The organism is Xanthomonas sp. NCPPB 1068, from assembly GCF_041479385.2.
Classification (GTDB): domain Bacteria; phylum Pseudomonadota; class Gammaproteobacteria; order Xanthomonadales; family Xanthomonadaceae; genus Xanthomonas; species Xanthomonas cannabis.
Map to the genome: position 1 here is coordinate 2057702 of NZ_CM192986.1, position 461373 is coordinate 2519074.

At 65.4% G+C, this 461373-nt stretch carries 348 protein-coding genes, 10 tRNA genes, 2 other RNA genes, 12 pseudogenes and 1 riboswitch (2 of these 373 only partly in view); of the genes and pseudogenes, 158 read left to right on the forward strand and 214 right to left on the reverse strand.

All coding sequences use genetic code 11. The features are described from left to right. Both ACCQ12_RS08885 and ACCQ12_RS08890 read left to right on the forward strand, forming a co-directional pair. Positions 1 to 37: the 3' end of a glycoside hydrolase family 3 protein gene (locus tag ACCQ12_RS08885; protein WP_047696100.1), read on the forward strand. Its footprint begins 2579 nt before the window's first position; only the last 37 of its 2616 coding nucleotides appear in the window; the start codon falls outside the window, past its left edge; the stop codon is at positions 35 to 37. 258 nt (positions 38 to 295) lie between these two features. Beyond that, entirely contained in the window at positions 296 to 1858 is a 1563-nt protein-coding gene (locus ACCQ12_RS08890; RefSeq protein ID WP_372383407.1) for a sodium/sugar symporter, read from the forward strand. A 190-nt stretch (positions 1859 to 2048) separates the two neighbouring features. Here ACCQ12_RS08890 and ACCQ12_RS08895 read toward each other — a convergent pair whose 3' ends face one another. After that, entirely contained in the window at positions 2049 to 3902 is a 1854-nt protein-coding gene (locus ACCQ12_RS08895; RefSeq protein ID WP_372383408.1) for a putative bifunctional diguanylate cyclase/phosphodiesterase, read from the reverse strand. Between the two features lie 424 nt (positions 3903 to 4326). Here ACCQ12_RS08895 and ACCQ12_RS08900 point away from each other — a divergent pair, with 424 nt between their 5' ends. Beyond that, entirely contained in the window at positions 4327 to 5319 is a 993-nt protein-coding gene (locus tag ACCQ12_RS08900) for a glycoside hydrolase family 5 protein (protein WP_372383409.1), read from the forward strand. 45 nt (positions 5320 to 5364) lie between these two features. Here the strand turns inward: ACCQ12_RS08900 and ACCQ12_RS08905 are convergent, their stop codons facing one another. Together ACCQ12_RS08905 and ACCQ12_RS08910 are read right to left on the reverse strand one after the other, a co-directional pair. Beyond that, positions 5365 to 5943 (reverse strand): response regulator transcription factor, encoded by a 579-nt coding sequence (locus tag ACCQ12_RS08905; protein ID WP_039415020.1) that lies wholly within the window; start codon positions 5941 to 5943, stop codon positions 5365 to 5367. Beyond that, entirely contained in the window at positions 5940 to 7166 is a 1227-nt protein-coding gene (locus ACCQ12_RS08910) for an ATP-binding protein (RefSeq protein ID WP_372383410.1), read from the reverse strand. Before ACCQ12_RS08910 ends, ACCQ12_RS08905 begins: the two co-directional genes overlap by 4 nt. A 120-nt stretch (positions 7167 to 7286) precedes the next feature. Here ACCQ12_RS08910 and ispG point away from each other — a divergent pair, with 120 nt between their 5' ends. From ispG to ACCQ12_RS08925, 3 genes are all read left to right on the forward strand, one after another. Next, positions 7287 to 8552: a flavodoxin-dependent (E)-4-hydroxy-3-methylbut-2-enyl-diphosphate synthase gene (gene ispG, locus ACCQ12_RS08915; protein WP_372383411.1), complete on the forward strand. Its 1266-nt coding sequence runs from the start codon at positions 7287 to 7289 to the stop codon at positions 8550 to 8552. Next, on the forward strand, positions 8533 to 9231 hold the full coding sequence (locus ACCQ12_RS08920) for a phosphatase PAP2 family protein (RefSeq protein ID WP_166752996.1): 699 nt from the start codon (positions 8533 to 8535) through the stop codon (positions 9229 to 9231). Before ispG ends, ACCQ12_RS08920 begins: the two co-directional genes overlap by 20 nt. A gap of 334 nt (positions 9232 to 9565) precedes the next feature. After that, a complete protein-coding gene (locus tag ACCQ12_RS08925; protein ID WP_372383412.1) occupies positions 9566 to 9946 on the forward strand; it encodes a cupin domain-containing protein in 381 nt (126 codons plus the stop codon). Between the two features lie 87 nt (positions 9947 to 10033). Here ACCQ12_RS08925 and ACCQ12_RS08930 read toward each other — a convergent pair whose 3' ends face one another. From ACCQ12_RS08930 to amaB, 7 genes are all read right to left on the reverse strand, one after another. Then, on the reverse strand, positions 10034 to 11332 hold the full coding sequence (locus tag ACCQ12_RS08930) for an MFS transporter (protein WP_372383413.1): 1299 nt from the start codon (positions 11330 to 11332) through the stop codon (positions 10034 to 10036). A 175-nt stretch (positions 11333 to 11507) separates the two neighbouring features. Continuing rightward, positions 11508 to 12419: a DMT family transporter gene (locus tag ACCQ12_RS08935; RefSeq protein WP_039404409.1), complete on the reverse strand. Its 912-nt coding sequence runs from the start codon at positions 12417 to 12419 to the stop codon at positions 11508 to 11510. Continuing rightward, on the reverse strand, positions 12413 to 13465 hold the full coding sequence (gene murB, locus ACCQ12_RS08940; RefSeq protein ID WP_166745216.1) for a UDP-N-acetylmuramate dehydrogenase: 1053 nt from the start codon (positions 13463 to 13465) through the stop codon (positions 12413 to 12415). Before murB ends, ACCQ12_RS08935 begins: the two co-directional genes overlap by 7 nt. Next, positions 13462 to 14517: a quinone-dependent dihydroorotate dehydrogenase gene (locus ACCQ12_RS08945; protein WP_372383414.1), complete on the reverse strand. Its 1056-nt coding sequence runs from the start codon at positions 14515 to 14517 to the stop codon at positions 13462 to 13464. The genes murB and ACCQ12_RS08945 overlap by 4 nt, the downstream gene beginning before the upstream one ends. A 5-nt stretch (positions 14518 to 14522) precedes the next feature. Then, complete coding sequence (locus tag ACCQ12_RS08950) at positions 14523 to 15290, reverse strand: class I SAM-dependent methyltransferase (RefSeq protein ID WP_372383415.1); 768 nt, start codon at positions 15288 to 15290, stop codon at positions 14523 to 14525. Positions 15291 to 15292: 2 nt separating this feature from the next. Then, positions 15293 to 15577 carry a DUF4190 domain-containing protein gene (locus ACCQ12_RS08955; RefSeq protein WP_039404416.1) on the reverse strand — a complete coding sequence of 95 codons (285 nt, stop codon included), beginning with the start codon at positions 15575 to 15577 and terminating at the stop codon, positions 15293 to 15295. Positions 15578 to 15908: 331 nt separating this feature from the next. Then, on the reverse strand, positions 15909 to 17441 hold the full coding sequence (gene amaB, locus ACCQ12_RS08960) for an L-piperidine-6-carboxylate dehydrogenase (protein WP_372383416.1): 1533 nt from the start codon (positions 17439 to 17441) through the stop codon (positions 15909 to 15911). A gap of 136 nt (positions 17442 to 17577) precedes the next feature. Between amaB and ACCQ12_RS08965 the strand changes: the two genes are divergently transcribed. Beyond that, a tRNA-Arg gene (locus ACCQ12_RS08965) sits at positions 17578 to 17654 on the forward strand. Between the two features lie 16 nt (positions 17655 to 17670). Here the strand turns inward: ACCQ12_RS08965 and ACCQ12_RS08970 are convergent. Next, the gene (locus tag ACCQ12_RS08970) at positions 17671 to 18564 is read right to left on the reverse strand and encodes an oxidoreductase (RefSeq protein ID WP_372383417.1); all 894 of its coding nucleotides are present in this window, start codon (positions 18562 to 18564) and stop codon (positions 17671 to 17673) included. A gap of 230 nt (positions 18565 to 18794) precedes the next feature. Here ACCQ12_RS08970 and ACCQ12_RS08975 point away from each other — a divergent pair. Continuing rightward, a pseudogene (locus tag ACCQ12_RS08975) lies at positions 18795 to 19661 on the forward strand (LysR family transcriptional regulator); the annotation flags it as partial. Between the two features lie 210 nt (positions 19662 to 19871). Here the strand turns inward: ACCQ12_RS08975 and pgaD are convergent. The 4 genes from pgaD to pgaA are packed head-to-tail and all read right to left on the reverse strand — an operon-like array spanning position 19872 to position 25410. Continuing rightward, positions 19872 to 20318, reverse strand: coding sequence for a poly-beta-1,6-N-acetyl-D-glucosamine biosynthesis protein PgaD (pgaD, locus tag ACCQ12_RS08980; RefSeq protein ID WP_047697859.1), 447 nt, complete (start codon positions 20316 to 20318; stop codon positions 19872 to 19874). Further along, entirely contained in the window at positions 20315 to 21568 is a 1254-nt protein-coding gene (gene pgaC / locus ACCQ12_RS08985) for a poly-beta-1,6-N-acetyl-D-glucosamine synthase (RefSeq protein WP_047697858.1), read from the reverse strand. Before pgaC ends, pgaD begins: the two co-directional genes overlap by 4 nt. A 3-nt stretch (positions 21569 to 21571) precedes the next feature. Continuing rightward, positions 21572 to 23470, reverse strand: coding sequence for a poly-beta-1,6-N-acetyl-D-glucosamine N-deacetylase PgaB (gene pgaB, locus ACCQ12_RS08990; RefSeq protein ID WP_372383418.1), 1899 nt, complete (start codon positions 23468 to 23470; stop codon positions 21572 to 21574). Continuing rightward, complete coding sequence (pgaA, locus tag ACCQ12_RS08995) at positions 23452 to 25410, reverse strand: poly-beta-1,6 N-acetyl-D-glucosamine export porin PgaA (protein WP_372383584.1); 1959 nt, start codon at positions 25408 to 25410, stop codon at positions 23452 to 23454. Before pgaA ends, pgaB begins: the two co-directional genes overlap by 19 nt. Before the next feature lie 733 nt (positions 25411 to 26143). On the opposite strand from pgaA, the gene ACCQ12_RS09000 reads away from it, so the two are divergent. The 10 genes and pseudogenes from ACCQ12_RS09000 to ACCQ12_RS09045 all read left to right on the forward strand — a co-directional run bounded on the left by ACCQ12_RS09000 (position 26144) and on the right by ACCQ12_RS09045 (position 54709). Then, positions 26144 to 27844 carry a ShlB/FhaC/HecB family hemolysin secretion/activation protein gene (locus ACCQ12_RS09000; RefSeq protein WP_372383419.1) on the forward strand — a complete coding sequence of 567 codons (1701 nt, stop codon included), beginning with the start codon at positions 26144 to 26146 and terminating at the stop codon, positions 27842 to 27844. Between the two features lie 70 nt (positions 27845 to 27914). After that, positions 27915 to 36023: pseudogene (locus tag ACCQ12_RS09005) on the forward strand (two-partner secretion domain-containing protein); the annotation flags it as partial. A 123-nt stretch (positions 36024 to 36146) separates the two neighbouring features. Next, positions 36147 to 40523 (forward strand): annotated as a pseudogene (locus ACCQ12_RS09010) (hemagglutinin repeat-containing protein); the annotation flags it as partial. Between the two features lie 1401 nt (positions 40524 to 41924). Continuing rightward, a pseudogene (locus tag ACCQ12_RS09015) lies at positions 41925 to 42296 on the forward strand (DNA/RNA non-specific endonuclease); the annotation flags it as partial. Positions 42297 to 42298: 2 nt separating this feature from the next. Beyond that, positions 42299 to 42604, forward strand: a complete 306-nt coding sequence (locus ACCQ12_RS09020) for a hypothetical protein (protein ID WP_047697854.1) — start codon at positions 42299 to 42301, stop codon at positions 42602 to 42604. A 223-nt stretch (positions 42605 to 42827) separates the two neighbouring features. After that, positions 42828 to 47782, forward strand: a pseudogene (locus ACCQ12_RS09025) (hemagglutinin repeat-containing protein); the annotation flags it as partial. An 804-nt stretch (positions 47783 to 48586) separates the two neighbouring features. After that, positions 48587 to 48916 (forward strand): annotated as a pseudogene (locus ACCQ12_RS09030) (endonuclease toxin domain-containing protein); the annotation flags it as partial. A 4-nt stretch (positions 48917 to 48920) separates the two neighbouring features. After that, a complete protein-coding gene (locus ACCQ12_RS09035; protein WP_372383420.1) occupies positions 48921 to 49424 on the forward strand; it encodes a contact-dependent growth inhibition system immunity protein in 504 nt (167 codons plus the stop codon). 288 nt (positions 49425 to 49712) lie between these two features. Next, positions 49713 to 54458 (forward strand): annotated as a pseudogene (locus tag ACCQ12_RS09040) (hemagglutinin repeat-containing protein); the annotation flags it as partial. Beyond that, entirely contained in the window at positions 54455 to 54709 is a 255-nt protein-coding gene (locus tag ACCQ12_RS09045) for a hypothetical protein (protein ID WP_184370467.1), read from the forward strand. The pseudogene ACCQ12_RS09040 and the gene ACCQ12_RS09045, both read left to right, overlap by 4 nt. Before the next feature lie 36 nt (positions 54710 to 54745). Here the strand turns inward: ACCQ12_RS09045 and ACCQ12_RS09050 are convergent. Continuing rightward, positions 54746 to 54961: pseudogene (locus ACCQ12_RS09050) on the reverse strand (IS4 family transposase); the annotation flags it as partial. A 60-nt stretch (positions 54962 to 55021) separates the two neighbouring features. Between ACCQ12_RS09050 and ACCQ12_RS09055 the strand changes: the two are divergent. The 8 genes and pseudogenes from ACCQ12_RS09055 to ACCQ12_RS09090 all read left to right on the forward strand — a co-directional run bounded on the left by ACCQ12_RS09055 (position 55022) and on the right by ACCQ12_RS09090 (position 63584). Beyond that, positions 55022 to 56166, forward strand: a protein-coding gene (locus tag ACCQ12_RS09055) for an IS3 family transposase (RefSeq protein ID WP_372383421.1) whose coding sequence is annotated in 2 segments (ribosomal slippage) — positions 55022 to 55259 and positions 55259 to 56166 — 1146 coding nt in all. Because the reading frame shifts where the segments join, the coding sequence is not laid out codon by codon here. Then, a complete protein-coding gene (locus ACCQ12_RS09060; RefSeq protein WP_372383422.1) occupies positions 56163 to 56588 on the forward strand; it encodes an AHH domain-containing protein in 426 nt (141 codons plus the stop codon). The genes ACCQ12_RS09055 and ACCQ12_RS09060 overlap by 4 nt, the downstream gene beginning before the upstream one ends. 16 nt (positions 56589 to 56604) lie before the next feature. Beyond that, positions 56605 to 57186, forward strand: a complete 582-nt coding sequence (locus ACCQ12_RS09065; RefSeq protein ID WP_372383423.1) for an imm11 family protein — start codon at positions 56605 to 56607, stop codon at positions 57184 to 57186. Positions 57187 to 57324: 138 nt separating this feature from the next. Continuing rightward, positions 57325 to 58005 (forward strand): annotated as a pseudogene (locus ACCQ12_RS09070) (hemagglutinin repeat-containing protein); the annotation flags it as partial. Between the two features lie 89 nt (positions 58006 to 58094). Continuing rightward, positions 58095 to 58544, forward strand: a complete 450-nt coding sequence (locus ACCQ12_RS09075; RefSeq protein ID WP_372383424.1) for a hypothetical protein — start codon at positions 58095 to 58097, stop codon at positions 58542 to 58544. A 432-nt stretch (positions 58545 to 58976) separates the two neighbouring features. Continuing rightward, positions 58977 to 59477 (forward strand): TspO/MBR family protein, encoded by a 501-nt coding sequence (locus ACCQ12_RS09080; protein ID WP_184370476.1) that lies wholly within the window; start codon positions 58977 to 58979, stop codon positions 59475 to 59477. 589 nt (positions 59478 to 60066) lie between these two features. Continuing rightward, positions 60067 to 62574, forward strand: coding sequence for a bifunctional aspartate kinase/homoserine dehydrogenase I (thrA, locus tag ACCQ12_RS09085; protein ID WP_372383425.1), 2508 nt, complete (start codon positions 60067 to 60069; stop codon positions 62572 to 62574). Positions 62575 to 62600: 26 nt separating this feature from the next. Continuing rightward, positions 62601 to 63584, forward strand: coding sequence for a homoserine kinase (locus ACCQ12_RS09090; RefSeq protein WP_372383585.1), 984 nt, complete (start codon positions 62601 to 62603; stop codon positions 63582 to 63584). 74 nt (positions 63585 to 63658) lie between these two features. On the opposite strand, the gene ACCQ12_RS09095 is transcribed toward ACCQ12_RS09090, so the two are convergent. Then, complete coding sequence (locus tag ACCQ12_RS09095; RefSeq protein ID WP_104581407.1) at positions 63659 to 63973, reverse strand: EthD family reductase; 315 nt, start codon at positions 63971 to 63973, stop codon at positions 63659 to 63661. 158 nt (positions 63974 to 64131) lie between these two features. Between ACCQ12_RS09095 and thrC the strand changes: the two genes are divergently transcribed. Beyond that, positions 64132 to 65436: a threonine synthase gene (thrC, locus tag ACCQ12_RS09100; RefSeq protein ID WP_372383426.1), complete on the forward strand. Its 1305-nt coding sequence runs from the start codon at positions 64132 to 64134 to the stop codon at positions 65434 to 65436. A 102-nt stretch (positions 65437 to 65538) separates the two neighbouring features. Continuing rightward, positions 65539 to 66282 (forward strand): murein L,D-transpeptidase catalytic domain family protein, encoded by a 744-nt coding sequence (locus ACCQ12_RS09105; protein WP_372383427.1) that lies wholly within the window; start codon positions 65539 to 65541, stop codon positions 66280 to 66282. Between the two features lie 74 nt (positions 66283 to 66356). Here the strand turns inward: ACCQ12_RS09105 and ACCQ12_RS09110 are convergent, their stop codons facing one another. Next, positions 66357 to 67022: a Crp/Fnr family transcriptional regulator gene (locus ACCQ12_RS09110; RefSeq protein WP_179455422.1), complete on the reverse strand. Its 666-nt coding sequence runs from the start codon at positions 67020 to 67022 to the stop codon at positions 66357 to 66359. A gap of 207 nt (positions 67023 to 67229) precedes the next feature. Between ACCQ12_RS09110 and hisS the strand changes: the two genes are divergently transcribed. From hisS to ACCQ12_RS09165, 11 genes are all read left to right on the forward strand, one after another. Continuing rightward, entirely contained in the window at positions 67230 to 68639 is a 1410-nt protein-coding gene (hisS, locus tag ACCQ12_RS09115) for a histidine--tRNA ligase (RefSeq protein WP_372383428.1), read from the forward strand. A 534-nt stretch (positions 68640 to 69173) separates the two neighbouring features. Next, positions 69174 to 69500, forward strand: coding sequence for a YerC/YecD family TrpR-related protein (locus tag ACCQ12_RS09120; protein WP_047696305.1), 327 nt, complete (start codon positions 69174 to 69176; stop codon positions 69498 to 69500). A 9-nt stretch (positions 69501 to 69509) separates the two neighbouring features. Further along, positions 69510 to 70424, forward strand: coding sequence for an ATP phosphoribosyltransferase (gene hisG / locus ACCQ12_RS09125; protein WP_228313889.1), 915 nt, complete (start codon positions 69510 to 69512; stop codon positions 70422 to 70424). Beyond that, positions 70421 to 71716, forward strand: a complete 1296-nt coding sequence (gene hisD, locus ACCQ12_RS09130) for a histidinol dehydrogenase (protein ID WP_372383429.1) — start codon at positions 70421 to 70423, stop codon at positions 71714 to 71716. Before hisG ends, hisD begins: the two co-directional genes overlap by 4 nt. Further along, on the forward strand, positions 71713 to 72804 hold the full coding sequence (hisC, locus tag ACCQ12_RS09135) for a histidinol-phosphate transaminase (RefSeq protein ID WP_372383430.1): 1092 nt from the start codon (positions 71713 to 71715) through the stop codon (positions 72802 to 72804). The genes hisD and hisC overlap by 4 nt, the downstream gene beginning before the upstream one ends. Then, positions 72801 to 73928, forward strand: a complete 1128-nt coding sequence (hisB, locus tag ACCQ12_RS09140) for a bifunctional histidinol-phosphatase/imidazoleglycerol-phosphate dehydratase HisB (RefSeq protein ID WP_372383431.1) — start codon at positions 72801 to 72803, stop codon at positions 73926 to 73928. The genes hisC and hisB overlap by 4 nt, the downstream gene beginning before the upstream one ends. Next, positions 73925 to 74527: an imidazole glycerol phosphate synthase subunit HisH gene (gene hisH, locus ACCQ12_RS09145; RefSeq protein ID WP_166750914.1), complete on the forward strand. Its 603-nt coding sequence runs from the start codon at positions 73925 to 73927 to the stop codon at positions 74525 to 74527. The genes hisB and hisH overlap by 4 nt, the downstream gene beginning before the upstream one ends. After that, positions 74524 to 75258 (forward strand): 1-(5-phosphoribosyl)-5-[(5-phosphoribosylamino)methylideneamino]imidazole-4-carboxamide isomerase, encoded by a 735-nt coding sequence (gene hisA, locus ACCQ12_RS09150; RefSeq protein ID WP_047696296.1) that lies wholly within the window; start codon positions 74524 to 74526, stop codon positions 75256 to 75258. Before hisH ends, hisA begins: the two co-directional genes overlap by 4 nt. After that, positions 75252 to 76028 (forward strand): imidazole glycerol phosphate synthase subunit HisF, encoded by a 777-nt coding sequence (gene hisF, locus ACCQ12_RS09155; RefSeq protein WP_184374198.1) that lies wholly within the window; start codon positions 75252 to 75254, stop codon positions 76026 to 76028. Before hisA ends, hisF begins: the two co-directional genes overlap by 7 nt. Beyond that, a complete protein-coding gene (gene hisIE, locus ACCQ12_RS09160) occupies positions 76018 to 76638 on the forward strand; it encodes a bifunctional phosphoribosyl-AMP cyclohydrolase/phosphoribosyl-ATP diphosphatase HisIE (RefSeq protein ID WP_047696293.1) in 621 nt (206 codons plus the stop codon). The genes hisF and hisIE overlap by 11 nt, the downstream gene beginning before the upstream one ends. Positions 76639 to 76806: 168 nt before the next feature. Beyond that, the gene (locus ACCQ12_RS09165) at positions 76807 to 78393 is read left to right on the forward strand and encodes a calcineurin-like phosphoesterase C-terminal domain-containing protein (RefSeq protein WP_372383432.1); all 1587 of its coding nucleotides are present in this window, start codon (positions 76807 to 76809) and stop codon (positions 78391 to 78393) included. Between the two features lie 383 nt (positions 78394 to 78776). On the opposite strand, the gene ACCQ12_RS09170 is transcribed toward ACCQ12_RS09165, so the two are convergent. From ACCQ12_RS09170 to ACCQ12_RS09195, 6 genes are all read right to left on the reverse strand, one after another. Further along, positions 78777 to 79787, reverse strand: coding sequence for a C13 family peptidase (locus tag ACCQ12_RS09170; RefSeq protein WP_372383586.1), 1011 nt, complete (start codon positions 79785 to 79787; stop codon positions 78777 to 78779). Between the two features lie 206 nt (positions 79788 to 79993). Then, positions 79994 to 80692 (reverse strand): acireductone synthase, encoded by a 699-nt coding sequence (gene mtnC / locus ACCQ12_RS09175; RefSeq protein ID WP_039410249.1) that lies wholly within the window; start codon positions 80690 to 80692, stop codon positions 79994 to 79996. A gap of 2 nt (positions 80693 to 80694) precedes the next feature. Beyond that, positions 80695 to 81261 carry a 1,2-dihydroxy-3-keto-5-methylthiopentene dioxygenase gene (locus ACCQ12_RS09180; RefSeq protein WP_039410252.1) on the reverse strand — a complete coding sequence of 189 codons (567 nt, stop codon included), beginning with the start codon at positions 81259 to 81261 and terminating at the stop codon, positions 80695 to 80697. 35 nt (positions 81262 to 81296) lie between these two features. After that, positions 81297 to 81950 carry a methylthioribulose 1-phosphate dehydratase gene (locus tag ACCQ12_RS09185; RefSeq protein ID WP_039410254.1) on the reverse strand — a complete coding sequence of 218 codons (654 nt, stop codon included), beginning with the start codon at positions 81948 to 81950 and terminating at the stop codon, positions 81297 to 81299. Positions 81951 to 82691: 741 nt separating this feature from the next. After that, entirely contained in the window at positions 82692 to 84122 is a 1431-nt protein-coding gene (locus ACCQ12_RS09190; RefSeq protein WP_047696289.1) for an amino acid permease, read from the reverse strand. A gap of 76 nt (positions 84123 to 84198) precedes the next feature. Then, positions 84199 to 85671, reverse strand: a complete 1473-nt coding sequence (locus ACCQ12_RS09195; RefSeq protein ID WP_047696287.1) for an amino acid permease — start codon at positions 85669 to 85671, stop codon at positions 84199 to 84201. 139 nt (positions 85672 to 85810) lie between these two features. On the opposite strand from ACCQ12_RS09195, the gene ACCQ12_RS09200 reads away from it, so the two are divergent. After that, on the forward strand, positions 85811 to 86395 hold the full coding sequence (locus ACCQ12_RS09200) for an NUDIX hydrolase (RefSeq protein WP_166745198.1): 585 nt from the start codon (positions 85811 to 85813) through the stop codon (positions 86393 to 86395). Between the two features lie 96 nt (positions 86396 to 86491). Here ACCQ12_RS09200 and ACCQ12_RS09205 read toward each other — a convergent pair whose 3' ends face one another. Together ACCQ12_RS09205 and serA are read right to left on the reverse strand one after the other, a co-directional pair. Then, on the reverse strand, positions 86492 to 86761 hold the full coding sequence (locus tag ACCQ12_RS09205) for a hypothetical protein (RefSeq protein WP_372383433.1): 270 nt from the start codon (positions 86759 to 86761) through the stop codon (positions 86492 to 86494). Between the two features lie 7 nt (positions 86762 to 86768). Further along, positions 86769 to 88010: a phosphoglycerate dehydrogenase gene (gene serA, locus ACCQ12_RS09210; protein ID WP_184370508.1), complete on the reverse strand. Its 1242-nt coding sequence runs from the start codon at positions 88008 to 88010 to the stop codon at positions 86769 to 86771. Positions 88011 to 88218: 208 nt separating this feature from the next. Here serA and ACCQ12_RS09215 point away from each other — a divergent pair, with 208 nt between their 5' ends. The 3 genes from ACCQ12_RS09215 to ACCQ12_RS09225 are packed head-to-tail and all read left to right on the forward strand — an operon-like array spanning position 88219 to position 91838. After that, on the forward strand, positions 88219 to 89637 hold the full coding sequence (locus tag ACCQ12_RS09215; protein ID WP_372383434.1) for a D-2-hydroxyglutarate dehydrogenase: 1419 nt from the start codon (positions 88219 to 88221) through the stop codon (positions 89635 to 89637). A 33-nt stretch (positions 89638 to 89670) separates the two neighbouring features. Then, entirely contained in the window at positions 89671 to 89964 is a 294-nt protein-coding gene (locus tag ACCQ12_RS09220; RefSeq protein WP_115004571.1) for a DUF2388 domain-containing protein, read from the forward strand. Beyond that, complete coding sequence (locus ACCQ12_RS09225; RefSeq protein WP_372383435.1) at positions 89961 to 91838, forward strand: DUF7844 domain-containing protein; 1878 nt, start codon at positions 89961 to 89963, stop codon at positions 91836 to 91838. The genes ACCQ12_RS09220 and ACCQ12_RS09225 overlap by 4 nt, the downstream gene beginning before the upstream one ends. Positions 91839 to 91936: 98 nt before the next feature. Here ACCQ12_RS09225 and ACCQ12_RS09230 read toward each other — a convergent pair whose 3' ends face one another. The 6 genes from ACCQ12_RS09230 to ACCQ12_RS09255 all read right to left on the reverse strand — a co-directional run bounded on the left by ACCQ12_RS09230 (position 91937) and on the right by ACCQ12_RS09255 (position 96084). Further along, a complete protein-coding gene (locus ACCQ12_RS09230) occupies positions 91937 to 92323 on the reverse strand; it encodes a hypothetical protein (protein ID WP_104581424.1) in 387 nt (128 codons plus the stop codon). Further along, positions 92323 to 92889: an elongation factor P-like protein YeiP gene (gene yeiP / locus ACCQ12_RS09235; RefSeq protein ID WP_039410277.1), complete on the reverse strand. Its 567-nt coding sequence runs from the start codon at positions 92887 to 92889 to the stop codon at positions 92323 to 92325. Before yeiP ends, ACCQ12_RS09230 begins: the two co-directional genes overlap by 1 nt. A gap of 98 nt (positions 92890 to 92987) precedes the next feature. Beyond that, complete coding sequence (locus ACCQ12_RS09240; RefSeq protein WP_166748503.1) at positions 92988 to 93758, reverse strand: SDR family NAD(P)-dependent oxidoreductase; 771 nt, start codon at positions 93756 to 93758, stop codon at positions 92988 to 92990. Positions 93759 to 93894: 136 nt separating this feature from the next. Further along, positions 93895 to 94791 carry a hydroxymethylglutaryl-CoA lyase gene (locus tag ACCQ12_RS09245; protein WP_047696325.1) on the reverse strand — a complete coding sequence of 299 codons (897 nt, stop codon included), beginning with the start codon at positions 94789 to 94791 and terminating at the stop codon, positions 93895 to 93897. 109 nt (positions 94792 to 94900) lie between these two features. Continuing rightward, complete coding sequence (locus ACCQ12_RS09250) at positions 94901 to 95290, reverse strand: VOC family protein (protein ID WP_039410283.1); 390 nt, start codon at positions 95288 to 95290, stop codon at positions 94901 to 94903. Then, entirely contained in the window at positions 95287 to 96084 is a 798-nt protein-coding gene (locus tag ACCQ12_RS09255) for an enoyl-CoA hydratase-related protein (RefSeq protein WP_372383436.1), read from the reverse strand. The genes ACCQ12_RS09250 and ACCQ12_RS09255 overlap by 4 nt, the downstream gene beginning before the upstream one ends. 114 nt (positions 96085 to 96198) lie before the next feature. On the opposite strand from ACCQ12_RS09255, the gene ACCQ12_RS09260 reads away from it, so the two are divergent. From ACCQ12_RS09260 to recJ, 13 genes are all read left to right on the forward strand, one after another. After that, positions 96199 to 96447 carry a FeoA domain-containing protein gene (locus ACCQ12_RS09260; RefSeq protein WP_166749468.1) on the forward strand — a complete coding sequence of 83 codons (249 nt, stop codon included), beginning with the start codon at positions 96199 to 96201 and terminating at the stop codon, positions 96445 to 96447. Then, the gene (feoB, locus tag ACCQ12_RS09265) at positions 96444 to 98303 is read left to right on the forward strand and encodes a ferrous iron transporter B (protein WP_372383437.1); all 1860 of its coding nucleotides are present in this window, start codon (positions 96444 to 96446) and stop codon (positions 98301 to 98303) included. Before ACCQ12_RS09260 ends, feoB begins: the two co-directional genes overlap by 4 nt. 1 nt (position 98304) lies before the next feature. Next, positions 98305 to 98559, forward strand: coding sequence for a DUF6587 family protein (locus tag ACCQ12_RS09270; RefSeq protein WP_184442453.1), 255 nt, complete (start codon positions 98305 to 98307; stop codon positions 98557 to 98559). Positions 98560 to 98618: 59 nt separating this feature from the next. Continuing rightward, positions 98619 to 99119, forward strand: a complete 501-nt coding sequence (locus ACCQ12_RS09275) for a nuclear transport factor 2 family protein (protein WP_372383587.1) — start codon at positions 98619 to 98621, stop codon at positions 99117 to 99119. 85 nt (positions 99120 to 99204) lie between these two features. Beyond that, entirely contained in the window at positions 99205 to 100407 is a 1203-nt protein-coding gene (locus tag ACCQ12_RS09280; RefSeq protein WP_372383438.1) for an aminotransferase-like domain-containing protein, read from the forward strand. Then, a complete protein-coding gene (locus ACCQ12_RS09285) occupies positions 100404 to 101123 on the forward strand; it encodes an MOSC domain-containing protein (protein WP_372383439.1) in 720 nt (239 codons plus the stop codon). The genes ACCQ12_RS09280 and ACCQ12_RS09285 overlap by 4 nt, the downstream gene beginning before the upstream one ends. A 221-nt stretch (positions 101124 to 101344) precedes the next feature. Then, on the forward strand, positions 101345 to 102061 hold the full coding sequence (gene dapB / locus ACCQ12_RS09290) for a 4-hydroxy-tetrahydrodipicolinate reductase (RefSeq protein WP_047696246.1): 717 nt from the start codon (positions 101345 to 101347) through the stop codon (positions 102059 to 102061). Positions 102062 to 102300: 239 nt separating this feature from the next. Beyond that, on the forward strand, positions 102301 to 103425 hold the full coding sequence (gene carA, locus ACCQ12_RS09295) for a glutamine-hydrolyzing carbamoyl-phosphate synthase small subunit (RefSeq protein WP_372383440.1): 1125 nt from the start codon (positions 102301 to 102303) through the stop codon (positions 103423 to 103425). Further along, on the forward strand, positions 103425 to 103868 hold the full coding sequence (locus ACCQ12_RS09300; protein WP_166748510.1) for a hypothetical protein: 444 nt from the start codon (positions 103425 to 103427) through the stop codon (positions 103866 to 103868). The genes carA and ACCQ12_RS09300 overlap by 1 nt, the downstream gene beginning before the upstream one ends. 8 nt (positions 103869 to 103876) lie before the next feature. Beyond that, positions 103877 to 107119 (forward strand): carbamoyl-phosphate synthase large subunit, encoded by a 3243-nt coding sequence (gene carB, locus ACCQ12_RS09305; protein ID WP_372383441.1) that lies wholly within the window; start codon positions 103877 to 103879, stop codon positions 107117 to 107119. Between the two features lie 8 nt (positions 107120 to 107127). Next, the gene (gene greA, locus ACCQ12_RS09310; RefSeq protein ID WP_184442499.1) at positions 107128 to 107592 is read left to right on the forward strand and encodes a transcription elongation factor GreA; all 465 of its coding nucleotides are present in this window, start codon (positions 107128 to 107130) and stop codon (positions 107590 to 107592) included. Positions 107593 to 107608: 16 nt separating this feature from the next. After that, positions 107609 to 108529, forward strand: coding sequence for a phosphoglycerate mutase (locus ACCQ12_RS09315; RefSeq protein ID WP_184442463.1), 921 nt, complete (start codon positions 107609 to 107611; stop codon positions 108527 to 108529). After that, the gene (gene recJ / locus ACCQ12_RS09320; RefSeq protein ID WP_372383442.1) at positions 108526 to 110265 is read left to right on the forward strand and encodes a single-stranded-DNA-specific exonuclease RecJ; all 1740 of its coding nucleotides are present in this window, start codon (positions 108526 to 108528) and stop codon (positions 110263 to 110265) included. Before ACCQ12_RS09315 ends, recJ begins: the two co-directional genes overlap by 4 nt. A gap of 84 nt (positions 110266 to 110349) precedes the next feature. On the opposite strand, the gene ACCQ12_RS09325 is transcribed toward recJ, so the two are convergent. Further along, on the reverse strand, positions 110350 to 111561 hold the full coding sequence (locus ACCQ12_RS09325; RefSeq protein WP_372383443.1) for an acyltransferase family protein: 1212 nt from the start codon (positions 111559 to 111561) through the stop codon (positions 110350 to 110352). A 161-nt stretch (positions 111562 to 111722) separates the two neighbouring features. Between ACCQ12_RS09325 and ACCQ12_RS09330 the strand changes: the two genes are divergently transcribed. From ACCQ12_RS09330 to rpfC, 6 genes are all read left to right on the forward strand, one after another. Next, positions 111723 to 112673: a LytTR family DNA-binding domain-containing protein gene (locus ACCQ12_RS09330; RefSeq protein WP_179455284.1), complete on the forward strand. Its 951-nt coding sequence runs from the start codon at positions 111723 to 111725 to the stop codon at positions 112671 to 112673. Between the two features lie 257 nt (positions 112674 to 112930). Continuing rightward, positions 112931 to 114056, forward strand: a protein-coding gene (prfB, locus tag ACCQ12_RS09335; protein WP_104581439.1) for a peptide chain release factor 2 whose coding sequence is annotated in 2 segments (ribosomal slippage) — positions 112931 to 113005 and positions 113007 to 114056 — 1125 coding nt in all. Because the reading frame shifts where the segments join, the coding sequence is not laid out codon by codon here. A gap of 212 nt (positions 114057 to 114268) precedes the next feature. Beyond that, positions 114269 to 115786, forward strand: a complete 1518-nt coding sequence (gene lysS / locus ACCQ12_RS09340; RefSeq protein WP_355608867.1) for a lysine--tRNA ligase — start codon at positions 114269 to 114271, stop codon at positions 115784 to 115786. 140 nt (positions 115787 to 115926) lie between these two features. Continuing rightward, the gene (gene rpfG, locus ACCQ12_RS09345) at positions 115927 to 117063 is read left to right on the forward strand and encodes a cyclic di-GMP phosphodiesterase response regulator RpfG (protein ID WP_047696230.1); all 1137 of its coding nucleotides are present in this window, start codon (positions 115927 to 115929) and stop codon (positions 117061 to 117063) included. A 10-nt stretch (positions 117064 to 117073) separates the two neighbouring features. Further along, a complete protein-coding gene (locus tag ACCQ12_RS09350) occupies positions 117074 to 117691 on the forward strand; it encodes an RpfH protein (RefSeq protein ID WP_166745185.1) in 618 nt (205 codons plus the stop codon). Positions 117692 to 117698: 7 nt separating this feature from the next. Next, positions 117699 to 119879, forward strand: a complete 2181-nt coding sequence (gene rpfC / locus ACCQ12_RS09355) for a sensor histidine kinase RpfC (RefSeq protein ID WP_372383444.1) — start codon at positions 117699 to 117701, stop codon at positions 119877 to 119879. A gap of 12 nt (positions 119880 to 119891) precedes the next feature. Here rpfC and rpfF read toward each other — a convergent pair whose 3' ends face one another. Together rpfF and rpfB are read right to left on the reverse strand one after the other, a co-directional pair. Next, positions 119892 to 120761 carry a diffusible signal factor synthase RpfF gene (rpfF, locus tag ACCQ12_RS09360; protein ID WP_372383445.1) on the reverse strand — a complete coding sequence of 290 codons (870 nt, stop codon included), beginning with the start codon at positions 120759 to 120761 and terminating at the stop codon, positions 119892 to 119894. 177 nt (positions 120762 to 120938) lie between these two features. After that, positions 120939 to 122621: a fatty acyl-CoA ligase RpfB gene (gene rpfB, locus ACCQ12_RS09365; protein ID WP_039408135.1), complete on the reverse strand. Its 1683-nt coding sequence runs from the start codon at positions 122619 to 122621 to the stop codon at positions 120939 to 120941. A gap of 97 nt (positions 122622 to 122718) precedes the next feature. Here rpfB and ACCQ12_RS09370 point away from each other — a divergent pair, with 97 nt between their 5' ends. Next, on the forward strand, positions 122719 to 123165 hold the full coding sequence (locus ACCQ12_RS09370) for a nuclear transport factor 2 family protein (protein WP_372383446.1): 447 nt from the start codon (positions 122719 to 122721) through the stop codon (positions 123163 to 123165). 322 nt (positions 123166 to 123487) lie between these two features. On the opposite strand, the gene acnA is transcribed toward ACCQ12_RS09370, so the two are convergent. Next, positions 123488 to 126256: an aconitate hydratase AcnA gene (acnA, locus tag ACCQ12_RS09375; protein WP_372383447.1), complete on the reverse strand. Its 2769-nt coding sequence runs from the start codon at positions 126254 to 126256 to the stop codon at positions 123488 to 123490. A 147-nt stretch (positions 126257 to 126403) separates the two neighbouring features. Between acnA and ACCQ12_RS09380 the strand changes: the two genes are divergently transcribed. The 4 genes from ACCQ12_RS09380 to ACCQ12_RS09395 all read left to right on the forward strand — a co-directional run bounded on the left by ACCQ12_RS09380 (position 126404) and on the right by ACCQ12_RS09395 (position 130726). Continuing rightward, positions 126404 to 126652, forward strand: coding sequence for an AbrB/MazE/SpoVT family DNA-binding domain-containing protein (locus tag ACCQ12_RS09380; protein WP_016903180.1), 249 nt, complete (start codon positions 126404 to 126406; stop codon positions 126650 to 126652). Continuing rightward, positions 126649 to 127059: a type II toxin-antitoxin system VapC family toxin gene (locus tag ACCQ12_RS09385; RefSeq protein WP_011259444.1), complete on the forward strand. Its 411-nt coding sequence runs from the start codon at positions 126649 to 126651 to the stop codon at positions 127057 to 127059. Before ACCQ12_RS09380 ends, ACCQ12_RS09385 begins: the two co-directional genes overlap by 4 nt. Positions 127060 to 127124: 65 nt before the next feature. Beyond that, entirely contained in the window at positions 127125 to 129716 is a 2592-nt protein-coding gene (acnB, locus tag ACCQ12_RS09390; RefSeq protein WP_372383448.1) for a bifunctional aconitate hydratase 2/2-methylisocitrate dehydratase, read from the forward strand. 194 nt (positions 129717 to 129910) lie between these two features. Continuing rightward, a complete protein-coding gene (locus ACCQ12_RS09395; protein WP_372383449.1) occupies positions 129911 to 130726 on the forward strand; it encodes an alpha/beta fold hydrolase in 816 nt (271 codons plus the stop codon). A gap of 285 nt (positions 130727 to 131011) precedes the next feature. Here ACCQ12_RS09395 and ACCQ12_RS09400 read toward each other — a convergent pair whose 3' ends face one another. The 26 genes from ACCQ12_RS09400 to ACCQ12_RS09525 form a co-directional block, all read right to left on the reverse strand. Then, positions 131012 to 133396 (reverse strand): sensor domain-containing protein, encoded by a 2385-nt coding sequence (locus tag ACCQ12_RS09400; protein WP_244875178.1) that lies wholly within the window; start codon positions 133394 to 133396, stop codon positions 131012 to 131014. Positions 133397 to 133402: 6 nt separating this feature from the next. Further along, positions 133403 to 134479 carry a protein-glutamate methylesterase/protein-glutamine glutaminase gene (locus tag ACCQ12_RS09405; protein ID WP_047696216.1) on the reverse strand — a complete coding sequence of 359 codons (1077 nt, stop codon included), beginning with the start codon at positions 134477 to 134479 and terminating at the stop codon, positions 133403 to 133405. Next, positions 134476 to 135072 carry a chemoreceptor glutamine deamidase CheD gene (cheD, locus tag ACCQ12_RS09410; protein WP_024937701.1) on the reverse strand — a complete coding sequence of 199 codons (597 nt, stop codon included), beginning with the start codon at positions 135070 to 135072 and terminating at the stop codon, positions 134476 to 134478. The genes ACCQ12_RS09405 and cheD overlap by 4 nt, the downstream gene beginning before the upstream one ends. Then, on the reverse strand, positions 135069 to 135935 hold the full coding sequence (locus ACCQ12_RS09415) for a CheR family methyltransferase (protein WP_047696214.1): 867 nt from the start codon (positions 135933 to 135935) through the stop codon (positions 135069 to 135071). Before ACCQ12_RS09415 ends, cheD begins: the two co-directional genes overlap by 4 nt. A gap of 262 nt (positions 135936 to 136197) precedes the next feature. Beyond that, positions 136198 to 138576 carry a methyl-accepting chemotaxis protein gene (locus ACCQ12_RS09420; protein WP_166745179.1) on the reverse strand — a complete coding sequence of 793 codons (2379 nt, stop codon included), beginning with the start codon at positions 138574 to 138576 and terminating at the stop codon, positions 136198 to 136200. A gap of 81 nt (positions 138577 to 138657) precedes the next feature. Further along, positions 138658 to 139041, reverse strand: a complete 384-nt coding sequence (locus ACCQ12_RS09425) for a hypothetical protein (protein WP_039408161.1) — start codon at positions 139039 to 139041, stop codon at positions 138658 to 138660. A gap of 331 nt (positions 139042 to 139372) precedes the next feature. Next, positions 139373 to 139858: a chemotaxis protein CheW gene (locus tag ACCQ12_RS09430; protein WP_005993869.1), complete on the reverse strand. Its 486-nt coding sequence runs from the start codon at positions 139856 to 139858 to the stop codon at positions 139373 to 139375. Between the two features lie 123 nt (positions 139859 to 139981). Then, the gene (locus ACCQ12_RS09435; RefSeq protein WP_372383450.1) at positions 139982 to 140773 is read right to left on the reverse strand and encodes a flagellar brake protein; all 792 of its coding nucleotides are present in this window, start codon (positions 140771 to 140773) and stop codon (positions 139982 to 139984) included. Between the two features lie 877 nt (positions 140774 to 141650). Next, entirely contained in the window at positions 141651 to 144323 is a 2673-nt protein-coding gene (locus ACCQ12_RS09440) for a methyl-accepting chemotaxis protein (protein ID WP_166748521.1), read from the reverse strand. Positions 144324 to 144785: 462 nt separating this feature from the next. After that, positions 144786 to 147029 carry a methyl-accepting chemotaxis protein gene (locus tag ACCQ12_RS09445; RefSeq protein WP_372383451.1) on the reverse strand — a complete coding sequence of 748 codons (2244 nt, stop codon included), beginning with the start codon at positions 147027 to 147029 and terminating at the stop codon, positions 144786 to 144788. A gap of 708 nt (positions 147030 to 147737) precedes the next feature. Beyond that, positions 147738 to 149996: a methyl-accepting chemotaxis protein gene (locus ACCQ12_RS09450; RefSeq protein WP_047696205.1), complete on the reverse strand. Its 2259-nt coding sequence runs from the start codon at positions 149994 to 149996 to the stop codon at positions 147738 to 147740. 637 nt (positions 149997 to 150633) lie between these two features. Further along, positions 150634 to 153105, reverse strand: a complete 2472-nt coding sequence (locus ACCQ12_RS09455) for a methyl-accepting chemotaxis protein (RefSeq protein ID WP_166744959.1) — start codon at positions 153103 to 153105, stop codon at positions 150634 to 150636. A gap of 107 nt (positions 153106 to 153212) precedes the next feature. Continuing rightward, positions 153213 to 155471 carry a methyl-accepting chemotaxis protein gene (locus tag ACCQ12_RS09460; RefSeq protein WP_372383452.1) on the reverse strand — a complete coding sequence of 753 codons (2259 nt, stop codon included), beginning with the start codon at positions 155469 to 155471 and terminating at the stop codon, positions 153213 to 153215. A 362-nt stretch (positions 155472 to 155833) separates the two neighbouring features. Beyond that, positions 155834 to 158086 carry a methyl-accepting chemotaxis protein gene (locus tag ACCQ12_RS09465; protein WP_372383453.1) on the reverse strand — a complete coding sequence of 751 codons (2253 nt, stop codon included), beginning with the start codon at positions 158084 to 158086 and terminating at the stop codon, positions 155834 to 155836. 210 nt (positions 158087 to 158296) lie between these two features. After that, positions 158297 to 161008 (reverse strand): methyl-accepting chemotaxis protein, encoded by a 2712-nt coding sequence (locus ACCQ12_RS09470; RefSeq protein ID WP_372383454.1) that lies wholly within the window; start codon positions 161006 to 161008, stop codon positions 158297 to 158299. 194 nt (positions 161009 to 161202) lie between these two features. Next, positions 161203 to 163380 (reverse strand): methyl-accepting chemotaxis protein, encoded by a 2178-nt coding sequence (locus ACCQ12_RS09475; RefSeq protein WP_372383455.1) that lies wholly within the window; start codon positions 163378 to 163380, stop codon positions 161203 to 161205. Positions 163381 to 163690: 310 nt separating this feature from the next. Beyond that, complete coding sequence (locus ACCQ12_RS09480; RefSeq protein WP_184440665.1) at positions 163691 to 164224, reverse strand: hypothetical protein; 534 nt, start codon at positions 164222 to 164224, stop codon at positions 163691 to 163693. A 300-nt stretch (positions 164225 to 164524) separates the two neighbouring features. Beyond that, positions 164525 to 166795, reverse strand: coding sequence for a methyl-accepting chemotaxis protein (locus ACCQ12_RS09485; RefSeq protein WP_372383456.1), 2271 nt, complete (start codon positions 166793 to 166795; stop codon positions 164525 to 164527). A gap of 304 nt (positions 166796 to 167099) precedes the next feature. Beyond that, positions 167100 to 169364 carry a methyl-accepting chemotaxis protein gene (locus ACCQ12_RS09490; RefSeq protein WP_372383457.1) on the reverse strand — a complete coding sequence of 755 codons (2265 nt, stop codon included), beginning with the start codon at positions 169362 to 169364 and terminating at the stop codon, positions 167100 to 167102. Between the two features lie 244 nt (positions 169365 to 169608). Then, entirely contained in the window at positions 169609 to 171621 is a 2013-nt protein-coding gene (locus ACCQ12_RS09495) for a chemotaxis protein CheA (protein ID WP_184557524.1), read from the reverse strand. Positions 171622 to 171654: 33 nt separating this feature from the next. Continuing rightward, a complete protein-coding gene (locus ACCQ12_RS09500; protein ID WP_002806565.1) occupies positions 171655 to 172020 on the reverse strand; it encodes a response regulator in 366 nt (121 codons plus the stop codon). After that, on the reverse strand, positions 172017 to 172325 hold the full coding sequence (locus ACCQ12_RS09505; protein WP_039413671.1) for an STAS domain-containing protein: 309 nt from the start codon (positions 172323 to 172325) through the stop codon (positions 172017 to 172019). Before ACCQ12_RS09505 ends, ACCQ12_RS09500 begins: the two co-directional genes overlap by 4 nt. Positions 172326 to 172422: 97 nt before the next feature. Then, a complete protein-coding gene (locus ACCQ12_RS09510) occupies positions 172423 to 173799 on the reverse strand; it encodes a chemotaxis protein CheW (RefSeq protein ID WP_372383458.1) in 1377 nt (458 codons plus the stop codon). After that, positions 173796 to 174578 (reverse strand): ParA family protein, encoded by a 783-nt coding sequence (locus tag ACCQ12_RS09515; RefSeq protein ID WP_099206847.1) that lies wholly within the window; start codon positions 174576 to 174578, stop codon positions 173796 to 173798. The genes ACCQ12_RS09510 and ACCQ12_RS09515 overlap by 4 nt, the downstream gene beginning before the upstream one ends. Position 174579: 1 nt before the next feature. Then, positions 174580 to 175554: a flagellar motor protein MotD gene (motD, locus tag ACCQ12_RS09520; RefSeq protein WP_372383459.1), complete on the reverse strand. Its 975-nt coding sequence runs from the start codon at positions 175552 to 175554 to the stop codon at positions 174580 to 174582. Positions 175555 to 175560: 6 nt separating this feature from the next. Further along, complete coding sequence (locus ACCQ12_RS09525; RefSeq protein ID WP_039565224.1) at positions 175561 to 176301, reverse strand: flagellar motor protein; 741 nt, start codon at positions 176299 to 176301, stop codon at positions 175561 to 175563. A gap of 806 nt (positions 176302 to 177107) precedes the next feature. On the opposite strand from ACCQ12_RS09525, the gene ACCQ12_RS09530 reads away from it, so the two are divergent. Then, entirely contained in the window at positions 177108 to 180260 is a 3153-nt protein-coding gene (locus ACCQ12_RS09530; protein WP_372383588.1) for a TonB-dependent receptor, read from the forward strand. A gap of 135 nt (positions 180261 to 180395) precedes the next feature. On the opposite strand, the gene ACCQ12_RS09535 is transcribed toward ACCQ12_RS09530, so the two are convergent. Next, positions 180396 to 185489 (reverse strand): hypothetical protein, encoded by a 5094-nt coding sequence (locus ACCQ12_RS09535; protein ID WP_372383460.1) that lies wholly within the window; start codon positions 185487 to 185489, stop codon positions 180396 to 180398. A 518-nt stretch (positions 185490 to 186007) separates the two neighbouring features. Between ACCQ12_RS09535 and ACCQ12_RS09540 the strand changes: the two genes are divergently transcribed. The 4 genes from ACCQ12_RS09540 (at position 186008) to ACCQ12_RS09555 (ending at position 187905) form a co-directional block, all read left to right on the forward strand. Beyond that, a complete protein-coding gene (locus ACCQ12_RS09540; protein ID WP_372383461.1) occupies positions 186008 to 186274 on the forward strand; it encodes a hypothetical protein in 267 nt (88 codons plus the stop codon). Then, positions 186271 to 186687 carry a SymE family type I addiction module toxin gene (locus tag ACCQ12_RS09545; RefSeq protein WP_372383462.1) on the forward strand — a complete coding sequence of 139 codons (417 nt, stop codon included), beginning with the start codon at positions 186271 to 186273 and terminating at the stop codon, positions 186685 to 186687. Before ACCQ12_RS09540 ends, ACCQ12_RS09545 begins: the two co-directional genes overlap by 4 nt. 395 nt (positions 186688 to 187082) lie before the next feature. Beyond that, positions 187083 to 187412, forward strand: a complete 330-nt coding sequence (locus ACCQ12_RS09550) for a type II toxin-antitoxin system TacA family antitoxin (RefSeq protein WP_104581804.1) — start codon at positions 187083 to 187085, stop codon at positions 187410 to 187412. Continuing rightward, positions 187360 to 187905 (forward strand): GNAT family N-acetyltransferase, encoded by a 546-nt coding sequence (locus tag ACCQ12_RS09555; protein WP_372383463.1) that lies wholly within the window; start codon positions 187360 to 187362, stop codon positions 187903 to 187905. The genes ACCQ12_RS09550 and ACCQ12_RS09555 overlap by 53 nt, the downstream gene beginning before the upstream one ends. A gap of 511 nt (positions 187906 to 188416) precedes the next feature. On the opposite strand, the gene ACCQ12_RS09560 is transcribed toward ACCQ12_RS09555, so the two are convergent. The 58 genes from ACCQ12_RS09560 to ACCQ12_RS09845 form a co-directional block, all read right to left on the reverse strand. Continuing rightward, complete coding sequence (locus ACCQ12_RS09560) at positions 188417 to 190075, reverse strand: chemotaxis protein CheA (RefSeq protein WP_372383464.1); 1659 nt, start codon at positions 190073 to 190075, stop codon at positions 188417 to 188419. Between the two features lie 2 nt (positions 190076 to 190077). Next, positions 190078 to 190704, reverse strand: coding sequence for a protein phosphatase CheZ (locus tag ACCQ12_RS09565; protein ID WP_184440636.1), 627 nt, complete (start codon positions 190702 to 190704; stop codon positions 190078 to 190080). Continuing rightward, positions 190704 to 191096, reverse strand: a complete 393-nt coding sequence (gene cheY / locus ACCQ12_RS09570) for a chemotaxis response regulator CheY (RefSeq protein ID WP_002813536.1) — start codon at positions 191094 to 191096, stop codon at positions 190704 to 190706. Before cheY ends, ACCQ12_RS09565 begins: the two co-directional genes overlap by 1 nt. A 35-nt stretch (positions 191097 to 191131) precedes the next feature. Beyond that, the gene (locus ACCQ12_RS09575) at positions 191132 to 191899 is read right to left on the reverse strand and encodes an RNA polymerase sigma factor FliA (protein WP_039414775.1); all 768 of its coding nucleotides are present in this window, start codon (positions 191897 to 191899) and stop codon (positions 191132 to 191134) included. Next, the gene (locus tag ACCQ12_RS09580) at positions 191896 to 192780 is read right to left on the reverse strand and encodes a MinD/ParA family protein (protein WP_005996239.1); all 885 of its coding nucleotides are present in this window, start codon (positions 192778 to 192780) and stop codon (positions 191896 to 191898) included. The genes ACCQ12_RS09575 and ACCQ12_RS09580 overlap by 4 nt, the downstream gene beginning before the upstream one ends. Then, positions 192767 to 194431 (reverse strand): flagellar biosynthesis GTPase FlhF, encoded by a 1665-nt coding sequence (flhF, locus tag ACCQ12_RS09585; protein ID WP_372383465.1) that lies wholly within the window; start codon positions 194429 to 194431, stop codon positions 192767 to 192769. Before flhF ends, ACCQ12_RS09580 begins: the two co-directional genes overlap by 14 nt. Before the next feature lie 1026 nt (positions 194432 to 195457). Continuing rightward, a complete protein-coding gene (gene flhA, locus ACCQ12_RS09590) occupies positions 195458 to 197530 on the reverse strand; it encodes a flagellar biosynthesis protein FlhA (protein ID WP_372383589.1) in 2073 nt (690 codons plus the stop codon). Positions 197531 to 197547: 17 nt separating this feature from the next. Then, a complete protein-coding gene (gene flhB, locus ACCQ12_RS09595) occupies positions 197548 to 198678 on the reverse strand; it encodes a flagellar biosynthesis protein FlhB (RefSeq protein WP_184557557.1) in 1131 nt (376 codons plus the stop codon). 236 nt (positions 198679 to 198914) lie between these two features. Continuing rightward, entirely contained in the window at positions 198915 to 201836 is a 2922-nt protein-coding gene (locus ACCQ12_RS09600) for a diguanylate cyclase (RefSeq protein ID WP_372383466.1), read from the reverse strand. Between the two features lie 417 nt (positions 201837 to 202253). Next, the gene (locus tag ACCQ12_RS09605; RefSeq protein WP_372383467.1) at positions 202254 to 205217 is read right to left on the reverse strand and encodes a ligand-binding sensor domain-containing diguanylate cyclase; all 2964 of its coding nucleotides are present in this window, start codon (positions 205215 to 205217) and stop codon (positions 202254 to 202256) included. 93 nt (positions 205218 to 205310) lie between these two features. After that, a complete protein-coding gene (gene fliR / locus ACCQ12_RS09610; protein WP_039566112.1) occupies positions 205311 to 206102 on the reverse strand; it encodes a flagellar biosynthetic protein FliR in 792 nt (263 codons plus the stop codon). A gap of 13 nt (positions 206103 to 206115) precedes the next feature. Then, positions 206116 to 206385 carry a flagellar biosynthetic protein FliQ gene (locus tag ACCQ12_RS09615; RefSeq protein ID WP_005917968.1) on the reverse strand — a complete coding sequence of 90 codons (270 nt, stop codon included), beginning with the start codon at positions 206383 to 206385 and terminating at the stop codon, positions 206116 to 206118. Positions 206386 to 206835: 450 nt separating this feature from the next. After that, positions 206836 to 207681 carry a flagellar type III secretion system pore protein FliP gene (gene fliP / locus ACCQ12_RS09620; RefSeq protein WP_039565001.1) on the reverse strand — a complete coding sequence of 282 codons (846 nt, stop codon included), beginning with the start codon at positions 207679 to 207681 and terminating at the stop codon, positions 206836 to 206838. Position 207682: 1 nt separating this feature from the next. Then, the gene (fliO, locus tag ACCQ12_RS09625) at positions 207683 to 208090 is read right to left on the reverse strand and encodes a flagellar biosynthetic protein FliO (RefSeq protein ID WP_355586547.1); all 408 of its coding nucleotides are present in this window, start codon (positions 208088 to 208090) and stop codon (positions 207683 to 207685) included. Continuing rightward, complete coding sequence (fliN, locus tag ACCQ12_RS09630; protein WP_372362986.1) at positions 208087 to 208425, reverse strand: flagellar motor switch protein FliN; 339 nt, start codon at positions 208423 to 208425, stop codon at positions 208087 to 208089. The genes fliO and fliN overlap by 4 nt, the downstream gene beginning before the upstream one ends. Then, entirely contained in the window at positions 208422 to 209435 is a 1014-nt protein-coding gene (gene fliM, locus ACCQ12_RS09635) for a flagellar motor switch protein FliM (RefSeq protein WP_039565009.1), read from the reverse strand. The genes fliN and fliM overlap by 4 nt, the downstream gene beginning before the upstream one ends. 9 nt (positions 209436 to 209444) lie before the next feature. Then, positions 209445 to 209987, reverse strand: a complete 543-nt coding sequence (locus tag ACCQ12_RS09640) for a flagellar basal body-associated FliL family protein (RefSeq protein ID WP_179455335.1) — start codon at positions 209985 to 209987, stop codon at positions 209445 to 209447. A 165-nt stretch (positions 209988 to 210152) separates the two neighbouring features. Further along, positions 210153 to 211436 (reverse strand): flagellar hook-length control protein FliK, encoded by a 1284-nt coding sequence (locus tag ACCQ12_RS09645; protein ID WP_372383468.1) that lies wholly within the window; start codon positions 211434 to 211436, stop codon positions 210153 to 210155. Beyond that, positions 211433 to 211888, reverse strand: a complete 456-nt coding sequence (gene fliJ, locus ACCQ12_RS09650; protein WP_039407767.1) for a flagellar export protein FliJ — start codon at positions 211886 to 211888, stop codon at positions 211433 to 211435. The genes ACCQ12_RS09645 and fliJ overlap by 4 nt, the downstream gene beginning before the upstream one ends. Positions 211889 to 211891: 3 nt before the next feature. Beyond that, entirely contained in the window at positions 211892 to 213268 is a 1377-nt protein-coding gene (locus tag ACCQ12_RS09655) for a FliI/YscN family ATPase (RefSeq protein ID WP_372383469.1), read from the reverse strand. Continuing rightward, positions 213265 to 213885, reverse strand: coding sequence for a FliH/SctL family protein (locus ACCQ12_RS09660; RefSeq protein ID WP_372383470.1), 621 nt, complete (start codon positions 213883 to 213885; stop codon positions 213265 to 213267). Before ACCQ12_RS09660 ends, ACCQ12_RS09655 begins: the two co-directional genes overlap by 4 nt. Beyond that, on the reverse strand, positions 213882 to 214871 hold the full coding sequence (gene fliG, locus ACCQ12_RS09665; RefSeq protein WP_184384582.1) for a flagellar motor switch protein FliG: 990 nt from the start codon (positions 214869 to 214871) through the stop codon (positions 213882 to 213884). Before fliG ends, ACCQ12_RS09660 begins: the two co-directional genes overlap by 4 nt. A 10-nt stretch (positions 214872 to 214881) precedes the next feature. Further along, positions 214882 to 216606: a flagellar basal-body MS-ring/collar protein FliF gene (fliF, locus tag ACCQ12_RS09670; RefSeq protein ID WP_372383471.1), complete on the reverse strand. Its 1725-nt coding sequence runs from the start codon at positions 216604 to 216606 to the stop codon at positions 214882 to 214884. Positions 216607 to 216619: 13 nt separating this feature from the next. Next, the gene (gene fliE / locus ACCQ12_RS09675; RefSeq protein WP_010373676.1) at positions 216620 to 216991 is read right to left on the reverse strand and encodes a flagellar hook-basal body complex protein FliE; all 372 of its coding nucleotides are present in this window, start codon (positions 216989 to 216991) and stop codon (positions 216620 to 216622) included. 730 nt (positions 216992 to 217721) lie between these two features. Continuing rightward, a complete protein-coding gene (locus ACCQ12_RS09680; RefSeq protein WP_372383472.1) occupies positions 217722 to 221219 on the reverse strand; it encodes a glycosyltransferase in 3498 nt (1165 codons plus the stop codon). 176 nt (positions 221220 to 221395) lie between these two features. Beyond that, positions 221396 to 221950, reverse strand: a complete 555-nt coding sequence (locus ACCQ12_RS09685; RefSeq protein WP_047696127.1) for a class I SAM-dependent methyltransferase — start codon at positions 221948 to 221950, stop codon at positions 221396 to 221398. Beyond that, complete coding sequence (locus ACCQ12_RS09690; protein ID WP_184372515.1) at positions 221947 to 223818, reverse strand: class I SAM-dependent methyltransferase; 1872 nt, start codon at positions 223816 to 223818, stop codon at positions 221947 to 221949. Before ACCQ12_RS09690 ends, ACCQ12_RS09685 begins: the two co-directional genes overlap by 4 nt. A 197-nt stretch (positions 223819 to 224015) precedes the next feature. Next, positions 224016 to 225539 carry an FkbM family methyltransferase gene (locus tag ACCQ12_RS09695; protein ID WP_372383473.1) on the reverse strand — a complete coding sequence of 508 codons (1524 nt, stop codon included), beginning with the start codon at positions 225537 to 225539 and terminating at the stop codon, positions 224016 to 224018. Next, positions 225536 to 226159, reverse strand: coding sequence for an LbetaH domain-containing protein (locus ACCQ12_RS09700; RefSeq protein ID WP_047696133.1), 624 nt, complete (start codon positions 226157 to 226159; stop codon positions 225536 to 225538). The genes ACCQ12_RS09695 and ACCQ12_RS09700 overlap by 4 nt, the downstream gene beginning before the upstream one ends. Next, complete coding sequence (locus ACCQ12_RS09705) at positions 226149 to 227294, reverse strand: aromatic ring-hydroxylating oxygenase subunit alpha (RefSeq protein ID WP_047696135.1); 1146 nt, start codon at positions 227292 to 227294, stop codon at positions 226149 to 226151. The genes ACCQ12_RS09700 and ACCQ12_RS09705 overlap by 11 nt, the downstream gene beginning before the upstream one ends. Before the next feature lie 267 nt (positions 227295 to 227561). Next, complete coding sequence (locus ACCQ12_RS09710; RefSeq protein WP_047696137.1) at positions 227562 to 228209, reverse strand: NeuD/PglB/VioB family sugar acetyltransferase; 648 nt, start codon at positions 228207 to 228209, stop codon at positions 227562 to 227564. Beyond that, on the reverse strand, positions 228206 to 228985 hold the full coding sequence (locus ACCQ12_RS09715; RefSeq protein ID WP_184372521.1) for an SDR family NAD(P)-dependent oxidoreductase: 780 nt from the start codon (positions 228983 to 228985) through the stop codon (positions 228206 to 228208). The genes ACCQ12_RS09710 and ACCQ12_RS09715 overlap by 4 nt, the downstream gene beginning before the upstream one ends. Next, on the reverse strand, positions 228982 to 229740 hold the full coding sequence (locus ACCQ12_RS09720) for an SDR family NAD(P)-dependent oxidoreductase (RefSeq protein ID WP_047696140.1): 759 nt from the start codon (positions 229738 to 229740) through the stop codon (positions 228982 to 228984). Before ACCQ12_RS09720 ends, ACCQ12_RS09715 begins: the two co-directional genes overlap by 4 nt. A 2-nt stretch (positions 229741 to 229742) precedes the next feature. Continuing rightward, positions 229743 to 230783, reverse strand: a complete 1041-nt coding sequence (locus ACCQ12_RS09725) for a ketoacyl-ACP synthase III (RefSeq protein WP_372383474.1) — start codon at positions 230781 to 230783, stop codon at positions 229743 to 229745. 5 nt (positions 230784 to 230788) lie between these two features. Then, the gene (locus ACCQ12_RS09730) at positions 230789 to 231013 is read right to left on the reverse strand and encodes an acyl carrier protein (RefSeq protein ID WP_042822332.1); all 225 of its coding nucleotides are present in this window, start codon (positions 231011 to 231013) and stop codon (positions 230789 to 230791) included. A gap of 64 nt (positions 231014 to 231077) precedes the next feature. Continuing rightward, the gene (locus ACCQ12_RS09735; protein WP_047696145.1) at positions 231078 to 232187 is read right to left on the reverse strand and encodes a DegT/DnrJ/EryC1/StrS family aminotransferase; all 1110 of its coding nucleotides are present in this window, start codon (positions 232185 to 232187) and stop codon (positions 231078 to 231080) included. 120 nt (positions 232188 to 232307) lie between these two features. After that, positions 232308 to 233792: a sigma-54 dependent transcriptional regulator gene (locus tag ACCQ12_RS09740; protein WP_228335618.1), complete on the reverse strand. Its 1485-nt coding sequence runs from the start codon at positions 233790 to 233792 to the stop codon at positions 232308 to 232310. Continuing rightward, a complete protein-coding gene (locus tag ACCQ12_RS09745) occupies positions 233785 to 234168 on the reverse strand; it encodes a response regulator (RefSeq protein ID WP_005997154.1) in 384 nt (127 codons plus the stop codon). The genes ACCQ12_RS09740 and ACCQ12_RS09745 overlap by 8 nt, the downstream gene beginning before the upstream one ends. Before the next feature lie 8 nt (positions 234169 to 234176). Further along, on the reverse strand, positions 234177 to 235580 hold the full coding sequence (rpoN, locus tag ACCQ12_RS09750; protein WP_184557614.1) for an RNA polymerase factor sigma-54: 1404 nt from the start codon (positions 235578 to 235580) through the stop codon (positions 234177 to 234179). A 247-nt stretch (positions 235581 to 235827) separates the two neighbouring features. After that, complete coding sequence (locus ACCQ12_RS09755) at positions 235828 to 236460, reverse strand: response regulator transcription factor (RefSeq protein ID WP_003482986.1); 633 nt, start codon at positions 236458 to 236460, stop codon at positions 235828 to 235830. A gap of 69 nt (positions 236461 to 236529) precedes the next feature. Next, positions 236530 to 237096 (reverse strand): PilZ domain-containing protein, encoded by a 567-nt coding sequence (locus ACCQ12_RS09760; protein WP_372383475.1) that lies wholly within the window; start codon positions 237094 to 237096, stop codon positions 236530 to 236532. Beyond that, positions 237096 to 237389, reverse strand: a complete 294-nt coding sequence (locus ACCQ12_RS09765; protein ID WP_104580607.1) for a hypothetical protein — start codon at positions 237387 to 237389, stop codon at positions 237096 to 237098. Before ACCQ12_RS09765 ends, ACCQ12_RS09760 begins: the two co-directional genes overlap by 1 nt. An 8-nt stretch (positions 237390 to 237397) precedes the next feature. Then, positions 237398 to 237811, reverse strand: a complete 414-nt coding sequence (gene fliS, locus ACCQ12_RS09770) for a flagellar export chaperone FliS (protein ID WP_047696154.1) — start codon at positions 237809 to 237811, stop codon at positions 237398 to 237400. Between the two features lie 150 nt (positions 237812 to 237961). Beyond that, positions 237962 to 239287, reverse strand: coding sequence for a flagellar filament capping protein FliD (fliD, locus tag ACCQ12_RS09775; RefSeq protein WP_372383476.1), 1326 nt, complete (start codon positions 239285 to 239287; stop codon positions 237962 to 237964). A gap of 270 nt (positions 239288 to 239557) precedes the next feature. Beyond that, positions 239558 to 240757 carry a flagellin gene (locus ACCQ12_RS09780; protein WP_372383477.1) on the reverse strand — a complete coding sequence of 400 codons (1200 nt, stop codon included), beginning with the start codon at positions 240755 to 240757 and terminating at the stop codon, positions 239558 to 239560. A 318-nt stretch (positions 240758 to 241075) separates the two neighbouring features. Beyond that, positions 241076 to 242281: a flagellar hook-associated protein FlgL gene (gene flgL / locus ACCQ12_RS09785; RefSeq protein ID WP_166744994.1), complete on the reverse strand. Its 1206-nt coding sequence runs from the start codon at positions 242279 to 242281 to the stop codon at positions 241076 to 241078. Next, positions 242281 to 244155 carry a flagellar hook-associated protein FlgK gene (gene flgK / locus ACCQ12_RS09790; protein WP_372383478.1) on the reverse strand — a complete coding sequence of 625 codons (1875 nt, stop codon included), beginning with the start codon at positions 244153 to 244155 and terminating at the stop codon, positions 242281 to 242283. Before flgK ends, flgL begins: the two co-directional genes overlap by 1 nt. Positions 244156 to 244166: 11 nt before the next feature. Next, the gene (locus ACCQ12_RS09795; RefSeq protein WP_372383479.1) at positions 244167 to 245345 is read right to left on the reverse strand and encodes a flagellar assembly peptidoglycan hydrolase FlgJ; all 1179 of its coding nucleotides are present in this window, start codon (positions 245343 to 245345) and stop codon (positions 244167 to 244169) included. Position 245346: 1 nt separating this feature from the next. Then, a complete protein-coding gene (locus tag ACCQ12_RS09800; protein WP_047696164.1) occupies positions 245347 to 246465 on the reverse strand; it encodes a flagellar basal body P-ring protein FlgI in 1119 nt (372 codons plus the stop codon). A 10-nt stretch (positions 246466 to 246475) separates the two neighbouring features. Continuing rightward, positions 246476 to 247168, reverse strand: coding sequence for a flagellar basal body L-ring protein FlgH (flgH, locus tag ACCQ12_RS09805; protein WP_047696166.1), 693 nt, complete (start codon positions 247166 to 247168; stop codon positions 246476 to 246478). 38 nt (positions 247169 to 247206) lie between these two features. Beyond that, positions 247207 to 247992 (reverse strand): flagellar basal-body rod protein FlgG, encoded by a 786-nt coding sequence (gene flgG, locus ACCQ12_RS09810; protein ID WP_047696168.1) that lies wholly within the window; start codon positions 247990 to 247992, stop codon positions 247207 to 247209. An 884-nt stretch (positions 247993 to 248876) separates the two neighbouring features. Continuing rightward, positions 248877 to 249632 carry a flagellar basal-body rod protein FlgF gene (gene flgF / locus ACCQ12_RS09815; protein WP_372383480.1) on the reverse strand — a complete coding sequence of 252 codons (756 nt, stop codon included), beginning with the start codon at positions 249630 to 249632 and terminating at the stop codon, positions 248877 to 248879. 122 nt (positions 249633 to 249754) lie between these two features. After that, positions 249755 to 250978 carry a flagellar hook protein FlgE gene (gene flgE / locus ACCQ12_RS09820; RefSeq protein ID WP_372383481.1) on the reverse strand — a complete coding sequence of 408 codons (1224 nt, stop codon included), beginning with the start codon at positions 250976 to 250978 and terminating at the stop codon, positions 249755 to 249757. Positions 250979 to 251009: 31 nt separating this feature from the next. Next, a complete protein-coding gene (locus ACCQ12_RS09825; protein ID WP_039564604.1) occupies positions 251010 to 251675 on the reverse strand; it encodes a flagellar hook assembly protein FlgD in 666 nt (221 codons plus the stop codon). A 34-nt stretch (positions 251676 to 251709) separates the two neighbouring features. Continuing rightward, the gene (gene flgC, locus ACCQ12_RS09830) at positions 251710 to 252117 is read right to left on the reverse strand and encodes a flagellar basal body rod protein FlgC (RefSeq protein ID WP_005914451.1); all 408 of its coding nucleotides are present in this window, start codon (positions 252115 to 252117) and stop codon (positions 251710 to 251712) included. Positions 252118 to 252120: 3 nt separating this feature from the next. After that, positions 252121 to 252522: a flagellar basal body rod protein FlgB gene (gene flgB, locus ACCQ12_RS09835; RefSeq protein WP_372383482.1), complete on the reverse strand. Its 402-nt coding sequence runs from the start codon at positions 252520 to 252522 to the stop codon at positions 252121 to 252123. Positions 252523 to 252637: 115 nt separating this feature from the next. After that, a non-coding RNA gene (locus tag ACCQ12_RS09840) (sX9 sRNA) lies at positions 252638 to 252713 on the reverse strand. Positions 252714 to 253003: 290 nt separating this feature from the next. Beyond that, positions 253004 to 253948, reverse strand: coding sequence for a chemotaxis protein CheV (locus tag ACCQ12_RS09845; RefSeq protein ID WP_003482947.1), 945 nt, complete (start codon positions 253946 to 253948; stop codon positions 253004 to 253006). Positions 253949 to 254293: 345 nt separating this feature from the next. Here ACCQ12_RS09845 and flgA point away from each other — a divergent pair, with 345 nt between their 5' ends. From flgA to ACCQ12_RS09865, 4 genes are all read left to right on the forward strand, one after another. Continuing rightward, complete coding sequence (gene flgA / locus ACCQ12_RS09850; protein WP_166744998.1) at positions 254294 to 254938, forward strand: flagellar basal body P-ring formation chaperone FlgA; 645 nt, start codon at positions 254294 to 254296, stop codon at positions 254936 to 254938. Between the two features lie 66 nt (positions 254939 to 255004). After that, positions 255005 to 255316, forward strand: coding sequence for a flagellar biosynthesis anti-sigma factor FlgM (gene flgM, locus ACCQ12_RS09855; protein WP_039403903.1), 312 nt, complete (start codon positions 255005 to 255007; stop codon positions 255314 to 255316). 15 nt (positions 255317 to 255331) lie between these two features. Then, positions 255332 to 255664, forward strand: coding sequence for a flagella protein (locus ACCQ12_RS09860; RefSeq protein WP_039564602.1), 333 nt, complete (start codon positions 255332 to 255334; stop codon positions 255662 to 255664). A gap of 370 nt (positions 255665 to 256034) precedes the next feature. Beyond that, entirely contained in the window at positions 256035 to 257261 is a 1227-nt protein-coding gene (locus ACCQ12_RS09865; RefSeq protein ID WP_166748561.1) for an ATP-binding protein, read from the forward strand. A gap of 179 nt (positions 257262 to 257440) precedes the next feature. Here ACCQ12_RS09865 and ACCQ12_RS09870 read toward each other — a convergent pair whose 3' ends face one another. Together ACCQ12_RS09870 and ACCQ12_RS09875 are read right to left on the reverse strand one after the other, a co-directional pair. After that, a complete protein-coding gene (locus ACCQ12_RS09870) occupies positions 257441 to 259162 on the reverse strand; it encodes an EAL domain-containing protein (RefSeq protein WP_039403898.1) in 1722 nt (573 codons plus the stop codon). 3 nt (positions 259163 to 259165) lie between these two features. Beyond that, positions 259166 to 261298, reverse strand: coding sequence for a sensor histidine kinase (locus ACCQ12_RS09875; protein WP_166748562.1), 2133 nt, complete (start codon positions 261296 to 261298; stop codon positions 259166 to 259168). A 119-nt stretch (positions 261299 to 261417) separates the two neighbouring features. On the opposite strand from ACCQ12_RS09875, the gene ACCQ12_RS09880 reads away from it, so the two are divergent. Beyond that, complete coding sequence (locus tag ACCQ12_RS09880) at positions 261418 to 264204, forward strand: bifunctional diguanylate cyclase/phosphodiesterase (protein WP_184374256.1); 2787 nt, start codon at positions 261418 to 261420, stop codon at positions 264202 to 264204. 864 nt (positions 264205 to 265068) lie between these two features. Here ACCQ12_RS09880 and ACCQ12_RS09885 read toward each other — a convergent pair. The 5 genes from ACCQ12_RS09885 to ACCQ12_RS09905 form a co-directional block, all read right to left on the reverse strand. Continuing rightward, entirely contained in the window at positions 265069 to 265356 is a 288-nt protein-coding gene (locus ACCQ12_RS09885) for a hypothetical protein (RefSeq protein ID WP_039403892.1), read from the reverse strand. 86 nt (positions 265357 to 265442) lie between these two features. Further along, positions 265443 to 266633, reverse strand: coding sequence for a methyl-accepting chemotaxis protein (locus tag ACCQ12_RS09890; RefSeq protein WP_039403891.1), 1191 nt, complete (start codon positions 266631 to 266633; stop codon positions 265443 to 265445). A 146-nt stretch (positions 266634 to 266779) separates the two neighbouring features. Further along, on the reverse strand, positions 266780 to 267394 hold the full coding sequence (gene hflD, locus ACCQ12_RS09895; RefSeq protein WP_039564599.1) for a high frequency lysogenization protein HflD: 615 nt from the start codon (positions 267392 to 267394) through the stop codon (positions 266780 to 266782). Continuing rightward, positions 267394 to 268530 (reverse strand): tRNA 2-thiouridine(34) synthase MnmA, encoded by a 1137-nt coding sequence (mnmA, locus tag ACCQ12_RS09900; RefSeq protein ID WP_047695189.1) that lies wholly within the window; start codon positions 268528 to 268530, stop codon positions 267394 to 267396. The genes hflD and mnmA overlap by 1 nt, the downstream gene beginning before the upstream one ends. After that, the gene (locus ACCQ12_RS09905) at positions 268527 to 268982 is read right to left on the reverse strand and encodes an NUDIX hydrolase (RefSeq protein ID WP_372383483.1); all 456 of its coding nucleotides are present in this window, start codon (positions 268980 to 268982) and stop codon (positions 268527 to 268529) included. The genes mnmA and ACCQ12_RS09905 overlap by 4 nt, the downstream gene beginning before the upstream one ends. A gap of 250 nt (positions 268983 to 269232) precedes the next feature. On the opposite strand from ACCQ12_RS09905, the gene clpS reads away from it, so the two are divergent. Together clpS and clpA are read left to right on the forward strand one after the other, a co-directional pair. Further along, positions 269233 to 269553, forward strand: coding sequence for an ATP-dependent Clp protease adapter ClpS (gene clpS / locus ACCQ12_RS09910; protein ID WP_016901748.1), 321 nt, complete (start codon positions 269233 to 269235; stop codon positions 269551 to 269553). A gap of 142 nt (positions 269554 to 269695) precedes the next feature. Beyond that, the gene (gene clpA / locus ACCQ12_RS09915) at positions 269696 to 271978 is read left to right on the forward strand and encodes an ATP-dependent Clp protease ATP-binding subunit ClpA (protein WP_039403881.1); all 2283 of its coding nucleotides are present in this window, start codon (positions 269696 to 269698) and stop codon (positions 271976 to 271978) included. A gap of 421 nt (positions 271979 to 272399) precedes the next feature. On the opposite strand, the gene infA is transcribed toward clpA, so the two are convergent. From infA to trxB, 4 genes are all read right to left on the reverse strand, one after another. After that, positions 272400 to 272618, reverse strand: coding sequence for a translation initiation factor IF-1 (gene infA, locus ACCQ12_RS09920; protein WP_002813418.1), 219 nt, complete (start codon positions 272616 to 272618; stop codon positions 272400 to 272402). 80 nt (positions 272619 to 272698) lie between these two features. Further along, positions 272699 to 273448, reverse strand: a complete 750-nt coding sequence (gene aat, locus ACCQ12_RS09925; protein ID WP_166745004.1) for a leucyl/phenylalanyl-tRNA--protein transferase — start codon at positions 273446 to 273448, stop codon at positions 272699 to 272701. A 246-nt stretch (positions 273449 to 273694) separates the two neighbouring features. After that, positions 273695 to 274813, reverse strand: coding sequence for a GNAT family N-acetyltransferase (locus tag ACCQ12_RS09930; protein ID WP_372383484.1), 1119 nt, complete (start codon positions 274811 to 274813; stop codon positions 273695 to 273697). Between the two features lie 57 nt (positions 274814 to 274870). Then, positions 274871 to 275839 (reverse strand): thioredoxin-disulfide reductase, encoded by a 969-nt coding sequence (gene trxB / locus ACCQ12_RS09935; protein ID WP_184372689.1) that lies wholly within the window; start codon positions 275837 to 275839, stop codon positions 274871 to 274873. A 284-nt stretch (positions 275840 to 276123) separates the two neighbouring features. Here trxB and ACCQ12_RS09940 point away from each other — a divergent pair, with 284 nt between their 5' ends. The 5 genes from ACCQ12_RS09940 to crcB all read left to right on the forward strand — a co-directional run bounded on the left by ACCQ12_RS09940 (position 276124) and on the right by crcB (position 283559). After that, the gene (locus tag ACCQ12_RS09940; RefSeq protein WP_047695180.1) at positions 276124 to 278481 is read left to right on the forward strand and encodes a DNA translocase FtsK; all 2358 of its coding nucleotides are present in this window, start codon (positions 276124 to 276126) and stop codon (positions 278479 to 278481) included. A gap of 304 nt (positions 278482 to 278785) precedes the next feature. Next, positions 278786 to 280711: a DUF3857 domain-containing transglutaminase family protein gene (locus ACCQ12_RS09945; protein WP_372383485.1), complete on the forward strand. Its 1926-nt coding sequence runs from the start codon at positions 278786 to 278788 to the stop codon at positions 280709 to 280711. Between the two features lie 98 nt (positions 280712 to 280809). Beyond that, on the forward strand, positions 280810 to 281439 hold the full coding sequence (lolA, locus tag ACCQ12_RS09950) for an outer membrane lipoprotein periplasmic chaperone LolA (RefSeq protein WP_184440566.1): 630 nt from the start codon (positions 280810 to 280812) through the stop codon (positions 281437 to 281439). A gap of 244 nt (positions 281440 to 281683) precedes the next feature. Beyond that, the gene (locus ACCQ12_RS09955) at positions 281684 to 282973 is read left to right on the forward strand and encodes a replication-associated recombination protein A (protein ID WP_260177504.1); all 1290 of its coding nucleotides are present in this window, start codon (positions 281684 to 281686) and stop codon (positions 282971 to 282973) included. 1 nt (position 282974) lies between these two features. Beyond that, a riboswitch (Fluoride riboswitch) is annotated at positions 282975 to 283043 on the forward strand. Positions 283044 to 283157: 114 nt separating this feature from the next. Further along, entirely contained in the window at positions 283158 to 283559 is a 402-nt protein-coding gene (gene crcB / locus ACCQ12_RS09960; RefSeq protein WP_372383486.1) for a fluoride efflux transporter CrcB, read from the forward strand. Between the two features lie 158 nt (positions 283560 to 283717). On the opposite strand, the gene ACCQ12_RS09965 is transcribed toward crcB, so the two are convergent. From ACCQ12_RS09965 to ACCQ12_RS09975, 3 genes are all read right to left on the reverse strand, one after another. After that, a complete protein-coding gene (locus ACCQ12_RS09965; RefSeq protein ID WP_372383487.1) occupies positions 283718 to 284923 on the reverse strand; it encodes an acetyl-CoA C-acyltransferase in 1206 nt (401 codons plus the stop codon). 155 nt (positions 284924 to 285078) lie between these two features. Then, positions 285079 to 287451: a 3-hydroxyacyl-CoA dehydrogenase/enoyl-CoA hydratase family protein gene (locus ACCQ12_RS09970; protein ID WP_372383488.1), complete on the reverse strand. Its 2373-nt coding sequence runs from the start codon at positions 287449 to 287451 to the stop codon at positions 285079 to 285081. 24 nt (positions 287452 to 287475) lie between these two features. Then, positions 287476 to 288108: a TetR/AcrR family transcriptional regulator gene (locus ACCQ12_RS09975; RefSeq protein ID WP_047695173.1), complete on the reverse strand. Its 633-nt coding sequence runs from the start codon at positions 288106 to 288108 to the stop codon at positions 287476 to 287478. A gap of 219 nt (positions 288109 to 288327) precedes the next feature. Between ACCQ12_RS09975 and ndk the strand changes: the two genes are divergently transcribed. The 8 genes from ndk (at position 288328) to ACCQ12_RS10015 (ending at position 296488) form a co-directional block, all read left to right on the forward strand. After that, on the forward strand, positions 288328 to 288753 hold the full coding sequence (gene ndk, locus ACCQ12_RS09980; protein WP_002812972.1) for a nucleoside-diphosphate kinase: 426 nt from the start codon (positions 288328 to 288330) through the stop codon (positions 288751 to 288753). An 18-nt stretch (positions 288754 to 288771) separates the two neighbouring features. After that, positions 288772 to 289977 carry a dual-specificity RNA methyltransferase RlmN gene (rlmN, locus tag ACCQ12_RS09985; RefSeq protein ID WP_372383489.1) on the forward strand — a complete coding sequence of 402 codons (1206 nt, stop codon included), beginning with the start codon at positions 288772 to 288774 and terminating at the stop codon, positions 289975 to 289977. A gap of 10 nt (positions 289978 to 289987) precedes the next feature. After that, positions 289988 to 290770: a tetratricopeptide repeat protein gene (locus ACCQ12_RS09990; protein ID WP_372383590.1), complete on the forward strand. Its 783-nt coding sequence runs from the start codon at positions 289988 to 289990 to the stop codon at positions 290768 to 290770. Further along, positions 290767 to 291618: a helix-turn-helix domain-containing protein gene (locus ACCQ12_RS09995; protein ID WP_372383490.1), complete on the forward strand. Its 852-nt coding sequence runs from the start codon at positions 290767 to 290769 to the stop codon at positions 291616 to 291618. The genes ACCQ12_RS09990 and ACCQ12_RS09995 overlap by 4 nt, the downstream gene beginning before the upstream one ends. A 70-nt stretch (positions 291619 to 291688) precedes the next feature. Further along, on the forward strand, positions 291689 to 292327 hold the full coding sequence (locus tag ACCQ12_RS10000) for a YfgM family protein (RefSeq protein WP_184440554.1): 639 nt from the start codon (positions 291689 to 291691) through the stop codon (positions 292325 to 292327). Continuing rightward, entirely contained in the window at positions 292327 to 293544 is a 1218-nt protein-coding gene (bamB, locus tag ACCQ12_RS10005) for an outer membrane protein assembly factor BamB (protein ID WP_047695165.1), read from the forward strand. Before ACCQ12_RS10000 ends, bamB begins: the two co-directional genes overlap by 1 nt. Positions 293545 to 293554: 10 nt before the next feature. Further along, positions 293555 to 294952 carry a ribosome biogenesis GTPase Der gene (gene der, locus ACCQ12_RS10010; protein WP_372383491.1) on the forward strand — a complete coding sequence of 466 codons (1398 nt, stop codon included), beginning with the start codon at positions 293555 to 293557 and terminating at the stop codon, positions 294950 to 294952. A gap of 315 nt (positions 294953 to 295267) precedes the next feature. Further along, a complete protein-coding gene (locus tag ACCQ12_RS10015; protein WP_372383492.1) occupies positions 295268 to 296488 on the forward strand; it encodes a molybdopterin molybdotransferase MoeA in 1221 nt (406 codons plus the stop codon). Positions 296489 to 296780: 292 nt separating this feature from the next. On the opposite strand, the gene moeB is transcribed toward ACCQ12_RS10015, so the two are convergent. Further along, positions 296781 to 297923, reverse strand: a complete 1143-nt coding sequence (gene moeB, locus ACCQ12_RS10020) for a molybdopterin-synthase adenylyltransferase MoeB (protein ID WP_372383493.1) — start codon at positions 297921 to 297923, stop codon at positions 296781 to 296783. 249 nt (positions 297924 to 298172) lie between these two features. Here moeB and ACCQ12_RS10025 point away from each other — a divergent pair, with 249 nt between their 5' ends. Both ACCQ12_RS10025 and ACCQ12_RS10030 read left to right on the forward strand, forming a co-directional pair. Then, positions 298173 to 300851 carry a TonB-dependent receptor gene (locus tag ACCQ12_RS10025; RefSeq protein WP_372383494.1) on the forward strand — a complete coding sequence of 893 codons (2679 nt, stop codon included), beginning with the start codon at positions 298173 to 298175 and terminating at the stop codon, positions 300849 to 300851. 174 nt (positions 300852 to 301025) lie between these two features. Further along, on the forward strand, positions 301026 to 301241 hold the full coding sequence (locus ACCQ12_RS10030; RefSeq protein WP_166745014.1) for a hypothetical protein: 216 nt from the start codon (positions 301026 to 301028) through the stop codon (positions 301239 to 301241). Between the two features lie 123 nt (positions 301242 to 301364). On the opposite strand, the gene ACCQ12_RS10035 is transcribed toward ACCQ12_RS10030, so the two are convergent. Beyond that, complete coding sequence (locus ACCQ12_RS10035) at positions 301365 to 302255, reverse strand: SDR family oxidoreductase (RefSeq protein WP_372383495.1); 891 nt, start codon at positions 302253 to 302255, stop codon at positions 301365 to 301367. Positions 302256 to 302472: 217 nt separating this feature from the next. Here ACCQ12_RS10035 and ACCQ12_RS10040 point away from each other — a divergent pair, with 217 nt between their 5' ends. From ACCQ12_RS10040 to ACCQ12_RS10060, 5 genes are all read left to right on the forward strand, one after another. Then, a complete protein-coding gene (locus ACCQ12_RS10040) occupies positions 302473 to 303039 on the forward strand; it encodes a cytochrome P450 family protein (protein WP_372383496.1) in 567 nt (188 codons plus the stop codon). Further along, positions 303015 to 303809, forward strand: coding sequence for a cytochrome P450 (locus ACCQ12_RS10045; RefSeq protein ID WP_372383497.1), 795 nt, complete (start codon positions 303015 to 303017; stop codon positions 303807 to 303809). The genes ACCQ12_RS10040 and ACCQ12_RS10045 overlap by 25 nt, the downstream gene beginning before the upstream one ends. 113 nt (positions 303810 to 303922) lie before the next feature. Further along, a complete protein-coding gene (locus ACCQ12_RS10050; RefSeq protein WP_166745017.1) occupies positions 303923 to 304498 on the forward strand; it encodes a DUF4142 domain-containing protein in 576 nt (191 codons plus the stop codon). Positions 304499 to 304501: 3 nt separating this feature from the next. Continuing rightward, the gene (locus tag ACCQ12_RS10055; protein WP_372383498.1) at positions 304502 to 305032 is read left to right on the forward strand and encodes a hypothetical protein; all 531 of its coding nucleotides are present in this window, start codon (positions 304502 to 304504) and stop codon (positions 305030 to 305032) included. Positions 305033 to 305044: 12 nt separating this feature from the next. Then, a complete protein-coding gene (locus tag ACCQ12_RS10060) occupies positions 305045 to 306214 on the forward strand; it encodes a zinc-dependent alcohol dehydrogenase (RefSeq protein WP_372383499.1) in 1170 nt (389 codons plus the stop codon). Between the two features lie 68 nt (positions 306215 to 306282). Here ACCQ12_RS10060 and ACCQ12_RS10065 read toward each other — a convergent pair whose 3' ends face one another. Beyond that, complete coding sequence (locus tag ACCQ12_RS10065) at positions 306283 to 307059, reverse strand: OBAP family protein (RefSeq protein WP_372383591.1); 777 nt, start codon at positions 307057 to 307059, stop codon at positions 306283 to 306285. A gap of 150 nt (positions 307060 to 307209) precedes the next feature. Between ACCQ12_RS10065 and xth the strand changes: the two genes are divergently transcribed. After that, complete coding sequence (gene xth / locus ACCQ12_RS10070; protein ID WP_372383500.1) at positions 307210 to 308250, forward strand: exodeoxyribonuclease III; 1041 nt, start codon at positions 307210 to 307212, stop codon at positions 308248 to 308250. 272 nt (positions 308251 to 308522) lie between these two features. On the opposite strand, the gene ACCQ12_RS10075 is transcribed toward xth, so the two are convergent. After that, entirely contained in the window at positions 308523 to 308798 is a 276-nt protein-coding gene (locus ACCQ12_RS10075) for a membrane protein (protein WP_047695206.1), read from the reverse strand. Between the two features lie 194 nt (positions 308799 to 308992). Here ACCQ12_RS10075 and ACCQ12_RS10080 point away from each other — a divergent pair, with 194 nt between their 5' ends. The 3 genes from ACCQ12_RS10080 to ACCQ12_RS10090 are packed head-to-tail and all read left to right on the forward strand — an operon-like array spanning position 308993 to position 311199. Continuing rightward, positions 308993 to 310246: a molybdopterin molybdotransferase MoeA gene (locus ACCQ12_RS10080; protein WP_372383501.1), complete on the forward strand. Its 1254-nt coding sequence runs from the start codon at positions 308993 to 308995 to the stop codon at positions 310244 to 310246. A 37-nt stretch (positions 310247 to 310283) separates the two neighbouring features. Beyond that, positions 310284 to 310853 carry a molybdenum cofactor guanylyltransferase gene (locus tag ACCQ12_RS10085; RefSeq protein ID WP_355603146.1) on the forward strand — a complete coding sequence of 190 codons (570 nt, stop codon included), beginning with the start codon at positions 310284 to 310286 and terminating at the stop codon, positions 310851 to 310853. Further along, entirely contained in the window at positions 310837 to 311199 is a 363-nt protein-coding gene (locus ACCQ12_RS10090; RefSeq protein WP_372383502.1) for a hypothetical protein, read from the forward strand. Before ACCQ12_RS10085 ends, ACCQ12_RS10090 begins: the two co-directional genes overlap by 17 nt. A 100-nt stretch (positions 311200 to 311299) precedes the next feature. On the opposite strand, the gene ACCQ12_RS10095 is transcribed toward ACCQ12_RS10090, so the two are convergent. Together ACCQ12_RS10095 and ACCQ12_RS10100 are read right to left on the reverse strand one after the other, a co-directional pair. Next, a non-coding RNA gene (locus ACCQ12_RS10095) (sX9 sRNA) lies at positions 311300 to 311372 on the reverse strand. Positions 311373 to 311464: 92 nt separating this feature from the next. Next, positions 311465 to 312469 (reverse strand): NAD(P)-dependent oxidoreductase, encoded by a 1005-nt coding sequence (locus tag ACCQ12_RS10100; protein ID WP_372383503.1) that lies wholly within the window; start codon positions 312467 to 312469, stop codon positions 311465 to 311467. Between the two features lie 84 nt (positions 312470 to 312553). On the opposite strand from ACCQ12_RS10100, the gene ACCQ12_RS10105 reads away from it, so the two are divergent. The 7 genes from ACCQ12_RS10105 (at position 312554) to cobA (ending at position 322974) form a co-directional block, all read left to right on the forward strand. After that, entirely contained in the window at positions 312554 to 313126 is a 573-nt protein-coding gene (locus ACCQ12_RS10105; RefSeq protein WP_039403910.1) for an ANTAR domain-containing response regulator, read from the forward strand. A 4-nt stretch (positions 313127 to 313130) separates the two neighbouring features. After that, a complete protein-coding gene (locus ACCQ12_RS10110; RefSeq protein WP_372383504.1) occupies positions 313131 to 314210 on the forward strand; it encodes a CmpA/NrtA family ABC transporter substrate-binding protein in 1080 nt (359 codons plus the stop codon). Between the two features lie 1149 nt (positions 314211 to 315359). Then, positions 315360 to 316529, forward strand: coding sequence for a nitrate/nitrite transporter (locus ACCQ12_RS10115; RefSeq protein ID WP_179456040.1), 1170 nt, complete (start codon positions 315360 to 315362; stop codon positions 316527 to 316529). Positions 316530 to 316587: 58 nt separating this feature from the next. Further along, a complete protein-coding gene (gene nirB, locus ACCQ12_RS10120; protein WP_372383592.1) occupies positions 316588 to 319005 on the forward strand; it encodes a nitrite reductase large subunit NirB in 2418 nt (805 codons plus the stop codon). Then, positions 319002 to 319367 (forward strand): nitrite reductase small subunit NirD, encoded by a 366-nt coding sequence (gene nirD, locus ACCQ12_RS10125; protein ID WP_047695146.1) that lies wholly within the window; start codon positions 319002 to 319004, stop codon positions 319365 to 319367. The genes nirB and nirD overlap by 4 nt, the downstream gene beginning before the upstream one ends. Before the next feature lie 59 nt (positions 319368 to 319426). Continuing rightward, positions 319427 to 322162 (forward strand): nitrate reductase, encoded by a 2736-nt coding sequence (locus tag ACCQ12_RS10130; protein ID WP_506191676.1) that lies wholly within the window; start codon positions 319427 to 319429, stop codon positions 322160 to 322162. A gap of 65 nt (positions 322163 to 322227) precedes the next feature. Beyond that, on the forward strand, positions 322228 to 322974 hold the full coding sequence (gene cobA, locus ACCQ12_RS10135; RefSeq protein WP_355609302.1) for a uroporphyrinogen-III C-methyltransferase: 747 nt from the start codon (positions 322228 to 322230) through the stop codon (positions 322972 to 322974). Positions 322975 to 323290: 316 nt separating this feature from the next. On the opposite strand, the gene ACCQ12_RS10140 is transcribed toward cobA, so the two are convergent. Genes ACCQ12_RS10140 through ACCQ12_RS10165 form a run of 6 tightly spaced genes read right to left on the reverse strand, consistent with a single transcriptional unit; the run spans position 323291 to position 329288 of the window. After that, complete coding sequence (locus ACCQ12_RS10140; protein ID WP_372383506.1) at positions 323291 to 324325, reverse strand: acyltransferase family protein; 1035 nt, start codon at positions 324323 to 324325, stop codon at positions 323291 to 323293. Positions 324326 to 324363: 38 nt separating this feature from the next. Then, on the reverse strand, positions 324364 to 325665 hold the full coding sequence (locus ACCQ12_RS10145) for an NAD(P)H-dependent oxidoreductase (protein ID WP_047695142.1): 1302 nt from the start codon (positions 325663 to 325665) through the stop codon (positions 324364 to 324366). After that, complete coding sequence (gene rfbC / locus ACCQ12_RS10150; RefSeq protein WP_355603163.1) at positions 325662 to 326243, reverse strand: dTDP-4-dehydrorhamnose 3,5-epimerase; 582 nt, start codon at positions 326241 to 326243, stop codon at positions 325662 to 325664. The genes ACCQ12_RS10145 and rfbC overlap by 4 nt, the downstream gene beginning before the upstream one ends. Further along, positions 326240 to 327289 carry an NAD-dependent epimerase/dehydratase family protein gene (locus ACCQ12_RS10155; protein WP_047695139.1) on the reverse strand — a complete coding sequence of 350 codons (1050 nt, stop codon included), beginning with the start codon at positions 327287 to 327289 and terminating at the stop codon, positions 326240 to 326242. Before ACCQ12_RS10155 ends, rfbC begins: the two co-directional genes overlap by 4 nt. Positions 327290 to 327291: 2 nt before the next feature. Then, positions 327292 to 328065: a glucose-1-phosphate cytidylyltransferase gene (gene rfbF / locus ACCQ12_RS10160; protein WP_104580641.1), complete on the reverse strand. Its 774-nt coding sequence runs from the start codon at positions 328063 to 328065 to the stop codon at positions 327292 to 327294. A gap of 38 nt (positions 328066 to 328103) precedes the next feature. Further along, positions 328104 to 329288: a glycosyltransferase family protein gene (locus ACCQ12_RS10165; protein ID WP_372383507.1), complete on the reverse strand. Its 1185-nt coding sequence runs from the start codon at positions 329286 to 329288 to the stop codon at positions 328104 to 328106. 233 nt (positions 329289 to 329521) lie between these two features. Here ACCQ12_RS10165 and ACCQ12_RS10170 point away from each other — a divergent pair, with 233 nt between their 5' ends. The 5 genes from ACCQ12_RS10170 to ACCQ12_RS10190 all read left to right on the forward strand — a co-directional run bounded on the left by ACCQ12_RS10170 (position 329522) and on the right by ACCQ12_RS10190 (position 333624). After that, positions 329522 to 330682 carry an NAD(P)/FAD-dependent oxidoreductase gene (locus ACCQ12_RS10170; protein ID WP_372383593.1) on the forward strand — a complete coding sequence of 387 codons (1161 nt, stop codon included), beginning with the start codon at positions 329522 to 329524 and terminating at the stop codon, positions 330680 to 330682. Next, positions 330673 to 330981, forward strand: coding sequence for a hypothetical protein (locus ACCQ12_RS10175; protein ID WP_047695135.1), 309 nt, complete (start codon positions 330673 to 330675; stop codon positions 330979 to 330981). The genes ACCQ12_RS10170 and ACCQ12_RS10175 overlap by 10 nt, the downstream gene beginning before the upstream one ends. Before the next feature lie 237 nt (positions 330982 to 331218). Then, positions 331219 to 331476: a KGG domain-containing protein gene (locus ACCQ12_RS10180; protein ID WP_039411372.1), complete on the forward strand. Its 258-nt coding sequence runs from the start codon at positions 331219 to 331221 to the stop codon at positions 331474 to 331476. Between the two features lie 604 nt (positions 331477 to 332080). Beyond that, entirely contained in the window at positions 332081 to 332590 is a 510-nt protein-coding gene (locus tag ACCQ12_RS10185; protein WP_039411375.1) for a ferritin-like domain-containing protein, read from the forward strand. Positions 332591 to 332703: 113 nt separating this feature from the next. Continuing rightward, a complete protein-coding gene (locus ACCQ12_RS10190) occupies positions 332704 to 333624 on the forward strand; it encodes a M14 family metallopeptidase (protein WP_372383508.1) in 921 nt (306 codons plus the stop codon). 99 nt (positions 333625 to 333723) lie between these two features. Here the strand turns inward: ACCQ12_RS10190 and ACCQ12_RS10195 are convergent, their stop codons facing one another. Further along, positions 333724 to 335535, reverse strand: a complete 1812-nt coding sequence (locus ACCQ12_RS10195) for an EAL domain-containing protein (RefSeq protein ID WP_372383509.1) — start codon at positions 335533 to 335535, stop codon at positions 333724 to 333726. Positions 335536 to 335904: 369 nt separating this feature from the next. On the opposite strand from ACCQ12_RS10195, the gene ACCQ12_RS10200 reads away from it, so the two are divergent. Together ACCQ12_RS10200 and ACCQ12_RS10205 are read left to right on the forward strand one after the other, a co-directional pair. After that, positions 335905 to 336159 (forward strand): hypothetical protein, encoded by a 255-nt coding sequence (locus ACCQ12_RS10200; protein ID WP_372383510.1) that lies wholly within the window; start codon positions 335905 to 335907, stop codon positions 336157 to 336159. Positions 336160 to 336263: 104 nt separating this feature from the next. Beyond that, positions 336264 to 346463 carry an autotransporter-associated beta strand repeat-containing protein gene (locus ACCQ12_RS10205; protein WP_372383511.1) on the forward strand — a complete coding sequence of 3400 codons (10200 nt, stop codon included), beginning with the start codon at positions 336264 to 336266 and terminating at the stop codon, positions 346461 to 346463. A gap of 269 nt (positions 346464 to 346732) precedes the next feature. Here the strand turns inward: ACCQ12_RS10205 and ACCQ12_RS10210 are convergent, their stop codons facing one another. Continuing rightward, positions 346733 to 349501 carry a S8 family serine peptidase gene (locus ACCQ12_RS10210; RefSeq protein ID WP_372383512.1) on the reverse strand — a complete coding sequence of 923 codons (2769 nt, stop codon included), beginning with the start codon at positions 349499 to 349501 and terminating at the stop codon, positions 346733 to 346735. Between the two features lie 1208 nt (positions 349502 to 350709). On the opposite strand from ACCQ12_RS10210, the gene ACCQ12_RS10215 reads away from it, so the two are divergent. After that, on the forward strand, positions 350710 to 351000 hold the full coding sequence (locus ACCQ12_RS10215; protein WP_052210042.1) for a hypothetical protein: 291 nt from the start codon (positions 350710 to 350712) through the stop codon (positions 350998 to 351000). 63 nt (positions 351001 to 351063) lie between these two features. Here the strand turns inward: ACCQ12_RS10215 and ACCQ12_RS10220 are convergent, their stop codons facing one another. Continuing rightward, positions 351064 to 351696 (reverse strand): carboxymuconolactone decarboxylase family protein, encoded by a 633-nt coding sequence (locus ACCQ12_RS10220; RefSeq protein WP_166748597.1) that lies wholly within the window; start codon positions 351694 to 351696, stop codon positions 351064 to 351066. 704 nt (positions 351697 to 352400) lie between these two features. Here ACCQ12_RS10220 and ACCQ12_RS10225 point away from each other — a divergent pair. The 4 genes from ACCQ12_RS10225 (at position 352401) to ACCQ12_RS10240 (ending at position 356595) form a co-directional block, all read left to right on the forward strand. Continuing rightward, a complete protein-coding gene (locus ACCQ12_RS10225) occupies positions 352401 to 352817 on the forward strand; it encodes a hypothetical protein (RefSeq protein ID WP_039413927.1) in 417 nt (138 codons plus the stop codon). Continuing rightward, entirely contained in the window at positions 352814 to 354130 is a 1317-nt protein-coding gene (locus ACCQ12_RS10230; RefSeq protein WP_166748599.1) for a PQQ-dependent sugar dehydrogenase, read from the forward strand. Before ACCQ12_RS10225 ends, ACCQ12_RS10230 begins: the two co-directional genes overlap by 4 nt. 394 nt (positions 354131 to 354524) lie before the next feature. After that, positions 354525 to 355208 carry a thermonuclease family protein gene (locus ACCQ12_RS10235; protein ID WP_506191672.1) on the forward strand — a complete coding sequence of 228 codons (684 nt, stop codon included), beginning with the start codon at positions 354525 to 354527 and terminating at the stop codon, positions 355206 to 355208. Between the two features lie 328 nt (positions 355209 to 355536). Then, complete coding sequence (locus ACCQ12_RS10240) at positions 355537 to 356595, forward strand: Gfo/Idh/MocA family protein (protein WP_372383514.1); 1059 nt, start codon at positions 355537 to 355539, stop codon at positions 356593 to 356595. Between the two features lie 69 nt (positions 356596 to 356664). On the opposite strand, the gene ACCQ12_RS10245 is transcribed toward ACCQ12_RS10240, so the two are convergent. From ACCQ12_RS10245 to ACCQ12_RS10255, 3 genes are all read right to left on the reverse strand, one after another. Further along, a complete protein-coding gene (locus ACCQ12_RS10245; protein ID WP_039414552.1) occupies positions 356665 to 356940 on the reverse strand; it encodes a hypothetical protein in 276 nt (91 codons plus the stop codon). A gap of 147 nt (positions 356941 to 357087) precedes the next feature. Next, positions 357088 to 357513, reverse strand: coding sequence for a YqaA family protein (locus ACCQ12_RS10250; RefSeq protein WP_166748602.1), 426 nt, complete (start codon positions 357511 to 357513; stop codon positions 357088 to 357090). Positions 357514 to 357880: 367 nt separating this feature from the next. Then, the gene (locus ACCQ12_RS10255; RefSeq protein WP_372383515.1) at positions 357881 to 358423 is read right to left on the reverse strand and encodes a TetR/AcrR family transcriptional regulator; all 543 of its coding nucleotides are present in this window, start codon (positions 358421 to 358423) and stop codon (positions 357881 to 357883) included. 229 nt (positions 358424 to 358652) lie between these two features. On the opposite strand from ACCQ12_RS10255, the gene ACCQ12_RS10260 reads away from it, so the two are divergent. Further along, on the forward strand, positions 358653 to 359264 hold the full coding sequence (locus ACCQ12_RS10260) for a DUF1349 domain-containing protein (RefSeq protein ID WP_260214987.1): 612 nt from the start codon (positions 358653 to 358655) through the stop codon (positions 359262 to 359264). A gap of 180 nt (positions 359265 to 359444) precedes the next feature. Here the strand turns inward: ACCQ12_RS10260 and ACCQ12_RS10265 are convergent, their stop codons facing one another. Continuing rightward, entirely contained in the window at positions 359445 to 361016 is a 1572-nt protein-coding gene (locus ACCQ12_RS10265; RefSeq protein WP_372383516.1) for a thioredoxin family protein, read from the reverse strand. A gap of 278 nt (positions 361017 to 361294) precedes the next feature. Between ACCQ12_RS10265 and ACCQ12_RS10270 the strand changes: the two genes are divergently transcribed. Next, entirely contained in the window at positions 361295 to 361456 is a 162-nt protein-coding gene (locus ACCQ12_RS10270; protein ID WP_184384527.1) for a hypothetical protein, read from the forward strand. Between the two features lie 351 nt (positions 361457 to 361807). On the opposite strand, the gene ACCQ12_RS10275 is transcribed toward ACCQ12_RS10270, so the two are convergent. Beyond that, positions 361808 to 362368, reverse strand: a complete 561-nt coding sequence (locus ACCQ12_RS10275) for a hypothetical protein (RefSeq protein ID WP_372383517.1) — start codon at positions 362366 to 362368, stop codon at positions 361808 to 361810. Positions 362369 to 362883: 515 nt separating this feature from the next. Between ACCQ12_RS10275 and ACCQ12_RS10280 the strand changes: the two genes are divergently transcribed. Together ACCQ12_RS10280 and ACCQ12_RS10285 are read left to right on the forward strand one after the other, a co-directional pair. Then, entirely contained in the window at positions 362884 to 363195 is a 312-nt protein-coding gene (locus tag ACCQ12_RS10280; RefSeq protein ID WP_372383518.1) for a type 1 periplasmic-binding domain-containing protein, read from the forward strand. A gap of 29 nt (positions 363196 to 363224) precedes the next feature. Beyond that, positions 363225 to 364376 carry an MFS transporter gene (locus tag ACCQ12_RS10285; protein ID WP_372383519.1) on the forward strand — a complete coding sequence of 384 codons (1152 nt, stop codon included), beginning with the start codon at positions 363225 to 363227 and terminating at the stop codon, positions 364374 to 364376. A 181-nt stretch (positions 364377 to 364557) separates the two neighbouring features. On the opposite strand, the gene ACCQ12_RS10290 is transcribed toward ACCQ12_RS10285, so the two are convergent. From ACCQ12_RS10290 to ACCQ12_RS10310, 5 genes are all read right to left on the reverse strand, one after another. Then, complete coding sequence (locus ACCQ12_RS10290; protein ID WP_372383520.1) at positions 364558 to 364956, reverse strand: hypothetical protein; 399 nt, start codon at positions 364954 to 364956, stop codon at positions 364558 to 364560. Positions 364957 to 365150: 194 nt separating this feature from the next. Further along, a complete protein-coding gene (locus tag ACCQ12_RS10295; RefSeq protein WP_372383521.1) occupies positions 365151 to 367733 on the reverse strand; it encodes a TonB-dependent receptor plug domain-containing protein in 2583 nt (860 codons plus the stop codon). A 384-nt stretch (positions 367734 to 368117) separates the two neighbouring features. After that, positions 368118 to 368768 carry a TraX family protein gene (locus tag ACCQ12_RS10300; protein WP_047695110.1) on the reverse strand — a complete coding sequence of 217 codons (651 nt, stop codon included), beginning with the start codon at positions 368766 to 368768 and terminating at the stop codon, positions 368118 to 368120. Between the two features lie 109 nt (positions 368769 to 368877). Then, entirely contained in the window at positions 368878 to 370665 is a 1788-nt protein-coding gene (locus ACCQ12_RS10305) for a transmembrane repetitive protein (RefSeq protein ID WP_372383522.1), read from the reverse strand. A 13-nt stretch (positions 370666 to 370678) separates the two neighbouring features. Next, the gene (locus ACCQ12_RS10310) at positions 370679 to 371278 is read right to left on the reverse strand and encodes an NfuA family Fe-S biogenesis protein (protein WP_039409117.1); all 600 of its coding nucleotides are present in this window, start codon (positions 371276 to 371278) and stop codon (positions 370679 to 370681) included. Positions 371279 to 371366: 88 nt separating this feature from the next. On the opposite strand from ACCQ12_RS10310, the gene ACCQ12_RS10315 reads away from it, so the two are divergent. From ACCQ12_RS10315 to ACCQ12_RS10330, 4 genes are all read left to right on the forward strand, one after another. Further along, the gene (locus ACCQ12_RS10315) at positions 371367 to 371723 is read left to right on the forward strand and encodes a 4a-hydroxytetrahydrobiopterin dehydratase (protein ID WP_039409115.1); all 357 of its coding nucleotides are present in this window, start codon (positions 371367 to 371369) and stop codon (positions 371721 to 371723) included. After that, positions 371720 to 372142 carry an energy transducer TonB gene (locus ACCQ12_RS10320; RefSeq protein ID WP_104580677.1) on the forward strand — a complete coding sequence of 141 codons (423 nt, stop codon included), beginning with the start codon at positions 371720 to 371722 and terminating at the stop codon, positions 372140 to 372142. Before ACCQ12_RS10315 ends, ACCQ12_RS10320 begins: the two co-directional genes overlap by 4 nt. A 234-nt stretch (positions 372143 to 372376) precedes the next feature. Further along, positions 372377 to 373195 (forward strand): zinc transporter ZupT, encoded by an 819-nt coding sequence (gene zupT, locus ACCQ12_RS10325; RefSeq protein ID WP_039409112.1) that lies wholly within the window; start codon positions 372377 to 372379, stop codon positions 373193 to 373195. A gap of 242 nt (positions 373196 to 373437) precedes the next feature. Then, positions 373438 to 375237 carry a DUF3300 domain-containing protein gene (locus ACCQ12_RS10330; RefSeq protein WP_372383523.1) on the forward strand — a complete coding sequence of 600 codons (1800 nt, stop codon included), beginning with the start codon at positions 373438 to 373440 and terminating at the stop codon, positions 375235 to 375237. A 155-nt stretch (positions 375238 to 375392) separates the two neighbouring features. Here ACCQ12_RS10330 and ACCQ12_RS10335 read toward each other — a convergent pair whose 3' ends face one another. Continuing rightward, positions 375393 to 376379 (reverse strand): RluA family pseudouridine synthase, encoded by a 987-nt coding sequence (locus ACCQ12_RS10335; RefSeq protein WP_372381663.1) that lies wholly within the window; start codon positions 376377 to 376379, stop codon positions 375393 to 375395. A 411-nt stretch (positions 376380 to 376790) separates the two neighbouring features. On the opposite strand from ACCQ12_RS10335, the gene ACCQ12_RS10340 reads away from it, so the two are divergent. Then, the gene (locus ACCQ12_RS10340) at positions 376791 to 380537 is read left to right on the forward strand and encodes an Rne/Rng family ribonuclease (RefSeq protein WP_372383594.1); all 3747 of its coding nucleotides are present in this window, start codon (positions 376791 to 376793) and stop codon (positions 380535 to 380537) included. Between the two features lie 579 nt (positions 380538 to 381116). Here ACCQ12_RS10340 and ACCQ12_RS10345 read toward each other — a convergent pair. From ACCQ12_RS10345 to ACCQ12_RS10355, 3 genes are all read right to left on the reverse strand, one after another. Continuing rightward, complete coding sequence (locus tag ACCQ12_RS10345) at positions 381117 to 381764, reverse strand: response regulator (RefSeq protein ID WP_039409104.1); 648 nt, start codon at positions 381762 to 381764, stop codon at positions 381117 to 381119. A 208-nt stretch (positions 381765 to 381972) separates the two neighbouring features. Then, positions 381973 to 382734 carry a sulfurtransferase gene (locus ACCQ12_RS10350; protein WP_047694824.1) on the reverse strand — a complete coding sequence of 254 codons (762 nt, stop codon included), beginning with the start codon at positions 382732 to 382734 and terminating at the stop codon, positions 381973 to 381975. Positions 382735 to 382893: 159 nt separating this feature from the next. Then, positions 382894 to 383259 carry a DUF6164 family protein gene (locus ACCQ12_RS10355; protein WP_047694826.1) on the reverse strand — a complete coding sequence of 122 codons (366 nt, stop codon included), beginning with the start codon at positions 383257 to 383259 and terminating at the stop codon, positions 382894 to 382896. A 58-nt stretch (positions 383260 to 383317) separates the two neighbouring features. Here ACCQ12_RS10355 and ACCQ12_RS10360 point away from each other — a divergent pair, with 58 nt between their 5' ends. Both ACCQ12_RS10360 and ACCQ12_RS10365 read left to right on the forward strand, forming a co-directional pair. Further along, a complete protein-coding gene (locus ACCQ12_RS10360; protein ID WP_047694828.1) occupies positions 383318 to 383749 on the forward strand; it encodes an FKBP-type peptidyl-prolyl cis-trans isomerase in 432 nt (143 codons plus the stop codon). Positions 383750 to 383760: 11 nt separating this feature from the next. Continuing rightward, the gene (locus ACCQ12_RS10365) at positions 383761 to 385023 is read left to right on the forward strand and encodes a TIGR03862 family flavoprotein (RefSeq protein ID WP_372383595.1); all 1263 of its coding nucleotides are present in this window, start codon (positions 383761 to 383763) and stop codon (positions 385021 to 385023) included. On the opposite strand, the gene ACCQ12_RS10370 is transcribed toward ACCQ12_RS10365, so the two are convergent. Beyond that, on the reverse strand, positions 385007 to 386299 hold the full coding sequence (locus ACCQ12_RS10370; protein WP_372381664.1) for a nucleotide sugar dehydrogenase: 1293 nt from the start codon (positions 386297 to 386299) through the stop codon (positions 385007 to 385009). The genes ACCQ12_RS10365 and ACCQ12_RS10370 overlap by 17 nt on opposite strands. Before the next feature lie 140 nt (positions 386300 to 386439). On the opposite strand from ACCQ12_RS10370, the gene ACCQ12_RS10375 reads away from it, so the two are divergent. Beyond that, positions 386440 to 386523, forward strand: a tRNA-Leu gene (locus ACCQ12_RS10375). A gap of 564 nt (positions 386524 to 387087) precedes the next feature. Here the strand turns inward: ACCQ12_RS10375 and ACCQ12_RS10380 are convergent. The 13 genes and pseudogenes from ACCQ12_RS10380 to ACCQ12_RS10440 all read right to left on the reverse strand — a co-directional run. Next, positions 387088 to 387163 (reverse strand) — tRNA-Gly (locus ACCQ12_RS10380). Between the two features lie 79 nt (positions 387164 to 387242). Further along, a tRNA-Cys gene (locus ACCQ12_RS10385) sits at positions 387243 to 387316 on the reverse strand. A 68-nt stretch (positions 387317 to 387384) separates the two neighbouring features. Beyond that, positions 387385 to 387460: transfer RNA gene (locus tag ACCQ12_RS10390), tRNA-Gly, on the reverse strand. A 36-nt stretch (positions 387461 to 387496) separates the two neighbouring features. Further along, complete coding sequence (pgsA, locus tag ACCQ12_RS10395; RefSeq protein WP_372381665.1) at positions 387497 to 388132, reverse strand: CDP-diacylglycerol--glycerol-3-phosphate 3-phosphatidyltransferase; 636 nt, start codon at positions 388130 to 388132, stop codon at positions 387497 to 387499. Beyond that, positions 388132 to 389988 (reverse strand): excinuclease ABC subunit UvrC, encoded by a 1857-nt coding sequence (uvrC, locus tag ACCQ12_RS10400; RefSeq protein WP_104580683.1) that lies wholly within the window; start codon positions 389986 to 389988, stop codon positions 388132 to 388134. Before uvrC ends, pgsA begins: the two co-directional genes overlap by 1 nt. Further along, a complete protein-coding gene (locus ACCQ12_RS10405) occupies positions 389985 to 391403 on the reverse strand; it encodes a hypothetical protein (RefSeq protein ID WP_179455879.1) in 1419 nt (472 codons plus the stop codon). The genes uvrC and ACCQ12_RS10405 overlap by 4 nt, the downstream gene beginning before the upstream one ends. Positions 391404 to 391426: 23 nt before the next feature. After that, positions 391427 to 391891, reverse strand: a complete 465-nt coding sequence (locus ACCQ12_RS10410) for a low molecular weight protein-tyrosine-phosphatase (RefSeq protein WP_372381666.1) — start codon at positions 391889 to 391891, stop codon at positions 391427 to 391429. Continuing rightward, positions 391888 to 392667 carry a 3-deoxy-manno-octulosonate cytidylyltransferase gene (gene kdsB, locus ACCQ12_RS10415; RefSeq protein ID WP_372381667.1) on the reverse strand — a complete coding sequence of 260 codons (780 nt, stop codon included), beginning with the start codon at positions 392665 to 392667 and terminating at the stop codon, positions 391888 to 391890. The genes ACCQ12_RS10410 and kdsB overlap by 4 nt, the downstream gene beginning before the upstream one ends. A gap of 300 nt (positions 392668 to 392967) precedes the next feature. Next, a complete protein-coding gene (gene lpxK, locus ACCQ12_RS10420; protein WP_372381668.1) occupies positions 392968 to 394005 on the reverse strand; it encodes a tetraacyldisaccharide 4'-kinase in 1038 nt (345 codons plus the stop codon). Then, entirely contained in the window at positions 394002 to 395771 is a 1770-nt protein-coding gene (msbA, locus tag ACCQ12_RS10425) for a lipid A export permease/ATP-binding protein MsbA (RefSeq protein ID WP_166751051.1), read from the reverse strand. Before msbA ends, lpxK begins: the two co-directional genes overlap by 4 nt. Beyond that, the gene (locus tag ACCQ12_RS10430) at positions 395768 to 396223 is read right to left on the reverse strand and encodes an ExbD/TolR family protein (protein ID WP_104580689.1); all 456 of its coding nucleotides are present in this window, start codon (positions 396221 to 396223) and stop codon (positions 395768 to 395770) included. The genes msbA and ACCQ12_RS10430 overlap by 4 nt, the downstream gene beginning before the upstream one ends. 3 nt (positions 396224 to 396226) lie before the next feature. Beyond that, positions 396227 to 396889 carry a MotA/TolQ/ExbB proton channel family protein gene (locus tag ACCQ12_RS10435; protein WP_372381669.1) on the reverse strand — a complete coding sequence of 221 codons (663 nt, stop codon included), beginning with the start codon at positions 396887 to 396889 and terminating at the stop codon, positions 396227 to 396229. After that, positions 396783 to 399314 (reverse strand): annotated as a pseudogene (locus tag ACCQ12_RS10440) (DNA internalization-related competence protein ComEC/Rec2); the annotation flags it as partial. The pseudogene ACCQ12_RS10440 and the gene ACCQ12_RS10435, both read right to left, overlap by 107 nt. A gap of 425 nt (positions 399315 to 399739) precedes the next feature. On the opposite strand from ACCQ12_RS10440, the gene ACCQ12_RS10445 reads away from it, so the two are divergent. Next, positions 399740 to 400804, forward strand: coding sequence for an SDR family oxidoreductase (locus ACCQ12_RS10445; RefSeq protein ID WP_372381670.1), 1065 nt, complete (start codon positions 399740 to 399742; stop codon positions 400802 to 400804). 347 nt (positions 400805 to 401151) lie between these two features. On the opposite strand, the gene lolD is transcribed toward ACCQ12_RS10445, so the two are convergent. The 10 genes from lolD to ACCQ12_RS10495 all read right to left on the reverse strand — a co-directional run bounded on the left by lolD (position 401152) and on the right by ACCQ12_RS10495 (position 407904). Beyond that, positions 401152 to 401862: a lipoprotein-releasing ABC transporter ATP-binding protein LolD gene (lolD, locus tag ACCQ12_RS10450; protein WP_484606996.1), complete on the reverse strand. Its 711-nt coding sequence runs from the start codon at positions 401860 to 401862 to the stop codon at positions 401152 to 401154. Between the two features lie 37 nt (positions 401863 to 401899). Beyond that, entirely contained in the window at positions 401900 to 403141 is a 1242-nt protein-coding gene (locus tag ACCQ12_RS10455) for a lipoprotein-releasing ABC transporter permease subunit (protein WP_039565431.1), read from the reverse strand. 23 nt (positions 403142 to 403164) lie between these two features. Further along, positions 403165 to 403617: a YgfX family protein gene (locus ACCQ12_RS10460; protein WP_372381671.1), complete on the reverse strand. Its 453-nt coding sequence runs from the start codon at positions 403615 to 403617 to the stop codon at positions 403165 to 403167. After that, on the reverse strand, positions 403568 to 403816 hold the full coding sequence (locus ACCQ12_RS10465) for an FAD assembly factor SdhE (protein ID WP_047694862.1): 249 nt from the start codon (positions 403814 to 403816) through the stop codon (positions 403568 to 403570). Before ACCQ12_RS10465 ends, ACCQ12_RS10460 begins: the two co-directional genes overlap by 50 nt. 108 nt (positions 403817 to 403924) lie before the next feature. Continuing rightward, positions 403925 to 404707, reverse strand: a complete 783-nt coding sequence (locus ACCQ12_RS10470) for a succinate dehydrogenase iron-sulfur subunit (protein ID WP_372381672.1) — start codon at positions 404705 to 404707, stop codon at positions 403925 to 403927. Positions 404708 to 404723: 16 nt separating this feature from the next. Further along, positions 404724 to 404933 carry a hypothetical protein gene (locus ACCQ12_RS10475; protein WP_166751057.1) on the reverse strand — a complete coding sequence of 70 codons (210 nt, stop codon included), beginning with the start codon at positions 404931 to 404933 and terminating at the stop codon, positions 404724 to 404726. Between the two features lie 3 nt (positions 404934 to 404936). Next, positions 404937 to 406727 carry a succinate dehydrogenase flavoprotein subunit gene (gene sdhA, locus ACCQ12_RS10480; protein WP_372381673.1) on the reverse strand — a complete coding sequence of 597 codons (1791 nt, stop codon included), beginning with the start codon at positions 406725 to 406727 and terminating at the stop codon, positions 404937 to 404939. 33 nt (positions 406728 to 406760) lie between these two features. After that, positions 406761 to 407147, reverse strand: coding sequence for a succinate dehydrogenase, hydrophobic membrane anchor protein (gene sdhD, locus ACCQ12_RS10485; protein WP_039409052.1), 387 nt, complete (start codon positions 407145 to 407147; stop codon positions 406761 to 406763). Then, positions 407144 to 407539, reverse strand: a complete 396-nt coding sequence (gene sdhC / locus ACCQ12_RS10490; RefSeq protein WP_372381674.1) for a succinate dehydrogenase, cytochrome b556 subunit — start codon at positions 407537 to 407539, stop codon at positions 407144 to 407146. Before sdhC ends, sdhD begins: the two co-directional genes overlap by 4 nt. A gap of 56 nt (positions 407540 to 407595) precedes the next feature. Next, on the reverse strand, positions 407596 to 407904 hold the full coding sequence (locus ACCQ12_RS10495) for a DUF1674 domain-containing protein (RefSeq protein WP_338063804.1): 309 nt from the start codon (positions 407902 to 407904) through the stop codon (positions 407596 to 407598). On the opposite strand from ACCQ12_RS10495, the gene ygfZ reads away from it, so the two are divergent. Continuing rightward, positions 407806 to 408678, forward strand: coding sequence for a CAF17-like 4Fe-4S cluster assembly/insertion protein YgfZ (gene ygfZ / locus ACCQ12_RS10500; RefSeq protein WP_372381675.1), 873 nt, complete (start codon positions 407806 to 407808; stop codon positions 408676 to 408678). The genes ACCQ12_RS10495 and ygfZ overlap by 99 nt on opposite strands. Here ygfZ and ACCQ12_RS10505 read toward each other — a convergent pair. Then, positions 408675 to 409763: an ABC transporter ATP-binding protein gene (locus ACCQ12_RS10505; RefSeq protein WP_179455885.1), complete on the reverse strand. Its 1089-nt coding sequence runs from the start codon at positions 409761 to 409763 to the stop codon at positions 408675 to 408677. The genes ygfZ and ACCQ12_RS10505 overlap by 4 nt on opposite strands. 420 nt (positions 409764 to 410183) lie before the next feature. On the opposite strand from ACCQ12_RS10505, the gene zwf reads away from it, so the two are divergent. From zwf to ACCQ12_RS10530, 5 genes are all read left to right on the forward strand, one after another. Beyond that, the gene (gene zwf / locus ACCQ12_RS10510; protein ID WP_104580695.1) at positions 410184 to 411614 is read left to right on the forward strand and encodes a glucose-6-phosphate dehydrogenase; all 1431 of its coding nucleotides are present in this window, start codon (positions 410184 to 410186) and stop codon (positions 411612 to 411614) included. Continuing rightward, positions 411611 to 412618, forward strand: coding sequence for a glucokinase (gene glk / locus ACCQ12_RS10515; protein WP_046964087.1), 1008 nt, complete (start codon positions 411611 to 411613; stop codon positions 412616 to 412618). Before zwf ends, glk begins: the two co-directional genes overlap by 4 nt. Continuing rightward, positions 412615 to 413334 (forward strand): 6-phosphogluconolactonase, encoded by a 720-nt coding sequence (pgl, locus tag ACCQ12_RS10520; protein ID WP_039409036.1) that lies wholly within the window; start codon positions 412615 to 412617, stop codon positions 413332 to 413334. The genes glk and pgl overlap by 4 nt, the downstream gene beginning before the upstream one ends. A 170-nt stretch (positions 413335 to 413504) precedes the next feature. Continuing rightward, positions 413505 to 415421, forward strand: coding sequence for a phosphogluconate dehydratase (gene edd / locus ACCQ12_RS10525; RefSeq protein WP_184370782.1), 1917 nt, complete (start codon positions 413505 to 413507; stop codon positions 415419 to 415421). 52 nt (positions 415422 to 415473) lie between these two features. Beyond that, entirely contained in the window at positions 415474 to 416133 is a 660-nt protein-coding gene (locus ACCQ12_RS10530) for a bifunctional 4-hydroxy-2-oxoglutarate aldolase/2-dehydro-3-deoxy-phosphogluconate aldolase (protein ID WP_372381676.1), read from the forward strand. A 552-nt stretch (positions 416134 to 416685) separates the two neighbouring features. Here the strand turns inward: ACCQ12_RS10530 and ACCQ12_RS10535 are convergent. From ACCQ12_RS10535 to ACCQ12_RS10545, 3 genes are read right to left on the reverse strand one after another with little or no spacing between them, the layout of a single operon-like run. Then, positions 416686 to 419769 (reverse strand): efflux RND transporter permease subunit, encoded by a 3084-nt coding sequence (locus ACCQ12_RS10535; RefSeq protein ID WP_372381677.1) that lies wholly within the window; start codon positions 419767 to 419769, stop codon positions 416686 to 416688. After that, entirely contained in the window at positions 419766 to 423272 is a 3507-nt protein-coding gene (locus ACCQ12_RS10540) for an efflux RND transporter permease subunit (RefSeq protein WP_372381678.1), read from the reverse strand. Before ACCQ12_RS10540 ends, ACCQ12_RS10535 begins: the two co-directional genes overlap by 4 nt. Next, positions 423269 to 424399 (reverse strand): efflux RND transporter periplasmic adaptor subunit, encoded by a 1131-nt coding sequence (locus ACCQ12_RS10545; protein WP_166744367.1) that lies wholly within the window; start codon positions 424397 to 424399, stop codon positions 423269 to 423271. Before ACCQ12_RS10545 ends, ACCQ12_RS10540 begins: the two co-directional genes overlap by 4 nt. A 204-nt stretch (positions 424400 to 424603) precedes the next feature. Between ACCQ12_RS10545 and ACCQ12_RS10550 the strand changes: the two genes are divergently transcribed. The 6 genes from ACCQ12_RS10550 to ACCQ12_RS10575 all read left to right on the forward strand — a co-directional run bounded on the left by ACCQ12_RS10550 (position 424604) and on the right by ACCQ12_RS10575 (position 426519). Then, positions 424604 to 425002: a c-type cytochrome gene (locus ACCQ12_RS10550; RefSeq protein WP_184440455.1), complete on the forward strand. Its 399-nt coding sequence runs from the start codon at positions 424604 to 424606 to the stop codon at positions 425000 to 425002. An 8-nt stretch (positions 425003 to 425010) separates the two neighbouring features. Continuing rightward, positions 425011 to 425469, forward strand: a complete 459-nt coding sequence (locus tag ACCQ12_RS10555) for a c-type cytochrome (RefSeq protein WP_184440453.1) — start codon at positions 425011 to 425013, stop codon at positions 425467 to 425469. A 92-nt stretch (positions 425470 to 425561) separates the two neighbouring features. Then, positions 425562 to 425637, forward strand: a tRNA-Ala gene (locus ACCQ12_RS10560). Between the two features lie 47 nt (positions 425638 to 425684). After that, a tRNA-Glu gene (locus tag ACCQ12_RS10565) sits at positions 425685 to 425760 on the forward strand. 560 nt (positions 425761 to 426320) lie between these two features. Further along, positions 426321 to 426396 (forward strand) — tRNA-Ala (locus tag ACCQ12_RS10570). Between the two features lie 47 nt (positions 426397 to 426443). After that, positions 426444 to 426519 (forward strand) — tRNA-Glu (locus ACCQ12_RS10575). Between the two features lie 228 nt (positions 426520 to 426747). Here the strand turns inward: ACCQ12_RS10575 and ACCQ12_RS10580 are convergent. After that, positions 426748 to 426924: a hypothetical protein gene (locus ACCQ12_RS10580; protein WP_068835675.1), complete on the reverse strand. Its 177-nt coding sequence runs from the start codon at positions 426922 to 426924 to the stop codon at positions 426748 to 426750. Positions 426925 to 427323: 399 nt separating this feature from the next. Continuing rightward, positions 427324 to 427410: transfer RNA gene (locus ACCQ12_RS10585), tRNA-Leu, on the reverse strand. Between the two features lie 138 nt (positions 427411 to 427548). Here ACCQ12_RS10585 and ACCQ12_RS10590 point away from each other — a divergent pair. The 3 genes and pseudogenes from ACCQ12_RS10590 to ACCQ12_RS10600 all read left to right on the forward strand — a co-directional run. Then, positions 427549 to 427929: a response regulator gene (locus ACCQ12_RS10590; RefSeq protein WP_039409661.1), complete on the forward strand. Its 381-nt coding sequence runs from the start codon at positions 427549 to 427551 to the stop codon at positions 427927 to 427929. 578 nt (positions 427930 to 428507) lie between these two features. Beyond that, positions 428508 to 428774, forward strand: a pseudogene (locus ACCQ12_RS10595) (hybrid sensor histidine kinase/response regulator); the annotation flags it as partial. 42 nt (positions 428775 to 428816) lie between these two features. Next, positions 428817 to 431807 (forward strand): annotated as a pseudogene (locus tag ACCQ12_RS10600) (PAS domain S-box protein); the annotation flags it as partial. Positions 431808 to 432120: 313 nt separating this feature from the next. On the opposite strand, the gene ACCQ12_RS10605 reads toward ACCQ12_RS10600, so the two are convergent. Both ACCQ12_RS10605 and ACCQ12_RS10610 read right to left on the reverse strand, forming a co-directional pair. After that, positions 432121 to 434484, reverse strand: coding sequence for a Tex family protein (locus ACCQ12_RS10605; RefSeq protein ID WP_372381679.1), 2364 nt, complete (start codon positions 434482 to 434484; stop codon positions 432121 to 432123). Positions 434485 to 434586: 102 nt separating this feature from the next. Next, a complete protein-coding gene (locus ACCQ12_RS10610) occupies positions 434587 to 434814 on the reverse strand; it encodes a hypothetical protein (protein ID WP_039409670.1) in 228 nt (75 codons plus the stop codon). Between the two features lie 190 nt (positions 434815 to 435004). On the opposite strand from ACCQ12_RS10610, the gene ACCQ12_RS10615 reads away from it, so the two are divergent. After that, a complete protein-coding gene (locus tag ACCQ12_RS10615; RefSeq protein WP_372381680.1) occupies positions 435005 to 436216 on the forward strand; it encodes an NAD(P)/FAD-dependent oxidoreductase in 1212 nt (403 codons plus the stop codon). A gap of 235 nt (positions 436217 to 436451) precedes the next feature. Here ACCQ12_RS10615 and ACCQ12_RS10620 read toward each other — a convergent pair whose 3' ends face one another. The 5 genes from ACCQ12_RS10620 to ACCQ12_RS10640 form a co-directional block, all read right to left on the reverse strand. Next, a complete protein-coding gene (locus ACCQ12_RS10620; RefSeq protein WP_372383596.1) occupies positions 436452 to 436838 on the reverse strand; it encodes a hypothetical protein in 387 nt (128 codons plus the stop codon). 74 nt (positions 436839 to 436912) lie between these two features. Further along, positions 436913 to 437110 (reverse strand): PspC domain-containing protein, encoded by a 198-nt coding sequence (locus ACCQ12_RS10625; protein ID WP_029219975.1) that lies wholly within the window; start codon positions 437108 to 437110, stop codon positions 436913 to 436915. Positions 437111 to 437216: 106 nt separating this feature from the next. Further along, positions 437217 to 438290 (reverse strand): class III poly(R)-hydroxyalkanoic acid synthase subunit PhaC, encoded by a 1074-nt coding sequence (locus ACCQ12_RS10630; RefSeq protein WP_372381681.1) that lies wholly within the window; start codon positions 438288 to 438290, stop codon positions 437217 to 437219. Then, a complete protein-coding gene (phaE, locus tag ACCQ12_RS10635) occupies positions 438287 to 439510 on the reverse strand; it encodes a class III poly(R)-hydroxyalkanoic acid synthase subunit PhaE (RefSeq protein ID WP_372381682.1) in 1224 nt (407 codons plus the stop codon). Before phaE ends, ACCQ12_RS10630 begins: the two co-directional genes overlap by 4 nt. A gap of 55 nt (positions 439511 to 439565) precedes the next feature. Further along, complete coding sequence (locus ACCQ12_RS10640; protein WP_039409759.1) at positions 439566 to 440180, reverse strand: CDP-alcohol phosphatidyltransferase family protein; 615 nt, start codon at positions 440178 to 440180, stop codon at positions 439566 to 439568. Positions 440181 to 440309: 129 nt separating this feature from the next. Between ACCQ12_RS10640 and ACCQ12_RS10645 the strand changes: the two genes are divergently transcribed. Continuing rightward, on the forward strand, positions 440310 to 441068 hold the full coding sequence (locus ACCQ12_RS10645) for a 3-hydroxybutyrate dehydrogenase (RefSeq protein WP_166751068.1): 759 nt from the start codon (positions 440310 to 440312) through the stop codon (positions 441066 to 441068). 354 nt (positions 441069 to 441422) lie between these two features. Here the strand turns inward: ACCQ12_RS10645 and ACCQ12_RS10650 are convergent, their stop codons facing one another. The 3 genes from ACCQ12_RS10650 to ppsR form a co-directional block, all read right to left on the reverse strand. After that, positions 441423 to 441911 (reverse strand): NUDIX hydrolase, encoded by a 489-nt coding sequence (locus tag ACCQ12_RS10650; protein ID WP_039409691.1) that lies wholly within the window; start codon positions 441909 to 441911, stop codon positions 441423 to 441425. Positions 441912 to 442141: 230 nt separating this feature from the next. Beyond that, complete coding sequence (locus ACCQ12_RS10655; RefSeq protein ID WP_372381683.1) at positions 442142 to 442651, reverse strand: DUF1249 domain-containing protein; 510 nt, start codon at positions 442649 to 442651, stop codon at positions 442142 to 442144. A gap of 200 nt (positions 442652 to 442851) precedes the next feature. Beyond that, a complete protein-coding gene (gene ppsR / locus ACCQ12_RS10660; RefSeq protein ID WP_047694908.1) occupies positions 442852 to 443673 on the reverse strand; it encodes a posphoenolpyruvate synthetase regulatory kinase/phosphorylase PpsR in 822 nt (273 codons plus the stop codon). A 142-nt stretch (positions 443674 to 443815) separates the two neighbouring features. On the opposite strand from ppsR, the gene ppsA reads away from it, so the two are divergent. Together ppsA and ACCQ12_RS10670 are read left to right on the forward strand one after the other, a co-directional pair. Then, complete coding sequence (gene ppsA / locus ACCQ12_RS10665) at positions 443816 to 446194, forward strand: phosphoenolpyruvate synthase (protein WP_372381684.1); 2379 nt, start codon at positions 443816 to 443818, stop codon at positions 446192 to 446194. Further along, positions 446194 to 447159: a mechanosensitive ion channel family protein gene (locus ACCQ12_RS10670; protein ID WP_039564083.1), complete on the forward strand. Its 966-nt coding sequence runs from the start codon at positions 446194 to 446196 to the stop codon at positions 447157 to 447159. Before ppsA ends, ACCQ12_RS10670 begins: the two co-directional genes overlap by 1 nt. Positions 447160 to 447292: 133 nt before the next feature. On the opposite strand, the gene orn is transcribed toward ACCQ12_RS10670, so the two are convergent. The 3 genes from orn to mntR form a co-directional block, all read right to left on the reverse strand. Next, positions 447293 to 447877, reverse strand: a complete 585-nt coding sequence (gene orn, locus ACCQ12_RS10675) for an oligoribonuclease (protein ID WP_039564095.1) — start codon at positions 447875 to 447877, stop codon at positions 447293 to 447295. A 71-nt stretch (positions 447878 to 447948) separates the two neighbouring features. Continuing rightward, positions 447949 to 448404, reverse strand: a complete 456-nt coding sequence (tadA, locus tag ACCQ12_RS10680) for a tRNA adenosine(34) deaminase TadA (protein ID WP_372383597.1) — start codon at positions 448402 to 448404, stop codon at positions 447949 to 447951. A 68-nt stretch (positions 448405 to 448472) separates the two neighbouring features. Beyond that, positions 448473 to 448940 (reverse strand): manganese-binding transcriptional regulator MntR, encoded by a 468-nt coding sequence (gene mntR, locus ACCQ12_RS10685; RefSeq protein WP_039409702.1) that lies wholly within the window; start codon positions 448938 to 448940, stop codon positions 448473 to 448475. 143 nt (positions 448941 to 449083) lie between these two features. Here mntR and ACCQ12_RS10690 point away from each other — a divergent pair, with 143 nt between their 5' ends. Together ACCQ12_RS10690 and ACCQ12_RS10695 are read left to right on the forward strand one after the other, a co-directional pair. Next, positions 449084 to 450418 (forward strand): Nramp family divalent metal transporter, encoded by a 1335-nt coding sequence (locus tag ACCQ12_RS10690; protein ID WP_372381685.1) that lies wholly within the window; start codon positions 449084 to 449086, stop codon positions 450416 to 450418. A gap of 513 nt (positions 450419 to 450931) precedes the next feature. Next, a complete protein-coding gene (locus ACCQ12_RS10695) occupies positions 450932 to 451756 on the forward strand; it encodes an alpha/beta fold hydrolase (protein ID WP_184371132.1) in 825 nt (274 codons plus the stop codon). 169 nt (positions 451757 to 451925) lie between these two features. Here ACCQ12_RS10695 and ACCQ12_RS10700 read toward each other — a convergent pair whose 3' ends face one another. The 7 genes from ACCQ12_RS10700 to ACCQ12_RS10730 form a co-directional block, all read right to left on the reverse strand. Beyond that, positions 451926 to 452084 carry a XapX domain-containing protein gene (locus ACCQ12_RS10700; RefSeq protein WP_039409705.1) on the reverse strand — a complete coding sequence of 53 codons (159 nt, stop codon included), beginning with the start codon at positions 452082 to 452084 and terminating at the stop codon, positions 451926 to 451928. Next, positions 452081 to 452311 (reverse strand): DUF1427 family protein, encoded by a 231-nt coding sequence (locus ACCQ12_RS10705; RefSeq protein WP_039409767.1) that lies wholly within the window; start codon positions 452309 to 452311, stop codon positions 452081 to 452083. The genes ACCQ12_RS10700 and ACCQ12_RS10705 overlap by 4 nt, the downstream gene beginning before the upstream one ends. Before the next feature lie 5 nt (positions 452312 to 452316). Beyond that, positions 452317 to 453954 carry an MFS transporter gene (locus ACCQ12_RS10710; protein WP_372381686.1) on the reverse strand — a complete coding sequence of 546 codons (1638 nt, stop codon included), beginning with the start codon at positions 453952 to 453954 and terminating at the stop codon, positions 452317 to 452319. Positions 453955 to 454039: 85 nt separating this feature from the next. Continuing rightward, the gene (locus ACCQ12_RS10715) at positions 454040 to 455881 is read right to left on the reverse strand and encodes an amidohydrolase (RefSeq protein WP_372383598.1); all 1842 of its coding nucleotides are present in this window, start codon (positions 455879 to 455881) and stop codon (positions 454040 to 454042) included. A gap of 113 nt (positions 455882 to 455994) precedes the next feature. Beyond that, entirely contained in the window at positions 455995 to 456432 is a 438-nt protein-coding gene (locus ACCQ12_RS10720) for a DoxX family protein (RefSeq protein ID WP_372381687.1), read from the reverse strand. Further along, positions 456429 to 457085, reverse strand: coding sequence for a hydrolase (locus tag ACCQ12_RS10725; RefSeq protein ID WP_047694923.1), 657 nt, complete (start codon positions 457083 to 457085; stop codon positions 456429 to 456431). The genes ACCQ12_RS10720 and ACCQ12_RS10725 overlap by 4 nt, the downstream gene beginning before the upstream one ends. After that, positions 457082 to 457555 (reverse strand): helix-turn-helix domain-containing protein, encoded by a 474-nt coding sequence (locus ACCQ12_RS10730; protein ID WP_372381688.1) that lies wholly within the window; start codon positions 457553 to 457555, stop codon positions 457082 to 457084. Before ACCQ12_RS10730 ends, ACCQ12_RS10725 begins: the two co-directional genes overlap by 4 nt. Positions 457556 to 458030: 475 nt before the next feature. Between ACCQ12_RS10730 and ACCQ12_RS10735 the strand changes: the two genes are divergently transcribed. Further along, positions 458031 to 461123, forward strand: a complete 3093-nt coding sequence (locus ACCQ12_RS10735) for a sensor histidine kinase (protein ID WP_372381689.1) — start codon at positions 458031 to 458033, stop codon at positions 461121 to 461123. Then, positions 461116 to 461373 carry the beginning of a response regulator gene (locus ACCQ12_RS10740; protein ID WP_104579669.1) on the forward strand. It continues 384 nt past the right edge of the window, so only the first 258 of its 642 coding nucleotides appear in the window; it begins with the start codon at positions 461116 to 461118; its stop codon lies off the right edge, out of view. The genes ACCQ12_RS10735 and ACCQ12_RS10740 overlap by 8 nt, the downstream gene beginning before the upstream one ends.

Genomic DNA, 461373 nt, shown 5'->3' on the forward strand with positions numbered 1-461373 from the left:
CGAAGCCGAAGCCACGGTGGACTGCCCGGTTAAGTAATGCGCATGCCTGGCGGCAGGCCGCCGGGCATGACGTGACGCAAGCAAACAAGCGCGTTGCCGCCATCGGCAACGCATTACAGCGGCCACCGATCGCGGTGGTGTCATCAGCCGCCGCGGGGGCGGTGTTGTCGATCGGCCGGGATGGCCTGCAGCTGCGGTTCGCCGCGCTGCCATCGTGCACCTGGTGCGCGGCGGTGGCTTTCTGCAGTCCTGCCCGACCGTCGGCGCATACCCCAGAGCCAGACAGGAGAGTGCAGTGGGTTTGGCGACGTTGGATATCGTGATTGTGCTGGTCTACCTGACCGGCATCTTCGTACTTGCGCAGTGGGTCTCGCGCGAGAAGGCAGGCCACAGCAAGAGCGCCGAGGATTACTTCCTGGCCAGCAAATCGTTGCCGTGGTGGGCGATCGGCGCATCGCTGATTGCCGCGAACATTTCGGCCGAGCAGATCATCGGTATGGCCGGTTCGGGCTATGCCATTGGTCTTGCGATTGCCTCCTACGAATGGATGGCAGCGCTGACGCTGCTGATCGTGGGCAAGTTCTTCCTGCCGATCTTCCTGCGCAACGGCATCTACACCATGCCGCAGTTCCTGGAGCAGCGTTACGGCAAGTGGATCCGTACGTTGATGGCGGTGTTCTGGCTGCTGTTGTACGTGTTCGTCAATCTCACCTCGATCCTGTGGCTCGGGTCGATTGCAGTGAGCCAGGTCACCGGCATGGACCAGACCCTGGCGCTGGCGCTGATCGGCGTGTTCGCGCTGGTCTATCAGCTGTACGGCGGTCTTAAAGCTGTCGCGCTGACCGACATCGTGCAGGTCACGCTGCTGGTGCTGGGCGGCCTGCTGGTGGCCGGGCTGACCCTGGCGCGGATCGGCGATGGCGCCGGCGTGCTGGCCGGCTTCAAGCACCTGTGGAGCGCGCACCCCGAGCACTTCCACATGATCCTGACCAAGGACAACCCGTTCTACAAGGATCTGCCCGGCCTGAGCGTGCTGCTGGGCGGGCTGTGGATCATGAACATCAGCTACTGGGGCTTCAACCAGTACATCATCCAGCGCGCACTGGCGGCCAAGAACATCGGCGAGGCGCAGAAGGGCATGGTGTTTGCGGCGTTCCTGAAACTGCTGATGCCGTTGGTGATCGTGGTGCCGGGCATTGCCGCGGTGGTGCTGGCGCCGGACCTGGCCAAGCCCGACCAGGCCTATCCGACCATGATGCAGTTGTTGCCGACCGGTATTTTGGGGTTGGTGTTTGCGGCGCTGGTGGCGGCGATCGTGGCCTCGCTGGCGTCGAAGATCAATTCGGTGGCGACGATCTTTACCCTGGATTTCTACGCCAAGTTCCGCCCCCACACCGAGCAGAAGCAGCTGGTGCGCGTGGGCCGCATCGTGGCGGCGGTGTCGGTGCTGATCGGCATCCTCACCGCGCGGCCGTTGCTGGGCAACTTCGATCAGGGCTTCCAGTTTATCCAGGAATTCACCGGCTTCTTTACGCCGGGCGTGGTGGTGATCTTCATGCTCGGCCTGTTCTGGAAGCGCGCCAACGAAGCCGGCGCGCTGACCGCGGCGATCGGCTCAGTGGTGTTGTCGTTCGCGCTCAAGTTCGCCTGGCCGGAACTGCCGTTCATGGACCGCATCGGCGTGGTGTTCCTGGCCGCGCTGGTGCTGGCGGTCCTGGTGTCGTTGATGACCGCCCCGACCCAGGCACGCGATCTGATCCGCACCGACGACGTGGCCTATGGCACCACGCTGGGCTTCAAGGTCGGCGCCGCCGGCGTGATCGCGATCCTGGTCGTGCTGTACGCGGTGTTCTGGTAAGCGGCAGTTACAAAAGTGGCTGACGCCGCGTGCGTCAGCCGCTCACTCCATATACGCACTGCGGCGCGGCACCCGGTGTCGCGCCGCATTGCGTTTCAGCGTTGCAGTGAAGCGGGCGGTCGCCTCAGCTCCCACCGATTCCCGATTCCCGATTCCCACCAACGACATCGTCATTGTCGATGGCCGTGCCTCAGACCCGCGCCGCAGCCAGGCTGGCTGCGAGCAGATCCACCGGTGCCGCGAGCGGTTCGTGCCACGGGGTCTGCAGCCAGGTTTCCAGTGCGGCGGCCGGCATCGGCTTGGCGATCCAGTAGCCCTGGCCTTCGTCGCAGCCCCAGGCGCGCAGCTGCGCGTAGGCCTCGGCCGACTCAATGCCTTCTGCCACCACGCGCTGGCCCAGGCTGTGGCCGAGCTGGATCATTGCCGGCACCAGCGTGCGGTCGGTGCGGTTGTCTGGCAGCGAGCGGATGAACGACTGATCGATCTTCAACGAGCTGGCCGGCAACTGCTTGAGATAGCTGAAATTGCTGTAGCCGGTGCCGAAGTCGTCGATGGCGATGTGCACGCCCAACGCGGCCACCGCCGCCAGCTGCTCGGCCAGGTGGTCGGGGTGGCGGATCATCGCGCTTTCGGTGAATTCGATCTCCAGCCGACGCGGGTCCAGCTTGTGGCGTTCCAGGCCGCGCCGCAACAGGCCGGCAAACCCGCGGCGGTCCAGGTCGGCCGCCGACACGTTCAGGGCGAGATTGAAATCCAGCCCCTGCTGCTGCCAGCGCGCGGCCTGGGCGATGCCGTTGTCGATGACCCAGGCGGTGATGCGGTTGATCAGGGCGGTCTTCTCGGCCATCGGCACGAAGTCGGACGGCAACACCGGGCCGATCATCGGGTGCTGCCAGCGCAGCAGCGCTTCCACCGCCACGCAGCGGTGGTCGTGCAGGTCCACGCGTGGCTGGTAGTGCAGGCGCAGCTGGCTGGCGCTGTCCAGTGCGGCGGGCAGGGCGGCAAGCAGGCGGAAGGTGTTGCGTTGCGCCACGTCATGCTTGCGCTCGTACATGCTCCATGGCAGTCCGCGCTCGCGCGAGACGTCCACAGCGGTGGTGAGCGAGCGGATGGTGTCCGCGGCGCCGTAGCTGGTCTGCAGCGATACCGCGCCGATCGAGGCCACCGCGGTATGCGGGATGCCCTGATGATCCAGCGGTTCGGCAAAGGCCTTGGAGACCTTGTTGCACAGGCTGGACAGCCGCTGGTTCTCGGTGGGTGTCATGAACCCGAAAGTGGTCGGGTCCAGCCGGTACAGCAGGGTGCCGCTGGGCAGGTAGGCGGCCAGGCGACGCTGTGCCAGCGCGACATAGCCATCGGCGTAGTCCCAGCCCAGTGCCTTGACCATGTCGCGAAAATAATCGCTGCCGCAGACATCGATGGCCACCGCGGTGGTGGCCGGTGCGGTGTCGCGCTGCGACAGCCAGGTGTCCAGGTCTTCGCTGAAACGCGAACGGTTCGGCAGGCCAGTGGCGCCATCGCGGTAGGTGGTGCTGCGCAGGTTTTCCACCCGCAGTACGGCCAGGTCGCGCAGACCTTCCAGACGGGTCAATGCCTCTGCATCCAGGCCATCGCGCGGGCTGGTGCCGATCACGCACAGCGTGCCGATGCTGTGGCCCTCGCGCAATTTCAGCGGTGCGCCGGCGTAGAAGCGGATATACGGCGGGCCCAGCACCAGCGGGTTGTCGCAAAAGCGCGGGTCCAGCTGCGCATCCGGCACCACCATCACCTCGTCGGAGCGGATCGCATGGGCGCAGAACGCCTGGTCGCGCGGGGTCTCCGACGCGTCCAGGCCGACGCGTGCCTTGAACCACTGGCGATGTTCGTCCACCAGCGACACCAGCGCGATTTCCGCGCCCAGGCTGCGCGAGGCCATCGCGGCAATGGTCTCGAATACCGGGTCCGGCGGCGAATCCAGCAGGCAAAGACCGCGCAAGACGGCCAGACGGGTGGCTTCGTCGGTCATGGAGGACGGCAGGGAGTTGGGGGCGGGCGAGGGTTGCATGTGCCTCTATCGGCCCAGGCCGCCACCTCTTGACGTGCGCGCTCCGGCTTATTCAGCTGGCAGCAGCGCTGTGGCGTGTTGCAGCGCAAGGCGTGGCGCGTGCATGGCCCCGGCGCCGGCCCGCAGGCTGCCGGTGGTTTCGCGCTGCAGCACCGTAGTGCGCAGCGCGGCAGGCCGCGCGCGCGTCATTCTGCAAGGCTGGATGCGCCTTGCAGAAGACGCCGGCAACTGCCGGGAACGCACGGAAGTTAACGTTACCAGCGGCCGGCGTCGCGGTCTGCGCGCTCGGTCCGCATCTGCGGTTTTTATCGGTTCTGTGATCTGGCCGCCGATTGCGCATGCCCACGGTGGGCACGGTGGGCGCACGTGGGCCGGGCATGCGACTGCGTGCCGAGGCGTCCACGGCACCCACCTTGGAGCGACCATGAAGATCTTCACTCGTCTGGCGCAGCGCGCCCTGCTGCTGATGGCCGGCCTTGCGCTGGCGTCCGCCGCACATGCTGGTTTATCCGTATCCGGGACGCAGCTGCGGGAGAGCAACGGCAACGCGCTGGTCCTGCGCGGCATCAACCTGCCACATGCCTGGTTTGCCGACCGTACCGATGCGGCGCTGGCGCAGATTGCCGCCACCGGCGCCAACAGCGTGCGCGTGGTGCTGAGCAGCGGGCATCGCTGGAACCGCACGCCCGAAGCAGAGGTGGCGCGCATCATCGCGCGCTGCAAGAGCCTGGGCCTGATCGCCGTGCTGGAAGTGCACGACACCACCGGTTACGGCGAAGACGGCGCCGCCGGCACCCTGGCCGACGCGGCCACCTACTGGACCAGCATCCGCGGCGCACTGGTGGGGCAGGAGAACTACGTCATCATCAATGTCGGCAACGAGCCGTACGGCAACCGCCTCAGTGCCAGCGAGTGGGTCAACGGCCATGCCCGTGCGATCGCCACCTTGCGCAACGCCGGCTTGACCCACGCGCTGATGGTGGACGCGCCCAACTGGGGCCAGGACTGGCAGTTCTACATGCGCGACAACGCGGCTGCGTTACTGGCGCTCGACAGCCGTCGCAACCTGGTCTTCAGCGTGCACATGTACGAAGTGTTCGGCAACGATGCCACGGTGGATGCGTACCTGCGTGCATTCCAGGGCAACCGCCTGGCGCTGGTGGTGGGCGAATTCGGTGCCGACCATCGCGGCGCGCAGGTGGACGAGGCCGCCATCATGCGGCGCGCGCGCCAGTACAACGTGGGCTACATGGGCTGGTCGTGGTCGGGCAACGAAAGCAGCACCCAGTCGCTGGATATCGTGCTTGGCTGGGACCCGACGCGTCTGAGCAGCTGGGGCCGCACATTGATTGAAGGCTCCGACGGCATCCGTGCCACCTCGCGCCGGGCCAGCGTGTTTGCTGCACGGCAGCGTTGAGTTAGTGGGTGGGCTGACCATTACGTGCGCGCGGCCCGGGCGCGGTCAGCGCCCTGGTTCGCGCAATGGACCCGGGCTGGGGCGCTTGGTCAGCTTGCGCTGCAGCGAGCGCCGATGCATGCCGAGCAGGCGTGCGGCCGCGGAGACGTTGCCACCGGTCTCGTGCAGGGCCTGCTGGATGTGCTCCCACTGCAGTCGGCTGAGCGGGGTCATCATTTCCTGCGCGGTTTCCTCTTCGTCCGGCTCGGGAAGCTCGTCGTCTTCTTCGCCCAGCGCCCGCATGATGGTGGGGATATTGGCCGGCTTGGGCAGGTAGTCGTCGGCGCCGAGTTTGATCGCTTCCACCGCAGTGGCGATGCTGGCATAGCCGGTGACCAGCAGGATGCGCATGTCGGCGCGGATCTCGCGCAGCGGCTGGATCAGGCTCAGGCCGGAATCGTGACCGAGCTTGAGATCGATCAAGGCGAAATCCGGCAGGGCGCTGCGCGCGGTGGACAGCGCGCTGGCCGCGTCGGTGGCGGTCAGCGTTTCCACCCCGCGCCGCGCCAGGCTGCGCTGCAGCGTGCGCAGGTACAAGGTGTCGTCGTCGACCAGCAGGCCGGTGCGGATGGGAGTGCTTGTCATGCGAGTGCCTCGTGTTCGGAGAGCGGCAGACGGAAACCGACGCGGGCGCCGCTGCCTTCGGCGGGCAGCATCCACAATTCGCCTTGCAGGCGTTCGACGGTGGCATGCGACAGCGCCAGGCCCACGCCCATGCCGTCGTGTTTGCCGCTGTTGAACAAGGTGCCCGGCAACATGGCCTGCGCGGTGTCGAAGCCGGGGCCGTAATCGCGCACTTCGCCGCTGAGATGGTCGTGCTCCACGCGCAAGGTGAGGTCGATCTGCGAGCGCCCGGCCCGTTCGCCGGCATCGGCGGCGTTATTGAGCAGCACCATCAGCAGGTGGCTGACGCCCGGCTGCAGCATCAGCCGCATCGGTGCGTCGTCGTTGCGGCGCAGCTCGATGGTGGGGCGCACCAGCCGCCATTGCTCCAGCACGTCCTTGACTGCCACTTCGCGGCTCAGGTGGCCGTTGTCGGCCGGCGCGGCAAGGGCCAGCACGCGTTCGTGGCATTGCACCAGCAGCTCGCGCAAGGTGTCCAGGTCTTCGCGCAGTTCGGCCTGGTCGCACTGGTCGGCAATATCGTCCACCAGCAGGGTCATCGTCGCCAATGGCGTATTCAATTCATGCGCCACCGAGGCCGCATGCGTGGCCAGCGCGACGATGCCTTCATTACGGGCGAAGCGCTCGCGCAGGGTGGAGATCTCGCGCTCGCGTTCGCGCATGGACAACGCCAGCCGGGTGGCGAAGGCCAGCACCACCACCGTGGAGAGCAGGAAGTTGGCCGCCATGCCCCACATGTGCAGGCTGAGCGGGTCGAAGCTGCCGTAGGGCAGCGGCAGCCCGAACGCCGCGCTGATCACGTAGCCGGCCACGCACGACGCCGCCACCGCCATCGCCCAGCCCAGCGGCAGCGCCAGCGCGGCCAGCGCGATCAGCACCAGGAACAGCGAGCCGAACGGATTGGCGATGCCGCCGCTCCAGCCCACCATCCAGGTCAGCACCGTCACATCGACCAGGATGTGGCCGAATTCGGTGGCCGGGCTCACCGCGCCACGGTGGGCCACACGCAGCTGGGCGTACAGGTTGAACACCGCCAGTGCGGCGACGCCGGCCCACAGTGGCTGTTGCGGCAGGTTCAAGCCCATCAGGCCGGTGGCGACCAGGATGGTGGCGGCCTGGCCGGCGGTGGCGAGCCAGCGCAGGCTGCACAGGGTCCGCAGGAAGGAGGCGTCGGAGCTGTTCATCACGGCAATGCTATGCGCTCAGGGGAATGGTGGCCTGCGACAAACCGTCGCATCGGTGCCGGCGGCGGCCCGCGCGTCGCTTCAGCTGTGAGCCGACGGCGGACAGGCTAAAATAGCGCGATGCATGACGCCGTGACCCGCCCAACCCCTCCCGCCGACGCCACCGCCTGGCCGCGCCGCATCACCCAGGCCGTCAAGATCGGCAGCGTGATCGTGGGCGGAGGCCACCCGGTGGTCGTCCAGTCGATGACCAACACCGACACCGCCGACATCGCCGGCAGCGTCAAACAGGTGTCCGAACTGTGGCGCGCCGGCTCGGAGATGGTACGGCTGACCGTCAACAACGCCGAGTCCGCTGCCGCCATTCCGCGCATCGTGGACAAGCTGCGCATGATGGGGATTGAAGTCCCGTTGATCGGCGACTTCCATTACAACGGCCACCAATTGCTTGCCGCCGAGCCGGCCTGTGCCGAGGCGCTGGCCAAATACCGCATCAATCCGGGCAATGTCGGCTTCGGCAAGAAGAAGGATCTGCAGTTCGGTCAGCTGATCGAGTTCGCCATCAAGTACGGCAAGCCGGTGCGCATCGGCGCCAACTGGGGCTCGCTGGACCAGTCGCTGGCGGCGCAGCTGATGGATGAAAACTCGCAGCGCGAGACGCCCTGGGATGCCGGCCGGGTGCTGCGCGAGGCCTTGATCCGCTCTGCGGTGGATTCGGCCGAGCGTGCGGTGGAGCTGGGCTTGCCGCGCGAGCGCATCATCCTGTCGGCCAAGGTGTCCGGTGTGCAGGAACTGATCGCGGTGTATCGCGACATGGCCAGCCGCTGCGACTTTGCGCTGCACCTGGGCCTGACCGAAGCCGGCATCGGCAGCAAGGGCATCGTCGCCTCGGCTGCGGCGCTGAGCGTGCTGCTGCAGGAGGGCATCGGCGACACCATCCGCATCTCGCTGACGCCGGAGCCCGGCCAGTCGCGCACGCAGGAAGTGGTGGTCGCGCAGGAGCTGCTGCAGACCACCGGGCAACGCGCGTTCACCCCGATGGTCACCGCATGCCCCGGCTGCGGGCGCACCACCTCCGAGTTCTTCCAGGAACTGGCTGGCGTGGTGCAGAACCATGTGCGCGCCAAGATGCCGGAGTGGAAGATCTCCAACCCCGGTGCCGAGAACATGACCCTGGCGGTGATGGGGTGCGTGGTCAACGGCCCGGGCGAGTCGCGCCACGCCAATATCGGTATCTCGCTGCCGGGCACGGGCGAGGCGCCGTCCGCGCCGGTGTTCATCGATGGCGAAAAAAGCGTCACCTTGCGCGGTGAGAATATCGCCTACGAATTCATCGACCTGATCGACCAGTACGTCGAACGCACCTATGTCCGCCGCGCCGGCTGAGTCGCCGGCCGGGTTCAAGGCGTGGTTGCGCAGCAATGCGTGGCGCATGGGACTGTTGTTCGTCGGGGTGCTGCTGCCTCTGGGCCTGTTCGTGGACCTGGCCGATGAAGTGCACGAGCTGGAAAATTTCTATTTTGACGAGCCGTTGCTGTGGAGCATGCGCAGCATCGCCACCCCGACGCTGGATGCGCTGTTCGGCGTGATATCGAAGGTGGGCTACCAGTACGGCGTGATTCCGGCGGATATCGCGATCGTGCTGGTGCTGCTGGTATTGCGGCGCTGGCGTGAGGGCACCTTTGCCGCGCTCGGCTTCGGCGGCTCGGCGCTGTTGAACATGGCCGCCAAGCAGTTCTTTCAGCGCAACCGGCCGAGCCTGTGGGAATCGATCGCGCCGGAGAGCACCTTCAGTTTTCCCAGTGGTCATGCGATGGGCTCGATGACGCTCGCGGCCGTGGTCATCGCGTTGGCCTGGCGCACCCGTTGGCGCTGGCCGGTGACGATTGCGGCCAGCACATTCGCGCTGCTGGTCGGGGTCTCGCGCATCTACCTGGGCGTGCATTATCCCTCCGACATCCTCGGTGGTTGGTCGGCCGCGCTGGTGTGGGTGGTCGGCCTGTATCTGGTGATGTTTCGCGGCGCACGGCGGCCGCATTGGCGTCGCCGCATCGCCTCCGCCTGAGTGGCGGTTCGCGGCTTGTCCTGAATCCCGCGAACTGGCAGCGGCACGGCATGTGCCGGCGGCGGCGCGGCCTGCGCCGTGCGTGGTCTGCCGTACCGCCAGCGGCTGGCGCCTGGGCATTTCGGTTTGACGATGCCGGGTTCGCATTCGTGTGGGAAGACATCGTTCCCCTGGACTATCGTCGCTGCCTGCGCCGCGCAGTCGTGCCGATCAGGCTGGACGGCGCGCCGCACCGACCCGGCGACTGCGCAGGCCACTTTGCAAGCTGATGGCTGAGAACATGCACGTGGATGTGGTCTTACCCAATGCTGGCCCAGCGGCAAGCTGCCGGGTCTTGCGCGCAAGCGACGTCACCCTGGCGGAGCAGGGCGTCCAGTACGCGATGGGTATCTGTGCGCAAAGCGTGGGCGCAACGCATCTCAGCCTGCACATGGTCACCATTGCACCAGGCGCACGTGCCAAACCGCATCTGCATGCGGCGCACGAAACCGCCATCTACGCGCTGAGCGGCGTGTCCAAGGTCTGGTACGGCGCGGCGCTGCAGCATCACGAGGTGGTGGAGCCAGGCGATTTTCTCTATATCCCGGCTGGCATGCCGCACCAGCCCTACAACGACAGCGCGGAACCTGCAGTTGTGCTGGTGGCCCGAACCGATCCGAACACGCACGAAAGCGTGGTGCTGCTACCCGAACTCGATGGGCTGCACACAGGCTAGGCCGGCAGATTGCACGAAGCCTCTAGCCAATGCCCGTGATGGCGTGCGCGTGCGTTGCCGGCCTCGCCCGCCGCCACAGCGTTGCACTCACAGCCTGCGTGTGTATTCACCGCCCCACAGCCGCAGCCCGATCACGCCGCCGATCATCGCCAGCAGGATCACGTAATACGCCGGTCCCATCGGATGCTGCTTGAGCAACATCACCACCACCAGCGGGGTCAGGCCGCCAAACACGGCGTAGCCCAGGTTGTAGGCGAACGACACGCCAGACAGACGGATCACCGGCGGAAACGCTTCGACCATGACGCGCGGGATTGCGCCCAGCACGCCAAGCGCTGCGCCCAACAGCGCATACAGCGGGAACAGCAACTGCGGGTCGCCGGCGAAGCGATAGAACAGCCATGCGCTCACTCCCAGGAGTACGCTCCCACCCAGTAGCACGCGGCCGTTGCCCCAGCGGTCCGACAGCGCGCCGGCCACCACCGAGCCGATGGCCTGCAGCAGCACCGCCAGCAGGTTGGCCTGCAAGGCGACCGCGGCAGGGTAGCCATAGGCGCTCTGCAGCAGCGTGGGCGTCATCAGCGACACCACCAGCACCGCCGCTGCCACCACCCAGGTCAGCCACAACGACAGCGCCAGGCTGCGCGGATGGTCGCGCACCACCACCTTCAGTGGCGTTTCGCGCGCCAATGCACGCATCGCCACCATCTCGGCAAACACCGGGGTCTCGTGCAGCCAGCGCCGCAGATACACCGACAACAGGCCGAAGACCCCGCCCGCCAGGAACGGCAGACGCCAGGCGTAGTCGGCGATCTCCTGCGGCGTGTAGACGCGATTGATCGCCCCGGCGCTGAGCGAGCCGAGCAGTACGCCGGCAGCCAGGCCGGCAGTCAATGTGCCGCAGGCCAGGCCCCTGCGCTGCGCAGGCACGTGTTCTGCGACGAACACCCAGGCACTGGGCACCTCGCCACCGATCGCCGCGCCCTGCAGCAGGCGCATCGTCAACAGCAACAACGGCGCGGCCAGGCCGATCTGCGCGTAGGTCGGCAGCACACCGATGGCCAACGTGGGCAATGCCATCAGGCCGATACTGAGCGCGAACATGCGCTTGCGGCCGAGCAGATCGCCGAAGTGCGCCATCACGATTCCGCCCAACGGACGGATCAGGTAGCCGGCCGCAAAAATGCCGAAGGTCTGCAGCTGCCGCGTCCATTCCGGAATGCCTGGGGGAAAGAACAGTTCGCCCAGCACCTTCGCGAAAAAGATGAAGATGATGAAGTCATAGAACTCCAGCGCGCCGCCCAGCGCGGCCAGGGTCAGCGTCCTGTAGTCGCGGCGCGTCAGGTGGTGTGCGGCGGCGGTGCCAAGAGCGTCATGCGTGTTCATGCAGCTGCGTCCTGTTGCGGGTGGTGGCGCGCCAGCCAGTCACGGCGGTCGCGGCATGCCATCCCATGCTAGCGCGACCTGCAGCCTGGACCGGTATGCCGATTTTGTGTGGCGGTGATCGCCGGTTGGATGCTTCGGTGGTCCGGACATGCCTGCGCGTTGGCGCCGGGTGGACTCATTCGCCGGGTTTTGCGCCTTCCACCGGCGCATGCGTGGCGGCGCGACGTGCCAGTACCGCTTCGCGATGCGCAATGTAGACGTTGGCGCCGATGATGATGGCCGCCCCGATCACGGTATGCCGCTCGATCGCCTCGCCGAACAGCCACCAGCCCAGCAGTGCCACCAGCGGCAGCTGCATGAAGCTGATCGGCTGCAGCGCCGAGACTTCGCCCAGCTTGAGCGCGCGCGTCCAGAACAACTGCCCGGCGGTGCCGAAGATGCCGGTGGCCACCAGCCACAGCCAGTCGATGCCCTGCGGCCAGGTCCACTGGAACAACGCCGGTATCAGCGACATCGGCACCCAGAACACGTAGGTGTAGAACACCACCGTGTCCGAATCGTCGTTGCGCGAAAGCTGCTTGATCTGGATTGCCACGATGGCACTGATCACTGCCGCGAGCAGCGCAATCAGCAGTCCCGGGCTGAAGGTGGACGAGCCCGGGCGCAGGATCACCAGCACCCCGATAAACCCGGCTGCCACTGCCAGCCAGCGGCGCATGCGCACCTGTTCGTGCAGCCAGATCACGGCCAGCACGGTGACGAACAACGGTGTGGAATAGGAGAGCGAAATCGCCTGCGACAACGGCAGATGGCCGATCGCCCAGAACCCGCACAGCATCGAGGCCAGGCCAATCAGCGTGCGTGCGAAATAGTGCGGCAACTGACGGGTGCGCGGCAGCGTCTTGCCGGGGCCGATGAGCAGCGGCAGCAGCGCCAGCAGGCCGAATGCATTGCGGAAGAACGCGATCTCGGTGGTGGCGACGGTCTTGGATGCCAGCCGGATGGTGATGGCCATCAGACCGAAGGCGAGCGTGCTGATCAGCATCCAGGCAGCGGCGCGCATGGACGCCGAGGGTGCAGTCACCAATGCGCTCCGATGATGCGTGGTTCCGGCTCCAGGATCACCGAGTAGCGTTCGCGCACCGATTCGGCGATGCGTCGCGCAACGTCCAGCAGCTGTGCACCGGTTGCGCTGCCGTAATTGACCAGCACCAAGGCATGCGCCGGCGACACGCCGGCGTCGCCTTCGCGCTGGCCCTTCCAGCCGCACTGTTCGATCAACCAGGCGGCCGACAACTTGCCCTGGCCAGGCTGCTCGCCCGGATACACCGGCATGTCGGCGAAGGTGGCCTGCAACGCGGCAATCTGTTCGCTCGGCAGCAGCGGGTTCTTGAAGAAGCTGCCGGCATTGCCGAGCACGTCCGGGTCCGGCAATTTGCGGCGGCGGATGTTGATCACCGCCTGCGCCACATCGGCCGCGCCCGCCAGCTCGGCGCCCATGCTGGCCAGCTCCTCGCGGATGCCGGCGTAGTCCAGCCGCAGCTCGTGCAGCAGCGGCAGATTGAATTCCACCGCCACGATCAGGTAACGCTCGGGCTGCTGCTTGAACACGCTGTCGCGGTAGCCGAACGCGCAGTCCGTTGCCTCCAGCCGCACGAACTGTTGGCTGTGCCGGTCGAAGGCTTCCACCACCTGGATGAAGTCGCCCACCTGCGCGCCATAGGCGCCGATGTTCTGGATCGGGCAGGCACCGACGGTGCCGGGAATCAGCGCCAGATTCTCTAGCCCCGATAGCCCCTGCTGCAGCGAATACAGCACCAGCGCATGCCAGTTCACGCCGGCACCGGCGCGGACGATGGCGTGGTCGGCGTGGTGCGCAATGATCGCAATGTCGCGGTTCTCGAAACACAGCACGCAGCCGGGCGGGTCGCCGGCCAGCAGTACATTGCTGCCGCTGCCCAGCACCAGCAGCGGTTCGCCCGCGATCTGCGGCGCTGCCAGCGCCTGCGGCAAGGCTTCGGGGGTGTGGATGCGCAGCAGCCAGCGCGCGCAGGCATCGACGTGAAAGGTGTTGAGTGCACGCAATGGCGCGTGTTCGCTCAACTGCCAGCCCGGTTGCACAGCCTCGCTCATAACGGCGACACCGCACCGCCGCTCGGCGCTTCGCGGCGGCGGCGGATGGCGTCCACGCATTCGCCGATCAATGGCGGCCCGCGATACACCAGGCCGCTGTAGCACTGCACCAGGCTCGCACCGGCGGCCATCTTGGCCACCGCGTCGGCGCCGGAGCTGATGCCACCCACGCCGATCAGCGGGATCGACTCGGGCAGCCGCGCGCGCAGCCGGCGCAGCACCAGGGTGGATTGCCCCAGCAATGGCGCGCCCGACAAACCGCCGGCTTCGGCGGCCAACGGGTGATTGGCGATCAAGGTGCGGGTCACCGTGGTGTTGGTGGCGATCACACCATCTACGGCCAGATCGGCCAACACGCGTGCGGCGGCATCGATGTCGCGGTCGTTGAGGTCCGGCGCCACCTTCACCAGCATCGGCACCCGCTTGCCGTGCTGGGCGGCGAGCGCTTCCTGGGTCTCGCGCAGGTCGGCGATCAAGCGGCGCAGCGATTGTTCTTCCTGCAGCTCGCGCAGGCCGGCGGTATTGGGCGAAGAGATGTTGACGGTGATGTAGTCGGCCAGCGGATACACGCGCTCCATGCAGTAGCGGTAGTCGCTGGTGGCATCCTCGTTGGGCGTGTCCTTGTTCTTGCCGATATTGATGCCCAGCAGGCCACCGTGCCGCCGCGCGCGCTGCACATTGGCCACCAGCGCATCCACGCCCAGGTTGTTGAAGCCCATGCGGTTGATCACCGCCTGGTACTCGGGCAACCGGAACATGCGCGGCTTCGGGTTGCCCTCCTGCGGGCGCGGGGTCACCGTGCCGATCTCGACAAAGCCGAACCCCAACGCCAGCAGGGCGTCGATGTGCTCGCCATTCTTGTCCAGCCCGGCGCCCAGCCCGACCGGGTTGGGAAACATCAGGCCGAACGCAGGGGTCGGCAGCGGCACCGGGCGCTTGGCCAGCAGCGACGTGGTGCCGGTGCGGTAGGCGGTATCGATGGAGCGCAGCGCCAGCGCGTGGGCGCGCTCGGCATCGAGGGAAAACAGGAAGGGGCGGGCAAGCGAATACATGCGGGTCAGTTCAAACTCCCGGCAAAAATGCGGGTCTGGTAATGGAAGTCGATCAGTCCGTCGCGGGCGTGCGCATCGAACAGGGCGCGCAACGCGGCCAGCATCGGCGCATGGCGCGGGTCGTGTGCCAGCGGCGCATACGAAGACGACAGCAACCGGCCGCGCAGCGCATCGAAGTCCAGCCGCTGCACATTGGGGAAGCGCGCCATCGCGCGGAACCCGTCGCCAAACCAGGCCTGCATGGTGGCATCGTCCTGGTAGCGCTCGGCCACGGCCGAATAATCGGTGCCGTACTCCAGCAGCAGCTGCTCGTAGCCGCGCAGGAACGCGGTGCTGTCCAGTTCGCGCGAATTCCAGTACACCGCCGCCAGGCCGCCCGGCTGCAGGATGCGCGCCCATTCGCGGCGCACTGCCTGCGTGTCGAACCAGTGGAAGGCCTGCGCCGCCGACACCAGACCCACGCTGGCATCAGCCAGGCCGGTAGCTTCGGCAGTGCCGTCGGTGGCCTGGAAGGCCGGAAACTCCGCCAGCCATTGCTGGGCGGCCGCGCGCATGGCCGGATTCGGCTCTACCGCAGTGACCGCGTAGCCGGCTTCAAGAAACAGGCGGCTGGAAATGCCGGTGCCAGCGCCGATGTCGGCCACCGCCGTGGCGGGGGTGACGCCCAGGTCGTCATGTAGCCAACGCAACACCTGCGGCGGGTAGCCTGGCCGGTAGCGCACGTAAGCGGCCACACGGTCGTTGAAGCGCTGGGCAGAGGAGGGCGCAGCCATGCTCAACTGCTGGAGGCCGCCAGCCACGCCATGCCACCGAAGAACAGGATGAAGATGACGATGCCGACCAGCCACATCGCCACTGCCAGCCAGCCAAGAATCAGCCCGCCGATCGCCAGCCCGTCGCCTTCCAGGCCTTGCGGATTGCGCCGGATTTCGGCGCGCGCCAGATGGCCGGTGATGATGGCGCAGATGCTGCCGAGGAAGGGGATCAGCGTCCAGCCGAGAATGCCCGCGACCAGGCTGACGATGGCCATGGCGCTGGTCTGTCGAACGACAACGTTCATCATGAACTCCGTGAGAGTGAGCCGGCAGCCGGTCTCTGGTGAGGCGATTATCCCAGAGCGGCCGCCGAAAAGGCGTGCCGTGTGCGGTGGGAACCCCTGCGCGGCCGGTCATTGGGATGTCCTGACGTGCCGAAGAGCAGGCCGGGCCGCCGCGGTGCCTTGCTAGAGCAGGGCGTGTCGGAGCAGGGCAGCCAGCCGCCTGGCATTGCCGCGATGCTGTTGTCAGTGGCGTGTCCGGCGTCGCCGCAGATGCCGAGCAGGCTGCGGCTGCGCTCACATCGCTGTGTCGCAAGCGCGCCGGACCACTGCCCGGCGCACCTTGCGGCATCGATCAAAGATCGAACTTGATGCCCTGTGCCAGCGGCAGCGAATCGGAGTAGTTGATGGTGTTGGTCTGGCGACGCATGTAGACCTTCCACGCGTCCGAGCCGGATTCGCGGCCACCGCCGGTGTCCTTCTCGCCGCCAAAGGCGCCACCGATCTCCGCACCCGAGGTGCCGATGTTGACGTTGGCAATGCCGCAATCGCTGCCTGCCGCCGACAGGAACTTTTCGGCCGCTTTCAGGTTCTGGGTGAAGATCGACGAGGACAGGCCTTGCGGCACGCCGTTCTGCAGGTCGATGGCCTCATCCAGCGTGCGGTACTTCATCACGTACAGGATCGGCGCGAAGGTCTCATGCTGCACGACCTCATCGCTGTTCTGCAGCCCGGTGACGATCGCCGGCAACACGAAGTTGCCGGGGCGATCGATCGCGGTGCCGCCCACTTCGACGGTGCCACCGGCGGCCTTGGCCTTGGCGATCGACTCCAGGAATTGCTCCACCGCAGCACGGCTGTTGAGCGGGCCCATCAGGTTTGCCGGGTCGGTGGGGTCGCCGATCTTGCTGTCGAGCTGCCTGTACGCCTTGACCAGGGTGGCCAGCACGTTCTCATAGATGGATTCGTGCACGATCAGCCGGCGCGTGGTGGTGCAGCGCTGCCCGGCCGTGCCGACTGCGCCGAACACGATGCCCGGGATGGCCAGCTTCAGGTCGGCGGTTTCATCCAGGATGATCGCGTTATTGCCGCCCAGCTCCAGCAGGCAGCGGCCCAGGCGGTGGGCGACCTTTTCGGCGACCACGCGGCCGATCTGGGTCGAACCGGTGAAGCTGATCAGTGGCACGCGCCGGTCTTCGACCAGCGTCTGCGACAGCGCCGTGCCGGCATCGTTGATCAGGAAGAAGATGTCCGGGAAGCCGGCGTCCTTCAACGCCGCATTGCAGATCTTCATCGTCGCGATCGCGGTCAGCGGCGTCTTGTTGGACGGCTTCCAGATGCAGATATCGCCGCAGATGGCCGCAAGGAACGCATTCCACGCCCACACCGCCACCGGGAAGTTGAATGCGCTGATGATGCCTACCAGCCCCAGCGGCTGGTACTGCTCATACATGCGGTGGCCGGGACGCTCAGAATGCATGGTGTAGCCGTAGAGCATGCGGCTCTGGCCCACGGCGAAGTCGGCGATGTCGATCATCTCCTGCACTTCGCCATCGCCTTCCGGCTTGCTCTTGCCCATCTCCAATGCCACCAGCGAGCCCAGTGCATCCTTGTGCGCACGCAGCGCCTCGCCACACAGGCGCACCGCCTCGCCGCGACGCGGGGCAGGCGTGGTCCGCCACACCTTGAAGGCGGCCTGCGCGCGCTGGATGATCAGCTCGTAATCTTCCGGCGTGGTCGCCTGTACATCGGCGATGACGGCGTTGGTCGTCGGATTGAGCGGCTGCAGCACGCCCGCACCGGTGGCCGACGACCAGGTCGCCTCGCCGAGGTAAGTGCCGGAATTGGACGCGGCGAGGTCGAGCGCCTTGAGCAGGTCAGCGGACATGGAATCTCCTGGAGGTCGGGACGGTCGCCCGACGGCCAAGGCCAGCCAGCGACACGGGTAGCCGCCGATTTTAGCAGGCTCCACCCGCCGCCCGCCGGCTTGGCAAGCCGGCTGAACATGCGACAATGCCGCCCTTGGCCCCGTAGCTCAGCTGGATAGAGCGTCCCCCTCCTAAGGGGAAGGTCGCCCGTTCGAATCGGGCCGGGGTCACCAGGACGGCATTGCGGTTCTAGTGGCCGGTGACGCTCGATTCGTCCGCAATGCTGTTGAGCACCGCAAGCTGTTGTGCGGACAGGTGCAGCCCGGAGGCGACAAGGTTTTCGCGCAGGTGGGGCACCGACGAAGTGCCTGCGATGACGAGAATATTGGGCGAGCGCTGCAGCAGCCAGGCGAGGGCGACCTGCTTGGGCGTGGCGCCGGCGTCCTTGGCAACCTGCGACAGCGCGTCCGATTGCACCGGTGAGAACCCCCCCAGCGGGAAGAACGGGACGTAGGCCACGCCCTGGTCGTTGAGTGCGTCGATAAAGGCGTCGTCGTCGCGTTTGACCAGGTTGTAGTGATTCTGGACGCAAACGATCTTGGCCAGCTTTTCGGCTTCCTGATACTGGGCGGGCGTGATATTGCTCAGGCCGATGTGGCGCACCAGTCCTTCGCGTTGCAGCTCGGCCAGACAGGCCACCGGTTCGGCGATCGCGCTGGTGTCGGTGTCCATCATCGCGCCCAGGCGCAGGTTCACCACGTCCAGCGTTTCCAGGCCAAGACTGACCAGGTTGTCCTGCACCTGGCGTCTGAGGCTTGCAGGAGACCGATCGGCATTCCAGGAGGCGTCGCTGCCACGGCCGATGCCGATCTTGGTGACGATCCGCAACCCGTCGGCGTATGGGTGAAGTGCTTCGCGAATCAGCTGGTTGGACACATGCGGGCCGTAAAATTCGGCGGTGTCGATGTGGTCGACGCCCAGCGCAACCGCCTCCTTCAACACGGCCAGCGCTGCGGCCTTGTCGCGGGGTGGCCCCCACACATGCGCTCCCGGCAGCTGCATCGTGCCGTAGCCCATCCGCTTGATGGAGATGCCGGTGCCGGGCAGGGTAAAGGTGCCGCCAAGACGTGTGTCGTTGTTCATTGCTGTTCCTAGAGGGGATGGGTGACGGGTCGCTGCGGTGAAACGTGGAGATGCCGCGGCGTGCGCGCGCTGGTAGTGCAGGTGACTTGATCTGACAGCCCGGAAGCGGTGCGCTGGGGACTGCCGTCTGACCGTGTGTGCAATCTAGGGCGGCCGGTCCTGTGCGACAATCCGGTACAAAGCGAACGGCTTGTACGGAAATTCGAACAATGAGCGGTCGGCTGAGCGATATGGAGAGCTTTGTCCGGGTTGCGCGGGCAGGCGGCTTCCGCGAGGCGGCGAAAAGCGCCGACGTGAGCGCATCCAACCTGAGCGATGCGGTGAAGCGGATGGAGGCGTGGCTGGGCGTACGGCTGTTCAACCGCACCACGCGCAGCGTGGTCTTGACCGATGCGGGGAAGGCACTGTTGGCGCGCATCGAGCCTGCGCTGATCGAACTCGATAGCGCAACGGAGGTCATCAGCGCTTTCCGGGACACGCCGGCCGGCACCTTGCGGCTCAACGTGCCTGTCAGTGCTGCGCGCCTGGTCCTGCCGCGGATTCTGCCGGCTTTCATGGCGGCCTATCCGGATATCAGCGTGGAAATCCTGACCGAAGAAAATTTCGTCGACGTCATCGCCGCAGGTTGCGATGCGGGCATCCGTTATGGCGAGCGTCTGCAGCAGGACATGGTGGCCATGCCGATCGGCCCGCGCGTGCAACGCATCGCAACCGGGGCGTCGCCGCAGTACCTGGCGCGCCACGGACGGCCACACCATCCGCGTGAGTTGCTCGACCACGATTGCATCCGTGGCCGCTTCCCCAGCGGCGCCATGGCCGACTGGGAATTCGAGCGGGACGGCGAGGTGGTCACCATCATCCCGCAGGGGCAGTTGCTGGTGGAGATCGGCGGCGGCAGCGATCTGGCCGTGCAATCAGCGGTGGCGGGGCAGGGAATCGTCCACCTGTTCGAGGAATGGCTGCAGCCCCACTTCGATGCCGGCACCCTGGAACCGGTATTGCAGCCCTGGTGGCAGCCGTTCCAGGGCCCCTACCTGTATTACCCGAATCGCAACCTGTCGCCGCCGGCGCTCAGGGCATTCATCGATTTTGTCAGGACGTTTGAAAACGGCCCGGCGGTTGGGGCAGTGCATGCTGCTCCGCTACCTGCAGCCAGTGCAACGAAGCGGAGCGCGCAAGCTGCGCAGCGCAAGGCGCGCGACAAGCCGCCGTCCTGAACAAGGCGGCGTCGCATCGTTCGCATCGTCGGCGGTGGCCATCGGGCACGTCGCAAAGTCCGCAATGGCCAGCATGCAGCGTGGCTGGCGTCAGCGATGCCGTAGCACGCGGACACCGACCGGCTTGGCGGACTTGTCCATCGAGACGCTGGAGATGCGGCTGTGCCGAAGCAGGCTGCCCAACTGTTCGGTGGCGCCCAGGCGCTGGTCGACTTCCGGCTCGGCCACGGTGCGCGGGCGCTTGCGCTTGTCGGCGTTGGCAAAGCGCAGGCGGTTGTACTCGGCCCAGCCGACCGTGGTGACGGCGGCCATCAGCGCGATCACCGGCAGCGCGCCCAGCGCGAACGGGTCGATGGCGTTGTGGCGCAGATACAGCTCGGTATAGGCACTGCGCAGGCCGAAGAACCACGCAAGCAGCGTTGCCAGCGGTGCCCACAGGTAGAAATAGACCATCCACGCGCCGGCGGTGGCGGCACCGTAGGCGAGACGGCGCGAGCGGCCCAGGCGTTGCGGCAGGTTGATGATGGGCGGTGTCATTGAATTCCTCGGTCGGGGCTTTTCCAGCGGGCACGCGTGTTGCGGCGTGCGATGAGGGCGCGGGGGAAGGCGATGACCGCAGTCATCATGCCGATCATCCAGAACGCAGCCGGGTACCAGATCACCCAGAAGAACTGGCGTGCCAGTCCTTTTTCGTAACGGCGTTCGATCATCAGGCTGGTGCCGAACTGCAGCAGGCAGACCACCGCCAGCACCAGGCCATGCCAGCGCGGCAGGATGGTGTCGACATACAGCGCAGGCGGCATCGCGATGAATTTGCCCAAGGCCCACAGCACGATGATGAAGAGCATCACATAGGCCCAGATCAGGCTCAGCGCGTACTCCAGCAGGACTGCCCACATGCGACGGCTGCGCCAGGCCAGCGCGCGACGGCCATGGCTGAGCAGCACTTCGACGCCGCCGCGTGCCCAGCGCAGGCGCTGCATCCACAGGCCGCGGAAGGTTTCCGGCATCAGGATCCAGCACAGTGCGTTGGGTTCGTAGCGGATATCCCAGCCGTCCAGCTGCAGGCGCCAGGAGATGTCGATGTCTTCGGTGACCATGTTGTCGGACCAGAAGCCGACGTGGTGCAGGGCCGAGCGACGGAACGCGCAGATCACGCCGGAGACGGTGAACAGGCGGCCGTACACGCGTTGCGCGCGCTTGATCAGCCCGACGATCGCGGAGAACTCGCCCACCTGCATGCGGCCCATCAAGGTGGTGCGGTTACGCACGCGCGGGTTGCCGGTGACCCCGCCCACGCGTGGGCCGGACACCAGGTGACCCACCATCCAGCGCGTGGCATTCGGGTCCAGGATCGCATCGGCATCCACGCACACCAGATAGTCCGAGCGCGCTGCCAGCGTGCCCACGCGCAGTGCGTTGGCCTTGCCGTGGTTCTGTTCCAGGTGCACCACCCGCAGGCGCGGATACTGGTGAGTGAGGTCGTCGAGCACTTCGGCGGTGCGATCGGTGCTGCCGTCGTTGATCGCGATGATCTCGAAGTCCGCATACTGCTGCGCGCTCATCGCCGCGATGGTTTCGGCCACGTGCTTGGCCTCGTTGTAGCAAGGCATCAGCAGCGACACGAACGGTTCGCTGGCCATCGGCGGCGGCTTGGACGGACCCGGCGTGCCGCGCTCGCGTCGCAGGTAGTAGTAGATCCCGCCGATCATCCAGAAGAACGCCATGATGATCGGGTAGAAGAACGCAAAGTTGAACAGGGCGGCCAGTAAGAGGCTGGTCGTCATCGGTCATCGCTCGAGATAGGGGAATTGGCGGGCCGACATGGCTTCGCGCGCTTCGGGCAGAGACGGATGGCCGCCAATGAAATCGTCCGGGTAATACGCCAGGTGACGCACGCCTGCCGCCAGCAGCAGTCTGGTCTGCGCCAGCAGCACGCCCTCGGGCAACGGTTTGCCGGTGCGCCAATCGACGGTCTGCAGTTCGAACATGGTCTTGTCGAAGCCGCGTGGCTGTTGCCCGACGCGCCTGGCCAGCTCGCTCAGCCACTGCTGCGGGTCGTCGGCATTTTCCATGTATGGCATCGCCATCAGCGCGGTGTAGTCGTAGGCGGCTGCAAAGGCATCCAGGCGCTGCGCAAACCAGGCCTCGCTGTGCGGCTCCAGCACCGGCTGCGCAAACAGGTTGCGCACCGTCACCAGCTTCGGGCGCCAACGTTCTGCGGCTGTCTTCAGCTGCTGGGTGAAGCCGATCAGCGCCTGGGTGCGTCGTGCCGGATCGCCGCCGCCATAGGCCGGCAGCTCGTCATCGCGCAGGTAGGCATCGTCGTGGAACAGCAGGCCTTCGAAGTAGGCATTGGCGGCGAGGTCTTCGTAGATGTCGGCCACCAGTGCGCGCGTGCGCGGGTTGCTCGGATCCAGCCGCGGCACGTCCTTGGGGTCGTTGCCGCGGACCTGCAATGCGGCCTGTTGCTGCGCATCGGGCAGGTGGTAGCCAAGCACCGGCAACCAGGCGAACACACGCACGCCGGCGCGGGTGCGCAGCTGCCAGGCGACGCGCCCGAACAGGTCCGCGCGCATTGGCAGATGCCGGTTGGGGAAATACAGCGCATCGGCGGCGCCATCGCCATCCGGGTCGGCGAAGGCCTGCAGGAACACATGACTCGGCCCGATGTCCTTGACGCGCTGGACCAGGATGTCGAGGTTGCGCGCCAGCTGTGCGGGATCCGGGTCGTAGACGTAGTCCAGATCGATCTGCATGGCGCGCAGGCCATCGCGCGACAGGTCGCGGCGCAACTCGCCGGCCAGGTCGCGCACATCGGGGTTGTTGAACAGCAACAAGCGCCCGAGGCTGGCCAGCGACTGGCCATCCACGCGGTCGCGCCCCTGCTGGCCGATATCGGCTTCGTGCGAGCGGCCTTCCAGGTCGAAACTGAGCGTCATGCCCAACTGCGCGGCAATGGCGTTGCTGGCGCGGTTGTAGGCGGCATACGGCCACACCATCGCCCGCGGCGGCTTGCCCAGATGCGCCACGATGGCATCGCGGCTATGGCGCAGGTCGGTCTCGATGCGCCGGCGATAGTCGGCTTCGTTTTCATAGCCGCTGTCTGCATGCCACTCGCGCGTCACCGCAGCAGGCGTCTGATTGCCGAACGGGTTGCCGGCGATGCCCTTGTGCAGGTCATCGCTGTGCGAGCCGATTTCGACCAGGCCGCTGTCCTGCATTTCGCGCAGTTGCGCCCAGTTCACGAAATCGTCGCCGGTGAAATCGCGCGGGCCGTAGGGCACGACCTTGCCTGCAGGCAGTTCGACCCAGCTGGTCACCGGCGCAACGAGCGCGGGGTAGCCATAGGCCTGCAACAACGGAAACACGCGGGTGTAGACGCTGCGCAAGCCATCGTCGAAGGTGAGCAACACCGGCCGCGACGGCAATGCGCGACGGCCGGCACGTGCGTCCAGCACCTGCTGCACGCTCACCGGGTGATAAGCGTGCGAGCGCAGCCAGTCCAGATGCGCGGCAAAGTTGCTGGTGGACACCGCGTAGCGATCCGGGTCGCCCTTGGCCGCGACGTCGTCGCGAATGTCGTGGTAGCTGAGCACCAGCAGACCCGCGTGTGCCGACGACGCAAACGTCATCAGCAGCAACGCGAGCAGCAATAGCGGCAGGCGGATCAAGGCGTACCTCCCCATCGGAAATCCAGGTCCAATCCAAGTTGGTGTTCGCGCCGGCCGTCGTAGACCGGGCGCGACCAGCTCACGCCATAGGTCAGTGCGCTGCCATCGCCCAGCGACCACAGATGCCGGTACGCCACGGCAGGAACCCATTGGCTGCCGAAGCCGGACTGGTAGGTCGGGCCGGCGGTCACGTCCAGGCGTTGCCGGAAGGCTGCGTCGTAGCGGCGCCAGCCGATCTGTTCGACGCGCACCCCTGCGGCCACGCTCGTGCTGCGACGCGGGTTGAAGTAGTCGACCACGCGGTCGTCGTGCGCACGCCCGGCCGAGGCGGCAAACAGCCCGTCGACCAGCACATGCGGGCTGGCCCACAGGCGTTGGCTGCCCGAAAGATCGAGCTGGTCGCGCCGGTTGCCGTCGCTGTAGCGCAGCTGGCGCGCCTGCAGCTCCCAGCGTGTTTCATCGCTTGGCGTCCAGCGCAACGTGGCGCCGATGCTGTCGCCGGTGATACCCAGGCGACGGGCCTGCAACGAGGCGTCCGGATCGCGTGTGCGCCAGGCCACGCTGCCGTACCACGCATCGGAAAAGCGCCAACCCGCATCCAGCGCCCAGGCGGTGCCATCGCGATCGAAATCGTCCAGCGCCCGGCCGCCGTACGCGCTGAGGTCCAGGCGGTCGTAGCGGTAATGCGTGCCCAGCCAGAAACTGCGGTAGCGCACACGGGTGTCCTGAAAATCGGCCCAGTCGTCGCGCGCGCGCAGGCCCACTCGCCAGCGCTCGCCGAGCAGGGGCGATTCGGCTTCCAGCAGCGAACTGCCGAAATGGTTGCCGAGCGGCGAGATTGCCGTGGCGCTGTTGTCGTTATCGCTGCGTCCCCAGGCATGGCTCAGATGGACCTGCCACCCGCGCTGACGTTCCAGCGATGCCCCCAGCCGCTGCAGGCCGACATCGTCGGGATACTCGGCGCGCAAGGCGGTGAACTGGGCATCGGCCAGGTCCAGGCGATCGAGGTCGCGCTGGTTTTCGACCATGCCACTGCGTGCCTGCTTTTGATGCGGGTCCAGCGTCAACGCCATCTGATTGCGTTGCAGCGCCTGCGTGGTATGGCCGCGGCGCGATTCGATGGATGCCAGCGCGGCCTGCAGTTCGGCGTTGTCCGGCCCGATGGCCACGCGTTCGCGCAGCAGCTGCTCCGCGCCGGGGTTGTCGTTGGCTGCCGAGCGCGCGGTCGCCAGCGCAACGTCGGCGCTGAAGCGGTCCCAGTTTTCATAGCCGCTGGACGCACCGGCACGCCGTGGCCACGGCGCCTGGCTGGCCGCCAATCGTTCGAACAGCGGCATCGCCTGATCGAAGCGTTCCTGCTCCAGCAATGCATACCCCAGCAATACCTGCGTGCCGAAGTCGTCGGGCGTGTGCTTGAGTGCTTCGCGCAGTACGCCCTCTGCCTCGGCGGGGCGGCGCAAGCCCATCAGCGAGTCGCCCACGGTAGGCAGCACGTAGCTCGGGACATCGACGCCATTTGCGCGCAGCGCCTGGTAGTTCGCAACCACATCGCGATGGCGCTGACGCTGGTTGAGGGCGACCAGGCTGTCCACGCGCAGGCGCGTGGCTTCCCAGGCGACCTGCAGCGGCGCATCGCGTTGGAGACGCGCCACATTGGCCAGCGCCTGGTCGGTCTCCGCGTAGCGGTGCGCGGCATCGACCGGCTCGGCACTGGCCCAACCAATCATGCGCGCGACGCGATCATTGTCGAGACGCTCGCGCTCCTGCGGCGAAAACCAGTCCGGATGACGCCACACCGCCTCGGCAGCCAGCTGTGTGCTGCCCAGATCGGCGAGGGTGAGCGCACGCATCGTGTACGCCCCCTTGTCGCGCGGGTCGTTGCGCAGCACGCGTTCGTAGATGGCCAACGCGTCCGCATAGCGCTGCTGGCCGCGCAGTTGTTCGGCCTGCTGCATGGGTGTCGGGGCAATGGAGGCGTCAGTCACAGCTGCCGGCCGCACTTCTCCGCTGTGCGCCAGGGGCACACATGCGGCAAACAGAGCGAGGCTGAGCAGGGGAGTGAGTGCGCCTGTGCGGTCAGGACGACCGCGCTGCACGTGTCGGTGCAAACAGGGAAAGGGGGAGATTCACAAGCAGTCCTAGCTATGAAGAGCGGCGATACTGCGTATGCCCATGTAAAGCGAATGTCATCACAATGTTTACGCGATGTTCATCGCATGGGCTCGCTTGGTCTAAGTGCGCAAGTCAGCACACTTACGGGGCGTCCGGAAATTCGGATGCAGCGACGATGTGGTCGGGTTCTGTTGGGTGTCGTCAGCGCTGCGGATGTGCATCGGAGCCGCGCACTGAGGGCGGCGTTCTCGCCCTATGCGCTGAAAGGCATTTCTCGAATTTGCTTTATAACGACGCGTTGCCGGACGTTAGTCTCGGGGAGAGCGTCCGTTGACGCGCGGGCGCACCTGCACGCGCCGTTGAACTGCACTTTAAAGTGACGTGGATCACATAACGAGATTTGTCGGGATTTCCTTACAGGGTGGCCCCTACACGGCGCGTTGACCTGTTCTTAACACTGCATCACAGTTGCGCCGCACTCACTGGTCCGACGGGTTGTGCCGCCGTTTTGGCGGCCAGGACGGTGGTGCGAGCAACGGCGTGTCGAGGCGTGGCCGTTGTACGGGGGCATGACTGATGTGGACGCGATCGGCGGCGTTGGCGCTGGCGGCTTGCCTATGGGCGATCGCCGGGCCGGCGGCTGCACAACAATCGGCACCGACCAGCCTGGACCGGCAGGAGCAGCTGCGCCAGGCCGAAGAGATCCAGCGTCGGCAGGAGCAGGAGCGCCAGGCGCCCTTCGCCGGGCCGCGCGACGACACCGAGCGTGTTGATGCGCGCAGCACGCTGCTCCCGGCGGAAGAGCTGTGCTTTTCGATCACCCGCGTGCGTTTGTCGGGTGCGGGCGACGACGCTGCGCGCTTCGCGTGGCTGTGGAAATCGCTGCGCCGTTATGAGGGGCGTTGCATCGGCCGCGCCGGGGTCGACATCATTCGCCGCCGCGCACTGGACCAACTGGTCGCGCGCGGCCTTGTCACCACCCGCATCGGCATCCCCGAGCAGGACCTGTCGCGCGGCGAATTGCGCCTCGAACTGATGCCCGGGCGTCTGCGTGCGGTGCGCGTGGTCTCCGATACCGGTGGCGCGCACTGGAAAACGGCCTTGCCGTTGCGCAGTGGTGACCTGTTGGACCTGCGCGCGATCGAACAGGCGGTAGAACAGTTCAAGCGCCTCCCATCACAGGATGCCAAGATCGACATCGCCCCGGGCGACGCACCGGGCGAATCGGATCTGGTGATCACCTTGCAACATGGGCGACGCTGGCGCGGTGTGGTCAACGCCGAGGATTCGGGCGTGGAAGCCACCGGGCGCGTGCAGGGCGGGCTGGATGTGTCGCTGGACAATCCGCTGGGTCTCAACGACCTGCTGAGCATCGGCTACAGCCACGATCTGGCCACCCGCGACGAAGAGCGCGGCACGCGTGGCAACAGCCTGAGCTACAACCTGCCGTGGGGATGGTGGACGCTGGCGTTGTCGGCATCGTCCTATCGCTATCACCAGCGCGTCGATGGCTTCTTGCAGACCTTCCAGTCCAGCGGCGAATCGAGTAACGCGCAACTGGATATCCAGCGCGTGCTGCACCGTGATGGCACCAGCAAGACCTCGGCCGGGGTCACCATCGGCCGCCGGCGGGCGCGCAGCTATCTGGATGGCGTGGAAATCGGCATCCAGCGGCGTGACACCAGCAGCGCGGAGTTCTACTTCACCCATCGGCGCTACCTGGGCGCGATGCAACTGGACGTGCGCATCGCGCACCGGCGCGGCACGCCGTGGTTCAACAGCCAATGGACCGGGTACGACCCGCAGATCGGCTTCCCCACGTTTCGTTATGGCGTCACCACGCTGGATGTCAGCACCGCATTACCGTTCAAGCTGGGCCCGGTGCCGATGGCATGGGAAAGCAGCCTGCGCGCGCAGACCGCCGGCGAACTGTTGCTTGGCTCCGAGTTCGTGACCATCGGCGGCCGTTACAGCGTGCGCGGATTCGATGGTGAAGCGACGCTGGGTGCGGAAAAAGGCGCGTACTGGCGCAATACCCTGAGTTTTCCGGTGCAACGGATCGGCCTCACGCCTTACCTGGGGCTGGATGCGGGCCGGATCGATGGCACCAGTGCCAGCGGGCTGCGCGGTCGCAGTCTGGTGGGCGGGGCATTGGGTCTGCGTGGCGGCTGGTTCGGCGCCAGTATCGATGCATTTGCCGGCTGGGCGATCCATCGCCCCGACGGCTTTGGAAGCGCGCAGCCGGCCTACGGCGCGCGGGTGATCTACCAGTTCTGACATGGATCGTGCTGCCAGCCGGCAGTGCGCGAGTTGATTGATGCCGTCGACAGGCGGCGAGAGAGAAATGATGGACAGCGAAGCGATGAGCGTGCGTGGTTACATGGCCGAATACAGCAAGCGCGCTCTGGCGCTGATGCTGTGCGTCACCGTGACCTGGACATCGTTTCCGGCGTGGGCGCAGGTCGCACCCACCCCCAATCCCGGCGGGCAGACGCCTGGCCAGCAGGTGGCAGCCAACGGCGTGCCGGTGGTGGACATCGTCGCACCCAACGCGCGCGGCATTTCGCACAATCGCTACAGCAATTTCAATGTCGGCCCGAACGGGCTGATCCTCAACAACAGCGCGCAGATCTCAAAGACCGAGCTGGGCGGTTACGTTGCCGGCAACAACAATCTGCAGCGCAGCGGTGCTGCTTCGCTGATCCTCAACGAGGTCACATCGGCGAGCAGCCGGCTGCAGGGGTACACCGAAATCGCCGGCGCCAAGGCGCAGTTGGTGATCGCCAACCCTAACGGCATTTCCTGCGATGGCTGCGGGTTCCTCAATACCTCGCGCGTCACGCTCACCACCGGTACGCCGAACCTTGGAAGCGATGGCGGCTTGAATGGTTTCACCATCACCGGTGGCGCGCTCAGCATCGGTAGCAACGGCCTGGACGCATTCAATGTGGATCGTCTGGATCTGCTCTCGCGGCAACTCGGTGTCGACGGCTCGATCTGGACCAAGGAACTGGTGGGCAGCGCAGGTGCCGGGCGTATCAATGTCGACGGCATGCTGCTGGATGTGTTGCCTGGCACCGATGGCGCAGCACCGTCGATCGGCATCGACGTGGCGCAGCTGGGCGGCATGTATGCCGACCGCATCCGCCTGATCGCCACCGAAGCTGGCGTTGGTGTGGTCAGTCGCGGCACCCTGGCGGCACAGAGCGGGGATCTACAGATCGATACTGCCGGCCAGGTGAGCCTGAGCGGTACCAGCGTGGCGCGCGATGGCGTGAACGTGCGTGCGTCCGGCGGTCTGGATCAACGCGGTGTGCTCGGCTCACAGCAGGGCGATGTGACCCTGCGGGCTGCGCGCATGAATCTTGCGGGAGACCTGGTGGCTGCTGGCGCACTGGATGCGCAGGCCAGCGGTGCCCTGAATCATGTTGGCCGTAGCAGCGCAGGAGCGATCCGTCTGTTCGGTTCTGAACTGGCCGCCGATGGCAGCCTGCATGCCACCGGCACGCTGGAGCTGGGCGCCGACGGCGTGTTGCGCAGCGCCGGCGTGGCTTACGGCGGCGCGGGCGTTACCGCACGTGCGAACCGGATCGGACTGTCGGGCATCCTGCAGAGTGGTGGCGCGATTGCGTTGAATGCCGGCGCGATCGATGCACTCGGTACGCTGGATGCGGCAACCGCATTGCGCGTTGTCGGCAGCGACGCCGTGCGCCTGGGCGGGCTCGCACAAGCCGGGCAGGGCGCGGACGTGCAGGCCGGTGGTCGCCTGGAGGTGCAGGGGCAGTTGATCGCTGCGGAGACGGTTGCACTGAACGCTGGCGTGATCGACATTGCGCAACGTGGCGCGGTCTCTGCGGGCGGCGACCTGGATTTGCGGGCCGGCGCATTGAACACCAACGGTAGCGGCCATGCAGGGCGCGATCTGCGTCTTCAGGCCGGCACGGTGACCGCGGCCGGCAGTCTGTCCGCCGCGCGCGATGTGCAGGCGACCGTGACAGGCAGCCTGCTCAACAGCGGCACGCTGGTCGCGGGCAATGCGCTGACCGTGGATGCGGCGCAGCTGGAGAGCCGCGGGGACCTGGGCAGCCAACGCGGCGATGCCACGTTACGCAGCCGCGGCGCCATGCGGCTGGCCGGCAATACCGTGGCGGCAGGGGCATTGGCAGTGGACGCCGGTGCCGATGCGCAGGTGTCAGGGACCCTCAATGCCGCAAGCGTGAGCCTGCGCAGCGGCGGCGATGCCAGTGTGTCCGGCACCCTGCAGGCCACGCGTGGCGCGCTGAGCGTGACCTCCGGCGGGGTGCTGGCCAGCGATGCCATCATGCAGTCGACGGGCGCCTTGGATCTCGCGGCAGGCGGCGCACTGCGCCAGCGCGGGCAATTGCGCAGTGCCGGCGCGCTGCAGATGCGTGGCGCGGCGATCGATCACGACGGAGTGATCGACGCGGGCGGCGATCTGCGCATCGCAAGCAACGGCGACCTGTCGCTCGGTGGCACCGTACAGAGCGTAGGTAACGCAGCGCTGGGGGCCGGCGCTTCGCTGGACAATCGTGCCAACGTGGTCGCCACTGGCGGACTGCAGGTAGACGCGGGCGTCTTGCGCAATGCCCAGGGTGCGGTGTTCTCGTCCGACGCCGATATGCGTGTTGCCACCGCCGGCGCGTTGGACAACGCGGGCAGCCTGTACGCGGGCAACGCCCTGCAGATCACTGCCGACACAGTGACCCAGAGCGGCCGTCTCGGTGCCGGCAATACGCTCTCGGCGTCGGTTGCCGGGGCGCTCGTCAACACCGGGAATGTCGTGGCCGCCAACGCCTTGCAGATCGATGCGGGCAGTCTGCGCAGCACTGGGCAGCTTGGCAGCCAGGCGGCCCAGGTGCGCCTGGCGAGCCAAGGTGACATGGCCTTGCAAGGGGTGACGGCTGCGGGAACCACGTTGCAGGCCACTGCTGGTGGAGACCTGCAGCAGGCCGGATCGACGACGGCACAGGCGATCGTCCTGACGGCCGGGCGTGACCTCAGCGCCACCGGCTCGCTGCAATCGGCGTCCACCCTGGACGTGCAGGCCCAGGGTGCATTGGCGTTTGCCGGACAAGGCCGTGCAGGGAGCGACGCGTCCTTGCGCGCCGGCACCTTGAGCACGAGCCAGGACGCGGTGCTGCAGGGCGGTGGTGCCGTCACGGTACAAGCGGCGGCAATCGACAGCCGCGGCACGCTGGACGCCGGCGGCGATCTGCAGATGCGTAGCGATGGCGATCTGCAGTTGGCCGGCGTGGTGCAGGGCGGCCGCGATGTCGGTCTGGCCGCTGGCGCTACGGTCAGCAATGCCGCACGCATCGTTGCCGGTCGCGACCTGGCGCTGCGGGCGCAGCGTCTGGACAACCTGTCCGCTGGCGTGCTGGCGGGCGAGGGCGATGTAGCCGTGACCACAGCTGGCCAGCTCAGCACCGCCGGGCGCATACAGGCGGGTGGCGATGTGCAGCTCACTGCTGCGGCGCTGGACCAGAGCGGCAGCGTGTCTGCCGGCAAGAGCATGCATGTCGGCGCCGCCGGCACGCTGGACAATCGCGGGACGTTGATCGCCAAGGACGCGATGCAGGTCGACGCAGCCATCTTGCGCAGCAGCGGTCAGCTGGGCAGCGAGCGTGCCGATGTTGCGTTGACCAGCCAGGGCCTCATGCAGCTCGATGGCGTCGTTTCGGCAGCAACGGCATTGCGTGCTGCTGCCGGTAGCGATTTCCAGCAGGCCGGCTCGCTCAATGGGCAGTCCGTGTCGGTGCAGGCTGGTCGCGATATCACTGTCGATGGCACCTTGACGTCGGCCTCCGTGCTGGATCTTCAGGCACAGCGTGCACTCGCGTTGCATGGGCAGGCCTCGGCTGTGGGACCTGCCGCGCTGGCCGGTACTACCGTGACGACTGGAAACGCCTCCATCCTCAAGAGCGGGGCCGGCATCACCTTGGATGGCGGTGCGATCGACAGCCGTGGCGCGCTCGATGCCGCTACCGATCTGAGCGTGCGCAGTGCAGGCGATCTGACCCTGGCCGGCGTTGCCCAGGCCGGGCGCGATGTAACGCTGACCGCCAACGGCGCGTTGCGCAATGGCGCGCAAGTGGTGGCAGCCCGCGACCTCAGCGTGCAGGCCGCCAGCGCTGAAAACATGGCCGATGCCACGCTTGGCGCGTTGCGCGATTTGCGCCTTGATGTCGCCGGCGTGCTGGACAACGGCGGCAATCTGCATGGGGAACGCGGGCTCGCGCTGTCGGCAGGCTCGCTCTTGCAGCGCGGTCGCCTGTACAGCGGTGACGCGGTGTCCATTGCATCGACCGGCGCCTTCGACAATCGCGGTCAGCTGGTTTCGGGCCAGGGTCTGACCATCGCCGCTGGCAGCATCATCAGTACTGGCCAGCTCGGATCGGTGAATGGCGCACTGACGCTCACCAGCCAGAACGGCATCGATCTGCAAGGCGTGGTGTCGGCAGCGACCGCGCTGCAGGCCACGGCGGGCGGTGACCTGGTGCAATCCGGTTCGCTTAGCGCGCAAACCATCGGCCTGCAGGCTGGTCGCGACCTTACCGCTGGCGGCACCCTGCAAGCGACATCCACGCTGGATCTGCAAGCGCAGCGTGCCCTGGTGTTGAACGGCCAGGCGCAGGCGGGCAGCGATGCCGCGTTGCGCGGCGCCAGCATCGCCACCGGCAACGCCGCCATCGTGAAAAGCGCTGGGCTGATCACCCTGGACGGTGCTGCCATCGATAGCCGCGGCACGCTCGATGCGGGCAGTGACCTGCGCATGCGCAGCACCGGCGGGCTTACCCTGGCGGGTGTGGCGCAAGCCAATCGCGATGTCGTGCTCAGCGCCGATGGCGTGTTGAGTAACGCCAGCCAGGTCGTTGCAGGCCGCGATCTTTCGGTACAGGCTGGCGCGATCGCCAACGCGGCGACGGGTGCGCTGGCTGGCACGGGCAGCGTCACACTGGTCACTGGCGCACTGCAGAATGCGGGCAGCGTGCAGAGCGGTGACGACCTTCGCCTCACTGCCGCCAGCATCGATCAGAGCGGTTCTGCAGTGGCGGGCAATGCGTTGAACGCAACCGTCACCGGGCTTGTTGACAACCGCGGCAGCCTGGTCGCCAAGAACGCCTTGCTGATCGACGCGGGTGGTCTGCGAAGCAGTGGCCAGCTTGGCAGCGAAACCTCCACCGTCACCCTGACCAGCCGCGGCGACATCGGCTTGCAAGGTGTGGTGGCCGCGGCAACCACGCTGCAGGCAACCGCAGCAGGCGATCTGCAGCAGGGCGGTTCGCTCAAGGCGCAATCGGTCACGTTGCACGCCGGCCGCGACCTCGTCGCAGCGGGAACGCTGCAGTCGGCCGCGCAACTCGATCTGCAGGCGCAGCGCACCCTGGCATTCAACGCACAGGCCGCCACCGGCGGCGACGCAACGCTGCGCGGCGCCACCGTCACTACCGGACAGGGCGCCGTGCTGCAGAGCGGTGGCGCGATCAGCCTGGACGGCGCGGCGATCGACAGCCGCGGCGCACTGGATGCGGCGACAAATATCGCTCTGCGCAGTACCGGCAACCTGGCAGTTGCCGGAGTGGCCCAGGCCGATCGTGCGGTGCTGCTGAGCGCGGCAGGCGCACTGACCAATGCAGCACAGGTGGTCGCCGGCCAAAGCCTGAGCGTCACCGCTGCCAGCGCAAGCAATACAGCTACCGGCGTGTTGCTCGCGCAAGGCGATACCACGCTGACCATTGCAGGGTTGCTCGACAATGCCGGCGCACTACGTGCAGGCAATCAACTGACGCTCGGCGTCGGCGCGCTGCGCCAGACCGGCCAGGCCTACGGCCTGCAGCGCCTGGGGTTGACTGCATCGGGTGCGGTGGATAACCGCGGCGATCTGATCGGCGGCAACGGCCTGCGGGTGGAAGCCGGCCAGCTGAGCAGTAGTGGCCAGCTGGGGAGCGAGCGTGGCGATGTCGCCTTGATCAGCCGCGGTAACCTGCAGCTCGGCGGCAGTCTTGCCGCGGCTGGCGCATTCTCCGCACAGACCGACGGGACGTTGGCGCAGAGCGGCACACTCAGTGCGGGCAGCGTGCTGGATCTACGCGCGAAGAACGACCTCACCGTTGCAGGCCAGCTATCGGGTCAACAGATCACGCTGGCAAGCGAGACGGTGCTGCGTCAGCAAGGCGTCGTCACCGGCGCCACAGTGGGCCTGCAGGGCGCACGTATCGAAAACGCGGGCCAGACCACGGCAGCAGGCAACTTGAGCCTGCGCGCAGGCGAGATCGGCATCGCCGGCACCGTGGGTGCGGGCATCGCCAGCGATGGCAATCTGGGTGCCGGGAGCACCTTGAGCCTGATCGCCGATCGTCAGTTGAGCGCCTCCGGCCGGCTGCTGGCAGGTGGCAATCTGGTTGCCCAGGGCGCTGGGCTGCAGCTGGCAGGTGCCAGCACGCGCGCAACCGGCAACGTGGCCCTCACCACTGCCGGAAGCCTCGATCATCGCGGCGGCGATCTGCTTGCAGGCGGCACCTTGACCGTGCAGGCCGGGGGGAGCATCGATAACGGCCGCCTCAATGGTGTCGGCGGCCAATTGCAGGCCACGCAACTCGGTCTCGATGGCGGCAGCTTGAACAATGCGGGCGGCCGCATGGTACAGAGCGGCAGCGGTGCGACCCGCGTCAGCATCGGCGGCGCATTCGACAACACCGGCGGAACCCTGGCCAGCAACGGTCAGGACCTCACGGTCACGGCCGCGAGCCTGGAGAATGCGCAGGGGCGGATCGAGCACGCGGGCACCGGCACCGCGGCGGTGACCAGCCGCGGCGCGTTGGGAAATGTCGGCGGGCGCATCGTCACCCAGGGCGTGCTCAACATCGGCGCCAGCGGTGGCTTGAACAATCAGAACGGCACGGTTGCCGCTGCTGGCGATGCAACGCTGACCGCGGCCAGCCTCAATAACGTCGGTGGCTCGGTCGCCGCACGCGGATTGAGCGTGCAGAGCGGGGGGACTGTCGACAACCGTAGCGGCCTGCTGCAGGCCAGCGGCGGCGCGTTGACAGTGCGTGCCGACAGCCTCAGCAACAGCGGCGGCACGGCGCAGGCAGTGACCAGCGGCGGCACGGGCGGCAGCATGCGCGTCGAGCTCAATCGTGGCCTGGACAATGGCAGCGGCATCATCGGTGCCAGCACCGACGCGGTGATCACTGCAGAAAACATCAGCAGTACCGGTAGCCTGCAGGCAGGGCGCGATCTCGGCATTACCGCGCGCGGCCAACTGGACAATCATCAAGGCGGCAAGCTCAGTGCGGGCCGCGACCTCAACGTGGCCGTCACCGGCGCGCTGCTCAACAGCGGCGGCCAGCTCGATGCCGGCAACACGCTGACCGCCTCCGGCGGGCTGATCGACAACACCCAAGGCAGTATCGTTAGCAATGGCGGTGGCCTGACCCGTATCACTACTGGTGGTGCGTTGACCAACACCGGCGGCAATCTGGGTGGCCGTGGCAGCGTGGTGATCGATGCGGCCAGCATCGCCAACACCGGCGGCCAACTGGTTGCCGGCGGCGACCTGATTGCGGGCACCAATGCACTGAACAATCAGGGCGGCAGGGTCTATGCCGGTGCCAACTTCCTTCTGCAGCGTGCGGGTGCCTCGCTGGATAACCGCAACGGCACTATCAAGGCCGAACAGGCGGTCCGCCTGAATCTGCAAAGCCTCAGCAATGCCGGCGGCCAGATCGGCGCCGGCAGCACGACGGGCGGTGCTGGCGATGTGGTGATCGATACCGTGGGCTTCGACGGCGGCGGCAGCATCCTGGCGCAGAACCTGCTCGACCTGACCCTGCGCAGCGACTACACGCATCGCGCTGGCGCGGACCTGGTCAGCAACGGAAACTTCAACCTGCACGTGGGCGGCAATCTGGTCAACGAGTCCACGCTCAAGGCCGCACGCACGCTGGATATCATCGCCGGCAGCATCACCAATCGCGCCGGTGCCAACATCCTGTCCAGCGACACCCGTCTCAACGGCGGCAACGTCATCGACAACGCCGGCAGCATTTCCGGCAACAGCGCGTTGTCGCTCGTCGCCAACAGCGTTTACAACACCGGCAGCATCGTCGGCGGCAATGTCTCGATAAATACCGGCACGCTGGTCAACGGCGCCGATTTCGGCGGTGCGACCGACAACGCCGCCTATGGTTCGGCCTTGCTCGGTTCCACCGGCAACATGAGCCTGATCGTGCGCGACCAGCTGCTCAACCGCGATGCGCGCATCTTCAGCCTGGGCAGTATCGCGATTGGTGGTGCGCAGGATGGTGGTGGCACGCTGGTAGCGCGTACGGGCGTGGTGAATAACCTCTCTGGCAGTATTGAGGCGGATGGGGATGTCTTGATGGCGGCTGGCCAGATTAATAATCGTCGCCGGGTGGTCAATGCTGTGACGGGGCCGCTGTCTGATGCGGAGCGTGCAGCAGCTAACGCTGCCTTGCCAATCGAAGAGTTGACCCCTAAGCAGCCAATTCCTGAAAATCCGCGCGGAGAGAATATTGGATACTCGATACCGTTAGGCTCTTATCGGGTCTATGACGTGAGAGAGCAAGAGCGTCTGATCAGTGCAAGCTCCGAAAGCCGGATTGCATCAGGCGGAAACTTGGCTATATCGGGCACTTTGAGAAACTTCGCGTCCGCGGTAGCTGCCGGAGCTAATCTTTTCTTAAACACAAGAGGTGTCGGTGGAATTGCTGACCATGTTTATACGGGTCAAGAGGCAGTATTTAACGATTCACTTGCTCTAAAGCAGACCACAAACTATGTGGATGTCGAAGAAAGCTACGTCCTGGATGAGAATAGCGATTGCGGGCAAGGAATAGAAAATCGAGGATGTACTTATAGTGTCCAGCAGGTTGAGATAGGATCAGGAACTTTAGATAGAAGCTATACCGCCCTAGGTGCCAGCATTACTGGCAACCAAGGCGTCAGCATCAACGGCGCGAACATCAGCAATGGCGCGGTTGGTATCGACGGGCGTGCGGTCAGCGGCGCATCGCTGGCCCCAGTCGGGGCGCGAGGCAGTCTGAGCGGCCGCGGCACGCAGGGCGCAGCGAGCGCGGGTCAGCAGGCAGTCATCGGTCGCGCCAATGGCGGCGCGAGCAGCATCCGTGTTGCCACCGGCACTAACGGCAGCGCAGGCACGCAAGTCGGCGCCAACACCCAGGACGCAACGCTGGGCACGTCGAGCGGCATCGTCAAGATGTCGGTCGCACCGGTCATGTCCAACGACAGCGGCCTGGTGCGTAGCACCGTCGATCAGACGAATGTGCAGACCACCGCCGCCGGCACCGGTGTCACGGCGGGTGGAAACGAAACCCGCACGCGCATCGATCCCGCCACCATTCCCGTGACCAACATCGTTGGCGGTGGGCAGACCTCGTTGACGCAGATCGATCTGCCCATCGGTGGGCTGTATCGCCTGTCCAACGGCACGGCAACCGATCGCACGGCGATGGGCCGCGCAGCCACCGGCTTGGGCGGCATCAACGCCTGGCGCAGCAATGGCCCGGGCCGTCGTTACCTGATCGAGACCGATCCGCGCTTCGTCAACTACGACAACTTCATCAGCAGCGACTTCCTGCTCGACAAGCTGGGTGTGGACCCGGAGTGGACCCAGACCCGCCTGGGCGATGGCTTCTATGAGCAGCGCCTGGTGTTGGACCAGATCACCCAGCTCACGGGTCGTCGTTATTTGGGCAACTACGCCGACGGCGTGGCGCAGTACCGCGCCTTGCTCGAGTCCGGTGTGGCTGCTGCAAGCCAGCTGCAGCTGAGCATGGGCGTTGGCCTAACTGCCGCCCAGGCGGCTGCACTCACGCAAGACATCGTGTGGATGGTGGAGCAGGACTACCAGGGCCAGAAGGTGCTGGTGCCGGTGGTCTACCTGGCCTCCAACTCGCTGCAGTTGCGTGGCAATGGTGCCTTGATTGCCGGCGGCAACGTCGAGCTCAACGCCAGCAATTCCATGAGCAACCAAGGCGTCATTGCCGGCGCCGACGTCAGCATCACCGCCGGCAATCTGCTCAACCAGGGCCGCATCAGCGGCACCGGTAGCGTGGCGCTGGAAGCACGTAACGACCTGCTCAACCAAGGGCAGATCCAGGGCCGCGACGTGGCACTGCTGGCAGGCAACAACTTGGTCAGCGAAGCGGCCAATGCCGTCAATGGCGTGGGCATCCTGTCCGGCATCACCGCCAGCAACACCCTGCAACTCATGGCCGGCAACGACATGACGCTGACCGGCACCCGCGTGCAGGCCGGCGGCAGTGCGGCGTTGATTGCAGGCAACAACCTCAGCCTCACACCCAGCGCCTTGCGCAACGACTACGGCCTGCTGCGTGGCGGCGATGCTGTCTCGATCACCACCGGCAAGGATCTGATCGTCTCCGCAGGCAATGACCTGCAACTGCATGGCGTGACCATCGCAGCAGGTGGCAGCGCTGCACTGCAGGCAGGTAACAACCTCTCGCTGAGTCCCACCACCGGCTTGGATGGCGAGGTCGCCACGCGTACCAACATCAGCACCGGCGACAGTCTGCAATTGACTGCCGGCAACGACCTGACCATTCGCCAGGCCGAAGTGAAGGCAGGCGGCGATCTGATCGCTGCAGCCGGCAACAACCTCAATGTCGAGTCCGTGCTCAACGACAGCGAGACCAACAGCTACAACTCGCGCAACGGCAAGACCCGCGTCACTACCACGACCACTACGCAAACCATCGACCAACAGGCGCTCACTGCCGGCGGCAACCTGATCCTCAGCGCCGGCAACGACGTCAATCTGGTCGCTGCCAAGCTCGATGCAGGCAAGGGCTTGGGGATCAGCGCCGGCAACGACATCAACGCCAGCACGCTGACCACGGTGGACACCAGTGATGTCCAGGAAACGCGCAAGCGCTTCAAGCAGACCACCGCTACCCGCGACGAAACCGTCCATGGCACCGAGTTCAGTGCCGGTGGCAACCTCGCCATGCAGGCGGGCAACGACATCACCCTCACCGCTGCATCGGCCGCCACCAAGGACGGCGGCATCACACTGGCCGCCGGCAACGACGTCAATCTGCTCGCCGCCAGCGAGCAGCACGACGCCGTGCAGGACATGACCAAGAAGAAGAAGGGCACGTTCAGCAGCAAGACCACGACGACGCATGACGAGTGGCACGACAACGTGGCGGTCACCACCACGCTCAGTGGCGACACCGTGCAGATTGCGGCGGGTAACGATCTGCTGTCGCAAGGCGCACAGGTCGCCAGCACCGGCGATGTGGTGTTGGCCGCTGGCAACAACCTCACGTTGGACACGGTGCAGAACACGCACAGCGAAGAGCATGAGAAGACCGTCAAGAAGTCCGGCCTCTACGGCGGCGGCGGATTCAGCGTCGCTTTGGGCGTCACCAAGAAAACCGACGGCTTGGACGTCACCGAGGTCACCAACAGCGGTAGCCTGATCGGCAGCACCGACGGCTCGGTGACGATGACTGCTGGCAACAAGGTAGCCATTACCGGCAGTGACGTGCTGAGCGCTACCAGCACTACCATCGTGGGTAAGGAAGTCACCATCGCCGCGGCGGAAAACACCGTGGACACGGTGCAGACATCCAAGCAGCAGAGTGCAGGCATCACCTTGGGATTGACCGGTGGGGTAGTGGCTGCGGCGGAAGCGGCCTATAGCGCGACCAAACGTGGTTCGGAGGTAGAAGACGATCGTCTAAAGGCACTTTACTCCGCCAAAGCAGGATATGCAGTCAGCGATGGCGTGGCCGAGTATCAGGCCGCTGCGGCCGCTGGCAGCAGTATGGGGGGGGTGAGTCTACGCATCGGGATCGGCGCAAGCAGTGCGTCGAGCAAGACGACCACGCATGAGGAAACCACTGGCGGTAGCCGCATCCTGAGTGATGGAAACGTCACCATCGCAGCGACGGGCGGTGACCTGAATGTCATCGGTAGCAAGATCAATGGTGAAAATGTCGCGCTCTCTGCAGCGAACGACCTCAACTTGCTGAGCAATTTGGAGACCAACACCAACAAGTCGGAGAACAAGAACGCGGGTGGCGAGATCGGTGTCAGCGTTGGTACGACCACAGGTGTGTATCTCACTGCTTATGCGGGCAAAGGTAGTGCCAAGGGCAATAGTGACTTACACGCTGAGAGCGTGGTGACCGCCAACGACAGTTTGACGTTGATCAGTGGCAACGACACCACGATCAAGGGCGCACAAGCAATCGGCGACAAAGTGCTGGCCGATGTCGGCGGTGACCTGCTGATACAAAGTGAGCAAGACACCAGCGACTACAAAAGCAAGCAGCAACAGGCGGGCATGACGTTGGTGTGGGGCTTTAGCGGCAGTAGCGCGAATTACAGTCAGCAGAAGGTCAATAGTAGCTACACGAGTGTCAACGAACAGAGCGGCATTCAGGCCGGCAATGGTGGGTTCGACATCAGTGTTGGCGGCAATACGCACCTCGTTGGCGGCGCCATTGCAAGCACGGCGGATGCGGTGCTCAATCGCCTGTCCACGGAAAGCTTGACGGTAGATGCTCTTCAAAACGAAGCCAAGGCAAAGGCGTCTAACATCGGTGTGGGCGCGGGAACCAGTGGTGCCGGGTTAGCGCAATCGGCCGCCAGTGCAGGGCTTAGCGCTCTGGGTAGCGCCAACAGTAATGCAACAAGTACTACTCGTAGTGATATTGCTGCTGGTGCTATTGACATACGTAGCAAGGATTTCAGCGCCCTGGAAGGCTTGGAACGCAGCGCTTCAGTGCTCGAGGGCAATAGTGTCAAGGCGATCGATACGAACAAGTTGCAGGAACAGATCGAGCTGAGCCAGGTTGCAGGGGAAGTCGGATTCCGTACTGCCAAGGAAGTGATTGCTGCACGACGTGACGCGGCAACAGAAGAGCTAAGAGCCGCAGCCGATGACTATCAGGCTGCCACAACCGATGAAGAGCGTGCGGCAGCAATGGCGCGGCGTGATTCCGCTCAATCCAGCCTTAAACAGTGGTCCGATGGCGGTAACGCCAAGATGGCAACGCAGGTACTAGCAGGCGTGTTCCAAGCGAGCCTTGGCGGGGGCAGTGCCCTCAGTGCTGCAGCTGGTGTGGCTGCCAACGAAGGATTCCTGACCAAGCTATCAGCAAGCATCAACAAAGGTGTGGATGGCGATGGTATTGCCCACGAAGGGGCGATGAACCTGGCCAGCATTGGCTTGGGTCTGATCGCCGGTGGTCTGTTGGGCGATGCCACGTCGGGTGCCATCGCTGCCAACACCTCTCAGCAGTATGGCTATTACGACTACCGGGACGGTAAGCGACAGCTGCTGGCCTCCGACGCTCTGCGCGCGATGGCCGGCGGTGACGAAGCCCTGTTGCAAGGCATGCGTACGCTGATCAACGAGGCAATCAAGAATGGTGCAGATCCGGCCAGCCTTGCGGCGGCGCTGACAACGCCTGGCGTCGCCAACAACATGGCCGGTATGGCGCTGGTTGAAGCATCGGCGCAGAGGGAATTCGGCAAGAGTTTCAGTGCGCTGGACATGGTGGATCAGAAGTCGGTTCTCGGGCTGCTGGGTAAGGTCTATGTTGAAGGCGCGCAAAGCATCGATCTTGATGGACAGCCTCTCGCTGCTATTGGAAGTGCCGAGAAGCTTCCAGCAGTAGAGGTAGTCGGTAAATCGTCCGGGGGGCTACTGCACGCCGGTCAGCTGGTCAGTGGGGTCATCGAGAGTGGTGGGCGAGGCGTTGAGAAAGCAAGCAACTGGCTGGGCCAAGACACAGCATTGGCGCTCGCTTACGTCGCGATGGCGGCAGCTGGCGGCCCGGTCAAGACCGTTGCGAGTACGCTGTTCGAAAACTCTGCGCCAGGCGAGTTCTTGCTGAACAAGAAACAGCAGTATCTCGTTGATCCGTTTGGAAATTTTATTGGGACTTATGGCTTAGGGGCTCAGGGCGAGCAGCAGCTGCAATCGGTACGGCCTGCTACCAGTCTGATGGCAGGCATGGGCGTCGATTCGATGGCGTCTGTTATCGGCGTTATCAGTACAGGGAAGGCAGCCAATAGCCTTCTTGAGAGTGCGCAGGGCATCGGTGGAAAGATAGATTCAGCCAAAGATGCGAAGAGCGCGCTTAATGATATCTCCAATAATACGCAAAGTATCAGGATTAATTCCAATGGCGCAGTTAAGGGGACGGCTGAGTTCGATATTCTGAATAATCCGGCAGCAAGAAGTCCTAATACTCACTATGTTCTCGATAACGGAAATTCGTTCAAGACAAACGCTGCCGGCCAAGTTGAGGAGTTGACATTTACGCCTTCCAATGTAAAGGTCCCACGTGATTCAAGGCAGACAGCAGCAGGTAGGGAAGGTCGTGATACTGACGTTGGAGGACATGCCCAGGCTTGTAGCCAGGGTGGATCGTGTGACGGATATAATCTCTTCCCGCAGAATGCTAATTTTAATAACTCGGCTTATAAAGTGTTTTATGAAAATGAAATAAAAAAAGCGTTGAACGATCCCGGGAAAGTGGTTGGGCCGACGACAATAAAGTTTGAAAGAGCTAATCCTAATTCATCCCGGCCAGATACTTTGAGCGTCACATACACGATTGATGGTAAAGTTAAAACAAGGGTTTTCGAAAACGAGCCGAATAAAATTCCTCTAGATAAATAAGCATGATTACTAAAGATATAGAGTTGTTAAATAAATTATTCAACGTGGTTCGGGATGGGATGTTAGGAGATTACGATCAATTAGAATATGAGGTTATCCTCGGCGATGGATACATCGATACGTCTCTCGTTGTTAAGTTAAATGGCGCGGAAGTTGATCAAAGCAACTATTCGATAAATAATTCGTTAATATATGGTTTGGTGAAATCATTGAAGGATAGCGCTAGTCAGCGCGGAGATTTTTGGAATTCTTTCGTGATTTCATTTACCGCTGATGAGCAAGTCAAGGTGAAGTTTAAATATAGTTAAACTTCGCGGAGGTTCATTATCATCTTTAGGATATTAGCTCAAGCTTCAAGAAGAAGAGGTGGGTGAAATGTGGGGGTGAGGTTATTCAAAAAGATATCAATCTGAATATTTGCAACTGGTAATCAGCAATGGCCCGGGCCTTCGTTACCTGATCGAGACCGATCCGCGCTTCGTCAACTACGACAACTTCATCAGCAGCGACTTCCTGCTGGACAAGCTGGGCGTGGACCCGGAGTGGACCCAGATCCGCCTGGGCGATGGCTTCTATGAGCAGCGCCTGGTGCTGGACCAGATCACCCAGCTCACGGGCCGCCGTTACCTGGGCAACTACGCCGACGGCGTGGCGCAGTACCGCGCCTTGCTCGAGTCCGGTGTGGCTGCTGCAGGCCAGCTGCAGCTGAGCATGGGCGTGGGCCTCACCGCCGCGCAGGCTGCTGCGCTCACGCAAGACATCGTGTGGATGGTGGAGCAGGACTACCAGGGCCAGAAGGTGCTGGTGCCGGTGGTCTACCTGGCCTCCAACTCGCTGCAGCTGCGTGGCAATGGTGCCTTGATTGCCGGCGGCAACGTCGAGCTCAACGCCAGCAATTCCATGAGCAACCAGGGCGTCATTGCCGGCGCCGACGTCAGCATCACCGCCGGCAACCTGCTCAACCAGGGCCGTATCAGCGGTACCGGCACCGTGGCGCTGGAAGCGCGTAACGACTTGCTCAATCAAGGCCAGATACAGGGCCGCGATGTCGCATTGGTCGCCGGCAACAACCTGGTCAGCGAAGCGGCCAAGGCCATCAATGGCGTCGGCATCCTGTCGGGTATAACCGCCAGCAACACTCTGCAACTGATGGCCGGCAACGACATGACGTTGACCGGCACCCGCGTGCAGGCGGGCGGCAGTGCGGCGTTGATTGCAGGCAACAACCTCAGCCTCACACCCAGCGCCTTGCGCAACGACAATGGCCTGCTCCGTGGCGGTGATGCTGTCTCGATCACCACCGGTAAGGACCTGATCGTCTCCGCAGGCAATGACCTGCAACTGCATGGGGTGACCATCGCAGCAGGTGGCAGCGCTGCACTGCTGGCAGGTAACAACCTCTCGCTGACTCCCACCACCGGCCTGGATGGCAAAGTCGCCGCGCGCACCAACATCAGCACCGGCGACAGCCTGCAGTTGACCGCCGGCAACGACCTGACCATCCGCCAGGCCGAGGTCAAGGCGGGCGGTGATCTGATCGCCGCAGCAGGCAACAACCTCAATGTCGAGTCCGTGCTCAACGACAGCGAGACCAACAGCTACAACTCGCGCAACGGCAAGACCCGCGTCACTACCACGACCACTACGCAAACCATCGACCAACAGGCGCTCACTGCCGGCGGCAACCTGATCCTCAGCGCCGGCAACGACGTCAATCTGGTCGCTGCCAAGCTCGATGCAGGCAAGGGCCTAGGCATCAGCGCCGGCAACGACATCAACGCCAGCACCCTGACCACGGTGGACACCAGCACTACATTGGAGACGCGCAAGCGCTTCAAGCAAACCACCAGCACCCGCGACGAAACCGTCCACGGCACCGAGTTCAGTGCCGGTGGCAACCTCGCCATGCAGGCGGGCAACGACATCACCCTGACTGCCGCATCGGCCGCCACCAAGGACGGCGGCATCACCCTGGCCGCCGGCAACGACGTCAACCTGCTCGCCGCCAGCGAGCAGCACGGTGCCGTGCAGGACATGACCAAGAAGAAGAAGGGCACGTTCAGCAGCAAGACTACGACCACGCATGATGAGTGGCACGACACGCTTGCCATCGGTACCGCGCTGAGCGGTGAGTCGGTCAACATCTCGGCTGGCAACGACGTGGCGGTGGTCGGCTCGACCATCCTCGCTGATGGCGATGTGCGCCTGGAGCAGGCAACAACGTCACCATCGAGTCCGCGCAGGACACCAGCAGCGCAGCGCATAGCTTTAGCCAGAAACGCTCGGGCCTGACTGGCAGCATCGGTGGCGGCGTGGCGAGCATTGGCTACAGCCACGCGCGTAGCAACAGCCAGAACTCGACCGACTCGGTCACCCAGGTCGCCTCGTCGGTTGGCTCGACCGATGGCAATCTGGTCGTCAGCGCAGGCAACCAGCTGACCATTGCCGCCTCGGATATCGGAGCGGGCAAGGATCTGACCCTGGCGGCCAAGGACATCGCGTTGTTGGCACGCCAGGACACGGTCGATAACGACGCCAGTCAGTCAAGCAAGTCGAATGGCTTCTCGATCGGCGTGACCTACGACCCGGGCGCCTCTTACCGCAGCGCCCGCGATTCGACCACCAAGAACATGGTCGATACCGGCTCGACCATGAGCAAGATCAGCCGCGATGCCGAAGGCGCCGCGGCCGGTACGATGGCCGCGATCACCCCGGTGGTTATCCAGGCCAGCAGCCATCGCTCCAATGCAGCGCAGAACGCAAGCACCAGCGACGCGCGGGTCAGCCAACTGGCAGCCGGCGGCAATCTCACGCTGCTCGCCAGCGACGGTTCGATCACCAGCCAGGGCACGCAGATGTCGGCCGAAGGCAACGCGCTGCTGCTGGCCAGCAAGGACATCGTGCTCGACGTTGCGCACAACACCCAATCCAGCGGCAATGCCAGCAACGGCAAGGGCTGGGGCTTCAACAATGCCGCCGGCTTGCCGTATGGAAATTACAACCAGCAAGGCACCGGCAGCGGGCAGACCGACACCATCACCGGCACCCAGTTGTCGGTGGGCGGCAACGCCAGCCTGACCACCACCCAGGGCGACATTGCACTGACTGCAAGCAACATCGCAGCCCAAGGCAATGTCAGCATGCGTGCGGCCGGCGACCTGACCATCCAGAGCGGGCAGGACATCCTGGGCAATGCCAACCAGTCCACCAGCAAGGGCATCGGCACGGTGGTCATCTCCGACACCGAGCGCTTTGCCGGCTACAACAAGAAGAACCACACCGACGACAATGCGCAAGTCTCTCAGGTGGCCAGCAACGTCGGCAGCTTGGGCGGCAATGTCAGCCTGACGGCTGGCGGTGCGTACACGCAGTCGGCCAGCAATGTGGTCGCTGCCAAGGATGTGGACATCACCGCCGCCTCGATCCAGTTGCTGACCGCCAATACCAGCAATTCCGCCTCGCAGCAGGACGATGACCTCAAGATCGGCGCCTTCGCGCGCATCAAATCGCCGCTGATCGATCTGATCAACAATGTGGACGATGCACGCAAGTCCGATGGACGCCTGGGGGCGATGCAGGGCATGGCGGCAGCGGCAAATGCCTATCAAACGGCGAAGGCTGTTCAAAGTGGCTCGCTGCTCAGCGTGGAAGCCGGCGTCGGCTTTGCCACCAGCGAAAGCAGCTTCAGCAGCGCCAGCCAACTCTCGCAGGGCTCCACCATCACCGGCGGTGGCAATGTGAGTTTGAAGACCACCGAAGGCGACCTGCGCATCGTGCAGGGCAACCTCAAGGCCGGCGACACACTAAGCCTGGATTCGGCACGCGATCTGGTGCTGGAAGCCGGCAACTCCAGCAACACCGAGCAGAGCAAGGGCAGTAATGCCGGCTTCGAAGTGGGTGTGGGTGCCTCGGTGGGCGCACAGACCGGTGTCTATGCCTATGTGCAAGCCAGTGCGGGTAGCCACAAGTCCAACGTGGACGGCAGCACCTGGCAGAACACACAACTCGCCGGCCAGGACATCGTCCTCAACTCTGAGGGCGACACCACACTGCGTGGCGCGGTGGTCAAGGGCGACCGGATCGATGCACAGGTTGGTGGCGACCTCACCATCGAATCGTTGCAGGACAAGCTCGACATCCAGTCCAAGGAAAGCAGTGTCGGTGGCCGGGTGCAGGTCTCAGCGGGTACCGCTTGGGATGCCAGCGGCTACGCAAGCGGCGCCAAGGCTAACGGCAACTACCTCGGTGTCGTTGAGCAGTCGGGCTTGTTTGCGGGCAACGGTGGCTATCACGTCACCGCCGGCAATGTGAACCTGATCGGCGGCGCGATCGCCAGCACCAATGCCGGTGCCAGCGAACTGACCGCCGACTCGCTGACGTTCACCGATCTGAAAAATCGGATGGACTACAGCACCGTGTCGGCGGCGATCAGTGGTGGTATCGGAAGCACCGGCGAAGGCGAGACCGATGCGAACGGCAAGCCCGTGCAGCAAAGCGTGGGCAATCAGTTCAGGGACATCGGCCACAACATCGTCAACGGTAACTACGGCGAGGCCAACTACAGCAGCTTCAACCCCGGCATCCCGGTCATGCAGAGTGGCAGCGACACCACGCTGACCCGCGCCACGTTGACAGAAGGCACCATCAAGATCGGCGGCAAGACCACCACGGCAGCGGCTCTGGGCATCAACACCGATGCCAGCGCTGCCCACGAAGCGGTAGCGGCGCTGCCGGACGTGCGCAAGATCCTGGGCGAGCAACAGGCAATGGCGGCTGCGACCGGCACGGTGATGAGCACCGCCAAGCAGATTGGCGATGACATTGCAGCCAGTGCAGATAGGAAGGTCAATGAGGCAGAGGCACAGTACAAAGGAAGTTTAAGCCCTGAAGAGGCGGACCGATTCGCGGGCTTGAGTACTGCCGACAAACAGCGGGAAATGCTGCAGAACAGTCCCGAGTACAGCGCGGCCTACACATCGCAACAACAGTGGGGCATCGGCGGCGACTACAGCCGAGCGTTGCAGGCGGTGACAACGGTGGTGGTGGGCGGCGTTTCCGGCCAAAGTGCTGGCCAGGTCGCCACCAATGCATTGGCACCTTACGCTGCGCAGCTGATTGGCAAGACCTTCGATGGAAGCCACGGCAGCGATCCCAATGCCGTTTTGCAGGGCTTATCGCATGCAGTCCTGGGAGCAGTCCTTGCGCAGGTCAACGGCGGCTCCGTGGCAGGCGGTGCCCTGGCAGGCGCCAGTGGCGAGCTGGCCGCACAATACTTGACCAAAACGCTCTACGGCGACGATCCGCGTGCCATCGACCCGGTGACGGGGAAGTTCAATCCGAACCTGCTGCCGGAACAGGACAAGCAGTTGATCGTGGCACTCTCCCAAGCGGTGGGCGCGCTGGCCGGCGGAATGACGGGCGGCAACTTGAAGAATGCACTGGTGGGAAGTGGGATTGCTGGAAATGCGGTGGAGAACAATTTCTTGGGGAACGCACAGAAGCAGCGGCTTGAATCGTTGCGTGCCAAATCCGAAGCGGATGGATTGACACCGCAAGAAGCAAAAGAATTGGTCATCCTGGATGTCAGTGACCAAGTGAGCGATGGTTTACTGGCGAGGTATCGTGCCGGCGAGCAACTGACTGCAGCGGACACGGAGAACCTGAAACTCTATCTTGGCGCCTACGCAGCCCAGAACGGAATCGATGCGGCAAGTGACCTGATCAAGAATGGATCGGTATCGACATCTGGATTTCCTTACGCGGGCTTGGGCGCCGATGAGCGAGCCTATGCAGATGCGAACTTCACGTGGAAGGACATGCTGTTCGGACACGACAAAAGTCCCAATGAACAGATCTTTACTGATGCGCGCATGAAGTCGGGCCTTTCCTACATTAGCGCTCCGAATGAAAGCCTGACGCCTTTTGCAATGGAGCTTTCAAGAAAGCTCGCCGTGCTTGATGCGATTGGGGATGGCGTCTCGGCGGCGATCGTCTACGGTTTGGCTGAGGCCACGGGGACGAGAGCTGAAACGCGTGACTTGCTGACACTCACAATTGGGCAGCTATCAGACATTGGAGCATCGGTCATTTTGCCAAGGACAGGGATTTTGGTGGAGACGTCGGCAAAGGTACCCGGGATCAAGAACCTGTCGACGGTTAATGCTGTTGTTGATGCGGCGGTTGTGAGTGAGGAGTCTACAGGGATTAAATTTGGTGGCGGTGTGCAGGCACAAGGCAAGCCATTCGAGGATTTCGTGCAGTCTACGCTTCCGCCTGGAACGATTGACCTTAATTTGATAAAGTCAAATTTCTCCACATTTGATCATTTTACGCCAGGCGGGATCGCGGTCAGCGATAAGACGCTGGATACGATGTCGAAAACTTACTTGACGCGCCCGGAGACCATTACCAAGACGCTAAACGGTTATGTTGATGATATGGTAGGATTTGTTGGTGATAAAAAAGGAAATTTTGAACTTACTTCAGAAAAAATTAATGGTAGGCAAATGCAACTTGCCATTCCTGATGAAACAACGACTGCACAAATTGACGCCATCAAGAATTCAATCGATTATGCTGGATCGAAAGGCGTAAAAATAATTATCACCAGAGTAAGGTAGAGCGATGACCTCAAGTAAATATGCGGACGTTTGTTTTAATGGTAAATTTTATAGATTCATTACTATGTCGGATGGCATGCTTTTGTATGCCGATCCTGATATGAAGCCTAAATACCTAGATCCTGATGTTGCGGATAGTGAGTTAGGATATTTGCTGCGCGTTACTTTGGCTGAGAGTAGGCAGATTAGTGTTGAGGATTTTCATAAAATATTAAATTCCCATATTGTGCAGAATCGCGAGAAGGAGAGGGGAAAATGGGAAATGAAAAATTATGGTTATAAATCAAAAAAATCTATGCTAATAGGCATGAATTCATGCAGTGTCTCGGCACTTGGTGAGAGTGATGAGATAAAAATTCAACCAATGCACCAAAAATCCTTGGATGGATATACTGCAAGAAAAGACACGGGGCCATTTCCTTTGTTTGTTCCAAAAACAGCGACGGATGCTGAGCTTGGTGCTGCCTTGCGTGAGGGGTTCAAGCGTTGCACGAGTTCTATTGGGTAGAGTTGACATGCCGCATCCCCGCATGATGTCACGTTGAATGTCGCGGAGTGTGGGTCTGTCAACCTAAATGGGCAACCAGATTTTTCATAGCGCATTCACTGAGATGGATGGGTCTGTCAAACCAACTTTGTAAGCGGTATGTATCACAGCACCTGCAGCGGCACGAACTCTCGCCAAACATTACCTTTAAGCTTTGCAGCGCCGGCTTCCAGTGATGGATCGCTTTCCAGTTCTTTGCAGGGAACGGGGTCAGGTGTAATTAATAAGTCAAGCTGACTCTGCGCTCCAGAGTCCGGCGTGGCCGCTGCAGGCCAGCTGCAGCTGAGCATGGGCGTGGGCCTCACCGCCGCCCAAGCCGCTGCACTCACCCGAGACATCGTGTGGATGGTGGAGCAGGACTACCGGGGGCAGAAGGTGCTGGTGCCGGTGGTCTACCTGGCCTCCAACTCGCTGCAGTTGCGTGGCAATGGTGCCTTGATTGCCGGCGGCAACGTCGAGCTCAACGCCAGCAATTCCATGAGCAACCAAGGCGTCATTGCCGGCGCCGACGTCAGCATCACCGCCGGCAACCTGCTCAACCAAGGGCGTATCAGCGGCACCGGCACCGTGGCATTGGAAGCGCGCAACGACCTGCTCAACCAGGGCCAGATCCAGGGCCGCGATGTCGCATTGGCCGCCGGCAACAACCTGGTCAGCGAAGCGGCCAAGGCCATCAATGGCGCGGGCATCCTGTCCGGCATCAGTGCCAGCAATACGTTGCAACTATTCGCCGGCAACGACATGACCCTGACCGGCACCCGCGTGCAGGCGAGCGGCAGTGCGGCGCTGATCGCGGGCAATAATCTCAGCCTCACGCCCAGCGCGTTGCGCAACGACAATGGCCTGCTGCGCGGTGGCGATGCTGTCACGATCACCACCGGTAAGGACCTGATCGTGTCCGCAGGCAACGACCTGCAACTGCACGGCGTCAGCATCAACGCGGGCGGCAGCGCCGCTTTGCAGGCAGGCAACAACCTCTCGCTGACTCCCACCACCGGCCTGGACGGCAAGGTCGCCACGCGCACCAACATCAGCACCGGCGACAGCCTGCAACTCACTGCAGGCAACGACCTGACCATCCGCCAGGCCGAAGTGAAGGCAGGCGGCGATCTGATTGCCGCAGCCGGCAACAACCTTAATGTCGAGTCGGTGCTCAACGACAGCGAGACCAACAGCTACAAGACCCGCAACGGCAAGACGCGCGTCACCACCACCACGACCACGCAGCCCATCGATCAGCAGGCGCTCACTGCCGGCGGCAACCTGATCCTCAGTGCCGGCAACGACGTCAACCTGGTCGCGGCCAAGCTCGATGCAGGCAAGGGCCTCGGCATCAGCGCCGGCAACGACATCAACGCCAGCACGCTGACCACGGTGGATACCAGCGATGTTCTGGAGACGCGCAAGCGCTTCAAGCAGACCACCAGCACCAGCGACGAAACCGTCCACGGCACCGAGTTCACCGCCGGCGGCAACCTCGCCATGCAGGCGGGCAACGACATCACCCTGACCGCCGCATCGGCCGCCACCAAGGACGGCGGCATCACCCTGGCTGCCGGCAACGACGTCAACCTGCTCGCCGCCAGCGAGCAGCACGACGCCGTGCAGGACATGACCAAGAAGAAGAAGGGCACGTTCAGCAGCAAGACCACGACGACGCATGACGAGTGGCACGACAACGTGGCGGTCACCACCACGCTCAGTGGCGACACGGTGCAGATCGCGGCGGGTAACGATCTGCTGTCGCAGGGTGCGCAAGTCGCGAGCACTGGCGATGTGGTGTTGGCCGCCGGCAACAACCTCACGCTGGACACGGTGCAGAACACGCACAGCGAAGAGCATGAGAAGACCGTCAAGAAGTCCGGCCTCTACGGCGGCGGCGGATTCAGCGTCGCCTTGGGCGTCACCAAGAAAACCGATGGTCTGGACGTTACCGAGGTCACCAACACCGGCAGCCTGGTCGGCAGCACCGACGGCGCGGTGACGATGACCGCCGGCAACAAGGTCGTCATCACCGGTAGCGATGTGCTGAGTGCCACCAGCACCACCATCGTGGGCAAAGAGGTCACCATTGCCGCAGCGGAACACACCGTGGACACGGTGCAAACGTCCAAGCAGCAGAGTGCAGGCATTACGTTGGGTTTGACCGGTGGGGTAGTAGCTGCGGCGGAAGCGGCCTATAGCGCGACCAAACGTGGTTCGGAGGTAGAAGACGATCGTCTAGAGGCACTCTATGCCGCCAAGGCGGGATATGCAGTCAGCGATGGCGTGGCCGAGTATCAGGCAGCTGCGGCCGCTGGCAGCAGTATGGGGGGCGTGAGTCTACGCATCGGGATCGGTGCTAGCAGTGCGTCGAGCAAGACGACTACGCATGAGGAAACCACTGGCGGTAGCCGCATCCTGAGCGACGGAAACGTCACCATCGCCGCGACCGGCGGCGACCTGAATGTCATCGGCAGCAAGATCAATGGTGAAAACGTCGCGCTCTCTGCCGCGAACGACCTGAACTTGTTGAGTAACCTGGAGACCAACACCAACAAGTCGGAGAACAAGAACGCCGGTGGCGAGATTGGTGTCAGCGTTGGTACAACGACGGGTGTGTATCTCACTGCCTATGCTGGTAAAGGCAGTGCCAAGGGCAATAGTGACGTACACGCTGAGAGCGTGGTGACCGCCAACGACAGGTTGACGTTGATCAGTGGCAATGACACCACGATCAAGGGCGCACAAGCAATCGGCAACAAAGTGCTGGCCGATGTTGGCGGTGACCTGCTGATCCAAAGTGAGCAAGACACAAGCGACTACAAGAGCAAGCAGCAACAGGCGGGCATGACGTTGGTGTGGGGCTTTAGCGGAAGCAGTGCAAGCTACAGTCAGCAGAAGGTCAATAGCAGCTACACGAGTGTCAACGAACAGAGCGGCATCCAGGCCGGCAACGGTGGATTTGATATCACTGTCGGCGGCAATACGCACCTTGTTGGAGGTGCAATCGCAAGTACAGCGGATGCGGTACTCAATCGCCTGTCCACAGACAGTTTGACGGTAGACGATCTTCAGAACGAAGCAAAGGCAAAGGCATCGAACATCGGTGTGAGCGCGGGGACCAGTGGTGCTGGGTTAGCACAATCGGCCGCAAGCGCAGGACTCAGTGCTTTAGGTGGCGCTAATAGTAATGCGATGAGTACTACTCGCAGTGACATTGCTGCTGGTGCTATTGAAATACGTAATAAGGATCTCGGTGACCTGGAAGGTCTGCAACGTAGCGCTGCAGTACTTGATGGCAACAGCGTCAAGGCGATTGATACGAACAAGTTGCAGGAACAGATCGAGCTGAGCCAGGTTGCAGGGGAAGTCGGATTCCGTGCTGCCAAGGACGTGATTGCTGCACGGCGTGACGCGGCATCAGAAGAGCTCAAGGCCGCAGCCGAAGACTATCAAGCTGCCACAACCGATGAAGAGCGTGCAGCAGCAGTGGTACGGCGTGATGCCGCTCAATCCAGTCTCAAGCAGTGGTCCGATGGCGGTAACGCCAAGATGGCAACGCAGGTACTAGCAGGCGTGTTCCAAGCGAGCCTTGGCGGGGGCAGTGCCCTCAGTGCTGCAGCTGGTGTGGCTGCCAACGAAGGTTTCCTGACCAAGCTATCAGCAAGCATCAACAAGGGCTTGGATGGCGATGGTATCGCCCACGAAGGAGCGATGAACCTGGCCAGCATTGGCCTGGGCCTGATTGCTGGCGGTCTGATGGGGGATGCCACATCGGGCGCCATCGCCGCCAATACTTCCCAGCAATACGGCTATTACGACTACCGTGATGGTAAGCGACAGCTGCTAGCCTCCGACGCTCTGCGTGAGATGGCCGGCGGTGACGAAGCTTTGCTGCAAGGCATGCGTACGCTGATCAACGAGGCAATCAAGAATGGCGCGGATCCAGCCAGCCTCGCGGCGGCGCTGACAACGCCTGGCGTTGCCAACAACATGGCGGGCATGGCGCTGGTTGAAGCATCGGCACAGAAGCAATACGGCAAGAGTTTTGGCGCGCTCGATGTAGTAGATCAGAAGTCAGTCTTGGGGCTGCTAGGTAAGGTCTATGTTGGTGGTATCCAGAGCACTGATCCTGAGAGACAAGCTCTTGTTACTACGGGAGGTGTCGAGACGCTACCGACGGTAGAGGTAGTCGGTAAATCGTCCGGTGGGCTCCTGCACGCTGGTCAGCTTGTCAGCGGAGTCATCGAGAGTGGTGGTCGCGGCGTTGAGAAGGCAAGCAACTGGCTGGGTCAAGACACGGCATTGGCGCTTGCTTACGTCGCAATGGCGGCTGCTGGCGGCCCGGTCAAGACCGTTGCGAGTACGCTGTTTGAAAACTCTGCGCCTGGCGAGTTCTTGCAGAACAAGAAACAGCAGTATCTGGTTGATCCGTTTGGAAATTTTATTGGTACTTATGGCCTAGGAGCCCAGAACGAGCAGCAGCTTCAATCGGTACGGCCTGCCACAAGTATGATGGCAGGGATGGGCGTCGACTCGATGGCGTCCGTTATTGGCGTCATCAGTACGGGTAAGGCAGCCAATAGTCTTCTTGAGAGTTCGCAGGGCATTGGAAAGAAAATTGATGACGCCGAAGGTAAGATTGTTTGGGTTGATGAAAAAGCGTCGATGAGTTCCAAGGCGCGCGATTATAATGACTCTGCCCCAGGTGCGCGATCAAACGTGGAAACCCAAGCATCGCAAGCGCCTTCAATCACGAGGACCATGCCAGATGGAACGGAACGGCCTGTCAAGTTCGACGGTGTTGACGCAGATGTGTTGGTGGATCGTAAAATATCAGTGGTTACCACGCCAAAGGCGAAAGATCAGGCGTTACGTCAATCTCAAGCTTTGTCAGAACAGGGTTTAACCGGTCGATGGGAAGTGCCCACACAGGCACAGGCTAATCGTGCAAAGAAAATGTTCGAAGAGCTTGGTATTAACAACATAACTGTAGAGGTGGTTAAGCCATGAGAGAAGCTAATAAAACTTTTGCCAAAGTTATAGCTAATTTTTGTAATTTTCTAGAGTTTTCTGATGCTAAAGTTGTCGATCAAGATGCGGCTGTTCAGATGATGGAGCAGTTGGCCTTCGAGCTGCAGGAACTTCCTGATGTCGAAAGGGCTCTGCTGTGTTCTGATTTGGTTTCGGAATCTTTAAATTATGAGGGTGAGGTTGCCGATTTTGTGAAAAATATTCCAAGTTCACTTGGTTTGAATGAATAAAAGAACGGGGTCAGATTCTTAGGTATCCCCACGTTTTTACGGTATCAGCGTCATCTGCTCACGCACTGTGTCGGGCAGTGTGCGTAAGCGTTCTAGCCAGCGTGAGACAGGTTCCATCGCCCAGCGTCTGACCAACGCCTCGCGGCCGACGCGCAGTGTCGAGTAGAGCTTGCGTGTGCTGTTGCGTGGCGGCAGCCACTGGGCGATGCCGGTGGCTTCGCAGCCCAGTCCTGCCAGCCAGCTGGCGAATGATACGCCCAGGGTTTTCTAGACATCTCATGGCCATGGAAAATGGTCGATTCGGAGGTGTCTATGAGCAGCAAGCGGTATACGGATGAGTTCAAGATCGAGGCGGTCCGGCAAGTGACTGATCGTGGGTTCAAGGTGGCAGAAGTCGCCGAGCGGCTGGGTGTCACGACGCACAGCCTGTACGCCTGGTTGCGCAAGTTCGGCAAGCCCGGCGTGGTACAGCGCGCCGAGGTGGACCAGAGCGCCGAGGTTCGGCGCCTGAAGGCCGAGTTGCGTCGAGTGACCGAGGAGCGCGACATCCTAAAAAAGGCCGCCGCGTACTTTGCCAAGGGGTAAAGGCAAAGTACGCCTTCATGCAAGCCCACTGCGGGGAGTTCAGGATGTGTGCGATGTGCCGGGTGTTGCGGGTGAACCGGGCTGGATACTACGCGTGGCTAAAGGCGCCCGACAGTGAGCGTGCCAAGGAAGATGATCGGTTGCTTGGACTAATCAAGCACCACTGGCTGGCCAGCGGCAGTGTGTATGGGCATCGCAAGATCGCCAAGGACCTACGCGATCTGGGTGAGCGTTGCAGTCGCCATCGTGTGCATCGATTGATGCGCGCCGCGGGATTGCGTGCCCAGGTAGGCTATGGTCGCAAACCGCGCTTCCATGGCGGAATGCCGTGCAAGGCGGCGGCCAACCTGCTGGACCGACAGTTCGACGTGACTGAGCCGGACATGGCCTGGGCGAGTGATTTCACCTTCATTCGCACGCACGAAGGCTGGATGTACCTGGCTGTGGTGATCGATCTGTTTTCCAGGCAGGTCGTCGGCTGGGCGATGCGCGATCGGGCCGACACCGAGTTGGTCGTGCAGGCCTTGTTGTCTGCGGTGTGGCGGCGCAAACCCAACGCTGGTTGCCTGGTTCACTCGGACCAAGGGTCTGTCTACACCAGCGATGACTGGCAGAGTTTCCTGGCGTCCCATGGCTTGGTGTGCAGCATGAGTCGGCGTGGCAACTGCCACGACAACGCACCCGTGGAGAGCTTCTTCGGCCTGCTCAAACGCGAGCGGATCAGGCGACGGATTTATCCCACTAAGGACGCCGCACGCGCCGAGGTATTCGACTACATCGAGATGTTCTACAACCCCAACCGCCGCCACGGTTCAACTGGTGACCTGTCCCCTGTAGAGTTTGAACGGCGCTACGCGCAACGAGGGTCTTGAGTGTCTACGGAACTCTGGGCGTATCAAACAGCGGTGGATATGTAACGCTTGATGGGGGAAGGGTTGACGTAAAGGCGCCACCTAATTATGACGCAATTCCGCTGCATCACCTGTGCACTGATAAGTGTACTTCTGACTCGAACGGAAAAATAGCTTGGACATTGGAGTTTCAAAGATTTTTTGACGGCTCTGGTCTTGATATAAGTCGGGCTACTGAAAATTTGGTGGCTGTTCCAGGACATAGGGGGCCTCATCCTGAGCAGTACCATAAATACGTATACGGAACTCTCAATAGAGCCACAATGGGCTTGACTCCTAATACTCCAGAATACAAGATGGCTGTGACTCAGGCGCTTAATAGGATTAAGGTGGAGGCTGTAACGAGGGGGAGTGAAGTTAATAAGTGGTTAACAGGAGGGTGATGTGAGGTATTACTTAATGTGGCAGGACGTATCGATAAAAGGAAAGTGGATTCTTGATGATGTTGGCTATGTTAATAACTGGAATTTCATTGATCCGCCTGTCAATTTCATGGAGCCAGGTGGTTATTCATTGAGGGTGAGGTTTGATGGCATTGAAGTTGATTATTCATTGGCTGGATATGCAAGTGTCCCTGTTTTAAGTAAGAAGGCTGTTGGTTCGTTAATTGGTTTGCCGGAAGTTGATGAGCCATACCAAAATGTTGTGTTTGCGCCATTGGAAATTAAGAAAAAAAATTTGAAGCAAAATTATTTTGCTATGATAATCGAAACTCAAATTGATTGCGTGGATGAAGGAAATTCTGAATTTTCAGTTTTTGACGAGGATGATCCAGTTCGCCCAGATCTTGCAGGGACATATCGAAATTTCTTTAATCTTGTTATAGATACGTCCAAGGTGGGCGAAAAACATATATTTAGGCTGAAAAAATATTTGGGGGCGATAATCGTTAGTGAGGAGGTGAAGCGGCGATTTGAGGACGCAGGGATAACAGGGGTAGTTTTTGATTTATTGAATAGTTCAGGAAAAGTTGTTGCTTAAGTGGGTTGTAAATATCGCATGGGCTTGCTTCTTTGTTGTAAGTGATTTGGGTGGTGTAAAATAAAAAAGGTTCCGGGCAAATATCAAGAATAAAAATTTCAGAGCGAATGTCGGTCTGAATATCCGCAGCCAATAGTCAGCAACGGCCCCGGCCGTCGTTACCTGATCGAGACCGACCCGCACTTCGTCAACTACAACTTCATCAGCAGCGATTTCCTGCTCGACAAGCTGGGCGTGGATCCGGAGTGGACCCAGACTCGCCTGGGCGATGGCTTCTACGAACAGCGTTTGGTACTTGATCAGATCACCCAGCTCACCGGCCGCCGTTACCTGGGCAACTACGCCGACGGCGTGGCGCAGTACCGCGCCTTGCTGGAGTCCGGCGTGGCCGCCGCAGGCCAGTTGCAGCTGAGCATGGGCGTTGGCCTGACTGCCGCCCAGGCCACTGCACTCACGCAAGACATCGTGTGGATGGTGGAGCAGGACTACCAGGGCCAGAAGGTGCTGGTGCCGGTGGTGTATCTGGCCTCCAACTCGCTGCAGCTGCGTGGCAATGGCGCCTTGATCGCCGGCGGTAACGTCGAGCTCAACGCCAGCAATTCCATGAGCAACCAAGGCGTCATCGCCGGCGCCGACGTCAGCATCACCGCCGGCAATCTGCTCAACCAGGGCCGCATCAGCGGTATTGGCAGCGTGGCGCTGGAAGCCCACAACGACCTGCTCAATCAAGGCCAAATCCAGGGCTGCGACGTGGCACTGCTGGCAGGCAACAACCTCGTCAGCGGAGCGGCCAATTCCATCAATGGCACGCATCTTGTCGGGAAAACATGGATTTGGAGTAAAGTGGAAAGTAAGGCTCGTTTAGTCAAGCTAAAAAAGTAAGGTTAGTTTGGTTAAGGTAAAGAGGAATGGCGGTGGATAAAAAATACGAGTTCATATTTTCATCTGGAACTCCTGGGGTGCGTTCTGTATGTACTGAAGATCCTGCATGGGAGAGGGTTGTTGCGGGAATTGATTCAGTTTTCGTAGAAGGTGGACGTGCCTCTCTGATTATTCAAGGATCAGATGGGCCTATTCGCGCTATAATTATGGAGGGTGCTAAAGGAGTATGCCGACTATTGCTAAAAATGAACTCGGATGACCCGAGGTTCGAGATTTTGAAGTGGTGGGATGAGAGTGGATGTGATTTTAAAATTGGGCCTATAATCTACCTCGATCAGAAATGGGATCCGAGAGGTTGGATGGTTGATGCTGAAGTTGCGAAAAAGTTAATGAAGGATTTTTTTGATAAAGGTAGGTTGGATAGTCTTTTGAATTTTAAATCTCCTTGGGATGTTGAATTTTCATTTAAAGATTAGACTGAATCGCTCAATCGCTGGTTGCAAGATCTGCGACTAGTCGGTTGGGAAAAGAACGGGGTCAGGGGCAATTAATAGACCAACCTGACCTTGAGGTTTCCCACGTTTAGTACATCGATTCACCTGCGCGCTTATAACTTCCGGCTTTGTAAACAAGCGTTCCAACCAGCATGAGACAGCTTGCGTCGGGCAATGTCTGATCAGCGCTTCGCGCTATGCGAAAGGTTGACGGAGCCGTTCGACTCGTAGCGGTATTAATGATTTCATCATTGCAGGGCTCCGATAAGGGCGCCCACGAAGCCGATGGAGGACCGCGCAAGACACCAGTGCGGCTACTTGACGCTCTAAGCAGCGATTAGCCGCCCCTCTTACGCGTCGCTTGCACAAGTGGTCTGCCACGCTAGTTGCTGTTGATCTCAACCCATCACGGTCATGACGCAGGACATCTCGAAAAAATCACAATGGTTTGGACTATTGGGCTGGCTGGCGCTGTGTTACGCCGTCGCCGGATTGGGCGCGTTGGCGTCGATCCAGGCGGCCAGCTTCTATGCCGAGTTGCAGCGTCCAGCATGGGCGCCGCCGGGGTGGTTGTTCGGGCCGGTATGGACTGCGCTTTACGGGATGATGGCGGTGGCGGTCTGGTTGGTATGGCGGCGCGGGGGCTGGGCCGGGGCGCGTTCGGTGTTGGGCTTGTTCCTCGTGCAGTTGGCGCTCAATGGGCTGTGGAGCTGGTTGTTCTTTGCGTGGCACATGGGGGCATGGGCCTTCGCTGATATCGTGTTGCTGTGGTTGACGCTTGCGGCAACGATCGGCGTATTCGCGAAGCGGAACTCGGTGGCCGCGTGGTTGTTGGTGCCCTACTTGGCGTGGGTGAGCTTTGCGGCCGCGCTCAACTATTCGGTGTGGCAACTCAATCCTCAGGTGCTTGGCTGATCTCTGTGCTGACCATGCTGATTTGCACCGGCTGACGCAGCAATGGGGAAGGCCTGTCACTTGATGCGAAGTGACCTGTTGTTGGACACGCAGTGCCACCGGCAGCAATCCGATGCAATCGCGCGTAAGCGATCCGTCAGCTGCATCGCATTGGCCGGTTCGCACGACAGCATCCATCCATGTTCGAAACCTGCGCAGTGCCGCCTGCTGAGGCGGCTCGAAAAGTTTCCATAGCAATCAATTGCTTGCGAGCGCGTTGCTTAAATCTTTGAGCCGCAAGGTTTTCTGCTCAGGGCTGTGGCAGCAGGCGTACGCCCATTGACGCACTGCTTGACAGGCCTCGGCCTGGTGATGTCTTTTGCAGGCATGGGTAATGCCTCCGCCAATGTTTCGCTTCTCTGCCAGCCGCTGTTGTGGGCAGGCACGGGCGTGGCCGGTATTACCACCACCATTACCACCGTCACCATTTGCCCGGTGCGGTCCGTCGTCTTCGCGTAACTTCCGAAAACAACGGCCCCGCACCCGGATCAGGATGCGGGGGCCTCCCTCTCACCTGAAGCGGACGGGGCCTCCCTAACGAGGTCTGTCGATGTCATCGCTTGCTGTTTCGCTCGACCCTGCCGCCGCGCCGGCGTCATCCCACCGCACCGTGGTGCACAAGTTCGGCGGCACCTCCGTGGCCGATGCCGAGCGGTATCGGCATGTGGCGCAGTTGTTGCTCGCCCGCGACGAGACGGTGCAGGTCACCGTGGTCTCGGCGATGAAGGGCGTCACCGATGCCTTGATCGAGCTTGCCGAACTGGCCGCAAAAGATCGCCCCGAATGGCGCGAGCGCTGGCACGAAACCCGTGCGCGCCATCGTGGTGCGGCGGTGGCGTTGCTCGGCGAGCATTCCGGGCCGACGGTGGAATGGCTGGACGAGCGCTTCGAGCATCTGTCGCAGATCCTTGGTGCGCTTGCGGTGATCGGCGAGTTGCCACGCGAGGTGCTGGACCGCGTGCAAGGCCTGGGCGAGGTGTATTCGGCGCAATTGCTGGGCGACCACTTCCGCGCCATCGGCGAAGACTGCGCGGTGCTGGACGCGCGCGACGTGCTGGTGGTCAATCGCGGCGAACTGGGCGTGGATGTCGATTGGGACGTCAGTACGCAGCGCCTTGCCACGTGGCGGCAGGCGCATCCGCAAACGCGGGTGGTGGTGACCGGGTTTGTGGCGCGCGATCGTGCCGACCGTATCACCACGCTGGGGCGTAACGGCAGCGATTACTCGGGTGCAATCTTTGCGGCGCTGTTCAATGCCGATGAGCTGCATATCTGGACCGACGTAGATGGCGTGCTCTCGGCTGATCCGCGCGTGGTACCCGAAGCAGTGCAACTGGAAACCCTGAGCTACGACGAGGCCTGCGAGCTGGCCTATTTCGGTGCGAAGGTAGTGCACCCGCAGACGATGTCGCCGGCCATCGAGCGCGGCTTGCCGATCATCATCCGCAACACCTTCCAGCCCGAACATCCGGGCACGCGCATCACCGCCAGCAGCGCGGTGAGCGGGCCGATCAAGGGGCTGACGCTCAGCCCGGATCTGGCGGTGCTCAATCTGGAAGGCACCGGCCTGATCGGTGTGCCGGGCACGGCCGAGCGCGTGTTTGCAGCGCTGCGCACGGCGCAGGTCTCGGTGGTGATGATCTCGCAAGGCTCCTCGGAGCATTCGATCTGTTGCGTGGTCAAGCAGCACGAGTCCGAGCGTGCTCGTAATGCCTTGCTGCAAGCCTTCGCGCACGAACTCACGGTCGGCCAGGTGCAGCGCGTGCAGCTGACCACCGGCATCAGCGTGCTGGCGGCGGTGGGCGATGGCATGGCCGGGCAGCCGGGCGTTGCGGCGCGCCTGTTTGAATCGTTGGGGCGCGCGCAGGTCAATATCCTGGCGATTGCGCAGGGCTCCTCGGAACGCAATATCTCGGTAGCCATCGATGCGGCGCATGCGACCAAGGCCTTGCGCGCGGCGCACGCCGGTTTCTGGCTGTCGCCGCAGACCTTTTCGGTGGGCGTGATCGGGCCCGGCAATGTCGGCGCTGCGTTGCTGGATCAGCTGCGCATCGCGCAACCGCAGTTGCTGGGCAAAGCCAACCTGGATCTACGCCTGCGCGCCGTGGTCTCGCGCGGGCGCATGCTGCTGGATGAACGCGGACTGGTCGGCGACTGGCGCGATGCGTTTGCATCGGCCGCTACGCCAACCGACCTGGAGCGCTTCACCACGCATCTGCTGTCCGCACATTTGCCGCACACGGTGATCATCGATTGCAGCGGCAGCGCTGAAGTGGCCGATCGCTACGCGGGTTGGCTGGCGGCCGGCATCCATGTGGTGACGCCGAACAAACAGGCCGGTTCCGGCCCGCTGGCGCGCTACGAGGCGATCCGCGCAGCGGCCGATGCCAGCGGTGCGCGCTTCCGTTACGAGGCGACCGTCGGCGCCGGTTTGCCGGTGATCACCACGCTGCGCGATCTGGTCGACACCGGCGATGCGGTGACCTCGATCGAAGGCATCTTCTCCGGCACGCTGGCCTGGCTGTTCAACAAATACGACGGCAGCGTGCCGTTCGCCGAACTGGTGACGCAGGCGCGCGGCATGGGCTATACCGAACCTGATCCGCGCGATGATCTGTCCGGCGTGGATGTGGCACGCAAGCTGGTGATCCTGGCGCGCGAAGCAGGGCGTGCGATCAGCCTGGAAGACGTGCAGGTCGAAAGCCTGGTGCCGGAAGCACTGCGCCAGGCCAGTGTGGATGATTTCATCGCGCGCCTGCCCGAGGTGGATGCGGCCTTTGCGCAGCGTCTGGCCGATGCGCGTGCACGCGGCAACGTGCTGCGCTATGTGGCGCAGCTGCCGCCCGACCGCGCGCCCAGCGTGGGCCTGGTCGAGCTGCCGGCCGATCACGCATTCGCCAACTTGCGTCTGACCGACAACGTGGTGCAGTTCACCACGCGCCGTTATTGCGAGAACCCGTTGGTGGTGCAGGGGCCGGGTGCCGGGCCGGAAGTGACCGCAGCCGGCGTGTTCGCCGATCTGCTGCGCGTGGCGGCGGGCGAGGGCGCGCGGCTGTGACGCAGGCAGTTGTCGGCCAGACCGGCCTGAGCCAAGCAACGTCGGCGCGTGCGCACAACAGTGATCGCGCTTCTGTCGGCAAGCACGGGCTGCACGAAGCGCGCGCCTTCGCGCCGGCATCGGTTGCGAACGTGGCGGTGGGATTCGACCTGCTCGGTTACCCGATCGATGGCGTCGGCGACACCGTCACCGTGCGCCGCATCGAACAACCCACAGTACGCATCGCGGCGATTCGCGGCACGACCGTGGCGCTGCCGCTCGACGCCGAACGCAATACCGCAGGCGCTGCGTTGATGTCGCTGCGCGCCGCATTGCAGCTGCCTTACGGGTTTGAAATCGAGATCGACAAGGGCATTGCGCTGAGCTCGGGCATGGGCGGCTCTGCTGCGTCGTGCGTGGCGGCGTTGGTCGCGGCAAACGCGCTGCTGGCCTCGCCGCTGGACCACCACCAGCTCTACCAGTACGCGCTCGATGGCGAAGCGGTGGCCAGCGGTAGCCGCCACGGCGACAACCTGGGGCCGCTGTTTTTAGGCGGACTGGTGCTGTGCACGCTGGAACGCCTGGTGCCGATCGCGGTACCGGCAGCCTGGCATAGCTTGCTGGTGCATCCGGACGCAGTGCTGGAAACGCGGCGCGCGCGCGAAGCCCTGGCCGGCGCGTATCAGCTGCGCGAGTTCGTCGCACAGAGCACCAACCTGGCCCTAGTGCTGGCCGGTTGCCATGCCGGCGACGCGAGCCTGGTGCGCGCCGGCCTGCGCGATGTGCTGATCGAGCCGCGTCGCGCACCCTTGATTGCCGGCTTCGCGCAGGCCAAGCAGGCAGCGCTGGAGTGCGACGCGTTGGGTGCCAGCATTTCCGGCGCCGGGCCAAGCGTATTTGCCTGGTTCGAATCGCGCGCCGCTGCAGACGCTGCAGCACCGGCAGTGCAGGCCGGGTTTGCTGCCGCCGGTTTCGATAGCCAGGCGTGGGTATCGCCAATCGCTAGCCCTGCGGCGCGGTTGCTCGGATGAATCAGCACGCCCGCAATGACAACATGCCGCAGGTAGCGCGCAACAGGTCTGACATGCGGCTCGTGATCTGCGACTTAGTCGACCACCACTTCGCTGATCTGCGTCACCGGCGTAAGATCGGTGTAGTTGGCGATATCGCCGAGGATCTCGGCCGCATGCGGGCCAAAGCTGGCGTTGAAGGTCTCCACCGAGTCGCAATAGATGTGGCACATGCCGATGAAGGCCGGGGGGCTGCCGGCTTCGCCACCGCTGATGCCTTTGTCCACGGTGTATTTCAGACAGGCCGCGCCCATGCGCGCGCTCACCAGCGGCATGTGCTGGTCGCGGTAGTAGGCGTGGTCGAAGCGCGCGCCTTCGCGGTAGGGGTACATCACGCTGACCTTGATCATCTGCCGGCTCCACGGAAAGGTGCGCGCAGCATAGCGCCGCGCCCGCGGGGGCGGATGACGCCCAGGACACGCACCCGCACTGCGCCACTCCCGCGTCTTTCCTCATCTCTGTTGTCGCCGGGCAGCGCCCGGTCTCCCTTTTGCCTGGAGTCACGCTGATGTTCATTTCCACCCGTGGCGGCGCGCCTGCCGCAAGCCTGAGCCAGGCCATCGCTGCCGGGCTGGCGCCCGATGGCGGCCTGTATGTGCCGCAGTCGCTGCCGCCGGCGCGCACGCTGACGGCGGGCGTCGACTTGGCGACCACTGCCAGCACGCTGCTGCAGCCGTTTTTCGAAGGCGATGCACTGGCGGCGGAACTGCCAGCCATCTGCGCCGAGGCGTTCGATTTCCCTGCGCCGTTGGTGCCGTTGGCCACGCCCGGCGATTACGCGCTGGAGCTGTTCCATGGGCCGACCGCCGCGTTCAAGGATTTCGGGGCACGCTTTCTGGCCGCCTGCCTGACCCGCCTGCGCCGGCACGAAGATCGTCCGCTCACCATCCTGGTGGCCACCTCCGGCGACACCGGCGCGGCGGTGGCGGCGGCCTTTCATCGGCAGCCGGGCCTGCGCGTGGTGGTGCTGTACCCGGATGGCCGGGTGTCGCCGCGGCAGGCGCATCAGCTGGGCTGCTTTGGCGACAACATCCAGGCCCTGCGCGTGGCCGGCTCGTTCGACGATTGCCAGGCGATGGTCAAGCAGGCCTTGAACGATGCGTCGCTGCAGGCGCAGGTGCCGCTGAGTTCGGCCAACAGCATCAGCCTGGGCCGGCTGCTGCCGCAGATGAGCTACTACGCGCATGCGGCCCTGCAGCACCATGCGGCCTCTGGTGGCGCGCTGAATCTGGTGGTGCCCACCGGCAACCTGGGTAACGGGCTGGCCGCGATCCTGGCGCGTGCGCTCGGGGTACCGTTGGGCACGATCGCGCTGGCGTCCAACGCCAACCACGTGCTGCCGGACTACTTCGCCGGCGACGACTACGCTCCGCAGCCCAGCGTGGCGACCCTGGCCAATGCCATGGACGTAGGAGCGCCGAGCAACTTCGAGCGCCTGCGCTGGCTGTATCGCGGCGACGACACCGCGCTACGCGAGGCGTTCCGTGCCCTGTCGGTGGACGATGCGGCCATCCGCCACACCATCCAGCAACGCTACGCGCGCTACGGCGAGGTGCATTGCCCCCATACCGCCACTGCGGTGCATGTGCTGGAGCAATTGCGCGCGGAGGGCGCCGAGGGCGTGACGGGCGACTGGGCCGTGGCTGCCACGGCGCACCCGGCCAAGTTCGAGGCCGTGGTGGAGCCGCTGATCGGCCGTGGGGTCGAGGTGCCGCCGGCGCTGGCGGCGCTGCTGCAACGCCCGGCGCATGCCGAGGCGCTGCCGCCGGACTACGCGGCGTTCCGGCAGCGCCTGCTTGCGGACGTGGCCTGAGCCGAACGCGTTCAGCCGGCCGGGGTTGGAAAGTGCCGCGCTTGGGGCTATTTGTAGCGGGTGCGGCCCCGGCGTGGTGCCGCGTCTGATGTGGGTTGCTGCATGTCTTATCGAGTGATTGCCGTTGCCGCCGCGCTGTGCGGGTGGGCAACGGCGGGGACGGCCATGGCGGCCGATGCCATGGCTGGCTCTGCGGTGCCGCCGTTGGGTGCACTGCGTGCCGGCCTGATCGATGCCCTGGCGCGTCAGGCGCCGTCGCTGGACCGCCAGGTGCTGGCGCTGGCCACCGAGGCCTTGCAGTGCGCGCGGCAGCGCCAGCAGGTGGGCGCCGAGCGGGTGCTCAGCGTCATCGATTACAGCCGGCCCTCGACCGAACGCCGCTTATGGGTGTTCGATCTAGACAAGCAGCGCTTGTTGTTCCAGGAGTGGGTGGCGCACGGGCGCAACACGGGCGAGAACCTGGCGGCGAAGTTTTCCAATGCCGACGGCAGTTTCCAGTCCAGCCTAGGTGCATTCACCGCGCAGGAATCGTATACCGGCCACAACGGCTACTCGCTGCGGCTCAAGGGCCTGGAACCTGGCTTCAACGACCATGCGCGCGACCGCGCCATCGTCATCCACGGCGCGCCCTACGTCAGCGAAGCCATCATCCGCAGCCAGGGCCGGCTGGGCCGGAGCCTGGGCTGCCCGGCCGTGCGGCCGGCGGTGGCCAGGCAACTGATCGATACCTTGCGCGAGGGTGCCTTCGTGTTTGCCTACTACCCGGACCGCGCCTGGTTGCGTCAATCGCAACTGCTCAGCAGCGGCTGCGGCGGATCGGTGGCGGGGACGGTGGCCGGGCGCTGACTGACGGCGTGCGGGGTGACAGCGGCAGGCGACTTGCGATCAGCGTGAGGCGCAGCGGCTCTGTTCGTCAGCGCTCACACCGTATCGCCGGCCAGGCTGCGTAACGCGGCGTAATCCAGGATCTGCACCAGGTGCAGCTGCGGTAGCGCGATCAGCTGCTGCTGCCGCAGCTTGGTGAAGGTGCGGCTCACCGTTTCCATGGTCAGCCCGAGATGGTCGGCGATGTCGCCGCGGCTCATCGGCAGCGCCACGGTGTCGCCGCTGGCGCCGGGCTGGGTGGAGCGTGCGGCCAGGCGGAGCAGAAAGTGCGCCAGCCGTTCGCTGGGCTGCAGGCGTGCCAGCAGCAGGCCGGTGTCCTGTGCGGCGGCCAGTTCCATGCTTGCGCGTTGCAGCAGCTTGCGCTCCAGCTGCGGGTAGCGATCGCGCAACTGCCGCATCTGCGCCAGCGGCGTGCGGCACACGCGGGTCTCGACGATGGCCTCGATGTCGTGGCGGTGCTGCGGGGTTTCGGTCAGCCCCACGTAGTCGCCGGGCAGCACGAAGCCGGTGATCTGGCGGCGCCCGTCGGCCAGGGTGCGCACCATGCGCAGGGCGCCGGAGGTGACGGTGTAGACGTGGTGGCGCGCCTCGCCGGCACGCACCAGGGTGCTGCCCGGGGAATAGCCCGAGGCGCTGGTGACTTGCTCGAGTGCGTCCATTTCCTGCGCCGACAACGCCGCGCAGACCGCGCGGCCGCGCACCGCACACAGCGTGCAGTCGGAATGACGTGCGTCGCTGCCGGCCGCCGCGCTTGGGGTCGGGCAGGTCACGCTGGGGTCTGAAAGCTGCCGGTACATGGGTCACGCACTGCCTGGGACGCGTGTGAATGATACGCCATGCGGTCAGCGCGGCCGCCCAACCGGTAGAATTGCCGGCTCGCCCCCAGTCGTCATGCAGGAGTTTCGCTCGTGATCAAGCCCCGTACGCCGCCCGGCATCATGGAATTGCTGCCACGCGAGCAGATCGCGTTCCAGCGCATGCTGGACGTCATCCGCCGCAATTACGAGCGGTTCGGGTTCCTGCCGGTCGAAACCCCGGTGTTCGAGCTGTCCGATGTGTTGCTGACCAAATCCGGCGGCGAGACCGAGCGCCAGGTGTACTTCGTGCAGTCCACCGGTGCGCTGGCCAATGCCGCCGCTGCGGCCGACGAAGGCGGCGAGGGCGGGCTGCCCGAGCTGGCGCTGCGTTTCGACCTGACCGTGCCGCTGGCGCGGTACGTGGCCGAGCATGAGCACGACTTGAGCTTCCCGTTCCGCCGCTACCAGATGCAGCGCGTGTATCGCGGCGAGCGGGCGCAGCGCGGGCGTTTCCGCGAGTTCTACCAGTGCGACATCGACGTCATCGGCAAGGACGCGCTGAGCATCCGCTACGACGCCGAGGTGCTGGCGGTGATCCACGCGGTGTTCGCCGAACTGGGCATCGGCGACTTCAAGGTGCAGTTGAACAACCGCAAGCTGCTGCGCGGCTTCTTCGAAAGCCTGGGCGTGGCCGAGGGCGAGCTGCAGCTGGCGGTGCTGCGCGAGGTCGACAAGATCGACAAACGGGGCGCCGATTACGTGCGCGACACGCTGACGGGCGAGGGCTTCGGCATTGCCGCCGAGCAGGTTGCCAAGATTCTCGCCTTCGTGGCGGTGCGCTCGAACGGGCACGCCGATGCGCTGGCGCAGCTGCAGGCGCTGGAAGCCTCGGTCAGCGCCAGTGCCACGCTGGGCGAGGGCATTGCCGAATTGCGCGAGGTGCTCGAGCTGGTCAAGGCGCTGGGCGTGCCGGAGAGTGCGTACTGCCTGAATTTCTCCATCGCGCGCGGGCTGGACTACTACACCGGCACCGTCTACGAAACCACGCTCACCGACCACCCGCAGATCGGCTCGATCTGCTCGGGCGGCCGTTACGACAGCCTGGCCAGCCATTACACCAAGTCCAGATTGCCCGGCGTGGGCATCTCGATCGGCCTGACCCGCCTGTTCTGGCAGCTGCGCGAGGCCGGCCTGATCCGGGGCATCGCCGAAAGCAGCGTGCAGGCCATGGTCGCGCTGATGGACGAAACCCGCCTGGAGGACGCGCTGGACATCGCGCGCCGGCTGCGTATCGGTGGCATCAACACCGAAGTGCAGATGGAGCCGAAGAAGGTCGGCAAGCAGTTCCAGTACGCCGCGCGTGCCGGCATCCGCTTCGTGGTGCTGGCCGGCGACGACGAGCTGGCGCGCGGCGTGGTGGCGGTGAAGGACCTGGTGCGCGAGCAGCAGTTCGATGTCGCGCGCGACGAGCTGGCGAGCACCTTGCAGGTGGAGCTGGAGCAGGCCAAGGTGATGCCGTAAGGCAGGTGGTCGTCGCTGGTTTTTCGATGGCCGGCGCACGCAATTCAGCATGTGAACTGATTGGCGGTGCTGCACCAGGTATCGCCCCCATCCGCCCTGCGGGCACCTTCCCCCGCAGGCGGAAGAAGGGCGGCGGGTCCGCCGCATCCGAAGCGCCTTGCCTTGCTCCCTTCTCCCGTTGACGGGTGAAGGTCAGCGGGTGTCCTCCGCCGCGCCCGAGGCGCCATGGATTGCTCCCTTCTCCCGTTGACGGGAGAAGGTGGCGCGCAGCGCCGGATGAGGGGCGTTGGGGCTTTCCTGCAACTTAGCTGAGAGGCCGGGGGGCACAACGCCTCACCCCGGCAGCAACGGGGGCGCCTTCCTCGCAGGTGGGGTAAGGGCAGCTTGGTCGGCCCTCCTTGCAACAACGTGAGGGCAGTCGAGCGCAACGCCGCATGACGGGACACCAACCGAACTGACCTACTGTCACCGCCGCAGCAGGTGACAAGCGCCACCGTTTGCGTTAATGTACTAACACGCTATTACATTAACGCAATGAAACAACGACCAGCCCCCCGCGAAAGTACCGACGTCGCCGCCTCCCTCAAGATGCTGGCCGACGCACTGGCCTGCCTGACCGAGCCCGGCGCGGTCGAAGCCTTCCTGCGCGATCTGTGCACACCCGCCGAACTGGAAGCCATGGGCGACCGCTGGCGGGTGGTGCCCTTGCTGGTCAAGGGCGTGCCGTATCGCGAGATCCACGAGCTGACCCAGGTCAGCGTGACCACCATCGGGCGCGTTGCGCGCACGCTGGAACATGGCGCCGGCGGCTACGCCGAGGCCCTGCGCGAGCAATCGTCGCGCCCTGTCGAATCCCACTGAGAGAACAACATGAGTGCTTCCACGGCAGCACCGGCACGTGACCGGTTGCGTATCGCCATCCAGAAGAGCGGCCGTCTGGCCGAGCCGGCGCGCAGCCTGCTGGCCGCCTGCGGGCTGAGCTGGCGGCAGAGCCGCGACAAGTTGTTCTGCTACGGCGAATCGCTGCCGGTGGACTTGCTGCTGGTGCGCGACGACGACATCCCCGGCCTGATCGCCGACGGCGTCTGCGACCTGGGGATCGTCGGCCAGAACGAGCTGGACGAGCAGGCCTCGGCGCGTCGTCGCGCTGGGTTGCCGGCCGCCTACCACGCGGTGCGCGGCGTCGGTTTCGGCCAGTGCCGGTTGATGCTGGCCGTGCCGGAAGAATGGGAGTGGCAGGGCGTGGCGCAACTGGCGGGCAAGCGCATCGCCACCAGCTACCCGGCGATCCTGGCCGACTGGCTGGAGCGGCAGGGCATCGATGCGGCGGTGGTGGAGTTGTCCGGCTCGGTGGAAATCGCGCCGCGGCTGGGTACCGCCGATCTGATCTGCGATCTGGTCTCCAGTGGCGCCACCCTGGCCGCCAACCAGCTCAAGCCGGTGGAGCTGGTGATGGAAAGCGAGGCGGTACTGGCTGGCGCCGTGCGCGAGCCGGCGGACGCACGCGCGGCGCTGCTGGCGATGCTGCTGCGGCGCATGGACGGCGTGCTCAAGTTGCGCGATAGCAAGTTGCTGATGTTCCGCGCCGAGCAGACCCATGTGGATGCGCTGCGCCGGCTACTGCCCGACGCCGACCCGCTGGTGCAGTTGCCCGACGACGGCAACGGCGCGCTGCGGCTGCAGACCATGTGCCACGGCGCGGTGACCTGGCAACGGTTGGAAGAGCTCGAACGCGCAGGTGCGCAAGGCTTGATGGTGTTGACGGTGGAGCGCTCGCTGGCATGAACATTCTCGATTGGTCCCAACTCGACAGCGCCGCGCGCAGCGACGCATTGACGCGCCCGGTGCAGACCGTGGCCACACAGACGCGCGACGCGGTGGCTGCACTGATTGCCGATGTGCGCGCACGTGGCGATGCCGCATTGCGTGAGATCACCGCACGTTTCGATGGCGTGTCGCTGCAGAGTTTTATCGTCAGCGAGGCCGAATTCGCCGCTGCCGAGGCCGCGGTTGCCCCCGAACTGCGCCAGGCCATGCAGGACGCGGTGGCGCGGATCGACACCTTCCACCGCGCCGGCATGAGCGCCGGCTACGCCGTGGAAACTGCGCCTGGCGTGGTCTGCGAAAAGATCGTGCGCCCGATCGGGCGGGTCGGGTTGTATGTGCCGGCAGGCAGCGCACCGTTGCCGTCGACCGCGCTGATGCTGGGCGTTCCCGCACGGCTGGCCGGTTGCCGCGAGGTCGTGCTGTGCACGCCGCCGCGCAAGGACGGCAGCGTGGACCCGGCGGTGCTGGTGGCCGCGCAGCTCACCGGCGTGCGCCGCGTGTTCAAGCTGGGCGGTGCGCAGGCGATCGCGGCGATGGCGTATGGCACCGAGTCGGTGCCGAGCTGCGACAAACTGTTCGGCCCGGGCAACAGCTTTGTCACCGAAGCCAAGCAGCAGGTGGCCCAATCCGGCGCAGCCGCGATCGACATGCCGGCCGGTCCCTCCGAAGTGCTGGTGATTGCCGATGCCGGCGCGCAGCCGGCGTTCGTTGCGGCCGACCTGCTGTCGCAGGCCGAACACGGCCCGGATTCGCAGGTGTTGCTGCTATCGGACAGCGATGCGTTGATTGCAGCCGTCAAAGCGCAGTTGGACGTGCAGTTGGCGCAACTTTCGCGAGCCGACATCGCACGCCAGGCCTTGGCGCAATCGCGGCTGATCAAGGTGCAATCGCTGGACGACGCCTTTGCGATCAGCAACCGCTATGCCCCCGAGCATTTGATCCTGGCGTTGCGCGAACCGCGCGCGTGGCTGGCTCAGGTGGAAGCGGCGGGCTCGGTATTTCTTGGCGATTACACGCCCGAAGCGCTCGGCGATTACTGCAGCGGCACCAACCATGTGTTGCCGACCAGCGGCGCGGCGCGCGCGTACAGCGGCGTGAGCGTGGCCAGCTTCCAGAATATGGTCAGCGTGCAGGCCGCCAGCAAGGCCGGTATCGACGGCATCGGCGAATGCGCCTTGATTCTGGCACGCGCCGAAGGTCTGGATGCGCACGCCAATGCAGTGGCACTGCGGATGGGAGTGGCAGCATGAGCACCGCATCGGTTCTGGAGTTGGTGCGCGAAGATCTGCGCGCCTTTGCGGGGTATTCGTCGGCGCGTACCAGCGCGTTGCAGGGAAATGTCTGGCTCAACGCCAACGAGTCCGCATGGGGAAATCCGGCCGACCCGGGCGCCAGCACGCGGCGCTATCCGGATCCGCAGCCCAAGGGTTTGCGCAGCGCGCTGGCGGCGCTGTACGGCTGCGCGCCCGAGCAGCTGTTGATTGGCCGCGGCAGCGACGAGGCGATCGATCTGCTGGTGCGCGGGCTGTGCGTGCCGGAGCGCGATGCGGTGGTGGTGACGCCGCCGGTGTTTGGCATGTATGCCGTGTGCGCACGGCTGCAGAACGCGCCGTTGCTAGAAGTGCCGCTGGTCGATGGGCCCGACGGTTTCCATGCGGATATCCCGGCAATCATCGAGGCAGCGTTGGCCGCGCGTGCCAAGTTGGTGTTCCTGTGTTCGCCTTCCAACCCGGCCGGTTCGGCGATCAGCCTGGAAGACATCGAAACCGCCTTGCAGGCCTTGCAAGGCAAGGCGCTGGTGGTGGTCGATGAAGCCTACGGCGAGTTCTCCGATGTGCCGTCCGCAGTGAGCCTGCTTGCGCGCTACGACAATCTCGCTGTGCTGCGTACGCTCTCCAAGGCGCACGCGTTGGCGGCGGCGCGTATCGGTACGCTGATCGCCAATGCCGAGTTGATCGCCTTGCTACGCCGCTGCCAGGCGCCGTATCCGGTGCCGACGCCGTGTGCCGCGATGGCCGAGCAGGCCTTGTCTGCACCGGCGCTGGAGGTCACACGTCGACGCATCGCGGAGGTTCGTACTGAACGCGAGCGCATGCACAAGGCGCTTGCGCAGCTCGCCGGCGTGCGCCAGGTGTACCCCTCGCAGGGCAACTTCCTGCTGGTGCGTTTCGACGATGCCCAAGCCGCATTCCAGGCGCTGCTGGAGGCAGGCGTGGTGGTGCGCGATCAACGCGCAGTGCCGCAGCTGCACGATGCATTGCGCATTACCCTGGGCACGCCGGAACAGAACGTGCGCGTGCTGACGGCACTGCATGCCGCGCAGGAGGCTGCCGCATGACCCCGATTCTTTTTGTCGACCGCGACGGCACGCTGATCACCGAGCCGGCCGACTACCAGATCGACGCCTACGAAAAGTTGCGCTTTGTCGACAACGTGATTCCGGCAATGCTCAGGTTGCGCGACGCCGGCTATCAGTTCGTCATCGTCACCAATCAGGACGGCCTGGGCAGCGAAAGCTATCCGCGTGCGTCCTTCGACGGCCCGAACAACCTGATGCTGCAGATCTTCGCCAGCCAGGGCATCGAGTTCCGCGACGTGTTGATCGACTGCAGCTGGCCGGCTGACAACGCCCCCACGCGCAAGCCCGGCATCGGCCTGATGGTGCCGTATCTGCAGGACCGCACGATCGACTGGGCACGCTCGGCGATGGTCGGCGACCGCATCACCGACATCCAGTTCGCGCAGAACCTCAATATCCGCGGCTTCCAGCTGCGTACCGACGAATTCGGCGGCGAGTGGGACTGGCCCGGCATCGCCCATGAGCTGGCCGATGCGCCGCGGCGCGCGGTGGTTCAGCGCAACACCAAGGAAACCAAAATCCGCGTCGAGCTTGACCTGGACCGCGTCGCCGAACCGCATACCGCCACCGGCCTGCCGTTCTTCGACCACATGCTGGAGCAGATCGGCAAGCATGGCGGCTTTGCGCTGGATATCCGCGCCGACGGCGACCTGCATATCGACGAGCACCACACCATCGAAGACACCGGCCTGGCATTGGGCCAGGCGCTGCGCGAGGCGCTGGGCAACAAGCGCGGGATCGGCCGGTATGGGTTCGATCCGGCTGAAAGCCCCTGGCTTGCAGCAGGGCCGGGCGCGCAGCATGGCTTCACGCTGCCCATGGACGAAACCATCGCCAGCGCCGCGCTCGACTTCAGTGGCCGGCCGTATTTCGTGTTCGAAGGCGACTTCAAGCGCGAGCGCGTGGGCGACATGCCCACCGAGCTGGTACCGCATTTCTTCCGCTCCATCTGCGATGCCTCGGGCTTGAACCTGCATCTGAGCGTGCGTGGCGAGAACGATCACCACAAGGTGGAAGCCTGTTTCAAGGCATTGGCACGCGCATTGCGTCAGGCGATCCGCCGCGAAGGCAACGCGCTGCCGTCCACCAAGGGTGCGCTATGACCGATGTCGCATTGATCGATGCCGGTGGCGCCAATCTGGGTTCGGTGCGTTATGCGCTGGAGCGGCTGGGCGTGGAGGCGCGGCTGGTGCGCGATGCGGCGGGCCTGCAAGGCGCCGAGCGGGTCATCCTGCCGGGCGTGGGCGCCGCGCCGGAAGCGATGAAGCGCCTGCGCGCACAAGGCTTGGTCGAGCCATTGCGGCAGCTGCAGGTGCCCTTGATCGGTATCTGCCTGGGCATGCAGCTGCTGTTCGAGCGCTCCGAAGAAGGCGATGTGGAGTGCCTTGGCCTGGTGCCGGGCATCGTGCGCCATATGACCCCGGCGCTGGGCATCCGTGTCCCGCACATGGGCTGGAACCAGCTGGTGCCAATGCGCGACTCGGCGCTGCTTGCCGGCCTGCCGGAGCGCGCCAGCGCCTATTTCGTGCATGGCTACGCCGCGCCGGTGACGGCCGATACCGTGGCTGCCTGCGATCACGGAGGCCTGTTTACCGCCGTCGTGCAGCAAGGCTTGCGGTGCGGCGCGCAGTTCCATCCCGAGCGCTCGGCCGACACCGGTGCACGCATCCTGCGTAATTTTCTTGAGATGAGTTTTCCATGAGTTTTACCGTCTATCCGGCGCTGGATATCCGCAACGGCCGCGTGGTGCGCCTGCTGCAGGGCGATTACGCACGCGAAACGCAGTACGGCGACGACGTGTTGCCGCGCGCGCAGGCGTTTGCCGATGCCGGCGCACAGTGGATGCATCTGGTCGATCTGGATGCCGCCAAGGCCGGCGGCTACACCCTGGCAGCAACCCTGGGCGAGATCGCGCGCCAGACCGGCCTGCAGGTGCAGACCGGCGGCGGCGTCCGTTCACGTGACGATGTGGCGCGCATCCTCGATGCCGGTGCGGCGCGCGTGGTCATCGGCTCGCTGGCGGTGCGCGAGAGCGACACCGTGATCGGCTGGCTGCAGGAGTTCGGCGCCGACCGGTTGACCATTGCGCTGGATACGCGCCAGGACGCGCACGGCGTGTGGCAGCTGCCGGTACATGGCTGGACCGAAGCGGCCGACGCCACGCTGGATCACCTGGCGGTACGTTACGCGCAGGCCGGCCTCCAGCACCTGTTGTGCACCGACATCGCGCGCGACGGCATGTTGTCCGGCCCCAACATGGCGCTGTACGCGCACCTGCGCGGGCTGGTACCGCAGCTGCAGGTGCAGGTCTCCGGCGGTGCACGCCATCTGGCCGACGTGGTCGCTGCCAAGGCATCCGGGTGCGCCGGCATCGTGCTGGGCAAGGCCTTGCTTGAAGGACACCTGGATCTCAACGAGGCATTGGCATGCTGAGCCGCCGCATCATTCCATGCCTGGACGTGCGCGATGGCCGCGTGGTCAAGGGCGTCAAGTTCCGCGACCATATCGACATGGGCGACATCGTCGAGCTGGCCCTGCGCTATCGCGCACAGGGCGCCGATGAGCTGGTGTTCTACGACATCGGTGCCAGCCCGGAAGGCCGCTCGGTCGACTACACCTGGGTCGAGCGCGTGGCGCGGCTGATCGATATCCCGTTCTGCGTTGCTGGCGGCATTCGTGATGTGGAAACGGCGCGTGCGGTGCTGCACGCCGGGGCCGACAAGATTTCCATCAACTCGCCGGCACTCGGGCGCCCGCAGCTGATCTCCGAACTGGCCGACGCCTTTGGCGTGCAGTGCGTGGTGGTGGGCATCGACTCCATTCGCGAGGAAGACGGCCAATGGCGGGTGCGTCGCTATACCGGCGACCCGAGCAAGACGCAGGCCTTGCCCATGCGCACGCTGGACTGGGTTGCCGAAGCGCAGCGCCTGGGTGCCGGTGAGATCGTGCTCAACTGCATGGACAACGACGGCGTGCGCCGCGGCTACGACCTTGCCCAGCTGCGTCAGGTGCGTGCGCTCTGCCGGGTGCCGTTGATCGCCTCCGGCGGCGCCGGCGAGATGCAGCATTTTGCCGACGTCTTCGACCAGGCCGATGTGGACGGCGCGCTGGCCGCCAGCGTGTTCCATAGCGGGGCCATTCCCATTCCGGAACTCAAGCAGTTCCTGCGCGCGCAACAGATCGAGGTACGTGATGGACAGTGACACCGTGGCAACCGGCGACGCCTTGCAGGCGCTGGACTGGAGCAAGGGCGACGGGCTGTTGCCGGTCGTCGTGCAGGACGCCGACAACCTGCGTGTGCTGATGCTGGGCTACATGAATGCCGAAGCGCTGGCGGTGACGCAGCAGCGTGGCGAAGTGACCTTTTTCAGCCGCAGCAAGCAGCGGCTGTGGACCAAGGGCGAAAGCTCGGGCAATGTGCTGCGCGTGGTGACCATCGAAGCCGATTGCGACGCCGACACCTTGCTGGTGCTGGCCCGTCCGCACGGGCCGACCTGTCACCTGGGCCGTACCAGCTGCTTCCCAAATGCGCCGGGGCAATTCCTGGGCAGCCTGGATGCGCTGATCGCCACGCGCGAGCACGAGCGCCCGCATGGCAGTTACACCACCAAGCTGTTCGAGCAGGGCATCCGCCGCATCGCGCAGAAGGTGGGCGAGGAGGGTGTGGAAACCGCATTGGCAGGCGTAGTGCAGGGCGATGCCGAACTGCTCGGCGAATCGGCCGACCTGCTGTACCACCTGATCGTGCTGCTCCGCGCGCGTGGGCTGGGCCTGAGCGACGCGGTGGCACTGCTGGAGTCGCGGCACAACTAACACGCCGCCGTAGGAGCGCACCCGGGCGCGACAGGGCTTGCTGGTAAAGCCCTGTCGCGCCCGGGTGCGCTCCTACGGTGCTGTGCGGGACGCGCGATTTTCCGGGCCTGCACCGCGCGCGGCGGGCCGGCGGGTACAATTTCCGCCGGTCTTGCCGCGGTACACCACATGCAGCTTCGCTTCGCTCTATTGGCCCTGGGGTTGCTTGGGGGCAGCGCGTACGCACGCGACGTCATGATCGATGGCTCCGTCTACGAAGAGCGCGACGGGCGTGCCGGCCGCAGTGCGGATGAGCCGGGTCTTGCCGGTATTGCGGTGTCCAACGGTGAGCAGATCGTGCGCACCGATGTACAGGGGCACTACCGCCTGCCGGTGCGCGATGGGCAGACGGTGTTCGTGATCAAGCCGGGCGATCGCCGCTTTGTCCCTGCCGCCGACGGGCTGCCCGGGTTCTGGCGCCACTATGCGCCGCGCGGTTCGGTGACCCACAAGTATCAGGGCATCGCATCCACCGGCCGCTCCACGCAGGGCTGGGATTTCGCACTGACGCCGCGCGCGGACGCTGGCGGCAACGGTTTCGACATGCTGGTGTTCGCCGACAGCCAGACCGCCAGCCTCACCGATGTGGGCTATTACCAGCGCGATATCGTGGCACCGCTGGTCGGCAAGACGTCCGCGCGCCTGGGGACCACGCTCGGCGACATCGTCAACGACGATCTGAGCCTGTATCCGGCCCTGAACAAGGTCACGACCCAACTGGGCGTGCCCTGGTTCCATGTGCCCGGCAATCACGACCTCAACATCGATGCCGGCGACGATCTGCAGTCGCTGGACAGCTGGCGCGCGGTCTATGGCCCGGACACGTATGCGGTGGAAGAAGCCAATGCGAGCTTCGTGTTTCTGGACGACGTGATCTATACCCCCGGCGGCAAGCCGGCGTATGTCGGCGGCCTGCGCGAGGATCAGTTCGTGTTCCTGCAGCACTACCTGGCGCAGGTGTCGCGCGAGCGGCTGCTGGTGCTCGGCATACATATCCCGCTGTTCGATGCGGCGCCGGGGCAGGAGACCTTCCGGCATGCCGATCGCAGCCGTCTGTTCGCGCTGTTGAAGGATTTCCCGCATGTGCTGGTGCTCAGTGCGCACAGCCACACCCAGCGGCACGTCGATCACGGCGCCGACGAAGGCTGGCACGGCGCACGCCCGCTGCACGAATACAACGTGGGTGCGGCCTGCGGTGCGTTCTGGTCGGGGGTCAAGGACGCCGACGGCATCCCCGATGCGACGATGAGCGACGGCACGCCCAACGGCTATGCGGTGCTGAACGTAGCGCCGGATGGCAACTACACCTTGGCCTACCACGCGGCACGCGCAGCCGACGACGCGCAACTGCTGCTGCATGCGCCCAAGGTGCTGCGACAGGGCGCATATCCGGCCTGGGGCATCTACGCCAATGTGTTCATGGGGCAGGACGATACCCGCGTGGAGATGCGCATCGACAACGGCGCATGGCAACCGATGAAACGACAGGAGCGCGCCGACCCGGGGCTGCTGGCCGAAAACGTGCGCGACGATAGCGCTGACCGGCTACGTGGGTACGACCGCTCACCGGAAGCGACGCCCTCCACACATCTGTGGCGCGGCGTGTTGCCGACCACCCTTGAGGTGGGCGAGCACCGCGTGGACGTGCGCGCGCACCTGCCCACCGGGCAGTACAGCGCCCACACAGTCTATCGCCTGCAACGCGCCGATCCGTAAATGCCGGCGCGGTGGGCTGGCGCACGGATGTGCGTTGGTTCGTGGTCACGCGTGCGGCCGATCGAGAGCCCGCACGTGACACCGTAAGGTCGGGTGCGTGCGTTGCACCGTCGGACCGGTCAGGCAGCGCGGTGAGGCCTGTGTTGCCGGCCGCGCGAGAGCATTGACGCAGCGCTCCGTTGGCCGCGCGCATGCGCCTGTGCAGCCAACGGGCAAGCGCCACCCCGGTGGCAGAAACACAAACGCCTCCACAAGGGAGGCGTCTCAGGACCCGGGCTGGCAGGCGTCGGCGCGCTGGCGGGGATCTGTGCTGGCTGGCAGAAGCTGGCTGGCCCGGCGAGTGTAGCGAGACCCTGGAATTGCTGACGAAATGAGAATTAGTCTCAGTTTTTCGTGGCCGAAGGTGGTGATGGGGCCGTTGGAGCAGACGTCGGCGGGGTCGTCCCCTTGCCGACGTTGCTGCTGGTGTCCGGGCTGCTGCTGCCCGGGCCACCGTCGTTGGCCGGCTCGGCGTCGGCATCCGGATCGATGTCGACCGGCGGATACGGATAGGCGAGGGCAGGCCCAAGTCGCAACCCTGCACGCCAGTGCGCCAACACCGGTGCGATGCGCTTGCCGAGCGATTGCTGCGGCAACGAGGGCAATTCGCCGTCCTGCTTTTCGCGCGCGGTGATGGCAGCCCTGGCCATGTCGAAGGCCGCAAGCGGGTCGTCGCTGCGGTTCATCGCATCGATCAGCCAAGCCTGGCCGAAGTAGGTGGCGTTGGACGTATTGCCGCAGCCGAAGGACGGCCGATCCGCCCGCGCGGCGGTCAGGATCACGGTGTCCGGCGAACGCAGCGCCGGGATGAATCCGCCCGAATAACAGGCCGACAGCACGATGATGCGGTTGCCGATGCCGGCATCGTCCAGTGCGGTGCGCAGATCCTGCGGGCTGATGAAGTCTTCTTCATTCTGGTCCACCTGCACGTACAGCGTGTGGTCTTCGGTGCCGTGCGTGGTCACGAACAGCAGCAGCGCATCTTCCTTGCGGTCCATGCGCTTGCCTATCGCAGCCAGCGTGTCGTAGAGGTTGTCGTAGGTCGCCAGTGGCGCGTACGGATGCTCGCCCAGGTTGTCCGGGTTGTTGACCAGCGTGACCACGCGGCCGCGTGCGTCGAAGCGTTGCTCGAACAGTTGCTTGAGGTAGAGCGTTTCGTTGCGGAAGACATCGTCGCTGGCATCGCCGGCAAAGCCAACCACGTACAGATCGGTCACGCCTGGGCGCTGCGGCTGCACCGCCGCCAGCGCTTTTGCAAGTGCGGCCTGGTCGATCGGGTCCGCCTCGGCTGCCGTGTTCGCGGCCGGCAAGGCCGCGCCGGCATCGGGGTGGCATCCGGCCACCAGGACGGCCATGGCCAGCAGTGCCAAGATCCGACGAAGCAAGCGGTGCGCCGGCGGCAGGAAATGGACTCTCACAAACAACGCCGATGCCTCTCGAAGACGGATGGACACAGCGCTCGACCAAGGCGTCTTGTCGCGCAACTGCTGCGTCAAGCGGAATCGGCCTTGCGCACGCCGGCTGCATTGCGAGCAGCCGGTGTGCGCAATGACGCCACGTTTCAGAACACCAGCTGCGAGAAGCTCTCCACGCGCTGGTGGCTGCCGACATCGTCGGCCGAGCGCGGCGTGGGGTAGTCCTCCAGGCGGTCCAGCAACGCGGTGCGCATGCCGGCGCGCTTGGCCGCGTCGAGTTCTTCGATCACATCCGACAGGAACAGGATCTCCGGCCCCGGCACGCCGATGCGCTCGGCAATTCGGCGGTAGCTGGCGCTCTCGCGCTTGGGCCCCACCTCGGTGTCGAACCAGTCGGTGATCAGGCCGCTCAGATCGCCGGCGTCGCTGTGCGCGAAAAACAGCTTCTGCGCCGGCACCGAGCCGGACGAATACACGTACAGCGGGATGCCCTGCGCATGCCAGGCCTGCAGCTGGATCGCCGCATCGGCGTAAATGTGCGCGGTGAAATCGGCTGTCTTGTAGCCATCGCCCCAGATCAGCCCCTGCAGGGCCTTGAGCGCGGTGTGCTTGCGGTCCTCGTCGATCCAGGTCTGCAACGTGGTGATCAGCACGTCGTCCGGCACGTCCTCGCCGATTTCGTCGGCCACCTGGTTGAGCCAGTGGCGCACCTGCGGATGATTGCCGTGCTCGCGTACATACGCGGGCATGGCGCGGCGTGCATACGGAAACAGCACGTCCTTGACGAACGAGATGCTGCTGGTCGTACCTTCGATATCGGTGAGGATCGCGTGCGGTCGTGTCATCGTCAGCTGGCCTTGTGAGGTTTCTCGGGGGCGTAGCGGGGGAATTGTTTGGCGATTTCGGTGCCGGTGAAGTGGCCGACCCAGCCATCCGGCTCGGTGAAGAAGCGGATCGCCACGAAGTGCGGCTCCGGCCCCATGTCGAACCAGTGCAGGGTGCTGTCGGGCACGGCGATCAGATCGTCCTTGACGCACTCGATCTCGTAGACCTTGTCGTCCACGTGCAGCGTGAACAGGCCCGAGCCGGCGACGAAGAAGCGCACCTCGTCTTCCTTGTGGAAGTGCTCGTCCAGGAACTTGGCGCGCATTTCCTCGCGCTTGGGGTTGTCCGGCGCGATGCTCACCACGTCCACGGTCTTGAAGCCGCGCTCGGCACTGATGCGGTCGATGTCGGCGCGATAGGCCGCCATCACCTGCTCGGGCGTGGCGCCCGGTTCCACCGGTTCGCTGGCGTGCCAGCGCTCGAAGGTGACGCCGATCTTGACCAGCTCGGCGGCGATCGCATCGCCGTCGCGGCTGTCGAATTCCGGGGTGGTCGGGTTGGTGTCGGCGAAGATACGCAGTCGGCTCATGGCGGTCTGGCTCACGAATGGGGGACGGACGATGATCAGCGCGGGCCGCGCAATTTCAGCAGTTCGAGCTCGCAATGCAGCAGGAATTCGAACGCCTCCAGATGACGACGTGCCTCGGCCATGTTGCGGCCCCAGGCATACAGCCCGTGTCCTTCGATGAGATACCCCCACATGCTCTGTTTGTCCAGCAAGGCCTCGACCTGCGCGGCCAGCACCTGCATGTCCTGGGTATTGGCAAATACCGGCACCTCCACCGCGGTCTCGTGGGTGGTGTTGCCGTCGAAGGCCTTGAGCAGCTCGTAGCCTTCCAGCCGAATCACGCCGGGGCCGGCATACAGGCGCGAGGCGATCGTCTGCACCGGCGAATGCGTGTGCAGCACGCAGCCGATCTCCGGAAACCGGCGATACAACTGGGTGTGCAGCAGGGTTTCCGCGGAGGGCCGCAGCGGACGGCCAACGGCCTGGCCATCGAAGTCCACCACCATGATGTCTTCCTCGACCAGGCGGCCCTTGTCGCGGCCGGACACGGTGATGGCGGCGTGCTGCTCGTCCAGGCGATGGGAGAAGTTGCTGCTGGTGGCGGGCGTCCAGCCGGCCTGGGCCAGCTCGCGGATATTGCCGATCAACAACTGCGCCAGCTCGTGCAGGCGGGCGGCGCTATAGGGCAGGGGGGCAGTGGTCGCATTCATGCGGCTATTCTACTGCCCCACCGGATTACGGTCAGGTGCAGCGCAGCAGGGGGTGTTGCTGCCACGCCCGGGTCGCGAATGGCTGACAAACGATGAAGCGCGCGCGTCAGATGGTGAACGCAGTGGTTTTGTTAGCCGCCTCTTGTCGGAGGCAGTCAGAGGGTGAGGTGAAACGCTTTAGTCGGTCGAGGGCGCGGTGTCCTCACCGCTTGCGGGACACGCCTTGAACCCGTCCCCGCCACACGGTCCCGCAACCGGCAAGGACACCGCACCAGACAGTTGGCCGGCTGTTTTTTTGAAAACATATTGCTCGGCTTGCGGCGCGCAGGCTGGACGTTTCTAGTCTGGTCTTCCGCTCGGCTTGCGATGGAAAGTGGTGAGAGGTTGAGCGGACGCCCAGTGATCCAACCAGAGCACGTCATGCACTGCTTGCAAACACACACGCCGACCATCTCGACAGGTCCTTGCCCGCCCACCGTCGCGGGACCTTACGCGGCATGGATGCCGCGTAAGAGCCTCCATGGACGGATTCACGGCGTGTCCCGCGATGGTGGGCGGGCAAGGGCCCTGCAGCCAAGCAGCAGACCAGCGGATCAGGGCCTTACAGCCAAGTTGCAGATCAGCAGAACAGGGGCCTGCAACCAGGTCACAGATCAGCCGCCCAGGAGCCGAATACCTGGCACCCGCTCTGCCATACATCGGCGGGCGGTCGTTCGTCAGTGGCTGCTGGCGCGCGCGCGCTCAGCGGCCGTCGCGCAGGCGACTGTGACGGTAGCCGTAGCCGAAGTAGACCACCAGCCCGACCAGCGTCCACAGGCCCATCAGCATCCAGTTGTGCAGCGTCATCGCCGACAGCAGCGCAAGGCAGCTCAGCACGCCGGCACTGCAGATCAGCCACGCCGCCGGCATGCGGAACGGGCGCGGCAGTTCCGGGTGGGTGCGGCGCAGGATCAGCACGCCGGCGCAAACCGCGGCAAAGGCGATCAGCGTACCCATCGAGGTCAGCTCGCCCAGCACGTCCAGCGGGAACACGGCCGCCAGCACGGCGATGCCGACACCGGTGATGATGGTGTTGATATGCGGGGTGCGGTACTTGGGATGGATACGGGTGAAGATGGACGGCAACAATCCGTCGCGCGCGATGATCATGAAGATGCGCGGCTGCCCGATGATCATCACCAGCACCACCGAGGACAGCCCGATCAACGCGCCCACTTCGACCACAACGCGCAACCAGGCCAGCTGCGGATGCGCTGCTACGGCGGTCACCACCGGCTCGTCGGTGCCGAGCAGCGTATAGGGCACCAGACCGGTCATTACCGCCGCCATGGCGATGTAGAGCACGGTGCAGATCAGCAGCGACAGCATCATGCCGATCGGCAGGTCGCGTTGCGGCCGGTGCGATTCCTGCGCGGCCACCGACACCGCTTCGAAACCGATATAGGCGAAGAACACCATCGCCGCACCGCGCAGCACGCCTTCCATACCGTACTTGCCCGGGCCTTCGTTGGCCGGGATGAAGGGATGCCAGTTGGCGGCATCGACGTACTTCCAGCCCACTGCGATGACCAAGATGATCAGGCCGGTCTTGAGGATGACCATCGCCATGTTCATTGCCGACGACTTGCGGATGCCCACGTAGCACAGCCAGGTCAGCAACAGCACGATGCCGGCGGCCGGCAGGTTGGCGATCGCACCGGTGGGCTGCAGCTTGCCGTCCAGTGGTGCACTGACCAGCGCGGCCGGCAGGTGGATGTCGAAATGTTCCAGCAGGCTGAGGAAGTAGCCGGTCCAGCTGACCGCCACCGCCGAGGCGGATACGCCATATTCCAGTACCAGCATCCAGCCGATGAACCACGCCGCCAGCTCGCCGAAAGTGGCGTAGGTGTAGGTGTAGGCGCTGCCGGACACCGGCACCATCGCTGCGAATTCGGCATAGGCCATGGCGCAGAACGCGCAGCAGATCGCCGCCAGTACGAACGACAGCACGATCGCCGGGCCGGCATGGTCGGCCGCAGCCTGGCCGGTGATGACGAAGATGCCGCCGCCGATCACCGCGCCGATCCCGAGTGCGGTCAGCCCCCAGGGGCCGAGCGCGCGTTGCAGGCCCAGCCCGTCGGCCGCCTCATGGCTGGCGTGCGGGTGTTTGGTGGCCCAAAGTTGTTTGAACATGCAGCAGTTCCGGCTTGGCGCTGAGCGCGATCATTGAACGAGAAGACCGGCGCTGTGCGCCGGTCTTGAGAGAGCGTCAGGCCCGCTTGGCCAGACGACTGTTGTGGATGCCGTAGCCGAAATAAATACACAGACCAATCACGGTCCAGCCCACGAACACCTTCCAGTGCTCCTGGAATGCCTGGAAGAACAGGAACAGACAGGCCAGCGCCCCCAGCGGGCAGATCACCATCGCCAGCGGCACCCGGAACGGGCGCGGCAACTCAGGCTTGGTGAAGCGCAGCACCATCACCCCGGCGCACACCGTGGCAAAGGCGAGCAGGGTGCCCATCGAGACCAATTCGCCCAGTACGTTCAACGGGATCACGCCGGCCAGCAGCGCAGCGACCACACCAACAAAGAGCGTGCCGACGTAGGGCGTGTGGAATTTGGGGTGCACCTTGCCGAACAGCTTGGGCATCAGCCCATCCTTGGCCATGGTGTAGAAGATGCGCGGCTGCGCCATCAGCATCACCAGCACCACCGAGGACAGGCCGGCGATCGCGCCAATCTCCACCGCGGTCTTGAGCCAGGTCAGTTGTGGGTGCGCCTCCAGCGCGGTGGCCACCGGCTTGGCGGTGCCCAGCTGGGTGTACGGCAGCAGGCCGGTCAGCACCGCACAAACGATGATGTAGATGACGGTACAGATCGCCAGCGACACCAGAATGCCGATCGGCATGTTCTTTTGCGGGTCCTTGGTTTCGCCGGCAGAGGTGGAGACCGCATCGAAGCCGATGTAGGAGAAGAACACGATCGACGCCGCGCGGAACACGCCGTCCCAACCGAACTTGCCCGGACCGGCGTTTTCGGGAATGAAGGGATGCCAGTTGGCGGGGTCGATGTAGGCGATGCCGAAGCCGACGAACAGGCAGATCACCACCACCTTGATCGCCACCACGATCGCATTGGCGAATGCGGACTGGGTGACGCCGACATAACACAGCATGCTCACCGCAGCGACGATCAGCACTGCCGGCAGGTTGACGATATTGCCGGAACTGACAAAGCCGTGGCCGTCCCAGGCCAGTGGCGCACCCGCCAGTTCCGCAGGGAACGGCAGGCCGAGCGTGCCGGTCAGGAAGCTGATCAGGTAGGCGGACCAACCGACCGCGACGCTGGAGCCGGCGAATAAATACTCCAGCACCAGGCACCAGCCGATGAACCAGGCGATGCCCTCGCCGAGCGTGGCATATGAATACGAGTAGGCGCTGCCGGAGACCGGCATCATCGCCGCGAATTCGGCGTAGCACAGGCCGGCGAATGCGCAGGCGATGCCCGCAAACACGAACGACAGCATCACTGCCGGGCCGGCGTGATTGGCCGCCGCCTGGCCAGTCAGCACGAAGATACCGGCGCCGATGACCGCGCCGATGCCGAGCATGATCAGGTGCTTGGCGGTGAGGGTCCGTTGCAGCGTGGCTTCGCCTTGCAGGCTGCCTTCGACCGGTTCGCCCGCGTCGACGCGTCCGGCGGGCTCGATCGGTTTGACCCTCAACAGAGATTTCAGCATTCGGTACGTCCCTAAGTGGCAAAGCGAAGGCGCACGCGCCCGGGCGAAGGTGTGTGCCGCCCCCGAAGGACAGGCAAGCGGCCTACCTTGCCAAAGCTGCACGCTCACGACAAGCACGTACGCAGCATGAATGGCGATAATGGCCGCTTGGCCGACGGGCGACCGGGAACGAGAGATGGTGGATGCAACCTTGCGGCAGCAACTAGCTGCCTACCGCGCACGCTGGCCGGACGAGGCCGTTGTGGCCGACCAGTTTGCGCAGCTGCTGGACGATGCCACCGATCCGTTCCTGCGCGAACGTGTCGAAGGTCATTTCACCGGCTCGGCCTGGGTGGTCAGCGCCGATGGCAGCCGCACCCTGCTGACCCACCACCGCAAGCTGCAGCGCTGGCTGCAGTTGGGCGGGCACGCCGACGGCGACCGCGATCTGGCCCAGGTGGCGCTGCGCGAGGCGGAGGAAGAATCCGGGCTCAGCGGCTTGCGGCTGGCGGACACGGCGCTGTTCGATCTGGACCGTCACTGGATCCCGGCACGCGGCGAGGTGGCCGGGCATTGGCATTTTGATGCGCGTTACGTGGTGATGGCCGGTGCGGACGAGGCGTTCGAAGTCAGCGAAGAATCGCTGGCACTGGCCTGGCGCCCGATCGTCGAGCTGCTTGCAGAACCGGAGCTGGATCCGTCGCTGCGGCGCATGGCCGAGAAGTGGATGGCCCGAGGCGTGTGATGGGTGCTGAGGGGTGCGCCCTCATCCGCCCTGCGGGCACCTTCTCCCGCAAGCGGGAGAAGGGAGTAAGCGGGAGAGCGATGGCCTGCACTTTCTTCACCCGCTTGCGGGAGAAGGGGTAAGCGGGAGACCGATGACCTGCACTTTCTTCACCCGCTTGCGGGAGAAGGGAGCAAGCGGGAGACCGATGGCCTGCACTTTCTTCACCCGCTTGCGGGAGAAGGGGGTAAGCGGGAGACCGATGACCTGCACTTTCTTCACCCGCTTGCGGGAGAAGGGGGCAAGCGGGAGACCGATGAGCTGCACTTTCTTCTCCCGCTTGCGGGAGAAGGTGGCGCAAAGCGCCGGATGAGGGCGCTCGCGCAACAACAGATCAATACAAGACGCGCGTCCGCAACGTGCCTTCGATCAACGCCAGGCCTTCCTTCAACGCGGTGGCCTGCGCCTCGCTGGCGCTGACATCGATCACCACATAGCCGACCTTGGGGTCGGTGCGCAGGAACTGGCCGTCGATGTTGACGTTGTGGCGCGAGAACAGTTCGTTGATTCTGGAGAGCACGCCCGGCACGTTGCGATGGATATGCAGCAGGCGCAGGCTTTCGGCGTGCTCCGGCAACGTCACTTCCGGGAAGTTCACTGCCGACAAGGTGCTGCCGTTGTCGCTGTAGCGCACCAGTTTTGCAGCGACTTCAATGCCGATATTGTCCTGCGCTTCCAGCGTGCTGCCGCCCACGTGCGGGGTCAGGATCACGTTGTCGTGCGCGATCAGTGGCGATTCGAACGCGTCGCCATTGCCCTTGGGCTCGATCGGGAACACGTCCACTGCTGCGCCACCGATCTGGCCTGAGGTGAGCGCCGCATCCAGTGCGGCAATGTCGATGACGGTGCCGCGCGAGGCATTGATCAGATGCGCGCCGGGTTTCATGCGGGCGATTTCCGCCGCGCCGATCATGTCCTTGGTGGATGGTGTCTCGGGCACGTGCAAGGTCACCACGTCGGCGCGGGCCAGCAGGTCGTCCAGGTCGCTCGCCGCGCGCGCGTTGCCCAGCGACAGCTTGGTTTCGATGTCGTGGAAGACCACCTGCATGCCCAACGATTCGGCCAGCACGCCCACCTGCGTGCCGATGTGCCCGTAACCGACGATGCCCAGCACCTTGCCGCGGGTTTCGTGGCTGCCGGCCGCCGACTTGGACCAGCCGCCACGGTGGCATTCGGCATTTTTCTGCGGAATGCCGCGCAACAGCAGGATCGCCTCGGCAATCACCAGCTCGGCCACGCTGCGGGTATTGGAGTAGGGCGCATTGAACACCGGGATCCCGGCCAGCTCTGCGGCATCCAGGTCCACCTGATTGGTGCCGATGCAGAAACAGCCCACCGCGATCAGCCGCTTGGCGTGCGCCAGCACCTCGGCGCTCAGCTGGGTGCGCGAGCGGATCCCGACGATGTGCGCCTCGGCGATGCGCGCAATCAACTCGTCTTCCGGCAACGACTTGGCATGCAGTTCGATCTGCGAGTAGCCGGCGGCGTGGAATACATCCACCGCGGTGGGGCTGATGCCTTCCAGCAACAGCACGCGGATGTCCTGCTTGGGAAACGAGGTTTTCTTCGGCGACATGGGGGAGCGCAATGCAGCAATCGGGTCGGCAACTATGCCAGATGGGCTGCCCGATGGGGCGCTGGCGATGCGGCGTTTGTGCGGCGCCAGCCCTTGCGCTGCAACGGTTTCAGCTGAATCCAACACGGCGCCGGCGCGGCGCATCGCAACTGGACGAGGCCGGCGCACACTGGCACGCTGTGCGGTTCCTACTGCCGCGCCGCGTGCCATGACCGACCCCCGCATTGTTTCGTTGCAACAGGCCGTGCCGGCCCTGCGCCTGAAAACCGAGCCGGCCGACCTGGAACATTACGGCCGCGACTGGACGCGGCGCTGGACGCCCAACCCGCTGGTCATCGCGCTTCCGGGCTCGGTCGATGAGGTGCAGGCGGTGGTGCGCTGGGCCAATGCGCAGGGCGTGGCGGTGGTGCCATCGGGCGGCCGCACCGGGCTGTCCGGCGGCGCGGTGGCCGCCAATGGCGAATTGGTACTGAGCCTGGAACGCTTGAGCAAGCCGCTGGACTTCAACCCGGTGGACCGCACGCTGACCGTGCAGGCCGGCATGCCACTGGAAGCGGTGCACAACGCCGCGCGCGAACAGGGTCTGGTGTACCCGGTGGATTTTGCCGCACGCGGCTCCTGCTCGATCGGCGGAAATATCGCCACCAACGCCGGCGGTATCCGGGTGATCCGCTACGGCAACACCCGCGAATGGGTGGCCGGGCTAAAAGTGGTCACCGGCGGCGGCGAGCTGCTCGAACTCAATAACGCGCTGGTGAAAAATTCCAGCGGCTACGACGTGCGCCATCTGATGATCGGCTCCGAGGGCACCCTGGGCATCGTCGTCGAAGCGACGCTGCGGCTGACCGACCCGCCGCCGCCGAGCAATGTGATGCTGCTGGCGCTGCCCTCGTTCGAGGTGCTGATGCAGGTATTTGCAGCGTTTCGTGCGCAGCTGCGGCTGGAGGCCTTCGAGTTCTTTACCGACCGTGCGCTGGAACACGTCCTCGCGCATGGCGCGCAGGCGCCGTTCGCCGACGTTCACCCGTATTACGTGGTCACCGAGTTCGCCGCCGGGGATGAAGTGCAGGAAGCGGCGGCGATGGCGGCGTTCGAGACCTGCATGGAGCAGGGCTGGGTCAGCGACGGGGTGATTAGTCAGAGCGATGCGCAGGCCGCGCAGCTGTGGCGGCTACGCGAGGGCATCACCGAGGCCGTGGCGCGCTACACCCCGTACAAGAACGATGTGTCGGTGCGCATCTCGGCAATGCCGGCGTTTCTGGCTGAAACACAGTCCTTGCTCAGCCAGGCGTACCCGCACTTCGATGTGGTGTGGTTCGGCCACATCGGCGATGGCAACCTGCACATCAACGTGCTCAAGCCCGACGACACCAGCCAGGCCGATTTTGTCGCTGCCTGCGATCAGGTCACCAAGGTGCTGGCGCATGCGCTGCAGCGTTTTGGCGGCAGCATCTCTGCCGAGCACGGCATCGGCCTGGTCAAGAAGCCGTATCTGTGGAGTACCCGTTCAACTGCGGAGATCGCGCTGATGCGCGGCATCAAACATGTGCTCGATCCTCATCTTTTGCTGAATCCCGGCAAGCTGTTCGACATGGACGACGCGCCCGGCGTCACGCACGCCGGTTAGTCTTTCGGCATCTCACATGGAATCGACATGCCAATGATGCGCTCCCTAGTGTTTTGTGCGTTGACCCTGCTGCCGCTGGCTGCAGCCGCCTCCAGTCTCGCCGGCACGTCGGCCGGCGCATCGTCGGCTGGCTCGTCCAATAGCAGCAGTTCCGGCGACGACAAGGTGGTGGCCGATGCGCGCGAAGATGCGGCCGGCTTCGTTGCCAGCGATGGCGCCATCCGCGGGGCGCGCCTGGAAGCGGCGTTGCTGCAGCTGCGTAGCCGCAGCGATGCGGCGCGTCTGTCCAGCGACCTGGAACTGGCTCAGTCCATTCTGGCGCAGTGAGTCGTCGCCGCCGGTGCGGCTGGCTGTGGCTGGCCGCAGCACTCGCACCGGCGGCGTACGGCCAGCCACAGCCCGCTCCGCCGCTGCAAATTACCGTCGTGCCCGTGGACCTGAGTCCGGAGCAACGCGATGCCAGCCAGGCGCTGGTCCAGCAGGTCGTGCAGCGCCTGCCGCAGGGCTGGGCGCAACGCCCTGCAGCGCCGATCCAGCTGCAATGGCGCCGCGATCTGCCTGCACGCGTGCATGGCCGCGCCATCGGCAACCACATCCTGCTCGATCGCGCCTTGCTGCAGTCGTGGAGTGCGCAGCCGGCACGTGAGCGCGCCGATCTGACCGTACCGGCCACGCGCGCCGCCATGGCGGCGTTGATCCACGAGTTGGCGCATGTGCGCGACCGTGGCGCGGGCAGTGCGCTGTCACGTGACCCCCGCTTGCGCGATCTGGCCGGCTGGCAGGTGCGGCCATGGCGGGTTGGACGCGGCGCAAACCACTTCAGCGACCGCAGCCCCGACGCTTACGAGCGGCATAGCCCTGCAGAGTTCGTCGCGGTCAATCTCGAACATTATGTGCTGGACCCGGACTATGCCTGCCGGCGTCCCGCGTTGGCGGCGTGGTTGTCCGAACAGGTGGGCTCGCCGCAGAACGTCGCATCGTGTGCGCCGACGCTGCCCTACCTGCAGGCCGACAACGATGCCGGGGCGATGTCGCTGCTGAGTCTGGATCCTTCCCGCGTGTATGCGGTGGACTACCTGCTGGCCGAAGGGAACCAGCAGCCGATGAGCCGTTGGGGCCACAGCATGTTGCGGCTGGTGATCTGCGCGCCCGGTCGCATGCCCGGACCGGATTGCCGGCTGGACCTGCAGTACCACCGCGTGCTCTCGTTCCGCGCGTTTGTGGGCGATGTACAGATTTCCAGCTGGCGCGGGCTGACCGGGTCGTATCCGTCGCGGCTGTTCGTGTTGTCGCTGAACCAGGTCATCGACGAGTACACCAAGGTGGAACTGCGCGCGCTCTCGTCGGTGCCGCTGGCGCTGACGCCCGAGGAGATCGCCGCGCTGCTCACGCGTGCAGCGCAGGTGCACTGGAGCTACGACGGGCGCTATTACTTCGTCGGCAACAACTGCGCGGTGGAGACCTACAAGCTGCTGCACGACGGCGTGCCGCGTCTGGGGGCCGCCGATCTGGCGTCGATCACGCCGCGCGGCGTGCGCCAGCGCCTGCAGCGTGCCGGTATCGCCGATATCGGGGTGTTGGACGACCACGCCCAGGCAATCCGCCAGGGCTATTACTTCGAGTCGGCGGCCACGCATTACCAGGCCATGTTCGAGGTGATCCGGCGCGGCATCCCGGTGCCGCAGACCAGCGTGGCGCATTGGCTCGATGCGCAACCCGCCGCACGCGCGCAGTGGTTCGACCAGGGCGGCCTGCGCGAAACCGCAGCGGCGCTGTTGCTGGAGCAGGCGGCACTGCGTCGGCAGGAGTTGCTGGCGCGCGATGCACTCAAACGGTTGCTGCGCCCTGGCGTGGCCGACCGCGTAATGGTGCAGGACCAGCTGCACGCAGTGTTCGCGCAGCAGGCGCAGTTCAGTCGCCCGGCGACGCTGCTGGCCAGCTCCGGTTATGGGCTGCCGCAGACGGACGAACAGCGGCAGCTGGCAGAGCGCGTTGCGCAGGACAGCGGCGTATTGGTCGACGGCTGGAAGCAGTTGCAGCGCTTGGGCCGCCAGCACTTGCCGGCCTACCTGCGCAATGGATTGGAGCAGGGTGAAGCGAATGTAGCGCGTTTGCGTGCGCGCTTGCGTGTGCTGGCGCGCGGTGAGGCGGCTGCCGACAACGTGCAGTCGGACATGCGCACGCCTCTGCAGGTGCAATAGCGAACCAGGCTACGCAAAGGGGGCGTAGCAGAGCCCCTCTCCCGTCGGGAGAGGGGTTGGGGTGAGGAGGACAATGTCCCGAGGGGAGAAGGGATGCTTCAGCCGGCGGGTTGCAGATCCGCTTGCACTGCGTACTGGCGCAGCCATTCGCTGATGTGCGCGTCGTTGCGGTACTGCTGCATCAGCTTTGCAAGCCGTGCCGGCGCCGGTGTGCAGAATTGCGCCACGGCGACTTCGATTTCGTGGCGGCGGTCGGCGTCATACGGTTCCTCGCCGGCGAAGTGCTCGCACGTGTCGTAGTCGTCCACCAGCGCACGCACGTCATCGGGCATGCCGCACAGGCCGGCCGGGTGCTGCAGCCATTCTTCCTCCACCTTGGAGTCGGTGCAGGTTGCCGCAGCCGGCGCCGACGCGGGCGTCGGTACCGGTTCTGCGGTGCAGGCAGCCAGCAGCCCCAGCGACAGGGCTGCGATCAGGCGCCGCATCAGTCGGCGCGGCCAGCAAATTCGCCCGTGGTGGTGTTGACCAGCACGCGCTCACCGTTGCTGATGTACTCGGGCACCATGATTTCCATGCCGGTGTTGAGCTTGGCCGGCTTGGGGCGCTTGGTGGCGGTGCCGCCCTTCAATTCCGGCGGGGTTTCCACCACTTCCAGGGTCACCGTCTGCGGCAACTGCACGGCTACCGGCTGGTCGTCGATCACCTGCACGTAGATGCCGGTCAGGCCATCGGTGATGTAGCCGGCATCGGTGCCGATCACGTCCGCATCCAGCGTGTACGGGGTGAAATCTTCGTCGTCCATGAACACGAAGGCTTCGCCATCCTTGTACGAGAACGTGGACAGGCGGCGCAGCAGCTCGACGTCGGGCAGGTTGTCGTCGGCATCGAAGCTGGCGTCCAGCTTGGCGCCGCCGGGCACGCTGTACATGATGAAGCGGAAGCGCACATTGCCGCCGCGCCCCTGCGGCGAGCTGCGCTCGATATCGCGGATCTGATAAATGCCGCCGTTGTATTCGACGACGTTGCCTTTCTTGATGTCGTTAGCTTTCATGGGAATCGGGAGTTGGGAATGGAGAATCGGAAACGCAGGGACCGGGGGTGGGAGCAGGGCGCCGTTGCGATTCCCCATTCCCGTTTCCCGATTCCCGGCTACTTGGGTGCCAGGCGCACGCCGCCGTCCAGGCGGATCACTTCGCCGTTGAGATAGCGGTTGCGCAGGATGAAGGCGACGGTGTCGGCGTATTCGTCGGGTTGGCCCAGGCGCGAGGGGAACGGAATCGAAGCGGACAGCGATTGCTGCACGGCCTCGGGCATGCCGTCGACCATCGGGGTCCAGAACACGCCGGGCGCGATCGTCATCACGCGGATGCCGAAGCGGGCGAGTTCTCGCGCCATCGGCAGGGTCATGCCCACCACGCCACCTTTGCTCGCGGCATAGGCGGCCTGGCCGATCTGGCCCTCGTAGGCAGCGACCGAGGCGGTGTGGATGATCACGCCGCGCTCGCCGTCGTCACCGGCAGCGTTGTGCTGCATGACATCGGCGGCCGCCTTGGCCACATTGAAGCTGCCGACCAGGTTGACCAGCACGGTGTTGCGGAAGGTCGCCAGCGGCATCGGCGCCTCCTTGCCCAATACGCGCCCTGCGCCCAGGATGCCGGCGCAGTTGACGACAAGCGTGAGCCCGCCCAACGCCTGCGCCGCCTGCGCGATATTGGTTGCCACCTGCGCCTCATCGGTGACGTCGGTGGCGAAGTAATGCGCATTGCCGGCGCCCAGCGCCGCCAGCGCCGCGTCGGCCTTGTCCGCGTTGACATCGAACAGGGCCACCTTGCCGCCGTCGGCCACGATGCGTTGCGCCACGGCCAGGCCCAGGCCGGAGACGCCGCCGGTGACAACGGCAAGAACAGAAGACGGCTGCATGCGATGGTTCCCTGTGATGCGTTGGATGCCGGGCGATGACGGCACGCGAACGGTGGACGAGACGGCCGGCAATTCTAGCCGAAGCCCTTGCGCCAGCGTGCCGGCGACACTGCCGGCGCGCTGCGGTGCCGGTTGATCAGCCGGCGGCCGCGAGCGCCTTGCCGGTCTTGCTGCCGGTCTCGCGACCGAGCAGCTGCGCCAGCCAGCGGCCGGTGCGGGCGAGGGCGGGCAGGTCGATGCCGGTGGACATGCCCAACCCGTGCAGCAGGTACACCACATCCTCGCTGGCGACGTTGCCGCTGGCGCCCTTGGCGTACGGGCAACCGCCCGCGCCGGACACCGCCGCATCGACCACGCGCACGCCCTGTTCCAGGCATGCAGCGATATTGGCCAACGCCTGTCCGTAGGTGTCGTGGAAATGCACGGCCAGCGCCTGCATCGGCACCTCCTGTGCGACCGCGTCCAGCATCTGGCGTGCCTTTGCCGGGGTGCCGACACCGATGGTGTCGCCCAGCGAAATTTCGTAGCAGCCCAGCGTGTACAGGCGCTGCGCGACGTCCACCACATCGGCCACTGGCACCTGTCCCTGGTACGGGCAGCCGAGCACGGTGGAGACGTAGCCGCGCACGCGTACGCCATCGATGGCGGCCTGCTCCAGCACGGGCCGGAACCGCGCGATCGATTCGTCGATGCCGGCATTGGTGTTGGTGCGGTTGAACGCTTCCGATGCAGCCGTGAACACCGCGACCTCGCGCGCGCCTGCGGCATGGGCACGCACATAGCCCTGCAGGTTCGGCACCAGGACCGGGTAGGCGATGCCCGGCGCCTTGCCGATGCCGGCAAGGACATCGGCGGCATCGGCCAGCTGCGGCACCCAGCGCGGACTGACGAAGCTGGTCGCCTCGATGCTGCGCAGGCCGGTGGCCGAGAGTTGATCGATCAACGCAATCTTGTCGGCGGTGGCGACCGGTTGCGCTTCGTTCTGCAGTCCATCGCGCGGGCCGACCTCGACAATGCGGACGAAGTCGCTCATGCGCCCACGTTCCCGCATGCACGCCTGGGCGCGGCCGACGCAACAGCGGTCTCATGTGCGCCCACGTCCGCGCAGGGAGATACAGTGCTCGAGGACATCGGAACGGTGCTCATGCGGCGCGGTGACAGACCGCTTCGAGGTTGTTGCCATCGGGGTCGAGCACGAAGGCGCTGTAATAGTGCGGGTGGTAATGCGGGCGCAGACCGGGCGCGCCGTGATCGCGGCCGCCTGCGGCGAGCGCTGCACGGTGGAACGCGTCCACGCTGGCGCGATCGGCCGCCGCAAGCGCCAGATGCGCGGTGCCGGGAGCCTGCGCATCGGACCCCAGCCAGACGATTGCACGCTCGATGCCGAAGCCGGCGTGCGCGCGGCTGCCGGTCTGGGCCGCGCTCAATTCCACCAGCAGGGTCATGCCCAACGGGGCCAGCGCCGCGCGATAGAACGCGACACTGGCGGCAAGGTCGCCGCAGGCGATGCCAACATGGTCGATCCCGCTCATGCCACGCTCTCCGGCACCCATGCTGGCGCCCGTTTGTCCAGAAAGGCACCAAGACCTTCCTGGCCTTCGGGCGACACCCGCAGGCGTGCGATCCAGGCGGCATTGGCGGCATCGATCGCATCGCGGTCGGCAGGCGGCAGTACCGAACGCACCAGCGTCTTGGCGCTGCTGGCGGCCAGTGGCGCAGCGGCCAGCAGCAGGCGCACCTGCCGCTCCACCGCGATGTCCAATTGGTCGGCCGCCACGAGCTGGTGCAGCAGCCCCAGCAGCTGCGCGGTGCCGGCGTCGAAGATCTCGGCGGTCGCGAACCAGCGGCGCGCCTGGCGCGCGCCGATCGCAGCGATGACATACGGCGAGATCACCGCCGGCAGCAGCCCCAGCTTGCTCTCGGTCAAGCCGAAGCGCGCTTCGGTGCAGCCGATGGCGATGTCGCAGCACGCCACCAGGCCGACGCCGCCGCCGAACGCGGCGCCGTTGACGCGGGCAATGGTGGGCTTGGGCAGTTCGTCCAGGGTGCGCATCAGCTGTGCCAGCGTCATTGCATCGGCAGCGTTTGCGGCCTCGCTGGCGTTGGCCATGCCGCGCATCCAGTTCAGGTCTGCGCCGGCGGAAAATGCATCGCCGGCACCGGTCAGCACCACCACGCGGATGTGGGCTGCGCCGGCTGCCTGTTGCAGGGCCTGGGTAAGGGCGCCGATCAAGGTCGCATCGAAGGCGTTATGCACCGTTGGTCGGTGCAGGCGCAAGGTGCGGACCGGTCCCTGGTCCTCGACGATCAAGCCGGTGTCCTGCATTGCGAACGTCCATGAATGAGATGCGAACCATCATAGCGGTACGGGTCGCCGGAGCCATGACGCGGTGCGTCGATGCTAGAATTGAGAACCATTCCTAACAATCAGGCCGTCTTTGTGACGCTGTCCGACATGCCCTTGCATCGCGCCGCCATTGTGGACTCTGTGGAGGATCGTCTTCCCAACGACACGATCGCCCGGCGCTTGCGCGAGCTTGGCTTTGTCGCAGGGGAGGAAGTGACCGTGCTGGCCACCGGGCCGGTGGGGCGTGAACCCTTGCTGGTGCAGGTCGGTTACACCCGGTTTGCGCTGCGTCGCAGCGAGGCGGCGCGCGTACAGGTGCGCCAAGAGGGGGCATCGGCATGAACGCGGCCAGCGTTCCGCTGCGGCTGGCATTGGTCGGCAACCCCAACAGCGGCAAGACCGCCTTGTTCAACCAGCTCACCGGCAGCCGCCAGAAGGTGGCCAATTACACCGGCGTCACCGTCGAGCGTAAGGAAGGCCACTTCCGTGCCCCGTCCGGGCGCGACTTCGCGGTGCTGGATCTGCCCGGCGCCTACAGCCTGCAGCCGGCCAGCCTGGACGAAGCGATCACCCGCGACCTGTGCCGTGGCTTCTACCCCGGCGAACCCGCACCGGACGTGCTGGTGTGCGTGATGGATGCGACCAACCTGCGCCTGCACCTGCGCTTTGCGCTGGAGTTGCGCGAGCTGGGCCGGCCGATGATCGTGGCCTTGAACATGGTCGACGCCGCGCAGCGGCGCGGCATCGTCATCGATCTGGCGGCGCTGGAGCAGGCGCTGGGCGTGCCGGTGGTCGAAACCGTGGCAGTGCGGCGCGGTGGGGCCAAGGCCCTGGTCGAGCGCATCGACGCGCAGGCCGCCAGCCTTCACGCACCCAGTGCAGCACCGCCGGCGGACGGCAACTACCACGCCCAGGTGCGGCAGATCCTGAGTGCGGCCGTCAGCATGCCGACCCGCACCTCGCGCGTGGACGACGCGCTGGACCGCTGGCTGCTGCACCCGATCTGGGGCCTGGTCACGCTGGCGGTGGTGATGTTCCTGATCTTCCAGGCGGTGTACGCCTGGGCCACGCCGGTCATGGATCTGATCGACGGCGGCACCGCCGCACTGGGCGAGTGGGTGGGCACCACCTTGCCGGAAGGCCCGCTCAACAGCCTGCTCAAGGACGGCATCATTGCCGGCCTGGGCGGGGTGATCATCTTCCTGCCGCAGATCCTGATCCTGTTCGCCTTCATCCTGGCGCTGGAAGAATCCGGCTATCTGCCGCGCGCTGCGTTTCTGCTGGATCGCATGATGGCCGCGGCCGGGTTGTCGGGGCGCTCGTTCATTCCGTTGCTGTCGAGCTTTGCGTGTGCGGTGCCGGGCATCATGTCCACCCGCAGCATCCAGGACCCACGCGACCGGCTGGCCACCATCATGGTCGCGCCGCTGATGACCTGCTCGGCGCGGCTGCCCGTGTATGCGCTGCTGATCGGTGCCTTCATCCCGCAGAAAACCGTGTGGGGCATCTTCAACCAGCAGGGGCTGGTGCTGTTCGCGCTGTATGCCGCGGCCATCGTCAGTGCACTGCTGGTGTCGTGGACCATGAAGAAGTGGCGCCGCGACAAGAGCGAGCACCCGCTGATGCTGGAGTTGCCGTCCTACCGCGTGCCGCAGCTGCGCGACCTGGCGCTGGGCCTGTGGGAGCGGGCCTGGATCTTCCTCAAGCGCGTGGGCGGCATCATCCTGGCGCTGACCATCCTGCTCTGGTTCCTGTTGTCGTTCCCGGCGGCGCCGGCCAATGCCACCTTGCCGGCCATCGATTACAGCTTTGCCGGCCGCATCGGCCATGCAATGGCGGTGTTCTTCGCGCCGTTGGGCTTCAACTGGCAGATCTGCATTGCGCTGATTCCCGGACTTGCCGCGCGCGAAGTGGCGGTGGCTTCGCTGGCCACGGTCTATGCCTTGTCGGCTGCCGATGACGATGCCGCAGCGCAGGCGCTGTCGCCGTTGATCAGCGACGGCTGGTCGCTGGCCACCGCGCTGTCGTTGCTGGTCTGGTACATCTACGCGCCGATGTGCATTTCCACGCTGGCCACGATCAAGCGCGAAACCAACTCGTGGAAGCAGATGACCATCAGCGCGGTGTATCTGTTCGCCCTGGCCTACCTGGCCTCGCTGCTGACCTACCAACTGGCCGTCCTGTTGGGTGCAGGCTGACATGGATCTTTCGCTCACGGTGCAATACGTGGTCATCGCCATCGCGGTGCTGGTCAGCCTGTGGGTGGTGATGAAAAAGCAGTTCCCCGGCACCTTGCGCCGGCTGCGCGGCGCGCTCGCGCTCGCGCTGCTGCGCGCCGGGCGACCTGCCTGGATGCAGGCGGTCGGCCGTCGCGTGGCGCCACCGGCTGCCCAGGGCGCTGCCTCCTGCGGCGGCTGCGATAGCTGCGGCCCGACGCCGCCGCGCAAGCACTGACGCATTCAGCGTCGGCTACACTTGCCCGGCCGCAGGACGCGGCGAAACAAGGGGCGGTGATGCGTTTGCTGGTGTTGTTGGCGGTGCTGGCCGCCGTTGCGGGGTTCTACAACTATGGTGGCAATGCGCTCGATGAAACGCAGGTGCGCGATTTCTACGCCGCCCAGGACAAGGCGATGATGGGTCAGGATGGTGAGGCCCTGTGCGCGATGACCGCGCCGGAATTCGAGATGGTGGTCCTGTACCGCATGGATTCCCATCAAAAGCGCGAGACCACCAATCGCGCCAAGTACTGCAAGTCCAATGGCGAATGGGCGCAGGTGCTCAGCCAGATGCGCCATGTGGCTGAGCCGGAAGAACTGATCGACTACAAGCAGTCGATCACCAGGATCGAGATTGCACCGGACGCGCGGTCGGCGCTGGTGGAGACGCGTGCCACACTCGGCCTGCCGGGCTTGCGCATGACCTTCCGCTCGCGCGACACATTGATCCGCAAACGGTGGAAGACCCTGATCGAACGCAGCGAAGGCACGGCCTGGGTCGGCCCCGCGTACCAGTAAGCGGGCGTCGCGCTCGGCAAATGGCGAGCAATGTATCGCTGCAGTGCACAGCGGCGCACTCGCTGGCGTTCGCTATGCTTGGGCCATGACAACCTCCTTCCAGATCTCCCGACGTGCGCAGGCGCTGACCAGTTCGGCGATTCGTGAAATCCTCAAGGTGACCGAGCGGCCGGAGGTCATTTCCTTCGCCGGCGGGCTGCCATCGCCGGCGACCTTTCCGGTCGAGCGCATGCGCGCGGCCAGCGATCAGGTATTGCGCGATGCACCGCAGGCCGCCTTGCAATACGGGCCCACCGAGGGCTACGCGCCATTGCGCGAATGGGTGGCGGCCCGGCTCAGTCGCGATGGCGCGGTCATCCGGCCCAGCCAGGTGCTGATCACCACCGGGTCGCAGCAAGGCCTGGACCTGCTGGGCAAGGTCTTCATCGACGAAGGCAGCAAGGTGCTGGTGGAAACGCCCAGCTATCTGGGCGCGTTGCAGGCGTTCTCGTTGTTCCAGCCCACGTTTGTCGGCATGCCATCGGACGACGAGGGTGTGGTGGTGGATGCGCTGGAGCCGGCGCTGCTGGCCGATGCGCGTTTCCTGTACTGCCTGCCCAATTTCCAGAACCCGACCGGGCGACGCTTGCCGCTGGCGCGACGTCGGGCGCTGGTGGCGCGCGCTGCCGAGGCAGGCGTGCCGCTCGTCGAAGACGACCCGTACGGCGAGCTGTACTACAGCGGGCAGCCGCTGCCGAGCCTGCTGTCGATGAATCCGGACGGCGTGATCTACATGGGCTCCTTCTCCAAGGTGCTCGCGCCCGGTCTGCGGTTGGGCTATGTGGTGGCGCCGGAGGCCGTGCTGGGCAAACTGATCCAGGCCAAGCAGGCGGCCGATCTGCATACGCCGTCGTTCACCCAGCGCGTGGTCTACCAGACGCTGCAGGACAACTTTCTGGATACCCACATCCCGCAGATCCGCGCGCTGTATGCGCGCCAATGCAGCCTGATGCTGGAAGCGCTGGACAGGCATTTTCCGCCCCAGGTGCAATGGAATCGCCCCGAAGGCGGCATGTTCCTGTGGGTGAGCCTGCCGCCCGGGCTGGACGCCACCGCACTGCTGGCGCGCGCCATCGCACGCAATGTCGCGTTCGTGCCCGGCGCACCGTTTTTTGCGACGCTCCCGCAAGCCAACACCTTGCGGCTGTCGTTCGTCACCGTGCCGGGCGAGAAGATCGATGCGGGCATCCAGGTGCTCGGCGAGGTGCTGCGCGAGGCGCTGGCCGAGCTGCCGGGGCAGGGCGCATGAGCGCGCCCGCTACGCTGCAGGACGCGCCGACCGCAACGCGGATCGATAGCGTCGCCATCGGCGTGGCACGCGACTTCACGCGCCCCGGCAGCCGCAGCGCGATCGACAAGCGCGCCGTGCGGGGCTCGGTGCAGGTTGCGGTGGACAGTCTGGCCGGCGACGAGCAGGGCGACCGGCGCGTGCATGGCGGGCCGGACAAGGCGATCCATCACTATCCGCGCGACCACTACGCCGCCTGGCGCAGCGAACTTGGCGCGCATGCGCTGCTGGAAGCTGCCGGCGCCTTCGGCGAGAACCTGAGCAGCACCGGCCTGACCGAGGCCACGGTCTGTCTTGGGGATCGCTTTACGTTGGGCACGGCGGTAGTGGAGGTCTCGCAGTTGCGCCAGCCATGCTGGAAGCTGTCGGACCGCTTCGGCGTGCGCGAGATGGCGCGCCGGGTGCAGGACAGCGGACGCACCGGGTGGTATTACCGCGTGCTGCAACCCGGCGCGGTGGCCGCCGGCGACATGCTCACGTTGCAGGAGCGACCGCATCCGCAATGGACATTGGCCCGCCTGCAGCAGGTGCTGTACGCGCGCACCATCGATACCGCCGCGATCTCCGATGTGCTGACGTTGCCACTTGTGCCCTCGTGGCGCGCGTTGTTCGAGCGTCGCCTGCAGCGCAGCGAGGTCGAAAGCTGGGCCAAGCGCCTGGACGGCATGGGCGACTGAGCAAACGTCGCCCCGGTCGATGTGAGCGGCGATCCCTCACCCAAGCGCCACGCCACCGCAAGCCCCCCGCGCTCCCAAGCCACCCCCCCACCCAACAACCGCCAAACCTCGCCAGCCGCACCAACGGCTCAGCCACAGCACACCGCTCTTACGATTCCCGAATCCCGAATCCCGAATCCCAGCACCTTGTGCAACCCACACCGCATCGCTAGCCTGCGGGCATGACAACGTCTCCTGTAAAAGTGTTGATCCACGGTGCCTCCGGGCGGATGGGCAAGGCCTTGTTGCGCCTGGCGGCCGAAGACGATGGCTTGCATGTCGTCGGCGCAGTGGTGGGGCGCTCGCCCTCGCAGCGGGTGGTCGATGGCGTGCCGTTCTTTGCCGCCAGCGAGCTGGGCGGTGCGCCGGCCTTCGATGTGGCGATCGACTTCAGCCTGCCGCAGGGCTTTGCGCCGGTCCTGGCGTTGTGCACGCAGCGCGGCAAGCCGCTGGTCTCCGGCACCACCGGGCTGGACGAGGCGCAGCGCGCCGCCTTGCTCGATGCCGCGCGGCAGATTCCGCTGGTATGGGCGTCCAACTTCAGCCTGGGGGTGGCGGTGCTCACCGAATTGGTCGAGCGCGCCGCCGGCACCTTGCCCGGATGGGACTGCGACATCATCGAAGCCCATCACGTGCACAAGCAGGACGCACCCTCCGGCACCGCGCTGACGCTGGGCGAAGCGGCCACCGGCAGCGGTGCGCAACCGCGCTTTGCCAGCCTGCGCGCCGGGGATATCGTGGGCGAACACACGGTGCAGTTCACCGGCCTGGGCGAGCGGGTGGAGCTGGTGCATCGCGCAACCAATCGCGACATCTTCGCGCGCGGCGCCCTGCATGCAGCCAAGCGCCTGATCGGGAGGCCGGCCGGTAGCTACCGGGTGCGCGACCTGGTGCTGTAGCGCGCCGCGCAACCGCGCGTGAACGGTTGCCAGGCGCGGCAGCGTATTCATGCCGCTCCGGCGCGGCGTCTGCCGCTTCGGCTGCGCGACAGGGTGGCATGCGGGGGCACTTGCCTTTACAATTCTCGCTTGCCCGAACCAGCGTCGGACCGGTCCTCAGCACCGCGTCCGCGCTTTGCTGCAACCGGAATTTGGCCGGAAGCGCATCGGAGTCCCAGGCAGCCAGAGCGAGACCCCACGTGACCCAACCCGCAATCCTTGTCCTCGAAGACGGCACCGTGTTCGAGGGCGAATCCGTAGGCGCCAACGGGCTTTCCGTCGGTGAAGTGGTGTTCAACACCGCCATGACCGGTTACCAGGAAGTCCTGACCGATCCCTCCTACGCCCGCCAGATGGTCACGCTGACCTATCCGCATATCGGCAACACCGGCTTTACCGATCAGGACGACGAAGCCCGCAAGATCTGGGCCGCCGGTCTGATCGTGCGCGATGTGCCGCGCCGTCCCAGCAACTGGCGCAGCCAGGTGGCCCTGCCCGAGTGGCTGCAGGCGCGCGGCGTGGTGGCCATCTCCGGCATCGACACCCGCAAGCTGACCCGTTTGCTGCGTGAGAAGGGCGCCCAGAACGGCGCGCTGATGGCCGGCGAGATCGACATCGAAAAGGCATTGGAAGCCGCGCGCAAGTTCCCCGGCCTGAAGGGCATGGATCTGGCCAAGGTGGTCTCGACCGAGAGCACGTACAACTGGAAGGAAGGCTCGCTGGATCTGAACTCAGACACCTTCGTACGCGCCGAGTTGAAGCACAAAGTTGTTGCTTACGATTACGGCGTCAAGCTCAACATCCTGCGCATGCTGGCCGACCGTGGTTGCGACGTCACCGTGGTACCGGCCCGCACGCCGGTGGCCGAGGTGCTGGCGATGCAGCCCGATGGCGTGTTCCTGTCCAATGGCCCGGGCGACCCGGAGCCCTGCGATTACGCAATCGCCGCGATCAAGGAGCTGGTCGCGCAGAAGGTGCCGACCTTCGGCATCTGCCTGGGCCATCAGTTGCTGGCGCTGGCCGCCGGCGCGAAGACGGTGAAGATGACCACTGGCCATCACGGCGCCAACCACCCGGTGCAGGATCTGGATGGCGGCCGGGTGATGATCACCTCGCAGAACCACGGGTTTGCAGTGGATGAAAGCAGCCTGCCGGCCAATGTGCGGGTGACCCACCGTTCGCTGTTCGATGGCACCAACCAGGGCATCGCGCTGACCGACGCACCGGCGTTCTCGTTCCAGGGCCACCCGGAAGCCTCGCCCGGTCCGCGCGATGTAGGGCCATTGTTCGATCGGTTCGTGGATCTGATGGCGGCACGCGCCTGATGAAAGCAGGGCTGGCCTCGCTGCCGCACACACGCCATTGGCGGGTGTTCGCGTTGGCGATGCTGGCGCTGTCCGCGTATCCGGCGTTCGTGTTGATCGCGGTGTATTCGCAGTGGATGGGATCCGGCCTCCCGGGCGGACGCAACGGCCCGGCCGATGCCTACCGGCACAGCCTTGCAAGCGCCATCGTTGCCTACACCTTGTCTCCGCGTTGCGTGGATTGGGTGACTGCCGTGATGGAGCGCGGTGGCGTTGGCACTCCGAGCCGCGCGATGGATGCGCACAACAACGGGATTGGCGCGCGCATCGGCGCCGCCGCTCCGAGCTGGGCCGCGATGCAGCGAGAGGTTCGCGCCGCGGTCGACCATGGCGCGATCGACGCCCGATCGCCCGACCAAATTACCTGGCTCGCCGCAACGGCGTGGCAGGACCGACTTTACTGAGGACCCCCATGCCAAAGCGCACCGACCTAAAAACCATCCTGATCATCGGCGCTGGTCCGATCGTCATCGGCCAGGCCTGCGAGTTCGATTACTCCGGCGCGCAGGCGTGCAAGGCGCTGCGCGACGAGGGCTACCGGGTGGTGCTGGTCAACAGCAATCCGGCCACCATCATGACCGACCCGAACATGGCCGATGCCGTCTACATCGAGCCGATCAACTGGCAGACGGTCGAGAAGATCATTGCCAAGGAAAAGCCCGACGCCCTGCTGCCGACCATGGGCGGGCAGACCGCGCTGAACTGCGCGCTGGATCTGGCCGACCACGGCGTGCTGGAGAAGTACAACGTCGAGCTGATCGGCGCCAAGCGCGAAGCGATCCGCATGGCCGAAGACCGCGAGCTGTTCCGCGTGGCGATGGGCGAGATCGGCCTTGAATGTCCCAAGGCCGAAGTGGCGCACACGCTGGAAGAAGCGCTGGATATCCAGACCCGCGTCGGTTACCCGACCATCATCCGCCCCAGCTTCACCCTGGGCGGCAGCGGCGGCGGCATCGCCTACAACCGCGAAGAGCTGATCGAGATCGTCGGTCGCGGCCTGGAACTCTCGCCGACCACCGAAGTGCTGGTGGAAGAGTCGGTGCTGGGCTGGAAGGAATTCGAGATGGAAGTGGTGCGCGATACCGCGGACAACTGCATCATCGTCTGTGCCATCGAAAACCTCGACCCAATGGGCGTGCACACCGGCGACTCGATCACCGTGGCGCCGGCGCAGACGCTCACCGACAAGGAATACCAGCGCCTGCGCGATGCCTCGATCGCGGTGCTGCGCAAGATCGGCGTGGACACCGGCGGTTCCAACGTGCAGTTCGGCATCAGCCCGACCAATGGCCGCGTTGTCGTCATCGAAATGAACCCGCGCGTGTCGCGGTCCTCGGCGCTGGCCTCCAAGGCCACCGGCTTCCCGATCGCCAAGGTCGCCGCCAAGCTGGCGGTGGGCTATACGCTGGACGAATTGCGCAACGAGATCACCGGTGGGCTGACCCCGGCCTCGTTCGAGCCGTCGATCGATTACGTGGTCACCAAGATTCCGCGTTTTGCTTTCGAGAAGTTCCCGCAGGCCGACGCACGCCTGACCACGCAGATGAAGTCGGTGGGCGAGGTGATGGCGATGGGCCGCACCTTCCAGGAATCGCTGCAAAAGGCCTTGCGCGGCCTGGAAACCGGCAAGATCGGGCTGGACCCGACCGGCCTGGATCTGAGCAGCGAAGACGACATCGCCGCGCTCAAGCGCGAGCTCAAGGCACCGGGCCCGGAGCGTCTGTTCTATGTCGCCGATGCATTCCGCGCCGGCATGACGGTGGACGAGGTGTACGCGCTGTCGTTCATCGACCCCTGGTTCCTGGACCAGATCGAGGAACTGATCAGCCACGAACAGCAGCTGGCCGACGACGGCATGCCGGCACTGGATGCGGCGCGTCTGCGCATGCTCAAGCGCGCCGGTTTCTCCGATGCGCGTCTGGCCGAGCTGATCGGCAGCAACGAAGAATCGGTGCGCACGCTGCGCCGCGCGCTGAAGGTGCGCCCGGTGTACAAGCGCGTTGACTCGTGCGCGGCCGAGTTCGCCACCAGCACTGCATATCTGTATTCGACCTACGAGGACGAATGCGAAGCGCTGCCGACCGGTCGCGACAAGATCATGATCCTGGGCGGCGGGCCGAATCGCATTGGCCAGGGCATCGAGTTCGACTATTGCTGCGTGCATGCGGCGCTGGCGCTGCGCGATGATGGCTTTGAAACCATCATGGTCAACTGCAATCCGGAAACCGTCTCCACCGACTACGACACCTCCGACCGTCTGTACTTCGAGCCGCTGACGCTGGAAGACGTGCTGGAAATCGTCGAGCTGGAGCAGCCCAAGGGTGTGATCGTGCAGTACGGCGGCCAGACTCCGCTGAAGCTGGCGCGTGCGCTGGAAGCCAATGGCGTGCCGGTGATCGGCACCAGCCCAGATTCGATCGACCTGGCCGAAGACCGCGAGCGTTTCCAGCAGCTGGTCGACAAGCTGGGCCTGAAGCAGCCGCCGAACCGCATCGCCCGCAACGCCGACGAAGCCTTGGTGCTGGCGCGCGAGATCGGCTACCCGCTGGTGGTGCGCCCGAGCTACGTGCTGGGCGGCCGCGCGATGGAAATCGTCTACGGCGAATCCGACCTGGCACGCTATGTGCGCGATGCAGTGAAGGTCTCCAACGACTCGCCGGTGCTGCTGGACCGCTTCCTGGACAACGCGGTGGAAGTGGACGTGGACATCATTGCCGACAAGGACGGCAACGTGCTGATCGGCGGGGTGATGGAGCATATCGAAGAGGCCGGCGTGCATTCGGGCGATTCGTCGTGCTCGCTGCCGCCGTATTCGCTCTCGCCGCAGACCCAGGCCGAACTGCGTCGCCAGGTGGTGATGCTGGCCGAAGGCTTGAACGTGGTCGGCCTGATGAACACCCAGTTCGCGGTGCAGGTCAACGATGCCGGCGACGACATCGTCTATCTGCTCGAAGTGAATCCGCGCGCCTCGCGTACCGTACCGTTCGTGTCCAAGGCCATCGGCATGCCGCTGGCCAAGATCGCCGCCCGCTGCATGGCCGGCAAGACGCTGGCCGAGCAGGGCGCCACCAAGGAAATCGTGCCGGACTACTACTCGGTGAAGGAGGCGATCTTCCCGTTCGCCAAGTTCCAGGGCGTCGACCCGATCCTCGGGCCGGAAATGCGCTCCACCGGCGAGGTGATGGGCGTGGGCCGCAGCTTCAGTGCCGCGTTCGCTCGTGCGCAGGAAGCCGGCGGCATCAAGGCGCCGCCGGTGGGCAAGGCGTTCGTGTCGGTGCGCGACCCCGACAAGCAGCGCGTGTTGCCGGTGGCACAGGCGCTGGTGGAGCGTGGCTTCACCCTGGTGGCCACGCGCGGCACCGGTGCGTGGCTGCAGCAGAACGGGCTGAGCTGCGAGATCGTCAACAAGGTGGCCGAAGGCCGCCCGCATATCGTCGATTCGATCAAGAACGGCGAGATCGTCTATATCGTCAATACCACCGAAGGTCGCGCTGCCATCTCCGATTCGTTCTCGATCCGGCGTGAAGCGTTGCAGCATCGCGTGACCTATTCGACCACTGTCGCCGGCGCCAAGGCGCTGGTGCAATCGCTGGAATTCCGCGGCACCGGCCCCGTGTGGTCGCTGCAGGAACTGCACAAGGAGCTGGAAGCATGAGAGCACCCATGACGTTGAAGGGCGCGCAGCGCCTGCGCGAAGAGCTGGAGCAGTTGAAGTCGGTCAAGCGCCCGGAGGTGATCAACGCGATCGCCGAAGCGCGTGCGCACGGCGATTTGAAGGAAAACGCCGAGTACCATGCTGCGCGCGAGCAGCAGAGCTTCATCGAAGGCCGCATCAAGCAGCTGGAAAGCGAGCTCTCGCATGCCGAGATCATCGACATCACCAAGTTGTCGGCCGGCACCAAGATCGTGTTCGGCGCCACGGTGACGCTGGCAGATACCGAGACCGACGAAGAAAAGCGCTACCAGATCGTTGGCGACCTGGAAGCGGACATCAAGATGGGCCTGATCGCGATTTCCTCGCCGCTGGCGCGTGCGCTGATCGGCAAGCTGGAGGGCGATTCGGTCACCATCGATGCGCCGGCCGGCCAGCGCGAGTACGAAGTGGTCAGCGTCGCGTACCTGGACTGAGCGGCAATACCGCGCGATGACCACCGCCACGCTGCTGCTGCCGGAAAAACGCCGCCTGCCCGGAACCCTGGGCAATGCGCTGGTGGCGCGTGCCTTGGCGCGCGCCGACCAGCAGCAGGCCGTAAGTGGTGAGGTGGCGCAGCTGCAGCGCCATTTCACCCTGACCCCGGCGCATTGGCCGGTGGCTGCGTTGACCCGCCAGCTGGATGCGGGCGATGCCGCCGGCGCCACCTGGGTACGTGCCGACCCAGCCTATGTGGTGCCGGACATGCAGGGCGCCCGTCTGATGGGCTATGGCGAAGCGCTCGGTCCCACCGCCGAGGATGTGGCGGTGTTGCTGCCGCTCCTCAAGCCGATGTTCGGCGATGCCGGTTTCCTGCTCGACGCGCCCACGCCGTCGCGCTGGTATCTGCGGTTGTCCCCGGACGCGACGTTGCCGCATTTCGTGCCGCCGGATGTCGCAATCGGCGACGACCTGTTCGAGCATCTGCCGGCAGGCGATGCAGGCCGGCGCTGGCGTGCCTTGCTGACGGAGGCGCAGGTGCTGCTGCATCAGCATCCCTGGAACGAGGGCCGCGTGGCCAGCGGCAAGCCGGCGATCAATTCACTGTGGTTCTGGGGTGGCGGTGTGGTGCCGCGTGCAGTGACATCGCCGCATCGTCAGGTGCGCAGCCGCGAGTCGTTGCTGCGTGCGTTGGCGCTTGCCGCCGATGCCGATGCGCAGGGCGAACAGCGCGTGGATGCGCTGGTGGATCTGCGCCATCTGCGCTCATTGCAGCAGTTTGGCGACGAAGCGGTGGCACCGCTATTGGCGGCAATGGCGCGCGGCGAGCTGGATCGGCTGGTGCTGGATTTCCAGGACGGTGAAACGCTGTCGCTGGCACGCACGCAACGTTGGCGGTTCTGGCGAACGCCGCGCCTGCAGCTGGCGCAATGACGTCCAGCCCGCGGATCGTCCGGCGGCCTGCGGGGCCGGCCGGGCAATGGCCCGATGCCATGCTGCCGCTGCTGCGCCGTCTCTATGCCGCGCGCGGCGTGCGCGACGCGCAGGGCGCGCAGCCGCGCCTGGGGCAACTGCTGTCGCCGCAGCTGCTGCACAACAGCGATGTGGCCGCCAACCTGTTGGCCGATGCGATTGCACAGCAACGGCGCATCCTGGTGGTGGGCGATTTCGATTGCGATGGCGCCACCGCCTGCGCGGTGGGTGTGCGTGGTTTGCGCATGCTCGGGGCGCTGGATGTGCACCACGCCGTGCCCAATCGCATGGTGCATGGCTATGGCCTGTCGCCGGCCTTGGTCGACGAACTGGCCGCGCTGCAGCCGGATGTGCTGGTCACCGTCGATCACGGCATCGCCTGCCATGCCGGTGTGGCCGCAGCCAAGGCGCGCGGCTGGACGGTGCTGGTCACCGACCACCATCTGCCGGGGGAGGTGTTGCCGCCAGCCGATGCGATCGTCGACCCCAACCTGGCCGAAGACAGCTTTCCCAGCAAGACCCTGGCCGGGGTCGGCGTGATCTTCTACGTGTTGCTGGCCTTGCGCAGCACGCTGCGCGCACGCGGTGCATTTGCCGACCGCAGTGAACCCGATCTGTCGGTACTGCTGGATCTGGTAGCCGTCGGCACGGTGGCCGACCTGGTGCCGCTGGACACCAACAACCGTGCCCTGGTGTCGGCCGGCCTGCGTCGGTTGCGCGAAGGCAAGGGCTGCATCGGCCTGCGAGCGTTGATCGATGCCTGCGGCCGCGATGTGGCGCGGCTGAGCGCCAGCGATATCGGCTTTGCGCTCGGGCCACGTCTCAATGCGGCCGGTCGGCTCGAGGACATGGCACTGGGCATCGAGCTGCTGCTCAGCGAAGACTGGGGCCGCGCGCGCGAGATTGCTGGCACGCTGGAAGAAATCAATGCCGAGCGCCGTGCGGTGCAGCAGCTGATGACCGACGACGCCGAGCAGGCCGTCACCAAGGTGGTGCTGGATGCCGATGGTGCGTTGCCGATGGCCGCCTGCCTGTTCGATGCCGACTGGCACCCGGGCGTGATCGGCCTGGTCGCCTCCAAACTCAAGGACCGGCTGCACCGTCCGGTGATCGCGCTGGCGCCAGCGGAGCCGGGCAGCAGCCAGCTACGTGGCTCGGCGCGGTCGATCCCCGGCCTGCACATCCGCGATGTGCTGGCGGCGGTGGACGCGCGCCATCCTGGCCTGATCCAGAAGTTCGGTGGCCATGCGATGGCTGCCGGGCTGAGCATCGATCACGCGGCATTGGCCACCTTCGAACAGGCCTTTCAAGCACAGGTGCAGGCGATGGTGGACGCCTCGCTGCTGCATGCCGAATTGCACAGCGACGGCGAACTGGCCGCGCACGAACTCGATCACGTGCATGCCGAAGCGCTGCGCGTGGCCGGGCCGTGGGGGCAGGGTTTTCCCGAGCCCTTGTTCGATGGTCGGTTCGAAGTATTGCAATACCGTGTGCTCAAGGAGCGCCATCTCAAACTGACCTTGCGCTGCCCCGGCCGGCCCGAGCCGCTCAACGCCATCCACTTCAATGGCTGGCGCGGCAGCGAGCCCGCGCGCGTGGTGCGGCTGGCGTACCGTCTGGTCAGCGACGACTACCGCGGCGGCACGGCGGTGCAGTTGATCGTCGAACATTGCGAGCCGGCGTCGTTATCTGGGTGAGTGCGCCGCCGGGCCTGGGCGGCGTTGGCAATGCAACCTCCTACGGGCGCGGCATGCCGCAGTGGCGGGCATCGCTGCCAGTCATCACCCCACCAACGCAGGCGTCGTTGCAGGCGTGGCGGCCTGTGGTTCTCGCGCCGCCATGCCGAACAACGGCCGCAGCCAGCGCACGCGGCGGATCAGGTATTCGTGCAACAGCAGGCACCCCGCCACGGTGGCAAGCAGCACCAGCGCCGGCTCCAGCCAGGGGCCCAAGTGCAGCGGCGCCAGCCAGTACAGCGCCAGGATGATCAGGCTTTGATGCAGGATGTACCAGGGGAACACCGCCTGGGTGCAGTACGGCAGCCAGGCAAACGGGCGATTCAGACGCTGTCTTGCCCAGCCCAGCAGCGTGAGCAGGGCCAGCCAGGTATAGGCCGCACGGGCCAGTCGTTCCACCACGTCCCAGCGTACCGTTGCCAGCATGTCGGACAGCTGTGCAGGATCGAGCGTACGCCCCAGATGCCGGATGCCCAGCTCGAGCGTGATCGCCAGCAGCGCCGCGATCAGGGTCGGCCAGCGCAATTGCACCACCCAGTCCCAGAAGCGTGCGCGATGGGCCAGCACATACCCGAGCACGAACAGCGGAAACGATTCGGCATGCACGAACCAGTCGCCAACCAATGCGTGGGTCGGCGGATGGCGCGGCATCACCCACAGCACGCAGAAGGCTTCCCAGAGGATGGGGACGAGCAGCAGGGCCGGGCCCGCAATGGAGCTGGGCAGGCGCGGCAGGGTGACGGGCAAGGCGCGGCCCAGCGCAATCATCGCCATCAACACCAGGGTGTAGGGCAGCAGATAGGCCAGGTACCACAGGTGGTTCCAGGTGATCCCGTGCTCCCAGCCATCGAAGCTGCCGGCCGGCCACGGCCGCAGCTGCCAATAGCGCAGCAGAAAGCTGCCGAACCCGGGGACCACCTTGCCGTTGCTCACGCCCTGGCAGTAGGCCTGCACTGCCACCACGACGAACATGCCGAACACTAGTGGCGGCAGCAAGCGCCCGCAGCGCCGCCACGCGAACTGCCACGGCGCACGCTCGGCCCGCGCCAGGCCAATCGCCATGCCCGAGATCAGGAACAGCAGCGGCATCCGCCAGCGGTTGAGCGCAATCATCGGCGGCTGCAGCCAGTCGGTGGTGTAGGCGCTCTTCAGGTGGAAATCCCAGCCGGCCACATAGGCCATGCCTACGTGATAGAGGATCAGCAGGGCGAAGGCGAAGACGCGCAAGGCATCGATATCGTGGTGGCGCTCGGTCATGGTGCGGTCGGTAACGGAAGAAGTGGGTGCATCCTGCCCGCCGGCTCGCAAGGGCATAGGTGTCAGGGGTGGAAGTGCCCCGGCGCAGTGACCAGTTGTGCCGTCCCAGGGACGAATGGGGGCGGCGGGGGTGACGGTTTCGCCCCGTCGCGCAGGCCTCTATGATCGCCAGCTGCCAACTGCGGACGTGTGCAATGGAAACGACCGGGCCACGCCCGCCGACACCTAGGGACGGAGTGCGTCACTTCGCCACGCGCTGGGCGGTGACGATCTGGTTGCTGGTGTTCTACCTGAGTGCATTGGGCAACACGCTGAGCGCATGGCTGGCAGGGCGCCGCGATGGCGAGGCGATCGTGCTGTGGCAGGTGTTGAGCTGGGAGTTGAGCAGCGCCACCGCGGCGCTGTTGCTGTTGCCGGCAGTACTCTTTCTATGTGCCCGATGGCCGCTGGAGGCCGCTGCCTGGCGGCGGCGCCTGCCGGTGTATGCGGCGGCTGCGCTGGGATGGTGGTTGGCGCATGTGGCCGGCATGGTGGTGTTGCGTAAGTTGATTTACGCCCTGGCCGGTACCCATTACGACTTCGGGGGCGGGCTGCAGTGGATGTACGAGCTGTCCAAGGATCTGCGCACCTTTGCCCTGCTGGTGGCGTTGCAGCACACCTTGAGCTGGTACGCGCGGCGCCGCCAGGGCGAGGCGCATCTGCTTGCCGCGCCGGAGGAGGGGCCGCCAGTGGAGCCGTTGGACCGGCCGGAGCGCTTTCTGGTGCGCAAGCTCGGTCGGGATTTTTTGGTGGCTACCGCAGATATCGAATGGATCCAGGCCTCGGGCAACTACGTCAACCTGCGCGTGCGCGGGCATGACTACCCTCTGCGCAGCACCATGGCGGCGATCGAGGCCCGGCTGGACCCGGCCGTGTTCGTGCGCATCCACCGCAGCTATCTGGTCAATCTTGGGCAGGTGCAGGCCATCGAGCCGGCCGATTCGGGCGACGCGCGCGTGCACCTGCGCGACGCCACCGTGTTGCCCTGCAGTCGTAGCCATCTGGTCACGCTGCGCGCGCACGCCGGGCAGGCTGCGGCCGGGTCCAGGACCGAGCCACTGCCGGTGCGCTGACCGGCAATCTGGTTTAGGCAGGAAGATGCCCGGGAACGCACGGCGTGTCGCGCAGCGGTTCCGGCGTCGCGGGCCGGGCGTCGCAGCCGTTGCGACACTGGCGCGCAACGCTAGCGATATCGCACTGGTCGAGCGAGCGCGAGAGGGCAGGTGCGCGTCGCCGTCCCCGTTGCGCGGCATGGCCGGGCAGACGCCTCCGCGTTCCGCCGCCGCCGCCCGCTTGCTAAACTAACCAGCTTGTTTGCCGGAAGTCCGTCATGATCGAAACCAATCCGATCCGCCAGCGCATCACCGATCTCAACGATCGCGTGCTCTCGCTCAGGGGGTATCTTTGACTACGACGCCAAGAAAGAGCGTCTAGAGGAAGTCAGCCGGGAGCTGGAAAGCCCCGACGTATGGAACGACGCCGAACGTGCCCAGGCCCTGGGACGTGAGCGCTCCATGCTGGAAAAGACCGTCATCGGCATCGCCGACGTGCTGGCCGGCCTGACCGATGCCGGCGATCTGCTCGAGCTGGCCGACAGCGAGCAGGACGAAGACACCGCCGTGGCGGTGATCGCCGATCTGGACAAGTACCAGGCGCACGTGGAAAAGCTGGAATTCCAGCGCATGTTCTCCGGCCAGATGGACGGCGCCAACGCCTTCGTCGATATCCAGGCCGGCGCTGGCGGCACCGAGGCACAGGACTGGGCCGAAATCCTGCTGCGCATGTACCTGCGCTGGGCCGAGTCGCGCGGTTGGAAGACCGAGCTGATGGAAGTGTCCGGCGGTGAAGTGGCGGGCATCAAGTCGGCCACCGTGCGCATCGAAGGCGAGTACGCCTATGGCTGGCTCAAGACCGAAATCGGCGTGCACCGGCTGGTGCGCAAGTCGCCGTTCGATTCGGACAACCGCCGGCATACCAGCTTCACCTCGGTATTCGTATCGCCGGAGGTGGACGACAATATCGAGATCGACATCAACCCGGCCGATCTGCGCACCGACGTGTATCGCTCCTCCGGTGCCGGCGGTCAGCACGTCAACAAGACCGAATCGGCCGTGCGTATCACGCACATCCCGACCAATACGGTGGTCGCCTGCCAGACCGGCCGCAGCCAGCACCAGAACCGCGACAACGCGATGAAGATGCTGGCCGCCAAGCTGTACGAGCTGGAAGTGCAGAAGCGCAATGTCGAGCGCGACGCGCTGGAAGCGACCAAGTCCGACATCGGCTGGGGCAGCCAGATCCGCAACTACGTGCTCGATCAGAGCCGCATCAAGGATCTGCGCACCGGCATCGAGCGTAGCGACACGCAGAAAGTGCTGGACGGCGATCTGGACGAATTCGTCGAGGCCAGCCTGAAGGCGGGTCTGGCAGCGGGTTCCAAACGCCTGGATGCCTGATCGCGGTACGCCGTCGGCATCAAGCTGCCGGCGGCGCGGTATGACGAGGCGGCCTGTGCGCTATGTCCGGGTCGCACGACACCCGCGCTACGGCGGACGATCCAGTCGATCGTCCGCCGGTCATCGTCGCACTGTAAAAACAGGAGCCAGCGCTGCCGGCTCCTCACTCCCCACCGGGCACGCGCCCGACCTATCGCAGACCGATTCCCGCCATGACCGAACAGACCCCCGCGCCGCAACTTCCCGTCGACGAGAACAGCCTCATCGCCGAGCGTCGCGCGAAACTGGGCGCGTTGCGCGGCCAGGGCATCGCGTATCCGAACGACTTCGTGCGCGAACATTTCGCCGGTGATCTGCAAGCCGAATTCGCCGACGCGCAGACCTGGACCGCAGAGGCGCTGGAGGCCAGCGGGCGCACGGTGCGCATGGCCGGCCGCCTGATGGCCAAGCGGGTCATGGGCAAGGCCAGCTTTGCGCAGATTCAGGACGAATCCGGGCGTGTGCAGCTGTTCCTGCAGGGCAATGTGCTCGGCGATGCCTATACCGCCTTCAAGGGCTGGGATGTGGGCGACATCGTGGCAGTGGAGGGGGGGCTCACCCGCACCAAGACCGGCGAGCTGTCGGTCAAGGCCGGCGCGCTGCGCCTGCTGACCAAGTCGCTGCGCCCGCTGCCGGACAAGTGGCACGGCCTGTCGGACGTGGAGCAGCGCTACCGCCAGCGTTACGTCGACCTGATCGTGACCCCCGAGGCGCGCGAGGTCTTCATCAAGCGCTCCAAGATCATCCGCGCGATGCGTGCGTGGCTGGACGCGCGCCGCTTCCTGGAAGTGGAAACGCCGATGATGCATTACATCCCCGGTGGCGCCACGGCCAAGCCGTTCACCACCCACCACAACGCGCTGGACCTGAACCTGTACCTGCGCGTGGCCCCGGAGCTGTACCTCAAGCGCCTGGTGGTCGGTGGCCTGGAGCGCGTCTACGAGATCAACCGCAATTTCCGCAACGAAGGCGTGTCGACCCGGCACAACCCCGAGTTCACCATGCTCGAGCTCTACGAGGCCTACGCCACGTACCACGAGATCATGGATCTGACCGAGCAGGTCATCCGCGACACCGCACAGACGGTGCTGGGGACCACCCAGGTGAGCTGGGACGGCGCCGACATCGATCTGGCGCCGGCTTTCCGGCGCTGGCGCATGGATGAGGCCGTCCGTCACCACAACCCTGAGATCAGCGCCGCCGACTGCACCGACCGCGAGGCGCTGCTGCGCCACTGCGAGCGACTGAAGATCCGGGTCAAGCCGTCCTACGGCTGGGGCAAGCTGCTGCTGGAGATCTTCGAAGCCACCGTCGAACACACCCTGGTGCAGCCGACCTTCATCACCGACCATCCGGTCGAGGTGTCGCCGCTGGCGCGTTCCAGCGACACCGAGCCGGGGTACACCGATCGCTTCGAGCTCTTCATCAATGGCAAGGAGCTGGCCAACGGCTTCTCCGAGCTCAATGACCCCGAAGACCAGGCCGCACGCTTCCAGGCGCAGGTGCAGGCCAAGGACGGCGGCGACGACGAAGCCATGCATTTCGACGCCGATTACATCCGTGCGTTGGAGTACGGCATGGCGCCGACCGGGGGTCTGGGCATCGGTATCGACCGTCTGGTGATGCTGCTGACCGGCAGCACCTCGATCCGTGACGTCCTGCTGTTTCCGTACATGCGGCCGGAAGCCTGACTTTTTTGTGCCAAGCGCGTGCTCACGGCACAGATACTGCATATGCTAGGGCGGAGCCTCGAACGCCGTGACGTTCGGGGGAGTCGACAGAGGGGTCGACGTCATCGCTTTTCCGTTCTCGGGATAGAGGAGCAACGGCTATGCAGGATGTTTTAGGGAGTCCGGACGGCATCGTGTCGGCGGATACATGGGGAAGCTGGGCGGAAAAGGCGGATCTGGGATTGAACATCGTCATTGTCGATGACCAGATGTCTGCGCGGACGATGCTGCGCCATGTCATCGAGGACATCGCGCCGGAACTGAAGGTCTACGATTTCGGCGACCCGCTCGACGCGTTGGCATGGTGCGAGGCCGGGCGCGTGGACCTGTTGCTGCTCGACTACCGCATGCCGGGCATGGATGGTCTGGAGTTCGCGCGGCGGCTGCGCCGGCTGCCCAGTCATCGCGACATTCCAATCATCCTGATCACCATCGTCGGCGACGAGCCGATTCGCCAGGCAGCGCTGGAAGCCGGTGTGATCGACTTCCTGGTCAAGCCGATCCGCCCGCGCGAATTGCGCGCGCGGTGTTCCAACCTGCTGCAGCTGCGCCAGCAGAGCGAAAGCGTCAAGCAACGCGCGCTGTCGCTGGAGCAACGTCTGCTGGCCAGCATGAACGAGGTCGAGGAGCGCGAGCGCGAAACCTTGTCGCGGCTGGCGCGCGCCATCGAGTACCGCGATTCGGGCACCAGCGCGTTCCTGGAGCGCATGTCGCACGTTGCCGGCCTGATCGCCGAGCAACTGGGGTTGTCGGAAGAAGAAGTGCGCATCATCGAGATGGCCGCGCCGCTGCACGACATGGGCAAGATCGCCATTCCCGATGCGGTGCTGCTCAAGCCGGGCAAGCTCACCGACGACGAGATGAGCATCATGAAGCGCCACCCGCGGATCGGCTACGAGCTGCTCAGCGGCAGCCAGAACCGCTTCATCCAGGTCGGCGCCCTGATCGCGCTGCGCCACCACGAGCGCTACGACGGCACCGGCTATCCGGATGGACTGGTCGGCGAAGCGATTCCGCTGGAGGCGCGCATCGTGGCGGTGGCCGACGTGTTCGACGCCTTGCTGTCGCCGCGCCCGTACAAGGAAGCGTGGACGATGGATGCCGCGCTGGCCTATCTGTACGCGCAGCGCGGCCGCCTGTTCGATCCGCGCTGCGTGGATGCGTTGCTGCGCGGCCGTGCACAGCTTGACCAGATTTGCGGGGAATTCTCCACCGCATCGGCGCGACCCGGGGTGTGAGGTGAGGGCGGTGCTCGGCCAGCTGCGGGACCGGCTTGCGCGGTGTCCCGACAGCGAGCATGGTCAGGCGATGGTGCGCATCGTCATGATCCTGCTGATCCTGGCCTACACCCTGGCATTCGCCTCGCACTGGCAGTTACCCCGGCACCAACTGCAGCTGCTGCTGGGCATGATCGCAGTCGGGCAGGCCGGGGCGGTGCTGATCTTCGCGTGGATTGTGGTGAGGCCACGGCGCTCGCATCTGCGCCGCACGCTCGGCATGCTGGCCGACTATGGCCTGATCGGTCTGGCCATGACCTGGTTCGGCGCGCCGATGGCCTGCCTGTCCGTGGTATTGCTATGGGTCACCATCGGCAATGGCCTGCGCTTCGGCAGCCATGCCCTGCAGACGGCCACCGCAATGGGTGCGCTCAGTTTCGGTATGACACTTGCCAATAGTGTGTACTGGCAACAACAACTGGAGCTGGCGATCGCGCTATTGGGTGCGCTGGTCATCATTCCCATGTCATTGTTGCGTCTGCTACACGAGGGCGCGGACGCGTGCGTTGCGCCGTTGCCCCACAGGATCGGCGACGCGGCAGCGACGCACGAACGGATTCCCACACCAGCGACGCCACCGCGCGTCTGAGGCTCCTATGACGTCTCCCTTGCCATGGTTGAAACGACGCCTATCCGGGCGGGCGGATACGGAACACGCGCAAAACCTGATCCGCATCATCATCACCACGTTGTTCATTTCGTACCTGGGCTGGCGCTATCAGCACACCCATGGCGATACCTTGATGGCCACCTGGCTGATCCTGGTCGGCGAGCTGGTGGTGTCGCTGGGCCTGATGGTGGCCATCCTGTTGCGACCGCAGGTCTCGCATACGCGCCGCCTGATCGGCATGCTGCTGGACTACACCTGCACCGGCGCCATCATGGCGATCCAGGGCGAGCCGGCCTCGCCGCTGTACGCGGTGTGCATGTGGGTGACCATCGGTAATGGCCTGCGCTATGGCAGCAACTATCTGCGTGCGGCGACCGCGATGGGCAGCCTGTGCTTTCTCAGTGCGATCCTGATCTCGCCGTACTGGAAGGCCAATCCGTATCTCAGCTGGGGCCTGTGGCTGGGCCTGATCGCAGTGCCGCTGTATTTCGACTCGCTGCTGCGTGCGATGACCCGCGCCGTGCGCGAGGCGCGCCATGCCAACCAGGCCAAGAGCCGCTTCCTGGCCAACATGAGCCACGAGTTCCGCACCCCCCTCAACGGGTTGTCGGGCATGACCGAAGTGCTAGCGACCACGCGACTGGACGCGGAGCAGAAGGAATGCCTCAACACCATCCAGGCATCGGCGCGCAGCCTGCTGTCACTGGTGGAAGAGGTACTGGACATTTCGGCGATCGAAGCCGGCAAGATCCGGATCGATCAGCGCGATTTCTCGCTGCGCGAGCTGATCGGTTCGGTCAGCATGATCCTGCAGCCGCAGGCCAGGACGCGCGGGCTGGACTACGCCATGCAGGTGGCCGCCGACGTGCCGGACCTGCTCAAGGGCGATACCGGCCATCTGCGCCAGGTGCTGCTCAACCTGGTCGGCAATGCGGTCAAGTTCACCGAATACGGGCACGTGCTGCTGCGGGTCACGCGGCTCTCCCGCGGTGCCGAGCAGTCGGTGCGGCTGCGTTTCGAAGTCGAAGACAGTGGCATTGGCGTACCGCTGGACATGCGCCCGCGGCTGTTCGAGGCCTTCGAGCAGGCCGACGTCGGATTGTCGCGACGGTACGAGGGCACCGGGCTGGGCACCACGATCGCCAAGGGCCTGGTGGAGGCGATGGGCGGCAGCATCGGGTTCAGGGAGAACAAGCCCAGCGGTAGCGTGTTCTGGTTCGAGTTGCCGCTGGCGATCGGCGAGCCGTCCAGGGCCGCCCCCAGCCGCGCGGCGGCCAGTGCGCTGGAAGAGGTGTCTGACGAGCTGGAGGCCTCCAACGTCATCGCCTTCTCCAACCCGTTCCTGCGTCACCGCGCGCGCGTGCGCAGCATGCGCATGCTGGTGGCCGACGACCACGAAGCCAACCGCATGGTGCTGCAGCGCCTGCTGGAAAAGGCAGGGCACAAGGTGCTGTGCGTCAATGGCGCCGAGCAGGTGCTCGATGCCATGGCCGATGAAGACTTCGACGCAGTGATCGTGGATCTGCACATGCCGGGCATGAATGGCCTGGACATGCTCAAGCAGCTGCGGGTGATGCAGGCCGGCGGCATGCGCTACACGCCGGTGGTGGTGCTCAGCGCCGACGTGACGCCCGAAGCCATCCGCGGCTGCGAGCAGGCCGGTGCACGCGCCTTCCTGGCCAAGCCGGTGGTGGCGGCCAAACTGCTCGACACCCTGGCCGATCTGGCGGTCAGCACGCGTCCGTTGGCGAGCCCGGCCACCACGGTGCAGTTGCCGACCAGTTTCGAAGGCGTGCTGGATGCGAGCGTGCTGGACGAGCTGGCGGCATTGGGCATGGGCGACGAATTCGAACGTCAGTTCGTACGGCAATGCCTGGACGATGCGCAAAACTGCGTGGCTGCGATCGAGCGCGACGGCACGCGCTCGGACTGGGAGCAATTGCGCGAGAGCGCGCATGCGCTACGTGGCGTTGCCAGCAACCTGGGTCTGGCGCAGGTGGCCACCAACGGCGGCGAGCTGATGCGCATGGCCGATTGGCAGCTGCAGGCCGAATGGCGGCAGCGGCTGTCCGTGCTGCGTGAGCAATTGACGGCCGGCAAGGATGCACTCGACGCACGCGTGCGAGGCGTCAAGGACGACGAGTGCTCCCCCCGTAGTAGCGAATAGACCGCCGCCGCATCAGCCCGCGTCGAGCCCGGAGCGCCGCGACTGCGCGCGCACCAGGCGGTCCATCGTGCGCAGCGATTTCTCGCCGAGCTGCATCGCCGTGTCGACCCAGATCTCGGTGATGCGCATCATCTCCTCCAGCGGCACGGCGGTGGTCATCTCGCGCACCTGCTGCATCGCCGCCCAGGCGTGCGGGGTGCGCTTGCTCTCGCGGATGACCTGTTCCACCGCGGCGACACCCTGGCCGCGCGGCACCACGCGGTCCACCAGCCCCATGCCGAGCAGTTCCTCGGCCGAATACAGATTGCCTTCGAGCATGATCTTCTGCGCCAGCTGCGCGCTGATGCGCTGGCACATGAAGGAATAGGCGCCCATGCCCGGGAACAGGTCGAACAGCACTTCGGGCAGCCCCATCATCACGCCTTCCTCGGCAATGATGGTGTGGCAGCTCAGCGCCGCTTCGAAGCCACCGCCCAGCGCATTGCCCTGGACAAGTGCGATGGTGTGCGCACGCGCGCCCAGGCCGACGTGGAAGGCATGCACGCCGCGCACGCAGCGCTGCGCGTAGTCGAGCAGGCGCGCGCGGTCGCCTTCGCGAATCAGCTGGCAGAACAGGGCCAGGTCACCGCCGAGATTGAATACGTCGCTGTCCGAGGCCAGCACCACGTGCGGCGCCAGGACGCCGGCGGTGGTGAGGCGCTGGCCCAGGTTGGTCTGATAGCCGGTGATGTCGTCGACCAGGCGCGTCGAAAAGCAGGCGCGCCCCGGGTTGATGGCCAGGTCGGCATGCATATGGATCCAGTACACGTCACGCTGCGGTTCTTCGATGATGCGGAGGGTGGAGCCGATATTGGTGCGAATGAAGGGTTGAACTGCAGACATGGTGATTCTCCGTGAAGACCGTCCGGCCGGCTGCCTTGCGGACGGAGAAAAGGGTGAACGCCTGAGCGTGCGCCGACATCCGATTCTATGCGTGCAAAAGCGAACGCCCGCAAGGCCTTGCGGCGTTGCGGGCGTGCCTGGAGGCTGAACGCCCCGGTCGATCACGGTGCTGCGGGCTTATGCCTTGGGCGCATCCCGCAGTTCGCGGCGCAGGATCTTGCCGACATTGGTTTTCGGCAGTTCCTTGCGGAACTCGATCACCCTGGGCTGCTTGTAGCCGGTCAGGTTGGCACGGCAATGCGCCTTCACGTCCTCGGCGGTCAGGGCGGGGTCCTTCTTCACGATCACGGCCTTGACGATTTCGCCGGATTTTTCATCCGGCACGCCGACCGCTGCCACTTCCAGCACGCCGGGCAGGGTGGCGATCACGTCTTCGATCTCGTTCGGGTAGACGTTGAAACCGGACACCAGAATCATGTCCTTCTTGCGGTCGACGATGTAGACAAAGCCACGTTCGTCCATGCGCGCGATGTCGCCGGTGTGCAGCCAGCCGTCGTCGTCCATCACCTTGGCGGTTTCGTCGGGCTTCTTCCAATAGCCCTTCATCACCTGCGGACCCTTGATGCACAACTCGCCGATCTCGCCGACCGGCAGCGCCACGCCGGCGTCGTCCTTGATGCAGGCATCGGTGGACGGAATCGGCAGGCCGATCGCGCCGTTGTAGTCCTTCAGGTCCATCGGGTTGATGCAGGCGGCCGGCGAGGTTTCGGTCAGGCCATAGGCCTCGACCAGGGTCAGCCCGGTCACTTTCTTCCAACGTTCGGCCACCGAGCGCTGTACGGCCATGCCGCCGCCCAGGGTCATCTTGAGCGAGGAAAAATCGACCTGATCGAAGCCGGGCGTATTGAGCAGTCCGTTGAACAGCGTGTTGACGCCGGTGAAGGCGGTGAAGCGGGTCTTCTTCAGTTCCTTGACGAAGCCGGGCATGTCGCGCGGATTGCTGATCAGGTGATTGCAGCCGCCGATCTTCATGAAGACCAGGCCGTTCGCCGTCAAGGCGAAGATGTGGTACAGCGGCAGCGCGGTGATGACCACCTCGTTGCCTTCCTCCATCTTGCCGGTGCCGGCCAGCCACTGGTGCGCCTGCTGCATGTTGGCCACCAGGTTGCGGTGGGTCAGCATCGCGCCCTTGGCCACGCCGGTGGTGCCGCCGGTGTATTGCAGGAACGCGATGTCGTCCGCCTCGATCTGCAGGGTCGGTACCTTGTGCTTGCGGCCCAGCGCCAGCGCCTCGCGGAAGCGGATCGCGCCCTTGATGCGGTACTCCGGCACCAGTTTCTTGACGTACTTGACGACGAAGTTGACCAGCGCGCCCTTCGGAAAGCCAAGCATGTCGCCCAGGCCGGTGGTGATCACCTGCCTGACCTGCGTGTCGGCGATGACCTGCTGCACGGTGGTGCCGAAGTTGTCGATGACCACCAGCACGCTGGCACCGGAGTCGATCAGCTGATGCTTCAACTCACGCGGTGTGTAGAGCGGATTGACGTTCACCACGGTCAGGCCGGCACGCAGGATGCCGAAGGTGGCGATCGGGTACTGCAGGCAGTTGGGCATCATCAGGGCGACGCGGTCGCCTTTCTTGAGCTGCAGCTCGCCCAGCAGATAGGCAGCAAACTGGTCGACCAGCTGATCGGCCTGCCGGTAGGTGATGGTCTTGCCGAAGCTGTGATACGCAGGACGATCGGCAAAGCGGCTGACCGAGGTCGCAAACACCTCGGCGACGGTGCGGAACTGCTCCAGATCGATCTCGGCGGCGACGCCGGCCGGATAACTTTGCAACCAAGGACGTGCCTGATTCATCTGCCCCCCTCCAGGGTGTTCTCGACGCGCCGCAGTGTGTTCCACGGCGTGACAACAACTGGCAGCATACCGTCATGAATGGAAAAGGCGAAGCGTGATGCAGGGCAGGATTCACTGGCGGCAGTGGCTGTTGGTGCTTGCGGGGACCGTGCTGCTTTGTGGATGTGCACGTCCTGCGCCAGAGCAGCGCGTTCGGCAACGCGTGGCGCAGATGCAGGCGGCAATCGAGGCACGCGATGTCGGCGAGGCGATGCAGCCGGTGGCGGCCGATTTCGTGGGTGAGCAGGGCCTGGACACGGCCGGCCTGCGTCGCATGCTGCAACTGCAGTTGCTGGGCAACCGCAAGATCGGCCTCACCCTGGGGCCGATGGACGTGCGACTGCAAGGCACGACGGCGACCGCCAGCTTCACCGCGTTGGTCACCGGGGGCGATGGGCGCTGGGTGCCCGAGCAGGCGCAGACCTACCAGGTGACGACCGGATGGCGCCTGCAGGACGGCGACTGGCAGCTCTATCACGCGCAATGGGCACCGGCCGACCGGTAAGCCTGCTGTGCGTGTGCAGCATGACGCCACACGTTGCCGCCAGCGCCGTCGTCATCGCGCGTTGGCGCCTGCGTCGCGTCCGCTGCCTGGGCGGGCGTCAGCGAAGGGGTGCGTCGTTGGCGCCGATGCCCAGCGCTGCCTGCATGCCGATGCAGGGCCGTGCGCGGGCGCCCAAGCGCGTTGGGTATGACTGGCGACTGCAGTAAACGGAGCAGGTGTCGCCGGGCGCGCGAATGCGCCGACGCCGGAGTGGGCCAACCCCAGAGACGACATTCCCGCCAGCAGGCGGGAATGTCGGGGGCAACACGCGCTGGAAGGGGCGTTACGCCGCCTTGCGCGCAGCCAGTTGACGCAGCACGTACTGCAGCAGGCCGCCGTGCTTGAAGTACTCCACTTCCTTGGGCGTGAGCAGCAGCACCTTGACCTGGAACTGCTTGACGCTGCCATCGGACTTTCTCGCATCCACGGTGGCACGGCGGCTGGCGCCGTCCTGCAGGCCGGTGATGTCCAGCACTTCCGAACCATCCAGGCCCAGCGTCTGGGCGTTTTCGTTTTCCAGGAACTGCAGCGGCAGCACGCCCATGCCGACCAGGTTGGAGCGATGGATGCGCTCGAAGCTCTCGGCAATCACTGCCTTGACCCCAAGCAGGTTGGTGCCCTTGGCCGCCCAGTCGCGCGAGGAGCCGGTGCCGTATTCCTTACCGGCCAGCACCACCAGCGGCACGCCATCGGCCTTGTACTTCACCGCCGCATCGTAGATCGCCAGCTTTTCCGGCTGGCCACCATCGGCGGGGTAGTACAGCGTGTTGCCGCCTTCTTCGCCACCGAACATCAGGTTCTTGATGCGGATGTTGGCGAAGGTGCCGCGCACCATCACATCGTCGTTGCCGCGGCGGCTGCCGTAGCTGTTGAAGTCGGCCGGCTGCACGCCACGTTCCTGCAGGAAGCGGCCCGCCGGCGAATCCTTCTTGATGTTGCCGGCCGGGGAGATGTGGTCGGTGGTGATCGAGTCGCCGAACAGGCCCATGATGCGTGCGCCGTGCACGTCGTCCACGTTGCCCACCTGCATGGTCATGCCGTCGAAGTAGGGCGGGTTCTTGATGTAGGTGGACGCGGCGTCCCACTCGTACAAGGCACCATCGGGGGAGGCAATCGTGTTCCAGCGCGTGTCGCCCTTGAACACGTCGGCGTAGTTCTGCTTGAACATCTCCGGGCCGACGGTGGCGGCGATGGTGTCGCCGATTTCCTTGTTGCTCGGCCAGATGTCGTGCAGGTACACCGGCTGCCCGTCGCTGCCGGTGCCCAGCGGCTCGGTGGTGAGGTCGATATCGGTGGTGCCGGCGATCGCGTAGGCCACCACCAGCGGCGGCGAAGCGAGGTAGTTCATCTTGACCTCGGGATGCACGCGGCCTTCGAAGTTGCGGTTGCCCGACAACACCGATGCCACCACCAGATCGTCCTTGGCGATCGCTGCAGACACATCTTCCGGCAGCGGGCCGGAGTTGCCGATGCAGGTGGTGCAGCCATAGCCCACCACGTAGAAGCCGAGTTTTTCCAGGTCGGCAAGCACGCCGGCCTTGCTCAGGTAATCGGTGACCACGCGCGAGCCCGGCCCGAGCGAGGTCTTCACCCACGGCTGCGCCTTCAGCCCCTTGGCCGCCGCGTTACGCGCGAGCAGGCCGGCGCCCAGCATCACTGCCGGATTGGAGGTGTTGGTGCACGAGGTGATGGCGGCGATAACCACCGAACCATCGCGCAGCTGCCAGCCGGCGCCGCTGTCGCTGGCATGCTCGGCCTGCGCAGCCTTGGCGCCGACCGCGGTGCCACCGCCGCCTTCGTTCTTCAGGCGGTCTTCCTGTTTGAGATCGGTCAACTTCTTGCTGCGTGCCTCGGCGAACGGCTTGAGGCTTTCGCGAAAGTTGGACTGCATGTCTTCCAGCAGCACGCGGTCCTGCGGGCGCTTGGGGCCGGCCAGAGACGGTTTGACCTCGGCCATGTCCAGCTCCAGGGTGGCGCTGTACTGGGCGGGCGGGGTGTTGGCGTCGTGCCACAGGCCTTGCGCCTTGGCATAGGCTTCCACCAGCGCGATCTGCTCCTCGCTGCGGCCGGACAGGCGCAGGTAGGTCAGCGATTCCTCGTCCACCGGGAAGATGCCGCAGGTGGCGCCGTATTCCGGTGCCATGTTGCCGATGGTGGCGCGGTCGGCCAGCGGCAGGTGCTGCAGGCCTTCGCCGTAGAACTCGACGAATTTGCCGACCACGCCGGCCTTGCGCAGCATCTGGGTGACGGTGAGCACCAGATCGGTGGCGGTGGCGCCTTCGGGCAGCTTGCCGCTGAGCTTGAAGCCCACCACCTGCGGAATCAGCATCGACGAGGGCTGGCCCAGCATCGCGGCCTCGGCCTCGATGCCGCCCACGCCCCAGCCCAGCACGCCGATGCCATTGATCATGGTGGTGTGGCTGTCGGTGCCGAACACGGTGTCGGGATAGGCGATCCGGGTGCCGTCCTTGTCGGCGCTCATCACCACACGCGCGAGATTTTCCAGGTTCACCTGGTGGACGATGCCGGTATTGGGCGGCACCACCTTGAAGTTTTCGAAGGCCTTCTGGCCCCAGCGCAGGAAGCCGTAGCGTTCCTGGTTGCGCTGGAATTCGATCTTGCCATTGAGGTCGAGCGCATCGGGCTTGCCGAACACGTCCACCTGCACCGAGTGGTCGATGACCAGTTCGGAGGGGATCTGCGGGTTGATCTGGTCGGCGTTGCCGCCCAGCTTGACCACCGCGTCGCGCATTGCCGCCAGGTCGACCACGCAGGGCACGCCGGTGAAATCCTGCAGCACCACGCGCGCGGGCATGAAGGCGATTTCGATATCGGGTTCTGCCTTGGGGTCCCACTTGGCGACCGCTTCGATATGGTCCTTGCCGACGGTCACGCCACCGTCTTCGTGCCGGAGCAGATTCTCCAGCAGGATCTTCATCGAGTAGGGCAGGTGGCCGATGTCGAAGCGTTCGCCCAGCTTCGGCAGGCTGTAGTACTCGTAGCGTTTGCCGTGGACCTCAAGCGAGGTGCGAGTGGAAAAGGAATCGCTCATGCGTCACTCCTATGGCGTCTAAGGCTTTAGGTAGGCACATAGTCTGAGCGATTCAGTGTGTACGCACGGTGTGTCCGGGGCGATCTGCAAGCTTGAGTACGACATCGCAAGTACGTATCATATGTGCATACTTTCTGGAGCATGCTCATGGAAGCCACCGTTGCCGAACGCGGACAGATCACCCTGCCCAAGGCCGTGCGCGACGCCCTGGGCCTGACCAAGGGCACCACGCTGAAGATCGAGCTCGACGGCGGGCGCATCATCCTGCGCAAGGACGTCAGCGAGGCGCTGCGCAAGGTGCGCGGCAAGTTCAAGCTGGTCGACGGCCTGACCAGCACCGACGAGGCCATGCGCGCCATCCGTGGCCGCGCCCCCGGGGACCCGTTCGACCCATGATCGCCCTGGATTCCTCGGTGCTGCTCGATATCTTGATCGGCGACCCGGTCTACGGCGAGGTGTCGGAGATCTGCATCGGCGATGCGCTGGCACGCGACGAGGTGGTGGTCTGCGATGCGGTGGTGGCCGAAGTGCTGGCCATGCTCGACACCCAGGTCGACCTGATGGAGACATTGGCCTCGATCGGCGTGCGTTACGAAGCCACCCAGGAAGCGGCAGCGGTGCGCGCCGGCCACATGAACAAGCGGTTTCGCGCGCGCGGCGGCAAACGCGAGCGGGTGGTGGCGGATTTTTTGATCGGCGCCCACGCGATGCTCCAGTGCGACGGCTTGATTACCCGCGACGAGGGCTTTTTCCGCGACTACTTCAAGGGTTTGAAGATCACCGTGCCCAAACCCGTTGCCTGATCCACGTCTTCTGATCCACGTCTGACGTTTTTACACATTCACTGCTGTCCTTTTGGAGAACCCGCATGTTGGAAGCCTACCGCCACCACGTTGCAGAGCGCGCCGCGCTCGGTATCCCGCCGCTGCCGCTGACCGCGCAGCAGACTGCCGAAGTCATCGAGCTGTTGAAGGCACCGCCGGCGGGCGAAGAGCAGTTCCTGGTCGAACTGCTCAGCCAGCGCGTGCCGGCCGGCGTCGACGACGCGGCCAAGGTCAAGGCCTCGTACCTGGCCGCGGTCGCCTTCGGCACCGAAAAAACGGCACTGATCAGCCCCACGCGTGCCACCGAGCTGCTCGGCACCATGCTGGGCGGCTACAACATCCAGCCGCTGATCGACCTGCTGGACAACGCCGAGCTGGGCGCCACCGCGGCCGACGCGCTCAAGCACACCTTGCTGGTGTTCGACGCCTTCCACGACGTGCAGGAAAAGGCCGAAGCCGGCAACGCGCACGCCAAGGCCGTGCTGCAGAGCTGGGCCGATGCCGAGTGGTTCACCAGCAAGCCGGAAGTGCCGCAGAGCATGACCGTCACCGTGTTCAAGGTGCCGGGCGAAACCAACACCGACGACCTGTCGCCGGCACCGGATGCCACCACCCGTCCGGACATCCCGCTGCATGCGCTGGCGATGCTGAAGAACAAGCGCGACGGCGCGGCGTTCGAGCCGGAAGAAGACGGCAAGCGCGGCCCGATCCAGGCCATTGCCGACCTCAAGGACAAGGGTCACCTGGTGGCCTATGTGGGCGACGTGGTCGGTACCGGTTCCTCGCGCAAGTCGGCGACCAACTCGGTGCTGTGGTGGACCGGCGAAGACATTCCGTACATCCCGAACAAGCGCTTCGGCGGCGTGTGCCTGGGTAGCAAGATCGCGCCGATCTTCTACAACACCATGGAAGACGCCGGCGCACTGCCGATCGAGCTGGACGTGTCGCAGATGGAGCATGGCGATGTGGTCGAGCTGCGTCCTTACGATGGCAAGGCGCTGAAGAACGGTCAGGTGATTGCCGAGTTCGCGATGAAGTCCGACGTGCTGTTCGACGAAGTGCGTGCCGGTGGCCGTATTCCGCTGATCGTCGGTCGCGGCCTCACCGCCAAGGCGCGTGAATTCCTCGGCCTGCCGGCGTCGGACCTGTTCCGCCTGCCGATGGACCCACCGGACACCGGCAAGGGTTTCTCGCTGGCGCAGAAGATGGTCGGCCGCGCCTGTGGCCTGCCGGAAGGCCAGGGCATGCGCCCGGGCACCTATTGCGAACCGAAGATGACCTCGGTGGGCTCGCAGGACACCACCGGCCCGATGACCCGCGACGAGCTGAAGGACCTGGCCTGCCTGGGCTTCTCCTCGGACCTGGTGATGCAGTCGTTCTGCCACACCGCGGCCTACCCGAAGCCGGTGGACGTCAAGACCCACCACACCCTGCCGGAATTCATCTCCACCCGTGGCGGCGTGTCGCTGCGTCCGGGCGATGGCGTGATCCACAGCTGGCTCAACCGCATGCTGCTGCCCGACACCGTGGGCACCGGCGGCGACTCGCATACCCGTTTCCCGATCGGTATTTCGTTCCCGGCCGGCTCCGGCCTGGTGGCCTTCGCGGCCGCCACCGGCGTGATGCCGCTGGACATGCCCGAGAGCGTGCTGGTGCGCTTCAAGGGTGAGATGCAGCCGGGCGTGACCCTGCGCGACCTGGTCAACGCGATCCCGCTGTATGCAATCAAGGACGGTCTGCTGACCGTGGCCAAGCAGGGCAAGAAGAACATCTTCTCCGGCCGCATCCTGGAAATCGAAGGGCTGCCGAACCTGAAGGTGGAGCAGGCCTTCGAACTGTCCGACGCCTCGGCCGAGCGTTCGGCGGCCGGTTGCACCGTGCACCTGGACAAGGCGCCGATCATCGAGTACCTGACCAGCAACATCACCCTGCTGCGCTGGATGATTGCCGAAGGCTATGCCGATGCGCGCACGCTGGGCCGCCGCATCAAGAAGATGGAAGAGTGGCTGGCCGACCCTCAGCTGCTGCAGCCCGATGCCGATGCCGAATACGCCGCGGTCATCGAAATCGACCTGGCCGATATCCACGAGCCGATCGTGGCGTGCCCGAACGACCCGGACGACGTCAAGACGCTGTCCGAGGTGGCCGGTGCGGCGATCGACGAGGTGTTCATCGGTTCGTGCATGACCAACATCGGGCACTTCCGTGCCGCCGCCAAGTTGCTGGAAGGCAAGCGCGACATCCCGACCCGGTTGTGGGTGGCACCGCCGACCAAGATGGACGCCTCCGAGCTCACCAAGGAAGGCCATTACGGCACCTTCGGCGCAGCCGGCGCACGCATGGAAATGCCCGGCTGCTCGCTGTGCATGGGCAACCAGGCGCAGGCACGCGAGGGCGCCACGGTGTTCTCCACCTCCACGCGTAACTTCCCCAACCGCCTGGGCCGCAACACCAATGTGTACCTGGGCTCGGCGGAGCTGGCGGCGATCTGCTCGCGTCTTGGCCGGATTCCGACCAAGGAGGAGTACATGGCCGACGTGGGCGTGATCAAGACCAGTGGCGAGCAGATCTACCGCTACATGAACTTCGATCAGATCCAGGAGTATCAGGGCGTTGCGGAGACCGTCGCGGCCTGATGCCGTCACGGCTGTGTGTTGTCCCGAAATGCCCGGCGCTGCCGGGCATTTCGCTTTTTGCGCGTTGGCTTCGCGTTGCATCCACGATGACGGGCGATAAGGCAACCAACAGCTGACTGACGTGGCGCATTGCAACAAAAATCTGAAGTCGGGGGAGCTAGTGTCCGGCACTTCCCCCACTTACCTTCGATGCCATGCCCACTTGCACGATCGCTGGTCAACCATTGCACTACGCACAATACGGCCAGGGCTTTCCGGTCCTGCTCGGCCACAGCTACCTCTGGGATGCGGCCATGTGGGAGCCGCAGATCCAGGTCCTGTCGCAGCACTACCAGGTCATCGTTCCGGAGCTCTGGGGCCACGGGCAATCGGGCGGATTGCCCGACCAGACCCGGGGCATCGACGATCTGGCGCGGCAAATGCTTGGCCTGCTGGATGCGCTGCAGCTGCCGCAGTGCGCAGTGGTGGGCTTGTCGGTTGGCGGCATGTGGGGCGCTGAGCTGGCGCTGCTGGCGCCGGAGCGTATCCGCAGCCTGGTGTTGATGGACACCTTCCTCGGTGCCGAGCCGCAGGCCACGCGGACGCGTTACTTCGGCATGCTCGATGCGATCGAGACGGCGGGGCAGGTGACGCCTGCGCTGATCGAGGCGATCGTGCCGATCTTCTTCCGTCCGGGGATCGATCTGACCTCGGCGTTGCCGGCTGCGTTTGCGCAGCGCCTGGCACAGCTTTCGGTCGAGCAGTTGCGTGCCTCGATCGTGCCGCTCGGGCGGCTGATCTTCGGGCGGGCCGATCGCCTGGACGCGCTGTCTGCACTGGATCCGGCACGCACTTTCTTGCTCGGCGGCGATGCCGATGTGGCACGCCCGCCGGAAGAGGTGTGGATGATGGCCGAGGCGATCTGTTGCGATTACGAACTGGTGCCCGATGCCGGGCATATCGCCTCGCTGGAAAACCCGGCGTTCGTCAATGCGCAGTTGCTGGGGTGGTTGAAGCGTACGTTGCACTGAGCGTGGACGTTGCGGTGATGCTTGAGTAATTGAGTGAGTGCGGGATGCAGCCCGTACCCTCACCCCAACCCCCGCTCCGCGCCCCGGCCCGGGATTGCGGCGCGGGCGCTCCAAGGCACGCGCGCCAGTGACGCGCAAGCCGTGCCTTCTCGCCCCGATGGGAGAGGGGCTAACTCCCTTCTCCCATCGGGACATTGTCCTCCTTCATGGGGGAGAAGGTGGCGCGCAGCGGCGGATGAGGGGACGGGTGACTCGGGTACCGCCAGCCGCCGGGGCAGCAACCCGCTAAGGCTGCGCGCCCAGCCAGGCTTCCAGTGCGGCAGCCGGCAACGGGCGCGAGAACAGATAGCCTTGCAGCACCTCGCAACCCAGGTCGGCGAGAAACAGGCGCTGGGCCTCGTTTTCGACCCCTTCGGCCACCACGTGCTTGCGCAGGTGCTCGCCGATGCGCAGGACCGAGGTGGTGAGTGCGCGCGCGTCTTCGCTGTGTTCGATGTCGCGTACGAAGCTCATGTCCAGCTTGAGTTCGTCGATCGGCAGGCGATGCAGGTGGCTGAGGCTGGAGTAGCCGGTGCCGAAGTCGTCCAGCGACAGCGAAATGCCGGCTTCGCGGATCGCGTGCAGGTTGTCCAGCACGCCGGACTGCCCGGAGAGCATCACGCTCTCGGTGAGCTCCAGGGTCAGGTCGGACGGTTGCACGCCGGTATCGGCCATCAGCCGCAGCAGGTCGGGCAGCATGCGCGGGCTTTCGAAGCCGCTGGCCGACAGATTGACCGAGACGCGCGCCACCGGCACGCCGCGTTGGCGCCAGTCGGCCACCTGTTCGCAGGCGTGGCGCAGCACCCAGTCGTTGAGCTGCGGCATCATGCCTTGCTCTTCGGCCACCGGCAGGAACCGCGCCGGCGAGATCGCGCCCAACTGCGGGTGGTTCCAGCGCAGCAGCGCTTCCACGCCATACAGTGCGTGCGGTGCGGCGCTATGCATCTGCGGCTGGTAATGCAGCTGCAGCTGACCGCGACCGATGGCCTGCCGCAGCTCCGCTTCCAGCGCCACGCGTTCCTGCGCCATGCGATTCATGTCGGAACTGAAGAAACGAAAGCGCCCGCCGCCTTCCTTCTTGGCGCGATTCATCGCCAGGTCCGCGTGCCGCAGCAGGATGTTGATGTCGCGGCCGTCCTCGGGAAACATCGCCACCCCGATGCTGGCCGACGGATGCACGGTCATGTGGCCGACCGATAGCGGGCCGGCGATGGTGCCCAGCACGCGTTCGGCCGCGGCACTGGCCTGTTCGGCGCTGCATTGCGGCAGGGCCAACGCAAATTCATCGCCGGCCAGACGCGCCAGCATGGCGGTGGCGGCCAGCTGATCGGCGATGCGCAGCGCGATATCGCGCAGCAGGCCGTCGCCGGCCGCATGGCCCTGGCTGTCGTTGATCAGCTTGAAGCGGTCGATGTTGATGAACATCAAGGTGGCCGGCTCGCCGGCGTATTCGGCCTGGGTCAGCGCCTGCTCGGCGCGTGCGCTGAACATGATGCGGTTGGGCAGGCCGGTCAGCGCGTCATAGAACGCGAGTTGATGCACGCGCTGGCGGATCTGCTCGCGCTCCAGTGCCAGGGTGCACAGCTGCTGGCACAGCTCGGTGAGCCGCACATGCCAGGCGTCGGCGCGTTGCGGCTTGCGGTAATACAGCGCAAAGGTGCCCAGAACGCGCGCGCTGTTGGAACGGATCGGCGTGCTCCAGCAGGCACGCAGGCCCATCGGGAGCAATGTCTGCCGGTACGGCGCAAACAGCGGATCGGTTGCGATGTCTTCCACCATCACCGCGCGGCCACGCCAGGCGGCGGTGCCGCAGGCACCGGCAGTCGGTGCGATCTTCAGGCCGTTGACCGCATCGGCGTATTCGGGGGGCAGGCCGGGCGCTGCCAGCGAATGCAGGCAGCCCTGATTGTCGGCGCTCATCACGGTCGCAATCACATCCGGTGCGATGCGTTCGACTTCGGTGCAGATCAACGTCATCACTTCGATCAGCGGGCGCTCCTGCACCAGCGCTTCGAGCACGCGATGCTGCAGCACCTCGTGCATCTTGGTATCGGTGATGTCGGTCAGCACCGCGACGTAGTGCGAGGGGTTGTGCCGGGCGTCGTAGATCGGATTGAAGTTGAGCGAAATCCACAGCGGCGTGCCGTCCTTGCGGTACACCAGCAGGTCGGCACGGGTGTGCTGCAGGGCGTCGGCGCGGTCGCGGATGCGTGCGACTTCGCTCTGGTCGCTTTGCGCACGGGTCAGCACGTCGGACGGACGCTGGCCGACCAGTTCGGCTTCGGTGTAGCCGAACATGCGCTGGAAGCCGTCGTTGGCATACAGCAGGCGCGATTGCAGATCGCAAATCAGGATGGCGCTGCTGCTGCCGTCCAGCGCCTCGGCCAACAGGCGTGAGCGGCGGTCGTCCGGATGCTCACCCGGCATGGCCATGCCGGCGGTGACTGGGCCGTGCGTGATGGCGCCTGGCGTCAGCGCACGTGTGGCAGCGCCATCGCCAACTGCGTCGAGCGGCAGCGTTTCCACGGCGAACGCCGGTATCGTTGCCCACGCATCCTCCACTGTCGGCAAGACAGTGGCCGGTTCGCCGAAACGCGGCAGATCGGTCGGGCGCGGAGGCAGGGGGCACATGGGCGATCAGCGCGCCTGCGCCGACAGTGCGATGAGCCGTTCGGCCACGCGGTCCAGCGGCACCACTTCCTGCGCGGCGCCCAGCTTGTAGGCGGCACCCGGCATGCCCCAGACCACGCTGCTGGCTTCGTCCTGTACCAGGGTGGGGGCGCCGGCCTGCAGCATTTCCAGCAGGCCGCGCGCGCCGTCGTCGCCCATGCCGGTGAGGATGGCGCCCACCGCATTGGGCCCGGCATTGGCAGCGACCGAGCGGAACAGCACGTCCACCGCCGGCTTGTGCCGATTGACCGGCGGGCCGTCGTCGATGCGGCAGCGCCAGCGCGCACCGTCGCGGATGATGCGCAGGTGCTGACCGCCCGGCGGCAGATACGCGTGGCCGGGCAGGATGGCTTCGCCATCGCTGGCCTCGCGCACCGACATCGCCGAGTGGCGGTTGAGGCGCTCGGCGAAGGCGGTGCTGAAGCTGGCCGGCAGGTGCTGGGTCATCACCACCGCGGGCGCGTCGGCAGGCATGTGTTCGAGCACCACGCGCAGGGCTTCGGTGCCGCCGGCGGAGGCGCCGATGGCGATCAGGCGGTCGGTGGTGCGGAAGCGCAGCGCGCTGCCCGGCACCGGCGCCGACTGCATGTCCAGGGTGACCTTGGGGGTGCTGGGGCGATTGAGCGCGCTGACCTTGGCCTTGGCGGCCATCTTGACCTTGCTGACGATCTCCTCGGCATAGCCTTCCAGCCCGCGCGCGACATCTATCTTGGGCTTGGACACGAAGTCCACCGCGCCCAGCGACAGGGCCTGCAGGGTGGTGTCGGCGCCGCGCTCGGTCAGCGACGAAATCATCACCACCGGCGTCGGCCGCAGCCGCATCAGGTTTTCCAGGAACACCAGGCCGTCCATGCGCGGCATTTCCACATCCAGCGTGAGCACGTCCGGATTGAGGCGTTTGATCTTTTCGCGCGCCAGCAGCGGGTCGGCGGCTGAGCCGACCACTTCGATGCCGGGGTCGCGCGAGAGGATTTCGGTGAGCATCTGACGTACCACCGCCGAATCGTCGACGATGAGGACACGTACGGGAGTTTCCAGCGTCATTCGAACAGCTCCACTCCACCGGTGACCGGTGCTTTGGACAGACGGGCACGCACGGCCGATTCGGCGGCGGCGACTTCGGCTTCGTGTGCGTGCGGCAGACGCTGCACGACCACCCGGCCGGTCGTCGGGAAGAACCACACCTTGCGCGGATGGATGCCGCACAGATCTTCGGCAATGATGGGAATGTGTTCGGCCTGCAGGTACTGGCGGACGAACTCGGCGTTGCGGGTGCCGACCGGGTTGCTGGTGAAGCCCTTGAGCACGTTGGCGCCGCCGAAGACCTTGGCTTCGATGCGTTTGCGATGCGCGCCGCGCTTGAGCATGTCGTTGATCAGCAACTCCATCGCATAACTGCCGTAGCGCGCGGGTGCGCCATCGCCGACCTGACCTTCGGGCAGCAGGAAGTGATTCATGCCGCCGATCTTGAGCACTGGGTCCCGCAAGCAGGCTGCAACGCACGATCCCAAGGTGGTCGTCAACGCGGTGTCGTCGTCCACCACCAGGTATTGGGTGGGCAGCAGCTTGGCGGTGATGGTCTGGAAGCGCGAATCGCGGTACCGCATCACGTCATCGACTTGCACGGCGGTGCTCATGCAGAGGCTCCTGCGCGCGGGGCGCGCCGATACAGCGTGCGGCCGCACGGCTGGATCAGATCGGCCGCGTGCAGGTAGTTCTCCGAGTGCCCGGTGTAGAGCAGGCCGTCGTCGCCCATGTGGCTGACCAGACGCGACAGGATGCCGCGCTGGGTGGGCTTGTCGAAATAGATCATCACGTTGCGGCAGAACAGCGCCGCGTACGGGCCGCCCACGTCGTAACGCGGGGCCAGCAGGTTCAGCTGGCGGTATTCGATGAGCTGGCGCAGCGCCGGAATCACCCGGCACTTGCCCTCGTTGGGTCCGCTGCCGCGCTGGAAGTACTTGCGCTTGATCGAAGCATCCAGCGAGGCGACGCGGTCGATGGCGTAGACGCCGCGCGAGGCGGTCTCCAGCACCTGGGTATCGACGTCGGTGGCGACGATGCTCACCGGCGGGGTCAGTGTGCCGAAGGCTTCGCAGGCGGTGATGGCGATGGAGTAGGGCTCCTCGCCGGTGGAGGCGGCGCACGACCAGATCTTCAATGGCGCCTGCGAGGCGCGCTTCTGCAGTTCTTCGCGCAGCTTGTCGAAGTGGTGCGGCTCGCGGAAGAACGAGGTCAGGTTGGTGGTCAGTGCGTTGGTGAACGCCTGCCATTCTTCTTCGTCGTTGCCGGCTTCCAGCTGGTCGATGTACTCGCGGAACGAGCGCAGGCCGAGCGCGCGCAGGCGACGCGACAGGCGGCCATACACCATGTCGCGCTTGGCCGGGGCCAGGGAGATGCCGACACGCTGGTAGATCAAATCGCAGACGCGCTTGAAGTCGCGGTCGCCGAAATCGAATTCGCGTGTGTCTGAAGCGGAAGTCGTGGTCGTCATATCCATACGCGTCGTGAGCTATCACTGGATATCGGCCACGGAGCCGCGCAACTGAAGCGCCAATGCGTGGATTGCGCGCGGTTGTGTTCGGTCGGCAGTGTGATTCGGCCGGGCTGCGCGTTTGTCGGGCGCTGCGCGCTGACGCCGCACGCCGTGACATCCCCGGCAGCGTGCGCGCGCAGGGGTCTACGTAGATCCACGCTCCAGCAGCGGCTCCAAATGCACAACGCCCCGGCAGGGCCGGGGCGTTGTGGGTGACAGCGGTGGATCAGAACTCTTGCCAGTTACCGTCGGCCAGGGCGGCCTGTGGCGTGGCAGGTCGCGCGGACGTTGCCGCAGTGCGCGGGGCCGGCTTGGCGGCGGTCTTGACGCCAACCGGACGCGATGCCACCGGACGCACGCGGGCCTGCGCGGCGACGGCGGCCGGTTCGTCCAGCTTGAACACCGACACCGCTTCGGCCAGGTGGCCGGCCTGCTCTTCCATCGAGCGGGCGGCGGCAGTGGCTTCTTCCACCAACGCGGCGTTCTGCTGGGTGGTCTCGTCCATCTGGGTGATGGTCTGGTTGACCTGCTCGATGCCGGCCGACTGCTCCTGCGAAGCGGCCGAAATCTCGCCCATGATGTCGGTGACGCGCTGCACGCTGGCCACGATGTCGGCCATGGTGGCACCGGCCTTGCGCACCAGTGCCGAGCCTTCGGCGACCTTATGCACGGAATCGTCGATCAGTCCCTTGATCTCCTTGGCCGCACCGGCCGAGCGCTGTGCCAGCGTGCGCACTTCCGAGGCCACCACGGCAAAGCCGCGGCCCTGTTCGCCGGCACGCGCGGCTTCCACCGCGGCATTCAAGGCCAGGATGTTGGTCTGGAACGCAATGCCGTCGATGACGCTGATGATGTCGGCGATCTTCTTGGACGAGGCTTCGATGCCGGACATGGTGGTGACCACCTGCGACACCACCTCGCCGCCCTGCGAGGCCACACCGGTGGCGCCGATCGCCAGCTGATTGGCCTGGCGAGCGCTTTCGGCGTTCTGCCGGACGGTGGAGGTGAGCTCCTCCATCGAGGCGGCGGTTTCTTCCAGGTTGGCGGCCTGCTGTTCGGTACGGTGAGACAGGTCGGTGTTGCCGGAGGCGATCTCGCCGGCCGCCGCGTTGATGGCGGTGGACGAAGACTTGATGCGTCCGACGATGTCGGCCAGCTGTTCGGCGGTGGCATTGGCATCGTCACGCATCTGCGCGAACACGCCGCTGAACTGGCCGTGCATGCGCACGGTGAGGTCGCCACGCGACAACGCAGACAGCAGCGACGAAATCTGCTCGATACTGGCGGCGTTGGCATCCAGCAAGCCGTTGAGCTGCTGCGCCAGCTGCAGGAAGAAGCCCTGCTTGCCGTCGGTTTCCACCCGGCCGCTCATGTCGCCGCTGGCTGCGGCACGCACGATGCGGGCGACTTCTTCTTCGACCTGGACTTCGATGGTGCGGTCGCGCCATTCGCAGACTTCGCCGGTATTCTCGCCGTGCTCGTTCTTGATGCCGGTGACGGTCTGCGCCAGCACCACTTCGCCGAAGCGTTCTTCGAAGCTGGTGACACCATCGCGTTCCAGCGCGGCAATGGCCTTGCGCACGGTCGCATCCGACAGACCCAGGTAGCTGATGTGCTGGCCGATGACCTTGTTGGCATCGAACTCCGGCGAGGCCAGGCGGATGCTGCTCTCGTACTGCGCAACGATCTTCTTGAACGCGTCGTTGGCATAGATCATGACGCGGTCGGGATCGGTGATGAAGGTGCCGGTGGACGACTTGTCCAGCGCGGTACGGATACGCAGGTTTTCGTCGGCGATGGTGCGGTCGCGTTCGATGCGCTCCTTCAGATCGCGCTGCATGCGCTGCATGGAACGCATCAGTTCGGCCACTTCATCCTGGCCCTGCACGTTGATCTGGCCGTCCAGCTTGCCGCCGGCGATCTCGGTGGCGGTGCTGACCGCACCACGCATGCTGCGCACGATGGCGCGGGCAAACAGGAACGCCAGGCCCAGGCCGCCGGCAATGCCGATCAGCAACACCAGCAGGGTCAGCGTGACCGAGGTGGCGTGGACCTTTTCGGCCTTGGTCTTGGCGGCCTGCGCCAGCAGGTTGTCTTCGGCGATCAACGCGGCCAGCGAATCCTTGGCCTTGTTGTGCAGGGTGCGGGTTTCGCCGACAAAGGTGTCGACCGCATCGTCGGGCAGGTTCAGTTCGACCATTTCGTCGACGCTGGCGTAGGAGGCGGCGGCCTTCTTCCAGTCCGCGACGAAGACGTCGAAGAGTTTTTTCTGTTGCGGGCTTTCGATCAGGCGCGGGTAGCCCTTGATCGTGGCTTCGATTTCGCCATTGAGGCGCTTGGCGCGGACCTTGGCTTCCTGCTTGACCGCGTCGCTGGCGCGCACGAGGTTCTGATAAGACGCATTCCGGTATTCGCCGAGCATGCCGCGCAGGTCGCCGGCTTCGCGCACGCTGGACATGGTGTTGCCGGCCAGGTCGCGGGTGACGTTGTTGAGCGATGCCAGGCCCGAGTAGGCGATGATTCCCTGCACCAGCATGATCAGCAGCACGATGCCGAATGCGAGCATCAGGCGCGGCATCAACTTCAGATTATTGATCCATTGCATTGACACGATTCCCCGTAGAAGTCAGTCCGCATAATCCACACAGCACATCGCCACGCGTGGGCGTGGCGATGTGCGAGGCGATTACTTGATGGTGGCGAGCTTCAGGCCGGCCGGGGAGCTGACTTCGATTTCGGCGCGCGAGCTGTCGCGCTGGATCTTGCCGAGGACGCAGACGTCCTTGCCTTCCAGGGATTCGGGGGCAAAGCTGAACTTGCCGCGGTTGGCGCCGTCGATGCGGGCCGAGAAGGTGTGGCGCGGGAACATGCCGCCCATGTACAGGAAGGTGGGCTCACCTTCCGAGCTCTGCGCGTACTTGGCCTTTTCGACCTTGCCGCACACCATGCCGTCCTTGCCGACGAAGCGGGTGGCCATCTCCGGCGGAATCATTTCCTGCGACTGAGCCGACAGCGTGGGAGCAACGATCACGAGAGCAGCGACGGGGAGGAGCGAGAGCAGGAACTTCATGTGGATTCTCCAGAATCGAAAGTCGAACAGTGACCCGTTTGTGAACGCGGGCTTCTATTCAGCTATCGGCTAGCTCCGGTTCAACTTGAATCCAAAAAACGTGAATCGCATCGCACTTTGATTCGGTCGTACGTCGCGTGTCGGGGAGCTCCTGACACCTGATGGTCGTACCGGCGGTCCAGAAACCGCTGCGGCCGTCTGATTGCGTGTGGGCTGCCGGAGTGCGACGTGCAAATGCACATCGCAGTCACTGCCAGTCACACGCCATCTGACGACCGCGGGCACCGCTACTTCCGTCGCGTCGCTCGGACGCGTTGATCGGCAACGCCGATCAGGCGGCTTCTTCGGCCAGCTGCTGCTGACCCAGCTCGGTGCTGTCCAGCAGGGTTTCGATGTCCAGCAGGATCAGCATGCGATCGTCCTGGGTGCCGATACCGGAAATGAAGCGGGTGTCCACCGATGCGCCGAATTCGGGGGTCGGGCGGATCTGGTCGTCGTTGAGTGGGATGACGTCCGAGACGCTGTCGACCACGATGCCGACCACGCGGTCTTCGACGTTGAGCACGATCATCACGGTGAAGGCGTCGTAGCGCGCTTCTTTCAGGCGCAGCTTCAGGCGCAGGTCGATCACCGGCACGATGGTGCCGCGCAGGTTGATCACACCCTTGATGTAATCGGGCGCGTCCGGCAGGCGGGTGACCGAATCGTAGCCGCGGATTTCCTGCACTTTCAGGATGTCCACGCCGTAGTGTTCTTCGCCCAGGGCGAAGCTGAGGAATTCACCACCGGTGCCGGTGGCAGTGCTTTTGTCGTTCATGAAAACTCCGGGCGTTGCGGCTGAGTGTCAGGTTGCGGCACAGGGTTGGAAGAGGGTCGCCATAGCAACATCGGCGCCGCGCTCGGCAACTTTAGGTGCGTGCCGGGGACGGTACGGTCGGGTTCAGAACACGCCGCTCTTGCGCGCATTGCGCTGGCGGTCGACCCGGAAGATATAGCGCTGGATGGTTTCATCGGCGCCGCGCGGCAGGTCGCTGTACTGCATGCCGACCCGGAAGCCTTCGCTGCCGTTGGGCAGGGTCTGCTTGTACTGGCTGCAGACCGTGAGCGGCAGCGCGATCGGCGCGGCATCGGGCAGTTGCAGGGTGCAGTTGCGGTAGGTGCGCTGCGGTTCGAGCAGGGGCATGCCGGCAGTGAGCGAGACGGCCAGGCCGCCGCTGCTGATGTCGATCACACGCAGCTGCAGGTTGAGGTTGCCGCCCTGCGCGTCGTCCTGGCGGATGATGCAGATGGGGGAGTCGGTGATCGGCGTCTCCAGCCGGTACGATTCGCGGCGCTGCAGGTGGTACATCACTTCCGGCAGCTCGGCGCGGAAGGCGACGTGGATGTCGCGCTCCAGGCGTTCGGCCTTGTCCAGGCGGAAGCGGATGTTGACCCGTTCCAGCTGGGCGTAGCACAGCAGGTACTTGGCGCCTTCGATGGCGCGGTTGGAGGCATCGTTATGGCTGCCGTCCAGGATCACGCAGTCGTCGTCCTCATCGATTTCCAGCACGGCGGTGGGCACGGCCATGTCGCGGCCAGCCACGTGCATGGTCACCACGGCGCGTTGGTCCAACAGCTGGCGCAACAACCCACGGATCTGCCGCTTGTTGCGCAGCAGGTAACGCTCGTCACCTTCGGCGAGGTGATCGGCATCGTGGTCCAGCTCTGACTCTGAGGTATCGCCTTGGGACATGGGCACAAGCACAGTGGAAGCGGGATGAGGCGCGGAAGGTTGTCCCGGCGTCGCCTTGATATCGGCGGCAAAGCGAAATCTTTAAGCGCTGCTGACAAGATGCGTCCGCTGAACCACCAACCAACCGTCTGGCGTGGTGTCCTCACCGATTGCGGGACCGTGTGGCGGCATGGATGCGGCCACCGAGCCTCCACTGACGGATTCACGGCGTGTCTCGCGAGCGGTGAGGGCACCGCGCGCTCGACCAGACTTGAAGATCGCCAAGGGCTTGCGAGACGCGCATTTTAGGCGTCTCGACCTGATCGCTCGCTACGGACGGATCAGGCGCAGAGCGGATCATCTGCGCCGTTGCTGCAGGGCCCTTGCCCGCCCACCATCGCAGGACACGCCGCAAGTACATCCCTCTAGGCTCCTTGGCGGCATCCATGCCGCCAAGGGTCCCGCGACGGTGGGCGGGCAAGGACCAGTAGAGTTGGTCGGTCTGCATGGATTTCAACAGCGACTGGCAAGATGCGACGCGGTGTCTTTGCTTTTCAACAAAACCACCAACCAACCGTCTGGCGTGGTGTCCTCGCCGATTGCGGGACCGTGTGGCGGCATGGATGCCGCCACCGAGCCTCCACGGACGGATTCACGGCGTGTCCCGCGAGCGGTGAGGGCGCCGCGCCCTCGACCGGACTTGAAGACAGCCAAGCGATCGCTACACGCACGATGCAGGTGTCGCTACATGATTGCCTGATCCCGGCAGCAAAGACGCAGAGCGGATCATCTTCGCCTTTGCTGCAGGATCCTTGCCCGCCCACCATCGCAGGACACGCTGCAAGTACGTCCTTGCAGCAAGGCGCTCTGCACGCGTGCATCGTTGTGGTGCCTTGAATCAGCTGTAGGCGTGACGTGCGTTGGCCAGCAGGGTGCTCAGGCGATCTTCCTGTTCGAGCCGGAATACAGCCACTGCGTCTACCAGCTGCGCGGCCTGGTCTTCCATTGCGCGTGCGGCTGCGGTTGCTTCTTCCACCAGGGCGGCGTTCTGCTGGGTGGTTTCGTCCATCTGGGTGACGGTCTGGTTGACCTGGGTGATGCCGGCGGCCTGCTCGCGCGAGGCGCTGGTGATTTCGCCCATGATGTCGGTGACGCGCTGCACCGAGCTCACCACTTGCTGCATGGTGCTACCGGCTTCGGAGGCCAATGCAGCGCCGTTACCGATGCGGGTCACCGAATCTTCGATCAGGTGCTTGATCTCCTTGGCGGCGCCGGCCGAGCGCTGGGCCAGCGTGCGTACTTCGCTGGCGACCACGGCAAAGCCACGGCCCTGTTCGCCGGCACGGGCGGCTTCCACGGCGGCGTTCAAGGCCAGGATGTTGGTCTGGAAGGCGATGCCGTCGATGACGCTGATGATCTCGGCGATCTTCTTGGACGAGGTGTCGATGTCGGCCATGGTGCTGACCACGCGGCCGACCACGTCGCCGCCCTTGGCCGCCACGCCGGCGGCATCCAGCACCAGGCGGTTGGCCTGGTCGGCATTGTCGGCGTTCTGCTTGACGGTGGCGGTGAGCTCTTCCATCGAGGCGGCGGTTTCTTCCAGCGCAGCAGCCTGCTGTTCGGTGCGGCGCGACAGGTCGCCGTTGCCGGTGGCGATTTCAGTGGCCGCGGAGTTGATCGCCAGCGACGAGTCCTTGATCCGGCGCACGATGCCGGCCAGCTGGTCGGCGGTGGCATTGGCGTCGTCGCGGATGGTGGCGAACACGCCTTGCAGGTCGCCGTCCATGCGCGCGGTCAGATCGCCTTGCGACAGCGAAGAGAGCAACGCGGAGACGCGCGACAGGCCGTCGGCGTTGTTGTCCAGCAGGGCGTTGAGTTGCTGGGCAAGCAGCAGCAGGAAGCCCTGCTTGCCGTCGAGGCTGACACGCTCGCTCAGGTCGCCGGCCGCGGCGGCCTGCACGATGCGGGCCACTTCCTGTTCCACCTGGACTTCCTGGGTGCGGTCGGCCCACTCGACCACAAACCCCATGCGCTCGCCGGCGGCGCCAAGCACGGGGCTGACCACCAGACGCATGGTGCGCCCGCCGACATGGATCTGTGCCACGTGCGTGCTGGTGAGCTGGTCGAGCATGCGCGCCTGATGCTCGGGCTTGCGATGGAACTGGTCGATGCTGGCATTGATCAGGGCATCGGCGTCGAAGTTGGGTAAGTCGCGGCGCAGCTCGTCCTGCACGCTCTTGAGCATGCGCTGCAGCGGGCGATTGACGTAGATGATGCGGCGATCGGCATCGGCGATCATCACATTGGTGCTGACATCGTCCAGCGCGGTACGCACGCGCAGCGCCTCGCTGGCGATCAGATGGTCGCGTTCCAGGCGTGCGCGCAGGTCGTCGCGCATGGTGCGGGCGCTGAGCAGCAGGCGGCCGAGTTCATCGTGGCGGTCGATCTCGATGGGGTTGTCCAGGCGGCCGGCGGCAACGTCGCCGAGCACGCGTTCCACTGCCGCCAGCGGGCGGGTGACCATCTTGCGCGCGGCGATGAACACCACCGCGATGCACAAGGCCAGCACCACCAGCGAAAACAGCAGCATGCTGCCCAGCAGTTCGTTGAGCGGGCCGTCGATGGCGCTGCGCGGCTGGGTGCCGATCACCGCCCACTGCCAGGGTGCATAACGCTGCGCGGTGACTTCGAAGGCCTGGCTGTTGCCCTTGGCATCGCGCAGTTGCAGGTTGGCGCTGGGCTGCTTGCCGTCCAGGACCGACTGCAGCGCGGCCTGCTGGTCGGCCGGCACCAGCGCCGACAAGGTCGCAGGCGTACCGGGCGGTGCGGCGATGATCTGGCCCTGGCGTTCGCCCGGTGCCATGTCGGCGATGACGAAATACCCGTCCTGGCCCAGCGTGGTCGCGCTGACCTGCGCCTTGAGCGCGGCCAGGCCCTGGGTGTAGTTGCGACCGACGAACAGCGCGCCGATCACCTCGCCGGCGTCGTTGCGCAGCGGTGCGTAGTGGGTCATGTACTGCTCGCCGAACAGCTGCGCCTGGCCGGTGAAGGGCTTGCCTTCGGACAGTGCGGCGTAGGCCTTGCCCTTGCGGTCGAGCAGGGTGCCGATGACGCGTTCGTTCTGCTTGTTGCGCAGCGAGGTGGTGATGCGCACGAAGTCGTCGCCGGTGCGCGCGAAGATGGTCGCAACGCCGCCGGTGGCCTGCGCAAAGCGGTCCACTGCCTCGAAGTTGAGATTCAGGACCTGCGTGCCGGCCTGCAGCGATGGCGTGTGCTGCTCGCCGATGGTGACGGTGCGGGAGGTCTCCAGCTGGCGTGCGCCACGCGGCAGCATGTCGTCGAACACGCTGCCCAGGCGCTGGGTGCCTTCGGTCAGGGTGACGTCGTACATGCCTACCGACTGCTGCATCAGGCGCGTGCTCGAACGCAGCTCGGCCTTGACCTGCGCTTCGATGTCGCCTGCCGATTGCCGGTAAATGGTCATGGCCAGCAGGCCGAGCGAAATGGCAATGACCACGGTGAGGAGGGCAGAAAGCCGTGTGCCAACGGACAGCCGGTTGAAGAAATGCATGAGGAATCGACCTTGCCCGGGGGAGGGCGTTACGGATGCGTGAACCTGATAGCGGCCGCCTATGCTTGAAATTGATGTTTTATGCCGAAATCAGCATAAAACGGGGCAGTGCGTTAAGTTTCCAGTGTATGAAATCGCTTTCAGGGTCCCGAGCGATTCTGGCATTTGTTATGAAGGCATGAATATTGGGGCGTCTGGCTCGGTCAGCGACCGGGTGTGGCACCCCCAAAAAAAAAGGGGCCGCTTCCCCTCGCCAGGGAAGCGGCCCGCAAGATTCGCAGTTGGCGAATCGAACGCTCTCGAATGCTGTGTGGTGCGGTGAACGGGTTGCGGAGCTGCCTATGCGCAATGGCCCACGGCCGCCGCTCGATGCCGGCGGGTGGTGCTGTCGTACCGCGCGGTCAGGCCGGTCGCCGCACCGTGCCGGGGGAGTGCGCGGCGCACGTCAGGCCGATCGTTGGCTCAGAACTCCTGCCATTCGCCAATCGTGGCGGAGGCCGCAGCGCCGGCGCTGCTGCGGGTGGAGGTGGAAGCCAGCACCGGGCGCGGTATGCGACGCGGCACGGCACCTGCGTGGCCAACCGGCGCACTGCGGACAGCAAGTGGCGGCTGGCGCTCGATCTTGAACACCGCCACCGCTTCGGTCAGTTGCTGCGCCTGTTCTTCCATCGCGCGGGCGGCGGCGGTGGCTTCTTCCACCAGTGCAGCGTTTTGCTGGGTGGCCTCATCCATCTGGGTGACGGTGAGGTTGACCTGCTCGATGCCGGCGGACTGTTCCTGCGAAGCGGCGGAGATCTCGCTCATGATGTCGGTGACGCGCTGCACCGACGCCACGATCTCGGCCATGGTGCGGCCGGCCTGGTCCACCAGCTGCGAGCCATCGGCCACACGTTGCACGGAGTCGCCGATCAGGTCCTTGATCTCCTTGGCGGCCGCCGAAGAACGCTGCGCCAAGGTGCGCACTTCCGAGGCCACCACCGCAAAGCCGCGGCCCTGTTCGCCGGCGCGCGCCGCTTCCACCGCCGCGTTCAAGGCCAGGATATTGGTCTGGAAGGCAATGCCATCGATGACGGAGATGATGTCGGCGATCTTCTTCGACGAGGCCTGGATGCCGGCCATGGTGTCGACCACCTTGCCGACCACCTCACCGCCTTGCGAGGCGACCGCAGCGGCGCCGATGGCGAGCTGGTTGGCCTGGCGTGCGCCTTCGGCGTTCTGCTTGACGGTGGAGGTCAGCTCTTCCATCGAGGCGGCGGTTTCTTCCAGGTTGGCGGCCTGCTGCTCGGTGCGCTGCGACAGGTCGTTGTTGCCGGCGGCAATTTCGCTGGCGGCGGCATTGATCGACACCGCCGAGGTCTGGATATGCCCGACGATGCCGGCCAACTGGGTGGCGGTGGCATTGGCATCGTCGCGCATCTGCGCGAAGACGCCCTTGAAGTCGCCGTCCATGCGTGCGGTGAGGTCGCCGGCGGCAATCGCCTGCAGCATGCCCGACAGCGATTGCAGGCTGCCGTCGGCGGTGGCCATCAGCTGGTTGAGGCTTTCGACCATGATGCGGAAGTCGTACTGGAACTGCGCCGCGTCGCCGCGCGCACTGAAATCGCCATCGGCCGCGGCCGTCGCCAGCTGTTTGATCTGCTGGTTCATCGCTGTCAGATTGGCTTTGACCCGCGCCATGGTATCGGTGAGGGTGGCCTTTTCGCCCGGCAGCTGGTCCATGTCGTCGCTCAGGTCGCCGATGGCGTAGCGGCCCATGATCTGCGCAAGGCGTGTGGTGAGCTGGATGTGGCTGTCGACCAGGGTGTTGGTGTCGCCGGCCATGCGGCCGAAGTCGCCCGGGAACACGGCGGCGTCCATGCGGAAACTGATCTGGCCGGCATCGTGGCGCTTGGCCATGTCCAGCTGGGCGGTGATGAGGTTGCGCACCTGCGATTGCATGGCGTCCATGGCCTGCAGCAGGCGGCCGGTCTCGTCGCGGGCATCGGTGTGCACGGCGTTGTCCAGCTTGCCGCGGGCAATGGCTTCGGCGGCGCCGGTGGCGCGGTTCAATGGGCCGATGAGGCTGCGGGTGATCAACAGGCCCAGGGTGCCGCTGAGCAGCACCACCAGCAGTGAACCGCCGACCAGCAGCTTGCGCGAATCGTCCATCGATTGCAGCGCCACGGCCGCGGCTTCGGCGGCGAGCTTGTCCTGCAGCGCGATGTTTTCGCCGATCTTGTCCTGCCACTGCTGCAGTGCCGGTGCGGCCTGGGTGAGCAGCAGCGGCAGCGCTTCATCGCTGTGGCCGGACATCACCAGGTCGATCACCTTGTTGTTCAACTCCCGCACCGGGCCGGTAAGCTGGTCGATGTCTTCGCGGATGGCCTTGCCCTGCTCGGACGAGGGCAGGGCGTACAGCGCCTGCCGGGCCTTGGCGTAGTCGGCCCGTGCAGTCTTGATCTTTTCGATGAATCGCAGGTTGTCTGCGTCGCTGGTCGGCAGCACCACGTTGCGCAGCTCGGCGGCGATGACGTAATTGGCATTCATCATGTCGTTGGACAGACGAATCTTGGTCATGTTCTGGTGCACCAGCGCATCGACCAGCCCGCGCGCCGAGCTCAGGCCGCGATAGCCGATGAAGGCGATGAAGCCGGACAGCAGGATCAATACGGTGAAGGCGCCGGCCAGACGTGGCCCGACATTGAAGCGCTGCAGAAAAGAAGTCATGGGGTCGCTCGACTCGAAGGTGGGTTGCGTGGCTGGCGGCGGACGACGCGCTGCGGTGCGCTCGTGTCCGTTTGGCGGGTGCCCAGTGGTAACGGCGTGGCGATCGGCGAATTAAGCGGAACGCACACTGCCGGTACAGCGCTGGATCACGCAGGTGAGGGGCGCGTGCGGATGCGTTGTCGCTGTGGTCGAACTGTGCCGAATTGTTGGCCGGCAGCGCCTGAATTCACCCATTCTGCGTGCCCTACGCGCCCCGCTGCAGTGCAGCCCAACCGCGCTTTCACCTGGCATGCACGGCGTGGGTGGGCAACGCGAGGCTGCCATGACGATAGCGACGGCGATGCTCGGACGATCTCGTGGCATTCAGCACTGCTCGCCTCGATCGCGCCGCCTACGAAAGACGCCTTGCGCGTCGCGTCTGCGTTGCCGATGACCGCGATATGCCCGGCGGGAGGAATATCCACGAACGCGCGAATGCAATGCCGCTTGGTCGACGCGCAGGACCACTGCATTGCGATCCGGGTGGTCGCAGCCGCGGTGTCTGTGTGGACCAGAGAAGACACAAGGCCGGCCCGGTCACCGGGCCAGCCTTGTGTCGATGTCGTGCGATGTTCAGCGCTGATCGCGGTGCGCGCGACTGTGACAGCACGCACCGCCGTCAGCGGCAGTGTCGCCCATGCTCAAGGCGTGCGGTGCATCGCGGGGAGCTCAGAACTCCTGCCAGTCACCGAGATCGGCGGTCGATGTCGCGGCATAGGCGGAGCCGCGTTGCCGGGCGGCGACGGTGCCGGAACCGGCAACCGGGCGCGCTGCGGGGCGCGCATTGGCCGGTGCATTGGCAATGGCCGACAGCCGCCGCGCCACTGGTGCGGTGTTGGCCACCTTGAACACGGCCACCGCTTCGGTGAGCTGCTGTGCCTGCTCTTCCATCGCACGTGCCGCGGCGGTGGCTTCTTCCACCAGCGCGGCGTTCTGCTGGGTGGTTTCGTCCATCTGGGTCACGGTCTGGTTGACCTGCTCGATCCCGGCGTACTGCTCCTGCGAGGCCGAGGAAATTTCGCCCATGATGTTGGTGACGCGCTGCACGCTGGCGACGATGTCGGCCATGGTGGTGCCGGCCTGGTCGACCAGGGTGGCGCCTTGCGCGACCTTGTCCACCGAGTCGTCGATCAGGTGCTTGATTTCCTTTGCCGCACTGGCCGAGCGCTGGGCGAGGGTGCGCACCTCGGAGGCGACCACCGCAAAGCCACGGCCCTGCTCACCGGCACGTGCCGCTTCCACTGCGGCATTCAGTGCCAGGATATTGGTCTGGAAGGCGATGCCGTCGATGACGCTGATGATCTCGGCGATCTTCTTGGACGAGGCCTGGATATCGGACATGGTGGTGACCACGTTGGCCACCACGTCGCCGCCTTGCGAGGCGACCGCAGCGGCGCCGATGGCGAGCTGGTTGGCCTGGCTGGCGTGTTCGGCATTCTGCTTGACGGTGGAGGTGAGCTCTTCCATCGAGGCAGCGGTTTCTTCCAGGTTGGCCGCCTGTTGCTCGGTGCGTTGCGACAGGTCCTGGTTGCCGGTGGCGATTTCGCCGGAGGCCAGGCCGATCGCACCGGCTGCTTCCTGGATGCGGCCGACGATGTTGGCCAGCTGTTCGGCGGTGGCATTGGCGTCGTCGCGCATCTGCGCGAACACACCCTGATACTGGCCGCTCATGCGTGCGGTCAGGTCGCCGGCGGCGATCGATTGCAACAGGCCCGAGAGCGACTGCAGGTTGCCGTCGGCGGTGGCCATCAGGTGGTTGAGGCTTTCCACCATGAGGCGGAAGTCGTACTGGAACTGCTCGGCATTGCCGCGTGCGCTGAAGTCGCCATTGGCCGCCGCCTGGGCCAGGTGCTTGATCTCGTGATTCATCGTGGACAGGTTGTGCTTGACCTGATTCATCGCGGTGGTGATCGCGGCCTTTTCGCCGGGCAATTGCGGCATGTCTTCGCTCAGATCGCCGATGGCATAGCGTTCCACCAGGTGAATGGTCTGCATCTTGACCTTGATGTGCGCGGCGACCAGCTCGTTGGTGTCGTTGGCCATGCGCCCGAAGTCGCCCGGGAACGCGCCGGCATCCATGCGGAAGCTGATCTGGCCTTCGTCGTGGCGCTTGGCCATGTCCAGCTGCGCGGTGATCAGGTTGCGCACCTGGTCCTGCATCTTGTCCATGGCCTGCAACAGGCGGCCGGTTTCATCGTTGGCCTGGGTGCGCACATCGTTATCGAGGCTACCGTTGGCAATGGCCTCGGCGGCGCGCGTGGCCTGGGTCAGCGGACGCACCAGGCTGCGGGTGATCGCCCAGCCCAGCAGGCCGCTGATCAACACCACCGCCAGGCCGCCGCCGATCAGCATCGCACGGCCGCGTGCCATGGCCGTGGTGGCGGCTTCATAGGCTTCGGTAGCGCGACGGCGCTGCAACGCCGAGTAGTCGGCCAGTGCGTCCTGCCACTGCTCGGTGGCCGGCGCAGCTTTCTGCAGCAGTAGTGCCAGTGCTTCGTCGGGCTTTCCGCTCAAGCCCAGCGCCGCGACCTGCGCATTGACCTTGTTGGCCGCCTCGCTGGCCTGGTCGATCTTCTGTCGCAGGGCGGTGGCCTCCGGCGATGCAGAAAACAGGTACAGCGTGCTGCGGCTGTCTTCATAGGCAGCGAGCTTGTCCTTGATGATGCCGGCAAAGCGCAGGTTGTCCGCCTCGGAGGTGGGCAACACGATGTTGCGCAGTTGCACGGCAACCGCCGAGCTGGCGTTGGTCATGTCCTGCAGGTGCTGCATGATCGTGATGTTGCGGTTGACCACGGTGTCGATGCGCTCGCGTGCTTGCGCCACCGTGTACAGCCCGGTGGCGACCAGCCCGCAGGACAGCAGGATCAGCGTGCCGAAGGCGAAGGTGAGGCGCTTGCCGACGTTGTACCGTTGTAGAAGAGCGATCATGTTGAAATCTCGAGGCAATGGGCGGGAAGGGGGAATGCGCATCGGCCAGGTCGCGTAGATCACTACGTCGAGCCAGGCCGTGGCAGGCAGGCATCCAGCCCTCCATCGGTGCCGGTGAGAGGTGTCACGCGGCAATCGGTTGCGGGGCAGGTCTGCATGCTTGTGGTCGGTAACGGCGACTGCCGCGGCGCCTGAACTCGCTTGCGCGGCCGTGTACGGGCAGCCGTCACCGAGGTGATGCGGGCGTGCACACGAGGGCTGGAAAGGCCGTTATCTGGATGATTGCCAGGCGTTGCGCGCGCGGCCAATTCATCGCTCGATCACGCCTCGGGCGTGATGGCTGTGTGCAGGCGGGCGTGTTGCCGGGTGGATGCACCGGCGAGGCGAGAGTGAAGCGAGGGCGAGGCAACGCGCCGGAGTCACCGGTGGGGTATGCGGCGCGCTGGCGCAATTGCTGAAGGGCGCAGCATCGGAGCCATCGCGGTGCGCGATGGCGGCCGCAGGCGCGCTGCCTGCGTGCCGACCAACATCAAGTCCACGGCAGCCGGTGCCATGTCAGGCGGCAGTGTCGTCGGTCAACGCGTGGGTCGCAGGGGCCGGGCCATCGACGGATGCCGTGGCCCGCGCCTGGCCGTTTTCAGGCCGCCTGCCCCAGGCGCGCCGGTGCGGCCGCCTGCAGCTGGAACACCGAGACCGCATCACGCAGTTGCTGCGCCTGTTCTTCCATCGAGCGTGCCGCGGCGGTGGCTTCTTCCACCAGCGCTGCGTTCTGTTGGGTGGCCTGGTCCATCTGCGCAATGGTCTGGCCAACCTGTTCGATGCCTTGCGACTGCTGCTGCGAGGCCTCGCTGATCTCCTGCATGATCGTGGTGACGTTGCGCACCGAGTCGACGATGTCCTGCATGGTGCGGCCGGCCTGGCCGACCAGCTGATTGCCGTGGTCCACCCGGCTGACCGAGTCGTCGATCAGCTGCTTGATTTCCTTCGCTGCACCGGCAGAACGCTGGGCGAGGGTGCGCACTTCCGAGGCCACCACGGCGAAGCCGCGCCCCTGTTCACCGGCACGCGCCGCTTCCACGGCGGCATTCAGTGCCAGGATGTTGGTCTGGAACGCGATGCCGTCGATGACGCCGATGATGTCGGCAATCTTCTTGGAGGCCGCCTGGATGCCGGCCATGGTGCCGACCACCTGGCCAACCACCTCGCCCCCCTGCGATGCCACCGAGGCGGCGCCGACCACCAGCTGATTGGCGCGGCGGGCATGCTCGGCGTTGTTGCGCACGGTGGAGGTGAGCTCCTCCATCGAGGCGGCGGTTTCTTCCAGGTTGGCGGCCTGTTGCTCGGTACGCTGCGAAAGATCCTGATTGCCCGACGCGATCTCGCTGGCGGCCTCGTTGATGGCGTCGGTGGAGCGCTGGATACGCCCGACGATATCGGCCAGCTGGGTCACCGTGGCATTGGCATCGTCGCGCATGCGTGCGAACACGCCATGGAAATCGCCGTGCATGCGGGTGGTGAGGTCGCCGGCGGCAATCGCCTGCAGCACCGTGGAAAGCGACTGCAGATTGGCATCGGCCGTGGCCATCAGCTGATTGAGGCTGTCGACCATGGCGCGGAAATCGTACTGGAAGCGCTGCGCGTCGCCGCGCACGCTGAAATCGCCGTTGGCGGCGGCCTGCGCCAGCAGCCTGATCTCGCTGTTCATTGCCGAGAGATTGCGCTTGACCGTGTCCATGGTGTCGGTGAGCACGGCCTTTTCGCCGGGCAGGCGGTCCATGTCCTGACTCAGGTCGCCGATGGCGTAGCGCGACATGATCTGCGCCAGCTGCAGCTTCACCGCGACATGCGAGCCGACCAGCGCGTTGGTGTCGTGCACCATGGTGGCGTAGGCGCCGGGGAAGCTGTCGGCCTGCATGCGGTAGCTGATCTGGCCGGCGTCATGGCGCTGCGCCATCTCGCTCTGTGCCGCCAGCACGCGCTGCAGCTGCTCCTGCATCCTGCGCATGTTGTCGAGCAGCTGGCCGGTCTCGTCGTGGCTGGGCGCCACGATGCGCTCGTCCAGGTCGCCGCGCGCGATGTTGGCCGCCACTGCCGCGGCGCGGCGCACGTTGCGGGTGAGCCGGGACAGGGTGTACCAGCACAGCGTGGCGATCAGCAGCGCGAGCAGCGACAGCCCGGCGATGGCCTGCCACATGGCATTGCGTGCATCCGCCAGGTGCCGCTGGGACTGCCGCTGCAACGCCTGCAGCGAGGTGCTGCTGAGATCCTGCATGGCCTGGCCAAGTGCATCCAGCGCAGCATTCCATTGCGTGTCGGCCTGGGTGTCGCTGCCGTCCAGCGCGGTGGCCAGCGCCGCCAGTGCTGCAGTGGCGCGCGTGGCTTCGGTGCGGGCGGCACCGGCCAGGGCGGGGTCGGGCTGTTCCAGCAGGCCCATCGCCTTGTCCAGCTCATGGCGGAAGCGCACGTGGTGCCGCTGCAGCTGGTTGAGCTGCTCGCGCAGCATGGCGCGGCTGTCGCCGGCCTGCGATGGATCGCTGGCCGCATCCAGGCGGGTCAGCGATTCGGTGGCATCGGGGCTGTAGATCAGCGTGGCCACCACCAGGTGGTAGCTTTCGATATACGGGGTGTAGACCAGCTGGCTGTCGTCGCGCAAGGCGTCGAGCGCAGCGAAGGCCTGTTCGCTCACGCCGGCATAGGCGTTGGCGTCGGCACTGGCGAGATGGCGTTGTTGCAGCGCCAGCAGTTGTTTCTGGCTGCGTTCGAAGCCGGGCATTGCCGCCGTGGTCACAAGCAGTTGCTGCAGGTCGCGTTCGGCCCGGCTGGACGCCGCGCTGGCGGCGCTGCCGCTGTCGACATGGGCCGCATGCAGGTCGGTGATCAGGCCCAGCATCTGTCCGAGCGGGCCATAGCTGCGTAATTCGTTGCTGCTGATGGTGACGCTTTCATTGAGCTTGCCGCTGTACAGCAGCACCGGAATGATCAGCCCCACCAGCGCCAGCACACCGATCGCGCCGAGTTTTCTGGCGATGGCCAGATCATCCCAGCGGCTGGTCCAGCGGCGCGGGGAAGGGGGATGGGGCTGCGGCAACTGCGCGGGCGAAGTGGTCATCGATGCGTCTCATGGGCGTACGCAGGCTATCGGCCGATACCAGTTATGCCTTGAGCCGGCCGGCATCGCTGCCGACCGGAACCGTTCAGCCAGTCCTGCTCGCTTGCTCAGAACTCCTGCCAGCTGGTGTCGTTGCTGGACGCGGTGACCACCACGCGCGGTTTGGACGCAGCAGTGCGCCCGGCCGCGGCAACCTGCGCCTTGAGCACGGCACTCACCGCCGGCCGCGACGGGACCGCACGCACCGGCGACGGCGGCGCCGATGCGTGGCCGGCGTCGGTCTTGAACACCGCCACGGCCTCGGTCAGCCCGACCGCCTGTTCTTCCAGTGCACGCGCCGCGGCGGTGGCTTCTTCCACCAGGGCGGCGTTCTGCTGGGTGGTTTCGTCCATCTGGGTGACGGTCTGGTTGACCTGTTCGATGCCCGAGGACTGCTCCTGCGAGGCGGCGGAGATCTCGCCCATGATGTCGGTGACGCGCTGCACGCTGGAGACGATCTCGCCCATGGTCTTGCCGGCGTCGTGCACCAGCACCGAGCCGTCGGCCACGCGCTGCACCGAGTCGTCGATGAGGTCCTTGATCTCCTTGGCCGCGCCCGAGGAGCGTTGCGCCAGGGTGCGCACTTCCGAGGCCACCACCGCAAAGCCGCGGCCCTGTTCGCCGGCGCGTGCGGCTTCCACCGCCGCGTTCAAGGCCAGGATGTTGGTCTGGAACGCGATGCCGTCGATGACCGAGATGATGTCGGCGATCTTCCTGGAGGACGCTTCGATGCCGCTCATGGTCTCGACCACCTTGCTGACGATCTCGCCACCCTGCGAGGCCACGCCGGCGGCACCAATCGCCAGCTGGTTGGCCTGGCGCGCGCTTTCGGCATTCTGTTTGACGGTGGAGGTGAGCTCTTCCATCGAGGCGGCGGTTTCTTCCAGATTGGCGGCCTGCTGCTCGGTGCGCTGGGACAGGTCCTGGTTGCCGGCGGCGATTTCGCTGGCGGCACCCTTGATCGAGATCGCCGACGCCTTGATGCCGGTGACGATCTCGGCCAGCTGCACGGCGGTGGCATTGGCATCGTCGCGCATCTGCGCAAACACCCCGTGGAAGTCGCCGCTCATGCGCGCGGTCAGGTCGCCTGCGGCAATGGACTGCAACAGACCGGATAGCGACTGCAGGTTGCCGTCGGCGGTGGACATCAAGGTGTTGAGGCTTTCCACCATGACCCGGAAATCGTACTGGAAGCGCTCGGCATCGCCGCGTGCGCTGAAGTCGCCATTGGCCGCGGCCTGCGCCAGGTGCTTGATCTGGGTGTTCATCGCGCCCAGGTTGAGCTTGACCTGCTCCATGGTCTCGGTGAGCACGGCCTTCTCGCCGGGCAGCTTGTCCATGTCTTCGCTGAGGTCGCCAATGGCATAGCGGCCCATGATCTGCGCCAGCTTCATCTTCACCGCGATATGCGAGGCCACCAGGTTGTTGGTGTCGCTGGCCATGCGGCCGTATTCCCCCGGGAACGCATCGGCATCGATACGGAAGCTGATCTGGCCTTCGTCGTGGCGGCGGGCCATGTCGGTCTGCGCGGCCAGCAGGTTGCGCAGCTGCTGCTGCATCTTGTGCATGGCCTTGAGCAGGCGGCCGGTTTCATCGCTGAACTTCGTGTCGACGTCGTTGTCCAGCTTGCCGCCGGCAATCGATTCGGCTGCGCGGGTGGCGCGGCTCAACGGTGCGGTGAGGCTGCGGGTGATCAACAGGCCCAGGGTGCCGCTCAGCAGCACCACCAGCAGCGTGCCGCCGATCAGCAGCTTGCGCGAGTCGTCCATCGACTTCAGCGCAACAACCGATGCGTCGGCGGCCATCTTGTCCTGCAGTGCGATGTTCTCGGCGATCTTGTCCTGCCAGCCCTGCATGGCCGGCGCGGCCTTGGTGAGCAGCAAGGGCAGGGCTTCGTCGCTATGGCCGGTCATCACCAGGTCCATCACCTTGTCGTTCAACACCTTGACCTCGGCACGGCGCGCATCGATCTCGGCGCGCAACACCTTGCCCTGGTCCGAGGGCGGCATGGCATACAGCGCTTCGCGCGCCTTGTTGTAATCGGCACGTGCCGACTGGATGATGGCGATGAACTGGCGATTCTCTTCATCGGTGGTGGGCAGCACCACATTGCGCAGCTGCATGCCGATAATGAAATTGGCGTTGATCATGTCGTTGGACAGCCGGATCTTCACCATATTCTGGTGCACGATGTCGTCGACCAGGGCGCGTGCCGATGACAGGCCGCGATAACCGATGAAGGCAATCAGGCCGGACAGCACGATCAGCACGGCAAATGCCGCCGCCAGACGCGGGCCTACGTTGTACCGCTGGAGTAATGCAGTCATGACAAAGTCCTGGAAGGCTCGAGATGGAAGGAGCGACCCGGTGACGCCACAGCCTGCTGCGTGACATGTCGCTAAGACGAATAACGGCGGCATTGTGCAAAGACTTTATACCTGGGTAATGGAAAATGTATAAACCAGGTCGGTATCGTGGGTGGCTTCAAGGATGTGTCCGTTCCATATATTGGCTGAGTGGACTAATAACTGGCGAGCTCTGCAGTTGATTTAATACAGTAATTGAATGTGCTCGATATAAACGTATTGGGTTGATTGACTGCCGGGTCCGCTTTGCTGCGGATGTAGCCAATAAAAAAGCCGCGCTCCTGCGAGCGCGGCTTTGATGAAACTCGCATTGAAACCGGGGCTTAGAATTCCGCCCAATCCGACTCGCTGGACGGCGCCGCGGCAACCGCGCTACGCGCTGCAGGACGCGCCGCACGCGTTGCGACCGGCGCGCTGACCGCAGCCGGTCGCTTGGCGGTGATGTGGCGCACCACCGGCGTGGCGCGGGTCACCGCTTCCAGCTCGGCCGACAGGCGGAACAAGGCCACCGCTTCGGTGAGCTGCTGTGCCTGTTCTTCCATCGAGCGCGCGGCGGCGGTGGCTTCTTCCACCAGCGCGGCGTTCTGCTGGGTGGCCTCGTCCATGTGGGTCACGGTCTGGTTGACCTGCTCGATGCCGGCCGACTGTTCCTGCGAGGCGGCGGAGATCTCGCTCATGATGTCGGTGACGCGCTGCACCGAGGAGACGATCTCGCTCATGGTGCTGCCGGCCTGGTTCACCAGTGCCGAGCCTTCGGCCACCTTGCTCACCGAGTCGTCGATCAGGCTCTTGATTTCCTTGGCGGCACCGGCCGAACGCTGCGCCAGCGTGCGCACTTCCGAAGCCACGACCGCAAAACCGCGGCCCTGTTCGCCGGCACGCGCCGCTTCCACGGCCGCATTCAAGGCCAGGATGTTGGTCTGGAAGGCGATGCCGTCGATGACGCTGATGATCTCGGCGATCTTCTTGGACGAGGTTTCGATGCCGGACATGGTGGTGACCACCTGGCCGACCACGCTGCCGCCATGCGATGCCACGCCTGCCGCACCGATCGCCAGCTGGTTGGCCTGACGCGCGTGTTCGGCATTCTGTTTGACGGTGGAGGTGAGCTCCTCCATCGAGGCGGCGGTTTCTTCCAGGTTGGCGGCCTGTTGTTCGGTACGCTGCGACAGATCCTGATTGCCCGCGGCGATTTCGCCGGCCGCCGTATTGATGGCCAGGGTGGAGTGCTTGATGCGGCCCACGATGTCGGTCAGGCGTTGCACGGTGGCGTTGGCATCGTCACGCAGACGCGCGAACACCCCATGGAATTCGCCGTCCATGCGTGCGGTCAGGTCGCCATCGGCCACCGCGCCCAGCAGCTGCGACAGCTTGCCCAGGTTGCGATCGCTGACTTCCATCATCGAGTTCAGATCCGCCACCATCACCGCGAAGTCGTACTTGAAGCGTGCCGCATCGCCGCGGGCGCTGAAGTCGCCAGCCGCGGCTGCCTGCGCCAGCTGCTTGATCTCGGTGTTGATCGACAACAGGCTGGCCTTGGCCGCATCCATCGCTTCGTGCAGGATCGCGCGGCTGGCCGGCAGGCGGCGGGCGTCCTGGGTCAGGTCGCCTTGTGCGTACTGGTTGAGGATGCGCACCGAGTCGGTGATGGCATCCAGATGTTCGAAGATCATGGTGTTGATGCCGCCGGCCAGCGTGCCGTACACGCCGGGAAAATCTTCCGGCATGCGGTGGGTGATGTCTTCGGCCGCATGCAGGTGCGACATGCGCGCGGTCTCGTCGGAGAAGCGGCGCAGCATCAGGGTCATGCGGCCGGTGGCATCCAGCATCTGGCCGATTTCGTCCTTGCTGGTCTTGCCGATCTGCACGCCGAGATCGCCCCGCGACACTGCCTGGATGGCGCCCAGCGCCCTGGACAGCGGGTTGGTGATGCTGCGAGCGATCAACCAGCCAAAGGTCACCGACAGGGCCGCCATCAGCAAGGTGCCGATCAGCAGCACCGCACTGGTCAGCTTGAACGAGGCGCTGCTGGCCGCGACCATGTTGGCCAGCGCAGTGGACTGCTCGGCGTACATCTTATCGATGGTCTGGAACAGCACCTTGCGGATGTCGCCGGACTGCTTGTTCGCCAGGATCGCGGCGGCGTAGTCGGGCTGCTTGTACAGCGCACGCAGTGTCTTGTTGGCCTCGAAGTAACTTGCGCTTTCCTTGGCCAGCTTGTCGTAGCCGGCCTTCAGCGGCGAGCCGGCATCGACCTTGGCCTCCAGTGCCTTCTGTGTCTGGAGGTAGCTGGCCTGGATCTCGTCCATGCGGGTGAGAAAGTAGGCGTAGCGCTCGGGATTATCCAGATTGACGAACTGGCCCGACTCGTAGATGCGGAATTCGCCACCGAAGGCGCGCAGTTCCGACAGCCTGCTCAGCACCGGCACGACATTTTCATTGATCAGCACGGCCTGCTGCTGCATTTGCTTCATGCGCGAGAAGCCCAACCCACCCAGCAGGGCGGTGAGCACGGCACTCAGGCAGAACGCAAACATCAGTTTGCGGCGGATGGGCCAATCGTTGAACTTGTTCATCATGTACTCCGGGCGATGCAAGGCGATGTGTGTCCTGCACGCTAACGGCCCGGGGCCCGGATTCTTTACTTTGCAAGGATGAACGCGGCGTGTTCGGCGACGCGCCGCATGGCGATCTGCGGTGTCTAACCATGCCGTGCGCGGCAGGTCAGCGTGACGTATCACACAGCGCAGCTGCCGCGCCCGTGACCGGGCGCGACCGCAGGCGGTTCAGACCCGTGGGTGCGATGGCCTGGGTGTAGGGTGGGCGGCGATGGCGGTGAGCGCGGGCCTGCCGGTCGATGCGGTGGCTGGGGCCGTATCGGCAAGCGTAAAGCGCGACACCGCCTGCGCGAGCTGGCCGGCCTGTTCTTCCATCGCACGCGCGGCGGCGGTGGCTTCTTCCACCAGTGCGGCGTTCTGCTGGGTGGCTTCATCCATCTGGGTGACGGTGAGGTTGACCTGTTCGATGCCTGCGGACTGCTCCTGCGAGGCGGCGGAGATCTCGCCCATGATGTCGGTGACGCGCTGCACGCTGGCCACGATCTCGGCCATGGTGGTGCCGGCCTGGTGCACCAGATGCGCGCCTTCGCTCACCTTGTGGACCGAATCGTCGATCAGGTGCTTGATCTCCTTCGCGGCACCGGCAGAGCGCTGCGCCAGCGTGCGCACCTCCGAGGCCACCACCGCAAAGCCGCGCCCTTGTTCGCCGGCGCGCGCGGCTTCCACCGCCGCGTTCAAGGCCAGGATGTTGGTCTGGAAGGCGATGCCGTCGATCACGCTGATGATCTCGGCGATCTTCTTCGACGAGACCTCGATGCCGGACATGGTGGTGACCACCTGCGCCACCACCGCGCCGCCATGCGCGGCGACATCGGCCGCGCCGATGGCCAGTTGGTTGGCCTGGCGCGCATGCTCGGCGTTCTGCCTGACGGTGGAGGTGAGTTCTTCCATCGAGGCAGCGGTTTCTTCCAGGTTGGCGGCCTGTTGCTCGGTACGTTGCGACAGGTCGCTGTTGCCGGCGGCGATCTCGCTGGCTGCGGCATTGATCTGCGTGGCCGAGGTCTGGATACCGGAGACGATGCTGGTGAGTTGTGCCACCGTGGCATTGGCATCGTCACGCATGCGTGCAAACACGCCTGCGAACTGCCCATCCATGCGCACGCTGAGGTCGCCTTCGGCCAATGCGCTGAGCAGGCTGGAAATACGCTCCAGTCCTTGCGAGGTGGTTTCCAGCAAGCCGTTGAGCTGACGGCCGAATTCCAGATAGAAGCCGTGCTTGTCATCCAGCGCCAGGCGCTGACCGAAGTCGCCCATCAAGGCAGACTGCACCAGTGCGGCCACTTCTTTTTGCGTGCTCACTTCGGCACTGACGTTGCGCCACAGCAGCATGCTGCCGCTGCGATGGCCGTCCGGCGCGTACAGCGGGGTCATGGTCAGGTCCAGGGTCACCGGGCCGAAGGTGTAACGCTCGGACACGGTGGACTGCAATTGCTGCAATCGCTGCGCGCGCGCCCTGCCATCGGCGTCGGTGCCGAACACGTACTCCAGCGGCTTGCCGACCACCGCATCGGCACTGAAACCGGCCTGGCCCTTGGCATGGAAGGCCGGTTCGCCATGCTTGAACGAGGTGTGCAGCGCTTCGGTGATGAACACCGCGTTGTGGTGTTCGTCGGACAGCAGCACTTCCATCTCGGAGTGCTCCAGCGCGGTGCGGATGCGCAGGTTTTCGTTGGCGACCGCGGTGTCGCGCTCGATGCGCGCGCGCAGATCGTTCTGCATGCGCTGCATCGCGCCCATCAGCCGGCCCACTTCATCCTGGCGCTGTACGGCGATCTGGTTGTCGAGCTTGCCGGAGGCGATCGCGTCGGCCACGCCCACCGCCGACTCCAGCGGACGCACCACCTGGCGACGCAACAGCAGGAACAGCGCGCCGCTGAGCACCACCGCCGAACCCAGCCCCACCAGCAGGATCGTCCACAGCAGGCGATGCGCCTGCTGCATGATGGCCGCGTACGGCACCACCACGCCCAGCGCGAAACGTTCCTGCGCCTTGCCGATCTGCAGCGGCACATAGGCACTGACCATGCCGGCCGCGTCGGGGGTGAAATCGACCGAATCCTTGCCAGCCTTGATGGCCTCCAGCATGGTGCGGTGCCGTGCATCGGTCAGCGGCTTGCCGATGCGCGTGCTGTCGCGCGAGGACAGCACCACGCCGGCGGGCGACAGCAGCTCCACATACCCGCTGTCCATCGGGCGCAGGGCGCCCAGGCGCTGTTGCAACGCTGCCAGTGCCACGTCCACCGTCACTGCGCCCAGGTAGGTACCGTCCTGCAGGATGGGCGTGGACAAGGTGGTCATCAGCACGGTCTTGCCGCCGATCTTGTAATCGTACGGTTCGGCCACGGTCTGCCGCAGCAGGGCGCGCGGCTTGAGATTCCAGTCACCCAGGCCGGGGGTTTCGTAGTCGGTGAGTGGCTCACGCACCAGGGTGTGGCCGTCGCGTCCCCAGTAGGTCATGAAACGGCCGGTGGCGTCGTGGCCCTGGGTATTGGCAAAGGCGCTGTCCTTGCCATCGAAGGCCTGCGCTTCCCACAAGGTGCCCATGCCCACCCATTCGGGATGGTCCCGCAATTGATCGTGCACCACCGCGGCGGCGGTGTCGCGGCTGATGCCACCGTTGGCGCGCTGCACCAGCAAGGTGGTGGCCAGGGATTGACCGGTGGTCAGCGCCTGACCCAGTTCGCTGCCGATCTGCTCGGCCTGGTAGCGCGCAGCGTTCTGCATCGTGGCCTGCGCCGACGTACTCAATGCGCCGCTGCTTTGCCAGTAGGTGATGGCCGCGGTCAGCCCGAAGCACAACGACGCAATGACCGCAGTGCCGAACATCAGGCGATACGCCAGGCGTCCGCCGAAACGTGAGTGCGTGGAAAGCGAAGTCATGGGTGTGGCCGCGGAAAAGGGAGAAGGCCCCGCCGGGGCGGGGAATCTGCAGGCGAAGCAGGCAGCGCGCCTGCTGTTCGACCGCCGGGCAGATGCGGCTGCGATCACAACCCGGCAGGGCGCGCGCCGGCTGCCATCCGGGCGCGCGGTGCGCACCCACTGGAGCTCACGCGCACGACACCCGTCGGCCGCGGCTAGTAGGCGGCCAGCGCCACGCGCTTGGGTGCGCGCGCACCCACACTGCCGTGGGAGCTGGCGGTTGTCGCCACCACCCGGAAGATCGACACCGCATCGTCCAGTTGCTGCGCCTGCTGCTGCATCGCATTGGCCGCGGCGGTGGCTTCTTCCACCAGTGCGGCGTTCTGCTGGGTGCTCTCATCCATCTGGGTGACGGTGAGATTGACCTGCTCGATGCCGGCGGACTGTTCCTGCGAAGCGGCCGAGATCTCGCTCATGATGTCGGTGACGCGTTGCACCGAGGACACGATCTCGGCCATGGTCTTGCCGGCCTGGTCCACCAGCGCCGAGCCCTGCGCGACCTTGCCGACCGAATCGTCGATCAGGTGCTTGATCTCCTTGGCCGCACCGGCAGAGCGTTGCGCCAGGGTGCGCACTTCCGAGGCCACCACCGCAAAGCCGCGGCCCTGTTCGCCGGCGCGTGCCGCTTCCACCGCGGCGTTGAGCGCCAGGATATTGGTCTGGAACGCAATGCCGTCGATGACGCTGATGATCTCGGCGATCTTCTTCGAAGAGTGCTCGATGCCGGACATGGTCTCCACCACCTGGCTCACCACCTGGCCGCCCTGCGAGGCCACGCCGGCGGCACCGATCGCCAGCTGGTTGGCCTGGCGCGCGCTTTCGGCGTTCTGCTTGACGGTGGAGGTGAGCTCTTCCATCGAGGCGGCGGTTTCTTCCAGGTTGGCGGCCTGCTGCTCGGTGCGCTGGGACAGGTCGTTGTTGCCGGCAGCGATCTCGCTCGCCGAACCGGTGATGGAGGCGGCGGCCTGCTGGATGCGCCCGACGATGCCGGCCAGCTGGGTGGCGGTGGTATTGGCATCGTCACGCATGCGCGCGAACACGCCATGGAACTCACCGTCCATGCGTGCGGTCAGGTCGCCCTCGGCCAGTGCGGCCAGCAGCTCGGACAGCTTGCCCAGATTGCGGTCGCTGACCTCCATCATGGCGTTGAGGTCGTTGATCATGCGCGCCGAATCGTGCTTGAAGCGCGCGGCATCGCCACGTTGGCTGAAATCGCCGTTGGCGGCGGCCTGTGCCAGACGCTTGATCTCGTTATTGATCGCCAGCAGGCTGGCCTTGGCCGCATCCATGGCTTCGTGCAGCACCGCACGCGTACCCGGCAGACGCGCGGCGTCGCGCGACAGGTCGCCCTGCGCGTATTCGTTGAGGATGCCGATGGCATCGACGATGGCATCCAGGTGCTCGAAGATCATGGTGTTGATGCCGGCCGCCAGTTCGCCGTAGACGCCCGGGAAGTCGGTCGGCATGCGGTGGGTGACGTCGTCGCCGGCGTGCATGTGCATCATCACCTTGGTCTGCGCGGAGAAGCGCTCCAGGGTATGCACCATGTCGTCGGTGGCCTTGAGCATCTGGCCGATTTCGTCATTGCCATGCTCGGCGGTACGCACGCTCAGGTCGCCGCGCGCCACGCCCTTGATCGCTGCCAGGGCACGCGAGACCGGCTCCAGGATCGAGTTGCCGATCATCCAGCCCACCAGCAGGTTGAGCAGCACCAGCACGGCACCGGCCAGCGTCACGATGCCGGTGAAGGCCAGCGCCTGCGACTGGGTGTCGTCCAGGTAGACACCGGTGCCGATCACCCAGCCCCACGGCTTGTATAGCGCCGCGTAGGAGGTCTTCTGCACCGGGTCCTTCTGCCCGGGCTTGGCCCAGGTGTAATCGACATAGCCGCCGCCGGCCTGCGCGGCGGTCACGAACGCGGGAAAGATGCGCTTGCCGTCGGGGCTGAGCACGTCGTTGAGCGGCTTGCCATTAAGATCCGGACGGGTGGGGTGCATCAGCATCACCGGCGCCTGGTCGGTGACATAGATGTAATCCACACCACCGCGTGCACGCATGGTCGACAAGGTGTGCAGCGCGGCCTTCTTGGCGGCGTCCACGTCCATCTCGCCCTTTTGCGCGCGCTCGGCATAGCCGTTGACCACCGCGATCGCCATCTCGATCTGGCTCTTGAGGCCATCGCGACGGGTGTCGGTGAGATCCACGTACTGCATGCGTGCCGCGATCACGGCCAGGATGATGATGCCCAGCGCAACCAGCGCCGTCTGGGCGAGGAATTTGCGCTTGAGCGGCACATTGGCCAACGTCTTTGCGAGCGAGCTCTTGAACGTCATGACAGGTATCCAGCGAAGGAATTGTGACCGGGATAAATCGAATAGCGACTCAGTGGGAAAAATGTTGAGCACCGCGTGACGCTGTTTGTGCTAGCGCGGTGCATAGCCGATTTCAGCGCCACCCGGTCGCTCGAGCGTTCGACCGACGCGATGCCCCGCGCCGATGCACGCGCTCACGCGCGGCGTACAGCACATCGCACCGCACATCGCACACCTCGCTCTGCAGGACAGAGCGCATGGCGTGCGCAGCGTGGGGGCTGGCAGACAGCGATGCAGGGTGAGCGGCCGCCTGGCCGCGCACCGGGCGAGCTCAGTGCCGCGGCGACGCGCCGACGGGGGTGATCGAGGCCTGCAGGTTCTGCAGTTCGGTCCACAGCAGCTGGCGGGTATCGCCGGCATGGCCCAGCGCCAGGGCCTGGGCGTCGTGCAGATCGCCGTCATGCAGGGCGCGATTGGCCTGGCGGTGCTGCGCCAGATACTGGCCCAGCTGCTGCTGCACCGCTGCAAACTGGCGCGCCTGTTCGCCCTGCGGCGCGCTGGCCTGGAAATAGCCCGCATGGCGTGCGATGCGTTGGCGCAGCTTGCCCAGACGCTCGTCGTAGGCCTGCACGCGCGCCGGGTCCTGCGCTGCGGCCAGCTGGGCACGCTGATCGTTGCGCAGCTGCACCAGGTCCACGGCAAGCGACTGCAGTGCGCTGACCGGCACGTTGTCGAGCAAGACGGACACCGGGGCGGCCGGCGCGGCGAAGGAGGGCGGCAACGACACGCCCGCGGCCAGCACGGCAACGGCAAACACGGCGCCCAGCACGTTGCGGGCAGAGCGGATGGGATTGGCGGTGTGCATGCGGGAGCTCCTTCAACGATGCGCGGGCGATGCGGCCCTCAGTGCCATGTGTATCGGCCGCAGACGCTTGTGCTTAATCACCTTTCGACCAACGGCACTGCAGCGTGGTGAATTGGTGGCCTGGTGAAGTACGCGGCGATGGGGTTCTGTGGCCGGATAGCAGAACGCCCCGGGGGTGGCCGGGGCGTTTCGACGGATCGTGAAGCGCCGGGTTGTGCGCTGTCTGGCGCTGTTGCGTCGGGCCGTCCCGTCACCCCCAACCCCGCTCCCGGGGGGGAGAGGGGTTCAGCAGCCGTGGACTTAAAACTCGCGCCAGCTCGCATCGTTGTCGGCAGCGGCTGCCAAGGCCGGCCGCTGCGCCGCGGCGGATCTGGCTGCAGGCCTGGCTGTCGCAGATCCGGGCTGCCGGGGAGCGACCGTCGAGGCGACGCTTGCCAGGTGCCGCGGGGCAGGGCGGTGCGTCGCCGCCGGCTGGGTTGCGCCGGGATGGGTCTTGAAGATCGACACGGCATCGGCCAGCTGGCCCGCCTGTTCTTCCATCGCCCGCGCGGCCGCCGTGGCTTCTTCCACCAGCGCGGCGTTCTGCTGGGTGGCTTCATCCATCTGAGTGACGGTGAGGTTGACCTGCTCGATCCCGGCCGACTGCTCCTGCGAGGCGGCGGAGATCTCGCCCATGATGTCGGTGACGCGTTGCACGCTGGCCACGATCTCGCTCATGGTGGTGCCGGCCTGGTCCACCAGCGCCGCGCCTTCGGCCACCTTGCCGACCGAGTCGTCGATCAGGTGTTTGATCTCTTTCGCTGCACCGGCAGAGCGCTGCGCCAAGGTGCGCACTTCCGAGGCCACCACCGCAAAGCCGCGGCCCTGGTCGCCGGCGCGCGCCGCTTCCACCGCCGCGTTCAAGGCCAGGATGTTGGTCTGGAAGGCGATGCCGTCGATCACGCTGATGATGTCGGCGATCTTCCTGGACGAGATTTCGATGTCGGCCATGGTCGCCACGACCTTGTCGACCACGGCGCCGCCCTGCGAGGCGACCGCGGCGGCGCCAATGGCGAGCTGGTTGGCCTGGCGGGCACCTTCGGCATTCTGCCTGACGGTGGAGGTGAGCTCCTCCATCGAGGCAGCGGTTTCTTCCAGGTTGGCGGCCTGCTGTTCGGTGCGTTGCGACAGATCGTTGTTGCCGGCGGCAATTTCGCCGGCCGCCGTGTTGATCGAAGCGGTGGCGTGCTGGATGCGTCCGACGATGCCGGACAACTGCTCGGTGGTGGCGTTGGCGTCATCGCGCATCTGCGCGAACACGCCATGGAACTGGCCGTGCATGCGCTCGGTCAGGTCGCCGCCGGCAATGGCCTGCAGCACCTTGGACAACGCACCCAGATTGCCGTCGGCGGTGGCCATCAACTGATTGAGGCTCTGCACCATCGCCAGAAAATCGTGCTGAAAGCGCTGCGTATCGCCGCGTACGCTGAAATCGCCATTGGCCGCGGCCTGCGCCAGCAGCTTGATTTCGTCGTTCATTGCCGAAAGATTGCGCTTGACCGCATCCATGGTGTCGCTGAGCACGGCCTTTTCGCCGGGCAGGCGGTCCATGTCCTGGCTCAGGTCACCAATGGCGTAGCGCGACATGATCTGCGCCAGCCGCATCTTCACTGCAATGTGCGATTCGACCAAGGCGTTGGTGTCGCGCACCATGCTGCCGTATTCGCCGGGGAAGGCGTCCTGGTCCATGCGGAAGCTGAGCTGGCCTGCCTCGTGCCGGCGTGCCATTTCCTGCTGTGCGGCGGCCACGGCCTTGAGCTGATCCTGCATGCCGCGCATGCTGGTCAATAATTGACCAGGCTCATCACCGGGTTGCGGGCCGATCGGGTTGTCCAGTTCACCGTGTGCGATCGCCTCGGCGACCTGCGTGGCCTGCCGGAGCGGGCGTACCAGGCTGCGCGAGATCAGCCACGCCAGTGCGGCCGCCAGGCCAGCGGACACCAGGCCGAACGCAATCAGGGCACGGTTGGCCAGCGCGACGCTGCTCAGGATGGTGTCGGCACCGGCGGCATTCTGCTGGTTCTGCAGGTGCACCGCTGCGGCAATCGCCTTGGAGCGGCGTTCCAGCAACGGTTGCGCCTGGCCGTTCAACAGTTGCTTGGCACCGTCCAGGTTGCCCTCGCGCACCATGCCGAGCAGGCGGTTGTTGGTGGCGCGTGCCGCGGTCAGGCTGTCTTCGATGGCCTGGCGTGCGCGCATGCCGTCGGCGTCGGTAGGCAGCTGCTTGAGCGCGTCCCATAGCTGCGCGTAATGCGTGCGGTTGGCCTTGAGCTGTGCCTCGACGGCGGGTAACTGCTGCGGCGTCGCCAGCATGAAGTCGCGCATGTAGCGCTCGCCAAGCATGTTGCTTTCACGCATCTGGTTGAGCAACGCGGCCTTGCGGTTGTTGACCTCGATGATGATGGAGACCTGGTTCTTGACGGTCTTGAATTCGTGCAAGGCCAGGGTGGTGGAGCCGGCCAGCAGCACGATCAGCAACGCGAATGCCAACGCCAGGCGTCGCCCGACGGTCAGGGAATGCAGGAATGTCATGGTGTTCTCTTGGGGAGGGTGGGAAAGAGATACACCGGTAGCGTGCGCTAGCCTGAATTCTTAAGTCCTGATGCTGCACTGCAGCATGCTCGCGTTCAGTCGTGTGGCGAGCGCAGTCGGCGCTGCAGCGGCATGCATGGCGCGCGCATAGGCCGCGCCCGGCGAGGTGTGCGGCGTCGATGATCGGCGCGCGTGGGGATGGACGAGTGGGTCACTGCATCCCCCGCAGAAACCATCAAGCCCCGGCATCGCTGCCGGGGCTTGATCGTGAAGGCTGCAATGGCCGCCGAGGCGGGCGCGGGCGTCAGAACTCGTGCCAGCTGGTGTCGCCGTTGGCAGCCGCTGCCAGGGCCGGGCGCGCCGGACGCATGGTGGCTGTCGGCGTGGCGGCCGCGGCATGCTTGTCGGCGGGCTTTTTGACGGCCTTGACCGGCGCCGGAGCGGGGCGGGCCACTGCCATCGCCACGGTGGCGGTGGGCTGAAGCTTGAAGATCGCCACCGCGTCGGACAGCTGGCCGGCCTGTTCTTCCATTGCGCGTGCGGCGGCGGTGGCTTCTTCCACCAGCGCCGCGTTCTGCTGGGTGGCTTCATCCATCTGGGTCACGGTGAGGTTGACCTGCTCGATCCCGGCCGACTGTTCCTGCGAGGCGGCGGAGATCTCGCCCATGATGTCGGTGACGCGTTGCACGCTGGCCACGATGTCGGCCATGGTCTTGCCAGCCTGGTCCACCAGTGCCGAGCCTTCGGCCACCTTGCCCACCGAGTCATCGATCAGGTGCTTGATCTCCTTCGCGGCGCCGGCGCTGCGCTGCGCCAGTGTGCGCACTTCCGAGGCCACCACCGCAAACCCGCGTCCCTGCTCACCGGCGCGCGCGGCTTCCACCGCCGCGTTCAAGGCCAGGATGTTGGTCTGGAAGGCGATGCCGTCGATGACGCTGATGATCTCGGCGATCTTCTTCGAAGAGACTTCGATCCCGGACATGGTGGTCACCACCTGCGCCACCACGCTGCCGCCCTGCGAGGCGACCGACGCCGCGCCGATCGCCAACTGGTTCGCCTGGCGTGCATGCTCGGCATTCTGTTTGACGGTGGAGGTGAGCTCTTCCATCGAGGCGGCGGTTTCTTCCAGGTTGGCCGCCTGCTGCTCGGTGCGCTGCGACAGATCCTGGTTGCCGGCGGCGATTTCGCTGGCGGCGGTATTGATCGAGGTGGTGGCGTGCTGGATGCGCCCGACGATGCCCGAGAGCTGCTCGGTGGTGGCATTGGCATCGTCGCGCATCTGCGCGAACACGCCATGGAACTGCCCGTGCATGCGCTCGCTCAGATCGCCGGCGGCAATGGCCTGCAGCACCTTGGACAGCGAGGCCAGGTTGGCGTCGGCGGTGGCCATCAGCTGGTTGAGGCTGTCCACCATGGCGTGGAAGTCGTACTGGAAGCGCTGCGCATCGCCGCGCACGCTGAAATCGCCGTTGGCGGCGGCCTGGGCCAGCGTCTTGATCTCGCGGTTCATCGCCGAAAGGTTCGCCTTGACGGTGTCCATGGTGTCGCTGAGCACGGCCTTTTCGCCGGGCAGGCGCTGCATGTCCTGGCTCAGGTCGCCGATGGCATAGCGCGACATGATCTGCGCCAGGCTGTTCTGCACAGTGACATGCGCACCGACCAGGCTGTTGGTGTCGTGCACCATCGTGCCGAAATCGCCGGGAAATGCCTGCGGATCCATGCGGTAGCTGATCTGTCCGGCGTCATGGCGTTGCGCCATCTCCGACTGGGCGGCCAGCACGGCCTGCAACTGCTGCTGCATGCCCTGCATGCTGTGCAGCAATTGCCCGGCTTCGTCGCGGCTATCGACCTGGATGATGTTATCCAGCTTGCCCTGGGCGATGGCACCGGCCACGCGGGTCGCACGGCCGAGCGGGTCGGCGATGCTGCGGGCGATGAACCAGCCGGCAGAGGCGGCCAGCAGGACCGCCAGCGCCATTGCTGCAATCATCACCTTGACTGAGCGCTGATAGGTGGCCTCGGCCGAGGCGATCTCATCGTTCATGTGAGCGGTATTGAACTTGGTCAGTTCCACCAGCTTGGCGAACAGGTCGCGCCGCGCCGGCCGCGATTGCTCGTCGGACACGCTGTTTGCGGTGACCACATCTCCGGCACGCACCGCGGCACTGAGCGCAGCATTGGCCTTGTAGTAATCGGCCAGCTTCTGTTTGACCTCGCCATACAGCTCGGCCTCCTTGCCCGGCGTGGTGGTCTTGGCATAGGCGCTCTGCGCGGCGTCCACGTCGGCACGCGCCTTGTCCATGCGTTCGAAATAATTCTGCACCGCCTTCGGGTCGTCGGCGTGCGCCAGCTGGGCCAGCTCGTAGGTGCGGAATTCGCCAAGCAGCGCGCGCATTTCGCTCAGCTGCTGCACTGCCGGCGCCCATACATTGCCGATCTCGCGCAACAGGTGCGCGCTCGACTGCATGCGCGCAAGCGCAAACACGCCCAGGCTCAGGGTGATCAATGCGGTAAAGGAAAACGCCACGGCCAGCTTGCGGGCAACGGCAAGATTGCGGAACCAGTTCATAGTGGTCTTCTCGTGTTGCAGAGAACGACTGGCCTCGTGGGCGCCCGTCACCAGACGGGCCAAAGACGATGGCAGAGTCGAAAGATCCGGACAAAGGGCCAGAATCTCCGTCGGTCGTGTCGGGCCGGACGGGTGTCACTGATGCCGGCAGTCCCCATACTGCCGGCGATCGCTCCGGGTCAGGCCGCTCGGCGGCCGTCTCATGGAGCCTTGCACTGCGGCGTCCCTGCCGCAGGGTGTTGCGTTACGCGGCCTGCGGCACTTTCAGCGAGCGCACCAGGCCACCGATGTCCACGATCAGCGACACCCGGCCATCGCCGAGGATGGTGGCGCCGGAGACGCCCGGGATGCGGCGGTAGTTGTTTTCGATGTTCTTGACCACGACCTGTTGCTGGCCGAGCAGTTCGTCCACTTCCAGCGCGATCTTCTGGCCATCGCCTTCGACCACCACCACCAACGGTTCCTGCGAGGACTGCTGCCCGCCGAAGCCGTAGTAGTTGGTGAGCGACAGGATCGGCAGATACTCGCCGCGGACCCGCAACACACGGCCGTCGCCGGCCATCGAGCGGATGTCTTCGGCGGCCGGCTGCAGGGCTTCGAGCACATAGGCCAGCGGCAGGATCAGGGTTTCGCCAGCCACCGACACGGTCATGCCGTCCAGGATGGCCAGGGTCAGCGGCAGACGGATCAGCACGCGGGTGCCGCTGCCGGCATTGCTTTCCAGCTGCACTTCGCCGCCCAGGCCCTGGATGTTGCGGCGGACCACGTCCATGCCCACGCCACGCCCAGACAGGTCGGTGACCGCATCGGCGGTGGAGAAGCCGGGTGCGAAGATCAGGTCCCACACCTGCGAATCGGTCGGGTTGTCCGGCACCGCAATGCCGCGTTCGGCGGCTTTTTCCAGGATCTTGGCGCGGTTGAGGCCACGGCCGTCGTCGCTGACCTCGATCACGATGTGGCCGCCCTGATGCGAGGCCGCCAGCGTGATGGTGCCGGTCTCGTCCTTGCCGGAGGCGCGACGCGCATCGGGCATTTCCAGACCGTGGTCGATCGAGTTGCGCACCAGGTGGACGAGCGGGTCGGCGATCTTTTCGATCAGGCCCTTGTCCAGTTCCGTGCCTTCGCCGATCGTGCGCAGGCGCACCTGCTTGCCGAGACGGCTGGACAGGTCGCGCACCAGCCGCGGGAAGCGACGGAACACCGCATCGACGGGCAGCATGCGCACGCCGATGACCGCTTCCTGCAGGTCACGGGTATTGCGTTCGAGCAGGTCCAGGCCGGCAAACAGACGCTCGGCATGCGCCGGGTCCAGGCCGGTGGAGACCTGCTTGAGCATGGCCTGGGTAATGACGAGTTCGCCGACCAGGTTGATCAGCGCGTCGACCTTGTCGACGCTGACGCGGATCGAGCTTTCCGCTTCGGCAGCCGCAGCCTTGGCCGGCGTTGCGGCAGCAGCAGCCACCGGCTCGGCAGCAGCGGCCGGAGCCGCCGGAGCTGCGGCGGCCACCGGTGCGGCCGGCGCGTCCACGGCCAGGCTCGGCGGCGGGCCGGGCACTGCCATCGGGCGGATGTCCAGTTCGCAGTCGTCCACGACCCAGGCAAAGGTGTCTTCGATCTTGCTGCGCGGGATCTTGCCGATCAGGCCCAGATCCCACGCCAGATAGGCTTCCAGCGGGTCGATGTTTTCAAAGCCGGGCATGCGCTCCAGGCGTGCGGCAATCTGCAGCGGGCCCAGATGCTCCAGCTCGCGGATGATGCGCAGCGGATCGTTGCCGCTCATGAATAGCGACGGCGCCGGGGTGAAGCCGATGTGCCAGGCTTCGGGCTCTTCTTCCTTCGGCTTGGCAACTGCGGCGGCTGCCGGGGCTTCGCCGGCCAGCACCGCGTTCAGGCGCGTGTGCACGGCCTTGACCGCGGCCGGGTCGGCCGGCGTGCCGTGTTCGGCTTCGCGCAGCAAGGCGCGCAGCACGTCGACCGAGCCGAGCATGGCATCGACCGCATTGGGTTCGAGCTGGCGCTTGTTGGAGCGCAACTCGTCCAGCAGCGTCTCCAGCACGTGGGTCAGGCCGGCCACGGCCTCGAACCCGAACGTGGCAGCGCCGCCCTTGATGGAGTGCGCGGCACGGAACACCGAGTTGATGATTTCCGGGTCGCGGTTGCCCTCTTCAAGGGACAGCAGCCCGGCCTCCATCGCATCGAGCCCTTCGCGGCTTTCCTCGAAAAAGGTGGCGTGGAAACGTTGCAGGTCCATGCTCATGGGCGTGAAATCCGAAAGTGAAGCGAAAAGGAATTAACCCAGAACCTTCTGGACGGTGGCGATCAGCTGTTCCGGATTGAACGGCTTGACCAGCCAGCCGGTGGCACCGGCCGCCTTGCCTTCGGACTTCTTGTCGGCCGCCGACTCGGTGGTGAGCATCAGCATCGGGGTGAACTTGTAGTCCGGCAGCTGGCGCAGCTCGCGAATCAGCGAGATGCCGTCCATGTTGGGCATGTTGACGTCGGTGACCACCGCATTGAAGCGCTGGCCCTTCGCGCGGCCCAGCGCAACGGCGCCGTCTTCGGCTTCTTCGACGGCAAAGCCGGCAGAGGTGAGGGCGAAAGAGACCATCTGGCGCATCGACGCCGAATCGTCCACCACCAAGATACGTGCGCTCATGCGGCGTTCTCCACAGATTTCAGGTTGTCATTGGATGCGGAAAGCCCCAGTGCGTCGGTGACGCCGAGCAGACGTGCCGCATCTCTAAAAGTGTCGTTGCAGCCATCGAACTCGGTGTGCAGACCGGCCTGGCGGCGGCTCTGCACAAAGGCGCAGAGCAACTGCACGCTGGCGGTGTGGATACGCCGGACTTCACCGGCATCAAGCACCAGGTCGCCGTCCTGGGTGAGGAATCCGGCAAGCTTCTGCTTGAGGTCGGCGCTGGTCTCGATGCCGAGATCCTCACCCAATGTCACTGTGCTCATTGTTGCTCCGAACGGATGGTTCTATGCGTACTAACGGCGGAAGGCGGAAAAGCTTTAACGGTGAATCGGCAACACGCCAGATTGTGCAAGCTGCGTATCAATGCAGCAGGTGCGTGGCATCGAGCAGGATCATCGGCTGATGGCCCAGGCGCGCGACACCGCGGAACAGGTTGTTGGAAATGCGGCACAGGCGGGCGTTGTCCGGCGGCTCGATCTGCTGATCGGTCAGGCTGGTGACATCTTCCACGGCCGACACGCGCAGGCCCATGGTTTCGCCGTTTTCTTCCAGTACCACCACACGCGTTTGCAGGTCCATGTCGATCGGCGTCGAGCCCAAATGGATGCCCAGGTCGATCACCGGCACCACCTGGCCACGCAGGTTCATGATGCCGAGCATCGCGCTGGGCGTGCCGCGCAGCGGCAGCAACGGGACCGGTAGTACCACTTCCTGCACCTTGAGCAGTTCCAGCGCATAGGTCTGTTCGCCGCAGCGCAGACGCAGCCAGCGGGTGCTGCGTTCGCTGGCACGGCGCTCGGCGTGGATCGTGTCGGCCTGGCCGGGGGCCAGCAGCGCCTGCAGGCCTTGCGGATAGACCGGGCCGGGTGCGGCGCGCGGCGGTGCCGGCGCTGCACGCGGGGTGGGTGCCGGCGCGGGCGCGGGCGCAACGGCAGGTGCGGCGTCCAGCCCGAACGCCGGGTCGGCATCCATTTCTGCGAGCAGGTCGGCAGTGAGCAGATCGACCGCGGAGCTCGGCGCGCCGAAGGCAGGATCGGCATCCATTTCGGCCATCAGATCGGCGGTGCTCATGAACGCGCTGGGTGTCGCCTCGGCAAAAGCCGGGTCGGCATCCATCTCGGCCAGGAAATCGGCAGCGATGTCGGCGGCGCTGGGGCCGGCCACCACCGGCGGACCGAAGGCCGGGTCGGCGTCCATCTCGGCCAGGAAATCGGCAGCGATGTCGGCGGCGCTGGGGCCGGCCACCACCGGCGGACCGAAGGCCGGGTCGGCGTCCATCTCGGCCAGGAAATCGGCAGCGATGTCGGCGGCACTGGGGCCGGCAACCACCGGCGGACCGAAGGCCGGGTCGGCATCCATCTCGGCCAGGAAATCGGCGGCGATGTCGGCGGCGCTGGGGCCGGCGATCACCGGCGGGCCGAAGGCCGGGTCGGCGTCCATCTCGGCCAGGAAATCGGCGGCGATGTCGGCGGCGCTGGGCGCGGCAACCACGGGCGCACCGAAGGCCGGATCCGAATGCATGTCGGCCAGCAGGTCGGCGGCGATCACCTCCGGGGTGGCGGTGATGGCCACCTGTGCGTCGGCCAGGGCCACGGTGTCTTCGTCGCTCGCGGCCAGCATCACCGGCGGCTCGGCCGCACCGGCCACTGCCACGGCGGCGGGCGCTTCCACGCCCGCATCGTGCAGCAGGCCTTCCAGATAGTCGTCCAGCTCACCGTTGGCGGTGTGGTTGCTCATGCGGCTTGCTCCATACGCATCGCGTCATCGGCCAGCACCCATTCCAGCGCGCGGCGATAGGCGGACAGGCCGCGGCCCTGATAGTCGCCGCCAACGGCGGGCACGGTCAGGGCGGCGGCATTGCAGATTCGGGTGTCCACCGGCACCGCGTCTTCCCAGACGACCGGGCCGTAGGTGGCCTGCATTTCCTTGAGCGTCTCGGTGCCGGCGCGGGTGCGGCGGTCGAACAGGGTTGGCAGGATCGACACCGGCAACTCGCGGCGGCGCGAACGCTGCACCATGTCGGCGGTGCGCACCATGCTGGCCAGGCCATGCAGCGCGAGCGGCTCGGCCTGGGTGGGCACCACCACGCGGTCGCACGCCGCCAGGGCGTTGATCATCAACAGCCCGAGCGTGGGGGGGCAGTCGAGCAGGATGTAATCGTGCTGGCCGGCATGGCGGGTCATGGCGTTCTGCAATGCCAGGCCCAGGCCGGGCTGGTTGGCGCTGCGGCGTTCCAGGGTGGCCAGTGCGGCCTGGGCACAGACGTACGACAGACCGGGGATGCTGCTGTCGTGCGCCAGGCTGGCCAGGTCGCTGGGCGGGGTGCCGAACAGGTCCAGCACTCCGCGCGGCGGCGGGTCGATCGCCACGCCGAACGCGCGGGTGAGCGAGGAGTGCGGATCGAGGTCGATCAACAACACCCGGTGGCCGAGCGCGGCCAACCCGCGACCCAGTGCCAGCGTCGTGGTGGTCTTGCCGACGCCGCCCTTTTGGTTGGCGATTGCCCAGATACGCATCTCACTGCACTCCTTGAATTACGGCGGGGACGGAACTTGTGCCGCTTTCGGTGGTGACGGCCGTTTGGCCGCCGTCAGACTTGGGTAGCTTTGGCGCCCCGGCGGCGGTCGCATTTAATTGCGATGGCGGATCGGGTGCGAGTGAGCCAGCTGAGTCAGCGAGGATGATCAACACCACACGCCGGTTCGCATTCCGTCCCGCCTCGGTTGAGTTATCGGCACGTGCGCGGAATTCTCCATAGCCCACCATCGCCAATCGTTGCGGGGCGATGCCATCGTCGGCAAACAGATGCACCACGCTGGCCGCACGCGCAGCCGACAGCTCCCAATTGGACGGAAATTGCGCAGTGGCGATGGGCTGGTTGTCGGTGTAGCCCTCCACACGCACGCCATTGGGCGCATCGCGCAGCACCGCCGCAAGCGTGGACATGGTGCCGCGCGCACCGCCGGCCAGGGTGGCCGAGCCGGTGCCGAACAGAATGTCGCTGTTGATCTCCACCTCGATCCACAGATCGTTGCGGCGAATGGTGATGAGTTGCTTGTCGATCAGCGGCGCCAGCGTCTTGCCTAGTTGCTGGGCCACCGCATCCATCTGGCGCTGCGCACGCGCCAGCTGCGCCTGGTTGCGCAACGACACCGGCATGCGCATCTGCGCAGCCATCGATGGCAGCAGGGTGGGGTCGGTGGGACCGTTGGAGGCGGCCATCGGCGCGCCGGCCTTGATCACCGAGGGGCGGTCGTAATCGGCGCCCAGGGTCTGGGTCTTGCCGATCTGCACCGGGCTGGCGGCAGTGGACGAGCCGCCGAAAGCGGTGGTCAGCGCCTGCGCCATGACCTTGTACTTGCCTTCGTTGAGCGAGGAGATGGCGTACATCACCACGAAAAACGCCAGCAACAGCGTCATCAGATCGGCGTACGGAATCGCCCACGCTTCGTGGTTGCCATGTTCTTCGTGGTGTTTGCGACGACGGGCCATGGCGGGTTAATGCAAGTAGCCTGCCAATTTCGACTCGATGTTGCGCGGGTTCTCGCCCTGTGCGATCGCAATCAGCCCTTCGATCGCCATTTCGCGTTCGTTGGTGCTGCAATGGATCACGCTCTTGAGCTTGGCCGCCACCGGCAGGAACAGCAGGTTGGCCGAGGCGATGCCGTAGATGGTGGCAGTGAAGGCCGCCGCGATGCCGTGCCCGAGCATGGCCGGGTCGGCCAGGTTCTTCATCACCGCCATCAGCCCCAGCACCGCGCCGATGATGCCCAGGGTAGGGGCGTAGATGCCCATGCCCTCGAACACCTTGGCCGCGGCAAGATCCTGACGCTCCTGATTGTCCACTTCGATTTCGAGCATGTGCCGCATGGCTTCGGGCTCCACGCCATCCACCAGCATCTGCAGGCCCTTGCGCAGGAAGGCGTCGCTCTGACGGGGCAACTGGTCTTCCAGGCCCAGCAGGCCCTGGCGCCGCGCGATGTTGCTCCACTCGACGATCCGCGCGACAAGTTGCGGGCGGTCGCTGGCCGGCGGCTGCACCACCCAGCGCAGAATCTTGAACGCGCGCCGGAAAACTGCCGGCGAGGTATGCAGCAGGATTGCCGCCACGGTGCCGACGATCACGATCACGAAGGCAGCCGGCGACCACAGCGACGAAATGCCGGCGCCCTTCAATACGCTGCCGCCGACGATCGCCACGATCGCCAGCACCAGTCCGATGATGCTCAATCTGTCCATGCATGGGGTATCGGCCCAAGCGCGGCGGACTTGATAGATGCGCCTGGTTGGGGCGCCAGAAAGTTGTCGTTCCGGGGGATGGGTCTTCAGTTGCCGGCTTCGTTGCGGGCGGTGTGCACGGCCGGGGATCGGTTCCGCGGTCGGCAAAGGTCTCAATAAACTCAGTGATACCTGGCGTCAGCCCTGCGTTTAGGAGAGCAGAGAGAACGCACGGCCGGCGCGGTTTTGAGCGCCTCTTCTGCGGGAGAGGGGTTGGGGTGAGGGTACGTCCAGGCGCAGCCTTCGGTCTCCGGCTTCGCTGAGGAGCACGGGCGCTGCCGGGAGACGTCTCTTCGGCTCCCCAAACATGCTTTATGACTCGCCATCACGGCACATCCCTGGATGGCGATGGCAGCCAGGCGGCGTGTGGCGGGCCGTCTCCTGGCGTGTACCAACACGCATGTCGGCCTTGTCTCTTATTGAGCTCGGTTGCGAATGAAGGGAGGAGTGCAGTCGCTTCGACAAACCGCTTGCGTCTGGTTGCGGGCGAGGCGTTTTGCTGTTCGTGATCGCGTTGCTGCAGGCAGGCTGTACCGTGCACCGCTCAAGCGTGGCAAGCCTTTCGCACATCGTGGATGCCCCACGACGCTGCGGGCCTGCTGCGCGGCAGAATGCGTAGCTGCATGGGCTGTGATACTTAGTTTCCCATTGCATTAGAACGATCTAATTGCGTCTGCACGATAGCGGACGTAAGAGGAGGGGACCGGGTCGCTGCAACGGCACCGGATATGTCTGTGTCACTTCGCGCGGCGTTCCTGTCCGATCGTTTGGATCGACGCAAATCCGCCGAATCCGATCACCTTTGGGAGAGCATGATCGACATGAACTGCATGCCATTCGCACGCCACCGCAGCACGCTGTCTGCCGGTATCGCCATCGCCTTGTTCGCGAGTGTCGCCTCCACCGCCGCCGCCCAGCAGGCCGACGGCACGCCGGCGCCCACGGGCCAGGCCGCGGTGCAGGCCACGGACCTGGACGCGGTGACGGTGACCGGCTACCGCTACGCGATCGAAAAAAGCCTGGAGCAGAAGCGCAACGCCAACGCCGTGGTCGATGTGATCACCGCCGAGGACGTGGGCAAGTTCCCCGACAAGAACGTGGCCGATGCACTGCAGCGCGTGCCCGGCGTGGTCATCAGCCGCGACGGCGGTGAAGGCAAGAACGTCAGCGTGCGCGGCCTGTCCTCGGAGCTGGTGCTGACCGAATTGAACGGCAACTACATCGCCACCGCCGAGTCCAACGGCGACCCGACGCGCTCGTTCAACTACACGCTGCTGCCGTCCAACCTGCTGGGTAGCGCGGAGCTGTACAAGACCCCGGAAGCGCGCATCGACGAAGGCGGCATCGGCGGCACGGTGATCCTGCAGACGCGGCGCCCGCTGGAACTGGAGCCACATTCGGGCTTCGTTTCCGCCGAGGGCACCTGGTCCGATACCAGCAAGAACACCGACGGGCAGTTCTCCGGTTCGTATTCCTGGCACGACAAGGACGACCGCTTCGGTGTCTTCGTTGGCTACACGCAGCAAAAGCGCACCGCACGTACGCTCGATGCCAGCACCGAGAGCTGGCAGTGGTACGGGCGCGATGAAGTCGGCCCGGCGGTCGACGTGAACGGAAATCCGTCGGACTTCAACGCCAACTGGTGGGGAGGGACCGGTTTCTGGACCCAGGACGGCAATTACGCCACCGGTTTCATGATGCCGACCGCGGTCAGCCTGGGCGCCAAACGCGAGGAGCGCGAGCGCAAGGGCGGGCAGCTGACCTTGCAGTTCAAGCCGACCGACGACCTGACCCTAACCGCGAACTACTTCCGCTTCGACCTGTCGCAGAACTCGCAGACCAATACCATCAAGATTCCCGAATGGAACATCGCCCGTTACAACGGCGACGGCAACTGGCGCGGCGGCCGTCTGCTCGACCGGCTGCAGTTCGATCCCAGCGGCACCATCGTCACTGGCGCCGCCTACAGCCTGCGCCCGGGCAAGACCTACTACTGCAGCGAGGCCGAGGCCGCCGCGGCCGGCCTGCCGCCGGGCGGCTGGGGCTCGGACGACTGCACGGTGCCGACGCCGCAGATCACCGGCAGCTACAACATCGAAAAATCGCTGTCGCAGACGGTGGACCTGGGCGGCGAATGGCGTGGCGAGCAGGTGGATGTGGCGTTCAAGGCTGGCCGCACCTGGGCCAAGGGCGGGCCGGAGCTGCAGTTTTCCCTGCCGATCAAACCGCGCTTGCAGAACGCCGATGGCAGCTGGACCAACGGCAACTTCGCCAGCGCCTGGGACCTGACCGGCACGCCGTCCATGACCTTCTCGCCGGAGCTGATGCAGAACCTGCGCGACGGCATCCTGCAGGTCGACCTGGGCTCGACCGGCTCGTCCTGGACCCGCAACACCAACCAGCAGCAGTACGCGCAGATCGATACCACCTGGCATTTCGACGGCGAGGTCTTCGACTCGCTGCAGTTCGGCATCAAACGGCGCGACGGCGGCATCCACCGCAGTACGGGCAACAACTACTGGGTGTGCCCAGGCACCGACCCGGGCGACTACGACAACCGCTACTGGAACGGGCGCTGCAATGCCATCGCCACGCAGTTCTCGCCGGGGCTGCTGTTCGCGCAGGACAACCTGGCCGGCGGCGTCAACGCCAGCGCGTTCCCGGCGATCAACTTCCCGGGCTACATCGGCTACTTGAACCAAACCTACGGCGCGATGCAGACCCGCAACGAAGACAACTTCGTCTACAACGTCGACGAAGAGATCTATTCCAGCTACCTGCAGCTCAACTTCCACACCGAGCGGCTGCGTGGCAACGTCGGCGTGCGGGTGGCGCGTACCGGCCAGCGTGCCGAGTCCACCGACAAGGTGAGCGCCTACAACGACTACTTCTTCGATGGCGCCGACGGCAATCCGCTGGCCTGCCAGCAGGGCGCCGCCATGCCCGGCGGCGCCCCGGCCGACACCTATTGCGGCACCGAAGGCTACTGGCGCTTGGCCGACAGCGTGCAACGCACCGAGTCGTTCGTGGTCAGCGGGCTGGACCGCAACTACACCGACGTGCTGCCGAGTTTCAACCTGGCCTACGACCTGACCGAGAACCTGCTGCTGCGCGCGGCGGCGTCGAAAGTGATTGCACGCCCCAGCTACAACGACATCGCCGCGCCCGGCAGCCTGGAGTTTTACAGCCCCGAGTACGTGGCCGACCGGCGCCTGACCGGCGGTGCCAGCGAGCAGGGCTGGTACGGCTCGGGCAGCAACAAGAACCTGGAGCCGTACAAGGCCAACCAGTTCGACCTGGGGCTGGAATGGTATTTCCACCCGGGTTCGGTGGCGGGTGTGGGGCTGTTCCGCAAGAACGTGGAGAACTTCGCGGTCGACGTGATCAGCGACGTCAACATGATGGTCGACGGGCAACCGGTCACCGTGCAGAACTACAGCACCCAGGCCGGCGGCCAGGACGCGGTCTCGCAGGGTGTGGAGCTGTACGCGCAGCACACGCTGCCGTTTGGCCTTGGTGCGCAGTTCAACTACACCTACAACGATGCCAGCAAGGCGGCGGTGCGGCTGGAGGATGGCACCGAGGCCGGCAAGACCTCCATGCCGGGCAGCGCCAGGAACCAGACCAACCTCACCGTGTTCTACGAGACCGACAGCCTGCTGCTGCGGGCCTCGTACAACCGTCGCGGCGAACTGGTGCAAGGCCTGGTCAACGGGTTGAACGTCTTTGAGGAGCCGTACTACCAGATCGATGTCAATGCGGCCTACAACATCACCCCGGCGCTCAGCCTCACCGCCTCGATGCTGAACCTGACCAAGCAGGAGTCCCGCGCGCACCTGGGCGAGGACACCCGCGCGCGCTTCTATACCGGCGGCTACGCAGGCCGGCTGGCGTACCTGGGGCTGACCTACAAGTTCTAGGCACCAACGTGTCGTGCCCATGCCTGCCGAGTGGCGGTATGGGCGCGATGGTAAAGAAGTTAACCTGGAACCGTTATTCACAAGCTCAAGAACATCTGGGCGCTGCGAATCCGCCGCTAACCGAAGTTTGACAAGCTAAGCAGCTGAGTTCGAGCCTGGAGGCGTTGAAGGCATAACCGGTGAAGATGTAGCTAGATAGTCCCGCAACTGAAAAGCCAAGGACGAACCGGCCTCTACGAGCCTGTCCAGCACCTCCAGAGTAGCCTGCCTGAGGGATACGTCTCGTAGGAGCGCCTGACGGTGCTCGTGCACCGCTACTTGGCAGACCGTCTCAGTGTGCCAGAGGATGCTTCCTTCGTTGAATAAGTCAGAAGGAGCCTTCGATATCGCGTCCCTCAATTGTCCTAAGGCGGAGGGCACTGCTGTTGACCTTCCGACACCTGCCATTAGCGCAAGAAGATGTTCGAGCGCGTGCCAGCTGTCACCTGCTGCGACAAGGCAGTTGGCGACGAAGCGAGGGCGGTTTCGCAGCAGCGGCAAGTCATGGAAGGTCTTGGTCCATGGAATGGACTGAAACAGCAGCACGGCGAGCGGCTTCTCGTTCTTGCTGTACACGTGTCGCGAGCCAGTGTGCAACGACTCGTCTAGAAGGACTTTCGCTGCCGCCCGATCCCATACCCGCCAGAAGGCATCCGCGTTGGCGTACTCTTGCTTCATGCACCCACGAAGGGTTGACTCCAGCACCCTTTCAGTGAGCTCTGGGCCGTGCTCGATGCAGTAATCAAGGGTTTCGAAGATCGGCGTCTTGTCGGTGGTCTGAACTAGCAGTTCAGACGCCAATAGGTCGCCCACCTCCCAGCGCGCTTCGAAATCGACATAGTCTGGGTCGTACCGATCAATTTGCGCCTTGCCTTCCTGATCGGCCATGAGGCGGGCAAGCGTTGTAAGCGCCTGGACTCTCCAAGTTTCTGGCGTCTCACTGCGGGCGGCATCGAGTGCAATCGTCCACTCTTTGACAGCGCCGAGGCTTCTGGGACTAGGTCTAGACGCCAAATTCCCGCCTGTAAGGGCTACGACTAGCCCCTTGCTGGTTACGTTCCGCGCTTCTTCGACGAAGTCGGGCTTGCGTCTTCGCGCGGCGCCGATTGTGGTGTCGAGCGCTTCGGCGTACTGCGCCAGCGCCGTAGTCAGGATATCGGCGAGAAGAGGCTGCTTTGGTCGCAGAACCTCGGAGATGGCAAGGGCTCCTGCCCGGCGAACCTTCCAGACGGGCTCTGTAATGATGTTGGCGAGGGACTCGGGCAGTTTTGGGTGGCTTGGGGCTACGCTTGCCAGCAAGACGAGCGTCTTGGCTCTCAACTCGCCCGTCGCAGGGCTGCGAAGGACCCAAGCGTCGTTGTCCAGGCGCTTCGAGGTAACTTCGAGGAGATAGTCTTTGGCCCATTGAAGCGCTCCCGAGGTGTCGGTCGGCCAGCGCTGAATTAGCGCGCAAGGAAGGTTGTCATCCATACCCCACAGCAAGGCCTCTTCCTGCCCATCAATCTCTTCAAGAAGGCGCTGGAACTCTTCATACACCTCAGACGAGGAGGAGAAGCGGTCTACGGCCCCCTGGGACGAGGGGAGCGTTGGCTGCGTCACCGTTCCCGCCCAAAGCCGGACAGCCGCCAACCGGTTCATGAGTTGACTTCTTGACTCCGCTTGGTCGCTCACTTGCTTCAGGTCGGGTTCGAGGTTAGCGATTTCCAGAGGTACAAACTTCCCATCGCCAACTGGCTCGCCGAACTTCATGCCTCGAGCGTCCATGCGCTTGAGCCCCATGCGCCAACCGTCAGGCACGTCTTGGGCATATTTGAGATCTTCGATGTGCTTATCGAGTATCGCAAAGATGCCATCCCGGAGGTCGGGGCGGATAATCTGCAACTGAAGTAGGAGCATCTCCAAGTGCTGCTTCCTGTGCGGTAGCCGGTTGCTGGCGATGCGCTCCTTTTGCCTCTCCTCGCCCAGGCCGTCGTGGCCACCATGGATGGCTAAAGCAGTCGACTCTCCCACGTAACGCGCGATGTCGTCGACGAAGAGCTGCGGGCAGCTGAAGAGCGGCAGAAGCTTTTCAGTGACAAGGCTCGGATGCGCCATCAGTACGCCTGCCACCAATCCTGTAGTGAAGCTCGACTCGCCGCTCTCCAAGATGAACTTGAGTGCCTCCGAGATGATCTCCGGCTGCACCTTCGCCTCGACCAACAGCCTTTCCTCCAGCGCCATAAGGGCGCAGTTCAACACATAGCAGGAAACGGAGTGGCCGCGATAGGCAGCCCAAAGTCGCCAGTTGTGGATGTGGGCCCGTCCGTTGGGACTTTGCTCCGGCGGAAGAACGGTGACTTCCTCAGGATGCGATTTGGCAAATGACAGGGCTGCGTGATTGCAGAGCTGCACGACAAAGCGAATGCTCTTTGCAAAGGAGTAGAGCAAAAGGCACCGGAAAGGTCCTTGCAGCACGGAGGGAGGGAAGAATGCATGGCTTGCCCTCTGACTGAGGCCCATTGCTGCCTCCCAGCCGACCATATCGAAGTGACGTTCGGCTCGAAGCCCATGTTCGGTGTAGAGCACCCAGAATGCAGTGCGAACTAAATCCGCGTTGAAGTAAATCGGCTCCCTACAGTGCTTGATGTTTGTAAGAAATTCCAAGCGCTCTTCGGCGTAGACGTCGCGATCTTCTCGGTCCTCGGAGATCCGTTTAACAAGTGCATCGATGAACACCTTGAACTTGGCGGGGTCAGCTCCAGAGCAACGACACAAGAGCTCGTAGAACCGCCGCCCGAGAGACTGCTGTCTGTACCATGTGTCGTTGTCTCGCCAACAATAGCGCTCGGCCATAGTAAAGACGTCGGTCACACGTGGGCTGGGCTTATGCCAAGCGTCATCGTGCGCGACCGCATCCTCGGCGAGTTGGACAACCCATGAGTGGGCTTCCGGCGGCAGAGATGGGAATGCCGTTGCGACCAGCCCAATCATCACGTCCCAAGCCTTGCCTACCGGTGCAGCCATCCCGATCCGGGAAAGAAGTTCTTTGTTCGCGGAGTCGGCCGCCAAGTGCGAGTAGTCGATGGAGGTCGGGCCCTTGCAAGCAACCCTCAGTAGGTGACACAGGCGCTGAAGCAGAGCCGCGCTGCTGAAAGTGCCATTGCTTCCAAGCTTTGCGACCAGCTCCTCAACTCGCTCAGAGCGCAGAAGCCCGATGGCTATCTCATCGCGCCAAAGCTGCGCAATCGTCGATTCAGGCCGGAGAGCTGCCTCCAAGAGCGCGTAGGCATCATCATCGCCTTCAGCCGATCTCTGAGCCGTCCATGAGCGCAGAGCTCGTCGCATGCCCGCATGTGAGCCGAGCTTCGTGAATAACGCTAACCAGTCCCGCTCCGCGGAGCGCACCTCACGTTCTACTCGAAAGAACAGCGACCAATCCTCCAAGACGTCATGTGCCGGGGCTACTCGGTCGGCCTCGTCCTTCGCGAGCACAGCGTCTTGCAGGAGCGACGTCACAGCTTCAACGTCCGGGGGGGGCTCGACGAACTGCGCAAATCGCTCGGTGCGCAGGTAGCAGACTTGGTCGAAGGTCGCTAAACGGCTTGTGCGCATGGCGGCCGAAAGGCCTCTGCTGGGCGCAATTCGCTCTGTCCAGAGCGCCCGCCTAAGGTCGTTTCCCGAAGCACTTGGTAGTGCAGTTCCTGCGGCGGCGTACTTGAAAGCAAGCTGCAGGTAGTAGGGCGTGCGCAGAACCTCTTTTACACCTAAGTCTTTGGCGATAATCTCTTCAAGCGGGCTTGCGACTACCGCGGTGGCAATCTCCGCGTCCGTGAGCAGAGGAACGTCTATGACTTGGCTGGAAAAGCTATAGAGGAAGTTTGTGTACAGTCCGTTGAGAGCATAGGAGCGCGTCGTGATGCAGAGCCTCGAAGACTTGTTCTTGCGAACAAGTGCGAGCAGCTCTTCGAGCGCGCCTGGGTTCTGTGACTCCAGAGCCTTCTCCAGCGAGTCGATGATGACAGTGGGTGCCCCTGTGTGCAGCAGTGTATCGATGCCCAGCACCGGGTCTTGAAGCCCGTTCAGGGACTGGACTGCTGCCAAAGTCGGCGCATCCAGCTCATCAGCCCTGAAGAAGAACAATGGACCGGACTCACGACGCAAAGAAGCGAGCTCAGAGACGACCGCCGACTTTCCTGCGCCCGGCCCGCCAGTAATGATGACGAGTTGGCGGTCATCGAGTGCTGACAACACACGGCCTAAGCACTCGCCTCTAGGGATGTGTGCGCCATTGGGCAGGTTTGTCGAGATGAGGGAGAGTTGAAGTAAGGCTCGCTGAGTCAAACGCTCAGCAATATTGCTCAGTGCGCGCGAGGAAGTCAGGCGGCTCATTGCCGCTTGCAATCCTTCTTTGGCCGTCTGAGACCACGTTCTTCGAGTGACAGTCCCTACTGAAATGCCTTGCTCTTGCACATATGAGACAAGGCCATCCCATACCAGCTCTCCTGAGTCACTTGGTTGCCCTGAGGTCAAGAGTGCTTGGACGAGGCTGAGCTCCTGTGAGGATTCGGTGCCCAAGTCATGAATGTCAACACGAAGACGCTGGAGCAGCTGGAAGACAAGCTCCTCAGTGTACTTGTCGGTCAACGTTTCCTTCGAGACCGTCTTGAACGCTTCCCAGGTTTCCTTGTGCTTCTTGTCGAAGAGCTTAGAGTTCACCTTCTGCAAGTAGTCAGCGAGATCTACTGATGCACGGGAAAGTTCGCAAAGACGCTTTGCTGCCTGGTTAGCGGCCGTCGCCGGAGCGATGGTCGCAAGAACCAGCACGTCACAGCCGCGGTCAAAAGGGCTCTTCTCGATACCGAGGAAGTCGCGCCAGGCACCCTGCAGCCCGTCGATAAAATCTGTGTTACCAGCAGTGGCATTGAGGCCTCGCTTGCACTGGACGAGTTGTAGCCAACTTTCCTTGGGATCACGGAGCCGACAGTAGACATCGTCAGTGTGAGCGCCTTTATAGCGAGCTTCAAAGCGCAGTTCTTCAACCCAGACACCGTGCAAGCAAAAGGCTGTAGGCAAGCCCGTAAGCATGTTAGCTAGGTACAGGGCGCCCACGCGGGCCTGAAAAACGCCGCCACCGCCGCCAGTGGCGACAGTGCTCATCACTTGGGTGCCGTGCAGCGGGTCGCGCGGGGTGACTTCCTTCTTCTTACTCATTGCAAAGTCTCTCTCCGCTGCGCGGCGCATGCTGGAGACGATCATAAAGGGTAGCGGCACGGTTCGTGGAACCTGCAGCAGAGCTATGCAAACTGCGCAGCGAGGAGCATTGCGACACCGGTCCAGCCTGGCTGGAAAACAACGGTTCTGTCCGTGATGGGGTCAGGTGCACTCATCAGGCGACGGCACCCGGCTTGAGTGGCCCTTATGGAACTGCGCCAGCGGCGCACACAGCCGCGAGACCCGCCAGCGTGTGTTGACACGCCAGACCGTGTACTTGCAATCTAGGCCCAAGGAGCGTCGAAACTCCTCTAAGAGCGGTACCCACCTCCGTCAAACCGGTGGGTTTTTTGTGCCTGCATCCTGCAGGTACAAGCCGATGCGATGCCTGCGTCGGGAGGGCGGCTAATACAACACCCGCAAGGGAAATACGCCCGCCGGCTCTTAGCGGTTTCGAACCTCCCGACATCCCGTCGCCGTTGGCGGCGGTTCTTGGGTTGTTCCAGGAGGGCGTTGCCATGTCTACCGCACCATCCATGCCGGCATCTGTACCGGTTGATCTGTTGCCAGCTTCCGCTCACTGCCTGCGGTGGGATGTGGGCGAGGTGCTGCGCCGGCGCGCCGCACGCGCAGCTGTTGAGCGGGCGAGCGCCCATTCCGCGCATCCGCTGAGTTGCCAGCCCGCTGTGTTGCCGCACACCTTGCGCCGCCGGTTCGTACGCAAGGCCGTGGCGTTGCAGCAGCGCGTCGCCGCATCCACCAACCACCACCCGGAGGCGCCATGACACGCCGCCGCCCACCCACCGCATCTGCCAACGCACGGCCCACCCGCACGCGTACGCGCCCCGCGCCACCCAAGCGGGTGCAGTGGGTCGTTGTGGAACCCGACCGCAGCAAGCTGCCACCGATGCTGCCGCCCGACCCGGACGCCTCCCCGCAAGGCCCCGGCACGCTACGCGCACCCCGCCGCGCCCGCCGCCCGCGCCAATGCACCGTCAGCTACACCCACTACCCCGGCGCCCACGACCACGCCGGCGACCAGCACGTGCCCCACGTCCGCCTCAGCGGCCTGTGGCTGGAACAACTGGGCTTTGCCATCGGCACCAAGCTGCGCATCACCGCCAGCGAAGGGCAGCTGCTGATGGAGGTGTTGCCGCCGGTGGAGGCACCGGCCGCATCCCGCAGAGCGCGACGGTAGCTGGAACGAAGTCGCAGTGGCGGTATCGTGGTTCAACAGGCCAACCTTCCCGACTTAAGGAGAACGAAGTCTCGGGCCTTACATTACCAAGGGCCTGGGCCAGATATGCGCATATCGATTGCTTTACTTTCAGTAGCACCTCTTGTGCTTGGCTGTAGCGCCGTGCCCGCTGCAAAGACGCTTCAGCCTGCTGCGTATCCCACGGATATTGCAATTTAATCCTAAATGGATTTTCCTCAAGTTGCCATTTTGGCACCACCTGGCTATATTGCGTCTACCAACAGTAGGAGACATGAGATGAAGTAGGCACGATCAGACCACATAGGCAGCGAGCTCAGACCAAGCCAAGAGCTTGGCCAGCTCCGGTGAAGACGAAATACACATAGGAGTTACCTATGCATGCGACCAGTAATGACCGGGCAAGAATAACGACCCGAGTCACCGCTTACGCGCAGCAAGCAATTGAACAGGCGGCTGAGATGACGGCAACAACGACGAACCAGTTCGTCGCCCAGGCCGCGCTGCGGGAAGCTGAGAGAATCATCGAAGAACATTCGATCATTCGACTAAGCCAGAACGACATGCAGAAATTTCTGGATGCGCTCGATAACCCGAAGCCGGTCTCCGATCGTTTGGCTGTCTCCCTGAAACATCATATGGAGACGAGAAACCATGACACTGGAAGTAGAAGTAGTACCGTTCGCTGGACACCTAAGCCGCGCTGATTTCGATTGCGGCAACAAGGAATTGAACGAGTGGCTGCATACCACGGCGAGCCAGCACCAGAAGCGCGGCGTCAGCCGCACGTTCCTGGCAATTCCGATGAAGGGAAGCTTGTACGCTTGGCACCAGGAAAGATTTGAGGACATCGAGGACACCACCGTCCTTGGCTACTTCAGCCTGTCATCAGCGCAGGTAATGAACAGCGAGCTGCCACCGGCTGGCTCAAAGCTGCCCCGCAATGTTCCTGTAGTCCGCATGGGCCGCCTGGCGGTGCATCAACAACTGAAAGGGCGCGGCTTCGGCACGATGCTCCTCATGGAAGCCATCGCGCGAGCCGCACAGGTGAGCGAAGCCATTGGCGTCACGGGACTGTTCGTGGATGCCAAGGAAGATGCCGCCCCCTTCTATCAGAAGTTCGGGTTCCAGCCTGCGGCGTCGAACCCTCTCAAGCTCTGGTTGCCTATGGCAAGCATCACTGAGCTTTTGAAAACGTAATACCTCTCCACAGCTCCGTGCGAAGAATCCTCTGACTCAGGTCGGTTCGGAGATTCTTGCGTTTGGGTAATCGCCCTGGCGATTAGATCCACTTCGGAGCGCGCATCCAGGCGTGGAGTGCAGCGGATGCGCATCGGACGCCCCTTCTACAGCAAGAAACGGATTTTCGTCAGCCAAGTATGTAATGACCCAGCGGTCTCTGCACAGGTCATGTAGCTAAGGCACATGCTTCATCGGGTGCCTTCATGCCCAGCGCCTGATGCGGGCGCCGGTGGAGGGGATTACCCCCATCGAGGTGTCTACAAGCATTAGACAAATACACCACCGCATAGCCGCGCGTAGTGGCGTAAATCGGCAGCGAGGCTGGATGGAAAACGACAACGGCCGCAGTACGCGGCCGTTGTCGTTAGATCAGGCAACCAGGATCGTCTTGCCGATTCCCGATTCCCGATTCCCGATTCCCGATTCCCGATTCTCCGAGTCCCGAATCTCGAATCTCGAATCTCGAGAATCAATGATCGCTAGAGCGCAATCCATCCACATCCAGGATCAGCGCCATGCGGCCGTCGCCGATCAGGGTGGCGCCGGCGTAGCCGGGTAGGCCGCGTAATGCGCGGGGCAGGGGCTTGATCACCACTTCCTCGCGGCCGCGGACCTGGTCCACCACCAGGCCGAAGCGGGTTTCGCCGGCCTGCAGCAGCACCACGGTCAACAGTGGCGGTTGTTCGGCAGGCACGCCCAGCCAGCGGCGCAGGTCGATCAGGGGCAGGGTGTGCGAGCGGCGGTCCAGCACGGCGCGGCCGTCGAACCAGCCCAGCGAGGTCTGCGGGGCGTGCAGCACTTCCACCACGCGGGCCAGCGGCAAGGCGTAGACGGCTTCGCCGGCCTGCACCAGCAGGGTCGGCAGGATCGCCAGGGTCAGCGGCACGCGGATCATGAAGCGGCTGCCGCGGCCCAGTTCGGACTGGATCTGGATCTGCCCGCTGAGTTCGCGGATACGCGATTGCACCACGTCCATGCCCACGCCACGGCCGGAGATGTCGGTCACCTCGGCCTTGGTCGAAAAGCCCGGCATGAAGATCAGATGCAGGCACTCGTCGGTGCTCAGGCGGGCCGCGGCCTCGGCGTCGATCAGGCCCTTGCCGCGTGCGATCTCGCGCAGCCGCTCCGGGTCGATGCCGGCGCCGTCATCCTGGATTTCGATGCTGACGTAGTCGCCTTCCTGCTGCGCCGACAGACGCACATGGCCGCTGCGCGGCTTGCCGGTGGCTTCGCGCAGGGCAGGCGATTCGATGCCGTGGTCGATGGCGTTGCGCACCAGGTGCACCAAGGGATCGGCCAGGGCTTCGACCAGATTACGATCGAGCTCGGTTTCGGCGCCGATCAATTCCAGCTCCACCTCTTTGGACAGGGTGCGCGCGACGTCGCGGGCCACCTTGGGGAAACGCGAAAACACCTTGCTCACTGGCTGCATGCGGGTACGCATCACCGCGGTCTGCAGGCGCGCGGTGGCGATATCCAGCGTGCTGACGGCGCGGTCGAGTTCTTCGTCGCGCAGGCGGGTGCGCAGTGTCTTCAGACGGTTGCGCGAGAGCACCAGTTCGCCGATCAGATTGACGATGGCATCCAGGCGCTTGGTGTCCACGCGCACGGTCTGCTCGGCTTCAGCACCGGTCTTGGCCGCGGCCTTGCCGGCCGCCTTGGGGGCGGGCGCATGCGCATCGTCGCCATGTGCGGCAGCAGCCGGCTTGGCAGCGGCCGCTTGCGGTGCGGCCTTGATCGCCGGCGGGGCGCTCTTGGCATCGAACTGCGCGATCAGCGTGGCCGGTGCATGCGGCACGGCTTCGCCCGAGCCCATCGCATCCAGCATGGCCTGCAGATAGTCGAGTGATTGCTGCGCGGCGTCGAAGTGATGCGCCTGCAGCACGGCTTGCCCTGAGCGCGCCATGCCGAGGGTTTCTTCAGCGGCGTGGCAGAGCTCCACCATGGGCTTGATCGCCAGGAAGCCGGCGCCGCCCTTGAGCGTGTGGAAGCCGCGGAACACCGCATTGAGCTGGTCGGCTTCGTCTGGCGCCTGTTCCAGCGAGACCAGCTGTTCGCCGAGGCGATCCAGGATTTCCTGGGCCTCGACGATGAAATCGGCAGCAATATCGTCTGGAACGGCACTCATGGTTACAACCCCAATCCGGACAGCAAATCGTCGGCGTCGTCCTGCGACACGGCGTGACGGTCCAGGCCCTTGATTGCAGGACCGGCAAGACCGCCGTCGTCTTTCTTCGGCTCGGGATTCTTCGGCGGCAGGCCGAGCGCACCGAAGCCCTCGTGCACGCGGCGCACGATGCCGGCCACGCGGCGGATGATCTGGCCGCTGAGGTCCTGGTAGCTCTGCGCCAGCGACAGCTCGGTGAGGTTGTGGCGCATCTTGTCCATCAGCGCGCCCTGGTCCTGATTGAGTCCGCCATCGCGCAGCTGGTTGGCCAGCACGCGGCATTCCTCGACCAGGTCCAGCGTGCGGTGGCTGGCCTTTTCGGTCATCTCCACCACGTGATCCAGGCGCGAGCAGGCATCGTCCAGCTCACCGGCTTCTTCGGGCACGGTGGGCAGCTCGCCCAGCGCCTGGCCAAGTTCGCGGGCGAGCCGGCTCAGGCTCTGCATCATCGGGCGCGTGCGCAGGGCGGCGAGGTGGTCGACCTCGCGACGCCAGGCGACCTGGTCACCGCTTTCCAGTGCATCGAGTGCGTTCTGCAGGCGCTCGATCAAGGCGGCACGTTCGGCATCGGTTTCCACGGTGGCGTTCATCAGGCGGTCGCCGCCAGACGTTCGAACACCTTGCCCAGCTTTTCTTCCAGCGTCTGCGCGGTGAACGGCTTGATGATGTAGCCGTTGACGCCGCACTGGGCCGCTTCGATGATCTGCTCGCGCTTGGCTTCGGCGGTCACCATCATCACCGGCAGGTGCTTGAGCTTGGCGTCGGCGCGGATGTTGCGCAGCAGGTCGATGCCGGTCATGCCGGGCATGTTCCAGTCGGTCACCACGAAGTCGAACGGGCCCGCGCGCAACGCGGCCAGCGCGCTGTTGCCGTCTTCGGCCTCTGCGGTATTGGTGAAGCCGAGATCGCCCAACAGGTTCTTGACGATACGTCGCATCGTCGAGAAGTCGTCCACGATCAGGATCCGCATGTTCTTGTTCACATCAAGCTCCTAACACGAAAAATTACGCGAAAAATTCAGTCGTCGACTTCGACGCCGGCATCGGCCAGTTCGAAGACCTTGAGGCGGCCACGCAAACGCACCACCGCCTGGCCATGGATCTGGCACACGCGCGATTCGCTGACGCCCAGCACGGCGCCGATTTCCTTCAGGTTCAATTCCTGTTCGTAGTACAGCGACAGCACCAGCTGCTCGCGCTCGGGCAACTGGCCGATGGCCTTGCCCAGCTCGCGGCCGAATTCGCCACGCTCCATCATCTGCTGCGGATTGGGGCCACCCTTGGCGGTGGTGTCCAGCTCGCCGTGATCTTCGATGCGCGATTCCAGGCTCAGCACCTGGCCACGTGCGGCGTCTTCCATCAGGCGCAGGTAGTCGGGCAGCGGCATTTCCATGGCGGCGGCCACTTCGGTGGCGGCGGCGGCGCGGCCGGTGTTCTGTTCGATCTTGCGCACGGCAGCAGCGGCGTCGCGGGCGCGGCGGTGCACCGAACGCGGCACCCAGTCACCACGACGGATCTCGTCGATCATCGAGCCGCGGATGCGGATCGAGGCATAGGTTTCGAACGAGGCGCCCTGGTCGGAGTCGTAACTGCGCGAGGCTTCGATCAAGCCGATCATGCCGGCCTGGATCAGGTCGTCCACTTCCACGCTGGCCGGCAGGCGCGCGGCCAGATGGTGGGCGATGCGGCGGACCAGGTCGGCGTGCTGGGTCACCACGTCGTTGGCGTTGTTGCGCTGCACGGCGCGGTACTGCGCGCTGGCCGTGGTGGCGGTAGCGGTGCTCATGCGGCCACTCCCCGTTGGATGATGCGTTCGACAAAGAACTCGACGTTGCCGCGCGGCACGGTGGGTGCCTGCCAGCGCGAGGTACGGCGTGCGATTTCGGCAATCGCCTGCGCCGACGGACTAGACGGGTAGGCCTTGATGACGGGTTGCTGACGCTGCACCGACAGGCGCAGCCAGTCGTCCTGCGGCACGTGGCCGAGATAGTTCAGCGAGACGTCGCCGAGGAACTTTTCGCAGACCCGGGAGAGCTTGTCGTACAGCAGGCGGCCTTCGTTGGGGTCGCGCACCATGTTGGCAATGATCTGCAGGCGGTCCACGCCGCGTTCGCGCGAGAGCACCTTGATCAGCGCGTAGGCGTCGGTGATCGAGGCCGGCTCGTCGCAGACCACCACCACGGTGTCCTGGGCGGCCTGGCAGAAGGTCAGCACGCTGTCGGTGATGCCGGCGGCGGTGTCGATGACCATCACGTCCAGGTCGCGCTCCAGTTCGGAGAACACGTTGACCAGGCCGATGTGCTGGGCCGGGGCCAGTTCGGCCATGTGGCGGCGACCGGACGCGGCCGGCACCACCAGCACGCCGCCGGGGCCTTCGATGATCACTTCATCGAGCGTGCAACGGCCGGCGATCAGGTCGGCCAGGGTGTACTTGGGCGAGAGTCCCAAGACCACATCCAGGTTGGCCAGGCCGAGGTCGGCGTCCAGCAGCAGGGTGCGCTTGCCCATGTCGGCAAGCGCCACGGCCAGGTTGGCGGAGATGTTGGTTTTACCCACGCCACCCTTGCCACCGGTCACGGCAATGGTGCGCACCGGGCCCAGAGGCTCGGGACGGGTCGCCGACAGGGGGAAGGCGTTGGTCAGCTTGGCGTATTCACGCGACTGCATGGTTGTGCTCCGGAGTACAGGGCTTATCGGCAGCGCGCCGCAAATCTTCAAGACGAAGAACGAGACTGGCGGCATTGGCGCGGTGCAGGTCGTCGGGGACCCGCTGTCCGTCAGTCACCCAGGTGATGGGCATTTGGTGGTCGACCACCACCGACAAGGCGCTGCCGAAGCGGCCGGTCTCGTCGAGTTTGGTCAGCACCACGCCTTGGGGCTTGGCGTGGGCGAAGCGGCGCACGACCTCGTCGAGGTCGGCGAAATGGGAGTTGGCGGGCAGCACCAGCAGCGAGGTGACCTGCTGGGCGGCGCGCAGCCAGTTCAGCTGGGCGGCCAGGGCGCGGTCGCGCTGGCCCATGCCGGCGGTGTCGATCAGCACCAGCTTGTAGTCGCGCAGGCGCTCCAGCAGCTCCAGCAGGCTTTCGGCGCTATCGGCCTCGTGCACGGCGATGCCGAGCTGACGGCCGTAGCTGTGCAGCTGTTCGCGGCCACCGACGCGCAAGGTGTCGGTGGTGACCAGGGCCACGTCGCGCGGGGCGTGCTGGGCGGCGAAGCGCTGCGCCAGCTTGGCAATGGTGGTGGTCTTGCCGGCGCCGGTGGGGCCGACCAGGGCGATGACGCCGCCACGTTCCAGCGGGTCGACCGGGGCCACCGGCAGGCGCTTGGACAACAGGCCCAGCATCAGCCCGCGGCCGCGGTGCAATTCGGTATCGGCCGGGATCTGCAGTGCCACGTCGCGGATCAGGCCGGCATCGAAGCCGTAGTCGTCCATCAGCTCCAGGGCCTGCGCGCGCACCGGCGAGCCACGTAGGCGCTCGTCGGTGAGGCGGTTCATTTCGCGCTCGATCATCTGCCGCATCAGCGCCAGTTCGCCGCGCAGCTGCTTGAGTTCTTCGTCGTTCTGCGGCGCCGGCGTGGCGGCAACCGGCACGGCGGCCAGGGCCGGCGGGGCGACGACGATCGGCGGCAGCGCGGCCGGCGGCAGGATCTGCGGCAGGGCGTCGTCCAGATCGAAGTCGGCCTCATCGGCGAAGGTGTCGTCGTCCTGGCCATGTGCGGCGTAGGCCGGGGCGGCAGCGATCGGAGCCGGAGCCGGGGTCGGAGCGGTCTGCAGCGCCGGGCGCTGGACCGGGGCGGTGGTCAGGAAGTCGGCGAACAGCTGTTCCGGCACCGCCGACAGCGCGTGGTCCTGACGCTGCGCCACCGGGGCGGCCAGTTCCTGCACGGCCGGCATCGGCGCGGCGCTGCGGATCGGGGCGGCCACCGGGGCCTGACGCGGCACGCTGACCGGCTGGCGCAGGGCCATGGCGGCGATCATCTCTTCGGCGGCGCTGGCAACGCGCTGGCGGTGGCTCATGCCGGCCTCGGCGGCCGGCTTCAGCGGAGCATGCACCGGTGCGGCGGGGCGGGCCGCCGGCTGGGCCGGGGCCTGCTGTACCGGAGCCTGCTGGGCGGGCGCGGCGCTGGCCGGGGGCTCGGCGCGGGCGGTTTCCAGGGCGCGCTGCACCAGTTCCTCGTCGTAATTGCTGGCCGCGACGATTTCGATGCCTTCGGCGGTGCGGCGGTTGGACAGGATCACCGCATCCGGGCCGTGCTCGTCACGCACCATGCGGAATGCGGTGCGCATGTCCGGGGCAACAAAGCGTTTGATCTTCATGCCACGTGCCTCCAGGAACGGGACCCGCCGGACGCCGGACGGGTGCGCGATGAATGTGGGTGTGTTGCCAGCGTCATGAGTTGCATGTCCCGTTTGTGTTCCAAGTCCTGCCATCCGCCCCGCAGCGGTGGAGCTGTCTGCGGTCTCGCCAGAGCTAATGCATGTGGTGTGCCAAAACCGCAGTGCTGGATTTCTGGCGCTCGATCAGGAGGGTTGCGCGTGCGGCGGCTGCCCCTGCTGCCCCCATCCGCCCTTCGGGCACCTTCCCCCGCAGGCGGGGGAAGGGAGGCGTTTGCAGGCAGGGGAAGGAGGCGTTGGTGCAACGCCGCTGCAGCGCTGGCAACCCGTTGCCTTCTCCCGCGGGCGGGAGAAGGTGGCGCGCAGCGCCGGATGAGGGGCGGTTGGTGCCGTGCGAGTCCTACCTGCGGGAACATCGCCAGACTGCTGCCCCCATCCGCCCTTCGGGCACCTTCCCCCGCAGGCGGGGGAAGGGAGGCGTTGGCAGGCGGGGAAGGGAGGCGTTGGTGCAACGCCGCTGCAGCGCTGGCAACCCGTTGCCTTCTCCCGCGGGCGGGAGAAGGTGGCGCGCAGCGCCGGATGAGGGGCGTTGGTGCCGTGCGAGTCCTACCTGCGGGAACATCGCCAGAGTGCCGCCCCCATCCGCCCTTCGGGCACCTTCCCCCGCAGGCGGGGGAAGGGAGGCGTTGGCAGGCAGGGGAATGAGGCGTTGGTGGAACGCCGCTGCAGCGCTGGCAACCCGTTGCCTTCTCCCGCGGGCGGGAGAAGGTGGCGCGCAGCGCCGGATGAGGGGCGTTGGTGTCGTGCGAGTCACGCCTGCGGGAACATCGCCAGAGTGCCGCCCCCATCCGCCCTTTGGGTACCTTCCCCCGCAGGCGGGGGAAGGGAGGGGTTTGCAGGCAGGGGAAGGAGGCGTTGGTGGAACGCCGCTGCAGCGCTGGCAACCCGTTGCCTTCTCCCGCAGGCGGGAGAAGGTGGCGCGTAGCGCCGGATAAGGGGCGTTGGTCTTTAGCTGATGGTGCCGACCAGCTTCAGGCGCTTGTCTTCCGGCACTTCGCTGTAGGCCAGCACCGACAGGCTGGGCACGCTGTGGCGGACCAGGCGGGCCAGTGCAGCACGTACCTGGCCGGGGACCAGCACCACCGCCGGTTCGTTGCGCGCTTCCTGCTTGCCCACGCAATCGGCCAGGCTCTGGTGCAGGCGTTCGGCCAGCCCGGGTTCCAGCGCCACGCCGCTGCCGTGGGTGGATTCCTGCAGGACGCGCTCCAGCTGCGGGGCCAGGGTGAACACCGGCAGTTCGGCGGACATGCCGGCGATCTCCTGCACGATGAAGCGGCCCAGCGAGGTGCGTACCGCTGCGGTGAGGGTGGCCGGGTCCTGGCTGTGCGGGGCGTGCTCGACCAGCGCTTCGACGATCTTGCGCAGCTGGCGTACCGGGATGCGCTCGATCAGCAGGTTCTGCAGCACGCGCACCACCACCGACAGCGGCAGCGCCTTGGGGGTGAGGTCCTCGACCATCTTGGGCGCCGTCTTGGCCAGGGTTGCCAGCAGCTGCTGCACTTCTTCGTGGCCGAGCAGTTCCGGGGCGTGTTCGCGGATCAGGTGCGACAGATGGGTGGCCACCACGGTGGCCGGGTCGACCACGGTATAGCCCATCGATTCGGCATAGGCGCGCTGATGCGGCTGGATCCAGGTGGCGTCCAGGCCGAATGCGGGGTCCTTGCCGGGAATGCCGTCGAGCTGGCCGAGCGCACCGCCCGGGTCCAGCGCCAGCTCGCGGTCGGGATAGATTTCCGCAGTGGCCACCGGCACGCCGTGCACCAGCAGCCGATACGCGTTGGCGGACAGCTCCAGGTTGTCGCGGATATGCACTGGCGGCACCAGGAAGCCGATGTCCTGGGTGAGCTTGCGGCGCACGCCCTTGATGCGCGCCATCAATTCGCCGCCCTGGTGCTTGTCCACCAGCGGGATCAGCCGGTAGCCCACTTCCAGGCCCAGCGGGTCGATCGGGCGCAGTTCGTCCCAGCTCAGTTCCGCGCTGGCCTGGGCGGCAGTGGCCGCCGCAGCCGCCTGCGGGTCGGCGGCCGCATCGCCTGCCGCCGGCGCCACCAGGCTGCGCTTGTACATTTTCCAGGCGATCACGCCCAGGATCAGGCCCAGCGTCAAAAACGCGACGTTCGGCATGCCCGGCACCAGGCCGACCAGGCCCAGGATCGCCGCGGCCACCGCCAATGCGCGATGCTGGCCGAACACCTGGCTAACCATCGCCCCGCGCATGTCCTGCGCCCGCGAGGCGCGGGTCACCAGCAAGGCCACCGAGGACGACACCAGCAAGGCCGGCAGCTGCGCCACCAATCCGTCGCCGATCGACAGCAGGGTGTAGGTGGACGCGGCATCCACGAAGCTCATGCCGTGCTGGAACATGCCGACGGCCATGCCGCCGATGAGGTTGATGAAGAGGATCAGGATGGCGGCGATGGCGTCGCCGCGGATGAACTTGTTGGCACCGTCCATCGCGCCGTAGAAGTCGGCTTCCTCGCGGACTTCCTCGCGGCGGGCCTTGGCTTCCTCACGCGTCAGCAAACCGGCGTTGAGGTCGGCGTCGATGGCCATCTGCTTGCCGGGCATGGCGTCCAGAATGAAGCGCGCGGTCACTTCCGACACGCGCCCGGCACCCTTGGTGATGACCACGAAGTTGATGATGGTCAGGATCGCGAACACCACGATACCCACGGCGTAGTTGCCGCCGATCACGAACTGGCCGAAGGCCTCGATGACCTTGCCGGCCGCGGCATGGCCGTCCTGGCCGTTGATCAGGATCACGCGGCTGGAGGCGACGTTCAGCGCCAGCCGCAGCATCGTGGTCATCAACAGCACGATCGGGAAAATGGTGAATTCCAGCGGGCGCTGCACATACACCACCGCCAGCAGCACCATCAGCGAGATGGCGATGTTGAAGGTGAACAGCGCGTCCAGCACCGGCGCGGCCAGCGGCACCATCAGCATGGCCAGCATGGCCATCAGGGCCAGCGGGGCACCCAGGCCGTTACGCAGCAACTCCATGACGCGGCGGGCGTTCATCGGGGCGGGTTGGGCGCTCATGCGCTGGCCCCCTTGCCGAACTCATCCACCTCGAGCGAGGGCAGTTCCGGCATCGGGCCGCCGTTCCACCCGCGCAACTGGTAGACGTAGGACAGGACCTGGGCCACGACCGAATAGAGTCTCACGGGAATTTCCTTGCCGATTTGGGCTTCCCTATACAAGGCGCGTGCCAAAGGCGGGGCGGTGACGATCGCCACCCGGTGCTGTTCGCCGGCTTCGCGGATGCGGAAGGCCATTTCGTCCACGCCCTTGGCCACCACGATCGGGGCGCGCATCTTGCCGCCCTCGTACTTGAGCGCCACCGCGTAATGGGTCGGATTCATCAGCACCACGTCGGCCTTGGGCACCGCTTCCATCATCTGGCGCTGCGACATCTGCATCTGCATCTGGCGGATGCGGCCCTTCACCTCCGGGCTGCCCTCGCTTTCCTTCATCTCGCGCTTGATCTCTTCGCGGGTCATCTTCAGCTTCCGCAGCCAGTTCCACTTCTGGTACGGCGCGTCGATGGCCGCCAGCAGCACCAAGGCGCCTGCGGTGTAGAACAGCAGGCTCTTGGTGAAGTCCAGGCCGTTGCCCACCGCCTGTTCCAGCGGCTGGTTCACCAGCGCGCGCAGGCCGGGCAGGCTCTTGGAGATGCACAGCCAGGCGGCCAGGCCGACGAACAGCAGGCGCAGCACCGACTTGACCAGCTCGGCCAGGCTGTTGCTGCCCCACATGCGCTTGATCCCGTTCATCGGGTTGAGCTTGGTGAGGTCGGGCATGATCGCCTTGCTGGAAAAATGCAGGCCGCTCATCATCAGCGGCCCGGCCAGCCCGGCCAGCAGGCACACGCCGATCAGCGGCAGCATCACCCACAGCAACTGCAGCAGCAGGTCGCCGAAATGGCCGAACAGCGCCATCGGGTTTTCGCGCATCTTGGGGTCGGGGCTGAGTGCGGTCTTCATCCAGACCGCCGCGCCATCGCCGATGCCGCCGGCCAGTGCCATCAACCCGAACACGCCGGCGCCAAACACCGCGGCGGTGGACAGCTCGCGCGATTGCGGGAAGTTGCCCTGCTCGCGGGCTTCGCGCAGGCGTTTTTCGGTGGGAAGCTCTGTACGCTCGCCGCCGTCTTCGGACTCGGACATGGGGATGCCGGTGGGGGATTACGCCCTCTGATGCAAGCGGCATTCCAGAACCGCGACCGCCAGCCCCGGACGCCGGCAGCGCCACAGCGTGCCAAGCTGCAGGCGGCGATCGTCCTGGACCGTTCACCCGCTTTGCCGCTCTGCCGCCAGCTCGCCCAGCGGCCGAGCACGGGCGCGCGCAACGCGCCGACTCGCCCCCACGGGGAGCCTGGGTCCCCGGTGCATGGGGCGCGCGCTCAGGCCACCGAAATCTCGGGTTCTTCCGGCTCGATGCGGTTGCGGCCGTGGCGCTTGGCCCGATACAAGGCCGCGTCCGCACGCGCCAGCAGGGTGGCGGCGGTGTCGCCGACGCGGTACCACGCCACGCCGATCGAGCAGGTCACCTGCAGTGCGCGCGCAGCGCCCACCTCGTAGGGCGACAGGCTGATCGCCTCATGGATGGCGCGCAGCCGATGCTGGCCCTGACGGGTCATGCCGGGCAGCAGCAACAGCAGTTCTTCGCCGCCGTACCGGCCCACCTTGTCCGAATCGCGCAGGCAGGCGGTGAGCCGCGCGCCCACCTTGGCCAGCACCGCATCGCCGACCAGGTGGCCGTGTTCGTCGTTGACCTGCTTGAAGTGGTCCAGGTCGATCAACACCACCGCCAACGGGTGTTCTGCATGCGCGCAGGCCTGCAGTTCCTCGCCCATGGCCTCGAGAATGCCGGAGCGGTTGAGCAGGCCGGTGAGCGCGTCGTGGCTGGCCTTCAGCGCCAGCGCGGCGCGTGCGCTCTCCAGCTCGTGCTTCTCGCGTTCGAGCTGATAGGTGCGCTCGGCCACCAGCTCGGCCAGCATGCGCTCGCGCGCCATCAGATGACGGTGGCGCCAGCTCCACAGCCCGATCAGCAGGCCGCTACCGATCAGCAGGTACAAGGCGATCGCCGGCGGGCTGCGCCACCACAGCGGCGCCACCGCAAAGGCCAGGTCCACGACCGGGGAGGCGGTGCGCCGATAGCGGTCCAGCACCTGCACCTGCAGGCGGAAGTGCCCGGACGGCAGCGGCGGTTGGTCGATCGACAGGTCGTCGCTCTGGATCCATTCGTCGTGCAGGCCGAGCAGACGATAGCGCACGGTCAGCCGGCTCGGGTCGTCGTAGACCTCCATCGTGGACAGTTCGATATGCAGCGGCTTGTCGCTCCAGCCCAGCAGCTGCCCGCTGCGGATCGGGACGCCGCCGCGGCTGACGCTGTCGATCCGCACGCTGGGCTGGCGATCGTCGAACAGCCGCGCCGGGTCGGCCAGATGGCTGACGCCGCGCGCGGTGCCGATCCACACCGAGCCATCCGGATCCTCGGCGAACGCCGCTTCGGACACGTCGTCCCAGATCAGCCCCTGCGATTGCGACAGATGCGCCCAGCGCTCGCCGTCATAGACCTCCACGCCACGCGCATGGCCCACCCAGATCCGGCCCACGCTGTCGCCGCGCAACAGGTACACACCCACATCGCGCAGCGCGTCGTCGCTGATGGCCTGCAGGTCCACGCCGTCGGCCAGCACCCTGCCGTGCCAGACGCCGGGGCGGTAGAACGCCAGCCACACTTCGCCGCTATCGCTGATATGGAACTTGCTCACCCACGGCTCGGCATCGCCACCGTTGACCTTCACCGGCACCTTGGCCCAGTGCGCGCCGTGCAGCCGGAACAGACCGTTGGCGCTGGACACCCACAGCGTGCCGTCGGCGGTCTGCTGGATATCGGTGTAGGCGATGGCGGGCATGCCGGCAACCGGCTGCAGCGCGCCACCCTCGAGCGGGCGCTCGATCACGAACAGTCCACCGGCGGTGAGGATCCATAGCCGGCCCTGCCGATCCAGGAGCAGGCGTCTGGCGGTGCGCGGGAGTTTGGCCACCTCGGCGTTGCGACCATCGGGCCAGAAGCGCTGCAGGTGGCCGGCCGAGTTGAGCGTCCACAGGCTGCCGTCGCCGCTGCGCTGCATGCCCACGATCTGGATGCCGGCTTGCGGCAGCGCCGGTGCAAAGCGCCCGCCCGGATGCGCCTGCCGTCCCACGCCGTGCTCGTTGCCCACCAGCAAGGCGTGCTGCGCATCGCGTGCAATGGACCAGGTCGGGGCGGGCGGCATGCCCTGGGTGGCGTCCCAGTTCTCGATCCATTCGTAGCCGGCCCAACGCACCAGGCCCTCGCCGTCCACGGTCATCCAGAGGTCGCCGTCGCGATCGACCACGATCGCGTCGCTGCTGCCCGGTGGCAGCCCGTTGCTGGCGCCGAAGGTACGCCAGCGACCGTGTTCCCAGCGCACCAGGCCATCGTTACGGCGCACCAGCACGCGTCCTTCGCGATCCAGCACCAGCGGTGCCTGTCGTCCGACCGTGCTGCCGTCCAGCAGCGGCAGCGGCCGCACGCGGAAGCGGTCGTCACCCGGCGCGCGGTGGAGCAGGGTCCCGGCGCCGCGGGCCCACAGCCCGCCGTCGCGATCGCGCAGCACGCTGGACCAGCGATCCTCCGGCACGCCCTGGTCGGGGCCATAGACCTGCACCCGGCGTTGCGCGTCGATGGCGCACAGCTTGCGCGCGCACCCCACCCACAGGGTGTCGCCCTCCACCGACAGACTCATCGCCTTGGACAGTTCCGGCACCCGCACCCGCGTGGCGGTGTCCAGCAGGTAGTCGCTATGCCACCTGCCGTTGCTGCGCGGGCGCAGCACCTCCAGTTCGCCGCCGTTGAGCATCACCGTGCCCCACGACGGGCTGGCCAGCAGCATGCCGTCCTGCAGATGCCCGGCCTCGTCGCGGGCAAGCTTGCGGAAGCCATGTTCGTCGCCGACGAACAGCGCCTGGAACCCGGCAACCCACAGGCGACCGTCCGGCGCTTCGCTCATGGCGGTGATCGGTTCGTTGCGCAGGCCGTCCAGCGGAACCTGCTGAAAGAGGCGGCCGTTGTAGCGATACAGGCCGCTCTCGGTGCATACCCACAGCAGGGTATGGCGGGTCTGCAGCAGGCAAGTGCCGGCCAGGCCGAGCAGGCCCTGATCGTGGGCATAGCGCCGAATGCTGGCGCTCTGCGCACCGGCCAGCTCCGCAAACGACAGCAGGGCCAACAGCAGCACCGCGGTCAACGGTGGCGCTCGGCCTGACGACCTCGATTGGCGGTGCAAGAACCCCACGGGCGTTTCGATCTCCCACGCATCCAAGCGTATGGTCTGCGCGCTCGCGCGGACGTCTCACGCTTGCCATTGGTGGCCCCATCCCAGGCCACGATCTATCGACTAGCGGCTGTGCATGCGACTTACTTTAATTGCATTTGACAATCGATCGACGCGGTGAATCAGCGGGCCGGACCGTGCCGCAGTCCTGCCGTAGAACGGCCGAGACCAGCGTCAATGCACGATCTGGATCGCGGTCAAGGCTGCAGCGCAAAGCTGGGCGCCGGGGCGGCGGCGCTGGCGCGGAGCGTCCATCGCGCCGCTGGCCAACCAGCGCGCCGTGCGCCGGATCGGCCCTTGTGGCAGCGAGGGCGCGTACGCCATGTCGGTGCACACGCCGGCCCTGCGCAGCGCTGCCGCGGCGCTGCACCGGTCGGATCAGTCGAGATGACCGGCCGGTGCGGCAGGGCGCACCGGCCCATGGTCGTAATCGATGCGATTGCGGCCGCTGCGCTTGGCGGCGTACAGCGCTGCATCGGCGCGGGCCAGCAATTGTTCGAGGGTTTCGCCGGGCTGGAACCAGGCCACGCCGATCGAGCAGGTGACATGCAGCCAGCCGCCGTCGATGGGGTAGTCGCCGCAGATGCCGCGGTGCAGGGCATCCAGCCGATGCGTGGCCTCCTGCGTCAGCCCCGGCATCAGCGCCAGCAATTCCTCGCCGCCGTAACGGCCGATGCGGTCCTCGCCACGCACCAGCGTATCCATCCGCCGGCCCACCCCGGCCAGCACCGCATCGCCGGCCAGGTGGCCATGCTGGTCGTTGACCAGCTTGAAATGGTCCAGGTCGATCAGCACCACCGCCAACGGCCGCGCCGTCGCAACGGCGCGTTCCAGCAGGTCGCGCAGGGCCGCCAGGATGCCGGCGCGGTTGAGCAGGCCGGTGAGTTCGTCGTGGGTGGCCTTGAGCGCGAGCGCGGCACGGGCCGATTCCAGATCGCGCTTGTCCTGCTCCAGTTCGGCGGTGCGTTCGGCCAACAGCTGCTCCAGCTCGCGCTTGCGGCGCAGCAGTTTGGCGGTACGCCAGCGCAACAGCACGATCACCGCTGCAATGGCCAGCACCCCATAGCCGATCAGTGCGGGGATGCCGCGCCACCAGGGTGGGCGCAGCACGAAGTGGAACCTCGCCACGGCGCTTGCGCTGCGTTGATAGGCATCCAGCGCCTGCACTTCGAGGGTGTAATGGCCCGGTGGCAGCAGTGGGTAGGTGAGGTGGCTGAGCGAGGTGGTGGTCCAGCGCGCCTGATGGCCTTCCACGCGATAGCGGAAACTGATCCGCTCGGCGCCGCCTTCGACGCCAGGTGTCCGAAGCTCGATGTCCAGCGGCGTTTCGGACCAGTCCAGCGCGCTGCCGGCCCGGACGGTCTGGGTGCCGCGACGGACCTGGCCGATCTCGACCTTGAGCGCCTGTGCCGCAAACAACCGCTGCGGGTCGCGCAGATGGCTGAGCCCTCTGCTGCTGCCGATCCAGATGCTGCCGTCGTCGTCTTCCAGAAACGCATTGGACGAGAGGTCGTCCCACAGCAGGCCTTCTGCACGGGTGATGCGCGACCAACGTCCATGCTGGTACAGATCCAGCCCCTGGCTGCTGCCCACCCATAGCCGGCCCTTGCGATCGTGACGCAGGATGAATGGCATCACCCTGGACAACAACGGGTCGTCCACCGCCTGGACCGGCAGGCTGCCATCGGCCTGCAGGCGGCCATGCCATAGCCCGGTTTCGCGCAACGACAGCCAGATTTCGCCATCGGGCGCGAAATCGATCTGGTACATGTCCTGCGTTGGCAACGTCCCGGTGACCGGCACGTGCACCCATGTCGTGCCGTCACGCCGGTACAGACCATCGCCGGTGGCGGCCCACAGGCGGCCTTGGGGGTCCAGGTCGATATCGCCAATGAACCTGGTCGCCATCGCCGGATCGGACACCAGCGTATAAGGCGGGCTGGCTTGGCCGTGCCCGAGCCCGCGCGAGGTCGCAATCCAGACCGAACCGGTGGCATCGAACAGGATCTTGTAGCCCGGCCGCGGCAGATCCATCACCTGTCGGGTCAACCCGGTGACTGGATCGCGCCGCGCGATGGCGCCGGAGTAATACGACAGCCAGGCCGCGCCGTCCGGTGCCACCGCGATGTTCAGCGTCTGCGACAACGGCTTGCCATCCTCCAGCCGCCACGGCTGCGCACGCACGGCGTGGCGCGCGAGCAGGTTGGCACCGCCGTCGGCGCCCACTGCGAGCGTGCCGTCGGGCAGGCGCTGCATCGACCAGATGGGCGCCGACGCCATGCCCTGTGCTTCGGTGAGATGCTCGATGTTGCCGTAGCCGAGCAGGCGCTGCAGCCCGGTCCCGCGCGTGCCGATCCACAAGGTCCCGGTGCTCTGGAACAGCAGCGCACCAACCATCGCATCCAGCTGCAGGCCCTGATCGGTGCCGATATCGGTCCAATGCGAACCGTCCCAACGCACCAGGCCGTGATCCGAGCGCGTCAGCATGCGGCCATGCGTGTCTTCCACCATCGTGGTGGCACCGGACATGGTTTCGAAGCTGTTGTGCGGATTGGCCGGACGCTCCTGGAAACGGGAGGCGCCCGGCTCGCGCGACACCATGATGCCGCCGCCGCGCAGCCACAGCCGGCCGCCACGCTCGCGAAAGATCACGCGCCACCGCCTGGCCGGTACGCCATCGGCGTCGGACAAGGTTTCGACCACGGTGCCATTGGCGTCCAGACGACAGACGCCGGCATTGCAGGACACCCACAGGAACCGGCCATCGGCCAGCAGGGTAGGGCCGGTCTTCAACACGGTGCCATCGCGCGTTTGCAGTGTCAGCGTCTGCACTTGCCAGGAACCGTCGGCAGCCGGCGTCAGCGCCAGCAGCGCGCCATCACTGATGACGGCCACGCCGTTGCGGTAGCGCGCGATCACGTTGCCCGCATCGGCCCTGATGCGCTTGCCCTCCTTCAACACCTGCAGGAACCGCTCGCCGCTGCGCACGAAGACGCCATTGGCGGTGGCAACCCATAGCCGCCCTGCATCGTCCAGCGTCAGCGCGCGCGTATAGCGGGCATCCAGCCCGCTCTCCCGCTCGACCGGAATGAAGCGGTCGCGTTCGAAGCGGTGCAGCGCCAGCTCGGTCGCCACCCACACCTCGCCGCGCCGGTCTTCGACCAGCCCGTTGATGGTCATGCCCTGCAAGCCGTCTGCCTGCCCGTAATCGCGAAGGCTGTAACTCTGTGCCTGCGCGCCGGTCATGCAGGCCAGCAGCAGCGCGACCGCCAGCAGCCACAGACGCGCCCGCGACGCAGCGCGTCGCGAAGCAGGGCAGGCGAACAGCGCTGAGATGAGCATGGGTTTCCGCTGAAAGAGGGGTGTGCCGATTGAACGGGCCAATCGTCCCCAGCGTTGACGGCGACCGGTTACAAAACTTGAGGTGTGGCGCGGTCAGCCCGTCAGTTCTCTGGCGGCGTCGAAGGCAGTGTCGAACATGCGTTGCACCGGCGGGGCGAATTCGCTCGCAAAGCTGGACAACAGGAACAGTCCCAGCAACACCGTCAGCGGCAGGCCCAGCTGCATGGGGTTCAGCGCCGGTGCCGCCTTGGCCAGTGCGCCGAAGGCCAGATTGACCGCCAGCATCGCCACCATCATCGGCAACGCCAGGGTCAGCCCGCCGCGCAGGATCTGCAGGAACAATGTCGGCGCCACTTCGGCAAAGGCGCTGGCATCGGGGATTGCGGTGCCGATCGGCAGCGCCTTGTAGCTGTCCACCAGCAGCGCGATCACCGCCAGGTGGCCGTTGGCGGCAAAGAACAACAGCCCGAAACCGATATAGAACCACTGTGCGATCACGCCGGAGGTCACCCCGCGCATCGGGTCGGACATCTGCGCGAACGACAGGCCGGTGGACTGCGACACCAGCTCGCCGGCCAGCGCGCCCGCCTCGAAGATCAGCTTGAGCATGAAGCCCATGCTCGCGCCCACCGCCAGCTCGCGCGCAATGCTCAGCACTGCGCTGGCAGTGAACCCGTCCCACTCGGGCACCGGCGGCAGGATCGGTGCCAGCGCCATCGCCAGGGTCCCGGTCAGCATGACCCGCACCCGCCCGGGCACCGCGCGCGTGCCGATCAACGGCATGGCGGTCAGCAAGGCGCCGGTCCGCAGCATCGTCCACATGATCGCCCCGACCATCGCAAACGCGCGCTGGCCGTCGATCACCATCTGGGTGGCAGCATCCATCCGCGCCGGCCCGCTAGCCGATCAGATGCGGAATGCGCTGGAACAGCGCGATGGTGAACTCCACCAGGTGCCCCAGCAGCATGCTGCCGGTGGCAAACAAGGTGGCCGTCAACGCGACCGCCTTGGCCACGAACGCAATGGTGGGTTCGTTCAACTGGGTGGCGGCCTGCACCACGCCAATGACCACACCGACCACCAGCACCGCCAGCAGCATCGGTCCGGCAATCCACAGGACGGTGACCAGGCCACCACGCAATTCAGTCAGGGCAATTTCAGGGCTCATGGGGTGCTGTGATGCAAGTGGGGTGCCAATGGGGGCGGGGAATCGGGAATCGGGAATCGGGAATCGGGAATCGGGAATCGGGAATCGGGAATCGGGAGGCGGGAATCGGGAGGCGGGAGGCGGGAGGCGGGAGTGTGAATAGGGGAAGGAGAGCTGAGCTGGTTCGGCGGTGTATGAGCTCAGGAAGCTGCGGGCTGCAGGAGCTGGCCCCTCTCCTGCGGGAGAGGGGTTGGGGTGAGGGTGCGGGGCGAAGCCACCCGTGTTTGTGTGGCTCCGCTGGGGCATTGCTCCGCTGTAGGCTTCGGCCGCCACTGGCTGCACCGGCTATCGCTGTTGTTATTGTTTGCTCTGCGGCAGCGTGGCGCTTGCTGCTCGATCTCGGGGCCGCTCACCGAAGCCGGCCAACCGGGTAGGCACGCAAGCAGGGCGGCGCGCATGCAGGCCTTGCGGCTACGACGCGTTGAAGCTCGCCGCCAGCGTGCCGACCACCAAGACCCAGCCATCCACCAGGATGAACAGCAAAATCTTGAACGGCGCGGAGATCAGCATCGGCGACAGCATCATCATGCCCATCGACATCAGCACGCTGGCCACCACCAGGTCGATGATCACGAACGGGATGAAGATCAGAAAGCCGATTTCGAAGGCGGTCTTCAGCTCGCTGGTCACGAACGAGGCCACCAGCACCGGGAACGGCACCGCGTCCGGGCCGGCGTACTTGCCGTCGCCGGCCATGCCGGCGAAGGTCATCAGATCGGTCTCGCGGATCTGCGCCAGCATGAAGGCGCGTAGCGGCTGGGTGGTCAGCGTCCAGGCCGTGGAGAAATCGATCTGGTTGTTGAGGTACGGCTGCAGGCCGGCGCCCCACATCTTCTGCCACACCGGCATCATCACCAGCGCGGTCAGGAACATCGCCAGGCCCAGCAGCACCTGATTGGACGGGGTCTGGCCAGTGCCCAGCGCCTGGCGCAGCAGGCCCAGCACGATGGTGATGCGGGTGAAGGCAGTCAGCACCAGCAGCATCGACGGCAGCAGGGTGATCGCCGTCATCAGCAGCAGGGTCTGCAGCGGCAGGCTGACCGGCTGGTCGCCGATGCGGCCCACGCTCACGTTGGGCAGGGTCGGCAGCTGGTTGGAACCGGGCGGCACTGCCGCCGGGGCAGCGGCGGGGGCGGCGGCCTGGGCCATCGACGGAAGCGCGGCCGGGGCGGCGGCGGCCAGCAGCGGGCAGCTCATCACCAGCAGGATCAACACCAGGCGGAGGCTGCGCCCCCAGCGATTCCAGCTACTGAACATGTCACGGATCCTTGCGCAGCTTCTGAGCGAGCAGCTGGGCGAAATTGGGGAGTTGCTTGAGGTTGGGCAGGGTGGGGGCAGGCGTGGGCGGCAGCGGTTCGGGCAGGGTATGCAGGGTGCTGATGCCGCCGGCGGTGACGCCGAGCAACAGCTGCTGGCCGTTCACTTCCACCACCACCACGCGCTCCTTGGCACCCACTGCCAGGCTGGTCACCACGCGCAGGCCCTCGCTGCTGCGAAATCCGCTGCCGGGCATGCGCTTGAGCAACCAGCCCAGGCCGACGATCAGCGCGAGCACCAACAGCAATGCAAAGACTGCGCCAAACAGGCCAGGCGAGGACGGCGCCTGCGCGCCGACCTGGGTGGCCTTTGCCGCGGCCGGCGCCGCGGCGGCCAGCAGGCCGATCACCGCAGCCTCCGGATCCGTTCGCTGGGGCTGACCACATCGGTCAGGCGGATGCCGAAGCGGTCGTTGATGACCACCACTTCGCCATGCGCGATCAGGGTGCCGTTGACGTAGACGTCCAGCGGTTCGCCGGCGCCGCGCTCCAGTTCCACCACCGAGCCCTGGTTGAGCTGCAGCAGGTTGCGGATCGGAATGCGCGCACGGCCCACTTCCAGCGACAGCGTCACCGGCACGTCCAGGATGACGTCCAGGTTGAGGTCGGCGGCATTGTGGTCGTGCTCGGCCTGCAGGCTGTCGAAGGTGGCGGGCGCGGCGTCGAGGGTGTCGGAGTTGATCATGAGTTGGAGTCCTGGGAGGGAACGGCGCGCGGGGCTTGCACGCCCGGCGGGCGCACGGCGGTGATCTTGACGGCGTTGTTGCCGTTGGAGACGCCGAATTCGCCGGTGAACAAGGGGATGTCTTCGACGCACAGCGGCACCTGGGCGGGCAGGTCGATCGGCAGGATGTCGCCGACCTTCAGGCCGGTGAGCTGGCGCAGGCTCATGCGCTTGCTGGCCAGCACGCTGGACAGGGTCACTTCGGCGGTGTCCAGCTGCTCGCGCAGCATCACGTTCCATGAGTCGTCGCGGTCGTTGCGGTCGCTCTGGATGCCGGCGTCGAGCAGTTCGCGGATCGGCTCCAGCATCGAGTACGGCAGGGTGATGTGGATCTCGCCGCCGCCGCCTTCCAGCTCCACATGGAACCGGCACACCACCACGTACTCGCGCGGGGTGACGATGTTGGCGAAGTGCGGGTTGATCTCCGAATTGATGTACTCGAAGTCCACGTCCATCACCGGCGCCCAGGCTTCCTTGAGGTCGGCGAAGGTCTGCTTGAGCATCAGCTGGATCACGCGCATCTCGGTGGCGGTGAATTCGCGGCCTTCGATGCGGGTATGGAAGCGGCCGTCGCCACCGAAGAAGTTGTCCACCACGGTGAACACCAGGGTGGGTTCGAACACGATCAGGCCGGTGCCGCGCAGCGGCTTGAAGCGGATCAGGTTGAGGTTGGTCGGCACGTACAGCGAGTGCATGTACTCGTTGAACTTGACCAGGTCGATGCCGCGCACCGACAGGTCGGCCGAACGCCGGATCAGGTTGAACAGGCCGATGCGCCACAACCGCGCAAAGCGCTCGTTGACCATCTCCAGGGTCGGCATGCGACCGCGGATGATGCGGTCCTGGCTGGACAGGTCGTACTGGCGCGCCTCGCCGGGCAACGGCTCCGGCTCGGTGTTGACCGCACCGGAATCCACTCCGTGCAGCAGGGCATCGATTTCGTCCTGGGAAAGCAGGTCACTGACGCTCATCGGGCAGCCTTACTGGGTCACGAAACTGGTGAACAGCAGTTCTTCGACGCACTTCTTGCCGGTTTCGCTGGTCATGACCTTCTGCGCTTCGGCCAGCGCGGATTTCTGCAGCTTCTGCTTGCCGGCCAGGTCGGCCACGTCGGTGGCCTTGACCTGGGACAGCAGCATCAGCAGGTGCGCGCGGATGGCGGGCGCGTTTTCGGTAATGAGCTTGAGCTCTTCCGGGTCGCGGGTGACCAGCTGCACTTCGACCTGCAGGTACTGCGGGCCATCACCCGGGTCGGCCAGGTTGACCACGATCGCCGGGTCCATCGGGAAGTACTGGGCCGGCTTGGGCACTTCGGCCACCTTGGGTGCGTCGTGCTTGCCGCCTTTCTCCTCACCCTTGTGACCCAGAAAGAACCAGGCGCCGCCGCCGGCCGCGGCCAGCACGACCACGCCAATGGCGATCAGCAGAAGAGGCTTCTTGCCGCCTTTCTTCTTTTCGTCCTTGTCTTCGCTCTTTTCGGGTTTCTTTGCGGCTGCCACGGTGTGCTCCAGGGGAATGCTCACCCGATGGATGCAATCGGCATGCCAAAACTGCGACGGTTTCCTGGCGCAGCGTGCGCGCAGACGTGAAAACCCCCGCAAGCCTTGCGCTGCAGGGGTGTCGGGCGGGCGCCAGTAGCGCCGGGGCGGCCGGTTTGCGCAGTGCGCCGGCCGATCCGGCGCGCTGGCTCAGGCGTAGGCGTCCAGCAATCCACGCTGGCGTAACACCACCGACGGAATTCCGACGGGCGGGCTGTCGTCCAGGCTGAGGCCGTTGCCGTCGCGGCCACCGCCACTGCGGTTGCCGGTCTGGCTCTGCTGTTGCTGGCCTACATCGGCCTGCCCGAGCTGGAAGCCGTTCTGGCCGAGCATGTCGCGCAGCCGCGGCAGGCTCTGTTCCAGCGCCTGCCGGGTGTCGGCATTGGCGGCGGTGAAACTGGCGTTGACCTTGTCGCCGTCCAGATGCAGGCGCACCTCCACCGGGCCCATCTCGTTCGGGGTGACCTTGATATGGGCGTGGCCGATCTTCTGATCAGCCAGCCAGCTCAGGCGCGCGCCCATGGCGTCGTCGAAGCTGTCGCTGCCCAGGTCCGGAGTGGGGGTGGGCGAGGCGCTGAAGATCGGTGCCGCCTCCTGCAGGCGGTTGAGTGCCGGCGCGGTGGTGGTCGGCAGGACGAACGCCGGGGCATCCGGCGCGGCCGCAGTCGCGCTGTCGTCGGCGACCGGTTCCAGTGCCTTGGCGGCCATGCTCATCAGCGCGGCGGTCTGCGCATCGCCGCTCACTGCCGTGGTCGAGGTGGGCTTGGCGCCGGCAAGGGCGGCCGGCGCCAGCGCGCCCAGGGCGGGCAGGGTGGTCGTGGAAGTCGCGGTGGCGGCGGGGGGGGCTGCGTCGGTGGGCAATGCGGTGGCTGCGGGCGTGGCGCTGGCCGCGCCGGCCATGCTGGCGGTCAGCGCTGCGGCTGCGGCGGCCAGGACGTCGCCGCCCGGCAGCGCCTGGGCCAGCAGGCCCATGCCGAAGCCGCCCAGGCCTTGCGGCGGCCAGCCGGCATCGGTGGTGGTGGCCGTTTCGGCGGTCGCGTCTTCGCTGGCAGCGGCGGCCTTGGCGTTCTTGCCGCTCTTGCCGGCGCCGGCGGCAGTGCTGCTGTCGGTGGTTGCCGGATCCTTGGTGGCGCTGGAGGCGGCGGGCTTGGCCTGGCCGTCCTGCGCACGCGGCCGTGCGGTGGCATCGCCGGCCGCATCGTCGCGCGTGTCGTCGTCGCGCTGGGTGTCGGACTGCTTGGGCTTGGGCGCGGCCGGCTTGGCCGGCACGCGCTCGGGCGCCTGCGCGTGGCCGGGCGTATTGGCCGGATGGAGCATGCGCGCAAACTGGTCCTTGGCCGGGTCCTGTTCGGACGACGGGTCGCTGTAGCTGGACTTCTTGCCGTTACCGGCAAGCGCGCCAAGGCCGGCGGCGAAGGCGGACAGGGGGTTCATGCGGATTCTCCGTGAGTATCTTCGGCCCGCGCCAGGCGCGAGCGACGTGCGCCCAGATCGTCCATCTCGCGCTGGTCGCGGCGTTCGATCACCTTGTTCTCCTGGGCGCGGTAGCTGGCCGCCAGTTGCTCCAGCACCTGCTTCTCGCGGCTGGCCAACAGCAGGCGGGTGCGCTCGGATTCGACCTTGGCGATGTTGCTCTGCACGGTCTGTGCCTGCTGCAGCACGGCGCTGTCGAGCCGGTCCAGAAAGGCGCGGCGGTTGCTCAGTGCTACCGCGCTGGTGCCGGCCATGTGGCTGTTGGCGTATTCCTCGGCGTAGCGGCGCAGTTCTTCCAGGCGCGACTGATGGGTCTCCAGGGTGCGCTGGCGCTCGGCCAGGTCGCGGGCGACCTTGTCTTCCTGTTCCTGGGCCCGCCGCAGCAGGGGATCGATTCGCTTGGACTGCATCATGGATTAGTTCTCTGGTTCCACCAGCTGCTGCAGTGCAGACAGGCTGTCGCTCAGCAGCGAGGCCTTGTGCACGTCCTGGCCGAGGAATTCGACGATCTCCGGCCAGCGCGCCAACGCTTCGTCGGTGGCCGGGTCGCTGCCGCGCTGGTAGGCGCCGATGGCGATCAGGTCGCGGTTGGCGGTGTAGGCGGAGAGCAGCCGCTTGAGTTTGCGGATGCGCAGGCGCCACGGTTCGTCGGCGATGTCCTGCACCACACGGCTGACCGACGATTCCAGGTCGATGGCCGGGTAGAGGCCGCTGTCGGCCACCCGACGCGAGAGCAGGATGTGGCCGTCCAGGATGGCGCGGGCGGCGTCGGCAATCGGGTCCTGCGGGTCGTCGCCTTCGGTCAGCACGGTGTAGAACGCAGTGATCGAACCGCGCCCCTTGGCGCCGTTGCCGGCACGTTCCACCAGCGCCGGCAATTTGGCGAACACCGACGGCGGATAGCCGCGGGTGGTCGGCGGCTCGCCCACCGACAGGCCGATTTCGCGCTGCGCCTGCGCAAAGCGGGTCAGCGAATCCATCAGCAGCAACACGTTCAAGCCCTGGTCGCGGAACCATTCGGCAATGGCGGTGGCGCGGTAGGCGCCGTGCAGGCGCGCCAACGGCGGGCGGTCGGCAGGAGCGGCCACCACTACGGCGCGGCGCAGGCCTTCTTCGCCCAGGGTGGTTTCGACGAAATCGCGCACTTCGCGGCCACGTTCGCCGATCAACCCGACCACGATCACGTCCGCCGAGGTGAAGCGGGTCATCATGCCCAGCAGCGTCGATTTCCCGACGCCGGAGCCGGCGAACAGGCCCACGCGCTGGCCGCGGCCGATCGGCAACATGGCGTTGATGGCGCGCACGCCGACGTCCAGCGAGGTGGTGATGGGTTCGCGCGCCAGCGGGTTGATCGACACGCCGGCCATGCCGACGCTGCCTTCGGCGCGGATCGGGCCCTTGCCGTCGAGCGGGGTGCCGTCGCTGTCGATGACGCGGCCGAGCAGGCCTTCGCCCACTTCCACGCCGCCGCGGCGCCGCGAGGGCACCACGCGCGCGTTCGGCAGCAGGCCGTGCAGTTCGGCGCTGGGCATCAGGTAGGTGCGTTCGCCGGCAAAGCCGACCACTTCGGCGTCGACCCAGCCGCCATCGACCTCGACCTTGCAGGTGGCGCCCATCGGCGCTTCGCAACCGGTGGCTTCCAGGGTCAGGCCGACCGCGCGGCGCAGGATGCCTTCGCGGATCAGGGTACGGCCGGCGGTGGGCTCCAGGCCGAGCGCGCCCAGGCGGGTGGCTAGGCGCAGATTGCGTGCATCCAGCCAATCGGCCGGGGTGGCGCCGAACAGGGCGCTCACAGGCCCGCTCCGGATTTGCGCATGACTGTCTCCAGCGCGGCCCGCAGGCGCGCATCCAGGGTGCCATCGACACGCACGCTTTCGGCATGCACGCGCAGGTCGCCGCGGCTCAGGCTCATGTCCGGGGCCACGCGGGTGGTGCTGCTGGGCGCCAGATGCGGTAGCAGCGCGGTGATGTCGTCCGGGTGCAGGCGCACCTCGACCTCGCGGCCGGCACCGCCCACCGCATCGACCGCCTCACCGACCAGGTCGGCCAACAACTGCGGTTCCACCTGGTAGGCGCGCCCGACCAACTGGCCGGCGATGCGCACGGCCAGCTCGCCAAGCGCGCCGACCACCTCGTTTTCCAGCCGCGCCAGCGGGCGGGTGAAGTTGTCCAGGATGCCGTCGATCTGCGCGGTGAGACGGCGCACCTCGGACTGGCCCTGGGCAAAGCCCTCGGCATGGCCACGCGCGAAACCTTCGTGCTGGGCGGCGTCCTCGATGGCCTGGATCTCTTCCAGGGTCGGCGGGCGCAGCACCGGCTCAAGCATGGCCGGTTCGTCGTACTCCGGCTCCGGCAGGGCCGGGGCCATGTGCAGGTCGGGGGCCAGCCAGCGGGTGACCACGTCGTTCATACCATGGCCTCCGCACCGGCACCGCCGAGGCTAATGGCGCCTTCGTCAGCCAGGCGGCGGACGATGGTGAGGATTTCCTTCTGCGCCGCTTCCACGTCGGCAAGGCGCACCGGGCCGCGCGCTTCCATGTCCTCGATCAGGATCTCGGCGGCGCGCTGGGACATGTTGCGGGTGATCTTTTCGCGCACCTTGGTGTCGGCGCCGCGCAGGGCCAGGCCCAGGCGCTCGCCGGAGACTTCGCGCAGCAGCGTCTGCAGGCCGCGGTCGTCCAGGTCCACCAGGTTGTCGAACACGAACATCAGGTCCTGGATCTTGCCGGCCAGGTCGGCATCGATCTTGCCGATCTCGCCCAGCACGCCCTGGTCGGCGCCAGTGTCCAGGAAGTTGAGGATATTGGCCGCCACCTTGATGCCGCCCACGTTGGACGACTTCAGGTTCTGGTTGCCGGCAAACTGGCGCTCCATGATGTCGTTGAGCTCGCTCAGCGCGTTGGGCGGAATGCCGTCCAGGGTGGCGATGCGCAGCAGCACGTCGGCGCGGGTACGCTCGGGCAGCAGCTTCAGCGCTTCGGCGGCCTGGTCACTGTCCAGATGCGCCATCACGATCGCGATGATCTGCGGGTGTTCGTTGCGCACCAGGTCGGCGACCGCGCGCGGGTCCATCCACTTCAGGGTGTCCAGGCCGGTGGTGTTGCGGCCCAGCAGGATGCGGTCGATCAGGCCGCCGGCCTTGTCGGCGCCCAGCGCCTGGATCAGCACGTTGCGGATGTAGTCATCGGCGCCCACGCCCAGCGAGGTCTTGCCGGCCAGTTCGCCGTTGAACTCGTCCATCACCTTTTCGACCTGGTCGCGCGAGATGCCGGTCATGGTGGCCATGGCGATGCCGATCTTCTGCACCTCCTTGGGGTCCATGTGCTTGAGCACCTCGGCCGCATCGCTCTCACCCAGCGACAGCAACAGCACCGCGGCGCGCTGTACTCCGGTCATCGGTTGTGTATCAGGCTTCACTGGCGACCCATCCCTTCACGACTTGTGCGACACGTTTTGAATCGGCTTTGACTGCCTCGCGCGCCAGGCGCATGCGCTCTTCGTAGGCGTCTGGCAGAGCGATCGGGGTCTTCTTGTCCTGACCGATCTGCGCGGTGTCTTCTTCCAGGCGGGGCATCAGGTCGTCGTCTTCGTCGACCATCCGCACGTCGGCGCTCTGTGGAGTGCCATCCTTGCCAGCCTTGGCTTGCTTGTCCTTGACCGCGGTCACGCCAGTGAGCTGACGCAGGGTGGGGCGCACCACACCGAACAGCAGCGCCAGCACCACCACCGCACCGACCAGCAGGCGCAGACCGTTCTGTACGCGCGGGTCTTCCCACCACTTCGGGCCTTCCTCGCCCGCCACCGCTTCGCGCACGAACGGGGCGTTCATCACCGACACCGTGTCGCCGCGTGCCGCATCGAACCCCACTGCCTGCTTGACCAGGCCTTCGATGCGGGTGAGCTCGGCGGCGGTAAGCGGCTGCTCCACCATCTTGCCCTTGGCACCGGGGCGCGGCACGTTGTCCAGCAGCACCGCCACCGACACCCGCTTGATGCGGCCGGCCGGCTGGCGGGTGTGTTGCAAGGTTCGGTCCAATTCATAGTTGCGGGTGGCGCTCTTGGAACTTTCGGTCGGCGCGGCGGGTGCGGCGGCCTGGCCGTTGGCGGCCGCTGGAGCCCCGGGGGCGCCTGCGACGGCCGGTGCCGGCGGCTGGCCCGGGCTGTTGCTGGTGGCGCCCGGAGGGCCCTGCGGGCCGGTGGCGCTGGTGCTGGTGTCGCTGACCTGCTCGCTGCGCAGCTTGGCCGGCTCGCCGTTGTAGAGCTCGCGGGCTTCTTCCACCACCGAGAAGTCCATGTCCACGCTGACTTCCGGGTTGACCCGGCCCGGGCCGGTCATCGGCTCGAGCAGCTCGCGGATGCGCTGGTTGTAGGAGCTTTCCTGGCGGCGCACCTGTTCGAACTGGGCGGCGTGCTGGGCAGCGTCGCTGTTCGGGTCGGCGATGGAGAGCATGCGCCCGCTCTGATCGACCACGGTGACGCGCTCGGGGGTCATGTCCGGAATGCTGGAGGCCACCAGATTGACGATGGCATCGACCTGATTGCGCTCCAGGCCCTGGCCGCCGCGCAGTTCCAGCACCACCGAGGCGCTGGCCACATCGCGCTGGCGGGTGAAGGCGCTGGGCTTGGGAATGGCCAGATGCACACGCGCCTCGCGCACCGGGCGCAGGGTGCCGATGGTGCGCGAGAGTTCGGTTTCCAGCGCATGCTGGTAACGGGCGTTTTCCACGAACTGGCTGACGCCGAAGCCCGGGTCCTTTTCCATCAGCTCGAAGCCGCCGCCGGTTTCCTTGCCGGTCAGGCCGGAGCCGGCCAGCTTCAGGCGCGCGTCGTACAGGCGATCCTGCGGCACCGAGATCGCGCCGGTGCCCTGGTCGATCTTGAACGGGATCTGCGCGGTGCGCAGCAGGTCGGCAGCTTCCGCGTTGCCCTTCTCATCCAGGCCGGTGTACAGCGCCTGGTAGCCGGGCTTCTGCGACCAGAAGAACACCGCCAGACCGGCCGCGACCGCCAGGGCGATCATCGCCATCATGGTCAGCTTGCGGGTGATCTGCAGGCTGCGGACACGGTCGAACCATTGCCCCGCCTTCTCGGCGTTCTGGTTCATGTTTTCTTTGCTGATCGCGAGAGCCATGTGTCGTCAACCTCTACAGCGGCATGTTCATGACGTCCTGGTAAGCCTGGACGAGACGGTTGCGGACTTCCACGGTGGCGCGGAAGGCCACCTGGGACTGCTGGGAGGCGACCATGACCCGTGCCAGATCGGCACTGGGGTCGCCCATTTCGAATGCTTTGGACAGCGCGCCGGCCTTCTGCTGCGCCTCGTTGACGCCGCCGATGGCGCCGCGCAAGGTCTCGCTGAAGCTCGGTGCCTGGGTGGCCGGTGTTCCCTGTGCGCCGGCCAGCCCCTGGATCTGATTGCCACGCGCCGCATCGCCCACCGCGCCCATGGGGCCTTGGCCCATCTGCGTCTGGTAGCTGCGGATCTGCGAAAGAATCGAGGTAACGGAGTCGCTCATGGGTGCGGTCAGCCAGGGAGGCATCCACACCAATGCAAGCGGCGTGCCGAAATCGCGCCGGGATTCCGGCGCGGGTATGTTCCTGTCGCGGCTGGGGCGTTCGGGGCGCAGCGTGATTGCCCCCATCCGCCCTTCGGGCACCTTCCCCCGCAAGCGGGAGAAGGGGAGTGATGGATAGTCAGTTGCAGTGCAACCAACAGATCACACGCAGCCCGCTGTCCTTCTCCCGCGTGCGGGAGAAGGTGGCGCGCAGCGCCGGATGAGGGCAGCACCCTCAATGGCAACGCGGCTCAAACGGGGCGATGCGCGGCGCCGGTGTGTAGACACATTCCCCCATCCGCCCTTCGGGCACCTTCCCCCGCAAGCGGGAGAAGGGAACCGGTAGGCGACCAGTCGCAGCGTAACCAAAAGATCACACCCAGCCCGGCTTTCCTTCTCCCGCGTGCGGGAGAAGGTGGCGCGCAGCGCCGGATGAGGGCAACACCATCAATGGCGACGCGGCTCAAACGGGGGGATGCGCGGCGCTGGAGTGTAAACGAACGCCCTCATCCGCCCTTCGGGCACCTTCCCCCGCAAGCGGGAGAAGGAACCGGTAGGCGATCAGTTGCAGTGCAACCAACAGATCACACCCAGCCCGGCTTTCCTTCTCCCGCGTGCGGGAGAAGGTGGCGCGCAGCGCCGGATGAGGGCGACTGCAAACGGAAAAACACCCAAGCAGCACGCTCGGGCGCTAGTCCGGCAACCACGCGGCTCGCCAGGTGTCCAGATTGCTGCCGCTCAGCATCCAGTCGCGCCGCACTACCTCACGCAGGGCGGCTCCCTTGGCGCGCGTCGCAGCCGGATCGGCCAGATGCTCGCGGATGGCGCCGATCCAGTCGCGGTAGCGGTTCTTCACCAGCGTCACCGGCAGGCTGCCCTGGTAGCAGCGCACGTCGCTGGCGATCACCGGATAACCGCAGGCGCCGTACTCCAGCAGGCGCAGATTGCTCTTGCATTCGTTGAACAGGTTCTGCTCCACCGGCGCCAGCGCCAGATCCAGGTCCAGCGCCGCCAATGCGGCGGGGTAGTGATCGATCTGCACACCCGGCTGGAACTGGTGGATGTGCTGGCGCAGCGCGAACGGGTACATGCCCATGAAGACCCATTCCACCTCGCCGGCGAGCTCTTTCACGACGTCGGTAATCAGCTCCAGATCGCCGGTGTGGCTGGCGCCGCCAGCCCAGCCGACGCGCGGCTTGCCGCCGTGGCGTGCCGGCCGCTCCGGCAGCGACTCCCACCAATGGGGCGGCAGGCGGTTTTCTGCCACGCGAATATCGCTGTGCAGCCCGGCAAACGCCTCGGCCAGGGCAGGGGTGGAGACCACGAAGCGGTCCACCATACCGAGCCCGCGCCGCACCGTCTTCAGGATGTCCTTGGGCATCTGCGCGCGGTGCGCGTTCTTCAGCGGCAGATTGGGCAGGTAATCGTCCAACTCGTAGACCTTGAAGGCGCGCGACAGCGCCTTCATTCGCCGCATCGCGTCCAGCCGAGCCTCGCCGACCTGGCGCTGCAGGATCACCACGTCAGGATCCTGACGCGCCAATTCGGCGATCTCCAGGTAGCCATTGAACAGCACACCCTCCGCCAGCCCGGCCTCGCGCAGCGCGCGCAACGGCTGGATCACCCGGTAATGCCCGCAGCCCTCGATATCGGCCGGCAGCGCCAATACGCGCGGCAGCGGCCGCCACGATTGCAACGGCCGCCAGCTGGCGCGCGGATCGGCCAGCGCGAAGCCCGCGCCCGGGTCCAGCGAAAACCCGGGGTTGTAGGCCGGGTCGTTGGCCATCAGCGGCAGCCAACGCGCGTACATCGCCTCTTCCTCGAGGGCGGTGGCGGGTAGTGCGTCGGGTGGATCGATCAGCAACTGCGCGCGCGCGGCATAGACATTGAGGTAGCCGGCCTGCTGCAGTCGCAGGCATAGGTCGACATCACTCCACTGCGCCAACGCAGGCTCCTGCGCAAAACCGCCCGCGTCGATAAACAACTGACGCGGCAGCATCAGGCATTCGCCACTGAGTGCGCTGTAGTTCTGGTCCAGTTGCAGACGCTGCAGATAGCCCGATTCGTCGAATGCCGCACCTTCGAACGCGCGCGCCACCGGTGCCCCCAGGCCCAGCAGCAGCCCGGCGTGATGCACGGTGCCATCGCCTCGCAGCAGCTTGCCGGCGACTGCGCCAACCTCTGGCCGCAGCGCATGGTTGAGCAACTGGTCGAGCCAATCGGCTTTCATCACCGCGGCACCGGCAGACAGCCATAGCAGCACGTCCCCACGCGCGTGTTCGGCGGCCGCATTGCAGACCGCCTCGCGCGCTGGTTCGCCGGCAAAGCGCAGCACGCGGATCTGCTGCATGCCCAGCGCCTCGATGCCGGCAAGCCAGTCGCGCAGTTCCGGTTGGCTGCTGGCGCGGTCCAGCAGCAACACCTCGTAATGCGGGTAGGCCGTGTTGGCCAGGATGCTTTCCAGGCAACGCTGCACCTGTGGCAGGCGGCCGTCGATCAGCACCAGAATGCTCACCAAGGGCTGCTGCGCGTGCCGGTAGTCCACTGCATGCCGGCCGGGACCGGCGTTGTGCACGCGCGTGTCCACATACCCGCGCGCGACGAGGTGACGGGCGATGGCCTGCTGTTCGTCTTCGTCGTCCTGCGGCGGCGCGGCCGATGCAACCAGCAAGGGCTCGGCGATATGACGAATGCAGCCCAGCCCGTAGCGCTCGACCAGGCCCAGTTGGTAGCCCAGCTCGAATGCCGCAGCTGGTCCCGTGGGGAAGCCGCCATCGGCCAACAGCGTGCCGTGCCGGAACAACCAATGCCGCGACATCGTCGACGGCGCGCTCAGCAACACATCCAGATACAGCGCCGGCCGCAGCGCCAACCCAAGCTGGCCGTGATCCAGAGCCACGACCTCGTCAGCGTAGATCGCCTGGCACTCGTCGGGCAAGGCGAGCATTTCCAGGGCCAGCATCAGCAGGCCGCTGGCCGTGAACAGGCTGCCGGCGTCGACCAGCAGCACCCAATCGATCGCGTCCTGTGCGGCGATGACCCGATTGAGCGCTGCCGGCAAGCCGTGCCCGTCGATCAGCACGCCGCGCTCGCCAAGCCCGGCAACTTGCTCTGGTGCGCTGCTGATGACCCAGGTTTGATGCTGTCGATAGCAGGCCACCGCATCCAGACTGGCCCGGGTTGCCTCGACCGCTGCGGCATCGCCTTGGCGGTCGATCAGCAGTACCGCGATGCGCGGCCCGCCGGCATGCGCCTGCAGGCGGGCATCGATCAACCCGCGCTGCACATCGCTGGGATGGCGCACGCCCAGCCACGTCGCAGGCGACACCCGCTCGGCCATCCCGGCGCTTTGCATCAATGCATTGACCAGATCCACCGACTTGAACACCCGCGCCTTGTGCGGGCTGAGCGGTGCGACCCGCACCTGCCGGTTGTCGCCAGTCTCGCGTCGCCAGCCGAGCTGACGGATGCCCTGGCGCAGATCCTCGTGCCCCTGGTCGCCGATGCCGGGTTGGTCGCGACCGGTCTGGCTGAACTGCGCGCTGGACACGCGGAAGTGCGTGAGCGGGCTGGCCAGAAACGCCAGGTTGCCGTGGCGCAGCAGCTTGACGTAGATCGCCAGATCGCCGACCCAGTCGATGGCCTTACCGTTCAACGCCATCAGCTCATTGCCGAGTGCCAACAGATCGGCACGCCGCGCGAGCACGCAGCTTGGCTCACCGATGAAATTGATGGTGTGGTCGGCAAGAAACGACACCAACTCCGGCCCGTCGATCAGCACGTCTTCGTCGAACGGAAAGCAGGTGGCCAGGATGTCCGGCAACGGCGCGCCATCCTCATCGATGCGCAACCGCCGCGACGATGCCAGCGCGGTGCCGGGGTTGCGCTCCATTGCGCCGACCATCTGCGCGACGCAGTCCGGTTCCAGCACGTCGTCGTCGTGCAGGAACTTGACGTACTCGCCCTGGGCCAGGCCAATCCCCTTGATCGTACTGACCAGCTCGCCAAGCCGCGGCGTGTTGCGGTGGTAGCGAATGGGGATGGGCGCACCCGCCAACCTGGACGCCAGCGCCGCCTCAATGGCGCCATCGGCGTTGTCGTCGCAGATCACCAGCTCCAACGCCGGGTAGGTCTGTGTCAGCACACTGTCCAGCGCCTGAGCGAAATAGCGCGGCTTGTAGGTCGGCATGACGATGCTGACCAAAGCATTCGGAGGTAGTGGAGCGTCAGGCATCTGTGTGATGAAGGCTGTGGCGGAGGAGAGTGTTACGGTCAACTGTAGGTGAGCCACCGTGCTTGGGTCCGCTCGGTTGATCCGGTTCCTGCTCGTAGAGGCGTCGAGCTAGCGAATAGCGAACGTTGCAGTCAGATTTCTGCAGTGTCGGTCTGCTTTAGAGAGGTGGCAGCTTCTCGCCGCGCAATCAAATTCAGGTGCCAAGGCTCGCTGTCCGGGCCTTCTGCCAGTCTTTGCACATCGGTGAAGCCGATATCGGTGAGCAGGGACATCAAAGATTGCTCGGTGTAGCCCCAACGATGCGCATCTTCCCTACTGCCTCCTCGTGTCTCGTCACGCCAACCCCAGAACCCGGCGAATGCATGCAAGTTCTGGTCCGCCAGGGAGCTGCGCTCCAAGCCGAGAAGTTGGCGCGCATGGAATGTAATGTCGGGGACAATCACATGCAGCATGCCCGCGGGTGCAAGTAGCGCGTGCCAGTGCGTCAATGTCGCAAGCGCATCATTTGGATCAAGATGCTCCAACATGTGCCGGGAATAGATCTCCGCAACGCTACCGGGAGCAGCGATCGTGATCGCTCCTGCATCACAAACGTGGTCGGTAGCTTCAGTCTGCCTGGAATCAATATTGATATAGCCGTCCAGTCGTTTTGAAGCACACCCGACGTGTAGCTTGAGCTGATTCATAGGTTGCTGATCACACAGACAATGTGAGAGGCGTTGTCGTGCCGAATCGAAATATCGTAAATGCGATAGTCGGGAGACTGTTGCAGGAAGAGATGAAGCCAGACGTCCGGCGGAAAGATCGAGACATGGCTATGACCATCGTCGTAGCAGGCGATGACATGAAAATTAAAGCGAGCTGTTCGGTGCAAAGATCGTGTCAACTCGGCCAGCTCATGGGTCTGGATATGCTCAAGAACATCGGCAGAACAATTAAGGTCGACATGCTCCAATGTGGAGCTGGTTAGATCCTGTTGGGAAAACTCGATGTTGTCGCCTTCTGGAAAGTCTGGCGACCTAGCCCAATCCAGACCGATAACGCGAGGCACGGACTTCGCGATTTCGGCGACAAAGGCACCATTTCCGCAGCCAACTTCTCGTACGTTCGCAAACCGACCTTCGGCAAGAAATTTGGTGTACGGCATAAGCCAGTTGTTGCGTTGAAACAGCGGGTTGTTTTCATGTAAACGTTGGTAGTACGCCGCGTCCAACACCTTGTTTGCATATTCGGCAGGAGCACTATTTTCACTTAATGCATGCCCGATCGACGTGTAGGTCGCAGCGAGCCTTGTATAGAGCGAAATGGAAAGTTCCTTGTGAAGATCAGCGTCTTTCGAAGTTCCGCGCTTTATTCCTCCATTCATGGGTGCGCTGCCGCCCTCAATCGTGCTTTCGATCTGTTCAAGACGCTGATGAACCAGTCCTCCCCCCGATCGGATAAATGCCTCAACCGGAAAGCTGCGTTCCCAAAGCATGACTTTGGAATAGTCCCACCAATGATCCAATGTTTCGCGAGCATGATGATGTGCCAATGCGGGCAAAGCGGGGAGGCGTGGCGCTGCACGTTCGGGGCATAACAACTGGTGCCAGAATGTTGGCGAAAGCAATGTCTGGAAATGGATCTGCTCGTAGGCTTGGCTATCGTCGTGACCTTGCTGGGCAAGCGGGACAAATGGTTGATAAAGCATATGGGCGGTTTTATCGAACCATTTGGCTTCTTGCAGCAGGCCCGATGAAATGCCTACCAGCTCAACATTCTCGCGCGTACCGAGAATCTGGTAAGCATTGTGCAGGCAGCGGATCGGGGATTGGCCGGTGATTCGCTGTAGCGTTGCTATCTCCTCGCTCGCGGCATCTTCGGCCATAGGATGCGCTTTGTACAGAAGACGCCTGCCTGCGCATAATGTCCGCAACTGATCAGAAAAGTCCGCACACTTTAATACATGCCCGTCAGCAGAAATCAATGATGCATCGTATGGCGCCTGACCGACAAAGACGATGCCGCCGTCCAGTGGAGTAAAGGAATAGCTGCGCTCGTCATGCAGGCGGCGCTGATGCATTCGCACGTTTGCTGCGAGTGTTGCGGCTTCGAGACGTAGTTCCTCCGAGGTAACGGTATGCGTGGACACACGCTTGGTCATCAACTGCTGCGAACTACGCAGCCCCACGTACAGATCACGCGCGAAGCGAAGCGGCGAGACACGGATATCGAGGAAAGGGATGCTCGCCTGAGTGCAAAAATCCATCAGCCATGGCGGCATTTCAAGTGAAATTAGTAGGTCGCATGGTGGTAAGTGTTGCTTCAAATATTCTTCGGCCCGTTGCGGCAGCTGGTAGTAGTGCTTAGACCAAGAGCCAGAATCGGAAAATGCGAGTCGGCGAAAATAATCCAGATCAAAGCTCTGATAACGACAGTAGTCGCTATCGAGCGCAAAACCGATCTCGATTCCTGAGCCCTGTAAAATAGGCTCTCTGATCAGATCGAAAAAAGCTTCCGGAAAGACGCGCGTATCTCTTAGTAAGTCTGGAACAAGAATGATGCTGGTGGTCATCTCAAAATTTATCCAATGCGGGCGCTTCTACTATTCGACATGAAGAATAATGTCGTAGAAGAAAATTGTCAGCGCCCCGTAAAATGGATCCAGCCATGGCCGGAGGTCTTCGGGGATTCAGGAGGGGCGGAGTTGAAGAGAAAAATTCGAGGGCGTCAGTCATCGCTCCATCTTTTCCAAATCGCAATTTCCTTGGCTTACTCCGCCCAAGGTGGCGGCGCGGCACCGGCGACGGGCGATGCATACAAAACGAGGTCGTAGTAGTGGCCGGGAGAGTGCTGGCGTAGACGGAAGTGATAGCCATCCACCAGTTTGTCCAGTTGCCCCACGATATCCAGTAGATCCTGGGCGTAGTGGTACACGCAAATAGCCATACGGGGGCGCTGAGTACGGATGAGGTGAGATGCGCCTTCAAGTGCCCTGGCTTCAAACCCTTCGATGTCCAACTTCAGTAGCGTCAGCTTTTCCAATTCGTCGTCCAGGCGTGTAGTAGCCACGGAGATACCGCCATACGGCGAGACATGGCTGGAAACCGTGCCGGTCTCCTCGAAGCGCAGCGTCGTCTGTTCGTTGGAGATGGCTTTTTTTATGGCCTTGAAGTTATGCGGGGGAAGGGGGAGGGCTCTGGCGATGCCCTCCAGTTTCTGAAGGTTGATGCTATCCGGTTCAAAGGCGGTGATGCTTTCGTAGCGATAGCGGGATGCTGCTAGAAACCTGTGGACGATGGGGCCCTGGAAGGCTCCGCCATCGCAGAAATGTTCACGCTGCCCCAGCTGGAAGGTACTGCTATCGGCGAATTCTGAAAAGTACTCGTTGATCGGCGTAGCCCAGCAGTCCAACAGGAGGCTGGAATCGTAGGTCAGGCGGAACAACAGGTTGCTGTAGAGCGTAAAAACGCTCAAATCGTCGTCCAGTCGATCCGCAAAACGCAGAAATTCGTCCAGGCGCGCAAGCGTCCGCTGACGGTATACCTGGGCAGGCTCATATACGGCGAGTAGACCACAGTGAGCAACAACCAGGCAGGCATCTACCCTTTCAATGCCTGCTTGTTCGCAGAGCTTGCGTGCCAGACCGGATTCTCCCGGGCTGTAGGAAAAATCGATAGCCAATGCCTGGGAGTGCTGGGCCGCTCGTTCGATGAACTGGCGCGAACTCCAGCGCGGCACCCCATGAACGGTGTCGCTGTCGCTTGGCTGGTCAACAATGGCTGCGATAACATGGCTGGAGTGCTGGAAGATCTTTGGACCATAAATGTTGCCAATGCCCGAGCGCGGATGGAGCAGAAAGAGGGGGCGCTGCTCAAAGCGTGGGATCAGCGGATCCAGGGAAGGCGCAACGCTCAGTTGCTCGATACCCGCACTGGTGCAGAGGTCGGTTGCAAACGCCCGTCCACGCGGGCTGCAAGAGAAATCGATAGCGATCGCATCGGCATACTGTCCCGCCTTGGCAAGAAACTCCTGACTGCTCCAGCGCGGCGCGCCGTGGATGCGGTCCAGGTGGATGCTTTGGTCATCAATTGCGGCAACAACATGGCGCAGGTGGGCAACGACCCTGGGGCCATGCACAATGCCTGCATAGGACTCGGGAGCGACGAGGAATACAGGACGGTTGGCAATCGCGGGTAGGCGCGCAATGACATCCTCGAGTGCAGGGCGCTCCTGCTCCGCAATACGGAGAATCCGTTGGCGAAGCTGCTCATTTCTTGCGTTCATGAACGTCATCTTTCGTAGGTATGAATGGGGGCGTCGTAGCGGACGTCGAAATAAGTCTTGGCAGGCACGTCCTCGCGGTAGGCACGCGGCCAACCTAGTTCGCAGCTTCGTCCCACTTTGACGCCCCCACTCACGATGGTGCCGGTGCGCAGGATGCTGTTGCCGCCGATCTCGACGCCCGCGCCGATTTGCACACCATTCTCTATCCAGCATGAAGATTTGACGCGGCATGCCGGTCCGAGATGCGCGCCGGCATGAATGACGGTGTTGTAGTCGATCCTGCACCCGTGCCCGACGACAGCATTGGCACCCACGAATGCGTTGAGCCCGATGACCGTGTCAGAGCCGATGGCTGCGCTGACATGGATGAAGGGCTCCAGCTTGAAGCCACGTTCCATTGCCGCCTGCATCAGTTCTAGGCGCTTGAAGTTGCCGAAGCGTTCGTCGAACGCCACGAACATGGCCCCGTCGGTCGGAGTCAGTCCATCCAGCACGCCCAGATCGAATTCGTGTTCCGCGTCTTGTATCACATCGATCCTGATGACCGTCTCGTCCTGACGCGCCTGCTTCCAGGCGTGAAAGGCCAGGTCGAGATATGCGCTGCTACCGATGATCCACCTAGATTTCATGTTCGGTCTCCATCAGCAGCGTGTACCAGCGTTCGACTAGGCGATTCATGGATTCATAGGCTCCCTGGGTGGGTAGCGGCGAGTCGGTGTGCAATGCCGCCTGCACCCGTTCCATGATGTCCACGTCTTCACCCACCACCACCTTGCTGCCGTGCATCTGTGCCAGGAGTACTTGGCTGGAAGAACCGTAAGGCTGTTTCCTGCGTGCGCTAAACCAATAGATTTCCAGGTCGGTCCGGTCCGGTGCGACGGGGATGTGGTGTTCCAGTGTGAAGGAATAACCGCCGTTGGGACTGGCAATATGCAAGTTCGGGAAGGCCAGCCAGTTGAAGTAGGCGTCCTGCTTGCCCCAGCGTTCTACCTTCTCGTGCCAGCCGAAGTGCTTGAGGTTGGGGATGGGCGCTTCCGGGCCGCCGAAACTGAAGCGGCGCATCTCGCGCCTCAAGGCAGCGGTCGAGCTGTCTTGCAACGCTTCCATGGACTCCTTGGCTTGCTCTTCGTTTACTTCGGCAACGAAGCTGACGCTCTTGGCTAAGGTCTTGGGGTGGACGAAGCGCGGGTGATTGGCATCCCGAAGATTTTCGTAAGCGAGCTTCCAGTTGTACCGGCCACGCCATGTGGTCACCATGACCTCGGTGTCATAGGCGCTGGAACTACTTTCCAGCAAGGCGATGAAGTCAGGCGAAAACTGCTCCTCGATTGGCATTGGATTGGCATCGAGGTTGACAAACAGCAGGTTGCCGATGGCGCGCAGTGAGAATTCGCGCATCTTCAAGTTGTCCTTTTCACTATCGTCCAGGCGGTAAATCGCATCGCAGTCCGGGATGTTCTTTACCCGGCCTTGGTCGTCGTAACTCCAGGCGTGGTAGGGGCACACAAGAGGCCGGCAACCGATAGCACCGGTTTGAATCAATGCACTGCGGTGGAGGCAGACGTTCTCGAACGCACGGATTTTGCCGTGGAGGTTCTGGATCACCAGGGGGATGCCTGCGATCTTGCGGGTGATGAAGTTGTTGTTCTCCGTCAGTAGGGTCTTCAGGCCGGTGAAAAGCCAGACCTTGCGAAAAATCTTTGCCTGCTCACGGGCAAAAATCTCTGGTGACAGGTAGTACCTGGGGTGCATTCGTGAGCGCATGAGTCACTGCCTTGTCAAATGTCTTTCTGGAACACGATGCGGGCAGGGTTGCCGAACACGCTGGTGCCGGAGGGCACGTCCTTCACCAGGACCGAACCGGCGCTGACCATCGTCGATGGGGGATGTAATGCACGAATACTTGCAGCGACGCGCTGTACCAGTACCGGGACGAATGCGACTGAAAAGCCGCGTGCACTCCAGCTCGAAGGTTTGTGTGCGCGTGTAATACGTGGAGTCGAGTGCGCTACGTGTCACAACTAGTCAGGCCTATCGGGTGAAGATGACACGCGCCGGATTGCCCGCTACGGTGCTGTTGGAAGGCACATCCCTCACCACTACACTGCCTGCGCCGATGATCGCTCCATCGCCGATCTTGACGCCAGGAACTAGCGTGGAGTGAGGATGGATGATCACGTCGTCACCGATGCTCACACCACCGCCGATGAAGACAAAGTTGCCAATCTGCACAAAATTCCCGATTACCACATCATGACCGATGATAGTTGTCGACAGCACGGTGACGAACTCACCGATGCGGCTGTCGGCCCCGATGGACACGCCGACCTCGAACAGGCTGCCGCGCCCGATCGGCGTGGGTGATGCTTCACGCAGGCGCGGCCGCAATACCATGAAGTGAGCGCCACGCTCGATCAACGGGCGGGTGTAGCGACGACGTGCGGCAGGATCGCCCAGCGCGCAGATGAAGTGATCGTTCTCGACGACCTGGTAGCTGTCTGGGTCCCCGAGAATCGGCCATCGCGTCGTAGTGCCGAGCTCGCTACGGCTATCCAGAAATCCTTTGATCTCCCAATCGGTTCCGTACTCGGGATCGTCGTTGTAGGCCATGGCTGCCACACCCCTGCCAAAGCCGCCCGCGCCGATGATCAACACCTGATAGCGTGGTCGACTGCTCATGCGAACTCAACGCCGCCATCCATACTGAAAGCCTGGCCGGTCACTTTGCTACTGGCGTCGGAGAGAAAATACAGACAGGCCAGTGCCACGTCGTTCGGGTCGCCGATGCCCAGCGGATAACGCTTGCGGCTTTCCTCGAACCAGGCCTTGTCCTCATTTATCAAGGATGTCTCCACCAGGCCGGGGCACAGCGCATTGGCGCGAATCTTCCGCCGCGCCAGTTCCAGTGCCAACGGGCGCAAGGTACCGATCAGAGCGGCTTTCGAGCCTGCGTAGGGGCCGACGCCGACTGTGCCGGTGAGCGCGGCGATGGATGAAATGAACAGCACCGAGCCGCCAGTGCGTAGCGACTGCCGCGCCAGCAGATGCCGTGTAAGCATCACCGGTGCTATGTAGTTGATGTCCATCACCTCGCGCAGAAATTTGTCGCTGACCAGCTTCATCGGCGACAGCCCGCGAATACCGGCGCTGTGCACCACGCCGTCGACGGGCCCGCAGTCAGCAGCGAGCTGTTGCACGGCAGCCGCATCGCTCAGGTCGCCAGCGAACAGGCGGTGCCCATCGCCCGGCAACGCGGCGAGCGTGGCTTGCAGGCGTTGCTCGTCGCGCCCTGCAATCAGCAGCTGCGCGCCCGCGTTGGCGCAGGCCAGCGCCACTGCTTCACCGATGCCTTTGGACGCACCAGTGACCAGCACGGTCTTGCCTCGCAATCCATACAGATCGCGCAGCAGGGCGGAGACGGTGTCCGAAGCGGGCATGGATGTGTCAAGGCTCATAAGCGGATCGGCAGGGAGATGCCGCCATCGATGGTCAAGGTGCTGCGAGTAATCCAGCGGCTGGCAGCCGAGAGCAGATAGGTCACGCCTTTTGCGACGTCATCCGGATCGATGCGGCCCAGCGGCGTTAGCCCGATCTTGTCATCCATGTCCGCAGCCGTGCCCAGCTTTTTCAGCATGGGTGTGTCGACATAGCCTGGCGCCACGCAGTTCGCGCGCAGGCCATGCTTGGCCTGTTCCAGAGCAAGCGTGCGCACCGCTGCTTCGAGCGCGGCCTTGGACGCCGCATAGCCTGCTGCCGCCTGCGGCGCAGCGCGTGCCGAGAGTGCAGTCACATAGACCAGCGATGCGGAGCCGAGCAAACGCTTCTTTGCCAGCAACTGCTGAGTCAGGCTGACTGGCGCCAGATAATTCACCGACAGCATCTGCTGCAGGTGTTTTTCGGCAGCCATCCGAAACGGCACCAAGGCGGCAATGCCTGCGCACGATGCCAGCCCGTGATAGCCCGTCGTCGCGTCTACCAGCCGCTTGCGGGTCGCTTCGTCGGTGAGGTCACCTGCCAGCACGTTGTGACCGGTGCCGTGCAATGCCGAGGCCACGGCAGTCAAGCGGGCTTCGTCGCGTCCGGTTAGTACCACGGTCGCGCCGAGCCTGGCACACATTGCCGCGACCGCCGCTCCGATGCCCGAAGAGGCACCGGTCACCAAAATGGTCTTGTCTTGCAGCCCGAATGTGTCAGTGCTCGCAGCAGTCATGCTCACGACTCGATCAAATCAGGAAACACCGCACCGTCGATATCCAATAGGCAACTGCCCCAGGACAAGCCGATGCCGAAGCCGCACAGCAACACGCGCTTGGGTCCGGCTTCCAGTTCCTTGTTGATGCGTGCGGTCATGGTCACCGGCAACGAGGCGCCGCTGGTGTTGCCGAAGTCGCGCAACGTTGAAGGCACTTTTTCCACCGGCAGGCCGAGCTTCTTGCGAATGGTCTCGTTGATCATGCGGTTGGCTTGGTGGAACACAAAGTAGTCGATCTCATCCTTGGAAACGCCGGTATAGTCGAGCAGTTTCTGTACCGCAGGCGGAATACGTTGGGTAGAAAAGCTCAGCACTGCCACGCCATCCAGTTGCAGGTCCACGCCACGTTTCCACGCACCCTCCGGCTCATCGCGATAGGGCACCAAGTGCTGGATGCCGACCGGCTCACGGTGCCCACCCACCGGCAGGATGATAGCTTTGTAACCGCTCCCGTCGCTGTTGAGGTCGAAATACATCGGCGGCGCGTCGGCGCTGAACTCCAGCGCTGTGGCAGTACCGGAATCGGAAAAGATCGGATCTTCCAGGTTGGCGCTGCGGTCGCCGACCAGCAGCAGGCCCTTCTTGACACCGCCGGCGGCGATCATCGAGCCGAGCAGGTTGATGCCGAACGGGTAGGCTGAGCAGCCCAGATTGACGTCGAAGGCGACAGTGGCATGCGACAGCCCCAGCCGATCCTGCAGAATGATGGCAGTGGCCGGAATCGGATAATCCGGCGACTGCGTTACCACGATCAGCGCATCGATCTCCTCGCGCTTCCACTGCAGTTTTTCCAACAACACCTCCGTCGCATCGAAGGCCAGGTCGGAAAAGCATTGCCATTCCGACGCCATGCGGCGCGTCTCGATGCCGATGTTGCGCACCAGGCGCTCACGCTCTGAACGGATCTGCGGCCGGCAATCGGTGAGATTGGACACGACCCCCTTCGGCACGCAGGTCGCCATGCCGGCAAAGCGGACGTTGTGCAGCGTAGAGGTCGGCATGGTGCTTACGCCTCGGTCAGTTTGTAGAGATCGCCCACGGTGACGGCGGCAGTGAGATCTTCGCCCGTGATGGTCTTGCCGTATTCCATGTCGAACATCACGATCACGCCGAGCGCCGCCAGCGAATCCCATTCCGGCAATTCCAGCAGCACAGTGTCCAGCGTGACCTCCACCGGCTCCTGGAAGTCGGTGGCGGAGAGGAAGTTCTCGATAAATGTTGCCTGGGTCATGCGATCTCGCCTGGTTGCCTGTTGAAGATGCGGGAGTCTGGAAACACGGTGGTGCGTGTTGCGGTCATGTGGCCTGTTCGCCGGCGATGATGTCGGCGATGGTATCGACCTGATCGGCGGTCAGGCCGGGAAAGATCGGCAAGCACAATACTTGCGCGGCCACCGAACGCGCTACCGGCAACCATGCCGGCGCGGACGAGGGGAGCGCGCGATACATCGGGAAGTCGCTGATCAACGGATAGAAGTAACGCCTCACCAGAATGCCGTGTTCGCGCATCAACTGATACAGGGCATCGCGCGACAGCGGGTAGTCGTCCTGCACCAGGATCGGAAAATACGCGTAATTGGCGCTGGACTGTTGCGGGCGTGCCACGCACTGGATGCCACGCACCTCGCTGAGCCGCTGCCGATACTGCGCATCGATGGCGCTGCGTTGCGCAATGGCCTCGTCGATGTGCTTGAGCTGCAGCAGGCCGAACGCTGCGCTGATCTCGTTCATCTTGCCGTTGATGCCCGGTGCCACCACCGTGGTTTCGTCGACGAAGCCGAAGTTCTTCAAGTGCCCGATGCGCTGGTAGGTTTTTTCGTCCGGGCAGACAATCGCGCCACCTTCGAAGGTGTTGAACACCTTGGTGGCATGAAAGCTCAACACGCTCAGGTCGCCGTGGCGCAGGATCGAGCCGCCCTCATCGCGCACCCCGAAGGCATGTGCAGCGTCGTAGATCACCTTCAGGTTGTAGATGTCGGCGATGCGCGTGATCGCGCTGGTGTCGCAGGCAGTGCCATAGCAGTGCACCGGCATGATCGCAGTGGTCTGCGGGGTGATGGCCGCTTCGATCTTGGACGGGTCCATGTTGAGCGTGACCGGGTCGATGTCCACGAACACCGGGGTAATGCTTTTCCACAACAACGAATGCGCCGTGGCCACGAACGAGTAGGGCGTGGTGATCACTTCGCCAGTGATGCGCAGCGCCTGCAATGCGGTGATCAAGGCAGTGGTGCCATTGGTCAACAGCGCCAGATGCGGCACACCCAGGTAGGCGCACAACGCCTGCTCCAGGGCGCGGTGCATCTCGCCACCGTTGCTGACGATGCGGCTGGTCCAGATCCGTTCCAGGTACGGCAGAAACTCTTCCAGCGGCGGCAGCAGCGGACTGGTGACGGGGATGGGCATCAATGCCTCGCTGGTGCGGGTGGATGTCGGGATTCCGCCGCAGCCGATGGCTGCGGACGGTGTACGCCTGAGGAAGCAAGCGCTATGCCAGCGGGCAGCACCTTGCGTGCGTCGGCACGCTCAATTGGCCAGCTCGGTCTGCTCGCGGTCGATGCCGTACTTGCGCAGCTTTTCGACCAGCGTGGTGCGGCGCAGGCCCAGGAGTTGCGCTGCGTGGGCCACCACGCCCTGCGTACGTTCCAGCGCCTCGTTGATCAAGGCCAGTTCGATGTTGGCCATATGGCCGCGCAGGTCGATGCCGTCGTCGGGCAGGCTGGCGGCCGAGGCCGGTTCCGCATCGGCGGGCTTGGGCTGCAGCGTGACCACATTGCTCGGCAGTGCAGCCACGTCGGTGGGCGCGGCCACCAGTGCCGGCTCCGGCGGCAACTCGACCGGAATGGCCGAGGCGAAATCGCCGCGATAGCGCGCCGGCAGATCCTGCACGCGCACCAGCCCGCCCGGGTGCAGCACAGCCAGGCGCTCCACCAGGTTGGTCAGTTCGCGCACATTGCCGGGCCAGTCATAGCTGCGCAGCGCCTGCAGGGCTTCCTCGGCGAAGCGCACTTCGCCACGGCCGGTACGCGCCAGCTGCCCGGCAATCGTCTGCACCAGCATGGCCAGATCGTCCACGCGCTCGCGCAGCGCCGGCATCTCGATCGGGAACACGTTGAGACGGTAGAACAGGTCCTCACGGAACTGGCCGTCGCTGATGCGCGCTTCCAGGTTGCGGTGGGTGGCAGCGATCACGCGCACGTTGCAGCGGATGGTCTGGCCGCCGCCGACGCGTTCGAAGCTGCGCTCCTGCAGCACGCGCAGCAGCTTCACCTGCATGGGCAGGCTCATGTCGCCGATCTCGTCCAGCAGTAGGGTGCCGCCTTCTGCCATTTCGAAGCGGCCCTTGCGCGCACTCAGGGCGCCGGTGAACGCGCCTTTCTCATGGCCGAAGAGTTCGCTTTCCAGCAGGTCCGGCGGGATCGCGCCGCAATTGATGGCGACGAACGGCCCATCACGGCGCGGCGAGTGCTGGTGGATGGCACGTGCCACCACTTCCTTGCCGGTACCGGACTCGCCCAGCACCAGCACGGTGGTGTCGAATGCGGCCACCTGGTCGATCAGCCGGCGCAGGCGGGTCACCGCCTCGCTGTTGCCGGTTGGCCCGGTGTCCTGTTGCACGCCGGCCTGATGCTCGGCATCCAGCCGCTTGAGGCTTGCGCGGCGCAGCAGGGCTTCCAGCTGCGCGTGCCGCAACGGGGTGTCCAGCGCCCAGACATTGGCTTCGTGCAGGCCGTGGGTCTGCGCGAACGTGACCGGGCTGCCTTCCATCAGCAGCACCGGCGGCGGCAGCTTGGCATCGGCCAGCCAATCGAAGAACTTGTCGGCCTGCGCCGCATCCTGCGCCGAACCCACCATCACCGCCATCCATTCGTCGTGGCGATGACGGCCAGGATTGATGTCGGCGCCGTCGGTGACCCAGCGGGGATTGAAGTCCATGAATTCGAGCAGCGACACGGTGCGCTCGGCGCGCACGGCGTCACTGTCGATCAGCAGAATGCGGGACTCACTCATTCCTGGCTCCTTCCGTCAGGCCCTCCAGGATTGGCATGACTTCCTGGATATAGGACAGCTTGCTGACAAAATTGTCAGCACCCGCGCGAAGAGCGTGTTCACGATGCTCGGCATCGTCGAAGTGGCTCGCGATGACAATATACGGCGGATCGTCCTGCGTCTTGATCAGACGCGTGGCCTGCAGCCCGCCCATCTCGGGCATCGCCAGGTCCATCAGCACGACGTTGGGGCGCAGCGACTCAGAGCGCTCGATCGCTTCCAGCCCATTGGCGGCACTGCCCACGATGTTGAGCCACTCCACTTTGCGAAAATGACGCATCGCAGCGTTGATGAAGCCCTCGTGGTCGTCGACCAGCAGCACGGTGAGTTTGCTCATAGTAATCCTTATCCTGCCCGGGCAAGCAGCGGTTTGTTGGTGCGGCGGCGCTCACGTGCCGGGGCGATGTCGAGTTGTTCGCGGTACTTGGCCACGGTGCGGCGCGCAATGTTAACGCCTTGCCGCGACAGCAGACCGGCAATGGCTTCGTCGGCCAGCGGCCGGCCGGCCGGCTCGCTTTCGATCAAGCGGCGCACCATTGCCTTGACTGCCTGGCCGGAGACGCTGGCGCCTTCCAGGCGCACGGCGAAGAAGTGTTTGAGTTCGAAGGTTCCGCGCGGCGTCTGTAGGTACTTGCCGGTGGTGATGCGCGAAATGGTCGATTCGTGCATGCCGATCTCGTCGGCGATTTCCTTCAGTGTGAGTGGCGCCATCGCTTCCTCGCCACGCGCCAGGAACGCGGCCTGGCGCTCGACGATGGCGCGCGTGGCGCGCAGCAGGGTTTCGTAGCGCATCGACAGCCCGCGGGTCAGCCAGCGTGCTTCCTGCAGCATGTCGCGCAGCGGCTGCCCGGCATCACCTGCGTCGGCCAGCGCGCGTTCGTGCACCGGGTTGATGCTGACGCGGTGGGTGGTGGCCGGATTGAGTGCCACGCGCCAGCTGCCATCGGCATGCCAGGCGAGCACGTCCGGGATCACGCTGGCGTTGCTTTCCTGCAGCAGGTCGTCGCCCGGGCGCGGTTGCAGCGACAGGATCAACCGCACCGCCTCGCGCGCGTCCTCCACTTCGGCATCGTGTGCGCGCGCCAGCACCGCGTAGTCGTGGCTTGCCAGCAGATCCAGATCGCCAGCCAGGATGCGCGCGGCCAGATGCCGTGCCGCGACGCGGCCGGGCAGGGCGGTCAACTGCGCCTGCAGGCATTCGCGCAGATCGCAGGCCCCCAGGCCGGCGGGGTCACCGTGCAGCAGACGTTGGCGGACCGCTTCGACCGCCTCGACCGTCATCCCCAGACGGGTGGCGCCCAGCTGCTGCAGCGTCGCCAGCGCTTCGGTCAGATACCCGGCGTCGTCGGTCTGCTCCAGCCAGAACGCGGCGGCCCCCAATGCCGCTTCGTCCAGGTCCAGCGCCAGTTCGCGCAGGATGCGCACATGCGGGTCGGTGGACTCGCCGGCCGCCACGCGCTGCATGCGGTCATCGTCACCGTCGTTCCAACTGCTGCTCTGCACGTCCCACATCGTGCTTTCCGGCAGCTCGTCGAACGCGGCGATATCGCTGGCGCCATCGTCGTTGGTGGTGGCCTCATCCCCGTGATCGGCCAACTCTTCCAACTCCAGCAACGGATTGGTTTCCAGGGCGCGCCGAATTTCCAGTTCCAACTGCATGCCGTCCAATTGCAACAGACGGATCGACTGCAGCAACTGCGGGGTGAGGTGCAGGTGCTGGCCAAGCTGGGCGGAAATGGTCGTCTTCATGGAAGCGCTTCCGATGGGCGCTGCACGCAGCAGCGATGGAACGCATCTTGCAGGAGAATGCGACGGGTTTCTAATCAGGGAGTCGTGTGAGGTGACTCATGATTTTCCTGACAGCGTGTCAGGAATCCCCTGACGTTTTCGGCGAGCTCGAGCGTGCTTGACGGAATTCCGTCACTGTTTGGGCCGAAGTGGCCCGGATGCGCCTTTCACCATCCTGACAGCCGGGCAAACGGCCTCCGGGAGTTGCTCAGACCAGCTCGTTATGGTGCTTGGCCGCCAGCAGCACAAGATCGTTCGCACGCCGGCAGCCCAACGACTCCATCATGCGCGCGCGATGGGTTTCCACCGTCTTGACGCTGATGCCGAGGTCGGCGGCGATTTCCTTGTTGCTCTGTCCGCGGCCGATCTCGCGCAGGATCTCGCGCTGGCGCGGCGACAGGGCGGCGATGCCGACCGGTTTTTCGCGGCCCAGCATGGGTGCGATCATCTTCGAGGAGATTTGCGGGCTCAGAAATACCTGGCCGGCGGCGGCGGCACGCAGTGCCAGCTCCAGTTCGAGCGGTGCGGCGTCCTTGACCACGAAACCCACGGCACCGCGATCGAGCGCATCGCGGACGTGCACCGGGTCGTCGTGCATCGACATCATCACCACATGCGTGCGCGGCGCGGCGCGTAACACATCGGTCATGGCATCCAGGCCGCTGCGGCCGGGCAGGGACAGGTCCATCAGCACCAGATCCGGGCGATGCAGGGATGTCATATCCAGGGCTTGTTGCGCGTTGCTGGCCTCACCGACGACATCGATGCCGGCGAAGGTTTGCAGCAGCCTGGACAGGCCTGCACGGACAAGGGTGTGATCGTCGACGATGATGACTCGCACGGCGCAGAAGGGACCTTTTTCGGTATAGGGCACCTTAGCTGACCCGGCGCCTGACGCCAACCATCGGGATCAGCGCTGGCGACGGGCGTCGGCGATCTGACGGCGATGCAAGCGAAACAGATGACGTTCCAGCGCGTCCTGCAGACCCGGCGACAGGGGCGCGAACCGCAGCCACAGCCACTGATCGTGACCGTCGCTGGCGCTGACCAAGACCTCGGCGGGAAGCTGTACCAGTTCAGGAAGCCAGTCGGAGGGCTGCAGGCAAACGCTACCGACAGTGCCCGGAGGATGCTTGGTTGCGCAATTCAGGCGGATGCCGCGCACCGACCAGTGCACCAGGTTCTGGATCAGGCCGCTGTCGCCCTGGCGCACCAGGCGGCCGATCAGCGCCAGCATCAGATCGAGTTTGGCATCCATGCGCTGCACCAGCAGCGGCAGGTCGCCGCGGTCTTCGCTGGTCTCTTCGCTGCGCAGGTCTTCCACCTGGCCGAGGCTACGCAGCAGGGTCTCCGCGGCGCTGTGCGCGCCCGCATCGCCACCGGCACGGAAGCCGGCCGGCAGGCGCAGTTCGCAGCTGAGCGTGTCGGCAAACAGCTCGGCCTCGGCCGCTGGCGCGAGTATGCCGAGCGCGGACATCAGATCCGGCCGACCCGTGCGTAGGCGCGGCTGGCCGAGGACGAGGTGCGCTGTGCGCGGATCAGGTCCAGCAGCTTGCGCTGACGCTCGCGCATCATCCGCATCAGGTCCTGGTGCATCGTCAACAGCGTCTGCAGGGCCTCGCGGTCCTGGTCGACGTGCACGTGTTGCGCGTACTGGCGCAGGTGCAGGTCGTGTGCATCCAGCATGGGCGGCATGACTTCGAAGTCCTCGTTCGCCATGGCGATCCGGATGTCGGCCATTTCGGCCTGAAGGCTTTGCACGCTATGCATGGCAGGACTCACGAAACGGCGGAAAGGCCGCGTTGTTCGAGGGGAATGGAGTTCCACGCCGAATCGATTTCGCTGAGCAGATCCAGCGCTTCGGTCAACGCGGTGTCGTCGTTGTGCAGATTGGCTGCGGTCAGGCGCTGCATGACGTAGTCGTACAGGGCCGACAGGTTACCAGCGATCTCGCCGCCGGCTTCGTGATCAAGCGAGCCGTTCAAGTGACCGACGATCGCGCAGGCCTCGCCAATGGCCTTGCCCTTGCGCGCCTGGTCGCCCTGCGCCAGGCAGGCCTGGGCCAGACGGATGCGCTGGCAGGCGCCGGCGAACAGCAGCGACACCAGCTTGTGCGGGTCCGCTTCGGTCACGCTGGTGGACACGCCGACCTTGCGGTATTGCTCGGCGTACTGACGATTGGAACCGTACATGGATGACTCCTCAATGGGCTGACCTTCGCGGGTCCCGGAGCGCTGTGCTCCTGCGACGACGCTCCTGCCGGAAGGCAAGGCCGAAATCACGATAGGCCCTTCTTGTATCGGCAAGACCCTTGCAGGACTTGAGGATCTGCATCACGGAAATCAGCTTGTCAGCAGGCTGCTGAGCGAGCTGGTGCTGCTCTGCAACTTGCTGATCATGGTTTCCATCGCGGTGAACTGCGCGGTGTAGCGGTCGCTGAGTTTTTCCATGCGTGCATCGAGATCGTCCAGGTCCGATTCGTAACCCTTGATGGTCTTGTTCAAGCTGTCCGAACGCAGGGTCAGCGTGCCGTTGGTGACGTTGACGTTGCTGTCGAGCAGCTTGGTCAGAGTGCCGCCGAACTTGCTGTCCTTGCCGAACACCTCGGCCGCGGCGGCGCCGTCGGACGCGATGGCGGTGTCGAACTTGGCGCCGTCGAAACTCATCACCCCATCCTTGTCGATGGTCAGGCCAAGCGCCTTGAGTTCGTTGACGTTGCCGCTGACCTGGCCGCGTAGCTGTTGCTGCAGGCTGCGCACCAGCGAATCGCCGGTTAACGCCGAAGCGGTCTTGGTGGTGGCGTCGTAGCTGCTGCTTTTCGCCAGCAGCGTGTTGGCGGTGTTGTAGGCGGCAGCGAAGGCAGTGAGGTTGCCCTTGAGGCCGCTGGTGTCGGCTGCCACGCCCAGGTTGAACTTGGTGCCTTCGGCCGCCTTGGTGAGATTGAGCACCACGCCTGGCACGATGTCAGTGACGGTGTTGGAGCTGGAGGTGCGCTCGAAGCCGTCCACGCGCACCAGCGCATCGGCCGCGGCCACGGTCTGGTTCAGCCCGCCGGTGACGCCGGGTCCGTAGGTGAGGCTGCTCAGGCTGGGGTCGCTGGCGCTGACGGTCAGCGCGCCCTTGGTGCCCGAATCCACTGCATTGAAGACCAGGTGCTGGCCATCGTTGGCGGTGACCACGCTGGCGGTGACGCCCTTGCCGCCGGCGGCCTTGTTGATGGCCGCAGCGATGTCGGTGAGCTTGTCGGTGCCGCTGATATCCACGGTGACGCTCTTGTCGCCGTAGCCGATGGTCAGGGTGCCGCTACCCACGGTGGCATCGGCAGTGAATGCACCGGAAGCGAGTTTTTGCGAGGTCGCCAGCGACACCACTTCCACCGAATAATTGCCCGGCGCCGCCGAGCTGGTGGTGGTGGCGGTGAAGCCGGCATCGGTCGGCACCGTGGCCTTGTAGGCGTTGGTGTCGGCGCTGCTGACCACCTTGTCCAGCGCAGACTTGAGCGTGGTCATGCTGCTCTTGATCTGGCTGATCGCCGACAGCTGCGTCGTCGCAGCGGTGCCGGCCTTGTTGATACGCGCCTGCTCGGGGTCTTTCTGCCGGGACACCAGGGTGGACACCACGGTAGGGATGTCCAACCCGGAGGCGGAAGTGCTGATCACCGATGCCATGTTGCATTCCTCGTCTGGGCGTCCGAAACAGACGGACGCATGGGATTACGTGACGGGTATCGGCCGCATCCGCGAGGACTTTAGCGGCAGCGACGGATCACGCTCACGGGATGCAGTAATGCAAGTTCCGTACCCGCACAGGGCCGGCGGCCGGCGTCAAAAACCCGTCCGGTCACTTCCCCAGGGCAGCGCCCACAAAAAAGCCCCTCCGAAGAGGGGCTTTGGACTGCTGCGGAGCGCTACCGCATTGCTGCGGCAGATGACTGCAAGTTACTGCAGCAGGCTCAGCACGTTCTGCGGAACCGACTTGGCCTGGGCCAGCATCGCGGTACCGGCCTGCTGCAGGATCTGCGTGCGGGTCAGTTCGGCGGTTTCCTTGGCGTAGTCGGTGTCGCGGATACGGCTACGCGAGGCCGACAGGTTTTCCGAGGTTGCGCTCAGGTTGGCGATGGTGGAGGTGAAGCGGTTCTGCACCGCACCCATGTCGGCGCGCGAGGAGTTGACCGCGGTCAGCGCCTTGTCGACGATTTCCAGGGCCTTCTGCGAGCCGGAGAACGTGGAGATGTCCAGGCTGCTCAGGGTCGAAGCGGTGGAGCCTGAAGCGGCCGAAGCGGTGGTGAGGCCGGCGCCGACGGTGATGCCGGTGGCGCTGGAAGTGCCGGCGGTCAGCGAGGTGAAGTCCTGGCCAGCCTTCAGCGATTCGATCTGCAACGTACCGTCGGTCTTGATCGAAGCGTACATGCCGGTCTGGTCCAGCTTGTCGTTGATCGCCGCAGCAACCTTCTTGTTCACGTCGGCAGCGGTGTCGCCGGAAGCGACCTTGACGTCGGCGATGGTGACGCTCTTCGCAGCGCCGCTGGCGTCATTGAAGGACAGGCTCATGCCGGAGACCGAACCCGACGCGGTGGCGGTGCCGGTCACGCCAGCGCCGGAGACGGCGGCAGCGAAATTGGCCTTGCCCAGCGAATCGACGTTGGCGTCGACGATGCTGTTGATGCCGATGGTCTGGCCGGCGTCGGCGCCGACTTGGAACAGCGCGCCGGAGAAGTCGCCGTTCAACAGCTTGGTGCCGTTGAAGTTGGTCTGGTTGGCAACGCGGTCGATTTCAGCGGTGAGCTGCTTGACTTCGGAGTTCAGCGCGTCACGGTCGGTGGCCGAGTTGGTGGCGTTGGACGACTGCACCGACAGCTCGCGGATACGCTGCAGGTTGCTGCCGATTTCGACCATCGCGCCTTCGGCGGTCTGGGCCAGCGAGATGCCGTCGTTGGCGTTGCGCGAGGCAACGTCCAGGCCGCGGATCTGCGTGGTGAAGCGTTCGGAAATCGCCAGACCGGCGGCGTCGTCCTTGGCGCTGTTGATGCGCAGGCCGGACGACAGACGCTGGATGCTCGTCGACATGCTGGCGCTGCTGGTGTTGAGGTTACGCTGAGCGTTCAGCGACATTACGTTGGTGTTGATTACCTGTGCCATTTTGATTTCTCCTAAGCGATTTTTCCGGCAAGGGGGACTTGCCCGGAGCCTCCGCAGGGGGGCCATCAAGTTGGCCGTTGCCGCTGCTGAGATGAATAACGGCGTTGCGTCGGGAACCTTTAGCGAAATTCAGTATTTTTTTACTGTTTTTCTGCGTCGGGGCGAATTGCGTAAGCGTTGTGCAGCAAGGGGTTTGGTTTATTCGGCAGCACCCCGAAGATCTTTAGCGCTGGTATAAATTCCACAAAATAAACTCCGTCCGCCTGCACAAAGGCTCACGCGCAGGAGCGAAGTAAAACGCAGGTTTTCTGCTGCAAATCAGCGGATCAGGTTGAACAAGGACGAGGACTGCATCTGCTGAAAAATGGTCTGAGCGGCCTGCAACGAGGCCTTCTCGAGTTGGTACTGCCCAATCGCCGAGGCGTAATCCAGATCGCGGATCGACGACAGGGTGGTCTTGAGCGTGACTTCGTTGGATTCGAGCAAGGAATTGGCATTGTCGATGGCCGACAACTGCGCGCCGCCCGAAGCGCGCGCATCGATCATCTTCGAGGACGCCTGCGCGATGTCGCGCATCGACGACTGCAGCGTATTGATCATGGCCGCCTTCTGCGGCTGTGTCAGCGTGTCGGAATTGAGGGCGCCGACCAGATCGTCGATGGTGGAAAACACGTCCTTGGTGCCGGACGCGCCGATCTGGAAACTGTCACCCACCGCCGGTGCGCCGCTGATGCGCATGCGCACGCCGGCAGCGTTGATGTCCTGGCCATCCTTGTAGGTGCCGGTGCCGACCACCGCATTGGTGCTGTCGCGCACCTCGTAGGTGTCGGCGGCGGTGAACTGCACGCTGTAGCTGCCGCCATTCCAGCTGCCGGTGCTCGCATCGCGGCTGAAATCCAGCAGCAGCCCGGTGCCGGCATTGGCGGCATTGGCGTGCGCATCCACGGTGCCGTCGCCGGTGCGGATGCGCATGAAGATTTCGCTGCCGGGCAGGGTGTCGCTGACGAAGGTGTCCGGCGCCACTTCCACCTGCTTCTGGGTCTGGTCGCCGTTGTAGGCGACCCCGCCATTGCCCTTGATGAAGGGCGCGCTGCCGTCGGCGGTACCGCCGAACAGATAGCGCCCGGTGCCGTCGGTGCTGTTGGCCAGGCTCACCATGCTGTCGCGCAGCGCGGTCAGCTCCGAGGCGATCGCCTTGCGATCGTCGGGGCTGAGCGAGGAGTTGTTGGCCTGCACCGCCAATTCGGTGACGCGCGCCATTTTGTCGCCGGCCTGCGCGAGTGCGTTTTCCTGCAGCCCGAGGCGGTTCTGCACGTTGTTGGCGTTCTCGCCGAAGCGGGTGATGGCGGCCAGCGCGCGATCCAGGCCGACGGCTGTGCCGGCGGCGACCGGATCGTCCTTGGCGGTGACCAGGCGTTGGCCGCTGGACAGCTGCGATTCGAGCTGGTTCAGCCGCGCCTGCTTGGCCCCCATCGAGGCGACCGACTGGCTGTACATCATGCTGGTGGAGATACGGTCGGTCATCAGCGTACGGCGCCCAGGATGGCTTGGAAGATGGTGTCTGCGGTGGAGATCATCTGTGCGGCGGCCTGGTAGGCCTGCTGCAGTTTCAGCATGTTGGCGGCTTCCTCATCGAGGTTGACGCCGGAAATCGAATCACGGCTGGCCTGCGCCTGGTCGTTGATGACCTTCTGCGCGTCCGAGGCGTAGCTGGCTGCGCGCGCCGCCGAGCCCACCGAGGTGGTCAGGCCCGACAGCGCGCCGTTGAGGGTGACCGTGCCGCTGCTGAGCGCCTTGGCATCGTCGATCTTGGCCAGCAACTTGGCATTGCCGTTGTCGCTGGAGCCGGCACTCATCGGACTCACGCCGAAGGTGTCGCCGGCCTTGGGCGCACCGTCCAGCGCAAAGCTCCAGCCGTTGGCGCTGATGGTCTGGCCGGCGGTGTAGGCGAACGGGCCGGCGCCGTCGACGGTGTACTGGTTGGCATCGATGAACTCGATCGACGACGGGGCCAGCAGCGCGGGATTCTGCGCATTGGTGACCTTGACGTCGCTGATCTTGCCGGTGCCCAGGTTGGCGACGGTGGCGGTGGCCTTGACCGGGGTGGCTGCCGCAATGCGCGAAGGGTCGGTGATGGCCACCGACAGCGTGCCGGCCAGCCCGGCGGTGGGCTGCAGCAGGAACTTGTCGCCGCTGGCCGGGGTGCCGCCGACCACCATGCTCACGCCCTTGAGCACCAGCGGATCGGCAGCGGTGCCGGTGCCGGTCATCGGCACGGCCGAGCCGGTGCTGGCGCTGGTGGCCTTCCACGCAGTGCCGTCGAAGCTGAGCGTGACGTCTTGCCCATCCACGGCCGACATGTTGCTGAAGCTTGCGCTCAGCGACGCGGTGCCGGTGTTCTTCGGGTTGGCGGCAGTGGTCGGTGCGCCGATGTTGAAGAAGTTGCCGCCCATCGCGCCATACAGGTCCATACCCTGGCTGTGGCCGGCATTGAAGGTGCTGGCCATGCCGACGGCCAGGCGGCCCAGTTCGGCCTGGGTCGGTTCCAGCACGCTGCTGCGGAATTCCAGCAAGCCGCCGATCTGCCCGCCCAACGAGTTGGCGCTGAGGCTGACGTTCTGGCCCTGGGTCTGCATCGCCACCTGCAGCTTGGTCGGCTGATACGGGTCGGCGACGGTGGTGAGCTTGGAGGACGTGGTACCAACCACCAGCGCCTGGCCGCCGGCGGTGAAGACGTTCATGAAGCCGCCGTCCTGGATCACCGCAGTGCCGCCGGTGTAGCCCACCAGCTTGGTCACCAATGCGTCGCGCTGATCGAGCATGTCGGGCGAGGCGCTGTCGATGCTGTTGCCGATGGCGCCGTTGATCTTGGCGATCTGCTGCGTCAAGCGATTGACTTCGTCTACCGATGAGGTCAGACCGCTGTTGACCTCATTGCTCAGGCTGTCCATCTGCCCGTTGAGCTGCTTGAAGCGCGTCGCCAGCGAGTTGCCGCTGTCGAGCATGCTCTGGCGCTCGGCAGTGGAGGAGGCATTGGACGACACCGCGCTGGTGGAGTCGAAGAAGTTCGACCACAGCCCGGCCACATTGGTGGCGGTATTGGAGTACAGCGCATCCACGCGATTGGACAGCGAGGACAGCTGCTGCAGGCGCGAGAGCTCGCCGCCGCTGTCGAGCAGGCGCGAAATGGCCAGCTGGTCCGCCACGCGGCCCACGTCGGTGATCTTGGCGCCATTGCCCACGAACGCGTAGCCCATGTCGGTGGGCGTGCGCGTTGCAAATTCCACACGTTGGCGGCTATAGCCTTCGGTATTGATGTTGGCGACGTTATGGCTAACGGTCGACAACGCCCGTTGGAAGGCGATGAGCGCGCTGGTCCCGGTGGACATGATGGACATGGGCGTTTACCTCAACGACGGATGGTGCCAAGCCCGGCAGGCTCGGCGGTGCTGGCATAACGGTTGGACAGATCGGCCGCCGCGTTGCCGATGGCAGCCACCGCACGGTCGATGGTCGGGCCGTTGGCGATCGCTGCGATCTTGGCGGCGTAGCCCGGATCGGTGGCGTACCCGGCCTGTTGCAAGCCGCGTGCAAAACCCTTGATGTCGGTGCCGGCTTGCAGTGCGCCCTGGTAGCGGCTGTTGTTCTTCAGCAGGCGCACGTAGTCGGCAAAGCTTTCCTCGGCCGAGCCGTAGGCGCGGAAATCCGCGGTTTCGGTGGTTTTGACGCCGTTGACGTATTCGTGGGTGCCGGTGGTGACCTTGGCGCCGTTCCAGCCGGTGGCCTTGATGCCGAACAGGTTGTTGGAATCGCCGCCATTGCCGATGCCGCGCCGGCCCCAGCCGGTTTCCAGCGCCGCCTGCGCCACCAGCGCGCGCGGGTCCACACCCAGTTCGCGTGCGGCCTTCTGCGCATGCGTCCAGATCTTGGCGACGAAGCCTTCCGGAGTGCGTTCGCCCAGGCTGGCCGCGGCGCTGCTGGCGGCGCTGGCGTTGACGGCGGCATTGGCGTCGGCCGCGTCGCTGGCGGCCACATCGGCCCAGCGGTCGTTGGCCGATGGCCAGCTCAGTGCGGCCGCATCGTCGCCGCCGGATTCGCCACCACCGGTGCGTCCGGCAATCAGGTCCAGCACCTGGCTCATGCCGACGCCGCCCAGCGCACCTGCGCCGAGCTTGGCCGCCGCGCCCAGGGTCGCGCCGACGCCGCTGGCGGCGCCATCGCGGGCGGGCAGCGGCAACGAGGCATCGCGCTTGCCGGCCACCAGCGAGTAGGCCTTGGCGGCCTCGGCGGTGCTCAGCGAGGTGTTCAACGCCGGGCCGCCGGTGTCGCCGCTCAGCTGCTTGGAGATCATCGCCGACAGGCCCAGCCCCTTGCCCTCGGTCAGCGCCTTGGCCATCTGCTGGTCGTACATTTCGCGGAACATCTGGTTTTCGCCCGGAAACATCGGGTCGCCGGAGCTCGCATCGCGCATGCTCTTGACCAGCATCTGCGCGAACTGGCCTTCGAGCTGACGGGAGACCTTGTCGATCTTTGCCGGATCGGCCTTGGTGCTCGGGTTGAGATCAATGGGCGAGGCTGCGATACGCATGTCAGATCACCTCCAGCTCCGCCGTCAGCGCGCCAGCCTGCTTCAGGGCTTCAAGGATGGCGACCAGGTCGCCGGGCGCCGCGCCCACTTCGTTGACCGCGCGGACGATCTGATCGAGCGTGGTGCCGCCTTCGAACTTGAACATGCGGCTGCCTTCGGAGGTGGCCGTGATGGTCGATTGCTGGGTCACCGCGGTACGGCCGCCACTGAAGGCGCCCGGCTGGCTGACGTTGGTGTTTTCGCTGATAGTCACGGTGAGCGAGCCATGCGCGATGGCGGCCGGCATCACCCGCACCAGCTGGCCGATGACCACGGTGCCGGTACGCGCATTGACCACCACCTTGGCCGGTGCATCGCCAGGCGAGAGTTCGACGTTTTCCAGCCGCGACAGCAGGCCGATGCGCGCGCCCGGGTCTGTCGGGGAGCGCACCGCCACGGTCACGCCATCCACCGCACGCGCGGTGCCGGCGCCGAAGCTGCTGTCGATCGCCGCCACCATGCGCGAGACGGTGGTGAAGTCGTTCTGATGCAGGTTGAGGGTGATCTCGCCGCTGCCGGCAAACACGTCCGGCAAGGCGCGTTCGACGGTGGCGCCGTTGGGGATGCGGCCGACGCTGGGAATATTGACCGAGACGCGCGAGCCGTCCTTGCCCTGTGCGCCGAAGCCGCCGACCACCAGGTTGCCCTGTGCCATGGCATAGACCTGGCCATCGGCGCCCTTTAGCGGTGCCATCAGCAGCGAGCCGCCACGCAGCGACACCGCGTTGGCGATCGAGGACACGGTGATGTCGATCGGCTGACCGGGCTTGGCGAACGGCGGCAATTCGGCATGGATGGCCACGGCCGCGACGTTTTTCAGCTGCGGGTTGACGTTCGCCGGAACATTGACGCCCAGCTCGCCGAGCAGGTTCTTCAGGCTCTGCACGGTGAATGGCGCCTGGCTGGTGCGGTCGCCGCTGCCGTCCAGGCCGACCACCAGGCCGTAACCGACCAGCGCATTGCCGCGCACGCCGCCGACCTGGGCAAGATCCTTGATGCGCTCGGCGCTGGCCGGTGCGGCAATTGCGCACAGCGCAACGGCGGCAGCGAGCAGACGGAAGGGCAGGGAAGACAGATTCATGGTCGCAGGCTCAGTAGGGCGACAGACGGGAATTGAAGAAGCGGCTCAGCCAGCCCATCGCGTTGGACTGGGCGATGGCACCGCGGCCGCCGTAGGCGATGCGGGCATCGGCCACCTTGCTCGAGGGCACGGTGTTGTCCGGAGAGATGTCGGCGGCGCGCACGATGCCCTGCACCTGCACCAGCTCGTCGCCCTGGGTCAGGCGCAGCTGCTTCTGCCCCTGGATCACCAGGTTGCCGTTGGGCAGGCGCTGCATCACGGTGACGGTGACGCTGCCCTGCATGCGGTTGCTCTGCGCGGTGTTGCCCTTGCCGTCGAAACTGCGATCGCCGCTGGTGGAATTGCGCAGCACGTCGGTGCCGTTGACGGTGAGCGGCACGCCGAGCAGCGTGGGGGTGCTCATGTCCACGCTGTCGGACTTGCTGACGGTGGTGTTGGCGGTGGACGAGGCGGTGGTGTTTTCGATCAGGTTCACCGTCAGCAGGTCACCGACATCGCGGGCGCGGCGGTCGCCATACAGATTCAGGCTCGGGCCGGCAGCGTAGATCGCACCGGCGGTGGGCTGCGCCACCGGCGCGACCACGGGCACGATCGGCGCCATCGCCGCAAACGGCCGCACATCGCCGGCGGCCACGCAGCCACCCAGCAGCGCGCTGCAGGCAATGGCCAAGCACAGAGAGGAGAGGGAAGGCAGGCGGGACATGGCGTAAATTCCTGAGAGGGCGGTGAGCGGCGAGCCGATCAGACGTTGTTGTTCAAGTAACCGAGCATGGAGTCGGTGGTGGAGATGGCCTTGGCATTCATTTCGTAGGCGCGCTGCGTCTCGATCATGCTCACCAGCTCTTCCACCGTATTGACGTTGCTGCCTTCCAGCGCACCCTGCACGGTGTTGCCCAGGCCGTTGAGGCCGGGCGTGCCGTTCTGCGCGGGGCCGGAGGCGGTGGTTTCGACGAACAGGTTCTCGCCCTTGGACTGCAGGCCCGAGGGGTTGATGAAGTCGGTGAGCGTCAGCGCGCCGATTTCCTGCGCGGCGGCCTGGCCGGCCAGGGTGACGCTGATGGTGCCGTCGTTGCCGATGGTCAGCGACTGCGCGCCTTCCGGAACCTGGATGCCCGGCTGCAGCGGGTAGCCGCTGTTGGTGACCAGCTCACCCTGCGCATTGATCTGGAAGGTGCCGTCGCGCGTGTAGGCGGAGGTGCCGTCGGGCATCTGCACTTCGAAGAAGCCGCGGCCGTTGACCATCACGTCGAGCGCGCGGCCGGTCTGCTGCTGGCTGCCCTGGTCGAAGCCCTTGAAGGTGGACACCACGCGCACGCCGGTACCCAGCTGCAGGCCGGTCGGCAGCTGCGTCTGCGCGGAGGTCGAGCCGCCCGGCGCACGCACCTGTTGATACAGCAGGTCTTCAAACGCCGCACGGTCGCGCTTGAAGCCGGTGGTATTGGTATTGGCCAGGTTGTTGGAAATGACCGACATGCGCGTCTGCTGCGCATCCAGCCCGGTTTTGGCGACCCACAAAGCCTGATTCATGACCCGATTCCTCGTTAGACCCGGGGATGTGTTCCGGGTACGGGTGGGTATATGCACGTGGCGTGCCAAAGTGGCGCCGGATTTCTGCCGGGTGTGCGCGGGATCACGCAGCCTGGGTGCGCGACGATCTACTCAGGGCAGGAGGGGCGGCGGCAGGCAGTCGCCAAGCCGCCGGCGGTTGCGTTTGCGTGGCCGATCACCTAGTGGTCGGTTTCCGGTTAGGGCGGCTGATCCGTGGCGCGAACTCGTTTGAGTGCTGGCGTTGCTGGCTCGCTGGCCGCGTCTCGGCGTCAGAACCCAGGGCAGAAGCTGAGTCGGTCGAGGGCGCGATGCCCTCACCGCTCGCGGGACACGCCGTAAACCCGTCCATGGGGGCTCCGTGGCGGCATCCATGCCGCCAAGGGTCCCGCAATCGGAGAGGGCACCGCGCCAGACAGTTTGCTGGTGGCCCACCCAAAGCGGGCGAATCAATGCTCGGTCAGTTCGCAGCTCTGGTCGCTTGTTTGGGCGTTCGATTGGCACTCGATGCGCGCAAACCGACGGGATGAGCAAATGGCGATCAACAAAGCACTTTGAGCACTGCTCTCATACGGGCACCGACCATCTTCACTGGTCCTTGCCCGCTCACCCTCCCGGGACCTTACGCGGCATGGATGCCGCGTAAGAGCCTCCATGGACGGATTCACGGCGTGTCCCGGGAGGGTGAGCGGGCAAGGGCCCTCCAGCCAAGTCACGGACTAGCCGCTCAGCAGCCGCGCCGCAGATCAGTCGCTGTGTATGAAGCCCCGGATTTTTCGGTATGCCGAACGCGGGCGCCAACCACGCCTTGCGGTTGCCGGCGGCGTTGGCAACAAATGGAAGCTGGCTGGCGGCATGCGCCGCGCTTAGCCGCTCACCCGCAGCAGCGAATTGGCCGATTGCGCGTTGTCGTCGCCGTTCTTGATGATCTTGACCTGCATTTCGAACTGACGCTGCAGCTGGATCATCTCCACCAGCGCGCCGGCGGCGTCCACGTTGCTGCCTTCCAGCATGCCGCTGTTGATGGTCTTGCCGGTGGCCACCGCAAATGCCTGCGCCGGGTCGGTGCTGGTGTTGCGCATCAGCCCGTCCGGGCGCCGCGTCAAACGATCGGCGGGGGCGTCGACGACCTTCATCTTGCCGACGATGGCCATGGTCTGCGGGCCTTCGCCCTGCGGGATGATGGAAATGCTGCCGTCGCTGCCGATTTCCATGGCCTGGTGCGGCGGAATCGTCATCGGGTTGCCGCCTTCATCCAGCACGGTGTGCCCATTGGCGGTGACCAGCTGGCCATTGGCGGTGAGCGCCAGTTCGCCGTTGCGGGTGTAGGCCTCGCTGCCGTCGGGCGACTGCACCGCCAGCCAGCGGTCCTGCTGCAACGACACGTCCAGCGGGTTGCCGGTGACCTTCTGATGGCCCTGACTGCGATCGAACCCCTGGTCCACATGCAGCGCATCGATCCGCGACGGATAGCCCTTGCCCTGGATCTTGAACGCCTCGGTATTGGCCAGCGCGGCCTTGAACCCCACCGTATCGACGTTGGCGAGATTGTGCGACACGGTGCTCTGCGCCTGCAGGGAGGCGCGGGCACCGGTCATCGCAACGTAGAGGGCTTTATCCATGGGAATTCCTTAAGGGCCGGGACCGGGGACCCGGGACTCGGGACCCGGAAGAGCAAGAGCGACGAAGCATCGGCTTTTGCTTTTCCGAGTCCCGGGTCCCGAGTCCCGGGTCCCGAATGTCATTAACGAATATTGATGATCGTCTGGGTGACCTGATCCTGGGTCGAGATCATCTGCGAGTTGGCCTGGAAGTTGCGCTGGGCCACGATCATGTTCACCAGCTGCTCGGTCAGGTCCACGGTGGAGGCTTCCAGCGAGCCGGATTCGATCTGGCCCAGGTCCGAGGTGTCCGGGGCGCCCACGCGGGCGGCGCCGGAGGTGTAACTTTCGGCCCACATGTTGTTGCCCTGCGACTGCAGGCCCTGCGGGTTGACGAAGCTGGCCAGCGACACCTGGCCCAGCGGCTTGTCGGCACCGTTGGAGTAGCGCGCAAACACCACGCCGCTGGTGTCGATGCTGATCTCGTTGAGCTTGCCGCTGGCGTAGCCGTCCTGGCGGGTGTCGCGCAGTGCGAAGGCTTCGCCGTACTGGGTGGAGCCGCTGACATTGAGCTGCATGTTCAGCACGCCGGCACCGGTGCTCGGGGTGAACGGGTCCATGGCGATGATGCCGTTGGCCGGGGTGGTCAACGCGCCGGTGTCGGAGAACTGCAGCGTGGTCGGCGCGCCAACTGCGGCGCCGTCCACGTAGTTGTGCACCTGCCACTCGTTCGGGTTGGCGGTCTTGACGAAGTAGGATGTCTGCACGTGGCTGACGCCCAGTGAGTCGTAGACGTTGATGCCGCCGGTGGAGTGGCTATAGGTCTTGTCGTCGGCCGGGCTGAACGGGGTCACGGTCGGTGCGGTGGCGTTGCCGGGCAGGGTGAAGGCCAGGTTGACCGTGGAGGTCGACTTGGGCGGGCTGTCGGTGGTCAGCAGCTGCAGGTCCGACAGGCGGCCCACGTCGAAACCGTTACCGCTCGGGTTGGGCGCGAACACCTGCAGGCGTGCACCCTGCGGGTTGACCACATAGCCGTTGGCGTCGGTCTGGAAGTTGCCGGCGCGGGTGTACATCCTGGCGCCATTGGACGACACGGTGAAGAAGCCTTCGCCGGAGATCGCCAGGTCCAGGCTCCGCCCGGTCGGGTCGATATTGCCCTGCGAGAACTGCTGCGCCACGTTGCTGACGCGCACGCCCGAACCCACCGCATTACGCGACAGGCCGTAGCTGGTGCTCTGGAACATGTCGGCAAACTCGGCGCGCGACTCCTTGAACCCGGTCGTGTTGACGTTGGCGATGTTGTTGGAAGTGACGTTCAGATCGGCATTGGCTGCGTTGATGCCGGACAACGAGGTATTGAAAGCCATGGATGAGTTCCTTTAAGTGTCGGTTGCCGGCTCAGCTGACGCGGAGCACGTTGGCGAGCGGAGAGGTGCCAAGCCCCGTCAGGTTGAGATACAGGCCGTCCGAGCCGATGGTGACGCTGTCCACCGGCGCATCGACGTAGGTGGACAACTTGCTTTTGGAGCCGGCGGTGTCGGTCTGGGTCGCGGTGATGCCGTACTTGCCCGCGGCCATGCGGTTGCCGTTGGCATCGGTGCCGTCCCAGGCGAACGACACCTCACCGGCGGCGCTGGCCGGCACGCTGAGCTGCTTGACGAACGCGCCGTTGGCATCGGTGATTTCGAAATTGACGGTGCCGGCCGAGGTCGCAGCGACCACGCCCTTGGCCGAGCCGGTGGCGTCGATCGCCACCTGCGCGGAGGGAACCAGCACGTTGTGGCCGACCAGCGCCGCGCCCTTGAGCACCTGATCGCTGTTCATCGAGGTGGTGAAATTGCCGACCTTGGTATTGAGGTCGCCGATGCCCTGCACGGTGGAGAACTGCGCCAACTGGCCCAGAAACGCGCTGTTTTCCATCGGTTTGAGCGGGTCCTGATGCTGCAGCTGTTCGGTCATCAATTTGAGGAAGTCGGCCTGGCCGAGTGCTTCTTCCTTCTTGGCGACGGTGCTGCCGGTGCTCAGGCCGAGACTTTTGTAGAGATCGCTACCGATCGTGCTCATCTGGAGTGTTCCGTTAGGGAATGGCTAGGACGGGTCAGCGACCCATGGTCAGGGTCGCGAGCGCCAGTTCCTTGGCGGTATTGAGCATTTCCACGCCGGCCTGGTAATTGCGCGAGGCGGAAATCATGTTGACCATCTGCGAGACCGGGTCCACGTCGGGCGAGAACACGTAACCGTCGGCATCGGCCAGCGGATGGCCGGGCTCGTAGCGACGGATCGGCGGCGCATTGGTGGTGGTGATCTCCTTGACGTTGACCGAGGTCAGGCTCGGGTCCTGACGGCTCTGCTGGGCCTGGAAGATCGGCTCGATCGGCTTGTAGGTCGCTTCGGCCGAGCCCGCGACAGAGTCCGCATTGGCAAGGTTGGAGGCGATGGTGCTCAGGCGTACCGACTGCGCATGCAGCGCCGAGCCGGCCACATCGAAGATGGGAAGGTTGCTCATGACTTATTGGCCCGTGATCGCGGTGAGCATCGAGCGCACCTTGGATTCGAGGAAGCTCAGCGACGCGCGGTATTCCAGCGCGGCGCGGCCGTAGGCGGCGCGTTCGGCATCGGGATCGACGGTATTGCCGTCGAGGCTGGGCTGATCGGATTCGCGGGTGATCTGGAAGGGGTTGAGCCCGGCCGCGCCGCCCACTTCATAGTGCTTGGCATCGGTGGCCTGCATCAGGCCGCCATCCTGCACGCCCTGGGCCGACTTCAGCGCCGCCTCGAAGTTGAGATCCTTGGCCTTGTAACCAGGGGTGTCCACATTGCTCAGATTGCTGGCAATGAGCTTCATGCGCTGCTCGCGCAGCGCCAACGCGTCGCTGTGGACGCCGAGGAATGAAGAGAAGGGACTGGACACGGTGCTCTCCCGCGAAGTGTTGACAGGGAGGAAGCAATGTTTGTGCCAAAGCAGGGGCGGCACGGGTGTGGAGCTGGCAAACACATCCGCAGTGCCCGACGGACGGTCTTGGAGCAGCTAACAAACCTCACGAGCAGCCGTCAGATAGGCGCGGCCATCGCGCTGAGGATCGGAATGCACGCGTGGTACAGGCCGATTCGAGCACCGGCCGCGCTCGCCTGGCAGCTGCGCAGCGGATCTGTCAGCTGCGCCTGGCTGCCATCACCAAGCGTGCTGCTGCTCGGGTGGAGGCTGCCGCTGGCTGTGCAACTTGCAGGCCAACCAGGGTTGTCTGGTAGGAATTAGCTCAGCCCAGCGTGTGATCAGCTGCGGCGACGCCTTTTCAAGGCGTGTGCTTGCGTACAGCAACCACTGTATTCCCAGGTCTTTCGGAAGTGGGGGCTGGCCGTCACCCGTGGGGTGGAACGGCCGCACAATTGGATCAGGCCGCTTCGGCAACCACTTTCAGGCGGGCCAGCACGTAATCAGCCAGTTCATGTGCGCTGTACTTGGCCACGAAGGCGTTGGCGCCCACCTGCTCGACCATGGCGTTGTTGAACACGCCCGACAGCGAGGTATGCAACAGCACGTACAGGCCCTGCAGACCCGGGGTGCGCCGGATTTCCGTCGTCAGCGTGTAGCCGTCCATGGCCGGCATCTCGATGTCGGAGATCACCATGGCATAGCGGTCTGCCGGATTCTCGCCGGATGCGGCCACCTGCAGCAGGTGATCCAATGCCTGGCGGCCGTCCGAGAGCAGGGTGGCCGAGACGCCCAGCTGGTCGAGCACGCTGCGGATCTGCTGGCGCGCCACGCGCGAGTCGTCCACCACCAGCACCTGGAACTGGCGGTCGTAGGCCACCAGCTGCAGCGACGGGTCCAGCTGCACGTCCTTGCTGACCTTGGCGATGTCGGCCAGAACGCTTTCCACGTCGATGACCTGGATCAGTTCGCCCTGGAAGCGCGTCACGGCCGTCAAATAAGTGGCTTCGGCGCCCAGTTCCGGTGGCGGGTGGATGTCTTCCACCGCGATATTGACGATGCGCTCCACGCCGCTGACCAGAAAGCCCTGGACCGAGCGGTTGAACTCGGCCACCACCAGGTAGCCAGGCCCGTTCTCGGAGTGCGAATCGCGCTCCGGGTGGCCGATGGCCAGGCCCAAGTCCAGCACCGGCACCGAGCGCCCGCGCACGTCGGCCACGCCGGCGAACTCGGTCGGCAGGCCCGGCACCTGGAACAGCTCCGGCCGGCGCAGCACTTCCTGCACCTTGAAGACGTTGACGCCAAAAAGCTGGCGTCCGCCCAGCCTAAACAGCAGCAGCGCCAGGCGATTGTGGCCAGCCAGTCGGGTGCGCTGGTCGATGCGGTTGAGCAGATCGTGGGTCATGGGGCAGATATCGACAGCGGCCTCGGGAAACTTGAGGGCTTTGTGGTTGGTCGGGGGCGCTGTCGGGAATGGGGAATGGGGAGTCGGGATTCGTAACAGCGGGGAATGGAGACGGAACGGTCTAGGGGCGGGGGCCATTAAAGACTGGCCTAGAGATTGATTGAAGCCCACTGCATGGGCAGCAGCGATCAAACCTGCCTGTGGGAGCGCACCGCAATGCCGCCAGCGCCTCGCACCCGTAAAAGCCGGCAGCAGCCCGCTCTGACGAATCCCAACTCCCCAATCCCGGCCAAAACAGGCACGCCTCTTGCACAGTCTTCCGGGTCTTCCTCCGGATCTGGTCCCATGCGCCTGCTCCTGCTTGTCATCTTGTTGGCTGCCGCTCCGGCCTGGGCCCAGAGCTATCAGTCTGTCGATTCCATTCGTGCGGCGGCGCTGGCCACTGTTGGCCCGGACGCGGAGGCCGAGGCCACGCTCGATCCGGGTCTGCGCATGCCGGCCTGCCCGATCGCGCTGCAGGCCCAGCCCACCGGTACCAATACGGTGGAAGTGGCCTGCCCGCAGCCCGCTGGCTGGCGCCTGTTCGTGCCGCTGAAGGTGCGCCGCAACCAGGATGTGCTGGTGTTGCGACGCGGCATCAGCGCTGGAGAAACCATCTCGCTGGCCGATATCAGTATCGAGAAGCGTGACGCCGCCCGCATCGTCGGCGCAGTGCTGGCCGACCCGGTGGCCGCAGTGGGTAAATCGGCCCGCCGCATCCTGCCGGCCGGGTCGCTACTCTCGTCCAACGATCTGGTGACGCAGCGGCTGGTACGCCGCGGCGACACCGTCCCGCTGGTGTCGCGCAACGGTGGCCTGGAAGTACGAATGAGCGGTCGCGCGCTGTCCGATGCCGGCGAAAACGAACGGGTGTCGGTAGAGAATTCCTCGTCGCGGCGGGTGGTGCAGGGCATCGTCGAAGCGAGCGGAACCGTTGTGGTCTCCAGGTAAAAATTTTCTATAAAGTTTTTTTTCTGGGTGCCGTTATCCCCTACGACCTGTAGAGGAGTTCCTGACATGACCCAGAAAATCGAAGGTAATCTACCGACCGCTGCCACCCTTCGCACCGCGGCCACGAGCAGCAAGATCGCTTCGGCTGGCGAAGATCGCGCGTCCCCGGTTGCCGCAACCCCGCCGACCGACAGCGTCAAGCTGACCGGCGAGGCCACCAATCTGCAGAACCTGCAGCGCGAGCTTTCGCAGTCCTCGGCGATCGACACCGGTCGCGTCCAGGCGGTGAAAGAGGCGTTGCAGAACGGCAGCTACTCCATCAACCCGGATGCCATCGCCAGCCGCATGATGGATCTGAATCAGCAACTGGCGGGTTGATTCCCGACTGAAAGGATGAACGTGAACGAGTTCCTGCAACGTCTCAGCGATGCGCTGGCCGGCGAACGCCAGGCATTACTCGAGAACGACATCGATGGCTTGATGCGACACACGCAGGACAAGCTGTCGGCACTGCGCTCGCTCGAAGCGGCAATGCCCGAAGGCGAAGAAGAGCGCCTGCGTGAGCTGGCCGAAGCCAACCGCGCCAATGGCGCGCTGCTGGCACGCCGGCGCCGTGAAGTGAACTGGGCACTGCGTCACCTGGGCCGCACCGAGAGTGCGCCGTCGTATGACGCAAAGGGCCAATCCAACGTGCTGCGCGGCGGACGTTCGCTGGCCGTTGCCTGAGTTGCCCGCGCTGCGCCAACCGCGCGCCGGCCGCTGCTGATGGTCCGCCGCAGGCCAGGGTGCGTGCACGCCCTGCAGGCCTGCCGCCGGTAAAACCGGCACATCGGCCGTGCACGCTTGCCAACTTCGCAACCCGCGACGTGTGCTTATCGCCGCCCATGTGCGTTGATCGTGATGGCACGCATCGCATGCCTGCCTGTCGCCAGGCAGCGCCGTCCGGATCGCATCTCGAGCACGCCGGATGACACCTCGCACCCATCCGCATGACCAGCGCGCCCCCTTGTCTTGGTCGCCGCTCTAAGACCAAGCGACGATATGGCGTGCCAAGGGTTCGGCGTATATTGAGGTGTCCCTGCTGCCGCCTCGTCCCGTGACCGCCAAGTTCTTTCTCAATCAAGCATTGTTGCCGTCCTCGACCACGCTGCGCGCCTTCGGCGATCAGATGCTCGAAGGCGTGTTGCTGTTCCGCGCTGACGGGCAGCTGATCCTGGCCAACGCCATCGCGCGCCAGAGCCTGTGCAAGGAAGACCCGGCCGACGATCGCAATCTCGGCGAGCGCATTTCGCAGGTATTGCCGTCGGATGCGCTCAATCAGGCGCGCAGCAAGGGCAGCTGGACCGGCAGCCTGCCGGTGGCCGAGCGCGTGGTCATTGCGCATCTGTATTACAACGAAGAACAGGGCGTCGGCCATTTTCTTGCGTTGTTCCATAACATCGAAGGCCAGCAGGACTACGAGCGCGAGCTGCAACAACGCCATGCCGAGCTGCGCCAGGCCTACATGCGCTTGAACGGTGCGCAGGACAAACTGCTGCAGTCCGAAAAAATGGCCTCCATCGGTCAGCTGGCCGCCGGCGTGGCGCACGAGATCAATAATCCGATCGGCTACGTGCACTCCAATCTCGGCAGCCTGCAGGAATACCTGCGCAGCCTGTTCACCCTGATCGAAGCCTACGAGCGCGCGCTGCAGGCGCCGGACCCGAAGGCGCTGATCCCGGAAATCGACGAGATCCGCAACCGTGCCGACATCGACTTCATCAGCCGCGATCTGCCGCAGCTGATGGCCGAGTCGCGCGAAGGCATCGAACGGGTGACCCGCATCGTGCGCGACCTCAAGGATTTCTCGTACTCGGACCGGTCCGAATCGTGGAAGATGGTGGACCTGCACGCCGGCCTCGAATCCACGATCAACATCATCTGGAACGAGCTCAAGTACAAGGTCACCCTGGAGCGCAATTACGCCGAGCTGCCGCTGGTGGAATGCCTGCCGTCCGAGCTCAACCAGGTGTACATGAACATGCTGCTCAACGCCGGCCAGGCCATCGTCGAGCGCGGCACGATCACCGTCACTACCGGCCGCGATGAAGCGGAGAACGTCTGGATCCAGTTCCAGGACAGCGGCGCCGGCATTGCACCGGATCTGCTGCAACGCATCTTCGACCCGTTTTTCACCACCAAACCGGTGGGCAGCGGCACCGGCCTGGGGTTGTCGATTTCCTACGGCATCATCAACAAGCACCACGGCCGCATCGACGTGGAAAGCACGCCGGGGCAGGGCGCCAGTTTCCGGATCGTGTTGCCGATCCGGCAGCCGAAGTAGTGGGGAATCGGGATTCGGGAATGGGGAATCGTTGGAGCCGGTTGCTGCGCTTCGGTTGATTCCTGCAACGAACGATGCCGATGCGTTTGCGTCGTCACTAGAAGGTAAGGAGCACGATGCAGCGGCTCAAAACTCGCCCAAGCCGCTGTCTGCTTTAACGATTCCCCACTCCCGATTCCCTATTCCCGGCCGTTACGCAGCTCGTCATGCGTGCGGAACGCCTGGCGGATGTGCTCGCGCAGTTCGTCGTCGTTCCAGGGTTTGGTCAGGAAGCGGTAGATCGCGCCGCGGTTGATCGCCTCGGTCACCGTGGCCAGGTCGGTGTAGCCGGACAGCACCAGGCGCACGGTGTCGGGGTAGAGCATCTTGACCCGGCCCAGGAACTCGGTGCCGCTCATGTCGCTCATGCGCTGGTCGGACAGGATCACCTGCACATCGTTGGTGGCGAGCAGGTCGAAGGCGTCGCGTACGTTGCCGGCGGCCAGGATGCGGTAGCCGTCGCGGCGGAACAGCCGCACCAGCGACCGCAGGACGTTTTCTTCGTCATCCAGCAGCAGCAAGGTGCGGTCCGGGCGGCTTTCGGCAAACGATTCCGGGCGGAGATACCGGCGCCGCAGCGCCATGCCAGCAGACTCGGCCGACATCGGCTCGCCGAACAGATAGCCCTGGAAGATGTCGCAGTCGTTGCGGCGCAAGAAGCCCAGCTGCGCCTGCGACTCCACGCCATTGGCGATCACCGTCATGCCCAGCTGGTGGCCCATCGCAATGATCGCGCGTGCAATCGCCGCCTCGCGGCTGCCGGCCGGCGCGCTCTTGATGAAGCTGCGGTCGATCTTCAGCCGGTCCACCGGATAGCGCACCAGCGCGCTGAGGCTGGAATCGCCGGTGCCGAAGTTGTCCAGGCTCAGGCTGATGCCTTCGTTGCGCAGGTTGGCCATCGTCTCGTGGACGAAGTTGACGTTGTTGGTCAACGCACTTTCGTTGATCTCCAGCGTCACGAACTGCGCCGGCACGCCGGCGGTCTGCAGCATGGCCATCACTTCGTTGAAGAAGCCCGGGCGCAGCAGCTGCAGCGTGGAGACGTTGACCGCGATGCTGAAATCGTCAAAGCCCTGGTCGCGCCACAGCCGCGCCTGGCGCACCGCGTTCTGCAGTACCCATTCGCCGATCTGCACGATCACGCCCAGGCGCTCGGCGGTGCGCATGAAACGCTCCGGCACCAGCATGCCCAGGGTCGGGGATTGCCAACGCAGCAGCGCCTCCATGCCCACGATGCGGCCATCGCGTGCGCTGACCAGCGGCTGGTAGCGCAGCCGCAACTCGCCGTGAGGGATCGCATCGACGATCTGCCGCGCGATGATGCTTTCGCTATGCGCGTTGGTGGCCGAATTGCGCGTGTACAGCCGCACCGTATTGCCACCTTCGCGCGCGGCCTGATAACTGGCTTCCTCGGCGTAGTCGAGCAGGGTGGACAGCGAGGTCGAATGTTCCGGACACAGGCTGATCCCGACCTTGCCGGTCATGAACAAGGTGTACGGCAATACCGACAACGGCAGCTCCAGCTGCTGACGGATCTCTTCGGCAAAATCTTCCGGCAACGGCGTGTCGTCGCGGCGTACCGCCACGATGACCATCTCGTCGCTACCGTGCCGCCACAGCTTGCCGCGGCTGCCGAGGAATTCCTGCAGCCGGCGCGCGGCCAGGGTCAGCGCCTGATCGCCGACCTCGCCACTCATGTTCTCGTTGATCGACGCGAAGTGATCGATATCGACGTGGAAGATCATCAACGGCTGGCCACCGGAAGCGGCAGCGTCGACCAGGTGCAGCAGTTCGGGATTGCCTGCGCCCAGGCGTGTCGGTTTGACGATTTCCAATCCGGGCGGGATCACAGGGCTCCACATGACTCAACGTCCACCATCTTCGTGGACGGACTCGCCGGCCGGGTGATAGGGCAGGCGCAACGTCACGCGCGTGCCTGCTCCGGGAGCCGATTCTATCGCGAGCACACCGCCAACGGTTTGCGCACGCTCACGCATCACGATCAGCCCCAACCCACGCGGACCTTCGGGCTCGAAGCCATCACCGTCATCGACCACCTCCAGACGAAAACTCTCGCGGTCGATCGAATGCAGGCTCATGCGCACCTCGCCCGCGCAGGCGTGCCGCAGCGCATTGGTCAGGCTTTCCTGCGCAATGCGGAAGCAGGCCTGTTCGATCTCGTTGCCCGGGCGTACGTCCAGCGCCTGGATATCCAGCTCCAGCCGCACCTGCGAGGCGCGGAACAGCATCGAAGCCTGCCAGCGCAAGGCCGCTTCCAGCCCCAGTGCATCGAGTTGTGGCGGACGCAACAACATCGACAGATTGCGCAACTTGGTCACCGTGCTGTCAGCCAGCGACACCACCTCCAGCAGGTCCTCACGGCGCGCCTGCGGATCGGGCTCGTCCAGCGCCGCGTGTGCAGACAGCTTCATCGCAGTGATCGCCTGGCCGATGTCGTCGTGCAGATCACGCGAGATGGCGCGGCGTTCGTCCTCCTGCAGCGAGAACAATCGCTTGGCCATCGCCTGCAATTCGGCATTGCTCTCGGCCAGCGCATCGCGCATGCGCTCCGGTTCGCTCAGGTCGCGTACCACCAGCAACTTGCAACTGCGCCCGCCATAGCGGATGTCGCCGGCCGACAGACCGGCATAGAACGTGCTGCCGTCGCGACGGCGCATGGCGCGCGCACTGGACACTGGCTCGTTGCGGTCGCTGCCGGCGCGCAGGTACTCGCGCACCATCGGCAGGTCGGAGTCGCCGACCAGGGTCTGCAACGGTTCGCCCAGGATCGTTTCGCCCTGGAAGCCGAACTGGGCGGAGCCGGCGGCATTGGCGTACATCACATGCTCGTCGGCCAGGATCAGCACGCCGTCCGGCAGCACCCGCACCAGTTCCTTGAATTGTTCCTCGCGCTCGCGCAGCAGCCGCCGCGACTGTTCGCGTTCGCTCACGTCCTGCAAGGTGCCATGCACATGGCGGGCGCCGCTGGGCAGGGTCACGCTCTCTGCGCGCAGGTGCACGGTGCGTGGCTGCGAATCGCCGCCGGTCAGCGGCAGCAGCACATCGATCTGCACCTCGCCGCCGGTGCACATGTCTTCGATCATGCGTTCGATGCGGGTCTGGGTGGCGCTGTCGGAAGCGGTCAGCAGCTCTTCCAGCCGATGTTCGCGGCGATGCATGGGCACGCTGCGCCCCAGGATGCGATACACCGCCGACGAATAGCGTCCCAGACCGGTGGCCCGATCCAGCTGCCACGAACCCAGCCGCGCGATGCCTTGCGCTTCTTCCAGTCGCTCCAGCGCCTCGTCGCGCAGGTGCTGCGCCTGGCGTTCTTCGCTGCGGTCCACCGTCACCACCAGGCGGGCAGGGCCGCTGGCAAGATGCAGCTGGTTGCTGCGGACTTCGACATGGCGCAGCCCGCTGCGGGTCAGCAGGTCTTCGTTCAAGACGCAGGTGACCTCGCCCTTGCCGCGGATCTGCGTGATGATCTCTTCCAGCCGCTCGCCATCGGCATTGGGCCAGATCGCCTGCAGCGTCTGCTGCAGGAATTCGTCGCGCTCCCAGCCAAAGAATTCCAGCGCCGCCGGATTGGCATCGAGAATGCGCATGCTCGCCAGGTCATAGATGAAGGCCGGGCTGGGCAGCGCCAGGAACCTGGCCCGCAGCACGGCCTCCGACTGCGCCAGCTGCGCATGCTCGTCCACGATCAGTGCCACGAAGCGGCGCAGCACCAGGTGGATGACGATGCTGGACAGCAGCAGGAAGCTGGCGTCCGACCAGCGTTCCGGCGCCGCTGCACCGGCCAGGTTGAGCAACCGGTTGCCCAGCAGCAGCCACACCACACCGATCAGCAGGTACAGACCGGTCAGGGTCCACAAACCCTGCTGCAGGCGCTCGGCGAGGCGAAGTCGGGACACGGGAGGGGACGAAAACGCGGGCACGGCGACAGGTTGGTGCATGGGTCCGCGGACGACCTTTGGAGCTGGCGATGGGGCCATCTTAGCCGTAACTCGGTCCGGTTCGGTCGCGCTGGAAACAGGTGCCTCAACTAATCCGCCGAACGGCCGTTATCCATTGCGACTCCGAGGCAGGGGTCGATCCTTCGGAGTGTTCCAGAGTGGACTCAGGCGTCATTGCAAGCATGCTGCAGCACCCGCTGACCTCGGCGGTGGTGTTGTTGGATGCGCATGGCCAGCCCCTGGCGGCCAACCGCGTTGCGCAGTCCATTGGGCTGCCGGCGACCCTTGGTGCGTATGCCGAAGTGCTGGAAAGCAGTCGCGCCCAGGTGGCCGACAGCGGTGGCATGACCGCCTGCGTGCTGCCGGGAACCGGCGGCGGACGTCTGGAAGGCTGGCTGCGTGCGGTCTGCGACGAGCACGGCCAGGTCATGGCCTTCACCTTGAGCATTCCCGAGCCGATGGGTGCCGATGGCACCAGCCGCTGGGAAATGGGCCTGGACAGCGCCGATCACGGGCTGTGGGACTGGGACATCCCGGCCGATGTGGTGTACCGCTCCGAACGCTGGACACGCATGCTCGGCTACTCCGAGCAGCCACTGCCGAACAATCTCACCGCGTTGTCCGGGTTGATCCATCCCGATGACCACGCGCACGTCAGCGCGGCGGTGCAGGCACACCTGGACGGGCGCACCGAGACCTATGTGGCCGAGTTCCGCCTGCGCCAGCACGACGGGCAGTGGCGCTGGATCCTGGACCGCGGCCGCGTGGTCTCGCGCACCGCCGACGGCCGCCCCTTGCGCATGGTCGGCACGCACACCGACGTGCATCACCACAAATTACTCGAGCAGCAGCTGCGCGAGCAGCAGGCACAGCTCGAAGACGCCCAGCGCATTGCCAGCATGGGCAGCTGGAGCTGGGATTCGACCAAGGACGCGTTGTGGGTCTCGCAGGATTTCCTGCAGCAGCTTGGCATGGCCCAGCTGCGCCTGCACGGCGTCCGCGATCTGCTGCGCCTGCTCGCCCGGTCCTCGCTGGCGCAACTGCGCAGCGCCTGGCGCAAGATCAAGCACGAAGGCTTGCCGGTCCATTTCGAGCTGGAGGTCAACGGCCTGCCAGGCGTCAATCCGCATCATCTGCGGGTGTGGGCACAGCCGGTATTCGATGGCGACGGCAGCATGGTGCGCGTGCTCGGCCAGCTGCAGAACGTCACCGAACAGCGGCAGACCGATGCGTTGATCCGCTGGCGCACCGAGCTGCTCAACCGCGTGTCCGCGCTCGGCAAGATCGGCGGCTGCGAGATCGAGGTCGATACCCGTCGCATGCAGTGGACCGAGGAGTGCTACCGCATCCACGGCCTGCGCAAGGAAAACATCACCCTGGAGCAGGCGCTTGCGCTGTACACCCAGGATTCGCGCGACGCGTTCGAGGCGGCATTGCTGCGCATTTCCGATGGTGGCCTGCCCGAGCAGCTGGAGCTGTGTTTCTACCGCAACTCCGGTCAGCGCATCTGGGTGCAGGTCCTGATCGAACTGGACCGCCGCGAAGGTCTGCCGCCGCGCTATGTCGCCCTGTTCCGCGATGTCACCCGCGAGCGCGAGGCCAATGAGCGTATCGAGCTGCTGGCGCATTACGACCGCCTGACCGGCCTGCCGAACCGCTTCCTGCTGCGCGAGCAGGCCGAAAACGCGATCCGCGAAGCGCATGAGCGCGGCCAGGTGCTGGCCATGCTGTTGATCGATCTGGACGGGTTCAAGAGCATCAACGATTCGTTCGGTCATGCAGCCGGCGACAACCTGCTCAAGCTCGCCTCGGCGCGCCTGCATCAGCATCTGCGCAACAGCGACCTGTTCGGGCGCTTCAGCGACGACGAATTCATCGTGCTGCTGCGCGACCTGTCCGAGCCGGAAGATGCCGGCCACGTGGCGCGCAAGCTGATCAGCGCGCTGGGCGAACCGCTGCGCAAGGATCACGTCACCCTCAAGCTCGGTGCCAGCATCGGCATCGCGCTGCAGGGCGAGGGGCTGTCGGACTTCGACAGCCTGCTGCGTGCCGCCGATGCGGCGATGTACGCGGCCAAGGAGTCGGGCCGCAACACCTTCCATTACTACAGCCAGGACGTGCTCATGCGAGCGCAGCGCCGGCTGGAGCTCGAACACGCCCTGCAAGGCGCGCTCGAGCGCGAAGAATTCACCCTGGTCTATCAACCGCTGGTCAATACCGTGGGCGACGCCTCGCCGGCGATCGAAGCGCTGATGCGCTGGAACCGCCCGGGCCATGGCCCCTGCAGCCCGGCTGAATTCATCCCGATTGCCGAAGAATGCGGCGAGATCGTGCGGCTGGGCGAATGGGTCATCGGTGAAGCCTGCCGTCAGGCCGTGGTCTGGGACCGTGCCGGGCTCAATTTCAGCCGTATCGCGGTCAACGTTTCGGCCGTGCAGCTACGCGAGCGCGGCTTTGCCGAGCGCGTGCTGGAGATTTGCCGCGACAACAGCTGGTCACCGTCGCGTCTGGAGCTGGAGCTCACCGAATCGGCCCTCATTCGCGATTCGGATTCGCTGCGGCGCTGTTTCGAACTGTTCGAACAGAACGGCGTGCTGCTGGCGGTGGATGATTTCGGTACCGGCTTTTCCAACCTGCATTACCTCAACCGCTTCCCGGTGCAGCGTCTGAAGATCGACCGCAGCTTCGTACAGGGCATGCTCGACGACGCCAACACCGCCGAGGTGACCCAGGCCATCGTGCATCTGGGCCACGCGCTGGGCATGCAGGTCGTCGCCGAAGGCGTGGAGACCGTGCAGGAAGATGCCTTGCTGCGCCAGCAGGGCTGCGACGAAATTCAGGGCTATTTCTACTCACGTCCGCTTTCGCCGCGCGACATGGCGCAGTGGCTGCGCGAGGCCGAAGCCGGCATGCGGCTGGGTGCACGGCTGGTGATTGCCAGCTGACGCCCAGGCCAGGCCAGCGCCGTCATCCTGATGCAGCGCAGCCACCTGCAGACGTTTTATCAACTTGCTGCCGCAGGATTGCGGCCTGTGGTCGTGCGGTGGACTTCCCGCTCCGGCACCACGAACTAAGCTGCGGGCCTGAACGTCAGTTTCCGATCATGCTCGCGTTGATCGCCCCAACGGGTGTTGGAGCGGCAAGGTGCGCGTAACGCGTTGATGCCGCCCTTGTCAGCCACGTCGAACCAATCCGCTGACGCTGCATCCTGCACTCGAATCCTCGGAATCTGTCTTCATGCGTGCGAGCGCATCGTCAGGTTTTTTCCAGCTGCGAGGTGCCTGTAGCAGATGCAGTTCGTCGGCAACGCTGGTCGGGACGCGGGCCTGGTGACCGCTGGGCATCGCTCAGGAACTGGTGGATTGGCTGGCGAGCAGGCGAATGCGCGGGACGAGCGTCCCATCGAAATTCACAATAGACCGCTCATCGTCTGCCGCATCGGACGCGCGCGCGAGTGCTGCCGCGGCAGTGACCCAGGCAAGCGTTCTTCATGGCATCTGTGACGCTCAGCCTGAGAACCAAAGCGAGTTCATCGCTCTGATTGACTGACACCCAGGCTCAGGATTCGGAACGAATCATCCCCAGGTGATCTAGGTGACCGCCGGGGCCACCCGGCCATGCGCGACGATCCGGTCGGGCAGGGCAGGTCAAGGCGGAGATGGTCGCCGCACGCGCCCGCCAGCGAGAGTGGCGGCGATTCGGCAAGGCCGACGACAGGGAACCCTTGGATGACGACAGGCAACCCTTGGAATCAGGCAGTTCCACAACACCGCGGGGCGCCTGCCGAGGCACGCCCCGCCGTCACTGCATCAGCGTCCCGATGCGCCCACTGCGGCCCCGTCCAGCCCGAGATCCCAGGCCACCGTGGCAAACAGCAGCTCCTCTTCGCTGCAATCGCGGCGCGGGTTGATCAGCGCCTTGACTTCGGCGAGGGCGGCCAGCTCTAGTCGTTCCAGTGCGGCCGGCATCCGGACACGCCGCAGTCCCGGCTTGGCGGCTGCGCTTTGCGCGATACGCTCGGCATGTGCGGCGGCCAGTGCCGCTGCCTGCAGCGCGGCGGTAGGAGCGTCATCGAGGGGCGGGGCGAGAAGCGTCATGAGCGAAACACCAGGTCGTTGCGGAACGACAAATCCCCGGAAGGCCGGGGAATGTCGGAATCAGAAGCTGCGCGGCGGCATTGGTCTCAGAACAGCTCGACCGTGCCGGCACCCATGCCCTGCTGTGCCACCGGCTTGTGCGGCGGGCGTTCCCACTCCACACGCATGTCGCGCAGACGGTTGGAGACCTTGGCGAGCGAGGCGACCAGATCGCTGTCGTACACGCCACCATTGCGGTGCAGCAGTTCCTGCAGCGCCACCGCTTCGCGGTTGATCGCGGTGAGGCGATCCAGGTGGGTATGGATGCCGCTGAGTGTCTGCGTGGCGATGTCCTCGAACTGCAGGGCACGCACCGCTTCGGCCACGCTGCCATCGATGGAGCGTGCGCATTCGGAGATTTCGCGCATGCCATCGCCCAACGAGGCGTTGATCTGGGCGACGTTCTCCAGCATGGCGGCCGATTCATGGCGCGCCTCGCGGGAGCGGTCCATGTGACGCGATGCCAGCTGCGAGACCGTTTCACGTACCTTGGCGATCGATTCCTTGGAGCTGTGTGCCAGCTTGCGGATCTGCTCGTTGAAGGTGGTGGAACGTTCGGACAGGTTGCGCACCTCGTCGGCGACCACCGCGAAGCCGCGACCGGCTTCACCGGCACGTGCTGCTTCGATGGCGGCGTTCAGGGCCAGCAGGTTGGTCTGGTCGGCGATCGACTTGACGTCTTCCAACAGCGCGAAGATGCCGTCCAGATGCTGGGCCATCTCATCGATGTGATGGACGGTGTTGGTGCTTTGGCCGCTCACCTGTTCCAGCGCTTCCACCAACTGCTCCATGCGGGAGCTGGCGTGCTGGGCGAAGCGGGCGACGTCGACGCCGGCACTGCCATCGTCACCGGCGCGGTCGACGATGCGGGCCAGTGCCTGGCTTTGCTGGCGCGACTTGCGGTTCATCGCTTCGAAGCTGCCACCCAGACCGGACACGGCCTGGCGGATCAGTTCGCGGGCACGCTCGACTTCCGAGCGCGAACCGTCGACTTCGTTGCTGACGAACGTGCGCAGTTCGTTGAGCAGTTGGTCCTGCTCGCGCAGGATGCGGGTCTGGTCCGGATTACGCCGGAACTGGGAATACGTCACCCAGGCAGCGAAACCCAACCAACTGAGGGTCATGGTCGCCAGGATCGCCCAGCGCACCGAAGCGGGCCAGTCGAATCCGACAGCGAAGGGAAACAGCAAGGTCAGGGCCAAAGGGGCGGCCAGACGGATGAGTGGACGTGAATACATGGGCGTTCTCGGCAGAGTCACGGTTGCTGTATCGGCACTGCCCCCATTGTCTTTAGCGACGATCGCCACATCGTCTCGCCCGCGTTGCCGTCAGCGGCTCACGCCAGCGCCCGTTGCGGGCGCCTGAAACCGTCTGCTGCGTCCTCTCACCGCAAGGCGCGATCGACTGCTTCGCTCATCGCGCGCTTGGCAAACAGGAAGTCCCACAGGCTGCCGCCCATCTGCCGCCACAGCACCGCAGAGCGCACTGCCGCCAGCAACAGCGCGCGGATTTCGGCGACCACCCCGGCCTGGCCCAGGTAGTGCGGGTTGCCCTGCACCATGACCTTGGGGCGCAGGTGGCTGATGGTCTGCGCGTACAGCCCGCCGAGCGAACTGAGCACATCCGGGTGCGCGCTGTCGTTCAGCTGTTGCGCCTGGCGTGCAGCGGCGTCGATCCCGCTGGACACCGTGGCCACGGTCGCGGTGTCGCGGACGAACCGGCGCTCCAGCTGCAGCACGGCCAGCGCCAGGCGCGGCAGTACATCGTCCTGGCCCTGGTTGCGGAAATAGTTGTGCAGCAAGCGCAGCCCCGGCGCCACCGCAGCGGCCGAGCCATACACGGCCTCCGGTGACGCTGCGTCCACCCGGAACACGCTGTCCATGGCGGTACGCACCGTCGCGGCCTCCGAATGCCCGGTCTCGGCGATCCGCCGCACCTGCTGCAGGGCCTGGGCGACGCCGGCAAGCGCCAGCACACGGTGATCCATGGAAACACTCATCAAGCCACACCCTCGGGGGAGAAAGAAGATCCTGCCAATTGACGTTCCAGCGGTGCGTCGGTGGCGGCAATGACCGCGCCGCCGAGGCATTCCTGCCCGTCGTACAGCACCAGCGATTGCCCGGGCGTCACCGCCCGTTGCGGCCGCTCGAAGCGCACCTGCACGCTGCCATCGTCTTGGACGTCCACCGTGCACGGCTCATCCGGCTGGCGGTAACGCGTCTGCGCGGTACAGTCGAACCGGCGTGCCGGCGGCGCGCCGGTCACCCAATGGGCCTGCTCGGACTGCAGCCAGCGCGACTGCAGCAGCGGGCTGTCGCGGTCCTGATCCACATACAGCACGTTGCTGGCCACATCCTTGCCGACCACGTACCACGGCGCCGCGGCCCGGCCGCGCACGCCGCCGATGTTCAGGCCCTCGCGCTGGCCCAGGGTGAAATAGAACACCCCCGGATGCTCGGCAATGCGCTGTCCCTGCGGGTCACGGATCTCGCCGGTGCGGGCGGGCAGGTAGCGCCCCAGAAACTCGCGGAAATCGCGCTCGCCGATGAAGCAGATGCCGGTGGAATCCTTCTTGGCATGTGTCGGCAGGCCGGCATCCTGGGCAATGCGGCGCAGCGTGCTCTTTTCCAGGTCGCCGATCGGGAACAAGGTGGCCGCCAGTTGGGTCTGCCCCAGCTGATGCAGGAAATAGCTCTGGTCCTTGCCGCGATCGGCACCGCGCAGCAGCCGCCAGCGTCCGCCGCTGTAGGCTACCCGTGCGTAATGCCCGGTGGCGATCCGCTCGGCGCCCAACGCCTGGGCGGCGTCCAGAAAGTGCTTGAACTTCACTTCGCGGTTGCACAGCACATCCGGGTTGGGCGTGCGCCCGGCCGCGTACTCGGCCAGAAAATGCTCGAACACGCCGCTCCAGTATTCGCCGGAGAAATCGCGGAAGTGAAACGGAATGCCCAACACGCCGCACACCGCCACCGCATCGCGACGATCGTCTTCGGCGCGGCAATCGCCGCTGCCGTCATCCGCCCAGTTCTGCATGAACAGCCCGGCAATCGGCTCGCCCTGGCCGGCCAGTTTCCATGCGGCCACTGACGAATCCACGCCGCCGGACACGCCCACCACGATGCGCGGCGTGCTCATGCGACGTGCCGCACCAATGCCAGCGGATGGCGCTGCCCGGCCAGGTAATCCGCCACCACCTCCCACACCAACGGGCTACGCAGCCGCTCGGTCGCATCGCGCAATTCGTCCGGCGTCATCCACAGCGCACGCACCACGCCGGTGTCCAGGCTGCGCTCGGGATGATGGGTCACCGGCTCGGCTGCGAAGGCGAAGCGCAGAAAGGATTGGCCGTTGGGCGCTTCCCACTGGTAGGTGCCGATGAAGTGGGTGAGCCGCACGTCCCAGCCGGTTTCTTCCAGGGTTTCGCGCACCGCCGCTTCTTGCAGGCTCTCGTTTGGCTCCAGGTGGCCGGCAGGCTGGTTCAGCAACAGGCGGCCGCCGATGGTCTCTTCCACCTGCAACAGGCGGCCATCGCGCACCACTACGGTGGCCACGGTGACGTCCGGGTGCCAACGCGGATCGGTGCTCATCGGTGACGCTCCTGCGCAAACAAATGGTGGGCCAGCACATCCGGCGCAGCCATGGCGTCGGCGCGCGGTGCGGGCCCCGGCATCGCATGCAGTGCCGGAGCCGCGTGCGGGCGGGCAGTGGGCGACGGCGCCGGTCGCAGCGCGGTCAGGGTGTCAGTCATCGAGTGCCAGTCGGGGGGTCGGAGACAAATTGTGCGGGCCGCAGCGTAAATCGTCCAATGCGCACGGCGATGAACCGTATAATGGCCCGATGCCTCGGAAGACCTCCCACGAACACGATCATGGCCTCACCGTCGAAGCCAGCAAGCCTGAAGTGGCGCCACCGCCGCGCTATCAGGTGCTCCTGCTGAACGATGACTACACCCCGATGGACTTCGTGGTGACGGTGTTGCAGCAATTCTTCAACCTCGACCTGGAGCGGGCCACCCAGGTCATGCTGCATGTCCATACCCGCGGGCGCGGCGTCTGTGGGGTCTATAGCCGTGAGGTGGCCGAGTCCAAGGTCGCCCAGGTCAACGAGTTTTCGCGCATGAACCAGCACCCGCTGCTGTGCACGATGGAACAGACCTGAGGCATTCGCCAGATCATTCCAGCAGCGCAACAGTGTGGCTGCAATCACGTGCTAACGCCGTCTGAACATGCCTATCCGATAGGGTTGTGGAAAATCCCAACAAAAGCCGCATATTGTTGGCAACAGCCGTTCGGAGTGACCAATGTTCAGCAAAGACCTAGAGCAAACCATCGGCCAGTGCTACAAGCGAGCACGCGAGGCGCGTCATGAGTTCATGACCGTCGAGCACCTGCTGCTCTCGCTGCTGGACAACCCTTCCGCGCAAGCCGTGCTCAAGGCCTGCGGCGCGGATCAACTGCGCCTGCACAACGATCTGGAGCAGGCCATCGAAGCCTCGGTCTCGCGCCTGGCCGAAGATGACGGGCGCGACACCCAGCCCACACTGGGCTTCCAGCGTGTGCTGCAACGCGCCGTGTATCACGTGCAGTCCTCCGGCAAGAAGGAAGTCACCGGCGCCAATGTGCTGGTCGCGATATTCGGCGAGAAGGACTCGCACGCGGTGTATTTCCTGAATCAGCAGGACATCACCCGCCTGGATATCGTCAATTACCTGTCCCACGGCATCGCCAAGCTGGGCGAGGACGGCGAACAGCCATCCGCGGCCGATGGCGAGCCCAAGAGCGAGGGCGGGGAAGGCGAGGCCAAGAGCGATGCGCTGGCCGAGTACGCCACCAACCTCAACGAGTTGGCCCGCAACGGCAAGATCGACCCACTGGTCGGGCGGGGCGACGAGATCGAGCGCACCATCCAGGTCCTGTGCCGCCGCCGCAAGAACAACCCGCTGTACGTGGGCGAGGCCGGCGTGGGCAAGACCGCAATTGCGGAGGGCCTGGCCAAGCGCATCGTCGACAACGACGTTCCCGAAGTGCTGGCCGACGCGGTGATCTTTTCGCTCGACCTGGGCGCACTGGTCGCCGGCACCAAATACCGTGGCGACTTCGAAAAGCGCCTCAAGGGCGTGTTGAGCGCGCTCAAGAAGGTCCCCAACGCGGTCCTGTTCATCGACGAGATCCACACCATCATCGGTGCCGGTTCGGCGTCCGGCGGCACCATGGATGCGTCCAACCTGATCAAGCCGGCGCTGTCGTCGGGCGAGCTGCGCTGTATCGGCTCGACCACGTTCCAGGAGTACCGCGGCATCTTCGAAAAGGACCGTGCGCTGGCACGTCGCTTCCAGAAGATCGACATCGTCGAGCCGACCGTGGGCGAGACCTTCGAGATCCTGCAGGGCCTCAAGCCCAAGTATGAGGCGCACCACGGCGTGACCTATGCCGACGACGCGCTGCAGGCGGCGGTGGATCTGTCGGTCAAGCACATCGGCGACCGTCTGTTGCCGGACAAGGCGATCGACGTGATCGACGAAGCCGGTGCGCGTCAGCGGCTGCTGCCGGAAGGCAAGCGCAAGGAGCTGATCGACATCGAGGAAATCGAGACCATCGTCGCCAAGATGGCGCGCATCCCGGCCAAGCAGGTCAGCGCGACCGACAAGGACGTGCTGCAGCACCTGGAGCGCAACCTGAAGATGGTGATCTTCGGCCAGAACCCGGCGATCGAAACCCTGGCCGGCTCCATCAAGCTGGCACGTTCGGGTCTGGCCAATCCGGAAAAGCCGATCGGCAACTTCCTGTTTGCCGGCCCGACCGGCGTGGGCAAGACCGAAGTCACCAAGCAGCTGGCGCTGCAATTGGGTATCGAACTGGTGCGTTTCGACATGTCCGAGTACATGGAAGCGCATTCAATCAGTCGCCTGATCGGTGCACCTCCAGGCTATGTCGGCTTCGATCAGGGTGGCCTGCTGACCGAAAAGATCGTCAAGACCCCGCATTGTGTGTTGTTGCTTGACGAGGTGGAAAAGGCGCATCCGGACATCTTCAACATCCTGTTGCAGGTCATGGATCGTGGCATCCTCACCGACACCAATGGGCGCGAGGCGAACTTCAAGAACGTGATCCTGGTGATGACCACCAATGCCGGCGCCACCCAGGCGTCGCGTCGGTCGATCGGTTTCACCAAGCAGGATCATTCCACCGATGCGATGGAGTCGATCCGCCGCGGGTTCACGCCGGAGTTCCGCAACCGTCTGGATGCGATCGTGCAGTTCCAGCCGCTGGGCTTCGACCACATCCTGCGCGTGGTGGACAAGTTCATCATCGAGCTGGAAATGCTGCTGCAGGAAAAGCACGTCTCGCTGTCGGCCACACCCACCGCGCGCGATTGGCTGGCGCAACACGGCTTCGACCCGTTGATGGGTGCACGCCCGATGTCGCGCGTGATCCAGGAGAAGATCAAGCGTCCGCTGGCCGACGAGTTGTTGTTCGGCAAGCTGGTGGAAGGCGGGAGGGTCAACATCGACGTCAAGGACGGCGAGCTGGTCGTGGAAGCGCATCCGGAGCCGGAGCGTTTGCTGCCTGCCACAGTCGACTGATCGCAGCGTTTGCTGTCAAAAAAGCCGCTCGAACGAGCGGCTTTTTTGTGCATACACACTAGGCGTCAACGCCTCACGAGCGAAAGCAGCTTCGATCCGATCACTATCTACCCAGACGTCTGCTTGCCATTGTGGACCTTGCAGCATCCTGCGCGTTGATCCGATGCGCTCAGGCCACCCGGGCGCGACATCGCATCCCGCCGGCCGTCACGCCTGCGACTCACGGCAATGAGTCGGGGTCTCACCCGGGCCTCCTGCGCCGAGTGACTTGCCGCATTGAATACTTGAACTCACGCAGCGTGGCGCAACTCGCCGCAGCGAGAAGCCGCAGCTCGTCCTGGCAACGCAAGTTTCAAATCACAAATTGCAGGCACGACAAAAAGCGGCCATGGGCCGCCTCGCGTCTCAGCACCCAAACCGCTTACTTCATGCGGTAGGTAATACGGCCTTTGGTCAGATCGTACGGAGTCATCTCGACCTTGACCCGGTCACCGGTCAGGATGCGGATGTAGTTCTTGCGCATACGGCCGGAGATGTGGGCGATGATCTCGTGCCCGTTTTCCAGCTTGACCCGGAACGTGGTGTTGGGAAGCGTCTCGCTGACGCTGCCTTCGAATTCAATGGAGTCGTCTTTCGACATGTAATCCTGTGCAATCACGGCTGGCCCGGCAGGGCCGTAAGGGACGGCATTTTACGCCCCATCTCCCCGCGGCGCAAATTTTATGTTAAGCGGACTTCACCCAAATCGCTTGCGGGGCGCTCGCCGTAGCGCTCGGACCAGCTGGCTGCCGGCTCTGCCTGGGCCACCTGATGCTGCACCAACTGCAGGAACTGCGAGCGCGGCACGCGTTGCGCACCCAGGCTCAGCAGGTGCGGGTTTTCCACTTGCGCGTCCAGCAGCGGCCAGCCGCGCGACTGCAGATCGGCAGCCAACGCTGCCAGCGCTACCTTGGAGCCGCCGCTTTCTGCACTGAACATGCTCTCGCCGAAGAACATCCGGCCGATTGCCACGCCGTAGATGCCGCCGACCAGGCGTTGCCCGTCGAATACCTCCACCGAGTGCGCATAGCCCAGCCGATGCAGACCGATATAGGCGCGCTGCATCGGCGAGGTGATCCAGGTGCCATCCTGGCCGGCACGTGGAATCGCCGCGCAGGCAGCGATCACCTGCGCAAAGGCGGTATCGGCGCGCACGGTCCAGCTGCTGTTGCGCAGCTGGCGTTTGAAGCGCGAGGACAGGCGCACGCCATCGGTGCGGAACACCATGCGTGGGTCAGGGCTCCACCACAGGATCGGCTGCCCGTCGGAAAACCACGGGAACACACCATGTGCGTAGGCGTTGAGCAGCCGCTGCGGCGACAGGTCGCCACCGATGGCCAGCAGGCCGTCCGGCTCGCGCAATGCCTGATCGGCCGGCGGAAACGGTGCGGCCGGATCGGCGGGAAGCAGAAAGGGCAGGGGGCGCGACATCGCGGCAGTTTAGAGCGTGACGTGTGGCGCGCGGTATGCCATGTGACTCAGCCACAAGCAGCAGGGCCAGGGCGAGCACGGACCGAATGCCGGCCAATTGACGGCTGCGCGCCACAGTGGTTGCCATGCGCTGACCACGATCCCCATCCACCTTGCGCAGGCCACTTATGTGGCATGGGGTGGCGAGTCCTCGCGCGGCAATGGCCGGCGCGATCCATGTGTCGCGATCGACGCGATCACCGCGCGTCAGCCGCGAAACGGACTGTGCTCGGCCAGCTCAAGCGCGTGCCGGGCGACAGCCTGGCGCTCATCGGCGCACCACTGCGCCAGCGGCTCGCGGAAACCGGGGTCGGCGATCCAGTGCCGGCTGCGCACCAGGGTCGGCAGGAAGCCGCGCGCAATCTTGTGCTCGCCCTGCGCGCCCGGCTCGAAGCGGCTCAGGCCTTCGCGCAGGCAGTATTCGATGCCTTGGTAGTAGCAGGTTTCAAAATGCAGGCCGGGCAGCGCCTCGCCGCCCCAGTAACGCCCGTACAGGGTGTCTTGTCCGCGCAGGCACAGCGCGCCGGCAATGGGTTGCCCATCCAGGTCGGCCAGGAACATCACCAGCTGGCGCGGCAGATGCTGCGCAAGATGGCGCAGGAATTGCGGCGTCAACGCCGGCGAGTTGCCGTATTCGTTGAAGGTCTTGAGATAGAAGCCGTACATCGCGTCCAGATCGGCGTCGCTGGCTTCGTCGCCATGCACGGCGCGTAGCTGCACGCCGGCGCGCTGCACCTTGGCGCGCTCCTGGCGGATGTTCTTGCGTCGCTTGTGGTCCATTGCCCCCAGGAACGACTCGAAGTCGCTCCAGCCGCTGGCGTTGTGCCAGTGGTATTGCAGATCGTTGCGTTCCAGCCAGTCGTCAGTGAATGCGGAATCCTCGTCGGCCGGATGGAAATTCACATGCGCCGAGGACAGCCCGCTGCGCTCGACCAATGCCTGCATCGCCGCCAGCAACTGTCCGCGCCACCGGGCTGCGCCCAACAGGCGCGGGCCGGTCACCGGCGAGTAGGGCACCCCGCACAGCCACTTGGGGAAGTATTCCTGCCCATAGCGCGCATACGCATGCGCCCAGGCGTGGTCGAACACGAACTCGCCGTGCGAGTTGTTCTTCAGATACCCCGGTGCCGCCGCAACCAGGGTGTCGCCTTCCCACAGCGTCAGGTGCAGCGGATTCCAGCCCCAGTCCGCGCGCAGGCACCCTTCGTGCTCGAGACCCTGCAGGAACGCATGGCTGATGAAGGGGTGCGTCCCATCGTGCAGCGCGTCCCAGGCACCGGCCGGCAACTCATCCAGCCGACGCAACCAGCGGGCGGTCACGCTCATCCGCACGGCCTGCCGTTGGCGCTGGCCGCACGGCGCAGCCGGCGGTCAGCGGCCACCTCAGGCGCTCTTGTCGAGATAGCGCTCGGCATCCAGCGCGGCCATGCAGCCGAACCCGGCGGAGGTGATCGCCTGACGGTAGTGCTGGTCGGCGACGTCGCCGGCGGCGAACACGCCGGCCACCGAGGTTTCCGTCGCCGCGCCGTTCAGGCCGGAGCGGATCTCCAGGTAGCCGTTGTTCATGGCCAGCTGGCCATCGAACAACTGCGTGTTTGGATGGTGGCCGATGGCGACGAAGAAGCCATGCGCGTCGATGTCGCGGGTGCTGCCGTCGATGGTGGACTTGACCCGCACCCCGGTCACGCCCGCATCGTTGCCCAGCACCTCGTCGATGGCGTGGTGCCAGACGGTTTCGATCTTGCCGGCGGCAACCTTGGCGAACAGCTTGTCCTGCATGATCTTTTCCGCACGCAGGGTGTCGCGGCGGTGCACCAGGTAGACCTTGCGGGCGATGTTGGACAGGTACAGCGCTTCTTCGACCGCAGTGTTGCCGCCGCCGACCACCACCACGTCCTGATCCTTGTAGAAGAACCCATCGCAGGTGGCGCATGCCGACACGCCGCGGCCCTTGAACGCCTCTTCGGTGGGAATGCCCAGGTATTTGGCGGTGGCGCCGGTGGCGATGATCAGCGCGTCGCAGGTGTACTCGGCGCTGTCGCCAATCAGGCGGAACGGCCGCTGCGACAGGTCCGCGGTGTGGATGTGGTCGAAGATCACCTCGGTGTCGAAGCGCTCGGCGTGCATCTGCATGCGGTTCATCAGGTCCGGACCCATCAGGCCGTGGGGGTCGCCGGGCCAGTTGTCCACCTCGGTGGTGGTCATCAGCTGACCGCCTTGCTGCAGCCCGGTGATGACCACCGGCTTGAGATTGGCGCGCGCGGCATACACCGCGGCGGTCCAGCCGGCCGGGCCGGAGCCGAGGATCAGCAGGCGGGAATGCTTGGCAGGACTGGCAGAAGAGGCGCTCATGTATACTCGCGATCTAGGAATTGATGGGGATGGCGCAGGTCAATCGCGCCCCCGTGGCGGCATAGAGTGGCGGTCCCCACCCGGTGAATCAAGGCGGCGCGATGGAACTGCTTGAGCCGCAGATGGCATGGTCCGCCCGCAGTGCATGTCCGACGCCGCCTCGTGCGGCGTTTTTCGTTGATCCGCATGCGGCGAGGCAACCGGTGGTCATTCAACAGCTGCCAGCGTGGCCTCAGTCGTTTATTATCAACCACTAACAGCATTTTTCTAAGGTCTGGCTACAGGTGGCAAAGCAGGTTCCCGAACGCAGCAAGCCCGCAGAGGGCAAGTCGTCGTCGCGCAAGCCGGCGGTGGCCGACAATCCGCGTCGGCAAAAGCTCTGGCGCGATCTGGCCTTGATTGCGGTGGCGCCATTGCTGCTGTATCTGCTGGCCAGCCTGTTCACCTATTCGGCCGCCGACCCAGGCTGGTCGCAGACCGGCAGCGTGGTCGCGCCGGTGCACAACATGGGCGGCCGGGTGGGTGCCTGGATTGCCGACGTGTTGCTGCAGCTGTTCGGTTACGTGGCCTTCCTGCTGCCGGTGGTGCTGGGCGCGGTGGCCTGGATCGCCTTGTTCGGCATGGACAAGGAAGGGCAGGCCGAGGCCGACCTGGGGCCGGCGTTGCGCCTGGTCGGCATGGTCGGCTTCCTGATCTCCTCGACCGGCTTCCTGCACCTGCGCCTGTTCAATGGCGACGTCGCGGGGGCGGGCGGCATTCTTGGGCGATTGGTGAGCAACTCGCTGAGCGCCGGCTTCGGCGCGCTGGGCGCGAACCTGTTCGTGCTGGTGCTGCTGCTGGTGTCGATCACCCTGGCCACGGGCCTGTCGTGGTTTGCGGTGATGGAGCGCATCGGCAGGTGGGTGCTGGCGCTGGGGCCGTTGATGCAGCGCAAGACCCACCAGGCCAGCGAGTGGCAGCAGACCCGGGTGATGCGCGAAGAGCGCGAGGAAGTGCGCAAGGTCGATGCGGTCAAGCAGGCCAAGCGCGAGCCGGTGAAGATCGAGCCGCCGCCGGCACCGGTGGTGGAAAAAAGCGAACGCGCCAAGCGCGACACCCAGATTCCGATGTTCCAGGGCGTCAGTACCGACGGCTCGGACCTGCCGCCGCTGGCACTGCTGGACGACCCCAAGCCGCAGGCCAAGGGCTATTCCGAAGAAACCCTGGAGACCTTGTCGCGGCAGATCGAGTTCAAGCTCAAGGACTTCCGCATCGAGGCGCAGGTGGTCGGGGCCTATCCGGGCCCGGTGATCACCCGCTTCGAGATCGAGCCGGCGCCAGGCATCAAGGTCAGCCAGATCAGTTCGCTGGACAAGGACATCGCGCGCGGGCTGTCGGTGAAGTCGGTGCGTGTGGTGGACGTGATTCCGGGCAAGTCGGTGATCGGCCTGGAAATTCCCAACGTCACCCGCGAGATGATCTTCCTGTCGGAGCTTCTGCGCTCCAAGGAATACGACAAGTCGGCCAGCCCGCTGACGCTTGCGCTGGGCAAGGACATCGCCGGACGCCCGACGGTGGCCGATCTGGCGCGCATGCCGCACTTGCTGGTGGCCGGCACCACCGGCTCGGGCAAGTCGGTGGCGGTCAATGCGATGGTGCTGAGCCTGCTGTTCAAGGCCTCGCACAAGGAACTGCGCATGCTGATGATCGACCCGAAGATGCTCGAACTGAGCGTCTACCAAGGCATCCCGCATCTGCTGGCGCCGGTGGTCACCGACATGAAGGAAGCCGCCAACGGCCTGCGCTGGTGCGTGGCCGAGATGGAGCGGCGCTACAAGCTGATGAGCGCGGTGGGCGTGCGCAACCTGGCCGGCTTCAACAAGAAGGTCAAGGACGCCGAGGATGCCGGCCAGCCGCTGATGGACCCGCTGTTCAAGCCGAATCCGGAACTGGGCGAAGCGCCGCGGCCGCTGGAAACGCTGCCGTTCATCGTCATCTTCATCGACGAATTCGCCGACATGATGATGATCGTCGGCAAAAAGGTCGAAGAGCTCATCGCGCGTCTGGCACAGAAGGCACGTGCGGCCGGTATCCACTTGATCCTGGCCACGCAGCGGCCGTCGGTAGACGTGATCACCGGGTTGATCAAGGCCAATATCCCGACCCGCGTGGCATTCCAGGTCAGCTCCAAGATCGACTCGCGCACCATCCTGGATCAGTCCGGCGCCGAAGCGCTGCTGGGCAACGGCGACATGCTGTACCTGCCGCCGGGCACGGCGCTGCCGGACCGCGTGCATGGCGCCTTCGTCAGCGACGAAGAAGTGCATCGCGTGGTCGAGCACCTCAAGGCCAGCGGGCCGGTGTCTTATGTGGATGGCGTACTGGACGAAGTGCAGACCATGGGCGATGGCACGGTGGTCGGTGCGACCGGCCTGCCGGAAAGCAGTGGCGGTGGTGGCGACGAGTCCGACCCGTTGTACGACGAGGCACTGCGGATCGTGACCGAGACCCGACGCGCCTCGATTTCCGGCGTGCAGCGTCGCCTGAAGATCGGCTACAACCGCGCCGCACGACTGATCGAGGCAATGGAAGCCGCTGGCGTGGTCAGCCCGCCCGAACACAACGGCGACCGCACGGTGCTGGCACCGCCGCCGCCCAAGTGAGTGCGGCGGCGATCGCGGCGGGCTAGCCGGCGATCGGGACGGGTTGGCGATGCGGGGCGTGCCGAGCGTGCCGATTGCAGCCCGCCGCCGCGCCCGACGCCTGCGCCCGGGGTCATTCTGGTTGGCCTTGGCGGCTCACTGAGGTGGCCTGCCCAGGCCGCCGCGGTCCACCGCGTGCAGCGCAGTGGCGAGCGCAACCGGACCCGGCAATGCGGCAATGTTGGAAGTCGGTGCCTGTCATCGCGCGGCACACCGGCTACCCTGTCTGACGAAGGGCCGCTCCGGCCCGCCGCGATCGAGACCCATGCTGCGTCGTCCGTTGTTGTCGTTTGTGCTGATCGTCTCCGCTCCGCTGCTTGCCCAGGCGCAACAGCAGGCCGCGCCTGCCGCGGCTGCACCGCGCACCCAGGCCGACACCAACTACAGTTTCGTGCGCTATCGCGCCGACTACGAAGTGCGTGCCGACGCCAGCAGCGTGGAGACCGACGAGTACGAGATCCTGCTGAAGACCAAGTCGGCGGTGGAGCAGTTCAGCCAGGTGCGGCTGAGCTATAGCGAGAAGATGGAAACCCTCGAGGTACTGGCGGCCTACACCGTTACCGCCGAAGGCCTGCGCCAGGACGTGGCGACCGACAAGATCTATACCCAGGAGAGCTACTCCAGCGCCTCTGCGGCGATGTACGCCGATCGCAAGGTCAAGGTGGTGGTGTTCCCGAATCTGGCGCCGGGCGCGCGCATCGTCTACCGCGTCCGTCGGGCGCAGAACATCCCGTATTTCCCCGGCTATTTCAGCCTGTGGGAGACCTTCAGCGTGTTTGCGCAGTACGACGATGCGGTGGTTACCCTGGTGGCGCCCAAGGCGCTGCCGATGCATTTGTCCGTGCGCGGCCTGCAGGGCGGCACCAAGCCGGTGGTCCGCGGCGATCAGGCACGTTGGGAGTGGCGGTATCAACGCGCCGTGCCGATGAAGAACCAGAACTGGAGCGCGGCGACCTGGGAGTTCAGCCCCACCTTGATGGCCAGCACCTTCGACAGCTGGTCGCAGATGGGCCTGGCCTATCACGTCAAGGGTGGGCGCGCGGCGGCGGTCACGCCGGCGATCCAGACAGTGGCCGACCAGGTCACCCAAGGCATCGGCGACCCGCGCGCGCAGGCCGCGGCACTGTACGCCTGGGTGGCGCGCAACATCCGCTATGTCGCGGTGTATCTGGGCAACGGCGGGCTGGAACCCAATAGCGCCGACAGCATCCTGGCCAACCATTACGGCGACTGCAAGGACCACACCGTCATCCTCGAAGCGCTGCTGGCCGCCAAGGGCATCGCCAGCACGCCGGTGCTGATCGGCGCCGAGGGCGGGCCGACGCTGCCGCCGATCCCGGTGCTGGGGCGCTTCAATCACGCCATCACCTACATCCCGGCGTTCGATCTGTATGTCGATTCAACCAACCCGTACGCACGCTTCGGGCAGTTGCCGGCCGGCGATCTCGGTGCGCCGGTAGTGCACACGCGCGACGGCAAGGTCACGCACACGCCGCCGAACGACCGCAAGGTCAATCGCTATGTCGCGCGTACCGAGTACCGGTTCACGCCGCAGGGCGGCCTGCAGGGCCTGACCACGCTGGATAGCGGGCAGACCGGCGAGGTGGGCCTGCGCGCGATGTTCGTGCAGCTCAATGCGCAAAACCGCAACCGCATCGAAGAGTCGATCATTGCGCAGTCCGGCTTCGACGGCACTGGCGATCTGTTGATCCAGGGCGATCCGCTGGACCTAGACGCGCCGTTCAACTATCGCTATCGCTTCCAGGCCGACGACGCGGTGGATTTCTCGGTGGTCGGCGGCATGACCTTGCCGGACATGCCGGGGGCCGAATCCACGCGCGGCATCTACACCACCACCTCGGCAGAAGACAATCTGACCCCGTTCTACTGCAATGACAGCGTGCGCGAGGAAACCTACGTGGTGACCTTCCCGGAGACGGTACCGATCATCGCCATTCCGCGCAGCAGCAGGTTTCGCAATGCCGCTGGCGAGTACGTGGTGGACTGGACGCGGCAGGGACAGACCGTCACGGCGGTGCATCGCCTGCAGCGTGCCGCCGTGCGTGGGCCGCAGGCGCTGTGCCAGCCGCAGGACTATCGCGCGTTTCGCGAGCTCTACCAGCAGGTGCGACGCGGTTTTCGCGGGCAGATCGTGTATGGCGATCTCGCCAGGGTGCAGACCGCGCCATGACGGCGGGCGAGTGCGCTGCATGAACAGGTCGATACGATAGCGCTCGCCCATTCATCTATGAAGCTTCAGAATTGGCGCACTCCTCCAGGAAGACCGCGATGCATCGCCAGCTCCGTTATGCCGTCCTCGCCACCGCCCTGTTCGCCGGTACTGCGTTCGCCGGTGCGCGCCAGGAGCTGGATACGTTCACGCGCGGCCTGAAAGGCTTGGACGGGCAGTTCAACCAGCAGGTCACCGATGGCAATGGCCGGGTCAAGGAGCGCTCGAGCGGGCGGGTGGCCTTGTCGGCACCGCGCCTGTTCCGTTGGGAATACGCCAAGCCCTACAAGCAATTGATCGTGGCCGACGGCAGGAAGGTATGGGTGTTCGACCCCGACCTGGAGCAGGTGACGGTGCGTGCGCAGGGCAGCGAAGAGCAGAACAGCCCGCTGGTGGCCCTGATCGACCCGGCGCGCCTGGACAAGCAGTACGACGTCAGCGAAGAAGCCGCACCGCGCGACGGGCTGCAGTGGTTGTCGCTGACGCCCAAGGTCGACACCGAAGCCAGCTTCCAGATGGCCTCGCTCGGCTTCGGCAAGGACGGCCTGGCCAGGATGGAAGTCGTCGATGCGGTCGGCCAGCGCACCGCGATCAGCTTCAGCGGGTGGAAACGCAATCCTGCATTTGCCGCCGACACCTTCCGCTACACCCCGGCCAAGGGTGTGGATGTGGTGGGCGACGGGCAGTAACGGGTCGCTTGCACTGCACGTGCAGATGTTTTTCTTTGGGAAGGTGTCTGCCGCCACATCGTCGTTCGCATTCAAGACCCATGCGTGGCCGGCACGGTGCATGCCGCCAACGCGCACCGTCACCGCAATGCCCTAACGCGATGGCGCGATAGAATGGGGCGTGGCACGAACTAGATCCCCCATTGAAGGCACCGCCGATCTGCTCAGCGTGGACGCCGATCACCTGCGTCCGCTGGCCGAGCGCATGCGTCCGCGCACGCTGGATGAAATGGTCGGTCAAAAGCGTCTGCTGACAGCCGACAGCGCGCTGCGCCGCGCGGTGGAATCCGGCCGCGTGCATTCGATGATCCTGTGGGGCCCGCCGGGCTGCGGCAAGACCACGCTGGCGCTGCTGCTGGCGCATTACGCGGATGCCGAATTCAAGGCGATTTCTGCGGTGTTGTCGGGGTTGCCGGAGGTGCGGCAGGTGCTTGCCGAAGCCGCGCAGCGCTTTGCCGGTGGTCGCCGCACGGTGCTGTTCGTCGATGAGGTACATCGCTTCAACAAGGCGCAGCAGGACGCGTTCCTGCCGCATATCGAGCGCGGTACGATTCTGTTCGTCGGCGCGACCACTGAAAACCCGTCGTTCGAATTGAACTCGGCATTACTGTCGCGTTGCCGCGTGCACGTGCTGGAAGCGGTGTCGCCGCAGGACATCGTCGAAGCGCTGCAGCGTGCCCTGCACGATTCCGAGCGCGGCCTGGGGCAGGAGCGCATCCAGGTCACCGATGCATCGCTGCTGGAAATCGCCGGCGCCGCCGATGGCGATGTGCGGCGCGCCTTGACCCTGCTGGAAATCGCTGCAGAGCTGGCGACCGGCGAGGGCGGCGAGATCACGCCGCAGACGCTGCTGCAGGTGCTGGCCGACCGCACCCGTCGCTTCGACAAGAACGGCGAACAGTTCTATGACCAGATCTCGGCACTGCACAAGTCCGTGCGCAGTTCCAACCCGGATGCGGCGCTGTACTGGCTCACCCGCATGCTCGATGGCGGCTGCGACCCGGCCTATCTGGCGCGCCGGCTGACCCGCATGGCGATCGAGGACATCGGCCTGGCCGATCCGCGCGCGCAGAGCATGGCGCTGGAGGCGTGGGATATTTACGAGCGCCTGGGTAGCCCGGAAGGCGAACTGGCCTTCGCGCAGCTGGTGCTGTATCTGGCCAGCACGGCCAAATCCAATGCCGGCTATGCCGCCTTCAATCAGGCCAAGGCCGAAGTGCGCGCCACCGGCACGCAAGAGGTGCCGCTGCATCTGCGCAATGCACCGACCAAACTGATGAAGACGCTTGGTTACGGCCAGGATTACCAGTACGACCACGATGCCGAAGGCGGTATCGCACTGGATCAGACCGGATTTCCGGATGCGATGGGAGAGCGGGTCTATTACAACCCGGTACCGCGCGGGTTGGAGATCAAGCTCAAGGAAAAGCTCGATCGGTTGCGCGCCGCGCGCGCCCAGGCGCGGGCTGACAAGGCCGGCAAGTCCACGGCATAATCGGGCCGCAGGAGATGGCATTCCTCCTTGAACCGCACGTGTTCTGCGCGCTGATGATGCCTGCCCACCCCGCCGGGGCGGCAGGTCCGTGCCCGGCATCGCTTCTTGACCGAGGATGGATGATGCCGTTTTTGCATGCTGGTTCTTCAAAGACACTGCCGGCCGCCGACTGCGGGGTTCCCGCATGAGCGCGCCGGTGTGGTGGCAGCAACTGTTGCTGGCAATGACCGGCGGAGCGCTGGGGTCGGGACTGCGGTTTGCGATCGGCGCATCGTTGCTGCAGCGCTTTGGCAGCGGGTTCCCGTGGGGAACATTGACCGTCAACCTGGTGGGCTCGTTCGTCGCCGGCGTGCTGATGGTGTGGCTGGAGGCGCGTGGTCCTTCGAGCTGGCCGCTACGCGCCTTGTTGATTGTCGGCGTGATCGGCGGGCTGACCACCTTTTCGTCGCTGATGATGGAGTGCCTGATGTTCGCGCGCAGCGACCGCTCGACGCTGATCGGCTTGTATCTGGCGGTGACCCTGGTGGCCGGGCTGACGTTGGTGTTTGCCGGTGCGCGTGCCGGGCAGTGGTTGATTGCACGCTAGGTCGCGGCTTGCCGCATCCTCGCGACAGGCAGACGCGTCTTGCGTGCTTGGTAAGCCGTGCTCTTCGAGAAATCCGAAGGCGTGCTTTCGCACGCCTTCGGTGAGCATCTGACCTGTTTGACGAGAGCGGCATGGCGGCCGATCTGGCGATGCCTGACTTACAGCGCTTCGATGATGCCCGCTGCGCCCATGCCGGTGCCGATGCACATGGTGACCATGCCGTACTTCTGCTGGCGACGACGCAGGCCGTGCACCAGGGTGGCGGCGCGGATTGCGCCGGTGGCGCCCAGCGGATGGCCCAACGCGATCGCGCCGCCCAGCGGGTTGACCTTGGACGGGTCCAGTTCGCTGTCGCGGATCACTGCGAGCGCCTGCGCGGCGAAGGCTTCGTTGAGCTCGATCCAGTCGAGCTGATCCTTGGTCAGACCGGCCTGCTTGAGTGCCTTGGGGATGGCGGCGATCGGGCCGATGCCCATCACTTCCGGGCGCACGCCGGCGACCGAGAAGCTGACGAAACGGGCCAGCGGGGTCAGACCGTAATCCTTGATCGCCTGCTCGGACGCCAACAACACCGCGCCGGCACCATCGCTCATCTGCGACGAATTGCCAGCCGTCACGCTGCCGCCGAACTGGCCGTTGCGGAACACCGGACGCAGCTTGGCCAGGCCTTCGAGCGAACTGTCCGGACGCGGGCCTTCGTCGGTGTCGACCAGGCGCTTGCGCAGCGCGATGACGTTGCCCGCCAGGTCGGGCTGGTGCGACTGGATTTCGTACGGGGTGATCTCGTCGCGGAACTCGCCGGCAGCAATCGCGGCAATCGCCTTCTGGTGCGAAGCCAATGCGAACGCATCCTGATCTTCGCGCGAGACCTTCCACTCCTCGGCGACCTTTTCGGCGGTGATGCCCATGCCGTAGGCGATGGCCACGTGGTCGTCGGCAAACACGCTCGGCGACATGGCGACCTTGTTGCCCATCATCGGCACCATCGACATCGACTCGGTGCCGCCGGCGAGCATCAGATCGGCATTGCCCAGGCGGATCTGGTCGGCCGCCATCGCCACGGCCTGGATGCCGGACGAACAGAAGCGATTGATGGTCTGACCGGCGACCGAATTCGGCAGGCCGGCCAATAGCACGCCGATGCGCGCCACGTTCATGCCTTGCTCGCCCTCGGGCATGGCGCAACCGATGATGGCATCGTCGATCCGCGACAGATCGATGCCCGGCGCCTGCGCGACCACTGCGCGCAGCACGTGCGCCAGCATGTCGTCGGGACGGGTATTGCGGAACACGCCCTTGGGCGCCTTGCCGACCGGCGTACGCGTGGCGGCAACGATGTAGGCGTCTTGAATCTGCTTGCTCATGGCTATCTCCGATAGCCGGGAATGGGAAATGGGGAATCGGGAATCGCAAGTGCGGATTCGCCTGGGTTCGCCATCTTCATTGACCGGCCAAACAATTGGGAGGAGTAGGGAGTCGATCAGGCTTTCACCCATTCCCGATTCCCCACTCCCGATTCTCAGTTCCTCAACGGCTTGCCGGTCTTGAGCATGTGCCCAATCCGTGCCTGGGTCTTTTCCTGCTGGGCGAGTTCGACGAAGTGCTTGCGCTCGAGCTTGAGCAGCCATTCTTCGTCCACCAGTGCGCCACGATCGACTTCGCCGCCGCACACCACCGTGGCAATACGCGTCGCGATCTCGTAGTCGTACTCGCTGATGAAACGGCCTTCCAGCATGTTGACCAGCAGCATCTTGAAAGTGGCGATACCCACATCGCCGGCGACCTGGATGCGACGGGCCGGCAGCGGAGCGCGGTAGCCACCCTCGGCCAGCGCACGGGCTTCGGCCTTGGCGATGTGCAGTGCCTCGTAGCTGTTGAAGACGATCTTGTCGGTGGCACGCAGCAGGCCCAGCTCCTTGGCGTTGACCGCCGAGTTGGACACCTTGGCCATCGCGACGGTTTCGAAGGTCTTCTTCAGCTCGGCGAACACGTCGCCGCCCGGACCTGCCGCAATCGAAGCGCGGACCGCGATTTCCTTCAAGCCGCCGCCGGCCGGCAGCAGGCCGACGCCGGCCTCCACCAGGCCGATGTAGCTTTCCAGCGAGGCCACGGTCTTGGCGCTATGCATCTGGAACTCGCAACCGCCGCCCAGTGCCAGGCCGCGCACCGCGGAAATCACCGGCACCTGCGCGTACTTGATGCGCTGGCTGGTGGCCTGGAAATTGGCGACCAAGGCTTCGAATGCATCGACCTTGCCAGCCTGCAGCAGGCCAAGCGCGCCAGCCAGGTCCGCACCGGCAGAGAAGGGTTCCTTCTGCTGCCAGATCACCAACCCGGCGAAGTCTTTCTCGGCGCGGCCGACGACTTCCTGCAAGCCGTTGAGCACGTGGTCGGACACGGTGTTCATCTTGGTCTTGAAGCTGACCACGGCGATGTCGTCGCCGTCATGCCACATGCGCACGCCGTCGTTTTCGAACACGGTCTCGCCCGGCGAGAACTGCTCGCCCAGCAACGGATCGGGGAAGCGCTGGCGCTTGTAGACCGGCAGGGCGGAGCGCGGCAGTTTGGCATCGCGCGCCGGGCTGTACGAGCCTTCCGCGCCATGCACGCCATCGCGACCATCGAACACCCAGTTCGGCAGCGGCGCGCTACTCATGCTCTTGCCGCTGGAAATATCTTCGGCAATCCATTGCGCCACCTGCTTCCAGCCGGCGGCCTGCCAGGTCTCGAACGGGCCGAGCGACCAACCGTAGCCCCAGCGGATCGCCAGATCCACGTCGCGCGCGGTATCGGCGATGTCGGCCAGATGGAACGCGCTGTAGTGGAACAAATCGCGGAAGGTGGCCCACAGGAACTGCGCCTGCGGGTGCTGGCTTTCGCGCAGCTTGGCGAATTTTTCGGCCGGGTTCTTGATCTTCAGGATCTCGACCACTTCCGGTGCGGCAGTGCGATCAGCGGCGCGGTAATCCTGCTTCTGCAGGTCCAGCACCACGATGTCCTTGCCGACCTTGCGGAAGATGCCGGCGCCGACCTTCTGGCCCAGGGCACCCTTGGCAATCAGCGCTTCCAGCCACTTCGGCGCGGTGAAGTATTGGTGCCACGGGTCGTCCGGCAGGGTGTCGCCCATGGTCTTGATGACGTGCGCCATGGTGTCCAAGCCGACCACGTCCGAGGTGCGGTAGGTGGCCGACTTGGGGCGGCCGACCAGCGGGCCGGTCAGCGCATCGACTTCGTCGAAGCCCAGGCCGAATTCCTGCGTGTGATGGATGGTGGACAGGATCGAGAACACGCCGATGCGGTTACCGATGAAGTTCGGGGTGTCCTTGGCGTACACGACGCCCTTGCCGAGCGTGGTGACCAGGAAGGCTTCCAGACCTTCGAGCACGGCCTTGTCGGTACCCTTGGCCGGAATCAGCTCGGCCAGGTGCATGTAACGCGGCGGGTTGAAGAAATGCACGCCGCAGAAGCGGTGGCGCAGCTGCTCGGGCAGCACGTCGGAGAGCTTGTTGATGCCCAGGCCGGAGGTGTTGGAGGCCAGCACCGCATGCTCGGCCACGAACGGGGCAATCTTCTTGTACAGGTCCTGCTTCCAGTCCATCCGCTCGGCGATCGCCTCGATGATCAGGTCGCAGTCGCGCAGCTGCTCCAGGCCGCTCTCGTAGTTGGCCGGGGTGATCGCCTCGGCCAGCGCCTTGCTGGCGAGCGGGGCAGGGCTGAGCTTGCCGAGATTGGCGATGGCCTTGAGCACGATGCCGTCGGCCGGACCTTCCTTGGCAGGCAGGTCGAACAGCACGGTGTCGACACCGGCATTGGTGAGGTGCGCGGCGATCTGCGCGCCCATGACGCCGGCACCGAGCACGGCGGCGCGACGGACTAGCAACGGATTGGACATAGCAATGGCCTCTTGGTGGAGCGTTTACGGTGTGGAATGAGCACGGAACCCGGGTTCCGCGAAACGAATGAGTTCGCGCGCCGCGCGCGCGCGGTGGTCGGCCTCGCTGACGCCCGCCGGGCGCTTGATCAGGCCGAAGTCGGCCATGGCGTAGGTGAGCGCGCCGGCCAGGAAGTCCAGCCGCCAATACAGCTCTTCCTTGCTCAGGCCCGGCACGCAGACGGCGATGGCCTTGCCGAATTCGCGCAGCACATGACCGTAATGGTCGGACAGGAACTTGCGCAGGTTGTCGTTCTTTTCGGCGTAGGCGCGGGCAATCACGCGCACGAAGGCGCCGCCGTTCTGGCGGTCCTGCGCCATCGCCAGTGCCGGCTCGACGAAGGCCGCAAGCACGGCAGTGAGTTCGCCGGGCCGGGATTTCCTTGCTGCCTCCAGCTGCTGCAGCCGTGCGGCAGTCATCTCGTCCATGCGGCGGCGGAACACCTCGTTGACCAGGTTTTCCTTGGAGCCGAAGTGATAGTTGACCGCGGCGATATTCACGTCGGCCTGGGTGGTCAGCTGCCGCAGCGAGGTACCGGCAAACCCATGCTGGGCGAACAGCTCCTCGGCGGCACCGAGAATGCGGTCCTTGGTGGAGAAGTGGGCAGGCTTGGGCATGCGGTAAGGGTGAGGCTCAATCAAACGATTGTTTGAGTCTACGGGCTTGGTTGCAGGCGCGTCATGCGGCAATGCAGCACGATTCAGGGGGCGGTGTGCAAATGGATGGGCGACACGATAGAATTGACCATCGCAAAGAAGCCTAAGCCCGCGTTTTGACGCGGGTTTTTTTCATGATAACCTCGGGCCTTCAGTGGCCCGCCCAACGGAGAACTTCCCATGGCGCTGGAGCGCACCCTGTCCATCATCAAGCCCGACGCCGTTGCCAAGAACGTCATCGGCGAAATCTACAGCCGCTTCGAGAAGGCTGGCCTGAAGGTCGTTGCCGCCAAGTACAAGCAGCTGTCGCGTCGCGAAGCCGAAGGCTTCTACGCCGTGCACCGCGAGCGCCCGTTCTTCAACGCCCTGGTCGAGTTCATGATCTCCGGCCCGGTGATGATCCAGGCGCTGGAAGGCGAGAATGCCGTTGCCGCACACCGTGACCTGCTGGGCGCGACCAATCCCAAGGACGCTGCGCCGGGCACCATCCGCGCCGACTTCGCCGATTCGATCGATGCCAACGCCGCTCACGGCTCGGACTCGGTCGAGAACGCTGCCAACGAAGTCGCGTATTTCTTTGCCGCCACCGAAGTGGTCTCGCGCTGAGGCCGAGAGAGTCGAATCGTGAATGAGGTCGTGATCCCCTCCGTGTTGCAGGACGTACCTGTCCGTACCCCGGAACTGCGCAAGCAGAACCTGCTCGACCTCGACCGCGAGGGACTGGAGCGCTTCTTCGCCGACACGCTCGGCGAAGCGCGCTACCGTGCCCATCAGGTGATGAAGTGGATCCACCATCGCTACGTCACCGATTTCGACCAGATGACCGACCTCGGCAAGGCATTGCGTGCGAAGTTGCACCAGCATGCCGAGGTCCTCGTCCCCAACGTCGTGTTCGACAAGCCCTCTGCCGACGGCACCCACAAATGGCTGCTGGCCATGGGCACCGACGGCAAGAACGCCATCGAAACCGTGTACATCCCCGACAAGGGCCGCGGCACGCTGTGCGTGTCCTCCCAGGTCGGCTGCGGCTTGAACTGCACGTTCTGTTCGACCGCCACCCAGGGCTTCAACCGCAACCTCACCACCGCCGAGATCATCGGTCAGGTGTGGGTGGCTGCGCGTCACCTGGGCAACGTGCCGCATCAGCAGCGCCGCCTCACCAATGTGGTGATGATGGGCATGGGTGAGCCGTTGATGAATTTCGACAACGTCGTGCGCGCGATGAGCGTGATGCGCGACGATCTGGGCTACGGCCTGGCCAGCAAGCGGGTGACGCTGTCGACCTCCGGCCTGGTGCCGATGATCGACCGGCTTTCCACGGAAAGCGACGTGTCGCTGGCGGTGTCCCTGCATGCCGCCAACGACACGTTGCGCGAGAGCCTGGTGCCGTTGAACAAGAAGTACCCGATCGCCGAGTTGATGGAGTCGTGCGCGCGCTATCTGCGCGGCAGCAAGAAGCGCGACTCGGTGACCTTCGAATACACCTTGATGAAGGGCATCAACGACCAGCCGGAGCATGCGCGCCAGCTGGCCCGGTTGATGCGGCAGTTCGACAATGCGGTGCAGTCCAAGGACGCCGGCAAGGTCAACCTGATTCCGTTCAATCCGTTCCCCGGTACGCGTTACGAGCGCTCGGGCGAGACGGAGATTCGCGCATTCCAGAAGATCCTGCTCGATGCGCAGGTGCTGACGATGGTTCGCCGCACCCGTGGCGACGACATCGACGCGGCATGCGGGCAGCTCAAGGGGCAGGTCATGGACCGTACCCGTCGTCAGGCGGAGTTCCGCCGCACATTGGAAGGGCAGGCCGATCGAGATGCGGCAGCGTGAACTCGCGTTAATGGCGGCCGTGGCGATCGCGTTGTGTGCGGTCGGTTGCGGCGGTCGCAATGCCAAGGCCGGCAAGATCAAGACCGTGGAGCAGGTCGCGCCGAGTTATGACTTCCGTGATAGTGCTGCAACCCGCGAGCGGATCGCCCTGGATCAGCGGCTGGGCCTGGCAAACAATCGCATTCAGAGTGGCGATTATGCTGGCGCAGAACAGCAGGTGCGTGAGGTTCTCAAGAAATCCCCCAGTTCGGTCGATGCATTGATGTTCCTTGGAGTCATCCAGCAAGGGCAGGGTAATCCGGCGGCGGGAGAAACCTACCGCCGCACGACGGACCTGGCACCACAACGTGGCGACGTCCTCAACAACTATGGCGCGTGGCTATGTGCGAATGGCCAGGCGGCCGAGTCGCTCGCCTGGTTCGATCGTGCTTTGCAGGACGCAAATTATGCGCAGGCGCCTGCGTTGGCCAATGCTGGTGGATGCGCGCTGCAGGCCTCGCAGCGCGAGCGGGCCGTCCGTGATTTGCGCAAAGCACTGGAACTTGAGCCGGCAAACGCTTACGCGCTTGAGTCGATGGCGCGCTATGAAGTCGGTCAAAAAGCCTATTTTGAGGCGCGCGCCTTCATCGAGCGGCGGCTTGCGGCTGCACCGGCAACGGCTTCCGTGTTACAACTCGCCATTCAGATTGAGCATGGGCTAGGCGACAAGGTAGCTGCCAGCCGTTACCAACAGCGGTTGGTCAAGGAATTTCCTGACGCAGCGACCGCTAACCCCGGGGCCAATGCATTGTGATCAGTGATTCCAATCCGAACCCTTTCGAGCAGGAAAAGGGCTGCGGAACGCAGTTGCGCGAGGCGCGTGAAGCTGCAGGTCTGAGCGTGGACGAGGTCGCCGGCAAGCTGCGCGTGCCTGCGCGGGTGGTGCATTCGCTGGAGCAGGAAGAGTGGCAGCGCCTGGGTGCGCCGGTGTTCGTACGCGGCCAGTTGCGCAGTTATGCGCGCCTGCTGCAGGTCGACCTGGAGCCGCTGCTGCAGCAGGCGACCATCGCACCCATCGAACCGGTCAAGTTGGTCAGCCACACGCATACCCCGCGTGCCCGGCGCATTCTCGAAAGCACCGCGCGCAAGGCGATGTATGTGGTCATCACCGGGGTGTTCGCCGTGCCTGTCTGGTACGCAACGCGTTCGCACCTGGATGGCAAGGCACCAAGCACGGTATCGCTGGACAGCATGCCGGTTGCGGCCAAGGCCGGTGCTCCCGCTGCCGCGACGCAGCCCGCCGCCGCACCGCGCGAACAGCCGGCGCCCTATATCGCGTCGATGACGCCGGTGCCGCGTACCGCCACCGCCGATGAAGCGCCGGCAGCTGCCGGAACCGGCGACCTGTCGCTGAGTTTCAGCGGCGACAGCTGGGTGCAGATCCTGGCCCCGGACGGCAGCGCGGTCGAAAAGGCGCTGATCCGCGCTGGCGAACGCCGCAGTTATTCGCCAGGTCAGGTGGGCCGCATCGTGCTGGGCAATGCGTCGGCGGTACAGGTTCAGCAAGGCGGCAGTATCGTCGATGTGAAACCGTTCCAGCGCGCTAACGTGGCTCGTTTTGCGGTATCCTCCGACGGCTCCGTGGTACCTGCTTCCGAGTGAAGCGGACTGCGGTTTTTCATTTTTCCCTTTTGATGTTCCGCGCCTCCGGGATGACGGAGCGAGAGTACGCATGGCGATCGACGATCTGCTGGACGAACACGAACAAGGCGAACGCGTTCGTTCCTGGTTGAGAAAGAATGGGGCGGGACTGGTGGGCGGTGTGGTGCTCGGCCTGGCCCTGATCCTGGGCTGGCAGTGGTGGCAGAAACACACCACGACCGCATTGGTGGAAGCCAACACCCGCTACGAAGCAGTGGTGAAGTCGATCCAGGGCAAGGACCTGGAGAAAGCAGCCAAGGACATCGTGGCGCTGGACGACGGCAAGGGCGGTATCTACGCCGAATTGGCCGCATTGCGCCTGGCCAAGGCCCAGATCGATGCCGGCAAGAATGCCGAAGCGATCAAGACCCTGCGTGACGTGCCCGCTGAAGGCGAACTCAAGCAGATCGTGCAGCAGCGCCTGGCGCGTGTGCTCACCGAAAGTGGCAAGCCGGACGAAGCGATCAAGCTGCTGGCCGATGCGCAGGACCACGCCAGCCTGGAGATCCGCGCCGACGCGCTGGTGGCCCAGGGCAAGCCGGACGAGGCGCGTGCGCTGTACGCCAAGGCATTGACCACGGTGGATGTGGCCTCGCCGCAGCGCCGCTTGCTGGAAACCAAGCTGATGGATGTGGGCGGCAAGGTGCCCGATCCGGCGGAGCAGATTTGATGAAGCAGGTTGATATGTATAAGCGCGTTGCGTTGATTGCGGTGATGGGTCTGTCGCTGGCTGGCTGCAGCACGGTCAAGGGCTGGTTTGCCGGGAAGGATGCTGCTGCCAAGAAGGCGCAGGAACCTGCCGAGCTGGTGAAGTTCGAGCCGTCGGTCAAGGTCGACAAGATCTGGTCTACCGGCGTCGGCAAGGGCGAGGGGCATATCGGCGTGCGTCAGCGCCCGGCCGTGGCCGATGGCAAGGTGTATGCAGCGGCCATCACCGGCGGCGTGCAGGCGCTGGACCTGCAGACCGGCAAGCGTGTATGGGAATACAAGCCCAAGAAGGAAGAGCGCAACGATCGCAAGTTCAAGCAGCGCCTGTCCGGTGGCCCGGGCGTGGGCGAAGGCCTGGTGGTGATCGGGACCTTGTCCGGCGATGTGATTGCGTTGAACCAGGCCGACGGCACAGAGAAGTGGCGCGCCAAGGTTCCCAACGAAGTGATCGCCGCGCCGGCCATTGCGCAGAACCTGGTGCTGGTACGCAGCAACGATGGCCGCGTCAGCGCTTTCGATGCAGCAACCGGCGAGCGTCGCTGGTTCCATGCCGAAGAAGGTCCGACGCTGTCGGTGCGCGGTAACGCGCCGATCGTGACCGGCCCGGGCGTGGTGTTCGTGGGCAACGACAGCGGCACCTTGAGCGCGCTGGCGCTGCAGGACGGCCGCCCGTTGTGGGAGCAGGCCATCGGCGTGCCGGAAGGCCGCACCGAGCTGGAGCGCATGTCCGACGTGGATGGCGCACCGGTGCTGGATGGCACCACGCTGTACGCCACCAGCTTCAAGAACGAAACCCTGGCGCTGGAAGGCCCGAGCGGCCGCCCGCTGTGGACGCGCGATCACGGCGGCGCCGGTGGCGTCGGTGTGTCGTCGGCGGTGGTGGTGGTGTCCGATAACGCCGGTTCGGTGTGGGGCCTGGACAAGAGCAGCGGCGCGGCGATGTGGTCGCAGGCTGCCCTGGCACGTCGCTCGCTGACCGGTGTGGCCATCCAGGGCGACTACGCCGTGGTCGGTGACTACAAGGGCTACCTGCACTGGCTGAAACTCAGCGACGGTGCACTGGCCGCGCGCGCTCGCGCTGGACGCGACACGCTGCTGGCGCAGCCGCAGGTCGTCGATGGCATTCTGCTGGTACAAAACACCGACGGCGATCTCACCGCCTTCCGGTTGGCACAATAAGGACCTTGCGATGCTGCCCCTGGTCGCCCTGGTTGGACGGCCCAATGTCGGCAAGTCCACCATCTTCAATGCGCTGACGCGCACCCGCGACGCGCTGGTCCACGACCAGCCCGGCGTCACCCGCGACCGTAACTACGGCGTCTGCCGGCTGGACGAGCAGCAGCCCTTCATCGTTGTCGATACCGGCGGTATTGCCGGCGACGAGGAAGGCCTGGCCGGCGCAACTGCGCGTCAGGCGCGTGCCGCCGCTGGCGAAGCGGATCTGGTGCTGTTCGTGGTCGATGGGCGCGAAGGCGCGTCCTCGCTCGATGACGAAATCCTTGCCTGGCTGCGCAAGCTGGCGCGGCCGACCGTGCTTGTCATCAACAAGATCGATGGCACCGACGAAGAGACCGTGCGCTCGGAATTTGCGCGTTACGGCTTCTCCGACGTGGTGGCGTTGTCTGCTGCGCATCGTCAGGGTATCGACGAACTGCTGGAGGAAGTGGGCGCACGCCTGCCCGAGGAAGGGTCCGGCGAGTTGCTGGACAACGACCCGGCGCGCGTGCAGATCGCCTTCGTGGGCCGCCCGAATGTAGGCAAGTCGACGCTGGTCAATCGCCTGTTGGGCGAAGAGCGCATGATCGCTTCCGAAGTGCCCGGCACCACCCGTGATTCGATTGCGGTGGATCTGGAGCGCGACAATCGCCAGTACCGCCTGATCGATACCGCCGGCCTGCGCCGTCGCGGCAAGGTGGAAGAGGCGGTCGAGAAGTTCAGTGCGTTCAAGACGCTGCAGGCGATCGAGCAATGCCAGGTGGCGGTGTTGATGCTGGACGCCACCGAAGGCGTGACCGATCAGGACGCGACGATTCTCGGTGCGATCCTGGATGCCGGCCGTGCCTTGGTCGTTGCGATCAACAAGTGGGACGGGCAAAGCGATTACCAACGCGCGCAGGCCGAAGATCTGCTATCGCGCAAGCTCGGTTTCGTCAGCTGGGCCGAGGCGGTGCGCATCTCCGCGCTGCATGGCTCGGGCATGCGCGAGCTGTTCCAGGCGATCCACCGCGCGCATGCCTCGGCCACGCACGAGTTCAGCACCAGCGAAGTGAATCAGGCGCTGGAAATCGCCTATGAGACCAATCCGCCGCCGAGCATTCGTGGCCACGTCTCCAAGCTGCGCTATGTGCATCCGGGCGGGGCCAACCCGCCGACCTTCATCGTGCATGGCACGCGCCTGAAGGTGCTGCCCGAGTCGTACAAGCGCTACCTGGAAAACTTCTTCCGCAAGCGCTTCAAGCTGGTCGGTACGCCGGTGCGTTTTATCTTCCGCGAGGGTGCAAACCCCTACGAGGGTAAGAAGAACGTGCTGACCGAACGTCAGGTCGCACGCAAGCGCCGCCTGATCCGGCACGTCAAGGGTAAGTAGGTGCATCGAGGCCGCCTGACATGCAATGTTTCAGGCGGTGTTGGAAGCTCGATGGTCTGTCGAGCTCTCAGTTGCAGATCAGCTCTGTAGATCGGGGCCATAAAGCTCTGAACGATGTGCTTGAGCTTTCGACCAACGGCTAACGTAATCTCCATCACGTGGATGTGCCTTTTTCCAGCATTGGCGACCATCGAGATCGGCCGAAATCTTGAGTTCACGCGCAATGGCGTGCGTTGTTCGAAGGCGCATGCTGCTTCAATAGCCGAGTGACGCGGCCGTCATACGCGCTAGCGGCGCGCTGGTATCCTGCGCGGCATGACCGACTATCCTTCCCGCATTCCTTATGCGCAGGCGCTGCAGATTCTGCGTGCTGTCGCGGCCAGCAACCGTTCGCCCGATGAAAACATCGCCACCTCGCGCGCCGATGGGCGGATCTCCGCCGGCGATCTGATTGCACCGCTGGCGCTGCCGCCATTTGCCAATAGCGCGATGGATGGCTTTGCGCTGCGGCATGCCGATGTCGCTGCGGGCGATACGTCGTTGCAGTTGGTCGGCGAACAATTCGCTGGCGAGCATTGGACCGGCACGCTCGGCGCAGGCCAATGCCTGCGCATCACCACCGGCGCGCCGCTGCCCGATGGCGCCGACACCGTGATTCCCAAGGAAGAGGCCGACGAGCACGACGGCGCCGTGCGGTTTCGCACCACGCCGACACCGGGCGCAGCCGTGCGGTTGGCCGGCAGCGACGTACGTGCGGGCGATCTGGTGATACAGAGCGGGCAGGTGCTGACACCGGCGCGGATTGGCCTGGCGGCGGCACTTGGCGTGTCGCGCCTTGCGGTGGCGCCGCGCCCGACCATCGCGGTGCTGGCCACCGGCGATGAGTTGGTCGAGCCGGGCATGCCGCTCGGGCCGGGCCAGATCTACAACAGCAACCGCGACATGCTGATGGCGCAGCTACGGGCGCTGGGCTACGCGCCAACTGCGTGGCCGACCTTGCCGGACGACCCGCAGCGCATCCGCACGATGCTGGAAGATGCGGCGGCGGCGTTCGATGTGGTGATCACCTGCGGCGGTGTCTCCGCCGGCGAAAAGGATTATCTGCCGCGGCTGATCGGTGAGCTGGGCCGCATCCACTTCTGGCGCGTGCGCATGCGCCCGGGCATGCCGGCGGTGCTGGGGCAGATTGGCCACTGCCTGGTACTGGGCCTGCCGGGCAACCCGGTGTCGGTGCTGGCAACGCTGATCGCCTACGGGGTGCCGTTGCTGGATGGATTGCAGGGGCGCAGCGAGCCGCGCCCGGTCTGGCATGCGGCGTTGGCAGCCCCATGGGAAAAGCGCCACGAACGCCTGGAGTTCCTGCGCGGACGGCTGGAATGCGGCGAAGACGGACGTTTGACCGCGTTGCCGCACCGCGGCGACGCTTCGCACTTATTGCGTGGCGCGGCCGACAGCAATGCATTGATCGTCTTGCCCGAGCAGGCGCGGCGTTTCGAGGCCGGCGAGATCGTGCGGGTGATTCCTTACGCGCTGTGAGCGCGCCGTGGATCGACTGCGCTCGGCCATGTAGCGCGTTGTTGGAAGGATGATGGACGACGCAAAGCATGCGACGCGCCTGGCGCCGAGTGTGAATATGCAGGGTGCGCATTCTCCAGACGTGCGCATAGGTGCCGTGGCTCTGCAGCTGAAGCCTTGAACCGTCAAAGCGCGTCGCTCTATAGCCCCTCTCCCTGCGGGAGAGGGGTTGGGGTGAGGGTGCGTCGGAAGACAGCCATCTGTGCTGCCCAAGCTGCCGTAATCCTCAAGCCAATAAACCCCGCATCGCACCTCAACCAACCGCACTACCGCAGAACGCGGCGTAATCCGCATAACCGGCAAATACCGCGCCTGGCGCGCACACCGGACACTGCGGATCAGGTGGCAGGCGGATCTCGCGAAAGCGCATCGACAGTGCGTCGAAACTGAGCAGGCGGCCGGCCAGGCTGTCGCCGATGCCGAGCAGCAACTTGATTGCCTCGGTGGCCTGCAAGAGCCCGATGACGCCGGGCAGCACGCCGAGCACGCCGGCCTCGGCGCAGCTGGGTGCAAATTCCGGCGGTGGCGGTTCGGGAAACAGGCAGCGGTAGCAGGGAGCATGTCCACGATGGCGCCCGGCATCGAAGACGCTCACCTGGCCTTCGAACTGTTGCACCGCGCCGTACACCAGGGGCTTGCCAAGTTTGACGCAGGCATCGTTTAGCAGATAACGCGCTGGAAAGTTGTCCGCGCCATCGATCACCACATCGACATCGTGCAGCAATGCTTCGACATTGCCCGCGGTGACGCGTGTCTGCACTGCATCGATCTGTACGCGCGGATTGAGCGCAGCGATGCGTTGCGCCGCAGAGTTCACCTTGGCGAGGCCGACGCTGTCTTCGGTGTGCAAAATCTGGCGCTGCAGATTGCTGCGGTCCACCACATCATCATCGGCGATGCGCACGTGGCCGACACCGGCGGCGGCCAGATAGAACGCGGCTGGCGAGCCGAGCCCACCCGCCCCGATCAGCAATACGCGCGCGCGCGACAGCCGCCGCTGCCCTTCCGCGCCCACCTGCGGCAGGCGTAGATGCCGCGAATACCGCTCGAGAAAATCCTGCTCGTCCGCTGGCAGCGCCGGGCGCACGACCGGCAGCCCGTCGCGTAGCCAGGCAGTGGTGCCGCCCAGCACGGAGGTGACGTTGCCGTACCCGTGCGCCCGCAGCACGTCGGCCGTGTGTGCGGAGCGTTTGCCGCTCTGGCAGATCAGCACGATCTCGCGCGAAGGCGTGGAGAGATGCTGGTCGGGTGCGGTTTCCAGATCGGTCTGCGCGATCGCCAGCGCACCTTCGGCCTGGCCGCCGGCGCGTTCGTGCAGCAGCCGGATGTCGATCAGCAGGGCGCCGTGCAGGGCGCGCGCGCGCGCGTCGGCGGGAGAGATGTCGTGGCTGCTCATGGGGCCATTGTCGCGCAAACGCTGGCGCCGTAGCTGCAGTGTGGTGTCGCTTTGCTCGAAGCTGGCGCAAGCCGATGAACGCCGCGTCACGGTGCAGGAGTGCGCGTGGCCGGGATCACGCTGCATTGCCTGCGGCGCGGCTGTAATTCGCACCCGTCAGGGCAGTGCGGCTTGCCCGGCCCGGTTCGCCCCGTCTTGCGTAACGCGCTCCCTTGCGGGCCATCGCAACGACCGCCTCAGGAGATACACATGTTCATCGCACCCCCGCGCAACGCTGTTGCGCGCCACCTCGTTGCCCGTCGTCCGCTGGCCCTCTGGATCGGGCTGGCGTTGAGCGGCAGCGCACAGGCGCAGCAGGCCACGCCAGACGCCGCCGATGCACCGGAGCCGGCCGCCGCGCAGCCCACCGCCACTCTGGACGCGGTACAGGTCAAGGGCGTGCGCAGCAGCGTGGAAAGTGCAATTGCAACCAAGCAGTCCAACGTGGAGATCAGCGATTCGATCGTGGCCGAAGACATCGGCAAGCTGCCCGACAACAGCGTGGCTGCAGCGCTGCAGCGTGTCACCGGCGTGCAGGTGGCGCGTGCCGGTGGCGAGGTGGGGCAGGTGCTGGTGCGCGGCTTGCCCAACGTGGTCACCACCCTGGACGGGCGTAACGTGTTCACCACGGTGGGGCGCGACATGGAGCTGGCCGATGTGCCGGCCGAGTTGCTGCGCAGCGTGGATGTGTACAAGACCACCGGCGCGCAGTTTCAGGAAGGCGGCATTGCCGGCGTGGTCGACGTGCACTTGCGACGGCCGTTCGATTTCGATCAGGACAGCACCATTGCCGGAAGCATCAGCGCATTGCGCGGCGACCAGTCCGGCAAGACCGTTCCCAACGGCAGCCTCACCCTGAGCCAGCGCCGCGATACCGGGGTGGGGCGGATGGGCTGGATGGGCAGCGTGTCGTACCAGCGTCGGCCGTATCAGGAATCCAACACGCTCTACGGCACCTACGATCTCAAGCCGAATCCGGTCGATCCCAGCCAGCAACTCTACGTGCCCGACAGCGCGGGCGGGCTGATGGCGCGCGGCGATCGCAAGCGCAAATCGGCCAATTTTTCGTTTCAGTGGGCGCCGAGCGACAACAGCGAGGTGTATGTCGACACGCTGTACATCGGTTACGACAATCGGCCACAGGTGAATTACTGGCTGCCATTCCCCGGATTGGCCACACCGGAAAACACCGCGTCGGTGAGCGTGCGGCCCGGCACCAACGTGCTGGATGGCCTGGTCGCGCGCGACATGCGTACCCTCTCGAGCACGCAGGCGCACAAGAACGCCTCCGATACCTATCAGGCCGCCCTGGGCGGGCGTTGGACCGGCGAACGCATGCGCCTGAGCAGCGAGGTTGCCTATACCTACAGCACCGCCAAGAACCGCTCTTTCACGCTGGACATGAGCACGCAGGCGCCGCTGTTGCACATGCGCTCCGGCGGCGGCGCAGCCGACACCTGGATCACCCAGGCCGACGGCAGCAGGTACGACATCGCCGCGCCGGGCAATTGGGAATTGACGCAGTACTACGACAGCTGGAACGCGCAGGAGGGCGAGGAGTGGGCGTGGCGCGGCGATGCCGACATCACGCTCGATCTCGGGCCACTGCGGTCGCTGGAGGTCGGTGCGCGCGCCAGCAGGCGCACGGCGACCAACCATTCCGGCGACACCGGTGCGCGCAACAACATCAGCGGTGCGCCGCTGCTGTTGAGCGGTGTGCCTGGGCTGGCTTCGGTGACGCCGGGCAACATGCTCGACGGTGCGCGTGCGTTTACCAGCGACCGCTGGGCCGCAGCCAATCAGGACGTGCTGCTGCAGCAGAGCGCACGCTTGCGCTCGGCGATGGGGCATGGCGCAGATGCGCCGGACGAGAATCCCGCGCTGTTCTTCGACGACCGCGAAGACAATTACGCGCTTTACGCGCAGGTGAATTACGGCTTTTCCATGGGCTCGATCCCGGTGGATGGACGTATCGGTGCGCGCGCGACGCGGCTGGATTCCATGCTGCAGGGGAGCCAGTCGCTGGATGGTTTGTTGAGCCCGGTCAGCATCGATCGGCGCATCGACAAGGTGTTGCCCAACTACAGCGCCAACCTGACCCTGCACGACAACCTGATGCTGCGCCTGGCCGGCAGCACCACCATCACGCGGCCGGAGTTTGCCGACCTCAACCCGCAGCTGGCCTTGTACCAGTCCACCGAATCGCTGCCGGCACGTGGCAACGGCGGCAATCCACAGCTGCGCCCGGTGGAATCACGCAATGCCGATGTGTCGCTGGAATGGTATTTCCGCCCGGGCTCGTTGCTGTCGGTGGCCGGCTTCCATCGCAGGATCGATGGCTACATCCAGAACTACGCGGCCGACGAGCCGATCGGCGGCGTCGTGTATTCGATCAGCCGGCCGCGCAATGCGGGCGAGGGCACGTTGAAGGGTGTGGAAGTAGGGTACACGCAGTTCTACGACTTCCTGCCGGGCTGGTGGTCCGGCTTTGGCAGCCAGCTCAACTACACCTATATTTCTGCAGAAACCGACTCGCCAGAGGGCATTCGTCAGCCGCTGACCAACGTGTCCAAGAATGCCTACAACGCGATCCTGATGTATGAGTACGCGCACTTTTCTGCGCGCGTGGCCTACAACTGGCGCGGCGATTACGCGGTGAGTTTCAACAGCTCCGGCGACCAGCCCGAGCAGATCAATCAGGGGCGGGAGAAGTGGCTGGACGTGGCATTCAACTACGAGCTCAATGAGCGCCTGACCCTGTTTGCCGAGGCGACCAATCTGTTGGGAACCACGACCACTAATTACTTTGGCCGTCGTGGCGGCGATTTCCCGCGCGAGATCGCATCGCCGGAGCGCACCTATACGCTGGGCTTTCGGTTCCGGCTATGACCGGCCTTGGCATCAGGCTCACCGCCGCAGCGGTACCGTGAGCACACACGGACGGTGCGGCGCCAGCTTCGCGCTCGCGGTAGCGCGCAGGCGCTTGCATGCCCAGCGCAGCCGCAGTTCCGTCTGATGATCGCCAGGCCTTCCGTCTTCGGCTTTATGTATAAGGAATCCTTCATGACCCCCGACATCGATGCGCAACTGAAACAGCTGGAAGAGCAATTACCCGAGATGCGCAGCCAGCATCCGGACGATTTCTGGGATGTGTTCCATGCGCGTGCCGAAAAGATCACCGGCGCAGCCGAATCCCAGGAACAGGCCGCGCAGATCGTCAAGCGCATCGACGAGATTTTGGCAGCCAACCAGCTTGGGCCCGCCGATCCCGGTGCGTGACCGGCGGGCCGTGCGCGCATCCAGTGTGATCTGGCGAATGCTTCCGCTGGTGTGATTGCCTGGTAGAGGCCCCGATGCCAGCCGGTTCTCACCAGCGCGGCACCGGCCACTTCCGTCGCCGCATCAGCCGGCCGTGTGCTCGCCGTGCACGCGGCCACCTTCGCCGGGATGGAACAAGGTTCCCTTGGGATCGCGGGCCGGTGCGCCGCCTTGCTGCGTCTGTGCGCGCACCGCCGAAAGCCGGTCTGCCAGGCGCGGCATCAGCCGGGTGATGGCGATATTGGCACCGGCCATCAGGCCTACCTTGATGTCGCGACCGCCGTGTTCGGCGGCGTGCAATATGGCGTCGGCCACACGCAATGGTTCGATCAGGGGCGGCGGCAGTTTCGGTTCTTGGGGCATGTAATTGCGTGCGTGCTGGGGGTATGGGGTATCGACGGCGGTAGGCTGGATCAGCACCACCGAGACCGGCGATCCTGCGAGGTGTTCGAGCTCGATCCGCAGGCTGTCGGTGAAGCCCTTCACGGCATGCTTGGAGGCCGAATACAGGCCTTGCCACGGCACCACCGCCTCCGACGCCTCACTGCCCAGATTGATGAGCACGCCACCACTGGCCGCCAGGTGCGGCAGTGCAATGCGCGAACCGTAGACCACGCCCCAGAAATTGATATCGAACATGCGGCGACTGTCGTGGTCGTCCACCTCCTGCAGCAAGCCGAAGATGGCCACGCCAGCGTTGTTGACCCAGGTGTCGATACGGCCAAAGCGTGCAAGCGCCGCATCCGCGGCGTGTTGCAGCTGCGCGGGGTCGGCCACGTCGGCGACCACCGCGATGGCCTGATGCCCCTGCTCGGTGAGCAACGCGGCCACCTCCTGCAGGATGCCACTGCTGCGTGCAACCAGCACTACGCGTGCGCCGGCTTCGGCGGCGGCCAGTGCAGTGCATAGCCCGATGCCACTGGAGGCGCCGGTGATGAGAATGACTTGTTGATCGAGCGGGCGATGGGCGGCCATGGCGGGTCTCCTGCGGAAAGCAGTGACGCTAGGCAGACCTGGCGCAGCGCGCAGTGAAGCCAACCGGCTGCCTGGCCGGTGACGCGATGCGCCGCTAACACGCTGCTTCGGCGAGACGTGAAGCCGGCGCATGCGCCGCGTTCCGCACGCTGCGGCGGTTCACGCACTGCTAGCCAGGCAAACCGCAGCGTGGCCCGGTCATGCACAAGGACTCACGATGCCGTCGCCGACCACGCCGCACCAGTGCCCACAGGCACCGTTGTCAGATGTCGCTCCACCCGATGCAGCCATCGCACAGGCACCCCACTGGGATGTATTGCCGCAGTTGCTACGCGATGGCTATCTGTTTGTCGGCAAACAATGCGACGCACTGGGCAGTGACGCGTTTGCCGCGCGGCTGGCATTGCGGCCGGTCGTGTTTGCACGCGGCCCGGATGCGGTTGCCACGTTCTATCATCCGGGGCGCTTCACGCGCGTTGCGGCGCTCCCACCTACGACCTTGCGCCTGCTGCAGGGCAAGGGCAGCGTGCAGCAGCTCGATGGCGATGCGCACCTGCACCGCAAGCAGTTATTCATGGCCGTGCTATCGCCGGCGCAGACCTCGCGCCTGGTCGACTGCTTTATGGACGAGTGGCAGCAGCAGGCCGGCAATTGGGCACGCAGCGCCTACGTCGTACTGCAGCACGAAGCCGAGCATGTCTGTATCGCGCAGCGTGTCGCTCGGCCGGGTTGGCGCTGCACGGGCAGGACAGCCGCGCGATGGCACGCGATGTGGCGGCCATGATCGACGGCGCCGGTGCAGTCGGCCTGCGCTGGTTACGCGGCTGGCACGGTCGTCGGCGGGTCGAACAGTGGGTAGGGCGTAGCGTACGTAATCTGTGCCGGGCAAAAACCCCTGCGCAGTCGAGCATTGCAGCGGCCGTGGTGACGCACTGCGAGCTCGATGGCCGGTCAGTGAGTGAGGCCGTGGCCACGACCGAGCTGATCAATCTGCTGCGGCCGATTGTGGCGATTGCATGCTGGATCAGCTTTGCCGCGCTCGCGCTGCATGAAGACCCGACGTTGCGCCCACGGTTACGCGCCGGCGAGCCGGGATTGCTGCAGAACCTGGTGCAGGAGGTGCGTCGCCACTATCCGTTCTTTCCGATGGTGGCGGGGCGGGTGCGCGTACCGTTCGAATGGCGCGGCCGGCCGTTCCGGCAAGGCGACCGGATGATGCTGGACCTGTATGGAAGCAACCACCACCCGGGCGTGTGGCGACAGCCGCATGTGCTGGACCCTTCACGTTTTCGGCAGTGGCAGGGCAGCGCGTTTGATTTTGTCGCGCAGGGTGGTGGTGTGTTCGACCGCGACCATCGGTGTCCTGGAGAAAACCCGACCATCTCGCTGTTGATGGCGGCGGTGGATGCATTGGCCGCCAGCGACTACGTGCTGCCGGTGCAGGACCTGCGTTATCCCCTGAACCGCTTCCCGAGCCAGCCGCGCAGCGGCATGGTGCTCAGCCATTTCCAGCCGGGCGCCAGACGCACACCGCGCGACCTTCATGCCGTGTGAGGACGCAGTGCGGCGCAGCAACATTCCTTCGCCACATTGCGACGCGGGCGCGACGACCGAGTCACGTCATGCGGCCCAGCATGACAGGCACCTCATCCAGCTGGAGTTTTGCCATGAAGACACGTCGCCCGCTTTTCGCCCTGATGGCGCTGTGCGCCGGCATCAGTCTCTCTGCCCACGCGCAGGACACGGCGCCCGGCGCCAGGCCCTCCGCTCAGCAGCCGACCGGCACCGCCGCGCCGAGCGAGGACGAGCGCGAGGCGCTGGGCATGTTGAGCGCGATCAATCTGGGCGAAATCAATGCGTCCAACCTTGCGTTGCAGAAGCAGGTACAGGGCGGCGTGCGCGATTATGCAACCCGTATGGTCAAGGAGCACACCGACAACAACCAGAAGATCGCCAAATGGCAGCCCGATACCTCGGCGATGGGCGCCAAGTTGCAGATGACCAAGTCCAAGGCCGAGCTAGGCAAGTTGCAGAAGCTCGAAGGCGATGCGTTTTCGACCGCTTATGTGACGGCCATGGTCAAGGACCACACCGATGCGCTGGCCGCGCTCGACAAGAAGCTGATCCCCGATGCCACCTCGCCGCAGGTGCGTCAGCACCTGCAGACCACCCGTCATCATGTGGCCGATCATCTGGCCGACGCCAAGGCCTTGCAGGCCGGCACCAAGGGCGGAGCCCGCTAAGTCATGTCTGTATCGACGCTCAACCCTGTCATCGTCGACGGCGACGGCACGCGGATCGCGCGCAGCATGACCATCCGTGCCGAGCCGCATCAGATCCTGGATGCCTGGTGCGACGCCAATGTGCAGCAAGCGCTGTTGCAGGGAGCTGCAGACCTGGTGTCCGGCGACGGCCATGCGTCGCGCTGGACACTGCATGCACCCTTGCATCAGCAGGTGGCGGTCGAGCTGCGGCGCGGCGAAGCGCGCATGGGCGAATCGGTGCGCTACGAGGTTGAGGGCGAGCATGGACTGCGGCTGGACATCTTGTTGCAGGTACAACCGGCGCGCGGACGCGAGGGCTACGAGGCCACATTGACCCTGCAGTACGCCGTGGATGGGGTCATCGCGCAACTGCTGACCAAGCTGGTGAACCCGGCACCGTACGTCCTGGCTGGAAAGGGGCTACGCCGCCTGCGTGCATGGCTGGAAGCCGGCGAGATGCCGAGCTTGTTGCATACCCCGTCGGCGCGCGGCAGCGCGCACCCCACTTCCTGAGGAGGCTACTCCGTGCGAGCGCTTTGCTGGAACGGTGTCAACGATTTGCGCGTGGAAACCGTGCCCGATCCGGTGCTGGTCAACCCACGCGATGTCATTCTGAAAGTGGGGCTCACCACCACGTGCGGATCGGATCTGCATTTCATCGATGGCTATCTGCCCACCATGCGCAAGGGCGATGTCATCGGCCACGAGTTCATGGGTACGGTGGTCGAGGTCGGGCGTGCGGTGAAGCATGTGCGCGTCGGGCAACGGGTGGTGGTGCCGTCGTTTATTTCCTGCGGCGGCTGCTGGCATTGCGAGCGCAAGGAATTCTCGTTGTGCGACAACACCAACCCCAACTGGGACCTGCAGGAGCCGCTGTTGGGCCATCCCACTGCCGGGATATATGGCTACACGCACGCGTTCGGCGGATATGCCGGCTCGCATGCCACCTATATCCGCGTTCCGCATGCGGACGTGGGTTGTTTCGAGGTGCCTGACGGCATCTCCGATGAAGACGCCTTGTTTCTGTCCGATGCCGGTCCCACCGGTTTCATGGGCGCGGACTTCTGCGATATCCAGCCCGGCGATACGGTTGCGGTCTGGGGCTGCGGTGCGGTGGGGCTGATGGCGATGCAGAGCGCGCGCATCCTGGGTGCCGAGCGCGTGATCGGCATCGACCGGCTACCGGAGCGCCTGGCGATGGCGCGCGACGTGCTGGGCCTGGAAGTGATCGACTACACGGCGGTCGACAGCGTGGTGGACGTGCTACGCGAAATGACCGCTGGCCGCGGGCCGGATGCGTGCATCGATGCGGTCGGCATGGAAGCCCATGGCACCGGCATCGGCCATGCGTATGACCGCGTCAAGCAGGCCTTGCATCTGCATACCGACCGCGGGCAGGCGCTGCGCGAGGCGATCCTGGCCTGCCGCAAGGGCGGCATTCTCTCGGTATTGGGCGTGTACGGGGTAATTGACAAATTTCCACTTGGCGCAGTGATGAACAAGGGGCTCACGGTGCGCACCGCGCAGCAGCACGGGCAGCGGTATGTGCCCAGGTTGCTGGAGCTGGCGCAGGCCGGGCGGCTGAAGTCCGGCTTCTTGTTGACCCACAAGATGCCGCTGGAAGATGCCGTGCGCGGCTATGACATGTTCAAGCACAAACACGACGGCTGCGTGCGTGCGGGATTTGTTCCCTAGCTCACGCGCACCGCGCGTGCAGCGATCAGTCGCCCTGCTGCAGATGCAGCAGGGTTTTTTTGCTGGCGTCAGTGGCCGGCCACGTGTGCATCTGCGTCGACAACGCCCGGGATGTCTGTTGCGTCGTTGAAGTGGCTGCGTAATGCGTCCACCCCGTGCTGCGGCTTTGCCAGCGGGGTAAGGTCCTGGCGATTGGCGCGACGCTCGGCGGTGGAGACCGACGTGGCCCGATCACGCTGATCCATCAACGGTTGCTGCAACTCACCATCGCGGTTGAACGACCAGGCCAGCATCGGCTCGCCAAGCGGAAGCGTATCGCCAGGCCCGCCATCCTTGCGCGAATGCCAGGTGTGCCAGGTCTTGCCGTAGCTATTGATCTTGCTGCGCATCAGCTCCTTTTCCGCTACCAAGGGCAGGTTGGGAGCGGACAGCTGGCCGGACAGGATTTCGCCATTGTGCGGATGCCAGAACGCCCGCTCCGGTTCGGGCAGCTGCGCAAACAGCGTTTCGGAGATGATGTACTCCACTCCGGTGAGATTGGCGCGGGCGGTGTTGCCGTCGTAGAGCGCACATTGCGCCAGGTCTTCGTTGACTTGCTGGCAGTAGTGATGCGCTTCCATCTGCTGGTCCGGCGCGTCCTTCATCGGATGGAAGCCCACCAGATAGATGTCGAGCTTGCCGACCGGTCCGTTGGGTTGCAGTACCTTGGCGCCGGCCTCCAGGACATTGGTCTTGGCGCTTTCCGGTACGCCCGGCGGGGTGACCGATGGTGGACTGCGCGAACAGCTGGCGCACAGGGCAAGACCGATCAACAAGGCTGACTGTCGCATGGCAATCCAATACAGGTGAGTGTGCCCAAGCTAAGAGCGCTGGCGGTGGGCACGACGTGAGCGCTGGCGGGCTAACGCGGCGCAGCTTCACCTCGCTTGAGCATCGGCTTCATGCGCTGGCCGCCATGCTGCGCGTTTACCACTGCGAGCACCGGCCGGCACGCCATGGCAACCACCATCCGCAAGATCGCCACGTTCAACGTCAACGGAATCGCCAGCCGCCTGCCGCATCTACTGGAATGGCTCAAGCGCGAGCAACCTGACATCGTGGGCCTGCAGGAGCTGAAGGCGGTGCAGGAGGCGTTTCCGGAGCAGGCCATTCGCGACGCGGGTTACGGCGTGATCTGGCAAGGCCAGCGCGCCTGGAATGGAGTGGCCTTGCTGGCGCGCGGCGCCGACCCGGTGGAGATCCGCCGCGGCCTGCCATGGGACCCGGGCGACACGCAGAGCCGCTATCTGGAGGCGGCGATTCATGGCGTGGTGGTCGCCTGCCTGTATCTGCCCAACGGCAATCCGCAGCCCGGGCCCAAGTTCGATTACAAGCTTGCCTGGTTTGAGCGCCTGATCCGCCATGCGAAGACGCTGGTGGACCTGCCGCATCCGGTGGCCCTGATCGGCGACTTCAATGTGGTGCCCACCGATGCCGATATCTATGACCCCAAGGGCTGGCGCAAGGACGCCTTGCTGCAACCGGAAAGCCGCCAGGCCTACCAGACATTGGTAGAGCAGGGCTGGACGGACAGCCTGCTGGCCGTGCATGGCGACGCGCCGATCTATACCTTCTGGGATTATTTTCGGCAGCACTTCGCGCGCGATCGCGGTCTGCGTATCGACCATCTGTTGCTCAACCGCGCACTGGCGCCGGGCCTGCAGGATGCCGGCGTGGACAAGTGGGTACGGGCGCTGGAGAAGGCCAGCGATCATGCGCCGACCTGGATCAGCGTGCGCGTGCCCGATGCGATGCCTGAAGCGACTGCCGGCACGCAGGTAACGCCGGCCGCACGCAAACGTGTGGCGGCGAAGAAAACAGCGCGCAAGGCGGTAGCGAAGAAGGCAACCAAGGCCGTTGCCAAGCGCGTGGCGAAGACTGCCGGTGCAGGCGCGGTGGCGAACAAGGACAAGGCCAGTAGTGCGCCTTCTGCCAAGGCTGCGCCTGCCCGCAAGGCGGCAGCGAAGAAGCGCACGCGTCGCGTCGGCACGTCGTAGCGAGATCGCGCAGGAAAGCAGTCGTCACTCGCTGCAGCGCACATCCGGAGCCAGCCACAGTCACTTCGTTACGAATGGTCCCCCACGCGCGCCAATAAACGGTGACGCTGGCATGTCCATGCAGCGGTGCAGCCGGGCCGGTGCCGCTGTTCGCCTACGGCTTCTGCTGTCGCCTTTGAGCAATGTTCAACCGTTTGTTTGCATGCGCGTGTTTCGATGCCCCAGTCGAAGCACGCACACGCAGGCGCAGTGACTGACGCAGCCAACACCTTTCAATCAGCAAGGCCCAGTCGCCGCTGCTTGATCCGGTGCAACACAAAACCGGTAATACCGGTCAGCAGGATCAGCGCATTGCTGACGATGAACACGGCATTGCCCACCAGATAGCTGTACAGAATGAACAGCACCGAGGCGCTGATCTGGCCAATGAACAACCAGCGCGACACGCCCTGCGCTTCATCGGACGTCCACTGCTTGTAGATCTGGCGAATCAGGGTGGCGATGAGGATGGCGCTGGCCAGCCATCCGACGAGGTCGACGAAGTGCATGCGCTGTAATGGTGAGGGAGATGGCCGCGACTGTGCGACGCGCGATGTAGGCAGCGCGTACGAGCAAGTTCAAGCGCGGCGCCTGTGCGCGCGACCCACGCAGTTCCGCGTGCACCCGGCCAGCCCGGCTGTACCGTCCACGCTGCAGCCCGGTATCCTAGCCGCCACGTCTCTCGGTCGGCAGTGCCTCGCTCATGATCAGCTACGCCGAAGCACTTGCCCTCGTGCAGCAGCAGGTCACCACGCTTGCCGGCGAGTGGGTGGACAGCGCCGCGGCCGAGGGCCGGGTGCTTGCGCAGACCCTGTCCAGCCCGGCCGAGCTGCCGCCTTTCGACAACAGTGCGATGGACGGTTTTGCCATCGCCACGGGTGGCCGTGGTGCAGCGGCCGGCAGCGCGCACGACGTGGCCGGCACCGTTGCCGCCGGCGCCGATGCGGTCGATGCCGAGGCGGGTGCTGCGTGGGAGATCATGACCGGCGCCGGCATCCCCGCCGGCGCCGATGCGGTGGTGCCGATCGAGCAGGTGGACGTGTTGAGCCAGGTGGGCTCCGGCCTTGGGCGCATCCGTCTGCGCGCCGACGTGCGTGCGGGGCAGCATATCCGTCGCCGCGGCGAGGATGTGCGCCTGCAGGACGCGGTGATCAGTGCCGGTACCGTGCTGCGTGGTGCGCATCTGATGCTGCTGGCCGGCCTGGGGTGTGCGCAGGTCAAGGTGGTACGCCGGCCACGCGTGGCCTTGATCGCAACCGGGCGCGAGTTGATCAGCGACCCCACGCAGCCCTTGCAGCCCGGCCAGATCCGCGATGGCACCAGCAGCTACCTGCGCAGCCAGTTGCGCGCGGCGGGGGCGCAGCTGGTATGGCAGGGGCAGGTGGGCGATGACGATGCCGCGTTCGACGCCGCGCTGGTGCAGGCGCGTGGCGCCGGCGCAGATGTGATTCTGAGCACCGGCGCGGTGTCGCGCGGGCGCTACGACTTTGTTCCCGATGCGCTGGCCCGGCATGCGGCCAGCCTGCTGTTCCACAAGGTTGCGGTGCGCCCGGGCAAGCCGGTGCTGCTGGCGCGCTTTGGCGATGGCGTGTTGTATGTCGGGTTGCCGGGCAACCCGATGGCCAGCGCGGCGGGGCTGCGGTTTTTTGTCGAGCCGGCGCTGCGTGGATTGCTGGGCATGCCTGCCGAGGGGGCGCTGCGCGTGGCGTTGGACACCCCGATGCAGGCGCGGCCGGTCTGGCGCCAGCACTTGCGTGCCCGGCTGCAGTGCAACGCAGCGGGCGTGCTGGGCGTGCATATCCTGCCGCAGCAGGAGTCGTTTCGGGTGGCGCCGTTGTTGCAGGCCAATGTCTGGGCGGTGCTGGAGCCACAGGCGGATGCGGCCGCACCCGCCACCCATGTGGACGTCTTCGGGCTGGGGCATCTGCAGCCGGCGGCGCCGGTGCCCGTGTTGTGAAGCGGCCCGTGTCCATCCGTCTGCTTGTGCGCACTGCATGAGCGCGCTCCCTGCATGGACCGGCGTGGTGCTGGCCGGGGGGCGCTCCTCGCGCATGGGCCGCGACAAGGCCTTGCTGCCCTGGCATGGGCGTCCGCTGATCGCGCAGATGCAGGCCCTGCTGCGCGGCGCCGGGGCGCAGACGGTACTTGTCAGCGGCCTGCGCCCGGAGTACGACGGCATCGCCGATACGCAACCGGACCTGGGCCCGCTCGGCGGCCTGGCAAGCGTGATCGAGCGCGTGCCCGATGCGACCACGCTGGTGGTGGTGCCGGTAGACATGCCGCTGTTGTCCACGGCCTTGCTGGCGCGGCTGCTGGCGCCCTCAGCGCAGCGCTGCGTCACCTTCGAGGAGCAGATGCTGCCGATGCGGCTGGCTGTGGATACCCGTGTGCGCACGGCGTTAGCCGGGCTGATGGCAGGCGAGGCATCGTCACGTTCGCTGCGCGCCCTGCAGCGTTCACTGCAGTGCCATCGCCTTGCAGTCACCGCCAGCGAACGCGCCGCGTTCGTCAATTGCAATACGCCCGAGCAGTGGAGTCAGCTCATCCATGAAAATCCAGATTGACGGCCAGCACCTGCGGTTCCGTATCGACGAAGCCGAACTGGCCACCTTGCTCGCCGGACGCAGCGTCGAGAATCTGAGCCGCCTGCCGAGCGGGCAGGGTGCACGGCTGGTGCGGCACAGCGTGAGCCTCACCGGCGGCCATGCGGCGTGCAACTGCGCCACCGACCACTGGCAATTGCAGGTGCCGCGCGGTGTACTCGAAGAGCATGCGCGCCAACTGCCCAGCCGCGATGGGCTGAGCTTCCGTTTCGATGCGGGCGCCGGGCACGCCGAGCTGATGACGCTGCAGGTGACCTTCGACGTGGATGTGCGCGACAGTGCGCGCACGCGGTTTCCGAAGACGTAGCGGGCAGCTCAGCGGGTGCGCTTGTTGCCAGCCAGATAAGTCGACGAGCGGACCGGGGCAGTGCACAGGCATCCGACGCCTGCAGCGCTGCGGCCTGAGCGGCCAACAAAACGGCGTGAGCACTCGCAGGTGGGTGCGGGCGGCGCCGGTGAACCGGAATGCGGCTGGTCCCTGCCGCGTCCGCGTACCGGTTGCTCAAGCCTGGCCGCTACGGGTGGGTTTTGTTGCGTGTTCTTGGGCGACACGCCTGCATGACGCGCGACGTTCACCCTGCCAGGCGCACACATGGCGTGCGGCAGAGGCCAGGCACGCGCTCGCAGGCAAGCCCGCCGGCTTTCAGCGCCGCTTCGATGGGCGCCGCCGCTGCGTCGTCGTAGCCCATGCCGCCGCGCAGCGCCACCACGTGCAAGCCATCGTTGGCCAGTTCCAGTAGCAAGGCCTGCTGTGCCTGCGCATCCGCCGGCAGCGCACGCCGCGTTGCATCGCGGCGCGCCAGCTCGAGCACGGCATCGGGTACATCGGCGGCAACCAGCAGCACGTCGGCCAGGTTCATCGCACGCAGCGCCTTCAAGGTCAGCAGCCCCGGGTCGCCGGGGCCGGTGCCGACCAGTTGCACGCTGCCGCGCGCAGGCACGGCGCCGGCATCGTCCAGGGCCGTGTTGAAGGCCACCTCGGCGGCGGCATCGTCGCCGGCCTGCAACAGCAGCGGCACCTGCCCGTCGATGACGCGATCGAACCAGCGCCTGCGGCGGTTCATATCGGGGAACTGGCTGCGGATACGCTCGCGATGACGAGCGAACAGAGCGGCAAACCGGCCAACCGATGCATCCAGCTCGCGCTCGAGCCGCTCACGCAGGCGACGCGCCAGCATCGGCGCGGCGCCGGCTGACGAAATGGCGATCACCAGCGGGTCGCGGTCCACGATCGCCGGCACCTGGTAGGTGGACAGCTCGGCATCGTCCACCACATTGACCAGGCGCTGACGTGCGCCGGCCGCTGCGGCCACGCGCTGATTCAGCTCGGTATCGTCGGTGGCGGCGACCACCAGCCACACCGTGTCGATCCACGCCGGATCGAACGTGCCACCCAATTGCTCGAAGCGCCCGGCCTGCATCAGTTCTGCAAGCTCTGGCGACAGTGCATGTGCATACAGGCGGATGTGCGCGCCGGCCTTGAGCAGCGCCAGCACTTTGCGCGTGGCGACCTCGCCACCGCCGATCACCAGCACGGCGCGCCCCTGCAGATTTGCGAACAACGGAAACAACGGCATCAGACTCGCTCCGAAAGGATGACTCGCACCGACGGCATGTTGCATGGCACCATCGGCGCACGTCCACACGCCTCGCTGCCGCCAATGCGTGTTTTGCTCGTCAACGATACCGAAAAGCCCATCGGCGAACTGCGCCAGGCATTGACGCGCGCCGGCTATACGGTGCTCGACGATGTGGCGTCGGTCGGTGCGCTGTTGCACGCGGTGCAAAGCCAGCAACCGGATGTGGTGGTGATCGACGTGGATTCGCCCTCGCGCGACACCCTGGAGCAATTGTCGATGCTGCATGCCCATGCGCCGCGCCCGGTGGTGATGTTTTCCGGCGATGGGGACGATGCGCTGATCCACGCCGCCGTCGGTGCGGGCGTGACGGCATACGTAGTAGATGGCCTGGCGCCGGCGCGGCTGGCGCCGATCGTGCAGGTGGCGTTGGCGCGGTTTGCGCACGAAAGCAGCATGCGAAAACGCCTGGACGATGTGCAGCAGGCCTTGCAGGACCGCAAGCAGATCGACCGTGCCAAGGGCTTGTTGATGGAAAAACGCGGCCTCAGCGAGGCCGATGCATACGCTGCGCTGCGCCAGCAGGCGATGAAGCAGGGCGTCAAGCTGGCCGAGGTGGCGCGACGCATCGTGGCCATGGCCGAATTGCTGGGATGATGACATGAGCCAACCTGACGTTCCTGTGTTGCGCGTGGCCTACATGCCGCTGATCGACTGCGCCCCGTTGGTTGCCGCGCAGCGGCTGGGCCTGGACCGTGCGCATGGCCTGCACCTGGAGCTGCAGCGGCAAGCCTCGTGGGCCGGCGTGCGCGACCGCCTGCTGGCCGGCGAGGTGGATGCGGCGCATGCCCTGGCCAGCCTGGTGTACGCCATCGACCTGGGCATTGCCGGGCCGCAATGTCCGATGGCCTTGTTGATGACGCTCAACCACAACGGCCAGGCGATCACCATGGCGCCGGGCCTGGCGCAGGCGCTGGCCAATGGCCAGACACTGCCGCAGGCACTGTCCGGGCTGGGTCGGCGCGCAGTGTTCGCGCAGACGTTTCCCACCGGCACGCACGCGTTGTGGCTGTACTACTGGCTGGCTGCAGGCGGGGTAGACCCGATGCGCGATGTCGATGTGCTCACCATTCCGCCACCACGGATGCCCGAGGCATTGGCCAGTGGGCTGGTCGATGGGTATTGCTCCGGGGAGCCGTGGGCAGCGGTCGCGCAGGCGCAGGGCAGTGGTGCGCGGGTGATCCGCAGTGGCGAGCTCTGGCCTGGCCATCCAGAGAAGGTGCTGGCGTGCCGGCGCGAGTTCGCCGCCCTGCAGCCGGAGCTGACGCAGCAGCTGACCGCCTGCGTGCTGGACGCCTGCCGCTGGCTGGATGCAGGGCCGGACAGCCGGGCCCAGTGTGCGCAGTGGCTTGCGGAGCCGCAGCATATCGGGGTGTCGGCAGCGCATCTTGCCGCGTGTCTGGATGCCAATGCCGACGCCGATGCGGCCAACGTCGATGCGACGGCGCTGGCCTTCCATCGCGATGGCGCGGTCAACATGCCGTGGCTATCGGATGGCCAGTGGTTCCTGAGCCAGTTCCAGCGCTGGGGGTGGCACGCCATCAAGGACGACGACCTCGCGCGGCTACGGGACATCCATCGCCTGGATAACTACCGCAGTGCCGCCGCGCGCATTGGCGTGGCCGTGCCGGAAGGCGATGACCGCCGCAATCGCTTGTTCGATACCCCCAGCGACGACTGACAACTCGCGCGGTGGTGACGCGCTGGAGTGGGGATCAGGACGGGGCGAATGCACTGCGACTTTGCTGCAGGGCCTTGCCGGCCCACTGTAGTGGGACACGCTGCAAGTACGTCGCTGTAGCTCCGTGGCGGCATCCATGCCGCCACGGGTCCCGCGAAGGTGAGGCGCCGCGCCCTCGACCAGACTTGAAGATAGCCAAGTGATCGCGAGACGCACGATACAGTTGTCGATACCTCATTGCTCAGTAACGGCGGATCAGGCGGAGAGCGGATCATCTGCGCCTTTGCTGCAGGGCCCTTGCCCGCCCACCATCGCAGGACACGCCGCAAGTACATCCATGTAGCTCCTTGGCGGCATCCATGCCGCCAAGGGTCCCGCGACGGTGGGCGGGCAAGGACCAGTGGAGATGGTCGATCTGCATGGATTTCAACAGCGACTCGCAAGCTGCAACGCGGCGTCTTTGCTTTTCAAAAAGACCGCCAGCCAACTGTCTGGCGTGGTGTCCTCACCGATTGCGGGACCGTGTGGCGGCATGGATGCCGCCACCGAGCCCCCATGGACGGGTTGACGGCGTGTCCCGCGAGCGGTGAGGACACCGCGCCCTCGACCAGGCGTGAAGATCGCCAAGCGCGCGAGACACGCACGATGCGAGCGTCGCTACTCGATTGCTCAATCCCGCGAGCGGTGAGGGCCGCGCCCTCGACCAGACTTGAGGATCGCCAAGCCATCGCGATACGCGCGATACGCGCGATGCAGTCGTCGCTACCTGGCACCTCGCTGCCCGACGGCCACCGCACGGTCTTGGTGCATTACTGCACGAAAGCCGGGAATGGGAAGATGCAAGCAGTACTGCGGTGCCGCTGGAAAAGCCATGGGCCTCTCACGCAAACCGACTATTTTTCAATCACTTGTGATGTCGTGACGCCACGGTGAATAAGTTGGCACGGTGATTGCGTAGCACTCACGTGCAGGTGCAACGGCGTGCCTGCAACAACACGTACACGGTGCAGCGGTTCAACGGCGACCCGCACGCATCCAGGACAACGGCGTCCTTCCGGTTTACCGGAGGGGCGCCGTTTTTTTTTGGCCATCGCACTCGAAGAGGTCTCCATGCAGCGCTCGTTCTGGCGATCCGGGCACACGCCCACCTTGTTCGCATCCTTCCTGTATTTCGACCTGAGCTTCATGGTGTGGTATCTGCTGGGACCACTGCAGGTGCCGATTGCGCAATCGCTGGGGCTGGACACGCAGCAGCGCGCCCTGATGGTGGCGGTGCCCATCCTGTGCGGCGCGGTCTTGCGCCTGGTGCTGGGCATGTTTGCCGACCGCATCGGGGCAAAGCGTGCCGGCGTGATGGCGCAGCTTGCCGTGATCGCGGCCTTGTTCGGTGCCTGGCAGTTGGGCGTGCAGAGCATGGGCCAGGTGCTGCTGCTGGGCGTGTTGCTCGGTATCGCCGGCGCTTCGTTTGCAGTGGCATTGCCGTTGGCATCGCGCTGGTATCCGCCCGAGCATCAGGGTACTGCGATGGGCATTGCCGGTGCCGGCAATTCCGGCACGGTGCTGGCCGCATTGTTCGCACCCATGCTGGCGGCAGCGTTCGGCTATCAGAACGTGTTCGGGCTGGCGTGCATCCCGTTGGTGCTGACGTTGATCGTGTTTGCTTCCATCGCCAAGGAGGCGCCCACGCCAGTGGCACGCAAGCAGTGGTCCGACTACGGGCGCGTGCTGGTGGGCAACCGCGATGCGTGGCGCTTCATGTTTTTCTACGCGATCACCTTTGGCGGGTTCTCCGGCTTTGCCAGCGCGCTGCCGGGCTACTTCCACGACCAGTTCGACTTCGATGCGCGTACCGCCGGCTGGGCGACCGCGGCCTGCGTGCTGGCCGGGTCGGTGATGCGGCCGCTGGGCGGGGTGATTGCCGACCGCGTCGGCGGTACCCGCGCCTTGCTGGCGGTGTATCTGCTGGTGGCCACACTGGTGGGCATTGCCGGGTTTGGTGCAGGCGGCGCCACCATCACGCTGGCGTTGTTCGTGCTGACGTTGCTGTGCCTGGGCGCCGGTAATGGCGCGGTGTTCCAGCTGGTGCCGCAGCGGTTCGGCCAGGAGATCGGCGTGATGACCGGGTTGATCGGCATGGCTGGTGGCATTGGCGGCTTTGCACTTGCCGCCGGGTTGGGTGTGCTCAAGCAGCACACCGGCAGCTATGCCCTGGGCATGTGGCTGTTTGCCGCGTTCGCACTCGGTGGCTGGGGCTTGCTGGCTGGCGTCAAGACCCAGTGGCGCAGCGAATGGTCCACCGCCGGCGCGGCACGCGTCTGACATGTCGACAGGAATCCAGGCAATGAAGCAACCCAGATTGGTCGTCATCGGCAACGGCATGGCCGGCATCCGCACGGTGGAAGAACTGCTCAAGCTGATGCCGGGCATGTACCACATCACCGTGTTCGGCGCCGAGCCGCATCCCAACTACAACCGCATCCTGCTTTCACCGGTGCTGGCCGGCGAGCAGGAGTTCGACGATATCGTGTTGAACCCGCTGCAGTGGTACCGCGACAACGGCATCCAGCTGCATCTGAACACCGAAGTCACGCGCATCGACCGGGTGCGTCGCCGCGTGATTGCCGCCGATGGCACCGAGGCCGAATACGACCGGTTGTTGATCGCCACCGGCTCGGTCCCGTTCGTGCTGCCGGTTCCGGGCAATGACTTGAAAGGCGTGATCGGGTATCGCGATATCCAGGACACCCGCACTATGATCGACACCGCGCGCACGAAGCAGCACGCGGTGGTGATCGGCGGCGGGCTGCTGGGCCTTGAGGCGGCCAATGGCCTGAAGCTGCGCGGCATGGACGTCACCGTGGTGCATCTGGCCGGCTGGTTGCTGGAGCGCCAGCTCGACCCGGTGGCCGGCAATCTGCTGCAGCAGGCGCTGCGTGCACGCGGGCTGGAGTTCCGCCTCAACACCGCCACCAGCGCGTTGCTGGGCAATGCGCAGGGCGAAGTGATCGGGGTGAAGTTTGCCGATGGCAGCGAGATTCCGGCCGATCTGGTGGTGATGGCCGCCGGCATCCGCCCCAATACGCGCCTTGCCGAAGAAGCCGGCATCCACTGCTCGCGCGGCATCGTGGTCAACGACAGCCTGCAGAGCTTCGACCCGCGGGTGTATGCGGTGGGCGAGTGCGCCAATCATCGCGGCATTGCCTACGGCCTGGTGGCGCCGTTGTTCGAGCAGGCCAAGGTGTGTGCGAACCATCTGGCGCAGTTCGGCATCGGCATCTATCGCGGCTCGGTGGCCTCGACCAAGCTCAAGGTCACCGGGATCGATCTGTTTTCTGCAGGCGATTTCATGGGCGGCGATGGCTGTGAAGAGATCGTGCTGTCCGACCCGGCCGGCGGCGTCTACAAGAAGCTGGTGATCCGCGACGACGTACTGGTGGGTGCGTGCCTGTACGGCGACACCAGCGATGGCGGCTGGTACTTCAAGTTGCTCAAGGACGGCACGCCGATCCAGGCGCAGCGCGACCAGCTGATCTTCGGCGAGAGCGCGTTGGGCGACGCCGGCACCGGCGGCCAGGACCGCGCCAGCGTGATGGCCGACAGCGACGAGGTCTGCGGTTGCAACGGCGTGTGCAAGGGCACGATCGTCAAAGCCATCAGCGAGCAGGGGTTGTTCACTGTCGATGAAGTGAAAAAGCACACCAAGGCGGCCAGCTCCTGCGGCTCGTGTACCGGCTTGGTCGAGCAGATCCTGATGAATTGCCTGGGCTCCAACTTCCAGGAAACCCCCAAGACCAAGGCCGTGTGCGCGTGCACCGATCTGAGTCATGGCGAGGTGCGTCGCGCCATCCGCGAGCACAAGCTGCTCACCCATGCGCAGGCCTACGCCTTCATGGAATGGCGCACGCCCAACGGCTGCGCCACCTGCCGGCCGGCGATCAACTACTACATGCTCTCGACCTGGCCGCATGAAGCCATCGACGACCCGCAATCGCGTTTCATCAACGAGCGTGCGCACGCCAACATCCAGAAGGACGGCACGTTCTCGGTCATTCCGCAGATGAAGGGCGGGGTGACCAATGCGGGCGAGCTGCGCCGCATTGCCGACGTGGCCGACAAATACGCCGTGCCGATGGTCAAGGTCACCGGCGGCCAGCGCATCGATCTGCTCGGGGTCAAGAAGGAAGATCTGGTGGATGTGTGGCGCGATCTGGGCATGCCCTCCGGTCACGCCTACGGCAAGTCGATCCGTACGGTGAAGACCTGCGTGGGCAGCGAGTTCTGCCGCTTCGGCACGCAGAACAGCACGCAGATGGGCATCGACCTGGAAACCATGCTGGCCAACATGTGGAGCCCGCACAAGGTGAAGCTGGCGGTGTCCGGTTGTCCGCGCAACTGCGCCGAATCCGGCATCAAGGACGTGGGCATCATCGCGGTGGACTCGGGCTGGGAACTGCACGTTGGCGGTAACGGTGGCATCAAGACCGAAGTGGCCCGCTTCCTGGTCAAGGTGAGCACCGCCGAGGACGTGCGCGAATACACCGGCGCCTTTCTGCAGCTGTATCGCGAGCAGGCCTATTACCTGGACCGCACCGTGCATTACATCGCGCGCGTCGGCCTGGATTACATCCGCGCGCAGGTGGTGGACGACGCGGCCAACCGGCGTGCGCTGTACGAGCGACTGCTGTATTCGCTCGAAGGCCTGGTCGACCCGTGGAAGGCGCGCATCGCCGGCGAGCGCCGGCAGGAATATCAACCGCTGCGCATTGCCGCGCCGCCCGCCACGGTGGAGGAATGAACATGCCGCACGACGCATGGGTGCGCGTGTGCGCCTTGCAGGATTTGCCGACGCTGGGCGCGCGCGTGCTGGAGGTGCAGGGCCTGCCGCCGATCGCCATCTTCCGCACCGCCAGCGACCAGGTGTTCGCGTTGCGCGACCGCTGCCCGCACAAGGGTGGGCCGCTGTCGCAAGGCATCGTGGCCGGCGACACCGTGACCTGCCCGCTGCACGGCTGGGCGATCGCGCTGCAGAGCGGGCAGGCCTGCGCACCGGACGTGGGCTGCGCGCCGCGCTACCCGATCAAGGTGGAGGCCGACGCGGTGTGGATCGTGCTGCAGGCGGTGGCGCAGCCGGACGCCGTTGCCGAGCCGGCCGCATGAGCGAAGGCCTGCAGCCGCCGTCGCCCGCCACCGCAGCCCTGCCGCAAGGGGCTGCGCCGATGCATCGCATCACGCGCTCGACCTGTTGCTACTGCGGGGTGGGCTGCGGTGTGCTGATCCACAGCGAGCACGACGCCGACGGCGAACGCATCGTCGGGATCGAAGGCGACCCGCTGCATCCTGCCAACCGCGGGCGTCTGTGCAGCAAGGGCCTGGCGCTGCCGCAGACGGTGGCGAGCACGCAGGGGCGGGTTGTCGCGCCGGAGCTGCGCCGTCATCGGCAGGCTCCGCGTGCAGCGGTGAGCTGGGATCAGGCGCTGCAGCATGTCAGCAGCAAGCTGGCGGCGATCGTGCAGGAGCATGGCCCCGATGCCGTGGCGTTCTATCTGTCGGGGCAGTTGCTCACCGAGGACTACTACGTCTTCAACAAGCTGGCCAAGGGCCTGCTCGGCACCAACAATATCGACACCAATTCGCGCCTGTGCATGTCCAGCGCGGTCACCGGTTACAAGCTTGCGCTCGGCGCGGACGGCCCGCCGACCTGCTACGACGATCTGGAGCTGGCACAGACGGTGCTGTTTGCCGGCAGCAACATGGCGTACGCGCATCCGGTGCTGTTTCGCCGGCTCGAAGACGCGCGCGCACGCAACCCGGACATCCGCTGGATCGTGATCGACCCGCGGCGCACCGATACCGCGGCCATGGCCGACCTGCACCTGGCCATCGAACCCGGCACCGACGTCGCCCTGTTCAACGGCATGCTGCACCACCTGATCTGGGAGGGTCTGGTGGATGCGCATTTCGTTGCGGCGCATACCGATCAGTTCGATGCCCTCAAGCGAATGCTGCGCGAATACACCCCGCGCATGAGCGCCGAGATTTGCGGGATCTCGCACGAGGACCTGGTGCGGGCGGCCGAGTGGTTCGGGCGCAGCCCGGCGGCGTTGTCGCTGTATTGCATGGGCTTGAATCAGTCGGCGCACGGCACCGACAAGAATCTGGCGTTGATCAACCTGCATCTGGCCACGGCGCAGATCGGCAAGCCCGGCGCCGGGCCGTTCTCGTTGACCGGCCAGCCCAATGCGATGGGCGGGCGCGAAGTGGGCGGCATGGCCACGATGCTGGCCGCCCATCGCGAGATCGGCAATGCCGAGCATCGCGCGGAGGTGGAACACCTGTGGGGCGTGCCGGCCGGGCGTATCTCGCCGACCCCCGGCACACCGGCGGTGCAGTTGTTCGAGCGCCTGCGTACCGGCACGCTGAAGGCGGTGTGGATCGTCTGCACCAACCCCGTGCACTCGATGCCGGAGGTGGCCGGCATCCGCGCCGCGCTGGAACAGGCCGAGCTGGTGATCGTGCAGGACGCGTTTTCCGGCACCGACACCGTGCCGTATGCCGACGTCCTGCTGCCGGCGGCCAGCTGGGGCGAGAAGGACGGCACGGTGACCAACTCCGAACGCCGCATCACCCGCGTGCGCAAGGCCGTGGAGCCGCCGGGCCAGGCGCGTGCGGACTGGTGGATCGCCAACGAAGTCGCGCGACGGCTGGAAGCCCGGCTGGCGCCGGCAACCGGCGCGGGGCTGTTCGCATTCGACAGCACCGCGCAGATCTTCGATGAGCACCGTGCGTTGACGGTGGGGCGCGATCTGGACATCGGCGGGCTGGATTACCCGCAACTGGACAACGGCCCGCAGCAATGGCCGTTTCCTGCCGGCGCTGCGCATGGGCAGGCACGACGCTATACCGATGGCGTGTTCGCCACTGCCAATGGCCGCGCGCAGTTCCATGCAACGCCGTATCGCAAGGTGGCCGAAGCCACCTCGGCGCGCTTTCCGATGCGCCTGCTCACCGGCCGCCTGCGCGACCAATGGCATGGCATGTCGCGCACCGGTCGCGTGGCCGCCGCCTATGCCCACAGCCCCGAGCCAGCGCTACGCATGCACCCGGACGATGCCGCACGGCGCGGGCTGGTTGCGGGCGAGCTGGTGCAGGTGGCCAGCAAGCGCGGGGCGCTGGTGCTGCCGCTGGAATTGTCGGACGAATTGCGCTCCGGCACGGTGTTTGCGGCAATGCACTGGAGCGGGCAGGCGCTGTCCAGCGGCGGCATCAACGAGGTCAGCACGCCGGCGGTGGATGCGCGCTCGCAGCAGCCCGAGCTCAAGCATGCGGCGGTGCGGGTGGAAAAGGCGGTGTTCGGCTGGCATCTGCTGGCCGCACGCCGCGGCGATGCGTTGGCGCTGCACCAGGCGCTGCAACCGCTGCTGCGCGAGTGCGGCTATGCCAGCCTGCGCCTGCATGCCGAAGCGCCGAGCGACGGCGGCGGCGAATGGGCGGTCCTGCATGCTGCCTGCGAACGCGCACCCGAGACGGCGTGGATCGAGCGCCTGGTGGCGGCGCTGCAACTGCCGGCCGGCGCCGACGTGCTGGAATACCGCGATCTGCGCCGTGGGCTGATGCGCCGGGTCGGCTGGCGGACCCAGGACGGGCACAGCCATATCGATGGCCTGTTGCTCACCGCAGCCCAGCCCAGTGACGCCAACCAGGCACTGCTGGCCACCGCATTGGCCGGCAAGCCGTGGCGCGCGGCGCGGCTGGCGGTATTTGCGCAGACGCCGGTCGCGCCCAGCGACCCGATCGTCTGCACCTGCATGAACGTTGCGGCGTCGGCGATCCACGCCGCCATCGACGACGGCGCCGATGTGGCGCAGCTCAAGCAACGGCTCGGCTGCGGCACCGTCTGCGGCTCGTGCGTTCCGCAACTGACCCGGCTGTGCCGGCAACCGCGGCTGGCCTGATGCACCTCCACCCTCCACACACTGCGAGATCTCCTATGTCCGTCATTCCTTCCTGCGCGCGTGATGTGGTGTTGTTGTCCGCCGGCCCCGGCGATCTGGACCTGCTGACCATCAAGGCGGTCAAGGCACTGGCCTCGGCACAGGTGCTGCTGCTCGACGACCTGGCCAACCCCGACATCGTGGAACTGGCACCGCAGGCGCGGGTGATCCGCGTGGGCAAGCGCGGCGGTTGCCGCTCCACGCCGCAGGAGTTCATCTGCCGGCTGATGCGGCGGTATGCGTTGCAGGGATTGCGCGTGGTGCGGGTCAAGGGCGGCGACGCATTGTTGTTTGGCCGTGCCGGCGAAGAGATCGGTTTCTTGCGCCGCGCCGGCGTGGGCGTGCAGGTGATCAACGGGGTGAGCGCGGCGTTTGCGGCGGCGGCGGCGCTGGACGTCTCGCTGACCCATCGCAGTCACTGCCACGGCATCAGCTTCGTCACGGCGCACACCCACGACCATGGCGAGCCGAACTGGGGCGCGCTCGCTGCCAGCGGCACCACGCTGGGCATCTACATGGGCTTGCGCCGCGCCGATGCCGTGGCCACGGCATTACTGGCGCATCTGCCGGCCAGCACGCCGGCCGCCATCGTGCAGGCGGCAACGCGGCCGGAGCAACAACGCCGGCTCACCACGCTGGGAGAGCTCGGCGTTACCGCCGCCGCCATGCTGCCGGGCCTGCCGACCTTGCTGCTGGTGGGAGAGGCGCTGTCCGAGGCTTCTGCCGGGTGCGACGACCGCCTTGCGTCGATGCCGGAGCAGGCCGTTGGCTGAGCGGTGCGGGTACCGCACCCGCGACGCTGCAAGTTTGTTGCAGGGCCGATGCTCGCCCGCCATCGCGCAACGCGCCGCACGTACGTCCATATGAGCTCCATGGCGGTACCCATGCCGCCACGGGTCCCGCGACGGTGGGCAGACAGGGACCAGCACGATGATCGCTGCGCAGGGCCTTCGAAGAGCGGCCAGCGACGCGGCGTCTTCATTCTTCCCCCGACACAGGTGCGATGAGGGCCGGTCGATCACCGTGCCCGTGCGTGGCTACGACCCGGCACGCCATCGCCGCATTGGTGGTTGCGAGCCTCGGCTCACCCTAGCGGCGCGCCAGCACGCGCTTGGCCCAGCGCAGCGCGACCCGCTCGTAAAGCAGGTGATACGCCACGCCCAGCAACAGCGCAGCGGCCACGCTGAGCAGCAGATTCACCGGCCAGCTCGCCAGCGCACCGAGGCGCCGGGTGGCACGCGCCACCAGCGACATCAGCGGCATGTGCACCAGGTAGATGGCGTAGGACGCATCGCCGAGCAACACCAGCGCTGGGCCCACGCGCAGCCAGCCGCGCCATTCCGCACGCACCAGCACCACCAGGGCACCGGCCACCGCCAGGCCAAACAGCGGCGAATAGGCGCGCTGCAGCCCGCTGCCGACGAAGCACCACAGCGCCACCGCCGCGATCGCACCGCCAGCCCACACCGGCCAGCGTGCGGTGCCGAGCGTTGCCCGTGCAGCCAACAGACCGAACACGAACTCCAGCGTGATCGGGTGCAGCAGCAACGCGCGCCAGGACAGATCGACGGGCTGCTCGAACGGTGCACCGGCAACATGATGGAGCGCGACGAGCGCGGCCCATGCCAGCGCGCAGCGCAGCGGGTAGCCGCTGCGAAAGAACAGCCACGCCAGCGCATAGAACATCAGCTCGTAACTCAGCGTCCACGCAACGCCCAACGCGGATTGGCCGTGTACCGGCAGCAGGCTGAGCGTGGCCAGCCACGACCAGCCCATCTCGCCGCTGTCCCAGGCCGGACGCAGCGTGTAGGCCAACGCCAGCGCAAGGCCGACCGGCCAGTACGGCAGATAGATCCGGGTGAGGCGGCTGCTGGCGTAGTCGCGGCTCCAGCCCGGCGTCCGGGTACTGGCGTGGTTGACGTAGTAGAGGATGAAGCCGGACAGCACGAAGAAGAAATCCACGCCCAGATAGCCGTGCGCCAGCGCGGCGGCTACGGCAGCCGGCAATGGCTCCACCAGATGCGTGGTCGGCAGCACGCTATGACTGAGCACCACCAGCAGCGCGGCCAGTGCGCGCCCGGCCTGCAGGACGCGGAGGGTGGGGCGGGCGGGAAGGGACACCATCGCGAGCGGCAGCGCAGGTGCGGGAGGCCCGCCTGCGGTCAGGCGGCCGGCACGGCAGCGTTGCCGAACATGTCGGCCTGCTCGGCGCGCAGGCGGTCGATCAGACGGTGCCCGGGAAGCTGCACATCGTCGTAGCTGAGCACCTGGTCCTTGCGCACCGCATGGCGCAGCACGCAGCCTTCGGCCACGCCCATCGGCAGCAGCCGCGCCCCTGCGGTGAGGTCGGCACGCTCGCACTGGCCGTAGCTCATGTAACCGCCCAGCCCGTCGATGATCTCGCCTGCGGCAAGGTCGCGCTTGGCGGTGGCGACCACCTCGACCAGCGGCGCCCCCAGCGGCTGCAACACCGCATCGCCCATCAACACCACGCGCGCAACCGACAACGGCACCTCGAAATGGCACAGGTGATACGGCGTGTAGAAGCTGTACAGCGGGCCCTCGCCGAGCTTGTAGAGATTGAGATAGTGCCGCTGCCTGGCATCGTCGTGGCTGGCCAGCACGAACACGCCCGGCGAGGGCAGGGCGCCGACCACGTAATCCACCGCGCCTCCGGCCGCGCGCAAGGCGTCGATGTCGTAGCGCGTGGTCAACTCGTCCACATGCCCGCGGTGCGTGTAGCCGGTCATGCCACGCTGCAGGATCGACATGCCGGTGCCATTGGCCACGATGGCCTGTTCGAAGCTGATCTTGGTGCCGTCGGCGAAGCTGGTCACCATGTGCGGGTCCTGCCCCCACTGCGCCGCAAATGCGGCTTGCGTGGCCGGGGTGCGATACGGGTCCTGCAGTCCCTTGATGTTGCCGCACAGCAACGGGGTCAGGCCGATCGAGCGCACGAAGCGGTACAGGTTCATCTGTACGCCCGGCTGGTCGCCATCGCAGGCACTGAAGATCACCCCGGCCGCGTCGGCCTTGCGCTTGAGCAGCGGGCCGACGGTGCCATCGAGCTCGGCATTCATCGTGACCATATGGCGGCCGTTGGCGATCGCGCCCAGGCTGATGCGGGCGCCGTAGTCGATGGCGCCGGTGGCATCGATCAGGCAATCCAGGCCGGCGCATTCGTAGACCAGCGCCGGGTCGTCGGTGACGGCCGGGATGCCGGCAGCGATCTGGCGCTGCAAGGCGCTGGCGCCATCGACCAGCTGCGCCTGTTGGCCGGCCTGCCGATAGGCCTCCAGCGCCTTGTCCACGCTGCGGTTGCAGATCACCGCCACGCGCATGCCCGGCACTGCCTGGGCGATCTGGTTGACCAGCCCGCGCGCCATGAAACCGGCGCCGTACAACCCCACCTGCAACGGGCGCCCGGCGGCTGCACGCGCCTGCAACAAGCGATCCACGTTCATGCGCGCTCCTGCGCGGTGAGCCCGGCCAGCAGGGGAATGCCGTGGGCCTGCGCATCGAAGTCCGGCCAGCCGGTGTCCTTGTCGGAGACGCACTGCGGTACGCGCGGCCAGCGCACGCCGATGCGCGCATCGTCCCAGCGCAGCCCGCGTTCGGCCTGCGGTGCATACATGGCACTGGCGAAGTACAGCGCTTCGGTCTGCGGCTGCAGGGTGATGAAGCCATGCGCAAAGCCGCGCGGCACATACAGCGCCAGACGGTTGTCGGCACTGAGCTCGGTGCCGTACCACTGCAGATAGGTGGGCGAATCCGGGCGCAGGTCGACGATGGCATCCCACAGCGCCCCGCCGATGCAGCGCACGATCTTGACCTCGGCGGCGGGCGGCAACTGGTAGTGCATGCCGCGCAAGGTGCCGGCTTCGGCATTGAACGAGTTGTTGACCTGGACGAACGCAGAGGCCAGACCGGCCTGCGCCATTTCGTCGCTGCAGAACACCCGTGCAAACCAGCCGCGCGCATCGCCGCGCGGTTCCGGCGCGATCACGAACGCACCTGCCAGCGGCGTGGGGTGGAAGATCATGCCGCTGCCCTCAGGTCCGCTGCCAGCGTGCCCGCGTCGACCAACTGCTGCAGGATCCGCAGGCGAATGAAGTCCGAGTTCCGGCGGAAGTCGCGATCATCAAAGCCGGCACGCTGCAGGTCATCGCGCAGTTCGGTGATGGTGGAGCGCAGTGTCTCCTGCGGCTGATGCGCAGGCGCCAACCGTTCGAACAGGGAGAAATCCACCCGGTAGGAGCGGTTGTCTGCCGGTGCATCGGCGCAAACCGACACGCTTGCGCTGGGGAATGCCACACCCACGGCCTGGGCGAGATCGCGGATCTGCACGTTCCAGCGCTGCGCGCCCGCATTGACGAACAGGAACTGCCCACCGTTGTCCGGTGCGCGACGCGATGCCCAGTCGATGGCACGTGCCATGTCGCGCACGTGGATCAGTGGCCGCCACGGCGAGCCGTCCGACAGCACCTCGACGCTGCCGTTGGCCACCGCACCGGCGACGAAATCGTTGAGCACCAGGTCCAGCCGCAGCCGTGGCGACGCGCCGCATGCAGTGGCAAAGCGCAGGCAGGTGATCACCATGCGGGTGTCCAGGCGCGCGAGCGCACGTTCGGTGTCGATCTTGGAGTGCGCATAGGCGGTCAGCGGCGCGACATCGCTGCGCTCGGACCGCGGCGTGCCATCGGCTGCTGCGCCATACACGCTGCAGCTGGACGCGAACACGAAATGCCCCACGCCCGCCTGCGCGGCAGCCTCTGCCACGGCGACGCTGGCACGGCAGTTGATCGCATCGGTGACCTGCTCGAAGCGCTTGCCCATCGCATCGTTGGAAATCGCCGCCAGATGCACCACCGCGTCGAACCCGCGCAGCTGCTGCGCATCGAGATCGCGCACATCGCCGAACCACTGCTGGTCCAGCACCACTTCCGGCAGCCGTCGCGGGTCGGACAGGCAGTGCGCAAACCAGCCGCGGTCGATGCCGACCAGCCAGGCCTGCGGATAGCGCTGACGTAGGTGCGCGGCCACGACCGGGCCGATATAGCCCATGTTGCCGGTGATCAGAATGCGCATGCTTACTCCCACACGCGCCAGGGCGCGCGATTGGTGGACCAGAGGGTTTCCAGATGGTTGCGGTCGCGCAAGGTGTCCATGGGCTGCCAGAACCCGTCGTGGCGATAGACACTCAACTGGTCGCGGTCGACCAGCGCTTCCAGCGGGCTGTTTTCCCAGACCGTGCTGTCGTCCTCGATCACGTCGATCACTTGCGGGTCGAGCACGAAGAAGCCCCCGTTGATCAGTCCATCGCCGTCGACCGGCTTCTCGCGGAAACCGGTCACCTGCCCACCGTCCAGGCGCAGTGCGCCAAAGCGCCCCGGTGGCTGCACGGCGGTGACCGTGGCCAGCCGTCCTTCGCGGTGATGCAGCGCGATGGCCGCACCGATGTCGATGTCGGCCACGCCGTCGCCATAGGTCATGCAGAACGCCGATTCGCCGCGCAGATGCTCACGCACCCGACGCAGGCGCCCGCCGGTCATGGTCTGCGCCCCGGTGTCCACCAGCGTCACCCGCCACGGCTCGGCGCGGGTGTTGTGCAAGGTGGTGGTATTGCTGCCGAGGTCGCAGGTCACGTCCGACTCGCGCATGTGGTAGTTCATGAAGAAATCCTTGACCACCTCGCCGCGATAGCCCAGACAGACGATGAAATCCTGGATGCCGTGATGGGCGTAGATCTTCATGATGTGCCAGAGGATCGGCTTGCCGCCGATCTCCACCATGGGCTTGGGGCGGATGGCGGTTTCCTCGGAAAGGCGCGTGCCCAGTCCGCCCGCCAGAATGACTGCTTTCATTGCTGATCCCTCGATCTGAAACACATGCGGCGCTGCGGTCACGCGGTCAAGCTCATCGCCAGCGTCGGCGGGGAGGCGGCGTGCTCGGCCATGGCGGCCAGACTGTCGAGCAGGGCGATGCGCTCGGCCAGCAACGGTGGGCGCGGCAACTGCAGGGTGTCGAGCACCTGCGCCCAGCGGTGTGCCCAATCGTGCCGGCGCAGTGACTGCACCGTGTTGTGGACGCGCGCCCGTGCCAGGCGGTCGGTCTGCTGCTCCAGCTCCTGCAGGAAGGCGCCAATGTCGTCCAGTGCCGGCGGCAGCTCGATCACCGCGTCCTCCCAATCGAAGAACTGGCCGAACTCCGGGCAGCGTTGCGCCGAGCCGACGATCACGGCGCCGCCTGCCGCGCCTTCGAAATACCGTGTGGCCAACGCCTGCTTTTGCACGCCCTTGAAGACGCCTGCCGTATCCACGGTGAAGTCGTGTGCCATGAAGAACTTGGCGCGCTTGATCATCGCCGCGGACTGCAAGCGATGCGCAGACCAGTCCGGCACCGCGCCGCCGCGCAGCGCATCGTGCAGGTAGAAGAACTCCGGGTGTGCCCGCGCATGGTCGAGCAGTTGCGCATGGACCTGGGGCATGCGCCGCCCGATGCTCAGCACATCGATGCAGCGCTGCGGCGGCCGTGGCACGGGGGTGGCCAGCACGGTGTCGCAGGCGCTGGCCAGAAACGACACCGGCGTGCGGGTGTACTGCTGCAATGCATCCACGCAACTGGCATTGAGCACGAACACGTGATGGAACTGATCCAGCACCTGCAGCTCGGCTTTCTGCGAATGCAGCAGTTCCGGCCAGGTCTCCAACAGGTACACCGCACGCAGCTGGCAGCGCTGGTGCCAGCCATCGATGCGCGCGAGCGTGCTCAACTCCTTGGGAAACTGGCACACGTAGAAGAACAGGTCGTAGTCACGGTCCAGCCGCTGCGGTTGCGCATTGGACAGGGCGGGGCGGCCGCTCAAACGCCGCAGCGCGGACACACTGCGATACGCAAGCTCGTTGACCAGGTACGACACGCTCGGAGTGACGCCGCGTCCGCTTGTATAGTCCGCTGCCGGCGGACACAGCAGCTGTGCATGTTCCAGGTTGCGGACGACGTTGAGCAATGCATACGCCTGTCCATTGAATGCTTCTGGCCAGGCCTGGTAGTTGGAGGCCAGCAAGACCGAACGCGGTGCGTCCATTGAAACTCCTTTGACCAATGCACATCCGAACCGTGCGACCGATGGTCGCGCGCGGGTGGAGTGGATGTGCATGTGTCGAATGCGGCAGGGGAGGCCACTCAAAAACAGCTGTAAACGTGGCGAAACGCACATCGATAGTAGGATCTGATCGTGAGAAGCCAGTGAGAACGGTCGCAACAACCCGCGCATTGCGCCGGGTCGCTACACTGGCCCGCCGTCGAACGAGCGTAGTCATGCATGACGTCGAATGCATCGTGGTGGGCGCAGGCGTCGTCGGGCTCGCCATCGCACGTTGCCTCGCCGTGCAGGGCCACACGGTGCTGGTGCTGGAGTCGGAAGCGGCCATCGGTACGGGCACCAGTGCGCGCAGCAGCGAGGTGATACATGCTGGTCTGTACTATCGGCCCGGTTCGTTGAAGGCACGGTTGTGCGTCCGCGGTAATGCCTTGCTCTATGCGTACTGCGCACACCGCAACGTGCCGCACCGACGCTGCGGAAAGCTCGTCGTCGCCTGCGATCACGCACAGCAGCAACAACTCGATCGCCTGCAGCACAGTGCGGCGCTCAGTCATGCCCCCGCATTGGTTCCGCTCAGCGCTGCCCAGGTCCGCGCCCGCGAGCCCGCACTGCAGTGCGTCGCTGCACTGGAATCGCAGAGCACCGGCATCGTCGACAGCCATGCGCTGATGTTGGCATTGCAGGGCGATGCACAGGCGCACGGCACCACCTTCGCGTTACGCACGGCGGTGCAGCGCGTCGAACCGGTGGCGCAGGGAGTGCGCGTGGTGATTGCCGACGATTCTGCCACCTCGCTCACCTGCCGCTGGTTGATCAATGCGGCCGGTCATGGCGCGCCATCGCTGGCCGCTACGATCGCGGGCCTACCCGCGCATGCGCAGGTGCAGGCGTACTTCGCCAAGGGCAGCTATTTCACCCTGGCCGGTCGGGCTCCGTTCCGGCAGCTGATCTATCCGCTGCCCGAGCCGGGTGGGCTGGGCGTGCATCTCACCCTCGACCTGCACGGCCGGGCGCGTTTCGGCCCGGACGTGGAATGGGTAGCGCAACCGGACTATGTTTGCGCACCTGCGCCGACGGCCGCGTTTGTCGCTGCCATCCGCCGGTACTGGCCAGGCCTGCCGGACGATGCCCTGCAGCCCGGCTACTGCGGCGTGCGCCCGAAGATCCACGGGCCGGAGCTTGCGGACGCGGACTTCCGCATCGATGGACCGGCACGGCACGGCATCCCTGGCCTGGTCAATTTGTTCGGCATCGAATCGCCGGGGCTGACCGCGTGCCTGAGCATCGCCGAACATGTGCTGGCGCTGCTGCAGGAACACCCGGCTCCTGTCGACACACCTCCGACCGACCCAAAGGTGGGCACCGCATGTATCTGATCCAGTTGCTGCTGCCGCTGACCGATAACCAGCGCCAGCCGTTTGCATCGAGCCTGTTCGACCGTGTCCACAGCGAGCTGGCCGAGCGCTTCGGTGGCATCACCGCCTACACCCGGGCGCCGGTGAGCGGGGCCTGGCGGGAAGATGGCGCACAGTTGGTGCGCGACGACCTGGTGATCTACGAGGTCATGGCCGACACCCTGGATACAGCCTGGTGGCACAGCTATCGCGCCGATCTGGAACGGCGCTTTCGGCAGGACCAACTGATCGTCCGCGCGCATGACGTCACCTTGCTCTAGCGGCGCCGGAGGCCTCGGAGTGATGCCGTTCGGGTTGGGCTGGTAGCGCTACCTGCCTTTGCACCGCAACGGGTCCGGCGCAGCTCGGGTAGGTGTGCAAGATTTGCACAGCGAGCGCAGCGGTTTTTTCCTGCCTGTGTCCGTCTGCCCCCGCCGGGCCTGGTGTTTCGGGTTGGCACGATTGTTGCGGTAAGCCCATTACCCAATGACGTACCCGAAGCATCGAGAGGAGGCACAGTGGAAGACGGTCAGAACAGTACTCGTAGCCGGCGCGGCTTTGCCGCATTGGACCCGGAAAAGCGCCGCCTGCTGGCCAGCAGCGGTGGCAAGGCCGCGCATGCCAGCGGCAATGCGCACGAATTCACCAGTGACGAGGCACGCGAAGCAGGTCGGAAGGGCGGCCAGGCGGTGAGCCGCGATCGCGATCATATGTCGCGTATCGGCAGCAAGGGCGGGCGCTCCAAGCAGGCCAAGCCACAGGAAGAATCCGCGTAACCCGCAGCGGCATGCGAGGGCATGCCGACGCGGCGCGTGGAATGCAGGCCCTGCGCCATGCGGCGTGGGGCCTGCTGCGTTTTGCGCCGGGCGCTTGCTACGGGCCTGGTAGACAATCGATTGCACGCCGCCGGCCTCGACAGCAGCCATGGTGAGGTCGCGACAAACGCGGCAGCGATAACTGCCTGATCCGAAACGTGCCGACGCGCCGAGCGGAAATTTTTGCACCCCTGCAACTGCACGCCATCGATTGCAGGGAAAAATTTCGCTGTTGGCCGTACGCAGGGCGCACGGTCGGCAGAATTTGCAGGGGCGTGGACGAGCGCCTTGCCTGCGCGGCAAGAAAGTTGACGATGCATGTGGTGTGGTCAGCCGTGACCACGCACGATGCCGGGCGCAACGTATCTTGCCCCGGGTCTGAAGCCCACGCTCCTGAGGCCCGCGCTGCCCAAGCCGGCGGCTACCAGATGCGCTGCGCTGTCACGCATGCAGCCCCCATGTCAACGGCGTGTGCAAGCGCCACGCAACATTCACTCCAAGCAGCCGCATCTTTCATGCGCTGCGGGCCAGGCTGGAGCCATCGCACACCAACAGGAGATTGCACATGGCCGAACCCAAAGAGAATTTGATGGACTGGCTGCGCGACGCGCATGCCATGGAGCAGCAGGCCGAGCAGATGCTCAAGGCCCAGGCTGCGCGTATCGAGCACTACCCCAAGCTCAAGGCGCGCATCGAGCAGCATCTGGAAGAGACCCTGGGCCAGCAGCGCCTGGTCGAGTCCTGTATCGAACGCCTCGGCGGCTCGCCGTCGGTGATCAAGGACACCATGGGCAAGATGGCTGCCTTTGGCCAGGCGATGGGCGGCATGACCACCTCCGACGAGATCGTGAAGGGAGCGATGGCCAGCTACGTGTTCGAGAACCTGGAGATCGCCACCTACACCGCGCTGCTGGGCGCGGCAAAGACGGTGGGCGACATCGAGACCCAGCGCGTATGCGAGCAGATCCTGCCGCAGGAGCAGGCCATGTCCGACTGGCTGCTGGCGCATCTGCCCGAGCTGACCGAAGAATTCCTGGTCCGCGATGCCACACCGGGCGTCACTGCCAAGAAGTGAACCTGGTCTGCCGGTGATTGACGGCAGCCCGATGGGCCCCGCACTGCGGGGCCTTTTTTGTTTCTGCAACGCAAGCGCTTACCCTTGCGCCCTCTCTGGCAATGGTTTTACGTATGACTCCGCATTCCGGCTACCCGATCGGCACCCCTGGCCACGCCTGGGGCGAAGACGAACGCAACGCATGGCGCGCCCGTCAGCGCGTGCAGCGCAGTCACAGGGACGAGGTTGTGCGTCCGATCGAGGCCTTGGCCGACCGCTACGAACTGATTCCCTACGGCACTGTCGTTGCCGAACAAACCCGGTACCCGTTGCTGGCGCTGCGCAGCGCCCGCTGGGACCCGCGCCTGCCGTGCGCGCTGGTGACCGGCGGCGTGCATGGCTATGAGACGAGCGGGGTCCACGGCGCACTGCAGTTCCTGCAGCTGCGCGCAGCCGATTACGCGGGCACGTGCAATCTGCTGGTCGCGCCCTGCGTCAATCCGTGGGGCTATGAGCGGATCCAACGCTGGAACGCCGAGGCAGTCGACCCCAATCGTGCGTTCCGCGCCAACAGCCCGGCTGCAGAATCGGCGGCACTGATGCAACTGGTGGCGGCCACCGCTGGCTCGATGCTGGTGCATATCGATCTGCATGAGACCACCGACAGCGACGAGAGCGAGTTCCGTCCTGCGCTGGCGGCACGCGACGGCGTGGCGTTCGTTCCCGGCAGCATTCCGGACGGCTTCTATCTGGTTGGCGACAGCGAAGATCCGCAGCCCGCCTTTCAGCAGGCGGTGATCGCTGCGGTGGAGCAGGTGACGCATATTGCGCCGGCCGATGCGCAAGGCCAGCTCATCGGCGCGCCGGTGGCCGGCCATGGCGTCATCCATTACCCGGTGCGGCGTCTGGGCCTGTGTGCGGGAGTCACGAACGCACGCTATCGCACCACCACCGAAGTCTATCCGGACAGCCCGCGCGCCACGCCTGCACAATGCAATACGGCGCAGGTGACGGCAATCTGCGCGGCGCTGGATTACGCGCTGCCACATCGCTGAGCGGCCTGCGCCAGCACGTCGCGTTCAACCTGCCGCCTTGATGTGTAACTGAGGTGGCCGGGCCACGGCAGGGCGCCGCATGCGCCCCAGGCACGCAGGTCAGGGCAGCCGGCGACGTGCGCTGGCCTCCTGCACGTAGGCGGCGACCACGTGGGCTTCCATTGGCTTGGACAGCAGATAGCCCTGCGCTTCATCGCAGCCCCAACTGCGCAGCAGCGCGATCTCGTCGGCATGCTCGATGCCTTCGGCGACGGTGCGGTATCCCAGGGCGCTGGCCAGCCGTACCACTGCTTCGGCGCGCATCTGCATGCCGGCCTTGGTGGCGATGCCGGTGACCAGTGACCGATCCAGCTTGAGCACATTGACCGGCAGTTCGGTGAGATAGCCAAAATTGCTGTAGCCCGTACCGAAGTCGTCGATCGCCACGCTGACCCCGGCGTCGCGCAGGGCGCGCAGGCGTGGCACGGCCTCCACATTGCTGCGCAACCAGCGCCCCTCGGTGATTTCCAGCTCGATCCGCGTGGTCGGAATGCCCAGGTCGTTGCAGCGGTTGATCACGTCCGCGGCCAGATTGATGTTGCCGAAATCGCGCGAAGACAGGTTGATCGAGATGCAGAAATCCAGCCCCTGGGCGCGCCATTGCGCCAACTGCGTCAGGGCGCTCTCGATCACCCAGTTGGTGACGGTGCACATCAGCGCGGTCTTTTCGAACAGCGGGATGAATTCATCCGGGCCAATCGGTCCCAGACTGGCGTGATGCCAGCGCAGCAGCGCCTCGAAACCGATGACCGACAGGTCCTCCAGATCGATACGCGGCTGGAACACCAACCGGAAGTCGCCGGCGTCCAGCGCCTTTTCCGCATCCAGCGCCAGGCGGTACGAGCGTTGGATGGCGTCGTCCTGCGAGGCGCTGTACCAGCACACCACGGCATGGTTGTTGATCGCATCGCCCAGCGACACCAGGCCCTTGCGCATGACATCGTTGGTGTCCGGCTGCTGCGGCGCGAAGCGCACCACACCGGCATGGAAGGTCAGCGACATCGGTACGCCGGCCGCGTCCACCGGTTTGTGCAGCATGTCGCGCAGGTCCAGCAGCAGGTCCTCCATTTCGTCCGGCGCGGAGTTCAGAAGGAAGAACGCAAAGCGCATCGGCGCGACGTGGTAGACCGTGGCCTTGCCACGCAGCGCACGGGTCAGCACGAGGCTGGCATGCCTGATCAATTCCTCCAGCGGCTGCATTCCGAGTGCCTGACGTGCCTCGTTGGCAGCCTGCGTGTCGTAGACCTCGATGAAGGCGGCGATGGTCGGCACGGCATGGCTGCCGAAGGCGAGCGCATCCAGATCCGATTGCAGCTGACGCGCATTGAGCAGGCCGCTATGCGGCTCGCGGCGGCCGGCACCGAATTGCAGTTCCAGCTGCGCAGCTGCCACGTTGGCAAACATCAGCAGCTGTTGATGCTCCTGACTGGCCAGCCTGCGTTCGCGCGTATCGATCACGCACAAGGCGCCCGTGATCCCGGCTTGCGGCGCGCCGACCTGCACGCAGGCGATGAAACGTGCGGGAAGACCCGGGAATGCCGCATCGCCGAGCTGGATCGGCGCGAGCGCCGCGTGTTCGATGAGTTCGAACACGCCATTGGCCGACGCCGGCACACGCTCACACAGGGCCATGGCTTGTTCGACATGGCTGGTGCTGATGCCGCGCGCCGCAAGAACCCGCATGCGGCCGCCTTCGGTAATGGTCAACGCGGCGGCCGGCGCTACCAGTGCATGGCACACCAGCCGTGCAATCTGCTCCAGCGGTTCCATTCCGCCGAGATCGATTGGCACACCTGACCAGTCGAACTGGCGGTCCTGCGTTTTGTCGTCCAGAGCAAGCGTCATGTCGTCAGGTTCCGTGTTGAAGATCACACACTGCATGGCTACTAGAAACAAACCGGGGTCATCGATGAGTGACGACCTGCGCCGTCATATTCCATCACACACTCCTCACCCGTTGCCCGGAGCGCCGGAAGTAACAAGCGCGACCGCGGCATGCGATTAATAATTTAAAGGGCTGAGCACGGATGCGATATACCAATAACGCATCGGACAATCGGCGTCGACCATTGCAGTGGCTATATCGATCCAAACGGACTCAGGCAGATAATCCCTTGCCGCTCCTGTATTGCAGTGCGAGATGGTTTCCAAAACCATGTCGACATATCGCTCGGCTCGCTTTCACCTGCGTTATTCAATGAGCTCGCTTGATGAATTCAGCCAGAGCAGCGCGATGACCGTATGGCTCTGGACGCCAAGCCGCTGATATCGCAAGGAAATATACCTCGCAAGAACGAGTTTCTCGCTCGCGATTCCCGGCACTTCACGTCTAAGCGGGCAGATGCAAACTGGTTCGCAGATTATATCCGTGCAACAGGTGCGTTCAAGGTTATTGATATTCGTCACAGTTTAATTCGAGGCGGATCGCCTATTAATCTGCGCAGTCGGCTGACGGGATTGGTATTAATCATTATCGACCTCAAGCGACTGAGCTGAAGCGGCTCACGCTTTCAGCATCTCGATCGTTAGTTCACTCGTCTTCGGGGGCGCGTGTGCGTGTGCACGCAACTTCTTAGCGCGGCTATCAGGGGGGAATCAGGATGAATCGTGCATTTGCGCTTGTCTGGAATGCGGCCATTGGCAATTGGGTGGTCACGCATGAATTGGTACGGCGGCGACGTAAACCTGGGTCCACACGCCGCGCACTGCCGAGCCTGGTCATTCTTGCGGTGGGGGCCGCCGCGCCAGCGCTGGCCTGGGGCGCGTGTACACCGGCCCTGCCTGCGGCGGGCGCAACCGTCACCTGCACGGGCCTGGCGCTGACCGGCAATGCGTTTGCGAGCAGCGCGAACAACCTGACCGTCAATGTCGCATCCGGTACGCAGATGACCGCCGGTTTGCTCGGTGGCACCGCCATCGCACTGAACGGCACCAACGCGACGCTCAACAACAGTGGTTCGATCGATCCGTCCGTGCTCGGCCTGCTGTCCGTGTTGAGCAGCGGCGTCACCATGGGCAATGCGACGTCCACGTCGGTGGTGGCCAACAATCTTCTCGGCGGCAGCATCTACGGCACCGGAGGCCTGCTGGGAGCGAACCTGCTCAATCTCGACGGCATGGCGCTGGGCCTCACCTCGGCCAACAGCGGTGTCGTGCAGATCAACAATGCTGGCCTGATCAGCAACCGTCCGCTGCTCAACCTGTCGGTGCTGGGGGCCGATACGCCGGTGATTGCAGTCACGGGCGGCGGAACCGTCAACGCGGTCAACACCGGCACCATCGAGGGGCGCGTCGGCTTTCAGAGTTCGGCCACAGGCAACAGTTTCGTCAATGCCGGCACCATCACCGGTAGCGTGTCGATGGGTGCCAACAGCACCAACACCTTCACCGCAGTCACCGGCGGCAGCATCGGTAATGGCGGTGGCCTGGCGCTGGAATTGCTGGGCCCCAGCGGCCTGCTGACTTTTGCGCGCACCGGTGTCGTGGACGGTGGTGCCGGCGGCACCAATACATTGATCCTGCAGAACGCCGTCACCGGGACCGGCAGTGGCACCACCGGCGCCGGCACCGTGAGCACGGATCAGTACATCAATTTCGGCAGCCTGCGCGTCAACAGCGGTACCTGGACCTTGGGTGGTGCAAGCAACTTCGGTAGCAGCGCGCTCAATGGTGGCGTCCTGCAATTTTCGACACCGGCGCAGCTCGGTACCGCGATCACTGCCAATGGCGGCACCTTGGAATCCACTGCCGCCGGCCTGACCCTGGCGCCCGCCGGTGGCATCACCCTCGCTGCCGGCGGCCTGACGGTGCAGGGCAGCAATGCCCTCACCATCGGCAGCACGCTGGCCGGTGTCGGGGCACTGACCAAGACCGGGACCGGCGGATTGACTCTAACCGGGACCAACACCTTCAGCGGCGGCGTCAACCTGGGTGCCGGTGCAGTGACCGTTGCCAACAACAGCGCGTTGGGAACCGGCACCGTGACCGCTGCCGGTGGCAGCCTGGTGGCCGGCACCGCCCTCAACCTGCCGAACGCGGTCGTGCTCAATAGCGCGCTCGGCATCGGCGGTACGAACAACGTGCGCCTGGGAGGCGCCATCAGTGGAACCGGAGCACTGAACAAGACCGGCACGGGCACGCTGACCCTTGGCGGGACCAACACCTATGCCGGCGGCACCACCCTGAGTGCCGGCACGACCGTGCTGGAAACCGCTGGCGCACTCGGCACCGGCACCGTCACTGCGGCAGGCGGGCTGCTGGATACGACGGCGCCATTGACCTTGGGCAATACATTCGCGCTGAACAGCTCTCTGGGCCTGGGCGCCAGCGGCAATGCGCTCACCTTGAGCGGCACGCTTGCAGGGACGGGCGGCCTTACCAAGACCGGCACCGGCGCACTCACGCTCAATGCTGCAAACACCTATACGGGCGGTACCACGCTCGCCGCCGGCACCCTGCAGGTGGGCAATGCGGCTGCACTGGGCACCGGTGCGTTGAATGTCACCGGCGCCTCCAACCTGAGCACCAGTGCGTCGCTGACCCTGAGCAACGCCGTCAACCTGTCCGGGCCCCTAAGCTGGACCGGCGCCCAGGCCCTGACGTTGGGCGGTGTCGTCAACGGAAGCGGCAGCCTGATCAAGAGCGGCGCGGGTGATCTCACGCTGTCCAACACCAATGGCTACACCGGTGGCACCACGCTGAGCAGTGGACGCTTGGTAGTCGGTAACAATGCCGCCCTTGGCACCGGTACCCTCACTGCCAGCGGTGGCGTGCTCGATGCAGCGGCTGCGGCCACGCTCAGCAATGCCATCGCACTGACCGGCAGCGTAGGGGTGGGCAGCAATGGCACCGCCCTGAATCTGGCGGGCACCATCAGCGGCACCGGTGCATTGAGCAAGCTCGGCACCGGCACCCTTACCGTGGGAGGGCTGAACACCTATAGCGGCGGCACCACCCTCAGTGCCGGCACCTTGCAGCTCACCAATGGCAACGCGCTGGGCAGCGGCGCGCTGAACGTCACCGGCAACGCCAACTTGCAGGGCACCACGCCGACGGTGCTGAGCAATGCGATCGCGCTCGCCACGGGCGCGCTGACGCTCGACGGCGCGCAGGCGCTGACCTTGAACGGCGGCATTACCGGTGCCGGCAGCCTGGTCAAATCCGGAAGCGGCGATCTCACCCTGAGCGGAACCAATGCGTACACCGGCGGCACCACGCTGAGCGCGGGCAAGCTCACCATCGGCAGCAACAGCGCCCTGGGTGTCGGCGCGCTCACCGCCGCGGCGGGAACCACGCTGGATACCCTTGCAGTCAGCACGCTCGCCAATGCCATTGCACTGACCGGCTTGGTCAACATCGCGGGCAGTAATGCACTCTCACTCACTGGCGACATCACCGGCGTCGGCAGCCTGGACAAGCTCGGCCCCGCCAGCCTCACCCTGGCCGGCAACAACAGTTATGCCGGCGGCACGCGTCTGACCGCCGGCAGCCTGCTGCTGGGCAGCGATGCAGCGCTGGGCACCGGAACCTTGACCGTTGCCGGCGGCCTGCTGGATGGCACGGCCGCGCGCACGCTCACCAACAGCGTGGTGCTGGATGCCGATCTGCTGCTCGGCGGCAGCCAGGATCTTTCGCTCACCGGGCTTGTCAGTGGTGCCGGCGGCCTGGTCAAGGACGGCAACGCGACGCTCACGCTGACCGGTACCAACACGTTTGCCGGCGGTGTGGATCTCAACGCGGGGGCACTGCTGATCGGCACGGGCGCCGCCTTGGGCAGCGGCGCGTTGACCGCAGCCGATGGCACGCAGCTGCAGGCCACGACGGCCACCACGGTAGGCAACGACGTCACCTTGAACGGCGCGCTGTCGCTCACCGGCAACAACGCCCTCGACCTGAGCGGCACCGTGAGCGGTGCAGGCAGCCTGATCAAACAGGGCACCGGCGCACTGACGCTGACCGGCAATAACCTCTACACCGGCGGTACCGCGTTGAACGCCGGCGCCCTGGTGCTCGGCAGCAACACCGCGCTCGGCACCGGGGCACTCACCGCAGCCGATGGCACGCAACTCACTGCGGGCACAGCGCTCAGTCTGCAGAATGCGCTCACGGTGAACGGCGCACTCGGCATCGACGGTGAGAACCTGACACTCAACGGCGTCATCGATGGTGCAGGAAGCCTGGTCAAAAGCGGAACCCAGACCCTCACCCTCAACGGCGCCAATACCTGGGGCGGCGGCCTGCAGCTGCAATCCGGTGGGCTGGTGGCAGGCAGCGATACCGCGTTGGGCATCGGCACGCTGACGGCGGCCGGTGGCACCACGCTGGATGCAAGCACCTCGGTGAACCTGGCAAACGCGCTCGCGTTGAACGGCGCATTGCGCGTGCCGGGCACCCAGGACATCGCATTGAACGGGGTGATCAGCGGTGCCGGGAGTCTCGACAAGCAGGGCACGGCGACGTTGACCCTGGGCAATGCCAATACGTTCAGTGGTGGCGTCACGCTGGATGCAGGCCGGCTGGTGCTCGGCAATGCGGCGGCCTTGGGCGCAGGCGGCCTGCTGGTTGGCGGACCAGCGCAACTGGACACCACGGCGGCGCTGAATGTGGGCAACGCGGTGCAGTTGGACGACCAGCTCAGCCTGGACGGCAGCAACGACCTGACCTTGAGCGGTGTGGTCAGCGGGACCGGCGCCCTGATCAAGAATGGCGCCACCACCTTGTCGCTCACGGCCGGCAACAGCTACGGCGGGGGCACCACACTCAACGCCGGCACCATTGCGGTCGGCGCAGACACCGCGCTGGGCACCGGCAGCCTGTCGGTTATCGGCAACGCGGTGTTGAGCAATGCCATTGCGGTGGCGCTGGGCAATGGCATCGATCTGGGTGCGGCACTCACCGTCGACAACGCAGCGGACATGCTGGCCAGCGGCACGATCAGCGGTGCGGGCGGCCTGACCAAGACCGGTCTGGGCACCTTGACCCTGAGTGGCAGCAATACCTACACCGGCCCGCTCGCGATCCAGACCGGCACGCTGGTGGCCAGCACTGCCGCCTCGCTCGGAAACGCCAGCACGGTCGATGTGGCCGCTGGCGCGTCCTTGAACCTGACCAGTGGCGGCTTGATCAACGCCCTCAGCGGCGCCGGCAGCGTCGATACCGATGCCGGCGCCGCCTTGCAGCTGGGCAGTGGCGACTTCGCCGGCAGTCTGGGGGGGGGCGGTAACCTGGACAAGGTCGGCGCCGGCACCGTGCGGCTGCTGGGCAACAGCCTGATCGGAGGCGCCACGCAGGTCAGCGCCGGCACCCTGGACGTGATTGGCAGCCTGGGCACCAGCGCGTTGAATGTGGCGCTGGGCGGCACCCTGACCGGTAGCGGCAGCAACGGCAGCATTGCCAGTGGAGTGACCATCGGCGACGGCGGGCGGCTGGCATTGACCAGTGGCTCCTCGCTCAGCGTCGGCGGTCTGACGCTGGCACCGGGTGCCTTGCTGGATGTCTCGCTTGCGGCGCCGAGCACCACGCGTCTGCTCGCGGTCAACGGCAATCTCACCCTGGACGGCACGCTCAACATCACCGACATCGGCGGCTTCGGTTCCGGCGTCTATCGATTGATCGACTACACCGGCGCGTTGACCAATAACGGCGTGCTGTTCGGGACCATTCCGGGCAGTGTCGACATCAGCCAACTCGCACTGCAGACCGCCATCGGACAACAGATCAACCTGGTGGTCACCGCGCCGGGCAGCATCGTGCAGTTCTGGGACGGCGTGCAGACCGTGGCCAACGGCACGGTCGATGGCGGCGCGGGTGTGTGGGGTGCCGCCACCAACTGGACCGGCCAGGATGGCACGGCCAACAGCACCTGGCAGGGCGACTTTGCGGTGTTCTCCGGCACCGCCGGCACGGTAGGCGTGCAGGGCACGCAAGGCGTGGGTGGGCTGCAGTTCGTGACCGACGGCTACCGCCTGAGCGATGCCGGTGGCGGTGCGCTGGACCTGACCACGCCGCTCACCGCCATCCGTGTCGACCCAGGCGCCACGGCCACGATCGACGTCGCTGTCTCCGGCGTCGGTGGCATTGAAAAACTCGACACCGGCACCCTGGTCCTGGATGCAGCCAACAGCTACACCGGCGGCACCGCGCTCGGCGGCGGCACGCTGGTGCTGGGCGATGCGCAGGCGCTGGGCACTGGCACCTTGACGGCTGCGGCCGGCACCAACCTCGATAGCAACCAGGCATTGGCGGTAGGCAATGCAGTGGTGCTCGACGGCGCGGTCAATATGCTCGGCAGCAACGACCTGGCATTGTCCGGGTCGATCAGCGGCGCGGGCAGCCTGATCAAGAGTGGCACCAGCACGCTCACGCTCGATGGCGCCAACAGCTACGCAGGTGGCACGGTGTTGAACGCCGGCACGCTGGCGGTTGGCAGCAACACGGCGTTGGGCAGCGGCAGCCTGTCGGTGTTGGGCAATGCCAGCTTGAGCAACGCGATCGCCCTGGCGTTGGGCAACAGCATCAACCTGGGCGCGGACCTGAGCATTGCCAATGCAGCCGATCTGGCGCTGACCGGCACGCTCAGCGGCACCGGTGCGTTGACCAAGACCGGCCTGGGCACCTTGACCCTGTCCGGCGCCAACAGCTTCAGCGGTCCGGTGGCCGTGCAGGCCGGCGTGCTCGCCACGTCCGCTGCCGGCGGTCTGGGCACCACCAGCGCGGTGGATGTGGCGGCAGGCGCCGGATTGTCGCTGGGCGGCAATGCCGCGCTGGGCGCGGTGACCGGGCAGGGCAACGTCGCCATCCTCGGCGGCACCACCTTGCAGCTCGGCGTCAACGACGTCGGCAGCAGCTTTGCCGGCAGCCTGAGCGGTGCCGGCAGCCTGGACAAGGTGGGCAACGGCACCGTGCAGCTCACCGGTGCCAGCGCACTGGGCGGCACCACGCAGATCTCCGGCGGCACGCTGGATGTGGATAGCACGCTCGCCAGCATCGGCGGGGTCAACGTGGGCACCGGCGCCACGCTGAGCGGCAGCGGCGTGGTCGATGCGGCTGTCACCGTCAACGACGGTGGTCGGCTGGTGGTGACCAGTGGTGCAGTGTTGACCACCGGCAGCTTGAACATGGCACCCAACGCCACGCTCGATGCGTTGCTGGGCACGCCCAGCCAGACCGGTGTGCTGGCGGTCAACGGCGACCTGACCCTGGATGGCACGCTCAACATCACCGACATCGGCGGCTTCGGCACGGGTGTGTATCGCCTGATCGATTACGTCGGCGCGCTGACCAACAATGGGCTGGATATCGGCACGCTGCCCGGCACCATCGACCCGACCCAGCTGACGCTGCAGACCGCACTCGCCCAGCAGGTCAACGTGGTGGTGCTGTCGCCTGGCAGCAATGTGCAGTTCTGGGATGGCGCGCAGACCGTGGCCAACGGCAGCGTCGATGGCGGAACCGCCGCATGGACCGCGGGCGGCACCAACTGGACCTCGATCGACGGCCTCACCAACAGCGCCTGGCAGAACAGCTTTGCAGTGTTCGCCGGCAGCGCCGGCACGGTGGGCGTGCAGGGCACCCAGGGCATCACCGGCATGCAGTTCATCACCGATGGCTATGTGCTCGGCGATGGCGGAGCAGGCGCGCTGAGCGCCAATGCCGCCACCACCATCATCCGGGTGGACCCCGGTGTCACCGGCACGATCGATGTCGCCATCGGCGGCACCGGCGCGCTCCAGAAACTCGACACCGGCACCCTGGTCCTGGATGCAGCCAACAGCTACACCGGCGGCACCGCGCTCGGCGGCGGCACGCTGGTCCTCGGCGATGCCCAGGCGCTGGGCACTGGCACCTTGACGGCTGCGGCCGGCACCAGCCTCGATAGCAATCAGGCATTGGCGGTGGGCAATGCAGTGGTGCTGGACGGTGCGGTGAATGTGCTCGGCAGCAACGACCTGACATTGTCCGGGCCGATCAGCGGCGCGGGCAGCCTGATCAAGAGTGGCACCAGCACGCTCACGCTCGATGGCGCCAACAGCTACACAGGTGGCACGGTGTTGAACGCCGGCACGCTCGCAGTTGGCAGCAACACGGCGTTGGGCGGTGGCGCATTGTCGGTCACCGGCGACTCGGTGCTCAGCAATGCGATTGCCGCAGCGTTGGGCAATACGATCAACCTGGGTGCCGTGCTCACCGTGGACAACCCGGCCGACCTGACCTTGTCCGGCAGCCTCGGCGGTAGCGGGGCGCTGATCAAGACCAACACCGGCACGCTGACGCTGGCCGGCAGCAATGCCTACACCGGCGGCACCACGGTCGATGCCGGCACGCTGGTGGGTAACAGTGCGAGCCTGCAGGGCGCCATTGTCGACAACGCCACCCTGGTGTTCGATCAGGCGGCCACTGGCGTCTTCAACGGTTCGATCACCGGCACCGGCGGCGTGGTCAAGGACGGTGCGGGCGCATTGCTGCTCAATGGGGCGAACGGCTACACCGGTGGCACCACCATTGCGGCCGGCAGCCTGATCGGTGACACCACCAGCCTGCAGGGCGACATCACCAACAACGCAGCACTGGTGTTCAACCAGACCACCGGCGGCGTGTACGCCGGTGTGGTCAGCGGCACCGGGTCGCTGGAAAAGACCGGCACCGGTGTCCTGCAGCTCACCGGCAGCAACAGCTACACCGGCGGCACGTTGGTCAGTGCGGGCAGCTTGATCGGCAACACCGCCAGCCTGCAGGGCAACGTGGTGGACAACGCCACGCTGGTGTTCGACCAGGCCACCGATGGCACGTTTGCCGGTGCCGTCAGCGGTACCGGCAACGTGGTGAAGCAGGGGGCCGGCGTCCTGACGCTTGCCGGGACCAACACCTACGGCGGCGGCACCACCATTGCCAGCGGCACGTTGCAGGGCACCACCGTCAGCCTGCAGGGCAATATCCTCGACAACGCAGTGCTGGTGTTCGATCAGGCCGGCGACGGCAGCTTTGCCGGCAACATCAGCGGCAGCGGCACGCTGATCAAGAACGGCGCTGGTGCCGTCACCCTGGATGGGGTCAACAGCTATCTCGGCGGCACCGCCGTCAATGCCGGAACGCTGATCGGCGACACCGACAGCCTGCAGGGCAACATCGCCAACAACAGCGCGCTGGTGTTCCTGCAGAACGCCAATGGAACCTACGCCGGCACGCTGTCGGGCACCGGCACTCTGCTCAAGGATGGCCTGGGCACGTTGCTGGTCACCGCAGACAGCAGCGGGTTCACCGGCCCGACCACCATCAGCGCGGGCACCCTGAGCGTGGGCAATCCGGCCAACCCGGGCGCCGCCCTCGGCGGGCCAGTGACGGTCGGACCGGGCGGTACGCTGACCGGCAGCGGGACCATCGGCAGCCTCACCACGTCCGGTGGCACCCTGGCGATCGGCGGGACCACCGGCACCGTCACCATTGGCGGCAACGCCACCATCGGCCCCGGTTCCACCGTGCAGGTCACGCCGGGCAACGGCGGTGTGGTGACGCCGGTGACGGTGGGCGGCGCCGCGACGCTGGCACCGGGCAGCACCTTGCAGGTGGTGCGTGCGGCCGACCTGCCATTGTTCACCGAGATTCCGGTGATCAACGCCGCCGGCGGGCTGAGCGGGCAATTCACCAACGTCATCTCCGACTATGCCTTCATCGACCCGAATGTCAGCACCAGCGCAACCGGGCTGTCGGTCTTCTTCGGCCGCAACACCACCGGCATGGTCGATGCGGTGACCACGCCCAACCAGCAGTCCACCGCCGCCGCAGTGGACGGCCTGCCCACCACCAGCCCGGTGTACCAGGCCGTGGTCCGTCTCCCGGACGATGCGCAGGCGGTGGCCACCGCGTTTGCGTCGCTGTCGGGCGAAAGCCATGCGAGCACCGCCACTGCGATGCTCGACAGTCGCTTCCTCTACAGCGGCATCGGCAATCATCTGCGTGGCGACAGCCAGGACACCCGTATCGGCGAGACCACGGTGTGGATCACCGGCCGCAGCCTGCCCAACCGGGTCGATGGCGATGCCAATGCCATTTCGGTGCGGCGCGAAGACAACGGCATCATGGCCGGTGCCGAGCGGCGCGTCGGGGAGCGCAGCGTGGTCGGCATTGCGGTGGGCAGCCAGGACATCGAAAGCTGGTCGCGCGAGTGGGGCGACCGGGCCGACATCGACGGTACGCATGTCGGCGTGTATGGCCAGGCCGACTGGTCTGCGTTCTCGCTGCAAGGTGCGGTGGACTACGCCGACTACGGCGTCGACGGCTCGCGTCGGGTGATGCTGCCCGGCGTGCTCGAAGAGCGGCTCACCAGCGATTACGATGCCACCGCCGTTACCGCTTCGCTGGAAGCGTCCTGGAACCTGCGCACCGGCAACGCGGTCTACAGCCCGTTCATCGCGGCCGATTACACCCATCTGAAGACGGATGGGTTCAACGAGCGCGGCGGGATCGCCGCACTGTCGGTCCGCAGCGCCAAGGACGAATTCACCACCAGCACGGTAGGCCTGCGCGGGCGTTGGCAACTGGGAGAGCAGGCTTCGCTCTACGCCTCGGTGGGCTGGCGGCATGCCTTCGGCGACCGTGCCGTGCAGCGCTCGGCGGGCTTTGTCGGCACCGGTGCGCAGTTCTCGGTGCAAAGCGTCACCCTGGCCAAGAATGCAGCCATCGGTGAGGTGGGCGTCAGCGTGATCACCTCGCCCAACAGCCGCATGGCATTGTCGTTGCAGGGACTCAACGGCGACGGCCAGACCGCCTACGGCGGACAGGTGACCTGGGGCTGGAGTTTCTGATCGCAGCAACAGCGTGAACCAACGAGCCCCGGCCTGCCGGGGCTTTTTGGTTTCCGCTCGCTATCGGCAATTCGCCTGGCCAGCGAGCCGGCCCTGCCTCCGGCGCATCGCCTGACCACTGCGGACCTCGGCCACGATGTCGCTCAGCTGCAATTGCATGACCCTCCGCACGGCACCACACAGCAGAAGGCCCCGGCATGCCGGGGCCTTGCAGTGCTGACGCGACACACCCGTCTGACCATGGCATGCCGGGCACGCCATCGTTGCAATCAGAACTGCCAGCGCAGACCGACGTTGGCGTTGATGCTGTTGGAATCCGAACGCCCGCGCTCGGCACCGACGTTGCCATACAGCGAGAACGCATCGTTGAGTTCGTAGCGCACGCCCACCGAGGCGCGCACGGCCTGCCGCGAGACCGGCGTGCCCGCCACGTTGAAGCGTGCTTCCGGCAGACCGGTGAACCAGGCGGTGAAGTCGGCATTCGGATTGCCCAACAGCGAGCGATACGCAACCAGGCCATCGAAGCCCCACTTGCCGTGCACCAGGTGACCACGCACGCCGACTTCGCCATACCCTGCGCGCAGGGTGTCGCTGCCGGCGCTCAGGCCCAACCCGGTCACCGAGGCCTCACTGAACGCGTCCTGGGTCTGGCTGACCACACCTGCCGCCACGAACGGCGACAACCCTGCGTGCGGCATCAGGCCGACTTCGGCGCGCAGCGACCAGTTGGTGTCGTGGCGGCTGTCCTGCAGACGCTCGCCGATGCTGCCGGCCTGCACGTTGCGCTCGGTCTCGACATTGCTCATGCCGTACGACCCGATGCCCGACACATACGCCTGGCCGAGCGGCTGATACAGATACGCCGTCATCGCATAGCGATCCGAGCGCAGACGGCTGGCCGATTCATCGATATGGGCGCGATCCTGGCCCGAGGTCAGCGCCGCGCCCACCACCGTGCCGGCGCCGCCCACCGGCAGATCCACACCGACGGTGGTGGCCTGCTGGGTATAGTCGGCCGAGGCAAAGCCACTGCGGCGCATGTCGCCATCCAGATAGCTGCCCTGCATCCAGGTGGTCAGCGTGGTGGTGTCGGCCAGGTACGGCAGACGATCGGCGGCAACCCGGGCATCGTTGAGTGCGGACTGGAAGCCCAGCGTGCGCTCCACGCCATGCACCTGACCGACCAGCGTCGGCAGCGATGCAGCCACCTGCGCATCGGAAGCCGCCAGCAGCGCGCCGGTGGCGCTGATCAGGCCGCCCAGGTTTGCAGTGTCGCCGGCGGCCACGCGCGTATCCAGCACCTTCACCAGCGTATCGGCCTGGCTTGCCCCGCTGACCACTGCCTGCGGTGCACCGGCCGCCTGCGCGCTCGCCGCCGACGCATTCCGCGTCAAGGTTGCGATGACGGTGGTCGGGTCGTACGCAAGCGAGGCGGTCCAGAAGAAATTGTTGGCGTACTGCACACGGTCGAAGGTGCCTTGCAGGACGCCGGCCTTGACGATCCGTTCGGTGCTGCCGACGGTGTAGCCGGCCGCTTCCGGCAACAGCAGCAGATTGCCCTTCAAGCTGGCCAGGCCGGTGACGGTGAGGCCCTTGCCCAATTCGATGGCGGTGGTGCCGGTCGCGTTGACCAGGCTGTAGCCGCCGTTGATGACACCGCCGCGTGACTCGAAGGTGGCGGAGTTGGCGACCAGAAGATCCGAGCGCAGGCTGCCGGAGAGCGACAGCACGCCATCGACAATGGTGGTGCCGCCGGTGTAGGTATTGGCCCCGCTCAGGGTGAGCTTGCCGGTGCCGTTCTTGGTCAGGCTGCCGGCACCGGAGATATCGTTGCCGAAGGTGCTGTCGTAGCCGGCACCGACGTTGGCCGACCAGTTGCTGGCGAACTGGCCCGGCCCCTTGATGGCCTTGGCCGCATTGACCAGGCCCCAGCCGTACAGCGCATCCACGCCCGGGTCGCCCAGGTCGGTGGCGGTGGTCAGCAAGGTCTGCTGCAGGTTGGACGCGCTCATCCACGGGTACACGCCCAGCACCTGCGCGGCGACGCCGCTGACGGCTGCGGTGGAGAACGAGGTGCCGGCGACCTGGCCCTGCAACTCGGTGCCGGCCAGCGCTGGCGCGGTGAAGCTGCCCGGCGCGACCAGGCACCACTGCGCCGCTGCACCGCAGTGGTTGGAATAGCTGGTCAGGCCCGCGGCATTCCCGGAGCTATCGACATTGATCGCGCCCACGGCCAGCCAGTTGTTGCGCACACTGGCTTCCTGCACCGGCGTGGCCGCCGGGTACGAAGCTTCCGCCGCGCCTTCATTGCCGGTGGAGGCAACGATCAGCGCATCTGCCTGCACCAGCGGGGTCAGTGCGAACCGCCACGCCGCGGCCGCATTGGCGCTGCCGGCGGCATCGGCGTACGACGCGCCCAGCGACAGGTTGGCGATGCGCACGCCGGAGGCGGCCAGATCCACCGCCGCGCGACGCGCCTGCTGGGTACCGCAGGAATTTTCCGCACAGATACGTGCATAGAACAGGTCTGCATCCGGCGCGACACCGCCGGCAAACCCGTCCTGCGCCGAGCCCAGTACCAGCGCCGACACGATCGTGCCGTGGCCGCGCAGCGCATTGGACGACGACTCGGGCGTGCCCGGGCTGGCGGTGTAATCGTTGACGCTATCGACCTTGCCGTTGATCGGCGTGTAGCTCGGCACCAGATTGTCGTCCAGCACCGCCAGCTTCACCCCCTGACCCCGAGCGCCGGCCTGCTGCGCCAGATCGGCATTGATCGGCACCAGCAGGTTACTGCCCACGCCCTGGTAGCGGGCAGGCGCAGGGGTCGGAACCGGCGCGGTCTTGGGCAGCGGGTCGGCGGTGGTGGTGGGGGGCGTCGGCGCAGTCGGCGTCGGTGTCGGCGCTGGCGTTGGCGCCGGCGCGATCACGGTGCTCTGCGGCGGGTCGTTACGGACGTTGCCACCGCCACCGCCGCCGCCACAGGCGGTCAGGACGAGGCAGGAGGCGATGGTTGTTGCAAGCAGCGAGCGATTCATGGGTTGGTCGATTCCGTAGGAGGCGCGCCGCTACTGCTGGATCTGAATCTGGCGCAAAGGGTCCCTGCGCCAGCGATCGCCAGCGAAGGCATATATTTCACGGGTTATTCACTTCGAGGGTTTGCTGGTCCGTCCCCTCGGAGCAGCGCTTGCGACAAACCCGGCTGATGCACGATTGCAATCGCCGCAGCTTGCGGATTGTTTAACGGCGCTATCTGCTGCCTCTAAAATCTGAACGGACAGTTGCTATTCAGAGATAGATCCGCTCGATAGCCATTTACGATTTAATCCATAGCTAAATCGGATTAAAAGGTGCGCGCATGGCCCCGGCCGAAACCGAATGTGACACCGAGCTGGACAATAAGTAGTCACGTTTCTCGAAGGGCGGCAATCCTAGATGAGACCCAAATCGCAGGTAATAGGGGAAACAGCTGGCAGATGTAGGTGTATTGCCCACCCGGCGTAGCGGATTCAAGCGCACGTTAGGGCATCTAACGGGCTCTTCTGCAAGGTGCTGCGTTTGAATATCGGGGGCGCCGCATCCGTACGCTAACCATGGCCTGGACGCCGCGCGATCTATTTATCGGGACGCGGCCACGAGGGTCGGCTGCAATCTTGTCGCGGAGATTGTGCAAAATTCGACGCCATTGGCGCAAAATTACGCAATCGGTTGCATGAAAATGAACGGCTTGAATAATTCTGTTTTTTAACGCTAGTATTTAAATTATTTCCGGCAAGCCGGCACGTCGGAAATATTCGCCAGATGAGGAGGGGTTTCGAAGTATGTTTTAGCGGTCAGCGAATAAATAACTATAAATATTGGCCGTTGCCACTTCCACCCCGGGCCGACGGCCGAGGCTGCCTGAGCTTCGGCGGGCGCTGCCGGCCTGCTGCTCCGTGCGCTATCCACCGCTGCCATTACATGCAGGGGAGGGCGAGCCACCGGCCGGGTAGCCGTCGACGGACTTGATGGTGCAGACGCGCGGAAGGCGCCCTGACCCCGGCGCGTAGCGGCGCCCGTCGCCAGGCGAGACGCGGCACGACCACCACGACGTCGTCATCGCTTCGCATGGCGCTGCCCTGGAGGCTGCCCAATAAGGGATGCCGACAGCGAAGGGCCTGGCATCGCAGCATCACCGGTAGCGTCTGCATAAACCATTCAAAGTGGGACGCTGGCGTGGTGCGGAATCGCCGCTATCCTCGGGTCGATGGGCACCAAGCAAAGCGACACCTTGATGGCGATGGACGGGACCGATCAGGGACTGCCGTATCGTGTCGTCGCCCGCCAGCTGGAGCCTCAACGCGTGGTGCTGGACACCTTGCAGGTGTGCGGGCACACGGTACCTCTGGCCAGCGCGCCCACTTTCGGCTCGCTGCAGAGCGCGCTGGAGATCGGCACCCGACTGGCAGAGCAGTACATCGACCAGTTGATCAGGAAGCAGGCGCTTGCGCGGATGGCACCGCAGCGACGGCCGCCGCACCGCCGCGCTTCCGAATAAGCGGCTTCACCGGCTTGCGGCGCGCCGCCGAATGCATGCGGCATGATCCTGGCAATGACGGGCTTACCGGGTCTTGGCCAACGCCGCCTTGGCGCGCGTTCCGGCGGCGGCGCCGACGCGCTGATCCAGGACCTGGGCGAGTGCGTTCAACTGCGCCGTGCTCACGCCGATGTTCATGCTGATCTTCAGATGTGAGAGCAATTGCGCTTCCACGCCCTCCAGTGCCGCCAGCATGCTCACCGTGGCCAATTCACGGCTCACCCAGTCCAGGTTGTCGCGCGCAAAGATGTCGCCGAACAGATGCGTCTTCAAATACGTATCGATGGTCGGCGCAAACTCGAACAGGGGTCCTGCCACCGGTGCGCCGGCCAATTGCGTCTGATTGGCAGTACCCAACGCAAGCAACGCCGGCCCGGTCGGCACCGGGCCCGGCAAGGTGCCGGGCGCATCGTCGAGGCCACGCTGGCGGCGCGCCTGGGTGACCTGCATCAATGCGGCAAGCGCATTGAGGCTGCGTGGAAAGCCGGCGTAGGCGTAGACCTGCACCAGCAGTTCCTTACAGTCGTTGACGCTCAGGCCGGCATCCAGGCCCGCGTTCAAGGCGCCGTCCAGGCGATCGATATCGCCGGTGGCGGCGAATGCAGCAATGGGGACGATGGCCTGCTGCCGGGCCGTGAGGCTGTCCGAGATGGGCATGGTGGTTGACTCCGGAAACTGCTGTCGCGGGGGAGGGGCAGGACACAGACCGCGGCCGCGATGAAGGGCGAGTCGCCACACGCGCGACCACTGCGTCGTGCCAGGCTGCCGTGGCTCTCCGCTAGATTTAGGGATAGACGCAGGCGATTCCAAGCGCCTGCGTCTGACCGTGCATGGGGTTTAGATAGGCGGCACGTCGATGCCGCATCAGGCATGCGTCGTCGCCGCGGCAAGCTGTTCGACGCTGGCCTGTCGCATCCGGATAAACGCGTCATCGGCGTGGAATGCATGCACTGAGGCGAGGACGTGTGGTTGTGGCGGCCTGTGAGCGGGCGTGCATCGGCACATGGCCATCGCAGCGCCAGGCACGCATCAGATCGACAGACCACCGATGTCAGCGAATCACATTCGCTGCCGATGTGCCCGATGGATGCTGCGTGCGGAGAACCGTGCACACGCTGCGCTGCATGCCATCGTCGTGGCAAGCACAGCGTCGGGCGCAGTCTCACCGCAAGCGACACTTCCGCAGCCAACAATCCGTCGTGTGCGCTGCAACGCCGAGCCCGACTGCGTGCGGGCCCCACGCATGGGGCTGCTGCTTGCGTGCATCGTGTCAGTGCAGATTCGCCAATATCATCCTGGTCGTCACATGCGAGCTGGCAGCATCGTGGGCACGTTTCGCCATCGTTCCCAATGAGTCCGCCATGAATGCAACCGCTGTCCCGACCCGTGATCGGGCCATCCATCCGTTCCATGCAGCCGTTCTCGGCGGTGTGTGGCCCTTGTTCCTGGGCACACTGCTCAGCGACTACGCCTACTGGAGCAGCTATCAGATCCAATGGAGCAACTTCGCTTCGTGGCTGTTGGTTGGCGCAATGGTGCTCACCACGCTTGCCTTGGTGGCGGCCATCGTTGGGCTGGTGCAAGGCAGCCGCAACGTGATCTATCTCATTGCACTGGTGGCAACGTGGATCGTGGGGTTCTTCGACGCCCTGCATCATGCGCGCGACGCCTGGGCCATCATGCCGGCCGCATTGGTGCTGTCGGGCATTGCCACCTTGTTCGCCCTGGTCGCTACCTGGGCCGGGCTGTCGGGTCTGCGCATGGGAGGTGCACGATGAGCCGCGCGACACGTGTTCTGGCGGTCACCGCCCTGGCTGCCGCCCTGGCTGCCTGCGGCAAGGCACCTGAGCTTGACCAACACGGCGCCGCGCCGCAATTGCCTGCACCCGACCGTGGCGTGCTGCCCGACATGACGATCGCCGAGCCCACCGCATGGGGCGAGCGCAAACCCACGGTTCCGGCGGGCTATCGCATCGCCGCCATCGCCACCGATCTGGGCATCCCGCGGCAAACGCTGGTGTTGCCGAACGGCGACATCCTGGTGGCCGAAGGCCGTGGCGGCGCTGCACCCAACCTCAAGCCCAAGGACATCATTGCCGGCCCGATCAAGGCCAAGGGCACCTCCAAGGCCAAGAGCGGTAACCGCCTCACGTTGTTGCGCGATGCCGACGGCGATGGCACCTATGAACTGAAGACCGTATTTGCCGACAAACTCAACGCGCCCTACGGGCTCGCGTTGATCGGCGACGCGTTGTACGTGGCCAACCAGGATGCGCTGGTGCGATTCGAGTATCGCGAGGGCCAGACCAAGGCCAGCGGCGCGCCGAGCAAGGTGACCGACCTGCCATCGGCCATCAACCACCACTGGACCAAGGCGCTGACCGCCAGTGCCGACGGACGCTACCTGTACGTGGCCATCGGCTCCAACAGCAACATCACTGAGCGCGGCATGGTCGCCGAAGTTGACCGCGCACAGGTGTGGCAGGTGGACGCAGCAACCGGCGCACACAAGCCGTATGCCACCGGTCTGCGCAACCCGACCGCACTGGCGATCCAGCCCGGCACCGGTGCGTTGTGGGCCGTGGTCAACGAACGCGATGAAATCGGCCCGAACCTGGTGCCGGACTATCTGACATCGGTACGCGAAGGCGGCTTCTATGGGTGGCCTTACAGCTACTGGGGCAAGAACGTCGACACCCGCGTCATGCCTCAGGATCCTGAAAAAGTGGCCTCCGCCATCGAGCCGGACTACGCCCTGGGCTCGCACGTCGCGGCGCTGGGCGTTGCGTTCTCGTCGAGCGCCCTGGGCGCGAAATTCGCAGACGGCGTGTTCGTCGGCGAACACGGCAGTTGGAACCGCGACCCGCCGGTCGGCTACAAGGTGGTGTTCGTGCCGTTCCGCGACGGCCGCCCGGCAGGCGAGCCAATCGACTTCGTCGCCGGATTCCATGGCGACGACGGCAAGACCCGCGGCCGCCCGGTCGGTGTCACGGTGGATCCGCGCGGCGCACTGATCGTGGCTGACGATCTGGCCAACATCATCTGGCGTGTCACGCCGGAGACCGCCGCCGCTGCACCCGCCACACAGTAAGTCACCGCCTGCAAGCCTGCCCGGCTCCGCAAGTAGCCGGGCAAGATGCAAGCGCTCCAGTAGGCGCGCGCCTGGGCAGGACGTAGTGTGTTTCGCTGCTGAAGTGCCTTTTCGCAGATGGTGCCGCAACGACAAGCCCACGGTTTCGGCTGCTTGTGGCGAGATGCTTAAATCGCAGTTGCATCGGCCCCATTCAAGGCGGCTGGCCGAGCACAACCGCGCTGACGGGGATGGGCATCCGCATCGCATTGACATACAGTGCCGGCCCCGCGCCGGCACTGCCGCGTGGGCGTCGGGCACAGGACATGGCCGGGCATTGCCATCCGGCTGAAACGTGCAACAAGGCGGCAACGACGGGACGACGTGCTGCCGATCGCCAAGGGTATTGTTGTAGATGGTGTTGAGATGTTTGATGGCGATCGGCGCCGGGCTGCTGTTGATGTCGCCGGCTGCTGCAGCAGAGATTGTTGGTCGGGCCACCGTCACGGATGGAGACACGATCACCTTGGCGCAACAACGCATCCGCCTGTGGGGGATCGACGCGCCGGAGAGTGCGCAGCAGTGCAGCGATCAGCTTGGGCGCCCGTGGCCGTGCGGTCGTCGATCCGCTGCCGCACTGGACAGCCATCTGACGGACAAGACCGTACGCTGTCAGCCGAAGGAGACCGATCGCTACGGTCGCACCGTTGCCGAATGCACGGTGCAGGGCCAATCGGTCAACCGCTGGATGGTACGTTCGGGCTGGGCCGTGGCCTATCGCCAGTACGCCACTGCGTTCGTCGCCGACGAGCGCCTCGCCCAGCAGCAACAGCGCAATCTTTGGCAAGGCAGCTTCCAGATGCCTGCCGACTATCGGCGCAACAAACGCAACCAGGTCGCGTCCCGCGTGCGGCCATCGCCGCCCGCACCGGGCCATTGCGCCATCAAGGGCAACATCTCCGGCAAGGGCAACAAGATCTTCCACGTGCCGGGCCAGCGCGACTATGCACGCACCAGCATCTCGGCGGCAAAGGGCGAGCGGTATTTCTGCTCGCCGCAGGAAGCGATCAATGCAGGCTGGCGCCGCGCAGCGCGCTGAGGGGCGGGGCAGTGTGGTCGCGCGCAGCCTGTTGCAGGGTTCGCGTCCTGCAACCCAATGCCTATCGCTGATGGCGGTTGCTGGCACTGCGTCGCAGCTGCGGCATGCTGTCTGCGCGGGCTCGGGAGCAACACCCAAGCCCCCTGCGCTTGCTGCGCACTGCCGTCATGCAATGGGTAACGCGTGCATGCCAGCGCCAGCGCACCGCCGTGGTCTACAGCCGCGCTCGCCTCGCGGTAAACGCAGTCGCGCATGGCGTTACCTGCAACATGGATCACCTCATCCGGTTTGTTAGCATCGCGCCATCCCCGTAGAGATGCCCATCCCCATGACGCAATTGCATGTGCCGGAGCCCGCGCTTTTTCTGCCTGGCCAGGGCGAGCCCTCGCTGCGCTGGGGCGTGCTGGGCCCCGGCGTCATCGCCTCGGCGTTCGTGGGCGCCATGCGCCGTAACACTGCGCAACGTCCGGTTGCGGTGGCCTCGCGCAGTGCCGAGCGTGCGCAGGCGTTTGCGAACGCCTGGGCAATGGACCGTGCGTACGATCGCTACGACGCCTTGGTCGAAGACCCGCATATCGATATCGTCTACGTCGCCACGCCGCATAGCGAACACCTCGAACACGGCCTGCTGGCGTTACGTGCCGGCAAGCATGTGCTGATCGAAAAGCCCATGACCACCTGCGCCGCCGATGCGCGCGTGCTGGTGGACGAAGCGCACGCGCGCGGCCTGTTCCTGATGGAGGCCATGTGGAGCAGATATCTCCCACACACCTCGGTGATCCGCAGGCTGCTGGCCGACGGGGCGCTTGGTGACGTACGGCATGTGTTTGCCGACCTGAGTCAGCACGGCCCCAGCGACCCCGCACACCGGCAACGCCGGCCCGAACTCGGTGGCGGCGCCTTGCTCGACCTGGGTGTCTACGCCGTGCAGTTCTCTTCCATGATCCTCGCGGCGCCCACCGCAATCACTGCGGTGGGAGCGCTCACCGAGACCGGTGTCGATGCCTTCTCGACCGTGGTGCTGTCGCATGGCGCGCATGCACAATCCACCCTGATCAGTTCCATCGTCGGACGCAGCAGTTCGCGTGCCTATGTCGCCGGCACCGAAGGCCGTATCGACCTGGCCGGCGATTTCCATAATCCGACCACGCTGCACATTGCCGGCAACCAGGATGCCGGCGCCGCCGTGGAATGGACCGACCCGACCGGCATCAAGGGTTATCAGGGACTGTCGTGGCAAGCCACAGCGGCTGCCCGTTACATCGGCCAGGGTTACACCCAATCGCCGCTGCATCCCCTGGATGAAGTGGTGCAGATCATGCACACACTGGACGTGGCACGCGCACAGGTGCAGGCCGCAAGTGCGGCTGGCGCAGCAGCCCTTTGAACCGCGGCGCCATGCAGCTTGCAGCGATGGCGGCGGGCGCCGAGGTTCACTCCGCGCCCGCCGCCTTCCTTACGGCAGATCGCACTTGATCTTGGCATCCACGTAATACGGCTTGGGGACGTCGGGGTTGGTGCTGGTCTTTTCGAACACCACTTCGAACGATGCCGGATCGGCCTTGCCCTGACGCGACGTACAGGCGTCCTGCAGCTTCTTCTTGACCGCCGCAATGCCCGCATCGCGGTTGGCGCCATCGGCGCTGTTGGTCAGGTTGGCGACCTCCGCCCAGGCCTGGGCGCTCAGGCCGAGCAGGCATCCAGCAAGCAACACACTGTGCAGTTGTTTCATACGATCTCCTTTGCGATGTCCGTGATGCACTGTCCTTGGAGACGCAACGGGTGCCCCGCTGCGCGCCGTCAGCATAGGCCGCGTGCGTTAACTGTCCGTCGGCGCGCCTCCGGGGATGAACTCCTCCGAATCATGCGCGTGCTGCGGTCAGCGCATGAGCGACACCGTCGCCCATGCCAGCACGATGTAACGCGTGGTCTTGGCGACAGCCACCAGCGGCAGGAAGACGCGCAATGGCTCACGCATGACGCCTGCAGCCAGTGTCAGCGGGTCGCCGATCACCGGCATCCAGCTCAGTAGCAACGACCACCTGCCGTACCGGCCATACCACGCCTGCGCACGCGCCAGGGCGGCCGGTTTGACCGGAAACCAGCGTCGCGCCTGAAAGCGCACCACCTCGCGCCCGATCCACCAGTTGATGAGCGAGCCCAGGACGTTGCCCAGGCTCGCCGCCGCAACCAGCCCCACCACCGAGCCGCCATCCAGCAACAAGGCCGCCAACGCCGCTTCCGATTGCGCAGGCAGCAGGGTAGCGGCGATCAACGACAGGGCAAACAGCGAAAGGTACGTCAACGATGACCTGTAGCGGGTGGAGGCGGCTTGAGTGTATCGACGTCCACCGCCAGCGGCCTGGCAATGACTGCTTCCGCAATCGCCCTGGCAGCTGCGGGTGCTGACTGGAGGCGGCGTCGCGGGACTTCGGCGGCGATGCGGCGCATGCCGGGCGAACCAGGCAACCGGCAGGGCAGGGCGCTGCGAGAATCGCCGGTTGCGCAGTGGCCAGCTGCACACGGGTGACACGCCGCGTGTAGGACCCGTTCGCGAGCAACGCGGCCCTCCCGACCAGATGGTCCATGTCTGGCAGTGCCTGCGTCAGCCGGTGCACACCGCACCGCGAGGTTCTGCCTCGCTTGCATGCAGCAGCGAGCCTGACCAGCCGTCACAGCAAGGCAAGCTGCCCCACCGCATTGCGCACGCTCTTCTTGGTCATGCGCACCACCGAGCGGTGGATGGTCATGCCTTCGATCAAGGCATCGATCGCGCTTGCAGCGGCCTTGGAAAAATGCAGCTCCAGCGCTGACCGGCTACGTGCCATCCACTGCTCCATGATCGCGGTCATCTCCGGATGACGGCGCGCAAACGCATACAGCTCATAGCTGAGCAGCAGCACCCGCGGGGACGCCGTGCCATCGGCAAAGATGATGTTCACCACCGCATCGCAGGCTTGGTCGCGGTTCCTGGCAGCGCGGATTTCGGCGGCAAAGTTGCTGGAGACGTCCTGCGAAAAGCGCGTAAAGGCGGCAATCAACAGTTCGTGCATCGAGCCGAAGTAGTAGGTGGTCGCACTCAGGGGCACCTGCGCCTGCTCGGCGACCTTGCGGAAGGTGGTGCCGGCCACGCCATGCTCCACGATCACCTGCAGCGCGGCCAGCTCGATGTGTTCTTTCCGGTTTGGATCCTGGCGCCAGGTTCTGCCGCTCATCTGCATCCACGCACGTATCGACCGCCGTGATGGTAATCGAGAGTTGACTCGCCAATTGGTACGGATGTACAAATTGGCGCAATCGGCTTCCGCGCCTGACGCGGAGGCTCCCCGGATGGCATGACGTAGCGTTACCTTGAGAGGAACAGGCATGAGCGATTGCGAACAACACCCCATCGATATCGGGCGCAGGCTGACCCTGGGTGGCCTGGCTGCCGGCAGCGTGGTCATGGCGACCGGTGCAGGCGCAGCAGCGCGCAGCCGCTGGCAGCAGGGCAGCTGGCTCAATGCGCCCAGGCAGCATCGCGTGCTGGGCGACGACGTGCTCGAGGTCGTGACCGACAAGGGCACGGACTTCTGGCGTGAGACGCACTACGGCTTCACGCGCGACAGCGGGCATTTTCTCGGCTTCGCGGCGCCGGCCGCATTCACCTGCCAGCTACGCATTCGCGGCAGGTTCGATCAACTCTACGACCAGGCCGGTATCATGATCCGTGCCAACGAACGCCAGTGGGTCAAGGCTGGCATCGAGCTCAGCGACGGCCGCGCCATGCTCAGCAGCGTGCTCACTGATGGCAGGTCGGACTGGGCCACCGGTCCTTACGAGGGAGACCCGTCCGACTTCTGGATGCGCGCCACCGTCGAAAAGGGCGTGCTGCGTCTGCAGGCGTCCAGGGACGGCATCTACTGGCCGCTGGTTCGGCTTTGCCCGTTTCCGGTCGCCGCAAGTTATCTGGCTGGGCCGATGACCTGCACGCCGGAACGCGAAGGCTTGAAGGTGCAGTTCTCGGACTGGCAACTCGGCCCGGTGCTGGGCAAGGAACTGCACGATCTGTCGTGAGACATGCACTGCCAGCGCGATAGGCACGCTCCACAACGGGCAGAGTAGGGCGGCGACGCCTGCAGCCACCGTCGAGGCGCATCATCGGTGCGATGTGGGTAGCGCCCTTGCGAGGTACATGCCAGCGGCGGGATGAGTCGTACGCGCCACCGTGGACGCGCTCGCCGCAGACCTCGCGGCCTAGCCCAGCCAGGCCGAGCAATCGGTCTTGCTGCCGCACAGGGTCCTGGCCTTCTCGTGCACTCGTGCCATCACCGCAGCGCCTTGCGCACGATGTTGCTTGCTCCAGGCTTGCAGGGATGCGCCGACAGGGTCGAAATGCCTGCGGTTGTTGCGCAGATAGCCGTCGGGCTGCTTGGCCAGATCGCCGAGCACCTGGATGGCAACTGATTCGATGCCCGGTGCATCGTCCGGGCTGAGCCGGATCATGGCATCCAGGTAAGGCATGCCTCGCTGTATCAGAGTGCCTTCGCTACCTGGGGCTTCGTACGCCTTCTTGAACCAAGACAACGCGGTCTTGCGGTCGCCGCGTTCCTCGGCCAGATGGCCCAGGTAAGGCATGTAGAACGAAGGGGTCTTGCTGCGCCCCAGCTCGGCCAGCAGCACCTGTTCGGCGCCGCTGTTGTCGCCCACGTCGACCAGCAGGTCGACAGCCGCCTCGATGGTGGACTGACGCTCCTCGGCCGTCTTTGCCGTTGCCAGCGCCCACTGAACGCGCTGATGCACGGTGTCGACCACGTCGGCGGGCAGGGGAGGCTGCGGCCCGGTCGCCTCCGATGCTGCGGGTTGTCCCTGGGCCAACCGTGCGAGGTCGACTGCTGCAGATGCGGTGCGCAAGCGGTCCACGATCGGCAGCGTGGGGTCGGCGTAGGCCTGCGCCAATGCCGCATTCCATGCCTGGGACAAGGCGGCGCGCTCGCCTGCATCGTCGGTGGCGGCGGCCACCAGCGTGGCGGCATACGCGTTCAGTACGTGCAGGTTGGCGCGTACATCCGCCGGGTCTGCGATCACGGCCTGCAGCAATGCGTGCGTTGCCGCAGAGGCCACCGGCTTCTGTTTGCCGACAAGAACCGCCAACAACCCGAAGCGCCGTTGCAGATGCGGCTCCGGCGCTGTCTTTGCCAGCGTGGCGAGCACGCCGGGGGCGTCCTTGGCATCGACCAACTGGTTGTCCAGCAGCCAGCCGTAATTGCTCAGCAACGCCCATTGATCCGGCTTCAGCGATGCCGGAGTCTTCAACGCTGCGTCCAGCAGCTGCTTGGTGCCGGTCGGCAACTGGGTCGCTGCGCGCAGGCTCTGGATGAGCTGGGCCGTAGTGGTGTCGCCGATCACCCGGGTGATTTCGCTGCCATCCGCACGCAGCATGATCATGGTCGGATAGCCCTTGACCCCAAAGCGCTCACCAGCGGCCTGCGCCTCCTCCAGGTCTCCATCCAGGTGCACCGCTACGAACTGCTGCGCCTGCGCAATGAACGCCGGATCCTTGAACGTGGTGGCCTTGAGGCGATTGCAAGGCGGGCACCACACCGCACCCCAGTACATCAGGAGCGGCTTGCCGGTCTTCCGGGCTTCTTCAAAGGCTTTGTCGACATTGCCTTCCTGCCACTGGATGCTGGCCGGCGCCTGCGCTCGCGCAGTTGTAGGCGGGGAGGGCGCCGCTGACGCCGCGGGTTTTTCGCATGCAGTCAGCGTCGCAAGGACAGCCGAGAGCGTCATCAGTGCCAGGGACCGCGAACGAAGGGACAGTGCCATGCAACGCCTTTGCCTGAAGGAGACGGTTGCACGCGTCATCATGCAGCCCGGAACGCTGCGCCGCGTGCACCGGCACTGTCACTTCCTTCGATTTCTTGAAGGCCCGGCAATGCGAACTGCTGTCACGCCAGGCGCAATCCTGGTCGAAAGCGCGTTTGTCGTGGCGGATTGATTCAGGGTGTCCGGCATTCAACACGGCACGGGCGATGCCTAGGCGTCAAAGATAGCGGACAGCTTCTCAGACGCTTCCGCCAAACGCGTTCCAACCAGAACAGCGCGTGCTGACGAGGCTGGGCACCTTCGAAGTGTTCAATTATCTCAATCGGCACCGCACGCGCGTGTCCATGACGCACACCGACTACGCCGTGGTGCTCAAGGAGGGCAAGGTGAGCCAGTTCGGCCCGGGGCAGGTGAGACGGGATGGGCTGCATTCGTGGTGATCGATGGAGTGACGCGCTAACGGGCCGACCTGATGGCTGGATGGCGTAGCGGGCTGGCACCCGGCGTGATTGCCATGTCCGGGATTGGGGCCAGGAGTGTTGCTAGCAGGCTGAATGCTGTACCTGACTGCGGCAGCGGCTTGATCGAATCCGTAGCAGCTAAACTGCAGGTAGCTCATGGCACCTTGACGGCGATTTGTTAGACGAAATCCCGAGCGATCATTAGATTCGACGTAGATGCGTCCAGCGCTTGTGGCGTGAATGGGGCGCCGACTGTCTCGCTTTCTGTCTGAATTTTTGTGGCGAGATGCGTCTTGGAAAAGAAACGCCTGGGTCAGGTGGACGCCAGGATCACTCGGCGAGCGGCCATGCACTGCTCTTGTATGAGTCTGGGGGTGTGAGCTCGATGACGGGCAAGCTCACCCCCAACCGTTGCCGGACCTTTGCCAGCGCAGCGGTATCGGCTTTGATGAGAAGACGTTGTCCGCGTGCGGACGCCGCCAGATCGGAACTACTGTGGTCAGCCCACATGAAGTCTAGTCTGCTCACGCCGCATGGGCATCGGGGGCCAGCGATGCGCAGCGTGGTGCCAGGCGCGCCGGATCCTTTCGGCACACTCTTCAACTGGAACACGAGCTCGATCACCCTGTCGTCTGGGGACGGCGACACATGGCGGCTGGCCAACCGGAATCCGGATTGCTCATACGATTCGATGTAGGCGCGTTCCAGCGCCCACATCGACATGCCGAGATGAGTCCACTCTGGGAGGATGGGCCGACCTTCCGGGACCTGATGTGACGTGCTGGCATGATGCACTGCGTTGACGGAAGGATAATTTTGCGCGGCGGATGGGTGATTCATCAGTAGCCCCAGGGTCAGGGCAGCGATAAGGATCGATCGACGGGCTTGCATGTTGCGGTCTCCGGTACTTGGGACATCTTGCATCCGATATGAATTCAATGGCCGCCGCCCGGTGGGCGGCCATTGCTTAGTCGCGCCGCACCACCAGCACAGCCTGCAACTTGTAACCGTTAATATCCCAGTCGTCGAAAATGTCGGTGCCGGTAGGCAGCCAGTCAACAAACTTCATTTCGCATAATGTATATTATGTAAAAATGGGCGCTCACTCCACATGCAGCAATGTGCGGCGGCCACCAAACAATAATGAAGCCAAGTGGCTCACCGGCGCAGCACGAACACGCATTGCGCTGCTTTATCCGGATACGCGCACGCCGTTTTTGAGGGAAGTGCTGGTTGCCCCCTCAATGCTGCCAATGCTCGCGACACGCAGCTCATGGTGCGCGACGCCTCCGTTATAGGAGTCAACGATGCCGATGTCCTGGTGACCCAGGCGCTCGCTGCAGGCGCCGAAGCTCTGTTGCTGATACCTCGATTTGCTAAATTGCTCGCAGGCTGCAGCAGCAGGATTGCTCAATGACATACATGCCGTCAGGATCGACAACAAATGCGCAGCCGATGAGCTGACGATCCACCTGATCGCACTGGGGCACCGAGAGATTACCTTCATCACCGGACCGACAGGCCGTCATCAGGCCATGACGATAGCGGCGAACGCCTGGCCGGCTACCGGCACGGTCGTGCACCAGCCAATCCAGGAGATGGCAACCACTGCAGTCGATGTACTGCTGGATGCGGTCACCGAACCGATGCCACCGGCCTGGCGCGAGGCGGCACATCCGCATTCGCTGTTTCTGCGCAGCTCCGCGGTCGCGCCTTGATACAGACCAGTGCCCTCCCCCTTTTTACTATGCCTTCTACCACCATGCCCGCATCGCCCAACGCGCAACAACACGCCACGCGTGCTGCATTCTTCTTGCCGGGCTTCATCACTGCCGTGTGGGCCACCATCGTGCCTTTCGCGAAGACGCACGCAGGCCTCGACGATGCCGCACTTGGGGTGGTGCTGCTCTGCCTAGGCACCGGCTCGCTCATCGCCATGCCGCTCGCCGGCGCGCTGGCCGCAAAGCAGGGCTGTCGAACCATCATGGTCTTTACCACGGTGGTGATGCTGGCGCTGCTGCCAATGCTTGGACTTGCGAACGGCGCGTTCTGGCTTGGAATAACCCTGTTCTTCTTCGGCGCCGCAATCGGTGCGATGGACTGCACCATGAACATCCAGGCCGTTGCTGTCGAGCGCGCCAGCGGTCGCACGATGATGTCCGGGTTCCACGCGTTTTACAGCATAGGCGGCTTCGTTGGCGCCGGTGCCATGACGCTCATGCTGGCCGCAGGTGTTGCACTGCTGGCCACGACACTGCTGGCGGTTGCGACGATGGCCGTGCTGACGGCAGTGGCTGCTCGTTACTGGCGTTCGGACACGCTCGAACACGCCGGGCCGACGTTTGCGGTGCCCAGCGGGATCGTGCTGCTGATCGGTCTGCTGGCTTTCGTGGCATTTCTGGCAGAGGGCTCGGTCCTGGACTGGAGCGCGGTATTCCTGGCCGAGACACGGCATGTCGCCCCAAGCCACGCAGGTCTGGGATATGTGGTGTTCTCGTTATCGATGACCATTACCCGGCTTTTCGGGGACTCTCTGGTCGAACGCCTGGGGCGCACCTCATCGATCATGGTGGGTGGCCTGATAGGCGCTGCTGGCTTCCTGATCGCGACGCTGGTCTCTGTCTGGCAGGTGTCGCTGGTCGGATACGGGCTTATCGGTGTGGGATGCGCCAACATCGTGCCGGCGTTGTTTTCGATGGCCGGATCGCAACGATCAATGCCTGGAAGCATTGCGATTCCTGCGGTGACAACGCTTGGCTACGCAGGGGTGCTGGCCGGGCCGGCGTTGATCGGATTTGTTTCGCACAGTGCCGGCTTGATCACGGCGCTGATCGGAGTTGCAATCGCACTGCTGGCGGTGGCTGTCGCCGCACCTTTGCTCAGCAGGCTGGCAAAGTAGACGTCCCTGGCCTTCCTCCCTACCCGCGTCAACAACGACGGCCGGGCCTCGGCACGTCTGCCCCGCTTGTCGCAGGAACGCGATGCGGCAGAAACTCCGTCTGCCTGCAGCGCATTCCACGCAAGCCGCCCGGCATCGCATCACCCATCAACACAGGGGCCGGCTGCGGGCACTGCAACGATCAGGCACGTGCAGCAATCGCCGTGACAGCGTCGGCCAACGCCAGCAGATGACTGGCCGGTGTAAAGGCCTGCGGCGTCACGCCAATGCAGCAGCCGCTGGCGAGGTCGCTGCGCACGACAGTGAAAATGCCGAATTCGTCCTGCAAGGATGCCTGCAGCGCGCTGACCGCTGCTTTCGAACTGCGACCTCGCAGGCGAAATCCGCCCACGCCCGATGCATTGCTGGCGTCTGCGGCGCCAAGGATTTCCACCGCATCTGACGCATCCAGTCGCGATACCCTGACATCCGCGGCGAGCTCATCCAGCGGTTTCGGCGATCGGGGGATGTTGGAGGGAATGTCGGTCGCTCCCGTTTCGGAGAGCATCGATGAAACGGCGAGCGAAGCGGAAAACTTCAAGAAATCTCTGCGCTTTCGCATGTGACCCTCTCAGCCAAAGGTTGATCCAACCACTGCAGCGTCGCGTCAGTTGCTGCTGACGCCCCGCAGCTGCCATGCATGGGCCACGTCTTGTGAACCCGTGCTCCATCGACGCCGAGATCCCTGTGTGCTGCCAGGTGATCGTCTCGACTTGCCATCGCCTGGCAGCTCAATCAAAACGTCAGGGCGGCGCGCATGAATACGGTGCGTCCGCTGAAGCCGAAGGGCGATGTTGCGTTGTAAGGATGCATCCCTGCGTTATCCGAACCGTTGCTGCCCGCCGCGACGCTTGCCGCCGTGGAGGCAATATTTTCGTCGGGATAGATATCGAACAGATTCTGTGCGCCCAGGCTGACACGCAGTGCGGGCGTTACCTGTGCGGACAGTTCAAGGTCGGTGATGATCTTCGGAGAAAACGTTTGAATCACATCGTAGGTGCTGGCAGAGGCGGCGACCAGGCGGGTGTCGTAGCCGGGCGTGAGCGCGGCCACCTGTGCTGCGTTCCTGGCCGTCATCGCAACCGTGGAGACCTTGCCGTAGCGCGTATTCGTCATGCTGGCCGCAACGCGCCCATGCGTGTAGTTCAGGTTGAACATCAGCTTGTCCCGCGGCAGGCTGTCGGAGTAGCGCAGCTGCTGGGTCAAGTCGAACAGTGGCGTTGTAATGCCTAACGCGGCGATCGGCGCGGGGGTGCCGGCAATCTGATCGAACTCGGTCTTGTTGTAGTTGCCGGCAAACGTGCCGGTCAGAACGGAGCCCTCATCGAAGACGCGTCGGTAGTTGATCACCAGGTCCAGGCCGCGGGTGGTCGTATCCACCGCATTGGTCAGGAAGGAGATCGCGGCAAAGCCGGATTGGCCATTGGCGGTTAGATAGCTGGTGAGGCGAGCATCCTGAAACGTCGAGGAAATCGCGATGCGATCACGCAGCTCGATGTGGTAGGCGTCCAACGATGCGGACCAGTTGCCGTTCTGAAAGACCGTGCCCAGCGACACGTTGCGGGACGTCTCCGGCTTCAGATCGGAGGCTCCGGCCAGGCGCGCGGCTGGCGTATCCACTGCAGCCACCCGCACGATCGCCTGCGATCCGTTGAGTATCAGCGTATTGGAGGCGTTGTAGCCGGATTGCGCCAATGCCGGTGCCCGAAAGCCGGTGTTGTATGACCCGCGCAGTGCCACCAGAGCATTGAGTTCCACACGGGCGGCCACCTTGAAATTGGTGGTGTCGCCGAAATCGGAATAGTGTTCGTGGCGCGCGGCAGCGTTCAACAGCAGGCGATCGATCGGCGAATGTTCCACCTCGGCGTAGACAGCCTGGCTGCGTCGGTCAAGGTCCGCAGTGTCATCCGGCCCGTTGCTGGGACCAGGCTGCGCACCCGGGATCGATGGGCGACCGATATTCGGGCCGTCCAGGATCGGGATGCCGCCGTTGATGTAGCCTTCCTCGGCGCCGGTGAACAGACGGTACCTCTCGTAGCGGTATTCCGCACCCAACGCCAGCCGCAATGGATTTGCCTGCCCCAGGGCGATCTCACGATTCAGATCCAGATTCGTGGTCCATTGATCGAACTCGGCGCCGTTGCGGTAGAAGCGCGTCGGCGACTGGGCGCCGAGCGATACATTGACGCTGTTGGCATAGGTCAGGTCCTGTGTGTTGTTGCCGTAGACCGTCGAAAGATCCCAGCCGAATCCGGCCAGGTCGTGCCCGCGCAGCCCTGCAGCGAGCGAGGTATTGTCGATGGCGGTATCCAGCGTCGGGCTGTAGCCATCGGGATGGATCGCACGAACGGTCTCGTCCTGCCCTGCGCGCCTGAAGAAGTAGGTAATGTCGCCATCCAGTCGGTTGTGGCCGCCGAACGAATACATCTCCACCGCATCGGACACCGGCATCACCAGGTTGTAGAACAGCTGACGATTGGTGCTGGGCTGTGTGCCCAGGAACGCGGCTCCATCGCGGTCGAAGCGTGCCTCGCGCGGGTCGCGCGTTCCATTGGCGCGCGTCAGGCCGATGCCGGACCCGAAGTTGCCGGATGGCGTCACCAACGCGCCAGTGGCAGTCGTGCCGAAGTACTGTTGACGAGTGTCCGGGCGCGATCGATCGGTGGCACCGATGTCCTGGATTGCCGCTGTCACGCGCAGCACGCCTTCGGAGCCGATCCGAAACCCGGTACCGGCGGCGACCTCATAGGTGTCGCCATCGCCTCGCGCAGTGGTCTGGTAGGTCGTGTGCGCGGTGCTCTGCAGCGAACGGTCCAGGCTCAGGTTGATGACTCCGGAAATCGCATCCGAGCCGTATTGGGCCGCCGCGCCGTCGCGCAGCACTTCGACGCGAGACAGCGCCAGCGATGGAATGGCATTGAAGTCGATCGAGATGTCGCCGCGGCCGATGCCATTGCTCGCGTTGAGATCGGCCGAGGTATGGCGACGCTTGCCATTGATCAGCACCAGCACTTCGCCCGGCCCCAGGCCACGCAACGAAGGCGGCATCAGGTAATCACCCGCACCGGACGCGATGGGACGCGGGATGTTGAAACTGGGCACTTCACTCTTGAGCATCTGCAGCAGGTCGACGCGCCCGTTACGCTCCAATTCCTCACGCGACACCAGATCTACCGGCGTCAGCGACTCGGTCAGCGACCGCCCCCCGAAGCGGCTGCCAACGCTCACTAGGACCGCGTCCAGCTCCTTATCGACCGAGCCGGCCCGGGCTGCGCCCAGTTCCTGCGCAGCGCCCGGCGTTGCCGCGATCAATCCCACCGACAGAACACCTACCGCGCGTAAAGCCTGAGGTTGCACGACTTTCCCCAATGAAATATTAGGTTATATCGTAACAATAAGTGTCGCAGCGCGGTGCGGCTCAGCCCGCTGTCGGCGTACGCGCTGCGTCTGTAGCTGCAACTTGCTCGTCGGAGGCCGCAGTGCGCTGACGCTGTCCCGGGGCGAGATTCTGCAGTTGGGTACGCATTCCTCCCGGCACGGAGCCATGCCGTTATTTTTTGCTGTCATTCGGTAGAGCGCGCCCTGCTCTTCCGCGTTGTGGAGTGCATCGTGCAGCTCGTCCCGCCCATGGGCGACACACGCGCCAGTCTGATTGTCGGCCGTCGCGCAATACTGAATTTCCGGGCGCCTCGAGGGGGTTTCTCAAACACTTGCGTACGACCATCCCGTGAGAACCATCAGATGACCCACGTAGTAAAAATAAAACGCGCTGCGTGTGCGTGGCACGGGAATGCGCAGGCGTGCAAGCGTCAGCAACGGTATCGCCAGCAGTGCCCAGAAATTACCGTTGATGAAAAACAGCGAGGACACCGGCAGCACCAGCAACAAGAGCGCTGACACGCCTTTCGGCAATCGCCAGTGCCATGGATTGCGCCAGTACACCCAGCCGCCCAGCACCACTGCCAGGCCGCTCCATTGGTAATCGACTGCCACCGGCGCCAGCACGGCGCACACCGTCAGAAATACCCAGCGACGGCGCTCGATGCTGAGAATGCAGACCGCAGCCAATGCAAAGGACAGCAGGACATCGAGCGTAAACACCGTCTGCGTCGCGATCGCGGCTACTGGCATGGCGACCAGGCCCCACACGAACAAGCGCTTGACCGACTTTTCGACATCGGCATCGGGCTGCGCGAGGTTGTAGGCCAGAACCAACGCAAACAGCGGGAACGCGACGCGCCCCAACTCGGTCACGACCGGCACGTAACCAATTCCCAGGATCTTGAGCGCGTGGTCGCCGGTCATGAAGAGGGCAGCCAGCCATTTCAAGAATTCACGGCCGCCGCTGGTCATTGCGGCGGTTCGCCGTGCCGGTTCGGCTGCGTGCGTGAGCGCGCCAGCGAGGGGCTTCGTCGCCCCGCCCCATCGTCAGGTGTTCGGCGGAACGGGAGACGGCGCACGATCATTCGCCACTCCGTCGCAGCGTACCCTTGTCCTCCTGCAGCTCCCGCTTGAACGGCACATCCGGTGGCGGCCTTGCAGTGGCTGGTTGGTCGTTGAGGTTCGGGTCGCTCAGGCCGCAGCCGCCGCCGAATTGCAGCAGCGACACCACGCAACTGATCTTGGTGGTGGTGCCCGGGATCGGGATCTCGATCTTTTTCAGGCCGCGGCGCACCCATTCCTGCAGCAGCGTCTGGTTGGGCATCCAGTACTTGTCCAGCGAGGTCGGCGTGTAGCCGTACGGCGGCCGTTTGAGCCAGGTGCCGCCCTGGGCGATCTGGTCGCGGGTCCAGGTGTCGGTGTCGCTGCCGGGCGGCCCGCGATCGCCAGCGCCGCTGCCGGCATCGCCGGTCCCGGCCACGCGGACGCTGCCGTCGCTATTGAACATGCCATCGCGCCGACCATTGCCGCCGGTGGTTTCGCCGCGGCGGTTGCGGTCGGATTTGCTCCAGTCGTCTGCATTGGCGGCGACATCCCATCCGCCGCTGCGGTCGGCAGGCTTCGGGCCGGCATTGCGGTCGGCTGCCGGCTTAGCTGCTGACGATGCTGCCGAGCTGCTGGAACGCTCGGGCTGAGAGGGATTGGCCTGCGACTGCGCTGCCGCTTGCACCGATTCTGCGGCGGCGGCTATCTGCCTCGGGGAAGCATCGGCAGGCGCCGCTTGCGCCGCAGGTGCCGCCGCCACAGGCGCAGGCGTAGGCGCCGGTTCCGGCACGCTCGGCAACTCTGCGGTGCGCACCGCGACGTCGGGCATGCGCACCGCCGGTGCTATCTCGCGCACGCGTGCGGCCGGCGCCGGCACTTGTGGGCGCTCGGGTATGACGACGTCGCGCTCGCGCACCGTTGGCGCATCGGCAGTGCGCACCGCCACTTCGGTAGCAGGACGTTTCAGTTCGCGAACCTGCGGGCGCTCGGTCACTGTCTGGATGTCGCGTTGACGGACCTCGACCTGCGGCGCCGCGCGTTCGATGGCACGCGGCGTCAGCGTGATCGTTGGTGGCGGTGGCACGACAAACTCGTTGGTGGCCACCGGCGTTTCGGTCACTTGCAGCGGGGATTCGATCGTCACCGGCGGTACCTGCACGGTCACTTGCGGAACATCCGCGGTCACCGGTTCGCTGACCGCATCCGCCGGCTCCGGCGCCTCGTTTTGCATCTGTGCCGTACTGGAGCTTTCGACCGGATCGGCAGCCGGCTGCGCCTGCGTCGGCGATGGAGTTGGTTCGCCCGCTGCCACCGATGCATCTGCTTGCGCTGAAGCAGACGCCGTAGCCGGTGCCGCAGATCCAGGTTGCCCCGCACCACCGCCCTGCTCCACCGCGCCATCGCCAATGAAGGTCATGCGTACCCGCGATTCATCGCCAGGCTTGGTGTCATCCGGCGCCCAGCGCACGATGACCACCCAGACGAGCAGCGCAACGAAACCGAGGTGGATCAGAAAACTGCCGAGCAACGCCAACCAGTGCTGCCGACGCTGATCTTTCGGACGCGGGTCCCAGTGCTGCCACCACAGGCTGCGAAATGCCTGGAACGGCGACAGGATGGCTGCGCCGCTCACCTCGCGCTGCGACGGCTGTGCCCGTGCCAGCAGCACATCCGTCAGCTGGTCATCGTTGAACGACGCAGCGACATGTGCGCGGTTGCCCATCCAGATACCCCAGCCATATGGCAGGCCGGTACGCCGATCCAGAATGAGCTTGCCCGGCATGCGCGCGCGCAGTGCCTGCAGCAGATCGGCAGCCGTTGTCACCGGTGGCGCGGAATCAGGCCGCGCTGTCGCGCGGAATGTACGGGGCGTCGCCGGTGGCGTGATCGGTGGCATCGCGCACCGCGATCACGCCGGGTACGCGTCCCATCAGCGTCTTCTCGATACCCTGCTTGAGGGTGACATCGGCCATGCCGCAGCCGTGACAGCCGCCGCCGAAACGCAGCAGCACCACGCCATCGGCCGAGACTTCCTGCACCGCCACGCGTCCACCATGCGATGCCAGCTGCGGGTTGATCTCGTTCTCCACCACCCAGCGCACGCGCTCTACCATCGAGGCCGACTCCGCCGGTGCCTCGCCCTTGATCTTGGGCGCCTTGATGGTGAGCTGCTGATTGCCGGTGGACTGGGTGACGTAGTCGATCTCGGCGCCATCCACCCACGGCACGCTGGCCGCCACGACATACAAGGTGAAGCCATCGCAGTCGATGGCCCACTCGTCGCCGCTCAGGTCCGCCGGTTCGGCGAACTCCAGCCGGGCATCGGCGCGCGGGGTTCCCGGGTCCACCGCGCTCAGGCGCACGCCCATGCCGGGCACGCCTTCGCGTTCGATGAGCTTGCGGAAATAGGTCTGGGCTTTGTCGGATATCTGGATCATGCGGGTTATTCTACCGCTCAATGCGCCCTCGCTCATGGAACACCGTGATCCTGGCGGGTGCGCCGTCCGCCACCCCTGCGAGACCGTCATGACCGATCTGATTCCCCTGGAGCAGGCCCATTGCCTTCCGCGCAAGGGCAGCGATCACAAGCTTGGCGAAGCACGCCTGGCCGAGCTGCTGCCGCAGGTTCCCGGCTGGGAGCTGAGCGAAGCCGGCACGGCCATCACCCGCACGTTCCGCTTCGCCGACTATTACCGCACCCTGGCCTTCGTCAACGCGCTGGCCTGGATTGCGCATCGCGAAGACCATCACCCCGACCTGGGCGTGCACTACGACCGGGTCGTGGTGCGTTATTCCACCCACGACGTGGGCGGCCTGAGTGAAAACGACTTCATCTGCGCGGCCAAGACCGCGCAACTCTACGATCAGGGAGTCACTGCATGACCATGTTTCGCGCTGCGCTCGCCGGCCTGTGCCTGACGGCCGGCCTCAGCGGCTGCGGCAAAGCTCCGCAACAGGCCACCACCCCTACCGTGGCCCCCACCGAGCTTGCCGCCATAAAGACGCCGCCGCCCGAATATGCGCCCGAGCTGGCCTGCGCCGGCGTCGGCGGCACCACCGTGCTCCGGGTGGTCGTCGGGACCGAAGGCACGCCGACCGATGTGTCGGTGACGCAGGGCAGCGGCCAGCCGGTGCTGGACGAGGCCGCCCAGAAGCGCGTGCGCGAGTGGAAGTTCAAGGCCGCCACCCGCAACGGGCAGCCGGTGCCACAGACCATCCAGGTGCCGGTCGCGTTCAAGCCACCGGTGCCGCGCCCGGACGAGTGCTTCGCCATCGAAGAACGCGCACGCCGCGGCAGCTGAACCCCGCAGGCCGCCCTGCCGCAGGGGCTGATCGGCGGCGGGCGCAGGCGCTCGCTGCCGCCTATACATGAGGGATCGCGCCCATGGGCCTTGCCCGGCGTTCATGTCCCGCACGGTCGCCTTCGACAGCACGCGTTCGTCATCCGTGGATGGCCATCCTGCTGCCGCCAGCGACCGCGCACGTGACGTGCCTGCCGCAGGAGCGCTTTCCATTCCACGAGGTCGTCGCATCGCATGCTTGAGGTGTCATCACAGAACGTCTGGACCGCGCTGGCGGTTACGTTGGCCGCAGGACTGGCCACGGGTCTTGGCAGCCTCATGGTGGTGTTCGCCAAAAAGCCCAATCCGCGGCTGCTCGCGTTCGGGCTGGCCTTCGCCGGCGGTGCGATGGTGTATGTGTCGCTGTCGGAAATCCTCAACAAGTCGATCGCGGCGTTTTCCAGCGCCTACAACGACAAGCTGGGTTTCACCTTCGGCACGTTGACCTTCCTGGGCGGCATGCTGTTGATCATGGCGATCGACCGACTGGTGCCCAACCCGCACCAGAGCCTGTCCACGGACGACCCGCAGTTCCGCGACGACAACCGTGCCTACATCCGGCGCGTTGGCCTGATGACTGCGATTGCGATCACGGCGCATAACTTCCCCGAAGGTCTGGCGACGTTTTTCGCCACCCTGGAAAGCCCGGTAGTGGGCATGCCGCTGGCGTTCGCCATCGCCATCCACAACATCCCTGAAGGCATCGCGATCGCGGTGCCGGTGTACTTCGCCACACGCAACAAGTTCTATGCCTTCGGCGCCAGCCTGCTGAGCGGACTGGCCGAACCCATCGGCGCGGGTATCGGCTATCTGGCCTTGTCCAATGTGTTGTCCGACGCCGTGTTCGGTGCGGTGTTCGGGCTGATCTCCGGGGTGATGGTGTTCCTGGCACTGGACGAACTGCTGCCGGCCGCCAAGCGCTATGCGCAGGGCCACGAGACCGTCTACGGCCTGGTCTCGGGCATGGGCACGCTGGCAATCAGCCTGGTGTTGTTCCGCTTCGCGACGCCTTGAGCGCGGGGTAGGCGATCGAGCACTGCCACGCCGCCGGGTGCCTTGGGCAAGGATCGAAACGTGGCGTTCGCAGCGCACAGGAAGACGGTCCACCCGCGCTGACGGCCGGCCACTTCGGCAATCCGCATGGCGGCTGAACATGGGCGCGCAGCCTGGCAATCGCCCGCCCGTCAGCCAGCTTCCAGACATTGAATGCGGCGCATGGTACGCGCGTCATCCACGCGTGCACAGCGAGGTGCCGTATGCAACGCACATGGTCACGAGAGCGCCTTGCCTGGGCGTTGGCGCTCGCATCGAGCGGTGTCCTGGCGCTCGGCGGCTGCCAACGCAGCGCACTGTCGCCGACACCCAGAGCGACGCCAACCGACTCGGCCACCGTCACGCCGACGGCGCCGGCCTACACCGCACCTACCGCCGACCAGCTGTATCGACTGGTGGCGCCGATCGCCCTGTTTCCCGACAAGCTGCTGGCCCAGACGCTGGCGGCGTCGGTCTATCCAGACCAGGTGCTCACTGCGCAGGACTGGTTGCACAGCAACCGCGCCCTGACAGCCGCCGACCGCGCGCAGGCCACCGTCGCGCAGCCCTGGGACCCCAGCGTCAAGGCCTTGACCGCCTTCCCCGATGTCGTGGACCAGTTGGCCGGCAATCTCGACTGGACCCGCGCACTGGGCGAGGCTTATGCACATGACCCGAACGACGTGCTCGACGCGGTGCAGATCATGCGCCAGCGGGCGCAAGCCAGCGGCCACCTGCGCAGCACGCCACAGCAGCAGGTCCAGGTCGCCCGGCATCTCGTGGTAACGCCGGTCCTGGACGGAGAACGCGTCCCACCGCCCTCGCAGGTGATCACCATCGAGCCTGCGCAACCGCAGGTGGTGTATGTGCCGCGCTATGACCCGGAGGTGGTGTACGGAGCGCCGGTAGATATGTATCGCGAGTACCGCTACCACCCGGTGCGTTGGTATGACCAGGGCGATGTGGCGACCGTCGGGGCGGTGTCGTTTGGCGTCGGTGTGCTGGTCGGCAGCGCATTGGAGCACCACCACGGCTGGTTCGGCTGGGCCACGCCAGCGCCGGCGTGGCATCACTGGGGCTGGAACAGCTGGGGCGTGGACTGGAACGCGCCACCAGCCGCACCGCATTACGTGGTCTACCAGAATCGCGTCTACGCGCCCCGTACCACCATCATCAACAACCACACCACCGTTGTGGATGCGCGGTCCTCTGTGCACCAGCAGGACCAGCGTCAGTGGTCGAACACGACCTACACGCCTGTGCCGGGACCGGAGGTTGCGAAATCAGGCTCGCCCGCGGCGCGCACGGCCATGCCGACTGCTGCGGCTGCACCATCTCTCGGTACGTTGCCGCGACCAACCGCACTGGCGTCTTCGCCCGCCGACCTGCACCATGCGCCCGACGTCGCGCACCTGTCCGCACCGCACTTCACTGCGCAGATGCTGCAGGCAGGACGCCCGGTGGCCGCCAGAGCTCCGCAGCCCGTGCCTGTCAGCCTGCCGTCGCCAGCGCGCCCAGCGAACACGCCGCACCCGATGCCCGCTGCCGAACCTCCGGCAATGCGGACGGGCGAATCGCCGATCGCGCTGGCGCGCATGCCACCACTGCAGGCACATCAGGCGCTGCCTGCGGGTGCTATCCGCCCTGCCAGTGAACCGGCTCGTGAAACCGCTCGTCCCACCCTGTCGCCGCGCGAGGCATTTACCGCCCGGAACATGCACGACATCCCGCCGCGCACGCTGGTACCACTGCAGCCCCGGCCGCCTCAGTTACGGGAACAACCCCGCGTGGCGCCTCGCCAGCAAGCCGCGCTCGTGGTGCCATCGCGGGCGGAACATCAACTACCGGTGCGACCGCCGCGTCCGGAGCCACGTCCGCTGATGCAGATTCAGGCGCAGCAGCATCCGCAGCGCGTCGCCACATTCGCCACACCCCGCGCCGCCCCAGATCGTGCGCCGGCACCTCGGCCGTCCCAATCGCATGCACAGGCGCCGCCGCATCACGAGCGTCGTCACGACAGTTGAGGCGGCTGTCTCGTCATCGCGTAGCCGTCATACACGTCGAGGGAAATGGCCGAAGCTGGCGCCCCCATGTGTCGCCTTCTTTCGCTACGCGACAGGCCCTGGCTGACTCCGGTCAGCCAGGGCTGCATTGATCCGCTGGCGTAGCACCCCCTGCGTCAGCGGCCCAGGCGGTCCAGTGCCTCGGCCAACTCCGGCGCCAGCGGCGCGCTCAGCACATACGGTGTCTTGCCGGAATCCAGCGCGAACTCCAGCGACGCCGCGTGCAGGAACAGCCGCTTCAGGCCCAACTGGTCACGCAGCCGCTTGTTGACCTCGGCCTCGCCGTACTTGTCGTCGCCGGCCACCGGGTGCCCCAGGTGCTGGGCATGTACACGGATCTGGTGGGTACGGCCGGTCTCGATGCGCACTTCGCAATACGAGTGCCCGCCGCGCCGTTCCAGCAAATTGAAATGGCTCAGCGACGGCTTGCCGATCGCATTCACCTGCACATGCCGCTCGCCCCCCTGGCGCAGGCCGATATGCAGCGGCGCGTCCACCGTCATCACGCCGTCGGGCATGCGCCCGACCAGCAAGGTGAGGTAGCGCTTGGTGATGCCGCGGCCCTCGACGCGGTCGTCCTCGCGCATCAAGGCCTGCAGCTCGGTCAGCGCCGAGCGCTTCTTGGCCACGATCAATAGGCCGGATGTATCGCGATCGAGCCGGTGTACCAGTTCCAGGGTCTGATTCGGCCGCAATGCCCGCAGGGTTTCGATGGCACCGAAGCTGATCCCGCTGCCGCCATGGCTGGCAACCCCGGACGGCTTGTTGAGCGCTAGCAGCCGCGCATCCTCGAACACGATGGCCGCTTCCAGCCGGGCCAGGAACGACGACGGTGGCGCGGCCTTGTCGCCCTCCTCGTTCACCCGCACCGGCGGGATGCGCACTTCTTCGCCACCCTCGAGCTTGCGCTCGGCCTTGGCCCGCCCGCCGTTCACCCGCACCTGGCCACTGCGGACCAGCTTGTAGATCAGGCTGCGCGGCGCGCCCTTGAGCTGGCCAAGCAGGAAATTGTCCAGCCGCTGCCCTGCACGGTCTTCCGGAACTTTGAGAATGCGCACGCCCACACGGTCGGCAGGCGGCTTGGGGGGCTGGGGGTCGGTCATCCGGCTCTTTATTCTGTTACACTCGGCGAGCGAGATAAGGGTTTGATTTCGTTGGAAGTTGATTGGCCAGAAGCCTGACTTCCGATGATTCCGGCACAGTGCGCGACCACCGCCCCAGGGGCGGCCATGTTAGCGGCTCACCGGCCTACCCGGCCATCGCCGGCGGTCTTTGACCGTTGCGCTGAACATGTCCCGTGCGCTGCCCCGGTTCGTCCGGACGCGGCTGCCGGCCCTGAAACACCTATAAAACCCAAAGACAAGCGCTCCCGCGGCATGCCGTGGTGTTGCAGCGCTGGAAACCCTGGTCAGGCCTGTCCGCGCGTTGCGCGAAGGGCCGACAAGCTGTTCCAGAGGCGAAACGTCACGGCGTTCCGCGCGGTAGAGCGCGTGAGGAACGCAACAATGAAGCGAATGCTGATCAACGCAACGCAGGCCGAAGAGCTGCGCGTGGCGATTGTGGACGGCCAGACCCTGTACGACATCGACATCGAACAGCCGTCCAAGGAACAAAAGAAATCCAACATCTACAAGGGCCGTATCACCCGGCTCGAGCCTTCTCTGGAAGCGGCGTTCGTGGACTATGGCGCCGAGCGCCATGGCTTCCTGCCGCTGAAGGAAATCTCCCGCGACTATTTCCAGGCCGGCGTCGACCATAACAAGTCGACCATTCGCGAGCTGCTGCGCGAAGGCCAGGAAATCGTGGTGCAGGTCGACAAGGAAGAACGCGGCAACAAGGGCGCTGCCCTGACCACGTTCATCTCGCTGGCCGGCCGCTACATGGTGCTGATGCCCAATTCGCCAAGCGCCGGTGGCGTCTCGCGCCGGATCGAAGGCGAAGACCGCGCCGCGCTGAAGGAAGCGCTGGACAAGCTCGACATCCCCGACGACATGGGCGTGATCATCCGCACCGCCGGTGTGGGGCGTGACGCCGAAGAACTGCAGTGGGATCTGGACTACCTGCTGCAGACCTGGAAGGCGATCGCCGAAGCCGCGCTGAGCAAGCCGGCCGCCTTCCTGATCTACCAGGAATCGCGCCTGATCATCCGCGCCCTGCGCGACTACCTGCGCGCCGATGTGGGCGAAATCCTGGTCGATACGCCGGAGCTGTATGCCGACGCCCAGGAATTCATGAAGCAGGTGATGCCGCAGAGCCTGCGCAAGCTCAAGCACTACACCGACGATATCCCGCTGTTCAATCGCTTCCAGATCGAATCGCAGATCGAAGGCGCCTACGAGCGCAACGTGCGCCTGCCCTCGGGCGGTTCGATCGTGGTGGACCAGACCGAAGCGCTGACCGCCGTCGACGTGAACTCCTCGCGCGCCACCAAGGGCAGCGATATCGAAGAGACCGCGTTCCAGACCAATCTGGAAGCGGCCGAAGAAGTGGCACGCCAGTTGCGCCTGCGAGACCTGGGTGGCCTGGTAGTGATCGACTTCATCGACATGGCCTCGTCCAAGCACCAGCGCGAAGTCGAAAACAAGCTGCAGAACGCGCTCAAGTACGACCGCGCCCGCGTGCAGCTTGGCCGTATCTCGCGCTTCGGCTTGATGGAAATGAGCCGCCAGCGCCTGCGTCCAAGCCTGGGCGAATCCAGCCAGATCGTGTGCCCGCGTTGCGACGGCCATGGCCGCATGCGCAGTGTCGAGTCGCTGTCGCTGTCGATCATCCGCGTGGCCGAAGAGCACGCCATGAAGGAAAACACCGGGCAGGTGCTGGTCCAGGCCCCGGTGGAAATCGCCAACTACCTGCTCAACGAAAAGCGCAGCGCGCTGCGTGAGATCGAGCAGCGCCACGAGTCGCCGATCATCATCGTCGCCGACGAGCAGCTGCACACCCCGCACTACGAAGTCACCCGCCTGCGCGAAAACGAGTTGGGCGAAGACAGCGGCAAGCCGAGCTACCAGCGCGGCACCCCGCGCAAGCTGCCGGTGCATGCGCTGACCAAGGCGCAGTTGAACATCCCGGCAGCTCCGGCGGTGACCTCGATCAAGCCGAGCCAGCCGGCGCCGGTGCGTGAAGAGGCCCCTGCCCCGGTGGCGCCCGTCGCGGCACCGGCCCCGGTGGTGACGGTGCCAATCCCGGCGCCGGTCACTGGTGTGGTTGGCTGGCTGAAGCGCATTTTCGGTGGGGTCGAGCCGATCGCGCCAACGCCCGAGACGACCCAGCGCCCGCGGCCGAACGATACCGGCCGTAATCCACGTAACGAGCGCGGTGAACGTGGCGGCCAACGCCGTGACGGACGCGATGCCCGCAATGGCGGCAACGGCGGCAATCAGCGCGGCAATGGCAACGGCGCCAACAAGGAACGTCGCGACGAGCGCCGCCAGCCGGCCAATGGCCAGAATGGCCAGGCCGCGCAAAACGGCGCCCAGGCCCAGCAGCAGGTGCAGGCGCCCAAGCCGCCGCGCAACGAGTCGCAGGCACCGAAGCAGCAACAGCCGCAGCAGCAGAAGCCCAAGCCGCAGAACCAGGCGCCCCGTCCGCCACGTGCACCTGCACAGCAGGATGGCGCACCGTCCGAACGGCAGCCGCGTCCTGCACGTCAGGATGAAGGGACCGCCTCGGCGCAGACCCTGACCTCGACGGCAGCAAGTGCAACGACGACGGGGGTGGTCGCAGCCATCGCTGAAACCGCTGCGCCTGCCACCGTGCAGGCCAGTGCGGCTGAGGCCACCCAGGCACACTCGGTCGAGGTTGTGGTGAGCGAGTCCACGGCCGATCGCGGCAGTGACGCGGTTGCGGATGCTCCCGGCCAGGAAGGCGCGGGCGATGATGCGGCCAATGGCGAAGGTGGAAGCCGTCGCCGCCGCGGTCGTCGCGGCGGCCGTCGTCGTCGTCGCGGCGCCGGCGCAAACGGTGAGGGTGGCAGCAACGTGGATGGTCTGGAGACGGACGATCTCGATGGCGATGTTGACGGCGATCTGGAAGGCGACAACGACGGCGACGAAGCCAATACGCAGGGCCAGGCATCTGCCGCTCCGCGTGCGGGTCAGCCGGAGTTCGACTTCGATGACGACGCTCCCGCGCCGGCCGCTCGCACCAGGCCCGAGCCCGACGCTGCGGCACCGGTGAAACCACGCCCGGTTCCCAAGGAACGTGCGGAAACCCCGTCGGGCAGCGATACCGCCGCGACGACGGCGCCGGTGTCCAACGCGGCACCGTCGTTCGAGCAGCAAGCCACAGCCCCGGCTGCCGCCGCAGCGGAGCGGGCACGCAATGACGCTGCCGTCGCGGCAGCGCCGGCGCGGACTCCGTCTGCTCCGGCAGCAGCGACTCCGGCGAGCTCGCAAGAGGTCACTGCGACCTCGCCCGCAGCTCCGGCCCCGATCGCCAAGCAGGCGTCGGCAATCGAGGCAACGCCGGCCGCCAGCTCGGCACCAGTGGCGGTTGACGCCACTATGCCCTCGCCCGCTGCCGAGGTAACTGCGGTGACGGCGACACCGGGCAGCGCGGCAGCGCCTGCCGCACCGGCGGCTGTCACCGAGCCGGTCGCGCCAGCTGCTGCACCGTCGTCGACGAGCGAGCCGACCGCTGTCACGCAGCCGACGCCGGTCCCCAAGGCGTCGACTGATGCCGCAGCGTCCTCGGCCGGTACGCCGGACCGCCTCACCGCAACCGTGCCGGAAACGTCGGCAGCGCAGCGGGAGCCTGCCAAGCCGTCGGCATCGACGTCGGTGACGGCAGAGCAGGCTGCTCCTGCAGCGGCCGCATCAACCGCTCCTTCTGCGCAGGCCGCCGTGGTGACCGCCAAGGCACCGCATGCCGAGCAGACCGGTGCAGTCGTTCCGTCCGTCGATGTCGCAGTGACCTCGACCACGACGGTGCCGCAGACGCCTGTTGCAGACGAAGCACCCGCTCCGGTACGCAAGCCCTACGCGCCGGTGCAGACGACCATGCTGGACGCACTGGCCCCCAAGGACGATGCAACACCTGCAACGTCTGCTACACCGGTCCCGCCCAAGGCGCAGCAAACGCAGCCGGCAGCGGTAGCGCCTGCAGCCACGCAGCGGCCAGAAGCCGACGCGCCAAAGGCGACCGTTGTTGTCTCCGAAGCGTCCAAGCCTGCAGCGTCATCGGCCGATGCCGATGCCGATGCCGATGCCGAGGGTGCCTCCAAGGAAAATGGTGACGCCGACAAGCCGCGTGACCAGCACTGATCGTTACACCGGCCGCACTAGCTGACCTGCATAAGCGGGTCAGGAAGCGTCAAGACACAGCGGCCTTCGGGCCGCTGTGTTTTTGTGCGCGTGTGGTGCTGATAGCGCTGAAAGAACAACACCAGCGCAGGCCACTCTCGTTCGCACATCACACCGAGAGCCTGCTCTCACACAGCCGTGCCCTGCAGCGGCTACATCTGTGCGGGCCAGCGGATGGTGATCGAGCCTGAAGCGACTTCAGCGCTCTTGTCGTGAGAACTCCCGGAGTGCAGCAGGCGCCGCGCTACGTCGTGGCTGCAGGCCATCGCCTAACCACCTGCCAGTCCTGATGTCCTGTCGCTTGCTGCGATGGACGCTTTTTTCGGCGTGTAGGCGCTGCCTGAGTCAACAGAATCGCCTTGTCCTGCGCCGCGCGCTGCGTTTGCATCAGCGGAATCGCCTCGCGCTGCGTGCTGCGACGACCGCTTACAAGCCTTCGCCAGCGGATCCAGGGCGCCAGCCAGCTTTACGCATTCTGGAACCTGTAACCAGACCGATTCAATCCATGCAGCGCAGTGCTCAACGAGCGACGGCCAGGCGTCACATCGTGCGGGCAGGATCGGTCAGGCCGTATTGATTGGCCAGACGGGCCAACGCGATGTTGTCCTGGATGCCGACCTTTTCGAACAGACGCGCCTTGTGCGTATTGATGGTCTTGGCACTGAGATTCAGGCGCTTGGCGATGTCTTCCTGGCGCAGGCCCTGGGTCAGCAACAAGGCCACCTCCAGCTCGCGTGGCGACAACGCATCGAAGGGGGAGCCGCCACCTTCGAGATTGGACAGCGCCAGATTCTGCGCAATCGTGTTGCCCAGATAACGCCGCCCCAATGCCACCTCGCGTACCGCGCGCAGCAATTCATGCGCATCTCCCCCCTTGCCCACGTAGCCGGACGCACCGGCTTCGAGCAAGCGCTTGGGCAGCGGACCATCTTCGAGTACGGAGACGATGATCACGCGCGTGCCGTAATCACCCTTGACGATGCGCTCGGTGATTTCAAGACCGCTCACGCCGGGCAGGTGCAGATCGCACAGCACGATATCGGGCTTGAGTTGACGAACCTGCGGCAAGGCGGCTTCACCGCTCTCTGCCTCACCCACCACATCGACGTCCACTTCCTTGGACAGGATCATCTTCATGCCGGTACGCACGAGTGCATGATCGTCGATCAGAAAAACTCTGATGGTCATCCTTGTTGTCCTCGCTGTGCGGCTGGCTGATGCAGCCTAGCTCCGTGAATAATTCAGGGCAAGCTCGATGCAACGTATTACGCTCAAGTTAGAGCGAACTGCACGCATTCCGACGTGTAGTACCACGCGTCGGTCCTGTAGTGCAGTGTGTTGACATGATGCGAGCGCCTGCAATGCCGGCTGCATCGGGCAACCCAGTCGTGCCCGGTCAGACTTTTCCTGGCTCGGTGGTCCGCGCGTCGTCCACCAGCGGCCGCAATTGCGGGTCCAGTGCAACGCGCTCATCGAAGACGAAACAGCGGCCGTCGTAGCCTTCGCCGCCGACTTCCTCGAAATAGCCCAGGATGCCGCCCTCCAACTGCAGCACGTTGTCCATGCCCTCGGCCTGCATCCAGACAGCGGCCTTTTCGCAACGGATACCGCCGGTGCAGAAGCTCACCACCGTGGCATCGGCCAACGCGGCGCGGTGCGGCTCAAGGGCTGCAGGCAGGTCGGTGAACTTGTCGATCGGCAAGGTCAGGGCGCCATGAAACGTGCCATAGGCCACTTCCTGCGCATTGCGCGTGTCCAGCAGCACCAGCGGGCGACCACGATCATCGTGGCCAGTGCGCATCCACTCCCGCAACACTGCGGGGCTCACTGCAGGCGCACGGCCCGGCAGTGGCGATGCATCCTGGCGACGGAAGCTGATGATCTCCGGCTTGACCTTTACCTTGAGCCGCGCAAAGGGCTGATGCGTGCTCTGGCTGTACTTGATGCGCATGTGCGCAAAGCGGCTGTCTGACTGCAACCACAGGTAGAACGCGTCAATCCGGTCCGCCTCGCCGGCCAGAAAGAGATTGATGCCCTCCTCGGCCACCAGCACCGAGCCCTTCAGCAGGTGCTGTTCGGCCTGCGCCAGCACGCTGTCGGCCAGCGGCTGCGGGTCCTGGATGGCAACGAAGTGGTAAGCCGCAGTATTGGTAATCATGCGGCCATTTTAAGGCGGCAGGCCCGAGCTAGCGAGCGCCTGGACAAGATCGAACGTGCTCCGGAACGGCGCGGCGCAGCGGCACGCGGCGCGCTGCTCGATGGCAGAGGCGTTGGATCTGCCGCGATCTCGGTCAGATCGGTCCCGCCCCCGGGTCGCTCAGCCGCGCAACAGCAGAAACGGCAGCAACACCAACGAGGCCACGACCAGCATGCCCAGTAGCGTGGCAATCACGAAGACCGGGCGTTTGCGCAGCAATGCGCCAAAGGTTTCTGCGGTGCCGGCGGCAATCGCCTCCTGGCGCTGGGCGCGTGCGATCGCGCCGCGCTGTGCCTGGTAGGCACCCAGCAAAGCCTTGGCGCGTGCGTGGTCCGCGTCGTCGCTGAGCCAGATGCCGCCTGCGGAGATCCCCCAGTTGCTGGGCCGCGTTTCGTAGATCTGTACCAGGTGCTCGCGCATCAGCGCCCGCACCTCGTCGGCCTCGTCGTCGGGGACATTGCGCAGGTTGAGCAGCAGCTTGGCCATGGGACGATGATACGGGAGCCAGGTGCGATAATGGCGGCCTTCCTTCACGGACATACCCATGCGCCTTGTGCTGACGCTCTGTGCCGCCCTGCTGCTTGCCAGCTGCGCGCCCGCCCTGCCGCCTTCCGGCGGCACCATCGCCAGCTTCGAGCGGATCGACCGTACTGCCGGTACCGGCGCGGAGGCCACGCCCGGTTCCCTGGTGACGGTGCATTACACCGGCTGGCTGTACGACGAAAAGGCGGCCGACAAACACGGCAAAAAGTTCGATAGTTCGCTGGACCGCGCCGAGCCGTTCCAGTTCGTGCTGGGTGGCCGCCAGGTGATCCGCGGTTGGGACGAAGGCGTTGCCGGCATGCGCGTGGGCGGCAAGCGCACCTTGATGATTCCCCCGGACTACGGCTACGGCGACAACGGCGCAGGCGGTGTCATACCCCCGGGCGCTTCGCTGGTGTTCGATGTGGAATTGCTCGGCGTGCAGCCGCGCTGAGTGCGAAAGTGATGATGGATGCGAGCAGACCGCGGCTGACGGTCATTGGCGGCGGGCCTGCGGGATTGATGGCTGCCGAAGTGGCTTGTGCTGCCGGGATCGCCGTGGATCTGTACGAGGCAAAAGGCTCGGTGGGGCGCAAATTCCTGATCGCCGGCAAGGGCGGACTCAATCTCACCCACTCCGATCCGATGCCGCTGTTCGCCCAGCGCTATCGTGAGCGCACGCCGATGGTGGCGGCGTGGCTGCAAGAGTTCGATGCCGATGCATTGCGCGCCTGGGCGCGCGAGCTGGGCGTGGAAACCTATGTCGGCAGCTCCGGGCGGGTGTTTCCGATCGACCGCAAGGCCGCGCCCTTGCTGCGCGGCTGGGTGCGTCGCCTCAAGGACCAGGGCGTTATCTTTCATGTGCAGCATCGCTGGCTGGGATGGAGCGCTGACGGTGCGCTGCGATTTTCCACACCTGACGGCGCTATCGACCTCCAGGCGGATGCAACGGTGCTGGCACTGGGCGGCGGCAGTTGGCCGCAGCTCGGCTCCGACGGCGCCTGGCAGGCCCCGCTGCAGCAGCATGGCATCGCCGTGCGCCCCTTGGTGCCGGCCAACTGCGGCTTCGATCTCGACTGGAGTGCGCATTTCGCGCAACGGCATGCGGGCGCACCGCTCAAACCGGTGGTCGCGCATTGGCGCGACAGCACGGGCGTGCAGCACGCGCTGCAGGGCGAATGCGTGATCACAGAAACCGGGATCGAGGGCAGCCTGATCTATGCCATCGCGGCCGAGCTGCGTACGCAGATCGATGCGCATGGCACAGCCGAATTGGTGCTGGATCTGCTACCCGACCGTTCGCTGGAGCGCGTTGGCGCCGAGTTGGCCAGGCCGCGCAAGGGGCGTAGTTTCAGCGAACATCTGCGCCGCCAGCTCGGTATCGAGGGCGTCAAGGCCGCGCTGGTCTATGAACTGCTCGGCAAACAGGCCGGCGACGATTCGGCGTTAGTGGCACGCACGCTCAAGCAACTGCCGCTGCGCCTGCTGCGGCCGCGCCCGCTCGCAGAGGCGATCAGCTCGGCCGGTGGCGTGGAACTGGAAGCCCTGGACGCGCAGCTGATGGCGCTGGCGCGCCCCGGCGTGTTCTGTGCTGGCGAAATGCTGGACTGGGAAGCACCGACCGGCGGCTATCTGCTGACCGCCTGCTTCGCCAGTGGGCATCGCGCTGCGTCTGGTGCGATCGAGTGGCTAAAGCAGCACGGCAATCAACTCACAGCCGATCACTGACGGCCACGCGCGGCCACACCGATTTGACGTCGTAGACCACCGCAGCTGGCTTGCCCAGTGCAGCAATGCGCCGGGCGTCGTAGTCGCGATACTGGGCATGCGCCACCGCCAGCACGACGGCGTCGTAGGCGCCCTCCTCCGGGCCTTCGCATAACTGCACGCCGGCATGCAGCAGCGCCTCTGCCGGGTCGGCCCAGGGATCGCAGGTGTCGACCTGCACGCCGGCCGCCTGCAGCAATTGCACCAGCTCCAGCGCACGGCTGTTGCGCAGGTCCGGGCAGTTTTCCTTGAAGGTGGCACCCAATACCAGCACCCTCGCCTGCGCGAGCGCAACGCCGCGCATCGCCAGCATGCCGCAGACCCGCTCGGCCACGTGCCGGCCCACGCGATTGTTGACTTGCCGCGCGGTGTGAATGAGGTCGGGGTGGTAGCCCACGCTTTCGGATTTGTGCATCAGGTAGTACGGGTCCACCCCGATGCAATGCCCGCCGACCAGACCGGGGCGGAATGGCAGGAAATTCCATTTGGTGCCTGCCGCTTCCAGGACATCGAGCGTGTCGATGCCGAGCTTGTCGAAGATCAACGCCAGCTCGTTGACCAGCGCGATGTTGACGTCGCGCTGGATGTTCTCCACCACCTTGGCCGCTTCGGCCACACGCATCGACGACGCACGCCAGGTGCCGGCGGTGATGATGCTGGTATACAGCGCATCCACCGCATCGGCCGCCTGCGGCGTCGAGCCGGAGGTGATCTTGCGGATATCGCGCAGCCGGCGTTGCCGGTCGCCTGGATTGACCCGCTCCGGACTGTAGCCACAGAAAAAATCGGTATTGAAACGCAGGCCGGACACCGCTTCCAGCAACGGCACACAGACTTCTTCGGTGGTGCCCGGGTAGACGGTCGACTCGTAGATCACCAGATCGCCCGGCTTGAGCGCGGCAGCGATCAACCTGGTGGCGCTGCGCAACGGTTCCAGATCCGGCTGTTCGAAACTATCGATCGGCGTCGGGACGGTGACGATAAAGATGCTGCACGTCGCCAGGTCCTCCGCGGCCGCGCTATAGCGAAGCTGAGTGGCCGCAGCCAGTTCGCCATCGTCCAGTTCCAGCGTGGCATCGTGCCCTTCGCGCAGCTGCGCAACCCGCTGCGCATCGATGTCGAAACCCAGTGTGTCGCGCTGCTTGCCGAACGCCACTGCCAGTGGCAGGCCGACATAGCCCAGCCCGATGACGGCGATGCGTGCGTACTGCGGTGGGACAAGCGGGGTGCCGGACATGCAATTCCTCGGGATCGCGCGATCGGTTGCCGCGCAGCTGTGCGGCGGCAGCATAGCGCACGCGGGATTTGGACCGGCAGTTGGCACGATCGTCGGCTGGAGATTCACAATCGCCGCGCAATCAGGCACGCTATCGCAATGCCCGGGTGGCGAAATTGGTAGACGCAAGGGACTTAAAATCCCTCAGCTGTGAGGCTATGCGGGTTCGACCCCCGCCCCGGGCACACTACATCGCAGCGTAGGTCTGCTTCTGCACCGATGACGTGAGGCACCGTCATCCGATAGCAGACCCAGTTGACTTCGCGACAACTCAACGTGACGTGCTTTCACTGTCTGCGGCCGTAGCTGCCCATCTCATGCTGAAGCAGGCCATAGCGGCGATGAGCTGCGTTGGCATTCTGTCAATCGGCACTGCCCCTTTCGCAGTCATCCACGTCACAAGCGTCGGCGCCACGCTTGGTGACTAGGCATACAACCCGAACGGCATCCAAGATCCAGTCGAGGCAGAAAGCGGCTACCGCTAGTCGGTATGCGTCGGCTTGCTGATGTAAGGCCGCATAACGACGTATCAGGGCGAGATTGCTCATGCGCGCAGGGTTGCAGAGAGTGGCACCAACGCAATGCGTTGCCGCGTAGGCGCCCGCAAGTCCACATCAGGCAGCGCCCACTACGCCATCGCTCAAAAATGCTTTCCAAAGCATCTCTACCAGGCCGGTAACGGCGCACATCCAGACACACATATACAAATAAAAAACCCTGGATATCATCTGATATCCAGGGTTCGAATTTGGAGCGGGAAACGAGACTCGAACTCGCGACCTCAACCTTGGCAAGGTTGCGCTCTACCAACTGAGCTATTCCCGCGTGAAACTAAATTGTACAGCTTGTCACTTCGTTGCGCTAGCCCTGTCATCGTTGCCGATGAGAAAAAGCGCATGCGATGTGGAGGCCTGGGCCGGAATTGAACCGGCGTACGCGGATTTGCAGTCCGCTGCATAACCACTCTACCACCAGGCCGAAACATCTGACCCAAGGCATCCTGCCTTGAGACAACGAGGCACCGACACGGGAGCCTTGTCACTAACTGGAGCGGGAAACGAGACTCGAACTCGCGACCTCAACCTTGGCAAGGTTGCGCTCTACCAACTGAGCTATTCCCGCTTGGGAGGCGAAATTCTACAGCGAACAGCATAGGTGTCAACTGTTGCTTTCGATTTTTTTCGGCTTGTTGCTGCTGATTGCGGCTTTTTCGTCGGCACGCAGGCTCGGCCAGGCCGCCTGCAGATACTGAAAACCCGACCACAGCGTCAGCAGCGCGGCGATTGCCAGCGTCCAGTAACCGGCACGGAAGATCAGATTGCCCAACCAGATTTCGTGCGTCGGCATCTGCCCCGGCGTGACCGAATACAGCAGGCAGAGCAACGCCACCATCTGCGCGGTGGTCTTGACCTTGCCGATCACCGCCACCCGTACCTTGGCACGCTGCCCAATCTCGGCCATCCACTCGCGCAGCGCGGAGACGGCGATCTCGCGGCCGACGATCACTGCTGCCCAGAACGCCATCCACGGGGTGGGATGACCCTGCACGATCAGGAACAACGCCACTGCGACCATCAACTTGTCGGCAACCGGGTCCAGAAACGCGCCGAACGCGGAATACTGGTGATAGCGCCGCGCGACCCAGCCATCCAGCCAGTCGGTGATGGCAGCCAGCGCGAACACGCCGGCGGACGCAAAATTTGTCCAGGTGTACGGCAGGTAGAACACCACGACCAGCACCGGGATCATCAGGATCCTCAGCAGTGTCAGCCACGTGGGGATGGTCAACTTCATTACGGACTCGACTCGCCTGCCGCATCGGGAAGCGCCAGCCCGTGCAGGTTAGCGTAGATTCGCGCGGCAAGTGCGGCGTTGACTCCGTCCACCCGCGCGATCTCGGCCTCGCCAGCGGCCTTGAGGCCGACCAGACCGCCGAAATGCTTGAGCAGGCTGGCGCGACGTCGCGGCCCGATACCGGGAATATCCTCGAGCTTGCTGGTCATGCGCGCCTTCTGGCGGCGTCCGCGGTGACCGGTGATGGCAAAGCGGTGCGCTTCGTCACGCACCTGCTGGATGAACTGCAGCGCCGGCGACGCCGCGCCTGGGCGCAGCTCGCGGCCGTCGGCCATGATCAGCGCCTCGTGCCCTGCCCTGCGCTCCTCGCCCTTGGCCACGCCAACCAGCAGCACGTTCTCGACGCCCAGGTCGGCCAGTGCGGCCTGGGCCTGGGCCAGCTGGCCGGCACCGCCGTCGATCAACAGCACATCGGGCAGCACGCCGTTTTCTTCCACCGCGCGCCGGAACCGCCGCTCGATCGCCTGCCGCATCGCGGCGTAGTCGTCGCCCGGGGTGATGCCGGAAATATTGAAGCGCCGATACTGGCCGCGCACCGGGCCGCTCGCATCGAATACCACGCACGACGCGACGGTGGCTTCGCCCATGGTGTGGCTGATGTCGAAGCACTCCACCCGCTTGACCGGTTCGGCAAGCCCGAGCATCTCGCGCAGTGCCTCGCTACGAGCGTGCTGCGCGCTCTGGCTGGTGAGCTCGGTCACCAGCGTCAGCTGCGCGTTGCGGGTCGCCAGCAGCAGATAGCCGGCACGCTCGCCGCGCACGTTCCACTTCAGCGCGACCTTGTGTTCGGCAGCGGCACTGAGTGCGGCTTCGATCAGTTCGGCCTCGGGGATTTCGCGATCCAGCAGGATCTCGCGCGGCGGCGAATGCTCGGCGTAATACTGCGATACGAATGCGCCGAGAATCTCGTCGGCGCTGTCCTCACCGTTGGTCTTGGGAAAGAACGAGCGCGTGCCCAGGTTGCGGCCATCGCGGAAGCTCAGCAGCAGCACGCAGGCCTGGCTGGACTGCGTGGCGCAGGCCAGCACGTCCAGGTCGGCGGCGCGGCCATCGACGTACTGGCGGTTCTGCATGCTGCGTAACGACGACAACAGATCGCGCAGGCGCGCGGCACGCTCGAATTCCAGCGCTTCGCTGGCCTGCTGCATCGAATGCATGATCTCTTCGCCGAGCTGGTCGCTCTTGCCTTCCAGAAACATGGTGGCGCGGCGCACCGATTCGGCGTAATCGGGCGCGGCCACCAGATCCACGCATGGGCCACTGCAACGGCCGATCTGATACTGCAGACATGGCCGCGAGCGGTTACGGAACACGCTGTCTTCGCAACTGCGCAACTTGAACAGCTTGTGCATCAGGCTCAGCGTCTCACGTACGCCGGTCACGCCGGTGTACGGGCCGAAGTAGCGCCCCTGCACGGCACGCGGTCCACGATGCAAGGCGATCCGCGGCCAGTCCTCGCGCGTGAGCAGCACGTACGGGTAGCTCTTGTCATCGCGCAAGGACACGTTGTAGCGCGGCGACAGCGACTTGATGAGCTGGTTTTCCAGCAGCAGCGCTTCGGCCTCGCTGCGGGTCACGGTGACGTCCATGCGCGCCACCTGCGACAGCATCGAGGTCAGCCGTGCATTCTTCGGCGTGCCGTTGAAATAGCTGCCCACGCGCTTGCGCAGCGCGCCGGCCTTGCCGACGTACAGCAAGGTGTCGTCGGCCGCATACATGCGGTAGACGCCGGGCGCGGTGCTCAGCTGCGCAGCAAACGCTTTTCCATCGAAATCGGCTTGGGGCCTTGCGTTCATTCGTCTATCGCAACATCACTCAGTACGCCGCTTGCCAGGTCGTAACGCAGCACGGCATGGGCATCGGTTTCGGCAATCCAGACCGCACCGGCGGCCACCGCCAGACCGGCCGGGCCATGCAGGCGCCGCGGCAGCTCGACCGTGGTCAGCTCGCCGCCACCCAGGCGCAGGCAGCGCAGGCGGCCGTTACCGGTGTCGGCGATCCACAGCAACGGCGAGTCGGCGGCCAGCGCGATGGCCTGCGGAAACTGCAACTGCGCGGTGCCGCGTGGCCCATCCTCATCGCCGAACTGCCACAGGCCCTGCCCGCCGACCAGGGTCTGCACCAGGTCACCGCGCAACTGCATGGTGCGGATCGACGAGCCCAGCCCATCGCAGACGTACGCCACTTGCTGCACTGCCGCCAATCCTGCCGGTTGCGCGAAAGCTGCGAGATGGCCGCTGCCATCGCGGATTTCAAGGGAGCCGGTGCCGGCGCGCGCACTCAATGCCGCGCGACCCAGGTCGTAGCTCCAGATGCGGTTGTCGCCGGCCATGGCGATCAACACCTGGTTGTCGGCAACGGCCAGACCCTGCGGGTAGTTCAGAGCGGACGCGCCGGCGAACGCCAGCGGCCCTTCGACCGGCTCGCCCGAGCGACCGGTGCCGCACAGGGTGTCCACCTGCCCGCTGCGCAGGTTGATGCGCCGTAACGCGTGGTTGCCGGTATCGGCGACGTAGAGCTGGTCGCGTTCCAGTGCCAGGCCTTGCGGGCGGCGGAATGCGGCTTCGCCGATGCCGCCATCGATGAGATCGGCGTTGCCATGTCCGAACTGACGCAGCACACGCCCGCCATGCGTGCACTCGAGCACGCGATGGTGGCCGGTGTCGGCGACGTACAGACGGTCTTCGGTTGCGGCCAGGCCGGTGGGAAAGCGCAATGCCAACCGCGGCTCGGGGTCGCGCTCGGCCACGCCCTGCAGGTCTGCATCGGAAGGCGGCTGCTGGCCGTCGCACAAGGCGGCCAGCGCCCTGTCCAGATCGCCGGTGACGCCGACCAGGCGCTGGCGCTCGCGCCCGTAGGCGTCCAGCAGCACCAGCGTGGGCCAGGACTGGATGTTGAACCGGCGCCAGGTTTCCCAGTCCTTGTCGAGCAGGATCGGCGCGCTGACGCCGTGGCCGCGCAACTGCTTGAGCGAGCGTTGCGGCAGACGCTCGCTGTCGAAGCGCGGCACCTGCACCACGATCACCTGCAAGCGCCCGGGGCTGCGTGCCTGCCACTGCGCCAGTTCGGCCAGGCGTTCGGCGCACCATACCGAGCTGGCGTTGACGAAGGCCAGCACGAGCGCACGGCCGCGATGTTCCTGCAAGGTGGACGGCCTGGCGTTGAGCCAGGTGGGAAATTCCGGCAGTTCCTGGGTGAGCTGGGCATTCATGCGGTGATTATGCCCAAGCGTGATTAGCCTCGGGTGAGTCTGGCCACCGTCTGCCGCGCGGCGGTATCGACCAGTTGCCAGACCTGCTCGAAATCCTTGCTGCTGCCGGTATATGGGTCGGGGATGTCGTCACGTGTCTCCACGCCGGCCCACGGCAACCACAGTGCCACCTTGTCGCGCAGCGATGCGGGGGCGATCCGTTGCAGATCACGTAGATTGTTGCCGTCGGCGCACAGCAGCCAGTCGAAGTGCTCGAAATCCTCGCACAGCACCTGACGCGCACGCAGGCCGGAAATGTCGACACCATGCCCGCGCGCGCAGTGGATGGCGCGCGGGTCCGGCGGATCGCCAGCGTGCCAATCACCGGTGCCGGCCGAATCGACCTGGATGCGCCGCGACAGCCGCGCCTCGTCCAGCTGCGCGCGTACGGCGCCCTCGCCCATCGGCGAGCGGCAGATATTGCCCAGACACACGATCAACAGCTTCATGCAGCGGCCACGCGCGCCTGGGCACGGGCCAGATCATCGGGCGTGTCGATACCCGGCGGAAACTGCTCCGGCGTCAACGCAACGGCGATGCGATGCCCGGTCTCCATCACCCGCAGCTGCTCCAGCGATTCGAGGCGCTCCAGCATGCCCGGCGGCATGGCCGCAAACCGTTGCAGGAAACCGGCGCGGTACGCGTAGATGCCGATATGACGCAGCCACTGCCCGTCCAGCGGCAGCTGCTCGGGTTGGCTGGCGAAGCTGTCGCGGTGCCAGGGGATCGGCGCGCGGCTGAAATACAGCGCATCCCCGCCTGCGGTGCGCACCAGCTTCACCACGTTCGGGTCGAACAGGTCGTGCGCGGTGTCCACCTGTGCGGCAAGCGTGGCCATGTCGGCGCCCGAGTGCAGCAGCAGCTCGGCGACTGCGCGGATGCCGGCGGCAGGCGCAAAGGGCTCGTCGCCTTGCAGATTCACCACGCAGGTGTCCGCATCCCAGCCGGCGATGCGCGCGCATTCGGCAAGGCGGTCGGTACCGGAGAGGTGCTCGCTACCGGTCATGGCCACCTGCACGCCCGGCACGTGCGCGATGGCTTCGGCAATCCGCGCATCATCGGTGGCCACCCAGACCGCGCGCGCGCCGGCCAACAGCGCCCGCTCGGCCACATGCTGGATCATCGGACGATCGCCGAGACGTTGCAGCGGCTTGCCGGGCAAGCGCGTGGACGCGTAGCGCGCCGGGATGGCGACGACGAAATCGGCAGGCGTTGGATTGGTCATGCGTATGCGCTCTGAACGGCGGAATGGTGGGATGGACGTCGGCAGGGTAATCGCAGTGCGCCTGCCCGCAGCACACGCTTCTGCATGACTGCAGCAGCGCGCCACAGGGCCGACGTCAGGCTGGTTCGCAGTGTAGTGGCTGACCTGCATGCACCAGTACATGCAGGGGTGTTGCGAGTGCGTCGATGGCATTGCGACGTGCGTGGTTGCCACGGAGCGGATGATGCCTGCGCACTTGGGCACCAGCCCCCACGCTCCTATCCGCGTCTCGCGCGCTACACCGCGCCGCACGGCCGCAGTTCATGCGCCCTGGCGGCTCGCCAGCTTGTTCAAGCGGTCCAGCAGGCTCACCCAGAACGCAGCAGGCAGGTCCGCCTTTAGCGGCACGCTGTACAGCCACTCGTCGGCAAATGGCCGGCACTTCACCGCATCTTTTTCGGTCATCAGCACCGGCAGGCGACTGCCGAAGCTGAAATCTGCAGCGCGATACACATGATGGTCCGGGAACGCATGCGGCACCACGCCAATGCCGCGTGCCCGCAGCATCGCAAAGAACCGCTCCGGGTGCGCGATGCCAGCCACCGCATGCACGCGCTGCCCGGCCAGCATGCTCAAGGGTTGCGCGCGCTTGCCATCCATCGGTTGCACGCTGTCGATGCTGAGCCGCATCTGCCACTCGCCGAAACCGGAATCGTCCGGCGCCTGCGGGGCCGCGGTAGCGCTGGCCTGGCCCAGATTGACCACCCGAAAATCACAATCGCGTGCACGCGCGGCCGGTTCGCGCAGCGGCCCGGCCGGCAGCAGCCGGCCATTGCCGTAGCGGCGCTGGCCATCGACCACTTCGATCTCCACGTCGCGCGCCAGCCGGTAGTGCTGCAGACCGTCGTCGCACACGATGATGTCGCAACCAGCTTCCACCAGCGCCCTGGCGGCAGCGACGCGGTCGCTGTCCACGCGCACGCGCGCGCCGGTCTTCCAGGCGATCAGGACCGGCTCGTCGCCGCCCAGTGCCACCGGGGTATCGGCATCTACCCAGCGGGCCGTGCCTGCGTCATCGCGACCATAGCCGCGGCTGGCCACGCCGGGCGTCCAGCCGGCATCCTGCAACTTGGACACCAGGGCAATGGTCAGCGGGGTCTTGCCGGTGCCTCCAGCGGTGACATTGCCGACCACGATCACCGGCGCCGGGATGCCATGCCGCTTGCGCAAGCCACGCCGGTAGACGCTGCGCCGCAACGCAATGGCCGCGGCGTAGATCGGTGCCAGCAGGCGTGCGGCCAGCGGGATCCGGCTGTTGTCGTACCAATAACCCGGGGTGCGGGTGCCGCGCTTGCTCATGCCTGGCGTTCGCGGAACTGCATGCCGTGCAGATGCGAATACAGCCCGCCCTGCGCCAGCAATTCGCTGTGGGTGCCGCGCTCGACGATGCGGCCCTGGTCCATCACCAATACCTGGTCGGCATGTTCGATGGTGGACAGGCGGTGTGCGATCACCAGCGTGGTGCGGTCGGGCATCAGCTTGTGCAGGGCATCCTGCACCAGCCGCTCGGATTCGTTGTCCAGCGCTGCGGTGGCTTCATCCAGAATCAGGATGGGCGCATCCTTGAGCATCGCACGTGCGATCGCCAGGCGCTGCCGCTGCCCGCCCGACAGGCGACCGCCCTTCGTCCCGACATGCGACTGCAGCCCCTCGGGTAATTGCGCGACGAACTCCATCGCATTGGCGCCCAGAATCGCACGCTCCAGTTGCCCGGCATCTGCGGTGCGCATTTCGCCATAGGCCACGTTGTCGGCGATGCTGCCGTCGAACAGCATCACCTGCTGTCCGACCAGCGCGATCTGTCGACGCAGATCGGCCAGCGCGTAGGCCTGCACCGGATGTCCGTCAAGCAGGATCTGCCCTGCCTCGGCTTCGTAGAAGCGCGGGATCAGCTTGATCAGACTGGATTTGCCGCTGCCGGAGCGGCCGACGATCGCGGTGACCGTGCCGGGCTGCGCGACGAAGCTGACCTCGGCCAGCGCAGGATTCACCTGGCCGGGATAGCGCGCGGTCACATCGCGAAATTCGATCAAGCCCTTTGCGCGGCTGAGCGGCACCGTTCCCTGATCGGGCTCGTCGGGGCTGTCGAGCACCGAGAACAGGCGCTCGGCCGAAGCCAGCCCACGCTGCACCATGTTTTGCACATTGGTGAGCTGCTTGAGGCCCGGAATGATCGTGAGCATGGAGGTCATCAGCACCACGAAGTCGCCCGCGGTCAGCCGCCCGGCCAAGGCCTGTGCACCTGCCACGAACAGCAGCGCCGACAGCCCGATCGCACCGATCATCTGCACCGTGGCGGTGGAAATGCCGCGCGTGGATTCGACCTTCATCGCCAGCCGCAGATTGCGGTCGGCCAGCGCGCCGTAGCGCTCCATTTCGGTCTGTTGGGCGCCGTAGATCTTGACCTCCTGGTGGCTGGACAAGGTCTGGTCGGCGGCCTGCAACAAGTGCGCGCCGCTTTCCTGGATGCTGTGGCTGATGCGCCGATACCGGCGCGCCACCTTGTCCATCACCCAGGCCAGGACCGGCGCCAGCACCAGGATGGTCAGGGTGACCTGCCAGCTATGCCACAGCATCAGCGCCAACGCGCCGATCACCTGCAACGACTGCTGGATCATCACCTTGACCGCATCCACGGCTGCCTGCGCCACCTGGTCCGAGTCCGAGCCCAGACGGATCAACATCGACGGCACCGGCTCGGAATCGAACCGCGAACCAGGCAGGCGCAGGTATTTGGCCATCACCTTGACGCGCAGATCGCGCGCAATGCTGCGTGCGGATTTGCCCATCGCCATGTCGGTGATGTAGCCGGCCACCCCACGCACCACAAACAGCAGGATGATCTGCACCGGCAACCAGCGGCTGACCTCGGCATTCTTGTAGATGAAGGTTTCGTCGGTGATCGGCTTCATCAACGCCAGAAAGCCGGTGGTGCCTGCCGCCTCGATCAACGCGGCGATCAGTGCGGCGACCAGCAACAGCCGGTACGGCTTGGCGAAAGCCAGCAGGCGACGGTACGTGCGCCAGGACGAAACTGGCGCCGGGCGGTCGGTGGAGGTGGTCACTGGCGAGTTCCGTTAGTACGTGTCGTGCCGGCGCTGCCGGTCTGGGGCGCCGTGGCGATGGCAATGCGCCGGAAGCCGAGCTGCCCCAACGCATCCTGCGCAGTGACCACGGCCTGGTACGGCGTCCGTGCATCGGCGCGCATCAGCACCGTCTGCTCGCGGTCATCGCCGGCAATCTGGGCGATGGTCTGCTTGAGCGAATCCACATCCGAGCGCAGTACTTCCTGATCGTTGATGAAGTAATGGCCATCGGCATTGACCAGCACACTGAGCGCGCGCGGCGGCGCACCGGTGTTCTGGTCGCTGGCAGTGGGCAGCTGCAATTGCAGCGTGGAGCGTGCGTCGAAGGTCGTGGTCACCACGAAGAAGATGATGAGGACGAGGATGACGTCAATCAATGGCACCAGATCGATGTGCGGCTCGTCCTGGCTTCGGTCGCTGCCGATACGCATCCGTCAGCCCTTCGCCGTGACGGGCTTGGCGACTGCCGGCGCCGGCACTGCAGCCGGAACAACCGGTCGGCCGTCCATGGTGTCCAGCAGCAAGGTGGCCTCCTGCTCCATCTCGATGATGTAGCCGGCAATGCGCCCCTTGAAGAAGCGATGCGCCATCAATGCCGGCACCGCGATGATCATGCCGGTAGCGGTACAGACCAGCGCCTTGCCGATGCCGCCGGCGAGCTGATTCACATCGCCCACGCCGTGATCGAGGATGCCCAAGAACATCTGGATCATGCCGACCACGGTGCCCAACAGCCCCAGCAACGGCCCGGCCGAGGCAATCGTGCCCAGCGCATTCAGATAACGCTCCATGCGATGCACCACGTGGCGACCGGTGTCCTCGATCCGCTCGCGGATCAGATCACGCTGCCGGCCACGCACATCCAGCGCGGCGGCAAGCAACGCGCCCAACGGCGAGTTGCGCCGCAGCGATTCGATATGGGAGGGATCCAGCTTGCCGCGTGCGGCCCAGTTGCGGACCTCCTCACCCAGCCCGGGCGGTGTCACCTCGTTGCGGCGCAAGGTCCACAGACGTTCCAGCACGATCGCCAAGGCGACCACACCCAACAACAGCAACGGCACCATCGGCCAACCGCCCGCCTTGACCAGCTCCAACACGATGTGATTCCTCCGGCAGCGCGGCCGCCTATTCGCTCGCCGATAGGATAGCAGCCGACCGCCGCCGTTCCGCAGCATCCCACAGCCGCGGCTGCCAGCGCCGTCGCTCGCGGACCTGCAGGCCATCAGCGCCGAGCCAGACCCTGATTGCGCCGGACTCGGCCGTATCGAGCACCTCCGCGCCACTGCCCTGCCAACGCTGCACGACCTGCGCGCGCGGATGCCCGAAGCGGTTGCCGTACCCGGAGGACACCAGCGCCAACCGCGCACCGGTGGCAGCAACGAAGCCGGCATGCGACCCGTCTGCGCTGCCATGGTGCGGCACCACCACGAGGTCGGCGTGCAACGCGCCCGCCTGCGCGCGCATCAGCCGACGCTCCACCAGCACATCGATATCCCCCGGAAGCAGAGCGCTGACGTGTGGCGTCTGCACCAGCAGCACGCAGCTGGATTGATTGCGCAAATACGGGAAATCGGCATCTGGATGCAGGAAGCGAAAGCGCACGCCATCCCACTCCCAGCGCTGCCCCGCATGACAGCGCGCACTGACATCCAGCGGTGCGCCGGGTGGCGCCAACGTGGCAGCGACCGGCAACCCTGCGCGCACCGCGGCATAGCCGCCGGCATGATCGGCATCGGCATGACTGAGCACGAGTGCGTCCAGCCGGCGCACCCCGAGCGCGCGCAAGGCCGGCAGGACCACGCGCTCGCCGGCATCGAATCCGTCGCGCACCGCCGGGCCGGTGTCCAACAGCAGTGCATGCTGTTGCGTGCGCACCAGCACCGCCAGCCCCTGCCCCACATCCATCACCTGCACGTCGGCTTCGCCGGCGCCGGGCATGGCGCGATCCGGCCAGAGCAGCGGCAGCCACAACAGGGCCGCCATGGTCTTGCCCGGCGTGCCGCGCGGCAGCAACAGCCAGAGCGCGCCCAGCAGCGCGGCGATCAGCGCGATCGCATCGGATTCGGGCACCCACCACAAGGCCACCGTGGTCTGCCCCAGCCAGACAAAGCCCGGCCAGGTCAGCTCGAAACACCACCCCGCCAACTGCCACGCCCAGCCCCCCGCTCCGACGTACAGTGCATCCAGTGCGGTGCCGATCAGGCATAGCGGAACAACCACGAAGGTCCACCACGGAATCGCGACCAGGTTGGCAAACGGGCCCACCAGCGAGGCTTGCCCGAACAAGCTGACCGTCAGCGGCAGCAGACCCACCGTGGCAACGGTCTGTGCGGAAAGAAAGCCGCGCAGGATGGCGCGGTCGTCGGCCGGCAGGCACCAAACCAGCCAGGCAACGCCGGCGAAACTGAGCCAGAAGCCTGCCACCAGCACGCTCAACGGGTCCCAGGCCACTACCGCGAGCAAGGCGAGTGCAAGCATCTGCGCCGTTGTGGCGCGTCGACGCGCCAGGCGCGCCACGGCAACGACCGCGATCATCAACACGGTGCGGACCGTCGGCAAGGCCAGCCCGGCCAGCACCGCGTAGGCGGTCGCACCGGTCAGCGCAGCGATTGCTGCGGCGTGGATGCGTGGAATCACGATGCCCAGGCCCGGCCGCCATCGCCACACACCAGCGATTGCCAATGCAAAGAAGGCAGCCACCAGGCCGACATGGAAGCCTGAGATTGCGATCAGATGACTGAGCCCGGTCGCGCGCAAGGTTGCCCATGCGGCATCGTCCAGCCCACGCGTATCGCCCAGTGCCAGGGCGCGCAGATACGGCGCCGAAGGCCCGGGCACCTGCTCGGCAATTCGTTGCGACATGCGGTCGCGCCAGGCGTCCACACCGTGCGGCGCGACGACCTGGCGCGCGCCGTCGGGGTCGCGCACATAGCCGGTCGCGGCGATGCGCTGCGCCATGGCCTGGCGTTCGGCATCGAACCCACCGGGGTTACGCAAGCCGCGTGGCGCTCGCAGCTTGAGGCGCAGCTGCCAGTGCGCTCCGGCGCGCAGGGCCACGCGCGGGCCGATCCGGTCGGTGCCGAAGGCGTCGTACCAGGCCAGCTGCAACAGCTTGCCGCGCAATGCCGGCGGCTGCGTCCGATCGGCGTCGACGCGCAGCTGGAAGCGTGTCCGGCGTTGCTCGGCCACTGGCAGGCCGATGATCCGCCCCTGTACCGCGCGTTCGCGCGCTTCGTCACCTGGCAGCAGCTGCGACTGCAGCACGGTGGTGGCGTGCCAGCCGGTGAGTCCAAACCCCAGCGACACCGTTGCAAGCCCCAGCATCCAGGCGCCGTGGCGCGGCCACCGCCACAGGCCGATGCCGATGATCAGCACGCCTGCGAGCAGGCACCCAATGTAGAGCGCGCGCGGCAGCACTGCGGGCGACCACGCGCAGCCAACGACACCCAGCAGCATGGCAGCTGCAACAGGTACCGCCGAGGCAAACCGCGGCGGTGGCGGCGCTTGTGCTGACACATCCATGTCGCTGGTCCAGCTCCTGAAGGTTCAGGCCGAGAGCACGAGCCTAGACCACGGCCCGGACCGGCCATAGCGGCGATCTGCGCCGTGTCAGGTAGGAAAAAGCGGAGCGTGACGAACACACACTGCGCGGGCGCGAGAGTGCGGTGGGCGTTGCACCTTGCAGCGGTCGTCCCGGCCGACATGCCTGCACTGCGCAGCGGCACGCCGAGCAACGGAGCCGACGAGCGAGCTCGATCGAACGCAGTGAGCACGACAGCGCGGCATCCGCTTCCGTCTACGCCATCGAGGCATCACCGTGCCGATCAGCAGGATCGCTGCGTGACGCACGACGCCAGTGCAGCCTGCCAGCTGGCGCCACCCCCAATTCGCCTCGATTTCATGAGCGAAGCGCTATGTTCGACGCTGTTTCCGAGGAGTTCCCCCACATGCGTAAAGGCATTGCATTGATTGTCGGCGTGACCGGCATTTCCGGTTACAACCTCGCCAACGTTCTGGTTGCCGATGGATGGACCGTTTACGGCCTCGCACGTCGCCCACTGCCGCAGGATGGCGTCATTCCCGTCGCAGCCGACCTGCTCGACGCGGATAGCACGGCCAAGGCCTTGCGTGGCCTGCCGATTACCCACGTATTTTTCTGCACCTGGACGCGTCGCGACACCGAGCGCGAGAACGTCGAAGCCAACGGCGCAATGATGCGTCACCTCTGCGATGCGCTGAGCGCTGCGCCGCTGCAGCACATGGCCCTGGTCACCGGCACCAAGCATTATCTGGGTGCGTTCGAAAATTACGGCAGCGGCAAGGCCGAAACGCCGTTCCGCGAGAGCGAACCACGCCAGCCGGGCGAGAATTTCTATTACACCCTCGAAGACCTGCTGTTCGCGCACGCCGAGCGCCATGGCTTCGGGTGGAGCGTGCATCGTTCGCACACCATGATCGGCATGGCCAATGGCAGCAATGCGATGAACATGGGCGTGACGCTGGCGGTCTATGCATCGCTGTGCAAGCACACCGGCCAGCCCTTCGTATTCCCGGGCTCGCAGGCGCAGTGGAACAGCCTCACCGATCTGACCGATGCCGGGCTGCTCGGGCGTCAGCTGGCCTGGGCAGGCCTGAGCCCGGCCGCACGCAACCAGGCCTTCAATACCGTCAATGGCGATGTATTCCGCTGGCGCTGGATGTGGGGCGAGATCGCCGCGTTCTTCGAACTCGACGCCGCGCCCTGCCCGGACACACCACAGCCGTTGGAAGCGCGCCTGACCGAGGCGGCCCCTGCGCTCTGGGCCGAACTGGCGGCAAAGCACGACCTGGTGGAAGCGGACGTCAATCGCCTGGCCTCGTGGTGGCATACCGATGCGGACCTGGGCCGCGAGATCGAGTGCGTCAACGACATGACCAAGAGCCGCGAGCTGGGCTTTGTAGATTTCTACGACAGCCGCGCCTCGTTCTTCGAGCTGTTTACCCGGTTGCGGGCGCTGCGCATCATCCCCTGATCGATGGCGTTGCATCGCTGCGGGTCGGCCTTCGACCCGCAGCAGTACACGATCTGCCGCATCACGGTCGGCAGGCTCGCAACGGTAACGTGGGGTACTTCTTTCGTTGCGCCGAGCGCCGTGTACCGTTTTCGTTCGCGGAGCGCCCACACAGCGTTCGTCACGCAGAGCGCAACGCAGTCATTCGCATCTCAGGGCGGATCGGGTAAGCGCCGCCGCATACTCACTTGCGATACCACAATGATCCGCAGACATCGTGCAGGTGACTTCTGCCCATTAGTGGAGGGCAACGCAATCGCCCTCCCGATGCAGCGCTGCCGAACCGGCGACAGCGCCTCGGTGACTGACTACACCGCCGACGGCGCCAATTCGCGCAGCCTGCCTTGATGCAGCTCCAGCACGCGGTCCAGACGCCGCGCCAGGCTGCGGTCGTGCGTCACCAGCACCAGGCTGGTGCGCTGCGCGCGGTTGAGTTCCAGCATCAGCTCGAACACCGTGCCGGCGGTCTTGTCGTCGAGATTGCCGGTGGGTTCGTCGCCCAGCACGCAGCCGGGCTTGTTGACCAGGGCGCGCGCCACTGCGCAACGTTGACGCTCGCCGCCCGACAGCTCGCTGGGCTTGTGTTCGATGCGATGCCCGAGCCCGACCGATTCCAGCAACTGCAGCGCCTGCGCCCTGGCAACCGGCACGTCCTGGCCCGACAGCAGCACCGGCATCATCACGTTCTCCAGTGCGGTGAATTCCGGCAGCAGGTGATGGAACTGATACACGAAACCGAGCGCCTGGTTGCGTAGCTTGCCGCGCTGGCCATCGGACAGCGCCGACATGCGCTCGCCCGCCACGTACACCTCGCCCGAGGTAGGAATATCCAGCCCGCCGAGCAGGTGCAGCAAGGTGCTCTTGCCGGCACCGGACGCGCCGACGATGGCCACGGTCTCGCCGGTGGCCACCGCCAGATCCAGGCCGTCGAAGACCGGCGTGCGCATCTTGCCTTCGGCGTAGGTCTTGGCCAGACCCTCGGCCCGAATCACTGCCTCTGCCTGGTTTGGCTTTTGCACGACCGATTCCCGATTCCCGAATCCCGAATCCCGGATCTCATTCATAACGCAGCGCCTCCGCCGGCTGGGTGCGTGAGGCGCGCCACGCCGGATACAGGGTCGCCAGGAAACTCATCACCAATGCCACCACGGTGATCACCACCACATCCTGGGTCTGCATGTCGGTGGGCAGGCCGGTGATGTAATAGACGTCTTCCGGCAGCAGCTTGACGCTGAAGATCGTTTCGATCACACCAAGGATGCGCTCGAGATTGAGCGTCAGCACGATGCCGCCGATCACACCCATGATCGTGCCCATGAAACCGATCAACGACCCCTGCACCATGAACACCTGCATCACCCCGCCGGGCGACAGGCCCAGTGTGCGCAGGATGGCGATGTCGGCCTGCTTGTCGGTCACCAGCATCACCTGCGACGACACCAGGTTGAAGGCGCCCATCGCCACGATCAACGACAGCAGGATGCCCATCACGGTCTTTTCCATCTTCAGCGAGTGATAGAGATTGGCGTTTTCCTGCGTCCAGTCGCTCACCCGGTACGGGCCGTGCAGTTTCACCGCCAGATCGCGCGCCACCGGCCAGGCCTGATCCATGTCGTGCAGTTTCAGGCGCACGCCGGTCACGCCGTCCATGCGCAAGACGCGCGCCAGATCCTGCATGTTGACCACTGCCAGTCCGCGATCGATTTCGTTGTAACCGGCCTCGAAGATTCCACTGACGGTAAAGCGCTTGAGCCGCGGCATGGCGCCCAACGGGGTGGCTTGGGTATCGCTGAGCAGCACGACGATGCCGTCTCCCACGTCCACGCCCAGCCACAGGGCCAGTTCCTTGCCGATGACGATGTTGTAGGAACCGGGCGTCAGGCTGTCCACCGAGCCCTGCTGCATCTTCTTGGCCAGCACCGACACCTTGGCCTCTTCCGACGGGACGACGCCACGCACGATGGCCGGCTGCTTGCGCGGGCCCTGCAGCAACGATTCGGTTTCGATGTAGGGGGCCGCGCCAGCGATACGCGGGTCGGCCATGGCGACCTCGACCGCATGCTGCCAATCGCGCATGGGCGCGCCGTCGGCACTGACGGTGGCATGCGCGGCCATCTGCAACAGACGGTCGCGGATCTCTTTCTGGAAACCGCTCATCACCGCCAGCGTGGTGATCAGCACGGTGACGCCCAGGGCGATGCCCAGGATCGATGCCATCGAGATAAACGAGATGAAGCCATTGCGCCGCTTGGCGCGCAGGTAGCGCAAGCCGATGGCAACCGGGATAGGTTTGAACATGCGGTTCAACCAGGAAAGGGACGCTATGGTGCCACTAGCGACCGCCGGGACGAAATGGCGTGTGCGTGAGCGGCCAGACGCAGTTCACGTCGTTGCGTCGCCGGCAGGGTGTCAGGCCAGAAATGCAGGCGTTCGCGGCGTGCATCGGCACGTGCCCACGACACCACCGCGATCGGCCCACGCCACGCAACCTGCAGGTCCTGCACGGCTTGGCCGTCGATGCTGGCGGGCAGCTCGCCCCACGGGATCAGCACCTGCCGCGCAGGCAAGCGCAACAACGCACGAAGCGAGCGCGCGGCAGATACCGGCACCCAGGCAGACAGCAACGCCGCCAGCCATAGCGGCGCCCCGCTACGCCACACCGCGCACAGCGCCAGCACGGCCAGTGCGCTCACTGCGCAGACAAGCCCGCGCGAAGGCCGCCACTCAAGCCGGCAAGGCGCGGATATCGGCGATGAGGGCGGCATTGGCGGCATCGGGGCAGGCCTCGTATCCCATGAACCAGCGCCACAACTTATCGTCTTCGCAATCCAGCAGCTGTAGGAAAACCGCGCGCTCGGACTCGGAAGCCTGCGCCCAGCGTTGATCCAGATAACGCCCGAACAGTTGGTCCAGTTCGCGCATGCCACGCCGGCAACGCCAGCGCAGCTTTTTCAGCAAGGTTTGCTCGTCCATTTCATCTCCCTATCGCCTGGCCAGAGGCGAAAACGACAGCGGCACCTGACCCAAGGGCCGGTGCCGCTGCGAACCACATCCCGCCAGGCGGGACCGCGCTGCCAGCAATCAGGCGCGACGCGCCATCATCAGCTTCTTGATTTCCGCAATGGCCAGTGCCGGATTCAGGCCCTTCGGGCAGGTCCGTGCGCAGTTCATGATGGTGTGGCAGCGATACAGCTTGAACGGGTCTTCCAGATCGTCCAGGCGCGCACCGGTGTCTTCGTCGCGCGAATCGATGATCCAGCGGTAGGCCTGCAACAGGATGGCCGGGCCCAGGTAACGCTCGCCGTTCCACCAGTAGCTCGGGCAGCTGGTCGAGCAGCACGCGCACAGGATGCACTCGTACAGGCCGTCGAGCTTCTTGCGATCTTCCGGCGACTGCAGGCGCTCGCGATCCGGCGGCGGCGGGGTCTGGGTGCGGATCCAGGGCTTGATCGAGGCGTACTGCGCATAGAAATGCGTCAGGTCCGGCACCAGATCCTTGATCACGCTCATGTGCGGCAACGGATAGATCGGCACTTCCGACTTGCCGCAGGCCGCAATCGCCTTGGTGCAGGCCAGCGTATTGGTGCCGTCGACGTTCATCGCGCACGAGCCGCAGATACCTTCGCGGCACGAACGACGGAACGCCAGGGTCGGGTCGATCTCGTTCTTGATCTTGATCAGCGCGTCCAGCACCATCGGGCCGCACTTGTCGAGATCGATCTCGTAGCTGTCGGTACGCGGGTTGGCGTCGCCATCGGGATCCCAGCGGTAGACCTTGAAGGTGCGCGTGTTCTTGGCGCCCTGTGCAGGGTAATGCTTGCCCTTGCCGATCTTTGAATTCTTGGGGAGGGTGAACTCTGCCATAGCTGCTCTCGTTGGCTCAGGCGATGCGCGGTGCGAACGACAACCGCACCGTACGCATGAAAGTGAAAACGGTGGATGCCACCATCGAATCGATGGCGCAGCGGCCGGCCGGTTGCCGGCGCTGCGCCTGCGTCCTGCGACGACCCCGTTGCTGCACGATGGCGCCGCTCTGCCGGAACACACCGGCAGGCACCTTCGACGCAGACGTGGCGTGTCGCAGACGCATCAATCAGTACACGCGCGGCTTCGGGGGGACCACGTCCACATCCTTGCTCAGCGTGTACATGTGCACCGGGCGATACTCGAATTCGCATTTGCCCTTGTCGTCGACGGTCACCAGCGTGTGCTTCTGCCAGTTGACGTCGTCGCGGTCCGGGAAGTCCTCGTGCGAGTGCGCGCCACGGCTTTCCTTGCGTTGCTCGGCCGAATTGATCGTCGCCACTGCATTGAGCAGCAGGTTGTTCAATTCGTAGGTCTCGATCAGGTCCGAGTTCCAGACCAGCGAGCGGTCCGACACCTTGACGTCTTCGAAGGAAGCGAAGATCTCGGCCATCTTGTCCACGCCTTCCTTCAGCGTCTTGCTGGTACGGAACACGGCCGCGTCCGACTGCATGGTGCGCTGCATGTTGTCGCGGATTACCGAGGTCGGCGTGGAGCCGTTGGCATAGCGCAGCTTGTCGAGTAGGCCCAGCGCCTTGTCGCAGGCATCGGACGGCAGCGGCTTGTGCGGCTGGTTGGTCTTGACCGTTTCGGCGCAACGGTTGGCCACCGCACGACCGAACACCACCAGGTCCAGCAAGGAGTTGGAGCCCAGGCGGTTTGCGCCATGCACCGACACGCAGGCCGCTTCGCCGATGGCGTACAGGCCGGGCACCACCGCATCCGGGTTGTCGCCCTGCTTGCGCACGACTTCGCCGTAATAGTTGGTCGGGATGCCACCCATGTTGTAGTGCACGGTCGGCAGCACGGGAATCGGCTGCTTGGCCACGTCCACACCGGCAAAGATGTGCGCGCTCTCGGCGATACCGGGCAGCTTGTCGTTGATCACTTCCGGGCCGAGGTGGGTCAGGTCGAGCAGGATGTGGTCCTTGTGCTCACCCACGCCACGGCCTTCGCGGATCTCCACCGTCATCGAGCGCGATACCACGTCGCGCGAGGCCAGATCCTTGTAGTGCGGTGCATAGCGCTCCATGAAGCGCTCGCCATTGCTGTTACGCAGAATGCCGCCTTCGCCGCGCACGCCCTCGGTGATCAGGCAGCCCGCACCATAAATGCCGGTGGGATGGAACTGCACGAACTCCATGTCCTGCACCGGCAGGCCGGCACGCATCACCAGGCCGCCGCCGTCACCGGTACAGGTATGCGCGGAGGTGGCGCTGAAATAGGCACGGCCGTAACCGCCGGTGGCCAGCACCACGCCATGAGCGCGGAACAGGTGCAACGTGCCATCGGCCATGTCCAGCGCAAGCACGCCGCGGCAGACGCCTTCTTCGTCGAAGATCAGGTCGAGTGCGAAATACTCGATCATGAAGCGCGCGTTGTGCGCCAGCGACTGCTGGTACAGCGTGTGCAACATGGCGTGGCCGGTACGGTCGGCTGCGGCGCAGGTGCGCTGCGCGGACGGGCCTTCGCCGTACTTGGTGGTCATGCCGCCGAACGGACGCTGGTAGATCTTGCCCTCTTCGGTGCGCGAGAACGGCACACCGTAGTGCTCCAGCTCGATGATGGCCGGGATCGCCTCGCGACACATGTACTCGATCGCGTCCTGGTCGCCCAGCCAATCGGAGCCCTTGATGGTGTCGTAGAAGTGATAGCGCCAGTCGTCCTCGCCCATGTTGCCGAGCGCCGCGGAAATACCGCCCTGCGCGGCAACGGTATGCGAACGGGTCGGGAAGACCTTGGTCAGGCAGACGGTCTGCAAGCCCTTCTGGGCCAGACCGAACGTGGCGCGCAGGCCGGCACCGCCGGCGCCTACCACGACCATGTCGTACTTGTGTTCTGTGATCTTGTAAGCGGACATCGAATTATGGATTCCTGTTTGGTCGCTGGCGACTCAGCTGATGCCCAGCGCGATACGCGCCACGGCAAACACGCTGACGATGGCGCCCAGCACGGCGACGAAGCGCACGATGGTCTGCGCCGCAAGCGCGAGCAGCGAGTTGTGCACGTAATCTTCCAGCACCACCTGCATGCCCAGTTGCGCATGCCAGAACGAGGCGATCAGGAAGCCGACCAGCAGAATCGCGTTCCACGGCTTGGCAACGGCGGCGCTGGCGGTCGCATGGTCGGCGCCGACCAGGCTCAGCACGAAGATCAGGAACCAGATCGACAACGGCACCAGAGCGGTGGCGGTCAGGCGCTGGACGACGAAATGCTCGGTACCGGTCTTGGCGGCCCCCAGGCCTCGCACGTTTTTGAGCGGGGTACGGTAGCGGCTCATGCGGCACCTCCAGACAACAGGACGTAAGCCCAGATCGCGGCGGTGAGCACCAGGCTCAGCACCACCGACAGCCAGCCCAGGCTGACGAACGAGCGCACGGCGTAGCCCTGGCCGAAGTCCTGCAGGATGTGGCGCAACCCACCGAACAGGTGGAAGGCAAAGCTCCAGGTCCAGCCGAACAGGAACACCTGTCCGTACCAGGCGGCAGCATGTTCGCGCAGGCAATTCCAGTGGTCGGGGCCAAGCATCAATGTGAGCAAGGCGGCGGCAAGTCCCAAGGCGCCGACCGACAGAACGATGCCGGTGGCTCGATTGAGAATCGAGGTCACCATCTGGATCTGCCAGCGGTACACCTGGAGATGCGGGGAAAGAGGACGTTCGCGGATCGCCATTCGCTGGGCTCGTTATCTCGGCTGGGCGGCACTAGGCCGCTGTGGCTAAAAGCTGCTCAAAAATCGATGCAGCGTCCATTTTTTTCCCAGTCGCCGTAGCGCGTTGGCTCAGGGCCGTCGCGCCCACCGATCTCTTTGGGCAGTGGCTTCTTCTCGGGAATGTGCTCCTGAGGGGAAGGCTGCGTCTCGGAATCCTGCGATGGCGTGGGGGTTGGATGGCCTATCATAGTGGTCTCACAACATTGCGATTTTAGTCCTCCCCTTCCGTGGCTGACAACCTGAATCTTATTCCGCAGGGTTTTGGCTCCCTGCACGACATGCAATACGTCCGATTGGCCGGCGCGGATGCAGTGGCGTTTGCGCATGCCCAATTTGCCAATGACGTCCAGGCGCTGGCGATCGGGCAGTGGCAATGGAATGCGTGGTTGACGGCGAAGGGGCGCGTGGTTGCCATCTTCGCACTCCTGCGTGAGGACGACGCGCAATTGCTGATGCTGTTGCCGGACGGCAATGCAGCCGAGATCGCCGCGCAGCTCGGCCGTTTCGTGTTCCGGCGCAAGCTGACAATCAACGCCATCAAGCTATCGGCGTATGGCGGCTTCGAGCCGGCGCAACGCGCGCACGGTGCACACGCCGATATCGGAACGCTGCATATCGCGCTGGACATGGGCACAGCCGGGCGGCCGCGCACGCTGCTGCTTGCGCAGGACACGGCATTGGCCGCGCCGATGGAAGTGCTGAGCATCGACGCGCGATGGCGCCAGGAAGATCTGCAACTGGGGCTGGTTCGCCTGCCGCAGGCCCAGCGCGAACAGTGGACGCCGCAACAACTTGCGCTGGACCGTCTGCACGCTTTCAGCGTCAAGAAGGGCTGCTACCCCGGCCAGGAAATCGTGGCGCGCACGCACTTTCTGGGCAAGGCCAAGCGTGCGTTGCAGTTGCTGGAGATCGAAGGCAAGGCCGAAGCCGGCGACAGTGTCGTGCTCGACGGCACCGCCATCGGGACAGTGGTCAGTGTCGCCGAACCACTTGCGCTGGCCGTGCTTCCGCTGGATCTGACCCTGGGCGATGACGCCGTGCTGCAGGCAGGCGCGCACCGCGCGCGCCCGCTCGCCCTCCTTCCCGGCCTGGAGCGTTAGGCCGGTTCCAGCCGCTGCCCGGTCGCCGGGTCGAAGAAATGCAGCGCATCACTGCGCAAGGCCAGGCGCAGCGGCTGCCCGACCGCAGGCAGGGCCTGCGGCGTCACACGGATCACCAGCGGCTGGCCGCCGCGGTCCAGGTTGAGGAAGATCTCGTTGCCTACCGGCTCGATCACTTCCACCCGTGCCTCGAAGCCCAGCCGTGCGTCTTCGGACGGTTGCAGGTGCTCGGGGCGCACGCCGACGATCACGTCCTGACCGAACCAGCGACGATCAACCCGGGCAGCGCCCAACGGCACCCGCCAGCCGTCGGCCAGCACCAGGTGCAGGCCATCCTGCTCGTCCAGACGCCCCTGCAGCACATTCATTGCCGGGCTGCCCAGAAAGCCGGCCACGAACAGATTGGCCGGGCGGTCGTACAGCGCCATCGGGCTGTCGATCTGCTGGATCACGCCGTCCTTGAGCACCACGATGCGTTGGCCGAGCGTCATTGCCTCGACCTGGTCGTGGGTGACATAGATCATGGTGGTGCCGAGCTTGCGATGCAGCTGCGCGATCTCGGTGCGCACGCTGTGGCGCAGCTTGGCGTCCAGGTTGGACAGCGGCTCATCGAGCAGGAACACCGAGGATTCGCGCACCATCGCCCGGCCCAGTGCCACGCGCTGGCGCTGGCCGCCGGACATGGCCTTGGGCAGCTTGTCCAGCATCGGGGTCAGGCCCAGCAGCTCGGCCGCATTGTTGACGCGCTCGGCGATGACCTGCTTCGGATGGCCGCGCAGCTTGAGCCCGAAGGCCAGATTCTCGGCCACGGTCATGTGCGGATACAGCGCATAGCTCTGGAACACCATGGCGATGTCGCGGTCTTTCGGCGCCACGTCGTTGACCACGCGCTCGCCGATCTTGAGCGTGCCGGCGCTGATGTCCTCGAGCCCGGCGATCATGCGCAGCAAGGTCGACTTGCCGCAGCCGGACGGCCCGACCAGCACCATCAACTCGCCATCGGCGACCTCGAAGCTTGCGCCCTGCACCGCCACCTGGCCGTTTTCATAGACCTTGCGGACACCTTCCAACTGCACTTTCGCCATCGTTCGGCCTCGACTGTGTATGCGCCCTGCCCTCGGCCCTCCCGACGGCAATGACGACCGACCCGTTTGCGCGAAATCTCTGTGCAAACGAATGCATTGGTTTATTCTGACATGTAATCGTTTTCACATGGCAACATCGATCTCGGGAGGGACCATGCCGCTACCGACGCACGCCGCAGTTTCCAGCGGCGTCACCAGTGACTCGCCACCCGGCATTCCGCCACGCAGGTGCAGGTATGCCGCCGGGGCGCTAACCCCTCACGGCCCGTTGCTGCAACAATCGGGGGCTGGGCGTCAGCGTCCATCCCCCGCTGCGCGCACGCAAGTGTCGCTCAGGAACAGACGTACCGACCGCCGGCTGTCCGGCGCCTTTCCGCCAAGCCGCTGATAACGATGTCTCCAGAATCTGAAACTCGGTCCATGCACAACACCCTGATCCTGTTCGGCGCCACCGGCGATCTCGCCCAGCGCTATCTCTTCCCCTCCCTGCTGCGCTTGTTCGTCGACGGTCTGTTGCCGGAGGACTTCCGCATCCGTGCGCTGGCATTGTCGCCGCACGACACCGAGGCCTTCCGCGAGGTGCTGCGGCCGCGCCTGACCGAGGCGCTGCCGATCGCCACGCCCGAGCAGATCCAGACATTGCTGCAGCGGGTGGACTACCGCTCGGTGGATCTGCGCGATGCCGAGTCGGTGGCCAATGCCGTGCGCGAGCTGGCCAACCGCCAGTGCGTCAGCTACCTGGCGATCCCGCCGGGGCTGTACATCAGCACCTGCCAGGGCCTTGCCCTGGGTGGCGCGCTGGCGGCACCGCACCGGCTGATGCTGGAAAAACCGATCGGCCACGATTCGGACAGCGCCCGCGAGATCCTGCAGTCGATCGGCGCGCTGATCGACGAAGACCGCGTGTTCCGTCTCGACCATTACCTGGGCAAGGCGGCGGTGCAGAACCTGATCGCGCTGCGCTTCGGCAACACGCTGCTCGAAGCGGTGTGGAACCGCACCTACATCGAGTCGGTGCAGATCCTGGTCGCCGAAAGCGAAGGCGTGGACGGGCGCGACGCGTATTACGCGCGCTCCGGCGCCCTGCGCGACATGGTCCAGAGCCATATCCTGCAGCTGCTGTGCCTGGTGGCGATGGAGCCGCCGGCCTCGCTGGAAGCCGACCGCATCCGCGACGAGAAGGTCAAGGTGCTGCGGGCGCTGCGCCCGATGACCGCCGACCACGCCGCGCACGACAGCGTGCGCGGCCGCTACACCGCCGGCACCATCAACGGCCAACCGGCGCAGGCCTATCACCCGCCGGAAGGCAGCGACGTGGAAACCTTCGTCGCGGTGACTGCGCATATCGACAACTGGCGCTGGGCCGGGGTGCCGTTCCACCTGTGCACCGGCAAGCGCCTGGCCGAGCGCTCCACCCGGATCGTGGTGACGCTCAAGCCGGTCACGCATTGGCTGTTCGAGCGCCCGGACCGCCAGAACGCGGTGCCCAACCGCCTGACCTTCCAGCTGCAGCCGCAGGAAAACATCGAACTCGGCCTGATGAGCAGCCTGGCCGGCCCGGAATGGGGCGCCATCGAACTGCAGCCGCTGGAACTGGAACTGTCGGTGCCAACCGGCCTGCACCGCCGCATCGCTTACGAGCGGCTGTTCGTGGACGCCTTCAACGGCAACCCGGCCCTGTTCGTGCGCGATGACGAGGTCAAGGCCGCCTGGGCCTGGATCGACAGCGTCAGCGATGCCTGGAAGGACGCAGCCCTGCCGTTGCAGCCCTACCCGGCTGGCAGCTGGGGCCCCGACGCCGCTACCCCGTTCCTGCCTCCGGCTACCGACGCACAGGGAAACAACGCATGACCGCTCCTTCCAAGCCGGTGCTGGTTGCCGATATCGGCGGCACCAACGCGCGCTTCGCGCTGGCCGATGTCGACGCCTCGGTACCGCTGCTGGATGACACCTCGCGCGAATTTGCGGTGGTGGAGTTCGCTTCGCTTGGCGAAGCCGCGCGTTACTACCTCGACCAGATCGGCGTGCAGGCCACCCAGGGCGTATTCGCCGTGGCCGGCCGCGTCGATGGCGACGAAGCCCGCATCACCAATCATCCGTGGGTGATCTCGCGCACGCGCACCGCCAGCATGCTGGGTTTCAGCACGCTGCACCTGATCAACGACTTCGCTGCCCAGGCCATGGCGATCAGCCTGTTGCGGCCACAGGACGTGGTGCAGGTCGGCGGCGCCAGCTGGCGGCCGGCGCCGATCGATCAGCCGCGCAACTACGGCGTGATCGGCCCTGGCACCGGCCTGGGCGTGGGTGGTCTGATCATCCGCAACGGGCGCTGTTTTCCGCTGGAAACCGAAGGTGGCCATGTCAGCTTCCCGCCGGGCACGCCCGAGGAAATCCGCGTGCTGGAGATCCTCTCCGAGCAGTTCGGCCGGGTCTCCAACGAGCGCCTGATCTGCGGGCCGGGGCTGGTCAACATCCATCGCGCCCTGAGCGAGATCGCCGGGATCGACCCGGGCCCGCTGGAGCCCAAGGACATCACCGCACGCGCAGCCGCTGGCGACCCGCGTTCGGCGCGCACCATCGACCTGTTCTGCGCCATCTTCGGTGCGATCGCCGGCGACATGGTGCTGATGCAGGGCGCCTGGGACGGCGTGTTCCTCACCGGCGGGCTGGTGCCCAAGGTGCTGGATTCGCTGCAGCACTCCGGCTTCCGCCAGCGTTTCGAACACAAGGGGCGGTTCTCCGCCATCATGTCGCGGGTGCCGTCGCTGGCGGTCATGCATCCGCATGCCGGCCTGCTTGGCGCCGCCGCGTATGCGGTGGACGCGCAACGCCAGCACCCCGGGGAGCAGCGATGAACCTGCAGGACAACCCGCGCATCACCCTGGTGCGTTACGAAGACCCGGCCGAGTGGACCGAGGCGGTGGCCAGCGAAATGGCCGACCTGCTCGAGCAGGAGATTTCGCGGCGTGGCCAGGCGCGCATGCTGCTCTCGGGCGGTACGACGCCGGCGCCGGTGTACGAATCCCTCGCCCACCGCCCGCTGGACTGGTCGCGGGTGGAGGTGGGCCTGGTCGACGAGCGCTGGCTCTCGCCGCAGGACCAGGACAGCAACGCCTGGCTGGTCAATCACAGCTTCCTGACCCACGCACCGGCGGCCACCTTCATCCCGCTGGTGCGCCCCGGCAAGCAGTTGCCCGAGTGCGTGCACACCGCCAACCTGCAGGCCACCCATGCCGAGCCGGCCTGTCTGGCGGTGCTGGGCATGGGCGGCGACGGACACACCGCTTCGCTGTTCCCAGGCTCCACCGACCTGCCCAAGGCGCTCGCCAGCCCGCAGCCGTACGCCTCGCTGGATGCGACCGGCTGCCCGGGCGCGAACCAGTGGCCGTTGCGCATCACCCTCACGCCTGCCGGTCTGTCCGCGATCCCGACCCGCCTGCTGCTGTTGCGCGGCAAGCAGAAGCTGGATGTGCTGCAGGCCGCACTGGCAGGCGAGGACGTCGGCGAGTACCCGATCCGCGTGGCGCTGCAGCAGCCTGGCCCGCGCTTGCGGGTGCATTGGTGTCAGTGATGCGCGTCCCCTCGCAGGAAGCGATCTTGTGCGAATCCTTCGCAACAGCCGATCTCGTGCGAGTCCTTCGCAACAGCCGATCTCGTGCGAGTCCTTCGCAACAGCCCGCACATCCATGTGCGGGAAATTAAAAGCGCATTTCCTTTCCCGTTTCTCATAGCCGGTAGCCAATGAGCCTGCATCCGAACATCCAAGCTGTCACCGACCGTATCCGCAAGCGCAGCGCGCCGTCGCGCGCGGCGTATCTGGCCGGTCTCGATGCCGCCCTGCGCGAGGGACCGTTCCGTAGCCGTTTGAGCTGCGGCAATCTTGCCCATGGCTTTGCTGCGTCCGAGCCGACCGACAAGTCGCGCCTGCGCGGTGCGGCCACCCCCAATCTGGGCATCATCACCGCCTATAACGACATGCTGTCGGCGCATCAGCCGTTCGAGCATTATCCGCAGCTGATCCGCGACACGGCGCGTTCGCTCGGCGCCACCGCGCAGGTCGCCGGTGGCGTACCGGCCATGTGCGACGGCGTGACCCAGGGCCGCGCCGGCATGGAACTGTCGCTGTTCTCGCGCGACAACATTGCCCAGGCTGCCGCGATCGGCCTGAGTCACGACATGTTCGACAGCGTGGTGTACCTGGGCGTATGCGACAAGATCGTGCCGGGGCTGTTGATCGGCGCGCTGGCATTTGGGCACCTGCCGGCGATCTTCATGCCGGCCGGCCCGATGACGCCGGGCATCCCGAACAAGCAGAAGGCCGAAGTGCGCGAGCGCTATGCCGCCGGCGAAGCCACCCGCGCCGAACTGCTGGAAGCGGAATCTTCGTCGTACCACTCGCCCGGCACCTGCACCTTCTACGGCACCGCCAATTCCAATCAGGTGTTGCTGGAGGCGATGGGCGTGCAGTTGCCCGGCGCCTCGTTCGTCAACCCGGAATTACCGCTGCGCGACGCGTTGACCCGCGAGGGCACCGCACGTGCGTTGGCGATCTCCGCGTTGGGCCAGGATTTCCGCCCGTTCGGCCGCCTGATCGACGAGCGTGCCATCGTCAACGCGGTGGTCGCGCTGATGGCCACCGGCGGCTCGACCAACCACACCATCCACTGGATCGCGGTGGCACGTGCGGCCGGCATCGTGCTGACCTGGGACGACATGGATCTGATTTCGCAGACCGTGCCGCTGCTGACCCGCGTCTATCCGAACGGGGAGGCCGACGTGAACCGCTTCCAGGCCGCGGGCGGCACCGCGTTCGTGTTCCGCGAGCTGATGGACGCCGGCTACATGCACGACGACCTGCCCACCGTGGTCGACGGCGGCATGCGCGCCTACGTCAACGAGCCACGCCTGCAGGACGGCAAGGTCACCTATGTTCCGGGTACCGCGACCACCGCCGACGACAGCGTGGCGCGCCCGGTCAGCGATGCCTTCGAAGCGCAGGGCGGGCTGCGGCTGCTGCGCGGCAACCTGGGGCGGTCGCTGATCAAGCTGTCGGCGGTCAAGCCGCAGCATCGCAAGATCGAAGCGCCGGCGGTGGTGATCGACACGCCGCAGGTGCTCAACAAGCTGCATGCCGCCGGCGTGCTGCCGCACGATTTCGTGGTGGTGCTGCGCTACCAGGGCCCGCGCGCGAACGGCATGCCCGAGCTGCATTCGATGGCGCCGTTGCTGGGCCTGTTGCAGAACCAGGGCCGCCGCGTGGCCTTGGTGACCGATGGCCGCCTTTCCGGCGCGTCGGGCAAATTCCCGGCGGCGATCCATCTCACCCCCGAGGCGGCGCGCGGCGGCCCGATCGGACGCGTCCGCGAAGGCGACATCGTACGTCTGGACGGCGAAGCCGGCATCCTGGAAGTGCTGGTCTCGGCCGAAGAATGGGCATCGCGCGAGGTGGCGCCGAACACCGCCGTGGCGGGCAACGACCTGGGCCGCAACCTGTTTGCGATCAACCGGCAGGTCGTCGGCCCGGCCGACCAAGGCGCGATCTCCATTTCCTGCGGCCCGACCCATCCGGACGGTGCGCTGTGGAGCTACGACGCCGAATACGAACTCGGAGCCGATGCGGCCGCGGCGGCTGCACCGCACGAGTCCAAGGACGCCTGACCCCTTACCCTCTGCGCGGCCGCCCCGGCGGCCGCCGTCTAATGGAGTTGCAATGACGATTGCCCAGACCCAGAACACCGCCGAACAGCTGCTGCGCGACGCCGGCATCCTGCCGGTGGTCACTGTCGACACGCTGGACCAGGCACGCCGCGTCGCCGATGCGCTGCTGGAAGGCGGCCTGCCCGCGATCGAGCTGACCCTGCGCACGCCGGTGGCGATCGACGCGCTGGCGATGCTCAAGCGCGAGCTGCCGAACATCGTGATCGGCGCCGGCACCGTGCTCAGCGAACTGCAGTTGCGTCAGTCGGTGGATGCCGGCGCCGACTTCCTGGTGACCCCGGGCACGCCCACACCGCTGGCGCGCCTGCTGGCCGATGCGCCGATTCCGGCCGTACCTGGCGCAGCGACGCCGACCGAGCTGCTGACCCTGATGGGCCTCGGCTTCCGGGTGTGCAAGCTGTTCCCGGCCACCGCCGTGGGCGGTCTGCAGATGCTCAAGGGCCTGGCCGGTCCGTTGTCCGAGCTCAAGCTTTGCCCCACCGGCGGCATCAGCGAAGCCAACGCGGCCGAGTTTCTATCGCAGCCCAACGTGCTGTGCATCGGTGGTTCGTGGATGGTGCCCAAGGACTGGCTGGCACAGGGCCAGTGGGACAAGGTTAAGGAAAGCTCGACCAAGGCCGCGGCGATCGTGCGCCAGGTGCGTGCGGGCTGAGTGCTGGGTGCCCTATCCAGCAAGCTGGATGGTCCAAGGCACTGCATCAACTCATCCACACTGCCGTACTTAGCCGCCAGAGCCGCCTCCTTGGCGATCCCGGCTCGATTGGCTGGCTTCGTCAGGCGCGGTTGGAAGCTGGTCAACCAGCGCCTCGGCGTTGATTGACTGGCGTTATTGCAAAGCACGTGCTCGGGAACGCTGTGGTCGAGTTCTCGATGCACAGGCCGAACGCGGCTGCACCACCGTTTTCGCTGCTCAACACCATGGCAACTACTCGCCGGGGCGGCAGCGCTGCCGGGGATTGGCGGAGAGCGCCGCAGGGATGTGCCGCGACGGCGCGTCAGGCAGCACGTCTGCTGCGCGGAAAAGTCGTCCCGGCCGCGCTGCCGCCTCTCGCCGAAGCCAGTGGCTAACAGGCAGGTGCCTCGGTCCCCGTATCAACCGGAGAGCCGTGCCCTCACCCCAACCCCTCTCCCGGGGGGAGAGGGGCTTGATGCATCGCGCGCCTTTCAAGAGCCACAGCCGCATTGTTAGGCAGCACCTCGTTCGCTACTCCAACGCAGCGTTCATCGGCGTTGTCTTCGGCACACCGCGCGCACGTCGTACCAGCGCCGCTGCGCCGCTGCTCATGTCATCCAGAATGGCGTAGATCGTCGGCAGGAACAGCAGGCTCACCACCGTCGAAAAGGCCAGGCCGCCGGCAATGGCGCGCGCCATTGGGAAGTACGGCGGGCCGTCGTTGAACATCGTGGTGCTGGTCAGCGAGATCGGCACCATCGCCAGGATGGCGGTACCCATGGTCATCATGATCGGCCGCAGCCGCTCGCGTGACCCCTCCACCAGCGCCTGCGTGCGCCCCATGCCGCGGCGGCGCAGATTGTTGATGTGCTCGATCATCACGATGCCGTTGTTCACCACCACGCCCATCAACACCAGGATGCCGATGAAGGACATGATTCCGAACGCAGTACCGGTGATCCAGAACAGCCAGAACACCCCGAAAATGGAAAACAGCACGCCGCTCATGATCGCCGCCGGGAACAACAGCGACTCGAAGACGGCGGCCATCACCACGTAAATCATCACCAGCGCGATCACCAGGTTGAACACCATCTGGCCCATCGCTTCGCCATCATCCTGGTAATCGCCGCCGTCGAAGGTGTAGCTGTAGCCGGCCGGGAAACGCATGGCCTTGAGCGGTTTTTCCATCGCAGCGCGCGCCTCCGGCACGGTGATCTTCTCCGCCAGGTTGGCCTTGATGGTCAGCGTGGTCTGCCGATTGGTGCGACCGATCTGGGTGGCGGCCGGACGGATCTGCACCTCCACCAGGCTCAGCAACGGCACGCTGCGGCCATCCTTGGTACGCACCGTAAAGCTGGCCAGGTCTTCCGGCTTGCTCTGTTCGGCACCGGCAAAGCGCACCCACACCGGCACCTCGTTGTCGCCACGCCGGAACTCGCGCAAAGGCGTGCCACGCAACGCCAACCCGACGAAGCTGGCCACCTGCTCGGCACTGAAGCCGAACGCCGCCGCCCGCTCCCGATCCACCCGAATTGCCAGTTCGCTGGTGCGATCACCGGTGTCCACATGCACGTCGCGCAATTCCTTGCGTTGTGCCAGCAGCGGAATCACGTCGTCGGCCAACGCCTTGAGCGCGTCGGTCGAATCGCCGACCAACTGCACCTGTACGCCTTGATTGCCGCTGCCGCCGTCGCCCTGATTGCCGATGCTGTAATCGGCACGCGCAGACCGCGGCAGCTCCTTGCGGATCTGTTCCAGCAACGGCGGCAGGTCCTTGACCTTGCTCGCATCGAAGGTCACCACGGTATTGCTGCCTTCCACCTCGCTGAACCACGAATAGATCTGCGTGATGTGGTATTTGGCGCGATTGGCTTCGAGATAGTTTTCCACCCGGCCGATCTCATCCCCCAGCTGCTCGCGCGTGTACGAGCCCTTCCACTGGTATTGAATGAAGGCCTCGTTGCCGCCATCGCCACCGAACATGTCGACCTTGGTCAGCTTCATCGGCACCAGGCTGATCGCACTGACCAACAGGATTCCGGTGACGCTCCAGCCGCGATGCGCCAGCGTCCATGCCAGCACGCGCGCGTAACGCCGCTGCAGCCGCGCGATCACGCCGCGCTCGGAGGTCACCATCGGCGGCGTCTTCATGCGCCCCGACAACATCGGAATGAGGCTGATCGCCACCAGCCACGACGCCAGCAGCGACACCGAAATGGTGATCGCGATCTGCGCCATGAAGATGCTGATGTTGTTGGTCTCGCCGAACAGGTTCGGCACGAACACGATGCAATGGCAGAGCGTGCCGGCGCTGAGCGCGATCGCCACGCTACGCGTGCCCAGCAGCGCCGCCAGTTGCGGCTGGCCGGGCATGCGTTCGCGCTCCTGGTAGATGCTTTCCACCACCACCACGGCGTTGTCGACCAGCATGCCGACCGCCAGCAACAGGCCCATCATGGTCAGGATGTTGAGCGTGACACCGACGAAATACATGAAGCCCAGCGTGATCGCAAAGCAGATCGGGATGGCTAGCGTCACCATCAGCGTGGAGGGCCAGTGCCGCAGAAAAAAGAACAGCACGGTGATCGACAGCAGCAACCCCACCGCGCCGGCTTCGGCCAGTTCGGCCAGCGACGAGGTCACCGCCTTGCCCTGATTGTCGATGACCTTGACCTGCACATCGCGCATTGCCGGCTCGGCGCGGATGTCCTCGACCTCCTTCAAGGCCAGCCGCGAGACGTCCACCAGGTTGGCGCTGCGCTCCTTGTAGATGTCCAGACCGATCGCCGGCCGCCCATCGAGCCGGCGACCGTAGTTCATGCGGGTCGGCTTCAGGCGCACCTGGGCGATATCGCCCAGGCGCAGACCCTTGGCGTTGAGCACCAGCTCGCGCAATTCCTGCAGATCGCGCAGTTCGCCGATCGGCTGCACGCGGATGCGCTGGCCGTTGTCGTCGATCTGGCCGGCAGATACCGAGAAATTGAGCTTGCCCAGCCGCTCGCTCAGGTCGTTGAGGCTGAGGTCGTGTGCGGTGAGGCGATCCGGTGCGATGGCGATTTCGACTTCGTTCGGCGGCGCGCCGGAAATTTCCACCTTCGCTACGCCGGAAATGCGCTCGATGCGCCGCTTGAACTCGCGGTCCAGCATGTCATAGGCGCCGGTCAGGTCGGTCTGGCTGGCCAGGCGCACCTTGAGCACCGGCTCGTCGCTGCTGGACCACTTGAAGATGTGGAAGCGTTGCAGATCATCCGGAAAATCGTCGCGGATGGCATCCAGACGCTCGCGCGCATCCGAGGCGGCAATGGCGATGTCGCGATCCCAGTCGCTGAACTCGATGAAGATGTTGGCGCCATCGGCAGTGGCCGTGGAGCGCATGCGCTTGATGCCGGTCATCGTCGCCAGGGCTTCTTCGGCCGGCCGCACCAGGTTGCGCTCCACCTCATCCGGGGTGGAGCCGGTGTACGGCAGCTGCACGAACAGGAATGGCGCGGAGATGTCCGGCAAGGCTTCCAGCGGCAGCCGGAACGCGGCGATCAAGCCCACCACCACCAACGACACGAAGCACATGATGGTGGTGACCGGCCGGCGGATGCTGAAGGCGGCAACGCTCATAGCGCCTCCAGTCCGTCGGTATGGCCGCCGGCGGGCGCCTCGCGTCGTGCCATCCGCCGGCCACGCTCCAGGTAGTAGGCATCGGCACGCCGGTCCAGCAGGTCGTACACCACCGGTATCACCAGCAAGGTCAGCAACGTCGAGACCAGCAGGCCGCCGATCACGGTGATCGCCATCGGTGCGCGCACCTCCGCGCCCTCGCCCATGGCCACTGCCAGCGGCAGGAAGCCGAACAAGGTGCACAAGGTGGTCATGATGATCGGACGCAAGCGCGATCGTGCGCCTTCGATCAATGCCTCGCGCTTGGGCACGCCGTCTTCGCGCAGCTGGTTGATCTTGTCGATCAGGATGATCGCGTTCTTGGTCACCAGCCCCACCAGCAGGATCAGGCCGATGAACACCACCACCGAGACCGGCTTGCCGGTCATCAGCAGCGCCAGCACCGCGCCCACCATCGCCAGCGGGATGGTGAACAGGATGACGAACGGATGCAGCAGCGATTCGAACTGCGAGGCCATCACCAGATACACCAGAAAGATCGCCAGACCGAACGCGAACAACAGCGACTTGACCGACTGCGCCAGTTCCTCGCCCTGCCCGCCGATGTGCATTCCCACGCCGGCAGCGAGCGGGTCCTTGCGCACCATCGTCTCCATTTCACGCACCGCACCGCCCAGGTCGATGTCCTTCAGGCTGGCCGACACGATCGCCACGCGGGTCTGATCCGCGCGATGGATCTCGCTCGGGCCGGTGGTCGCCAGCACTTCGGCCACTGCCGCCAGACGCACCGGCCGGCTGCTGCCGGGGTTGACGATCAGCTGGCGAATCGCCTCCACGCTGGCGCGGTCGCTATGCTGCGCGCGCACCAGCACATCGATCTTGCGATCGCGGAAGCTGTAGCGCGTGGCCACATCGCCGCGCACCTTCTTGACGATGACATCAGCGATCTGCCGCGTGGTCAGCCCCAACGCACCGGCGCGCTCCTGGTCGAAGCGGATCTGGATTTCCGGGAAGCCTTCCTCCACCGTGGACTTCACGTCCGCATAGTGGCCATTGGCGCGCAGCATCGCCGCCAGCTTCTGCCCGGCCTGCTCCAGCTCGCCCAGATCCTGCCCGCGCAGTTCCACTTCCAGCGGCGTCGAAAAACTGAACAACGCCGGCCGCGCGAAATCCACCTGCGCACCCGGATGCCCGGCCATGCTGCTGCGCAGCCGCTGCGTGGCGGCGGCTTCCACGTCCGGGCTGCCGCCGCCGGCCATCACCACGGTGAGCTTGCCGATGTTTTCGCCGCTCTCGGTGGGATTGGCATCCAGCCGCGTGCCGCTGCCGCTGACGCCGTACAACGAGGCAACGCCGGGGTCCTTGTCATGGGCCAGCTGCAGCTCGCGCACCAGCACATCGGTCTGCGCCAGCGGCGTGCCCGAGGGCAGTTTGACGGTCATTTCGAAGCGGTCCTGGGCCAGCTGCGGAATCAGGTCCGCGCCCAGCATCGGCACCAGAAACACCGTGCCGATAAATGCGGCCGCTGCCAGACCCAGCACCAGGCCAGGACGCCTCAAGGCAGCCGGCAACATCGCCAGATAACCACGCTCGGCACGCCCATACGGCGCCATCGCCAGGTCGCTGGCCTTGCGCATCACCGGCCCCACCACCCGCGCAATGCCGCGCCACAGTTTGACCACCGCCCACGCTGTGCCGAAGAACGCATACCGCACGCTCGCCCCGGCCCCGCGCCGCCCGGCGGCCACCGGCTTGAGCCAGCGCTGCTCCGGCTGCCACTGCGGGTGGCTCGGCTCGTCCGGGAACGCCATCGGCGGCGCGCCCTTGAGCGAACTCAGCATCGGGATCAGCGTCATCGACACCACCAGCGAGATCGCGATTGCAATCGCCACCGTCAATGCCTGGTCGCGGAACAACTGCCCGGCGATGCCTTCCACGAACACCAGCGGCAGGAACACCGCAATGGTGGTCAGCGTAGAGGCCATCACGGCCATGCTCACTTCACGGGTGCCGGCAATCGCCGCATCCAGCACGCTCAAGCCGCGTTCGCGTGCCTTGGCAATGCTCTCCAGCACCACGATCGAGTCATCCACCACCAGGCCGGTAGCCAACGCCAGCCCGCCCAGCGACATCACATTGAGGCTCAGCCCCAGCTGGCCCATGAAGAAGAACGTGGTGATGATCGACACCGGCAACGACAGGCTGATGACGAACGTACTCCAGCCATCGCGCAGGAACAGGAAGATGATCAGGATCGCCAGCAGGCCGCCGATCACCGCGTCCTTCTTGACGTCGCTGATCGCGTGTTCGATGAAGTGCGACTGGTCTTCGATGGTGGTGATCTCCACATCGCCCGGCACCGTCGCCTTCAGTTGCTCCAGGCGCTTGCGCAGCGCTGCGGCAGTGGACACGGTGTTGGCGTCACCTTCCTTGTAGATCGCCAGCTCCACCGCTTCCTTGCCGCCCAGGCGGATGATCGCCTCGCGTTCCTTGTAGCCCTGGCGCACCTGCGCCACATCCTTCAGCCGCACCGGCATGCCGCCGGCAATGCTGCTGCCGGACGCCGACGAAGTGCTCTGCACTTCGGCTGCAGCTGCAAGCGCCGCCTGCGAGCCGGTGGACGCCGCAATGGCATACATCTGCTGCATCGCCGCTTCGGCCGCGCTGCCGCTGCTGCTTTGCGTGGTCACCAGCATGTTGCGGATCTCGTCCAGATCCACGAACTGGTTGACCGTGCGCACCAGGTAACGCTGCGAGCCTTCTTCCAGCCGGCCGCCGGAGATATTGACGTTCTCTTCCTTGAGCCGGGTGATCACGTTGTCGATGGGCAGATTGAGCTGGGCCAGCTTCTGCTGATCGATATCGACCTGGATCTCGTCTTCCAGCCCGCCACCGACCTTGACCGCGGCCACGCCGGCTACCGGTTCGAGCTTCTTTTTCAGGTCTTCGTCGGCATACCGACGCAAGCCGGTGAGCTGGCGGATCGCATCGGTGTCGGAGGCCGGCGCCTGCTTGGGCGACAACGCCAGCCGCATGATCGGCTCGGTGGACGGATTGAAGCGCAGCAACACCGGCGGCTTGGTTTCCAGCGGCAGCGACAAGGCTTCCATCTTGTCGCGCACTTCCAGGCTGGCCTGGTCCATGTTGGTGCCCCAGGCGAACTCCAGCACCACATCGCTCTGCCCGGTGCGCGAGATCGACTTGAGCTTGCGCAGGTTCTTGACCACGCCAACGGCTTCTTCCACCGGCTCGGTCACCAACGTCTCGATTTCCGCTGGCGCCGCACCGGTGTATTCGGTGCGGACGGTGAGCGTGGGATAGCTCAGATCCGGCAGCAGATTGACCTTGAGGCTGCGCAGCGCGATCAGGCCGAACAGCAGCATGGTGACGGTGATCATGGCGATGGTCACCCGTCGCCGCGTGGCGAAGGCGACCAGGCCACCACCGGGCGATGGTGCATGCGGGTCGTGCACGGGACCGTGCGGGTTGCCGTGGTCACTCATGCGTGCGTCTCATCGCGTGCAGCAGCCGGAGCAGCGGCGACCGGCTTGCGATCGGGCTGGCCGATCACCTGCACGGCGGTGCCATCGCGCAGCGCCACCTTGCCGGCCGTCACTACCTGATCGCCCTCTTTCAGACCCTGGCGCACTTCCAGCCACGGCCCTTCGGCGTAGCCCAGCTTCACCGGTACGCGACTGGCCTTGCCATTGCGCACCACGAACACCGCCGGCTCGCCATCGTCGAGCAACGCCAGGCGCGGGATCACCAACGCATCCTTGCGCTGGTCGTAATCGATGCGGATGCGCCCGAACATGCCCGGCTGCAGCGACTCGGCGCCCTTGCCGAACGCACAGACCACCCGGAACGTGCCGCTGCCCGAATCCACCACCGGCGCAATGCGGTCCACCTTGCCGACGAACTGCTGGCCGGGCAGCGCATCGGCCAACAGGGTCACCGGCTGGCCGGATTTGAGCGTCGCCAGCTCGCGCTCGGGCACGTTGAGCGTGGCTTCCAGCTGCGAATCGTCGACGATGCGAAAGATCGGCGTGTTGATCTGCACGAAGTTGCCGGTCTTGATCGAACGCGAAGCGATCACGCCGGAAATCGGCGCCTGCACCGTGGTGTAGGACAGCTCCAGCGATGCCAGACGGTGCTGCGCACGACTGTTTTCCACATCGAACTTGAGCTGATCCACATCCGCTGCGCTCACCAGTTGCTGGCCCACCAACTGCGTGGCACGGCGATAACTGTTTTCCAGCTTGCGCAGTTGCGCCTCGCTCTGCGCCACTGCCAGGTGCGCGCGGTCCGGATCCAGTCGCACCAGTGCCTGGCCGGCTGACACCTTCTGACCTTCTTCCACCAGTACCGCCAGCGCAACGCCCGAGGTCTTGGCCACCACCTGCGCTTCGGCGCGCGGCTCCAGCGCTGCGGTGCCGGTGTAACTGGCGGCCACTGCGCGCCGCGCCGCCTTGGCGGTCTCCACCGGCACCGCGTCCACGGTCTTCTTTTCTTCTGCAGCCTTGGCCTCGCTGTCGCCGGTCTTGCAACCGCCCAACAACAGGCTGGTGGAGATCAATAAGGCTAGCGCGCAGGTTCCGCTGCGGCCGGGCAAGAAGGAGAATGGCGACATCGTCGTGTCCTAGTGGATGCGTGAACAGGTGTTGTAGGCAAGTAAACCACCCGGGCACGTATGCCGCCAATGCGCCAAAGGTCATGGTCTGTTCAACTTCGCGTATTCACCCCGTTTGCGCCGCGCCAAATCGCAGGCATACTCGGTCCGGTTCCGTAACGCCCCCACGTGCGGACGCTCAATCAGTCTTCCGGATACGAAACCATGCGCCCGCAGCCGCTCGCCGCTTGTCTCGCTCTGGTCGTCTTCCTGCCGTTTGGGGGCGCATCAGCAACACCATCCGTCACGCCTGCAGCTCCGGCCACGCCGGCACCTGCCACGGCCACGGCCGCCCCCGCACCCGCTGCACCATCCGGCAATCCGTCCAACGGTCGCCTGCTTGCCTACACCTGCCAGGGCTGCCACGGCGTCACCGGTTACAAGAACGCCTACCCCAGCTATCGCGTGCCCAAGATCGGCGGGCAGTCTGCCCAATACCTGACGCAGGCGCTGACCGAGTACCGCCAGGGCAAGCGCAAGCATCCGACCATGCAGGCGCAGGCACAGAGTTTCTCCGAGCAGGACATCGCCGACATCTCAGCCTTTCTGTCCACCCTCAAATAAGCGCCCACATGCCGAACGCCCTGCACGCTCCGCGTCTAGCCATCGTCCTGGTCGCTGCCCTGATGGCGGCCTGCTCCCAATCCCAGGTCGAGTCCACCGATCACTCCGCTGGCGATGCCGGCCACGCCAGCGGCGAACATGGCTCGAGCTCCTCCGCCGGCCTGCCGACCGGCCGTGCTGATGCCGGTGACAAGCTGGCACACGCCAAGGGCAAGGCCACCGGCCAGAGCTGCGTTGATTGCCACGGTGCCGACGGCAACGCGCCGATCGACCCCAGTTATCCCAAACTCGGCGGCCAGTACGGCGACTACCTGGCGCATGCGTTGCAGGCGTATCGCAGCGGCGACCGCCAGCATCCGTTGATGACCGCGCAGGCGACCGCACTGAGCGATCAGGACATTGCCGATCTCGCCGCCTACTTCGGTGCGCGGCAGACCCAGCTGCGCGACCTGCACGGCGTCAAGTGAGCCGGCGCGGCGCATGCGCGCCGTCTCATTCGGAATGAAAAAGCGCTTGCGCGAACATTCACAGGCCGCTATCATTTCGTTCTCAGTTTCGTGGGGCCATAGCTCAGCTGGGAGAGCGCCTGCATGGCATGCAGGAGGTCGGCGGTTCGATCCCGCCTGGCTCCACCACTTCAGACATTAGGCCGTCTGAAATGACAACTCAGGTTTTGATACGCGTCCCCATCGTCTAGAGGCCTAGGACACCACCCTTTCACGGTGGACACCGGGGTTCGAATCCCCGTGGGGACGCCAATCATCTGAAAGCCCCGGCAATGCCGGGGCTTTTTTTTATGCGGTTTGCGTGCGCATGTGACCGCAGGGCCGCGCTGCTGCGGGCGCACTGCAGCGGTACTGCGCCACGACGTGCGTTCCGCTTCAGCGCCGCTTCGCCCTCGCGTGCTCGTGAACTGATAACTGCAACTTCTGCACGAAGGAGTACACGCGTAACCTCAGCGCGGGCGAACGCACCCATGCCTCACTTGTACAGAGATTGATCTTCGTTTGCTGCGCCATGCGTCCAGCGTCTGCCCGTTCCAAAGATCTGGCGGCAAGCACGGCATTGCAGTGGACACTGCGCAACGTCAGCAAGCGCGTCGACGCATGATGCAACGCGCCGTGCCACGAACGACGAGGCGCCCAGAATGCGAATGCGTCACCAACGGCAAGCCCGCGAAGAACGCAGCAGGCAGCACGCACTTTCGCGCGCGCGGCCATACCGTCATCGGCACTCAAAGATGGCAGCGCATCTTTTTTGCGCAGACCGCTTCCCAAAGTCGTTTTCAGTCGCTATGATTGCCGGCTCGCAGCAACGCGGGGCCATAGCTCAGCTGGGAGAGCGCCTGCATGGCATGCAGGAGGTCGGCGGTTCGATCCCGCCTGGCTCCACCATTTCAGACATTAGGCCGTCTGGTTTGGACAACGAGGTTTTGATACGCGTCCCCATCGTCTAGAGGCCTAGGACACCACCCTTTCACGGTGGACACCGGGGTTCGAATCCCCGTGGGGACGCCAATCATCCAAAAGCCCCGGCAATGCCGGGGCTTTTTTTATCTGACGATCGATGTCCCGCGAGCTGCAGACTCGTCCCTCGCGTCCATGTTCGAAGACTTGGCGCCTGTGTGCATCCGTCACTCTTGCCTGCCTGCAGTGTGCACACGCATGCACATCCCGACGAGCACCGACGATCACTCGCGCGGCAGGAGCAGCTTGCGCGACCGGCACATGTTGGGTGCAGGAGCCTCAGGCCTGGCCATCATCCAGTGCCTTGCGACCTTCGTGCGTCAGATCGATGTCGCCGTCTTCGGCCTGTGTGGCATAGCCCGCACGTACCGCCCAGTTTCCCTCTTCGTCCGATACCGGCTTGGTATCGTGGATGTCGCGAAGAATGCGCAATTGCTGCGAAGAATCGTAGTCCATGGAGGCCACCTGTTTGAAGGAGACCTCCACGGTACGCACCGTGCGTGATGGTTGCGTGCCTGCGCTGTTGTCGGCGGCGATGGACAAACACGCCATTTCAGCGCCACACATGTGGTCGCCACACGCGGCGAATCGACGGCATGGGGCGAAGCGAATGAGGGCGCACATTGCTTCGCATGGAACACGAGGCGTATCGCGTGAACTGCCAAACGCAGCGGCGCCGCATATGCGGGCATCAAACAAGCGGTAGCACCAGGCCGGGTTCCAGCGCGATCAACACGCCGGGTGCACGCGCGGATAAAACGCCGCCGCTGCTGCGTGCGCTCCATCGCCAGACCGCCAATAGCAAAAAGCCCCTCCGGCGTTTGCCGGAAGGGCTTTGCTGAAACCGTAACATCCTGGTGCCGAAGGTGGGACTCGAACCCACACGCTTTTAAGGGCGGCGGATTTTGAGTCCGCTGCGTCTACCGATTCCGCCACTTCGGCGTGGCCGCGCAGTATAGCGACTTGAGAATGAAACGAACAGTGTCACAACGCGCCTGACGAATTCAGGTGCCTGAGGCGTCGGCGGCACCGTGCCTGGTCAGGGCCGATATACTGGCCGACTTGGTGAAGGAGTAAGCAATGTCGGTGTTGCGTGGAGTTCGGGTACTCGTGGTCGAAAACGATGACATGAATGCCATGCTGCTCGAGTTGCAACTGGTCCATGCTGGCGCGGCCGTCGCCGGCCCGGTCGGCGAAGTCCATCAGGCCCTGCGGTTGATCCAGGACGATGCGCCCGATATCGCCGTGCTGGACTATCGGCTGGGCAACGGGGAGACCAGCGAGCCGGTTGCGCGGTTGCTGTCCGAGCGCGGCATCCCGTTCGTGCTGGCCACCGGCGTCGCCAGTACCAGCATCCCTGCCGGCTTCGAACGCGGCGTGATCCTCACCAAGCCCTATCTCTCCGAGGAACTGGTCAACGCTCTCTTGCGTGCCCGGCAGCTGAGCGGCGCCAGCAGCTGAGACGTGCGCCCTGCCCTGTCGCAGCCTGACCGATGATCGCGGCCGGGTTGCCAGCCGACCGGTTGCCACTAAAATCCAGGCATCGAAGACGACAGGCGGATTGCTGGATGGAAAGTGCCGTGTCGCCGTATGCCGGCTTGCTGCCGGAGACGAGCGAAACTGCCGCCCTGCTCTTGGCGTCCGCATGCGCCGCCGATCCGCTGCTGTGCGGTCATCCGGCGCTGCGTACTTCCCTATCGATCTGCCTGCATGCACGACATCCGATGCTGCTGGTGTGGGGCGAGCACGGGTACTGCGTTTACAACGATGCCTGCATCGACACATTGGGCGAGCGTCACCCGGCCGCGTTCGGCCGGCCGCTTGCCGAGCTGACTGGCGCCGACGCCACCGACACGCTGTCTGCCGGTGCACGCGCCGCCTTGAATCTGTCGACCTGGTCGTGCAGCCCGGTGCTGGATGCCGGACGGCAGGTGGGTGCACTGTATGTCGCCGCTGCACCTGTCAAGGCGACAGATCGGTCAGATCGCAGTGCGGCGACGCGCGTCGCAACGCCAGCGCTCGACCAGGCTCCGGCTTTCATGGCGGTGTTGCGTGGCCCGGACTACGTCTTCGAGACGGTCAACCAACGCTTCCACGATCTCGTCGGTGAGCGGCCACTCCTCGGCCGCCCCTTGCTCGAGGCGATGCCGGAAATCGCCGACCAAGGGTATCTGGCACTGCTCGACGACGTACGCCGCAGTGGGCGGCCATTCATCGGCGAATCGATGACGGCCTACCTGCAGCGCACGCCGGGCAGCGCGCCTGACGAAACCTTCGTGGACTTCCTGTACCAGCCGATGCGCGACAGCGATGGGCGCGTCGACGCGATCCTGGTGCATGGCTTCGATGTCACCGCGCAGCGCCGCGTCGAGAGTCGCGACAGCTTCCTGTTGATGCTCGAAGACGCCCTGCAGCATGTCTCCGATCCGCGGCACATCATCGACACCAGCGTGCGCCTGCTGGGCGAACATCTGCAGGCCAACCGGTGTGCGTTCGGGCTGGCGGCCGCCGATGGCGGCACCATGCACGTCATCAGCGATCACGTGCAGGACATGCCCAGCCTGCAGGGCGATTTTCCGCTGGAAGCAGCACAGGGCCTGCGCGACGCGCTGCTGCAAAACCGCCCCTGGTTCACCACCGACGCGATGGCGCCCGGGGCGCCGGACTATGTGGCCGAGCAGTATCGTCGCTCGGGACTGCGCGCCTCGCTGGCGATTCCGCTGCACAAGCACGGCCGGCTGGTGGCGGCCATCGGTGTGCATCAGCGCGCACCGCGGCGTTGGTTGTCCACCGAAATCGAGCTGGTCCGTCTGGTGGCGGCACGCTGCTGGGAGTCGATGCAACGCGCCAAGGCGCAGCAGCAGCTGGCAGCGAGCGAGGCACGCTTGCGCCGCCTGGCCGACACGTTGCCGCAGATCATTTTCATTGCCGGAGCGGACGGCCAGCCGCGCTATTTCAACCAGCGCTGGTACGAATACACCGGGCTGGACCCGGCCGACCACGAGACCGCCGCCTGGCACCAGGCCCATACCGCCGACGGCCTGCGTCTGTCGGGACAGGCCTGGCAGGACGCGCTGCAGGGCGAGCGCGCCTACGAAATGGAGTGCGAGCTGCAGCGTCACGATGGTCAGGCGCGCTGGCACCTGACGCGCGCACTGCCGGTGCGTGGCGACGATGGCGGTATCAGCGAGTGGATCGGCACCTATACCGACATCCACGACCGCCGCACCTTCGAGCAGCAGTTGCGTGAGAGCGAGATCCGCTTCCGCGCACTGTGCGAAACCGTGCCGGCGATGATCTGGATGGCCGATGCGCAAGGCGATTGCGTCTACTGGAACCCACGCTGGTACCACTTCACCGGACAGGCCGAGGATCAGGCGCTGGATCAGGGATGGTGGGACGTGATGCATCCGGACGATGCCGGGCGCGTGCGCTTGGCATTCGAACAGGCGCTGCAGCGGCGTGGCGAATTCCTGGCCGAATACCGGGTACGCCGCCATGACGGGCAGTACCGCTGGTGCATCGATACCGCCTCGCCGCACTTCGCGAGCGACGGGCGCTTCTTGGGGCATATCGGCTCGCTGACCGATATCTCCGAGCGCAAGCTGATCGAAGACGCCACCGCGTCCGACCGCGCGATCCTGAGCCTGATTACCACCGGCGCGCCATTGCCGGTGGTGCTGGATGCCATCGCCCTGAGCGTGGAAGCACGCGGCGAGATCGCGCTGTATTGCTCGGTGATGGTGCTCGACGAGGTACGGCACACCCTGAGCTTCGGTTCGGCGCCGCATTTTCCGGTCGATTACCCCGGCCCGTTCGAGCCGGTGCCGGCAGGGCCGGAAGGACCACCGTGCGCACGCTCTGCGCATCTTGGCCAACAAGTCGTCTGTGCCGATATCCAGGCCGAACCCAGCTTCAGCCGCCACCATGCGGTGTCGGCGGCACTGGGCATCGTGGCGTGCTGCGTGACGCCGATCCTGTCCAGCGACGGCCAGGTGCTGGGGACGCTCAACATCTATTACGACCGCCCGCATCTGCCCTCGCTGCGCGAACAGGCCATGGCCCGCTCGGCGTCGCACCTGGCCGGCATCGTGATCGAGCGGACCCGGGTGGACGCCAGGCTCGCATTGTCGCTGCAGGCAGAAACGGCCGCGCGCAACCAGGCGGAGCATGCCAACCGGGTCAAGGACGAGTTCCTGGCCACCCTGAGCCACGAGCTGCGCACGCCGCTCAATGCCATCCTGGGGTGGTCGCGGCTGATGCAATCGCAGACCTTCGCGCCGGACAACCTGGGCAAGGGCCTGGTCATCATCGAACGCAGTGCGCGTGCGCAGACCCAGATCATCGACGACCTGCTGGACATGAGCGCGATCCTGTCCGGCAAGATCCGGCTGCAGGCCGAGCATTTCGACATCGCCGGGCTGGCGCGCAGCACTGTGGAACTGATGCAGCCGGCCGCGCTCGCACGCGAGATTGCGTTGGACCTGGACGCGCCGGTCGATGGCGAGCTGTGGTTCTTCGGCGATGCCGGGCGCCTGCAGCAGGTGCTCTCCAACCTGCTCAGCAACGCGCTCAAGTTCACCGCGCCCGGCGGCAGCGTGCGGGTGGGCCTGGAGGTGGACGACGGGCGTCTGCGCCTGTGCGTGCACGACAGCGGGATCGGCATCGCGCCGGATTTCCTTCCGCATGTCTTCGACCGCTTTCGCCAGGCCGATGCCGGTACGACACGCCGCGTGGGCGGCCTGGGACTGGGCCTGTCGATCTCCCGCCAGCTGGTGGACCTGCATGGCGGCAGCCTGGGCGCTTCCAGCCCCGGTGCGGGCCAGGGCTCGACCTTCACCATCGTGCTGCCGTTCCAGCATGGCGTCAGCGACTGGCGCCCCGCTTCGGCCGAGCTCGCGCCTTCGGGACCGCTGCCGGCCGACTGCCATGGTCGCCTGGCCGATGTGCGCATCCTGCTGGTCGATGACGACCAGGATTCACGCGAGGCAGTGATGCAGTTCTTGATGCTTGCCGGCGCACAGGTGCAGGCGGCCGGTTCGGTGGATGCGGCCGAGCACTGTCTGGCTGCCGCGCCGTTCGATGTGCTGGTCAGCGATATCGCGATGCCGCTGCGCGATGGCTACGATCTCATCCGCACGGTGCGTGCCGGCCGCGCCGATCTGCCGCGGCATATCCCGGCGATCGCACTGACCGCCTATGTGCGCGAAGAGGACCGCGACCGTGCCGTGGTGGCCGGTTTCGATGCGCATATGGGCAAGCCGGTAGAGCCGCCCGGGTTGGTGGATCTGATCGAACGTCTGGTAGTGCCCGCACGCACGCGGCATGGCGCGTCGTGATGGCCTCAAGGGAAGGCGGCAGGCTGCTGACAGCGCCTGCAATCAGGCCGAGGTGATGCCCACGGCCCGCAGCAGCCGGCGGCATGGATCACGCGCAACCACACCTGCCGCCCGCGCACAGACACCGCGTGCGTGCTGCCGGGCGGACGTGCCGGGGCGCGATAAACGTAAGTGTGCCGTTGTTTCATAGCGGCTGGGCAGCAGCGTCCCGCGGCGACTGACGGTCGCAGCGGCGGTCATACCGTACCGCGACCTGCTGGGTAAGGCCGCCCCCCCCACCCTGCCCCGACCACGTCGGCCGGGGCGCCTTGGCTCAGCTGCGCTTGGCGCGCGCGAACGCGGCCGCCAACGCGTTGTCGGCCGGGGGCGCGGTGATGCGCGGCTTGTTGTTGCCGGCTGCCGGCCCACGTCCGCCGCCATCGCGGCGACCCTGCCCGGGCCCGCCATGACCGCGCGCATCGCGCGATGGCGTCGTGCCGTCGGCCGGTGGCGGCGTGTCGGACAGGCGACAGGTGAGCGCGATGCGCTTGCGCGCCACGTCCACCTCCAGCACCTTGACCTTGACGATGTCGCCGGCCTTGACCACATCGCGCGGATCCTTGACGAAGGTATCGGCCAACGCGGAGATATGCACCAAACCGTCCTGATGCACGCCGATATCGACGAAGGCGCCAAACGCGGCCACGTTGCTGACCACGCCTTCCAGCACCATGCCCGGCTTGAGGTGCTTGATGTCTTCGATACCTTCGGCAAACTGCGCGGCCTTGAACTCCGGGCGCGGGTCGCGGCCGGGTTTTTCCAGCTCTTTCAGAATGTCGCGCACGGTCGGCACACCGAACTGCTCGTCGGTGAACAGCTCCGGCTTGAGCGCGCGCAGGAAGCTGCCATCGCCCAGCAATGCCTTGATCGGCTTGCCGGTATTGGCAACGATGCGCTCGACCACCGGATAGGCTTCCGGATGTACCGCCGACACATCCAGCGGCTCGTCGCCATCGGCAATACGCAGGAAGCCGGCGCATTGTTCGAAGGTCTTGTCGCCCAGTCGCGGCACCTTGAGCAGATCCTTGCGGCGCTTGAACGGGCCGTTGTCGTCGCGATGGCGCACGATGTTCTCGGCCACGGTGCTGGACAAGCCGGACACCCGCGACAGCAGCGCCGCCGACGCAGTATTGACGTAGACGCCGACCGCGTTGACGCAATCCTCCACGCGCGCGTCAAGCGCCTTGGCCAGGCGATATTGATCGACGTCGTGCTGATACTGGCCCACGCCGATTGCCTTGGGCTCGATCTTGACCAGCTCGGCCAAGGGGTCTTGCAGCCGCCGCGCGATCGACACCGCGCCGCGCAACGACACATCCAGGTTGGGAAATTCCTTGGCAGCGAATTCCGACGCCGAATACACCGACGCACCGGCCTCGCTGACCACGATCTTCTGCAGCTTGGTGGCTCCGCACAACGCGATCGCCTCACCGGCCAGTTTGTCGGTTTCGCGGCTGGCGGTGCCGTTGCCGATCGCGATCAGCTCCACGTTGTGCCGCATGCACAATGTCCTGATCGTCTGCAGCGACTGCTCCCACTGGCGTTTGGGCTCGTGCGGATAGATCGTCTCGGTGGCCACCAGTTTGCCGGTGGCATCGACCACGGCGATCTTGCAACCGGTGCGGATGCCCGGGTCCAGCCCCAGCACCACGCGCGGGCCCGCCGGCGCGGCCAGCATCAGGTCCTTGAGATTGTCGCCGAACACCGCAATCGCCTCGGCCTCGGCCTTTTCGCGCGCCTGATTGAACAGGTCCAGCAGCAGGTGCATGTGCAGCTTGGCACGCCAGGTCAGCCGGCACGCGTCGAGCAACCAGCGATCGGCCGGCCGGCCTTCATTGGAAATACCGGCATTGCGCGCCACCCGCCCTTCGGCGTACTGGTGGCCGGCTTCAGCATCGGTGCCAGGGTCCAGATCGAGATAGAGGATTTCTTCGCGGCGCGCGCGAAACAGCGCCAGCAGGCGGTGCGATGGAATCTTTGCCAGCGACTCGGCATGGTCGAAATAGTCGCGGTACTTGGCACCGGCCTCTTCCTTGCCCTCGGCCACCTTTGCGCGGATCACGCCGTGATCGTTGAGCCAGCTGCGCAGCTCGCCCACCAGGGCAGCGTCCTCGCCCCAACGTTCCATCAGGATGGCACGTGCGCCTTCCAGTGCAGCCTTGATGTCGGCCACGCCCTTGTCGGCGTCGATGAAGGCCGCAGCGGCCACTTCCGGCGCCTGGGCCGGATCGGCCAACAAGCCGTCGGCCAAGGGCTCCAGCCCGGCTTCGCGTGCGATCTGCGCGCGGGTGCGCCGCTTGGGCTTGTAGGGCAGGTACAGATCTTCCAGCCGCGACTTGGTATCGGCCGCCGCGATCTCGTTACGCAACTCGTCGCTGAGTTTGCCTTGCTCCCCGATGCTGGACAGGATCGCCGTACGGCGCTCTTCCAGTTCGCGCAGATAGGTCAGGCGCGTTTCGAGGTTACGCAGCTGGGTATCGTCCAGGCCGCCAGTGACTTCCTTGCGGTAGCGGGCGATGAACGGAACACTGGCGCCCTCGTCGAGCAGGGCAATGGCGGCGCGCGCCTGGGCGGGTTGGGCACCGATCTCGTCGGCGATGGTGCGAGCGATCTGCTGGGCAAGCTGGCTATCGTGCATGACGGCGCGGGTAAACCGCTTCACTGAAAACCGGCATTTTCGCAGTGCAGGCCCGCCACGGAAACCCGTTGACAGCGCCGCCGTAAACCTATGCCGTCGCGCTCAGCTGGCGCGGTGGGCGTAATGGGTGGCGGCGCGCTCGACCAGGATGCTCTCCTGCAGCGATTCCAGCGCCATGACACGAATCTTGCCCACGTCCTTCAGCGGCACCATGCGCTCGACGTAGATCTCCGGACCACTGGCGGTCATGGTGCGCGACTTGCTGAAGCCGTAAGGCACAACGCCCTTGTCGCCATCTTTGCTGCCACCGACGTACAGGACAATCGACATGTCACACCCTCTTGCTGCAGTTGTTGCGTTGGGAGGCGCGAGCATAACCAGCGCGCCGTGAGGAGCTTTCCACGCACGTTAACGCCGGCTGTTTGCGGTTTGGTGACGGGCTGAAAGGCCGCGCCCGCCTCACGACCGCTTCACCCCGCTTGGCCGTCCAATCTCGGACCGCCCGCACGTACGACATCGCATGGACCTCAAAAGCGGCTACCCCTTCTGGTCGATCCGCAACGGATTGATGCGCGCCTATCCGCGCCTGGAGCAGGCCACCCACAGCGAGGTCGTGATCGTCGGCGGCGGCGTCACTGCCGCGCTGATTGCCCACGAGTTGCTGCGTAATGGCCACGACGTCATGGTGATCGAGCAACGCGAAATCGGCTGGGGCAGCACCTCGGCCAGCACCGCGCTGCTGCAGTACGAAATCGACACTCCGATGATCGAACTGGCCAGGCAATACGGCATGCCGGCAGCCGCGCTCGCCTACCGCGCCTGCGCGCAGGCCATCGTCGATCTGCAGGACCTGTGCGACAGCCTCGGCGGCTGCGATTTCACCCGCCAGGACAGCCTGTACTACGCCAGCCGCGCGCGCGACCTCAACGACCTGCGCAGCGAGCTGGATGCGCGCCGGACGCATCGGCTGCCGGTGGAATGGGTCGAGCGCGAACCGTTGTGGCACGACTATGGCGTGCGCTCGGACGGCGCGATCCTCAGCCGCCTGGCGGCCAGCGTCGACCCGTATCGGCTGTGCTATCGCCTGTTTGCCGAATGCGAGCAATACGGCGCGCGCATCTTTGATCGCACCAGCATCGCCTCGATCGTACCGCAGGCGCAGCATGTCGAGCTGCGCACCGAAGAAGGCGTCACGGTCCGCGCCGGGCACGTGATCATGGCGGCCGGCTACGGCAACCAGCGGTGGCTCTCGCAACGCGTGGCACGCAACCGCAGCAGCTACGCGTTCGTGACCGACCCGCTGCATGACAGCGACATGGGCGCGCTCAGGCACACCATGATGTGGGAGACCGCACGCCCGTATCTGTACATGCGCAGCACGCCCGATGGCCGTGTGGTGGCAGGCGGCGAAGACGACAATGTCGACATCCCCGCACGCCGCGATACGCGCGTGCAGGGCAAATTGAAGACGCTGCTGAAGAAGATCGACAAGACCATGCCGGACATGCGCCTGCGCCCGGTGTTTTCGTGGGCCGGCACGTTTGCCGAAACCGCCGACGGGCTGCCGTTCTTCGGCGCGCATGCCGAACACGGCCCGCGCCTGCTGTTTGCGATGGCCTATGGCGGCAATGGCATCACCTATAGCGCGATCGGGGCTGGCCTGCTGCGTGCACAGCTGGAAGGCAGGCCACATCCACTGCACGCGCTGTTCGGGTTCGAACGATTGGATTGAGCGCGCCGGGCCTGGCTGCGGCGTTGCCGGCCGGCGCCGTGGCAGATGTCGCGGCCGGCGTTGCATCACGCAAGGATTGATCTCACTCGCCTGCACTGAATCGCACTGGCAAGCTCACGTTTCTACCGCGCGCAATGTAATCGCCTGACGCATCAGGTGCACGGCAAGCATCCGGAGCGCCTGACAGCCGACGCCTGCGATCGGCATGCGGCACCACCCCGTACCGAGCAGCGATTCAGCGCATCAGGCCCTGGACCGACCATGGCCACCATCCCTGCCCATGCAGCGCATAGGCATCGGCCGCACGCTCCAGCGGGTTGCGCACGTGGATGCCGCCACACAGCAGATACACCGGCAGAAACAGCGGCCCGAGCACCATGTATTGATAGACATGCGCACGCTCGTGGTCACCCAGGCGTACCGGCGGATCTTCACAACGGCCGGCCGCATGCGCGTAGGTGCTGCACTGCAGGTCCAGCGACGCCCCCTTGAGCAGGATCACATTGCCAAGCGTCATCGCCCCGCCCGGCCCCCACGGCCAGGCATGAAAGACGATGGCATGTTCCTGAGGCGACCAACGCGCACGTGCACCACCACAGCTGCCGATGAGACCCACCAACATGCCGAGCGCGGTATTGGGCAGGGTCCATAACGCGCCCAGCAGCAGCAGGGCCGCTCGCCCGCGCGGCGCCGGGTTCAATCGGCCTGGTTGGGAATCAGCAGCCACAGGATCAGATAGACCAGGATGCCGGGGAACGCGGCCGAGGCGATCGAGACGATGACGAACAACACGCGCAGCAGCGTGGAGCTCCAGCCGAAGCGGCGCGCGATGCCACCGACGACGCCGGCAATCATGCGATCGTTGAGAGAACGGGACAGTGCGGTGGTGGCCATGGGCAGACTCCTGAAAACGTGGCGGTCAGTCTAGAAACACCGACGACAGCGAACCGTGACGGCGTTTCAGGACGATCCACACCCGGCCATTGCAACCGCCCGTCCGTCAGCGGTCGTCGCGGGCCTGCAGCCAGCGATGGATGGCCACCGGTACCTCGCGCTGCGCACGCCCGGACACATAGATGCCGATATGCCCGCCGCGAAAACTCAGCTCGCTGTAATCCTGGCTTCCCACCAGCCCGCGCAACGCACGCGAGGCGTCGGGCGGCACCAGATGATCATGCTCGGCGTAGATGTTGAGAACCGGCATGTCCACGTCCTGCAGATCCACCGGCTGCCCGCCGATGACCACCTGCCCGGTCACCAGTCCATTACGTTGATAGAACAAGGTGACGAACTCGCGGAACGCCTCGCCGGCCAGATCGGGCGAGTCGAAGATCCATTTTTCCATGCGCAGGAAATCTTCCAGCGCCTGCTTGTCGTCCAGAATGTCCAGCAGGCCGACATACTTCTGCAGATTGAGCCGGAACGGTTTGAGCATCAGGTAACTGGCGTTCATCAGATCCGCCGGCACGTTGCCCATGGTGTCGACGAACAGGTCCACATCGACCATGCGCGCCCAGTTGGACAGCATGTTGTCGGGAGTGTGGAAATCCACCGGCGTGACCATGGTGATCAGGTTGCGCACCTTGTGGCGTTGCAGCGCGGCGTAGCACAGCGAGAACGTGCCGCCCTGGCAGATGCCGAGCACGTCGACCGCGTCCAGCCCCGCGTGCGCGCGCAGGTGGTCCACCGCGCCATCGATGTAACGCAGCAGATAGTCTTCGAGGGTGAGGTAGCGCTCGGAGCGGTCCGGGTAGCCCCAGTCCAGCACATAGACATCCTGACCGTGGCTCAGCAGCCCCTTGACCAGCGATCGGTCGGCCTGCAGGTCCACCATGTAGGGCCGGTTGACCAGCGCATACACGATCAGCAGCGGCGTCCTGGCTACCGGCGCCTGATCGCCGACGAAGCGGTACAGCACCACCTTGCCGTCGCGCCAGATCTCTTCGCGCTCGGTGACCCCGTAGTCGACGTCTTCCACGCCGGGCAGCAGCTTGAGGCCCTCGCGCAACTTGCGCTGCAGCGACAGGGTTTCCTGCATCAGGTCTTCGGCACTGAATCCCAACGGCCCTTTCATGCCTTGGCTCCACGTGACCTGCCTGCGGCCGGCTTGCGGACGGGCGAGGTAGCCGGTGTCGCTGTCGAGGTGGGTCTCGAGGCAGGCGTGGATGCAGGTTTTGCTGCAGCGGTCTTTTTCACTGCAGGCTTTGCCGACGATGCCGCCTTGGGGGCCGCCGCCCTTGCTGCAGACTGCTTGCCCGCGTCGGTCGATGCCGAACGCCCGGGCGCCGTTCCGGCATTGGGTGGCGCTGCACGCCTGGACGGTGCCGCAGCACCCGGATCGGCCGGCGTGGCCTGCGCAGGCTTGCCGGCGGGGCTGACGCCCACGCCGCTGCGCAGCATGCGCCGCACCACGCGTTCCAGGTCTGCGATGCGGCGGTGGGCGGCATCCATTTCCGAGCGCGTCGGCATCCCGAAGCGTTCGCTGAGCTGTTCGACCTCTTCCTGCAGGGCGGCGCGCAACCGCATATGCGCATTGGCAAACCCGCCGTACACCTGGCGAAACTGGTCCGACAGGGCCACATCGGCGTAGGACTCTTCGGCAGCTTCGATCCACAGATCGAACAAGGCGCGTGCACTGGTCAGCTGACTGCCGCTGCTTTCGTGCTCGCCCAGCTTGCTGGTGAACCGGCTGAACGCCTGCTCGATTGCGGCCTTCAGCTGCTCGCCGTACGCCTGCGACTGCGCCTGGTACTCCTGCTGCGCGCGGGCAAGCTTCTGCAGCCGGGCCTGATGATTGCGGTTGAGGCCAAACGCGGGCATGTCCAGCCACGGCGCATTTTCTTCGCGCCACTTGCCCAGGGTCTGCGCAGCCTCCTGCAGCCACGGGTCGAAGCCGCCGGGGCTGCCGCCGCGCAGCGAGCCCAGCGTCCATTGCATCAATTGTTCGCCCTGCCCCTGCACGGCGCGCCGCCAGGCATCGGAGACTTCGTTGGCCGAGGTATCGCGGCCGGCAAACTGGGCGGCCACCTGCTGCATGGTGCCGAACCAGCCTCCGGCCTGGGTCCGGAAGCGGTCGATCGCCTCCTGCGCCTGCGGCGCGGCCTGGGTGGGCAGCAGCTGCGACCACCAGTCAACGGCCTTGCGCCAGTCCTGCGGGGCCTCGCCTGGCGGGCCCGGCGGTGGCTGCGCCCCAGCGGCGGACTGACCGTGACGCATGGCATCTCCCCAGGCGCTCCAGTACTGGCGCGCCTTGTCCTCGAAGTTGCCGTTGTCCGAACCGCTGCTTGCCATCATCCCCTCCCGTGACCGTCCACCCAGCCATCCTACCGCGTGCGCCCGCGTGTGCCGGTCAGGGTTTGGGGATACGCAAGGTCTTGCTGATCATCAGCGAGCCGGAGATCGCAAACAGCAGCACCAGCGGGTGGAACTGCCACGGCCCGAGTTGCCACTGCCCCCACCACAAGGTCTGGCCGATGTGCCCGCTGCTGGCGGCCACCGCAAGCAGGATCACCAGCACCAGGCTGGTCGGAATCGGCGTGCCTTCGAAGTACGGCACCTTGTCGGCGTCGCCGGCGATCTCTTCGGCGGTCACGTTGTAGCGCGCCAGCCGGCTGACCCCGCAGCAGACGAAGTAGCTCAGCACCAGCCAGTCCCAACCGCCGCGCATGCCGCAGGCGTAGCCGAGCGCTGCCGGCGCCACACCAAAGGAGATCACATCCGCCAGAGAATCCAGTTCTCGGCCCAGCGTGGAGGACGCCTTGCGCCAACGCGCGACATGCCCGTCGAGCGCGTCGAAGACGAACGCCAGCGGAATCAGCGCCATACCCAGCAGCAGATCGCCACGGTGGCCTTCCTGCAGGAAGCGCATTGCCGCAAACACCGCTCCGGTGCCACAGAAGGCATTGGCCAGCGTGAACCAGTCCGCCAGTTGGAAATCGCGCAGCATCGAGAAATGGCGTTTCATGCGGAACCTGATCAGAACGAGGCGCAAAGGGTAACGCGCGCGCGCCAGGCAGGCGACCGTTTCGGCATCCTCCGCTAGGCTGACGACCAGCGTGGCCGCTCCGGGCCACGCACTGCTCAAGGACACCCGATGCACAGCATCCTGATCACCGGCGCGGGCAGCGGCATTGGCGCCGGCCTTGCCGCCCAACTGGCAACCGATGGCCACCACCTGCTGGTCAGCGACATGGACCATGCCGCCGCCACCCACGTCGCGCAGCAACTGTGCGATGCGGGCGGCTCGGCCGAGGCACTGGCGCTGGACGTCACAGACGATGACAGCATTGCGCAGGCCCTGGCGACGGCATCCCGCGCGCCGCAGGTGCTGGTGAATAACGCCGGCCTGCAGCAGGTGGCTGCGCTGGAAGACTTCCCCATGCAGCGCTGGGCGCTGCTGGTGGACGTGATGCTGACCGGCGCTGCGCGACTCAGCCGTGCGGTGCTGCCCAGCATGCGTGCGGCCGGCTATGGCCGCATCGTCAACATCGGCAGCATCCATTCGCTGGTGGCCAGCCCCTACAAGAGCGCCTATGTGGCCGCCAAGCACGGCCTGGTCGGGCTGGCCAAGGTGATCGCGCTGGAGGCCGCCGACTGCGACATCACCGTCAACACGCTCTGCCCCAGCTATGTGCGCACGCCGCTGGTGGAGCGCCAGATTGCCGACCAGGCCCGCACCCGCGGTATCGCCGAAGATGCGGTGATCCGCGATGTGATGCTCAAGCCGATGCCCAAGGGCGCCTTCATTGAGTACGACGAGCTGGCCGGCACGGTGGCTTTCCTGATGTCGCATGCCGCGCGCAACATCACCGGGCAGTCGATCGCCATCGACGGCGGCTGGACGGCGCAATGAGCGCGCTGGCGAAACTTTCGCCAGCCAGCTCGACAACGTTGCAGCGCAAGGGCACCGGGCAGTTGTCCACAGACTTGCCCAGCCGTCATCCACAGGCGATGTGGAGAAGTGCACAACCGCATCGCGGGACCGACATCGGTGTCGATGCCGGCAGCGTATCGTTGCAGCGGGCAATAGGGTTGTGCTCGCTGTAGCGACGCGCGCTGGCCTGACTGAAGCGCGCGCGCGGCGCTGCCAGGTGCAGTGCGTGCACGCGCGGTGCAGCCATCGGCCCGGCCGCGGAGCGCTCGGCCGAGCATGCGTCCGGACCAGGGCAGCAGGCGCCTGGTCAGGCGCTGCGATCTCCCGCGCGCCTCAGACGCGCGAGTACGTCCACGATTGCATGCGTCCATCGCGGTAGGGCATGACGCCGTGAAACGGGCGCGGGTCGCCATCGAACACCAGCGGCAGGAAATGGCGATCGCCTTCCCACATCGGCACCTGGTCCATCTGCGCGACCGGAATCCATTCCAGCGTGCCCTCCGGATTGGAGGTGTGCGGCGTGCCCTGGAAACTGCGGATCAGAAAGACGAAACCCAGCCAGTCCTCGCCCTGCTTGCCAAACCCGGGCCAGCTGATGGTGCCGCGCAGCTGCATGTCGCCACAGTCGACGCCGGCCTCTTCGCGGATCTCGCGACGCATGCAGGCCAGCACGTCCTCGTCCGGCTCCACCTTGCCACCCAACCCGTTGTACTTGCCCAGATGCTGATCGCCGGGACGCGCATTGCGGTGGATCATCAGCACCTGCGTGCCGTCCGGCGACAGCAGGTAGCCAAGCGTGGCGACAATCGGGGTATAGGGCATGGCACGGGATCTGACACGAAGCGCAGCAGTATGACCGATGCAGTCGAGGCTCGCGCGACACGACCGGCCTGTGCGGGCTGCTTGTGCACCGCGTGTCGGCCTTGCAGGAAAACCGACGAAGCCACCTGGCGAACACACCGGTAACGCTCGAGTCCGCCACGTTGCACAGCCGTACAAGCCTTGCCAAATGCGGCACACCGGGCTCGCAAGCCACGCCAGCGTTTCGCGTCTTAGCCGACAGCGGCCTGCGAACCGGGCCGCGGCGGCGCAACGTAGTCCGTATCCAGCTTCAGCGTGGCGACACCGTGACCGCGTTCGGCCAGGTACTCCAGCCATTTGCCCAGGAAGGTGTTCATGCGCATGCGATGGCTGATCAGCTCGGCCGGCGGCGGAAACATCCCCATGACGTCCTGCCAGCGACGGCCGACGTAGCAATGCGTGGTCTCGGCCTGGCGCGCATCTCGATACAGACGCACGTAGGCAGACGGGTCGGGCTCGCCGGTGACCGGGTCGCACAGGTCGTAGGTCAGCCGCAGTTCGACGGTGTAGCGATGGCACTCGATCACATCCAGGCGCAAATCCAGGCCGTCACCGATCGAGGACACATACGACCCGGGTGCCAGATCGGCGGGTGCGAACAGACGGGTCAGGTGCTGGAAGTTTTCTGCATACAACCCCATCAGCCAGCCAAACCGGCTCAGGCGGGGGATGATTTCGAGTTTGCTCAATGCCTGGGCCATGCACCGATCCTACACGCTGCGCTGCCGCACGGGCAGCATTGACGAGGGAACGATCGCAGGCCTACCTTGGCGAGGCACTACCCCGCCCGCTTGATTTCCGCTGGGTTGGCGGCGAGCCTGCCGCCGCGCCGCCGATACGTCCGCAGCGTGAACGCGACGCTTGCTTGCCCACTCCCGAATCCCGCCTACCAATCCCGGCCTCAGAACATCTCGCGCTGCAGCCCCAGCGTGGACAGCACCTTGCTGGAGATTTCCTCGATCGAGGTATTGGTGGTGCTCAACGAAGGAATGCGTTCCATCTGGAACATCCGCTCGGCAATGGCCACCTCGCGGCGACAGGTTTCAGCCGCGCTGTAGCGCGAATTGGCGCGACGTTCCTGGCGGATCTGCTGCAGACGCTCCGGATCGATGGTCAGACCGAACAGCTTGCTGCGGTAATTACGCAAGCGCGGCGGTAGCCGTTCGTTCTCAAGGTCTTCTTCGGTCAACGGATAGTTGGCGGCGCGGATGCCGTAATGCAAGGCCAGGTAGATGCAGGTCGGCGTCTTGCCCGCACGCGACACCGCCACCAGGATCACGTCGGCCTCGTCGTAATTGAGCGCAATGCCGTCGTCATGGCTGAGGGCGAAGTTCATCGCATTGATGCGGCGGTGATAGGTCTCGAAATCCACCATGCCGTGTGCACGCCCCACGCGCGAATGGCGCGGCGCATTGAGCTCGCGCTCAAGCGGCTCGATGAAGGGCGCAAATACGTCCAGCATCAACGCCCCGCTCTCGGCCAGGATCATGCTCAACTGTGGATCGACGCACGAATTGACGACCACTGGACGCACCTGGTACCGCTCCCCGGCCGCGCGCACCCGCATCGCGGCGTCGCGCGCTTTTTCTGCATCATCAATGAACGACATGCGGTCGGTGACGAAGTTGAATCCGCTGAACTGGGTGAGCAGGCTGTGCCCAATCGTTTCAGCGGTGATACCGGTTCCATCGGAGACGTAAAACACCGGCCGGATTGTTGACATCAAGACCACCTCTTTGAACTGGTGTCCAAAACTTACGGGTTCATGCTTGTGCAGATTCCGCTGTGCACTGCATCATAGCGGCTTCTTCCTACGGACGCGGCCATCCAGCCCGCTCGGGCGATGGCCATACGGAGCATCGCGCTTGAACGAGAATATCCTGTGGTTGCATGAGCTACGCCTGGCCGATCTGGCCCGCGTAGGCGGTAAAAATTCCTCGCTCGGCGAGATGATCGGCAACCTGGCCGGGCTGGGCGTGTCGGTTCCGGGTGGATATGCGACCACCGCCGAAGCTTTCAAGGACTTCATCGCACACAACGACCTGTCCAAGCGCATTTTCGACAAGCTCGAAACGCTGGATGTCGAGGACGTCAATGCCCTGACCGTGGCCGGCAAGGAAATCCGCGGCTGGGTGATCGACGCCCCGCTGCAACCGGAGCTGGACCGCGACATCCGCACTGCCTACGACAAGCTGTGCGCCGAAAACGGCGGCGGCGAAGTGGCCGTGGCCGTGCGTTCGTCGGCCACCGCCGAAGATCTGCCGGACGCCTCGTTCGCCGGCCAGCAGGAAACCTTCCTCAACGTGACCGGCGCCGACGATGTGGTGCACAAGGTCAAGGAAGTGTTCGCCTCGCTCTATAACGATCGTGCAATCGCCTACCGCGTGCATCACGGCTTCAAGCACGAGGACGTGTTCCTGTCGGCCGGCGTGCAGTTGATGGTACGCTCGGGCGTGGGTTCGTCGGGCGTGCTGTTCACGCTGGACACCGAATCCGGCTTCCGCGACGTGGTGTTCGTCACCTCCAGCTTCGGCCTGGGCGAGATGGTCGTGCAGGGCGCGGTCAATCCGGACGAATTCTACGTCTACAAGCCGACGCTCACGGCCGGCAAGCCGGCGATCCTGCGTCGCTCGCTGGGCAGCAAGGCCATTCGCATGGTGTATTCGGATGTACCCGGCGAACGCGTGCGTATCGAAGACACGCCGTTGGAGCTGCGCAGCACCTTCTCGATTAGCGACGAGGACGTGCAGGAACTGTCCAAGCAGGCGCTTGTCATCGAAAAGCATTACGGCCGTCCGATGGATATTGAGTGGGCCAAGGACGGTGTCAGCGGCAAGTTGTTCATCGTGCAGGCGCGCCCGGAAACGGTGAAGTCGCGCAGCCACGCCACCCAGATCGAGCGCTTCTCGCTGGAGGCCAAGGACGCCAAGATCCTGGTCGAAGGCCGCGCAGTCGGTGCCAAGATCGGTAGCGGCGTCGCACGTGTGGTGCGCTCACTGGAAGACATGAATCGTGTCCAGGCCGGCGACGTGTTGATCGCCGACATGACCGACCCCGATTGGGAGCCGGTGATGAAGCGCGCCTCGGCGATCGTGACCAACCGTGGCGGGCGCACCTGCCATGCGGCGATCATCGCGCGCGAACTCGGCGTACCGGCGGTGGTCGGCTCGGGCAACGCCACCGAGATCATCAGCGACGGCCAGCTAGTGACCGTGAGCTGCGCCGAAGGCGATACCGGCTTCATCTACGACGGCGAGTTGGCGTTCGAGCGCACCACCACCGATCTGGGCAACATGCCGCCTGCCCCGCTCAAGATCATGATGAACGTGGCCAACCCGGAGCGTGCGTTCGACTTCGGCCAGCTGCCCAACGCCGGCATCGGCCTGGCGCGCCTGGAAATGATCATTGCCGCGCATATCGGCATCCACCCGAACGCGCTGCTGGAGTACGACAAGCAGGACGCCGATGTCCGCAAGAAGATCGACGCCAAGATCGCCGGCTACGGCGACCCGGTGAGCTTCTACGTCAACCGTCTGGCCGAGGGCATCGCCACCCTCACCGCCTCGGTGGCGCCGAATACGGTGATCGTGCGTTTGTCGGACTTCAAGTCCAACGAGTACGCCAACCTGATCGGCGGCTCGCGTTACGAACCGCATGAAGAGAACCCGATGATCGGCTTCCGTGGCGCCAGCCGCTATGTCGATCCGTCCTTCACCAAGGCGTTCGCGCTGGAGTGCAAGGCGGTGCTGAAGGTGCGCAACGAGATGGGCCTGGACAACCTCTGGGTGATGATCCCGTTCGTGCGCACGCTGGAAGAAGGCCGCAAGGTGATCGAGGTGCTGGAGCAGAACGGGCTCAAGCAGGGCGAGAACGGACTCAAGATCATCATGATGTGCGAGCTGCCGTCCAACGCGCTGCTGGCCGATGAATTCCTGGAGATCTTCGACGGCTTCTCGATCGGCTCCAACGACCTGACCCAGCTGACCCTGGGCCTGGATCGCGACTCGTCGATCGTGGCGCACCTGTTCGACGAGCGGAATCCGGCAGTCAAGAAGTTGCTGTCGATGGCCATCAAGTCGGCGCGCGCCAAGGGCAAGTATGTCGGCATCTGCGGCCAGGGGCCGTCGGATCACCCGGAACTGGCAGAGTGGTTGATGCAGGAAGGCATCGAGTCGGTGTCCTTGAATCCTGACACCGTGGTCGATACCTGGCTGCGGCTGGCCAAACTCAAGAGCGAGAGCTGATGGGGCTGTTTGGTGCATTGGTGGCAGCCGCTGCGGGAGCAGCGGCTGCCAAGCCGGCGGCGGTGAAGACGGCCGAACCGGCATTCAATTGGTCGACCATCCCGTGGGCGCAGTACGCCCTCAACTGGGGAGTCGCACTGCTGATCGTGGTGATCGGCATGTGGCTGGCCAGGCAGCTGAGCCAATGGCTGCATCGTGTTCTGAGCCGTGCCCGGGTCGAGATCACCTTGACCAACTTCCTGCGCAATGTCGTCTACGCATTGCTGCTGGTCCTGGTATTTGTCAGTGCACTGAGCCAGATCGGTGTGCCGCCGACCTCGTTGATTGCGGTGCTGGGCGCGGCCGGCCTGGCCGTGGGTCTGGCCTTGAAGGACTCGCTGTCCAATATCGCCGCCGGGGTCATGCTGATCGTGTTGCGACCGATGCGCGACGGCGACCACGTCGTCATTGCCGGCCAGGAAGGCATTGTCGACGAGATCCGGATCTTCCAGACCCGGGTGCGCTCGTTCGATGAGCGCATGATCACCCTGCCCAACAGCACGATCACCACCGCACCCATCATCAACTACAGCACCCTGCCCAACCGGCGTCTCGAGGTGACTGTTGGCGTGGGCTACGAAGACGATCTGAAAAAGGCCCAGCAGCTATTGCTGCAGATCGCCAAGGACAATCCCAACATCCTGGAATCGCCCGCGCCGTTCGTGCAGGTGACCAATCTGGGCGAAAGCACGGTGGATCTGATGTTGTTTGCTTACGCCACCAACGGCAACTTCGGCGCGGCCAAGAGCACCACACTGGAGCAGATCCGCAACCAGTTGCTGGAAAATGGACTCAGCATTCCGTATCCGCAACGCGATCTGCATGTGTATCACCACGACGCCGACGGCAAGCCGATCTCGGAGCTGCTGCTCAAGGGCGTCACCGACGATGGCGACCTGACCAAGGGGCCACCGCTGGCACGCTGAGCCAGCTATTTACGGCGAACAAAAGGCCGCATCGGAAGATGCGGCCTTTGTTGTTTTCGGGGGGCATGCGTTCTCACGAAAGCGCGCGCAGATGCGGACATCCTCCGATCGCATCAGGCCCGGGCAGCGCCGATCAGCCCTGCACGCCTGCCTCGGTGTCACCGCCCAGTGCGCCCATGAACTGGCGATAGTGGCGCAGCTCGTCGATGGAATCGCGGACGTCGCTCAGTGCGGTATGCGCCGAGCTCTTGGCAAACCCGTTGGCCACCGTCGGCGCCCAGCGACGCGCCAGCTCCTTGATGGTGGAGACGTCCAGGTTGCGATAGTGGAAGTAGCGCTCCAGCCGCGACATCTGGCGGTGCAGGAAGCGGCGATCCTGGCAGATCGAATTGCCGCACATCGGCGAAGCGCCGGCACGGATCCACTCGCTCAGGAATGCCACGGTCTGCGCTTCCGCCTGCGCATGGGTGACCTGGCTGTCCAGCACGCGTTGCCACAGTCCCGAGCGCCGATGCTGGTTGCGGTTCCACTCATCCATCGCCTCCAGGGTTTCCAGCGGATGGGCAATGGCCAGTTCCGGCCCTTCGGCAAGCACGTTCAACTGCGCATCGGTCACGATGGTGGCGATCTCGATGATGGAATCGCGGTCGGTATCCAGGCCGGTCATCTCCAGATCGATCCAGATCAGTCGGTCGTTGCCTGCAAGGGTGTCTGCCATATCGCGGTCCTGTGGAGAGCCGTCGCCGGCCGGATGCTGGAAAGGGCGCGCATCATACCGCGGCAAGCCGCTCACGGCAGCAGCGGCGGCTTGCCGCGCTTGGCGCGGAAATAATTGGTCAGGCGCAGACTGGCGTCGGCTGCCAGCACCCCACCGCTGACCTGCACACGGTGGTTGTGGCGCGGGTCGGCAAGCAGGTCGAACACGCTGCCGCAGGCGCCGGTCTTGGGGTCGCTTGCCGCGAACACCACGCGCGCGATGCGCGCATGGATCATGGCCATGGCGCACATTGCACATGGCTCCAGGGTGACATAGAGCGTGCAGCCGATCAGGCGGTGATTGGCCAGCCGGCGGCCGCCCTCGCGCATGGCCATGATCTCGGCGTGCGCGCTGGGATCGTGACTGGCGATGTTGTAGTTCCAGCCTTCGCCCAGCAGTGTGCCGGCTGCATCGACCAGCACCGCCCCTACCGGAATCTCGTCATAGTCGCGCTCGGCACGCTCGGCCAGGCGCAAGGCGTGGTGCATCCAGCGCGCGTCGAGCGCCGCCTGGGACGCATCGAGCGCTGCACCGGCCGGTGCGTCGGCCGACGCGTTCACGCGGCCGGGCCGCCCTGGCGGTCCAGAAACGCGGCAAAGGCCGCCACGGTGGCCTCGCTGACATGGTGCTCGATGCCCTCGGCGTCGCGGCGGGCGGTGGCCTCGTCGATGCCAAGGGCAAGCAGGAAGCGTTCGACGATCTGGTGCCGCTGGCGACTGGACGCGGCCAATGCCTCGCCCGCCGGGGTCAGGAAGACGCCACGATACGGCCGCTGCACCACCCAGCCATCGCGCACCAGGCGCTTGAGCATCTTGGCCACGGTGGGTTGGGCCACGCCCAAGCGCGCGGCGATATCGACCTGGCGCGCCTCGCCGCCGTCCACCAGCAGGTCGGAGATCAGCTCCACGTAGTCCTCGACCAGCTCGGCGCGGCGCGCTTCGCGCACCTGGCGGAAGCTCTCCATATGCACCTGCGCATCGATCAGGGACGGCGTGGCCGCCTCCAGCTTTTCGCTCTTGCCCACCCTTGTCCTCGTCATCCCGTCCGGCCTCGCTGCCGGGGCGCCTAGTTTGAGGCACGCGGCCGATCAATACGATTGGGTTTGCCAATGCTCAACAGCATAGCACTTGCTATATCATCCCGTTGACCGCCCTTTGCCTGCCGCGCATGTCCACCGATACCCCTGCGTCTGTCCGCTTGCCCGCCGCGTCCACTGGTGGGCTCGGAGATCACCACGCCAGCGTGGCCGTCCCTGGCGGTGGTCACTGGTGGTTCCGGCTGCTGGCGTTCCTGGGGCCGGGCTACATGGTGTCGGTGGGGTACATGGACCCGGGCAATTGGGCCACCGACCTGGCCGGCGGTTCGCAGTTCGGCTATCTGCTGCTGTCGGTGATCCTGCTGTCCAACATCATGGCCATCGTGCTGCAGGGCCTGTCGGCGCGGCTGGGGATTGCCACCGGCCTGGACCTGGCGCAGGCCTGCCGGGCGCGCTACCCGCGCGGCGTGAACCTGGCCTTGTGGGGACTGTGCGAGCTGGCGATCATCGCCTGCGATCTGGCCGAAGTGATCGGCACGGCGATCGCGTTGAAGCTGCTGTTCGGCATCCCGCTGACGCTGGGCGCGATCATCACCGCAGTGGATGTGGTGCTGGTGCTGCTGTTGATGCACCGGGGCTTCCGTGCGCTGGAAGCATTCGTGATGGCCTTGCTGCTGATCATCTTCGTGTGTTTCGGCATCCAGATCGCGCTGGCGGCCCCGCCGGTTGCGGCGGTGCTGGGCGGCTTCATTCCGCACGCGCGCGTGGTCACCGACCCGCAGGCGCTGTACCTGGCGATCGGCATCATCGGGGCGACCGTGATGCCGCATAACCTGTATCTGCATTCCTCGATCGTGCAGACACGTGCGTACCCGCGTACCGATGACGGACGGCGCTCGGCACTGCGCTGGGCGGTCACCGACAGCACGGTGGCGCTGATGCTCGCATTGTTCATCAATGCCTCGATCCTGATCCTGGCCGCAGCGGTGTTTCATGCGCAAGGCCGCACCGACGTGCAGGAGATCGAACAGGCGCACGCGCTGCTGGCGCCGATGCTGGGCGTGGGCCTGGCCTCGACCCTGTTCGCAGTCGCCCTGCTCGCCTCCGGCGTCAACTCCACCGTGACCGCGACCCTGGCCGGGCAGATCGTGATGGAAGGCTTCCTGCAACTGCGGCTGCCGCCATGGCTGCGCCGGTTGCTGACCCGCGGTATCGCCATCGTGCCGGTGGTGGTGGTGACCTGGTTGTACGGCGAAGCCGGCACGGCGCGGCTGCTGGTGCTGAGCCAGGTGGTGCTGTCGATGCAACTGCCGTTTGCGGTGATCCCGCTGGTGCGCTTCGTCGCCGACCGCCGACTGATGGGCGCGCTGGTGGCGCCGGCGTGGCTGGTGCGCGTGGCCTGGCTGATTGCCGCAGTGATCGTGGCCTTGAACGGCAAGCTGCTGTGGGACACAGCAATGCACTGAGCGTCGCGTGCGGGCTACGCTTTTCGACATCGCATCCATGCGCTCCGCGCGCGTGCGCACGACGCAGCCCATCGATTGATCGCCGGGCAGAAGCGCCCCGTTCGCACTCCTGCGCGCTGACGGGCAGGCCCTGCCCGGTGCAGTGAGCGATGCGCTACGCCTGCAAGCGTCCAGGTAGCAGAGCGCACGCAGATGCAATCTGCAACGGCCCCGCAAGCGGTCTACTGCGCAGATGCACCGGCACGTCCGTGACTGCGCCGCACCCAATGGCGTGGGCACGCGCCGCATGGCATGCACTGCGCCATGCGACCGCCGGGCTGCATGCCCTCGCCCACAGGAGTTTCTATGGATCCGTTCGAGGCGCACCCGGCCGATGCCGGACGCCGCAGCTTTCTCATCTCCGGCACGGCAGCCGTGGCAGCGTTGTCGCTGCCCACGTTTGCCACGGCCGCGACGCCCACTCACCCCGCGTCTGCCACCCCACCCCACTCGTCCACTCACGGAGTCAACCCGATGTCCAATTTCGTCAAACGCCCCGACGGGGCCGCCATTTTTTACAAGGACTGGGGCAAGGGCCAGCCGGTCGTGTTTGCACACGGTTGGCCACTCAGCGGCGATGCCTGGGACGCGCAGATGCTGTTCATGGGGCAGCACGGCTACCGCGTCATCGCGCATGACCGCCGCAGCCATGGCCGTTCCAGCCAGACCTGGGACGGCAACAACATGGACACCTACGCCGACGACCTGGCCGCCGTAATCGAGGCGCTGGACCTGAAGGATGCCATCCTGGTCGGCCATTCCACCGGCGGTGGCGAAGTGGCGCACTATGTGGGCCGTCATGGCAGCAAGCGCGTGGCCAAGGTGGTGCTGGTCGGCGCGGTGCCGCCGCAGATGGTCAAGAGCCCGACCAATCCCGGCGGCCTGCCGATGAGCGTGTTCGACGGCATCCGCGACGGCGTGGCCAAGGACCGCTCGCAGTTCTACCAGGACCTGGCCACGCCGTTCTTCGGCGCCAACCGCGACGGCAACAAGGTCACCCAGGGCATGCGCGATTCGTTCTGGCTGCAGGGGATGCTGGGCGGCCACAAGGGTCAGTACGACTGCATCAGGGAATTTTCCGAGGTCGACTACACCGCCGACCTGAAGAAGATCGATGTGCCGGCACTGGTGGTGCATGGCGACGACGACCAGATCGTCCCGATCGATGCATCGGCCAAGCTGTCGGCCAAGATCATCAAGAATGCCGAGCTGAAGATCTATGCGGGCGCGCCGCATGGCCTGACCTTCACCCACGCCGATCAGTTCAACAAGGATCTGCTGGCGTTCGCCAAGGCCTGATCGCTGCTGTCACGCGCACGACAAGGGCCGGCTCGTGAGAGCCGGCCTTTTCTGCGTTGACGATACTGATGCTGGATCCGGGAAGGGCTGAATCAACGGCGGGCAGTCTTCAGTTGGGTGTAGTGCCGCAATGCCGTCTGCATAGACAGCAGCAAGGTGCAGCGCTGCCTTATTGCAGCAACCAGTCGGCCAGCAGGAACCCGCCGCTCATTGCCACTACCAGCAGCGCACCGGTCAGGCGTGGCGGTGCCGGCAACGGCAGATCGAGCAGACGACAGCCAACGCCAATCGCCAGTGCAAGCAGCACCCCGAGCAATGCCAGGCTCATGCGTCGCCCTGCCCTGCACTGCGGCCGCTGGGTCCGCCGCAATGCGTCAGATGACGTGCGGCACGCCGGGCCAGGAACCGGTCGGCCACTGCATAGCCGCATGTCATCGCCAGCACCAGCAGCGCGCCGACAAAGGCCGTTGGTGCAGGCGATGGAATACCGGCGGCACGGCAACCGACGCCGATGGCCACGCCCAGCACGACACCGCCGATGAACTTCCAGTTCACGGCCATCAGATATCCGAATGCGCATGCGGCGGCACTGCCGCACCGCCGCCGCCGCCGCCGCCGACGAAGTGGCGCACCACCGGCGCGCGTTCGCCCTGATGCAGGGCACGGATCTGTTCCTGCAGCTGGCGGTCATCGCCGGTGACGCGCTCGTGCTGTCGCAGGTGTTCCAGCCACGAGGCGACGATGAAGTACTCGAGTTGCACTCCAGGCGTCGCCGCATCCTCGGCAATACCCCAGACCACCGCACCATCGCGGCGTCGCGCGTTGCCCAGCTGCGTCATCAGCTGCAGGAACGTGAGGCGCGCATCGGCGGCGATGCGGTATTCCACCGTTACCAGCACCGGGCCGCGATCGTGTTCCACCGCGTCCGATTGCGCCGGTGCGGGCCAGTGCCCGCCGGGTGCGAGGTCCAGCTGTTCGGTGCCGGCAATGCGCGCCCGCTTGACCAGCAGCGCGGCGATGACCGCACCGGCGGCGGCGATCTGCAGGGCAACCGCGATCGAGGTGCGCTGCGCCAGCGCGCCCCATAGCAGCGAGCCGGCCGCCATGCCTGCCGAAAACACCACGATGTACAACGAGAGTGCGCGCGCGCGCACCCAGGCAGGCACTGCGGTCTGCGCGGCGATCTGCAACGACGACAACACGGTGATCCAGGCCAGACCGTTGACCACCATCACCACGCACAACACGCCGATCTGACGCGACAGCGACAGCCCCAGCAACGAGGCTGCGCACACCACGGTGGCGACCAACACCAGCAGGTCGCGGTCGTAGCGCGCGCGCAGGCGCGGCAGCAGCAGCGCACCGCTGATCGCGCCAATGCCGATGCAGCCCAACAGGATGCCGTAACTGCCGGCGCCCAGCTGCATGTCGCGGCGGACCACCAGCGGCAGCAAGGCCGTCAATGCGCTGGCAAACAGGAAGAACCCCGCGGCCTTGATCAGCACCGCCTGCAGGCGCCCTGCGCGTGCGGCGTAGCGCAGGCCCGCACGCAGGCCCGCGCCGAAACTCTCCGGCGGCAACGCCGAAGCATCCGCCTCGCGGCGCCAGCGCCACAGCACCAGCAACATCAGGCCGAAGGTCACCCCGTTGAGCAGAAACGCCCACGGCGGCCCGAACTGCGCCACGATCAGCCCACCGATCGCCGGGCCGATCGAACGCGCGAAGTTCATGCCGATCGAATTGAGCGCCACCGCCGAAGCCAGCATCGGGCGCGGCACCAGTTCCGACACGATCGCCGCTTGCGCCGGCATGGCCATCGCCGCACCGATGCCCATCGCAAAGGTCAGTGCCACCAGCACCCAGGGAGTCAGCAGGTGCAGATGCGCGAGCACGGCCAGCGCACCGGCCACCAGCAGCATCCAGCCCTGGGTGAGCATCAGATAACGGCGGCGGTCGACGATGTCGGCCAGGGTGCCGGCGGCCAGGGCAAACAGCACCACCGGCAAGGTGGTGGCCGATTGCACCGCGGCCACCATCAGCGGTGAGCCGGTCTGCTCGGCCATGACCCAGGATGCGGCGACATCGTTGATCCAGGTGCCGATGTTGCTGCCCAGAATCGCCAGCCACAGCGCGCGGAAGATCGGCGCACGCAGCGGCGCCCAGGCACCGCCATCGGCAGGTGCGGCAGAAAAAGTCATTGCAGCAAGGCTCCAGGTGACGAAGCAGGACGAATGGCGCAGCGCGGCCACACGCAGCTGCCTGCGCGTGGCCGCGCGGCCGGTGTCAGAACGCGAAGCATGAGCAACCCAATGCGCCCCAGAAACCGCGCAGGTCGTCGCTGGGCGCTGCATGCTGGGCCGCATGTTGGTATGGCCCGTGCGCCTGGCAGCCGTGGCCATGCACGTGCGCGGCGCCGGACAGTGCACTGGCTCCGCCGCCCACGTGGTAGCCACCAAACCGGTTGACCGGTGACCAGTCCGGCATCGCAGGTGGCAAGCGCGGTGCCAGCGCCGCGAAGTCGCCATCGCCATGCACCACCTGCCCGCCCAAGACGGTGAGCACACTGGTGATGTCGGCAATGGCGGCGTCGTCGACACGAAAATAGTCGTCCGACAACACGATGAAGTCCGCCAGCTGCCCGGCTACCAGGGTGCCCTTGGTGGACTCGTCGCCGGAGAACCAGGCACTGCCCTGGGTCCACAGGCGCAGCGCCTGCTCGCGATCGAGCACGTTTTCCTCGCCGTACAGCGCAAGCCCGCCGACGGTGCGCCCGGTCACCAGCCACGACAGCGCCACCCACGGGTTGTAGCTGGCCACTCGCGTGGCATCGGTGCCGGCGCCCACCGGGACCCCGGCAGCCAGCATGCGCCGCACCGGTGGCGTGTGCCGCGCCGCCTGCACGCCATAGCGCTCCACAAACGCCTCACCCTGGTAGGCCATGCGGTGTTGCACGGCGATGCCGCCATTCAGCGCGCGGATGCGGTCGATGTTGCGCGGCGTGATGGTCTCGGCGTGATCGATGAACCAGTGCAGGCCATCGAACGGGATGTCGGCATCGACCTTCTCGTACACATCGAGAATGCGCTCGATGCTTTCGTCGTAGGTGGCGTGGATCCGGAACGGCCAGCGTTTTTCGACCAGCAGCCGCACCACCTGCTCCAGCTCGGGCTCCAGCTCCGGCGGCAGCTCCGGCCGTGGCTCGCTGAACAATTCGAAGTCCGCCGCAGAGAACACCAGCATTTCGCCGGCACCGTTGTGACGCAGCAGGTCATCGCCCTTGCGTACCGGTAGCAGCTCGGTCCAGCCACGGAAGTCCTGCACCTCCTTGCCCTTGTTCTGGGTGAACAGGTTGTAGGCGATGCGCACGCTCAGCTGGCCAGCCGCATGCAGTTGTTCGATGACCTGGTAGTCCTCCGGATAATTCTGGAAGCCGCCGCCTGCATCGATCACCGAGGTGATGCCCAGGCGATTGAGTTCGCGCATGAAATGGCGGGTGGAATTGGCCTGGTATTCCACCGGCAGGCGCGGGCCCTTGGCGAGGCTTGCGTACAGGATCAGTGCATTGGGCTTGGCCAGCAGCAGACCGGTGGGATTGCCGAGCTTGTCGCGTTCGATGCGCCCGCCGGGCGGGTCCTGCGTGTTCTTGTCGTAACCGCAGGCACGCAAGGCCGCACGATTGAGCAAGGCGCGATCGTACAGATGCAGCAGGAACACCGGCGTATCCGGCGCGATCGCATTGATCTCCCCCAGCGTGGGCAGGCGCTTTTCGACGAACTGATGCGAGGTGAACCCGCCGACCACGCGCAGCCACTGCGGCGCCGGAGTGCGATCGACCTGCGCCTTGAGCATGGCCATTGCATCGGCCAGCGAGCGCACGCCATCCCAACGCAACTCCAGGTTGTAGTTGAGCCCGCCGCGGATCAGATGGGTATGGCTGTCGTTGAGGCCGGGCAGCAGGCGCCGTCCCTGTGCATCGATGATGCGGGCACCTTCAGCCATGGCCATGATCTGCGCATCGTCGCCAACCGCGACGATGCGCCCAGCGCTGACGGCAAGTGCGGTGGCACTGGGCCGACGCGGATCGAGCGTGGTGATGCGCGCATTGCGAACGACGAGATCGGCCATGGCAGGCGTCCTTGAAGCGGAGGAAGCGCCGGGCAGCACGCCCAGCGCAAGACCGGCCGCGGCGCCCTGCATCAGCAGGCGCCGCCCGGCATCGTGATCGCCCGGCACGCGGCTCATGCCGCACCCTGCCGGCGCAGCCCATCCAGCGACCACGGACCAGCGCCGGCGGCGACCAGCGCCAGCAACACCAGCAGCCACATCGACGGATATTCCATGCCGCCATGCATCCAGAACCAGCCTTTCGGCATCGCCACCAGCACGGTGGTGGCGATGAACAGCGCCGCCAGCGCGGCACTCATACGGGTCCAGAGCCCGAGCAGCACCGCCAGCCCGGACAGTGTCTGCACCAACGCCAGCACCAACGGCAACGGGGTGGTGGACGGAAGCCCGAACTGCTGCAGCTCTGCTGCAAAACCGCCCAGCCCGGGTCCACCAAACCACCCGAGCAATTTGCCCAGCCCGTGCGGCAGCAGGAAGCCGCCGCCGGCAATGCGCAGCATCAACAATGCCGCGGCACTACCGGCCTCACTGCGTGGCGTAGGTGCGTTCAATGCCCGCCTTCCTGGGCGCCGAACATGCTCTTGGCGTACTGGATGCCGATGCCGTAGCCGCCGGCGTGTGCGCGTGCGATGCCGGTGGTGAGCTCGTAGGTGTCGCCACGCGCCCAATCGCGCTGCAATTCCAGCAGGTACTGCACGCTGGTGATCGGCGCGGCGCCGGCCTGCACCATGCGGGTGACGGCGCGTTCGTGGGCTTCGTCGCTGACATCGCCGCAGGCGTCGGTGATGACGTAGACCTCGAAGCCCTGCTCGATGGCCGACAGGGCCGGGCCGACGATGCACACGCTGGTCCAAAGCCCGGCAATCACCAGGCGCTGCTTGCCGATGGCATTGACGCGGTCGATCACCCCCTGGTCTTCCCAGGCATTCATGCTGGTGCGATCGAACACCGGCTCACCCGGAAAGATGTCCGGCAACTCCGGAAACAGCGGGCCGGAGAACGACTTTTCCGCCACGGTGGTCAGGATCACCGGCACCTTGAAGCCCTTGGCGCCCTTGGCAATCAGCGACACGTTGTTGCGCAGTGCCGAGATGTCGATGGTGTGGGTGGCAAAGGCCATCTGCGATTGATGGTCGATCAGGATCAAGGTGTGATCGCCGGGCGACAGCAGGGCGTTACCGGGGACGGCGGTGGCAGTGGTCATGCGTGTTGCTCCTGGGAGGTGGAAAAGGAATGACCGGTGTGCCGATGCGCACGCGGTGCGGGTAGTGCCAGACAGCGATCGCCCGCAACCTGCGCGGCAAAGCGCGCCGGCGTGCAGCCGGTGGCGTTGCGGAAGCTGCGCACGAAATGGCTCTGATCGAAGAAGCACAGATCGGTGGCGATCTGGCTGATGGTGTGGCGGCCTTCGCGCAACATGGCCTGCGCACATTCGAGCCGACGACGGCGCAGGTATTCCATCGGGCTGGCGCCGATGGCGTCGCGAAACACCCGTGCGAAATGGAAACGGCTCATGCAGGCAGCGCCGGCCAGTTGCGCCACGCCGATCGGCTCGTATAGGTGCGTCTCGATGTAATGCAGCGCTCTTGCCACCGCACGTGTGCGTGGTGCATGCGGCGACAGCGTGGCAGCGGCATGCAGATCGGGGCGACCTGTGGCAATCAGACGTGCCATGCGGCGTCTCCGGCGGGGAATGCCGCCATGGTGCGGCGAGCCCCCGCATCGCCCCACCCCTGATGGTGAGGCCGATCGCTCACTCTTTCGGGGGAGCGGCATGCCGCCCTAACAGCGCAGCGGCATGTTGGTCATCACAGCACCGCGCCGTGCGCGCTGGCAGCCACGCGCCGCTACGCAGCCTCTGCCCAAGTTGCGGTGTGAGGCTCCCTTGCAGATCGTGGCGCAGGTGAGCACGGGCGGCAGAGCAAACGCCACTGCAATAGCCGCACGATGCAAGGCGAAGGATCCTCTGCAGACCAGCGTTGGGACGCACCAGACTGCGAGCGCGCCAGCGCGCAGCGCGTGATGCATGCGTGCTGCGTGCAGGCAGGCGTGACTGCGCGTCATTCCATGCGTACCCGATTTGGCGCCGGACGTCCCTCCCCCGAAAGAGGTGGTGGTGCTTCCCCCGATCTCGCCCGACAATGCCGCGATGCCGCATGCCCCCGTCATCCGATCACGCCTGCTGTTTCGCCTGTGCGCAGCGGTGCTCGTCGTCGTGTGCGGTGGCTTGCCGTGGTGCGCGCTCGCCGCACGTGGCGACATCGTCGTGACCCGTGCCGGGCTGCTGCAGTTCCACCACACCGCCTGGAGCACCGAGCGCGGTGCGCCGGCCGACATCTGGGACATCCAGCAGGCCGACGCCGGCCCGTTGTGGCTGGCCACCGGCTTCGGCCTGTTCCAGTTCGATGGCGAGCGCTTCACGCGGCAGGCGCCGCCGGATGGCGAGGCCTATGCATCGCACAACATGACCGCGCTGTCGCTGGCGCCGGACGACACCGCGTGGATCGGCTATTTCAACGCCGGCATCGACCGCCTTGCAGACGGTCACCTCACCCACTTCGCCCCGGGCAAGGACGTGCCCGACGGCATGGTGTTCCGGATCGAGCACGATGGCAGCGGGCGCATGTGGGCCGCCATCGATGGCGGTCTGTGCTGGTTCGATGGCCAACGCTGGCAGCGCGCCGGCGCCGATTGGGGATACACGGCCGCGCGCGCCCACTGGCTGCTGCGCGACGTGCGCGGCGTGCTCTGGGTCAGCGACGGCACCCAGATTCTGTCGTTGCGCCCCGGTGCGCGACGCTTCGAACCCAGCGGCCAGCCGGTGGGCCTGTACGTCACCATGGCCGAGAGCCCGGACGGCGTGATCTGGGTCGCCGACCCTTACCGCGGCGTCTTCGCGTTGACCGATTCCAAGGGCCAGGTCCTGCCGGCGAGTGCGCGCGCCCAGCCGCAATTTCCCGGCGTCTTCGCACGGCGCATCCGTTTCATGCGCGATGGCGCGCTGTGGGGCAGCGACTATGCCGCGCACGGCGTGTTCCGCATCGCCCTGCCTGCAGCACCGGCACCGGTGCTGGAACGCTTCGGACCGGTGCAAGGGCTGACCTCGGCGACCGCCGGGCCCCTGCTCGAAGATCGCGAAGGCAACCTGTGGGCCGGCACCAATCTGGGCCTGAATCGCTTTCGACACCGCGCATTGCTGCCGCTGGCCGCGTTGCTGCCGGGCCAGCCGATGGCGGTGGCCACCTTTGCGACCGCGCCGGGCGCCTCGCCCGGCCCGCTGCTGGCCAGCCTGCGCGACGACCGCGTGCTCGCGTTGAGCCGCGAGCGCATCGAGCGCCTGCAGCACGGCGCGCCCGCCGCCAGCACCCTGGCAGTGCCCGCAAGCGCCAGCGGCTGGGTGCTCGGCGAACACGCCCTGCTGCGTCTGCAGGCCGGCCATGCGCAGGCGGTGGCGTTGCCGCTCGGCGCGACGACCGGCGCCATTCGCGCCTTCATGGTGGACAGCCACGACCAGCCATGGGTCTGCCCTGACGCCGGCGGCCCCCATGTCTTCGATGGCAAGGCGTGGGTGCCCGCTGCCACGCTGCAGGACACGCCCTGCTCGGTGCTGACCACGACCCGGGACGGCGGCCTGTGGGTGGGCACCGTCAAGGGCGAAGTGCGCGTGCTGCAGGGGCAACAACTCAAACGCTACGCCGCAGCCGATGGCCTGTCGGTGGGGCCGATCACCGCCATCTGGCACGGGCCCACGCTCACCCTGGTCGCCGGCGAGACCGGGCTGGCCGTGCTCGGCGCCGATGGCCGCTTCCATCAGGTAGCCGACCAGAGCGCGCCGCTGCTGCAGGGCATCACCGGCATCGTGCAGGACCGGCACGGCATGCTGTGGTTGAACGGCAACCGTGGCGTGGTGCAGGTAGCGCAACGGGCATTGCTGAGCAGCGTGCGCGCTGGCGTGGTCGGCCCGATGCGGCTGTACGACATCATGGATGGGTTGCCCGGCATCGCCCAGCAGGCCACGCCGGTGCCTACCGCCGTCGCCGCCGATGACGGCCTGCTGTGGTTCACCACCAACCAGGGCCTGGCCTGGCTCGACCCGGACCAGACCTACCGCAATCCCACCGCGCCGGATGTCTTCATCACCGAGATCGTCGCCAACGACCGGCCCTACCCGCGCGACGACGGCCTGCGCCTGCCCAAGTGGACCGACCGCCTGCGCATCGGCTATGACGCGGTCAGCCTCACCCGCCCCGAGCGGGTGCGCTTCCGCTACCGGCTGGAGGGCGTGGACGCACGCTGGCAGGACGCCGGCAATCGCAACGAGGCGTTCTATACGAACCTGGCGCCAGGCCGTTACCGCTTCCGCATCGCCGCCGCCAACAACGATGGCGTCTGGAACGCGCGCGGCGACACGCTCGATTTCGTCATCGAGGCGGCCTTCGTGCAGACCTGGCAGTTCAAGGTCTGCGCCGCACTGGCGCTGCTGCTGACCCTTGCCCTGCTGTGGCGCATGCGCACCCGCCAGGTGGCCGGACGGCTGCGGGCTCGACTGGAAGAGCGGTATCGCGAACGCGAGCGTATCGCCCGCGAGCTGCACGACACCTTGTTGCAGGGCACGCAAGGATTGATCCTGCGTCTGCATGCCGCCAGCCGCTCGCTGCCCTGGAACGACCCACGCCGGCTGGAACTGGAACAAGCGGTGGATCTGGCCGAGAACGCCCTGATCGAGGGCCGCGACCGCGTCAACGGCCTGCGCGACAGCTACTCGCTGCGCGAAGACCTGGCCGCCGCGCTGCAGCGCTCGCGCAACGCCAGCATGCCCCCGCCCGCGGCCGAGTTGCAGGTCTTGGTGGACGGCCGAGCGGTGGCGCTGCGTCCGCTGGTGGCCGACGAACTGTTCCAGCTGGGCCGCGAGGCACTGGCCAACGCCGACCGGCATGCCGCGGCCACGCGCATCGCGCTGGAACTGCGTTACGGTTCACGTGACTTCACGCTGCGCATCCGCGACGATGGCTGCGGCCTGGACCCGGACGTGCTGCATGGTCAGGCGCGCACCGGGCACTGGGGGCTGACCGGCATGCAGGAACGCGCGCAGCGCATCGGCGCCAAGATGCAATTGTGGTCGCGTCCGGGCAGCGGCACCGAGATCCAGATCGTGCTACCCGCCCGTACTGCTTACGCACGGCCGCCGCGCTGGTGGTGGCCCTTTGGACACGCACGCTCCATGGAGAGCTTCAATGGCTGAGACGGTCAAACCAACCAACGTGCTGGTGGTGGACGATCATCCGTTGCTGCGCGATGGCCTGAGCGCCATGCTTGCCGCCGAATGCGACATGCGCGTGGTGGGCGAGGCCGAAGACGGCGAACAGGCGGTGGCCTGCTACACCCGCCTGCGCCCGGACGTGGTGTTGATGGACCTGCAGATGCCGCGCGTGGATGGCGTGGAAGCCATCCAGCGCATCCGCCGCGTCGACCCGTCCGCCAAGGTCATCGTG

Excerpts from the sequence above, each read along its gene's own strand:
- ACCQ12_RS08895 (WP_372383408.1), bottom strand. The coding sequence starts at position 3,902 with ATGCAACCCTCGCCCGCCCCCAACTCCCTGCCGTCCTCCATGACCGAC.
- ACCQ12_RS08900 (WP_372383409.1), top strand. The coding sequence starts at position 4,327 with ATGAAGATCTTCACTCGTCTGGCGCAGCGCGCCCTGCTGCTGATGGCC.
- ACCQ12_RS08905 (WP_039415020.1), bottom strand. The coding sequence starts at position 5,943 with ATGACAAGCACTCCCATCCGCACCGGCCTGCTGGTCGACGACGACACC.
- ACCQ12_RS08910 (WP_372383410.1), bottom strand. The coding sequence starts at position 7,166 with ATGAACAGCTCCGACGCCTCCTTCCTGCGGACCCTGTGCAGCCTGCGC.
- ispG (WP_372383411.1), top strand. The coding sequence starts at position 7,287 with ATGCATGACGCCGTGACCCGCCCAACCCCTCCCGCCGACGCCACCGCC.
- ACCQ12_RS08920 (WP_166752996.1), top strand. The coding sequence starts at position 8,533 with ATGTCCGCCGCGCCGGCTGAGTCGCCGGCCGGGTTCAAGGCGTGGTTG.
- ACCQ12_RS08930 (WP_372383413.1), bottom strand. The coding sequence starts at position 11,332 with ATGAACACGCATGACGCTCTTGGCACCGCCGCCGCACACCACCTGACG.
- murB (WP_166745216.1), bottom strand. The coding sequence starts at position 13,465 with ATGAGCGAGGCTGTGCAACCGGGCTGGCAGTTGAGCGAACACGCGCCA.
- ACCQ12_RS08945 (WP_372383414.1), bottom strand. The coding sequence starts at position 14,517 with ATGTATTCGCTTGCCCGCCCCTTCCTGTTTTCCCTCGATGCCGAGCGC.
- ACCQ12_RS08950 (WP_372383415.1), bottom strand. The coding sequence starts at position 15,290 with ATGGCTGCGCCCTCCTCTGCCCAGCGCTTCAACGACCGTGTGGCCGCT.
- ACCQ12_RS08955 (WP_039404416.1), bottom strand. The coding sequence starts at position 15,577 with ATGAACGTTGTCGTTCGACAGACCAGCGCCATGGCCATCGTCAGCCTG.
- amaB (WP_372383416.1), bottom strand. The coding sequence starts at position 17,441 with ATGTCCGCTGACCTGCTCAAGGCGCTCGACCTCGCCGCGTCCAATTCC.
- ACCQ12_RS08970 (WP_372383417.1), bottom strand. The coding sequence starts at position 18,564 with ATGAACAACGACACACGTCTTGGCGGCACCTTTACCCTGCCCGGCACC.
- pgaD (WP_047697859.1), bottom strand. The coding sequence starts at position 20,318 with ATGACACCGCCCATCATCAACCTGCCGCAACGCCTGGGCCGCTCGCGC.
- pgaC (WP_047697858.1), bottom strand. The coding sequence starts at position 21,568 with ATGACGACCAGCCTCTTACTGGCCGCCCTGTTCAACTTTGCGTTCTTC.
- pgaB (WP_372383418.1), bottom strand. The coding sequence starts at position 23,470 with ATGGGGAGGTACGCCTTGATCCGCCTGCCGCTATTGCTGCTCGCGTTG.
- pgaA (WP_372383584.1), bottom strand. The coding sequence starts at position 25,410 with ATGCAGCAGGCCGAACAACTGCGCGGCCAGCAGCGCTATGCGGACGCG.
- ACCQ12_RS09000 (WP_372383419.1), top strand. The coding sequence starts at position 26,144 with ATGTGGACGCGATCGGCGGCGTTGGCGCTGGCGGCTTGCCTATGGGCG.
- ACCQ12_RS09020 (WP_047697854.1), top strand. The coding sequence starts at position 42,299 with ATGATTACTAAAGATATAGAGTTGTTAAATAAATTATTCAACGTGGTT.
- ACCQ12_RS09035 (WP_372383420.1), top strand. The coding sequence starts at position 48,921 with ATGACCTCAAGTAAATATGCGGACGTTTGTTTTAATGGTAAATTTTAT.
- ACCQ12_RS09045 (WP_184370467.1), top strand. The coding sequence starts at position 54,455 with ATGAGAGAAGCTAATAAAACTTTTGCCAAAGTTATAGCTAATTTTTGT.
- ACCQ12_RS09065 (WP_372383423.1), top strand. The coding sequence starts at position 56,605 with ATGTGGCAGGACGTATCGATAAAAGGAAAGTGGATTCTTGATGATGTT.
- ACCQ12_RS09075 (WP_372383424.1), top strand. The coding sequence starts at position 58,095 with ATGGCGGTGGATAAAAAATACGAGTTCATATTTTCATCTGGAACTCCT.
- ACCQ12_RS09080 (WP_184370476.1), top strand. The coding sequence starts at position 58,977 with ATGACGCAGGACATCTCGAAAAAATCACAATGGTTTGGACTATTGGGC.
- thrA (WP_372383425.1), top strand. The coding sequence starts at position 60,067 with ATGTCATCGCTTGCTGTTTCGCTCGACCCTGCCGCCGCGCCGGCGTCA.
- ACCQ12_RS09095 (WP_104581407.1), bottom strand. The coding sequence starts at position 63,973 with ATGATCAAGGTCAGCGTGATGTACCCCTACCGCGAAGGCGCGCGCTTC.
- thrC (WP_372383426.1), top strand. The coding sequence starts at position 64,132 with ATGTTCATTTCCACCCGTGGCGGCGCGCCTGCCGCAAGCCTGAGCCAG.
- ACCQ12_RS09105 (WP_372383427.1), top strand. The coding sequence starts at position 65,539 with ATGTCTTATCGAGTGATTGCCGTTGCCGCCGCGCTGTGCGGGTGGGCA.
- ACCQ12_RS09120 (WP_047696305.1), top strand. The coding sequence starts at position 69,174 with ATGAAACAACGACCAGCCCCCCGCGAAAGTACCGACGTCGCCGCCTCC.
- hisG (WP_228313889.1), top strand. The coding sequence starts at position 69,510 with ATGAGTGCTTCCACGGCAGCACCGGCACGTGACCGGTTGCGTATCGCC.
- hisD (WP_372383429.1), top strand. The coding sequence starts at position 70,421 with ATGAACATTCTCGATTGGTCCCAACTCGACAGCGCCGCGCGCAGCGAC.
- hisC (WP_372383430.1), top strand. The coding sequence starts at position 71,713 with ATGAGCACCGCATCGGTTCTGGAGTTGGTGCGCGAAGATCTGCGCGCC.
- hisB (WP_372383431.1), top strand. The coding sequence starts at position 72,801 with ATGACCCCGATTCTTTTTGTCGACCGCGACGGCACGCTGATCACCGAG.
- hisH (WP_166750914.1), top strand. The coding sequence starts at position 73,925 with ATGACCGATGTCGCATTGATCGATGCCGGTGGCGCCAATCTGGGTTCG.
- hisA (WP_047696296.1), top strand. The coding sequence starts at position 74,524 with ATGAGTTTTACCGTCTATCCGGCGCTGGATATCCGCAACGGCCGCGTG.
- hisF (WP_184374198.1), top strand. The coding sequence starts at position 75,252 with ATGCTGAGCCGCCGCATCATTCCATGCCTGGACGTGCGCGATGGCCGC.
- hisIE (WP_047696293.1), top strand. The coding sequence starts at position 76,018 with ATGGACAGTGACACCGTGGCAACCGGCGACGCCTTGCAGGCGCTGGAC.
- ACCQ12_RS09165 (WP_372383432.1), top strand. The coding sequence starts at position 76,807 with ATGCAGCTTCGCTTCGCTCTATTGGCCCTGGGGTTGCTTGGGGGCAGC.
- ACCQ12_RS09170 (WP_372383586.1), bottom strand. The coding sequence starts at position 79,787 with ATGGCCGTCCTGGTGGCCGGATGCCACCCCGATGCCGGCGCGGCCTTG.
- mtnC (WP_039410249.1), bottom strand. The coding sequence starts at position 80,692 with ATGACACGACCGCACGCGATCCTCACCGATATCGAAGGTACGACCAGC.
- ACCQ12_RS09180 (WP_039410252.1), bottom strand. The coding sequence starts at position 81,261 with ATGAGCCGACTGCGTATCTTCGCCGACACCAACCCGACCACCCCGGAA.
- ACCQ12_RS09185 (WP_039410254.1), bottom strand. The coding sequence starts at position 81,950 with ATGAATGCGACCACTGCCCCCCTGCCCTATAGCGCCGCCCGCCTGCAC.
- ACCQ12_RS09190 (WP_047696289.1), bottom strand. The coding sequence starts at position 84,122 with ATGTTCAAACAACTTTGGGCCACCAAACACCCGCACGCCAGCCATGAG.
- ACCQ12_RS09195 (WP_047696287.1), bottom strand. The coding sequence starts at position 85,671 with ATGCTGAAATCTCTGTTGAGGGTCAAACCGATCGAGCCCGCCGGACGC.
- ACCQ12_RS09200 (WP_166745198.1), top strand. The coding sequence starts at position 85,811 with ATGGCCGCTTGGCCGACGGGCGACCGGGAACGAGAGATGGTGGATGCA.
- serA (WP_184370508.1), bottom strand. The coding sequence starts at position 88,010 with ATGTCGCCGAAGAAAACCTCGTTTCCCAAGCAGGACATCCGCGTGCTG.
- ACCQ12_RS09215 (WP_372383434.1), top strand. The coding sequence starts at position 88,219 with ATGACCGACCCCCGCATTGTTTCGTTGCAACAGGCCGTGCCGGCCCTG.
- ACCQ12_RS09220 (WP_115004571.1), top strand. The coding sequence starts at position 89,671 with ATGATGCGCTCCCTAGTGTTTTGTGCGTTGACCCTGCTGCCGCTGGCT.
- ACCQ12_RS09230 (WP_104581424.1), bottom strand. The coding sequence starts at position 92,323 with ATGCGGCGCCTGATCGCAGCCCTGTCGCTGGGGCTGCTGGCTGCCTGC.
- yeiP (WP_039410277.1), bottom strand. The coding sequence starts at position 92,889 with ATGAAAGCTAACGACATCAAGAAAGGCAACGTCGTCGAATACAACGGC.
- ACCQ12_RS09240 (WP_166748503.1), bottom strand. The coding sequence starts at position 93,758 with ATGCAGCCGTCTTCTGTTCTTGCCGTTGTCACCGGCGGCGTCTCCGGC.
- ACCQ12_RS09245 (WP_047696325.1), bottom strand. The coding sequence starts at position 94,791 with ATGAGCGACTTCGTCCGCATTGTCGAGGTCGGCCCGCGCGATGGACTG.
- ACCQ12_RS09250 (WP_039410283.1), bottom strand. The coding sequence starts at position 95,290 with ATGAGCGGGATCGACCATGTTGGCATCGCCTGCGGCGACCTTGCCGCC.
- ACCQ12_RS09255 (WP_372383436.1), bottom strand. The coding sequence starts at position 96,084 with ATGCAGGACACCGGCTTGATCGTCGAGGACCAGGGACCGGTCCGCACC.
- feoB (WP_372383437.1), top strand. The coding sequence starts at position 96,444 with ATGAACGCGGCCAGCGTTCCGCTGCGGCTGGCATTGGTCGGCAACCCC.
- ACCQ12_RS09270 (WP_184442453.1), top strand. The coding sequence starts at position 98,305 with ATGGATCTTTCGCTCACGGTGCAATACGTGGTCATCGCCATCGCGGTG.
- ACCQ12_RS09275 (WP_372383587.1), top strand. The coding sequence starts at position 98,619 with ATGCGTTTGCTGGTGTTGTTGGCGGTGCTGGCCGCCGTTGCGGGGTTC.
- ACCQ12_RS09280 (WP_372383438.1), top strand. The coding sequence starts at position 99,205 with ATGACAACCTCCTTCCAGATCTCCCGACGTGCGCAGGCGCTGACCAGT.
- ACCQ12_RS09285 (WP_372383439.1), top strand. The coding sequence starts at position 100,404 with ATGAGCGCGCCCGCTACGCTGCAGGACGCGCCGACCGCAACGCGGATC.
- dapB (WP_047696246.1), top strand. The coding sequence starts at position 101,345 with ATGACAACGTCTCCTGTAAAAGTGTTGATCCACGGTGCCTCCGGGCGG.
- ACCQ12_RS09300 (WP_166748510.1), top strand. The coding sequence starts at position 103,425 with ATGAAAGCAGGGCTGGCCTCGCTGCCGCACACACGCCATTGGCGGGTG.
- carB (WP_372383441.1), top strand. The coding sequence starts at position 103,877 with ATGCCAAAGCGCACCGACCTAAAAACCATCCTGATCATCGGCGCTGGT.
- greA (WP_184442499.1), top strand. The coding sequence starts at position 107,128 with ATGACGTTGAAGGGCGCGCAGCGCCTGCGCGAAGAGCTGGAGCAGTTG.
- ACCQ12_RS09315 (WP_184442463.1), top strand. The coding sequence starts at position 107,609 with ATGACCACCGCCACGCTGCTGCTGCCGGAAAAACGCCGCCTGCCCGGA.
- recJ (WP_372383442.1), top strand. The coding sequence starts at position 108,526 with ATGACGTCCAGCCCGCGGATCGTCCGGCGGCCTGCGGGGCCGGCCGGG.
- ACCQ12_RS09325 (WP_372383443.1), bottom strand. The coding sequence starts at position 111,561 with ATGACCGAGCGCCACCACGATATCGATGCCTTGCGCGTCTTCGCCTTC.
- ACCQ12_RS09330 (WP_179455284.1), top strand. The coding sequence starts at position 111,723 with ATGATCGCCAGCTGCCAACTGCGGACGTGTGCAATGGAAACGACCGGG.
- lysS (WP_355608867.1), top strand. The coding sequence starts at position 114,269 with ATGACCGAACAGACCCCCGCGCCGCAACTTCCCGTCGACGAGAACAGC.
- rpfG (WP_047696230.1), top strand. The coding sequence starts at position 115,927 with ATGCAGGATGTTTTAGGGAGTCCGGACGGCATCGTGTCGGCGGATACA.
- rpfC (WP_372383444.1), top strand. The coding sequence starts at position 117,699 with ATGACGTCTCCCTTGCCATGGTTGAAACGACGCCTATCCGGGCGGGCG.
- rpfF (WP_372383445.1), bottom strand. The coding sequence starts at position 120,761 with ATGTCTGCAGTTCAACCCTTCATTCGCACCAATATCGGCTCCACCCTC.
- rpfB (WP_039408135.1), bottom strand. The coding sequence starts at position 122,621 with ATGAATCAGGCACGTCCTTGGTTGCAAAGTTATCCGGCCGGCGTCGCC.
- ACCQ12_RS09370 (WP_372383446.1), top strand. The coding sequence starts at position 122,719 with ATGCAGGGCAGGATTCACTGGCGGCAGTGGCTGTTGGTGCTTGCGGGG.
- acnA (WP_372383447.1), bottom strand. The coding sequence starts at position 126,256 with ATGAGCGATTCCTTTTCCACTCGCACCTCGCTTGAGGTCCACGGCAAA.
- ACCQ12_RS09380 (WP_016903180.1), top strand. The coding sequence starts at position 126,404 with ATGGAAGCCACCGTTGCCGAACGCGGACAGATCACCCTGCCCAAGGCC.
- ACCQ12_RS09385 (WP_011259444.1), top strand. The coding sequence starts at position 126,649 with ATGATCGCCCTGGATTCCTCGGTGCTGCTCGATATCTTGATCGGCGAC.
- acnB (WP_372383448.1), top strand. The coding sequence starts at position 127,125 with ATGTTGGAAGCCTACCGCCACCACGTTGCAGAGCGCGCCGCGCTCGGT.
- ACCQ12_RS09395 (WP_372383449.1), top strand. The coding sequence starts at position 129,911 with ATGCCCACTTGCACGATCGCTGGTCAACCATTGCACTACGCACAATAC.
- ACCQ12_RS09400 (WP_244875178.1), bottom strand. The coding sequence starts at position 133,396 with ATGTGCCCCCTGCCTCCGCGCCCGACCGATCTGCCGCGTTTCGGCGAA.
- ACCQ12_RS09405 (WP_047696216.1), bottom strand. The coding sequence starts at position 134,479 with ATGACGCTGGAAACTCCCGTACGTGTCCTCATCGTCGACGATTCGGCG.
- cheD (WP_024937701.1), bottom strand. The coding sequence starts at position 135,072 with ATGAGCACCGCCGTGCAAGTCGATGACGTGATGCGGTACCGCGATTCG.
- ACCQ12_RS09415 (WP_047696214.1), bottom strand. The coding sequence starts at position 135,935 with ATGGATATGACGACCACGACTTCCGCTTCAGACACACGCGAATTCGAT.
- ACCQ12_RS09420 (WP_166745179.1), bottom strand. The coding sequence starts at position 138,576 with ATGCAATGGATCAATAATCTGAAGTTGATGCCGCGCCTGATGCTCGCA.
- ACCQ12_RS09425 (WP_039408161.1), bottom strand. The coding sequence starts at position 139,041 with ATGAAGTTCCTGCTCTCGCTCCTCCCCGTCGCTGCTCTCGTGATCGTT.
- ACCQ12_RS09430 (WP_005993869.1), bottom strand. The coding sequence starts at position 139,858 with ATGAACGACAAAAGCACTGCCACCGGCACCGGTGGTGAATTCCTCAGC.
- ACCQ12_RS09435 (WP_372383450.1), bottom strand. The coding sequence starts at position 140,773 with ATGTCCCAAGGCGATACCTCAGAGTCAGAGCTGGACCACGATGCCGAT.
- ACCQ12_RS09440 (WP_166748521.1), bottom strand. The coding sequence starts at position 144,323 with ATGCATTTCTTCAACCGGCTGTCCGTTGGCACACGGCTTTCTGCCCTC.
- ACCQ12_RS09445 (WP_372383451.1), bottom strand. The coding sequence starts at position 147,029 with ATGACTTCTTTTCTGCAGCGCTTCAATGTCGGGCCACGTCTGGCCGGC.
- ACCQ12_RS09450 (WP_047696205.1), bottom strand. The coding sequence starts at position 149,996 with ATGATCGCTCTTCTACAACGGTACAACGTCGGCAAGCGCCTCACCTTC.
- ACCQ12_RS09455 (WP_166744959.1), bottom strand. The coding sequence starts at position 153,105 with ATGACCACTTCGCCCGCGCAGTTGCCGCAGCCCCATCCCCCTTCCCCG.
- ACCQ12_RS09460 (WP_372383452.1), bottom strand. The coding sequence starts at position 155,471 with ATGACTGCATTACTCCAGCGGTACAACGTAGGCCCGCGTCTGGCGGCG.
- ACCQ12_RS09465 (WP_372383453.1), bottom strand. The coding sequence starts at position 158,086 with ATGAACAAGTTCAACGATTGGCCCATCCGCCGCAAACTGATGTTTGCG.
- ACCQ12_RS09470 (WP_372383454.1), bottom strand. The coding sequence starts at position 161,008 with ATGACTTCGCTTTCCACGCACTCACGTTTCGGCGGACGCCTGGCGTAT.
- ACCQ12_RS09475 (WP_372383455.1), bottom strand. The coding sequence starts at position 163,380 with ATGACGTTCAAGAGCTCGCTCGCAAAGACGTTGGCCAATGTGCCGCTC.
- ACCQ12_RS09480 (WP_184440665.1), bottom strand. The coding sequence starts at position 164,224 with ATGCACACCGCCAATCCCATCCGCTCTGCCCGCAACGTGCTGGGCGCC.
- ACCQ12_RS09485 (WP_372383456.1), bottom strand. The coding sequence starts at position 166,795 with ATGACATTCCTGCATTCCCTGACCGTCGGGCGACGCCTGGCGTTGGCA.
- ACCQ12_RS09490 (WP_372383457.1), bottom strand. The coding sequence starts at position 169,364 with ATGAACTGGTTCCGCAATCTTGCCGTTGCCCGCAAGCTGGCCGTGGCG.
- ACCQ12_RS09495 (WP_184557524.1), bottom strand. The coding sequence starts at position 171,621 with ATGAGCATGGACCTGCAACGTTTCCACGCCACCTTTTTCGAGGAAAGC.
- ACCQ12_RS09500 (WP_002806565.1), bottom strand. The coding sequence starts at position 172,020 with ATGAGCGCACGTATCTTGGTGGTGGACGATTCGGCGTCGATGCGCCAG.
- ACCQ12_RS09505 (WP_039413671.1), bottom strand. The coding sequence starts at position 172,325 with ATGAGCACAGTGACATTGGGTGAGGATCTCGGCATCGAGACCAGCGCC.
- ACCQ12_RS09510 (WP_372383458.1), bottom strand. The coding sequence starts at position 173,799 with ATGAGCAACCACACCGCCAACGGTGAGCTGGACGACTATCTGGAAGGC.
- ACCQ12_RS09515 (WP_099206847.1), bottom strand. The coding sequence starts at position 174,578 with ATGCGTATCTGGGCAATCGCCAACCAAAAGGGCGGCGTCGGCAAGACC.
- motD (WP_372383459.1), bottom strand. The coding sequence starts at position 175,554 with ATGGCCCGTCGTCGCAAACACCACGAAGAACATGGCAACCACGAAGCG.
- ACCQ12_RS09525 (WP_039565224.1), bottom strand. The coding sequence starts at position 176,301 with ATGGACAGATTGAGCATCATCGGACTGGTGCTGGCGATCGTGGCGATC.
- ACCQ12_RS09535 (WP_372383460.1), bottom strand. The coding sequence starts at position 185,489 with ATGAGTAAGAAGAAGGAAGTCACCCCGCGCGACCCGCTGCACGGCACC.
- ACCQ12_RS09540 (WP_372383461.1), top strand. The coding sequence starts at position 186,008 with ATGTCTACCGCACCATCCATGCCGGCATCTGTACCGGTTGATCTGTTG.
- ACCQ12_RS09545 (WP_372383462.1), top strand. The coding sequence starts at position 186,271 with ATGACACGCCGCCGCCCACCCACCGCATCTGCCAACGCACGGCCCACC.
- ACCQ12_RS09550 (WP_104581804.1), top strand. The coding sequence starts at position 187,083 with ATGCATGCGACCAGTAATGACCGGGCAAGAATAACGACCCGAGTCACC.
- ACCQ12_RS09555 (WP_372383463.1), top strand. The coding sequence starts at position 187,360 with ATGACACTGGAAGTAGAAGTAGTACCGTTCGCTGGACACCTAAGCCGC.
- ACCQ12_RS09560 (WP_372383464.1), bottom strand. The coding sequence starts at position 190,075 with ATGAGTGCCGTTCCAGACGATATTGCTGCCGATTTCATCGTCGAGGCC.
- ACCQ12_RS09565 (WP_184440636.1), bottom strand. The coding sequence starts at position 190,704 with ATGAACGCCACCGTGGAAACCGATGCCGAACGTGCCGCCTTGATCGAG.
- ACCQ12_RS09575 (WP_039414775.1), bottom strand. The coding sequence starts at position 191,899 with ATGAGCACCGCTACCGCCACCACGGCCAGCGCGCAGTACCGCGCCGTG.
- ACCQ12_RS09580 (WP_005996239.1), bottom strand. The coding sequence starts at position 192,780 with ATGCAGTCGCGTGAATACGCCAAGCTGACCAACGCCTTCCCCCTGTCG.
- flhF (WP_372383465.1), bottom strand. The coding sequence starts at position 194,431 with ATGAAGATCAAACGCTTTGTTGCCCCGGACATGCGCACCGCATTCCGC.
- flhA (WP_372383589.1), bottom strand. The coding sequence starts at position 197,530 with ATGAACGCCCGCCGCGTCATGGAGTTGCTGCGTAACGGCCTGGGTGCC.
- flhB (WP_184557557.1), bottom strand. The coding sequence starts at position 198,678 with ATGTCCGAGTCCGAAGACGGCGGCGAGCGTACAGAGCTTCCCACCGAA.
- ACCQ12_RS09605 (WP_372383467.1), bottom strand. The coding sequence starts at position 205,217 with ATGCTCATCTCAGCGCTGTTCGCCTGCCCTGCTTCGCGACGCGCTGCG.
- fliR (WP_039566112.1), bottom strand. The coding sequence starts at position 206,102 with ATGGATGCTGCCACCCAGATGGTGATCGACGGCCAGCGCGCGTTTGCG.
- ACCQ12_RS09615 (WP_005917968.1), bottom strand. The coding sequence starts at position 206,385 with ATGAGCCCTGAAATTGCCCTGACTGAATTGCGTGGTGGCCTGGTCACC.
- fliP (WP_039565001.1), bottom strand. The coding sequence starts at position 207,681 with ATGTTCAGTAGCTGGAATCGCTGGGGGCGCAGCCTCCGCCTGGTGTTG.
- fliN (WP_372362986.1), bottom strand. The coding sequence starts at position 208,425 with ATGATCAACTCCGACACCCTCGACGCCGCGCCCGCCACCTTCGACAGC.
- fliM (WP_039565009.1), bottom strand. The coding sequence starts at position 209,435 with ATGAGCGTCAGTGACCTGCTTTCCCAGGACGAAATCGATGCCCTGCTG.
- ACCQ12_RS09645 (WP_372383468.1), bottom strand. The coding sequence starts at position 211,436 with ATGAACCCCCTGTCCGCCTTCGCCGCCGGCCTTGGCGCGCTTGCCGGT.
- fliJ (WP_039407767.1), bottom strand. The coding sequence starts at position 211,888 with ATGATGCAGTCCAAGCGAATCGATCCCCTGCTGCGGCGGGCCCAGGAA.
- ACCQ12_RS09660 (WP_372383470.1), bottom strand. The coding sequence starts at position 213,885 with ATGAACGACGTGGTCACCCGCTGGCTGGCCCCCGACCTGCACATGGCC.
- fliG (WP_184384582.1), bottom strand. The coding sequence starts at position 214,871 with ATGACCGGAGTACAGCGCGCCGCGGTGCTGTTGCTGTCGCTGGGTGAG.
- fliF (WP_372383471.1), bottom strand. The coding sequence starts at position 216,606 with ATGGCTCTCGCGATCAGCAAAGAAAACATGAACCAGAACGCCGAGAAG.
- fliE (WP_010373676.1), bottom strand. The coding sequence starts at position 216,991 with ATGAGCGACTCCGTTACCTCGATTCTTTCGCAGATCCGCAGCTACCAG.
- ACCQ12_RS09680 (WP_372383472.1), bottom strand. The coding sequence starts at position 221,219 with ATGCCGACCTACAAGCCGCGCTATTTCGCTCAGGCGCTGGACAGTGTG.
- ACCQ12_RS09685 (WP_047696127.1), bottom strand. The coding sequence starts at position 221,950 with ATGAATCAGCTCAAGCTACACGTCGGGTGTGCTTCAAAACGACTGGAC.
- ACCQ12_RS09690 (WP_184372515.1), bottom strand. The coding sequence starts at position 223,818 with ATGACCACCAGCATCATTCTTGTTCCAGACTTACTAAGAGATACGCGC.
- ACCQ12_RS09695 (WP_372383473.1), bottom strand. The coding sequence starts at position 225,539 with ATGACGTTCATGAACGCAAGAAATGAGCAGCTTCGCCAACGGATTCTC.
- ACCQ12_RS09700 (WP_047696133.1), bottom strand. The coding sequence starts at position 226,159 with ATGAAATCTAGGTGGATCATCGGTAGCAGCGCATATCTCGACCTGGCC.
- ACCQ12_RS09705 (WP_047696135.1), bottom strand. The coding sequence starts at position 227,294 with ATGCGCTCACGAATGCACCCCAGGTACTACCTGTCACCAGAGATTTTT.
- ACCQ12_RS09710 (WP_047696137.1), bottom strand. The coding sequence starts at position 228,209 with ATGAGCAGTCGACCACGCTATCAGGTGTTGATCATCGGCGCGGGCGGC.
- ACCQ12_RS09715 (WP_184372521.1), bottom strand. The coding sequence starts at position 228,985 with ATGAGCCTTGACACATCCATGCCCGCTTCGGACACCGTCTCCGCCCTG.
- ACCQ12_RS09720 (WP_047696140.1), bottom strand. The coding sequence starts at position 229,740 with ATGACTGCTGCGAGCACTGACACATTCGGGCTGCAAGACAAGACCATT.
- ACCQ12_RS09725 (WP_372383474.1), bottom strand. The coding sequence starts at position 230,783 with ATGCCGACCTCTACGCTGCACAACGTCCGCTTTGCCGGCATGGCGACC.
- ACCQ12_RS09730 (WP_042822332.1), bottom strand. The coding sequence starts at position 231,013 with ATGACCCAGGCAACATTTATCGAGAACTTCCTCTCCGCCACCGACTTC.
- ACCQ12_RS09735 (WP_047696145.1), bottom strand. The coding sequence starts at position 232,187 with ATGCCCATCCCCGTCACCAGTCCGCTGCTGCCGCCGCTGGAAGAGTTT.
- ACCQ12_RS09740 (WP_228335618.1), bottom strand. The coding sequence starts at position 233,792 with ATGAGTGAGTCCCGCATTCTGCTGATCGACAGTGACGCCGTGCGCGCC.
- ACCQ12_RS09745 (WP_005997154.1), bottom strand. The coding sequence starts at position 234,168 with ATGAGCAAACTCACCGTGCTGCTGGTCGACGACCACGAGGGCTTCATC.
- rpoN (WP_184557614.1), bottom strand. The coding sequence starts at position 235,580 with ATGAAGACGACCATTTCCGCCCAGCTTGGCCAGCACCTGCACCTCACC.
- ACCQ12_RS09760 (WP_372383475.1), bottom strand. The coding sequence starts at position 237,096 with ATGTCCGCGCTCGGCATACTCGCGCCAGCGGCCGAGGCCGAGCTGTTT.
- ACCQ12_RS09765 (WP_104580607.1), bottom strand. The coding sequence starts at position 237,389 with ATGCATAGCGTGCAAAGCCTTCAGGCCGAAATGGCCGACATCCGGATC.
- fliS (WP_047696154.1), bottom strand. The coding sequence starts at position 237,811 with ATGTACGGTTCCAATCGTCAGTACGCCGAGCAATACCGCAAGGTCGGC.
- fliD (WP_372383476.1), bottom strand. The coding sequence starts at position 239,287 with ATGGCATCGGTGATCAGCACTTCCGCCTCCGGGTTGGACATCCCTACC.
- ACCQ12_RS09780 (WP_372383477.1), bottom strand. The coding sequence starts at position 240,757 with ATGGCACAGGTAATCAACACCAACGTAATGTCGCTGAACGCTCAGCGT.
- flgL (WP_166744994.1), bottom strand. The coding sequence starts at position 242,281 with ATGACCGACCGTATCTCCACCAGCATGATGTACAGCCAGTCGGTCGCC.
- flgK (WP_372383478.1), bottom strand. The coding sequence starts at position 244,155 with ATGTCCATCATGTCCACCGGGACCAGCGCGCTCATCGCCTTCCAACGG.
- ACCQ12_RS09795 (WP_372383479.1), bottom strand. The coding sequence starts at position 245,345 with ATGCGTATCGCAGCCTCGCCCATTGATCTCAACCCGAGCACCAAGGCC.
- ACCQ12_RS09800 (WP_047696164.1), bottom strand. The coding sequence starts at position 246,465 with ATGAATCTGTCTTCCCTGCCCTTCCGTCTGCTCGCTGCCGCCGTTGCG.
- flgH (WP_047696166.1), bottom strand. The coding sequence starts at position 247,168 with ATGTCCCGCCTGCCTTCCCTCTCCTCTCTGTGCTTGGCCATTGCCTGC.
- flgG (WP_047696168.1), bottom strand. The coding sequence starts at position 247,992 with ATGAATCAGGCTTTGTGGGTCGCCAAAACCGGGCTGGATGCGCAGCAG.
- flgF (WP_372383480.1), bottom strand. The coding sequence starts at position 249,632 with ATGGATAAAGCCCTCTACGTTGCGATGACCGGTGCCCGCGCCTCCCTG.
- flgE (WP_372383481.1), bottom strand. The coding sequence starts at position 250,978 with ATGGCTTTCAATACCTCGTTGTCCGGCATCAACGCAGCCAATGCCGAT.
- ACCQ12_RS09825 (WP_039564604.1), bottom strand. The coding sequence starts at position 251,675 with ATGAGCACGATCGGTAGCGATCTCTACAAAAGTCTCGGCCTGAGCACC.
- flgC (WP_005914451.1), bottom strand. The coding sequence starts at position 252,117 with ATGAGCAACCTTCCCATCTTCGATGTGGCCGGCTCGGCGCTGCATGCG.
- ACCQ12_RS09845 (WP_003482947.1), bottom strand. The coding sequence starts at position 253,948 with ATGACCCACGATCTGCTCAACCGCATCGACCAGCGCACCCGACTGGCT.
- flgA (WP_166744998.1), top strand. The coding sequence starts at position 254,294 with ATGCGCCTGCTCCTGCTTGTCATCTTGTTGGCTGCCGCTCCGGCCTGG.
- flgM (WP_039403903.1), top strand. The coding sequence starts at position 255,005 with ATGACCCAGAAAATCGAAGGTAATCTACCGACCGCTGCCACCCTTCGC.
- ACCQ12_RS09860 (WP_039564602.1), top strand. The coding sequence starts at position 255,332 with ATGAACGTGAACGAGTTCCTGCAACGTCTCAGCGATGCGCTGGCCGGC.
- ACCQ12_RS09870 (WP_039403898.1), bottom strand. The coding sequence starts at position 259,162 with ATGTGGAGCCCTGTGATCCCGCCCGGATTGGAAATCGTCAAACCGACA.
- ACCQ12_RS09875 (WP_166748562.1), bottom strand. The coding sequence starts at position 261,298 with ATGGCCCCATCGCCAGCTCCAAAGGTCGTCCGCGGACCCATGCACCAA.
- ACCQ12_RS09885 (WP_039403892.1), bottom strand. The coding sequence starts at position 265,356 with ATGACGCTTCTCGCCCCGCCCCTCGATGACGCTCCTACCGCCGCGCTG.
- ACCQ12_RS09890 (WP_039403891.1), bottom strand. The coding sequence starts at position 266,633 with ATGTATTCACGTCCACTCATCCGTCTGGCCGCCCCTTTGGCCCTGACC.
- hflD (WP_039564599.1), bottom strand. The coding sequence starts at position 267,394 with ATGAGTGTTTCCATGGATCACCGTGTGCTGGCGCTTGCCGGCGTCGCC.
- mnmA (WP_047695189.1), bottom strand. The coding sequence starts at position 268,530 with ATGAGCACGCCGCGCATCGTGGTGGGCGTGTCCGGCGGCGTGGATTCG.
- ACCQ12_RS09905 (WP_372383483.1), bottom strand. The coding sequence starts at position 268,982 with ATGAGCACCGATCCGCGTTGGCACCCGGACGTCACCGTGGCCACCGTA.
- clpS (WP_016901748.1), top strand. The coding sequence starts at position 269,233 with ATGCCTCGGAAGACCTCCCACGAACACGATCATGGCCTCACCGTCGAA.
- clpA (WP_039403881.1), top strand. The coding sequence starts at position 269,696 with ATGTTCAGCAAAGACCTAGAGCAAACCATCGGCCAGTGCTACAAGCGA.
- infA (WP_002813418.1), bottom strand. The coding sequence starts at position 272,618 with ATGTCGAAAGACGACTCCATTGAATTCGAAGGCAGCGTCAGCGAGACG.
- aat (WP_166745004.1), bottom strand. The coding sequence starts at position 273,448 with ATGTCGCGCCCCCTGCCCTTTCTGCTTCCCGCCGATCCGGCCGCACCG.
- ACCQ12_RS09930 (WP_372383484.1), bottom strand. The coding sequence starts at position 274,813 with ATGAGCGTGACCGCCCGCTGGTTGCGTCGGCTGGATGAGTTGCCGGCC.
- trxB (WP_184372689.1), bottom strand. The coding sequence starts at position 275,839 with ATGAGCGCCTCTTCTGCCAGTCCTGCCAAGCATTCCCGCCTGCTGATC.
- ACCQ12_RS09945 (WP_372383485.1), top strand. The coding sequence starts at position 278,786 with ATGCTGCGTCGTCCGTTGTTGTCGTTTGTGCTGATCGTCTCCGCTCCG.
- lolA (WP_184440566.1), top strand. The coding sequence starts at position 280,810 with ATGCATCGCCAGCTCCGTTATGCCGTCCTCGCCACCGCCCTGTTCGCC.
- ACCQ12_RS09955 (WP_260177504.1), top strand. The coding sequence starts at position 281,684 with ATGCGTCCGCGCACGCTGGATGAAATGGTCGGTCAAAAGCGTCTGCTG.
- crcB (WP_372383486.1), top strand. The coding sequence starts at position 283,158 with ATGAGCGCGCCGGTGTGGTGGCAGCAACTGTTGCTGGCAATGACCGGC.
- ACCQ12_RS09965 (WP_372383487.1), bottom strand. The coding sequence starts at position 284,923 with ATGAGCAAGCAGATTCAAGACGCCTACATCGTTGCCGCCACGCGTACG.
- ACCQ12_RS09970 (WP_372383488.1), bottom strand. The coding sequence starts at position 287,451 with ATGTCCAATCCGTTGCTAGTCCGTCGCGCCGCCGTGCTCGGTGCCGGC.
- ACCQ12_RS09975 (WP_047695173.1), bottom strand. The coding sequence starts at position 288,108 with ATGCCCAAGCCTGCCCACTTCTCCACCAAGGACCGCATTCTCGGTGCC.
- ndk (WP_002812972.1), top strand. The coding sequence starts at position 288,328 with ATGGCGCTGGAGCGCACCCTGTCCATCATCAAGCCCGACGCCGTTGCC.
- ACCQ12_RS09990 (WP_372383590.1), top strand. The coding sequence starts at position 289,988 with ATGGCGGCCGTGGCGATCGCGTTGTGTGCGGTCGGTTGCGGCGGTCGC.
- ACCQ12_RS10000 (WP_184440554.1), top strand. The coding sequence starts at position 291,689 with ATGGCGATCGACGATCTGCTGGACGAACACGAACAAGGCGAACGCGTT.
- bamB (WP_047695165.1), top strand. The coding sequence starts at position 292,327 with ATGAAGCAGGTTGATATGTATAAGCGCGTTGCGTTGATTGCGGTGATG.
- der (WP_372383491.1), top strand. The coding sequence starts at position 293,555 with ATGCTGCCCCTGGTCGCCCTGGTTGGACGGCCCAATGTCGGCAAGTCC.
- ACCQ12_RS10015 (WP_372383492.1), top strand. The coding sequence starts at position 295,268 with ATGACCGACTATCCTTCCCGCATTCCTTATGCGCAGGCGCTGCAGATT.
- moeB (WP_372383493.1), bottom strand. The coding sequence starts at position 297,923 with ATGAGCAGCCACGACATCTCTCCCGCCGACGCGCGCGCGCGCGCCCTG.
- ACCQ12_RS10025 (WP_372383494.1), top strand. The coding sequence starts at position 298,173 with ATGTTCATCGCACCCCCGCGCAACGCTGTTGCGCGCCACCTCGTTGCC.
- ACCQ12_RS10030 (WP_166745014.1), top strand. The coding sequence starts at position 301,026 with ATGACCCCCGACATCGATGCGCAACTGAAACAGCTGGAAGAGCAATTA.
- ACCQ12_RS10035 (WP_372383495.1), bottom strand. The coding sequence starts at position 302,255 with ATGGCCGCCCATCGCCCGCTCGATCAACAAGTCATTCTCATCACCGGC.
- ACCQ12_RS10040 (WP_372383496.1), top strand. The coding sequence starts at position 302,473 with ATGCCGTCGCCGACCACGCCGCACCAGTGCCCACAGGCACCGTTGTCA.
- ACCQ12_RS10045 (WP_372383497.1), top strand. The coding sequence starts at position 303,015 with ATGGCACGCGATGTGGCGGCCATGATCGACGGCGCCGGTGCAGTCGGC.
- ACCQ12_RS10050 (WP_166745017.1), top strand. The coding sequence starts at position 303,923 with ATGAAGACACGTCGCCCGCTTTTCGCCCTGATGGCGCTGTGCGCCGGC.
- ACCQ12_RS10055 (WP_372383498.1), top strand. The coding sequence starts at position 304,502 with ATGTCTGTATCGACGCTCAACCCTGTCATCGTCGACGGCGACGGCACG.
- xth (WP_372383500.1), top strand. The coding sequence starts at position 307,210 with ATGGCAACCACCATCCGCAAGATCGCCACGTTCAACGTCAACGGAATC.
- ACCQ12_RS10075 (WP_047695206.1), bottom strand. The coding sequence starts at position 308,798 with ATGCACTTCGTCGACCTCGTCGGATGGCTGGCCAGCGCCATCCTCATC.
- ACCQ12_RS10080 (WP_372383501.1), top strand. The coding sequence starts at position 308,993 with ATGATCAGCTACGCCGAAGCACTTGCCCTCGTGCAGCAGCAGGTCACC.
- ACCQ12_RS10085 (WP_355603146.1), top strand. The coding sequence starts at position 310,284 with ATGAGCGCGCTCCCTGCATGGACCGGCGTGGTGCTGGCCGGGGGGCGC.
- ACCQ12_RS10090 (WP_372383502.1), top strand. The coding sequence starts at position 310,837 with ATGAAAATCCAGATTGACGGCCAGCACCTGCGGTTCCGTATCGACGAA.
- ACCQ12_RS10100 (WP_372383503.1), bottom strand. The coding sequence starts at position 312,469 with ATGCCGTTGTTTCCGTTGTTCGCAAATCTGCAGGGGCGCGCCGTGCTG.
- ACCQ12_RS10105 (WP_039403910.1), top strand. The coding sequence starts at position 312,554 with ATGCGTGTTTTGCTCGTCAACGATACCGAAAAGCCCATCGGCGAACTG.
- ACCQ12_RS10110 (WP_372383504.1), top strand. The coding sequence starts at position 313,131 with ATGAGCCAACCTGACGTTCCTGTGTTGCGCGTGGCCTACATGCCGCTG.
- nirB (WP_372383592.1), top strand. The coding sequence starts at position 316,588 with ATGGCCGGCATCCGCACGGTGGAAGAACTGCTCAAGCTGATGCCGGGC.
- nirD (WP_047695146.1), top strand. The coding sequence starts at position 319,002 with ATGAACATGCCGCACGACGCATGGGTGCGCGTGTGCGCCTTGCAGGAT.
- ACCQ12_RS10130 (WP_506191676.1), top strand. The coding sequence starts at position 319,427 with ATGCATCGCATCACGCGCTCGACCTGTTGCTACTGCGGGGTGGGCTGC.
- ACCQ12_RS10140 (WP_372383506.1), bottom strand. The coding sequence starts at position 324,325 with ATGGTGTCCCTTCCCGCCCGCCCCACCCTCCGCGTCCTGCAGGCCGGG.
- ACCQ12_RS10145 (WP_047695142.1), bottom strand. The coding sequence starts at position 325,665 with ATGAACGTGGATCGCTTGTTGCAGGCGCGTGCAGCCGCCGGGCGCCCG.
- rfbC (WP_355603163.1), bottom strand. The coding sequence starts at position 326,243 with ATGATCTTCCACCCCACGCCGCTGGCAGGTGCGTTCGTGATCGCGCCG.
- ACCQ12_RS10155 (WP_047695139.1), bottom strand. The coding sequence starts at position 327,289 with ATGCGCATTCTGATCACCGGCAACATGGGCTATATCGGCCCGGTCGTG.
- rfbF (WP_104580641.1), bottom strand. The coding sequence starts at position 328,065 with ATGAAAGCAGTCATTCTGGCGGGCGGACTGGGCACGCGCCTTTCCGAG.
- ACCQ12_RS10165 (WP_372383507.1), bottom strand. The coding sequence starts at position 329,288 with ATGGACGCACCGCGTTCGGTCTTGCTGGCCTCCAACTACCAGGCCTGG.
- ACCQ12_RS10170 (WP_372383593.1), top strand. The coding sequence starts at position 329,522 with ATGCATGACGTCGAATGCATCGTGGTGGGCGCAGGCGTCGTCGGGCTC.
- ACCQ12_RS10175 (WP_047695135.1), top strand. The coding sequence starts at position 330,673 with ATGTATCTGATCCAGTTGCTGCTGCCGCTGACCGATAACCAGCGCCAG.
- ACCQ12_RS10185 (WP_039411375.1), top strand. The coding sequence starts at position 332,081 with ATGGCCGAACCCAAAGAGAATTTGATGGACTGGCTGCGCGACGCGCAT.
- ACCQ12_RS10190 (WP_372383508.1), top strand. The coding sequence starts at position 332,704 with ATGACTCCGCATTCCGGCTACCCGATCGGCACCCCTGGCCACGCCTGG.
- ACCQ12_RS10200 (WP_372383510.1), top strand. The coding sequence starts at position 335,905 with ATGGCTCTGGACGCCAAGCCGCTGATATCGCAAGGAAATATACCTCGC.
- ACCQ12_RS10205 (WP_372383511.1), top strand. The coding sequence starts at position 336,264 with ATGAATCGTGCATTTGCGCTTGTCTGGAATGCGGCCATTGGCAATTGG.
- ACCQ12_RS10210 (WP_372383512.1), bottom strand. The coding sequence starts at position 349,501 with ATGAATCGCTCGCTGCTTGCAACAACCATCGCCTCCTGCCTCGTCCTG.
- ACCQ12_RS10215 (WP_052210042.1), top strand. The coding sequence starts at position 350,710 with ATGGGCACCAAGCAAAGCGACACCTTGATGGCGATGGACGGGACCGAT.
- ACCQ12_RS10220 (WP_166748597.1), bottom strand. The coding sequence starts at position 351,696 with ATGCCCATCTCGGACAGCCTCACGGCCCGGCAGCAGGCCATCGTCCCC.
- ACCQ12_RS10225 (WP_039413927.1), top strand. The coding sequence starts at position 352,401 with ATGAATGCAACCGCTGTCCCGACCCGTGATCGGGCCATCCATCCGTTC.
- ACCQ12_RS10230 (WP_166748599.1), top strand. The coding sequence starts at position 352,814 with ATGAGCCGCGCGACACGTGTTCTGGCGGTCACCGCCCTGGCTGCCGCC.
- ACCQ12_RS10235 (WP_506191672.1), top strand. The coding sequence starts at position 354,525 with ATGGTGTTGAGATGTTTGATGGCGATCGGCGCCGGGCTGCTGTTGATG.
- ACCQ12_RS10240 (WP_372383514.1), top strand. The coding sequence starts at position 355,537 with ATGACGCAATTGCATGTGCCGGAGCCCGCGCTTTTTCTGCCTGGCCAG.
- ACCQ12_RS10245 (WP_039414552.1), bottom strand. The coding sequence starts at position 356,940 with ATGAAACAACTGCACAGTGTGTTGCTTGCTGGATGCCTGCTCGGCCTG.
- ACCQ12_RS10255 (WP_372383515.1), bottom strand. The coding sequence starts at position 358,423 with ATGAGCGGCAGAACCTGGCGCCAGGATCCAAACCGGAAAGAACACATC.
- ACCQ12_RS10260 (WP_260214987.1), top strand. The coding sequence starts at position 358,653 with ATGGCGACCGGTGCAGGCGCAGCAGCGCGCAGCCGCTGGCAGCAGGGC.
- ACCQ12_RS10265 (WP_372383516.1), bottom strand. The coding sequence starts at position 361,016 with ATGGCACTGTCCCTTCGTTCGCGGTCCCTGGCACTGATGACGCTCTCG.
- ACCQ12_RS10275 (WP_372383517.1), bottom strand. The coding sequence starts at position 362,368 with ATGCAAGCCCGTCGATCGATCCTTATCGCTGCCCTGACCCTGGGGCTA.
- ACCQ12_RS10285 (WP_372383519.1), top strand. The coding sequence starts at position 363,225 with ATGCCTTCTACCACCATGCCCGCATCGCCCAACGCGCAACAACACGCC.
- ACCQ12_RS10300 (WP_047695110.1), bottom strand. The coding sequence starts at position 368,768 with ATGACCAGCGGCGGCCGTGAATTCTTGAAATGGCTGGCTGCCCTCTTC.
- ACCQ12_RS10310 (WP_039409117.1), bottom strand. The coding sequence starts at position 371,278 with ATGATCCAGATATCCGACAAAGCCCAGACCTATTTCCGCAAGCTCATC.
- ACCQ12_RS10315 (WP_039409115.1), top strand. The coding sequence starts at position 371,367 with ATGACCGATCTGATTCCCCTGGAGCAGGCCCATTGCCTTCCGCGCAAG.
- ACCQ12_RS10320 (WP_104580677.1), top strand. The coding sequence starts at position 371,720 with ATGACCATGTTTCGCGCTGCGCTCGCCGGCCTGTGCCTGACGGCCGGC.
- zupT (WP_039409112.1), top strand. The coding sequence starts at position 372,377 with ATGCTTGAGGTGTCATCACAGAACGTCTGGACCGCGCTGGCGGTTACG.
- ACCQ12_RS10330 (WP_372383523.1), top strand. The coding sequence starts at position 373,438 with ATGCAACGCACATGGTCACGAGAGCGCCTTGCCTGGGCGTTGGCGCTC.
- ACCQ12_RS10335 (WP_372381663.1), bottom strand. The coding sequence starts at position 376,379 with ATGACCGACCCCCAGCCCCCCAAGCCGCCTGCCGACCGTGTGGGCGTG.
- ACCQ12_RS10340 (WP_372383594.1), top strand. The coding sequence starts at position 376,791 with ATGCTGATCAACGCAACGCAGGCCGAAGAGCTGCGCGTGGCGATTGTG.
- ACCQ12_RS10345 (WP_039409104.1), bottom strand. The coding sequence starts at position 381,764 with ATGACCATCAGAGTTTTTCTGATCGACGATCATGCACTCGTGCGTACC.
- ACCQ12_RS10350 (WP_047694824.1), bottom strand. The coding sequence starts at position 382,734 with ATGATTACCAATACTGCGGCTTACCACTTCGTTGCCATCCAGGACCCG.
- ACCQ12_RS10355 (WP_047694826.1), bottom strand. The coding sequence starts at position 383,259 with ATGGCCAAGCTGCTGCTCAACCTGCGCAATGTCCCCGACGACGAGGCC.
- ACCQ12_RS10360 (WP_047694828.1), top strand. The coding sequence starts at position 383,318 with ATGCGCCTTGTGCTGACGCTCTGTGCCGCCCTGCTGCTTGCCAGCTGC.
- ACCQ12_RS10365 (WP_372383595.1), top strand. The coding sequence starts at position 383,761 with ATGATGGATGCGAGCAGACCGCGGCTGACGGTCATTGGCGGCGGGCCT.
- ACCQ12_RS10370 (WP_372381664.1), bottom strand. The coding sequence starts at position 386,299 with ATGTCCGGCACCCCGCTTGTCCCACCGCAGTACGCACGCATCGCCGTC.
- pgsA (WP_372381665.1), bottom strand. The coding sequence starts at position 388,132 with ATGAAGTTGACCATCCCCACGTGGCTGACACTGCTGAGGATCCTGATG.
- uvrC (WP_104580683.1), bottom strand. The coding sequence starts at position 389,988 with ATGAACGCAAGGCCCCAAGCCGATTTCGATGGAAAAGCGTTTGCTGCG.
- ACCQ12_RS10405 (WP_179455879.1), bottom strand. The coding sequence starts at position 391,403 with ATGAATGCCCAGCTCACCCAGGAACTGCCGGAATTTCCCACCTGGCTC.
- ACCQ12_RS10410 (WP_372381666.1), bottom strand. The coding sequence starts at position 391,891 with ATGAAGCTGTTGATCGTGTGTCTGGGCAATATCTGCCGCTCGCCGATG.
- kdsB (WP_372381667.1), bottom strand. The coding sequence starts at position 392,667 with ATGACCAATCCAACGCCTGCCGATTTCGTCGTCGCCATCCCGGCGCGC.
- lpxK (WP_372381668.1), bottom strand. The coding sequence starts at position 394,005 with ATGAGCAAGCGCGGCACCCGCACCCCGGGTTATTGGTACGACAACAGC.
- ACCQ12_RS10430 (WP_104580689.1), bottom strand. The coding sequence starts at position 396,223 with ATGCGTATCGGCAGCGACCGAAGCCAGGACGAGCCGCACATCGATCTG.
- ACCQ12_RS10445 (WP_372381670.1), top strand. The coding sequence starts at position 399,740 with ATGCGTAAAGGCATTGCATTGATTGTCGGCGTGACCGGCATTTCCGGT.
- ACCQ12_RS10455 (WP_039565431.1), bottom strand. The coding sequence starts at position 403,141 with ATGTTCAAACCTATCCCGGTTGCCATCGGCTTGCGCTACCTGCGCGCC.
- ACCQ12_RS10460 (WP_372381671.1), bottom strand. The coding sequence starts at position 403,617 with ATGCCGCCAATGCCGCCCTCATCGCCGATATCCGCGCCTTGCCGGCTT.
- ACCQ12_RS10465 (WP_047694862.1), bottom strand. The coding sequence starts at position 403,816 with ATGGACGAGCAAACCTTGCTGAAAAAGCTGCGCTGGCGTTGCCGGCGT.
- ACCQ12_RS10470 (WP_372381672.1), bottom strand. The coding sequence starts at position 404,707 with ATGGCAGAGTTCACCCTCCCCAAGAATTCAAAGATCGGCAAGGGCAAG.
- ACCQ12_RS10475 (WP_166751057.1), bottom strand. The coding sequence starts at position 404,933 with ATGCGTCTGCGACACGCCACGTCTGCGTCGAAGGTGCCTGCCGGTGTG.
- sdhA (WP_372381673.1), bottom strand. The coding sequence starts at position 406,727 with ATGTCCGCTTACAAGATCACAGAACACAAGTACGACATGGTCGTGGTA.
- sdhD (WP_039409052.1), bottom strand. The coding sequence starts at position 407,147 with ATGAGCCGCTACCGTACCCCGCTCAAAAACGTGCGAGGCCTGGGGGCC.
- sdhC (WP_372381674.1), bottom strand. The coding sequence starts at position 407,539 with ATGGCGATCCGCGAACGTCCTCTTTCCCCGCATCTCCAGGTGTACCGC.
- ACCQ12_RS10495 (WP_338063804.1), bottom strand. The coding sequence starts at position 407,904 with ATGCGCAAACGCCACTGCATCCGCGCCGGCCAATCGGACGTATTGCAT.
- ACCQ12_RS10505 (WP_179455885.1), bottom strand. The coding sequence starts at position 409,763 with ATGGCGAAAGTGCAGTTGGAAGGTGTCCGCAAGGTCTATGAAAACGGC.
- zwf (WP_104580695.1), top strand. The coding sequence starts at position 410,184 with ATGCACAACACCCTGATCCTGTTCGGCGCCACCGGCGATCTCGCCCAG.
- glk (WP_046964087.1), top strand. The coding sequence starts at position 411,611 with ATGACCGCTCCTTCCAAGCCGGTGCTGGTTGCCGATATCGGCGGCACC.
- pgl (WP_039409036.1), top strand. The coding sequence starts at position 412,615 with ATGAACCTGCAGGACAACCCGCGCATCACCCTGGTGCGTTACGAAGAC.
- edd (WP_184370782.1), top strand. The coding sequence starts at position 413,505 with ATGAGCCTGCATCCGAACATCCAAGCTGTCACCGACCGTATCCGCAAG.
- ACCQ12_RS10530 (WP_372381676.1), top strand. The coding sequence starts at position 415,474 with ATGACGATTGCCCAGACCCAGAACACCGCCGAACAGCTGCTGCGCGAC.
- ACCQ12_RS10535 (WP_372381677.1), bottom strand. The coding sequence starts at position 419,769 with ATGAGCGTTGCCGCCTTCAGCATCCGCCGGCCGGTCACCACCATCATG.
- ACCQ12_RS10540 (WP_372381678.1), bottom strand. The coding sequence starts at position 423,272 with ATGAGTGACCACGGCAACCCGCACGGTCCCGTGCACGACCCGCATGCA.
- ACCQ12_RS10545 (WP_166744367.1), bottom strand. The coding sequence starts at position 424,399 with ATGTCGCCATTCTCCTTCTTGCCCGGCCGCAGCGGAACCTGCGCGCTA.
- ACCQ12_RS10550 (WP_184440455.1), top strand. The coding sequence starts at position 424,604 with ATGCGCCCGCAGCCGCTCGCCGCTTGTCTCGCTCTGGTCGTCTTCCTG.
- ACCQ12_RS10555 (WP_184440453.1), top strand. The coding sequence starts at position 425,011 with ATGCCGAACGCCCTGCACGCTCCGCGTCTAGCCATCGTCCTGGTCGCT.
- ACCQ12_RS10580 (WP_068835675.1), bottom strand. The coding sequence starts at position 426,924 with ATGGACTACGATTCTTCGCAGCAATTGCGCATTCTTCGCGACATCCAC.
- ACCQ12_RS10590 (WP_039409661.1), top strand. The coding sequence starts at position 427,549 with ATGTCGGTGTTGCGTGGAGTTCGGGTACTCGTGGTCGAAAACGATGAC.
- ACCQ12_RS10605 (WP_372381679.1), bottom strand. The coding sequence starts at position 434,484 with ATGCACGATAGCCAGCTTGCCCAGCAGATCGCTCGCACCATCGCCGAC.
- ACCQ12_RS10610 (WP_039409670.1), bottom strand. The coding sequence starts at position 434,814 with ATGTCGATTGTCCTGTACGTCGGTGGCAGCAAAGATGGCGACAAGGGC.
- ACCQ12_RS10615 (WP_372381680.1), top strand. The coding sequence starts at position 435,005 with ATGGACCTCAAAAGCGGCTACCCCTTCTGGTCGATCCGCAACGGATTG.
- ACCQ12_RS10620 (WP_372383596.1), bottom strand. The coding sequence starts at position 436,838 with ATGTTGGTGGGTCTCATCGGCAGCTGTGGTGGTGCACGTGCGCGTTGG.
- ACCQ12_RS10625 (WP_029219975.1), bottom strand. The coding sequence starts at position 437,110 with ATGGCCACCACCGCACTGTCCCGTTCTCTCAACGATCGCATGATTGCC.
- ACCQ12_RS10630 (WP_372381681.1), bottom strand. The coding sequence starts at position 438,290 with ATGAAAGGGCCGTTGGGATTCAGTGCCGAAGACCTGATGCAGGAAACC.
- phaE (WP_372381682.1), bottom strand. The coding sequence starts at position 439,510 with ATGATGGCAAGCAGCGGTTCGGACAACGGCAACTTCGAGGACAAGGCG.
- ACCQ12_RS10640 (WP_039409759.1), bottom strand. The coding sequence starts at position 440,180 with ATGAAACGCCATTTCTCGATGCTGCGCGATTTCCAACTGGCGGACTGG.
- ACCQ12_RS10645 (WP_166751068.1), top strand. The coding sequence starts at position 440,310 with ATGCACAGCATCCTGATCACCGGCGCGGGCAGCGGCATTGGCGCCGGC.
- ACCQ12_RS10650 (WP_039409691.1), bottom strand. The coding sequence starts at position 441,911 with ATGCCCTATACCCCGATTGTCGCCACGCTTGGCTACCTGCTGTCGCCG.
- ACCQ12_RS10655 (WP_372381683.1), bottom strand. The coding sequence starts at position 442,651 with ATGGCCCAGGCATTGAGCAAACTCGAAATCATCCCCCGCCTGAGCCGG.
- ppsR (WP_047694908.1), bottom strand. The coding sequence starts at position 443,673 with ATGTCAACAATCCGGCCGGTGTTTTACGTCTCCGATGGAACCGGTATC.
- ACCQ12_RS10670 (WP_039564083.1), top strand. The coding sequence starts at position 446,194 with ATGGGGCTGTTTGGTGCATTGGTGGCAGCCGCTGCGGGAGCAGCGGCT.
- orn (WP_039564095.1), bottom strand. The coding sequence starts at position 447,877 with ATGGCAGACACCCTTGCAGGCAACGACCGACTGATCTGGATCGATCTG.
- tadA (WP_372383597.1), bottom strand. The coding sequence starts at position 448,404 with ATGCACCACGCCTTGCGCCTGGCCGAGCGTGCCGAGCGCGACTATGAC.
- ACCQ12_RS10690 (WP_372381685.1), top strand. The coding sequence starts at position 449,084 with ATGTCCACCGATACCCCTGCGTCTGTCCGCTTGCCCGCCGCGTCCACT.
- ACCQ12_RS10695 (WP_184371132.1), top strand. The coding sequence starts at position 450,932 with ATGTCCAATTTCGTCAAACGCCCCGACGGGGCCGCCATTTTTTACAAG.
- ACCQ12_RS10700 (WP_039409705.1), bottom strand. The coding sequence starts at position 452,084 with ATGAGCCTGGCATTGCTCGGGGTGCTGCTTGCACTGGCGATTGGCGTT.
- ACCQ12_RS10710 (WP_372381686.1), bottom strand. The coding sequence starts at position 453,954 with ATGACTTTTTCTGCCGCACCTGCCGATGGCGGTGCCTGGGCGCCGCTG.
- ACCQ12_RS10715 (WP_372383598.1), bottom strand. The coding sequence starts at position 455,881 with ATGGCCGATCTCGTCGTTCGCAATGCGCGCATCACCACGCTCGATCCG.
- ACCQ12_RS10725 (WP_047694923.1), bottom strand. The coding sequence starts at position 457,085 with ATGACCACTGCCACCGCCGTCCCCGGTAACGCCCTGCTGTCGCCCGGC.
- ACCQ12_RS10730 (WP_372381688.1), bottom strand. The coding sequence starts at position 457,555 with ATGGCACGTCTGATTGCCACAGGTCGCCCCGATCTGCATGCCGCTGCC.
- ACCQ12_RS10735 (WP_372381689.1), top strand. The coding sequence starts at position 458,031 with ATGCCGCATGCCCCCGTCATCCGATCACGCCTGCTGTTTCGCCTGTGC.